Below are 461,373 nucleotides of genomic sequence, written 5' to 3' on the forward strand. Positions count from 1 at the left end.
TCGGCTTTGCTGACGTTTTCGTCGGCCGGCAGCGCGGCGATGATTTTTTCCGCCAGGTCCCGCGGCTTCATGCCGGCCGGCTTGGCGAGCATCATCGCGATATTGCTGGCGAAGTCGCCGTGGGTCTTGTCGCGGGTGTTCTCGACCTGAATCGCCGGCGACAGGCCTTCTGGCAGCACACCTTCAGTGACGAGTTGGGCGATGGCTTGCTGGATGAGCTGGCGAATGGTGTCTTTCATGGTCTTCTCTTTCAACCGCAGGCGCGGCGGCGCTTCGATGCGCTGGTGGAAAAACTGGGCATTATCCGTGGCGCGGGCGAGCTTGCCAACTGTAGCGGGTCGGTTGGGGATGTGTGGTGATTATTCTTGCTGGCCTGGATGTGTGCGATCCCCTGTGGGAGCGAGCTTGCTCGCGATGACGGCGGGTCAGCTTGCATTGATGTTGAATGCCAGACCGCTATCGCGAGCAAGCTCGCTCCCACAGAGGGGCGGGCTTGTGATCCATTCAATACAAATCCACCGGATCCACATCCAGCGACCAGCGCACCGCCCGCCCGCTGGGCATCTGTTCCAGCACCAGCAACCAGGCACTCAGCAGTCGATGCAGCGGCGCCCGGGCATTGGCCTGCAATAAAAGCTGCGCGCGATAGCGCCCGGCCCGCCGCTCCATCGGTGCCGGCACCGGCCCCAGGAGTTCGATGCCCGTGAGGTTCTGCTCTGCCAGTAAGCGCTCGGCCTCGCTGCAAGCCTCATCAAGGAAACCTTCGGCCTGCCCCGGCTTGTGGGCTTCGGCCCGCAACAGCGCCAGGTGGGCAAAGGGCGGCAGGCCGGCGCTGCGGCGTTCGCTCAAGGCCTGTTCGGCGAAGGCGAAATAACCCTGCTCGGTCAATTGGATCAACAACGGGTGATCGGCCAAGTGCGTCTGGATAATCACTTTGCCCGGTTCCTCGGCTCGTCCGGCCCGGCCTGCGACCTGAACGATCAACTGCGCCATGCGCTCGCTGGCGCGGAAGTCGCCGGAGAACAGCCCGCCATCGGCATCGAGGATCGACACCAGGGTAACCCGCGGGAAGTGATGCCCCTTGGCGAGCATCTGCGTGCCCACCAATATGCACGGCTGGCCCTTCTGGATCGTCGCGAACAGCTGGTTCATCGCGTCCTTGCGCGAGGTGCTGTCGCGATCGACCCGCAAGACCGGGTAGTCCGGAAACAGGATGCCCAGCCGTTCCTCGGCGCGTTCGGTGCCGGCACCTACGGGGCGCAAGTCCACTTTTCCGCACTGCGGGCAATGCCTTGGCACGCGCTCGACGTGGCCGCAATGGTGACAACGCAGCTCGCCGTGGCGTTGATGCACGGTCATCCGCGCATCGCAGCGCTCACACCCAGACATCCAGCCACAGTCGTGACACAGCAGGGTCGGGGCAAATCCGCGGCGATTGAGGAACACCAGGACCTGTTGCCCGGCGGCCAGGGTCTGGCCGATGGCTTGCTGCATCGGCCCGGAAATACCGCTGTCCAGTGGTCGACTTTTCACGTCCAGGCGCAGGAAACGCGGCTGCTTGGCACCGCCGGCCCGTTCGTTGAGGCGCAGCAGGCCGTAGCGGCCGGTGTAGGCGTTGTGCAGGCTTTCCAGGGAGGGCGTGGCCGAGCCGAGGACGATCGGGATGTTTTCCTGGCGGGCGCGCACCAGCGCCAGGTCGCGGGCGTGATAACGCAGGCCCTCCTGCTGTTTATAAGAGCCGTCGTGTTCTTCGTCGATGATGATCAGGCCGGGGTTTTTCATCGGTGTGAACAGCGCCGAGCGGGTGCCGATGATGATGTCGGCCTCGCCGTCGCGGGCGGCGAGCCAGGCTTCCAGGCGTTCGCGGTCGTTGACCGCCGAGTGCACCAGGGCGATCCGGGCGTTGAAGCGTTGCTCGAAACGCGCCAGGGTCTGGGGACCGAGGTTGATTTCCGGAATCAGCACCAAGGCCTGCTTGCCGGCTTCCAGGGTCTGGCGGATCAGTTGCAGGTAGACCTCGGTCTTGCCGCTGCCGGTGACGCCCGCCAGCAGAAAGGCGTGATAACTGTCGAAACCTGCGCGAATCGCTTCACAGGCGGCCCGCTGTTCGGCGTTGAGTGGCAGTTCCGGTTGGGCCAGCCAATGTTCATGGCGGGCGCCGGGGGCGTGCCGGCGGATCTCAACCTGGACCAGGTCCTTGGCCAGCAACAGGTCGAGGCTGTCCTTGCTGAGCATCAGTTTGCTCAGCAGTTGATGGGCCACGCCGTGGGGATGTTGGGCCAGGGTTGCCAAGGCTTCGCGCTGGCGCGGGGCGCGGGCGATGCGCGGATCGTCCAGCGAGGCCCCCGGGGCCACCGACCAGAACCGCTCCTGGCGCGCCTCGGCCAGCTCACCCTGGCGCAGCAGCACCGGCAGTGCCCAGCTCAGGGTGTCGCCGAGGCTGTGCTGGTAATACTGGGACGTCCACAGGCACAACTTGAACAGCGAGGCGGGCAGCGGCGGCGTGGCATCGAGCAGGGCCAGGGCCGGCTTGAGTTTGTCGACCGGGACCTCGCTGTGATCGGTGACCTCCACCAGGATGCCGATCATTTCCCGCCGGCCGAACGGCACCCGCAGGCGCATGCCCGGCTGCAACTGGGCGCGCAGGACCCCGGCGGGGGCGCGGTAGTCGAACAGGCGGCGCAGGGGCGAAGGCAGGGCGAGGCGCAGGATGGCGTCGGGCACGCGGGAGGATCTCGATAAACAGATAAATTAGGAAAGCTGGAACACCCTGTGGGAGCGAGCCTGCTCGCGATGGCGGTGGATCAGCCAAATGGGTATTGGTTGACACTCCGCCATCGCGAGCAGGCTCGCTCCCACAAAAGGGATTGCGCATGAGGCCGGGAGCCTAGCAGACGGTTGGTACAAGGCATAGCTTGCGCGAATGGCGATGTCTGGTAGAATCCGCGGCCTAATTACGTGCGGTATTCAACAATAGTGTTGGGTGGCGGCACGCTAGCCTGAGGAAAACAGCATGAAAACCGATATCCATCCGGAATACCCAGAAATTGCCGTAACCTGCAGCTGCGGCAACAAGTTCGAAACGCGTTCGACCTACGGCAAAGCCCTGGCGATCGACGTTTGCAACGAATGCCACCCGTTCTACACCGGTAAGCAAAAGACTCTGGATACCGGCGGCCGCGTTCAGAAGTTCGCCGATCGTTTCGGTGCTTTCGGCAAAGTTGCTCCAAAAGCCTGAGGCTGATCATTTTGGAAAGTCGTTCCGGCTTCTCCAGAGTGATGAAAAAGGCGTCCCTTGCGGGCGCCTTTTTTGTGTCTGCGATTTGGTTCTGTGGTGCCCAGGCGGCCTGTCCTTCGCCGGGCAACCTGCCCCAGGTGGCGGTGCAGCGCGTGGTGGATGGCGACACCTTGTACCTGGAGGATGGCCGACGCATTCGGATGATCGGCCTCAACAGCCCTGAGTTGGGCAAGCGCGGTCGCGCCGACGAACCGTTCGCCGTGGCGGCGCGTCAGCGACTCGAAGCCCTGGTGGCCGCCAGCGATGGCCGGGTGGGCGTATTGCCTGGCAAGGACGACCGCGACGATTACGGTCGTACGCTGGCCCATGTCTACAACGCCCAGGGCGAGAACCTCGAAGAGCGCCTGATTGCCGAAGGGTTGGGTTTTCTGGTGGCGGTCGCGCCGAACGTCGACCTGGTCAGTTGCCAGCAAGCGGCCGAACGTCATGCGCGGCAAGCCGGAACCGGTCTCTGGAAAAAATCCCCCGTCGTGCGGGCCGAGCGGATCAATGCGCCCGGTTTCGTGCTGACGAGCGGGCGTGTAGAAAGCGTGCGACGCAATCGCGGTGGTATCTGGATTGAACTGCAGGGGCCGGTGGTCCTGCACATTGCGCCCGGTGTGCAGAGGCGCTTCGATGCCTCGGCCCTGGAGCGGTTCAAGGGCCGCAGAATCGAGGCGCGGGGCTGGGTCGTCGACCGCGCCCGGCGTGACGGGAGCAAAGTCGGTCAGGCGCGATGGATGTTGCCACTGACCGATCCAGCCATGCTGGAAGCGGTCCTGTAACAAAAAATTGTAGACATTTTGGCGCTGGATTGTATGCATCTAGCCCTTGTGTTTCGCGGCTCTTGGTCCAAAGTCGTAGGGCAGGGCGCTTGACAGCAGTGACTGGTCAGTCTTGTAGGGACTTTGCGAGGCGCGTATCCTCGGCGGTCCGTCTGTCCAACACAGTAAAAAGCGGAATGCCCACATGTCTGATCTGAAAACTGCCGCTCTCGAATATCACGCGCATCCTCGTCCAGGAAAGCTGAGTGTCGAGCTCACCAAGGCCACCGCTACTGCTCGCGACTTGTCGCTGGCCTACAGCCCCGGCGTAGCCGAACCAGTCCGCGAAATCGCTCGCGACCCTGAACTGGCCTACAGATACACCGGTAAAGGCAACCTGGTTGCAGTCATTTCCGATGGCACCGCGATTCTCGGCCTGGGCAACCTCGGCCCATTGGCTTCCAAGCCAGTCATGGAAGGCAAGGGTGTGCTGTTCAAGCGCTTCGCCGGTATCGACGTATTCGATATCGAAGTCGATTCCGAGAGCCCGCAAGCCTTCATCGACACCGTCAAGCGCATCTCCATCACCTTCGGCGGCATCAACCTGGAAGACATCAAGGCACCTGAGTGCTTCGAGATCGAGCGCGCCCTGATCGAACAGTGCGACATTCCGGTCTTCCACGATGACCAGCATGGCACCGCCATCGTCACCGCGGCGGGCATGATCAACGCCCTGGAAATCGCCGGCAAGACCTTGCCGGAAGCCAAGATCGTCTGCCTGGGTGCCGGCGCTGCGGCCATCTCCTGCATGAAGTTGCTGGTGAGCATGGGCGCCAAGATCGAAAACATCTTCATGGTCGACCGTACCGGCGTGATCCACTCCGGCCGTGACGACCTGAACCAGTACAAGGCCGTCTTCGCCCACGCGACCGACAAGCGCTCCCTGGCGGACGCGCTGGACGGTGCCGACGTGTTCGTCGGCCTGTCGGGTCCGAACCTGCTGAGCCCGGAAAACCTGCTGCGCATGGCGCCGAACCCGATCGTGTTCGCCTGCTCGAACCCGGACCCGGAAATCTCCCCGGAACTGGCTCACGCCACTCGCAGCGACGTGATCATGGCCACCGGTCGTTCGGACTACCCGAACCAGGTCAACAACGTACTGGGCTTCCCGTTCATCTTCCGTGGTGCCCTGGACGTTCGCGCCAAGCGCATCAACGAAGAAATGAAAGTCGCGGCCGCCAACGCCCTGCGCGAACTGGCCAAGCTGCCGGTGCCTCAGGAAGTGTGCGATGCCTACGGCGGCATCAAGCTGGAATTCGGTCGTGAGTACATCATCCCGAAACCCATGGACGCCCGCCTGATCACCCTGATCTCCGACGCTGTGGCCAAGGCCGCCATCGAGACGGGCGTGGCCACCCTGCCGTATCCGAAGAACTACCCGCTCAAGAGCGTGGATGACGTGTTCAACGGCTAAGCCGTTGTAGCGCTTCAACGAAAAGCCCCGGCCCTTGTGAGTCGGGGTTTTTTATTGCCTGCGGATTCGTGTAACCGCCGCCAATCCCCTGTGGGAGCGAGCTTGCTCGCGATGATGGCGGGTCAGCTTGCATTGATGTTGAATACCAGACCGCAATCGCGAGCAAGCTCGCTCCCACAGGGAAATGCGGCCCAAAAAAAAGCCCCGCACTTCTCGCGAAGGCGGGGCTTTTGGGTGGGAGCTGGTCAGAACAGATCGATGGGCGCCGCTTCGTCCGCCGGCAGCGGGCTGCCCGGTGCGACACCGTTGCCCAGCTCGTTGGCCGACGGCGGCGTGTCTTCGCTCTTGAACAGTTCGAAGTACGCCCCCGGGGTACCCGGCGTGGCCGCGCGGCCGCTGACCGGGTCGACCCGCAGGCTGAGGATGCCTTCCGGCTCCGGTTGGGTGTGCGGCGGCTTGTCCTTGAGGGCGGCGCCCATGTAGGTCATCCAGATCGGCAGCGCCACGGTGCCGCCGAACTCACGGCGACCCAGGCTTTCGGGCTGGTCGAAACCGGTCCAGACCGTGGTCACGTAATCGGCGTTGTAGCCGGAGAACCAGGCGTCCTTGGATTCGTTGGTGGTACCGGTCTTGCCCGCCAGGTCGGTGCGGCCCAGGGCCAGGGCGCGACGGCCGGTGCCCAGCTTGATCACGTCCTGCAGCATGCTGTTGAGAATGAAGGTGGTGCGGCCATCGACAATGCGTTCCGCGACGGCGGGTGCTTGCGGCAGGCCTGGGGCCGTGGTGGCTTCGCCTGGCGTCCCATTGACCGTGAACGTCTCGGTGGACGGTGCGGCGAGGCCATCGCTGGCCTGCTCGCCCGTGGGCACCCGTGGCGGGTTGGCCACGAACAATGTCTCGCCGTTGCGGCTTTCGATCTTGTCGATGATGTACGGGGTGATCTTGTAGCCGCCGTTGGCGAACGTGCTCCAGCCCGTGGCGATTTCCATCGGCGTCAGGGTCGCGGTGCCCAAAGCCAGCGACAGGTTGCGCGGCAGGTCCTGCTTGTTGAAGCCGAACTTGCTGATGTAGTCGATGGTGCGGTCCACGCCCAGCGCCTGCAGCAGTCGGATCGAGACCAGGTTGCGGGACTTGTACAGCGCCTCGCGCAGGCGAATCGGGCCCAGGAACGTGTTGGTGTCGTTCTTCGGTCGCCAGACCTTGTCCAGGTACTCATCGACGAACACGATCGGCGCATCGTTCACCAGGCTGGCGGCGGTGTAGCCATTATCCAGCGCGGCGCTGTAGACGAATGGCTTGAAGCTCGAGCCCGGCTGGCGCTTGGCCTGCAATGCCCGGTTGTAGTTGCTTTGCTCGAAGGCGAAGCCACCCACCAGCGACCGAATGGCGCCGTTCTGCGGGTCGAGGGACACCAGTGCGCCCTGGGCGGCCGGGATCTGGCTGAACTTGAGTGTGTTGTCCGCCTGGCGCTGGACACGGATCAGGTCACCGACCTGGGCGACGTCCGACGGCTGGCGCGGGTTGGCGCCCATGCTGTTGGTATTGAGGAACGGACGGGCCCATTTCAGGGTGTCCCAGGCCACGTGTTCTTCCTGCTCGCCGTTGCGGGTCAGCACCTTGATGCCGTCCTTGTCCACCGAGGTGACGATCGCCGGCTCCAGGCTGCTGATGGTGCGCTGCTTGGTCAGCTCCAGGGCCCAGGCTTCCTTGGTCTTGCCCGGCAGGCGCGATTCAGGGCCGCGGTAGCCGTGGCGCTGGTCGTAAGTCATCAGACCCTCGTGCAGCGCGGTGTTGGCCATTTCCTGCAAGTTGCTCGGCACCGTGGTGGTCACGCGGAAACCTTCGGTGTAGGCGTCGCTGCCATAACGCCCGACCATCTCGGCACGGGCCATCTCGGCGATGTAGGGAGCATTCACTTCCGGGGTCGGCACGTGATAGCTGGCGTTCAGCGGCTCATTGATCGCAGCGGTGTAGTCGGCCTCGCTGATCTTGCCGAGCTTGTACATGCGCCCCAGGATCCAGTCGCGACGCTCCTTGCTGCGCGCCGGGTTGGCCAGTGGGTTGAAGCGCGACGGTGCCTTGGGCAGGCCGGCGATCATCGCCATCTGCGCCAGACTCACATCGCGGATCGACTTGCCGTAATACACCTGTGCCGCCGCCTCGATGCCGTAGGCGCGGTTGCCCAGGTAAATCTTGTTCACGTACAGCTCGAGGATTTCATCCTTGGTCAGCTGCCGCTCGATTTGCAGGGCCAGGAGGATCTCGGTGGTCTTGCGCGAGAAGCTGCGCTCGCTGGTCAGGAAGAAGTTCTTGGCCACCTGCATGGTGATGGTGCTGCCGCCGGACTGGATGTGCCCGCTCTTGACCAACTGGCTGGCGGCGCGCATCAGGCTGCCGGGATCGACGCCGTAGTGGTTGGCGAAGTTATCGTCTTCAGCACTTAGTAACGCATTGATGAAATTGGGGGGAATGTCGGCGAAACGGATCGGTGTGCGGCGCATTTCGCCAAATTCGGCGATCAGCTTGTTATCGCTGCTGTACACCCGCAAAGGAATCTGCAACTGAATACTTCTCAGCGCCTCCACGGACGGCAATCCCGGACTAAGGTAAAGAAAGGCACCGCTCAGGCCCAGGAGCAGTCCGCAGAAAACGGCGACGATGGACCATCCGAAAAATTTCAGCAGACGAATCAAGGCTTTTGGATATCCAGGCAAAGAATGAAAAAGGCGCCAGGTGCAGGGAAGGACCCGTGCTTGCAACAAAGCGAAAAAAACGCTGGGCATTATAAGCATTTTTTTTCGTCGGGAATGCCATCCGGACGTCCGTCGGACGGCCGTGATTGAACGCAATGCATATTAGAGAGTCCGTAACTCACGGATAGTCATAGGGAATTGGTAGTGCTACGACTCTTCAATAAAAAAGCCCATGCGCTTCTGGGGATCGACATCAGTTCGACGTCGGTGAAGCTGCTCGAGTTGAGTCGCCAGGGCGAGCGCTACCGCGTCGAGTCCTACGCGGTCGAACCGTTGCCGGCCAACGCCGTGGTCGAGAAGAACATCGCCGAGCTCGAAGGGGTGGGCCAGGCGTTGTCGCGACTGTTGGCCAAGGCCAAGACGCCCTTGCGCAGCGTGGCGGTGGCCGTGGCGGGTTCGGCGGTGATCACCAAGATCATCGAGATGGACGCGGGCCTGTCCGACGACGACATGGAGAACCAGCTCAAGATCGAAGCCGATCAATACATCCCCTATCCGCTGGATGAGGTGGCCATCGATTTCGAAGTGGTGGGCGTTTCGCCGCGCAGCGCCGAGCGCGTCGAGGTGCTGCTGGCGGCCTGTCGCAAGGAAAATGTCGAGGTTCGCGAGGCCGCGTTGGCGCTCGCCGGGCTGACGGCCCGGGTGGTCGATGTGGAGGCATATGCACTGGAGCGAGCCTTTGGCCTGCTCGCCACGCAACTGGCTGCGTCCCAGGAGCGGCTGACGGTGGCGGTCATCGACATCGGCGCCACCATGACCACCCTCAGCGTGCTGCACAACGGGCGCATCATCTATACCCGCGAACAATTGTTCGGCGGTCGCCAGTTGACCGAGGAGATTCAGCGCCGATACGGCCTGACACCCGAGCAGGCCGGTGTGGCAAAGAAGCAGGGTGGGTTGCCGGACGATTATCTCAGCGAGGTGCTGCAACCTTTTCGCGATGCCCTGGTGCAGCAGGTCTCGCGGTCCCTGCAATTCTTCTTCGCCTCGGGCCAGTACAGCGCGGTGGACCACATTCTGCTGGCCGGGGGCACGGCTTCGGTCGCTGGCCTGGATCGGCTGATCGAGCAGCGCCTGGGTACGCCGACCCAGGTGGCCAACCCGTTTACCAACATGGCCCTGAGCAGCAAGGTCAATGCCGGTGCCCTGGCCAGTGATGCACCGGCACTGATGATTGCCTGTGGGCTGGCCCTCAGGAGTTTCGACTGATGGCGCGGATCAACCTGCTTCCCTGGCGCGAAGAGCTGCGCGAAGAGCGGCGCAAGCGCTTTCTGCTGGCCTTGGTGGCGGCGCTGGTCGGGGCGGTCGGCGTGGTCCTGGTCGCCGTGCGCTACATCGACAGCGCCATCGACCACCAGGTCGCTCGCAACAGCCATCTCTCCGGGCAGATCGCCGTGCTGGACGAGCGCATCAAGCAGATCAGCGAGCTGAAAGCCCGTCGCCAGCAATTGCTGGAGCGCATGCGCATCATCCAGGACTTGCAAGGGAATCGACCGGTCAGCGGGCGCATCTTCGACCAGTTGGCGAGGACTTTGCCGGACGGGGTGTATTTCACCGAAGTGAAGATGGAGGATCGGACGCTCTTCATCAAGGGGGCCGCGGAGTCGAACAACCGGGTCTCGGACCTGATGCGCAACCTGGACTCGTCGGACCTGTTCGATGCGCCCAGTTTGACGGAGGTCAAGGCCACCACCGCCGGTCAGCTCGACCAGGCCAACGTTTTCCAGCTGACGGTTCGCCAGACCCGCCCGGCCGTAGTGGAGGACGCCCAATGAAGCCTGGGGAGTGGTTCGACGCGTTGCGCAAGATCGACATCAGTGACCTGGACACCAACAACATCGGTTCCTGGCCGGCCCCCATCAAATGGCTGGCCGGCATCCTGCTGGTGGCCCTGGTGCTGGGGCTGGGCTATAACTTTGCCTTGAGTGACCTGGAAAACCAGTTGCAGCAGGCGCATGAGGAAGAAAGCACCCTCAAGGCGCAATTCGCGGGCAAGGCCCACATGGCCGCGAACCTGGAACGCTACACCGAGCAGATGAAGCAGATGGAAACGTCTTTTGGTGTGCTGTTGCGGCAATTGCCCAGCGATACCGAAGTGCCGGGCCTGCTGGAAGACATTACCCGCACCGGCCTGGGCAGCGGCCTGGAGTTCGAGGAAATCAAGCTGCTGCCGGAAGTCACCCAACCGTTCTACATCGAGCTGCCGATCCAGATCACCGTGACTGGCGGCTACCACGACCTGGCGACATTCGTCAGTGGAGTGGCCGGGCTGCCCCGGATCGTCACGCTGCACGATTTCGAAATCGCCCCGGTGGAGCCCGAGGCAGGCACGAAGCTGCGCATGAGCATCCAGGCCAAGACCTACCGCTACAACGAGCAGGAGGCGCAGCCATGAGGCCGCTGGTGTGTCGCCTCTGCCTGCTGGCAGGCCTGGTCGCGCTGACGGGCTGCAACAACGATAGCGGGTTCAGCGACCTGGACGCCTACATGAACGAAGTGCGCCTTCGTCCGCCCGGCAAGATCGAGCCGACACCGACGTTCAGGCCCTACGAGACCTTTACCTACAGCGCAGCGAACCTGCGCAGCCCGTTTTCCCGGCAGGTCCGCGTGGACCAGGCCGACCGGCAGCGCGGCTCGCGCAACGTCCGGCCCGACCCCAACCGGGTCAAGCAGTACCTGGAAGGCTTCAACATCGAGCAGTTTGAAATGGTCGGTACGATCTCCAACGCTGGTGGCTCCTTCGCGCTCCTGCGAGGCGCGGGCGGGGTGCATCGGCTCAAGGTCGGTGACTATCTGGGGCGCAATGATGGGCGGATCGTCGCCATCAGCGCCACCCAGGTCGATGTGGTCGAAATCGTTCCCGATGGCGAGGGTGCCTGGCTGGAGCGACCACGGACCATTCCTTTGAAAGAGCATTCATAGTGGAACTCGAACAATGAACAGGTTTTTTTCAGCCCTCGGTATTTCGCTATGGATAGCGCTGTTGTCGCCGATGGTTCATGGGGCCAGTCTGAAGACGCTGGATGTGGCGGCGTTGCCGGGGGACCGTGTCGAGTTGAAGCTCACCTTCGACGGGCCGCCGCCGACGCCCCGGGGCTACACCACCGAACAACCGGCCCGGATTGCCCTGGACCTGCCAGGCGTGACCAATCAACTGGCCAACAGGCGTCACGACCTGGGCGGGGGCAATGCGCGTAGCGCCACCGTGGTCGAGGCGGGGGATCGCACCCGGTTGATCATCGGCCTGACCCAGCTGGCGCCGTATGACACCCGGGTCGAAGGCAATAGCCTGTTCGTGGTGGTTGGCAAGGGCCAGACCCCGAAGAGCACTGCTTCGAAGCCCTCTGTCCAAGCCCCGCGTCCGGCGGTTGCCAGCGCTGCGCCCGCGCGGGCCAGTGCGCCGGCGGGCAAGGCGATTCGTGGGGTGGATTTCCAGCGCGGGACCCAGGGCGAAGGCAACGTGGTGATCGATTTGTCCGATCCATCCATCGCCCCGGACATCCAGGAGCGCGAAGGCAGGATCATCCTCAATTTCGCCAGGACCCAATTGCCCGAGCCGCTGCGGGTGCGCCTGGACGTCAAGGACTTCGCCACCCCGGTGCAATTCGTCAATGCCAGCGCCGGCAGCGACCGGGCGACCATCAGCATCGAGCCCAGTGGCACCTTCGACTACTCGACCTACCAGACCGATAACAAGCTCACCGTCAGCGTCCGGCCCATGACCGTCGACGACCTGCAAAAGCGCAATGCCGACCGCGCCGCCTACAGCGGCGAGAAGCTCTCGCTCAACTTCCAGGACATCGAAGTGCGTTCGGTCCTGCAATTGATTGCCGATTTCACCAACCTGAACCTGGTGGCCAGCGACACGGTGCAGGGCGGCATCACCCTGCGGTTGCAGAATGTGCCTTGGGACCAGGCGCTGGACCTGGTGCTCAAGACCAAGGGCCTGGACAAGCGCAAGGTCGGCAACGTGCTGCTGGTGGCCCCGGCCGATGAAATCGCGGCGCGCGAACGCCAGGAATTGGAGTCGCAGAAGCAGATCGCCGACCTGGCGCCGCTGCGGCGTGAACTGTTGCAGGTCAACTATGCGAAGGCGGCGGACATCGCCAAGCTGTTCCAGTCGGTCACCAGTGCCGAGGCGAAAGCCGACGAGCGCGGCACGATCACGGTGGATGAGCGCACCAACAACATCATTGCCTACCAGACCCAGGACCGGCTCGACGAACTGCGCCGGATCGTCGCGCAGCTGGATATTCCGGTGCGCCAGGTGATGATCGAGGCGCGGATTGTCGAGGCCAACGTCGACTACGACAAAAGCCTGGGCGTGCGCTGGGGCGGGTCGATACAGAACAAGGGCAACTGGAACTCCTCGGGGGTGACCACCGGCGACTCCACCACCATTGGCACGCCGGGCAGCACCGGCACCAACCAGCCATTCGTCGACCTGGGGGCCTCGGGCAATACTTCGGGGATTGGCATTGCGTTCATCACCGACAACGTCTTGCTGGACCTTGAGCTGACGGCCATGGAAAAAACCGGCAACGGCGAAATCGTCTCCCAGCCCAAGGTGGTGACGTCCGACAAGGAGACGGCAAAGATCCTCAAGGGCACGGAAATCCCCTATCAGGAAGCCAGCTCCAGCGGCGCCACCTCGGTGTCGTTCAAGGAGGCCTCGCTGTCGCTGGAGGTGACCCCGCAAATCACCCCGGACAACCGCATCATCATGGAGGTCAAGGTCACCAAGGATGAGCCGGACTACTTGAACAAGGTGCAGGAGGTGCCGCCGATCAAGAAAAACGAAGTCAACGCCAAGGTCCTGGTCAATGATGGCGAGACCATTGTGATTGGCGGGGTTTTCTCAAATACTCAGAGCAAGGTCGTAGATAAGGTGCCATTTCTTGGCGATGTGCCGTATCTTGGCCGCCTTTTCCGGCGTGATGTGGTCTCGGAGAAAAAATCCGAGCTGCTGGTGTTCCTCACTCCGCGTATCATGAATAACCAGGCGATTGCTGTGAGTCGTTGATTCTGTGCGAAATTTGATTCTTGTTGGGCCGATGGGCGCTGGAAAAAGCACCATCGGCCGTTTGCTGGCCAAAGAGCTGCGCCTGCCGTTCAAAGATTCCGACAAGGAAATTGAATTGCGCACGGGTGCCAATATCCCATGGATCTTCGATAAGGAAGGCGAACCGGGCTTTCGTGACCGTGAGCAGGCGATGATCGCCGAGCTGTGCGCGTTCGAGGGCGTGGTGTTGGCCACCGGTGGCGGCGCGGTGATGCGCGAAGCCAATCGTCGGGCGCTGCATGCCGGCGGACGAGTGGTCTATCTGCACGCCTCCGTCGAACAGCAGGTCGGCCGCACCGCCCGGGATCGCAACCGGCCGTTGTTGCGCACCGCCGACCCGGCCAAGACCCTGCGGGACCTGCTGGAGCTGCGTGATCCGCTGTATCGGGAGATCGCCGACCTGGTGGTGGAAACCGACGAGCGGCCACCCCGGATGGTGGTGCTGGACATTCTCGATCGCCTGCAGCAACTGCCGCCCCGTTAATGCGCCTGGCGAAATGCGCTATCCTCGACGTCCCGTCATGGTCCGGCTGGGGCGTGGCGGATGGCCATTAACTGGCTCGGAACAAGCACCGTGGACTTTCGTTAATTGCAGGCAGGACGCCTGATTCCATCTTCACTGTGGGGACACATGCAGACACTTAAGGTCGACCTGGGCGAGCGCAGCTACCCGATCCATATTGGCGAAGGCTTGCTGGACCAGCCCGAACTGCTGGCGCCGCACATCGCCGGGCGGCAAGTGGCGATCATTTCCAATGAAACCGTCGCGCCTCTGTATCTGGAACGTCTGACCCGCAGCCTGTCGGCCTTCTCGGTCATTTCCGTGGTATTGCCCGACGGCGAAGCCTTCAAGAACTGGGAAACCCTGCAACTCATTTTCGACGGCCTGCTGACCGCACGGCACGATCGCCGCACCACGGTGGTTGCCCTGGGCGGTGGCGTGATCGGCGACATGGCCGGTTTTGCCGCCGCTTGTTATCAGCGCGGCGTCGATTTCATCCAGATCCCCACCACGCTGCTGTCCCAGGTCGACTCGTCGGTGGGCGGCAAGACCGGGATCAACCATCCGCTGGGCAAGAACATGGTCGGCGCCTTCTATCAGCCCAACGTGGTGCTGATCGACACCGCCACCCTCAATACCTTGCCGGCCCGCGAGCTGTCTGCGGGGCTGGCGGAAGTCATCAAGTACGGGCTGATCTGCGACGAACCGTTCCTGGGTTGGCTCGAAGAGAACGTCGACCGCCTGCGTGCGCTGGACCAGGCGGCCTTGACCTACGCCATCGAGCGCTCCTGCGCCGCCAAGGCCGCCGTGGTCGGTGCCGATGAGCGTGAGTCGGGGGTGCGCGCCACCCTTAATCTGGGTCACACCTTCGGCCATGCCATCGAAACCCACATGGGCTATGGTGTCTGGCTGCACGGTGAAGCGGTGGCGGCCGGTACGGTCATGGCCCTGGAGATGTCCGCGCGCCTGGGCTGGATCAGCGAACAGGAGCGCGATCGCGGTATTCGTCTGTTCCAGCGCGCCGGGCTGCCGGTGGTTCCGCCCGAGGAAATGAGCGAGGTGGATTTTCTTGAACACATGGCAATCGACAAAAAAGTGATCGACGGTCGTCTGCGTCTGGTGCTGCTGCGCCACATGGGCGAAGCGGTGGTGACCGACGATTATCCGAAAGAAGTTCTACAGGCCACGCTGGGAGCGGACTACCGCGCCCTGGCTCAGCTTAAAGGTTAATAAGATTCCGATGACTAGTTTGCATGCCGACGAGGCTTTCCTCGGCCATTTCCAATTGAGTCATGACCCCTTTGCCCCACGGGTCCCGGGCTTCAAGTTCTTCCCCGCCCAGCGCAAGCCGGTGCTGGGTCAGTTGCATCACCTGGCGCGCTACAGCCAGTTGCTTCTGGTGGTCACCGGTCCCCAGGGCAGCGGCAAGACTTTGCTGCGCCAGGCCCTGGTGGCCAGCACCAACAAACAGTCAGTGCAAAGCGTGGTGGTGTCGGCCCGTGGCGCTGGCGATGCCGCCGGTGTGTTGCGCCAGGTGGCCCAGGCGCTGAATGTCGCCCAGGCCGAAGTCGGTGCGATTCTCGAGCAGATCGTGCAACTGGCGTTGACCGGGCAGGAAGTCTATCTGCTGGTGGACGATGCCGAGCAACTCGACGAGTCGGCCCTCGAAGCCCTGCTGGCCTTGGCGGCCGGTGCGCCGGAGGGCCGTCCCCACGTGTTCCTGTTCGGCGAGTCGTCGCTGATCGCCGACCTGGACCAGTTGAACCTCGAGGAAGAGCGCTTTCACGTCATCGAGCTGGCGCCCTACACCGAGGAAGAAACGCGTGAATACCTGGCCCAGCGTCTTGAGGGCGCGGGCCGGGGTATCGAACTTTTCACCGCCGATCAGATCTCTGAGATTCACGAAAGCTCCGATGGCTGGCCTGGCAACATCAACCAGGTGGCCCGCGATGCTCTGATCGAAGTCATGATTGCCAGCCGCTCAGCGGTGAAGCGTCCAAGTATGGGGTTCAACATGCCGAAGAAACACGTATTGGCAATTTCCGCCGTCGTCGTGGTCGCGGTTGCCGCCGCCTGGCTGATGCCGGGTCGCACCAAGGCACCCACCACGGGTGCCCCTGCCAACGAACAGGCGCAACTGCCCCTCGGCCAAGGTACGCCGCAACCCAACGGTGGCGCGCCGGCCGTGGAATTCGCCGGCAACACCCAGCCGATGCCGCTGCCGCTGGTCGGCCAGTCGCAACCGGTCATGCGCGGCCCACTGGCCGAGGCGGCCGGCGGCATCACCGAAGGCGACGACGGCGCAGCGCCACCGATCGACGACAGCAGCGACGTGCCGCCGACCGTGACCACCACCGCACCGCCCGTGGGCGTGCCGGCCGGTCCGACACCGACGCCAACGCCTGCTCCGGCGGCCAAGCCGACCCCGGCGCCGACCCAGGTGGCCACCGCCAAGCCTGCACCGGTTCCAGCGCCTGCGGCCAAGCCAGCGGCGCCAGCAGCACCGGCGGCCAAGCCTGCTGCTACCCCGGCCAAGGCTGCGGGCGGTAGCTGGTACGCCGGCCAAGCCCCGGGCAACTACGTGGTGCAGATCCTCGGCACCAGTTCCGAAGCCGCGGCACAGAATTTCGTCAAGGAGCAGGGCGGCGAGTACCGTTATTTCAAGAAAGTGCTCAACGGCAAGCCGCTGTATGTCATCACCTACGGCAGCTTTGCCAACCGTGATGCGGCCGTTTCCGCCATCAAGGCCTTGCCAGCGAAGGTTCAGGCTGGTAAACCTTGGCCTCGCACTGTCGCCAGCGTCCAACAGGAACTGGCAGCAACTCGCTGAAGATTCGGCGGCCTTACCCAGGCCGCCTCTCCCGGCAACCTCAAAATTTCCGCAAGGGCGGGCGACCTTTCAGGCCGCGCGCCTTGTGGTGTCTGCGTCACAGTAGCGTTTGAGTCGTAGCGGTCGAACCCAAAAAAGTTTTGACTAGCACAGCATATAGCTTTAAACCTTTCACAAATGCGACATGGATTTGCGACAGTTCGTCGTCAAATTTGTGAGCCCCTGTGTCGGTGTGTACAATGACCTCCCTTTTGCCCCCGCAAAGCTGGCGTACGTTCGGCGCGGCACGCAACTGGTTGAATTGAAAAGAAATTTGCCTCGATGAGAGGCAGCCTGGTGAGAAAGTGTCTATGAAAGCAGGTCTGTACCAACCAGATGAATTCAAGGATAACTGCGGTTTCGGCCTGATAGCCCATATGCAGGGCGAGCCCAGCCATACCCTTTTGCAAACGGCCATTGAGGCCCTGACCTGCATGACCCACCGCGGTGGGATCAACGCCGACGGCAAGACCGGCGACGGTTGTGGCTTGCTGATTCAAAAGCCTGACGAGTTCCTGCGTGCCGTAGCCCAGGAAACGTTTGGCGTGACCCTGCCCAAGCAATACGCCGTGGGCATGGTGTTCTTCAACCAGGACCCGGTGGAGGCTGAGGCGGCTCGCGAAAACATGAATCGCGAGATCCTGGCCGCCGGCCTGCAACTGGTTGGCTGGCGCAAAGTGCCGATCGACACCAGCGTCCTCGGCCGCCTGGCGCTCGAGCGCCTGCCGCAGATCGAGCAGGTGTTCATCGCTGGCGAAGGCCTGAGCGACCAGGACATGTCGATCAAGCTGTTCAGCTCCCGTCGTCGTTCGTCCGTGGCCAATGCCGCCGACACCGATCACTATATCTGTAGCTTTTCCCACAAGACCATTATCTACAAAGGCCTGATGATGCCGGCGGACCTCACCGCCTTCTATCCGGACCTGAGCGACGAGCGCCTGAAAACCGCGATCTGCGTGTTCCACCAGCGCTTCTCCACCAACACCCTGCCGAAATGGCCGCTGGCCCAGCCATTCCGCTTCCTCGCCCACAACGGCGAGATCAACACCATCACTGGCAACCGCAACTGGGCCGTGGCCCGTCGCACCAAGTTCGCCAACGACCTGATGCCGGACCTCGAAGAACTCGGCCCGCTGGTCAACCGCGTGGGGTCGGACTCCTCGAGCATGGACAACATGCTGGAATTGATGGTGACCGGTGGCATCGACCTGTTCCGCGGCGTGCGCATGCTGGTGCCGCCGGCGTGGCAGAACGTCGAGACCATGGACCCGGACCTGCGCGCCTTCTACGAATACAACTCCATGCACATGGAACCATGGGACGGCCCGGCCGGTATCGTCATGACCGACGGTCGCTACGCCGTGTGCCTGCTGGACCGTAACGGTCTGCGTCCGGCGCGCTGGGTCACCACCACCAACGGGTTCATCACCCTGGCCTCGGAAATCGGCGTCTGGAACTACCAGCCCGAAGACGTCATCGCCAAGGGCCGCGTAGGTCCGGGCCAGATCTTTGCCGTGGACACCGAGACCGGCCAGATCCTCGACACCGACGCCATCGACAACCGTCTCAAGTCCCGTCATCCGTACAAGCAATGGCTGCGCAAGAATGCCCTGCGCATCCAGGCGACCATGGAAGACAACGACCACGGCTCGGCTTTCTACGACGTCGACCAGCTCAAGCAGTACATGAAGATGTACCAGGTGACGTTCGAAGAGCGTGACCAGGTGCTGCGTCCGCTGGGCGAGCAGGGCTACGAAGCGGTCGGCTCCATGGGTGACGACACACCGATGGCCGTGCTGTCGCAGCGCGTGCGCACACCGTACGACTATTTCCGCCAGCAGTTCGCCCAGGTGACCAACCCGCCGATCGACCCGCTGCGCGAAGCGATCGTGATGTCCCTGGAAATCTGCCTCGGTGCCGAGCGCAACATTTTCCAGGAGTCGCCGGAACACGCCTCGCGGGTGATCCTCAGCTCGCCGGTCATTTCTCCGGCCAAGTGGCGTTCGTTGACCAACCTCGACCGTCCGGGTTTCGCGCGTCAGGTCATCGACCTGAACTACGACGAAAGCGTCGGCCTGGAAGCGGCGATCCGCAACGTGGCCGATCAGGCTGAAGAAGCCGCGCGCGCCGGGCGTACCCAGATCGTCCTCAGCGACCGCCATATCGCTCCGGGCAAGCTGCCGATCCACGCCTCGCTGGCCACCGGTGCGGTGCACCATCGCCTGACCGAAAAAGGCCTGCGCTGCGACTCCAACATCCTGGTGGAAACCGCCACCGCCCGCGATCCGCATCACTTCGCGGTGCTGATCGGTTTCGGCGCCTCGGCGGTGTATCCGTTCCTGGCCTATGAAGTGCTGGGCGACCTGATCCGCACCGGTGAAGTACTGGGCGACCTCTACGAGGTGTTCAAGAACTACCGCAAGGGCATCACCAAGGGCCTGCTCAAGATCCTGTCGAAGATGGGCATCTCGACCATCGCCTCGTACCGCGGCGCGCAACTGTTCGAGGCCATCGGCCTGTCCGAAGAAGTCTGCGAGCTGAGCTTCCGTGGCGTGCCGAGCCGCATCAAGGGGGCGCGCTTCGTCGATATCGAAGCCGAACAGAAAGCCCTGGCCGCCGAAGCCTGGAGCCCGCGCAAGCCGATCCAGCAGGGCGGCCTGCTGAAGTTCGTCCATGGCGGTGAATACCACGCCTACAACCCGGACGTGGTGAACACCTTGCAAGCGGCCGTGCAGCAGGGCGACTACAGCAAGTTCAAGGAATACACCTCGCTGGTGGACAACCGTCCGGTGTCGATGATCCGCGACCTGCTCAAGGTCAAGACCCTCGATACGCCGCTGGACATCAGTGAAGTGGAGCCGCTGGAATCGGTGCTCAAGCGCTTCGATTCGGCCGGTATCTCCCTCGGTGCCCTGTCCCCGGAAGCCCACGAAGCCCTGGCCGAAGCCATGAACCGCCTCGGTGCGCGTTCCAACTCCGGCGAAGGCGGCGAAGACCCGGCGCGCTACGGCACCATCAAGAGTTCGAAAATCAAGCAGGTGGCCACCGGCCGCTTCGGTGTGACGCCGGAATACCTGGTCAACGCTGAAGTGCTGCAGATCAAGGTAGCCCAGGGCGCCAAGCCCGGCGAAGGTGGCCAGTTGCCCGGTGGCAAGGTCAACGGCCTGATCGCCAAGCTGCGTTATGCGGTCCCCGGCGTGACCCTGATCTCGCCGCCGCCGCACCACGACATCTACTCGATCGAAGACTTGTCGCAACTGATCTTCGACCTCAAGCAGGTGAACCCCAAGGCACTGGTCTCGGTGAAGCTGGTGGCGGAAGCCGGCGTCGGCACCATTGCGGCCGGCGTGGCCAAGGCCTATGCCGACCTGATCACCATCTCCGGCTACGACGGCGGCACCGGTGCATCGCCGCTGACCTCGATCAAGTACGCCGGTGCGCCGTGGGAACTGGGCCTGGCCGAAACCCACCAGACCCTGCGCGGCAACGATTTGCGCGGCAAGGTCCGGGTACAGACCGACGGTGGCTTGAAAACCGGTCTGGATGTGATCAAGGCCGCTATCCTCGGCGCCGAGAGCTTCGGCTTCGGCACCGCGCCGATGATCGCCCTGGGCTGCAAATACCTGCGCATCTGCCACCTGAACAACTGCGCTACCGGTGTGGCGACCCAGAACGAAAAGCTGCGCAAGGACCACTACATCGGCACCGTCGACATGGTGGTGAACTTCTTCACCTACGTCGCCGAAGAAACCCGCGAGTGGCTGGCGAAGCTGGGCGTGCGCTCCCTCGAAGAGCTGATCGGCCGTACCGATCTGCTGGACGTGATCGAGGGTCAGACCGCCAAGCAGCAGCACCTGGACCTGACCCCGTTGCTGGGCAGCGATCTCATCCCGGCGGACAAGCCACAGTTCTGCCAGGTCGATCGCAACCCGCCCTTCGACAAGGGTGAGCTGGCCGAGAAGATGGTCGACATGGCCGCTGCGGCGATCAACGACCTGAGCGGTGCCGAGTTCGAGCTGGACATCTGCAACTGCGACCGTTCCATCGGCGCGCGGATCTCCGGCGAAATCGCCCGCAAGCACGGCAACCAGGGCATGGCCAAGGCGCCGGTGACCTTCCGCTTCAAGGGCACCGCGGGCCAGAGCTTCGGCGTCTGGAACGCCGGTGGCCTGAACATGTACCTGGAAGGCGATGCCAACGACTACGTGGGCAAGGGCATGACCGGCGGCAAGCTGGTCATCGTTCCGCCCAAGGGCAGCGTCTACAAGACCCAGGACAGTGCCATCATCGGCAACACCTGCCTCTATGGCGCCACGGGCGGCAAGCTGTTTGCCGCCGGCACCGCGGGCGAGCGTTTTGCCGTGCGTAACTCCGGCGCCCACACTGTGGTGGAAGGCACCGGCGATCACTGCTGCGAGTACATGACCGGTGGTTTTGTCTGCGTGCTGGGCAAGACCGGTTATAACTTCGGCTCTGGCATGACCGGCGGTTTCGCCTACGTGCTCGACCAGGACAACACCTTCGTTGACCGGGTCAACCACGAACTGGTGGAAATCCAGCGGATCAGCGGCGAGGCGATGGAAGCCTATCGCAGCCACCTGCAAAACGTGCTGAACGAGTACGTCGCGGAAACCGACAGCGAGTGGGGGCGTGAACTCGCCGAAAACCTCGATGACTACTTGCGCCGTTTCTGGCTGGTCAAGCCCAAGGCTGCCAACCTGAAATCGTTGCTTTCCAGCACTCGTGCCAACCCGCAGTGATATGCGCCTGAAGAGTTTGATGAGGTTTTAACAATGGCTGAACGTCTGAATAACGACTTCCAGTTCATCGATGTCGGGCGCAAGGATCCGAAGAAGAAACTGTTGCGTCAACGCAAGAAAGAGTTCGTGGAAATCTACGAGCCTTTCAAACCCCAGCAGTCGGCCGACCAGGCCCACCGCTGCCTGGGCTGCGGTAACCCGTACTGCGAATGGAAGTGCCCGGTGCACAACTTCATTCCCAACTGGTTGAAACTGGTGGCCGAGGGCAACATCCTCCAGGCCGCCGAGCTGTCCCACCAGACCAATACCCTGCCGGAAGTCTGCGGCCGGGTGTGCCCGCAGGATCGCCTGTGTGAAGGTGCCTGTACCCTCAACGACGGTTTCGGCGCGGTGACCATCGGTTCGGTGGAGAAGTACATCACCGACACCGCGTTCGCCATGGGCTGGCGCCCGGACATGTCCAAGGTCAAGCCGACCGGCAAGCGCGTGGCGATCATCGGTGCCGGCCCGGCGGGCCTGGGCTGTGCCGACGTGCTGGTGCGCGGTGGCGTGACCCCGGTGGTGTTCGACAAGAACCCGGAAATCGGCGGCTTGCTGACCTTCGGCATCCCCGAGTTCAAGCTGGAAAAGACCGTGCTGAGCAATCGTCGCGAAGTCTTCACCGGCATGGGCATCGAGTTCCGCCTGAACACCGAGGTGGGCAAGGACGTGACCATGGAGCAACTGCTCGAAGAATACGATGCGGTCTTCATGGGCATGGGCACCTACACCTACATGAAGGGCGGCTTTGCCGGCGAGGACCTGCCGGGCGTCTACGATGCACTCGACTTCCTGATCGCCAACGTCAACCGCAACCTGGGCTTTGAAAAGTCGCCGGAAGATTTCGTCGACATGAAAGGCAAGAAGGTCGTGGTGCTCGGTGGCGGCGACACGGCGATGGACTGCAACCGCACGTCGATTCGCCAGGGCGCCAAGTCGGTGACCTGCGCCTATCGTCGTGACGAAGCGAACATGCCTGGTTCGCGCAAAGAGGTGAAGAACGCCAAGGAAGAAGGCGTGAAGTTCCTCTACAACCGCCAGCCGATCGCCATTGTCGGTGAAGACAAGGTCGAGGGCGTGAAAGTGGTCGAGACCCGTCTCGGCGAACCGGACGCCCGCGGTCGTCGCAGCCCCGAGCCTATCCCGGGTTCCGAAGAGATCATCCCGGCCGACGCCGTGGTCATCGCCTTCGGCTTCCGCCCGAGCCCGGCCCCGTGGTTCGAGCAGTTCAGCATCCAGACCGACAGCCAGGGCCGCGTCGTGGCGCCGGAACAGGGCCAGTACAAGCACCAGACCAGCAACCCGAAGATCTTCGCCGGTGGCGACATGGTCCGGGGTTCCGACCTGGTGGTGACGGCGATCTTCGAAGGCCGCAATGCGGCGGAAGGGATCCTGGATTACCTGCAAGTCTGACCACTTCCTGTTCTTGGAATGTGATCAAAATGTGGGAGCGAGCTTGCTCGCGATAGCGGTGGATCAGTCGACGGAAATGTTGAATGTGATGCCCTCATCGCGAGCAAGCTCGCTCCCACACTGATTTTTGGTGTTCCCTGATACCGCGACAAATTGCCCCGATAGATAAAAGGCACGGCTCTTGCCGTGCCTTTTGCGTCGCGCTCTGAGAAAATGCCCGCACTTTTTTTCCGGATGCCGACATGACTGCCCTGAAGAACGACCGTTTCCTTCGCGCCCTGCTCAAGCAACCCGTGGACGTCACCCCCGTATGGATGATGCGCCAGGCCGGTCGCTATCTGCCGGAGTACCGCGCCAGCCGCGCCAAGGCCGGTGACTTCATGAGCCTGTGCATGAACCCCCAGTTCGCCTGCGAAGTCACGATGCAGCCGCTGGACCGTTATCCGCAGTTGGACGCGGCGATCCTGTTCTCCGACATCCTCACCATTCCCGACGCCATGGGCCAGGGCTTGTACTTCGAGACCGGCGAAGGCCCGCGCTTCAAGAAAGTCGTCAGCACCCTGGCCGACATCGAGGCCCTGCCGATTCCCGATCCGCAGAAGGACCTGGGCTACGTCATGGACGCGGTCAGCACCATTCGCCGTGAACTCAACGGTCGCGTGCCGCTGATCGGCTTCTCCGGCAGCCCGTGGACCCTCGCGACCTACATGGTCGAAGGCGGTTCGTCGAAAGACTTCCGCAAGACCAAGGCGATGCTCTACGACAACCCGCAAGCCATGCACCTGTTGCTGGACAAGCTGGCCCAGTCGGTCACGTCCTACCTCAACGGCCAGATCCTGGCCGGCGCGCAAGCGGTGCAGATCTTCGATACCTGGGGCGGCAACCTGTCGGCGGCGGCATACCAGGAGTTTTCTCTGGCCTACATGCGCAAGATCGTCAGCGGCCTGATCCGCGAGCACGAAGGTCGCCAAGTCCCGGTGATCCTGTTCACCAAGAATGGTGGCCTGTGGCTGGAAAGCATCGCCGAGGCCGGCGCCGACGCCTTGGGCCTGGACTGGACCTGCGACATCGGCAACGCCCGCGAGCGTGTCGGTCACAAGGTCGCCCTGCAAGGCAACATGGACCCCACCGTGCTCTACGCCAAGCCTGAAGCCATCCGCGCTGAAGTCGGGCGCATCCTGGCCAGCTACGGCAGTGGCAGCGGCCATGTGTTCAACCTTGGCCATGGCATCACCCCGGAAGTTGACCCGGAACACGCCGGCGCTTTCCTGCGGGCAGTGCATGAGCTGTCGGCGCAATATCACGTCTGATTGCGGCCCCTGTCACCCAGCCTGTCCGGACCTGTGCCGGACGGGCTTTTTATTGCTCGCTTGTTTAACGGTCTGACATAAAGCCCGCCGATTATTCTTTCTGGCGTATTTGTTTATGTTTGTTTGTCTTCTTTTTGATAGTTGTTTTTATTCGTAGGAAGTTTCGTAAGTTATGTAGGGGGAATTGATTCAGAGATCATTCCTTCTGAGTTGAGAGATTTGTCCTACACATGGAATCTGTAACTTTCTATAAGGTTCCGGGCACTTGCAAGGGCAGGCGCTGGGCGGCCTGGCGCACCTTTCAAGAGGACGGTGATACGTCTTTCATTTTTGATGACTAGTCTGGAATTTATATGAAGAACAACTTCAACAAGCGCAATGTATTAACAGGGTGTGCGTCCTCATTAGTTCTGTTGTCGGCCATGGCGACTTCCCAAAGTGTTGTGGCCCATGGTTTCGTCGATGTACCGCCTTCACGTGCACTGTTGTGCCAGAAAGGCGTCAACCTGAACTGCGGCGGCGCGCAATACGAGCCACAGAGTACCGGCGAAACCTTCAAGGGCTTCCCGAATGGCGCCGGTGGTGCGCCGCTGCAAGGTCCTATCGACGGTAAAATCGCCAGCGGCGGCAATGCCAACTTTTCTGCGCTTGATGCCCAGTCGGCCACGCGCTGGCATCTGACCGAAATCAATGACCGCAACATCACCTTTCAATGGCAATACTCCGCGGCGCATCCAGCGACCAGACACCAATACTTCATTACACGCGACGGCTGGAACCCGAACGAAGTGCTCAAGCGTGCCTCGTTCGACAGCACGCCGTTCTGCACGGTGGATGGCGGTAATCAAGTTCCGGTAGGCGGCGCCCCGCACAATTGCGTCATTCCCGACAGCAAGACGGGTCATCACGTCATCCTGGGGGTCTGGACGGTGGCCGACACTGATAACGCGTTCTACGACCCGATCGATGTGAACATCCTCGCCGAAGCCGCTCTGCCGGGCGGCTGGTCGCCGGTGGGCAGAATTGCGCCATCGACCCAGCTGTTGGCGGGTGACAAGGTCAAGGCTCGGGCATTCTCCGCCACCGGCGAAAATGCCGCGTACAGCGTGGAAATCAGCATCGACAACGCTGAGGAAGGCAAGGCTGAAAACTGGTCGCTCAAACTGGCCGAGGCCCTCAACAGCGCCCAGCCGCTCATTCGTGCCGGTATCCGTGACGAAGACGACAACATCACGCCGGTCAAGGGCGCCAACAGCCTGTATGCCCAGGAGGAAAGCGGTGTGACCCGCTATGAAGTGCAACTGGACATGCGCGAAGACGCCAACGCCAGCATGGAACTGTCCTCTCTGCAGCCAGAGTACGTACTCGACAAAGGTCGGGTCAGCATGGCGCTCACCGTGCAGACAAACCGCAGGATGAACCTTGAAGCCACGTTGTTCGATGAGAAGAACAAGCAGGTGGGTATCGTGCAGACCGCAGGCGAAGGCAATACCGCCCTGAGCCTGGACGTGCGCGGCGCCGCCCCTGGCGCGCACACCTTGACGCTGGTGGGCACCACCGAAGACGGCCGTACCACGCGCCAGGAGACCCGAACGGTCACCCTGACCGGCGAGGGCGTAGGCATCGAGTACGACTTCGTGTTCCCTGAAGGCATCAGCGACTACACCGCCGGCACGAAAGTGCTGCAGCCCAAGACTGACGAAGTCTACGAGTGCAAGCCGTTCCCTGCGTCCGGCTACTGCAAGCAGTACAGCCCGACGTCGAACGGTTTCGAGCCGGGTGTCGGTGCGTCGTGGCAAAACGCCTGGGACCAGCTGTAAGTCCTGACAGGCATGGCCCCGGGCGATCCGCACGGGTTGCCTGGGGCCTTCAGACGAGAACGCAGTTATGTCTATCCATGACTCCAGGCGGGTGCTGGTGCTCGTGCCGCTGCTCTACGGGATATTCCTGGCCGGGCAGGAGTGGCGTTTTCGCCAGGCATTGGGCCGTGACGTGCCAGTGGTGACCGACTCGCCAGCGGCGCCGGCTCGCGACCTGCCCAACGTCCAAGCGGTGGTGACCGTGCTCGGCCTGGCGCCTGCAGTTGCCCAGGCGCCGAGCGCCGAGCCGATTACGTTGCAAGCCAGTTTTGTCGCCGGCCAGGGTTTGTCGCGAGCCTTGCTGGCGGACGCCGCCGGCCCGCGCATTTACCAAGTGGGTGAGCGCTTGCCCGGTGGCAGCGTGCTGCGCCGGGTCGAGGCCAGCCATGTGACGTTGTGGCGCAATGGACGTGAAGAGCGGTTGTCCCTGCAACCCGCGGCCAAGCCCTTGTTGCGTCGGCTGGGCCACGAAGACGGGCGCCATGCCGCGCTTCAGTCCCTGCAATACCTACGCCCGGTGGCCGGGCAATCAGAGTGATCGAATTCATGAACAGCTTTATCCGGGGCCGTGTTTCACGCGTCCTGTTCTGCCTCGCGGCGTCGTGCCTGCTGACGCCCGCCGGTTCGCTGCAGGCCGAGGAGGCTCAGTGGCAACTGGCGATGAACAACGCGGAACTGCGCGACGTGGTCGAGGAGTTCTCCGCGATCCTGGGCAAGACCGTGGTGCTCGATCCCCGCGTGTCGGGGCGTATCACCGTCATGTCCCGCGGGGCGCTGGACCGCGAAGGCGTGCGGCGGTTGTTCTATTCGGTACTCGATGCGCATAACTTTACCGTGATCGATGAGGGCGAGCGGATCCTGATCACGCCGGTCAGCGATGCCAAGACGCGCGCGGGTATCGCCGACGAACAAGGCGCCACGCCGTCGCAGTTCGTCACCCGTGTCCTCGACCTGCAATCGAGCATCGCGGCCGATGTCGCCGGGTTGGTCCGGCCCCTGGTATCGGCCAATGGTTACGTCGGCCCTTCGGTATCGTCCAACGCCCTGGTGGTCACCGACACCGCCGCCAATGTCCAGCGCATCGCCGGGGTGGTGCGGCAGCTGGATTCTGGGCGCAACCGCAATCATGGGGTGGTGCGGTTGCAGCACGCTTTGGCCGGGGACATCGCGCCGCTGATGGAAGCCTCCGGCGGCAAGCGCGAGGGTGACACGGCAGGCGTGGTGATCGCCGATGCCCGCAGTAATCGGCTGGTGATCATTGGCGCTCCGGCGGTGCGCCAGCGCCTGGTCGATCTGGCGCGGAGCCTGGATGTCCCGGCCGCCGCCTCCCAGGACAACGCCCGAGTCATCCGCCTGCGCCATAGCGATGCCAAGCAATTGGCCGAGGTGCTGGAGGCGGTCGGTCAGGACAGGAAAACCACGCCGGCACAGACCGGCCTGCGGGAAAGTGCCAGCGCCAGCCCGTTCATGATCAAGGCCGACGAAAGCCAGAATGCTTTGGTGTTGATCGCCGAACCGGCCCAGGTCCGCACCATTGAAAACATCGTCCGTGAATTGGACCAGCCCCGGGCCCAGGTGCTCATTCATGCGGCCATCGTCGAGGTCACCGGCGATATCGCCGAAGCGCTGGGGGTGCAGTGGGGGCTCAAAAGCGGCAGCGCGACAGGGGCCATCAACTTTCCGGGGACCGACATCCCGATCATCGGGCTGGACCTCAACAAGCTGGATAAAAAGACTGAAGGTGCCTTCCTGCGGCTGGGCAGCGATCGCTTCAGTGCGCTGGTCTCGGCACTGGCGAGCAATGCCCACAGCAACCTGCTGTCCACCCCCAGCCTGCTGACCCTGGATAACCAGGAAGCGGAAATCATCGTGGGCCAGAACGTCCCGTTCAAGACCGGTTCCTACGCCACCAGCGGCAACGGCGCGGACAATCCGTTCACCACCGTTGAGCGCAAGGATGTCGGCATCAGCCTCAAGGTCAAGCCCTACATCAACGAAGGCTCGACCTTGCGCCTGGAAGTCGAGCAGGAAGTGTCGGACATCGCGCCTTCGGTCTCCGGCGTGGATTCCTCTGACCTGATCACCAACAAGCGCGCCTTGAAGAGCACGATCCTGGCGGACGATGGCGAGATCATCGTAATCGGTGGCTTGATCCGCGACAGTGTCCGCACCCAGCAAAGCGGCGTGCCGCTGCTGCGCAGCATTCCGTACCTGGGCGCGCTGTTTCGCTGGACCCGCGACACCCAGACCAAAAGCAACCTGATGGTGTTCCTGCGCCCGACCATCGTGCGCAGCAGCGAAGACCTGGCCGAGGTCAGCCGCCAGCGCTACGACGCGCTCCGGGAGCTGAGCAAGCCTGGCTCGCGGAAAAACAATTCGCTGCTGCTGCCCCGGGATGCCCATCAGTTGTTCGAGTCATCCACGGATGCATCGACGACCGATCCGCAGCAGCGTTCGGGTGCCTTGTGACTGACCCCCAGGCCCCGTTGCCGTTCGGTTTCGCCAGGCGCCTGGGCGTGCTGCTGGAAGGCGCCGGGCCAACGTTGAGCCTGGTCATGCGCCGCGACACGCCGCTGACGGCCTTGGCCGAAGTGCGGCGCCTGTGTGGGCGGGACTTGCCGATCCAAGTGCTGGAACCGGCGCCGTTCGCTGCGCGCCTGGCCAGCGTCTATCGCCAGGGCCAGAGCGCTGCCGAGCAGGTGGCCCAAGGCTTGGACGAGGAGCTGGATCTGCTCAGCCTGGCCGACCAGATGCCGCAGACCACTGACCTGCTGGAGCAGCAGGGCGATGCGCCGATCATCCGCCTGATCAATGCCCTGCTCAGCGAGGCGGTCCGCGAACACGCCTCGGATGTGCACCTGGAAACGTTCGAGCAATACCTGTCGGTGCGCATGCGCATCGACGGGCAGTTGCAGGAAATGCTCCGTCCGCGCCGGGAACTGGCGAACCTGCTGGTGTCGCGGATCAAGGTCATGGCGCGCCTGGACATCGCCGAAAAACGCGTGCCCCAGGACGGCCGGATGGCGTTGCGCCTGGCCGGCCACGAGGTCGATGTGCGGGTCTCCACCCTGCCGTCGGCCCATGGCGAGCGGGTGGTGTTGCGCCTGCTCGACAAGCAGGCCGGGCGCCTGGACCTGCAGCGCCTGGGCCTGCCCGACGACACCCTGGCGAGCCTGCGCCGGTTGCTTGGCAAGCCCCACGGCATCGTGTTGGTCACCGGGCCCACGGGGTCGGGGAAGACCACCAGCCTGTACGCGGCGCTGAGCAGCATCAATGACCAGAGCCGCAACATTCTCACCGTCGAAGACCCCATCGAATATCACCTGCCGGGCATCGGCCAGATGCCGGTCAACCCGAAAGTCGACATGACCTTCGCCCGCGGCTTGCGGGCCATTTTGCGCCAGGACCCGGACGTGGTGATGGTCGGTGAAATACGTGATCGCGAGACCGCTGAAATCGCCGTCCAGGCGTCGCTGACCGGGCACCTGGTGCTCTCGACCCTGCACACCAACACCGCCGTCGGCGCGGTCACGCGGCTGGTGGACATGGGCGTGGACGCGTATCTGCTGGCGTCGTCCCTGGCCGGCATCGTCGCCCAGCGTTTGTTGCGCTGCCTGTGCCCGTCCTGCAAGGCGGCCTATGTGGCCGACGCCGCCACCTGCCGGCGCCTGGGCCTCGACCCCGATGCCGCGCCCCGGTTGTTCAAGGCCCAGGGCTGCGAGCAATGCCAGAAAGGCTATCGCGGACGCTTCGGCATCTATGAGCTGGTGAATGTCAGCGCCGCCCTGTCGCAGCTGATCCACCAGGGCGCCACCGAGCAGGCGCTGGCCGCCGAGGCCCGCAAGACCTCCCGCAGCCTGTTCCAGGACGGCCGCCAGCGAGTGCTGGAAGGCCTGACCAGCGTCGACGAATTACTGCGCATTACCCAGGAGGATTAGCGCCATGCCGACCTTCGATTATCGGGCCGAGAACACCCAGGGCCGACGCTGCAGGGGGCGCGTGGAAGCCGACAGTCCCCGTCATGCTCGCCAATTGCTGCGCGAGCGCGGCTTGTTGCCCAGCGAACTGACTGAGGCCAAGGAACCGCGAGCCTTGGGTGGGCGCCAGGCCGGGGGGCGTTTAGGGCCGGCGGACCTGGCGTTGCTGACGTTGCAGCTGTCCACCTTGATCCAGGCCGGCCTGCCCCTCGAAGAGTCGTTGCGGGCGGTGGCGCAACAGAGCCAGAAGCGGTGCGTCGCCCACCTGCTGGCGGCGGTGCGCAGCCGGGTGATGGAAGGCCACGCGCTGGCGACGGCACTGAGGGCCTTTCCCCAGGCCTTTCCTGAGCTGTTCTGCGCCACGGTCGCGGCGGGCGAGCAGTCCGGTCACCTGGGCCAGGTGTTGGAACAGCTGGCGAGTTACACCCAGGCGCGCCAGGCCTCGCGCCAGCGCATTCAACTGGCGTTGGTGTACCCGCTGATCCTGATGCTGGCTTGTGTCGCGATTGTCGCCTTCCTGCTGGGTTACGTGGTGCCGGATGTGGTGAAGATTTTCATCGACAGCGGCCAGCCGTTGCCCTGGCTGACCCAGGCGCTGATCGTCGTGAGCGAAGGCTTGCGCCGCCATGGCCTGTTGCTGCTGGGCGTGCTGGCCGGGCTGTTCGGGCTGTGGCGCTGGAGCCTGCGCCAACCGGCCTGGCGCCTGCGCTGGCACCGTTTGTTGCTGCGGCTGCCGCTGTTGGGCGAGGTGCTGCGGGCGATGGAAGCGGCCCGATTCGCCAGCACCTTGGCGATCCTGAGCAAAAGCGCCGTGCCGCTGGTGGACGCCTTGCACATCGCCGCGCAGGTGATCGGCAACCTGACGATCCGCGCGCGCATGGCCGATGTCGCCCGTTCGGTCCGCGAGGGCGGAACCCTGACCCGTGGCCTGGAGCAGGGCGGTGATATTCCGCCGCTGATGCTGCACATGATCGCCAGCGGCGAACGGGCCGGCGAACTCGACAACATGCTGGCCCGGGCCGCCGAACAACAGGAAGCCAGCCTCGCGGCGCGCATCGCGCTGGTGGTGAGCCTTTTCGAACCGGCCATGTTGGTGCTGATGGGCGGCGTCGTGCTGCTGATCGTCATGGCCATCCTCCTACCGATCCTGAGCCTCAACCAATTGGTGAATTGACCGATGAAACTCCAAAGCAACCGACCTGCACGCCATCAACAACGCGGCTTTACCCTGATCGAGATCATGGTGGTGGTGGTCATCATTGGCGTGCTGGGCGCCATCGTGGTGCCGCAGTTCATGAGCCGACCCGACCAGGCCAAGGTCACAGCCGCCCGCACCGATCTCCAGGCGATCGCCACGGCCCTTGAAATGTACCGCCTCGACAACTTTCAGTACCCCTCGACCCAACAAGGCCTGGAGGCGTTGAGCAAGCGCCCGTCCGGCACGCCCGCAGCGCGGAACTGGAACCCCCAGGGGTATCTGAAAAGCCTGCCGGTCGATCCCTGGGGCACGCCCTACCAGTACCTCAATCCGGGGCGCAAATCCGTCGATGGCAGCTACGACCTCTACTCTCTGGGCGCCGATGGCGTGTCGGGTGGTGAAGGGATGGCGGCCGACATCGGCAATTGGGCCGAGTGACCATGCTGCGTGGTTGCCGGGGCTTCACCTTGTTGGAGCTGATGATCGTTATCGTCTTGATTGGTGTCCTGGCGGGCATGGTCCGCTTCGCCACGGGGCCGAGCCCGGCGCGTGAAGCCCGCCAGCAAGCCCGGGGCTTTGTCGCGGTGGTGCAGCAGTTGCGCGAGCGGGCGGTGTTGGACGGGCAGGAATACGGTGTGCGCGTGCAGCCTGGCGGTTATCAGGTGTTGCGACTCCAAGCCCGGGACTGGACGGCGGTGTCGGCGTTGCATCGATTGCCCGAGGGTCTAAGACTCGGGTTGGAGCAGGAGGGTCATGTCCTGCGCCTCGATGACGTGCAAGGCCCACCGCAGCTGCTGATGCTCAGCAGTGATGAGATCAGCCCGTTCAGGCTGCTCATCAACGTCGCAGGGCAGACGATTGCCCGGGTGTCGAGCGATGGTCTGGCGGAGCCGCTGATCGATGAGTAACGCGCGCAGGCAGGCTGTCGGTTGCCAGGGATTCACGTTGCTGGAGGTGATGATCGCCCTGGCGATTTTCGCGACGCTGGCGGCGGCCGTGCTTTCGGCCAGCCAGTTCGTGCTCAAACAGAGCGCGGGGCTCGAGGACCGTCTGTTCGGTGCCTGGCTGGCGGACAATCAGTTGAGCGAACTGCGCCTGCAAGCCGTCACGCCGCCCGGACAACAGCGGCTGAGCCGGCACCTGGATCGCCGTGATTGGACCTTGCAACAGCGGATCGCCCCGGCCCGTGATGGGCGCCTGTTGCAGGTCGAGATCCAGGTCAGCCACGTCGACAGCGCGACCGTCGCGCACCGCACCATCGGGTGGATCCGCAGCCGCCATGAATAAGCAATCGGGTTTCACCTTGTTGGAGCTGGTCATCGCCATCGCCATTTTTGCCTTGCTCGGCCTGGCCAGTTGGCGGCTGTTCGATGGCGTCGTGCGGACCCAGCAGGGAGCCGGTCAGCATGAGCGCGACATCAGGACCTTGCAGCGTGCTGTCGGCGTGATCGAACGGGATGTGTGGCAGGCGGTTATCGACTCGGTCGTACTCGCGCCCGGGCATTTGCGGCTGCAGCGCAGCCATTGGCGCAACCCGCTGGACCAGCCCCGCAGCGAACGGCAAACGGTGAGCTATCGACTCAAGGGTGGCGCGTTATGGCGCGAGAGTGTCGGCGAAGGCACGACGCTCATGCAGCGGCAGAAATTGCTCGACGACGTCCACAGCCTGGGCTGGCGGGTGTTCGACCGGCAACGGGGCTGGCGCGGCGAAACCGCGAGCGGCACCGCGCCACTGGCGCTGGAGTTGATCGTATCGGTGGGGCGTTTCGAACAGATCCGTCGGGTGCTGCTGTTGCCGGAAGCGTTGCCATGAAGCGCCAACGCGGCGTGGCGTTGATCAGCGTGTTGCTGGTGCTGAGCCTGGCCTTGCTGCTGGTCGGTGGGCTGTTGCGCAGCCATCGCCTGTTGTTGCACAGCAGCGCTCAGCAACTGCAACAGGTCCAGTTGCGGCAATTGGGATTGGCTGGGGAAGACTGGGCGCGGCTGGTATTGGAAAGCAGTGGGATAACGCCGTCCGGGCCCGTTGACCTGAGCCAGGATTGGGCCCGGCTCGGGCCCGTATTGGAAATGGACGGCGCCGAGTTGCACATCGGTATCGAGGATTTGTCCGGGCGTTTGAATCTCAATGGACTGTTGGCCCTGGGGCAAATCGATCAGGTCACCCTTGGTCGCTGGACTCGCTTGCTGACTCTGCTGGATCTGCCGCCGCTGTCGTTGCCCCAGGTCGGGCCGGTCCAGGAGTTGAGTCAACTGCGCCTGTTGCCGGGCATCGACGGCCAGACGCTACGGCGCCTGGAGCCCTGGGTGGTGTTGCTGCCCAAGGACGCGCGACTGAACATCAATACCGCTGCGCAACGCGTGCTGATGACCCTCGATGGCATGGAAGCCGGGGCCGCCCAGGCGTTGGTCAACCAGCGTCGCCACGCGCCCTATGCCAGCGTGCAGGCATTTACCAACGACCCGTTGCTGTCCGGCGTGGGCCTCAACGGCCATGGGCTGGGGGTGGGCAGTCGCTGGTTTCGAATCACCGTGAGCGTGATCCATGCCGACGGCCGTCTGCGCCTGGCCTCGGATATCGAGCGTGATTCTGCTAGCGGGCGCTGGACGGTTCGTCAGCGACGTTTCTTACCCTTCAGCCCCAGCGAGATACCTTGATGAAAACCTGGCTTTATCTGACAGCCGACGGCCTGGACGCGCCTTGCGCCAACTGGCCGTGTTGCGTGTGGTCGCCCACCGGCGAGCGTCGTCGTCTGCCGTTGCACGAGGCGGCCGGCGAGTTGAGCGGACGGCCTGTCGATGTGCTGTTGCCGATGGAAATGTGCAGCTGGTTGCGCAGCGATCCGTGGCCCTCTCGACGCCAGCCCCGGCCCCAGGCCCTGGCATTCGCCATTGAAGAACAACTGAGTGAAAACCTGGAAGCGCTGCACATCAGCGTCGGCCCGCGGGATCGTCAGCACCGCTATCCGCTGATGGTGACGGAACGTGCCCGCTTCCAGGCGCTGCTGGCGCTGCTCGCCGGGCAAGGCATCGACACGCGGGCGGTGCATGTCGACGCCGACCTGCTTGCTGAGGACCAGGCATTGGGCGTGCGCTGGTTCGGGCGTTGGTTGTTGGGTGGAGGGTTGCCGGTGCGAGTGTCGTTGTCGGTACGGGCCTTGGCGACGCTCAAGCCCGGCCTGTCCGAGGACATTCACTGGCTGGACGAAGAGCGCGATTGCCCGGGTATCGATGAATGGATTTTGAATGCCGGTGGGCGTCCTATCGACTTGTTGCAAGGGGCGTTCCGTCGGCGCCGGCGAGTGCTGCCATGGCGTGGCGCTTCGGCGGCTGCGCTGGGCCTGTTGGTGCTCACCTGGGTCTTTTGCGACGCCCGCGTACGTTTTCTTGAAAGCGAAACCCGGCTTTTGTATGCCCAGAGTGAGCAGCGATTCAGGTCGCTGTATCCCGGGCAGGAGCGGATCGTCGACCTGGCTCTGCAGTTCCAGGCACTGCAGAGCCGGCGCGGGCAAAGCCACGACACTCAGGTCGCGCGTCTGACCCGTCTGACCGAGCAGGTCATTGGTGCCAGCAACGTCGAGGTGCAGCGCATCGATTTTCGTGAAGGCGAAGGCTGGAAGATCCAACTGACGGCGAACAGTTTCGTCGAACTGGAACAACTGCGTGAACGCGGGCAGCAAAACGGATTGCCCGTCACCCTGGGCAGCGCCAGCAAACAGAACAACCGCGTGCAGGCCATCCTCACACTGGAGAACAGTTGATGAACGTCAATGGATGGCGGGTCTTGAAACAGACCTGGGGAAGCCTGTCGCGCCGGGAGCAAGGGCTGTTGCTGGGGCTTGCCGGGTTGTTGTCGGTGGCGCTGGTCTACAGCGCGATTTGGCAACCGACCCGGCAACGGTTGGAGATTGCCGAACGACAGCATCGTCAACAGGCTGAACTGAGTGCCCGGATCCAACGCGCGGAACCCACCCGGAACACGACTGCCGCCACCCGGCCCTTGTCGGTACGCGTCAATGAAAGTGCAACCGCGGCGGGCTTGGACGTGGCGGAAATGGAGGTCGACGGCGACTCGTTGCGACTCGCCGTCAGTGGCGATGCGAGTGCGTTGCTTCATTGGTTGGATCAACAGGAGCAAGAGGGCGCGGTGCTGCGATCGCTGACACTGGAAGTGGAGAATGGTGTGTTGGGTGCGCGGGTGGTTTTGCGTCAATGACACACAGCTGTTTTGACCAGGATATGAGGGGCCGTTGTGGGTTGGTGGGAGTGGGTCAGCGATCTGCTTTTTCGGAGGACACACAGGGTTCAGGGGCACATAGGCCTCTGTGGCGAGGGAGCTTGCTCCCGCTCGGCTGTGCAGCAGTCGTAAATCGGTTTGCAGGGTTCACCTGTTGCATCGCGGTGTCTGGTTGTGGGGCTGCTTCGCAACCCAGCGGGAGCAAGCTCCCTCGCCACGGGATTGGGTTCGGTCTTTAAGTCCGTGGCATAACACTCCCTTGTGGCGAGGGGATTTATCCCCGCTCGGCTGCGCAGCAGTCGTAAATCGGTTTGCAGGGTTCACCTGTTGCATCACGGTGTCTGGTTTTGGGGCTGCTTCGCAACCCAGCGGGAGCAAGCTCCCTCGCCACGGGATTGGGTTCGGTCTTTAAGTCCGTGGCATAACACTCCCTTGTGGCGAGGGGATTTATCCCCGCTCGGCTGCACAGCAGTCGTAAATCGGTTTGCAGGGTTCACCTGTTGCATCGCGGTGTCTGGTTTTGGGGCTGCTTCGCAACCCAGCGGGAGCAAGCTCCCTCGCCACGGGATTGGGTTCGGTCTTTAAGTCCGTGGCATAACACTCCCTTGTGGCGAGGGGATTTATCCCCGCTCGGCTGCACAGCAGTCGTAAACCCGGCTGGCAGGGTTCACCTGTTGCACTGCTGTTCGGTTTTGGGGCTGCTTCGCAACCCAACGGGGATAAATCCCCTCGCCACAAAGTACGTGCTCTGGCTCAAGTTTGGACCGGGCTTGCGCGATGGCTAGACCTGCACATTCCCCGGCAACAACGGTAACTTCGCCAGTTTCACCGCCACCAGCAACGCCACCACCAGCAAGCCACCGATGAACAGGCCGATCCCGTTCCAGCCGCCCAGGTGCCACGCCACGCCGCCCGCCGTACCCGCCACGCTGGATCCGGCATAGTAGCTGAACAGATAAAGCGACGAAGCCTGGCCCTTGGCCTTGAGGGCGCGGCGGCCGATCCAGCTGCTGGCGACCGAATGGGCGCCGAAGAAGCCGAAGGTGAACACCAACATGCCCAGGATCACCAGCCACAGGGGCGTGGCCATGGTCAGCACGAGGCCGGCCAGCATCAGCGCGATGGTTGCCCAGAGCATTTTGCGACGGCCGAGTTTGTCCGCCAGTGCGCCGACTTTGGCCGAGCTGTAGATGCCCGACAGATACACCACCGACAGCAACCCGACGAAGGCCTGGTCCAGGTGATAGGGCTCGGCCAGCAGGCGGTAGCCGATGTAGTTGAACAGCGTCACGAACGCGCCCATCAGCACGAAAGCTTCGAGGAACAGCAGCGGCAACCCGGCGTCGCGAAAGTGCAGGGTGAAACCGTCCAGCAGGCTGCGTGGGTGCAGCGAACGGGGACGGAAGTTGCGTGACTCGGGAAGAATCCGCCAGAACACCGCCGCCGCGATCAGTGCCAGACCGCCAATCACCAGCATCGCGGTGTGCCAGCTGACGAAGTCGATCAAGACCCCGGTGATCAGGCGCCCGCACATGCCGCCAATGGCGTTGCCAGCGATATACAGCCCCATCGCCAGGCCGATGTGCTTGGGATGGATCTCTTCGCTCAGGTACGTCATCGCAACGGCTGCCAGTCCGCTCAATGACAGCCCGACCAAGGCGCGCAGCAGCAGGACGCCTTGCCAGGTCGGCATCATGGCGCTGGCAATCGTGCACACCGACGCGGCGAAGAGCGCCGTGACCATCACTGACTTGCGGCCAATGCGGTCGGAAATCGGACCGGTGATCAACAGGCCGATGGCGAGCAGGCCGGTCGCCACCGACAGGATCAGGCTGCTCTGCGCCGCGTTGATGGAAAACTCCCTGGACAACAGCGGCATCATCGGTTGCACGCAATACAGCAGGGCGAAGGTCGCAAAGCCGCCGCAGAACAGCGCCAGCACCGTGCGCATGAACATCGGCGTGCCTTTCTCGATGTAGATGTCCTTGAGTTCGGCGACGACCTCGTCCTGCGCACGCGGCGGGATTTCATGGGCCAATGGAGCGACAGCAGTTTTCACGGTGGACCTCGCAAGGACACGATCAGGCAGGCAATGAAAAAAGCATATAGCCGGCTAATGTTTCTATCCAATATATTATTCGACCTGTTTAAGATGTTTAACGACCTATTGGATAACCCATGGAACTGCGTCACCTGCGTTACTTCATCGCCGTTGCCGAAGAACTGCATTTCGGTCGCGCCGCGCTGGCCCTGGGCATCTCCCAGCCGCCGTTGAGCCAGCAGATCCAGGCACTGGAACAGGAGATTGGTGCACGGTTGTTTGAGCGTACCAATCGTCGAGTCGAATTGAGCGAAGCCGGGCGGTTGTTCCTTGAAGAAGCGCGACGGGTGTTGGTCCAGGTCGACAAGGCCGCCGACGTGGCCCGCCGTGCGCAACTGGGGGAGTTGGGCGAGCTGAAGATCGGCTTCACCTCCTCGGCACCATTCAATTCCACCATTCCCCAGGCGATTTTTTCCTTCAGGCAACGCTTCCCGGCGGTGCACCTGAACCTGCGGGAAATGAGCAGTACCCAAGTGGCCGACGCACTGCTCGACGAAGTGATCGAGGTAGGCATCATGCGCCCCTTGCAGCTGCCCGACACCTTGACGGAAATCGAACTCAGCCGCGAACCGCTGGTGGCCGTGCTCAGCGCCAAGCATCCCCTGGCCCAGGGCAATGAAGGCGGCCTGTTCCTCTCGGCCTTGGCCCTGGAACCGTTCGTGTTCTTCCCCCGCAGCTACGGCAGCGGCCTCTACGCCCAACTCCTGAGCCTGGCCCGTGACGCCGGCTTCAGCCCGCATTTCGCCCAGGAAGCCGGCGAGGCCATGACCATCATTGGCTTGGTTGCGGCGGGGCTGGGCGTCTCGGTACTGCCGGCGTCCTACCAGCGCATGCGGATTGATGGCGTGGTCTATCGACCGCTGCTCGACCCGGCGGCGGTGTCGGCGGTGTGGCTGGTACAGCGCAAGGATCAGCGTTCGCCGATGGCGGCGGCGTTTGTGGCGTTGTTGACCGATGGGGTGGAGTTACCGAGTGGTTAGTGTCGGCGCGGATGACATCATAAAGTTGAAGTTGGTAATGAATGTAAAAACACCTTGTCATGATCTGTCGTTCATAAAGCGCCGGCGGGATCGTCTCTTCTCGCAGCGTGCGCACGGACAAGGCAGGGAAGGTTCTCCTGAACCAGTAATCCAGGTGTTGCCTCATCACATTGGAAGGCCGTGGGATGGCGTTGTTCAGGCGGGACGTTCCACTGCTTTCTTCCTGGAGGAATGTTGGCAGCACAACCTATTCAAGAAAAGTTTGGGTGGGTGGTACATAGCTACCGCATGCAGGGAGGGGCGATAGGGTAAGAGCAATCAATGAGCGGCTATGACGTGGGCGCTTTCGGATCATTGGGTGATTGTGAAGAACGCCAGAATCGCCTCGCGAGTCGCCTGCGTTTGTTCCTCCAGCACCCAATGCCCGGTATCGACCAATATCAATGAGTGCGGTTGCGTCGCAATGTACAAGGCCTGTTCGGCCAAGGTCTTTCCTCTCGAGTGGTCCCCGCCGATGGTGAGCAGTGGAGCAGTCAATTTGTTCTTGGAAAATTCCAGGTTGTCATTCGCATCCTGCTCTACCCAGGCGGAATAAAGCTTGAAAGCCGCTTCCATGCGTCCAGGCCGGGAGTAGTCTTGCACCAGCGCCTGTCGCACCGCGTGACTGACTTTAGCGTTGCGCGCGAGTACGAAGTCATCGAAGAACATGTCCAGGTAGGTTTTCTCTTGTCCTTGAATCAGGGTGAGGGCCGCTTTGCCAAAGAAACGAAAGTGCCATTTGCTGGCAATGCCGGCCGCAGGATCCCCGTTGTAGGCAACTTCCCATCCGGGAATGCCCGGAATAAATCCGTCCATCAACACAATGCGCCCGGTTTCAGCCGGATAAAGCGCCCCGTAGGCGTAGGCAATGATCAAACCGATGTCATGACCAATGATATCGACCTGCTTGATGTTCAAAAGGGTGATCAGTTCGTGCAGATCATGGGCCATGCTTTTTTTGTCGTAGCCACCGACTGAAATATCCGTTTCGCCAGCGCCGCGATAATCCGGAACGATGGGGGTAAAACCGGCATGCACCAATGCGCCCATCAAGGGTTCCCAGCTACGCCAGCTGCCTGGAAACCCATGCACCAGCAAAATCGGGCGTGCCCCATCACCGCCCACGAGGTAGTGGAGGCGAATACCGTTCACGGATACGTAGGCATGTGTAAATGTCGCACCGTCGACAACGACGCTGTTGGGTTCCGCTGAAGGCAATGTGTCGTGCTGTTTGAGGGACATGGGTACGCGGCCCGACCAGGCTATTGTGTTTATCAATTTTTTATCCATGTTTGGAGCCGAATTAATTTTATGGGCTGCGAATCACAGCTCATAAGGTCGAGCGGTTGGATCGAGCGTCGACGCCTGGAAGCCTGAAGCTATTCCGAGCACTCTCGCTACTGTCAGAGTTGACAGTTCCGACAACAGGCAAAAAGTGTGGCTTCGATTGAGGGCGGCAGAAAAAGGGCGGCAGGATGGGCGTTGCGTCAGGCTCCTTTCGACTGTAGGAAAATGCGCTTTTCTGGTTACGACACTTCCTATTCGCTCCAGATACCACGCCGCTGGGCTTGCGACTCGCCAGCGCTGCAACGTCTTATTCATCACTCTGATCGTCTGGCTCAGTGCTCCCTCCCGGCGGAAGGGGGCGCAGCCTGAAGCCCATGAATAAGGCCCCTGAAAATGCACTCATCTTTGGATGCCCCTTACACCAACGAAATCTCCCGTGAGTCTCTCAGTCATTTGGATGACTTGTACTTGGAGCCACGCCAACTGGAGGGTTATGGCGAAGAAGTCGCGGCATGGGTTAATCGACAAAAAGCATTCGTCGAAGCTCATCCGCCCATCGCTATTTATCGAGTGGCCACCGAGGGTAGCCAGACGCGTGACGGCGGAACGATCCAGCAGGTGTCATCGTCGTTGACGTTCACCTTGGATAATGGCTGGAAAGTACGCGCCGCGCAGAAAGGCGACCAGGTGGTGTATGCCGATGGCAGCACGGCACGGATCATCACCGGCGCCGGGGAAGCCAATAGCAACATCGCACTGGTCGGCAGCCGCTTGAGCAATGGCGACGAGATCATCAATACGCTTCAGAAACGTTTCCTGATCATCGTGCGTGAGGGGGTGCCGATGGCGGAGGATTTTTTGCCTGCACTTAGGCTGGCGGATGTTCATCGCCTGCACGCGAATGCGATGAAGAAAGACATCCACTGAACGAGTGGTCTGCTGCGCAGCCCAGCGGGAGCAAGCTCCCTCGCCACAAGGTTCGTGCTTGACACTCGGACTGCTGGGGGGCTCCAAACAGGGTGAAGATGATCTACCTGATACACCGGCGCCAGGCCTGATGCCTATGGGAACCAGGGTGTCGGCAGTATCTGGGTACACCACCAAACCCTGTGGGAGCGAGCTTGCTCGCGATGACGGCAGCACAGCCAACCTCACCGGCACTGACCCACCGCTATCGCGAGCAAGCTCGCTCCCACAGTGGATCCAGGGTGTTCGCAATATCCTGGGGTGCCATCAAACCCTGTGGGAGCGAGCTTGCTCGCGATGACGGCGGCACAGCCAACCTCACCGGCACTGACCCACCGCAATCGCGAGCAGGCTCGCTCCCACAGTGGATCCAGGGTGTTCGCAATATCTTGGGGTGCCATCAAACCCTGTGGGAGCGAGCTTGCTCGCGATGACGGCGGCACAGCCAACCTCACCGGCACTGACCCACCGCAATCGCGAGCAGGCTCGCTCCCACAGTGGATCCAGGGTGTTCGCAATATCCTGGGGTGCCATCAAACCCTGTGGGAGCGAGCCTGCTCGCGATGACGGCAGCACAGCCAACCTCACCGGCGCTGACCCACCGCTATCGCGAGCAAGCTCGCTCCCACATGAGGGTTGTTTGATGGCCTGGCATGAGTCGCCAGGCTTTTCTAACGGTTCAAAAAGCGCTTATTACTGCACCTTCGCCAAATCCCCCTTCAACGCAACGCCAGCCATGATCGCGCCCGCGTGACATTCGTAGGTGGTGGGGTCTTTGCGTTCGTTGCTCTTGTAGAAGCTGACGATGTTGGTGACGGCGTTGGCGCCGGCGTTCTTGGCGGCCTGGTGCAGGCTGATCAGGGCTGATTGCAGCACCCATTCGCAGGCCACTTCATCGGACTTGTTGAAGGCATTGGTTTTCTTGTTGGTCACGGCGCCGGGGCTGACCACGGTGACGTTGCCCGCCGGTTTGTTGCCGGCCAGGTAGAATTTCACGCTGCCGTCGATCTTGCCGGTGCGGATGGCTTCGGCGACGACCTTGTCGAACGGCAGGAACAGCGCGGTATCACGGGCCTGGCTGAGGCTTGGCAGGGTGCTGAGCAACAGGGCGGCGGTCACGGCGATTTTCTTCAACGACATCATGGTCTCCTTGACGAGGGGTAACGGGGTTTTGAATCCGATTCAGCGCCAGCGGCGGAAGATCAGCGAGGTGTTGACCCCACCAAAGGCGAAATTGTTGTTCATCACGTATTCGTGGCTCATCGGCCGGAATTCGTTGCGCAGGTAATCGAGCTGGCCGCATTGGGGGTCAACCTCATCGAGGTTGAAGGTGTGCACGTAGAGGTCGCGGTTCATCATTTCGATGCTGAACCAGGACTCCAGTGCCCCGCAGGCCCCCAGGGTGTGGCCGAGGAAGCTCTTCTGCGAACTGATGGGCATGTGCTCGCCAAACAGGCTGCTGGTGGCCAGGGTTTCGGCAATGTCGCCCTGTTCGGTGGCGGTGCCGTGGCCGTTGACGTAGCCGATGGCCGAGGGTTCGAGACCGGCATCTTCCAGGGCCAGTTCCATGGCCCGGCGCATGGTGACCAGTTCGGGGCGGGTGGCGTGCTGGCCGTCGGCATTGCTGCCGAAGCCGACGATTTCGGCATGGATCCGTGCGCCCCGGGCCAGGGCGTGTTCCAGTTCTTCAAGCACGAGCATGCCGGCGCCTTCGCCGATCACCAGGCCATCGCGGCCCTTGTCATAGGGGCGTGGGCTGGTTTGCGGCGCATCGTTTTTCAGGCTGGTGGCGTAGAGCGCATCGAAGACCATCGCTTCGGTCGGGCACAGTTCTTCCGCCCCGCCGGCCAGCATCAACGGCAGGCGCCCGAACTTGATGGCCTCGTAGGCGTAGCCGATGCCGTGGCTGCCGCTGGTGCAGGCACTGGACGTGGGGATCAGGCGTCCGGTCAGCCCGAAAAATATGCTGATGTTGGCCGCCGTGGTGTGGGGCATCATCCGCACATAGGAGTTGGCGTTCAGGCCTTCGGCCACGCTGTTGAGCAGCATGTTGCCGAACGCCTTGATCTCGTCGGTGCTGCCGGTGGACGAACCGCAGGACACGCCCATGCGCCCGTCCTTGATCGATTCGTCGCCCAGCAGGCCGGCGTCGGCCAGGGCCTGTTCCGCCGATGCGACCGCCAGGCGCGAGACCCGACCCATGCTGCGCAGTTGCTTGCGGGTCCAGTGGGCCGGAACCTGGAAATCGTCGATGGGGCCGGCCAGGCGCGTGTTCAGTTCGGTGAAACGGTCCCACTCATCCATGCGCCGGATGCCGCTGCGGTTGGCGGCGAAGTTGGCGGCGATGGTCTCCCAGTCGCTGCCCACGGAGGTGATGCCGGCCATGCCGGTGACGACGACGCGTTTCATCAGCACAAGCCTCCGTTGACGGCCAAGACTTGCCGGGTGATGTAGCCGGCTTCGGCGGACATCAGGAAGTTCACTGCGCCAGCCACTTCTTCCGGGGTGCCCATGCGCTGGGCGGGGATCATTTTCATCAGTTCTTCCACGGGTACGTTTTCATCGAGCATGGCGGTGTCGATCAACCCCGGCGCGACGCAATTGACGGTGATCTTGCGCTTGCCCAGCTCGATTGCCAACGCCTTGGCCGCGCCGATCAAACCGGCCTTCGACGCACTGTAGTTGACCTGGCCGCGATTGCCGATCAGCCCGGAAACCGACGTGATGCAGACGATCCTTCCGGCGGCGCGCCGACGGATCATCGGCATCATCACCGGGTGCAGTACGTTGTAGAAACCGTCGAGGTTGGTGCGCATCACCACATCCCAGTCGTCTTCGCTCAGGGCCGGGAAGGCGCCATCGCGGGTCAGGCCGGCATTGAGCACCACGCCGTAATAGGCGCCGTGGGCGTCGACATCGGCTTCGAGAATGGCCTTGCAGGCGGCGCGGTCGGCCACGTCGAATTGCAGCACCCGGGCGTTGCGGCCCAAGGCCTGGATTTGTGCCTGGACTGTTTCGGCCTCGGCGCGGCCGCTGCGGCAGTGCAGCACGAGGTCGTGCCCGGCCTGGGCCAGGCGCAGGGCGATGGCGCGACCGATGCCACGGCTGGAGCCGGTGACCAGTACGGATTCAGTCATGACGGGGTTCCTGTTGCGGACGGTTCGTGAAGGTAATGAGCGGCCTGGGGCGGACGGAAGACATTGAGTCGGGCCGTGGCATGGATGCCGGGGGCGTGGATGTGGCATTCGAACACGCCCATGCCGTTGTCGTCTTCCAGGGAGCGCACGCCATGGATGCTCAGCGCGGTGCCGGCGGGAAAACAGTCGACGTTGCATTCGAACTTGCGGGTGCCGAGCAGAAAGCCCAGCTCCACGGCATCGCCGCGTCGGCGGGCGTGGCAACCGGCAAACGCTGCCACACTCTGGGCCATCAGCTCGATGCCGACCCAGGCCGGCAGCGCGCCGTCGTCGCGGTTGAACAAACCGCCGGGCTTGACGGTGGCGTGGGTGTGGATCTGTTCGTCATCGAACGACAGGATCCGGTCGATGAGGATCATGTCGCCGGCATGGGGCAGCAGTTCGGCGAGCGGCCAGTCAATCATGGGGCGTCTCCGATAATCAGGCTGACGTTGTTGCCGCCGAAGGCAAATGAATTGCTCATCAGGCGGCGCGGGGTGGCCGGGTTCAGGCGGGTGTTGGCGGTGACCCAGTTCAGCGCTGGCAGGGCAGGATCGGCCTGGCCGTCCCAGAGGTGCGGTGGCAGGGCCTGGGCGGTGTTTTCCGCGCTCAGGGCCAGCCAGCAGAACGCCGCTTCCAGCGCCCCGGCCGCGCCGAGGGTGTGGCCGGTCATGGGCTTGGTGGACGAGCAGGGCACGCCCGCCGGGAACAGCCCGGCCACGGCCTGGCTTTCCATGGCGTCATTGTGTTGCGTGGCGGTGCCGTGCAGGTTCAGGTAGTCGATCTGGCGGGCGTCGAGGCCGGCGCAACGCAGGGCTTTTTCCATGGCCTGGCGCGCGCCGCGACCGCTGGGTTCAGGTGCGGAAATATGGTGGGCATCGGAACTGGCGCCGTCGCCGAGCAAGGCAATCGGTGCTCCCTCGCCAGGGGTCTTGCTCATGAGAAACAGCACCGCCGCTTCGCCAATGTTGATGCCGCTGCGGTTCACCGAAAACGGATTGCAGCGTTCGTTCGACACCGCCTCCAGCGCGGAAAAACCGTTGAGGGTCAGTTTGCACAGGCTGTCCACGCCACCGCACAGCACGGCATCGCACAGGCCCAGGTCCAACAGGCGCCGGGCGCTCATCAAGGCCCGGGCGCTGGAGGTGCAGGCTGTGGAGATCACGTAGGACGGGCCGCTCAGGCCGAGCCAGTCGGAAAGAAAGTTGGCCGGCGCGCTGAGTTCCTGTTGCTGGTAGTCGTAGCCGTCGGGGAAGCGCTGCTCGCGCAGATAATGAGCGATGCCCTGGCTGGCCTCATCGATGCCCGACGTGCTGGTGCCCAGGACGATGCCGATGCGGGCGTGACCGTAGGCTTGGATGGCTTGGTCGATCTCGGCGCGAATCTGCAGCCCCGCCTCCAACAGCAATTGATTATTGCGGCTGCGTTGCGCCGCCAGGGCCGGGAGGATGGGCGCGAGCTCACCCGGCACCGCGGCGACCGGCAAGGCCCGTTCGGCCACCCAGCCAGCCTCGCTGCGCACGCCCGAGCAGTCGCCGGCAAACAGGTTGCGCGCGACGGTGTGCTTGTCGCGGCCCAGGGCGCAGATCACCCCGAGGGCATTCAGGTAGGCGGTCATGGGGCGTTCTCGGTCAGCGGTGTGATGCGGTAGCGGGGGCCTTGGGGCAGGCTCATTTCAAAATCCAGCGGCTGCGTGTAGCGCACCTGCCAACGATTATCGAGGGTCCGTTGCGATGCCTGTTCCCGGGCCGCCGGATAGTTGCCGGACAGCTCGGCCTCGGGGGTCAGGGCGAACAACAGCGCGGCGAACAACTCCCGGGCTTCGGCATTGGGCGGCAGCAGACCGTCGGCCTGCCACTGGCCGTCGACCAGGCGCTGGCGGGCCACGGGAATGCCCAGCGGGTCCATCATCGACCAACGGATGCCGGTGTCTTCGCGCTGGATCACCAGCAACCAGTCCTGGCGTTGGTCGGCCAGTGTTCGTTCGATGTGCAGTTGCATCGGCAACGCCAGGGTCGGCGTGCGGGCGGGCAGCGGCGCCTGGCTGGCGCAGGCGCTGAGCAGCAACACACAGGCAATCAGCAGGCCACGGATCATCCGGCCGCCCCTTCGCGAGGCTTGCGCGCCACCACGTTGACCAGGGTTTCCTCACGCTCGCCAAACGGCTTGGGCCGACGCAGGCCAAAGCGCTCCAGCAGGCCGAAATCCTTGGCGCGGCTCCACCACAGATACGGGTAGGACACGTTGCGGTCTTCGAACTGGAACCCTTGGTCGCGGATCATCTGCAGGTACTGCGCGGCACTTTTCTGCACGTGCATGGGATGACGAAACAGCCAGCGGATCACCCAGGTATCGATGTAGGCCTCGGTGGATTCGGCGAACAGCAGATAGCCGCCGGGCTTGAGTACGCGGTAGAACTCGGCGAGGGCTTTTTCCTGCTCCACCAGGTGATGGAACGTCTGGTGGCAGAACAGCAGGTCGACGCTGGCGTCGGGCACCGCCAAGGTCGCGCAGTCGCTGCCGATCAGTTCCACGGCCATGCCTTGGCGCGTGGCTTCCTCCCGGCTCAGGTCCAGGCTGTGGGGGTCGGCATCCACGCCGATCAGGCGGTGTGGCGCGAACACCTGGCGCAGGTACTGGAACGACTTGCCCTGGCCGCAACCGGCGTCCAGCAGCACCGGGTTGGCCGGTAGCGCGGTACTGAACAGGCTGCGCAGGTCGTTGATCGCCACGCGCAACACGTGGTGCTGCCAGGTGTGGCTGCGCAGGAACCAGAAGCCGAAGCGGGTTTCTTCGACGTAGTTGTCGCTCAGGTAGCTCATGGCCGCTGACTCGGCGCCGGGCTCGCGCAGATCTCCGAGAGCATGCGCAGGCGCCGCTTGGGTTCACTGACGAACGGGTTGCGTTGGTCCCAGGCGTAGCCGGCCAGGATCGAGCTGATCATGCGCCGGATGTCGTCTGAGCCTTCAGTGTAGAAAATCACGTCCTGGAAGGTGCCGGCGTACCAACCCTCGACATAGCAGCGGAAGGTGTCGACGCCGCGCTTGAGCGGCTCGGCGAACTCGCTTTGCCAATCCACGCTTTCACCTTGCAACTGACGGTGGAGCACGTCGGCGGCCATGCTCGCCGAACGCATGGCGATGGTGACGCCGGAGGAGAACACCGGGTCGAGGAATTCCGCAGCGTTGCCCAACAGGGCGAAGCCAGGGCCGTGCAGGGTCTTGACGTTGGCCGAGTAGCCGCCAATAGTCCGCGCCGGGGTGTCCCACACCGCGTTCTGCAGCACGCCGGCCAGGCTCGGGGTTTCATCGATGAAACCGCGCAGGCAGGCATCGAGGTCGTCGGTGCGGCCGGCGAAATGTTCCGCCGCCGCGACCACGCCCACCGAGCAGCGCCCGCCGCTGAACGGAATGGTCCAGAACCATACGTCACGTTTGCTCGGGTGGGTGGTGATCAGGATCTTTTCCCGGTCGAACGTCGGAGCGTCGATGCGATCCTCGATGTGGGTGAACACGGCCTGGCGCAGCGGGAAGTTCGACGGCGCCTCCAGGTCCAGCAGGCGTGGCAGGACGCGACCGTAGCCGCTGGCATCGAGCACGAAGTCGGCTTCGACACGGTACTCGCTGCCGTCTTCGCGCTGTACGCCCAGTCGTGGTTTGGCGAGGGTGAAGTCGGCACTGGCAATCGCCTGGCCGTAGCGGATCTCCACGCCTTGCAGGGCGGCCTGGTCGGCCAGCAATTTGTCGAAGTCGGCGCGTTGCACCTGGAAGGTCGTGGGCTTGCCGTTGCTGAAGGTATCGCCGAAATCGAAGGCGCTGTAGCGCTCGCCCCAGGCAAACGCGGCGCCGTTCTTGCGCTGGAAACCGGCGGCATTCACCGCGTCGAGCATGCCCGCTTCTTCAACGAAATCCAGGCAATGGGACAACAGGCTCTCACCGATGGAGAAGCGTGGGAAATGCTGACGCTCGATGACCAGCACATCGTGGCCCTTGCGCTTGAGCAGCGCGGCGGCGATGGCCCCGGAGGGACCGGCACCGATGATGACGACCTGGCGATATTCCGTTTCAGTGACAGGCATTGGGGTTCCTTGGATATCGTTGGTCATCGTTGGTCTTCTTGAGCAGATATAGGGTGTTCCTGGCGCCCGGCCCACGGCGCCAGCATGAAACTGAAGGCCAGCCCCAGGCTCACCGCCAGGCCGAAGTTACTCACCGCCGGTGTGCTGGATAATGCCAGCAGGCCGAACGACAGCCAGGTGGTGACCGCCGCCAGCAAGGTGCCCAGTAGACTCACGGCGGCACCGCCGATCTGTTCGCGCATCAGGATCGCGTAATCGACACCGATGGCCGTCACCAGCAACAGGCCGAACAGGCTGAACAAGGTCAGTGGCTGCCCCAGCCAGCCGAGGCTCGCCAGGCTGCACAGCGCGGCCAGCAATGGGAGGGCGACGATGCGCAAGGCCGCGCCGACACCGAAGGGCCAGATCAGCAGCAGCACAATCAGTACGCAGGAGGCCAGTTTCAACTCGGCGGCGCTGACCTGCGTGGCGGCGAAGACCCGGTTCAGGTCGCCCAGGCGATCCACCAGTTGAACACCCGGCAGGTCCACGGCTTGCACGCGCAGCAGCGCGGCATCGTTCAAGCCTTGCAGGCTGATCATGGCGGCCACGCCTTGGGCGGTGGTGCCGAGCCAGAGCGTGCGGTACGGTTCGGCCAGGGGGCCGGCCAGCGCGGCATCGATGTCTGTCACTGGCAGGGCCTGCAACTGCGCCAGCTCCGCTTGCAGCGCGGCGACCGGTACGCCCAGGTCCAGCAGTGGTTGCCAGAAGGCCGGCAACCGGGCCAGGGCCTCGCGTACTTTCTGCTGGTCGGCGGGCGGGCTCACCAGTTGGTTCAGCGACAGGTAGCCCTGGAGTTTGTCCAGGGCAATCAACTGGTCCAGGCGCTCGTTGAGGGCGGTCTGGCGCTCCAGCAGTTGGGACTGATCGTCGGCGCGAATCAGGAAGAACTGGCTGGTGGGCTGGAAGCCGGTGATGCGCGCGATGTCGCGGGCTTCGTCGGTGAGGTGCCGGGGCGTGCCGATCCACTGGCGGATGTCGTTTTTCGTGGTCAGGTGCCAGAGGCCGCCGGCGCAAAAGCTCAGCAGCAAAACCAACAGCACCGGCGTGGGCACCCGTGCCAACAACGCTTGACGGATCTGGAGCAGGCATTCGCACAGCCGCAACGGCCATTGGGCCGGACGCAGGTCTGCACCCTTGAGCAGCGCCGGCAACAGGCAGACCGCGGTCAAGTAGGCGCCGACCAGCCCAGCGGCGGAAAATATCGCGATCTGGGTCAGGGCCGGGAACGGTGTCCAGGCCAGGGCCAGGTAGCCGATGCAGGTGGTCGCCAGGCTCAGGCTCAGCCCCGGCAGGGTCAGGCGCAAGGCCGGCCAACTGCGCCATGGCTTGAGGCTCCAGCTCTTGGACAGGTAGTGCAGGGGGTAGTCCACCGCGACGCCGATCAGGCTGGAGCCCAGTACCAGGGTCATCACATGCATGCGCCCGAACAAGGCCACGCACGCCACGGCGCCGAACAGCATGCCCACCAGCACCGGCACGAACGCCAGCCACACGCGCAGGCGTCGGAAGGCCAGCAACAACAGCAGCAGGATGCCGACCGTCGCGCCACCGCCGACCCAGGTGATTTCCCGCGACGCCTGTTGCTGGCCGCTGGCGGCGTACAGCAGGCCGCTGGCCGCCAGCAGTTGCCCCTGGGCCTGGCTCGCCTGGTCGCGGCTGCGTTGCAGCAGCTCGGCCACTTGCAGCGGCAGGTTCATGTCGAAGGCGTTGCCCTGGGCGCGGGCCCGCAGCATCACCCAGCTTTTACCGTCGGCATCGGCGACCAACGCACCGCTGCCGATGTCGAATTTTATCGCGCCGCGTTGGGGCTGGCTGTTCTGGATGCGCCCGGTCAGGCCCAGCCAATCGTCCTGGTTCGGCACCAGACTGAAGCCGCTGAACGGGTCGAACAGGGCCTGCACCCGTTGCTGGATGAACGCCTGGGGCTGCTCGATCAATTGCTGGCGGTCCGTCGCCGAGAGCATCGCCAACCGCCCGTTGAGCAGTTGCGTACGCAGCGCCGGCAAGTCGGCCTGCAGCGTCCACTGCACCTTGTCGAACAGGCCGCTGGCCTGCCATTGCTCGCCCAGGGTTTGTGCCAGGGCGATGGCTTGCTGGCGATCGGTGTGACCGACCAGCACCAGTACCTCACGATTGAGTGGTTCCTGCATGCGCTGTTCGGCGATCAGTTCCAAGGCATCGGGCGACGTGCCCGGCACCAGTTCCATGAGATTGGCCGACAGCGGCGCACCGTTGCGCCATTGCCAGCCGGCGAGCGCAAGCACTGCCAGCAGCAGGATCAGGAACAGTCGAGGCAGCATCCGTTCACTCGGCAAAATCATGTTGCTCCGCTTCGCTCAACGGTTGCGCGCCGGTAGCGTCCTGCATGCGCAGCACGGTGCTGTCGCCCTGGGTTTCCAGCAGTTCGATACGTTGGACCAGTTCGCCGCCGTCAATGTTGATCTGGTTGAAGACCTGCTTGAGCAGCACCGAGCGCGGGGTCAGGGTGAGTTTCCACTGCTGCGGCTCGCCCGACAGGCTCAGCTCGAAATCCCGTTGCAAGCCACTGCTGTCGCCCTGCAATACCGCCAGGAACAGGCGGTTCTGCTCGGCGCCGGCGCTCTTGTTCGGCAGCATCTGCCAGGCATTGCCGTCCCGTCGGGCGATGCCCTGGGCGGTGATGCGGTAATCCTGTTGCAGTGGGGTTTGCAGCAGCCACAGCAGGCCGTGGTTTTTCGCCAGCACGAAGCGGCCCTTGCTGGTCAGGGGCTGGGGCAGGGCGCGCAGGTGTTTTTCCTGGATGAACTGCCCGTGGATCACTTCCGGACGGGCCAGTTGCTCGCTCAACTGTTGCAAGTCGAAGGCCTGGGCCAGCGGCGACAGGCAGCACAGCAATAGCCAAGTGGACAGGCGCTTCATGACAGTTTCCTTTCAACGGCTTCGACAAAGACCCGGGGCGAGGCCAGCAGCATTTCGCGACTGGCGAGGTCCACCGCCACTTGCACCGAGCTGGCGCGGGTCAAGCGCTCACCGGTGGCTGCGTCGCTGATCAGGTAGTTGATCTTCAGCCGGTTTTCCCATTCCACCAGGCTCGCACGCACGGTCAGGGCCTGGCCGAACACGGCACTGCGCACGTAGCGCAATTGCAGGTCGATGACCGGCCACGCATGGCCGGATTCGAGCATGTCGTTGTAGTTGTGGCCGATCAGGTCGAGCAGCGCACAGCGGGCCACTTCCAGGTATTTGACGTAGTGGCCGTGCCAGACCACGTTCATCGAATCGACGTCGAAAAACGGCACCACGATGTGGGTGTCGACGTGCAGAACACCTTGGCTACGCATGCAGCCTCCAGTGTTGTTCGGCGATGCGTTGCAGGCACAGGCGCAGTTCGCCTTCCAGGGCGCGGTCTTCGATGACCGGAGGGAAATCTTCGGCCAGTTGCCGGTGCATGGCGGCCAGGGCCGGCGGCAGCGGCCGCGCGTCTTCGGCGCGGCTGCGCAGCCACACGCCCTGGTTGGCCGCCAGCAAGGTGGCGGCGGCGACCTGTTCGGTCAGCTCCAGCACGCGGATCGCGTCCCGGGCGGCGATGGTGCCCATGCTCACTTTGTCCTGGTTGTGGCACTCGGTGGAGCGCGAGAACACGCTGGCCGGCATGGTGTTTTTCAGGGCTTCGGCGGTCCAGGCGCTGGTGCCGATCTGCACGGCCTTGAAGCCATGGTTGAGCATCGCCCGCTCGGCGCTGGCGCCGGACAGGTTGCTCGGCAGGCCATGGTTGTAGCGTTCGTCCACCAGCAGCGCGAGCTGGCGATCGAGCAAGTCGGCGACGTTGGCCACCAGGTTTTTCAGGCTGTCCATGGCGAAGGCGATATGCCCGCCGTAGAAATGCCCGCCGTGGAGCACGCGCTCGGCTTCGGCGTCGATGATCGGGTTGTCGTTGGCGCTGTTGAGTTCGGTTTCGATGAACGCGCGCAACCAGCCCAGGCTGTCAGCCAATACTCCCAGCACATGGGGGGCGCAGCGCAGGGAATAGCGATCCTGCAGGCGATGCAGCGGCGCGGTCGGGGCATCGATCGCCAGGTCCTTGCGCAGCCACGCGGCGACCTGCATCTGCCCCGGGTGTGGCTTGGCGGCGAACAGGCGTTCGTCGAAATGTTCCGGGTTGCCTTGCAGGGCGACGACGTTCAGCGCGGTGATGCGGGTCGCCAGTTGCAGCAGGTAGTCGGCGCGGGCGAAGGCCAGGCAGGCCAGGCCGGTCATTACGGCGGTGCCGTTCATCAGCGCCAGGGCTTCCTTGGGCCGCAGCACCAGGGGCGTCCAGCCCAGTTCCCGGTGCACGTCGGCGGCCAGGCGGCGTTCGCCACGGAACAGCACTTCCCGTTCACCGGACAGCGTGGCGGCGACGTAGGACAGCGGCGTCAAATCGCCACTGGCGCCCACCGAGCCTTCTTCCGGAATCAGCGGCAGGATGTCGTGTTCGAGAAAGGCCTGGAGGCGCTCCAGCAGTTCTACCCGCACCCCCGACACGCCGTGGCACAGCGACTGCAAACGCGCCGCCAGCACGGCACGGGTGGCCTGGGCATCGAGCAGCTTGCCCAGGCCGCAGCCGTGGAACGTATACAGGTGACGCGGCAGGGCTTCGACGTGGTGCAACGGCACGGCCACCACGCAAGAGTCGCCATAACCGGTGGTCACGCCGTAGATCACGCCTTCCTTGTCCAGCAGGGAATCGAGGAATTGCGCACCCTTGGCAATGCGTTGACGGAACGCCGGATCGTCCTGCAACTGCGTCGGTGCCTGGCGGTTGGCCAGGGCCAACACATCTTCAATGCGCAAGGGGCGTTCGCCGAAGGTTACCGGCTCAAGAGTGGGCATCGTCATCGGTCTTCCAGAAAGGGTAAAAGTTGAACCACTGTTGGGGCCCCTGGAGGCAGTATTGCGCCAGGCGCTCGGCATAGCGGGCGGCCCAGTGGGCGATCACTTGCTCGCGCTCGTTGCGTTTCCACGCTATGGCATCGGCGAAGGGTTCGAGGGTGACGCGATAGCGCCCCTCGTGCTTGAGGCACATCAGCAGGTTGACCGGGCATTTGAGCAGGCCGGCCAGCAGCCAGGGGCCTTGCGGGAATGCCGCCGGGTGCCCCATGAAGTCCACGGTCACGCTGCGCCCGCCGTGCAGCGGTACGCGGTCGCCGGCAATCGCCAGCCACTCGCCGCGCTCCAGGCGCTCGCTCAGCTGCAACATGATCACCGGGTTCAACTCGCTGACCTGGATCAGCCGCAAGTGCGTGGCACCGGCCTCGCCCAGCAAACGGTTGAACTGCTCGGCGTGCTTGGTGTGCACCAGCACGTTCATGGTCACTTTCTCGCCCAGCTCGGCCAGGGCCCGGCACATCTCCAGGTTGCCCAGGTGCGCGCCCACCAGCATTTGCCCGCGGGCATCGCGCAGGTGATTGCGCAGCAACGCCGGGTCGACGATTTCGATCTGGTCGATGCTCAGCTTGCCGTTCCAGACGTCGAGCTTGTCCAGCAGGGAATCGGCGAACGCCATGAACTGCCCGAACACCCGCCAACGGGTCGGGCGCAGTTCGGGGCGGGCGCTCCAATCGGCCAGGCGTTGCTGGTATTGCCAGGCCGCCTGGCGCGCGCTGCGGCCGAAAATGAAAAAGTACAGGACGATGCCGTACAGCACCGGGGTCAGCAAGCGCCGGCCGAGCACCTTGGCGGCCAGTGCCGTGAGTTTCATCAGCCAGAAACTGCCGCGCTCCTGGCGGTCGGCCCAATGTTGCTTGTCTGCCTGCAGGCTCATGTCCGCCACCGTCGCCAGAGAATCAGGGGGAAACGCACGAGCATGCCGAAGAACAACCGGGTGTGCATGCTGGAAATCAGCACGTTGTCGTGGAACAGGCGAAAGTGCGAAACCCCGTCTTGAGGGTAATGGACCCGGGTGTGCAGCCAGCGCATCGGCTGATTGCGCCAGGCCAGGCGCACCAGGATGTCCGAGTCGAAATCCATGCGCTTGCCGATATTGGCCGAGTCGATCAGCGCCAGGGTCGGGGGCAAGGGGTAGACCCGAAAGCCGCACATGGAATCGCGGATTTGCAGGGACAGGCTGTTGATCCAGACCATGACGTGCGTCAGGTAGCGCGCGTACAGACGACCTTTCGGCACGCTGGCGTCGTAGTGTGGATACCCACAGATCACTGCGTCCGGGTGGGCACGGGATTGCTCGATGAAGGTCTTCACGTCGCCCAGATCGTGCTGCCCGTCGGCGTCCACCTGCAAGGCGTGGCTGAAACCCAGCCGCGATGCTTCGCGCAAGCCGGTCATCACTGCGCCACCCTTGCCCTGGTTGATGGCCAGCCTGACCAGATGCACCTGCTCGCCCTCGGCCAGCCGGTCCAGCACGGCGGCACATGCCGCGCTGCTGGCGTCATCCACCAGCACACAGGGCAGGCCGTTGGCGAGCAACGCCTGGACCACCGCCGTGATGGCGGTTTCGTGGTTGTAGACCGGGATGACGGCGCAGGGGTTATGCATGCGGCATGTCTCGGTGGCCAAGGAGCATTATGTGGCGAGGGAGCTTGCTCCCGCTCGAGTGCGAAGCACTCGCTCTTGAAAAACCAGGGGCCGCTTCGCAGCCCAGCGGGAGCAAGCTCCCTCGCCACAGTGATTTGTGCAGGTGCCTAGGCATTGTTTTCCCCCAACACAATCCGCCCACTGGAACAGGCCGCCGTGGCATTGCGATAGGCAAAGTACAGCTTGCCGCGCTCGCGGTCGAAGCGCAGGTGCAGTTGGATCTGATCGCCGGGGCGTACCAGTTGCTGGAACTTCAGCACCTCCATGCCGACGAACCGGGGCGGCAGGTCCAGCAGTTGGCGGCCCAGGCTCAAGGCCCATTCGACCTGCACTACGCCCGGCAATACGGGGGCGGTGGGGAAGTGGCCGCTGAAGTACGCCAGATCTGGCGGCACGACCAGTCGCAGGTTCCACTCACCGTCGGTTTCGACCTGCTCCAGCACGTCGGGGGCTTTGGGGCGTGGTGCCATCAGCAGCGCCTCGACCTCGGCCTGGGGCAGCTTGCCCTGGGCGTTGAGCGGCAACTGCCGCAGCCAACGCCAGCGCCGTGGCAGGGCGAGGGTTTCGCAATGTTCGCTCAGGTGTCGGCGCAAGCCCTCGGTCACGGCGCGTCGACCCTGGTTGCGCAAGGCCCGCAGGCCGGCGTCGCTCAACACCAGCAACGCGCCGAGGGAGGCGCGATTCTCCTGCACCACCCCCAGCCGTGTTTCGCTGACCCAGTCGTGGGCCACCAGCGCCTGTTCGAGCATGGGCAGGGAGATGCGTTTCTCTTCGAGCTTGACGATACGGTCCAGTCGCCCGAGCAGTTCGAAGCGGCCATCTTCGGCGATTCGCGCCGCGTCGGCGGTGTGTTCCACATGCCCGGCGGGCAGATAGGGCGAAGCGATCAGCAAGGCGCCGTCGCGGTCCTGGCTCAGTTCGACGCCGGCAAAGGGCTGCCACAATCCGCCACCCTGGCGCCAGGCGATGCCGCCGGTTTCCGAACTGCCGAAAATTTCCGTCGGCCATTGCCCCAGGCGGCGCTGCAAGCTCTGCGCGGCCTCGGTTGGCAAGGCGCCGCCGGAGGAGAACACCCGGTGCACGCTGCTCAGGGCCGGCCAATCGAGGTTATCGCCCATGCGCTTGAGCAACGCCGGGCTGGCGACCCAGGCGAACGCCGGTTGCTCGCGGCTGGCGCGTTGCAGGTCTTCGGGGAACGCCAATTGCCGGCGCACGAACGGACGCCCGGCGCACAGCGGCCACAGCACCCGGAACAGCAGCCCGTAGATGTGCTGGGTCGCAACGCTGCCGATCATGCAGGCCGGGCCCAGGTCGGCGCCCCACAGGTGTTCCAGGGCGTGGACCTCGTTACTCAACTGCCGCAGGGTTTTCTCGATGCGCTTGGGCTCGCCGCTGGAGCCGGAGGTGCACAGGCTCAGCCAGCAGTGATCGAGGTCCAGTTCGGCGGCGTCCATCGGTGCGTGTTGCAAGCCGTCGGGATGGGTGTCGCCGGGCTGGTCGGTCAGCCACAGGTCGACGTCCGCCGCCCAGCGCTGGCGTGTCTGCGCTTGCAGGTCGGCGGGAAGCAGGACCCGCGCTCCGGCGCGCCAGGCACCGAGCAGGGCGATGGCCAGGTCGGCGGCATCTTCCAGGTGCACCGCCACGTGGCGCACGCCCCGGGCTTGCAGGCCGGCCGCCAGGCGCAACGCCGCGTCACGCAGTTGCGAATGATCCAGCGTCGGATCGACCGTGACGGCGCGTTCCGGTTGAGTCCTGAGCAACATCCGCTCAAGTGTTATCCAATTCATGGGCGGCCTCTTACCCGTTGTCGTATGAGCCATTCAATGGCAAACAGCAGCCCCATCAATCCGTAGGAAATCAGGCCGGTGTACAACATCCACCAGCTCAGCGGCGCCCAGAGGGTCAGGGCGGCGGCAAGCAAACCGTTACACAGGAAAAACACACTCCAGACCACCGTGACCTGACGTGTATACACCACCGCATTGGCCGGCAGCTGCGGTTCGCGCAGGCGGGCCAGGCGTTCGACCATCGGCGGGCCGTATTTCAAGCTCAGTGCGAACAGCACAAGCATGAACGCGCTGATCAGCACCGGGTACCAACGCAGCAGGAGCGGGCTGTCGAACAGCGCGAGCAACACGCAAAACACAATCGCCGTGGTTGCCATCCAACGGCTGCCGGCACCGTCCTTGCCTAGCAACGCCCGAGCCAGCCACAGGCTACCCAGCAGCAGCCCGAACTGCCACGGGGCGAAATGCTCCATGCCGAAATACACCGCGAAGGGGTACAGCAGGCCTGCCAGCAGCAGGCCGAGGCCAATCAGCCGGGTCATGCGGCCGGTTGGACCAGTCGATAGACCGCCTCGACCACGTCATTGACGGTGCGCACCGACTTGAATTCTTCGGCGGCGATTTTCTTGCCGGTCTGGCGCTTGATGTGGTCGATCAGGTCAACCGCATCGATGCTGTCGATTTCCAGGTCCTGGTACAGGTTCGATTCCAGCGTCACGCGCTCGGGGTCCAGTTCGAAGAGCTCGACCAGCGCGTCACGCAGGGTGTTGAAGATGTCGTCACGAGTTTGCATGGTCTGGTCTCAGGCTACGCGTTTTGCAGTGACGAAGGCCGCAAGGCTTGCCACATTGCTGAAATGGTTACGGGTGTCCTTGGCGTCGGCGTCGATCTTGATACCGTATTCTTTCTGGATCGCCAGGCCTAGCTCCAGGGCATCCACCGAGTCCAGGCCCAGGCCTTCGCCGAACAGGGTCTGGTGGTCGCCGATGTCGTCGACTTCAATATCCTCCAGGCCGAGGGCGTCGATGATCAGCTGTTTGATGTCACGGTGCAGATCGCTCATCTTCGGCGAGCTCCTTGATGTAATAGTGGTGCAAAAAATCGTTGAGCCTGCGCGAGGCCTGGGGAGGCGGGCCGAGCGCGGCGAACGCCTGTGGATCTATATCGGCCCCGACATGAAAACTGAAGTGCACGCGGCGCTGGGGAATGCGATACCAGGGTTCAGCCTTGGTCAGGGTCGTGGGGCTGACCTTGATCGTGACGGGCGTGAGGATTTTGGCACCTCGCAGGGCGATGGCCGCGGCCCCCCGATGAAAGGCCGGCACCTGGCCTGGCTGGGTGCGCGTGCCTTCGGGAAACACGATCAGCGTCTGGCCATCTTGCAGGGTATCGCTGGCGGCATCGAGCATGTCCATGCTGCCGTCGTTGCTGATGTACTGGGTTGAACGCAGTGGGCCACGGGTAAAGGGGTTGTCCCACAGGCTTTGCTTGACCACGCAGTTGGCGTTGGGCACCAGCCCGATCAGGAACACCACATCGATCAGCGACGGGTGATTGGCAATGATCATCTGGCCGGGACGTCCGAGTCGTTCGGCGCCATCGATCTGGTAGGTGAGCACGCCGGTGCGGGCCATGAACCGGATAAAGAACCAGAACAACCGCCCGACGGTGCGGCGAGCCCTTTGTCGGTGGGCCTGGGCATCGCCGGGCAGCCAGGCCAGCAACGGAAATACCAGCAAACGCAGGCACAGCCCGCCCAGCCCGAACAGGGCGAAGCTTGCGGCGGTCGCGATCAGGCGCCAGTAATAGGCGTCGCGATGCTTACTGGTCACCGGTTGCGTTGCCAGGTCCATACACGATTCTTCCAGGCATGTTGGCAGGTGGTTTCGTTGTTCAGCAGGGTACGCAACAGGTCCAGGGCATGGGGCCAGTCGCTGCCTGGCAATTGGCCGGCCTGCGCGGACAGGTCCAGTTGCCAGTCGTCGCCCGGGGTCAGCAGCAGGCCCAAGGCATAGGGGAAAGGCACGTCATCGACCCACGGTGCGTAGACCTGCGGCGGTTGTTCTTCGGTGATCACCAGCAACACCGCCGGAGAGCCTTCATTCAACAAGGCGGCGGCCTCCAGCACGCCGTGCTCCAAGCCGTCGCCGGTGGCGGCCAGGGCGGTCATTTCGCTGGTTTCGCCGCGCATGATCGACCACAGGCCGATCACGGCGTTGTGCACCGACAGGCTGAACTGGGTCGGCGACAAGGGCTGGTCGGCCGCCAAGTCCTTGAGAATCTCGAAAGTGCGTGGGGTTTCGCCGTGGCGGGAAATAAAGACCAACGGTAGGTCCGGCCGGCCCTCGGCCAGTGGCCAGCCGACACTGAAGGCCATCCGCGCCAGGCGACTGAGGCGCCGACGCTGCATGGCGGGCAGAAACGATACGTCAGGGGCGGCATCGCTGGCCGGCAATACGACCGGCTGTCGGCTCCAGGCCTGCCAATCGTCCACGCTTTCGAGCCCAGGGGCCCACGCGCGCCATTGGGCGATACTGAAATTGATCACAAAATTCATCCCACCCCTGCGGGCTTTTATTGTCACGGTTCAGTGGTTTGACCCGCGTCCAACCCTGCATGGTCTTGCGACCCAAGTGGCGCGCATTATCCCGGTGCGGTTGGCTTGTAGCAAATACTGGTTACATTTTGCCCAGCAAAATGTACGGGTTGGTCCGCTCGATGTCAGGCTTGGACCATTGTCGCGATCATCGCGAGCCTGTCTGTCGGTTGTTTCTGTCATTCTCTGGGCGAAATTGACGTCTGAAACGTGGGAAAAGCCACTGTTGCTGTAGTCCTTCTACGTAGAAGGTAGCTAAGCGGTGTCGCGGCCTACTACACTCGGGAATCTTTGATACACGGAGGTTTTGACATGCGGCGTGTGGTGTTCAATCAGAAAGGTGGCGTGGGCAAGTCCAGCATCGCCTGTAATCTGGCGGCAGTCAGCGCCAGCGAAGGCTATCGCACGCTGTTGGTGGACCTGGATGCCCAGGCCAATTCCACTCAATACCTGACTGGCCTGACCGGCGATGACATTCCCATGGGCATTGCCGACTTCTTCAAGCAGACCCTGTCGTCGGGGCCTTTCTCGAAAAAGAACAAGGTGGATATCTACGAAACACCCTTCGACAACTTGCACGTCATCACCGCCACGGCGGAGCTGACGGACCTGCAGCCCAAGCTCGAGGCCAAGCACAAGATCAACAAGCTGCGTAAATTGCTCGAAGAGCTGGAGGAGGATTACGACCGGATTTACCTGGACACCCCGCCAGCGTTGAATTTTTATGCGGTTTCAGCGTTGATCGCCGCTGATCGCGTGCTGATCCCTTTCGACTGCGACAGCTTCTCCCGTCAGGCCTTGTACGGCCTGCTGGCGGAAATCGAAGAACTCAAGGACGACCATAACGAAGGCCTGGAAGTCGAAGGCATCGTGGTCAACCAGTTCCAGGCCCGCGCCAGCCTGCCGCAGCAGATTCTCGACGAACTGATCGCCGAAGGCCTGCCGGTATTGCCGGTGTACCTGAGCAGTTCGGTGCGCATGCGCGAATCCCACCAGGCCAGCCTGCCGCTGATCCACCTGGACCCACGGCACAAGCTGACCCAGCAGTTCATGGAGTTGCATAGCTTGCTGGAAAGCGCCTGATTCTGGCCTGTGCAAAACAATGTGGGAGCGAGCTTGCTCGCGATAGCGGTCTGACAGTCGATGCAGTATTGATGGGTACACCGCCATCGCGAGCAAGCTCGCTCCCACATGAGTGCTTTTTCAGATCCCTTGGCTGCGCAACCACCCCATCAACTGCGGCAACGGCAGCGCTCCACTCTGGCGCGCCACCTCCCGGCCATCCTTGAACAGAATGAGGCTGGGGATCGAACGGATCCCCAACTGCGCCGACAACGGCTGGTTGGCCTCGCTGTCGAGCTTGGCCAGCCGGCATTTGCCCGTCAGTTGTGCGGCGGCCTGTTCGAACACCGGTGCGAAGGATTTGCACGGCCCACACCAATCGGCCCACACATCCACCAGTAACGGCAGGTCACCCTTGATCTGGCTGACATAGTCGTCTTGCTTGAGTTCGAACGGTCTGCTCAATAGCACCTGGGCCTTGCAGCGCCCGCACTTGGGCTGGTCGCCCAGGCGTTCGGCGGGTATGCGGTTGAGCCCGTTGCAATGGGGGCAGGGGATCAGCATCAGGTCAGTCTCCAGAAAATCATTGGCACAGATTGAACACTATATAGATACCAGCACAAAAACCTGTGGGAGCGAGCTTGCTCGCGATGGCGGTGTATCAGTCAATATTGCATCGACTGTCAGACCGCTATCGCGAGCAAGCTCGCTCCCACAAGGGTAAATCGGTGTGGCTGTTATTTAGCGTTGGTCAGCGTGTTGTAGCTGGTCATCAGGTTGCGGTAGTCCGGGATGTGGTTGGAGAACAAGGTCGCCAGCCCTTCCACGTCGTTGCGCCAGTCGCGGTGCAGTTCACAGGCCAGGCCGAACCAGGTCATCAGTTGCGCACCGGAGGATGACATGCGGTCCCAGGCCGATTGACGGGTCAGTTCGTTGAACGTGCCGGACGCGTCGGTGACCACGAACACTTCGAAACCTTCGGCCAGGGCCGACAGCGCCGGGAAGGCAACGCAGACTTCAGTGACGACGCCGGCGATGATCAGTTGCTTCTTGCCGGTGGCCTTGATCGCTTTGACGAAATCTTCGTTGTCCCAAGCGTTGATCTGACCAGGGCGAGCGATGTACGGCGCATCCGGGAACAGCGTCTTGAGTTCGGGCATCAACGGGCCGTTGGGGCCGGTTTCGAAGCTGGTGGTGAGGATGGTCGGCAGTTGGAAGTACTTCGCCAGGTCAGCCAGGGCCAGCACGTTGTTCTTGAAGCGGTCCGGATCGATGTCGCGTACCAGGGACAGCAGGCCGGCTTGGTGATCGACCAGCAGAACGGCGGCGTTATCTTTGTCGAGACGGTTGTAGGAAGTAGTCATGGCGTAGCCCTCATTAAGTTTTGGTTGCCGAAGGTTTCGGCGTGGTTAAGGTTTTTAATGGCGGTGTAGCGATTGATCGGTGACTCATCCGGTCGAAGCGCTTCGGCTTCAAACCGTGTTGCGTTTCGATGGGTGTAGATTAAAACTGGCACCTTTGAACCGCTAGACTGCAAAAATCCGCCTTAGCGTTCTATTTGGAGAACGATCATCGAAGACCTCAATACGCTTTACTACTTCACCCAGGTGGTCGAGCACCGTGGGTTCGCCGCCGCGGGCCGGGCGCTGGACATGCCAAAGTCCAAGCTCAGCCGGCGTATCGCCCAGTTGGAAGATCGGCTCGGGGTCCGCTTGCTTCATCGCACCAGCCGCCACTGCACGTTGACCGAGATCGGTCAGGCCTATTACCAGCGCTGCCTGGCAATGCGGGTCGAGGCCGAGAGTGCGGCGGAAGTGATCGAGCGCAACCGTTCCGAGCCCCAGGGGCTGGTGCGCATCAGTTGCCCGACGGCGCTGCTCAACAGTTGGGTCGGGCCGATGCTGACCCGCTACATGCTCAAGTACCCACGGGTGGAGTTGTTCATCGAGAGCACCAACCGCCGGGTCGACTTGATTCATGAAGGGTTCGATATCGCCTTGCGGGTGCGCTTTCCACCGCTGGAAAACACTGACATGGTCATGAAGGTGCTGAGCAACAGCACCCAATGCCTGGTGGGCAGCCCGGCGTTCCTGGAGCGCTTGTCTTCACCGGCCTCCCCGGCGGACCTCAACGGCTTGCCCAGCGTGCACTGGGGCGCGGCGCAGCGGGAATACCAGTGGGAGTTGTTCGGACCGGACGGCACCCGTGCGCTGATCCGCCATGAACCGCGCATGGTCACCGACGACCTGCTGGCCCTGCGTCACGCTGTGCTGGCAGGCATCGGCGTCGCTCACCTGCCCACTGTGGTGGTGCGCGAGGACATCGCGGCCGGCCGGCTGGTGGAACTGGTGCCCGGCTGGACACCCAAGTGCGGGATTGTCCACGCGATCTTTGCCTCACGACGGGGGTTGCTGCCGTCGGTGCGTACGTTGATCGACTTTCTGGCCGAGGAATTCAGCCACAGTGATATGGCGTAGCGTGGAGGCATCCATGCACCGCATTTCCCTTGTGGGAGCGGGCTTGCTCGCGAAGAGGCCGGCACATTCGATAGAGATGCTGTCTGTCAGACCGCCTTCGCGAGCAAGCCCGCTCCCACAGGGACTCACACTCCAGGCTTTCCAAGGACATTTATCAAGGTTGCCATTCATCAGGTGCGCCGCACTGAAAAGGTGTCACGGCCTCAAAAAGACACCACGTACCTGTTTGCAACCCCAGGAGGTCCCATGAGCCATTCTCAAGACCCAACCACGCCCCAGGCAGTGGACAACCCCAATGACGACGGCTTCGTTCTCGGCACCGCCGGCCGCGATGAAGATCCCAACGCCGCTCCGTCCTACGCCATCGACCGCCGCCACGACCGGGATGAGCTGACCCCTGAAGACACTCGCGGCATGCCCGGCTATCCCGAGGAAAAGCCACCTGCCAAACCCAAGGAGAAGGGGGTTGAGGAGGCAGAACCGGGGATCGAGACGCCTGAGCAGGGGAACGATAAGGTTGGATGAACAGGCAGACGGTCTGGGCGGGCGATGAACCACTCAAAGCCAGTCAGAAACGTTGTGGCGAGGGGATTTATCCCCGCTCGGCTGCGAAGCAGTCGTCGCTTTTGAGGTTTTGGGGCTGCTGCGCAGCCCAGCGGGAGCAAGCTCCCTCGCCACAGGGTTATGTGTTTGGCGGGAGGGTTATGACGAACAACTGATCTCCAGATGCTTGCCCCATTCCGGCGGGCGTTGCGCGTAGCTGTCCATGCCCGGTTGTTCTTCGAACGGCTTGCTCAACACGGTGTGCAGGCGGCGGACTTCTTCGTAGTCGCCGGACTCGGCGGCGTCGATGGCTTTCTGGGCCAGGTAGTTGCGCAGCACGTACAGCGGGTTGACGGCGTGCATGCGGGCGCGGCGTTGGTCTTGGTCGACGGGGCCTTCGCGGTTGACGCGGGCGACATAGCGTTCGCCCCAGGCGTCGAAGCCCTTGAGGTCGACGAAGTCATCGCGCAGGGTGGCGACGGCTTGCTCGGGCGCCTGGTCGCCCAGTCGGCGGAAGAACAGGCTGTAGTCGACGCCGCTGTTCTGCATCAATTGCAGCAGGCGCTCCAGCAACTTCTGGTCATCTTCCTCGGCGCAGGTCAGGCCGAGGCGGCGGCGCATCAGGTCCAGGTAATGGGCCTGGTATAGCGGCAAGTACAACCCGAGGGTTTCGCGCAGGGCGTCGACGCTGATGAAGGGCGTCAGGGCCTGGGCCAGGGCGCTGAGGTTCCACTGGCCGATGGGTACCTGGTTGCTGAAGGAGTAGCGGCCCTGGTCATCGGAGTGGTTGCAGATGAAGTTGGCGTCGAAGTCGTCGAGGAAGGCGAACGGCCCGAAGTCGAAGGTGATGCCCAGGATCGACATGTTGTCGGTGTTCATCACGCCGTGGCAGAAACCGTAGGCCTGCCATTTGGCAATCAGCTCGGCGTTGCGCTCGACGATTTCGCGGAACATCGCCAGGTACGGCTCCGGCTGCTCGCGGCACTCGGCAAAATGCAGGTTCAACACGTGCTCGGCAATAGCGGCATGCAGCTCGGGTTTCTTGGTGTAGTAGAAGTATTCGAAATGCCCGAAGCGCACGTGGCTGGGGGCCAGGCGCAGCACCATGGCGGCGCGCTCCTGCTTTTCCCGCCACACAGGGGTGTCCGAGCCGATCACGCACAAGGCGCGGGTGGTGGGGATGCCGAGGGCGTGCAGGGCTTCGGAGGCGAGGAATTCGCGAATCGAGGAGCGCAGCACCGCCCGCCCGTCGCCCATCCGTGAAAACGGCGTCTGGCCGGCGCCCTTGAGGTGCAGGTCCCAGTGCTCGCCGGCCTCGTTGTACACCTCGCCCAGCAGCAGCCCGCGCCCGTCGCCCAATTGCGGGTTGTAATGCCCGAACTGATGCCCGGAATACACCATCGCCCGCGGCTCGGTTTCAGCCCAGAGCTTGTGGCCGCCAAAGATCTCGGCAAACAGCGCTGTCTCGGCTTCTGCCGGGTCGAGGTCCAGCAACGCCATGGCCGCCGGGCTGGCGACCACCAGTCGTGGGTTGTCGATGGGCTCGGGCAGCACGTGGGCCGAAAAACCGTCGCCCAGGCGAGCGAAACGGTTATCGAAGGTCAACGTTTCCAGCGATTTCATGGCCGTCTCCGGCGGGACGCCCGCAGGCAACCCGCGATCAGTCGAGTTTGCCTTGCGGTGGCTCGGACACCGGCTTGATGCTGGCGACAGCCGACGGCACGGGCGGGATGGTCTTTTTGTCGGGTTCGGCAGGCACCAGTTTGTATTCCTGGCCTTGCATGTTCTTCAGATAGATTTCCATCTGCCGGAAGGAGATGTTGATGTGCTCCTTCTTGAATTCCCGATTGATGAAGCGGTTGATCTCGTCCAGCACCGGGTTGCGGTCACCGAGGTCGCGTACGTGCATGCGCAGCTCATGGTCCAGGGTGCTCTCACCGAAGTTCAGGAAGTACACGATCGGCTCAGGCTCCTTCAGCACGCGCGGGTTATCGCGAGCGGCCTTGAGCAGCAGTTCGCGCACCCGATCCAGGTCCGAGCCGTAGTCCACGCCCAGTTTCAGAGTCACTCGGGTGACGGTGTCGGTCAGCGACCAGTTGATCAGCTGCCCGGTGATGAAGGTCTTGTTCGGGACGATGATGTCCTTGCGGTCGAAGTCGGTGATGGTGGTCGCACGAATGCGGATCTTGCTCACCGTGCCCGACAGGTTGCCGATGGTGATGGTGTCGCCGATACGCACCGGGCGTTCGAACAGGATCATGATCCCGGAGATGAAGTTAGCGAAGATCTCCTGCATGCCGAAGCCCAGGCCCACCGACAGCGCGGCCACCAGCCATTGCAGTTTGTCCCAGCTCACGCCCAGGGTGGACAGGGTGGTGACGAAACCGAAGCCGGCGATCACGTAGGACAGCAACGTGGTGGTGGCATAGGCACTGCCCTGGGCCAGGTTCAGCTTCGACAGCACGAACACTTCCAGCAGGCCCGGCAGGTTGCGCGCCAGGGCGAAGGTGATGCCGATGATGATCAGCGCCCCGAGCATGTCGCCGATGCTGATGGGCACCATGCTCATGTTGGCGCCGGTGCCGCTGGTGTATTCGTAGAGGGTGATGTTGTCCAGGTACGAGAACACGCTGATCAGGTCCGACCAGACCCAGTACAGCGCAGCCATGAAACCACCTAGCAGGGCCAGGCGGATCAGGCGCAGGGACTGCTCGTTGACCTTCTCGATGTCCAGGGTCGGTTCCTCGACCACTGCTTCGCCGTCACCGGCTTCCTTGGCGGCCTGGCGCTTGGCGAGAGCGCGTTGGTAGGCCAGCCGCCGCGCCGCCACCGACAGGCCACGGACGAAGGTGGCTTCGATCACCAGCCAGAACATCAGCAGGTACAGGGTATTGATCAAGCGGTCGCTGAGTTTCAGGGCGGTGTAGTAGTAGCCGAAGCACACCGCGACAAACAGTGCGATCGGCAGTGCGGTGAACAGCACCCCGACGGCCTTGCGGAACAGTGAGGTGTTCCTGTGTGTCGGGCTGCTGAGCAACAGGCGGCTGAGCAACCAGGCCATCAGCGCGTAGCAGGTGAGCACCACCGGCATACCGAGCACGTCATCGGCCAGGGTCGAGGGTTGCAACTCGGCCACGGCCACCACGGCCACCAACGCCAGCACCACCAGCCCGAGCCGGCGGATCCAGCCTTGAAGGAATTCGACCTGGGGTTTCTCCCAGCGGAAATGCAACTCGGCCACGCCGCCTGGCGCCAGCACTCGATAGGCGGTGTAGAACACCAGCCAGGCCTGGCCGATCTGCAGCAGCGCCGCGCCGAGGTTGGCGTTCTGGCCGCGGGCGTCGATCTGCAAGGCATAGCCGCAGAGGGTCAGCCCCAGGGCCACCGGCAACGCCAGGAGGATATTGATCAGGATCGCCTGGGGGGTGTGCCACTGGCTGTCGCGCTTGAAGTGGCCAACGTCCTGGTGAACCTTGTTCAGGCGAGCATAAAGATGCTTGCGCCGCCACAGCAGGGCCCCGATCAGCAGCGCCAGGGGCAGGAACAGCAGGGGCCGCTGGGTCAGGCCATCGGCCAGTTCACTGAGGCTCGAGGCCCAGGGCAGCGAGTCGATCTGCTTTTCCAGGCGCGTCGGCACGGCCCGCATCCATTCGAAATCCAGCGGCTTGTTGCTGGGAATCCAGAACATCTGTTCTTCGAGGGTCGCCCGCAGGTTCTGGGCGGTGCTGAGCAGTTGCTTCTGGTTGAGCTGCAAGGTGATGGATTCGTTGAGCACCGCGCTCAACTCGCGGTTGAGGCGTTCCAGCAGGTCGACGCGGGTCAGTGCCAGTTCCAGCAAGGTCTTGCGCAGTTGCGGCGTGGCTTGTTCCGAAGGCTGGGAGGCCAGCAGGTTGTCGACGTAGGCGCTGGGGTTGTTCAGCAGCTCACGTTGCTGGCTGACTTCGAACTGGTACAGGCGGATGTCGGCGATCTGGTCGGCGAGGTTCTGGTCGAGCTTCAGGCGCGGCAGGGTCTGGCGCTGCTTGTAGAGAATCTTGGAAAGCAGCAGGCTGCCCTTGAGCACGCTGATCTGCTCGTCCAGGGCGGCGTCGGTCTGGGTCACGTTGTCCAGCAGTTGTTTGGTCTGCAGGTTCTGCTGGGTGACCTCGTTGAGGCGGTCGGTGCTTTTGAGCAGGTAGTCGGAGAGCTTCAGGTTGGCCGCGCTTTCGGTCGCCAGCAAGCTGCTGCCACCGGCCTTCTGGGCCTCGATGGATTGCTGGGTCACCGTCTCCTGGGATTGGGCCAGGCGCTTCTGGTTGATCAGGTTCTGCAGGTCCTGGATTTCCTGCTCCATGCGAGCGATTTTTTCCATCAGCAGATCGTGCTGGCCGTTGCCCAGGTCTTGCAGTTGGCTGTTGCCGGCCAGTTCCTGGCGGCGCAACGGGATCAGCGCATTGAGCGCCGCCAACTCGGCGTTGAGCTGGTCGCGCTGCTCGCCGCTCAAGGTCTTGCCGGCGTCCCGGCCGGCCTTGAGGATGGTATTGATCTGCTGGATGCGGGTCTGGCTGCTGGAAATTTCCGCCTGGGCGCGCTCGGGGCGGGTCTGGGCGGTGATGATCAGGCTGTTGGCATCGGCCAGGGCTTTTTGCAGGTCACTCTGCTGGGTGGAGCGATCCGAGAGCATTTGCTCGAGCTGGGGAATCGGCAGGTTGCCATAGCGTTGCGCCACCGGCACCACGGTGGTGCTCTTGAGCCGCGCCAGTTCGCGCTGGTTCTCGATGTTCTGCTTGGGGGCAGTGGCCAGTTGCTGCTTGAGCGCCTGCAGCTTCTGTTCGTAGTCAGCCTTGTTGTTGAGCTGGGTCAGCGTGTTCTGCAAGACAGCCTGCAGGGCTTTCTGGTCGGCTTCCGGCAGTTTGCGGTCGGCGATCTTGTCCAGGCTGGCCTGCACCGAAGCGCTGGCGGGAAGGTCTGCGGCTTGCACTGTGCAGACGGAGAGACTCAGGCCCAGCAGGGCAATGGTGATAAAGGAGCGCAGGGTAGGCATAGAGACCGGTCGAGCAAGTGAGAGTGGGAGCAGTTTAGAGGAACAAGCCGGGACCCGGGCGACTTCCTTCGGGGAATCTGACGCCCACTTTGCCGATCTTGTTCCCGTCCATGGCCGCGACGGTCCACAGGGTGTTGTTCCAATCCACCTGGTCGCCGACCACCGGGGCACCGCCGACTTTCTGGGCGATGAAGCGGCCCAGGGACATGTCCGGATCGATGCCGTCGAGCTTCAACCCGTACAGCGCGGCAACCGCGGCCAGCTGGGCGTCTCCTTCGAGTACGAAGTCGCCGAAGAAGCGCAAATCCAGGCCCCGTTGCGGCGCTTGGCTGAACAGTTTTCCAAGGGCTGGCAAATCGTGTTCATGGCCGATAACACACAGTAAATCATCGACTTCCAACACCGTACTACCCGACGGATGGAGCAGTTGTTGACCCCGAAACAGGGCGGCGATACGGGTGCCTTCGGGCATTTTCAGGTCCCGCAGGGGGGAGCCGATGCACCATTTTTCCGCGCCCAGGCGATAGATGAACAGCTCCCACTCGCTGGTGACGTGCACTTCCAGGGCGGCTCGGGAAATCGGCAACGGCTCGGGCGGGACGGTCACATGCAGCAACTTGGCGACCCACGGCAGGCTCGTGCCCTGCACCAGCAGCGAGACCAACACGATAAAGAACGCCAGGTTGAAATAGAGCTGGGCGTGGGGCAGGCCGGCCATCAGCGGGAACACCGCCAGGATGATCGGCACCGCGCCGCGCAGGCCGACCCAGGAAATGAAGGCTTTTTCACGACCATGGAACGCCTTGAACGGCAGCAGGCCCACCATGACCGACAACGGACGGGCAAACAGGATCATCCACAGCGCCAGCCCCAGGGCCGGCAGCGCGATCGGCAACAGGTCGTGGGGCGTGACCAGCAGCCCCAGCACCAGGAACATGCCGATCTGCGCCAGCCAGGCCATGCCATCGAGCATGTGCAGGATGCCGTGGCGGCTGCGTACCGGGCGATTGCCCAGCACCAGGCCGCACAGGTACACCGCCAGGAAGCCGCTGCCATGCAGGGCGTTGGTCAGAGCGAACACGGCCAAACCGCCGCTGATGACCAGGATCGGATAAAGGCCGTTGGCCAGGTTGATGCGATTGACCAGTTGCAGCATCAGCCAGCCACCGCCCAGGCCGATCACCGCGCCGATGCCGAACTCGCGCACCAGGTGCCCCAGCAGGCTCCAATGCAGGCCGGTTTCGCCACTGGCGAGCATGCCGATCAGGGTGACGGTGAGGAACACCGCCATGGGGTCGTTGCTGCCGGACTCGATCTCCAGTGTGGCGCTGACCCGCTCGTTCAGGCCCTTGCCGCCCAGCAGCGAGAACACTGCCGCGGCATCGGTGGAGCCGACGATGGCGCCAATCAGCAGACCTTGCATCAAGTTCAGGTTGAACAGCCACGCCGCCGCCAGGCCGGTCAGCCCGGTGGTGATCAATACCCCGACCGTGGCCAGGGACAACGCCGGCCACAGCGCCACGCGAAAGCTCGACACCCGCGTGCGCAAGCCGCCGTCCAGCAGGATCACCGCCAAGGCGAGGTTGCCGACCAGGTAGGCCGTGGCGTAGTTATCGAAAAGAATACCGGCGCCGTCGACACCGGCGACCATGCCCACGGCCAGGATGATCACCAGAATCGGGATGCCCAGGCGGGACGAAAGAGAACTGACCAGGATGCTCGCACCTACCAGCAACGCGCCGATCAAGAACAGGCTGTTGATGGTCGTTGCAGTCAAAGGCGTTACTCCGGGAAAACTGAGGGGCGGGCACAGACTGACCATGCAGTCTGCGTGCCAGCGATTCTAACCTGTTGAAATGTGATGCTGTCAAAAAAGGTTGGGGGACCGGGGTTCTGGGCGCAGCCCTTGTGGCGAGGGAGCTTGCTCCCCCGCCACAACAGCATTGATCGCTCACGGATTGTGAGCGATCAATGGTTTGCGGTTAAAGGCTGAACCGCCCAACCATGCTGTTCAGGTCCACGGCCAGGCGCGACAGCTCGGCGCTGGCGGCACTGGTCTGGTTGGCGCCGGTGGCCGATTGCACCGACAGGTCGCGGATGTTTACCAGGTTGCGGTCCACTTCACGGGCCACTTGGGCCTGTTCTTCGGCGGCGCTGGCGATCACCAGGTTGCGTTCGTTGATCTCGACGATGGCGGTGTTGATCGTGTCCAGGGACAGGCCGGCGCCGCGGGCGATGTTCAGGGTCGACTCGGCGCGTTCGGTGCTGTTGCGCATCGAGTCCACGGCGTGTTCGGTGCCGCTCTGGATGCTGCCGATCATGCGTTCGATCTCGCTGGTCGACTGCTGGGTGCGATGCGCCAGGGCGCGAACTTCGTCGGCTACGACCGCGAAGCCACGACCGGCCTCACCGGCACGGGCGGCTTCGATGGCCGCGTTCAGGGCCAGCAGGTTGGTCTGGTCGGCCAGGCCGCGGATCACGTCCAGCACTTTGCCGATGTCGCGGGACTCATCGGCCAGGTTGCCGATCAAGGTCGCGGTACTTTGCACGTCGGCGCTCATGCGTTCGATGGCGCTGACGGTTTCCTGCACCAGGTCGCGGCCGTCGCCGGCGGACGTGGTGGCGTGTTTCGATGCCTCCGACGTGCTGACGGCGTTGCGTGCGACTTCTTCCACGGCGCTGGTCATCTCGTTGACCGCTGTCGCGGCCTGTTCGATTTCGTTGTTCTGCTGGGTCAGGCCACGGGCGCTTTCGTCGGTGACGCTGTTGAGCTCTTCGGCGGCGGAGGCCAGTTGCGTGGCCGAGCCGGAGATCCGCTGCAGGGTGTCGCGCAGTTTTTCCTGCATGGTCGACATCGCTCGCAGCAGGCGGCCGGCTTCGTCGTTGCCATCGATCGTGATCGGCCGGGTCAGGTTGCCTTTGGCGATTTCTTCGGCGGCATCCAGCGCGTTGGCAATCGGCTTGGTGATGCTGTTGGTCAGCAGCCAGGCGAACAGCAGGGTCAGGCCGGTGGCGATGACCAGCAGCGTGATGACCCAATTGAAAGCAGTCGAATACTGTTGCGCCGCGGCTTTATTAAAGGCTTCGGCTTGCAGGTTGTTGATGTCCGTCAAACGAGCGAGCACTACGTTGATAGCGTCCGAATTGCTCATCAGCTCGGTGTTGAGCAGCGCCTGCAGTTCCGTGACCTGCTTGTTGCGCGACAGGGTTTTCATCCGCTCTTCGAGCTGGCGGTACTGATTGAGCAATTGGACGTACTGGTCATACGCCGCCCGTTCATCCGGGGCACTGATGAGTTTTTCATAGGCCGTCTGTGCGGCGCGGACTTGTTGGTTGCGTTGTTCGAGCAGATCCATGGTTTTCTGCTGAGTATCCGCTTCGCGGTTGGTCAGCAGGCGATAGGACAACACGCGCAGACGCAGGGTGAGCTGGGTAAACTCGTTCAGGGCCTTGATACTGGGTACGCTGTTTTGGGCGATGTTGTCGCCGGACACCCGAATTTTGCTCATCTGACTCAGGGCAAGCACCCCAAGGGCCAGCATCAGGGCGCCAATCAAGGCAAACCCCAGGAACGCCCGCGGCGCGATGTTCATATTACGTAGGGACATGGAAAGTACCGAAAGAAGAGGCGTCCGTGCGGGGCTGAGACTGCTGTTCCCTCACTTATCGGTCATACGCCTGAAGTCTTGAGGTGCTGTGGGCTTTTGTCGCAGGGCAACGCCTGCCACGCGACGAAGGGTAGGAACCAGATGCTTGAATCGCAGTCTCTACAGCTCGCGAGCCAAGCACCGTCACCTTTGTAAAGCGTGGCATCGGCGGTGACTTTTCTTTATCGTACGCGCCCCTTGGAAAAGCCTGGAAATCAATATGTTGGAAACATCCCTCAGCCAACTGGAGCAACTGGTCAACGACCTGGTGCAACAGAACCTGCACCTCACCGGCCTGAACGAAACCCTGAGCGCGGAACTTGCCAAGGCCAAGGATGAAAACGAAAGCCTGCAACTGAGCCTGATGGAACAGGAAGAACTGCACGGCGCCACCGCCGCCCGCATCCAGGCCCTGATCGAGCGCGCCAGCGCCGGTCCTGTCAGCGCATGACGCACGGCACCGATGGGGTGACGGTCATCTCGATCCTGGGAGAAGACTATTCAATCAAAGCGCCAGCCGGGCAGGAACAGGCCCTGTTGGACGCCGCTTCAATGCTCAAGGCCGCACTGGCCGACACGAAAAGGAAATACCCGACGCTGATCGGTGATCGCCTGCTGGTGTTGGCGGCCATGAACCTGTGTTCGCAACAGATCGAAATGCAGAAGAGCCATCAGGCGGAACTCGACCGTTACCAAGAGCAAGTCAGCGCCACGGTCGAGGTGATTGCCAAGACGATCCAGCAGGCCTGAAACCTAAGGACCAAGGGTTGATGGTGATCTCATTGTGGGAGCGGGCTTGCTCGCGAAAGCGGTATTTCAGTCGCAAATGATTTGCCTGATCCACCGCCTTCGCGAGCAAGCCCGCTCCCACAGTTAGATATCGGTGAGCACGAAATCTGCATTCACCACCTGTCCCCTGTGGGAGCGAGCCTGCTCGCGATTTGATGTCAGCCCCACCACAGGACCCGAATCAGAACCACTCATCCCGCATCCCCAGGCACGTATCATCCCGCGCCTCAAGAATCGCCAGCTCATGGTGGCACCCCGGCACTTCCCAGGTCAGGAAGTAGCGCGCCGCTTGCAGCTTGCCGTTATAGAAATCGCTGTCCGCGGCATTGCCCTTGGCCAGCCCTTCCTCGGCCCTAATCGCCTGTTCCAGCCAGCGCCAGCCAATCACCATGTGCCCGAACACCTTCAGGTACAGCGCCGAGTTGGCGAGGCTGCTGTTGACCTTGCCCTGAGCCAGGTCCGTCAGCAGGCCGAGGGTGACGGTTTGCAGGCGTGCCACCAACGCTTCCAGCGGCTGACGCAAGGGCGTCAATGATGGGTGCGCCTGGGCCCGTTCAGTGGTGTCGGCCACCAGGCGGATCAACTGCTTGAGTCCGGCGCCGCCGTTCTGCGCCAGCTTGCGCCCCAGCAGGTCCAGGGACTGGATGCCGTGGGTGCCTTCATGGATCGGGTTCAGGCGGTTGTCGCGGTAATACTGCTCCACCGGGTATTCGCGGGTGTAGCCGTGGCCGCCGAGAATCTGGATCGCCAGCTCATTGGCTTTCAGGCAGAACTCCGAGGGCCAGGACTTGACGATGGGGGTCAGCAGGTCCAGCAGTTCATGGGCGCGCCGACGCTCGGCTTCGCTGTCCAGGGTGGTGGTGTCATCGAACAGCCGGGCCGCGTACAAGCCCAGGTCAAACGAACCCTCGACGTAGGCCTTCTGGGTCAACAGCATGCGGCGCACGTCGGCGTGCTGGATGATCGCCACGGGGGCGGTGGTCGGGTCCTTGCTGTCGGGCACTCGGCCCTGTGGGCGTTCGCGAGCGTACTCAAGGGAATACAGGTAGCCGGCGTAACCCAGCATCACCGCACCCATGCCGACGCCGATCCGCGCCTCGTTCATCATCTGGAACATGTAGCTCAGGCCGTGGTGCGGTTTGCCTACGAGGTAACCGACACATTCGCCGTTGTCGCCGAAGTTCAGCGCGGTAGACGTGGTACCGCGCCAGCCCATCTTGTGAAACAGCCCGGCCAGCAGCACGTCGTTCCGCGGGCCGAGGCTGCCGTCGTCGTTGACCAGGAACTTGGGCACGATAAACAGCGAAATGCCCTTCACCCCCGGCGGGGCGTCCGGCAATTTCGCCAGGACCATGTGCACGATGTTTTCCGACAGCGGGTGATCGCCGCCGGAGATGAAGATCTTGTTGCCCTTGAGTCGATAGGTACCGTCGGAAGCCGGCTCTGCGCGTGTCCGAATATCCGACAGCGAAGAACCTGCATGGGGCTCGGTCAGCGCCATGGTGCCGAAGAAGCGGCCGTCGATCATCGGTTGCAGGAAACGTTGCTTCTGCTCGTCGCTGCCGAAGCTTTCGATCAGGTTCGCCGCGCCCATGGTCAGGAACGGATAGGAGGTCGAGGCGGCGTTGGCCGCCTGGAAATGCGCGAAGCAGGCCTGGGACAGCAACGTCGGCAACTGCATGCCGCCGGCGTCGAAGCTGCGCGCGGCATTGAGAAAACCGGCCTCCAGAAAGGCATCCACCGCCGGCTTGACCTCGGGAATCAGGATCGCCTGGCCGTTCTCGTAGCGCGGTTCGTTTTCATCATTCTTGCGGTTGTGGGGCGCGAAAAATTTCTCGGCGATGCTGCGGGCCGTGCCGAGGGCTGCGTCGAAGGTTTCGCGATTGTGTTCGGCAAACCGCTCGCGCTGGGTCAGGCCCTCGGCATCGAGGACTTCATACAGCTCGAAAGCCAGATTGCGGGAACTGAGCAACGTCTCGGACATGGCGGCCTACCTTTTTTTGGAATGGGCCGAGTCTAGGCGTGGGAATGGAGGCTGAACAGGATGATTGATTTGGGTGATGGAGGAGCGAGGGTGACGCTAATCAACTGTGGGAGCGAGCTTGCTCGCGATAGCTATCTCACATGCAACAAAGATGTTGGCTGTCAGGCCGCTATCGCGAGCAAGCTCGCTCCCACAGGGGCGGTGGGCTGAGCATCCATTGCAGATGCTCAGCGGTGTCGCTTAGCCGATGGTCATCAGGCTGGCGTTACCACCCGCCGCGGCGGTGTTGACGCTCAAGGCCCGCTCGATCACCAGGCGCTCCAGCGCCACGCTGGTTTCGCCTTGGGACAAACCGTGGACCCCAACGATGGCGCCAGCGCGTTTGGCCACCTGCTGGCAAACGCTGCGCAGTTGGTCCGAATCGCCGTGGTGCAGGACCGCGTCGAACAGCACATCGTCCTTGGTCCAGTCGGTAACCCGCTGGATGCGTGCCTGAAGCTCTTTCGGCAAGCGTGCGAACAAGGCCTTGCTGGTGTCGGTTTCCGGCCACACGGCCGAGCCGCCCACGGCCAGTACGGCGGCCAGTTGCGTCAGCAGGTCGCCTTCCACGTCGGCCAGGCACAGCACGTGCTCGCGCGGCAGGATGGCATAGCTGTTGCGTTCGCCGGTCGGGCCGGTCAACTGGCGGGTAATACCGCTTTGCGACTGGGCCGCGAACTGCACGCACAGGGCGCTCAGTTCGGCGAGTTTCTGGCTGTCGGCCCAGGCTTGCAACGCCGCCAGCGGTTTACCCATGGCCTCGCGCAAACGCAGGTCCGGTGCCGCCAGGGCATCGCCACGGACGAAGGATTGCTGGATCGCGTCGGTAGGACGTGTCGACAACAGGCGGTACAGGTACAGCGGACCACCGGCCTTGGGACCGGTGCCCGACAGGCCTTCGCCACCAAACGGCTGCACACCGACCACGGCACCGACAATGTTGCGGTTCACGTAGACGTTGCCGGCATGCACGTTGTCGATGACCTTGGCGATGGTCTCGTCGATGCGCGTGTGTACGCCCAGGGTCAGGCCGTAGCCGGAAGCGTTGATCTGGTTGATCAACTGATCCAGTTCCTTGCGCTTGTAGCGCACCACGTGCAGCACCGGGCCAAAGATCTCGCGCTGCAGTTCATCGAAGCTTTCCAGCTCGATCAAGGTCGGCATCACGAAGGTGCCGCGCTTGCATTCGTCACTGTCGGCGATTGCCATCTGGTAGACAGTGCGTCCCTTGTCGCGCATGGCCTGGATGTGTTTCTCGATGCCGGCCTTGGCTTCGGCGTCGATCACCGGGCCGATGTCCACGGACAGGCGCTCAGGATTGCCGAGGCGCGATTCGGCCATGGCACCCTTGAGCATTTCGATGACGCGGTCGGCGGAATCTTCTTGCAGGCACAGGACCCGCAGGGCTGAGCAACGCTGGCCGGCGCTGTCGAAGGCCGACGACACCACATCGATGACCACTTGTTCGGTCAGGGCCGAGGAGTCGACGATCATGGCGTTCTGGCCGCCGGTCTCGGCGATCAGTGGGATCGGGCGGCCCTGGTTGTCCAGGCGTCCGGCGATGTTGCGTTGCAGCAGGCGGGCGACCTCGGTGGAACCGGTGAACATCACGCCTTTGACCCGCTCGTCACCCACCAGGCGGGCGCCGACGGTTTCGCCGCGACCCGGCAGCAGTTGCAGGACGCCTTCCGGAATGCCCGCCTCGAGCATCAGGCGCACCGCCTGGGCAGCCACCAGCGGCGTCTGCTCGGCGGGCTTGGCCAGTACCGGGTTGCCGGCGGCCAATGCGGCGGCGACCTGGCCGCTGAAAATCGCCAGCGGGAAGTTCCACGGGCTGATGCAGACCACCGGGCCCAGAGGGCGGTGGGCGTCATTGGTGAAATCGTTGCGCGCCTGCACCGCGTAGTAACGCAGGAAATCCACGGCTTCACGGACTTCGGCAATGGCGTTGGCGAAGGTCTTGCCGGCTTCGCGGGCCAGCAGGCCCATCAGCGGCTGGATCTCGCCTTCCATCAGGTCAGCGGCACGTTCCAGGATCGCGGCGCGCTCGGCCGGTGGTGTGGCCTGCCAGATCGGTGCGGCGTTGAGGGCGCACTGGATGGCGTTGTCGACGTCGGTAACGGTGGCTTCCTGCACATGGCCGACCACATCGCGGTGATCGGACGGGTTCAGCACTGCGGCCGGGGTTTCTTCGCTGGCGGCGCAACCGAGCATCGGCACGGCTTTCCAATCGTTATGGGCGGTGGCCAGCAGGGCGCAGGACAGCGACGCCAGGCGATGCTCGTTGGCCAGGTCGATGCCGCTGGAGTTGGCGCGGTCGCTGCCGTACAGGTCGCGCGGCAGCGGGATGCGCGGGTGCGGCAGGCCGAAACCGCCTTCCAGGGTGGCCATCTGCTCGATGCTGGCCACTGGATCGGCCACCAGCTCCTGGATGGAAATCGACTGGTCGGCGATGCGGTTGACGAACGAGGTGTTCGCGCCGTTTTCCAGCAAGCGGCGTACGAGGTAGGCCAGCAGTGTTTCGTGGGTGCCCACAGGGGCGTACACACGGCACGGACGGTTCAGCTTGCCTTCGGAGACCTTGCCTACAACTTGTTCGTACAGCGGTTCACCCATGCCATGCAGGCACTGGAATTCGTACTGGCCCGGGTAATAGTTCTGACCGGCGATGTGATAAATGGCCGACAGGGTATGGGCGTTGTGCGTAGCGAACTGTGGGTAGATGACTTCCGGCACCGACAGTAGTTTGCGGGCGCAAGCGATGTAGGACACGTCGGTGTACACCTTGCGGGTGTAGACCGGATAGCCTTCCAGGCCTTCGACCTGGGCGCGCTTGATCTCGCTGTCCCAGTACGCGCCTTTTACCAGGCGGATCATCAGGCGGTGGCGGCTGCGACGGGCCAGGTCGATGACGTAGTCGATCACGTACGGGCAGCGCTTCTGGTAGGCCTGGATCACGAAGCCGATGCCGTTCCAGCCGGTCAGTTGCGGCTCGAAGCACAGGCGTTCCAGCAGGTCCAGGGACAGTTCGAGGCGGTCGGCTTCCTCGGCGTCGATGTTCAGGCCGATGTCGTATTGCTTGGCCAGCAGGGTCAGCGACAGCAGGCGCGGGTACAGCTCGTCCATGACGCGCTCGTACTGGGCGCGGCTGTAGCGCGGGTGCAAGGCCGAGAGCTTGATGGAAATGCCCGGGCCTTCATAAATCCCACGGCCATGGGACGCTTTGCCGATCGAGTGAATGGCTTGTTCGTACGAGGCCAGGTACTTCTGGGCGTCATGTTCGGTGAGTGCGGCTTCACCCAGCATGTCGTAGGAATAGCGGAAACCCTTGGCTTCGAACTTGCTCGCGTTGGCCAGGGCTTCGGCGATGGTTTCGCCGGTGACGAACTGTTCGCCCATCAGGCGCATGGCCATGTCGACGCCCTTGCGGATCATCGGCTCGCCGCTCTTGCCGATGATGCGGCTCAGGGAGGAGGTCAGGCCCGCTTCGTTATGGGTGGCGACCAGCTTGCCGGTCAGCAGCAGGCCCCAAGTGGCGGCGTTGACGAACAGTGACGGGCTGTTGCCCAGGTGCGGCTGCCAGTTGCCGGTACTGATCTTGTCGCGGATCAGCGCATCACGAGTGCCTTTGTCCGGGATACGCAGCAGCGCCTCGGCCAGGCACATCAGGGCTACGCCTTCCTGGGACGACAGGGAAAACTCCTGCAGCAAGCCCTGAACGATACCGGCACGGCCGCCGGCACTTTTCTGGTTACGCAGTTTTTCCGCAATCGAAGCCGCCAACTTGTTGGTGGCTTCGGCCATTTCCACCGGCAGGCGGGCCTGCTCGATCAGCATCGGCACCACTTCCGGCTCAGGGCGACGGTAAGCGGCGGTAATGGAGGCGCGCAGGACCGATTGCGGCAGGATGCTCTCGGCAAATTCGAGGAAGCATTGGTGAGCGTGGTCGACCTGCACATCACCAGCGTCCTCGCTGTCGGCGCGGGGTGAACCGTTCAGCTCGGTCAGGGTTGCACCACCCTCGAGTTTTTCCAGGTAATTGAAAATTGCCTGCTTGATCAGCCAGTGCGGCGTGCGATCAATCGAGGTTGCGGCCGCCTTGAGGCGTTCGCGGGTCGGGTCATCGAGTTTGACCCCAAGGGTGGTGGTAGCCATATTTTTATCCTCATGTTTACCACGTATGGCGTGGCATCAGCTGGCGGCAAGATTAGCTGCGCGATGATTGAGGTGCAACCGGGTGCAACCCTTTTTTTCCTGAAATGACAGGCAGCTCATCCGGAAGCCAGCGTGCCCCCGTCAATCCTGCACCGGCTTAGTGCTTGAGCTTCTAGCGATGCCCCTTTGACTGCACTAAAAGGGAGCAAAAAGCGGCGATTTTGCGATAAAACCGATCAGGTGCAACTTATTCGAACGAAACTGGTTGCACCTTATTTGATTTGTTGAATAGCATTCGCGGCCAAGGTGCAACCGGTTCCAAACCGAGGGGCATCGGCTGATGGCTTTCCTGGGGAAACATCAGTCATAAATTCGCGGGATTGCAAATCGTCGCTACAACGTCTGCGTTGTCGGCGCTTTCAACTGCCACCGCACCATAAAAACAAAGCCAGGGCGTAACTCATGAGTGTTAGTAATCCCACCTTGATCACTTTTGTGATCTACATCGCAGCCATGGTCCTGATCGGCCTGATGGCTTACCGCTCCACCAATAACCTTTCCGATTACATCCTGGGCGGTCGCAGCCTGGGCAGCGTGGTCACGGCATTGTCCGCCGGTGCTTCGGACATGAGCGGCTGGTTGTTGATGGGTTTGCCGGGTGCCATCTACATGTCCGGCCTGTCGGAAAGCTGGATCGCCATCGGCCTGATCGTCGGCGCCTACCTGAACTGGCTGTTCGTGGCCGGTCGCCTGCGGGTGCAGACCGAGCACAACGGTGACGCCCTGACGCTGCCGGATTACTTCTCCAGCCGTTTCGAAGACAAGAGCGGCCTGCTGCGGATCATCTCTGCGGTGGTGATTCTGGTGTTCTTCACCATCTACTGCGCTTCCGGCATCGTGGCCGGCGCCCGTCTGTTCGAAAGCACCTTCGGCATGTCCTACGAGACCGCGCTGTGGGCCGGTGCCGCGGCGACCATCGCCTACACCTTCGTCGGTGGTTTCCTGGCCGTGAGCTGGACCGACACCGTGCAAGCCACCCTGATGATCTTCGCGCTGATCCTCACGCCGATCATCGTGCTGCTGGCCACCGGTGGCGTGGACACCACGTTCCTGGCCATCGAAGCGAAAGACCCTTCGTCCTTCGACATGCTGAAAAACACCACCTTCATCGGCATCATCTCGCTGATGGGCTGGGGCTTGGGCTACTTCGGCCAACCGCACATCCTGGCGCGCTTCATGGCGGCGGACTCGGTCAAGTCGATCGCCAATGCCCGTCGCATTTCCATGACTTGGATGATCCTGTGCCTGGGCGGCACCGTGGCTGTCGGCTTCTTCGGTATTGCCTACTTCTCGGCGCACCCTGATGTGGCTGGTCCCGTGACCGAAAACCCTGAGCGCGTGTTCATTGAGCTGGCGAAGCTGTTGTTCAATCCGTGGATTGCGGGTGTGCTGCTGTCGGCCATCCTGGCAGCGGTGATGAGTACCCTGAGCTGTCAGTTGCTGGTGTGCTCCAGTGCCCTGACCGAGGACTTCTACAAGACCTTCCTGCGCAAGAGCGCTTCCCAGCTGGAACTGGTCTGGGTCGGCCGCGCCATGGTGCTGCTGGTGGCGTTGGTCGCCATTGCCCTGGCCGCTAACCCGGAAAACCGCGTTCTGGGTCTGGTGAGCTACGCCTGGGCCGGTTTCGGTGCCGCGTTCGGCCCGGTTGTCCTGATCTCTGTGATCTGGAAAAACATGACCCGCAATGGCGCGCTCGCCGGCATTCTGGTAGGTGCGATCACCGTGATCGTCTGGAAGCATTTCGCGTTGCTGGGCCTGTACGAAATCATCCCAGGCTTCATCTTCGCCAGCCTGGCCATCTACTTTGTCAGCAAGATGGGCTCGCCTACCGCGGGTATGCTGCAGCGCTTCGACGCGGCGGAAAAAGATTTTCGTCTGAACCAGTAAGGCCTTCAGCGCGGCCTTGACGGCGCGCTTGAAGAACATAAAAACGGCCCGTCTCCAATGGAAACGGGCCGTTTTTTATGCGCGGAATTTATCGAGCGCGCCTGTTGCCTGTGGGAGCGAGCCTGCTCGCGATGAGGTGTCACATTCAGCATCCAGGCAAGCTGATACGCCGCTATCGCGAGCAGGCTCGCTCCCACACTGGATCTTCAAAGGACGCACATCACTTCACCTCGGTGTCAGGCTGATTGAGAAAGATCAACACGCCCAAAATCGCCATATAGAACCTGAACGCAGCGTCCTGGCCATTCCAGATTTCTGATTGCCACATCAGGAACCATTCGCCGCCAACCACCATGAAACCAAAGAACCAGACGAAGAAGCCCACCGTCAAACCGATGATGGTCCAGCGCTTGGCGCGGGCGAACACCTGGGCTTCGGCCTTGCGCACCTGCCACAGTTTCAGCGCGCCGTAGCCCAGAAGCCCCGCCGTCAGCGCCTCGCCGAGGATGATCAGCCAATACGCGCCATGCCACATCCAGGGTTGATCGATGGCGCGATACCGGGCGGCATTGTTGGGAAAGGTGGTGTCCATGCTGAGTACGTGCTGGACGAAATTGAAGTTGGAGCGATAGTCCGTGATGTTGTTGAACACGGTCAGGAAGGCGAATGCGGCAAGTGCCAGGGTCATTGCGATTTTTGCGTAGCGTGTCGTCATGCCATGCGTCCTTTGCTTTCTTTTGCGACCTGGGCACGTTATCACGCCCACCACCGCCCAGAGATCGACCACGTTGCAAGAAACGGCTGATTCATGTGTAGGACGGTTACGGTTGGCCGCGATGCTTCGAATGTCTATCGGAAAACGCATCACGCTTTGCAGTTTTTAGCTTCTTGGTTGTAGGGCAAATCTGTTTTTTCCTGGTCATCAATACACGTCCCCTAGTGCTCGTGCAGAATCGCCCGCCTCCCTTCAGCAGAGGCACATCGGATGTTCCCGCCTGCCAACCCACCGCGTTTCACCCTGACGCTCGACAGCGGGCCGAATGAACTCAAGGTGCTTGAGTTCAAGGGCCAGGAAACCATCAGCCAGCCCTATCGCTTTGATGTGGAACTGGTCAGCGAGCGCTGCGACCTGGCGCTGGAAGAACTCCTGCATCGCCAGGCATTCCTGCGGTTCGATGGCCGGGGAGGGGGCATACATGGTCAGGTCTACAGCGTGGCCCAAGGCGATTCGGGCAAGCGCCTGACCCGTTACCAGGTCTGCCTGGTGCCGCGCCTGGCCTACTTGCGCCACCGCATCAACCAGCGGATTTTCCAGCACTTGAGCGTGCCCGATATCGTCGCCCGGGTGTTGAAGGAGCATGGGATCCTGGAGGGCGCCTTCCAGTTCACCCTCGGTGGGCGCTACCCCGAGCGTGAATACTGTGTGCAGTACGGCGAAAGCGACCTGGCGTTCATCGAGCGGATCTGTGCCGAAGTCGGTATCCACTATCACTTTCAGCATCGCCCCGACGGCCATCTGCTGGTGTTCGGTGACGATCAGACCGGGTTCCCCCGCCTGCCCGAATCGACGCTGTACCTGCCGGACAGCGGCATGGCTGCCGATGCGCCGGCCATCAAGCGCTTGGCGGTGCGACTCCAGACCCGCACCACGGCCGTGACGTTGCGCGACTACGACTTCCGCAAGCCCGGCCTGTTGCTGCAAACCCACCTCGACAATCGGCAGCTCCCTGTGCTCGAGGACTATCGCTACCCCGGTGGGTTCTGCGACCGTGACGACGGCAAGCGCCTGACCCGGCATGCCCTTGAGCGCCACGGCGCCGATCAGCGCGTGGCGCAGGGCGGCAGCGATGACAGCACTTTCGTCAGCGGACACTTCATGCGCATCAAGGGGCACCCCCGGGAGCAGTGGAACGATCTCTGGCTCCTGACCCAGATCGATCATCATGGCCGCCAACCCCAAGTGCTGGAAGAAACAGCTTCCGCCGGCCCGGATGAATGCCAGGGTTATAAAAACACCTTTCTCGCCACGCCATGGGACGTCTTCTTTCGACCGCCCCAGCATCACGAAAAACCTCGCGCCCACGGTTATCAGTCAGCGGTGGTGACCGGGCCGGCGGACAGCGAGATCCATTGCGATGAATTCGGGCGGGTCAAGGTGCAACTGGCCTGGGATCGCGATGGCCAGGGCGACGAGCATTCCAGTTGCTGGCTGCGAGTGGCCGCGGGATGGGCCCATGATCACTATGGCGCAGTGATGATTCCCCGGGTCGGCATGGAAGTCCTGGTGGGGTTCATCGATGGCGACGTGGACAAGCCATTGGTGGTGGGTTGCCTGCCCAATGGCGCCAACCCGGTGCCGTTGGACCTGCCGGCGGACAAGACCCGCAGCATTTGGCGCAGCCAGAGCAGTCCCGGTGGGGGAGGCTACAACGAATTGCGCATCGAGGACCGCAAGGGGGCCGAGGAGATCTACCTGCGGGCCCAGCGAAACTGGACCCAGCATGTGCTGCATGACCAGCGGGTGCAGGTCGATCACGAGCGCAGCATCGTTGTCACCGGCACGGCGCGGCACGAACTCAAGGCCGATGAGCAGCGCGTTACCCATGGCCGGCGCCAGGCTGAAGTCCGCCAGGACGATCATTTGCTGGTCAGCGGCGAGCGGCATGTTCGCGTGACCAGCCAGGTGCTGAACGCCAGTCAGCAATTTCATGTCAGTGCCGGCCAGCAAGTGGTCCTGGAGGCTGGCGCCAGTGTGACCCTGCAGGCTGGCGGTCATTGGATCAACATGGGCGCCGGCGGGATTTTCAGTAGCGTGCCAATCGAGGTCGGTGGGGCGCCGATGGCGGTGATGGGGGCGGCAGCGGGTTCACCGGGCAGTGTCGGGAAGCGGGTCCCAGTGGCGGCGCCTCGGCTTTCCCTGGCGCAGATGCTCAGCTTCCAAGGCTCGGCGCCGTTCTGCGAAGAGTGTGAACGTTGCAGAAACGGCGTCTGCGTCCCCTTGGCCATTCACAAACCTGTCGATGTCCAGGAGCGCCCATGAACAGCGGTCAAACACCCCACGCTTGGCTTGAGAACCATCCGTTGCAGGCGTCCGAGCAACTGTTCGCCATTTTCAGCAACGCCAGCAGCGCCGGGGCGTTGTCTGCCTGGCGGCGTTCGATGGCCGCGACACCCACGCTGATCTGGGCCGACACGCCGTACGCCGAGTGGGAAGCGGTCATGCCCTATGTAGGGCTTGTTCGAGCAGGCAGTGAGTTTCTTGATTGGATAGCGGCCGCCGATTCGCTCGATTGGGGATGGTTGGCGGTGTCGTCCGCCAGCCAGGAAGCCCTTGCCGAGCATTTGCGTGGGCTCACCCAGGTGCTGCTGCCGGGTGGCAAGGCGGTTTTCCTGCGTTTTTGGGATGGGCGGTTCATGGGACCGATCCTGCAATCGACGGCGGTGGATGTCGGGGCACTCCTACCGGTCATCAATCGTTGCCTGATCAACGGTCAATCCTTTGAGTTCGTGGGAAACGTCCAGCGGCCGGCGCGGATTTTTCCTTGGTGGGAAGTGCCGGTGGCGCTGCTCGACGCCATGACCGAGGCGCCGACGGACTGTCTGTTGGATAACTTGCTCACGTGGCTGGGCGAAGAACATCCGGATCTGTGCGAGCGGCTCGACCACCGCATCCTGCGGCGCAAGATTGCTCACTTTCTTCAGCGATCGAAGCCGGTTGCCGCGCCAAAGGCGCCCTTGCTGGCGCACTTGCTGCGGGAGCTGGGCTGATCGTGGCGTGTCCGCCGGGCTGCCAACCCCTGACGTCCGACGCGCTTCAAGGTAAACTCGTCGCCCTTCGCAGGAGCCGCCATGAATTATCGCCACGCCTTCCACGCCGGCAATCACGCCGACGTGTTCAAACACCTGACCTTGACCCGCCTCATCGCGTTGATGTCGCGCAAGGAGCAACCCTTCGCCTACCTCGACACCCACGCGGGCATCGGGCTGTACGACTTGCAGGGTGACCAGGCCAACCGTACCGGTGAGTACCTGGAAGGCATTGCGCGGTTGTGGGGCGAGGGCGACCTGCCGGCGTTGACCGCCGATTACATGAAGGTGCTGCATGAGATGAACCCGGACGGGCAACTGCGCTACTACCCGGGCTCGCCGGAGCTGGCGCGGCGCCTGACTCGACCCCAGGACCGTGTGCTGCTCAACGAAAAGCACCCTGAAGACGGCGTGTTGCTCAAGGACAACATGAAGGGCGACCGTCGCGTGGCGGTGCACCTGGGGGAGGGCTGGCATGTGCCGCGGGCGTTGCTGCCGGTGGCGGAAAAGCGTGCGTTGATGCTGATCGATCCCCCCTTCGAGCAGCTTGACGAGATGCAGCGCTGCGCCGCCTCGCTCAAGGAGGCCATTGGTCGGATGCGCCAGACGGTGGCGGCCATCTGGTACCCGGTGAAGGACCAGCGGATGTTGCGCCGCTTCTACCAGGACCTGGCCGGCACTGGCGCGCCGAAGCTGTTGCGCGTGGAGCTGCTGGTGCACCCGCTGGCGACGCCCAACAGCCTGAACGGCTCCGGCCTGGCGATTGCCAATCCGCCGTGGGGGCTGGAAGAAGAGTTGCGTGAACTGCTGCCGTGGCTGTCGAAAAAGCTGGGGCAGACCCAAGGCGGGTGGCAGATGGATTGGTTGATCGCGGAAAGTTGAGTTTTGCTGGCGTCTGGAAGGGCGCCATCGCGAGCAAGCTCGCTCCCACACGGGTTCTGGGGTGTACGCAACATTTGTGTCCGACCCCGGCCCCCCCTGTGGGAGCGAGCCTGCTCGCGAAGCTTTTTCAGGACAGGGAGGTCAGATCGGGCAGGTCACGCCGGTCCCGCCAATCCCGCAATAGCCTTCCGGGTTCTTCGCCAGGTACTGCTGGTGATAGGCCTCGGCGAAGTAGAACGTCGGTGCTTCGTCGATTTCGGTGGTGATGGTGCCTTTACCCGCCTTGGTCAACTCGGCCTGGAAGACTTGCTCGCTGTGTTTGGCCGCCGCCAGTTGGGTCGGGTTGGTGGCATAGATCACCGAGCGGTACTGGGTGCCGATGTCGTTCCCCTGGCGCATGCCCTGGGTCGGGTTGTGCAGCTCCCAGAACATCTTCAACAGCTGCTCGTAGCTGACTTTCTCCGGCTCGTAGACCACCAGCACCACTTCGCTGTGGCCGGTAAGGCCCGAGCAGACTTCTTCGTACGTCGGGTTCGGCGTGAATCCACCGGCGTAACCCACCGCTGTACTGACCACGCCTTCGCGCTGCCAGAACTTGCGCTCCGCACCCCAGAAGCAGCCGAGACCGAAGATCGCGAAGTCCACGTCCATGGCAAACGGGCCCAGCAGGGGCGCGTCGAGGACGAAGTGTTTGTCCGGCACGGTCATCGGGGTTTCACGGCCAGGCAGGGCTTGTTCTTGAGTAGGAAGCACGTTTTTATTCACCAGGATTTCCGAGCGCAAGACCATTATCAGTCCTCTCAGTCAGATTGAATTGAGCGAAATAGACCGCCAGTGTGCCTCAGAAAAGCCGCCGCAAGCTATACGCTGCTGTCAGACAAGAGGCCCGCGCGGGTAGCGCTTGAGCTTTTCGATCAGCTCCGCGCCGGGGATTGGCCGGTCGAACAGGTAGCCCTGGCCGACGTCGCAACGGTGCCGCCGCAGGAACGCCAGTTGCTGGGCGGTTTCGATGCCTTCGGCCACGACCTTGAGTTTCAGGTTGTGGGCCATGGCGATCACCGCCGAGGTGATTTCCATGTCGTCCTGATTGTCCGGGATCTCATGGATGAAACTGCGATCGATCTTGATGATGTCGATCGGGAATTTCTTCAGGTAGCTCAGGGACGAATACCCGGTGCCGAAATCGTCCATGGCCAGGGTCAGGCCCAGGCGCTTGAGCTGGTCGAGCTGCAAGTGGGTGTCTTCGGTGGCTTCCAGCAGCAGGCCTTCGGTCAGCTCCAGTTCCAGCAGCCGGGCCGGCAGTTGTTCCTCCTTGAGGATGCTGGCGATGGAGGCGACCAGGTCGGGGTCGGAGAACTGCTTGGGCGACAGGTTGATCGCCACTTGCAGGTTGCCCAGGCCGGCGGCGGTCAATTGCTTGCTCATGCGGCAGGCCTGGCGCGCGATCCATTTACCGATGGGGATGATCAGGCCGGTTTCTTCAGCCACGCTGATGAACTGGTCCGGGCGGATCATGCCCTTTTCCGGATGATTCCAGCGCAACAGTGCTTCCATGCCCAGCAAGCGGCCGCTGCGCAGGCATAGCTTGGGTTGGTAGAACACGTCCAGTTCATTCTGGGTCAGGGCGCGGCGCAGGTTGTTTTCCACGAACAGCTTGTAGCTGGCCTCGGCGTTCAGCGCCTCGGTGAACACCTGGACCTGATGCTTGCCGTTGGCCTTGGCCTTGTGCAGGGCGAGGCCGGCGTTGCGCATCAGGGTCTGCGGATCGCGACCATGCAGCGGCGCGCAGGCCAGGCCCACGGAGCCGGTCACGCTGATCAGCTGGTTGTCGACGAACATCGGTTTGTCGAGGGTCATCAGCAATTGGCTGGCGATTTGCTGCCCGGCTTCCAGGCTCGTGTCGTCCAACAGCACGGCGAACTCGTTGCTGGCGAATCGCGCCAGGCTGCCGCTGGGGCTCAGGCTGTTGCGCAGGCGCCGGGCCAGGCTGATCAGCAGCTTGTCGCCGGTCTGGTGGCCGAGGCTGTCGTTGATGCGCTTGAAGTTGTCGATGTCCACCAGCAGCAGGCTGATGGGCGAATCACTGTCCCGGGCGAAGCGTTCGTCGAGGTTGCGAATGAACGCCGGGCGGTTGCCCAGGTTGGTCAGGTTGTCAGTGTAGGCCAGGCGCTCGATGCGCTGCTGGGCCAATTTGGTCTGGGTAATGTCTTCGTAGATGCCGATGTAGTGGGTCAGCTCGCGGTTGTCGCCGTAGACCTTGGAAATCGACAGCTGGCCCCAGTAGGGTTCCAGGTTCTTGCGCCGGCTCTTGAACTCGCCCTGCCAGCTATTGCTTTGAGCCAGCGCCGAGGGCGCGTCGAACAGCAGTTCGCTGAGGTTTTCCAGGGCCGGCAGTTCCGAGAGGCGTTGGCCGTGGACTTCCTCGGTGGTGTATTGGGTGATCGCGGTGAAGCTCGGGTTGACGTACTCCACCACGCCGTCGCAATTGACCAGCAGGAACGCGTTGGCACTCTGCTCCACGGCGCGCTGGAACAGGTGCAGGGCGCTGGTGGCGGTGCGTCGGTTGTGGTTGTTGATGACCTGGGCGAACTGGTCCGCCAACTCGCCGGCAAAGGCGATCTCATCCGACTGCCAGGCGCGAGTGACGCCCACTTGTTCCAGGCACAGCACGCCCACCACCTGGCCGTCGATGCGCACGCTGGCGTCGAGAATGGCATTGACGTCGCGGGCGCGCAGGCTCTCGGCCATCTCCCGGGTGCGCGGGTCGCGCATCGCATTGTGGGCGTCAATGGCGCGGCAAGTCTGCAGCGCCTCCATGTAGTCGGGAAACTCGTTGGCATCGATGACCGCCGGCAGGAAGTACTCCTGAGAAGCGCGGTTGTAGGCGGAAATCGGCACCAGTTTGCCGTCGTCCAGGTTCCAGATACTGGCGCTGTCGATCTGGTAGATGTCACAGGCGCTGCGGGTGATGAGTTCGGCGGCTTCGAGCAGGGAGTTGTTGGCGCTGTAGCGTTGACGAGTCAGCAGCAGGATCAGGTCCTGTTGGGCGCGTACCCGGTCCAGATGCTGGAGCTGTTCTTGCTGGGCGCGTTGGTTCAGTTCCAGGGCGATCTGCAGGCGCGAGTTCTGGGTTTCCAGGTCCAGGGCCGGCAGGGAAGGTTCGCTTTGCAGCAAATTGTCCACCACCAGCAGATAACCGCGCAGCAGGTGACGATTGTGCTGTTTGTAGGCTTCGCCCGTCTCCAGCACATTCATCGGGCCCTTGGCGGTGTGGAGCGTGTAGCGAATCTGGTAATGCGCGGCCTGGGCCAGTTGCTGCTGGATGGCGTCGTGCAGTTGATAGCGCGCTTCGGGTTCCATCAGGCTGGCGTAGGGCGAACTGACCAGCGAGCACAGTTCCACCGCCGGCAGGCCGAAGTGTCGCTCGCAGTTGGGGTCGAGAAACAACAGCGCCCAGCTAGCTTCATTCAGCCGTTCGAAACGCAGCATACCGAGCCGCGCGGGCACCGGTAACTGCGTCACTACCTCGGCCGCCATACGGCTGGCGGCATCGGGTTGGCTTTTCATGGGGAACTCGCTTCGAAAATGCTGATCGCGCCGGGCTGACGCCCTCGTTATTACGGATTGGCGCAAGGTTGCATCATTGCGGCACTGGCTGACAAGTGAGATGAAGGCCAAGTGCTATAAACCTTTTATCGGCCGACAACGGGATTTCTCCAGTCGCCAGCCGATCAGAGGGTATGGAAGTTCATCGCAGCGGGATATCGACCGTCTGCAAGGGCCTGCCGTCACGGTCGTGGAAGGTCACTTGAAGGCTCTGTGCCGTGACCTGCAGGCGGGCGAAGTTGTCCTGGCTCACCACTTCGCTGGTCAGTTCATAGCGGTATTCTGCGCTGTCCATGCGGGCCATGGGCCTGTGGAAAATAAAATCCGCGGCTTTTGCAAAAGGCAGCAGTTTGCTGTTGTAGAACGGCGAGGAAACGACGGTGTTGACCTCGAAATCAGGATCCTGGCTGTGACGCAGGCGGCTGGTCATGGAGCCGTGGACGTCACCCGAGATGAACACCACGTTTTTGATCCGATGGCGGCGGATGGTTTCCAGCAGGCGCAGGCGTTGTTCCGGGAAGGCCTGCCAGGCATCGCCGTTATTGCGCCGGCGGTCAGGGAAAAACATCACGCTGGTGACGACGAGCTTGACCCGGGCGGGGCAACTGACGAGCCATTCGAGCAGGGATTGTTCCTGGTCCGCGTCGAGGATGCGCCGATCGTCCGCCGACAGGTTGCGCTGCGTCCGGCTGTCGGTGACGAACCAGTGGATATCGCCATGGGCAAAGGTGTACCAGTAGCGGGTCAACGACTTGTTCAATGTTCCGTCGCTCGACAGTTCATGGGCGGGCCCGTGGCTGGCCTGGTAAAGCCCATAAGCGCTCATGGCATTGGCATACAGGACGTCGTCGTGGCCGGTTTTCCTGGCGGGCCAGTTGTCTTCGATTTCATGGTCGTCGAGGATCATGTAGGTTGGTGTGCCTGACATCAGCTTGCTGATGTGCGGCTGGCTAAATACCGTTCGGTATCTGAAAAGAATGTGCTTATAGGCCCGGTCCGGGCCGATGACATTCAAGTCATCGAGATAAACCTGGTCCCCGGTCATCAATACCGCGCTGATGGGTGGGTCGGCCTGTTCCACGATGCGATTGATGCCGGCAAAGGTGCGATCTCCAAGGCTGGGGAGTAACGGGGTGCTGGCGGCGATCCGCAAGTAGCGACATGAGCCCACGATATAGGCACGTGGCACATCGGGGTCATCGGCCGGCGTGCGCAAGCAATAGGTGTTCCGAGGCCATTGCAGCGGCAGTTCCTGGATGGTTTCCACGGTATGGGTCGGGCTCAAGGGGCTGAGCCAGCCGGCCTGGTATTCGTAGGCAGTGTCGGGTTGAAGGTCTTTCAACACGATGACATCGGACATGTCGCGGTAGGCCTTCAATTGGACGAAGTGCCCTTTGGACCAGCGTGTATCGCCTCGGCGCCGGTGGCGAATGCCGGCAAATACCCGGTTGTTGCCGTGATCGCCCCGCAGGAATATCCGGGCGTGATCCGTGGTCGTGTGCCCGACAATGGGGCCGACGGTAGGTTTGAACATGTTCGAATCCATTCGAAGTGTTAGTCGGTGGGTGCAGGCATCAAGTGGCCTGACGGTTTGATGCTAAAGCCCGGCGCGCCATAAATATCGATAGGGTAGGGGGCGCAGGTTGTGGGTAATGACCAATAGGGTGTGTAGTCATTTAAAACTTGTGCAGTAGGAAAAGTGCCGGGATGTCTGACATACCGCTATCGCGAGCAGGTTCGCTCTCACAGGTGATGTTGTTCACTAAGTCGTTATTGATGGTGTTTCGAGAGGCGTGGTTTGGTGTGTATATCCGTTTTTTGCGTAACGGCGGCTTAGGGTTCCGCTCTTACAGCGGGTCACTTTTGAAGAGCGCAAAAGTAACCAAAACGCTTTTGCCCCACCACTCGGCACCTCGCTTAGGCTCGGTGTGCCCTCACTCCGGCATTGCTCCGTGGGCCCGCCGCGAAGGGCCATCCATGGCCCAGCGCGGCTATCCCGGCATCCATGCCGGGATGCCCACTGCGCAATGCCTGCGTTCGGCCAGCGTGGTTTAACGGGGCGTCCAGATCAAGATCAAGAGCCAAAGCAAGAGCCAAAGCAAGAGCAAGAGCAAGAGCAAGAGCGGGGCACGTGCCGGCCCTATGTGGCTGAGCCACCGCTATCGCGAGCAAGCTCGCTCCCACAATGGGCCTGTGGTGAACACAAGACTTATGAACACCAAGATCACCTGTGGGAGCGAGCTTGCTCGCGATGAGGCCGGCACATCCAACATCACCGCAAACTGACCCTCCGCCTTCGCGAGCAAGCCCGCTCCCACCAAGAGCCAGGTCGGCTATCAGGCCGCCTCGCGGTGGATGTTGATCTCGGGCGCCCCGTTAACCACGCTGGCTGAACGAAGGTATTGCGCAGTGGGCAACCCGGCATGGATGCCGGGTTAGCCGCGCTGGGCCATGGATGGCCCTTCGCGGCGGCCCACGGAGCAATGCCTTCGTTCAGGCATGCCGAGCCTAAGCGAGGCACCGAGTGGTGGGGCAAAAGCGTTTTGGTTACTTTTGCGCTTCTCAAAAGTAACCCGCTGTAAGAGCCATCCCTTTCAAGGTCTTTTCGTTTTGGCGGCCTTGATTACCCGGTCCGTTGAAACATGTGCATGCACCGCAGTGCCTTGCACCCATGTTTTGGGTTTAGGCACCTTGGGGCCCCGGGGATTTTTCGCAACTTGTTTTGGTTGGATGTTTCTGGCCAGTTCCAACAAGCGCTGGGCCAGTTTTTCCAGAGGTATGACGGGAAAACATTCCGAGGGCAGCGCAATTTGCAGGCCTTCATAACCACTCCGGACCTGAACCGCCAAGTGATAGGTTGAGGCTTCCCAGCCGTCAGGCTGGGAAGCCTGATGGGCTTGCTCGACGCTTCGTTTGAGTACGGCCAGGACGTTGTAGGCCAACACCGCAGTAGCGAACCCGAGCAATGCAGCCTTTGGGCTACCAAGGGTTTCGATTTCACTTTCCAGGATTGTTTCCAGTCGCTGGAACATGCCTTCAATGCTCCAGCGGCGGCGATAGAGTTCCGCGATCTGCTGCGCGCTGATGCTTTCAGGCAGGTTGCTCCAGAACATCAAGCTGCTGTCACCCGAGTCTGTTGGCGAATGAAGCGTCAGTTCGACACGCCGACACTGATAACCGCCTCTGACCTGAATGATCTGCTCACGCACAGTGCCCGCGTCCACAGGCACGGGTTCTTGCCAATGCCCCTCTTGAATCAAGCGTGGATGCTTGGCTTGTTGACGAATGACAAAGGAGGTTTTGACCTGTTCGCAAGCCTCCATGACCGGGAGCGTGCAATAGAGTCGATCAGCCAGCCACACCTGGCCCGGCTCGGCATCGGCCAAGAGAGGCAGCACGCAAACACGCTCGCTTGCGTAGGCATCTTCACATGCCTGCAGGTCGATGACTTGATCCAGGTCGGGGTCGTAGACAACCACCGAAAACCCGGGCCGAGCGGCGCCGCGCTCGTGGCGTAAAGCCCCCAGTCGTTTCTCAGTGGATGCCAAGTGATTACCGTCCACCACCCGAACCTGCCAATCCGGCAGCATTGCCGTGCAACCCAACTCCTTGATGGTTGGAGCCAGGCGCTGCGCACAGCCCGTGACCAGAGCGCGCAACAGAGCGGGCTCGGTACGACTGATCTTGTCGTAGAGGGCCGCCAGGCTGACAGGAAGATCTTCCAGTTGCCGCGCCGCGGCGTGCAGGGATGGCTTCAAACCCAATGAAACAAGGGACATCAGCTTGATGATGGTCGAGAACAGTAGCTCACGAGAATACTGCCGTTGCCGATGTTCTTCGAAGACCTGATCGACCCACTCAGGGGCAATAGCGTGCTCCAGCGCCAATTTGGCCATAACGCTGGCAGGTGCTTTTTTCTCGAAACGCGCTAGAACATCGGCCCACATCGTTCTGGTATCCCTGATAGAAACTTCAGGGGATTTTACCTAAGACCTTGAAAGGGATGGCTGTAAGAGCGGAACCGCCAGCAGCCGTTACCGCAACAACGGATATACACACAACCTGCCCGGAAAAAGGCGAGTAGATTTTTTCCAAAAAACGGCGCTTTCCATTGCTGAAAAAACGCCATTTTTCCTAAGTGAACAGCACCCACAGGGGCTTCATCAGTTTCAGGTACTGTGCAGCACCGCAAATCCATTGTGGGAGCGAGCCTGCTCGCGATGAGGCCGGCGCACCCATCTGCATAGAATTCCGGGCAAAAAAAAGCCCCGCCAAACGGACGGGGTTGAGGTACGAGCGTGGCGCTCGGAAAACGGTGCTCCGAATGGCCCCCCCAAGGGGAGGGCCTCCCGGTGTTACAGCAGGATGGTGCGGATGTCGCCCAGCAAGTCGCTCAAGCGCTTGGTGAAGCGTGCAGCGGCGGCGCCATTGATCACACGGTGATCGTAGGACAGCGACAGTGGCAGCATCAGCTTCGGCTGGAAGGCTTTACCGTCCCAGACCGGCTGGATGGTGGCCTTGGAAACCCCCAGGATCGCCACTTCCGGCGCGTTGACGATCGGCGTGAAGCCGGTGCCGCCAATGTGGCCGAGGCTGGAGATGGTGAAGCAGGCGCCCTGCATGTCGTCAGCGGTGAGCTTCTTGTTCCGGGCCTTTTCGGCCAGGGCAGCGGCTTCGCCAGCCAGTTGCAGCAGGCTCTTCTGGTCGACGTTGCGGATGACCGGTACCAGCAGGCCTTCCGGGGTGTCGACGGCAAAGCCAATGTGCACGTATTTCTTGCGGATCACAGCCTTGCCGCTTGGCGCCAGGGAGCTGTTGAAGTCCGGCAGTTCCTTGAGCAGGTGCGCGCAGGCCTTGAGCAACAGTGGCAGCACGGTCAGCTTCACGCCGGCCTTTTCCGCCACGGCTTTCTGGGCGACGCGGAAAGCTTCCAGCTCGGTGATGTCAGCCTGGTCGAACTGAGTCACGTGGGGAATGTTCAGCCAGCTGCGGTGCAGGCTCGACGCACCGATCTGCATCAGGCGAGTCATGGCCACTTCTTCGGTTTCGCCGAAGCGGCTGAAGTCCACCGCCGGGATCGGCGGGATGCCCGCGCCGCCAGTGGCGCCTTCGGCCGGTGCGTTCTTGGCCTTCTGCATCATGGCCTTGACGTAGGCTTGCACGTCTTCCTTGAGCACACGACCGTGAGGGCCGCTTGGGCCGACGGCCGACAGCTCGACACCGAATTCACGGGCCAACTGACGCACCGCAGGGCCGGCGTGCACCTTGGCACCGCTTGGCGCCGGCGCAGCGGCGGCAGGGGCTGGGGCAGCCTCGGCCTTGGCGGCAGGCGCGGCGGCTGGAGCCGGGGCCGCTTCGGCCTTGGCCGCAGGCGCAGCAGCCTGGGCTGGCGCGGCGGGTGCCGCAGCACCGGCCACTTTCAGCTTCAGGATCAGATCACCGGTGCCGACTTCGTCTTCCAGCTTGATCTCGACGCTTTCCACCACACCGGCGGCCGGCGATGGGATTTCCATGCTGGCCTTGTCGGATTCCAGGGTGATCAGCGACTGGTCGGCTTCGACGGTGTCGCCGACCTTGACCAGTACTTCGATGATCTTGGCCTTGCCCGACGAACCGATGTCCGGGACATGAATGTCCTGGACAGTGGCAGCGGCAGGGGCCGCGGCGGGCGCGGGAGCCGCTTCGGCAGCCGGTGCGGCGGCAGGCTTTTCAGCTGCGGCCGGGGCAGCGGCAGGGGCGGGGGCTTCAGGCGCCGCGGCGGCGCCCTCGACTTCCAGCTCCAGCAGCTCGTCGCCTTCTTTCAGGCGGTCGCCCAGCTTCACTTTCAGGCTCTTGATGACACCGGCCTTCGGCGCAGGCACTTCCATGCTGGCCTTGTCCGATTCAAGCGTCAGGATGCTCTGGTCGGCTTCGATACGGTCGCCGACCTTCACAAACAGTTCAATTACTTCACCTTCACCGCTGCCGATGTCAGGTACGCGAATGAGTTCGCTCACGAAAATTCTCCTCAGCAGTCCAGTGGGTTGCGTTTTTCCGGATCGATGCCGAACTTGACGATGGCCTCGGCCACCACTTTAGGTTCGATATCGCCACGGTCAGCCAGGGCTTCCAGGGCTGCCAACACCACGAACTTACGGTCGACTTCGAAGAAGTGACGCAGCTTCTTGCGGCTGTCGCTACGGCCGAAACCGTCGGTGCCCAGCACTTTGAATTCCTTGGAAGGAACCCATTGGCGGATCTGCTCGGCGAACAGCTTCATGTAGTCGGTAGAGGCGATGACCGGACCTTTGCGCCCGTTCAGGCACTCTTCGACGTAGCTCAGCTTTGGCTTCTGGCCAGGGTGCAGGCGGTTGCTGCGCTCTACGGCCAGGCCGTCGCGACGCAGTTCGTTGAAGCTGGTGACGCTCCAGACGTCGGCACCGACGTTGAACTCTTCACGCAGGATCTTCGCAGCCTCACGCACTTCGCGCAGGATGGTGCCCGAGCCCATCAACTGGACGTGGTGCGCCGCTTCGCGGGTGTCTTCCTCGAGCAGGTACATGCCCTTGACGATGCCTGCCTCGACACCGGCCGGCATGGCTGGCTGCTGGTAGGACTCGTTCATCACGGTGATGTAGTAGAAGACGTCCTGTTGCTCTTCGGTCATCTTCTTCATGCCGTCCTGGATGATCACCGCCAGCTCGTAGCCGTAGGTCGGATCATAGGTGCGGCAGTTCGGGATGGTCCCGGCGAGCATGTGGCTGTGGCCGTCTTCGTGCTGCAGGCCTTCACCGTTGAGGGTGGTTCTGCCTGCGGTACCGCCGATCAGGAAGCCACGGGTACGGCTGTCGCCAGCGGCCCAGGCCAGGTCGCCGATACGCTGGAAGCCGAACATCGAGTAGAAGATGTAGAACGGCAGCATCGGCTGGTTGTGGCTGGAGTACGAAGTACCGGCGGCAATGAAGGAACTCATGGCGCCCGCTTCGTTGATGCCTTCTTCGAGGATCTGGCCCTTCTTGTCTTCGCGGTAGAACATCACCTGGTCTTTATCGACTGGCTCGTAGAGCTGGCCGACGGACGAGTAGATGCCCAACTGACGGAACATGCCTTCCATACCGAAGGTACGGGCTTCGTCCGGGATGATCGGGACGATGCGCTGGCCGATTTCCTTGTCCTTGACCAATTGCGCGAGGATCCGCACGAAGGCCATGGTGGTGGAGATTTCACGGTCGCCCGAACCGTCCAGGATCGCCTTGAGGGTCTCCAGTGGCGGGGTCGGGATGCTGAAGCTCTTGGCGCGACGCTGGGGCACGAAACCACCCAGTGCGGCACGGCGCTCGGCCAGGTAACGGGCTTCGGCACTGCCTTCTTCGGGCTTGAAGAACGGCAGGTTTTCCAGCTCGCTGTCCTTGACCGGAATGTCGAAGCGGTCGCGGAACAACTTCAGGCTGTCGACATCGACTTTCTTGGTGTTGTGCGCGGTGTTCTTCGCTTCGCCGGCACCGGTGCCATAACCCTTGATGGTCTTGGCCAGGATGACGGTCGGCTGCTCTTTGTGGTTGACCGCCTGGTGGTACGCCGCGTAGACCTTGTACGGGTCGTGGCCGCCACGGTTGAGCTTCCAGATCTCGTCGTCGGACAGGTCGGCGACCATGGCCTTGAGTTCAGGCGAGTTGAAGAAGTGCTCGCGGACGAACGCGCCGTCCTTGGCCTTGTAGTTCTGGTACTCGCCGTCGATGACTTCGTCCATGCGGCGTTGCAGGATGCCGTCGACGTCCTTGGCCAGCAGTGGGTCCCAGAAACGGCCCCAGATGACTTTGTTGACGTTCCACTGGGCACCACGGAACACGCCTTCGAGTTCCTGGATGATCTTGGCGTTGCCGCGAACCGGGCCGTCGAGGCGCTGCAGGTTGCAGTTGATGACGAAGATCAGGTTGTCCAGCTTCTCGCGGCCGGCCAGGGAGATCGCGCCCAGGGATTCCGGCTCGTCGCACTCGCCGTCGCCCATGAAGCACCAGACTTTCTGCTTGCCTGGCTGGATGAAGCCACGGGCTTCCAGGTACTTCATGAAGCGCGCCTGGTAGATCGCCTGGATCGGGCCCAGGCCCATGGAAACGGTCGGGAACTGCCAGAAATCAGGCATCAGCCAAGGGTGCGGGTACGAGGACAGGCCGTTGCCGTCCACTTCCTGGCGGAAGTTGTTCATCTGGTCTTCGGTGATGCGGCCTTCCATGAACGCACGGGCGTAGACGCCTGGCGATGCGTGACCCTGGAAGTAGATCAGGTCGCCGCCGTGTTCGTCGGTCGGGGCCTGGAAGAAGTAGTTGAAGCCGATGTCATACAGCGTCGCGCTGGAGGCGAAGCTGGAGATGTGACCGCCCAGGTCAGAATCTTTCAGGTTGGTACGCATGACCATGGCCAACGCGTTCCAGCGTACCAGCGAGCGAATGCGGCGTTCCATGAACAGGTCGCCAGGCATGCGTGCTTCGTGGGTAACGGGGATCGTGTTGCGGTACGGCGTGGTGATGGCATAGGGCAGTTGCGAGCCGCTGCGGGTCGCGAGTTCGCCCATACGGGTCATCAGATAATGAGCACGGTCTTCGCCTTCTTTGTCGAGAACCGATTCCAGGGCGTCCAGCCATTCCTGGGTTTCGACGGGATCGAGGTCTTGCATGGCTTGCTCCAGGGCGGAAAGGCTACCAGAATCGGTTGCCTGAGTTTGCGACTGGCCTTGTGGGCAGACGATATAAATTCTTGGATTGCCGAAGGTTGTTTCGGCGGCGTGTAGTTTTACTACAAATCGTCGGCCGTTTCAGCCTTTCGAATGTATAGACGAGTAGTAAAACTACACCTGAGCGGCTCGTGGCCCCTCATTTCGTTGTGAGAATAATCGTTACTGTTGGTCTTTAGCCAACTCGAACAGGTAAAAACTTGATGCCGGCTGCCAATAAAAACAGATTTTCAGCTATTTATCATCTTTGTTCGACAGTCGATCAGGTAGTGTCTTCTGAAAAAACACTACATCCAGCCTCTCCCGCGCCGATCAAGGATAGACCATGAGCCTGCCCTCGCTTGCCCCAATACCGGAAACGGTACCGGCCATTCTCCAGTTATTGGTCAACCGTGCCGAGCAGTCGTTCCGTGCGGCGGTCGGCTCACTCGACGACGACCACGGGCTGTCGGCCTGGCCCCCGCAACGCTGGGAGGCGTTCAACCGTATTGCCGCCGCCAGCGACTTCGTCATCGAGCAGAGTGTCCGTGACCCGGCGATGCTGCTGGAGCTGGTGCGCAGCGGCGAACTGGACCGCAGCCTGGCGCCCGGTGAGATGCGCGCGCAGATTGCCGCCGCCGTGCAGGCCGCCGAAACCGAGGACGAACTGGGCCGCGTACTGCGCCGCCAGCGTACCCGCCAGCAGGTGCGGATCATCTGGCGCGACCTGACCCGCCAGGCCGATCTGGTCCAGACCTGTCGCGATCTCTCGGACATGGCCGACACCTGCATCGACCAGGCTTATCAATGGTTGTACCAGCGCCTTAGCCAGCAATTCGGCATACCCACCGGACGGCGCAGCGGCGAGCCGCAGCAGATGGTCATCCTGGGCATGGGCAAGCTGGGTGCCGTGGAGCTGAACCTGTCGTCGGACATCGACCTGATCTTCGCCTACCCCGAGGGCGGCGAAACCGTGGGCGTCAAGCGACCGCTGGATAACCAGGAATTTTTCATCCGCGTCGGCCAGCGCCTGATCAAGGCCCTGGACCCGATGACCGTCGACGGCTTCGTGTTCCGTGTCGATATGCGCCTGCGCCCCTACGGCTCGGCCGGTGCGTTGGTGCTGAGCTTCAATGCCCTGGAGCAGTATTACCAGGACCAGGGGCGCGACTGGGAGCGCTACGCCATGATCAAGGCGCGAGTGGTGGCCGGCGACCAAGTGGCCGGCGCGCAATTGCTCGACATGCTGCGCCCGTTCGTCTATCGCCGTTACCTGGATTTTTCCGCCATCGAAGCGCTGCGCACCATGAAGCAACTGATCCAGCAGGAGGTTCGGCGCAAGGGCATGGCGGACAACATCAAGCTGGGCTCGGGCGGCATTCGCGAGGTGGAGTTCATTGCCCAGGCGTTCCAGCTGATCCATGGCGGTCGGGACTTGAGCTTGCAGCAGCGCCCGTTGCTCAAAGTGTTGGGCACCCTGGAGGGCCAGGGGTACCTGCCGGCCAAGGTGGTCGACGAGCTGCGCCAGGGCTATGAATTCCTGCGTTATACCGAACATGCGATCCAGGCCATCGCCGACCGCCAGACCCAGATGTTGCCGGACAGTCCCCAGGATCAGGCGCGCATTGCGTTCATGCTGGGCTTTGCCGACTGGTCGGCCTTTCACGAGCAGTTGATGTACTGGCGTGGACGCGTGGCCTGGCATTTCGGCCAGGTCATCGCCGACCCGGATGAAGAAGAGGGCGGCGAAAGCGAAGTGGTGGTGGGCGGCGAATGGTTGCCATTGTGGGAAGACAGTCAGGATGAAGGGGCGGCGTGCCGTCAGTTGGAAGAGGCCGGCTTCGTCGATGCGCCCAAAGCCCTCAAGGCCCTGGCCGCCCTGCGCGGCAGCCCGCAACTGCGCGCGATGCAGCGCTTGGGGCGCGAACGCCTGGACGCGTTCATTCCGCGCCTGCTGGCCCAGGCCGTGGAGCACGCCGATCCGGACCTGGTGCTGGAGCGGGTGCTGCCCTTGGTGGAGGCCGTGGCCCGCCGCTCGGCCTACCTGGTGTTGTTGACGGAAAACCCCGGCGCCCTGCGGCGCTTGCTGACGCTGTGCGCGGCGAGCCCGTGGATCGCTGAGCAGATCACCCGTTTCCCACTGCTGCTCGATGAGTTGCTCAACGAGGGCCGGCTGTTCAAGCCGCCCCTGGCGCCGGAGTTGGCCGCAGAGTTGCGTGAGCGCCTGACGCGCATTCCCGAGGATGATCTGGAGCAGCAAATGGAGGCGTTGCGGCATTTCAAGCTGGCGCACCGCCTGCGGGTGGCAGCGTCGGAAATCGCCGGCAGCCTGCCGCTGATGAAGGTCAGCGATTACCTGACCTGGCTGGCCGAGGCGATTCTCGAGCAAGTGCTGGCCCTGGCCTGGCGCCAGACGGCCGCCAAGCACGGCGTGCCGTTGCGCACTGACGGCAGCCTGTGCGATCCGGGCTTCATTATTGTCGGTTATGGGAAAGTCGGCGGCCTGGAGTTGGGGCATGGTTCCGACCTGGACCTGGTGTTCATCCATGATGGCGATCCACAGGCGGAAACCGACGGCCCCAAACCCATCGACGGCGCGCAGTTCTTTACCCGGCTCGGCCAGCGGATCATTCACCTGCTGACGGCCCAGACCAACTCCGGGCAGTTGTATGAAGTGGACATGCGCCTGCGGCCGTCCGGGGCGTCCGGGCTGCTGGTCAGTTCCCTCGGGGCGTTTGCCCGTTACCAGGAGAATGAAGCCTGGACCTGGGAGCATCAGGCACTGGTGCGAGCCCGTGTGCTGGTGGGCAGCCAGGATGTGGGCCAGGCGTTCGAGAAAGTCCGCGTCCAGATACTGGGGCGCAAGCGTGACTTGCCGACGCTGCGCCAGGAAGTCAGCGAGATGCGCGCCAAGATGCGCGACAACCTGGGCAGCAAGGCCACCGCCGCCGGGACCGCGCCGAATGCCTTCGAGGCCACGGCGCCCTTCGATCTCAAGCAGGATGCCGGAGGTATCGTCGATATTGAATTTATGGTGCAATACGCGGCCCTGGCGTGGTCCCAAGAGCATCCATCGCTGGTGCGCTACACCGATAACATCCGCATTCTGGACGGGTTGCAGGAGGTCGGGTTGATGCCGGCCGAAGATGCCACACTGTTGCGCGAAGCCTACAAAGCCTACCGCTCCGCCGCCCACCGCCAGGCCTTGCAGAAAGACGCCGGGGTGATCGCAGGCGACCAGTTTGTGGATGAACGCCGGCAGGTATTGCGGATCTGGCGGGAGCTGGGACTGAGCTGAGTATTGAATGAATGTGGGAGCGAGCTTGCTCGCGAAGGCGGAGTGTCAGGCGACATTGATGTTGGATGTGCTGGCCTCATCGCGAGCAAGCTCGCTCCCACAGTGGATTTTTGGTGCTGCACGGTTCTTGAAACCTATGCAGAACCCTTGTGGGAGCGAGCTTGCTCGCGATGGCGGAATGTCAGGCGACATTGATGTTGGATGTGCTGGCCTCATCGCGAGCAAGCTCGCTCCCACAGTGGATTTTTGGTGCTGCACGGTTCTTGAAACCTATGCAGAACCCTTGTGGGAGCGAGCTTGCTCGCGAAGGCGGAGTGTCAGGCGACATTGATGTTGGATGTGCAGGCCTCTTCGCGAGCAAGCTCGCTCCCACAGTGGATTTTTGGTGCTGCACGGTTCTTGAAACCTATGCAGAACCCTTGTGGGAGCGAGCTTGCTCGCGAAGGCGGAGTGTCGGGCGACATTGATGTTGGATGTGCTGGCCTCTTCGCGAGCAAGCTCGCTCCCACAGTGGATTTTTGGTGCTGCACGGTTCTTGAAACCTATGCAGAACCCTTGTGGGAGCGAGCTTGCTCGCGAAGGCGGAGTGTCAGGCGACATTGATGTTGGATGTGCTGGCCTCATCGCGAGCAAGCTCGCTCCCACAGTTGATGGGTGGTGTGTTGTAGATTAGGGCAACAGGCAACGACCTAAGCCACAGTGATTCTCGAGGCGGGGAGGCGTAGGCCTCCCCGTATCGTTTTTGGAAAGCACATGAATATTCTGATCGTTGGGCCCAGTTGGGTCGGTGACATGGTGATGGCGCAGACACTGTTCCAGAGCCTGAAGCAGCGTCATCCGCAGTGCGAAATCGACGTCCTGGCCCCCGAGTGGAGCCGGCCGATCCTTGAGCGGATGCCAGAGGTGCGCAAGGCCTTGAGCTTCCCGCTCGGCCACGGCGTGCTGGAGCTGGCGACCCGTCGACGGATCGGCAAGTCCCTGGCCGGTCAGTACGACCAAGCGATTCTGCTGCCCAATTCGTTGAAATCGGCGCTGGTGCCGTTCTTCGCCGGTATCCCCAAGCGCACTGGCTGGCGTGGCGAGTTTCGCTACGGCCTGCTCAACGATGTGCGCACCCTGGACAAAGACCGCTACCCGCTGATGATCGAGCGCTTCATGGCCCTGGCCTATGCGCCGGGGGCCGAGTTGCCCAAGCCGTATCCGCGGCCGAGTCTTGCGATCGACCCGGTGACCCGTGACGCGGCGCTGGCCAAGTTCGGCCTGAGCCTGGATCGTCCGGTGCTGGCCCTGTGTCCAGGGGCCGAGTTCGGCGAATCCAAACGCTGGCCGGCGGAACATTACGCCCAAGTGGCCGAGGCGAAGATTCGCGAAGGCTGGCAAGTCTGGCTGTTCGGCTCGAAGAAAGATCACCCGGTGGGCGAGGACATCCGCTCGCGGCTGATCCCGGGCCTTCGGGAGGAGTCGGTGAACCTCAGCGGCGATACTTCCCTGGCCGAGGCCATCGACCTGCTGTCCTGCGCCGACTCTGTGGTGTCCAACGACTCGGGCCTGATGCACGTGGCCGCGGCCCTGAACCGTCCCTTGGTGGCGGTCTACGGTTCCACCTCGCCTGGCTTCACGCCACCGCTGGCCGATCAGGTCGAAGTCGTGCGCCTGGGCATCGAGTGCAGCCCATGCTTCGACCGCACCTGCCGTTTCGGTCATTACAACTGCCTGCGCCAGCTCATGCCTCCGTCGGTGAACGAGGCCCTGGCGCGTTTGCAGGGCACTCCCGTGGAGGTTCGGTAACTTGCGGGTATTGCTGATCAAGACCTCGTCGCTGGGGGATGTGGTCCACACCTTGCCGGCGCTGACCGACGCGGCGCGGGCGATTCCGGGCATCAAGTTCGATTGGGTGGTGGAAGAAGGCTTCGCCGAAATCCCCACCTGGCACCCGGCCGTGGGCAAAGTCATCCCGGTGGCGATCCGTCGCTGGCGCAAGAACCTCTGGCAAACCATCAAGAGTGGCGAATGGCGACGCTTCAAGCAGAGCGTGCGCGCCGAAAAGTACGACCTGGTGATCGACGCCCAAGGTTTGTTGAAAAGCGCCTGGCTGACCCGTTACGTCAAGGCCCCGGTGGCCGGTCTGGATAAGCATTCGGCCCGTGAGCCCCTGGCGGCGCGCTTTTATTCCCGGCGGCTGGCGGTGGCTCGCGGTCAACACGCGGTCGAGCGCGTGCGTCAGTTGTTCGCCTTGGCGCTGGGCTATGACTTGCCGCAAACCCAGGGCAGCTATGGCCTCGATATTGACCGTTTGGTGGAATTGCCACGCCCCTACCCCTACGTGGTGTTCTTGCACGGCACGACCTGGGAATCCAAGCATTGGCCCGAGCTATACTGGCGCCAGCTCACCGAGCGCATGGGCCAATTCGGCGTGGTGGTGAAACTGCCGTGGGGCAACCCTGCCGAAAAGGCCCGGGCCGAACGCATCGCCAGTGGGTTACGCAATGCCTTGGTACTGCCGAAGCTGAACCTCGGCGGCATGGGCAAGGTGCTTGCCGGAGCCCAGGCCTGCGTAGCCGTGGACACCGGCCTCGGGCATCTGGCCGCGGCCCTGGACGTGCCGACCATCTCGCTGCTCGGCCCGACCAATCCGGTGCTGACCGGCGCCTACGGCAAGGGCCAGATTCACCTGGCCAGTGATTTCCCATGCGCGCCGTGCATGCAGAAGCAATGCACTTACCCGCCGACCGCCGAAGATGCCCGGCGGTTTGACCTGAAACGCGAGCAGCCCCTGTGCTTCACGCGTCTGAACCCCGAGCGTGTTGCCAGCCACCTGAGCACGTTATTGGCTGAGGAGCCGCGCTGATGCAATTGGCTTTTGTCCTTTATAAATACTTCCCCTTCGGTGGTCTGCAGCGTGACTTCATGCGCATCGCCCTGGAATGCCAGCGACGCGGTCACCAGATCCGTGTCTACACGCTGATCTGGGAAGGTGACGTGCCGCCCGGCTTCGAGGTGCTGGTGGCACCGGTCAAGGCGCTGTTCAATCACCGCCGCAACGAGAAACTCAGTGCGTGGATGGAAGCCGACCTGGCCAAGCGCCCGGTGGACCGTTTGATCGGCTTCAACAAAATGCCTGGCCTGGACGTGTACTACGCCGCCGACGGTTGTTTTGAAGACAAGGCGCAGAACCTGCGCAACTCGCTGTACCGGCGCTGGGGTCGTTACCGGCATTTTGCCGAGTACGAGCGGGCCGTGTTCGCCAAGGATGCGAAAACCGACGTACTGATGATTTCCGAAGTCCAGCAGCCGCTGTTCATCAAGCACTACGGCACGCCGTTGGAGCGCTTTCACCTGCTGCCGCCGGGCATCGCCCAGGACCGCCGGCGGCCCGCCGACGCCGATGAGGTCCGCGCCGCGTTCCGGGCCGAATTCGAGCTGGCTGACGACGACCTGCTGCTGGTGCAGATCGGCTCCGGGTTCAAGACCAAGGGCGTGGATCGCAGCCTCAAGGCCCTGGCCGCGCTGCCAGCCGAATTGCGAAAACGCACCCGGCTGTTTGTAATTGGTCAGGACGACCCCAAGGTATTCCAATTGCAGAGCGCCACGCTGGGTCTGGGCGACAATGTGCGGTTCCTCAAGGGCCGCAGCGACATCCCGCGTTTCCTGCTGGGCGCCGACCTGTTGATCCACCCGGCGTACAACGAGAACACCGGCACCGTCCTGCTCGAAGCGCTGGTGGCCGGGCTGCCGGTGCTGGTCAGCGCGGTGTGTGGGTACGCCCATTACATCGCCGAGGCCGACAGTGGCCTGGTGCTGGATGAGCCTTTCGAACAAGCGCAGCTCACCGAATACCTGGGCCGCATGTTGAGCGACGCCGAAGCACGGGCGGCCTGGAGCCGCAACGGTCTGGCCTTCGCCGAGACGGCCGACCTCTACAGCATGCCGCAGCACGCGGCCGATGTGATATTGGCGGAGCACGCACAATGAAGTTGATGCTGGCCGAACCGTTCAAGAGCCTTTGGGCCGGGCGCGATGCGTTCGCCGAAGTCGAAGCGCTCAAGGGCGAGGTCTATCGCGAACTGGAAGCCCGGCGCACGTTGCGCACGGAGGTGGACGGTCGCGGTTTTTTCGTGAAGATCCACCGTGGCATCGGTTGGGGCGAGATCTTCAAGAACCTGTTCACCGCCAAGCTGCCGGTACTCGGCGCAGGGCAGGAATGGAAGGCGATCCAGCGTTTGCAGGAAGCCGGCGTGCCGACCATGACGGCAGTCGCCTACGGCGAGAAGGGCAGTAATCCGGCGGACCAGCACTCGTTCATCGTCACCGAAGAGCTGGCGCCGACCGTCAGCCTCGAAGATTTCAGCATCGACTGGGTCAAGCAACCGCCGCAGCCAGCGCTCAAGCGTGCGCTGATCGCCGAAGTGGCGCGCATGACCGGCATGATGCACCGTGCCGGCGTCAACCATCGCGACTGCTACATCTGCCACTTTCTGCTGCACACCGACAAGCCGGTGACGCCTGGAGATTTCAAACTTTCGGTGATCGACCTGCACCGCGCCCAGACCCGTCCCGCCATCACCACTCGCTGGCGCAACAAGGACCTGGCGGCGCTGTATTTCTCGGCGCTGGACATCGGCCTGACCCGCCGCGACAAGTTGCGTTTTCTCAAGGGCTATTTCCAGCAGCCGCTGCGGCGGATCCTCGCCGAAGAGGCTTCGTTGCTGGCCTGGCTCGAAGGCAAGGCCAACAAGCTGTATGCCCGCAAGCAGCGGTACGGGGACGCGCTCTGATGTCGGGTTGGAATCTGGAGCTGGAATACGCCGAGCTGGCGCAGGATTTTGGTAGCCTCGACGCGGTGTTCGCGTTGCAAGGGGAGCGCTTGACCCGTGACCCGTTGTCAGAGGTGATCCGGGTGCAGCGCAACGGCGTGAACTATTACGTCAAGCGCTACGTCGGCGCCGGCAAAGGCTTGCGGCGCTACCTGGGAAAGCCACGGGTCAAGTCCGAATGGCAGAACCTCAAGCGCTTCGCCAAATGGGGCATCCCCACCGCCGAAGTCGTGGGCTGGGGCTTGGAGCGAAACGGTGCGACCTATGCCCGTGGCGCGCTGATCACCCGCGAACTGCCCCATACCGAAGACCTCTCGGCCCTCGCTGAGCGTCACGATCCGCGGCTGGCGGACCGTACCTGGGTCGATAACGTCAGCCAGCAACTGGCCGGCTATACGCGGACCATGCACGACCATCGCTTCACCCATAACGATCTGAAGTGGCGCAACCTGCTGATCGACGACCGCTCGCGGCTGTTTCTGATCGATTGCCCGAACGGGGACTTCTGGCGCGGCTTCTGGCTCAAGTACCGTATCACCAAGGACTTGGCGTGCCTGGATAAAGTGGCCAAATACCATTTGTCGGCCACGCAGCGCCTGCGTTTTTACCTGCAATACCGCCAGCGCGACCGGCTCGATGCGTGCGACAAGAAACGCATCCGTCACGTGGTGAGATTTTTCGAGGGGCGTGAATGACTGATTTTCTGGCCGCTGAAGACCGGGCGTTGTTGCAACGTCATGGCCTGGACAGCTTCGAGGCCTTGTGGGCGCGGCAACTGGATGCGGTGGACGAACCCAACACCTCGGGCGACGGCTGGAGCAGCGTGTTCCGGCTGGAGTTGGACGGGCAGGGTTATTACCTCAAGCGCCAGAGCAATTACCTGACCCGGACCTGGTCCCACCCCTTGGGCGAGCCGAGTTTTTCCCGGGAGTTTCGCAACATCAGCCGTTATCGGCAGTTGGGGATTCCGGCCCTGCAAGCGGTGTTCTACGGTCAGCGCAAAGTGGACGGCGAGGTGCGGGCGATCCTGCTGACCCGGGCCCTGGATGGCTGGGACGACCTGGACTCGCTGTTGCAGCGCTGGCCGAGCCTGACGGCGACGCAGCGCACCACTATCCTCAACGCCTGCGGGCAGTTGGCGCGGCGCCTGCACGGCATGCGTCAGGTGCACGGTTGCTTCTATCCCAAACACATCTTCCTGCAAGCCACCGCCGACGGTTACCAGGCGCAATTGATCGACCTGGAAAAGACCCGGCCGCTGCTGTTTGGCCAGCGTGATCGGGTCAAGGACCTGGAACCGTTGCTGCGGCGTGCGTCCATCTGGAGTGATGCCGATGTGCGCCAGCTGTTGTCTACCTATCTGGCCCAACCGCTCGATGCCGGGCTGGTCGACAGCTGGATGACCCGCCTGAGCGCCCGGCGCAGCCACAAGGGAGCCCGTTGATGCATTTGTCCGAATTGAAGAACGTTGGCCGCAGCCCCAGCCTGCCGTTGAGCCTGGAGTTGGCCGATGCCGCCGGCCCGGCGCAACTGCAGTTGCTTTCGCTGTTGCGGGTGTTGCCGGGGCAGCGTTACGTCGGCGCGGGCATCTGGCGTGGTCGGCCGGTGCTGGCCAAATTATTGGTGGGCAGCAAGGCCGCCCGGCACTTCCAGCGAGAACTGCAAGGCGTGCGCCTGCTGGCGGATCAAGGGCTGACGACGCCGCTGTTGCTCGCCGATGGCTTGAACGAGGCTGAAGGCGGCTGGTTGTTGTTCCAATTGCTCGAAGGCGCCGAGAGCCTGGGCGACGCCTGGAAGCAGGTCGAACACTTGCCCTTGCTGGCCGACGAACAGACGGCGGTACTGGCCGAAGCCCTCGGCGCCATCGCGCAGTTGCACGGCAAGGGCCTTTGGCAGGAAGACCTGCACCTGGACAATCTGCTGCGCCACGACGGCAAGCTCTACTTGATCGACGGTGCCGGCATTCGCGCCGAAACCCCGGGGCAACCGTTGTCGCGGCACAAAGTCCTGGAAAACCTGGGGGTGTTTTTCGCCCAGCTTCCCAAGGCTCTCCAGCCGTTCAATGAAGAGCTGTTGGTGTACTACCTGCTGGGCAACGCCGAACACGCGCTGCCCATGGAAGCGCTGCAAAAACAGATCGACAAGGTGCAGGCCTGGCGGCTGAAGGATTTCCTCGAAAAAGTCGGGCGCGAGTGCAGCCTGTTCAGCGTACAGCGCGGGGCGTTCGGCCTGCGGGCGATCCGCCGGGATGAAGAAGCGGCCATGACGCCAGTGCTGGAGCAGGCCGATGCGTTGCTCGACCAGGGGCATCTGTACAAGACCGGCGGCGCGGCCAGCGTCGGCAAAGTCGAGGTGAACGGTCTTGCCTTGGTGATCAAGCGCTACAACATCAAGAACTTCGCCCACTGGCTCAAGCGCTTCTGGCGCCCGAGCCGCGCCTGGCATTCCTGGCGCGAAGGTCATCGCCTGGCTTTTCTCGGCATCGCCACGCCCAAGCCCCTGGCCTTGCTGGAGAAGCGCTTCCTGTGGCTGCGCCGTGGCGCCTACCTGGTGACCGAGCATCTGTCGGGTCCCGATATCATCGAGCGCTTTGCCCCCTACGTGGAAAGCGGTGACGCGCCCGAGCCTGAATTGCTGGCGCTGGACCGGCTGTTCGCCGACCTGATACGCGAGCGCATCAGCCACGGTGACTTCAAGGGCCACAACCTGTTCTGGCAGGAGGATCGATGGGCGCTGATCGATCTGGACTCCATGTGCCAACACCGCACCCATGCCAGCTTCGCCCCAGCCTACGCCCGGGATCGCGCGCGGTTCATGCGCAATTGGCCTGAGAGCAGTGCGTTGTATCGGGTGATTGATGAGCGGGTGCCTAGAGAGGTCGGGGTATCAGCTTGAGCTTATGCGACACATCATTTAACGGATCAACATGTAGGTGTCCTGGTTTTGTGGGTTCAGTACGCCTTGAGAAGGAGTCGTGACGCGTGCTAGATCATCCAATGCCTGCTCAGCAATTTTCACTTTTTGAGATTGAAACTGAAAAGCCCGGTAGCGAGGACAAGCCTGTCATCCCAAGCGGGAAATTCAGCGATTTCATCGTGTATGTGGATGAGAGTGGCGATCATGGTATGCAGACGCTGGATCCCAACTATCCTATGTTTGTACTGGCTTTTTGCGTGTTTCATAAGCGCCACTACTGTGAGAAGGTCATCCCTGCATTGCAGAAGTTCAAGTTCAATCATATGGGGCATGATCTAATTGGGCTGCATGAGCTGGAAATCCGTAAAGAGAAAGGCGCTTTTTCCAGTTTGTTTGTATCCAGGCAGCACAAGCATGCCTTTCTTGATGAACTGACCAGTATCATCGAGGCGAGCAATTTTATTCTGATCAGTTGCGTTATAGATAAAACGAGGCTTCGTGATAGGCAAGGCGGTGCGGATAACCCATATCACGTTGCTTTGGGCTTCTGTCTGGAAACGCTTTACGAGTTTCTGAAGGAGAAGGCCCAGCACGATGCGTTGACTCATGTGATCGTCGAGCGAAGAGGGAAAAAAGAGGACAACGAGCTCGAGCTGGAGTTTCGCCGCATGTGTGACGGTGCTAATCGTATGGGGATTCAACTTCCGTTTGATATTGTCTTTGCGACTAAGCAGGTTAACTCTACTGGCTTGCAGCTAGCAGATCTCGTTGCGAGACCTATTGGTATGAGTGTCCTGCGTGCCGGGCAGGAAAACCGGGCTTTTGATGTGCTCAAGCGCAAGTTCTATTGCAGCGGCGGGCGTGACAAGGCCGGAGAAGGTTTTGAAAACTGGGGATTGAAAATATTTCCGCTTCCAGAAAGCGAAAAGCCCCGGTGAAACTCACCGAGGCTTAGACGCCGACCGGGATCCCCCAGTCCATTTGCGCGAAGTCTATGTTGGTAGCCATTGGCTGTCAATGGACATGGCGAGTCGGTAACTCGCCACTAGGTTGCCGCGTGTCCCTAGAGGCTTAAGGCCGCTTTTAAGCTATAATCCCGCCCTTTCTGCCCAGCAGCCCCCCGGCGAGCGGCACATCAATTTTTCGCGGCGCTTGTCGCCCGTATGCAGACATAAGAGGCTAGACCCCTGTGGCATTGACGATTCTTGGCCTGTCCGGCGCCCTTAGCCATGATCCTTCCGCCGCGCTGTACATTGACGGCAAGCTGATCGCAGCGGCCGAGGAAGAGCGATTCGTACGCGATAAACATGCAAAGAACCGCATGCCCTACGAGTCGGCGAAGTTCTGCCTGGAGCAGGCCGGTATCAAGCCTTCCGACGTCGATGTGGTGGCGATTCCGTTCGCCCCGATCAGCCTGTTCGGCGAGGCGCGCTGGCACTACGCCAAGCGTTACTGGTACGCCCCGGACCGGGCCCTCGACGCGATCCTGATGGGTAACCGTCGCTACAAGCGCTATCGCCGCAAGATCGTCTGGTGCCTGGAACAATTGGGCTTCGATCCGAAAAAGATCAAGATCGAGCCGGTCGAGCATCACCTGGCCCACGCCTCCAGCGCCTACCACTGCTCGGGCTTCCAGGAAAAAACCGCGATTCTGGGTATCGACGGCAAAGGCGAATACGCCACGACCTTCTTCGGCTACGGCGAAAACGGCAAGATCCACAAGATCAAGGAGTTCTTCGACCCGGACTCCCTGGGTGGCCTGTACGGCGCGATCACCGAGTTCCTCGGTTTTGAAATGCTCGACGGCGAATTCAAGGTCATGGGCATGGCGCCTTACGGCGATGCCACCAAGTACGATTTCTCGCGCCTGGCCTCGTTCGAAAACGGCGAGCTGGTGATCAACACCGACTACGCCAACGTGATCGGCCTGCGCCGCTATAAAGAGAAGGGCAAGGGCTTCTACTTCTCGCCGAAGCTGATCGAATGGCTCGGTCCGAAACGTGAAGGCGACATCGCCGACGAGCCGTACATCCACTATGCGGCAAGCATGCAGGCGCTGTTCGAGAAGCTCGCGCTGCAAATGATCGACCACTACCTGGGCGACGTGCTCAAGGAAACCGGCAAGCTGGCCTTCGCCGGTGGTTGTGCGTTGAACGTCAAGTTGAACCAGAAGATCATCGCCCGTGACGACGTCAAGGAGCTGTTCGTGCAACCGGCTTCCGGTGACGCCGGTACGGCGGTGGGGGCGGCGGCGTATGTGTCCCACGCCCGTGGCGTGCCGGTGGAGAAGATGGAACACGTCTACCTCGGCCCGGCCTACAGCAACGAAGACGTGATCGCCGCGTGTGCCCGTCATCCGAGCAAGCCTGCGTGGCGCAAGATCGACAACACCCCCGAGCGCATCGCCAAGATCATGGTCGACGGCAACCCGGTGGCCTGGTTCCAGGGGCGCATGGAGTTTGGCCCGCGTGCCTTGGGCGGTCGTTCGATCATCGGCTGCCCAAGCGCCAGCGGCGTGGCCGATCGGATCAACGAACAAATCAAGTTCCGCGAGCGCTGGAGGCCTTTCTGCCCGTCGATGCTCGACACCGTTGCACCGCAGATGATCAAGGTCGATCACCCGGCGCCGTTCATGACCTTCACCTTTGAAGTGGCCGAAGAATGGAAAACCCGCGTGCCGGAAGTCGTCCATGAAGACGGCACCTCCCGGGCCCAGGTGCTCAAGCGCGAATACAACCCGCGTTACTACGACATGATGAAGGCCCTGGAGGTGCTGACCGGCAACGGCGTGTCGCTGAACACCTCGCTCAACCGGCGTGGCGAACCGATGATCTGCTCGCCGACCGACGCGTTGAACATGTTCTTCGGTTCGGACCTGCAGTACCTGATCATGGAAGACATCCTGGTGGTCAAAGACGGCGTGGACGCTTATGACACGCTCGGCTGAGCGACATGTGCTGCAGTTCTGCCACGGTTATGACGGGCCGTTCCTGGACTGTGCCCGTCAGTACGCCAGCCTGTTCGCGGGCACTGGCTATCGCGTGACCACGGTGTTCCTCACGGGGGCGGCCGATGCCGAAGTTGCCGCCGCTTGTGCCTCGGACGAGGTGCTGTTCATGGAATACAGCTCCAGCGCCATTCGTGGCCTGAAGCTGGGCGCCATCGGCGATCTGCGCAAGATCGCCGCTTCGCGCAATTTCAGTTTCTGCATTGCCCATCGTTTCAAGCCAATCTACATCGCCCTGCTGGGTACTCGCTTACCAGTGATCGGCGTGCACCACGCCTTTGGTGACTACCAACGGCGTACCCGCCGGCTGTTCGCCCATATCTTTGGCAAGCGCCTGAGCCTGCTCGGGGTTTCCGATGCGGTGCGTGACGACATGCGCCGCTGCCTGCCGAAATGGCCAGCTGCCCGGATCCAGACCCTCTACAACCGCATCGACCTTGATGCCACCCAAGCCAGCCTGGTCTCCCGGGAGGAGGCTCGGCATACGCTCGGGCTGGATACGGACACCTGGATTGTCGGCAATGTCGGCCGTCTGCACCCGGACAAGGACCAGGCCACACTGTTGCGCGGCTTTGCCGCGGCGCTGGGGCATCTGCCGGCCAACAGCCAGTTGGCGATTCTCGGCAAGGGCCGTCTGGAGCAGGACCTCAAGGCGTTGGCCCGAGAGCTGGGTATTGCTGATCGTGTGCTGTTCCTCGGCCAGGTGCCCGAGGCGCGCCGTTATTTCCGCGCTTTTGATGTGTTCGCCCTGAGCTCCGACCACGAGCCATTCGGCATGGTGCTGCTCGAAGCCATGGCCGCCGGCGTACCGTTGCTGGCCACGGCCTGCGGTGGTGCCAAGGAAGTGGTCGAAGGCGTTGGCATCCTGTTTCCGCTGGGCGACGCCGAGCACATGGCCCAGGGGTTGCAACACCTGGCGGCCATGGACGATCTGCAGCGTCGCCAATGCGCCGAGCTGATGCTCGATCGCTTGCGCGAACGTTTTTCGGATCGCGCCGTACGCGAGGCATTCTGGCGTTTGCCCCAAGTCACCGAACTGGCGCCGAGGGCCTGATGCTCAACCGATTCCAAGGCTGGCGCGAGCGCGGCTGGACCGCTGTCGATGCGTCGATTTACGCCCAGGCCTGGCAGCGTTTTGGCGGCAGCGTGGCCACCCATCCCCTGGTGGTCGAGCGCCTGGCGGCCCTGGCCGGGATTCCCGTGCGTTACCTGGCGTTCGAGCAGGGCGGTGAGCTCAAGGCTGCCATACCGACCTGGGGCCGCGACTTGGCGCTGTCCAAAGACGTGCTCAAGCGCAGCGGCAAGAAGGGCTTGTTCGACCTGGGCAATGCCGAGCTGATCCTGCCGGCGGCGCCCGATGCACAGGCCCCGTTGCGTCATCGTGGCCGTTACCTGTCGGCCCTCAACGAGGGGCGCTTCAGCGGCTTGAAGTTGCAGCAGGAACAACTGGCCATGGCCCGCACGCCGGAAGAGCTGTCCAAGAAGTTTCGCTACAACCAGCGCCGTGAACTGCGTTTGCTGGAAGAGGCGGGTGGGGTGGTGCGGCCGGTCGGCGAGTTTTCCAGCGCCGAACTGGCCTCGATCTACTGCGACCTGTTCCTGCGTCGCTGGGGCTTTGCGGCCACCGGTGCCGAGCGGATGGGCGAGGTGGTCGAGTTGTTGCGCGAATGGTTGATCGGCTCGGTGATTTTCCTCAACGATGCGCCGATTGCCATCCAACTGGTGTATCGCGTCGAAGCGCCCGAGTGGATCAGCGTCGAGTACATCAACGGTGGCGTCGACCCGCAGACCCGCGAATTCAGCCCCGGCAGCGTGTTGAGCTTCCTCAACACCCAAAGCGCCTGGGAACATGCCCGTACCGCCGGCAAGCCGTTGCGTTTTTCGTTCGGCCGGGCGGACCGGGAATACAAGGACCGTTGGTGCAACCCCGTGCCGGTGTTTACCGTATGAACCCACCCATGAGTCGCAAGCAACAGTTGCTCAGGCGCCACCGTCGCAACAAGCGCGTGGGGTTGTTACTCGCCCTTGTGGTGTTGGTGGTGTTGGGCGTCGCGGTGGCCTGGTGGCTGCCCCTGGTCCTGGCGGTGCTGGGTTGGATCGCTCACGAAGCGTGGTTCGCCGATCACTTGTTCTATTCGCCCCGGGACGATTACCAATACAGCTTCCCGCCGTTCACCCAGCAACCCAAGGTGCATTTGAATGCCGGGCGGCTACGGTTGGACGAAGGCGTGATTCTCGATGATGGCGCGACGCTGATCCTCGCGCTGCGGATCAAGAGCACCTGGCTGGGACGTTTCATCGACCCGCTCGTCGAGTTGTCGGGGGGTGAAAAGGACTTGCAAACCTTCGAGCGCGGGGTCAATGGCCTGCGCTATCTCAACCTCAGCGAGCAGGGCCCGGCGTTGTCCCGGGGCGAGCTGCGCCTGCGCGGGCGCCATTGCCGTTTGCTGGGCGAGCCGACGCTGTGGTCCTTCACGCCGCCGCCAGTGCAACGCCAGCGGGTGATGGTCATCGCTCCCCACGCCGATGATGCCGAGCTGGCTGCCTACGGCTTGTACAGCCAGGCTGACGAGGCCTGGATCGTGACGCTGACCGCGGGTGAAATCGAGGCCGGGCATTACCGGAAGATGGGGCTGGACAGTGTCGAAGCCGCGCGGCTCAAGGGCCGTTTGCGAGCCTGGGACAGCATTGCCGTACCGCGTTGGGCCGGGGTGCCTGAAGCGCACTGTGTGCAGTTGGGTTATTTCTGTCTGCAACTGGCGGCCATGCAAGCCGCGCCGAGCCAGCCCCAGGGCTCTCGGGAGGCGGGCCTGAGCGATACCCGGCTGTTCCGCCAGTTGAACCCGTTCGCCCTGCCCGGCGATGCCGACGGCGCGCCCACCTGGAACAACCTGCTGGCGGACCTGCGTGAGCTGCTGCTCAAGGCGCGTCCCGAAGTCATTGTATTGCCACACCCGACCTTCGATCCGCACCCCGATCATCTCTGCGCCCATCATGCCGTCCTGCAAGCCCTCGAAGGCCTGGAGTGGCAACCGACCACGCTGTTGGGCTACGCCAATCACCTGCACGACAATGATCGCTGGCCCATGGGGGATGCAGGCGCGGGCATCGCGTTGCCGCCGTGTTTCGAGCCGGCCCTGCCGATGCAGCCTGTCAGCCTGCCGCTGGCCTTGCCTGGGCAGCGCGACAAGGCCATGGCGCTGGGCATGATGCATGACCTGCAACCGCCTGCGCCGTTCAAGCGTCGCCTGCGCCGTGGCATCCAGCGTCTGCTGGCCGGACGCACGGGCTCGGCGTATGGCGAGAACGAATTTTTTCGCAAGGCTGTGCGTCGCCATGAACTGTTCTGGCGGCTGTAAGGGCCCAAGGCGGGGCGTCTTTGCGCTACGGCGCAAACCGGCCTCCGGTTATTTATCAAGTCGTTCGGTGCCGCAAGGAAAACGATGAAAGTTCTGTTTCTGGTGCAGAAAGAACAGCGGGCCATCCTGGACCGACTCTACGAAGGCGTGGCCGCTCATTGCGAGTGCGACTTGCGCTGGCTCGACAGCAAGGAACAACGCAACCTGCGGGGATATTTCCGCCGCCATGTGGACGTATCGCGTTATGACCGGATCGTGTTTTTCCTGCGTTTCAAGCAGGAGATCCGCCAAGCCGGCTTCATCCGCACGATCCCCAACCTGGTGATTCTCGAGCACGATGCCTACCAGAATTACATCCCGTGCAAATACACCGGCAAATTCAGTGCGCATTACCGTCGCCTGCCATGGGTGCGGGTGATCAGTTCCGGCTTCATGGTGACCGAGCGTCTGCGCGGCGAAGGTTTCGATGCGGTTTTCGTGCCCAAGGGCTACGATCAGTCGTTATTGCAGGATCAGGGCCGTGAACGGGATATCGAGTTGGCCTTCGTCGGCAGCACCAACAGTGTGGCCTACAGTGGTCGCAAGGCACTGCTGGATGAGCTGGGCCGGGTTGAGCCACTGGTCGTGACCCGGACCAAGTCCGGCGAAGAGTATTGCGAAACCCTCAACCGTATCCGTTTTTTCGTCAGTGCCGACGTGGGCATGGGCGAGTTCATGATCAAGAATTTCGAAGCCATGGCCTGTGGCTGTGTGCTGCTGGCGTTCGATCAGGGCATTGAGGAGGCGCTGGCGCTGGGGTTGCAGGACATGCAGAACGTGGTGTTGTACCGTGACATCCCACAACTCCAGGAAAAGCTTTCCCGGCTGCGCGCCGACCCCGAGCTGGCACGCAATGTGGCGCACAACGGCCAGAAGCTGGCGCTGGAACAGTTCAGTTTCGCGCGCATCGGGCAGAAAATCGTTGAAGCACTGGAGCCGCCCTTGCGGCCTCGTGCCCCGTTGAATCTGCTGGAAACGTTGCGCCTGAAGCTGGGCGTTTGACAGGAACCGTTGAGCCATCCGATGTTTGGATGGCGTTTGATAAATTGGTATTTCCGTGCAGTTTTCCGACGATAGTGACATTACCCTGGTGGTAACCAGTTGCGGCCGGCTCGATCTGCTCAAGCAGACCCTGGAGAGCTTCGACCGCTTCAATACCGCGCCGATCCGTGAAGTCTTCATTACCGAAGATGCCGGCGACGAAGGCGTACATGCTGTTATTCCTGCTCACTGGAAGGACCACACGACGGCCTTCGTCAATCGACCGAAGCTGGGGCAACTGGCTTCGATCGACCTGGCGTACGAGCACGTCAAGACGCCTTACATTTTTCACTGTGAGGATGACTGGGCATTCTATCGCCCGGCCTTCGTGGAAGATTCGCGCACGATCCTGGAGCAGCGACCGGATGTTCTTCAGGTGTGGTTGCGCAACTATGTCTACGATTTGTGCGTGCACAGTCCTTACATTCATTTGGGCGAGCGTGAAGTCATCGGCGGGGTGCCTTGCTACCCGTTGATTTCAGACAAGCCCGAATGGCAAAGCTTTTCGCTCAACCCTGGCCTGCGACGGTTGAAGGAGTATCGGCTTTGCGCCCCTTTTGCCGGTTTCGGCGGTGAAAAAGCCTTGTCGCTTCGCTATGCCCAACTGAACTTGACGGCGGTCACGCTCGAAGGGGATGCTGTTTTGCACACCGGATTCGGGGTTCATGTGGAAGTGCCCGTGGAGCGCCAGCGCAAGGCTCGCCGCAAGCGCCGCGAGCAGGTCAAGTTGTCCTTGGTCCTCTTGCTCGGAGTCTGCATTGGCTGGCTTATCAACTATTGAATGCCACGACGCATGAATTCTGGTCCGCGATAAAAGGTTTGCTGCTCGATGAGCGTTATCAATGTCATGTGGGCGGGCGGTGCACCGTTCGCCTCGGTACACAAGGTTCACAATCAGATTCTCTCGCGGATGGAACCAGCGATGCCTGTCAAGACATGGCTCTTGCAGGGGGCGGCTGCCTGCAAGATGGATGTCGGGTCGACGCTGGAGTGGAACATGACCTCGGCCCGGCTCAAGGGCCGACACGTTTGGCGCCTGCTCAAACCCCTCATGCACAGTCGTTTCCGCCAGGCGTTGCTCGACAGCGATGCCCGTGTGGTGTTGCTCGATGGCATCGGCGTGGCCCGTGCCTTGTTGCCGGTCCTCAAGGCTATGCCGCAGATTCGCGTGGTGGTGATATTCCATGGTGCGACACGGCTCAGTCCTGCGGGCCGCGAGCTGTTGCGCGGCTTCCCTGCTTCCCGCCTGACCCTGGCAGCGGTCTCCCAGACCCTGGCGATGTCGCTCCAGGACGAGTTGGACATCCCGGTCACTGTGCTGCGTAGCGCGTTCGACCCGGCGCAATTCCAGGCTGCACTGCTGTCTCGCGAAGCGGCACGTGCCCGGCTGGGTTTACCGGGTCCAGAAACGCGGATATTTGGTGCGGTGGGAAGGCTGGTGGACAGCAAGGGGTTCGCCTGTCTGTTGGAAGCCTTTGGCCGGGCGGCGACCCACCATCCCGATTGGCGCCTGGTGATTGTCGGCGAGGGGCCGAGGCGCGAAGCGCTGCAAGCGCGGATTGCCCGGCCGGATCTGGTCGACAAGATCTTGCTGGTCGGGCATCTGGAGGATGTGGCGACGCTCTACCGGGCATTTGACTGGGTGCTGATCCCGTCCCTGGACGAGGGCCTTGGGCTGACCCTCCAGGAAGCTGTCCTGGCTCGCGTCCCGGTACTGTCCAGCGAACTTGCGGTCTTTCGTGAACAACTGGGCGACACCGGTTGGTACGCGATACCCAACGACGAAAGCGGCTGGAGCGAGGCGATCGAACGAGCGGCGCAGGCTCCGGCCGAGACAATCGCCGCGGCCCAGTACCGGGCACTGGCCCCTGACGAGGCCTGGTCGAGTTTCAGCCAGGCCGCGCGGAATTTGATCTCAGGCAGCCAGTAGGGCGTTTTCCAATGCTTGCATCGGAAAGCTCCCGTTCAGGTTCTCTCGGGCAATATAACGAGCGAAATGCTGCAAGTTACGACGTGCCAGATAGCGTGGCAGCGGCGAGCGCAGGAAGCGCATGTCGGCGACATCGATCAACCCCAGTTGGTTTTCAGGTGTGACGACGATGTTGCCCAGGTGCAGCGAGCGAAAATAAATACCGCTGGCATGCAGGCTGCGGATCAGCTCGACAAGCGCGGGAAGGGTATGCTGCCAGCTGAAGTTTTCCTGATTCGATAATTGACGCAGGGTTTTACCAGGGAGCGGTCGATACAGTACGGCGGTCATGCCGGGTTTTTGCAATTTGTAGAAGGCCAGCACTTCGAGGGTCGGCACGCCGAGCTTCTGCAGGCGGGCCGCATTATTGATGAATCGTGCTGAATAAGGCCTTAGCAGGGCCGAAGAAAATAGCCGCTTGCGGCGAAACAGCTTGAGGATATTCCCATCCTGCAGCAAATAGACTTTTGGGCCGTAGCTATCGGCCTCCAGAATGCTGGCGCCTTCAATCAATTGATTCAAAGCGGCTTGGGGAAGCCGTGAGGATTGCATCGTAGGGAAACCTTGTTGAAAGAACCGGTGCCGTGGCGGGCCATGATGCCCAAAAGTTTTTGTTTTCACCATGCCGGTTTGGCTGGTACACCGTTTAGGAGCGATAGATGCGGGCAACACGTTGGGTGCAGGGCTGGATGGCCTTTGGCTTGTTATGGTTTTTGCTGGCGATAGCCCTTGCACCGACCAACAAAATCTATCAACAAGGGTTGGTTGCATTTCTCTGGTTGCCGGTAATCGTCTTCGCCTGGTCGGCCCGCCATCGGCTGGTGGAGTTGTGGAACGCCCAACGGGTGATCTACACAGCGTTGCTGGCGCTGATGCTCTGGGCATTAGTCTCGCTGTTCTGGGCCGAGGTGGCAGAGCCTGCCCGGGAAGCCAAGCGACTGCTCTACATCTTGGCATTCCTGTTGTTTTTCCCGATCTTCGCCGACGGCCAGCCCGAACGAGTGATCCGTATCATGCAATGGGGAGGGCTGGGGCTTGCACTGACGGCCTTGATGGCCATCGTCCATTTCTATGGGTATGCGAACAATCACTGGGATGCACGCCTGGAAGGGTTGGGGGAGCTGTCCCATCCGATCCTCGGCGGCTATGTGATTGGATTGGCGGCGATCTGGATGCTGCACTGGACGCCACGTCATATCGGGCTGCAAGCGCTTTGGACGGTGGCGCTGGGGCTATTGGTGGTCTTCGTGGTGGCGAGCCAGAGTCGTGGCGCCGCACTGGCCCTGCTGCTCAGCGTACTGGCCATGCCGATCTACTGTCGGGACCAGCGTGCCCGTATTATCGCCGCCACGGCCTTGGTGCTGGCGATGCTGACCTTCTGGTTGCTCGAACCATTGGTCATGGCACGCGGTGCTTCCTATCGCCCCGAGATTTTCATGTCGAGCCTGCACATGATTGCCGAGCGCCCATGGGGCGGTCTTGGCGTAGCGGCCGACTACCGGATCACCAGCCAGGGCCTCACGTTCGATCACGCCCATAATCTGTTCAGCCATGTCGCCATTCAACTCGGGCTGCCGGGGCTGCTGCTGTGGTGCATGGTCTGGTTCGCCGTGTTGCGCGAAGCCTGGCGCGCCCGAGAAAGCCTGCTGGGCCAGGGCGTGCTCGGCATGTGGGTGTTTTCGTTCCTGGCGATGCAGTTCGACGCCGCGAGCCTGACCGGAACTCCCCGTGCCGAATGGTTCATTACCTGGTTGCCGATTGGCCTGGCCAGCGTTTTGACCTGGGCGCGGGCCAATCCCGATGGCTGTGATAAAATTCCGCGTTCTTCCTAACCAGTGAGCCCGACGATGAGTGACGCACCGCCCAAAGCGGAACAGGATTCCAGCCTGAAGATCTATTTTCGGTTGCTGGGATACGTCAAACCCTACGCGGGCATCTTCCTGCTGAGTATCCTGGGTTTCGTGATATTTGCTTCGACCCAGCCCATGCTGGCCGGGATTCTCAAATATTTCGTCGACGGCTTGAGCAACCCCGATGCGGTGCTCTTTCCCAACGTGCCGTACCTCAAGGACTTGAAGCTGCTGATGGCGGTGCCGCTGCTGATCGTTCTGATCGCTGCCTGGCAGGGCCTGGGGTCGTTCCTGGGTAACTATTACCTGGCCAAGGTTTCCCTGGGGCTGGTGCACGACCTGCGGGTCGAGTTGTTCAAGAAGTTGCTGGTGTTGCCCAATCGTTATTTCGACACCCACAATTCCGGGCACCTGATTTCCCGCATCACCTTCAACGTGACCATGGTCACCGGTGCTGCCACCGATGCCATCAAAGTGGTGATCCGCGAAGGTCTCTCCGTGGTGTTCCTCTTTGCCTACCTGGTATGGATGAACTGGAAGCTGACCCTGGTGATGCTGGCGATCCTGCCGCTGATCGCGGTCATGGTCAGCAGCACCAGCAAGAAATTCCGCAAGCAAAGCAAAAAGATCCAGGTGGCCATGGGCGACGTGACCCACGTTGCCTCCGAGACCATCCAGGGCTACCGCGTGGTGCGCAGCTTCGGCGGTGAGGCCTATGAAGAGCAGCGCTTTACCAACGCCAGCCAGGGCAACACCGACAAGCAATTGCGCATGACGCGTACCGGCGCGGTCTATACGCCGATGCTGCAATTGGTGATCTACACCGCCATGGCGGCCCTGATGTTCCTGGTGCTGTTCCTGCGCGGCGACGCGACGGCCGGTGACCTGGTGGCCTACATCACGGCTGCCGGCTTGCTGCCCAAGCCGATTCGCCAGCTCTCGGAAGTCAGCTCCACTATCCAGAAAGGCGTGGCCGGTGCCGAGAGCATCTTCGAGCAACTGGATGTCGAGCCGGAGGTCGACAGGGGTACGGTCGAGCAGGAGCGTGTCAGCGGTCGTCTCGACGTACGCGATCTGAGCTTCACCTACCCCGGCGCTGACCGCGAGGTGCTCAAGGACATCAGCTTCACCGCGGCACCTGGGCAGATGATTGCATTGGTGGGCCGTTCGGGCAGCGGCAAGTCGACCCTGGCGAGCCTTATCCCGCGCTTCTATCACCATGAGGTCGGCCAGATCCTGCTGGACGACGTGGAAATCGAAGACTACCGCCTGCGTAACCTGCGTCGTCATGTCGCCCAGGTGACCCAGCATGTCACCCTGTTCAACGATTCGGTGGCCAACAATATCGCCTACGGCGACCTGGCCGGTGCCCCACGGGCCGACATTGAAAAGGCGGCCCGGGATGCCTATGCGATGGACTTCATCGAGCAGTTGCCCCATGGCCTGGACACCGAGGTGGGTGAAAACGGTGTGCTGCTGTCCGGCGGCCAACGCCAGCGCCTGGCCATTGCCAGGGCATTGTTGAAGAACGCGCCGCTGCTGATCCTCGACGAGGCGACCTCGGCGCTGGACACCGAGTCCGAGCGGCATATCCAGGCGGCGCTGGACCAGGTGATGAAAGGCCGTACGACCCTGGTCATCGCTCACCGTTTGTCGACCATCGAAAAAGCCGACCTGATCCTGGTAATGGACCAGGGCCGGATCGTCGAACGGGGTACCCATGGCGAACTCTTGGCGCAGAACGGCTACTACGCGCGTCTTCACGCCATGGGGCTGGACGCTCCCGCCCAGAATATCGCCTGAGCCCGGACTCCAGGCTCTGATAGCCGGCCTGTCTCTCACGGCCGGCTTCGATCAACGGTGGGAGCGAGCCTGCTCGCGATAGCGGTGTGCCTGGGCCGGTGAGTTGAATGTGCCGGTGCCATCGCCAGCAAGCTCGCTCCCACTGAGTTTGTATCGAAAACGTTACCTGCGTTGACCAATCCACAATAAATCCGCGATCCGTGACTGCTAGGGTTTGGCTACAGTTTCAAATCTGCTTTTGTCCGCGATCCGCTGGAGCGTGCGTATTCAGCCTATGCTTTCCTGCGGGGCAATACGTTGGGGCCGCGCGATCAGGCGGAGCAGAAAATGGTGGGCCAATACCGCGACTTCGATGATTTCGTCGCGCGTTGGCTGCACTCGGAGAACATCACCCGGCAATTGCATTTCGCTGCCCAGACGGATTTCCTCACCGACTCCCTCGGCCACTTGGCGGTGGACTTCATCGGTTACCAGGAAATACCTGGACCGGGACCATCAGCGGGTGTGCGAACACCTGGGGGTGGTCGCGACGTTGCCCCATGTGAACCACAGCTGGCAACGCGCCACGGCGCCGGTAAGGGATATTTGCTCGGTGCGGACCCGTCGGTTGGTGCGGCGGGTATACCAACGTGATTACGAGATGCTTGGTTATGAATGAAACGTCAAACGTGTCGATGCAGCCGCCGCAGATTCGTCCTTATGCACAGGCGCTCACGCCCGCGGATCGGGCGGCCATCAAAGCCCAGCGCCCACGCTGCATCTGGCTGACGGGGCTGTCGGGGGCGGGCAAGTCGACCCTGGCCAATGCCTTGGAAGTGCAGCTCAACCAGCAGGGCTTGCACACCTCCCTGCTCGATGGCGACCACCTGCGCCAGGGGTTGTGCCGGGGCCTGGGCATGGATGCCGAGGCCCGCAAGGAAAATATCCGTCGCATTGCCGAGGTCGCGCGGCTGATGGTCGATGCCGGCCTGATTGTCATCGTGGCGGCCATCTCACCGTTTCGTGCCGACCGGGAGGCTGCCCGGCAGTTGTTTCCCGAGGGCACCTTCGTGGAGGTTTATGTGAGTACACCCTTTGACGTCTGTGCCCGACGTGACCCCAAGGGGTTGTACCGCGAAGCCCTTGCCGGGCGGATCAAGAACTTCACCGGGCTCGACAGCCCCTACGAGGCACCCCTTGCGCCGGACTGCGCGATCGATACCAGCGAGGAGGAGCTGGCCCAGGCCTGTGCGCGGCTATCGGCGTTGCTGCAAATCTGATGGAGCGAAGGTCCTGGCCTCGCGTTGCAGCCATGGACAAGCCTTTGCCAACCCTGTGCTAATATCGCGGCCCTGTTCATTTTGTATGTGGGATGCTCCATGAAGTTGTCCATGCCGCGATTCGATCAAGCCCCTGTATTGGTGGTCGGCGATGTCATGCTCGACCGCTACTGGCATGGCGGAACCTCACGGATTTCCCCTGAGGCGCCGGTACCTGTGGTCAAGGTCGAGCACATCGAGGATCGCCCCGGTGGTGCCGCCAACGTTGCCTTGAACATCGCTGCCCTCGGTGCGCCGGCCTCCCTGGTGGGCGTGACCGGCGACGACGAGGCCGCCGACAGCCTGACCAACAGCCTCAAGGGCGCGGGCGTGCACGCGATATTCCAGCGCGTTGCGCACCAGCCGACCATCGTCAAGCTGCGGGTCATGAGCCGTCACCAGCAACTGCTGCGCATCGATTTCGAAGAGCCTTTCGCCACCGACCCCCTGGCCCTCGGTGCCGAGGTCGACAACCTGCTCGAAGGCGTCAAGGTTTTGGTGTTGTCGGACTACGGCAAAGGCGCGTTGAAAAACCACCAGGCGCTGATCCAGGCCGCTCGTGCCCGGGGTATCCCGGTAGTGGCCGACCCCAAGGGCAAGGATTTTTCCATCTACCGTGGCGCGAGCCTGATCACGCCGAACCTCAGCGAGTTCGAAACCATCGTCGGGGGTTGCGTCGATGAGCACGACTTGGTGAGCAAAGGCGCGCAGTTGATGCAGGACCTCGACCTCGGCGCCCTGCTGGTGACCCGTGGCGAGCATGGCATGACCCTGCTGCGTCCCGATCACCCCGCGTTGCATTTGCCGGCCCGTGCCCGTGAAGTGTTCGACGTGACGGGGGCCGGCGACACCGTGATTTCCACCCTGGCCGCGGCGATCGCTGCCGGCGAGGAACTGCCCCATGCGGTCGCCCTGGCTAACCTGGCGGCAGGCATTGTCGTCGGCAAGCTCGGTACGGCCGCCATCAGCGCTCCTGAGTTGCGCCGCGCCATCCAGCGCGAGGAAGGCTCCGAGCGGGGCGTGCTGGGCCTGGAGCAACTGCTGCTGGCCGTTGACGACGCCCGTGCCCACAACGAAAGAATCGTCTTCACCAACGGTTGCTTCGATATCCTGCACGCCGGCCATGTGACTTACCTTGAGCAGGCCAGGGCTCAAGGCGATCGCCTGATTGTCGCGGTCAATGACGATGCCTCCGTGAGCCGTCTCAAAGGGCCAGGGCGTCCGATCAACAGCGTCGACCGGCGCATGGCCGTCCTGGCCGGCCTGGGAGCGGTGGACTGGGTGATCAGCTTCAGCGAGGGCACCCCGGAAAACCTGCTGCGCCAGGTCAAGCCGGATGTGCTGGTCAAAGGCGGTGACTACGGGATCGACCAGGTCGTCGGCGCGGACATCGTCACGGCCTACGGCGGCACCGTGAAGGTGTTGGGGCTGGTGGAAAACAGCTCGACGACGGCAATTGTGGAAAAGATCCGCAATAACTGAGTCGCAGTTTGTAGAGCCAGGCAGCTGTAGTGGCGAGGGAGCTTGCTCCCGCTGGGTTGCGCAGCAACCCCATTTTTATGGGTGCTGTGCACCCAAGCGGGAGCAAGCTCCCTCGCCACAAAAGCACTCTGAGTGGTGTGGTTTCTAACGAGCCACCTTGCGCGGCACGATCTTCTTGAGCAACTGCCGGGCCTTGCCCTTGAGTCGGGTCAGGCCCGACTCCTTGCCCGGTGGCGTCAGCCCTTGCTGGCGCAGCCAGTCCTTCCAGCGAATCCGCTCGTCACGCACCAGCCAGCCGTCCTGCCGGGCGAAACTTTCCGCCAGGTACAGGCCACGGGTGCTGGCCGGATACAGCTGGTCCTTTTTCAAGGTATACAACTCGGGCAAGGGTTGCCCATCCTGCAGCGGCATCAGGTACAGGTCCGGTCGCTTGCGGTCCAGGCGCGCCACCAACTGGTCGCCCTCCAGGCGCTCATCGACGTGAAACAGGCTCAGGGACTTGGCTTCCTTGGGCACATCCAGGCGCAAGTCATAGATCAATTGCAGCGATGCCGTCGGCAGGTGCACGTAGGCCCGTGGCCGCTCGATCAGTTGCAGGTTGGCGCTGCGCACCGGGCGGGCCGAGCCCGACAGGGGCGTCAGGCGAAACGGCAAGGCTTCGCGATAATGCAGGGCGGTGGCGTAGGGCGCCGGTAGCCAGGTGTCATTGAAACGCCCGCCCAGCCAGCCTTCAGGGGTTTCCAGCAGGCATTCTTCAGCGATCTCGCTGATGGCGGTGAGCAGCGGCAGGTTCAGTTCGTGGGCCGGGACGTAGCCGGAAATCAGCTTGAGCACCACGTCGCCGCGATCCTGCCGGCGCTGGCGCACCAGCACCCAGTAGTCGCGGTTCTGCCAATGCAGGGTCAGGCGCACCGAGACGCCCAGGTTGGCCAGCTCCAGGGAAAAACGCTCGGCATCGGCTACCGCGACCGGCCGGCGGCGCTGCAAGGTCTGGGCAAAATTCAGCGGCATCCCGACGCTCTGGTAAGTGAGGCCTTCGGGGGTCGCTTCGACGAACAGGGGTAGGGTCTTGAAGTTACTCGGGTTCTTTCTGATGAGCGTACGCGGCATGTCGGCTCCTTCCTTAAGGCCGCGTAGGGCGGCGTCAGTGTTTACGCAGGACCGTGGCTACGGTCGCGACGTTATGGGCGAGGTGCAGCGGATTGATGGTGCCGACAATAGCACTGGCGACCCCGGGATGCTCAAACAACAGTTCGAAACTGGCGCGAACCGGGTCTACCCCTGGACTCAGGCAGACGTGGCCGCTGGCCAGGGCTTTTTTCACCAGGATCGCTTTGCCGTGCTCGCTGGCGTAGTCAATGACCGCCTTTTCGTTTCGTTCGTTCAGATTGTAGGTGACCATCGCGCAATCGCCTTGCTCCAAGGCCTTCAAGCCGCCGTCGACGGTCTTGCCGGAAAAACCGAAGCCGCCGATCTTGCCCTCGCGCTTGAGCGCCGCCAGGGTCGGGTAGACCTCGCTGTCGTTGAGGATCGCCAGGTCGTTGCCGTCTGAATGCACCAGGACCAGGTCGATGTAGTCGGTTTCCAGGCGCTTGAGGCTGCGTTCCACCGAGAATCGGGTATGGGCGGCGCTGAAGTCATGGCGTGACTGGCCCTCACTGAACTCTTCGCCGACCTTGCTGACAATCACCCAGTCGTGACGTTCGCCGCGCAGCAGCGGGCCGAGGCGTTCCTCGCTGCGGCCATAGGCCGGTGCGGTGTCGATCAGGTTGATGCCCAGGTCGCGCGCCAGTTTGAGCAGCATGCGCGCTTCGTCGTCATCGGGAATCTGAAAACCGTTGGGGTATTTGACGCCCTGGTCGCGGCCGAGCTTGACGGTGCCCAGGCCCAGGGGGGAAACCCGCGGGCCGTCGTGGCCCAGGGGACGATAGAGGTCATGCAGGGTCGCTTGGCTCATGGCAGCAGTTGCTCCCAGGCAGGCACGCCCATGGGCGGCTTCGGCAGGTCCGGCAGCGGGGCCGGATGACTGGGCTGGATGCCGTCGCGTTGCAGCGCGTTAACCACCCGATCGGCGAAGTCCGGCGCCAAGGCCAGCTTGGTTGGCCAGCCCACCAGCAGGCGATCCTGTTCGGCGAGGAAGGCGTTATCCGGGCGGGTCAGGCCCGACTGCAACGGTTCGGCGCGGTCAACTCGCAGCGTGGCCCATTGCGCGGTGCTGAGGTCGATCCATGGCAGCAATTGGCCAAGTTCTTTCTGAGCGACGGCGATTTGCTCGGCGGGTTCGCGGGCGATGGCATCGCCTTCGGCGAGGTCGCCCCCCAGGTACCAGACCCATTGGCCATTGGCGGCCGGGTGGGTGGTCACGGTGACGCGTGGCTTCGGTCCACCGCCCAGGCAATGGGCGTAAAGCGGCTTGAGGCTCGGCCCCTTGGCCAGGACCATGTGCAACGGCCGGGTCTGCATGGCCGGTTTGTCCAGACCCAGGGCTTTGAGCAGATCAGCGGTGCCTGCGCCCGCGCTGAGGATAATGCGCTGGGCACGGATCTCACGGTCGTCGACCTTCAGTCCGATCAATTCACCTGCTTCGCGCAGTGGCTCGATACGCTGCCCGGCCAGCAGGCTGTCGCCAGCCAGTTCCGCCAGGCGTGCGATCAGGCTGGGCACGTCCACCACCAGTTCGGCCAGGCGATAGACCTTGCCTTTGAAGCGCTTGTCTTGCAGGGCCGGCGGCAATTGGTCGCCCTTGACCTGATCGACCCGCCCACGCACGGCCTTGCTGGCAAAGAAACTGGTGAGGTTGCCGGCCAGGGTGCCGGGGGACCAGAGATAATGGGCATCGGACAGCATGCGCACGCCGGACAGGTCCAGCTCACCTTCGCCCTTCAGGGCTTCGCGCCAGCGGCGCGGCATGTCGGCGATGGCTTCCGAGGCCCCGGTCAGGGCGCCATGCAAGGCGTACTTGGCGCCGCCATGGATGATGCCCTGGGATTTGACACTCTGCCCGCCGCCGAGGCTGGCGCTTTCCACCAGCACGGTTGAAAACCCCTGGCGGCGCAAGCGCGCGTTCAGCCAGAGGCCGGCGACTCCGGCGCCGACAATCAGGATGTCGGTGGAAATAACGGATGGCATGCAGCGACCTCAGTGTTCAAGACGAGGGCGCAGTATACAGACTCGACGAAGAGGGCATTTGCTGACGGTCAACATCGGCAACTTGCGAGCAAAGCTTTTGTGGCGAGGGAGCTTGCTTGTGGCGAGGGAGCTTGCTCCCGCTGGGTTGCGCAGCAGCCCCATTTTTTATGGGCGCTTCGCACCCAAGCGGGAGCAAGCTCCCTCGCCACAAATGTGTTCCAGCTCAATGAAAAGGTATTCCAGCTCGATAGGAACGCAATCCAGCTCGATGATCAGTGGGTTTTCAGTGTCCGGCGGTCTTGGAAAACAGCTGGATCACCACCACCCCCAACACAATCAGCGCCATCCCCAGCATCGCTGGCACGTCCAGTTTCTGCCCGTAGATGAACAGCGCCGCCACGCTGACCATGACGATCCCCAGTCCGGCCCAGACCGCATAGGCCACGCCCACCGGTACGGTGCGCACCACCAGCGTCAGCATCCAGAACGCGGTGGCGTAGCCGACGATGACCAGCAGCAAGGGCAGGGGTGTGCTCAGGCCCTTGATCGCTTTCATCGAAACGGTGGCGATCACTTCGGCGCAGATGGCGATGGCCAGGTAGTAGTAGGCGTTCATGGGTAGCTCCTCTTGACGGTGCGTCTTTCGATGGGCCCATTCTAGAGATCGCCCAGATGCGGTAAAGTCATTACCTATCTGTAATCAAGATAGGTTGAGCCATGGACGTACAGTGGAACCTGGAGCAATTGCGGCTGTTTGTCGGAGTCGCCGAGAAACGTTCGTTTTCCGCTGTGGCCCGGGACCAGCGCAAGGCGCAATCGGCCATCAGCAGCGCGATTGCCTTGCTGGAGGAGGACTTGGGGGTGAGCCTGTTCGAGCGCAGCAGCGGCCGCCAGCCCAGGCTCACCGACGCGGGCGAAGCCCTGCTCGAAGAAGCCAGGGAAGTGCTGCGCCAGTGCGAGCGTCTCAATGGCCGGGCCCTGGCCTTGATGCGCGGGCAGGAAGCGTCGCTGCGCCTGGCCCAGGACGAAGCCATGCCCTATCAGCCGGTCATCGACAGCCTGGCGGCCCTGGCCGAGCAATTTCCCACCCTCGAAGTGCAACTGGCCAGCGCCGCCCAGGGTGATGTGGCGCGCAAACTGGTGGAGCGACGCGCCGACCTCGGCTTGCTGTTCTATCACGACCAGATACCCGAAGCGTTGGAGCGCCGGGTACTGGGCAGCGTCGAAATGGTCACGGTGTGCGGCCGGGACCATCCCCTGGCGAACCATGGCTATGTGACCTGCCGGGAAATGGCCCGGCACCGTCAGTTGTTGATGGCGACCCAGTCCAGCGTCTATCCCGGCAGCGAGCAGGCCAGCCCGCAGGTCTGGCGGGCCGACAGTTTCTATGTGCTGGCCGAATGGCTGAGGAGTGGCCTGGGCTGGGCCTGGCTGCCACGGCATGTGGTGCAATACCCAGCGTATCTGGGCGACATGGTCGAACTCAGCAGCGAATGGACCCCGCCGGCCCTGGTGGTGGAACTGGTCTGGCGCCGCGACGAACCCCTGGGGCCGGCCGCCCGTTGGCTGGCTGAACGTTTTGCCGTGCAGTTGCAGGCGATCGGCTGAAAACCCGATAAACTCCGCCGCCATGAACAGAACTCTCTATAGCGCGTTGTTTTATCTGGGGCTGCCACTGGTAGCGATTCGGCTGTGGTTGCGGGCCCGCAAGGCGCCAGCGTATGCCCGGCGCATTGGCGAGCGGTTCTCCTGGGGGCTGCCGGTGATGGTGCCGGGGGGCATCTGGGTGCATGCGGTGTCGGTGGGCGAGAGCATTGCCGCCGCGCCAATGATCCGCGCCTTGCTGCAACGTTATCCACAGCTGCCGATCACCGTCACCAGCATGACGCCCACCGGTTCGGAGCGGATCCGGGCGTTATTCGCCAGCGAGCCGCGCATCCAGCATTGCTATCTGCCTTACGACTTGCCTTGCGCCGCCAAGCGTTTTCTCGACCGGGTGCGCCCGTCCCTGGCGGTGATCATGGAAACCGAGCTGTGGCCCAATCATATTCACCAGTGCGCCAGGCGCGGCATTCCCGTGGCCTTGGCCAACGCGCGGTTGTCGGAGCGTTCGGCGCGGGGTTATGCACGTTTTCCCAAGCTCACCCGACCCATGCTCGCCGAGATGAGCCTGTTCGCCGTGCAGACCGAAGCCGAAGCCGAGCGTTTGCGCCAGTTGGGCGCCCGGGCGGAAACCGTCGAGGTCACCGGCTCGATCAAGTTCGACCTGACCATCGACCCGCAACTGCTCGAAGACGCCAGTGCCTTGCGTCGCCAGTGGCAGGCGACCGAGCGTCCGGTGTGGATCGCCGCCAGCACCCATGAAGGTGAAGACGAAGTGGTGCTGGCCGCCCACCGTCGGCTGCTCGACAGTTATCCCGATGCGTTGCTGATTCTGGTGCCGCGCCATCCCGAGCGCTTCGACGCCGTGCACCAGTTGTGTGTAAACGAAGGTCTGGTCACGGTGCGGCGCTCCAGCGGCCAACCGGTTACCGCCCAGGCTTCGGTATTGCTCGGCGACACCATGGGTGAACTGCTGTTTCTCTACGCGTTGGCCGACAGCGCGTTTGTCGGTGGCAGCCTGGTGCCCAACGGTGGGCACAACCTGCTCGAACCGGCGGCCCTGGCGAAACCGGTGCTCAGTGGGCCGCACCTGTTCAACTTCCTCGAAATCGCCGCGCAACTGCGCGCCGCCGGTGCGCTGACGGAAGTGGACGATGCCCGAAGCCTGGCCCTGGCGGTCCAGCGCCTGTTCGAACTGCCCCGGGATGCCCAGCGCATGGCCGAGGCGGGGCTTGCGGTGATGCGCCGCAATCAGGGCGCGTTGCAGCGGTTGCTGGCGGGGTTGGGGCGGTTGATGGGTTGAGCTTTTGTGGCGAGGGAGCTTGCTCCCGCTCGGCTGCGAAGCAGTCGTAAAATCGGCACTACCGTTCTGGCTGGCAGAACGCGGTGACTGGTTTTGGGCCTGCTTCGCAGGCCAGCGGGAGCAAGCTCCCTCGCCACAGGGGGATTCGTCGCCGGTGGTTACTGCGCCGGCCGCGAGCGCAACTGCTGCGCTGCCGCCTGGGCCAGGTCCGGCGGCAGGAAGTCGCGGTCGGGGTTGTAGTCGGGCTTGAGGTAGCGCGACAGGTCCTGCAGGTCCGCCGGGCTCAACGTCCCGGCCGCCTGTTTGAGGCGCAGGTTGTCGAGGATGTAGTCGTAGCGGGCGTTGTTGTAGTTGCGCACCGAGGTGTACAGCTGGCGCTGGGCATCGAGCACATCGACGATGTTGCGGGTGCCCACCTGATAGCCGATTTCCGTGGCTTCCACCGCGCTCTGGTTGGAGATGATCGACTGGCGCCGGGCCTGGACCTGCTCCACGTCGGTGTTGACCGCGCGGTGCAGGTTACGGGTGTTTTCCACCACCTGCCGGCGCAGGCCTTCGCGTTGCTGTTCGGTCTGGGTGAGCTGCGAGTAGGACTCGCGCACCTGGGAACTGGTCAGCCCACCGCTGTAGATCGGGATGCTCAGTTGCAAGCCGATAGTGCGTTGCTCGGCATCGCCGCCATAACGCTGGCCGGTGGGGCTCGGGTTGGTGAAACCGAGGCCGTCGTTGTCGCCTTTTCTGTACTGGGCTATCGCGTCGAGGGTCGGCGCATGGCCAGCCTTGCGTTGGCGCAGGGTGTCCTCGGCGGCATCGACGGCGTAGTTGCTGGCGAGCAGGTTCAGGTTCTGCTTGGCCGCCGTGTCGACCCAGGCCTTGGCATCGTTCGGCGTCGGCGGCAGGATCGGCAGGGTGTGGACGATGCCCTGGAGCGAGTTGTACTGGCGGTTGGTCAGGGTGATCAGCGCTTCGAACGCGTCCTCGACCTGGCGCTGGGCGAGGATCCGGTTGGCGCGTGCGGTGTCGTAGCTGGCCTGGGATTGCAACACGTCGGTCTTGTCCGACAGGCCGACGTCGAAGCGTTCGTTGGACTGGTCGAGCTGGCGCTTGAACGCCGCTTCCTCAGCCTTGGTCGAGGCCAGGTTGTCCTGGCTACGCAGCACGTTGAAATAGCTCTCGGCGCTTTGCAGGATCATGTTCTGTTCAGTGGCCGACAGTTGCAGCGACGCTTGTTCGTCGACGGACTTTGCCGCCTGGAGCTGGAACCAGCGGTCGGCGCGGAAAATCGGTTGGGACAGCGTGGCCTGATAAACCGTGGAACTGCGGGTGGCGGTCATCGCCGGCTGGTCGAGTTCGGTACGGGTGTTGTTCAAGTCTGCACCGGCCGAGAGGTTGGGCAGCAACCCGGCGCGGGCCTGGGGCACCACTTCCTTTTGGGCGCCGTATTGGGCGCGGGCAGCGGCCAGGTCGGCGTTGTTGTCCACCGCTTCCTGATACACGCTCACCAGATCGGTTTTGGTGGTCAAGGGCGCTTCGGCGGCCCAGGCCATGGCGTTGGACGCACAAGACACGGCCAGGGCCAGTGAGAGTTTGCGCAGCATGAGGCTATCCCTAATTCACTAATGAGAATGCGCATAAGAGGCGCGTGGCGTAGCGAGTGTAGTTGCGCGACGGCATGGCAACAATCCTGTATATGCGCCATTCATCACGCCTTTTGCCCTGGCGATGGCGTTCTCTGGTAGTTGTGTCTAGACTGGCCGGGTTCTTGTCGGGGTGCCTTGCTATGAGGCTGAGATCGAATAATTTCGGATCCCGTTGAACCTGATCAGGTTAGCGCCTGCGTAGGGAACAAGATTTCTCGTCACCCGGCGAGTCCTCTTGTGCTTCGTCCGGGATGTCGTTCGACCCTTGAACGCACTCGAGCAGCAAGCACAGCGTCCGCACTTTCGTGCAGGGACGCGTCCATTCGTTACAGGTTCGCTCCGACAAAAATCCACTGCCTGGATGTGTGTCTGGAGAGCCCGTGATGACGACAAAATCAAAAAACGCGATCAACCTCAGTGAATCGGCCCAGGTCGATCAGCAATCGGTTCAGCCCTTTACCCGCTCGCAAAAAATCTATGTCCAGGGCAGCCGCCCGGATATCCGCGTGCCCATGCGCGAAATCAGCCTCGACGTGACCCCCACCGACTTCGGCGGCGAAATCAATGCGCCGGTGGTGGTGTACGACACCTCGGGCCCGTACACCGACCCGAACGTGATCATCGACGTGCGCAAAGGCCTGGCCGATGTGCGCTCGCCGTGGATCGAAGCCCGTGGCGACACCGAGCGCCTGGCGGGCCTGAGTTCCAACTTCGGCCAGGAACGCCTGGCCGACCCCGAGCTGACCAAGCTGCGCTTTGCCCACGTGAACAACCCGCGTCGCGCCAAACCGGGCGCCAACGTCAGCCAGATGCACTACGCGCGCAAAGGCATCATCACTGCCGAGATGGAATACGTCGCCATCCGCGAAAACATGAAGCTGGAAGTGGCCCGCGCCGCCGGCCTGCTGGACCAGCAACACGCCGGCCACAGCTTCGGCGCCAGTGTGCCGAAAGTCATCACCCCGGAATTCGTGCGTGACGAAATCGCCCGTGGCCGCGCGATCATCCCCGCCAACATCAACCACACCGAACTGGAACCGATGATCATCGGCCGTAACTTCCTGGTGAAGATCAACGGCAACATCGGCAACAGTGCCCTGGGTTCGTCCATCGAAGAAGAAGTGGCGAAGCTGACCTGGGGCATTCGCTGGGGTTCGGACACGGTCATGGACCTGTCCACCGGCAAGCACATCCACGAAACCCGCGAGTGGATCATCCGCAACTCGCCCGTGCCGATCGGCACCGTGCCGATCTACCAGGCCCTGGAAAAAGTCGGCGGCGTGGCCGAAGACCTGACCTGGGAGCTGTTCCGCGACACGCTGATCGAACAGGCCGAGCAGGGCGTCGACTACTTCACCATCCACGCCGGCGTGTTGCTGCGCTATGTGCCGATGACCGCCAAGCGCGTCACCGGCATCGTCAGCCGTGGCGGTTCGATCATGGCCAAGTGGTGCCTGGCGCACCACAAAGAGAACTTCCTCTACACCCACTTCGAAGACATCTGCGAAATCATGAAGGCCTACGACGTCAGCTTCTCGCTGGGCGATGGCCTGCGTCCGGGCTCGATTGCCGACGCCAACGACGAAGCGCAGTTCGGCGAGCTGGAAACCCTCGGCGAGCTGACCAAGATCGCCTGGAAGCATGATGTGCAGTGCATGATCGAAGGCCCCGGCCATGTGCCGATGCAATTGATCAAAGAGAACATGGACAAGCAGCTCGAGTGCTGCGACGAGGCGCCGTTCTACACCCTCGGCCCGCTGACCACCGACATCGCGCCGGGCTACGACCACATCACCTCCGGCATCGGTGCGGCGATGATCGGCTGGTTCGGTTGCGCCATGCTCTGCTACGTAACCCCGAAAGAACACTTGGGGCTGCCGAACAAGGATGACGTGAAGACCGGGATCATCACTTACAAGATCGCCGCCCATGCCGCCGACCTTGCCAAGGGCCACCCGGGCGCGCAGATCCGCGACAACGCCTTGAGCAAGGCGCGTTTCGAGTTCCGTTGGGAAGACCAGTTCAACCTCGGCCTGGACCCGGACACCGCCCGCTCGTACCACGACGAAACCCTGCCGAAGGACTCGGCCAAGGTGGCGCATTTCTGCTCGATGTGCGGGCCGAAATTCTGCTCGATGAAAATCACCCAGGAAGTGCGCGAGTACGCCGCCAACCAGCGCATTGAAGCGGTGGATGTCGAGGTTGCCCAGGGTTTGGCGGAGCAGGCGGAGCGGTTCAAGAAGGAAGGTAGTCAGCTTTACAAGAAAGTGTGATTTGAGCCGGAAGGCGGCGGTGATCTCACTGCCGCCTTCGCGAGCAAGCCCGCTCCCACAGTAGATCGTTGGTGTACGCAGCTGTTGTGTTCACAGCAGGTCCATTGTGGGAGCGGGCTTGCTCGCGAAGGCGATCATCGGAACAACAAGTATCCCTCTGAGATAACAACCCTTGAACATCCAACCGAGCACCTATTCCCCCGACACCGCTGTCCCCCTGGACAAACGCGTCTTCGGCGCCCGCGATCTGTTTTCCCTGTGGTTCTCCCTCGGCATCGGCCTGATGGTCTTGCAGGTCGGCGCCTTGCTCGCGCCGGGCCTGGGCCTGAGCGGTTCGTTGCTGGCGATTTTCCTTGGCACGTTGGTGGGCGTCCTGCTGCTGGCGGCCGTCGGGGTGATCGGCAGTGACACCGGCCTGTCGGCCATGGCCGCCCTCAAGCTCAGCCTGGGTGGCAAGGGCGCGAGCGTTCCGGCGGTGTTGAACCTGCTGCAGTTGATCGGCTGGGGCTCGTTCGAAATCATCGTCATGCGCGATGCTGCCAGCCTGCTCGGTGCCCGAGCCTTCAGCGAAGGTAGCCTGGGTTCGAACCCGCTGCTGTGGACGCTGTTCTTCGGCGCCTTGGCGACCTTGCTCGCGGTGAGCGGGCCGCTGACGTTCGTGCGCAAGGTCCTGCGCAAGTGGGGCATCTGGCTGTTGCTGGCGGCGTGCACCTGGTTGACCTGGAACCTGTTCGCCAAGGCTGACCTGGCGGCACTTTGGGGCCAGGCGGGCGATGGTTCGATGCCGCTGGCGGTGGGGTTCGACATCGCCATTGCCATGCCGCTGTCGTGGTTGCCGCTGATTGCCGATTACTCGCGTTTCGGCAAACGGGCCAGGAACGTCTTCGGCGGCACTGCCGTGGGCTTCTTCATCGGTAACTTCTGGCTGATGAGCCTGGGCGTGGCCTACACCCTGGCCTTCGCGCCGAGCGGTGAAGTCAATGCGTTGCTGCTGGCCCTGGCTGGCGCCGGGCTGGGTATTCCGCTACTGCTGATTCTGCTGGACGAGTCGGAAAACGCCTTCGCCGACATCCACTCGGCGGCGGTTTCCACTGGCATGTTGTCGGGGCTGAAAGTCGAACACCTGGCCTTGGCGATTGGTGTCATCTGCACCTTGATCGCCTGCTTCGCACCGTTGGCGCAATACCAGAACTTCCTGTTGTTGATCGGCTCGGTGTTCGCGCCGCTGTTCGGCGTGGTGCTGGTGGACCACTTCATCCTGCGCCAACGCAGCAGCCAAGTGGTGTCAGCCGCGTTGCGCTGGCCGGCACTGTTGGCCTGGCTGGGTGGGGTGAGCACTTATCATCTGCTGGCCAACCTCTATCCGGACGTCGGCGCCACCCTGCCGTCGCTTATCCTGGCAGGGTTGCTGCAACTGTTGTTGGGTCGGGCTTTCAGCTACGGCCGGGGAACAGCTCGGGCTTGAGGATGCCATTGAGGCGTGGATAGGCGATCTTCAGTTCGATGTGGCCCAAGGCATACGGGGCGATGGTGCTCACTTCGTACTTGAGGATCACCCCGCCGTAGGTCAGCGCGATGTGCGGGGTTTTCTGGAAAGACCACTGTTTCAGGAACTCGGGTTCCTGATCCAGCTTGGTGCTGATCAGCCAACTGTTGTGGGCGACTTGCGCGGCTTTCCAGAAGGCTTCTTCCTGCCCCGGCAACAGCATGTCCGACAGCGTCAGCACCTTGTGTTGCTGGCGCGAATAGTTGATGAAGCCGCGACCCGGCGTGCCATGGGCACCGCCGGTGTCCAGGTAGCTGGACAATTCGATAATCACCAGGCCGTCATGTTGCTCGCGTACCTTGGCCTGCAAATAGCTGCTGTTGCGCGGTGCGGCGTTGCGCAGAAACTGTTCGCGGTAGGCGGCGAGCGTCGGCGCCACCGGGGCGTCCGGGGTGGTGCGGGTCATTTGCAGCAGGCGTTTTTCGATGATGCCGTCCAGGGCGGGCTCGGCGGGAAAGTGCAGGGTATCGATGTTCACCAATGGGCAGTCGGCGCTGGCGCAACCTTGTTGCAGTTGTTCCGAAGCGTCGCGGGTGGTCTCCAGCGGTGCGCGATAGTTGGGTTGGAACAGGCTTTGACAAGCGCCCAGGGTCAGGGCAATGGCAGCCACGGAGGCGGTTTTGAAAAGCGACATGGGCGTCCTTCATGAAACACGGAAAGGCAAAAAGTTACCCGCTTCGACTGTCGGCAAGGCAATCAGTTCGCCACTAAGCTCATTAGAGTGATTTTCAGCGCAGCCGTCCATCCCGATCACCGGAAAGGGGCTGCATCAAAGGGTACGGGCGCGTTAGGATGGCGCGAAGCCGAGGTTGGAACCTCGTATTGATCCATTGCACACGAGGATTGTCATGACCGACTTCGCCAACGCCACACCGAACACCGTGGACATCGTCAAGCGTGAAACCTGCTTCAAGGGTTTCTATAAGCTCGACCGCCTCGTGTTGCGCCACGAGTTGTTTGCCGGTGGCATGAGCCGTGAGATCAGCCGTGAACTGTTCGTGCGTCATGACGCGGTGTGTGTGCTGCCCTACGACCCGCAGCGCGATGAAGTGGTGTTGATCGAGCAGTTTCGCGTGGGGGCCATTGGCAAGACCACCAACCCCTGGCTGGTGGAACTGGTGGCCGGCCTGATCGACAAGGACGAGCAACCGGAAGAAGTTGCTCATCGCGAAGCGCAGGAGGAAGCTGGGCTTGTCTTCGCTGCGCTCTGGCCGATGACCCAATATTTTCCATCGCCGGGCGGCAGCAATGAATTCGTACATTTGTTCTTGGGGCGTTGCGACAGCACGGGGGCAGGCGGCCTGCATGGCCTTCTGGAGGAAGCCGAGGACATTCGGGTGAAGGTCTGGGCCTTTGAGGATGCCTTGCAAGCCGTGCGCGACGGGCGTATCTGCAACGCGGCCAGCATCATTGCCTTGCAATGGCTGGCCTTGAATCGCGATGAAGTGAGGGGGCTATGGTCCTGAACAAGCTGCGCGACCGCTATCGCGTCGATCTGGTAGGGTTGCAGGCCGCCTGCGAGGCCAACTACGCCCGCTTGATGCGCTTGTTGCCGGACATGCGCAACGACCCGTTGCCGCGCCGCATCGCCGTGACCCACGGCGACCAGATGCTCGGTGTGCTGGCCCTGGAAGTGCTGCAGACCTGTCCCTACACCACCACCTTGCAGGTGCGGCAGGAGCACAGCCTGCCCTGGTTGCCGGTGCCGCAGCTGGAAGTGCAGGTCTATCACGATGCGCGCATGGCCGAAGTCGTCAGCGCCGAACATGCGCGACGCTTTCGTGGCATCTATCCTTATCCCAATGCGTCAATGCACCAGCCGGACGAAAAAGCCCAGTTGAATCTGTTCCTGGGCGAGTGGCTGAGTCATTGCCTGGCGCTGGGCCACGAGTTCGAAGTCGTTCGGTAGTTGTGAACCGGTTCCGGTTCGCGGGTTTCCCCTTTCGATCGTCCCCCAGCATAATTGCGGCTTCATGCAACGGCGTGATTGCGCCTGGGAGAGAGCGATTTGCCGAGCGTATCCAGCTTGACCACGGCCGATGCGGCGTTGTTGGTCCAACTGTCCGATAGCCATTTGTTCGCCGAGGCCGATGCTTCGTTGCTGGGCATGAACACCCGTGACAGTTTGCGGGCGGTCATTGATCTGGTGCTCGAGCAGCAGCCCAACATTGATCTGGTGCTTGCCACGGGGGATTTGTCCCAGGACGGGACGCTGGAATCCTATGAAGCGTTTCGGCAGTTGAGTGGGCGAATCGATGCGCCGGCGCGCTGGATTCCGGGTAACCATGATGAGCCGCAGGTGATGCTCAAGGCTGCGGTCAAGAGTACGTTGCTCGATCCGGTGGTGGACATTGGCAATTGGCGGGTGACGATGCTCGATTCTGCCGTGCCAGGTTCGGTGCCGGGTTTTTTGGCCGAGGAACAGTTGATTCTGTTGGCCAATGCGCTGAGCGAGGCGCCGGAGCGGCATCATCTGGTGTGTCTGCATCATCATCCTGTTTCGATTGGGTGTGTGTGGATGGAGCCGATCGGGTTGCGTAATCCTGAGGCGCTGTTTGCGGTGTTGGATCGTTTTCCCCAGGTGCGTGCTGTTCTGTGGGGGCATGTGCATCAGGAGGTTGATCAGGTGCGCGAGGGGGTTCGTTTGTTGGCTTCGCCTTCGACCTGTATTCAGTTTGAGCCGGGGAGTGAGGATTTTGCGGTGGGCTCGCAGGCGCCGGGGTATCGGTGGTTGCGGCTTTTGCCGGATGGGCGGTTGGAGACGGGGGTTGAGCGGGTGGTTGGTTTTGAGTTCACTCCGGATTACGAGTCCAACGGGTATTGAGGACGAGGCGGCCTTACAGCCGGCCTGTTTCTCAGGGACTGTCAGAAATTTTGTGTTCGGGCATAACATGCTGAAGAGGTGCATGTATGCCAATCAAAAAGAAGACGGCCTTGGAGGCCAAAACCGAGTTCCCTTCGATCCCGAAGGAGCTGATTGATCAGTTCGTCAAAGGTCCTATGACTGCCGAGGCGATTCAGGACGCGTCGATGGCCTTCAAGAAGGCGCTTATCGAGCGAGCCCTGGGTGCAGAGCTGGGTCACCATCTTGGCTATCCTCAGGGCGCGGAGCGCCCCGAGGAGTCGAGTAACCAGCGCAACGGTAAAAGTGGCAAGACCGTTTTGACAGACGACGGTCCGCTTCGTCTGGAGATTCCCCGAGATCGCGATGGCAGCTTTGCGCCGATTCTGATTCCCAAGCATGAGCGGCGCTTTACCGGTTTCGATGACAAGATCATCGCCATGTACGCTCGGGGCATGACGGTTCGCGAGATTCGTGCGTTTCTCCTGGAGCAGTACGGCACGGATGTCTCGCACGACTTCATCAGCTCGGTCACCGACGCGGTGATGGAAGAGATCGGCGCTTGGCAGCAACGACCGCTTGAGCCGATGTACCCGGTCATCTTCTTCGACGCGCTGCGGGTCAAAATCAGGGAAGAAGGTCTGGTCCGCAATAAGGCCATCTACTTGGCCTTGGGCGTACTACCGGACGGAACCCGCGATATCTTGGGCATCTGGATCGAGACAACGGAAGGCGCCAAGTTCTGGATGAAGGTCTTCAATGACCTCAAGACACGCGGCGTCGAAGACGTGTTGATTGCCGTGACCGATGGCCTCAAAGGCATGCCAGAAGCCCTGAGCGCGGTGTTTCCTGAGACGACGTTGCAAACCTGCATCGTGCATCTGATCCGCAACAGCCTCGACTATGCAGCCTGGGACAAACGTCGGGAACTGGCCAAGGCTCTCAAGCCGATCTATCAAGCGATCAACGCCGAGGCCGCCGAAGTGGCTCTGGACTCATTCGAAACCGGCCCCTGGGGCAAGCAGTACCCGACCGTCGTGGCTGCCTGGCGACGCGCCTGGGATCGAGTTATCCCGTTTTTTGTCTTCCCGCCCGCCATCCGGAAAGTGATTTACACGACCAATGCAATCGAGAGCATCAACGCTCAACTGCGAAAGATCATTAAAACGAGAGGACACTTTCCAACCGATGATGCTGCCACGAAGCTGATCTGGCTGGGCTTGCGCAATATCACAGCAAACTGGGGCAGTGCGGCCCATGATTGGAAAAGTGCGATGAATCAGTTCGCGATCCTGTACGGGGATCGGTTCATCAGGCCGACGTGGTAAATGAAGGTCTGCCTAACGGCAGGCCGTTACCGGCCCGCACACAAAAAATCTGACACTCCCGTTTCTCACGGCTGTACTGCGATCCAATTGTGGGAGCGAGCTTGCTCGCGATGGCGGCTTGACTGAGTACATATCCATTTCTGCGGCAACGGCCACTTATGGTTCCGCTCTTACAGCGGGTCACTTTCGAAAAGCGCGAAAGTAACCAAAGCGCTTCTGCCCCACCACTTGGCACCTCGCTTAGGCTCGGTGTGCCCTCACTCCGGCATTGCTCCGTGGGCCCGCCGCGAAGGGCCATCCATGGCCCAGCGCGGCTATCCCGGCATCCATGCCGGGATGCCCACTCCACAATGCCTGCGTTCGGCCATCGTGGTTAACGGGGCGCTGAGATCAACGTCCACCCCACCACGAGGCGGCCTGATAGCCGACCTGGCTCTTGCGGGGTGTACACCCATCAGACTTGTTTGAGCAGGACCTTTGGGAGCAAAGCTTGCTCGCGAGGCGGCCTTATAGCCGACCTGCTCTTGCGGGTGTACCCAATCCAATTGTGGGAGCGGACTTGCTCGCGAAGGCGGCGGTACATTCAGCATTGATGCAAGCAGACCCACTGCTTTCGCGAGCAAGCCCGCTCCCACAGGGATCAGCGATGGACGCTCATCTTATAAACGACCAAAAACCTGTGTGGGAGCGAGCTTGCTCGCGATAGCGTCCTGACAGCCGATCAGGGTTGTGGGAATGGTCGGACAAACTTCCTGACTCAAGCAGATTTTTCCGACGAACTCTGGCGGTTGCCGGGTGGGAAGGGCTGTCGCTAGTCTTTTCCCGTCGCTGCAAATTCAGCGGCCGGGCCTGGAAACCCGATGAGTAAAAGGCATATCAGCGAGCCCCGTGAGATACTGCGGCGCTTTTGAGCGTTCAGTTCTGCGTTATGGCGGCTGTGCGCGGGAGACTTTCGAGTCTGCCGGGTTTGCCTTTTACCTCGGTTTTCCAGCCCGTGCATAGCTGCCACCTTCTCGCCTGGAAACGGGAGATGGCGGTTCCACTACGTAAAAGGAACTACATCATGTTCAAAGCCACGCCCAATCCCCCCGAAACCGATCCCTCATCAGCCCACGCCGGTCTCGATCCCCAAAAACTCGATGAAGCCGCCAAGCGAGCCATCGACCATTACCTCGACCCCAAGCCCCAACCCAAGAAGAAACAGCCCTCAAGCCAATTGTTCTCTGTCGCGGAGAGCGCAGACACCGAAACCCTCCTAGCCAACCTCAGCGAAACCCTAGCCTCCGCCAACGCCATGCTCGGCGACCTGACCTTCGACCTGGAAGGCTCGCGCCGGCATTTCGCCCTGGGAGTCCAGCAGATGATCGAGATCAGTGAGTTGTTGGCGAACCGGGCGTTGGACATCGTCGATCCGCGCTAGCGCCGAGCGGAAGCATTGTGGGGGAGCACTTATCGCCGACCTGTCTCCGGCGGCAGTACTTCAATCCAACTGTGGGGGCGAGCTTGCTCGCGAAGATGGTGGTACATCCAACGCTGATGCAAGCTGGTCCACCGCCATCGCGAGCAGGCTCGCTCCCACATTTTTTTCGAGTTGTTCTCAGGTATCGCATTCACCACAAATCCCTGTGGGAGCGAGCCTGCTCGCGATGGCAGCGGCACATCCAACGCCGATGCAGGCTGATCCAACGCCATCGCGAGCAAGCTCGCTCCCACAGGAGAAACGCGGTCACCCTAAGCCAGGTCGGCTCTCAGGCCGCCTCGCGGTGGACGTTGATCTCGGCGCCCCGTTAACCACGCTGGCCGAACGCAGGCATTGTGGAGTGGGCATCCCGGCATGGATGCCGGGATAGCCGCGCTGGGCCATGGATGGCCCTTCGCGGCGGGCCCACGGAGCAATGCCGGAGTGAGGGCACACCGAGCCTTAGCGAGGTGCCGAGTGGTGGGGCAGGAGCGCTTTGGTTACTTTCGCGCTTTTCGAAAGTGACTCGCCGTAAGGGCGAAACCATAAGTCGCCGTTACCGCAGGAATGGATATGTACTCAGTCCAGCCGCCATCGCGAGCAGGCTCGCTCCCACAGTTTGATCGGAGTACAACCGGGAGAAACAGGTCGGCTACAAGGCCGCCTCGCGAGCAAGCTTTGCTCCCACAGGTGCTGTGATCGACGATTCATAGGAGGCAATAACACGGTCAAATCCCCCCCAACCACCGCAATCTCCCTGTAAACTCCGGCCTTTGCCCAGCACCCAGGGAGTCGGCAATGTCGGGTTCGATCCTTTATATCCACGGCTTCAACAGCGCCCCAGCCTCGACCAAAGCCTGTCAATTGGTCGACGTGATGGCACGCCTGGGCCTGAGCGACCAGCTACAGGTGCCCGCCTTGCACCACCACCCCCGCCAGGCCATCGGTCAGCTGGAACAGGCGATTACGCAACTGGGGCGGCCGCTGCTGGTCGGCAGCTCGCTCGGCGGCTACTATGCCACTCACTTGGCCGAGCGCCACGGCCTCAAGGCCCTGCTGATCAACCCAGCCGTCAGCCCGCATCGGATGTTCGACGGCTACCTGGGCACGCAGAAGAATTTGTACACCGACGAAACCTGGGAATTGACCCACGACCACGTGACGGCCCTGGCCGAGCTGGAAGTGCCGGCGCCCCGGGATCCGCAGCGGTATCAGGTATGGTTGCAAACCGGTGACGAAACGCTGGATTATCGCCACGCCCAGCAGTATTACCGCGCCTGTGCCTTGCGCATCCAGGCCGGCGGCGACCACAGTTTCCAAGGGTTTGCCCAGCAGTTGCCGGCGCTGTTGAGTTTTGCCGGCATTGGCGCCGATTTGTACCAGGCGATCGACTTCACGTCGCTGTGAGCCATCGCCCCTTTTTCATTGAACACTGACGACGAGACCCCATGGCCACTCCCAGCGCTAGCTCTTATAACGCAGACGCCATCGAAGTCCTCTCGGGCCTCGACCCGGTGCGCAAGCGCCCCGGCATGTACACCGACACCAGTCGGCCGAACCACCTCGCCCAGGAAGTCATCGACAACAGTGTCGACGAAGCCTTGGCCGGGCATGCGAAGTCGGTGCAGGTTATCCTGCACGCCGATCACTCGCTGGAAGTCAGCGATGACGGCCGCGGCATGCCGGTGGACATTCACCCTGAAGAGGGCGTGTCGGGCGTCGAGCTGATCCTCACCAAGCTCCACGCCGGCGGCAAGTTTTCCAACAAGAACTACCAGTTCTCCGGCGGTTTGCACGGGGTGGGTATTTCCGTGGTCAACGCCCTGTCGACCCAGGTACGGGTGCGGGTCAAGCGTGACGGCAATGAATACCAGATGACCTTCGCCGACGGCTACAAGGCCACCGAGCTGGAAGTGGTCGGCACCGTCGGCAAGCGCAACACCGGGACCAGCGTGTATTTCGCTCCGGACCCGAAGTATTTCGATTCACCAAAGTTTTCCGTCAGCCGCCTCAAGCATGTGCTCAAGGCCAAGGCCGTGTTGTGCCCGGGGCTGCTGGTCAGTTTCGAGGACAAGGCCACCGGCGAGAAGGTCGAATGGCATTACGAAGACGGCCTGCGTTCTTACCTGGTGGACGCGGTCAGCGGTTTCGAACGCCTGCCCGACGAGCCGTTCTGCGGCAGCCTGGCCGGTAACAAGGAGGCGGTGGACTGGGCGCTGCTGTGGCTGCCCGAAGGCGGCGAAAGCGTCCAGGAAAGCTACGTCAACCTGATCCCCACGGCCCAGGGCGGCACCCACGTCAACGGGCTGCGCCAAGGCTTGCTCGACGCCATGCGCGAGTTTTGCGAGTTCCGCAACCTGCTGCCCCGTGGCGTGAAGCTGGCGCCGGAAGACGTCTGGGAACGCATCGCCTTCGTCCTGTCGATGAAGATGCAGGAACCGCAATTCTCCGGCCAGACCAAGGAACGCCTGTCGTCCCGCGAAGCGGCGGCGTTTGTTTCCGGTGTGGTCAAGGACGCGTTCAGCCTGTGGCTCAACGCCAACCCGGAAACCGGTCTGGCCCTGGCAGAGTTGGCGATCAACAACGCCGGCCGGCGTCTCAAGGCCAGCAAGAAGGTCGAGCGCAAGCGCATCACCCAGGGGCCGGCATTGCCGGGCAAGCTCGCCGATTGCGCCGGGCAGGACCCGATGCGTTCCGAGCTGTTCCTGGTGGAAGGTGACTCCGCCGGCGGTTCGGCCAAGCAGGCGCGGGACAAGGAGTTCCAGGCGATCCTGCCGCTGCGGGGCAAGATCCTCAACACCTGGGAAGTCGACGGCAGCGAAGTGCTGGCCAGCCAGGAAGTGCATAACATCGCCGTGGCCATCGGGGTCGATCCGGGCGCCGAGGACATGAGCCAGCTGCGTTACGGCAAGATCTGCATCCTCGCCGACGCCGACTCCGACGGCCTGCACATCGCCACGTTGCTCTGCGCCTTGTTCGTCCAGCATTTCCGCCCGCTGGTGGACGCCGGTCACGTCTACGTGGCGATGCCGCCGCTGTACCGCATCGACCTGGGCAAGGAAATCTACTACGCCCTGGACGAAGCCGAGCGCGATGGCATCCTCGATCGTCTGGTGGCCGAGAAAAAACGCGGCAAGCCGCAGGTCACCCGATTCAAGGGCCTGGGCGAGATGAACCCGCCGCAGTTGCGTGAAACCACCATGGACCCGAACACCCGCCGGCTGGTGCAGTTGACCCTGGATGATTTCGAAGCGACCTCGGAAATGATGGACATGTTGCTGGCGAAGAAGCGCGCTGGCGATCGCAAGTCCTGGCTCGAGTCCAAAGGGGACCTGGCCGAGGTGCTGGCCTGATGCGCAACGGTTTCGCCCTGGCGTTATTGCTGTGGGCGGGGGTTGTCGTTGCCGGGCCTGCACCAGAATTGAAGTTGCTGTCCGAGCACGCCGTCGATGGCATGCGTGGGGGCAATCTGTCCGGGCTGGCCTTGTGCGGCAGCGAAATGTGGACAGTGTCCGACCGCGACGATGACCGGATCTATCGCCTCGCACCCTCCGAGGCGCCGGTCTGGCAGGCCGAGGTGGTTGAAATCGAGGTGCCGAAGGTGCCGGACAGCGGTTTGCCCTGGGGCTTGAGCTCACGGACCTGGGCGGCGTCGTTCCTGCGCGGTGGCGAGCTGGATTTCGAGGGCATCAGCTGTGACAGCGCCGGCAACCGTTATGTGGTCAGTGAGTCCCATGCCGCGGTGTTGCAGGTGCCGCCTTCGGGGCCCGCGTCGTGGTTGAAAATCGCCCCCACCCTGATCCGCCAGGCCCGTGCCAGTGGCATGTTGCTGCATTTCAACGCGTTGTTCGAAGGACTGGCGATCAACCCGGCCGGTGATCAATTGTGGCTGGCGGCTGAGCGCGAACGTCGCGGTCTGTTGCTGATCAAGCGCCAGCAAACGGTGTGGGACTGCGATGGCAATTGCGTGTTGCTGAGCGAAGCGGGGCTGGAGATGCAGCCGGCGCAGTTCCTCAAGGCCAAGGCGGTTTCGCGGGATTTCGCCGACCTGTCATTGTTCAATGGCAAGCTGTTTACCCTGGAGCGCAACGCCTACCAGATCTGTCGGCGTGACCCGCAGACTGCCCAGGTCGAGCGCTGCTGGTCGTTTGCTGCCGAGGCGTTGCAGGACAACCGGCGTTATCCCCAGCCCTACGGGCTGGCCGAAGCCCTGGTGGTGGACGCCGAGGGGGCCTGGATCGGCCTGGACAACAACGATGGCACGCGGGCCGATGGCGAGCAGCGACCGATCGTCTGGCGCTTTGCCGCGCCCGACGGTGGCTGGAGCGCCTCGCCATGAGCCCGCCGCCACCGGGCAAGCGCGCCGGCCGGGTGCTGATGATCCTGGCCTGGTGCGCGGCGCTGTTTCTGGCAACGCGGTTTTTTGCCCAATGGGAGCAGCGCCAGCAAAACCCCAATACCCAGGTGTACTCGCAAAGAGGTGAAGGTTTTATCGAGGTGAAGCTGGTCGGTAATCAACAGGGGCATTTCGTCGCCAGCGGCCAGATCAACGGCCAGTCGGTGGACTTCATGCTCGACACCGGTGCCACCGACGTGGCGATTCCGGTGGAGCTGGCCGAGCGCCTCAAGCTGGAAAAAGGTTTCGGCGTGACATTGAGTACCGCCAACGGTTTGAGCGAGGGCTATCGCACCCGCATCGACCGGCTGCAATTGGGTGACATCGTCTTGCGCGATGTCCGTGCCCTGGTGGCGCCAGGCTTGGGTGGCACGCAAGTGCTGCTGGGCATGAGCGCCCTGAACAAACTTGAATTTACCCAGCGCGACGGCACCATGCTGCTGCGCCAGACAACGAACTGATGAGGCCCGCATGAGCGACATTCTTGCAGACAGCTTAGACGGCGTAGAACGCCGATCGCTGGCTGACTTCACCGAAAATGCCTACCTCAATTACTCCATGTACGTGATCATGGACCGCGCCCTGCCGCACATCGGCGACGGTTTGAAGCCGGTCCAGCGGCGGATCATCTATGCCATGAGTGAGCTGGGGCTGGATGCGGATTCCAAGCACAAGAAATCGGCGCGTACCGTCGGTGACGTGCTCGGTAAGTTCCACCCCCACGGCGATTCGGCCTGCTACGAAGCCATGGTGCTGATGGCCCAGCCGTTCAGCTATCGCTACACGTTGGTGGACGGTCAGGGTAACTGGGGTGCGCCGGACGATCCCAAGTCCTTCGCGGCCATGCGTTACACCGAGGCGCGGCTGTCGCGCTATTCCGAGGTGCTGCTCAGCGAGCTGGGCCAGGGCACCGCGGACTGGGGGCCGAACTTCGACGGGACCCTCGACGAACCCTTGGTTTTGCCAGCACGTTTGCCGAATATCCTCCTCAATGGCACCACCGGTATCGCCGTGGGCATGGCCACCGATGTGCCGCCCCACAACCTGCGGGAAGTGGCCACGGCGTGCGTGCGCTTGCTGGACGAGCCGAAAGCCACGGTGGAGCAACTCTGCGAGCACATCCAGGGCCCGGACTATCCGACCGAAGCCGAAATCATCACCCCGCGCGCCGACCTGCTGAAAATCTACGAGACCGGTCGCGGTTCGGTGCGCATGCGCGCCGTGTACCACATCGAAGACGGCGACATCATTGTCACGGCGCTGCCGCATCAGGTGTCCGGGGCCAAGGTCCTGGAACAGATTGCCGCGATGATGCAGGCAAAACCGTCGAAAGCGCCGCAAGTGGCGGACCTGCGTGACGAGTCCGACCATGAAAACCCGTGCCGCATCGTGATCATCCCGGTCAACAGTCGGGTCGACCACGACGCGCTGATGCAGCACCTGTTCGCCAGCACCGACCTGGAGTCCAGCTACCGGGTCAACATCAACATCATCGGCCTGGACGGCAAGCCGCAGCTGAAAAACCTGCGGGCATTGCTGGTGGAGTGGCTGGAGTTCCGGGTCAAGACCGTGCGCCGGCGCCTGCAATTCCGCCTGGACAAGGTCGAGCGCCGCCTGCACCTGTTGGACGGCTTGCTGATTGCCTACCTCAACCTGGATGAAGTGATCCACATCATCCGCACCGAGGAGCACCCCAAGGCCAGCCTGATCGAGCGTTTTGCCCTGAGCGAAATCCAGGCCGACTACATCCTCGACACCCGCCTGCGGCAGTTGGCGCGGTTGGAAGAGATGAAACTGCGGGCCGAGCAGGATGAGTTGCTCAAGGAGCAGGCCAAGCTGCAAGCCTTGCTGGGCAGCGAAGCCAAGCTCAAGAAACTGGTGCGCACCGAACTGCTCAAGGACGCTGAAACCTATGGCGACGACCGTCGGTCGCCTATCGTCGAGCGTGCCGAAGCCAAGGCGCTGACCGAACACGACCTGCTGCCGAACGAGAAAGTCACCGTCGTACTGTCGGAAAAAGGTTGGGTGCGTTCGGCCAAGGGTCATGATATTGACGCGACGGGGCTTTCCTACAAGGCCGGGGACGGTTTCAAGGCCTTGGCGGCCGGGCGTTCCAACCAATTTGCGGTGTTCGTCGACTCCACCGGGCGCAGCTATTCGGTGCCGGCCCACACCCTGCCGTCGGCCCGAGGTCAGGGCGAGCCGCTGACCGGTCGATTAACTCCGCCACCGGGTGCAACTTTTGAATGCGTGCTGATGCCTGATGATGATGGGCTGTACGTTATTGCATCGGACGCGGGTTACGGGTTCGTGGTCAAGGGTGAGGATCTGCAAGCCAAGAACAAGGCGGGCAAGGCGTTGTTGAGCCTGCCGAACAACGCCAAGGTGATTGCGCCGCGCCCGGTTGCCGATCGAGAGAGCAACTGGCTGGCGTCGGTTACCACCGAAGGCCGGTTGCTGGTATTCAAGATCAGCGACCTGCCACAACTGGGTAAAGGCAAGGGCAACAAGATCATCGGTATTTCCGGCGAACGGGTGGCAAGCCGTGAGGAATATGTCACGGATATTGCAGTGTTACCGGAAGGCGCCACGCTTGTGCTACAGGCAGGAAAGCGTACGCTTTCGTTGAAGGCAGACGATCTTGAGCATTACAAGGGTGAACGCGGTCGGCGGGGCAACAAGCTTCCGAGGGGATTTCAGCGAGTCGATGCGCTGCTCGTCGAAAACCTCAATTAGGCGTACTAGACGGCTCGGTCTGCGATTAAATGCCGCGGATCGATGCTTTCGCGCTGGAGTCGGCGCGCATATTCACGGATGATAGGCCCTTTCAAGCGCCGGCGTGGCCGAGCGTTCTTCATATTGACCGAGTATTTTTTCACTGTGGTAAGCCTTGTGGCTGCCACCTGGACGGAACGATGACTGCTCTGCGCCTCCCTATTTTGTGGCTCGCCGGCCTGCTTGGCCTGGCGGGCTGCAGCATGAACCAGCCGGTGTCGCTGTACCAACTGGACAGCGGAACCCCGGCCCAGCCTGCGCAAAGCACAGGCATGGCCGTATTGCTCGGCCCGGTTCTGATCGCTGACTACCTGCAGCGTGAAACCTTGTTGCAACGCCAACCGGACGGCAGCCTGCAAGCCGCCACTGACGGCCGTTGGGCCGGTAGCCTGTCCTCCGACATCGATCAGTTGTTGCTGCGCCAGGTCGCCGGGCACCTGGACAGCCAGCGCGTGGTGCTGGCACCGGCGACCCAGGGCTTCACCCCGGATGTGCAGGTGCTGCTGTCGATTACCCGCCTGGACTCGGGTAAAGCCCAACCGGCAGTGCTCGACGCCCAATGGCGGTTGATCGACCGTCGTGGCAAGGTGCGTGAGAACCGCATCGTTCATCTGCAAGAGCAACATGCCGGCACCACGGCGGCACAGGTCCAGGCCCAGGGCGTGCTCCTGCAACGCCTGGCCGAACAGTTGTCCGTGTCGCTCAAGCCTTTGGCCAACCAGCCGCCTGTCGCCGAAGTGCCCCGCAAGGCCGCGCCTGCCCCAGCCAAACCGGTAGAAAAGCAAAAGGACAAGATTCCCATGGCCTTGCCGATTCGTACGGACATGGAAGTGTTCAGGTTCTGATGACCGGACCGGATGCAAAACGAAGCCCGCCTTGATGCGGGCTTCGTTGTTTCTGCCGGTTGGTTCTTTAGTGTCTGTGCCGGCCTCATCGCGAGCAAGCTCGCTCCCACAGGGGTTCTCTGCAAGCCGCAGACCCAGTGTGGGAGCAAGCTCCCTCGCCACGGGGGCGGTGATGCCCCGGGTCTGTGGCTTTGCAGAGGTCCCCTGTGGGAGCGAGCTTGCTCGCGATGGTGGCGGCGAAGGCAACAAAAAAGCCCGCAGACAATCACTTATCTGCGGGCTTCGTTATTTCAAGTCCCGGGACTCAGGCCTGGCGCTCATGCATCCGCGCCAGTTGCCGCTCCAGCATCGAGGGGTAGGGCTCCATCAAGCGCTCCACGCAGCACGCGCCTTCGGGGCTGGCGATGGGGCGGATGCGCGCGCGTTGGCGGATCAGGGCGTCGTCGTTGATCTTGCGCTCCACCAGCAGCAGATTGCGGCTGTGTTGCGACAGCGCCAGGGCGTCCTGGGCGGTTTCGGTCAGCAGCAGGTCGATCTGGCTCAGGCCGAACAAACCATCGCCCAAGGTCAGGCCCAATTGCAATTGCAGGGTGATACCGCTGTCGGCGACTTCGATCTGCAACTGGTGACCCAAGGCGCGCAGCAACTCACCGCAGCAAATGGCGTTGGTCAGGTAGTCGTCGCCGCTGTCTTCGGTGTGGAACAGCATCAGCGTGCTGCCGTCGTTCAGGGTGTGCAGTTCGCCCTGATAGAGCGAGGCGGCCTGGTCGAGACAGTCGCGGTAGCGCTCGAGCAACTCCTTCAGGCGCGCCTGGGGCAGGCGGCGCAGTTGATCCTGGGCGCCCAGTTGCACGGCCAGTACAGCGCTGTGCTGGGGCAGGTTCGAGGCCACAGGCTTGGCAATCGGCTGAGGTGCCCCGTCGACTGACTCGTCACGCAGGTCGGCGAAGGCGTCGTCGTCTTCCTCGTCCTCTACTGTGCGAACCACGTGGCGTGGCGCCGGTTTGGAGGCCGGCATCGGCTGGCTTTCGTCGAAGCCCGGGTCGCGCAGGTTACGCACTTCGAAGCCTGGCTCGGCATCGTCGTCAACGTAGTCGATCTCCTCTGGCTCCGGCACGGGCTCAGGTTCCGGCGCGAAGCTGGCGTGCAGTTGCCGGGCCAGGTCGCCGATTTCGTCCTGGCGCTGGGTGGCCGGCGTGTGTTCGTCGATGTCACGCAGCCAGACGCGCAATTGCAACAGCGGCGTGGAGATGTGTCGTCCCAGGCGCAGGCTCAAGGCCAGTGCCAGCGCCAGCAGGATCGCGCTGAGGATGCCCATGCTTTGCAGGCTGATGGTCATCGGTTGCTGGAACTGGTCCATGTCCAGGCTGATGCGCAGTTGCCCGGCGGTCACATCCTGGAAGGTGATCTTGCTCTGGTACATACCGCCGGACTCACCCAGCAGGCCAGGCTTGGGACGCTGCCCGGCCTCGGCGAGGATACGGTTGTCCACGCTGTAGATGGCGGCGTGGGCCACCAGCTTGTTCTTGGTCAGGTTGTTGAGCAGCACGTTGAGGCTGAGGATGTCGTTGGACACCAGCAGCTCGGTGGCGGACGTGGCGGTCTGGGTCGTCAGGCTTTCACCCAGGGCATCGGCCTGCTCGTGCATGGCCTGCTTGAATTGCAAACCCATCACGCAGGCATAGATGACCAAGGCCAGGGCGACCAGGATTACGTTATGGCTGGCAATGCGCAATGCAATCGGCACACGACGGTGACGCAGTGCACGGAAGATCAGCAGGAAGAAATTGTCGGTTTTGACTGGCGTGGGCCGGTTCACTGAGCTCGGCTCTTTGTCCGTGAAATTGACGCGCAGTATAGCGACAGCCCCATGACCGGCAAAGCACTGGCGGTGCCCGATGGTCACTGAATGTGGGTAGAATGCGGTTTTTTTCCACCTGCGGGGGTGCGCCTTGCGCGAAATCGTCCTGATAAACATCACTGGCAGCGACCGTCCGGGTCTGACTGCGGCCATTACCGGCGTTCTGGCCCAGGGTGGTGTGAACATTCTCGACATCGGTCAGGCGGTGATCCATGACACGCTGTCGTTCGGCATCCTGGTTGAAATCCCGGACGCCGAACAAAGCAAGTCCGTGCTCAAGGACATCCTGTTCACCGCCTACAAGCTCGACCAGCAAGTGCGCTTCACCCCGGTGTCCGAGGACGATTACCAGCATTGGGTGGCCGGCCAGGGCAAGAAGCGCCACATCGTGACCCTGCTGACGCGCAAGGTCACTGCCGAGCAGTTGCAGCGCGTCAGCTCGATCACCGCCCAGTATGGCTTGAACATCGACCATATCGACCGCCTGTCCGGACGCATGCCGTTGGACACCCCGGCCGACAAGGGCAAGGGCTGCATCGAGTTTTCGGTGCGCGGCGAGCCGGCCGATCCCCAGGCGTTGCGTGCCGAGTTCCTCAGCGTGGCCCAGGAACTGAATGTCGACATTGCCTTCCAGGAAGATTCGCTGTTCCGCCGCAACCGCCGCCTGGCGGTGTTCGACATGGACTCGACGCTGATCGAAGCCGAAGTCATCGACGAACTGGCCAAGGCGGCCGGCGTGGGCGACAAGGTCTCGGCCATTACCGAGCGCGCCATGGCCGGCGAGCTGGATTTTCGTGCCAGCTTCAAGGAGCGCCTGGCGCTGCTCAAGGGGCTGGACGTCAGCGTGCTGGATTCCATTGGCGCTTCCCTGCGCCTGACCGAAGGCGCCGAGACCCTGTTCGCCGAGCTCAAGCGCCTGGGCTACAAGACTGCCATCCTGTCCGGCGGCTTCACCTACTTCGCCAAGCAATTGCAGGCCAAACTCGGTATCGACTACGTATTCGCCAACGAATTGGAAGTGGTGGATGGCAAGGTGACCGGCGTGGCCGTCGAGCCGATCGTCGATGCCCAGCGCAAGGCGGACCTGCTGCGTGAACTGGCTGAAAAAGAAGGCCTGCGCCTGGAGCAGACCATCGCCGTGGGCGACGGCGCCAACGACTTGCCGATGCTGGCGATCGCCGGCCTGGGCGTGGCATTCCGCGCCAAACCGCTGGTCAAGCAGTCGGCCCGGCAAGCGATTTCCACCCTGGGGCTGGATGGGGTGTTGTACCTGCTGGGCTTCAGGGATCGTGACGGGCAGCTCTGAATAACATGCTTTGAGCAATACGCCGACTCTGGGGAGGCACGCACTTTGTGGCGAGGGAGCTTGCTCCCGCTGGCCTGCGCAGCAGGCCCAAGGCGGCCAACCTGACACTCCTCGGTCTCAGGATTAGGGCCGCTACGCGCCCCAGCGGGAGCAAGCTCCCTCGCCACAAAGGGCTATGCGCCGTCTAGAGCGATTTCCACAACGAATCAAAATTCCCCTCCTGGTCGCCGCCATCCCCAGCCTCGGCTGAGTCTTCCGGGTGATAGGAAAACTGATTGAAACTGTGGGTGCTGGTCACCCGGCGGTCCAGGCCGGCGCGGCGTTCCTGGCCGTTGGTATTGATCAACACCCGCTGGCCTTCCTGGAAGGGCAGGCGTGGGGCGATCATGGTCGGGGGCAGGTCAATGGCGCTGATCTCGGGAAGCAACAGCCCACGCAGGTAGTGACCGTGCTCGTTTTCCCGGACCAGTTGCAGCCCGCAAGGCTGCGCATGGGGTGCGACCAGTTCGATGCCCATTTGCATGACGCCGTTGCGCACTTGGCGGATCCAGCGCACCACGGCGACGCTCCAGGCTTGGTCGCTGCGGTCCCGGATGCCGATCATTTCCCCGGCTTGCAGTTGTTCCGGCACTTCCTTGGGCCAACCGAGGCAGTAGCCGCCAGGGCTGTGGTTGATGATCGGCAGGTCGTAGGTGGGGAAGTGATGCTGGTTGTCGGAGCTGGTGCCATCGTCATCGGCCGGGTTGACCGGGTACTCGATTTCTTCATAGGGCAGCAGATCGCCGTCGCCGGCGGGAGCGGCGTCGAACGCTTGCTTCCAGGTGTCGTTTGTCTTGCTCGGCGAGGCTTCGAAGCGGGCCTTGCGGGCGGTGGGACTTTTCAGGATCTCATTGAAAGAGCGCTCGCCGCCGAGGTAGTAGTGCAGCGCGCTCATGCCCACGCACAGGGTCAGCGTGCCGTTGCCCTCGGTGCGCTGGAAGCTGCGCTCGGCCGCTTCGCCCCAGGCGGCTTGCAGGTGATGCAACGTGTCGACGCTCATGCCGCCCGGGACTGGCAACGTATTATCGGCAGGTTGTTCCAGGTGAGTGGCGATTGCACGCACCAGTGGCTGGGGATCGAAACCCTGCAAGGTCGGCTGCTGTTCGGCCCGGAACTTGGAGCGGTAGCGTGGCCCGATATCCAGCTCCGGAGCGACTGCGAACAGGCTACTGGCAGCGGTGGCAGGGTCCAGCTTGACCCACTGGCTCCAGGATTCGAGCACTTCGGTCAGGCGCCCGATCTGGCTCTGGCGCAGTTGATTGCTGCGTGACGCGCCCAGCAGCAGGGCGACGACATAGGTTTGCTTGGCGTTCAATTGATGAACCTGGCTGGCCAGCTCGTCGCTTACGCTCAGGTGTTGCAAGCGGTGCAGGCAGGCGATCCGGTACAACTGATGCAAATCGAGCCACAGCCCCTCGGGCACTGGGCTGTACAACTGGCTGGCACGCAGCAGCGGGCCGTTGAGGGCATGCATCGCCCGTTGCAGCGCGGTACTCAGCAGGCGGGCCCGGTCCTTGGTGTATTTCGACGCGATACGCGCCACGATCTGTTTGTAGCCCATCGCCAGCTGGGTTTGCAGGGCCTGGCTCAGGTTGACGATCTTGCGCGAGCGATCGTCCAGCACGATGGCCTGTTGCAGGAAGTGCCGCTCCAGGTGTTTGCAGACGTAATACACCTCGGGCCGCAGCAGTTCGAGCAGTTGTAGGCGATTGTCGCTGGGCGTGAGCAGTTGGTTGAGTTCGCCAAGGGCCTGGTACAACAGGCGGGCCGTTTCGCCGATGTTGGCCTTGGGGAGGTTGGCGATCCAGCGCTTGAGGTCCCGTGGCGTAGCATCGCAGAACGACAGGCGTGATTGTGTCGGGGTCAGGACGCGCAATAGCTGGAGAGGGCTGGTCTCATTCATGCCGTGTAGGGCTCCGGCGGGAAATAAACGTGATGTTTTCCAACTCTAGCAGTTATGGGCGAAAGAGGTGCTCTATCGGCGCTGGATGGGCCTGTGGGAGCGAGCTTGCTCGCGATGGCGATGTATCAGTCACATGGCTATCGCGAGCAAGCTCGCTCCCACAGAGGATGGTTTTTGACTCAGGCGTTGGGCAGCGCCAGGCCTTGGCCCATCTGCACCGGCGAGCCGGCCACCAGTTCTTCGGCCCATTTCACCTGGTCTGGACCGAACAGCACGATGGCGGTCGAACCCAGCTTGAAGCGTCCCAGCTCGGCGCCTTTTTCCAGGTGGATCGGCGCACGGGCGGCTTCGTCGTAACGGAAGGTTTTCAGCTCGCGCTTGGGTGGCGTCACCAGCCCGGCCCAGACGGTTTCGATGGAAGCCACGATCATCGCGCCCACCAGCACCACGGCCATCGGCCCGCGCTCGGTGTCGAAAATGCACGCCACGCGCTCGTTGCGGGCGAACAGCTCCGGAACGTTTTCGGCGGTGGTCTGGTTGACCGAGAAAATCCGCCCGGGGATGTAGACCATTTCCCGCAGGGTGCCGGCCAATGGCATGTGCACGCGGTGGTAGTCCTTGGGGGACAGGTAGATGGTGGCGAAATCGCCGCCCATGAACGGCGCTGCGTTGGCCGCGTCACCGCCCAGCAGTTCCAGCACGCTGAAGCTGTGGCCCTTGGCCTGGAACACCCGGCCGTGCTCGATCGGGCCGAGCTGGCTGACGGCACCGTCGGCGGGGCTGAGGATCGCGCCCGGGGTTTCGTCCAGCGGGCGGGCGCCGTCTTTCAGGGCGCGGGTGAAGAAGGCGTTGAAGTGCTCATACGCTGTCAGGTCTTCCACCAGGGCCTGGGACATGTCCACTTGATAGCGCTTGGCAAACCACGCGGTGAAGGCGTTCTTGAACCAGCGCACGCGGCATTCGGCAATGCAACCGGCCAACCGCGACAACAGGTGGTGGGGCAGCAGGTATTGAGTGAGGATGAACAAACGGTTTTTCATTAACTGTCCTTAAGAACCTTCAAAGCTCGATGGGCGTGTCGGGGTGGTTGCCCCATTCGCCCCAGGAACCGGCATAGCCTTTGACCCGTGGATAACCGAGCGCTTTGGCCACCAGGTAGGTGAAGCCAGAGCGGTGGTGAGTCTGGCAGTGGGTGATGACTTCTTTGTCAGGCGTGATGCCCAATTGTTCAAGGATCTGCGCCATGTCCTTACGGATGCGCAGGTTGCGCGCCGGGTCCATGCCGGCCGTCCATTCGAAATTGACCGCGCCCGGAATGTGTCCGCCCCGGGCTGCGACGACTTTCTCGCCGGAGTATTCCAGCGGGCCGCGAGCGTCCCAGATGGCCAGGTCGGCGGCACCGAGACGGCTTTGCAGGTATTCGCGGGTGGCGGTGGGGGCTTCGTGCAGCGTCAGGCTGACCGGGCCCGCCACGGGCGCAGGGACGTCGACGGACACCGGCAGGCCTTCGTCCAGCCACGACAGCAAGCCGCCATCGAGGTAGTGGTAGTTCGAGTGGCCGATCACGTCCAGCAGCCAGATAAACCGCCCGGCCCAGCCGCCGCCTTCATCGTCATAGACCACGTAGACCGCATCCGGGTGGTGCCCGAGTTCGCCGAACAGGGCTTCCAGGTCGGCCTTGGCCGGCAGCAGGCCGGGCGCCGGTGGTTGGCCGAGCTGGGTGCGTTTGGGGTCGACGAAGCGTGCGCCGGGAATATGCCCGGTGCTGTAGCGGGCGGCGCTGGTCAGGTCCACCAGAATCAGTTCGCGGGCGTCGAGGCGTGGCAGCAGTTCGCTCGGTTCGATCACCAGCGGCAAGCCAGAGAAGTCAGGCATGTGAGGTCTCCAGGGGCGCAAAGGGAAAGGATTGTAGCAAGTTCAGCGACCGCGGTTGGTAAAGGTATGCAGGGCCCTTTCGATGCATTGCACGGTTTTGCCGAAGGCTTGCACGGTGATATCCGAGAACGGCCCGCCGCCCTGGTCCACCGCCACCAGCATGATCACCCGGCCATTGCAGGTCAGTGAGCGCAACAGCAGGTGTTCACCGTGGAACAGGCTGCGCAGGCCCGGCGGCAGCAGCGCCGAAAACTGTGCGTTGTTGTCCGGGTTCAGGCGAACCTGGCCCTGCTGGGCCAGCAACCGCTGCAATATTTTGCTCTGGCTGATGGTAAAGCTCATGGCCGCGGCTTCCTTGGGCAAACCGGCGGTCTGGTGTACGCGCACGCTGGTCTGGCTGCGGTCGGCCATCAGGATCATCACCCGGCGCATGCCGCAGGCCACCAGGACGTCCCGTGCCGAAGTGGTCAGGTGCATGGCATTGCGAAAGGGGCTCGGCTCCACCAGCATGGCGGAACATTGCTTGCGCCACTGGCTCAGGTCTTGGGCGCTGGGCGGTGCGGCGGGCAGCAAACCGGGGTGGATGCGGCGGCTGCCCGCAGGCCAGATCAGCGCCACGGCGGGGTGCCAGAGGTCCGGCATGGCGTGATGATGGGCGCTGTTGGCCGCTTGTTGGTGCAATTGTTGCTGGACCTCATCCATCGACATCTGCAGATACAAACTGGTGAGGTACTGCCAGCGGGTGATAGCGGGGCTGTCCCAGGCCTGTTGTGCGGCCAGTGCCAGGCCGTTGGCCAGCAACACGGTGTTGGCCGGCTGGTTGAGCCAGCGCCGCAGGATCGGGTCGTCGTCCAGGCGATTCTGCTGACGCAGCGGGTGTTCGCTGTCCCGGGCGATGCGCAGGACTTTCACCAGCTCGCGGCGTTCATTGAGCAGCAGGCGATAACCTTGCGCCACCCAGACGGGCAAGCGCCAGGTCTCCACCAGCGCCAGGCAGATTTCCAGCAGGCGGACGCCGAACAGCTCGCGCTCCACCTTGAGCGCAGGCTCGCCTTTATGGAAAACCCGCAACTCCCACTCCCCCAGCAATCGCGGGTGGGTCAGGGCCAGGGGCCAGAGCGGCGACAGAAACAACAGGCTGCCCCAATGTATGTCTTGCCACAGCCGCGCCAGGCGGCTGGCAAAAAAACCATTGGCCTGTTGCGTGGCGTGCTGGCTGATCAACTGCAACTGGCGCAAGGCGATGGGTATTTCATGCCCCGGCAACGACGGCAGGCGGGCGAGTAGCTCCTCGGTACGCTTGAGGCCGAGGCGGTTGATGGCCACTTCGAGGTTTTCCGCGGGTTCTGCAAGGCTGCCATGGGTGTGATGGTTGGCTTCGCGGATGACGCTCAGGGCCAGTGCGGGGCTGTCCTGCATCAGGTCGGCGATGTCGCGCAATGAGCGGCGGCTGTCGGCAAGGGCCTTGCAGACCAGGTCGTGGCTGGCCTGGGGCACTGGCAGATGCACGCCGTTGAGCAGCTTTACCCAGCCCTCGAGGGTGGTCGGTCGGGGTGTTGGAACCTTGGTTTCGTTAGTCATGGCTGGACGTGATCATCGTATGAATTCTCTACGCCCGGCACGGGGCAAATTGGCTTTTCGCCAGAACAGCCTATAGTCTGGCGCAGTTTTGCCGATAAGTAGAAGAAGAGATTTTTCAGCTTCCGAATATGACCTTGAACCCGACTTAAATAAGTACTTTCTATCTATGGCTAAAATTATCGGCATCATTGTCGTGTTCGCGAGCGTACTCGGCGGATACGTACTCTCCCATGGCAAGATTGCCGCCCTGATCCAGCCCTTCGAGGTGTTGATCATCGGTGGCGCGGCCCTCGGTGCATTTCTGCAGGCCAACCCAGGCTATATGACGATGCATGTGCTCAAGAAATCCTTGAGCATGTTCGGCTCGCGTTTCAGCCACACCTTCTACCTCGAGGTGCTGGGGCTGATCTACGAGATCCTCAACAAGAGCCGCCGCGAAGGCATGATGGCGATCGAGGGCGATATCGAAGACGCCGCCGCCAGCCCGATTTTCGCCAAGTACCCCTCGGTGCTGAAGGATGAACGCATGACGGCGTTCATCTGTGATTACCTGCGCATCATGTCGTCCGGCAACATGGCCCCCCATGAGCTCGAAGGTCTGTTCGACATGGAGCTGTACAGCCTCAAGGAAGACCTGGAGCACCCGTCCCACGCGGTCAACGGTATCGCCGACGGCATGCCTGGCTTCGGTATCGTCGCGGCGGTATTGGGGATCGTGGTGACCATGGCGTCCCTGGGCGATGGCGACCAGAAATCCATCGGCCTGCACGTCGGTGCGGCACTGGTGGGGACCTTCTTCGGTATTTTGGCCGCGTACGGTTTCTTCGGTCCGCTGGCCCATTCCCTGGCCCACGATGCCAAGGAAGAACTCAACGTCTACGAAGCCATCAAGGCGTCCCTGGTGGCCTCGGCCTCGGGCATGCCGCCATCGCTGGCGGTGGAGTTCGGTCGCAAGGTCCTGTACCCGGCGCACCGTCCAAGCTTCGCCGAGCTGGAACAAGCGGTTCGCGGTCGTTAAGTTATGGAAAATAATCAACCGATCATCGTCAAGCGCGTCAAGCGCATAGCCGGCGGGCATCACGGGGGCGCTTGGAAAATCGCCTTCGCCGACTTCGCAACGGCGATGATGGCGTTCTTCCTGGTGCTGTGGCTGCTGTCCACGGCCACCCCGGAACAGAAGATCGCCATCGCCGGTTACTTCAAGGACCCGGTCGGCTTTTCCGAAAGCGGCACGCCCTACATCATCGACCTGGGCGGTTCGCCGACCCTGGCGCCGGAAAACACCCTCAATCCCGAGGTCAAGTCCCAGCCCCAGCCGGACAAGGTGACGGTGGATTCCGAGCAGGTCGAAGGCATGGCCGAACAGGTCGAGCGCGAGCGCCTGGAGTTGCTGTTGCAGGAGTTGCAGAACAAGGTCGAAGAGAATCCGCAACTGCAGAAATTCAAGGACCAGATCCTGTTCGAGATCACGCCGAATGGCCTGCGCATCCAGATCATGGACGCTGATAACCGGCCAATGTTCGACTCTGGCAGCGCGCGCCTGAAACCGTATTTCGAAGACATCCTGCTGGCCATGGCCGACACCATCAAGGCGGTGCCGAACAAGATCAGTATCAGCGGTCACACCGATGCCAAGCCTTACGTTGGCAAAGGCGATTTCGGTAACTGGGAATTGTCGGCCAACCGCGCCAACGCGGCCCGTCGCGCCTTGGTGGCCGGTAGCTATCCGGACGAGCAGGTGGCGCGGGTGGTCGGTTATGCGTCTTCGGCGCTGTTCGATCGCAAGGACCCGTTCAACCCGGTCAACCGGCGTATCGATATCGTGGTGTTGACCAAGAAGGCCCAGCAGGCCATCGAGGGTTCGCAAACCAACGATCCGGCGCCCGATCCGGCGCCCGATCCGGCCCAGGGCGTGGGTGCACCGGGTGAAGTGCCTGCTCCATCCGACGCACCTGGGGCGGCGGCCGATCCGAATGCGTTGCCGGCGGACCAGCAACCCGTGCCAGCCCATGAGCTGCGCGAGCGGCTGAACCTGTTCGACGACGTCGCGCCGAAACCGGCTGAGCCGCCGGCGCAGTAATCCACAAACAAAAAAGCCGACCTCGAGGTCGGCTTTTTTGTGGGTGACTGTTTACTTGGGGCTTGCTTGCCTTTGTGGCGAGGGAGCTTGCTCCCGCTGGGCTGCGAAGCAGCCCCATCCAAGGGGAGTGCTTCGCACTCAAGCGGGAGCAAGCTCCCTCGCCACAAAGGTGTCCTGCCGGGTCAGTAACTGCTTTCCGGCAAACTGGCGATGATCGAGCGGTAGCTGTTCATCCGTTGCTGATGCACGCGACCTTCTTCCAGGGCCTTGAGCAGGGCGCAACCGGGTTCGCGGTCGTGCTTGCAGTCGCGGAAGCGGCAGGTGCCGATCAGCTCGTTGAACTCGATGAACCCGGCTTCGACATCGGCCCGGCTGACGTGGCCCAGGCCGAATTCGCGGATACCCGGCGAGTCGATCAATTCACCGCCGCCAGGGAAGTGGAACAGCCGCGCGGTGGTGGTGGTGTGGGTGCCCTGGCCGGACAGCTCGGACAACGGCCCGACACGGGTCTCGACTTCCGGCAGCAGGCTGTTGACCAGCGAAGACTTGCCAACGCCGGACTGGCCGACGAACACGCTGATGCGCCCGTCCAGTTGCCGTTGCAATTGTTCCATGCCGTTGCCGTGATGGGCCGAGACTTCCAGTACCGGATAACCCAAGTCCCGATAGACCGACAGCAGGGCGTTCAGCGCCGGGGCGTTGTGTTCGTCGATCAGGTCGAATTTGTTGAGCAGCAGCAACGGACGGATACCCGCGTGTTCGGCGGCCACCAGGTAACGGTCGATCAGGTTGGCGTGGGGCTCGGGCAACGGGGCGAACACGATGACGATCATGTCGACGTTGGCGGCCACCGGCTTGAGCTGGCCTCGGCTGTCCGGACGGCACAGCTCGGTGTGGCGCGGCAACTGCGCGACGATCACGCCGATGCCCTGGTTGCCGGCACGCCAGACCACCTGGTCGCCCGTCACCAGCGCCGGCAGGTTGGCGCGCAAGTGGCAGCGGAACACCTGGCCGGCCAGTTCGCCTTCCCGGGCCTCGACCTCGACCTGCACGCCGAAGTGGGCGATCACCAGGCCGGTCTGTTCTGGGCCCAGGTCGCCACCCTCCAGGGCTTCGACAGCACTGGATTCGCGTTTGGCGGCGCGCGCGGCGCGCTCGCCCTGGATCTTTTCGATGCGCCAGTTCTGACGACGATTGAGTTGGCGTTTGGCCATGGGTGTTCCGTATGAAGAAATGCAGCGAATAGGGTAAAACGGCGGCGAGTTTAGCACGCCCAAGGGCCTGCCTAAGCTAAACTGCGTGGCTACGCCGAGGAGCTTCCCTATGCAAAACCCGCAGAACCTGATCTGGATCGACCTGGAAATGACCGGTCTGAACCCAGACACCGACGTCATCATTGAAATGGCCACCATCGTCACCGACAGCGACCTCAACACCCTGGCCGAAGGCCCGGTGATCGCGATCCACCACAGCGACGCGATCCTGGCCGGCATGGACGAGTGGAACACGCGCCAGCACGGCGGCTCGGGCCTGACCCAGCGGGTGCGCGAGAGCAAGATCAGCATGGCCGAAGCCGAAGCCCAGACCCTCGCGTTCCTGGAGCAGTGGGTGCCCAAGGGCAAGTCGCCGATCTGTGGCAACAGCATCTGCCAGGACCGTCGCTTCCTTTATACCCACATGAAATCCCTGGAAAGCTACTTCCACTACCGCAACCTGGACGTCTCCACCCTCAAGGAACTGGCCGCCCGCTGGGCGCCAGAAGTGCGCGACAGTTTCCAGAAGGGCAGCACCCACCTGGCCCTGGACGACATCCGCGAGTCCATTGCCGAGTTGCAGCACTACCGTAAGCACTTCATCAAGTTCTAACCGGCACCCCAGCGGCTGGCCAGATTGCTTTTGTGGCGAGGGAGCTTGCTCCCGCTGGCCTGTGCAGCAGGCCCCAACAGCTTCAGGTAGGCCGAATTGTCCGGTTTGGCGGCTGCTGCGCAGCCGAGCGGGAGCAAGCTCCCTCGCCACAGGGGGTAGTTTGAACTTGGCGGTATGGCGCTCAGGCAGAAGACGCGGCCGCGCCCTCTTTTGGTGCCTGCCCAAACTGGCTAGACTGCGCGCCTTCCCGTATGGACCGCCATCATGTTGCTGATGCTTTATCTGATCGCCATCACCGCCGAAGCCATGACCGGCGCCTTGTCCGCCGGGCGGCGGGGTATGGATTGGTTCGGTGTGGTGCTGATCGCCTGTGTCACGGCATTGGGTGGCGGCTCGGTGCGCGACGTGCTGCTCGGTCATTACCCACTCACTTGGGTCAAACACCCGGAATACCTGGTACTGACCACCGCCGCGGCAATGCTGACGGTGTTCCTGGCGCGCTGGATGCGCCATCTGCGCTCGCTGTTTCTGGTGCTCGACGCCGTGGGCCTGGTGGCGTTCACCCTGATCGGCTGCATGACGGCCCTGGAAATGGGCCATGGCATGCTGGTGGCGTCGGTCAGCGGGGTGATCACCGGGGTGTTCGGCGGCATCTTGCGGGACATCTTCTGCAACGATATTCCGCTGATCTTCCGTCGCGAACTCTACGCCAGTGTTTCATTTGCCGCGGCATGGTGTTATCTGCTGTGTGTCTTCCTGCAACTGCCGAACGAACAGGCGATCCTCATCACCTTGTTTGGCGGTTTCCTGCTGCGGCTCCTGGCGATTCGCTTTCACTGGGAAATGCCGAAGTTCGTCTACAACGACGAGGTCTGACGCTCGGCATGTTGGCGCAACGCCCACGCCACGTGTTCGCGCACCAGTTCCGACGGGTAGTCGCGCCGTGCCTCCAGGGCTTGCAGCACGGGAATCGTGGACGGCGCGTTACCCAGGCCCACCGCCAGGTTGCGCAGCCAGCGCTCGTAACCGGCACGGCGCAATGGTGAACCTTCGGTGCTGCTGAGGAATTTCTCTTCGTCCCACATGAACAGCTCGGCCAGCCCGGCATTGTCCAGGTTGTGCCGCGGCTTGAAGTCGCTTTCCCCGGACGGCCGGGCAAAGCGGTTCCACGGGCAGACGATCTGGCAGTCGTCACAGCCGAACACCCGATTGCCGATCAGCGGCCGCAGCTCTTCGGGAATGGCGCTTTTCAGCTCGATGGTCAGGTAGGAAATGCAGCGGCGAGCATCGAGCACGTAGGGCCCGACGAAGGCATTCGTCGGACAGATGTCCAGGCATGCGGTGCATTTTCCGCAATGCTCGGTGCCGTGGGGCGGGTCGATGGGCAGCGGCAGGTCGACAAACAGCTCGCTCAGGAAGAAATAGCTGCCGGCCTTGCGGTTCAATACCAGGGTGTTTTTACCGATCCAGCCCAGGCCGGCCTGTTCGGCGATGGCTTTTTCCAGCACCGGTGCGCTGTCGACGAAGGCGCGGTAGCCAAAGGGGCCGATGACCGCCTGAATTTTTTCCGCCAATTGCTGCACGCGTTTACGGATCAATTTGTGGTAATCGCGGCCCAACGCATAACGCGAGACGTAGGCTTTTTCCGGTTGGCCGAGCAATTGCGCCATGTGCGTGTCGCCCGGCAGGTAATCCATGCGCAGGGACACCACCCGCAGCGTGCCCGGCACCAGCTCCTCAGGGTGCGAGCGCTTGCTGCCATGGGCGCCCATGTAGTCCATTTCGCCGTGGTAGCCGGCCTCGAGCCAGCGTTGCAGGTGCTGTTCATGCTCGACCAGGTCCAGGCCGCTGATGCCGACCTGCTGGAAGCCCAGCTCGCGGCCCCATTCCTTGATGGATTGGGCGAGGGCGGGGAGGTCTGTGGGAATGGCAGGCATGAGGCGAGAGAAACCGGAGCTGAGATGCGTATAATTCTGCCAGACATCGGAGCCCGAAGACGCATGCCGCACACTAAAGATGATTTTCCCGACGCGCTGTACAGCGCCGCGCAGGTCCGGGCCCTCGATGCTCAACTGATCGCGGCCGGCACCGCCGGTTTCGAATTGATGCAGCGCGCTGCCCGTGCCACCTGGCGAGCGATCGTCCGGCGCTGGCCTGACGCCCGCGAGCTGACCGTGCTGGCCGGCCATGGCAACAATGCCGGTGATGGCTATCTGGTCGCGACCCTGGCCCGGCGCGCCGGTTGGTCGGTGCGGGTCCTGACGGTGGGCGAGCCCCGGCGATTGCAGGGGGACGCGGCCAATGCCCACGCCGAGGCCGTGGCGGTGGGCGTGCCGATGGAGCCGTGGTCGAATGAGGCCGAGTTGCGTGGCGTGCTGCTGGACGCTCTGCTCGGCACGGGCCTGAGTGGCGATGTGCGCGAGCCTTATGTGCAGGCCATCGATACGATCAACGTCAGCGGCCTGCCGGTCGCGGCGGTGGATATTCCTTCGGGGTTGTGCGCCGACACCGGCCGGGTGCTGGGCACGGCGGTGGCGGCCGACCTGACCGTGACCTTCATTGGCTTGAAACTGGGGTTGTTCACCGGCGAAGCGGCGGACCGGGTCGGAGAGCTGGTGTTCAATGACCTGCACGCCGATCCGGATATTGTTGAAGCGGCACCGGCCAGTGCCCGGCTGCTCCTACCCAGTAATCTGCCACGTCTGACGCCTCGCGCTGCCACTTCTCATAAAGGCAAGTTCGGTCACGTGCTGTTGATCGGTGGCGACCGGGGCTTCGGCGGCGCCATCCAGATGAGCGCCGAAAGCGCCCTGCGCTGCGGCGCGGGCATGGTTTCGCTGGCGACCCGCAGCGAGCATGTGTCCGCCGCACTGACGCGTCTGCCGGAAGTGATGGTGCAGGGCACCCATTCGGCGAACCAATTGATGGGCTTGCTCCAACAGGCCAGCGTGCTGGTGGTCGGGCCGGGCCTGGGCCAGGCCGCTTGGGGGCGCAGCCTGTTGTCGGCGGCGGCCAATGCGCCACTGCCGCAAGTCTGGGATGCCGATGCGCTGAACCTGTTGAGTGCCGGCGATGTCCGTCTGCCTGCGCAATGTGTCATCACCCCGCACCCGGGCGAGGCGGCGCGCCTGCTGGAAATATCCACCGCTCAGGTGCAGGCCGATCGCCCGGCGGCGGCCCAGGCCTTGAGCCAGAAATACACCGCCACGGTGATCCTCAAGGGCGCCGGCAGCCTGATCGCCAGCCCGGACGGACGCTTGGCGGTTTGCAGTCAGGGCCATCCGGCCATGGCCACCGCCGGTCTGGGGGATGTGCTGGCCGGCGTGGTCGGGGCCTTGCTGGCCCAAGGTATGGAAGGCTTCGAGGCCGCGTGCCTGGCGGTCTGGCTGCATGCCAATGCCGGTGCCCAGGCCGGTCGCTCGGGCCGAGGACTGGCGGCAACCGATCTGATCCCGGCCATTCGTCAGTTGTTGGAGGAGCATTCACCGTGTCTGAAGTAACCCTGTACGTGGCGGACGAACAAGCCATGACACAATTTGGCGCCCGCATCGCGCAGGTCACCGCCGGTCACGGCCTGATTTTTCTCGAAGGCGACCTTGGCGCGGGGAAAACCACCTTGTCCCGTGGCATCATCCGCGGCCTCGGGCACGTCGGTTCAGTCAAGAGCCCGACGTTCACCTTGGTCGAGCCCTATGAGATCGGCGACATCCGCGCCTTCCATTTCGACCTGTATCGACTGGTGGATCCTGAGGAACTGGAGTTCCTCGGCATCCGCGATTATTTCGAAGATGACGCCTTGTGCCTGATCGAATGGCCCCAGAAGGGTGCAGGCTTTTTGCCAAAGCCCGACCTGACCATTACCATTGGCGCGCAGAACGGCGGGCGTTCGCTGAAACTGACGCCGCAAGGCTCCCGTGGTGAGTCGTGGTGTGCCGCTTTGGCATTGGAAACTAATTGATGATGGGGTTTGGTATGCGCTTTCGCGCGGTGGTTGCTGTCGTAGGACTGTTGCTTACGGCACTGGCCGTCGATGCTGTGGCCGAGACAAAGGTCAACAGCGTTCGCCTCTGGCGGGCGCCGGACAACACGCGTCTGGTGTTCGACCTGACGGGGCCGGTGCAGCACAGCATATTCACCCTGACCGCCCCGGATCGCCTGGTGATCGACATCAACGGTGCTTCCCTGGGCGCGCCGCTGAACGTCGCCACCGCCAATACGCCGATCACCGCGATGCGCTCGGCCCAGCGTACGCCGACCGACCTGCGGGTGGTCATCGACCTGAAAAAAGCCGTGACCCCGAAAAGCTTCACCCTTGCCCCCAATGCCCAGTACGGCAACCGGCTGGTGGTGGACCTGTTCGACAACCCGGCCGATGCCGACCCACCGCCACCACCGCCGACCAAGGTTGCCACGGTGCCCGCGGTGCCGGTGACCCCGACCGAGCCTGCGCTCAAGCTGCCACCGGCCCCGGCCGGCAAGCGCGACATCATCGTGGTGATCGACGCCGGTCATGGTGGCGAAGACCCGGGTGCCTCGGGCTCGCGCGGGCAACGTGAAAAAGACGTGGTGCTGTCCATCGCCCGTGAATTGCAGCGCCAGGTCAACGGCATGAAAGGCTTCCGCGCCGAACTGACCCGCACTGGCGACTATTTCATTCCCTTGCGTGGTCGCACTGAAATCGCCCGCAAGAAAGGCGCCGACCTGTTCGTCTCCATCCACGCCGACGCCGCGCCTTCGGCGGCAGCGTTCGGGGCCTCGGTGTTTGCCCTGTCCGACCGTGGCGCGACTTCCGAGACCGCCCGCTGGCTGGCCGACACCGAAAACCGTTCCGACCTGATCGGCGGTGCCGGTAACGTCAGCCTCGACGACAAGGACCGGATGCTCGCCGGTGTATTGCTCGATTTGTCGATGACGGCTTCGTTGACCTCCAGCCTGAACGTCGGCCAGAAGGTCCTGAGCAACATCGGTCGCGTCACGCCGCTGCACAAGCAGCGCGTCGAGCAGGCCGGGTTCATGGTGCTCAAGTCGCCGGACATCCCGTCGATCCTGGTGGAAACCGGGTTCATCTCCAACGCCAACGAAGCCTCGAAACTGTCAACGTCGAGCCACCAGCAGGCCCTGGCCCGCTCCATCAGCAGCGGCGTGCGGCAGTTCTTCCAGCAGAACCCACCGCCGGGCACCTACATCGCCTGGCTGCGGGACTCCGGCAAGATCGCCCAGGGGCCACGGGATCACCGCGTCAACCCTGGCGAAACCCTGGCGATGATTGCCGTACGCTACCAGGTGTCGCCCGCCACCTTGCGCAGCGCCAACAATCTCAAGAGCGATGAGCTCAAGATTGGCCAGACCCTGACCATTCCGGGCAATGAAGTGGCGGTCAAGCAATGAGTGACGAAGTGATCGGCAGCACCGCCCGCATCGAACTGCTCAGCCCTCGGCTGGCGAACCAGATCGCCGCCGGTGAAGTGGTCGAGCGTCCGGCGTCGGTCATCAAGGAGCTGCTGGAAAACAGCCTCGATTCGGGGGCCAGGCGCATCGATGTGGATGTCGAGCAGGGTGGCGTCAAGCTGCTGCGGGTGCGCGATGACGGCGGCGGTATTTCCTCCGACGACCTGCCACTGGCCCTGGCGCGTCACGCCACCAGCAAGATCCGCGACCTGGAAGACCTCGAGCGGGTCATGAGCCTGGGGTTCCGGGGCGAGGCGCTGGCGTCCATCAGTTCGGTGTCGCGCCTGACCCTCACCTCCCGCACCCGCGACGCCGAGCAGGCCTGGCAGGTCGAGACCGAAGGCCGCGACATGGCGTCTCGCGTCCAGCCCGCGGCCCATCCGGTGGGCACTTCGGTGGAAGTGCGCGACTTGTTCTTCAATACCCCGGCTCGGCGCAAGTTTCTCAAGGCCGAGAAGACTGAATTCGATCACCTGCAAGAAGTCATCAAGCGCCTGGCCTTGGCGCGTTTTGACGTGGCGTTCCATTTGCGCCACAACGGCAAGACCATCCTCAGCCTGCACGAGGCCCATGACGATGCCGCCCGCGCCCGGCGCGTGGGCGCGGTGTGTGGCGCGGGTTTCCTGGAGCAGGCCTTGCCCATTGAGGTGGAGCGCAATGGCCTGCACCTGTGGGGCTGGGTCGGCTTGCCAACGTTCTCCCGCAGCCAGGCGGACTTGCAATATTTCTACGTGAACGGCCGGGCGGTGCGCGACAAGCTGGTGGCCCACGCGGTGCGCCAGGCGTATCGCGATGTGCTGTTCAATGGCCGGCATCCGACCTTCGTGCTGTTTTTCGAAGTCGATCCGGCGGTGGTGGACGTCAACGTGCACCCGACCAAGCACGAGGTGCGCTTCCGTGACGGGCGCATGGTCCACGATTTCCTCTACGGCACCTTGCACCGTGCCTTGGGCGATGTGCGTCCGGAAGATCAATTGGCGGCTCCGGCGACAGTGGCAGGCATGGTCCGGCCAACGGGGCTGGAAGCGGGTGAATTCGGGCCCCAGGGCGAGATGCGCCTGGCGGCCAATGCCCTGCTGGAGCAACCCCAGCCTCAGCCGAACTACAACACGGCCGGCAGCGGTGCTGGCAGCGGCTATCAGTATCAATACACCCCGCGCCCGCAATCCAGCGTGCCGGCAGCCGAGGCCCAGGCGGCCTATCGCGAATTCTTCAAGCCCCTGCCGGAAGCCGGTGCGGCGGCGCTGCCCGACGGCCAGGGCGATATCCCGCCGCTGGGCTATGCCCTGGCGCAACTCAAAGGCATTTATATCCTCTCGGAAAATGCCCAGGGCCTGGTGCTGGTGGACATGCACGCCGCCCATGAGCGGATCATGTACGAACGGCTGAAAATCGCCATGGCCAGCGAAGGCCTGAGCGGCCAGCCGCTGTTGGTGCCCGAGTCCCTGGCGGTCAGCCAGCGTGAAGCCGATTGCGCCGAAGAGCATGTCGCCTGGTTCCAGCGCCTGGGCTTCGAATTGCAGCGCCTGGGCCCGGAAACCCTGGCGATCCGCCAGATCCCGGCCTTGTTGAAGCAGGCCGAGGCCAATCGCCTGGTCAGCGACGTGCTGGCGGACTTGATGGAGTACGGCACCAGCGACCGGATCCAGGCGCACCTGAACGAACTGCTCGGCACCATGGCCTGTCACGGCGCGATCCGCGCCAACCGGCGCCTGGCCCTGCCGGAAATGAACGGCCTGCTGCGGGACATGGAAAACACCGAGCGCAGCGGTCAATGCAACCATGGCCGGCCGACCTGGACCCAACTGGGCCTGGACGACCTGGACAAACTGTTCCTGCGCGGTCGTTGATGAGCCAGTTGCCCCCTGCGATTTTCCTGATGGGCCCGACCGCCGCTGGCAAGACCGACCTGGCCATCGAATTGACCAAGGTCTTGCCCTGCGAGTTGATCAGCGTCGATTCGGCCCTGGTCTACCGGGGCATGGACATCGGCACCGCCAAGCCGTCAAAGGAGCTGCTGGCCGAATTTCCCCACCGCCTGATCGATATCCTGGACCCGGCCGAGGCTTATTCGGCGGCTGATTTCCGCCGTGACGCGCTCCAGGCCATGGCCGAGATCACCGCGCGGGGCAAGATCCCGCTGCTGGTGGGCGGCACGATGCTGTATTACAAGGCCTTGGTCGACGGGCTGGCGGACATGCCGGCGGCCGATCCCGAGGTGCGCGCGCAGATCGAAGAAGAGGCCGCGCGCCTGGGCTGGCAGGCCTTGCACGAGCAATTGGCGGTCATCGACCCGGAGTCGGCGGCGCGTATTCACCCCAATGACCCGCAGCGGCTCAGTCGGGCCCTTGAGGTTTACCGGGTCAGCGGTCAGAGCATGACCGCCCTGCGCCAGCGACAATCTGCGCAAAGTACTGAAGCAGCCGCTTCGGGACTGCAACAATTGCCCTATACTGTCGCGAATCTGGCCATCGCTCCGGCGAACCGGCAAGTGCTGCATCGGCGAATTGAACAAAGATTCACATTAATGTTGGAACAGGGGTTCATAGACGAGGTCGTAGCCCTGCGTGAGCGAAGTGACCTGCATGCCGGGTTGCCGTCTATACGTGCGGTGGGTTATCGACAAGTCTGGGACTACCTGGACGGCAAGCTGACGTCAGCCGAGATGCAGGAGCGTGGGATCATTGCCACGCGCCAATTGGCGAAACGCCAGTTCACCTGGCTGCGCAGCTGGACTGACCTGCATTGGCTCGACAGTCTCGATTGCGACAATCTGCCACGCGCCTTGAAATACCTCGGGACCATCTCCATATTGAGCTGAGTCCTTGCAATTGCCGTCTATCCTTGGGGGTGTGACGGCCCAAGCCATCTGATTCCGATTTTTATTATTGATCCTTAAAGGAGTGCGGCACATGTCAAAAGGGCATTCGCTACAAGACCCTTACTTGAACACTTTACGTAAAGAGAAAGTTGGGGTGTCCATCTATCTGGTCAACGGGATCAAACTGCAAGGCACGATCGAGTCTTTCGACCAGTTCGTCATCCTTCTGAAAAACACCGTCAGCCAGATGGTCTACAAGCACGCGATCTCGACAGTGGTGCCAGTTCGTCCAATTCGTCTGCCTAGCGCAACCGAATCCGAAGGCGGTGACGCTGAACCGGGTAACGCCTGATAGGAGCCTCCTTTGTTCTTTGAGCGCCACGGTGGTGGTGAACGGGCCATTCTCGTTCACTTGGATGGACAGGACCCTGAGGCGCGCGAAGATCCGCAGGAGTTTCAGGAATTGGCACTTTCGGCCGGCGCCGAGACCGTCGCGTTTTTCAACGTGCCGCGTCATCGGCCAACCGCCAAGTTCCTGATCGGCAGTGGCAAGGTCGAGGAGTTGCGCGACCTGGTCAAGGCCGAGCAGGTCGATCTGGTGATTTTCAATCACATCCTCACGCCCAGTCAGGAACGTAACCTCGAACGTGTCTTCGAGTGTCGCGTGATCGACCGCACGGGGCTGATCCTCGATATCTTCGCCCAGCGCGCCCGCACCCATGAAGGCAAGCTCCAGGTCGAACTGGCCCAGCTTGAACACATGAGTACGCGGCTGGTTCGCGGCTGGACTCACCTTGAGCGGCAGAAAGGCGGTATCGGCCTGCGCGGCCCGGGTGAAACCCAGCTGGAAACCGACCGACGCCTGTTGCGGGTTCGCCTGCGCCAGATCAAGGGGCGGCTGGAAAAGGTCCGCAGCCAGCGTGAGCAGTCGCGACGTGGTCGCAAGCGCGCGGATATCCCGACGGTTTCACTGGTGGGCTATACCAACGCCGGCAAATCGACCCTGTTCAACAATGTCACCCAATCCGACGTCTACGCCGCCGACCAGTTGTTCGCAACGCTCGACCCGACCCTGCGCCGGCTCGACCTGGACGACCTCGGGCCGATCGTGCTGGCCGACACCGTGGGCTTCATCCGTCACCTGCCGCATAAGCTGGTCGAGGCTTTCCGGGCTACGCTCGAAGAGTCGAGCAACTCCGACCTGCTGCTGCACGTGATCGATGCCGCCGAGCCGGACCGGATGCTGCAGATCGAGCAGGTGATGGTGGTGCTGGGCGAGATCGGAGCCCAGGACTTGCCGATCCTCGAGGTATACAACAAACTCGATTTGCTCGAAGGCGTGGAGCCACAGATCCAGCGCGATGCCGACGGCAAGCCGCAACGGGTCTGGCTGTCGGCCCGCGATGGCAGCGGCCTGGACCTGCTCAAGCAGGCCGTGGCCGAGCTGTTGGGCAACGATCTGTTTGTCGGCACCCTGAAGTTGCCGCAACGTTTCGCCCGGCTGCGTGCGCAGTTTTTCGAGCTGGGGGCGGTGCAAAAAGAAGAACACGACGAAGAAGGTGTCTGCCTGCTGGCTGTTCGCCTGCCTCGGGCGGAGCTCAACCGACTGGTCAGTCGCGAAGGGCTGCAACCGATGGAATTCATCGAGCAACACACTTTGCAATAAAAGCCTGAGAAAGCGGTGTCAGGCATTCTGTAGCATTGGTCGGCGCGCCGTGGGTGCGTCTTTGCTTTATCAGATGGAGAGCGCTATGGCTTGGAATGAGCCGGGTGGCAACTCGAATAATCAGGATCCTTGGGGTGGCAAGCGTCGTAACAACGGCGACCGCAAGGGGCCGCCGGATCTCGACGAGGCCTTCCGAAAGCTGCAGGAAAGCCTGAACGGTTTGTTCGGTGGTGGTAAAAAACGCGGTGACGAGGGTGGCGGTCGTTCGGGCAAGGGCGGTGGTTTCGGCCTGCTCGGCATCGGTCTCGTCGTGCTGGCGGCTGTCTGGCTGTACAGCGCGGTCTATGTCGTGGACGAGCAGGAGCAGGCGGTGGTGCTGCGCTTCGGCAAGTACTACGAGACGGTTGGGCCGGGCCTGAACATCTATTTCCCGCCGATCGACCAGAAGTACATGGAGAACGTCACGCGTGAGCGGGCGTACACCAAGCAGGGCCAGATGCTGACCGAAGACGAGAACATCGTCGAAGTGCCGCTGACCGTGCAATACAAGATCACCAACCTGCAGGACTTCGTGCTGAACGTCGACCAGCCGGAAATCAGCCTGCAGCACGCGACCGAAAGTGCTTTGCGCCATGTGGTGGGTTCCACCGCCATGGACCAGGTGCTGACCGAAGGTCGTGAACTGATGGCCAGCGAAATCAAGGAGCGCCTGCAGCGGTTCCTCGATACCTATCGCACCGGTATCACTGTCACCCAGGTCAACGTCCAGAGCGCAGCGGCACCGCGTGAGGTCCAGGAAGCCTTCGACGACGTGATCCGTGCCCGTGAAGACGAGCAGCGTTCGCGCAACCAGGCCGAAACCTATGCCAACGGCGTCGTGCCGGAAGCCCGTGGCCAGGCCCAGCGCATCATCGAGGATGCCAACGGTTACCGCGATGAAGTGGTCTCCCGTGCCAAGGGTGAGGCTGATCGCTTCACCAAGCTGGTGGCCGAGTATCGCAAGGCCCCTGAAGTGACCCGCCAGCGTCTGTACCTGGACACCATGCAGGAAGTCTTCAGCAACACCAGCAAGGTCCTCGTGACCGGCAACAAGAACGGCCAGAGCAATCTGCTGTACCTGCCGCTGGACAAGATGGTCGAGAGCGGTCGCAACACCAGTACGCCACCGGCCAGTTCGGCGGCGGCCAGCAATGAGGCCGGCACCCGCGCGGCGGCGGACCTGCAACAACAGCAAGCACGTACCAGGGAGAGTCGCTGATGAGCAATAAATCGCTGATCGCCCTTATTGTCGGTGTCGTCGTGGCGATCGCTGCCTGGAACTGCTTCTACATCGTGGCTCAGACCGAGCGCGCGGTGTTGCTGCAATTCGGTCGCGTGGTCCAGGCTGATGTCCAGCCGGGGCTGCATGTGAAGGTGCCGTACGTCAACAAGGTGCGCAAGTTCGACGCTCGCCTGATGACGCTGGATGCGCCGACGCAACGCTTCCTGACGCTGGAAAAGAAAGCCGTGATGGTGGACGCCTATGCCAAGTGGCGCGTGAAGGATGCCGAGCGCTTCTACACCGCGACCTCGGGCCTGAAGCAGATCGCCGACGAGCGTCTGTCCCGTCGTCTGGAATCGGGCCTGCGTGACCAGTTCGGTAAGCGCACGTTGCATGAAGTGGTGTCCGGTGAGCGCGATGCGCTCATGGCCGACATCACCCGTTCGCTGAATGCGATGGCGGAAAAAGAGCTGGGTATCGAAGTGGTCGATGTCCGGGTCAAGGCCATCGACCTGCCGAAGGAAGTGAACCGCAGCGTGTTCGAGCGGATGAGCACCGAGCGTGAGCGTGAAGCCCGCGAGCACCGCGCCAAGGGTAACGAGCTGGCCGAAGGCATCCGTGCCGACGCCGATCGCCAACGCCGCGTGCTGCTGGCCGAAGCCTATCGTGAATCGGAAGAGGTCCGGGGTGATGGTGATGCCCAGGCCGCTTCGATCTACGCCAAGGCCTACGGTCAGGATCAGGAGTTCTACGCGTTCTACCGTAGCCTGCGTGCCTACCGTGAAAGCTTCGCGAACAAATCCGACGTCCTGGTCCTGGACCCAAGCAGCGACTTCTTCCACTACCTGGAAAAGTCCAAGCCTTGATGCGACGTTGACCTGAAACACTCCGCCCGGCGGCTAAAGCGTCGGGCGGGGTGATCCTTTGGGAAAACGTGTGTATGATGCGGCAGCCGGGAAATTCCCGGCTTTTTTGCGTCTGCACGTTCGATTGCGGTTTATAGGTGCAGGCGTCGAGTTGAACGACTCGACAGGTTTTTCGAGGGAAGTGCCGGGCGAGGCCGATTGCGGGCCATTCGTCACGTCGCTCTTGCGCGTTTTTTGCCCAAGCTGCGCGCCTGGCGCAGGCATTTTCTGCTTCACTCAAGGCCAGCCGAAAGCTGGCCGCCCGGACCATAGGGGAATGGCGTAATGGCAACGGTAGACCGCTGGCTGCTGCCAGATGGCATCGAAGAAGTACTGCCACCGGAAGCTGCGCGTATCGAAGTAGCGCGTCGGCAGGTGTTGGATCTATTCCAGAGTTGGGGTTACGAGTTCGTCGTCACCCCGCATATCGAGTACCTGGAATCCCTGCTCACCGGCGCGGGCCAGGACCTGGATCTGCGCACCTTCAAGGTTATCGACCCGCAGTCGGGCCGGCAGATGGGCTTTCGTGCCGACATCACACCGCAAGTGGCGCGCATCGATGCTCATACCCTGCGCCGTGAAGGTCCGAGCCGCCTGTGCTACGCCGGCAGCGTGCTGCATGCCCAGCCGCGTGCCTTGTCGTCTTCGCGCAGCCCGATCCAGCTGGGCGCCGAGTTGTATGGCGATGCCAGCCCGAGCAGCGACGTGGAAGTCATCAGCCTGATGTTGGCCATGCTGCAACTGGCTGACGTGCCGGATGTCCACATGGATCTGGGGCATGTCGGCATCTATCGCCGCCTGGCCCGTGCGGCCGGTTTGTCCGGCGAAGTGGAGCAACAGTTGTTCGATGCCCTGCAACGCAAGGCCATCGACGAAGTCATCAGTCTGACCGAGGGCTTGCCGGCCGATCTGTCGGGCATGCTGCGCGCGCTGGTGGACCTGTGTGGCGGGCGTGAAGTATTGGCCGCCGCCCGTGAGCGCCTGGCCCAGGCGCCGGCGCCGGTGTTGGCCGCGCTGGACGATTTGCTGGCGATTGCCGAGCGTCTGTCGGTGCGCTTCCCCGAGTTGCCGCTGTATTTCGACCTGGGCGAGTTGCGCGGTTATCACTATCACACTGGCGTTGTGTTCGCCGTGTTCGTGCCGGGCGTGGGTCAGTCCATCGCCCAGGGCGGCCGTTATGACGACATCGGTGCCGACTTCGGGCGCGCCCGTCCGGCGACCGGTTTCTCCACCGATTTGAAAACCCTGGTGACCCTGGGGCGTGCTGAAGTCGAGCTACCGTCTGGCGGTATCTGGATGCCTGACAGTACGGATGCGGCACTCTGGCAGGCAGTCTGTCAGTTGCGCAGTGAGGGTCAGCGTGTTGTCCAGGCTTTGCCTGGGCAGCCTTTGGCCGCCGCCCGTGAAGCGGACTGCGACCGACAATTGATTCAGCAGAACGGGCTTTGGCAAGTATTGCCGCTGGCTTCTTGAGTTTTCCCGCCGGCCGCGGCCGGCACCAAGTTTGCGCGAATGAGGACAAGTGTTATGGGTAAGAATGTCGTAGTCCTGGGCACCCAGTGGGGTGATGAGGGCAAAGGCAAGATCGTTGATCTGCTGACCGAACATGCTGCCGCCGTAGTGCGCTACCAGGGTGGCCACAACGCAGGCCACACCTTGGTGATCGACGGTGAAAAAACCGTCCTGCACCTGATTCCGTCGGGCGTGCTGCGCGAAGGCGTCCAGTGCCTGATCGGCAACGGTGTGGTGGTTGCGCCCGATGCCTTGCTGCGGGAAATCATCAAGCTGGAAGAAAAAGGCGTACCGGTGCGTGAGCGCCTGCGTATCAGCCCGTCCTGCCCGTTGATCCTGTCCTATCACGTGGCGCTGGACCAGGCCCGTGAAAAGGCCCGTGGCGAGCTGAAGATCGGCACCACTGGTCGTGGCATCGGCCCGGCCTACGAAGACAAGGTGGCCCGTCGTGGCCTGCGCATCGGTGACCTGTTCCACCGTGAGCGTTTTGCCGCCAAGCTGGGTGAGTTGCTGGACTACCACAACTTCGTCCTGGTCAATTACTACAAAGAACCGGCTATCGACTTCCAGAAGACCCTGGACGAGTGCATGGAGTACGCCGAGCTGCTCAAGCCGATGATGCTCGACGTCACCGCCGAGCTGCACGAACTGCGCCGCGCCGGCAAGGACATCATGTTCGAAGGTGCCCAGGGTTCGCTGCTGGACATCGACCACGGTACCTACCCGTACGTCACCAGCTCCAACACCACCGCCGGCGGCATCGCCACCGGTTCGGGTTTCGGCCCGATGTACCTGGACTACATCCTGGGTATCACCAAGGCCTACACCACGCGCGTCGGTTCGGGTCCATTCCCGACTGAGCTGTTCGACGACGTCGGTGCCTTCCTGGCCAAGCGAGGCCACGAATTCGGTGCCACCACCGGGCGTGCCCGTCGTTGTGGCTGGTTCGATGCCGTCATCTTGCGTCGCGCCATCGACGTCAACAGCATCTCGGGCCTGTGCCTGACCAAGCTGGACGTACTGGACGGCCTGGAAACCATCAACATCTGCGTGGGCTACAAGAACCAGGACGGCGCCGTCATCGACGCACCGACCGACGCCGACAGCTACATCGGCCTGGAGCCGGTGTACGAGCAGATGCCCGGCTGGACCGAGTCGACCGTGGGTGCCAAGACCCTGGAAGAGCTGCCAGTGGCGGCCCGCAACTACATCAAGCGCGTTGAAGAGTTGGTCGGTGCGCCGATCGACATTATTTCGACGGGGCCGGACCGCAACGAAACCATCGTTCTGCGTCATCCGTTTGCCTGATAAGTCTTTGATGTAAAACACAAAGGGCCCCCGTCGGGGCCCTTTGTCGTTTCTGCCTGCCGGGCGGCACGACACTTGCTACGCAACTCCATTAAGGCACCGCTTTCCCGGGTGCCATCAAATTAATGGCGTTTGGTAGAGGGATTTCACGTGTCGGCCGTTCTCTCACTGTTACAAAGCCGTTTATTGCGGCCTGTGTTCGTTACCCTGGGTATCGCCCTTTTGGTGCAGGTGCTGGTGGCCGTTGCGCTGACCCGAAGCACCGTCACGGCGCTGGAAGCCGACCTGGGCGCGCGGTTGGGGGTGGACAGCCAGAAGCTTTCCGCCGAGCTGGAGCAGGCCGGGCGAGAGGTCACGTCGAGCCTGGACAGTCTGTCCGCCAATACCCGCCAGCGGCTCAATGCCGGCTTGTCTGCTCGCCTGAAGGACGAGCAGGCGCAGTTACGCACGACACTCGAGAAATCGCTCAAGGATTCCGCCAATGATATGGCGCAACTCCTGGCCTCCGTCGCTCCGCGTGCCATGTGGGATAACGACGTGCCCACCCTTTCTGAATTCGCCCGCCGGGCCCAGCGCAATCCCAACGTGCTGTTCGTCATCTATGACGACGCTGCCGGTGAGCACCTGACCCGCTATCTGAACCGGGAGAACCCGATCAACAAGGCCCTGCTGGAAAAAGGCAAGGGCGAGCGGGCGTTGGACAAGGTGTTGGATGCGGCGAAGAACGATCCGTCGGTGTATTACCTTGAAGCCTCGATCAACCCCAATGGTGTGGAGATCGGCAAAGTATTGATGGGGGTTTCCACGGCTTCCGTGGAAGCCGATCTGAAGGCGCTGGACCAGCGCTTCTCGGCCTTGATCGCCAGCAGCGATCAGTTGGTCGGCGACAGCCTCAAGGGGGCGGCGGCCGACAGCGCCGCCGCCATGCGCGGTCGCCTGGCGTCGGCCCAGGCCACGGCCACGCAGATGCAGACCAACACCGCCAGCACCGTGCAGGACGCGGCGGGCACCTTGCGCTGGCGCATCGGCCTGGGCCTGGCGGTGGTGGGTTTCGGCGTGCTGTTGTTGCTGGCCGTGGTGCTGGGGCGTCGGGTGGTCAATCGCTTGAAGCTGCTGATCGCGGCCATGAACGACCTGGCGGCGGGCGAGGGTGACCTGACCAAGCGTGTGCAGATCAACAGCAAGGACGAAATCGGCGACATGGCCTCGGCGGTCAATCGTTTTGTGGATAAGTTGCAGCCGATCGTGCGTGAGGCGGGCGATGTGGCTCAGCGTACTGGTGTGGAAATCGGCGCGATGACCTTGCGCAACTCCGGGGCCGATGCGGCCGCCGGGATGCAGCGTGATGAAGTGGCCGAGAGTCTGCGGGCGCTGTCGCAAATGGCTGACGAAGCGCAGTCGGAAAGCCAGGCGATGCAGGCGGCCTTGCAGCAAGTGGTGGAAATCCGTCAGGCCACTGATGAAAACACTCGCACTTCGACCAAGGTCAGCGGTTTGATTGAGGCGCTGGCCGGGCAGGTGGATACCGGGGCGAAGGTTATCGAACGACTGGCGCAGCAGAGCGAGCAGATCGAAGTGGTACTGACGGTGATTCACGGGATCGCCGAGCAGACCAACCTGTTGGCTTTGAACGCGGCCATCGAAGCGGCACGCGCCGGAGAAACCGGGCGCGGGTTCGCGGTGGTGGCGGATGAGGTTCGGGCGTTGGCGAGCAAGACCCAAAGTTCCACGGGGGACATCCAGGCGCATATCGTGGCCCTGCAGCAGGGCGCTCGCGAGGCAGTGGCTGCGATTGGCCAGGCCGGGCGCCAGGCCAATGAGGGTCTGTTGGTGCTGCGTGACAGCGCACGCTTGCAGCAGTCGGTGCAGGCCTCTGTAGAGCAGGTGCATGCGGCTATTGGCCTGGCGACTCAGGCGGCGGCTCATCAAGCCCAGGGCGCGCAAGCGGTGCGTGGGCGGGTGGAGACCATTCACGCCCAGGCTGAGAAAGCGGCCCAGGCTGTGGTTGAGACCACGGCCAGTGGCAAGGTGCTGGATAGTTTGGCGGCGCAGTTGAAGGCGAGTTTGGGGCAGTTCAGGGCTTGATCGGGTTTCCACAGGCTTATACGCGACCAAAACCTGTGTGGGAGCGAGCCTGCTCGCGAAGGCGGCACATCCAACGCTGATGCAGGCTGATCCACCGCCATCGCGAGCAAGCTCGCTCCCACACTGGGTCGGTGACAATCTACAGATTTGCGGCCACTGCAAATCCCTGTGGGAGCGAGCTTGCTCGCGATGGCGGCCTGACAGTCGACCGGATTCTCCCGGTCGTACTCCGATTGTTCGCAGTTTTCAGATAGGCAGAAACGCAAAAACCCGCTTTCGCGGGTTTCTGTGAGGTTCAAGGCCGTGACCTTGAAGCTTGAATTGGTGCCCAGAAGAAGACTCGAACTTCCACGACCTTGCGGTCACCAGCACCTGAAGCTGGCGTGTCTACCAATTTCACCATCTGGGCAGCATCTTCAGCGTTGCCGCTGTTGATGTGGCGCACTATACGGAGCGCGTTTTGATCTGTAAACCCCTGTTTTTGTTTTAGTAATTGCCCAGCACAATTCCAGGGAGCAGAAATGCAAAAACCCGCTTTCGCGGGTTTTTGTTGAACTGGCAGGCGATTGACCTGCTGCTCGAAATTGGTGCCCAGAAGAAGACTCGAACTTCCACGACCTTGCGGTCACCAGCACCTGAAGCTGGCGTGTCTACCAATTTCACCATCTGGGCAGTATCGGCAACGTGTGTACGTCGTCGATGGCGCGCACTATACGGAGCGTGTTTTTAACTGTAAACCCCTCCAGAGAAAAAAACCGCTAAATTTCACGAGCGGTGCTTTCCGAGGCTTCAAAGGCGGGCCAAATGCCTCTGGAAACGCTATCGGATGCTTGAAATTTCCCGTTTCATTAAGCCTATGCCAAACTAACCCGCATATAGACAAGGTGAAAACTCTCTAATGGCCGATTGGCAGTCCCTCGATCCCGAGGCCGCTCGTGAAGCGGAAAAATATGAAAACCCTATTCCTAGCCGTGAACTGATCCTGGCGCATCTCGCCGATCGGGGTTCGCCTGCTAGCCGCGAGCAGTTGGTCGAAGAGTTCGGTCTGACCACCGAAGACCAACTCGAAGCCTTGCGCCGCCGTCTGCGCGCCATGGAGCGCGACGCTCAACTGATCTACACCCGACGCGGCACCTATGCGCCGGTGGATAAGCTCGACCTGATCCTGGGCCGCATTGCCGGTCACCGTGACGGCTTCGGCTTCCTGATTCCGGACGACGGCAGCGATGACCTGTTCATGAGCCCGGCGCAAATGCGCCTGGTGTTCGATGGCGACCGTGCCCTGGCCCGTGTGTCCGGCCTGGACCGTCGTGGTCGTCGTGAAGGCGTGATCGTCGAAGTGGTGTCCCGTGCCCATGAAAGCATCGTCGGCCGTTACTTCGAAGAAGGCGGTATCGGTTTTGTTGTGCCGGATAACCCGAAGGTTCAGCAGGAAGTGCTGATTACCCCGGGCCGTAATGGCGCCGCCAAGGTGGGTCAGTTCGTCGAGGTGAAAATCACCCACTGGCCAACTGCGCGCTTCCAGCCACAGGGCGACATCGTTGAAGTGGTCGGCAACTACATGGCGCCGGGCATGGAAATCGACGTTGCGCTGCGCACCTACGATATTCCTCACGTCTGGCCTGAGGCTGTGCTCAAGGAAGCCGCCAAGCTCAAGCCGGAAGTCGAAGAGAAAGATAAAGAAAAACGCATCGACCTGCGCCATCTGCCGTTCGTCACCATCGACGGCGAAGATGCCCGCGACTTCGACGATGCGGTCTACTGCGAAGCCAAGCCCGGCAAGCTGCGCCTGTTCTCCGGCGGCTGGAAGTTGTTCGTCGCGATTGCCGACGTGTCCAGCTACGTGAAGATCGGTTCGGCCCTGGATAACGAAGCCCAGGTGCGCGGCAACTCCGTATATTTCCCTGAGCGCGTGATCCCGATGCTGCCTGAGCAGCTGTCCAACGGCCTGTGCTCGCTGAACCCGAAAGTCGACCGTTTGGCCATGGTGTGCGAGATGACCATCTCCAAAACCGGCGAAATGACCGACTACCAGTTCTACGAAGCGGTGATCCACTCCCAGGCGCGCCTGACCTACAACAAGGTCAGCACCATCCTGGAAACGCCGAAGACCAGTGAAGCCAAGGCGCTGCGTAGCGAATACGCTGGCGTGGTGCCGCACCTCAAGCAGCTGTACTCGCTGTACAAGGTGTTGCTGGGTGCCCGTCACGTGCGTGGCGCGATCGATTTCGAGACCCAGGAAACCCGGATTGTCTTCGGTTCCGAGCGCAAGATCGCCGCAATCACCCCGACGACCCGTAACGATGCGCACAAGCTGATCGAAGAGTGCATGCTGGCGGCCAACGTGGCCACCGCGGAATTCCTCAAGAAGCACGAGATTCCTGCGTTGTACCGCGTGCACGACGGCCCGCCGCCGGAGCGTCTGGAAAAACTGCGCGCCTTCCTCGGCGAGCTTGGCCTGTCCCTGCACAAAGGCAAGGACGGCCCGACGCCGAAGGACTACCAGGCACTGCTGGCCAGCATCAAGGACCGCCCGGATTACCATGTGATCCAGACAGTAATGCTGCGCTCCCTGAGCCAGGCGGTGTACAGCGCTGACAACCAGGGCCACTTCGGTCTGAATTACGAGGCGTACACCCACTTCACCTCGCCGATTCGCCGTTACCCGGACCTGCTCACGCACCGCGCGATCCGCAGCGTGATCCATTCCAAGCAGAACACTCCGCACGTCAAGCGCGCCGGTGCCATGACCATTCCGAAGGCACGGATCTATCCGTACGACGAAGCGGCCCTGGAGCAGTTGGGTGAACAGTGCTCCATGAGCGAACGCCGCGCCGACGAAGCCACCCGCGATGTGGTGAACTGGCTCAAGTGCGAATTCATGAAGGACCGCGTGGGCGAGTCGTTCCCGGGCGTGATCACGGCGGTGACCGGCTTTGGTTTATTTGTCGAGCTGACCGACATCTACGTCGAGGGCTTGGTGCACGTCACCGCCTTGCCGGGTGATTACTACCACTTTGATCCTGTGCACCACCGCCTGGCGGGCGAGCGCACCGGTCGCAGCTTCCGCCTGGGCGACACCGTGGAAGTGCAGGTCATGCGCGTCGACCTCGATGAGCGCAAGATCGACTTCGGAATGTCCGACAAACCCGCCGAAGCACCGACTGGCCGTAAAAAGCGCGGCAGCGAGACCGCAGCGCCGGCGACCAAAGGTAAAGGTAAAGGTGCTCCTGTCAAAACCGCAGAGCCTGAGCCAGCCAAGGCCGGTCGCCGTTCGTCTGTCAAGGACAAGGCGCCCGAAGCCTACCGCCCCAGCGACGCAGCGGCGAAGAACGCCGAGCTGCGCAAGAGCCGCGAGTTGAAGCAGCAGTTGCTCAACGAAGCCAAAAGCGGTGGTAAAGCGGCGTCTGGGGGAAAGTCCCACGGGGCGGAAAAGCCGTCGAGCAAGCCAAGTAAACACCGTAAAGGCCCGCCAAAAGCGGGTTCGGCCCCCGCGAAAAGCGGTGGGTCGCGCAAACCTAAGGCCAAGTCATGAGTCTGGAAAAAATCTACGGCGTGCACGCCGTGGAAGCCCTGCTGCGTCACCACCCCAAACGTGTCAAGCAAGTGTGGTTGGCGGAAGGTCGCAGCGAGCCGCGTGTGCAAGCGCTGGTCGAACTGGCTACCCAAAACAAGGTTGCCATCGGCCAGGCCGAGCGTCGTGAAATGGACGTGTGGGTCGAAGGCGTTCACCAGGGCGTGGTTGCGGACGTAAGCCCGAGCCAGGTCTGGGGCGAGGCGATGCTCGACGAACTGCTCGATCGCACCGAAGGCGCGCCGCTGCTGCTGGTGCTGGACGGCGTGACCGATCCGCACAACCTGGGCGCTTGCCTGCGTTCGGCGGATGCGGCCGGTGCGTTGGCCGTCATCGTGCCTAAAGACAAGTCGGCGACGTTGACGCCGGCGGTGCGCAAGGTGGCCTGCGGCGCGGCGGAGGTGATCCCGTTGGTGGCGGTGACCAACCTGGCGCGCACCCTGGAAAAACTCCAGCAGCGCGGCCTGTGGGTTGTTGGCACGGCGGGCGAGGCCGAGGTCAGTATCTATGACCAGGACCTGACCGGCCCGACGATCCTGATCATGGGCGCCGAAGGCAAGGGCATGCGCCGCCTGACCCGTGAGCATTGCGACTATCTGGTCAAGCTGCCGATGGCTGGCAGCGTCAGCAGCCTCAACGTCTCGGTGGCCACCGGCGTGTGCCTGTTCGAGGCGCTGCGCCAGCGTAGTGTCAAGGCTGTCGCCAAAAAGCCCTGATCCAGACGCAAATCAAGTGTGGGAGCGGGCTTGCTCGCGAAAGCGGAGTGTCATTCGGCAAATAGGCTGAATGTCGGACCGCTTTCGCGAGCAAGCCCGCTCCCACATTGTTTGTGTTGAGGTGAGGATCGGCGGTTGTTCAAATAATCGCCAATTGCCTTGCGCCGCCCTCGGCCCTTCTCTACAATTGCGCCCCTTGCTGTGATGGCAGGCACTTATGTGTCTAGCGTCCTCAAGTCCATAAGTGTCATTCACTCCTTGTCTGACCGTTTTTGAGCGGCAGGCTACAACCCGTAAGGAGCATTCATGCGTCATTACGAAATCATCTTTTTGGTCCACCCGGATCAAAGCGAGCAAGTCGGCGGCATGGTTGAGCGTTACACCAAGCTGATCGAAGAAGACGGCGGCAAAATCCACCGTCTGGAAGATTGGGGCCGTCGTCAACTGGCCTACGCAATCAACAATGTTCACAAGGCTCACTACGTGATGCTGAACGTTGAGTGCACCGGCAAGGCCCTGGCCGAGCTGGAAGACAACTTCCGCTACAACGATGCAGTGATCCGTAACCTGGTCATCCGTCGCGAAGAAGCCGTCACCGGCCAATCCGAGATGCTCAAGGCTGAAGAAAACCGCAGTGAGCGCCGTGAGCGTCGCGACCGTCCTGAGCACTCTGACAGCGCCGATGGCGATGACAGCGATAGCGACAGCGACAACAGCGATAACGCTGACGAGTAATCCACGGACCTTTTAAGGAGCCAATCACATGGCACGTTTCTTCCGTCGTCGTAAATTCTGCCGCTTCACCGCTGAAGACGTGAAAGAGATCGATTACAAAGATCTCAACACTCTGAAAGCCTACGTATCCGAGACCGGCAAAATCGTTCCAAGCCGTATCACCGGTACCAAAGCTCGTTATCAGCGTCAGCTGGCCACCGCTATCAAGCGCGCCCGCTTCCTGGCCCTGCTGGCCTACACCGACAGCCACGGCCGCTGAGACCGGGCAGTCGACGAGTAGTAAGGGATTGAATGCATGCGCGCCTTAGCTGACTTCATCATGCGGGGACGTGTGCAGGCCACGTTGGTTGTGGCCGGATCCGCGGCATTGCCGCTGTTGTTCTGGTTGAGTGCCGCCGCTGGGTGCCTTGTGCTCCTGCGGCGCGGTTCGGACGCCTTGGGCGTCCTGGGTATCGGGTTGCTGTCAGCGTTGGTGAGCTGGTACTTCCTGAAGGACCCGACAACACTCCTGGTGTTGCTCGGGGCTGGTGGCCTGGCGTTGGTTTTGCGCGCCGGCCATACCTGGAACCGCGTGCTGCTGTGCAGCGTGGCCGTGGGGTTGTTGTGTGCGGTGAGCCTGGGAACTGTCTTCAGTTCCTTCATCGAGTCACTGGCGCAGACGTTCGAACACGTCCTGCCGCTGGCGATGGGTGAGGTCTACGAGACATTCTCGGCAGACCAGAAGGCGTTTCTCACCGCCCTGAGCGCTCCGCTGATGATCATTTCGATAGCGTCTTCGCTGCAGATCTTTAGCGTGCTGTGCCTGATTCTTGGGCGCTATTGGCAGGCGTCGTTGTATAACCCCGGTGGTTTCGGTCGCGAGTTTCGCGCCATCCGATTCCCCAAGAGCGTGGCGCTGTCACTGCTGGCCGTCATGTGTGTGGCTCCGTTTTTCGGGCTGCGTGCACTGATCCTGTTGCCGTTGTGCAGTGTTGCGCTGGTCTTCGCCGGTCTGGCCCTGATTCACGGGCTGGTGGCGCAGAAGCGACTGGCCACGTTCTGGCTGGTGGGGATATACGTGACGTTGTTGCCTTTCATGCACTTGCTCGGTCCGTTGCTCGTGGTCTTGGCCATCGTCGACAGCCTGATTGATTTTCGCGGTCGTATGGCGCCGAAAGACGCCGACAACGCGAACGGTGAAGGTTAAAAGTTAGAGGATTTTCACATGCAACTGATCCTTCTGGAAAAAATCGCCAACCTGGGCAACCTGGGCGACAAAGTAAACGTTAAGGCCGGCTACGGTCGTAACTACCTGCTGCCTTTCGGCAAAGCCACCGCTGCGACCGCTGCCAACCTGGCTGCGTTCGAAGAGCGTCGTGCTGAGCTGGAAAAAGCCGCCGCAGACCGTAAAGCATCGGCTGAAAGCCGTGCTGCCCAACTGGCCGAGCTGGAAGTGACCATCACTGCCACCGCTGGCGACGAAGGCAAGCTGTTCGGTTCGATCGGTACTCACGACATCGCTGACGCACTGACCGCCTCCGGCGTTGAAGTGGCGAAAAGCGAAGTTCGTCTGCCGAACGGCACCATCCGCAACGTAGGCGAATTCGACGTAGCCGTGCACCTGCACGCCGAAGTTGAAGCCACCGTACGCGTTGTCGTGGTAGCAGCCTAAGCAACACCTGTCGGCTGGCACCCTCGGGTGCTTGCCGGTAACATCGGGCACGATCCTGTTTACAGGTCGTGCCCTTTGTCTTTCTGCAATTGCTGAATTTCATAACCAGACGTGGCCATGAACGAAATCACCGCTCCCGAGCAATATGATCTGCAAACCGCTGCCCTGAAGGTGCCTCCGCATTCCATCGAGGCCGAACAGGCCGTGCTCGGTGGCCTGATGCTGGACAACAACGCCTGGGAACGCGTGCTCGATCAAGTCTCCGACGGCGATTTCTACCGGCATGACCACCGCCTGATTTTCCGTGCGATCGCCCGTCTGGCCGATCAGAACATGCCGATCGACGTCGTTACCCTGGCCGAGCAATTGGACAAGGAAGGGCAGACGTCCCAGGTCGGCGGCCTCGGTTACCTGGGCGAGCTGGCGAAAAACACGCCGTCGGTCGCCAACATCAAGGCCTATGCCCAGATCGTCCGCGAGCGGGCAACCTTGCGCCAGTTGATCGGCATCAGCACCGAGATCGCCGACAGCGCCTTCAACCCGGAAGGCCGCACCGCCGCCGAGATCCTTGACGAAGCCGAACGGCAGATCTTCCAGATCGCCGAGGCCCGGCCGAAAACCGGCGGCCCGGTGAGCGTCAACGACCTGTTGACCAAGGCCATCGACCGCATCGACACCTTGTTCAACACCGACAACGCCATCACCGGCCTGTCCACCGGTTACACCGACCTCGACGAGAAGACCAGCGGCCTGCAGCCGTCCGACCTGATCATCGTCGCCGGCCGTCCGTCCATGGGTAAGACCACCTTTGCGATGAACCTGGTGGAAAACGCCGTGCTGCGCAGCGACAAGGCCGTGCTGGTGTACTCCCTCGAGATGCCAGGCGAATCGCTGATCATGCGTATGCTCTCGTCCCTGGGGCGTATCGACCAGACCAAGGTCCGTTCCGGTCAGCTGGAAGACGACGATTGGCCGCGCCTGACGTCGGCGGTCAACCTGCTCAACGACCGCAAGCTGTTCATCGATGACACGGCGGGTATCAGCCCGTCGGAAATGCGCGCCCGAACCCGTCGCCTGGTGCGTGAGCACGGCGATATCGCGCTGATCATGATCGACTACCTGCAGTTGATGCAGATCCCCGGTTCCAGCGGCGACAACCGGACCAACGAGATTTCCGAAATCTCCCGTTCCCTCAAGGCTCTGGCCAAGGAATTCAACTGCCCGGTGGTGGCGCTTTCCCAGTTGAACCGTTCCCTGGAACAGCGCCCCAACAAGCGCCCGGTGAACTCCGACTTGCGGGAATCCGGAGCGATCGAGCAGGACGCCGACGTCATCATGTTCGTGTACCGTGACGAGGTGTATCACCCCGAGACGGAACACAAGGGCATCGCCGAAATCATCATCGGCAAGCAGCGGAACGGCCCGATCGGTTTCATTCGCCTGGCGTTCATCGGTAAATACACCCGATTCGAGAACCTGGCGCCGGGTAGCTACAATTTTGATGATGACGAGTAACCTGTTCGGCATCTGTTGAGGCGGGCCCTTTTCCAGAAGATTGCACTTCTCCTGTGGGAGCGAGCTTGCTCGCGATAGCGGTGCAACTGTCAGCACATGCATTGAACGGGCTGGCCCCTTCGCGAGCAAGCTCGCTCCCACATTTGATATGCGGTGCGCCGCCGATTTCCGACCATAGCCGTCGGAATTGGTCAAAATTTGTGCTATATTCCGCGCCCGCGATTTTTCATCCTTTATACCGGTCATCGACATGCAAGCAGCCAAGCCGTTATTTGACTATCCCAAGTACTGGGCCGAATGTTTCGGCCCGGCGCCGTTCCTGCCCATGAGCAGGGAGGAGATGGATCAGCTCGGCTGGGATTCGTGCGACATCATCATCGTGACCGGTGATGCCTACGTCGATCACCCGTCGTTCGGCATGGCGATCATTGGCCGTTTGCTGGAAGCCCAGGGCTTTCGTGTCGGGATCATTGCCCAGCCGAACTGGCAGTCCAAAGACGACTTCATGAAGCTTGGCGAGCCCAACCTGTTTTTCGGTGTCGCGGCCGGCAACATGGACTCGATGATCAACCGCTACACCGCCGACAAGAAAATCCGCTCCGATGACGCCTACACCCCAGGTGGCATGGCGGGCAAACGGCCGGACCGCGCGAGCCTGGTCTACAGCCAGCGCTGCAAGGAAGCCTACAAGCACGTGCCGATCGTGCTCGGCGGTATCGAAGCCTCCCTGCGCCGCATCGCTCACTACGATTACTGGCAGGACCGGGTGCGCAACTCGATCCTGATCGACGCCTGCGCCGACATCCTGCTCTACGGCAACGCCGAGCGGGCGATTGTCGAAGTCGCCCAGCGCCTGTCCTACGGCCACAAGATCGAAGACATCACCGACGTACGCGGCACCGCGTTTATCCGTCGTGATACGCCGCAAGGCTGGTACGAAGTCGATTCCACGCGCATCGACCGTCCGGGCAAGATCGACAAGATCATCAACCCGTACGTAAACACCCAGGACACTGCTGCTTGCGCCATCGAGCAGGAAAAGGGGCCGGTCGAAGACCCGAGCGAAGCCAAGGTCGTGCAGATCCTGGCGAGCCCGAAAATGACCCGCGACAAGACCGTGATTCGCCTGCCGTCGGTGGAAAAGGTCCGTGGCGACGCGGTGCTCTACGCCCACGCCAACCGCGTGTTGCACTTGGAAACCAACCCGGGCAACGCTCGCGCCCTGGTGCAGAAGCACGGCGAAGTCGACGTCTGGTTCAACCCGCCGCCCATTCCGATGACCACCGAGGAAATGGACTACGTGTTTGGCATGCCTTACGCACGTGTTCCCCATCCGGCGTACGGCAAGGAGAAGATCCCGGCCTACGAGATGATCCGTTTCTCGGTGAACATCATGCGTGGCTGCTTCGGTGGCTGCACCTTCTGCTCGATCACCGAGCACGAAGGCCGGATCATCCAGAACCGTTCCGAAGAGTCGATCATCCGCGAGATCGAAGAGATCCGCGACAAGGTCCCGGGCTTCACCGGGGTCATTTCCGACCTCGGCGGCCCGACCGCGAACATGTATCGCATTGCCTGCAAGAGCCCGGAAATCGAATCCGCGTGCCGCAAGCCGTCGTGCGTGTTCCCTGGCATCTGCCCGAACCTGAATACCGACCATTCTTCGCTGATCCAGCTGTACCGTAGCGCCCGGGCCTTGCCTGGGGTGAAGAAGATTCTGATTGCCTCCGGCCTGCGTTACGACCTGGCGGTCGAGTCGCCGGAGTACGTCAAGGAGCTGGTGACCCACCACGTTGGCGGTTACCTGAAGATCGCTCCGGAGCACACCGAGGAAGGCCCGCTCAACCAGATGATGAAGCCGGGCATCGGCAGCTATGACAAATTCAAGCGGATGTTCGAGAAGTACACCAAGGAAGCCGGGAAAGAGCAGTACCTGATTCCATACTTCATCGCCGCCCACCCGGGCACCACCGACGAAGACATGATGAACCTGGCGCTGTGGCTCAAGAGCAACGGTTTCCGGGCTGACCAGGTGCAGGCGTTCTATCCGTCGCCGATGGCCACCGCCACCGCGATGTACCATTCGGGCAAGAACCCGCTGCGCAAGGTCACCTACAAGAGCGACGCGGTGACCATCGTCAAGAGCGAGGAGCAGCGCCGCCTGCACAAGGCCTTCCTGCGGTATCACGACCCCAAGGGCTGGCCGATGCTGCGCGAAGCGCTGACCCGCATGGGGCGCGCCGACCTGATCGGGCCGGGCAAGAATCAGTTGATTCCGTTGCACCAGCCGGCTACCGACAGCTACCAGAGCGCCCGTCGCAAGAACTCGACGCCAGCCGGCAGCCATAAGGTGGGTAAGGAAACCACCAAGATCCTGACCCAGCACACCGGCCTGCCACCACGGGCCAGTGACGGCGGCAACCCGTGGGACAAGCGCGAGCAGGCCAAGGCCGCAGCATTCGCCCGCAACCAGCAGGCCGCCAAGGAACGCAAGGACGCCGCCAAGGGCAAGGGCCCGAAACCGGCGCGCAAGCCTGTCGTGCCGCGCTGATCGCCTTGCCGCACCGCAAAACGCCAGCCTTAAGTGCTGGCGTTTTGCTTTCTAGCGACGGTGCTGGCTGTTTGTTATCGTGGCGACCGCCTTACGACGTGATGGCGGATGCATAGCCTTTGTGGCGAGGGAGCTTGCTCCCGCTGGGCTGCGAAGCGGCCCCAAACAATTCCATGCAATGTTCTCAGGCAGACCGTGCCGGCCGGTTTACGACGGCTTCGCCGCCGAGCGGGAGCAAGCTCCCTCGCCACAGTATTGTGTGTGGATAAAGACTTCACCCTCCGATTCTCAAGGACGATTCATATGAGCAGCGCTACAACGGGCATCGGCATGGACCTGAGCTTCTCCCAGTTCATGGCCCGCAAACGCATCGAAAGCCAGGTCAACCTGCCGCGCCTGTTTGCTGCCATTGACGCCGATCCTGGCATCGCCGGGGCGGGTGTGGTGTATGTCGATTCCGAATACAACGTCGTGACCCTGCGCGAGTTCAAGCCGATTTGCAGCATCGCGCCCAAGCGCATCATTCTGCGCGAGGCGAAAAAATACATCGCGCCGCAGCAGTTCATCGATCAGGTCAAAAGCAGCCCCCGCGAGTCCAAGCTCGGGCTTGAAGCAACCAATGCCGGCTTGTCCTGTGTCGCCGCGGTGATTGGTTGGGTGGTGGTGTTCAGCGGCAGCGTCGCGGTGCCCTTTACGGCAGGGGCAAGTGCCTTTGTCGTTGCCCTGGGCGCCGCTGCCGCGACGGCCAGTACCGCGCAATGCGTCATTGGCGGGATGCGGGTGGCCAATGAGCTGACCAATCCGACCGGCAACGATGAGATGAACGACGCCGATTGGTACAACATTGTGTCGCCGATCCTTGACGGGGTTTCCCTGGTGGGTGTCGGTGGCTCGGCCCTGACGACTGTCCGGCTGCTCAAGGCCAACAAAGCGGCCGGCACGGGAAAGAGTTGGTATCAGTTGCTCAAGGGCCTGAATCGGCAAGAGCGCAGCAAACTGACCAAGGAGCTGTTGACGCTGAAGGACCCGAGCCTGACCGCCAAGTTACTCAAGCTGCAGCAACGCGCGGGGGCCCTGCCCAAACGTTACTCTTCGGCTGAAATCAGACACGCGACGCTGACGCAAATAAAGGACTCCCTCGGAGGCGCGCTGGGAATCATTGGCAGTTATACCGGCGAGGGCGCCGTGAAGACCGTTGCCGTCGGCCTGTATGAGGAGTTCACGGAATGATCGGTGGCGGATCGCTGAAGGCATTTCTCGCCCGCTATTTCCCGGTGTTCATGGGGACGATCCTGCTGGGCTGCTTTTCCGGGTCCACGCTGCTTGTGTTGGCCGGGGCGACGTATTGGCGTGCCCTGGAGCCGTCAGCCAGGACCGACTATGTCGGGCTCGGCACGCTGGCCCTGGTGCTCGTCCTGGTCCTGGGCAACCTCTTGATCGCTCGCGGGCGCGCCTGGGCGGTCTGGTGGGTGGCGGGGTATTTCCTGGCCTGTCTGGTGGCGGTGCTGCCGACGTTCGCGTATCGACCGCATCAGGGTGTGTACCTCTTCGCGGTGCTGTTGCCACTGCTGGGGCTGTTACTGCTCAACAGCAAGCGCCACCGGGAAATGCGCAGCAAACTCGTCGATATCCGCCGCCAACGCGCGCTGATCATCCAGGCCGCCAAGGTCTCGCGCCCGCGTCGCTGAGTCGATTCGCGCCGCATTTATGTGCATTCCTTTACAGATGAATACGGGCATCGCGCGTTTTTAGTGCTCTACTGGCTTGAGTAGACAAAGAAAGTGTCCGGCCTGCCTGCATGGCATAAGTCTTGCGCCGCTTTCGATACCGCCCAGGCTCGCAGGAGGCACGTCGTGTCGATCCATGTCGCATTGCATCACGTCACGCATTACCGCTACGACCGCGCCGTCGAGCTCGGCCCGCAGATCGTTCGCCTGCGCCCGGCGGCCCACAGTCGCACGCGGATTCTTTCCTATGCACTGAAGGTCTCGCCGGATCAGCACTTCATCAACTGGCAGCAGGATCCCCAGGGCAATTACCTGGCGCGGCTGGTGTTTCCCGAGAAAACCCGGGAGCTGCGGATCGAAGTCGATCTGCTGGCGGAAATGGCGGTGTTCAATCCGTTCGACTTCTTTCTCGAGCCCTACGCCGAAAAAATTCCGTTCGCCTACGCGGCCGATGAGCGCAAGGAGCTGGCGCCTTACCTGGAAACCCTGCCGCTGACGCCGAGGTTCCAGGCGTATCTGGACGGCATCGACCGCACACCGTTACCGGCGGTGGATTTCCTGGTGGCGCTCAACCAGCGCCTGAGCGAAGACATCAACTACCTGATCCGCATGGAGCCCGGCGTCCAGACCCCGGAGCATACCCTCGAGCACGCGTCTGGTTCGTGCCGCGACTCGGCCTGGTTGTTGGTGCAGTTGTTGCGCAACCTTGGTCTGGCCGCGCGGTTTGTCTCCGGTTACCTGATCCAGCTGACCGCCGACGTGAAGAGCCTCGATGGCCCGTCCGGCACCGACGTCGATTTCACCGACTTGCATGCCTGGTGCGAGGTCTATCTGCCCGGTGCCGGCTGGATCGGCCTGGATGCGACCTCCGGGTTGTTCGCCGGTGAAGGCCACATCCCATTGGCCTGTAGTCCCGATCCATCCTCGGCGGCACCGATCAGTGGCTTGGTGGAGCCTTGCGAGTGTGAGTTCAGCCACGAAATGTCCGTGGAGCGGGTCTGGGAAGCGCCGCGGGTGACCAAGCCTTACACCGACGCGCAATGGCTGGCGATCCAGGCCCTGGGACGGCAGATCGATGCCGACCTGCTGGAGGGCGATGTGCGCCTGACCATGGGCGGCGAACCGACCTTTGTCTCCATCGATGACCCGGACGGCGCCGAATGGAACACCGCGGCACTCGGGCCGGACAAGCGCCGGCTTTCCGCCGAACTGTTCCAGCGCATGCGCAATCACTATGCGCCCAAGGGGCTGGTGCATTTCGGCCAGGGCAAGTGGTACCCCGGCGAACAACTGCCGCGCTGGTCGCTCAACTGCTATTGGCGGCGCGACGGGGTGCCGATCTGGCACAACAGCGCGTTGATCGCCGACGAGCAGGAGGATTACGGCGCTGATGGCGAACTGGCCGGACGCTTCCTGGCGAGCGTCGCCGAGCGTTTGAAGATTCCTGCGCGGTTCGTGTTTCCGGCCTACGAAGACAACTTCTATTACCTCTGGCGCGAAGGGGCATTGCCTTCCAACGTCACGGCCGAGGACCCACGCCTGGAGGACGCCTTGGAGCGTGCACGGTTGCGCAAGGTCTTCAACCAGGGCCTGGACAAGGTCATCGGCCAGGTCCTGCCATTGGCCCGCACCGCCAAGGGGGATCAATGGCAAAGCGGTCGCTGGTACCTGCGCGACAGTCACTGCCGCCTGGTGCCGGGGGATTCGCCCCTGGGGTATCGCTTGCCGCTGGCGTCCCAGCCTTGGGTGACGGCGGCCGAGTACCCGTTCATCCACCCCACCGACCCGAACCAGGACTTGCCCGAACTGCCCGGCACCGAGCAACTGGCCCGTCACGGCGAGCCGGCCGCCGAGCAGGCGCGTGTCCCGGAGATCGACAAGTCCGCCGACTGGCTGACCCGTACCGCCTTTTGTGCCGAGGCCCGCGAAGGCCGGCTCTATCTGTTCATGCCGCCGTTGGAACGGGTCGAGGATTACCTGGAGCTGGTCAGCGCCATTGAGGCCACGGCCGAGGAGCTGCACTGTCCGGTGCTGCTGGAAGGCTACGAGCCGCCGAGCGACCCGCGCCTGAGCAATTTCCGCATCACCCCCGACCCCGGTGTGATCGAGGTCAACGTACAACCCTCGGCGACTTGGGATGAGTTGGTCGAACGCACTGAATTTTTATACGAAGAAGCGCGCCAGACCCGACTGACCACCGAGAAATTCATGATCGATGGCCGGCACACCGGCACGGGCGGTGGCAACCATTTCGTCCTGGGTGGCGCGACCCCGGCTGACTCGCCGTTCCTGCGGCGTCCCGACCTGCTGCGCAGCCTGATCAGTTACTGGCATAACCACCCGTCGTTGTCCTACCTGTTTTCCGGGTTGTTCATCGGCCCGACCTCCCAGGCGCCCCGCGTGGACGAGGCGCGCAACGACGCGTTGTACGAGCTGGAAATCGCTTTCGCGCAAATGCCCCAGCCCGGCGAAGAGTGTCCGCCGTGGCTGGTCGATCGCTTGCTGCGCAACCTGCTCATCGACGTGACCGGCAATACGCACCGCGCCGAATTCTGCATCGACAAGCTCTACTCACCGGACGGTGCCACGGGGCGCCTCGGCCTGTTGGAATTGCGTGCCTTCGAAATGCCGCCCCACGCGCGCATGAGTCTGGCCCAGCAATTACTGCTGCGCGCGCTGGTGGCGCGGTTCTGGCGTGAGCCTTATGCGCCGGCGAAACTGGCGCGCTGGGGCACTGAATTGCATGACCGTTTCCTGCTCCCGCACTTTATCGAGCAGGATTTTGCCGACGTCATCCATGAGCTGAACGCCGCTGGCTACCCGTTGCGGGCCGAGTGGTTCGCCGCGCACCTGGAGTTCCGTTTCCCCAAGGTGGGCGATTACGCGGTCAGTGGTATCGAGCTGCAATTGCGCCAGGCCCTCGAACCTTGGCATGTGCTGGGGGAAGAGGGCGCGGTGGGCGGCACCGTGCGTTACGTGGACTCCTCCCTGGAGCGTTTGCAGGTCAAGCTCAGCGGTCTGGCGCCGCAACGCTATCTACTGACGTGCAATGGTGTGCCGGTGCCGTTGCAACCGACTGGCCGGGTCGGCGAGTTCGTGGCCGGCGTGCGTTTCCGCGCCTGGCAACCGGCCAACTGCCTGCAACCGACCATCCCGGTGCATGCGCCGCTGGTCTTCGATCTGCTCGACACCTGGATGCAACGCTCCGTGGGCGGCTGCCAGTATCACGTGGCCCATCCGGGCGGGCGCAACTATGACAGCCTGCCGGTGAATGCCAACGAGGCCGAGAGCCGGCGCATGGCGCGTTTCTTCCGGCTCGGACACACGCCGGGGAAACTGCCGATACCCAGCCTGGCAGTGGATGACGAGTTTCCACTCACGCTCGATCTGCGACGTTTCCAGGGTGCCTCAAAAGAATAAATAACCCCGTGGCGAGGGAGCTTGCTCCCGCTGGGCTGCGCAGCGGCCCCAAGATTTCGCGGTCGCTGCGCAACCGAGCGGGAGCAAGCTCCCTCGCCACGATGATTGCAGTCTGAAAACCCAGGCCGGATCCAACACAAACACACCTATCCGGGCGTCATGCGCTTGCGCTAGTCTCACCTTTCATTGCTGTCTGCCGAGCTTTCCATGCCTGACCTGCTTGACCGTTACCCGCTGACGACGGGCACCTATCACGAATTGCTGGACGACAACGGTGCGGTACGTACGCACTGGCGGCGGCTGTTCGACCAGTTGCAGCGCAGCACCCCGGCCCAGTTGCTTCAGCGCCAGGCCCTGCTGACTCGGCAGATCCAGGAAAACGGCGTGACCTACAACGTCTACGCCGATCCGAAAGGCGCCGACCGGCCGTGGGAACTGGACCTGCTGCCCCATGTGATCGACCCGCAGGAATGGAAGCATCTGTCAGCCGGGATCGCCCAGCGTGCGCGGCTGCTCAATGCGGTGCTGGCCGACCTGTACGGGCCGCAGCGGCTGGTCAGCGAAGGGCTGTTGCCGGCGGAGCTGGTGTTCGGGCACAACAATTTCCTCTGGCCGTGCCAGGGCATCGCGCCGCCGGACGGCAGTTTCCTGCACTTGTATGCGGTGGATCTGGCACGCACGCCCGACGGCCGCTGGTGGGTCACGGCGGACCGGACCCAGGCGCCTTCGGGGGCCGGGTACGCGCTGGAAAATCGCATGATCGTTTCCCGCGCCTTTCCCGATTTGTATCGCGACCTCAAGGTTCGGCACCTGTCCGGATTTTTCCGCACCTTGCAGGAAACCCTGGCGCGACAGGCTCCCAGCGACGGTGAGTCGCCGCTGGTGGTGCTGTTGACGCCGGGGCGGTTCAACGAAAGCTATTTCGAACACCTTTACCTGGCGCGCCAGTTGGGCTATCCGCTGGTGGAAGGCGGCGACCTGACCGTTCGCGATGCCACGGTCTACCTCAAGACCCTCAGCGGCCTGCGCCGGGTCCACGCCATCATGCGCCGGCTCGACGACGATTTCTGCGACCCCCTGGAGCTGCGCACCGATTCGGCTCTCGGTGTGCCGGGGTTGCTGGAAGCGGTGCGCCAGGGCCGGGTGCTGGTGGCCAATGCCTTGGGCAGTGGCGTGCTGGAGTCACCGGGCCTGTTGGGATTCCTGCCGAAGATCAACCAGTACCTGTTCGGCGAAGAATTGTTGCTGCCGTCCATCGCCACTTGGTGGTGCGGGGAGCCGCCGGTGCTGGCCCAGGCCCTGGAAAAACTGCCGCAGTTGTTGATCAAGCCGGCGTTTCCTTCCCAGAGCTTCAGCCCGGTGTTCGGTCGCGACCTGAGTGAAGCGCAGCGCGGCCAACTGGCGGCGCGCATGCAGGCACGGCCTTATGCCTATGTCGCCCAGGAACTGGCGCAACTGTCCCAGGCACCGGTCTGGCAGGCCGAAGATGGGCAAATCCAACCCCGGGCGATTGGCATGCGCATGTATGCCGTGTCCGGCAAGGATGATTATCGGGTACTGCCGGGTGGCCTGACTCGCGTGGCCGCCGAGGCCGACGCCGAAGTGGTGTCGATGCAGCGCGGTGGCGCCAGCAAGGACACCTGGGTGCTGGGAGAGCAGGCGCCCGGCGGTGAGCAATGGAAGGCCCAGCGAACCGTGGGGGTCCATGACCTGGTTCGACGTGATCCGTACCTCCCTTCCCGGGTGGTGGAAAACCTGTTCTGGTTCGGCCGCTACTGCGAGCGTTGCGATGACAGCGCGCGGTTGTTGCGGATCATGCTGGCGCGTTATGTCGATGGCGACGATCCGCAGGCCCTGCAATCGGCGGTAGCGCTGGGCGAAAGCCTGATGCTGCTGCCCGAAGAGGGCGAGTTGCCCGAGCGTTTGCTGGCGGCACTGCTGGGGGACGACTGGTCGTTCAGCCTGCGTTCCAACCTGCAGCGCTTGCAATGGGCCGCCTCGCAGGTGCGCGGCAAGCTGTCCCGGGAGAACTGGCAGGCGCTGGTGGAGTTGCAGCGTGAAGCCATGGAGCTGGAAACCGAGGAAGCGGATTTCGGCGAGTTGCTGGATTTCCTCAATCGGCTGGTGATGTCCCTGGCCGCGTTGTCCGGATTCGCCCTGGACGACATGACCCGCGATGAAGGCTGGCGTTTCCTGATGATCGGCCGGCGCCTGGAGCGCCTGCAATTTCTCAGCAGCAGCCTGGCGGCTTTCCTGCGCAGCGACGCGGTGTTCGATCAGGCCGGGCTGGAGTGGTTGCTTGAACTGGGCAACAGCAGCATCACCTACCGCTCGCGCTATCTGGCGGTGGCCCAGTTGATCCCGGTGCTGGACTTGCTGCTGCTGGATGAACAGAACCCCCACGCGGTGCTCTTCCAATTGAAGCTGGTGGCCCGCACTCTCAAGCGCTTGAACGATGATTTTGCCGCGCCCAGGGAAACCGCCTTGCCGGACCTGGTCGCGCGTCTGTCACGCTTTGACCTGCGCTGCCTGGAAAACCCCCTGTTCGGTGAAGCCAGCTTGCGCGCCGCACTCGATGGGCTGGCCGACCTGTTGCAGGAAGTGGCCGATGCCAGCGGCCAGGTGTCCGATCGCCTGGCCCTGCGTCATTTCGCCCACGTCGATGACGTCAGCCAACGCACGGTGTCCGTCTGATGAACGCTCGTTACCAGATCCTCCACGACACCCATTACCACTACGACAGTCCGGTGTCCCTGGCCCAGCAGCTTGCCCATCTGTGGCCAAGGGCCTGTGACTGGCAGCGTTGCACCGAACAGCAACTGTTGATCAGCCCGGAACCGACGACCCGTCGCGATGAACAGGATGTGTTCGGCAACCCGCTGACCCGCCTGGCCTTTGAGCGCCCCCATGACGAGTTGCTGGTCAATGCCCGCCTGAGCGTCGAGGTGCTGGCCCGCCCCGAGCTGGATTTCAACCTGTCCCCGGCCTGGGAGTCGACCTGCAACGCGCTGATCTACAGTGGCCGGCCACTGGCGGCGCCATTGCTGGAGGCATGCCGTTACCGTTTCGAGTCACCGTATGTGCACCTCAAGCGCAGCTTCGTCGAGTTTTCCGAAAGCTGCTTCCCACCGGGGCGGCCGTTGATGGTGGGGGTTCGAGCGCTGATGGAGAAGATCTTCGAGGAATTCACCTTCGATGCCGAGGCGACCCAGGTGGCGACGCCGCTGGTAGAGGTGCTGGAGCGGCGACGGGGCGTATGCCAGGACTTTGCCCACCTGATGCTGGCTTGCGTGCGCTCTCGCGGCCTGGCGGCGCGTTACGTCAGCGGCTACCTGCTGACCCAGCCGCCGCCCGGCCAACCCCGGTTGATTGGCGCCGATGCGTCCCATGCCTGGGTCTCGGTGTATTGCCCGGTGTTGGGGTGGGTGGACTTCGATCCGACCAACAATGTCCAGCCGGCCCTGGAACACATCACCCTGGCCTGGGGCCGGGACTTTTCCGATGTGTCACCGTTGCGCGGGGTGATCCTGGGCGGCGGCGCCCATGATCCCGAAGTGCGGGTGACGGTGATGCCGTTGGAATCGTGACCTAATGTCACAGTGAACTACCTGTGAGGGAGCTTGCTCCCGCTCGGTTGCGCAGCAACCGCTCAAGTACCGGGGGGCCGCTGCGCGACCCAGCGGGAGCAAGCTCCCTCGCCACAGGGGGCACTCATCAACAGCGAGATCCGTTATGTTCCCAGTGTCCATCAAAGGTGTGCTGCAATCTCCCGAAGGCCTGGTTGTGCTGATGCTCAACGAGCGCGATGAGTGGGAGCTACCCGGCGGGAGGATCGAGCTGGGCGAAACGGCGCCGCAATGCCTGGCGCGGGAAATCGCCGAGGAGCTGGCGGTTGAGGTGAGCGTGGGGGCGCCGCTGGATTCGTACCTGTTCGAGGTCATTCCCGGCAAGCACGTCTTTATCTCCACGTACCGCTGCCAGTTACAGGGCGGTTTCGTGCCGACCATCAGTCATGAGCACAAGGAGATCGGGCTGTTCGCGCCGGACCAATTGCCGGTAAACCTGCCTGCGGGTTACCGCCAGTCGATTATCAAGGCGTTGGGATTGTAAGGGTCGGCAGCGGGGCTGCCGGCCCTGGACACAGAACCGGGGGGCCGGATCGGATCATCGGGCCCTGGGGGTATCAGGCGTCGGGAGCCTGATCTTTCGGTGCATCAACATCATCTTCTGCTGCTACTTCGCCTTCGGTATCCGGGGTCAGTGCGGCTTCTTCTTCAGCTGTGGCTTTCTTGCGCTGCAGCTTTTCCTCTTTCTTCTGCTCCTTGGCCAAGTCTCTCTGACGTTTGGCGAAGGAATAATTGGGTTTGGCCATGGGCGATCCTCTGGGGTCGAAGGTGAGGTTGAGCGGCGCATATTCTGCCCTGTATCGGGGCCGAGCCGTTAGCTGGGTTTTTGTTCGGCCCATTTTGGTTGCACGGACGGTTGCCATTCGTTCAGGGCATCGAGCAGGTTCTGCGCGGATTCGCTCACTTGCAGCATGTCACGATGGGGCTCGCGGACGAAGCCTTCGCCGACGATATGATCGAGAAAAGCGGTGAGCTTGCTGTAGAAACCGTTCACTTCCAGCAGCCCCAGTGGTTTGCCGTGGTAGCCGAGCTGGCCCCAGGTCCAGACTTCGAACAACTCCTCCAGCGTGCCGAGGCCGCCGGGCAGGGCGATGAAGGCATCGCTGAGTTCGGCCATGCGGGCCTTGCGGGCATGCATGCCACTCACCACCTCCAGGCGGGTCAGGCCGCTGTGGCCGATTTCCTTGTCCTTGAGGCTTTGCGGGATGATGCCGATGACTTCGCCGCCAGCCGCCAGGGCCGCGTCGGCGACGACACCCATCAGGCCGACGGCGCCGCCGCCGTAGACCAGGGTCAATTTTCGCTCCGCCAACGCCCGCCCGAGGGCCTGCGCCGCTTCACGATACGCTGGGTCGGTGCCAGTGCTGGCGCCACAAAATACACAAACAGACGCGATAGACATGCTTTACTCCGTGGTCAGTCACCGCACCAGAGTAAGGCCTGGCCTAGGCTGCGCAAAGGACTTAAGCCTCGCGCTGGGGTTTTTCATAGGTGCCACTGGCACCACAGGCATAAGCGGCGAGCAAACTGCACAACAGGCTATTGAAGTTCATGACGATCGCTCCAGGAGGTGATGGGGCTGATCATAGGGGGGCGTCATACTTCTGGCTGGTTGATTATGTCCATCAGGCTGATAGCCTTAAGTTGTATACAATTTTTGACTCAGGTCATAGGAACTTGACTCAAATTCAGGCAGTCTTCCCCTTTGACGGAATTTTGTTAACCATGCCTTGGAGATTCACAATGTTTGCCAAACTTGTTGCAGTATCCCTGTTGACGCTGGCCAGCAGCCAACTGATGGCAGCGGAGTGCAAGACCACCATCGACTCGACTGACCAGATGTCCTTCAATACCAAGGCCATCGAGATCGACAAGAGCTGCAAGACGTTCACCGTTGAGCTGACGCACTCGGGCAGCCTGCCGAAAAACGTCATGGGCCATAACTGGGTGCTGAGCAAAGAGGCTGACATGCAGCCGATCGCCACCGATGGCTTGAGCGCCGGTATCGACAAGAACTACCTCAAGGACGGTGATGCTCGCATCATTGCCCACACCAAGCTCATCGGGGCCAAGGAAACCGACTCGGTGACCTTCGACGTGTCGAAACTCAGTGCTTCCGAGAAGTACGGCTTCTTCTGTTCGTTCCCGGGCCACATTTCGATGATGAAAGGCACTGTTACCCTGAAGTGATCCGTTTCAGGCATACAAAAAGCGGCGCTTCTTTCAGAAATGAGAAGCGCCGTTTTTTTTAGAAAGCTCGGTGTCTGTTGCTTTGGTGTGTATATCCGTTTTTTGCGTAACGGCGGCTTAGGGTTCCGCTCTTACAGCGGGTCACTTTTGAAGAGCGCAAAAGTAACCAAAACGCTTCTGCCCCACCACTCGGTGCCTCGCCTAGGCTCGGCATGCCTGAACGAAGGCATTGCTCCGTGGGCCGCCGCGAAGGGCCATCCATGGCCCAGCGCGGCTAACCCGGCATCCATGCCGGGTTGCCCACTGCGCAATACCTTCGTTCAGCCAGCGTGGTTAACGGGGCGCCCGAGATCAACGTCCACCGCGAGGCGGCCTGAGAGCCGACCTGGCTCTTGGTGGGACCGCGTTTCTCCTGTGGGATGAGTGTGGGAGCGAGCTTGCTCGCGATGGCGGTGGTTCAATCACATGGATGTTGGGTTTGCTGGCCTCATCGCGAGCAAGCTCGCTCCCACAGGTTTTGCGGCGTACATGGATTTTGTGTCTGCTGAAGATCCAGTGTGGGAGCGAGCTTGCTCGCGATAGCGGTGGCTCAGCCACATGGATGCTGGACATGCCACCGCTCTTGCTTTGCTTTGGATCTTGATCTGGACGCCCCGTTAAACCACGCTGGCCGAACGCAGGCATTGCGCAGTGGGCATCCCGGCATGGATGCCGGGATAGCCGCGCTGGGCCATGGATGGCCCTTCGCGGCGGGCCCACGGAGCAATGCCGGAGTGAGGGCACACCGAGCCTAGGCGAGGTGCCGAGTGGTGGGGCAAAGCGCTTTTGGTTACTTTTGGCGCTCTTCCAAAAGTGACCCGCTGTAAGAGCGGAACCGCCAGCCGCCGTTACAAAAAAAACGGATATACACACCAACCCACGCCTCTCGGCTATCGCGAGCTTACCGCTTACCGCTTACCGCTTACCGCTTACGGCGCATACGGCATCACCCGCTTGTGCTCAGTCTTACGATAGGTCTCACAAATGATCCTGGCCGCCTCTTCACGAACCGGTTGCCCATGCAGGAAAGCATCGATCTCGGCATAGGTCACACCGTGGGAAGCTTCGTCCGGCTTGCCTGGCGACAGGTCTTCAAGATCGGCGGTAGGGACTTTTTCCACCAGCGATTCCGGCGCGCCAAAGTCACGGGCGATGGCCCGGACCTGGTTTTTCACCAGGCCGCTCAACGGCGCCAGGTCGCAGGCGCCGTCCCCGAACTTGGTGAAGAAACCCATGACCGCTTCGGCCGCGTGGTCGGTGCCGATCACCAGGCCCTGCTCGGCGCCGGCGATAGTGTATTGCGCCACCATGCGCATCCGCGCCTTGGTGTTGCCCAGCACGAAATCCCGCGAGAGCGCCGCCTTGCCTTCGAACGCCGCGACTTGCTCGGCCAAGGCCTTGACCGCCGGGCCAATGTTGACGGTATGGCGCTCGTCCGGGTCGATGAAGTCCACGCAGGCCTGTGCTTCATGCTCGTCGAACTGGGTCTCGTACGGCAGGCGCACGGCGATGAACTTGTAGGCTGCGTTGCCGGTTTTCTCCCGCAGTTCGCGCACGGCACGTTGGGCCAGCAGCCCGGCGGTCAGCGAGTCGACGCCACCGCTGATGCCCAGCACGAGGGACTTGAGCCCGGAATTGACCAGGCAATCCTGGATAAAGCTCACTCGCCGGGCGATTTCGGCCTTGAGGGCGGCGTCATCGGCGAACGGTGGCTGGACCTTGAGCTGTTCAGCAATCTCACGCTGTACGGCTTGCATGAATTCACTCCTTGCTTGATGTATCAAAGGGCGGCAGGTACTTGGAAAACGTGTCGCATGTAGGCGACGAAATTCGGGTCCTTGCAGTGGGTCTTGCCGGGCTCGTCTGAAATCTTGGCCACGGGTTGCCCGTCACAGCTGATCATTTTAAGCACGATGCTCATGGGCTCGACACCCGGGATGTCGCAGGTCAGGTGGGTGCCAATACCGAAGCTGACATTAATGCGACCACGCAACGCCCGAAAAATCTCCAGGCATTTGGGCAATGTCAGGCTATCGGAGAACACCAGGGTCTTGCTCATCGGGTCGATGCCGAGCTTGTGGTAGTGGGCAATGGCTTTTTCAGCCCAGATCACCGGGTCGCCGGAGTCATGGCGCAAACCGTCGAACAGCTTGGCGAAGAACAGATCGAAGTCCTTGAGGAAGGCGTCCATGGTGATGCAATCGGTGAGGGCGATCCCCAGCAGGCCTCGGTACTCGCGCACCCAGCAATCGAGGGCGGCGATCTGGCTGTCGATCAGTCGCGGGCCCAGTTGCTGGTGGGCCATGATCCACTCGTGGGCCATGGTGCCCAGGGGTTTCATGTCCAGCTCCCGGGACAGGTGCACGTTACTGGTGCCAACGAAACGCCCGGGGAAGTCGTGCTTGAGCACGTTGACCACTTCTTCCTGGACGCGGAAGGAAAACCGCCGACGGGTGCCGAAGTCCGCGACTTGCAGTTCGGACAGTTCGTCAGCACTGGCGTTGGCGCTCAGCCAGTCGAACTTGCGGTACAGCTGCTCGCGGGCCTGCTCCAGGACGATTTCGCGGTAGCGATAGCGGTTGCGCACTTCGCTGACGATGGCCAGCAGCGGCACCTCGAACAGAATCACATGCAGCCACGGCCCGCGCAGGCGGATGAACAGCTCGCCGTTGTCGATGCCGGTGTGGACGTAGCGCAGGTTGAAGCGAAACAGCCCCAGGAACCGCAGGAAGTCCGGCTTGAGGAAGCTGATGCGTTCCAGGAAACCCAACTGGTCGGCGCTCAGGCTCAGCTCCGCCAGGCGCTCGATCTGGAAGCGGATCTCCGCCAGGTACGGCCGCAGGTCTTCGCTGTTGCGGCAACGAAACTCCCACTCGACTTCGACGTTGGGGTAGTTGTGCAGCACCGCCTGCATCATCGTCAGTTTGTAGAAGTCGGTGTCGAGCAGGTTCTGCACGATACGATCGGCAAATACGCTCTCGCTCATAGGGTTCTCCAGACAGGCCGCGGCAGTGGGCAGCGCGGTTCGGCGATTTTAGTGAAAGGGCTAGTGGCGCATAACCGTGGTGGGTATTGCCAGTGTTTTTTGTGGCGAGGGAGCTTGCTCCCGCTCGGGTGCGCAGCGCCCGCATGGAAGGGGGCCGCTGCGCGGCCCAGCGGGAGCAAGCTCCCTCGCCACAGGGTGTTGTGTTGGCTGCCGCTATTGCGGTGTATCCGGGCTGTCGATCTGCTCCAGCATCCACTCCACGAAAAGCCGCACCTTGGGCACTTCCGCCGAATGTTCCGGGTAGGCCAGGTAATAGGCGCTGGTGCTGGGCATCGCGTGGGGCCAGGGGATGACCAGCTTGCCGTCAGCCAGTTCTTCTTCCACCAGAAATCGCGGCAGCAGGGCGACGCCGCAGCCAACCTGGGCGGCCCGGATGCACATGTAGAAGGTTTCGAAACGCGGCCCGTGGTAGCTGTGTTCGGTGTGATAGCCCTGGCTGTCGAACCAGTCGTGCCAGGCCTGGGGCCGCGACGCGTTCTGCAGCAGCACCAGCTCGGCCAATTGGGTCGGGTCGCTGAAGGGTTGGTCAGGCAGGCTGCCGGGCGCGCAGACCGGCACCAGCTCTTCGTCGAACAGCCTCAAGGACTCGGTGCCAGGGCGTGACCCCTGGCCGAAGTAGAACGCCAGGTCGCTGCGCCCCTGTTGCAAGTCGTCGGCTTCCTGCTCGCTGCACAGATCCAGATGAATTTTCGGATGACGCAGGCGCCAGCCCTTCAGGCGTGGGACCAGCCAGCGGGCACCGAAGGTCGGAGGCGTGGAAACACGCAGCACTTCAGTATCGCCGCCGTAGGAGCGCAGGTAGTGGGTGGACATCTCCACCTGGGTGAGGATTTTTCGCACTTCCCCCAAGTACAACTCACCAGCCGGTGTCAGTTGCAAGCGACGGCGTACGCGCCGGAACAGCAGGTGCTGCAACAGTTCCTCGAGCTGGGCGACCTGTTTGCTGACGGCGCTCTGGGTCAGATGGAGTTCTTCGGCGGCACGGGTAAAGCTCAGGTGGCGAGTCACGGCTTCGAAGCACTGGAGTGCGGTGATCGACGGCAAATAGCGCTTATTGAGCATGACGAGGGCCTTTTTTCTTGTTGCTCTATAAATCGAGTCAGGGGCAGCATGAATAAACGGAATGATATCTCGCTTAATGGTCGTTTGTTGGCAAGACTCGGGCCAGCTAAAACTAGAGGCCTGAGTGGACGGTGATTGTCCGTCCGCCAATCTTTTATCGCTCGTTTAAAGGAGTTACCCCATGGTTGCTGCATTGCTTGATCGTCTGGGCGTCAATCCGGCCTTGTACCAGGGCGGCACACAGCCGGTGCACTCGCCTATCGATGGCAGTCGCATCGGCGCCGTGAACTGGGAGGGCGCCGCTGAAGTCGAGCAGCAGGTCAGCCGTGCCGAACACGCCTTCGACCTGTGGCGCCAGGTGCCGGCCCCGCGTCGCGGCGAGCTGGTGCGTCAATTCGGCGACCTGCTACGTGAATACAAGGCCGACCTCGGCGAGCTGGTGTCGTGGGAAGCCGGCAAGATCACCCAGGAAGGCCTGGGTGAAGTGCAAGAGATGATCGACATCTGCGACTTCGCCGTCGGCCTGTCCCGTCAGCTGTACGGCCTGACCATCGCCTCCGAGCGTCCGGGCCACCACATGCGTGAATCCTGGCATCCGCTGGGCGTGGTCGGGGTGATCAGTGCCTTCAACTTCCCCGTCGCGGTCTGGGCCTGGAACACCACGCTGGCCCTGGTCTGTGGCAACTCGGTGATCTGGAAACCCTCGGAAAAGACCCCGCTCACCGCCCTGGCCTGCCAGGCGCTGTTTGAGCGTGTGCTGAAGAATTTCAGCGACGCACCGCCGTACCTGAGCCAGGTGATCATCGGCGGCCGGGATGCCGGTGAAGCGCTGGTGGACGACCCGCGCGTGGCCTTGATCAGCGCCACCGGCAGCACTCGCATGGGCCGCGAAGTGGCACCGAAAGTCGCCGCGCGTTTCGCCCGCAGCATCCTCGAACTGGGCGGCAACAACGCCATGATCCTGGCGCCGAGCGCCGACCTGGACATGGCTGTGCGTGCCATCCTGTTCAGCGCCGTCGGCACTGCCGGCCAGCGTTGCACCACCCTGCGCCGGCTGATCGCCCACGAGTCGGTGAAGGAAGAGATCGTCACCCGCCTCAAGGCCGCTTATTCGAAAGTGCGCATCGGTCATCCGCTGGAAGGCAACCTGGTCGGGCCGCTGATCGACAAGCACAGTTTCGACGGCATGCAGGACGCGCTGGAGCAGGCCTTGAGTGAAGGCGGGCGGGTGTTCGGTGGCAAGCGCCAGCTCGAAGACCAGTTCCCGAATGCCTATTACGTTTCGCCGGCCATCGTCGAGATGCCCGAGCAGAGTGATGTGGTGCGCCACGAAACCTTCGCACCGATCCTGTACGTGGTCGGCTACAAGGACTTCGCCGAGGCCCTGCACCTGAACAATGCCGTGCCCCAGGGCCTGTCGTCCTGCATCTTCACCACCGACGTGCGTGAAGCCGAGCAGTTCATGTCGGCCGTGGGCAGCGACTGCGGCATCGCCAACGTCAACATCGGCCCGAGCGGCGCGGAAATCGGCGGCGCATTCGGTGGCGAAAAAGAAACCGGCGGCGGTCGCGAATCCGGCTCCGACGCCTGGCGCGGCTACATGCGCCGCCAGACGAACACCGTGAACTACTCGCTGGAGTTGCCGTTGGCCCAGGGGATTACCTTTGATTAAGGTTTGAGCCAAGCGGTGGCCCCATGTGGGAGCGGGCTTGCTCGCGAAGGCGGACTGTCATTCAACATTGATGTCGACTGGTCCACCGCCTTCGCGAGCAAGCCCGCTCCCACAGTTGAATTGTGTAGTGGTTGGGTTTCTTTTTCGGAGTCTGGCAATGCCGTTACGCGAAGAATGTCTGTGGGAAAAACTGACGCCGAAAAGGCCTGAAAACACGGCGCTCACCGGCGAAATCACGGTCGATGTCTGTGTGATCGGCGCAGGGTTCACCGGGCTGTCGGCGGCGGTGCACTTGCTCGAGCAAGGCAAGCGCGTGGCTGTGCTGGAAGCCCATCGGGCCGGGCATGGCGGATCTGGGCGTAATGTCGGCCTGGTGAACGCCGGGCTGTGGATCCCTCCGGATGACATCGAGGCCGGGTTCGGCGAAGCGGTGGGCAGCCAGCTCAACCGCATGCTGGGGGCCGCACCGGCCCTGGTGTTCAGCCTCATCGATAAATACAACATTGATTGCCAGTTGCGCCGCGAAGGCACCTTGCACATGGCCCATAACGCCCGGGGCGAGGCCGACCTGCGCAGTCGCGAAGCACAATGGAAACGCCGTGGCGCCCCGGTGGAGTTGCTCACCGGCCAGGCCTGTGCCGAGGCCACCGGTACGTCGAAAATCGCCGCGGCATTGCTCGACCGTCGCGCCGGCACGCTCAATCCGATGGCCTACACCAGTGGGTTGGCCAAGGCGGCCACGGACCTTGGCGGCCAGTTGTTCGACCACTCGTCGGTGACGTGCCTGGAGCGCCAAGGCCAACGCTGGTCGGTACAGACCGCCCAGGGGGCGGTGCTGGCCGAGCAGGTGGTGATTGCCTCCAACGCCTACACCGAGGGCGATTGGACCGAACTGCGGCGCAACTTCTTTCCCGGTTATTACTATCAGGTCGCTTCCGTGCCGCTGACCGACGAGGCCGCCCAACGCATTCTGCCGGGCGGGCAGGGCTCGTGGGATACCCGCCAGGTGTTGAGCAGCATCCGTCGGGACAAGGACGGCCGTTTGCTGCTGGGCAGCCTGGGCAACGGCAACCGCAAGCCGACCTGGTTCCTCAAGGCCTGGGCCGACCGGGTGCAGCAACACTATTTTCCTTATCTCAAGCCGGTGGAGTGGGAGTGCACCTGGACCGGTTGCATCGCCTTCACCCCCGATCACTTGATGCGCCTGTTCGAACCGGCCCCCGGGCTGGTGGCCGTGACCGGTTACAACGGCCGGGGCGTGACCACCGGCACGGTGGTCGGCAAGGCGTTCGCCGATTACCTGTGTCACGGCAATGCCCAGGCCCTGCCTATCCCGTTCGCACCCATGCAGCCATTGGCCGGGGTGGGGTTGCGCAGTTGCCTGTATGAGGCGGGCTTTTCGCTGTATCACGCGGGCCAGTGCCTGCGGATCGTCATTTGAGTGTTGAAAATTGTTGCTGGAAGCCGCGTTTTCCGGCGTAGCGTCTAGCCTGTTATGGTGCGGGTTGTAGCAGTCGCGCACCGACAGTGTGCAGTTCGGTGACGTGGGTTGTTACACAGTGGTTGCACGCCGTTTCGTGCGATGGTTGCAATGATGGCTCACGGAGGGTTTCACCTATTTAAATAAAAGGTTGCACCTTGTCCGGTTTAGACGGTTGCACGCCCTATGAAAAAGGGCTCGAAACAGTCGAAATAACAATAAAGCAGCGACTTTTCTCAGAATAAAAAACCGATGGCACGGCCCTTGCTCTGAGCTTTTCAGTGAAATGAAGTCGCAGTGCCAACTAAAAAAAACCTTGGAGCACCACCTCATGTCCCAGACGTTTTACAAGAAAGGTTTCCTGGCCCTCGCAGTGGCAGCTGCGCTGGGTGTTTCTGCGTTTGCTCAAGCTGATGTGAAATTTGGTGTGGCGGGGCCAATGACCGGTGCCAACGCCGCATTTGGCGAGCAGTACATGAAGGGGGCCCAGGCGGCAGCCGACGCGATCAACAAGGCGGGTGGCGTCAACGGCGAGAAAATCGTCCTGGTCGCCGGCGACGACGCCTGTGAACCCAAGCAGGCCGTGGCCGTGGCCAACCGCCTGGTCGACCAGGACAAGGTGATCGGCGTGGTCGGGCACTTCTGCTCGTCCAATACCATCCCGGCCTCCGAGGTCTACGACGAAGCCGGCATCATCGCCATCACTCCGGGCTCCACCAACCCACAGGTCACCGAGCGCGGCCTGAGCGCCATGTTCCGCATGTGCGGTCGTGACGACCAGCAGGGCATCGTGGCGGGTGACTACATCGTCGACGTGCTCAAGGGCAAGAAAGTGGCCGTGCTGCACGACAAGGACACCTACGGCCAAGGCCTGGCGGATGCCACCAAGGCTCAACTGGCCAAGCGTGGTGTGAAGGAAGTGTTGTACGAAGGCCTGACCCGTGGCGAGAAAGACTTTAGCGCCGTGGTCACCAAGATCCGTTCGGTCGGTGCCGACGTGGTTTATTTCGGGGGCCTGCACCCGGAGGCTGGCCCGCTGGTTCGCCAGTTGCGTGAGCAAGGTCTCAAGGACGTGAAGTTCATGTCCGACGACGGCATCGTGACTGACGAACTGGTCACCACCGCCGGCGGCGCGCAATACGTCGATGGCGTGTACATGACCTTCGGCGCCGACCCGCGTCTGCTGCCAGACAGCAAGGCCGTGGTTGAAGAGTTCCGCAAGAATGGCACCGAGCCTGAAGGCTACACCCTGTACGCCTACGCGTCGGTCCAGGCCCTGGCCGCCGGCTTCAATGGCGCCAAGTCCAATAAAGGCGAAGACGCGGCCAAGTGGCTCAAGGCCAACCCGGTCCAGACCGTGATGGGCAAGAAAGAGTGGGACACCAAGGGCGACTTGAAGGTCTCCGACTACGTGGTCTACCAGTGGGACAAGGACGGCAAATACCACCAGTTGGAAAAACAGAAGTAAGGGCTGAAGCGACCGTCCACGCCTCCTGTGGGAGCCGGGCAAGCCCCGGTTTCCAAGGGCGCGTGCCGATCGTACCTGACACTGCTCCGACGTAAATCTGTATTTTCCTTAGAAGAACCGCACACTCAAGGGTGTGCAGGTTCTCACTGCGTGAGATTGCGTTATGGATGGTATTTTCCTGCAGCAACTGATCAATGGCCTGACCCTCGGGTCGGTCTATGGTCTGATCGCCATCGGCTACACAATGGTCTACGGCATCATCGGCATGATCAACTTCGCCCACGGCGAGGTTTACATGATCTCCGCTTACCTCGCGGCAATCAGTCTGGCTCTGCTGGCTTACTTCGGTATTGAATCCTTTCCGCTTATGATCCTCGGCACCCTCGTGTTCACGGTCGTGGTCACCGGGGTCTATGGCTGGGTCATCGAACGCGTCGCCTACAAACCCCTGCGCAACTCGACCCGCCTGGCACCGCTGATCAGTGCCATCGGCATCTCGCTGATCCTGCAGAACTATGCACAGATCAGCCAGGGCGCCCGCCAACAGGGTATCCCGACACTGCTAGAGGGCGCCATGCGCGTCGACATCGGCAGCGGCTTCGTCCAGCTCACCTACACCAAGGTATTCATCCTGGTCGCCGCATTCGCCGGGATGGCCTTGCTGACCTACATCATCAAGTACACCAAGCTCGGACGCATGTGCCGCGCCACCCAGCAAGACCGCAAGATGGCGTCGATCCTGGGGATCAACACCGACCGGGTGATTTCCTACGTGTTCATCATCGGTGCAGCCATGGCGGCCCTGGCCGGCGTGCTGATCACCATGAACTACGGCACATTCGACTTTTATGCCGGCTTCATCATCGGCATCAAGGCGTTCACCGCGGCGGTACTCGGCGGCATCGGTTCCCTGCCTGGGGCGATGCTCGGCGGGATCATCCTCGGCATTTCCGAGTCGCTGTTCGCCGGTCTGATCAACTCTGACTACAAAGACGTGTTCAGTTTTTCGCTGCTGGTGCTGATTCTGATTTTCCGTCCCCAAGGCCTGCTGGGTCGCCCACTCGTGGCGAAGGTATAAGTATGTCTGCTGCCAATAAACCGCTTGATATCAAACAGAGCGTCATCGACGCGATCCTGGCCGGCCTGATCTCGCTGATCGTGTTCGGGCCGATCGTCGGCGTAGTGCTCGACGGCTACAGCTTCAACCTGCAACCGGCCCGCGTCGGCTGGCTGGTGGCGATCGTGATGATCGGGCGCTTTGCCTTGAGCCTGTTCCTGCAAACCCCCAAGGGACTGAAGATTCTCCAGGGTTTCGAGAGCACCGGTTCAGGCGTGCATGTGCTGCCACCGGATTACAAGTCGCGCCTGCGCTGGATCATTCCGGCACTGATCGTGATTGCCATCGTGTTTCCGTTCTTCGCCAACAAATACGTGCTCACGGTGGTCATCCTCGGGCTGATCTATGTGCTGTTGGGCTTGGGCCTGAACATCGTGGTCGGCTTGGCGGGGCTGCTCGACCTGGGTTACGTGGCGTTCTACGCCATCGGCGCCTACGGCCTGGCGCTGGGCTACCAGTACCTGGGGCTGGGGTTCTGGACGGTGCTGCCGCTGGCGGCCATCGCGGCGGCGATGGCGGGGTGCATATTGGGATTCCCGGTGTTACGAATGCACGGTGACTATCTGGCCATCGTGACCCTGGGGTTCGGTGAGATCATCCGGTTGGTGCTGAACAACTGGCTGTCATTCACTGGCGGGCCGAATGGCATGCCCGTGCCATCGCCCACCTTTTTCGGCCTGGAGTTCAGCCGACGAGCGAAAGATGGCGGGGTGCCGTTCCATGAGTTCTTCGGCCTCGACTACAACCCCAACATCAAATTCCTGTTCATCTACATCGTGTTGTTCATCACGGTGCTGTTGGTGCTCTATGTCAAGCATCGCTTGACTCGCATGCCGGTCGGGCGTGCCTGGGAAGCCCTGCGTGAAGATGAAATCGCCTGCCGCTCCATGGGCCTGAACCATGTGCTGGTCAAACTCTCGGCCTTTACCATCGGCGCGTCCACAGCTGGTCTGGCCGGGGTGTTCTTCGCCAGTTACCAGGGTTTCGTCAACCCGTCGTCGTTCACCTTCTTCGAGTCGGCGCTGATCCTGGCGATCGTGGTGCTGGGCGGCATGGGCTCGACGGTCGGCGTAGTGATTGCCGCGTTCGTGCTCACCGTCGCGCCGGAGCTGCTGCGCAGTTTCTCTGAATACCGGGTGCTGCTGTTCGGCGTACTGATGGTGTTGATGATGATCTGGCGTCCTCGCGGCCTGATCCGTATCAGCCGTACCGGCGTGACGCCACGCAAGGGGGTAGCGCCATGAGCGAAGTCGTACTCAAAGTTGAAAACCTGATGATGCAGTTCGGTGGCATCAAGGCCCTCAGCGACGTCAGCCTGCAAGTCAAACGCAACTCGATCTTTGCCCTGATCGGCCCCAACGGCGCGGGCAAGACCACGGTGTTCAACTGCCTGACCGGCTTCTACAAGGCTTCGGGCGGCAACATCGAGCTCAACGTACGGGGCGAACAAACCAACGTCATCAAGCTGTTGGGCGAAGCGTTTCGCCTGACTGATTTCGTCTCGCCAAAGTCCTTCGCCAGCCGGCTGTACTACAAGATGTTCGGCGGCACCCACCTGGTGAACCGTGCCGGTTTGGCGCGCACCTTCCAGAACATTCGCCTGTTCAAGGAAATGTCGGTGCTGGAAAACCTGCTGGTGGCCCAGCACATGTGGGTCAACCGCAGCATGGTGGCGGGCATCCTCAACACCAAGGGCTACCGCAAGGCCGAAAGCGATGCCCTGGACCATGCGTTCTATTGGTTGGAAGTGGTGGACCTGGTGGATTGCGCCAACCGTCTGGCGGGCGAGCTTTCCTATGGCCAGCAACGGCGCCTGGAAATCGCCCGGGCCATGTGCACGCGCCCGCAGATCATCTGCCTCGACGAACCGGCCGCCGGCCTCAACCCTCAGGAAACCGAAGCGCTGAGCGCGATGATCCGGCTGCTGCGCGACGAGCACGATCTGACCGTAGTGCTGATCGAACACGACATGGGCATGGTAATGAGCATTTCCGACCACATCGTGGTGCTGGACCACGGCAACGTGATCGCCGAGGGCAGTCCCGAGGCGATTCGCAACGATCCGAAGGTGATCGCGGCCTACCTGGGTGCCGACGAAGAGGAGCTGGTATGAGTGGACCTATCCTCGAACTCAAGGAATTGGACGTGTTCTACGGGCCGATCCAGGCCCTGAAAAAAGTCTCGATGCACATTGGCGAAGGTGAAACCGTGAGCCTGATCGGCTCCAACGGTGCCGGCAAGTCCACGTTGCTGATGTCGATCTTCGGCCAGCCCCGTGCGGCGGGCGGGCAGATCATCTACCAGGGCGTGGACATCACCCACAAGTCGTCGCACTACATTGCCTCCAACGGCATCGCGCAGTCGCCAGAAGGGCGGCGGGTTTTCCCGGACATGACCGTCGAGGAAAACCTGCTGATGGGCACCATTCCCATCGGTGACAAGTACGCCAGCGAAGACATGCAGCGCATGTTCGAGTTGTTTCCAAGGCTCAAGGAACGCCGCAACCAGCGGGCCATGACCATGTCCGGCGGCGAGCAGCAAATGCTTGCCATCGCCCGGGCATTGATGAGCCGGCCCAAGTTGTTGCTGCTCGATGAGCCGAGCCTGGGGCTGGCGCCGATCGTGGTGAAACAGATCTTCGCCACCCTGCGTGAACTGGCGTCTACCGGGATGACCATCTTCCTGGTGGAACAGAACGCCAACCATGCCCTCAGGCTGTCGGACCGGGCCTACGTGATGGTCAACGGCGAAATCCGCCTGACCGGCACCGGCAAGGAACTGCTCGCCAACGAGGAAGTGCGCAACGCGTACTTGGGCGGGCATTGAGGCGGCTGTCGCAATGAAAAAACCGGCGAGGGATCGCCGGTTTTTTTATCTCTCCAAGCCATTACTTTCCCCTTGTGGGAGCGAGCTTGCTCGCGATAGCGGCGGGTCAGCCACTGTCAACGGCATTGACAGACTGCTATCGCGAGCAAGCTCGCTCCCACAGGGGGACTTTGGATGTTTTCAGAATTGTGGACAACAATCCTGAGCCCCTGCGAAACCGCGACATAAAGTCGCCGCAAACAGTTGTTTTGTCACGGTTTTGACTTGTCCCCGTTTGCTGTGGAACTGGCTGTGGGTAACGTGGGAGTAGCTGCCTGCAAGCCTTTGAATACGTGGCTTGCAGGCCTGTGATCGTTTTTTGATCAGGCGTTTTTGGTCAAGCGTTAGCGGCTGTTGTCAACCGTTTTATGAGCACTGGAAGGGGCTCGAAAATCTGTGGGCAAGCCTGTGGATAAGTCTGTGACTAAACTCTGGAAAGACTGCGCTGAGCGCCGTCGTTACTGGCTTGGAGCCATCGTCCATTGCGCACTGGCTTATAGCAGATAACTCGCGCTGCACAACCTCGCTTGCAGGGTCAAGCGAAAAAATTTTCCAAATACCCCGCAAAGCCTTATGCACAGCGGCTTGCGGGATTTGCACATGCCCCCGATTACTGTGGACGTGCCTGTGGATAAGGTGCGCGCAACCGGCTGCGGGCCTTGTTTGACAAGGCTTGGCGTGGATTGGTTGTTTTGTGAGCAGCTGTGGGCCAAAAGCTCTGCGCAAGCCTTGCCCCTGGCGTGCCAGGCCGGGCATGCTGTGGGCCGATTCCATTCAATGGCTTTTGAAGTTCAAACAAGGAGAACACGATGTCTGACACCCTGTTTATCACCGGCGCGACGTCCGGTTTTGGTGAAGCCTGTGCCCGTCGTTTCGCCGAGGCCGGTTGGAAACTGGTGCTGACCGGTCGTCGTGAAGAACGCCTCAATGCCCTTTGTGCCGAGTTGTCGAAGCAGACCGAAGTCCATGGCCTGGTCCTGGATGTGCGTGATCGCAAGGCCATGGAGGAGGCCATCGCCAACCTGCCGCCGTCCTTCGCCAAGTTGCGCGGGCTGATCAACAACGCTGGCCTGGCCCTGGGCGTCGACCCGGCGCCCAAGTGCGACCTCGATGACTGGGACACCATGGTCGACACCAATGTCAAAGGGCTGATCTACAGCACGCGCCTGCTGTTGCCGCGCCTGATCGCCCACGGCCGTGGCGCCGGGATCGTCAACCTGGGTTCCATCGCCGGCAACTACCCGTATCCGGGCAGCCACGTGTATGGCGCGAGCAAGGCGTTCGTCAAACAGTTCTCCCTGAACCTGCGTTGCGACCTGCAAGGCACGGGCGTGCGGGTCAGCAACATCGAGCCGGGCCTGTGCGAGAGCGAGTTCTCCCTGGTGCGCTTCGGTGGCGACCAGGAGCGCTACAACGCGACCTATGCCGGCGCCGAGCCGATCCAGCCGCAGGACATCGCCGATACGATTTTCTGGGTACTCAACACACCGGCGCACATCAACATCAACAGCCTGGAGCTGATGCCGGTGAGCCAGACCTGGGCTGGTTTCGCCATTGAGCGCAACAAGGCGTAGCGAATGGTGTGTGGATGAGCTTTTGTGGCGAGGGGGCTCGCCGTTGCTACTTCATAGGAGACATGTCAGTCAGTTGAGGTAATCGGCCAGCCCGCGATAGCAGGTCAACAGGTGATACGGCGTGGTGGACGGCATGTCCCGGCGGCTGACCCTACCGTCGGCATCCAGGCATTCGTTCCAGCCTTTGGCATGCAGGAAATGCTGCTGCAACGCCTGCAGTTGACGCAGCAACAACCCCTGGTTGTCCGAACGCAATGTCAGTGCCCGCAAATATTCCGCCTGCGCCCAGATGCGCTGGGTGGCGTCGCGTGGGCCTGCTTGTGGTTTCAGGTCCAGCATCGCGCATACCGCACCAGAGTCCGGCTCGACGCCGCGTTGTTCGGTATGGCCGAAGCTGCGCTCCAGGGCTGTGTGCAACTTGCCGTTGCGCAACAGGGGCGATGAGGCCAGCAAGTAATACCATTCGAACTGGTGCCCCGGCTCGAACCAGTTATCCACAGCCTTGAGCGGTTTTTCCATCATGACCCGTTGCTGCGGTTCGATGAAATGCCTGGCCATTGCGTCGCACAGGCTCAGCAACGCCTGGCGGACGCTGGCGTCTTCGCGGACCGAAAGGGTGGCGAGGAAGGCTTCGGCCAAGTGCATCAAGGGGTTTTGCAACGGGCCGGAGCCGGTTGTCGACCAGTCGCGCTTGAGGCTGGCTTCGTAGAGACCGTCGGCGCTGGCAAAGCGCTGGGCAATGACCTCCAGGCTGGCGTTGAGCACCGACTCCACCAGCGGCTCGCGGACCTTGCCCCAGTAATGGGCGCAGGCGAACAGGATAAAGGCGTGGGTGTAGAGGTCTTTGCCGGTGTCCAGCGGCGCGCCTTGGGGGTCGATGCTGTAGAACCAGCCGCCGTGTTCGGCATCGTGGAAATGACGTTGCAGCGAGCGGAACAGGGCACTGGCCCGTTCCTCGGCCTGGGGCACTTCGCCAATCAGGCTGGCGAACACATACAACTGCCGCGCACAGGCCATGGCGCGGTAGCGCTGGGGCGGCAGCGGTGCATGTCCGGCATCCAGGGATTCATAGGGCAGCGCCAGTTCGGCATTCCAGCCCGGGCCTTGCCACATTGGCACGATCACGTCGTGAAAATGCTGACGCACTGTTGCGTACAGGGCGGTCAATTCAGGCTGGGGGGCGGGGCGGGAAGCATCAGGCATGGGCGGACGTCGTCACGGCTGGGGGCGATTGCGCGACATGGTAGCAGAGTGACCGACTCCAGAGAGATGGCGCCTGTAAGTCCGTCATCGCGAGCAAGCTCGCTCCCACAGGGGCCGGTGTACCCCGATCAAGGTGTGAAGCAGGCTGGCTCCCACAGGGGCCGGTGTACCCCGATCAAGGTGTGAGGCAGGCTGGCTCCCACAGGGCCGGTGTACCCCGATCAAGGTGTGAAGCAGGCTGGCTCCCACAGTGGCCGGTGTACCCCGATCAAACTGTGGGAGCGAGCTTGCTCGCGATAGCGGCCAGGCAGGCGCTAGAGAATCAGCTCGCCAACAACCACACCCCAGCTCCCGCCGAAGCAGCCCCAACCAACCTGACCAATGGCGCCGCCGCCCGCGGCAACACCCGCACCAGCGCAAAACCTGCGCCATGCAGCGCCGCCGTGGCCGCGACGAAGCCCGCCGCATAGGCCCACGGGCTCGACATGTCCGGCAGTTCCAAGCCATGGGCCACGCCATGGAACAGTGCAAACAGCGCGGTTGCACCGACCGCCAGGCTCAACGGCGGACGCACCGCCAGTGCCACCGCCAGGCCCAGGGCGAGCACCGAGGCGGCGATCCCGCTTTCCAGCGCCGGCAGGTCCAGGCCTTCAAAGCCCAGCAGGCCGCCGAGCAGCATCGTACCGACGAAGGTGCATGGCAGTGCCCAGCGCGCAGCGCCTTGTTGTTGCGCGGCCCACAAACCGACCGCCAGCATCGCCAGCAAATGGTCGAGCCCGCCGATGGGGTGGCCGAGGCCGGCGATCAGGCCATTGTCGCCGTGGCCAGGGTGGGCGAAGGCCAAGGCCGGCGTCAGCAGCAGGGCGAGGGCGCCGAGGATGCGTTTGAACGTCATGGATAAGCTTCCTTGTTGTCAGTCGAAAAATCAGGCGGCGCTCAGCAGACCCTGGCGCTCGATGAAGGCGATGATGTCGTCCAGGCCCTGGCCGGTCTTCTGGTTGCTGAACACGAAAGGCTTGCCGTTGCGCATCCGCCGCGTGTCGCTGTCCATCATCTCCAGGGACGCGCCCACCAGGGGGGCCAGGTCGATTTTGTTGATCACCAGCAGGTCGGATTTGCAAATGCCCGGCCCGCCCTTGCGCGGCAGCTTGTCACCGGCCGAGACGTCGATCACATAGATCGTCAGGTCCGACAGCTCCGGGCTGAAGGTCGCCGACAGGTTGTCGCCGCCCGATTCCACCAGGATCAGGTCCAGGCCCGGGAAGCGCCGGTTCAACTGGTCCACCGCCTCAAGGTTGATCGAGGCATCTTCGCGAATCGCCGTGTGTGGGCAGCCGCCAGTCTCCACGCCGATGATCCGCTCCGGCGCCAGGGCTTCGTTGCGCACCAGGAAGTCGGCGTCTTCACGGGTGTAGATGTCGTTGGTGACCACTGCCAGGTTGTAGCGTTCACGCAGGGCCAGGCACAGGGCCAGGGTCAGGGCGGTCTTGCCGGAGCCCACCGGGCCGCCGATACCGACGCGCAGAGGTTGTGTATTCATGTGTGTCTCCTAGGAACGGAACAGACGGCTGTACTGGCGCTCATGGGCCATGCACGCCAGGGACAGGCCAAACGCGGCGCTGCCGTAATGATCGGGGTCGATGTTCGAGGCGTCGTGCTGGGCTTGTTGCAACAGCGGTAGCAGTTCGCTGGTCAGGCGCTGGGCCGCTTGCTGGCCCAAAGGCAGGGTTTTCATCAGCACCGCCAGTTGGTTTTCCAGCCAGCTCCACAGCCAGGCGGCGAGGGCGTCCTGGGGCGCGATCTGCCAGGCGCGGGCGGCCAGGGCCCAGCCCAGCGCCAGGTGCGGTTCGCTGCGCTGTTCGAGAAAGCTACGCGCGGCACGGTCGAGTTCCGGCAGGCCGACGAGCAATTGCTGCAACGAGTAGCCCATCTGCCGGCTCTCCTGATACAGCTCACGGGTTTCCCGGCTGGCACGGTGTTCTTCGCAACGTTGCAACAGCGCGTCCCAATCGTCAGCGGCGGCTGCGGTGCAGTGCGCCAGCAGCAAGGGCGCTTCGAAGCGTGCCAGGTTCAGCAGCAATTGATCGCTGATCCAGCGCCGTGCGTCGTCGGGGTTTTTCACCTGGCCGTTGTCCACCGCCATCTCCAGCCCCTGGGAATAGCTGTAGCCGCCAATCGGCAGCTGCGGGCTGGCCAGACGCAGCAGCGCCCAGGCCGGGTTCATGTGCGTACGCCAAACTGATGCAGGCGCGGCGCGTAGTTGAAGTCTTCGTCGCCGTGCCGGGAATGATGATGGCCGCCGCCATAGGCACCGTGTTCCGGCTGGAACGGGGCTTCGATGGATTCGACGCGGGCGCCCAGTTGCTCGAGCATCGCCTTGAGCACGTAATCGTCCAGCAGGCGCAGCCAGCCATCGCCCACTTGCAGGGCCACGTGGCGATTGCCCAGGTGATAGGCGGCGCGGGTCAGTTCGAAGGCGTTGGCGCAGGTCACATGCAGCAATTGTTCGGCGCGGGCGCAGACGCGCACGATGCGCCCGTCTTCGGCCTGCAGGCATTCGCCGTCGTACAGCGGCGGCTGGCCGCGCTCCAGGAACAGCCCCACGTCTTCACCTTCGGCACTGAAACAGCGCAGACGGCTTTTGCTGCGGGCGTCAAAGGTCAGGTGCAGCTCGGCGTCCCAGCGCGATTGAGTGTCGATTCTGCGGTGAATCACCAGCATCGGAGTGCTTCCAGCAATGAACGGTGCTGTGTTTAGAGCAAGGGGCTTGCCAATCGAAGAAGGTGTAGGAAATAGCTGGGATGGGGTTTCAGGATGGGGCGGATTGCGTGCCATATTGGTGCGCGCCGGAATGCCGTGCACCATTTTGCGGCTAGCACAAAAAAGAATCTGTGGGTACATCGGGGGGTTATTCAGTACTGCCCAGCCCTTGCCAATGCTTGAGGCCAATGAAGATGAACCGCAGTTGCTGGGTAATCTTCGCCTGGGGCGTGAGGTGTTCGGGGAGGGCTTGGGCCGGCGGGTCGATGATGTCCGGCAGGGTGGCGAACACGCTCTTGACGATCAGGTCGGCCATCACGCCCAGGGCGGCCAGGTCCAGGTGCTGCAGCTTGGGCATCAAGGCCAGGTCGGCGGCCAGGTCCGAGCTGATGTCTTCGCGCAATTGGGCGATGGCCTGGCGCACCGGCAGGGAACCGCCGTATTGCTCGCGGGCCAGGAACAGGAATTGGGATCGGTTGGCTTGCACCACATCGAGAAAGATCCGCACCGACGCATCGATGATGCCGCCCATGACGAACTCGTTGTGGCGTACCAGGCGGATGGTTTCGCGGAAGGTCTGGCCGACTTCGCTGACCAGTGCCAGGCCCAGTTGGTCCATGTCCTCGAAGTGCCGGTAGAACCCGGTGGGCACGATGCCTGCCGTCCTGGCGACTTCCCGCAGGCTCAGGCTACCGAAGCCCCGGCCGCACTCCATCAAATGACGGGCTGCGTCCATCAGGGCAATTCGGGTCTGTTGTTTCTGTTCGGCGCGGGGCAGCATCGCAAGGCTGGCTTCTGGTTCACGGGAGCGACGCACTCTAGCAAATCGGCTTTGCCGACGTCGAACGGTAGAGAGGGGGCGGGCGGGGAAAACGAGGGGGTTGAAAAGTCAAAAGCCCGATTGCAGGAATCGGGCTTTTTTCTGGGCCACCATGGGCTCAGCTCACTGTGCCGTTGCGTTCGATCACACGGTCACCGCCGTCAGCTGCCAGGGTTTCGCCCAGTGGCGTGCGGTCGGAACCGTCAGCTGCGAGGGTCTGGCCTTGTGGAGTACGGTCGGAACCGTCAGCCGCCAGGGTCTGGCCTTGTGGGGTGCGGTCGGAACCGTCAGCCGCCAGGGTCTGGCCTTGTGGGGTGCGGTCGGAACCGTCAGCCGCCAGGGTCTGGCCTTGTGGGGTGCGATCGGAACCACCCTCGACCAGGCCTTTTTCTTCCAGTCTGTCACGGCCACCTTCAGCGACAGTCTGGCTGTAGGCAGAATGACTGTCCTTGACCTGTGGCGTGGCTTGTTCGGAGGCTGGCAGGGCGAAGGCGGTAGAAGCCAGCAGTGAAAGGGACAGGCTCATCAGTAATTGGCGTTTCATGATCGTTGCTCCTTGGGAGGGCGATAAAGTGGGTACGAGGGCAATGCTACTCTCGATAAGTCGATATAAAAGTTCATAAAGACAATGGTAATAATCAACGGAATTGATTGTTCTGGGCGAAGGCTCTAGAACGGGCGTTTCCGGGGTGCGGTTTTGCACCGAGGTGGGTATTTTGTACCCATTGCTGCCTCGAAAATGTGCGGGTGCGGTAACAGTTTGTTGGCTGATCGGTCAGGATACTGGCACCTTTTTGTGCCGTTCATCGGCACCTGTTGGCCGTTTTACCAGTCCAACCTTTCATGACGAACCGACTGCAGGTTCGTGTTTCCAACAGCGCCGCGGTTGCGGACGCTGACTTGTCATCAGGAGCCTTGTGCATGACGCGCACCTCGAAAATCCTCGCCTGGAGCTTTGCCAGCCTTGTTGTCCTGCTGGCGGTGCTGGTCCTGGTCATCGCATTCTTTGACTGGAACCGCATCAAGCCCCCGCTCAATGCCAAGGTTTCCGAGGAGTTGCATCGCCCCTTCGCCATCAACGGCAACCTGGCGGTGGTCTGGCAGCGTGAGCCAGAGGAAGGTGGCTGGCGCGCCTGGTTGCCGTGGCCCCATGTGGTGGCCGAAGACTTGAGCCTGGGTAACCCGGAATGGTCGAAGACCCCGCAAATGGCCACGCTCAAGCGTGTCGAGCTGCGCATTTCGCCCTTGGCCCTGCTGGCCCGGCGAGTGGCGATTCCGCGCATCGACCTGACGGAGCCCAACGCCAACCTGCAACGCCTGGCGGACGGTCGCGCCAACTGGACCTTCCAATTCGATCCGAAAGACCCGGACGCCGAGCCGTCCAGCTGGGTGGTGGACATCGGTGCCATTGGTTTCGACAAGGGGCATGTCACCCTGGACGACCAGACGCTCAAGACCCGGCTCGACCTGTTGATCGATCCGCTGGGCAAACCCATCCCGTTCAGCGATATCGTCGGTGACAAGGCCGCGAAGAAAGCCCAGGACCAAGGTGCGACACCGCAGGACTATGCGTTCGCCTTCAAGGTCAACGGGCAGTATCACGGGCAAAACCTGACCGGCTCCGGCAAGGTCGGTGGCTTGCTGGCCTTGCAGGAGGCGACACAACCCTTTCCGCTCCAGGCCCAGGCGAAGGTCGGCGACACCCGCGTCGAACTGGCCGGCACCCTCACCGACCCGCTGAACCTCGGGGCCCTGGACTTGCGCCTGAAGCTGGCCGGCAACAGCCTCGCCCATCTCTACCCGCTGACCGGCGTGACCCTGCCGGATTCGCCGCCTTACGCCACCGATGGCCGCCTGATCGCCAAGCTGCATGAGCCCGGTGGGGCGCTGTTTCGCTACGAGGCGTTCAACGGCAAGATCGGCGACAGCGATATCCATGGCGACCTGGCCTATGTCGCCAGCCAGCCGCGGCCGAAACTCAGTGGTGCGCTGGTCTCCAATCAGCTGCTGTTCAGCGACTTGGCGCCGCTGATCGGTGCGGATTCCAATGCCGAGCAAAAGGCCCGGGGCGGGGCGAGCAAACAGCCGACCGGCAAGGTCTTGCCCGTGGAGGAGTTTCGCACCGAGCGCTGGAGCGTGATGGACGCTGATGTGGAGTTCACCGGCAAGCGCATCGTCCACAGCGAACAGTTGCCGTTCAACGACCTCTATACCCACCTGGTGCTCAACGATGGGCAGTTGAGCCTTGAACCCCTGCGTTTCGGCGTGGCCGGTGGCCGCCTCGATGCGCAGATCCGCCTCAACGGGCGCACCCGGCCCCTTGAAGGCCAGGCGAAGCTGACGGCGCGAGGGTTCAAGCTCAAGCAACTGTTTCCGGGTTTCGAGCCGATGAAAACCAGCTTCGGCGAGCTCAATGGCGATGCTGACATCACCGGGCGTGGCAATTCGGTGGCGGCGTTGCTGGGCACGTCCAACGGCACCCTGAAAATGCTCATCAACGATGGTGCCATCAGTCGGGAATTGATGGAGCTGGCGGGATTGAACGTCGGCAACTACGTAGTGGGGAAAATCTTTGGCGACAAGGAAGTGAAGATCAACTGCGCGGCGGCGGACTTCGACATCAAGACGGGCCTGGCGACCACGCGCCTGTTCGTGTTCGACACCGAGAACGCGATCATCTACATCGACGGTACGGCGAATATGGCGACCGAACAGTTGGACCTGACCATCACCCCCGAGTCCAAGGGCTGGCGCCTGATTTCCCTGCGTTCGCCGTTGTACGTACGGGGTCCGTTCGCCAAGCCCTCCGCTGGGGTCAAGGCGGTGCCCCTGATGCTGCGCGGTGCCGGGATGGTGGCGCTGGGCGTGATCGCCGCGCCGGCGGCCGGGTTGCTGGCGTTGGTGGCACCCAGCGGCGGTGAGCCGAACCAGTGCGCGCCGCTGCTGGAGCAGATGAAGGCGGGCAAGGCGCCGGTGACGGTCAAGCCTACCCGGTAGCCAGATTGTGCGGTGAGGCGGCTGGCCTCATCGCGAGCAAGCTCGCTCCCACAAGGGATTTGCAGCGCGCGGCCCCCTGTGGGAGCGAGCTTGCTCGCGATGGGGCCCTAAAGGCCCTTACAGATCGGCCAGAATGTCGGCCATATCATCGGCGTGCTCTTCTTCCTGGGCCAGGATGTCTTCGAAGATACGCCGGGTGGTCGGGTCTTTTTCGCCGATGTACTGGATGATTTCCCGGTAGCTGTCGATGGCGATCCGTTCGGCCACCAGGTCCTCGTACACCATTTCCTTGAGGGTGTTGCCCGCGACGTACTGGGCGTGGGAGTTACGGGTCAACAGGTCGGGGTTGAATTCCGGTTCGCCGCCCAGCTGCACGATGCGCTCGGCGAGTTTGTCGGCGTGTTCGGCTTCCTGGTTCGCGTGCTCGAGAAACTCACTGGCCGCCACACTGGCCTTGAGGCCGGCGGCCATGAAGTAGTGACGCTTGTAGCGCAGCACGCAGACCAGTTCGGTGGCCAGCGCTTCGTTGAGCAGGCGGATGACTTCCTGCCGGTCGGCGCCGTAGCCTTCGGTCACTGCGCCGTTCTGCACGTTCTGCCGTGCCCGTGCGCGCAGGGTGGTTACATCGGATAAGTGCATGTCGCTCATCTCGTTCTCCTGGAGGCTGATCCGGTTGGAGCGTCACGCTCTGCCGGCGCGATCGCTCTAGGTGTGAGTGACGCGGTCTTGAAAAAGTTTTACCGAATTTTTCAGCGCATAACCGGACAGCCGCGCTTCCTCCCCCAGCCACTGGAAAAATGCCCGCACCGGCGGATGGCGTTCGCGGCCCGGAACGCACAGGGCGCTGTAGCCGGCGCCGCTCACCTGGATGTCCGGGCGATAGCCCACCAGCAAGCCGCTGGCGATGCTTTCCGACGCCAGGATATTGCTCGCCAACACCAGACCCTGCCCGGCAATCGCCGCTTGCAAGGCGTAATGCTCCTCGTCGTACTCGCGCATGCACGGCTGCCGGGTGAGCCAGGTTTCCCCGGCCTGGGCGCACCAGGCATCCCAACCGTGGGCGTACAGCTTGGAGTTGTGCCAGCGCACGCTGATCAGCGTCGGTGGCTGTCGGGTCGCCAGGGCCACCTGCTCAGGCGAGCCGTAGACCCCGAAGCTTTCATCGAACAGGCACATGCCGTAGAGGTTCGGATAGGCGTCCAGGCTGTAGCGCACCACCAGGTCGACGCTGGCATCCTGATGCAGGTCGATCACCTCGCAATGGGTGTCCAGGCGCACGTTGATGTTCGGATGGCGCGCATAGAAGCGCCCCAAGCGAGGCACCAGCCAAAGGGCGGCAAACGCGGCGGTGGTGGACAGGGTCAGGTGGGTGGTGCTGCGTTGCGGGCGCAGGGTATCGACGCTTTGCGCCACCTCCAGCAAGGCCCCGTGCAGGCTGTGGAACAAGCGTTGCCCTGCGTCGGTGAGGCGCACCTGGCGTGGCAGGCGTTCGAACAGCATCAGCCCCAGCCAGCTCTCCAGCGCTCGAATCTGGTGGGAGACCGCCGTCGGCGTCACCGACAACTCCGCCGCGGCTGCCTTGAAACTGAGCAGCCGCGCGGCGGATTCGAAGGCGCGCAGCGCGTTGAGCGGCAGGTTGGCGAACATCTGAATTCCCCTAAAACAGTATGGATGAAATTAACTCATCCAGATGAACTAACGCTCATTTGTCTGTCGGCAGCCCTGGACTCCAAGCTGCAAGGCACAAGCAGTGTCTATTGTAGCCGTATAAAAGGAGATTCAGATGAGCAAGATTCTTGTGGTGCATGGCAGCCCCCGTGGCGAGCGTTCTCATTCCCGGCGCCTGGCCGAGACCTTTGTCTCGGCGTGGCAGGCGGCCCATCCGCAATCCCAAGTGACCCGTCGCGAAGTCGGACGGACGGTCATCGCACCGGTCAACGAAGCCTTTATCGCCGCGGCGTTCTACCCCGAGCCCCAGGCACGGCCGTTGATCATGCAAGCGGACCTGGCCCTGAGCGATGCCCTGGTCGCGGAGCTGCAAGCTCATGACCAACTGGTGATCTCCGCGCCCATGCACAACTTCAGCGTGCCCAGCGGCGTGAAGGCCTGGATCGACCAGATCGTGCGCATCGGGCTGACGTTCAACCACCGCCTGGACAACGGTGTGTCGCACTATGAGCCGCTGGTGCTGGGCAAGAAGGCCTTGATCGTGACCAGTCGTGGCGATTTCGGTTTCGGCCCCGGCGGCCCGCTGGAGAGCATGAACCACGCCGACACGTTGTTGCGCACCGTGCTGGGGTTTATCGGCATCACCGATGTGACGGTGGTGGCGGCCGAAGGCGAAGAGTCGGCCGAGCGCAGCTTTGCGTTGTCCTGTGCCGAGGCCGAGGAACGCTTGCTGGCACTGGCGCGGGACTTTTGAGACAGGGGCCGCTGCGCAGTCCAAAGGGAGCAAGCTCCATTGCCACGGTTTCATACGAGTGTCATAGACTGGTCATCATCGGTACCGATGCTGACCCCTCTTGATCACAAGGATGTCGCCATGTCGCAACGCTGCGCCACTCGTTATCCGCTGGTGCTGGTCCCGGGCATGCTCGGGTTCATACGCCTGGTGTTGTATCCGTACTGGTACGGGATCGTCTCGGCGTTGCGGCGCGGTGGGGCCGTGGTGGTGGCGGTGAAGGTTTCGCCGTTGCATTCGTCCGAGGTGCGCGGCGAGCAGCTGCTGGCGCGGATCGACGAGATCCTGCGGCAAACCGGTGCGCAGAAGGTCAACCTGATCGGCCACAGCCAGGGCAGCCTCACCGCCCGCTATGCCGCCGCCAAACGCCCGGACCTGGTGGCGTCGGTCACGTCGGTGGCTGGCCCCAACCACGGCTCCGAACTGGCCGATTACCTCCAGGACCACTACCCGGCCGACAGCGCCAAGGGGCGTGTGCTCAGTGCCATCCTGCGCCTGATCAACGCTCTGATGAGCCTGCTGGACACCGGCTATCGCGGGCCGAAGCTGCCGGTGGATATCCGCGCGTCCCATGCCTCCCTGACCACCGCCGGGGTGGCGCTGTTCAACCAACGTTATCCACAGGGCCTGCCGGTGACCTGGGGCGGGCAGGGGCCGGAAGAGGTCAATGGCGTGCGCTATTACTCCTGGTCCGGCACCTTGCAGCCGGGCAAGACTGATAAAGGCCGAAACCTGTTCGATGGCACCAACCGCACTTGCCGTTTATTTGCCCGCACCTTTGTCAGGGAAGCGGGGCAATGCGACGGCATGGTCGGGCGCTTTAGTTCACATCTGGGCACGGTCATCGGCGATGACTATCCGCTGGATCACTTCGACATCGTCAACCAGTCGCTGGGGCTGGTGGGCAAGGGGGCCGAGCCGATCCGGTTGTTTGTCGAGCATGCCGAGCGGTTGAAGGCGGCCGGGATGTAACCCGTTGGACCGCGTTATCGTTCATCGCGAGCAGGCTCGCTCCCACAGTAGATGTGTGTTGCTCGGTCCATTGTGGGAGCGAGCCTGCTCGCGATGGCGTTAGCCAGGGCGCCGCCGGTTTACCACTGAACACAGATGAAGGTGTAACAGGCTTTGTCTACACTGCACCTCATCGCCGTACCCTCGTACGGCAGCCAGGAGAAACACCATGAAGATGCTTCGTGTGCCTTTGTTGATGATCGGTTTGCTGCTGTGTTCCCAGGGCTACGCCGAGACGGCGCAGCAGACCAAGATGACCACCTGCAACGCCGACGCCACCGCCAAGGCGCTCAAGGGCGACGAGCGCAAGGCGTTCATGAGCACTTGCCTCAAGGCTGCACCGAGCACCCCGCAAGAACGCATGAAGACTTGCAACGCCACGGCCACCACCCAGGCCCTGAAAGGTGATGCCCGCAAGGCGTTCATGAGTGAGTGCTTGAAGAAGAAATAAGCGCTGGATCTGCGGGGGCCCCATCGCGAGCAAGCTCGCTCCCACAGTAGATTTGTCGTGCTCGCTCCATTGTGGGAGCGGGCCTGCTCGCGATGGGTCGGCGCAAAAGTTACAAAAAACCCCTGAACTGCGACCAAGGTCGGCCGACACAATCCCTAGTGCTGCCAGCGGATCGCTGGCAGACTGCCGATCCTTTCACGCCGTTTTGTCCTGAGGCTGTATGCCAACGTTTTCTCAGCGTCATGTGTTGTTGGTGATCAGTTGGGTGATCATTTTTGGTGGGTTGTTGCTGGTGCTCCCGCTGCGCCTGTTGCCGAGCCTGCTGGCCGGGCTGTTGGTGTTCGAGCTGGTCAACATGCTCACCCCGCAGTTGCAGCGCCTGATCGAAGGTCGCCGCGCCCGCTGGCTGGCGGTGGCGTTGCTGGGCACGCTGGTGGTCAGTGTGCTGACGCTGATCTTCGCCGGCGCCTTCAGTTTCCTGCTCCATGAGGCGGAAAACCCCGGAGCCTCCCTGGACAAGTTCATGGCGGTGGTCGATCGCGCCCGCGGGCAATTGCCGCCGTTCATCGACGCCTACCTGCCGGCCAGCGCCGCCGAATTCCGTGTGGCGATCGGTGACTGGGTGAGCAAGCACCTGAGCGATCTGCAACTGGTGGGCAAGGACGCGGCCCACATGTTCGTGACGCTGCTGATCGGCATGGTGCTGGGGGCCATCGTTGCCCTGCAGCGCATTCCCGACCTGACCAAGCGCAAGCCCCTGGCTGCGGCGCTGTTCGATCGCCTGAACCTGCTGGTCAAGGCGTTTCGCAACATCGTCTTCGCCCAGATCAAGATTTCCCTGCTCAACACCTTCTTCACCGGGATTTTCCTGGCGGTGGTGCTGCCGCTGTTCGGCATTCATCTACCGTTGACCAAGACCCTGATCGTGATGACCTTCCTGCTGGGGCTGCTGCCGGTCATTGGCAACCTGATGTCGAACACGCTGATCACCATCGTTGCCCTGTCGTTGTCGATCTGGGTGGCGGTTGCGGCGCTGGGTTACCTGATCGTGATCCACAAGCTCGAATACTTTCTCAACGCCCGCATCGTCGGCGGGCAGATCAGCGCCAAGTCCTGGGAATTGCTCATGGCGATGCTGGTGTTCGAAGCCGCATTCGGCCTGCCGGGGGTGGTGGCAGGGCCGATTTATTATGCTTACTTGAAGAGTGAGTTGAAGCAGGTGGGGATGGTTTGATCTGGTAGCGATGGTGCCTGATCTGGCGCTATCGCGAGCAAGCTCGCTCCCACGGTTAACCGAGTTCCTTCAGAAAAAATGCGGTCAAGTGTGGGAGCGAGCTTGCTCGCGATTCAGGCGCCTCGGTCCTGGATCAGACCTGGCTCCCATACCGCTTCATCGCCTCGATCGCCAACCCACTGCCGATACTGCCGAAGATATTGCCTTCCACATGCCGCGCCTGGGGCAGCATCGCCGAGACGCTGTTGCGCAGTGCCGGGATGCCGCTGGAACCGCCGGTGAAGAACACCGTGTCGACCTGATCGACGCGCACGTTGGCATCGTTGAGCAACTGCGTGACGCTGCCGCGTACCCGCTCCAGCAAGCCGTCGATGGCCGACTCGAACAGCGCCCGGCTCAGGTCGACGCTCAGGCCCGGCTCGATCCGGTCCAGGAGCAAATGGCGCTGGTCGGTGTGGGTCAGCGCGATCTTGGTTTCTTCCACTTCCATCGCCAGCCAATGCCCGGCACGCTGTTCGATCAGCTTGAACAGCCGGTCGATGCCGCCGGTGTCTTCGATGTCGTAGCGCATGCTGCCCAGGGCCAGGGTGGACTTTTGCGAGTACACCGCATTGATGGTGTGCCAGGTCGCCAGGTTCATGTGATGGCTGGTGGGCATGTAGGCGCCGCTTTTCATGCGGCTGCCGTAGCCGAACAACGGCATCAGGCCGGCCAGGGAGAGTTGCTTGTCGAAATCGGTCCCGCCGATGTGCACGCCACCGGTGGCGAGGATGTCGGCGTGGCGGTTGTCATGGGTACGGCGCTCAGGGGACAGGCGCACCAGGGAGAAGTCCGAGGTACCGCCGCCGATGTCGACGATCAGCACCAGCTCTTCTTTCTCGATGGTCGATTCATAGTCGAAGGCCGCCGCGATGGGCTCGTACTGGAACGAAACCTCCTTGAAGCCGATGGCGCGGGCGACGTCCACCAGGGTGTTTTCCGCTTCCTGGTCGGCCATTTCATCATCGTCGACGAAAAACACCGGGCGCCCCAGTACCACTTCTTCGAATTCCCGACCGGCGGCGGCTTCGGCGCGTTGCTTCAACTGACCGATGAACAGCCCCAGCAGATCCTTGAACGGCATCGCCGTGCCCAACACGCTGGTGTCGTGCTTGATCAGCTTGGAGCCCAGCAGGCTCTTGAGCGAGCGCATCAGCCGGCCTTCGTAGCCTTCCAGGTATTCGTGCAGGGCTAGGCGGCCATACACCGGGCGGCGTTCCTCCAGATTGAAAAAGACCACCGAAGGCAGGGTGATCTTGTCGTCCTCCAGCGCGATCAACGTTTCCATGCCGGGGCGCAGCCAGCCGACGGTGGAGTTGGACGTGCCAAAGTCGATGCCGCAGGCACGGGCCGGGGATGCGTTTTTCATGTCTTTCGGGTTCCAGTTGAAAAAACGGCCGCGCAGTGTATGTCAGTGCGGCGCGGATTCGAAGGCCGGTTATCTGCTAATTCTCGAACGCAGGCCTTGAAAGACTCTCTTATACCCCCAAACTTGCTGGCATAGCCTGGCAGCCACAGGGCGGACACAAGAACCGCCACCCGCTGCCGATAAACTTCTGACGTGCCGCCCGGTCCCAATCTTGAGGTCGGTCAACCCGCTGTCCGGTCATCCGGGCATGCGTGGCGGTGCGACATCGATAACGGATGGTGATGCTTAGATGGACTTCAAAGACTATTACAAGATCCTGGGTGTGGAGCCCACGGCGGACGACAGCACGATCAAGGCTGCCTACCGCAAGCTGGCGCGCAAGTATCACCCGGATGTGAGCAAGGAAAAGGACGCCGAGACCAAGTTCAAGGACGTCTCCGAAGCCTATGAAGCGCTGAAAAGCGCCGACAAGCGCGCCGAGTACGACGACCTGCGCCGCTACGGCCAGCACGGCCAGCCTTTCCAGGGCCCGCCGGGTTGGCAGAGCCGTGGTGGTTTCGGCGGCCAGGACACGGGGGATTTCTCGGACTTCTTCAGTTCGATTTTCGGTAATCGCGGGCCGGGTTTCGGCGGCGGACAGTCAGGTCGCAGCGCCGGCCGTCGAGGGCAAGACGTGGAAATGGAATTACCGATTTTCCTGGAAGAAACCCTGTCGAACGAGTCGAAGAAAGTCACGTTCCAGGTGCCGCAATACAACGCGGCCGGCCAACACGTGAGCAACACCAGCAAGAGCCTGAACGTGAAGATCCCGCTGGGCGTGACCGACGGCGAGCGCATCCGCCTCAAGGGCCAGGGCGCGCCGGGTGTCGGTGGCGGCGCCAACGGCGACTTGTACCTGACCATTCGTTTCGCTCCGCACCCCAAGTTCGACGTCGAAGGCCAGGACCTGATCATCACCTTGCCCCTGGCACCGTGGGAATTGGCGCTGGGCACCGAAGTGGCGGTGCCGACCCTCACCGGCAAGATCAACCTCAAGGTCCCGGCCGGCAGCCAAAACGGCCAGCGCATGCGCGCCAAGGGCCACGGCTTGCGCAACAAGGCCGGCGAGCGCGGCTACCTGTTCGTTCAACTCAAGGCCGTGATGCCCAAGGCCAGCGACGAAGCGGTCAAGGCGCTGTGGGCGGAGCTGGCGAAGAAAGCGGCGTTCGATCCGCGGGAGAACTTCTAAACTACTGATACAGAACCCGTGGCGAGGGAGCTTGCTCCCGCTGGGCTGCGAAGCAGCCCCAAAACCCTTCAACACGGTGCACCCGGAAAAACCGGTTGGCAGGTTTCACGACTGCTGCGCAGCCGAGCGGGAGCAAGCTCCCTCGCCACACAGCCAGCTTTGCGACCATCATGGCTAGACTCGACAGTTGAAGCATTGGGAGAAGCAGACCATGAACAACCCGATCATTGAACTGAACCTGCTGGAATTCTGTGAAGCCGCCGCATTGGCGGATGTCCATGTGATCGAAATCGTCGAGCATGGCATCCTCGAACCCCACGGCGCGGCCCCGACGGATTGGCGTTTTACCGATTACGAACTGGCCCTGGCCAAGCGTGCCGCGAAGCTGCGGCACGACCTGGACCTGGAGTGGGAAGGCGTCGCCCTGGCGCTGGACCTGCTGGAGGAAGTCCAGCAACTGCGGGCCGAGAACCGTCGGTTGCGCCAACAACTGGGCCGTTGGGTGGGCTGACAGTGGCGGCTCGTATCCGTCATGCCTTGTCGAAAAAGCGATAAATAGTTACCGCATTCTTCGGTGGCACACGGGGTAGGCTCGGGTTTTCCAATCGTCAAGGATGACCCGCTATGCCACGACTCACCCCCCGTCTCGCCATCCCCCAGGGCGAGCACTTCGACCTGCTCAAGTCCCGTATTCCCGGTTGGTACAGCGGGGCCATCGTGCAACGCCAGCAGGAACTGAGCGACCATGAGCTGACGCTTCCGGACTGGTATGCGAAAGCTTCCCCCGACCTCTGGAACAGCCTCAAGGACAGTCATTCCCGCTACCGCGAACGTCTGAACCAGGTCGACAACCGGCTGGGCAATATCCAGGACATCCGCGCCTTTGCCGAACCCTTGCTCGAGCAGGCGCTCCTGGATGAGTTCAACCTCACGCTGAACGTCAACGAGGTGTATTTCGTCCGCAAGTACGGGCGCAAGAGCCGCGATGATTTTTTTGGGGCACTGGTCCTGGACAGCGAGGGCGGCCACTTCGATCGCTACGAATACCGCGGCACGTCGTTGCTGGAGGCGGCGCTGGCCAACTTCGAGTCTGACGAAGAGCGCAAACCCGCCTGTGGGGACTGCAACCTGATCACCACGGTGCGCCCGTTTTACGGCGGCGAGGTGCTGCCTACCATCGACGCCGTGCGCGCAGGGGCCCTGCCGATTGCCCCGGAGGCCTTCGCCAGGCTGTGTCGCAAGCTCGACCTGGGACGCCAGTATCAGGCGCACATCAACGCTGTCGTGCGGCCCGACGGCAGCAAGGCCTACGACCGTTCACTGAGCGAGCATCACCGGCAGGGCCTGGCGCTGAGCATCCAGATCGCCAGGGCCAAGGCCGACATCAGCCCGACGGTCTACTCGATGTTGCAGCAGGTGATCGACGGGGCCAGCGACGTCACCCTCGATGGCCAGGCCGTGAGATTCACTTCCCTGAAAGTGTTCGACATCGAACTGGTCGGCCCGCTGTTGATCAGCCCCGACCTTGAAAACAGTCGCCGGGTGGTGCCGGTCGTGGCCTACCTCCCGGGTGATCCCGAGCATCCCCTGAAAGCCTATGCCTCCAGCGCCGACTTCATGGCCGAACTGCGGCGACGCCTGCACGGTGGTGCCTACCGCCGCTTCTTCAGCCGTTTCGTGCCGCTGCGTCAGCAGGGGGTATTTTTCCGGCAGTTCAAGCACCTCTATCAAATCTCCCCGACGGCCGATGACCAGGCCGATTACCCGCTCAAGTCGTCATTGCGCAATCTGCCGATGGGCACGGTGCCGATTCCCGGCGACCTGTGGGGCTCGCTACGCCTGCGGCAAATCGAGAAGATCCAGGCTGATGCCCGCGCGGTGGCGGTGCCTACCGGTGATGAAGACAAAAAAGCCCGCCTGGCGCGCCTGGACAGTTACCTCGACGCGGTGGTCGACGTGTTCAACCTGGCGGCGTTCGTCGTGCCAGGGCTGGGGCCGCTGATGTTGACGGTCGGGGCCGTGCAGATGTTCAACGAGGCGTTCGAAGGCATCGAAGCGTTCGAGCGTGGGGAGACCCGGGAAATGTGGGCGCATTTCTCCAGCGTGGCCCTCAACACGGCTTTTGTCGCCACCGGTGCAGCGGTACTGCCGCACATTCGATGGTCGAGCACGGTGGATCAGTTGGAGCCGGTTCAATTGGCCAATGGCGAGTCGCGTCTGTGGCGCCCCGACCTGAGCGTTTACCAGAGTGAGCTGCAGCCCCCCGCGACCTCAAGCCCGGATAGCCAGGGCCTGTATCGGGTCGAGAATCAGCAGGTCTTGCCGCTGGGTGAGCAACGTTTTGAAGTGCAACAGGACCGGCAAACCCTCCGCTATCGCATTCGTCATCCTTCCCGTCCGCAGGCCTACCAGCCCGAGCTGACGCACAACGGCAGCGGTGCCTGGCACCACGAACTGGAACAACCGCGTACCTGGGAGGGCCCGACACTGATGAGGCGCCTGGGCCATGGCGTCAAGGATTTCAGCGATGCCGAACTGGAGCAGATCCGCCTCGCCAGCGCGACCCCGCAGGACGTGCTGCGACGGTTGCATGTCGAGGGCGAGCCGGTGCCGGCGTTGCTGGCCGACACCCTGGGTCGCTTCGACCTTTGCCGACAAATCGACACGTTCATCGGGCAACTGCAAAGCGAGGCGCCGCCGGGCCATGACCTGGCCGAGCCGATGTTGCACCTGCTGACCCAATACGGCCCGTGGCCAAGAGGGCTGAAGCTGAAGATCGTCGACGGTACCGGCCGGACGCGCTGGGAATACGTCCGGCCCTCGGAAGGCGAGACGCCGGTCCGTGAGGCCAGCCTGACCGAGGCCAAGGTCCGCACGCCAGCGCTGTTGAAAAACCTGATCGAAGCGGTGGATGCCGTAGGCGTCGATCTGTTGGCCATGGCGAGCCCGTCGATTGCGAAAACCCACATGGACGCTCGCGTCCGGCACCTGCGCCAGGCACTCGCCGAGACGGCGGTGAATGAAAAGGTGCAGTTGCTCAACGATTATTACGCCCTGGGCGAGACGCGAGGTGACCCCCGTGTAGCGCTGATCAAGTCCCGCTTTCCTTCGGTTCCGGCCACGGCGATCGAGCAAGTCATCACCTTGGCCGGCACCGAAGAGCTGCAGCAAATGGCCGCCTGGGATTTCGCCGATGCGAATCAGACCAAACCCATCCCACTGCGCATCGCCGAAGAGCTGCGCCACTTCCAGCGCGTGGTGCGTCTGAACCGCGCCTACGAAGGCCTGTATCAGGACGCCTTGGTCACGGCGGACACGCCTCGACTGGTGTTGGCCACCCTGGAAACCTTGCCCGGCTGGAGCGGCACGCTGCGCATCGAACTGCGCGAAGCCGTTGTGTCCGGCACCTTGATCGACAGCATCGGGCCGCAAAATGCGGCGCAGACCAAGGTCGTGGTCAGGGATGATGAGCGCTACCAGGCCTTTGACGACAACGGCAATGAACTGAGCCATTGGGGCAGCCTCTTCGATGCCTTGCAGCATGCTCTGCCCGATGCCGAACGCCGGGCCATGGCTCGACCTTCGATTCATCACGGCGACCTGTTGAAAGAGGCCGTCGGCGCTTCGCCGGTGGACCGTGATGCGCTGGCGCGCCGCTTGAAGATGCCCGCACTCAAGCCCGCCTTTAAATCGCCGATGCGCCTGGCTTCGGGCCAAGTCGGTTATCCCTTGGGTGGACTGCGGGATTGGTTGGGCCTGGGCCGAACGCCGGAAAGCCGGGTGCTGGAGCTGTACCCGAGTTACACGGCGGCACAAACCGATGCGCTGTTGCGAGCTCTGGGCGATGGCGCGGTAAGGGAGCTCCAGCGACGTAACGTCGAGCTGAAAATGCTGCGCCGGGATCTGGACCGTTGGGTCGCTACCCCCGACTGGCGTGACGTGGGTAATCGCCGGCATGTAGTACCGCTGGGGATCAGGCAGGTAGCGGCCGACCACATCGAGCGATGCTGGCGGCGTCAGACCCGGGTCGTTGTGGGAGCGGATCTGCGCACGATCGGCTATGAGCTTGATTTGAGCGGATTGGACATCGGGGCTCTGCCGGAACTGACGGCCGACTTCAGTCATGTGGGGGTGCTCAAGCTGCCTGACATGAGCTTGACGCTGCATCACTGCGAAAGCTTCCTCAGCGGATTTTCCTCCATTCGCTGGTTGGACCTGTCCGGGAACCGGTTGATCGATGTTCCCCGGGCCGTGGAGGGGATGAGGAACTTGGAAACGCTGCAACTGGGGGCGAACCGGATTGGCCTGACACCGCGTAGCGTTGACATCCTGCAAGGCCTTACCCGCTTGAGAAACCTCGACCTGGACAACAACCCGCTGGGGCGCCTGCCGGACTTCAGCAGGTTGCCTGACCTGGAGCGATTGCACCTGAAAAATACCGGGATCACTGCCTGGCCCACCGGCCTGCGCGACCAGCCGCTGACGCTGATTGATTTGCGCGATAACGGCTTGACCCAGGTGCCGGATCACCTGCTCGACCCGCCCGCCGAGCGTGCCCATGCCACGGCACGCCTCAATCGCGTGACGCTGTTGCAGGGCAACCCGCTGAGCGAGGTGGTCCAACAGCGCTTGCGTGATTATTGGGTGACGGTCTTGCAGACGCGTCCTGAATGGGCAGTCCTGCGTTTGCCCGAGGCGTTTGGGTTTTCAGCGTCGGTCGGGCCGTCGAATATGCAGCAATGGCTGCGCAACCTGCCTGCGGGGCAACTGGCGGACAAAAGAACCGTGTGGCAAAGCCTGGCGGATGAGCCGCAATCGGGAGAGTTTTTTGAGTTGTTGCGGCGGTTGACAGATTCCTATCAAGGTCTGAAGGAGTACCCGGACCTCCAGGCCCGCGTCTGGCAGATGCTCGACGCGATGGGGCGTTCCACCGAGCTGCGTGATGAACTGTTCGACCTGGCCGGCCAACCGGCCTGTGAAGATCGCGCAGCCTTGTCGTTCAGCTACCTGGAAATCCGCTTGATGATCCACAACGCCAGGGCCTTGGCGGTTGGAACGGATGAAGCGGCAACGCTCTTCCAGTTGGCCAAGGGGCTGTTTCGCCTCGATGAGGTGGAGCGTATTGCCCTGCAGGACATCCAGCGGCGCCGTGACGCGATCAATGCCCGCACCGACCTGACCGACGATCAAAAGATCGAGAACCTGGCGCTGATCGAAGAGGTCGAGGTCCGTCTGGCTTACCGGGTGGGGCTCAAGGATCGACTGGGGTTACCGGGGCAACCCGCGGGCGGGGTTTTTCTCACGCTGGGAGATGTCAGCCCTGACATGCTCGACGCCGCCGCCAATCAGGTCCTGGAACTGGACGATTCACCCCAGCAGTTTCAGTCGCTGGTGGGTCGGGATTTCTGGATCGATTATTTGAAGCAGCAACATGGGGCATCTTTCCAAGCGCTGAGTGACACCCTCATCGCCAATCAGATTGAACTGGATGAGGCGAAGGCGGCCGGGACCCTGGAGGAAGCCGACTACGTCAACCAGTCCGAGGCGCTGGGCCTGCAACACAAGATCAAGGAAGCGGAGCTGGTCCAGTCGTTGACGAGAGCCGAGCTGGATGCGCTGCCGGAAAGTACCGATCTGTAGGGTGAACCAGTCCCGTCATCTCAGACAGGCATGAAACCCGTGGCGAGGGAGCTTGCTCCCGCTGGGGTGCGAAGCAGCCCTCGCTTTTTTTGCGGTTGCTGCGCAACCGAGCGGGAGCAAGCTCCCTCGCCACAAGAACTGCGCGGGCTCAAAACAGGAAATAACGCTGCGCCATCGGCAGCACTTCGGCCGGTTCGCACCACAGCAACACGCCGTCGGCCTTGACCTGGTAGGTCTGCGGATCGACGTCGATGCTCGGCAGGTAGTCGTTGTGGATCAGGTCGGTCTTCTGCACATCACGGCAGCCTTTGACCACGGCGATTCTTTTCTTCAGCCCCAACTGCTCCGGCAACCCGGCCTCGGCGGCTGCCTGGCTGATGAAGGTCAGGCTGGTGGCATGCCGTGAGCCGCCAAAGCTTGCGAACATCGGTCGGTAGTGCACCGGTTGTGGCGTCGGGATCGAGGCATTGGCGTCGCCCATCAGGCTGGCGGCAATCGCCCCGCCCTTGAGGATCAACGTCGGCTTGACGCCGAAGAACGCCGGCCGCCATAGCACCAGGTCGGCCCACTTGCCCACTTCGATGGAGCCCACTTCATGGCTGATGCCGTGGGTGATCGCCGGGTTGATGGTGTATTTGGCGATGTAGCGCTTGATGCGGAAGTTGTCGTTGCCTTCGCCGTCGCCGGGGAGGGCGCCGCGTTGCTTCTTCATCTTGTCGGCGGTCTGCCAGGTGCGCGTGATGACTTCGCCGACGCGGCCCATGGCCTGGCTGTCGGAGCTGATCATCGAGAAGGCGCCGAGGTCGTGGAGGATGTCTTCGGCGGCGATGGTCTCGCGGCGGATGCGGCTTTCGGCGAAGGCCACGTCTTCTGCGATGCTCGGGTCCAGGTGATGGCAGACCATCAACATGTCCAGGTGCTCGTCGATGGTGTTGCGAGTGAACGGCCGGGTCGGGTTGGTGGAACTGGGCAACACGTTGGGGAAACCGCAGGCCTTGATGATGTCCGGCGCATGTCCGCCACCGGCGCCTTCGGTGTGGTAGGTATGGATGGTGCGACCCTTGAACGCGGCCAGGGTGGTTTCGACGAAACCGGACTCGTTGAGGGTGTCGGTGTGGATCGCCACCTGCACGTCGTACTGGTCGGCCACGCTCAGGCAGTTGTCGATGGCCGCCGGGGTGGTGCCCCAGTCTTCGTGCAGCTTCAGGCCGATGGCGCCGGCCTTGACCTGCTCGATCAACGGCTCCGGCAGGCTGGCGTTGCCCTTGCCGGTGAAGCCGATGTTCATCGGGAAGGCGTCGGCGGCCTGGAGCATGCGCGCCAGGTGCCACGGCCCGGAGGTGCAGGTGGTGGCGTTGGTCCCGGTGGCCGGGCCCGTGCCGCCGCCGATCATGGTGGTGACGCCGCTCATCAGCGCTTCTTCGATCTGCTGCGGGCAGATGAAGTGAATGTGGGTGTCGATGCCGCCAGCGGTGAGGATCATGCCCTCGCCGGCGATCACTTCGGTGCTGGCGCCGATGGCGATGGTCACGTCGGGCTGGATGTCCGGGTTACCGGCCTTGCCGATGGCCGCGATGCGCCCGTCCTTGAGGCCGACATCGGCCTTGACGATGCCCCAGTGGTCGATGATCAGCGCGTTGGTGATCAGCGTGTCGACGACCTCGGCGGCCAGCAACTGGCTCTGGCCCATGCCATCGCGAATCACCTTGCCGCCGCCGAATTTCACTTCTTCGCCGTAGGTGGTGAAGTCTTTTTCCACTTCGATCCACAACTCGGTGTCGGCCAGGCGGACCTTGTCGCCGACGGTGGGGCCGAACATGTCGGCGTAGGCTTGTCTCGAAATCTTCATGTGCTCGCCTTGAGGTTCTTAAGTCGTATGCAGTCCATTGTGGCGAGGGAGCTTGCTCCCGCTGGGCTGCGTAGCAGCCCTCGCTTCTGGCGGTTGCTGCGCAACCGAGCGGGAGCAAGCTCCCTCGCCACAGAGGCGCTTCAATCCAATTCGCCCATGACCCGCCCGGCAAACCCGAACACCCGGCGATGCCCGGCCAGGTCCACCAGTTCCACTTCGCGGCTCTGACCGGGTTCGAAGCGCACGGCGGTGCCGGCCGGGATGTTCAGGCGCATGCCACGGCTGGCGGCGCGGTCGAAGGTCAGGGCGTCGTTGGTTTCGAAAAAGTGATAGTGCGAGCCGACCTGGATCGGTCGGTCGCCGCTGTTGGCGACATTCAGCGTGAGCGTGCGGCGACCGACGTTGAGTTCGATGTCGCCGGGCTGGACCTGGTATTGCCCTGGAATCATTGCGGTTGCCCCAAAATCTTGTAGTAAATGGCGGTCGGGGTGTAGGTCCCGTCCGGGCTCTGGCAGTAGTCGGGCAGTTCACCGACGCGGGTGTAGCCCATGGCGCGGTAGAACGCCTCGGCCTCGGAACCGGCCTCGGTGTCGAGGTACAACAGGCCACGCTTGTGCTGGCGGGCGCCGAGTTCCAGGGCGCTCATCAATTGCTGGCCCAGCCCCCGGCGGCGAGCCTCGCCGCGGACCAACAGCTTCTGCACCTCGGCACGGTTGAGGCCGTTGGGCTTCTGGCACAGAGCAAGCTGGACGCTGGCCTGCACCTGTTCATCCTTGACCACCACCCACAGCAGCAGGTGGCCCTGGTTGAGGCTGGCCTGGACTTCGTCGAAATAGGCGCGGGCCTGGACGGCATCGAGATCGGCCATGAACCCCACGCTGGCGCCGTAGCCGACGGCGTCGAGCAACAGATCGATCAGGCCCTGGCGATAATGCGCAAAGCTTTCAGCGTGGACTCGACGCAACTGGGCGGGGTTCATAGGCATCACTCCTTATCAAAGGCAGGCGGTTGCGCCCCGGGATCGAGGACCAACTGCATGAAAGTCAGGTCCAGCCAGCGGCCGAACTTGGTACCCACCTGGGGCATCTGCCCGGTGGTGATGAAACCGGCGCGCTCGTGCAAGCGAATCGAGGCGGCGTTGCCACTTTCGATGGCCGCCACCATGACATGCTTGCCGCACGTCCGGGCACGCTCGATCAGCGCGGTCATCAACCGTGGGCCGTGGCCATTACCGCGCTGGTCGCTGCGCACGTAGACCGAATGCTCCACGGTGTGCCGGTAGCCATCGAAGGGTCGCCAGTCGCCGAAGGAAGCATAGCCAAGCACGTTTTCGTCGGCGTCGACGATCACCAGCACCGGGTAGCCTTGGGATTGCCGGGCACTGAGCCAGGCTTGGCGATTAGCCAGGTCTACGGCCTGTTCGTTCCAGATCGCCGTGGTGTTCAAGGCGGCTTCGTTGTAGATGTCACGAATCGCTGCAAGGTCCGCAGGCAGGGCGTCACGAATGTGATAAGTCATGGCACGGTCTCAGGCGATGGGCTGGTGGACGGTGACCAGTTTGGTACCGTCGGGAAACGTCGCCTCGACCTGGATCTCCGGGATCATTTCCGGGATGCCTTCCATCACCTGCTCGCGGCTTAGCAGCGTGGTGCCGTAATGCATCAGCTCGGCGACGGTCTGGCCGTCACGGGCGCCTTCCAGCAACGCGGCGGAAATGTAGGCCATGGCCTCCGGGTAGTTGAGTTTCAAGCCACGAGCCAACCGCCGCTCGGCAACGAGGCCGGCGGTGAAGATCAGTAGCTTGTCTTTTTCGCGTGGGGTCAGGTCCATGTGCAATCCATAAGGGCAGATAGAAAAATTTCGCGGTAAACACAGATTCCCTGTGGGCGATCTTTTGTGGGAGCGAGCTTGCTCGCGATAGCGGTGTGTCAGTCGACATTAATGTTGAATGTTCCATCGTCATCGCGAGCAAGCTCGCTCCCACAGGAAAAGCGGATTCAGGTACTCCAGATTCTCGGTGGCACGGCCTCTCGACCAAGCAATGCAGGCCTGAGCAAGCGCCACAACTCAATCAACCACCCCCGCGCCAGCAACGCCTCGCTCGCCAGGCACCGAGCCACGACCAGGCCGGGCAATTGGGTCAGGTCGCCGCGCACGGCATGGCCCAGGGCTCGGCAATGTTCCAGCAGTTCGCTGTCGATCTCGCCGGTCACCAGCAACGTGGCGAACACCGGGTCGCCGCCCAGCCCGATGGGCGAGTCCAGCAGCCCATCACCGCCCACAATGCGCTGGCGCTCGTGCCACAGCAACTGGCCATCGCGGCGAATGTCCAGTCGCGATTGAAAGTGCCCCAGGTCGAACCGCTCGCCGCTGGCCGGACGGCCGAGGGCAACCATGTCCCAGTAGAGCAGGCGCCCGTCCCCCTGCAGGTCGATACTCGTGCTGAGTTCGGCCTGGGCCGCGCTGAAGACGATGGTTTCCTGAGGCAGCCATTCCAGGGTCGCGCCGGGGGCCACGCTCAGGGTCAGTTGCTGGTACGCCGGACTCGCGGCGCGGTACCACTTGGCCGCGCCGGGGCTGGTCAACTGCGCCCAGGCGCCAGGGCCGATGTGGGCGCTGATGTCCAGCCGGTCACCGCCGGCAATCCCGCCGGGCGGGTGGACGATGATGTGCTGGCACACCTCGGGGCCTTCGGCGTACAAGTGCTTCTGCACCCGCAGCGGGCCTTTGTGGCGGCGCTGTACCGGGCGTGTGCAATCGCCGAACCGGGCGTAACCCAAGTCCAGCTCGGCGTGCCAGCTGGGGGTGAACAGGGCCGAAGGCGCCAATGAACAGACAGGTAGATTCATGATTTCTAATGATCGTCAGGACGTTACAGACTAGATCGTAACCAGCCCGCGCACACCCTCGGCTTCCATATTTTCTCCGCGGCCCTGCTGCACGATCTCGCCCCGGGACATCACCAGGTACTGATCGGCCAGCTCGGCGGCGAAGTCGTAGAACTGCTCCACCAGCAAAATCGCCATGTCGCCCCGGGCCGCCAGTTTCTTGATCACCACGCCGATCTCCTTGATCACCGAGGGCTGGATGCCTTCGGTGGGTTCGTCGAGAATCAGCAGGCGCGGCCGGCTGGCCAGGGCCCGGCCAATGGCGAGTTGCTGTTGCTGACCACCGGAGAGGTCGCCGCCACGGCGTTGTTTCATCTGCAGCAGCACCGGGAACAATTCGTAGATGAATGCCGGCACCTCCTTGGCTTCGGAACCGGGAAAGCGCGACAGGCCCATCAGCAGGTTTTCTTCCACCGTCAGCCGGCCGAAAATTTCCCGGCCCTGGGGCACGTAGGCAATGCCGGCATGCACCCGTTGGTGCGGCTTGAAGGTGGTGATGGCCTTGCCTTCCCAGCTCACCGCGCCTTCCTTGGCCGGCAACAGGCCCATCAGGCATTTGAGCAGGGTGGTCTTGCCCACGCCGTTGCGCCCCAGCAGGCACGTCACCTCGCCGACCTTGGCATCGAACGACAGGCCGCGCAGGATGTGGCTACCGCCGTAGTATTGGTGCAGCTTGTCGACTTGCAGCATCTTCAAAACCTCCTCAGTCCCTGTGGGAGCGGGCTTGCTCGCGAAGAGGTCGTCACATCCAACATCATTGTTGGCTGACACACCGTCTTCGCGAGCAAGCCCGCTCCCACAGAGGGAATGTGTTCGCAGGACTACCGACCGAGATACACCTCGATCACCCGCTCATTGTCCTGCACCTGTTCCAGCGACCCTTCAGCCAGCACGCTGCCCTGGTGCAGCACGGTGACGTGGTCGGCGATCGCGCCGACGAAGCCCATGTCGTGTTCCACCACCATCAGCGAATGTTTGCCCGCCAGGGATTTGAACAGCTCGGCGGTGAACTCGGTCTCGGCGTCGGTCATGCCCGCCACCGGTTCGTCGAGCAACAGCAATTGCGGGTCCTGCACCAGCAGCATGCCGATCTCCAGGAACTGCTTCTGTCCGTGGGACAGCAACCCGGCGGCGCGGTTGAGCGACGGGGTGAGACGAATGGTTTCGAGCACTTCGCCGATGCGGTCGTGCTGCTCGCCAGTGAGTTTTGCCCGCAGGCTGGCCCACACCGACTTGTCGGTCTTGAGCGCCAGCTCCAGGTTCTCGAACACGCTCAGGGCTTCGAACACCGTGGGCTTCTGGAACTTGCGCCCGATGCCGGCCTGGGCGATCTGCACTTCGCTCATGCTGGTCAAGTCCAGGGTTTCGCCGAACCAGGCCTTGCCGTGGCTGGGCCGGGTCTTACCGGTGATCACGTCCATCAGGGTGGTCTTGCCGGCGCCGTTGGGGCCGATGATGCAGCGCAATTCGCCGACGCCGATGTACAGGTTCAAATCGTTCAAGGCCTTGAAGCCGTCGAAGCTGACGCTGATGTCTTCCAGGGTCAGGATCGTGCCGTGACGGGTGTTCAGGCCAACGCCGGCCGCCTGGCCGAGGCCGATGGCGTCGCGGCTGCTGCCCTGATCCTTGTTAGGTTCGAGGATAGGTTCGAGCATGAACTCGGCCGTTGGAGTGATTCGCATCATTCGCCCCTTTTCTTCAGCAAGCCGATCACACCCTTGGGCAGATACAGCGTCACGACGATGAACAACGCGCCAAGGAAGAACAGCCAGTACTCGGGAAACGCCACGGTGAACCAGCTCTTCATGCCATTGACTACCCCGGCGCCCAACAACGGCCCGATCAGCGTGCCGCGCCCGCCAAGGGCGACCCACACAGCGGCCTCGATGGAGTTGGTCGGCGACATTTCGCTGGGGTTGATGATGCCCACCTGTGGCACGTACAACGCCCCGGCCAGACCGCACAACACCGCGCTCAGCACCCAGACGAACAGCTTGAAGCCACGGGGATCGTAGCCGCAGAACATCAGGCGGCTTTCCGCGTCGCGCAGGGCGGTCAGTACCCGGCCGAACTTGCTGCGGGCCAGGCGCCAGCCGATGAACAGGCTCGCCACCAGCAGCAACACCGTGGCAAAAAACAGCACTGCCCGGGTGCCCGGCTCGGTGATGCCGAAGCCCAGGATCGAGCGGAAGTTGGTGAAGCCGTTGTTGCCACCAAACCCGGTTTCGTTGCGGAAAAACAGGAGCATCCCGGCGAAGGTCAGGGCCTGGGTCATGATCGAGAAATACACGCCCTTGATCCGCGAGCGGAAGGCGAAGAAGCCAAACACCAAGGCCAGCAAACCCGGCGCCAGCACCACCAGGCACATGGCCCAGAGGAAACTATCGGTGCCGGCCCAGTACCAAGGCAACTCGGTCCACGACAGGAAGGTCATGAACGCCGGCAGGCCATCCCCGGCGGCCTGGCGCATCAGGTACATGCCCATGGCGTAGCCACCCAGGGCGAAGAACAGGCCGTGGCCCAGGGAGAGCAAGCCGGCATAGCCCCAGACCAGGTCCAGAGCCAGGGCGACGATGGCGTAGCAAAGAATCTTGCCCACCAGGGTCAAGGTGTAGGCCGAGATGTGCAGCGGATTGTCCGCCGCCAACAGCGACAGCAGTGGCAGGCTCAGCAGCACGGCCAGGATCAGTACACCGACGGCGAGAGTGACTTTGGGGCCGGCCTTTTGCGTGGCCGTGAGCATCAGGGGCTGGTTCATCAGTCGATTACCCGTCCTTTGAGCGCGAAGAGGCCTTGCGGACGCTTCTGGATGAACAGAATGATCAGCGCGAGGATCAGGATCTTGCCGAGCACGGCGCCGATCTGCGGTTCGAGGATCTTGTTGGCGATGCCCAGGCCGAACGCGGCGAACACGCTGCCGGCCAACTGGCCGACACCGCCGAGCACCACCACCAGGAACGAGTCGATGATGTAGCTCTGGCCCAGGTCCGGGCCGACGTTGCCGATCTGGCTCAGGGCCACGCCACCGAGCCCGGCGATGCCCGAGCCGAGGCCGAAGGCGAGCATGTCCACGCGACCGGTGGGCACGCCGCAGCAAGCGGCCATGTTGCGGTTCTGGGTGACGGCGCGCACGTTCAGGCCCAGGCGTGTCTTGTTCAGCAGCAGCCAGGTCAGCGCCACCACGAACAGGGCGAAGGCAATGATCACGATGCGGTTGTACGGCAGCACCAGGTTCGGCAACACCTGAATCCCGCCCGAGAGCCAGGCCGGGTTGGCGACTTCGACGTTCTGTGCGCCGAACACCAGGCGCACCAGTTGGATCAGCATCAGGCTGATGCCCCAGGTGGCGAGCAGGGTCTCCAGCGGCCGCCCGTAGAGATGGCGAATCACCGTGCGCTCCAGGGCCATGCCGATGGCCGCGGTGATGAAAAACGCCACCGGCAAGGCAATCAGCGGATAGAACTCGATGGCGTTCGGGGCGAAGCGCTGGAACAGCATCTGCACCACATACGTGGAGTACGCGCCGAGCATGAGCATCTCGCCGTGGGCCATGTTGATCACCCCCAGCAGGCCAAAGGTGATCGCCAGGCCGAGGGCGGCGAGCAGCAGGATCGAGCCCAGGGACATGCCGCTGAAGGCCTGGCCCAGCAGTTCGCCCACCAGCAGTTTGCGCTTGACCTGGCTGAGGCTGGTTTCCGCGGCGGTGCGTACGCTGGCATCGGTTTCGACGCCGGGTTCGAGCAAACCTTCGAGGCGGGTGCGGGCCAGCGGATCGCCGGTTTCCCCCAGCAGGCGGACGGCGGCCAGGCGCACGTTCGGGTTGGTGTCCACCAGTTGCAGGTTCGCCAGGGCCAGGCTCAGGGCGGCGTGCACGTCTTCGTCCTGCTCGCCGGCCAGTTGCCGATCGAGAAACACCAGTTGCGCCGGGCGGGCACTTTTTTGCAGTTGTTGCGCGGCCGCCAGGCGTACGTGGGCATCGACGGCGAGCAGTTGATGGCTGGCCAGGGCGGTTTCGATCAGCCCGCGCAAGCGGTTGTTCAGGCGCAGGGTTTTTGGCTGGCCGTCGACGGTCAACTGGCCTTGTTGCAAGGCGTTGATCAATTCGACGCGCTCAGGCTCCGGCTGCGCGGCCCAGGTTTCCAGGAGCTTGGCCTGCTGGGTCGGATTGGCGGCGACGAAGTCTTCGGCGTCGCCGGCATGGGCCTCCAGTGGCAACAGCAGCACCAGGGCGAGGATGAGGCGGTAAAGGGCGGTGGGCATAGAGAGTCGCCTTGCGCGGACAATGTGGGAGCGAGCTTGCTCGCGATAGCGGTGTGTCGGACACGTCAGTGTTGAATGTGAGTCCGCTATCGCGAGCAAGCTCGCTCCCACAGGGATTTGTGTCGGACTCGAGCGTCATGCTCGGACCGACACCCATGGGCTCAGTTGCTCTTCACCGCATAGTCAGGCTTCTTGTCGTTGCCGGCGATGAACGGGCTCCACGGTTGCGCGCGGATCGGGCCTTCGGTCTGCCAGACCACGTTGAACTGACCGTCGGCCTGGATCTCGCCGATCATCACCGGCTTGTGCAGGTGGTGGTTGGTCTTGTCCATGGTCAGGGTGTAGCCCGACGGTGCGGCGAAGGTCTGGCCGGCCAGGGCTTCGCGGACTTTATCGACGTCGGTGGACTTGGCTTTTTCCACCGCTTGGGCCCACATGTGGATGCCGACATAAGTGGCTTCCATCGGGTCGTTGGTCACTGCTTTATCGGCGCCTGGCAGGTTCTTGGCCTTGGCGTAGGCCTTCCAGGAGTCGACGAATTTCTTGTTCGCCGGGTTATCCACGGATTCGAAGTAGTTCCACGCCGCCAGGTTGCCCACCAATGGCTTGGTGTCGATGCCGCGCAGTTCCTCTTCGCCCACGGAGAATGCCACGACCGGTACGTCGGTGGCCTTCAGCCCCTGGTTCGCCAGTTCTTTGTAGAACGGCACGTTGGAGTCGCCATTGACCGTGGAGATGACCGCAGTCTTGCCGCCGGCCGAGAACTTCTTGATGTTGGCTACGATGGTTTGGTAATCGCTGTGGCCGAACGGGGTGTAGACCTCTTCGATGTCCTTGTCCGCCACCCCTTTGGAGTGCAGGAACGAACGCAGGATCTTGTTCGTAGTGCGCGGGTAGACGTAGTCGGTGCCCAGCAGGAAGTAGCGCTTGGCGCTGCCGCCTTCTTCACTCATCAGGTATTCCACCGCCGGAATCGCCTGCTGGTTTGGCGCCGCGCCGGTGTAGAACACGTTCGGCGACATCTCTTCGCCTTCGTATTGCACCGGATAGAACAGCAGGCCATTGAGTTCTTCGAACACCGGCAACACCGATTTACGCGACACCGAGGTCCAGCAGCCGAACACCACGGCGACCTTGTCCTGGGTCAGCAACTGCCGGCCCTTTTCGGCGAACAGCGGCCAGTTCGACGCTGGGTCCACGACCACGGCTTCAAGCTTCTTGCCGTTCACACCGCCCTTGGCGTTGATCTCATCAATGGTCATCAGCGCCATGTCCTTGAGGGACGTCTCGGAGATCGCCATGGTGCCGGACAGCGAATGCAGGATGCCGACCTTGATGGTCTCGGCGGCCTGGACGGTCCACGCCATGCCCATCGCGGCAATGCTTGCCGAGAGTGTAAAAGCCTTGATCAAACTACGACGCTTCATTGTGCGATCTCCGTGGTCTTTTGAGTTTTTTTCGAGGGCAGATGCAAACGCTGAAGGCGCTTTTGCAAGGGGTGTGCCCGGTTGGGGAAAGGCTTGGAAACGCGGGGTTGGCGTGGGATGCGAGGAAGCGGCTGCACCATGAGTGAACGCATTGCGGGGGCTGGTGCGAAGAGGTGCGCCACATTGGGGCGAGAGCGTTGCAAGTCCTCTGTGGGAGCGAGCTTGCTCGCGATGGCGGTGTGTCAGTCACTTCTAATCTGACTGATCTACCGCTATCGCGAGCAAGCTCGCTCCCACAGGTTGGCTTTGTGATTCAGGAAAAGAGGATGGCTCAGCGGCGGCGCATCAGCCCAATGAAAAACAGCCCGCCGATAGCCGCTGTGGCGACACCAATCGGCAAGTCCTCCGGCGCGATCAGCGTCCGGGCCGCCACGTCCACCCACACCAGGAACAGGCTGCCGAGCAGCACGCAGGCCGGCAGCAGCCGACGATGCTCGGCGCCCACCAGGCGCCGGGCAATGTGCGGCACCATCAGCCCGACAAAACCAATCGAGCCACTGATGGAAACCAGCACGCCGGTCATCAGCGAGGCGATCAAGAAGATCCACAACCGCACCTTCGCCGCGTTCAGGCCCAGGGTCACGGCGGTCTGCTCGCCGGCCATCAACGCGTTCAGCGGTCGTGCCATGCCCAGCAGCAGAACCAATCCCAGCAACACACTGGCGGCTGGCACCGCGAGCAGCTCCCAACGGGCCAGGCCCAGGCCGCCGAGCATCCAGAACATCACCGCCGAGCTGGCGCGATGGTCACCGAGGAACAGCAACAGGTTGGCCGCCGCCATCATCACGAAGGACACCGCCACGCCGCACAGCAACAGGCGATCACTCTCCAGGCGACCCTGGCGGGCAGCGATGGCCAGCACCAGCAACATGCTCAGCAATGCACCGATGAAGGCGGCCAAGGGCAGGGTCAGCAGGCCGATGATTTCCCCGACATGCAACACCACGATCACCGCTCCCAGGGTCGCGCCGGAGGTGACGCCCAGCAGGTGCGGATCGGCCAGCGGGTTGCGCGTGACCGCTTGCAGCACCGCGCCGATCAACGCCAGCCCGGCGCCGACCAAGGCACCGAGCAGCAGGCGCGGGACGCGGATCAGCCAGACGATATGCTCCTGGCCGGGCGTCCAATAAACCTCGCCCACGCCGAAGGTCTTGTGCAGCAGCAGGTCCCAGACCACGGCCACCGGCACCCGCGCCGGCCCGAAACCCAGGGACACCACGCACGACACCAGCAGCAGTGCGCCGAGGACCATCAGCAGGGCACCGTAGCGACGACCGTTCATTGGCCCTGGAAACCCCGCGCCAGGGTTTGCACCGCCAGCACGTTATCGATGCCCGGCGTGGCTTGCACGTAGGGGATCACGATGAAGCGCCGCTGTTGGATCGCCTCCACCGATTGCAGGGCCGGGTTGTCCAGCAAGAACTGTTGCTTCTGCTCGGCGCTGACTTCGCCGTAGTCGACGATCACGATGACCTGCGGGTTGCGCTCGACCACGTTCTCCCAGTTCACCCGGGTCCAACTGGTTTCCACGTCATCGAGGATGTTGCGCCCGCCGGCCGCGTCGATCAGGGCCTGGGGCATGCCCAGGCGCCCGGAGGTCATGGCGCGGTCTTCGCCGCTGTCATACAGGAACACCCGCGGTCGCTGGGTGGGCAGGTGCTTGCGGACCTCGGCCACCTGGGCCTGCATCGTGGCGATCAACGCGTTGGCACGGTCCTGCACGTCGAAGATTTTTCCGAGGTTGCGCAGGTCGTTGTAGGTGTCCTCCAGGGAGGCCGCCGGACGCTTCATCACGAACGCGCAGGATTCGGTCAACTCGTAGACGTTGATGCCCAGCGGTTGCAGGGTCTGCGGGGTCAGGTCGCCCCCCACGCGCATGCCGTAGTCCCAACCGGCGAAGAAAAAATCGACGTTGGCGTTGAGCAGGGTTTCCACCGAGGGGTACTTGGCGGCCAGTTCCGGCAGGCCATCGAGGATCTTCGCCATCTCCGGCGTCACCGATTTCCAGCCACTGATGCCGCTGTAGCCGACCATGCGTGGCTTGAGACCCAGGGCGAGCATCATCTGGGTCATGTTGATGTCATGGCTGACGGCGTGCCGAGGAGCTTCGTTGAATACCACCTGGCGGTTGCAGCTCTGGACCGTCAACGGGTAGTGGGTGGCTTCGGCCAGGGCATGGGCACTGCCCAGCAGCAGGGGCAGCAACAGCAGGGAACGCAAGGTCATGGTTGGGTTATCCAGGTGATTCGTGGGTAGCCGGACAGCGGATGTTCATCCACCAGGGCCTCGACGCCAAACACCGCGCGCAGCAGCTCGGCGGTGAGGACGTCCTTGGGCGTGCCGCTGGCGACGATGCGCCCGTGTTCGATCACGTACAGGCGGTCGCAGAAGGCGGCGGCCAGGTTCAGGTCATGGAGGCTGGCGAGGGTGCCGATGCCCAGGCCCTTGATCAGTTGCAGCAATTGCAATTGGTAGTGGGGGTCGAGGTGATTGGTCGGTTCGTCGAGGATCAGCAACTGCGGCTGCTGGGCCAGGGCGCGGGCGAGGATCACCCGTTGCTTCTCACCGCCCGAAAGCGTGGCGAAGGCATGATCGCCAAAGCCTGCGAGCCCGGCCGATTCCAGGGCCTGGAGCACCAACCGGCGGTCGTCGTGATTGTCGCTGTCGAACAGGCCTTTGTGGGGCGTGCGGCCCATGGCGACCACTTCTTCTACCGTCAGGCCGAAGGCGTCGGGAAACTCTTGCAGCACCACGGCGATGCGTTGGGCGCACCAGCGCGAGGACTGTTTCCAGACGTTGTGATGTTCGAGTTTTACCTCGCCACTTTCCGGCCGGCTGAAGCGATAGGCGCAGCGCAACAGGCTGGTCTTGCCGCTGCCGTTGGGCCCGATCAACCCGACGAACTCCCCGGCCGTCACCTGCAACGTGGCGTCGCGCAGCTGGAACTGGTGATGACAGTGGCCATGGCCCAGGGGCGTCCAGGCGAGGTGGGAGAGGGTTAGCGAGGTCATGCATCTACTCAAATCATGGGTGGCGCACGCATCCCTTGTGGGAGTGGGCTTGCTCGCGAAGGCGGTGTGTCTGTCACATCAATGTTGGATGTGCTGACCTCTTCGCGAGCAAGCCCGCTCCCACAGGGGAGGGTGTTCACAGTTTGAAAGGCGGGCACGATTGTAGAGGTTTCGCGCCGTCTTCCGTTAACGCGCTGTCTTCAGTTTGAAGATGAAGCCGCCTCAGGCTGGCGATTGAACCGCGTGACGAGCCGGTCCAACAGCCACACCACCACCAGCGAAGCCCCCACCAACGGGAACACCAGCGCCAGGGCCAGCATGATGAATACCCCGGTCTTCCAGGTCGGCAGGTCGTGGCGCAGCGGCGGCACGCCGAACTTGGCCTGGGGCCGGCGCTTCCACCAGATCACCAGGCCACTCACGGCGCTGAGCAGGATCATCAGGCAAACCAGCAGCACGAGGATCTGGTTCACCGGGCCGAACATCTTGCCTTCGTGCAGCATCACGCCGGTTTCGGTGGCGCGGGCCACGACGCTGTAGTGCTCCCAGCGCACATCGGCCAGGACCTTGCCGGTGTACTGGTCCACGTGCAGGGTGGCGTCGTTGCGCGGGTCATCGGCGAACACGGCGACGGTGAATACGCCGCTGGCAGTGGTGGGGAACGTGATGCTGTAGCCGGGCGTGACCTGGCGCTCGGTGGCGATATCCTGCACCGCTTGCAGGCTGACGGTCGGGGCGGCGGGGCCTTCGTGCATGCCGCCGTGGCCCATGTGTTCGGCATGGTCGCCGGACATCGGCATCGGCGTGTTTTCCATGGCCCACGGCACGGTCTGGCGGTGGGCGTTGTTCAGGCTGCCGGCCTCGACGTCGGACTTGGGCACGTCATTCCACATCGCCGCCGGGAAGCGGTTCCAGAGGTCGGCGTATTGCTTGCCCCAGAAGCCGGTCCAGGTCATGCCGCTGAGCAGCATCACCAGCAGGAACGCCGCGCCCCAGAAACCGACGACGACATGCAAGTCACGCCAGAACAGCCGACCGCGCGCGCGCCAGCGCGGCCACAGCACACCGGCCGAGGATTGCCCGCGCGGCCACCACAGGTACAGGCCGGAGACCACCAGCACCACGCCCCAGCCGGCGGCCATTTCCACCAATCGGTCACCCACCGTGCCGATCAATAATTCGCCGTGGATCGCTCGGGCCATGGCTTGCAGGTTGTTTTTCGCATCCTGTTCGCCGAGGACGTCGCCGTGGTACGGGTCGATGAACACATTCAGTTCCCGGCCCTTGTCGATCACCACGAACTGCGCGCTGCGCTCGGCATTGACCGCTGGCAGGTACTGTTTGACCTGGCCTTCGGGGTAGGCCTGGCGGACCTGCTTGAGCAGGTCGTCCGCCGCCAGGGCGTGATGCCCGGCCGGCACGTTCAACAGGCTGCCGTACATCAGTGGGTCGAGTTGCGGCTTGAACAGGTAAATGATGCCGGTCAGGGCCAGCATCACCATGAACGGCGCCACGAACAGCCCGGCATAAAAATGCCAGCGCCAGGCCAGGTTGTAGAAATTCGGTTTCGGTTGGCTCATTGCAAAGCGCTCCGCAGGGCAAATGGGGTTGAACGATGGAACCCTTTGTGGGAGCGAGCCTGCTCGCGATAGCAGCGGTACATTTAGCATCAATGTGCCGGATAGATCGTATCGCGAGCAGGCTCGCTCCCACAGGTTTTATGTTTGCTTCGGGTAAGCTGCTAGGACGTCATATCCACCTTCGTCCAGGGATGCTCGTGCTCATCGGCGACTACGTAGGGCGTGAACAGCAGGCCGCACAGTGCGGCGACCGTATGACGTAAACGAACCCGTGGCTCGTTCAGGGGGCAGCGAACCCGGGCAGAGCCCAAAGCGATGCCAGCAGAAAACCTGGACATGATGATTCCATCGAACAGACATAAACGACACGGTCGGGCAGCCTGGAGCTGTCTTGTGCGACCGGGATGAGGTAAGTGTCGGGCTTACGCGTCGAGGGGCGGTGCGCGGGTGCGGGCACCCGGGAAGAACGCTGGTCGGGCATGGCCCAGGCGTGGGGAAGGGCTGGTGTAGGTATTGGTGTGGGGTGTGTCGAAGACGGCGAAGGTGTGGCCGCCGGGGAGCGCGGGGCAATTGAACAGCAGGCTGCAATAACCGCATTTTTCCCAAAGCGCATGATGCTCGCTGCTCTGGGGCGGGCAATGTTCGGCTGCCGGCGCTTCGTGCGCCGTCATGTCCATGCTCATCTCCATGTTCATGCTCACAGGCATGGACATGCGCTGATCCATCGGCATCGACTGGGAAATCAGCGGACCGATAAAGATCATCAGCATGGCGAACAGGCTGATCCAACTGCCGCGTGTCAGGCTCATGGGCTGACGGCGGGGCATGGACAGTCTGGCGCGAAGAGATTGCACGAGCGGCTACGTCTACTGGGCGTGCACGTGTGTCTTGGTGCCGTCGGGCGCTTTTTTCTGCACCGCAACGTCGACTGTGACATCCCCGGCTTTTTCGAAATGCAGGGTCATGGGGAAACGTTTGCCATCGATGAGCAGGCTGCGGTCTGTCAGCTCCAGCAGCATCACGTGATACGCCATCGGCGCGAAGGTGACGGTCGCCCCGGGGGCGATCTCGACGACGGGCACCGGTTGCATCTTCATCAGGTCGTTTTGCATCACATGCTCATGGAGCTCGGCCTTGCCGGCGATGGTCGAGTCGACGCTGAGCAGTTTGTCCGCCGTCTTGCCGCTGTTGTGGATGACGAAATACGCGGCCACGGTCGGCGCATTGGGCGGCAACTCTTGAGACCACGGGTGGGCGATTTCAAGATCGCCTGCCTTGTACTGGTGAGCTTGGGCGAAGCCAACGGGAAGCAGCAGGGCAGCCAGCAGGATAAGTCTGTTCAACATGGCAATTCTCCGGAACGATTCAGGGCGCAGTTTTATGCGGGAAGAATCAGGCCAGAGGCGAAGCGCGGGGATTGAGGCTGGGCCATTGCTGACGAGGCGTGGGGCTGTCGAGCTTCGAGTGGACGGCACCGCGATGGGACCGCTGCGCATCCAGATACAACTGCGGGGCATGCCCGGCGAGCGCCATCAGCGGCGCCGGACCTGAGCAGCACCAGCAATGCTGCATCGTCGAGTGATTGTCCTGCTGTGGTGTGTCCTGTTCGAACGTGCCCAGGGACACCGCGACCAATTTCTTGCCGCTGGATGAGCAGAAACTGCCCCACAGCAGTTGCTCGGCTGGCGAATTGGCGAGCGCGCCAGCGCTGTTGGAAAGCGGCATGGCAAGCATGTTGAACAGCACTGCGAAGCAGGCGATCCAGGCAAATGCAAGCCGTTGTCGGGACATGGGGCAATCCGCTCGGTTGGGCGATCAGGTGGCGGTATTTAGCCTGATCGGGGTTGAGAAGTAAAAAAACCACGTGCGGTGTAGGGTCGCAGGGCTGGTGTTAACAGTAGCAACAGTTCTTCAAGTAGGCGCCCAGTATCCCATCACCGTCATCTTCTTCGAAACAGGCAACCAGATAAGCGAGCATTTCCTCGTGTGTACTGAGATAGGTGGCAGCGTCGAAACGCGGGAGTTTTTCGTTCATGGCCGAACCCCCATAGGTGATTTCATTCGCTTTCTAACGGTGCATGAGGTTCCTGTGGCGAGGGAGCTTGCTCCCGCTGGGGCGCGAAGCGGCCCTAAAACCGGACATTGCGGTGTCTCAGTAAAATGGCGTTCACTTTTTTGGGGCCGCTACGCAGCCCAGCGGGAGCAAGCTCCCTCGCCACAGGGCGGCTGTTCTGTCAGACCAACTGCCGCAGCCCCTGCAACACCTCATCCACCGTTCCAAACTCCCGATCCACCTTCGGCAACACCGGCCGCTTCAACACCAACACCGGCACCCCCCGTTCCCTCGCCACCTCCAGCTTCGGTTCAGTGGCCATGCTGCCGCTGTTCTTGCTCACCAGCACATCGATCTGCCGCCGTTCGAACAGTTCGCGTTCACCGTCAATGTGAAACGGTCCACGGGCCCCAATCACTTCGCAGCGTTCGTTACCGGGGTAAACGTCCAGGGCCCGCAAGGTCCAGAATTGCTCGGGCGGGATTTCATGCAGGTGTTGCAGCGGCTCACGGCCAAGGGTGAACAGGGGGTGGTGGAAGGGTTGCAGGGCCTGGATCAGTTCGCTCCAGTCGGCCACTTCGCGCCAGTCATCGCCGGCCCGGGGTTGCCAGGCCGGACGGCGCAGGGCCCAGCAGGGGATGGCGCAGGCGCTGGCCGCGTGGGCGGCGTTGTGGCTGATCTGAGCGGCGTACGGGTGGGTGGCGTCCAGCAGCAGATCGATGCTCTCGGCGCGGATGAATTGCGCCAGCCCTTCGGCGCCGCCATAGCCGCCGACGCGCACCTGGCAGGTCAGGTCGGTGGGGATGCGACCAATGCCGGCCAGGCTGTAGATGTGCTGGGGCCCGAGCGTGCGGGCGATGGCCAGGGCTTCGGTGACGCCACCGAGCAGCAGGATGCGTTTCATTGCAAGGCTCCGGCGTGGCCGACGATCTCACCCTGGCGGTCGATGGCGAAGACTTCGACCTGGACCTGGGCCGGCACCACACTGCGCGCGAAGGCCAACGCGTGCTCGCACACCGCATCGCCGAGGGCGATGCCGGCGGCGCTGGCCATCGCCAGGGCCTGTTGGCTGGTGTTGGCTGCTCGGATGCCCTGCTGCAAAACCTCATCGGCACCGATGGCAGCCGCCCATGCGGCCAGTTGTGGCAGGTCGATGCTCGAGTGGCGACTGTGCAGGTCCATATGGCCGGCGGCAAGTTTGCTGATTTTGCCAAAGCCGCCGCAGAGGCTGAGTTTTTCCACTGGCACCTTGCGCACATGTTTGAGCACGGCGCCGACGAAATCGCCCATTTCGATCAGGGCGATTTCCGGCAAGTTGTAGACCCGGCGCATGGTGTCTTCGCTGGCATTGCCAGTGCAGGCGGCAATGTGCAGGTAGCCGTTGGTTTTCGCCACGTCGATGCCCTGGTGGATCGAGGCAATGTAGGCCGCGCAGGAAAACGGCCGGACGATGCCGCTGGTGCCGAGGATCGACAGGCCGCCGAGGATGCCCAGGCGCGGGTTCATGGTCTTCAGCGCCAGGGCTTCGCCGCCTTCGACATTGACCGTGACTTCGAAACCGCCGGCATAAGCGCTTTCCTCGGCCAGGCGGCCCAGGTGATCGTTGATCATTTTGCGCGGCACCGGGTTGATCGCCGGCTCACCGACGGCCAACACCAACCCCGGTCGTGTCACCGTGCCCACGCCGCGACCGGCGACGAAACGCACGCCGGGTTCGGCGATCAAGCGCACCTGGGAAAACAACAGGGCGCCGTGGGTTACGTCCGGGTCATCGCCCGCGTCCTTGATCGTCCCGGCCTCGGCGCCTTGGTCGGTCAGCCGGCAGAACTCCAGGCGCATCCGCACCTGCTTGCCCTTGGGCAGTACGATTTCCACGGCGTCGGCTGCGGTGCCGCGCAGCAGCAAGCGGGCCGCCGCCAGGCTGGTGGCCGTGGCGCAGCTGCCGGTGGTCAGGCCGCTGCGCAGGGGGGCGGGTTGTTCGGCGGTTTCGTCACGCATCGAGAGGTTTCGTCAGGTCCAGCAAGGTAATCGGCAAGGCCTGGCGCCAGGTGTCGAATTCGCCCAATGGCTGGGCCTGGGCGATGTGGACGCGGGTCAGCTCACCGCCGTGACGTTCGCGCCAGTGCATCAGGGTCATTTCGCTTTGCAGGGTCACGGCGTTGGCGACCAACCGACCGCCGGGCTTGAGTTGAGCCCAGCAGGCGTCGAGTACGCCTTCGCGGGTGACGCCGCCACCGATGAACACCGCGTCTGGCTGCTCCAGGTTCTCCAGCGCCTGCGGGGCACTGCCGCGAATCAGTTGCAGGCCGGGCACGCCGAGGGTGTCGCGGTTGCGTTCGATCAAGCCTTGCCGGCCTTCGTCGGCTTCGATGGCCAGGGCCCGGCAACTGGGGTGGCTGCGCATCCATTCGATGCCGATGGAGCCGCTGCCAGCGCCAACGTCCCAGAGCAGCTCGCCGGGTGTGGGGGCAAGGCGGGCGAGGGTGATGGCGCGCACGTCGCGTTTGGTCAACTGGCCGTCATGCTCGAATGCGGTGTCCGGCAAACCGGCCAGGCGCGACAGGCGCGGTGTCGAAGGTTCGGCCCGGCATTCGACGGCGATCAGGTTCAGGTCGGCGACGGTGTCATCGGACCATTGCGCAGCGCAGCCGTCGATCCGTCGTTCTGCCGCACCGCCCAAATGCTCCAGCACGGTGATGGCGCTCGGGCCGAAGCCGCGCTCGCGCAGTAACGTCGCCACGGCGGCAGGGCTGTGGCGGTCGTTGCTCAACAGCAACAGCCTGAGGCCTGTGGATAAATACCCATTGAGCACCGCCAGGGGACGCGCCACCAGCGACAGTGTGACGACCTCCTGCAACGGCCAGCCCATGCGCGCCGCGGCCAGTGAACAGGAAGATGGCGCGGGGATGACCAGCATCTGGTCGCCCGGTACCTGTTTCGCCAGGCTCGCGCCTACGCCATAGAACATCGGATCGCCGCTGGCCAGCACGCACACCGGTTCGCCCTGCCGAGCGAGCAGCGGTTCCAGGGAAAACGGGCTGGGCCACAGTTCCCGCTCGCCGCGGATACACAGTGGCAGCAGCGCCAGTTGCCGGTCGCTACCGACAATGTGTGACGCCCGCAGCAAGGCATGGCGAGCCGTTCGGCCCAGGCCCTTGAAGCCATCTTCACCGATGCCCACTACGGTCAGCCAGGGGGTCATCTCTGTTCCTCGAATGAATGGGGTTGATCGACAGGCACGTTGCCGCCGCGAACCGGGCCGCCATCATACCGCGCCCCGGCGGATCAGGCGCCTGGCGCAACATCATTGTGGCTGCTAGACCGCTATCGCGAGCAAGCTCGCTCCCACAGGGGATCTGGGGTGAGCCACAGCGTTTGTGCACAACCAGACCAAAACTGTGGAAGCGAGCCTGCTCGCGATGGCGTCGGTCCATTCAGCATCAGCTTTTCAGACAGACTGCTATCGCGAGCAGGCTCGCTCCCACAGGGATTTGGGGTGAGCCACAGCGTTTGCGCACAACCTGACCAAAACTGTGGGAGCGGGCTTGCTCGCGAAGGCGGCGATCCATTCAGCATCAGCTTTTCAGACAGACCGCTATCGCGAGCAAGCCCGCTCCCACAGGGGATTTGGGGTGAGCCTCAGCGTTTGTGCACAACCAGACCAAAACTGTGGGAGCGAGCCTGCTCGCGAAGGCGGCGGTCCATTCAGCATCAGCTTTTCAGACAGACCGCTATCGCGAGCAAGCTCGCTCCCACAGGGGATCTGGGGTGAGCCACAGCGTTTGTGCACAACCTGACCAAAGCTGTGGGAGCGGGCTTGCTCGCGAAGGCGGCGATCCATCCGACATCACCTTTTCAGGCAAACCGCTATCGCGAGCAGGCTCGCTCCCACAGTGGATTTGGGGTGAACACAGGATTTGCGCACAACCTGACCAAAACTGTGGGAGCGAGCTTGCTCGCGATGGCGTCGGTACAGACAACCTCATTGGATCAGGCCGCCCGTGTTCTTGAGCAATCTCACGTCAATCCGACCAGCAAGCTTTTCATGACCCCCGGCAAAGCAGGCATAATGGCGCTCCTTCGCCGTTGTGGCGTGCCTATCTACCGGTTATCCCTTGAACGAACGTCCATCCTCCAACGTCATCCGCCCTTCGGGTTGCCCGGGGTTGCTGCGTGTCGTCCAGGCGTTGGACGGTGGGATCTGTCGGATCAAGCTCGATGGCGGTTCCATCCAGGCGGATCAGGCCGAAGCCGTGGCGTCGGTGGCCGAGCGGTTCGCCGGAGGGGTGATCGAGGCGACCAACCGGGCCAACTTGCAAATTCGTGGGATTGCTCCTGGGCACGACGCGCTGATCCGGCCCTTGCTGGCCGCCGGGCTTGGCCCGCGCAAACCGGCCGGTGATGACGTGCGCAACCTGATGCTCAGCCCCGCGGCCGGGATCGACCGGCAGATGCTGTTCGACACCCGCCCATTGGCCGAGCAGATCCTCGTCACCCTGCAAACCCATGAACGCTTCCATGAGCTGTCGGCCAAGTTCGCCGTGCAACTGGACGGCGGAGAAGCATTGGCGATGCTCGAACATCACCACGACCTGTGGCTGTCGGCCCTGGTCCGTGATGGCGAGCCTTGGCTGGTCTTCGGCTTGGCCGGTACCCCGCTGGATGAAGCGGCGGGTAGGGTGCCCCTGGCCCTGGGGCATGCCTTGGTGGTGGCGGTGCTGGAGCTGTTCCTCGACCTGGCCCGCCCGGACCAGATCCGCCTGCGCCACTTGCTGGCTGAGGTCCCTGTGGATGAATTCATGACCCGGCTGGCCCGCCGCGTGCCCCTGCAGCCTTGCCTGGATTGGCAGCGGGATGGGGCCGTCGATGGACTGCACCTCGGCGTCCATCCCCAGCACGACGATCGCGTCTACGTCGGCGCTGCGGCGCCCCTTGGCCGACTCGATGCGGTCATGCTGCGGGAGGCGGCGCAGTTGGCAAGGGAAAAGGGCGACGGCAGCCTTCGTTTCACGCCTTGGCAAAGCCTGTTGCTGCCCAACGTGTGCGTCGAGGATGCCGACGAAGTGCTGGCGCGGCTCCAAACGCTGGGCCTTTTGGTTTCGGTCGACCAACCCCTGGCGCAACTCATCGCCTGTACCGGTTCCAGTGGTTGCGGCAAAGCCCTGGCCGACACCAAGGCCGACGCCCGCCAACTGGCCGAGCGGCTGCAACGCCAAGGCCAAACCCTGAAGATTCATCTGTCGGGCTGCCCGCGTTCCTGCGCGGCGGCCCATGTCGCGCCTGCCACCTTGCTGGCGGTCGCCCCCGGTCGTTACGACCTGTACTTTCGCGATGCCACGCTGCCGGGTTTCGGCGCGTTGCAGGCACACAATCTGACTATTGAAGCGCTCAGCCACTGGCTCGACGCTCGCCCCCGGAGCCCCCTTGATGCTTGATTACATCCGCGACGGTCAGGAGATCTATCGCAACTCCTTCGCGATCATCCGCGCCGAAGCCAACCTGGCGCGCATTCCGGCCGACCTGGAGAAACTCGCGGTGCGGGTGATCCATGCCTGCGGCATGGTCGAGGCCATCGATGGCCTGCAGTTTTCCGAGGGCGCGGGCACGGCCGGGCGCCAGGCGCTGGCTGCTGGCGCGCCGATCCTGTGCGATGCGCGGATGGTCTCCGAAGGCGTGACCCGGGCCCGCTTGCCGGCCAACAATCCAGTGATCTGCACCTTGCGCGACGAGCGCGTGCCGGCGTTGGCCCTCGAGCTGGGCAACACCCGTTCGGCGGCGGCGCTGGAGCTGTGGCGTCCGCACCTGGAGGGCAGCGTCGTGGTCATCGGCAACGCACCGACCGCGCTGTTCTACCTGCTGGAAATGCTCGATGCCAGCGCGCCGAAGCCGGCATTGATCCTCGGTTTCCCGGTGGGTTTCGTCGGCGCCGCCGAGTCCAAGGCGATGCTGGCGGCCAACAGCCGTGGCGTGCCGTTCGTGATCATGCAAGGCCGCCTGGGCGGCAGCGCCATGGCCGCCGCCGCCGTCAATGCCCTCGCCACGGAGATTGAATGATGCAGCAGCCTGGACGTCTGATCGGCCTCGGCGTGGGCCCCGGTGACCCGGAACTGATTACCGTCAAGGCCCTGCGCCTGCTGCGCGAATCGCCCGTGGTGGCGTACTTCGTCGCCAAGGGCAAGAAGGGCAACGCTTTCGGCATCATCGAGGCCCATTTGCAGGATGCGCAGACGTTGCTGCCGCTGGTCTACCCGGTCACCACCGAAGCGCTGCCTGCGCCGCTGTCCTATGAACAGGTGATCGCCGATTTCTACGACACCGCCGCCGAGCAACTGGCCGTGCACCTGGATGCCGGTCGCGACGTGGCGGTGATCTGCGAGGGCGACCCGTTCTTCTACGGCTCCTACATGTACCTGCACGATCGCCTGGCCGAGCGCTATGAGGCCCAAGTCATTCCCGGCGTGTGCTCGATGCTGGGCGGCGCTTCGGTGCTCGGTGCACCGCTGGTCTATCGCAACCAGAGCCTGTCGGTGCTCTCCGGCGTCTTGCCCCACGACGATCTCAAGCGGCGCCTGGCCGATGCCGATGCGGCGGTGATCATGAAGCTGGGACGCAATTTTCCCAAGGTTCGCCAAGTGCTTCAGGAACTGGGCATGGATGGGCGGGCGCTGTACGTCGAGCGAGCGACCATGGCCAACCAGAAAATCGTGCCGTTGGATGAAGTCGAGCCGATGTCGTCGCCGTACTTCTCGCTGATCATCGTGCCGGGCGAACGGTGGCAGGGTTGATGGCCGCCAAGACGCCGGCCATCGTCATCCTCGGCCCGGGCAGCCTGGCGACGGCGCGACGGATCCAGCAGCACTACCCCGACGCCCTGATCCACGGCCTGGCCGGGCGGGTCGAGGGGGATCTGCAATATCTGGAGTTCGGTGCGACGTTGCGCGAACTCTACCAACGGGACACGCCGATCATCGCCCTGTGCGCGGCGGGCATTGTCATCCGTACCCTGGCACCGCTGTTGCTGGAAAAAGGCGCCGAGCCGCCGGTGCTGGCAGTGGCCGAGGACGGCAGCGCCGTGGTGCCGCTGCTGGGCGGCCTGGGCGGGGTGAATGGCATGGCCCGAGACATCGCGGCCATGTTGCAGGTCGCGCCGGCGATCACCACCAGCGGTGAATTGCGCTTCGGCACGTGCCTGCTCAATCCACCCAGCGGTTACCGCCTCGGCGATCTGGAGCAGGGCAAGCGCTTCGTCTCCGACCTGTTGGCCGGTGAGCCGGTGCGCATCGAAGGCGCGGCACCGTGGCTGGATCAGGCGCAGTTGCCGCAAGACCCGCAAGCCCGACGTACGATCCACGTTGGCCATGCCGAGCGTGAGGCGAGTGCCCATGAACTGCTGATTTATCCACGCAGTGTCGCGGTGGTGGTGAGCGGTGAGGTGACCGATTTGCCGGGCACCGTTCGTGCGGCCTTGCAGCAGGCCAGCGTGGCGCTCCAGAGCCTGGCGTGCCTGGTGGCGGCGGATACGCTGATGGCCAGCACGGCCTTGCGTGAAGCCGCGCTGGAACTCGGGGTGGCGCTGCGCTTTGTGGCGGCGACAGGCGATGCCGCCACTTTGGCGCGCAACTCGGTGCCGGCGGCGACCCTTCTTTCGACAACGGACAAGCTGGTCGTCGCGGTCGCCGCGCTGCCCTTGGAGGTGGCACGAATCGGTCGTCCGCGCGGACGCCTGGCGGTGATCGGCCTGGGGCCGGGCGCTGCCGAGTTGATGGTGCCGGCGGTTAAAGCCGAACTGGCGCGGGCCACCGATGTACTCGGTTACGAAACCTATGTGCGCATGGCCGGCCCGTTTCGCGACGATCAGGTGCTGCACTGCACCGACAACCGCGAAGAAATGCAGCGCGCTCGTCACGCCTTTGAACTGGCTGCCCTGGGCCGTTCGGTGATCGTGGTGTCGTCCGGCGACCCGGGTGTCTTCGCCATGGCGGCGGCGGTGCTCGAAGCGTTGCACGAGTCCAGCGATCCGGCCTGGCATCAGGTGGACCTGGAGATCCTGCCCGGCGTGTCCGCCTCCCTCGCCACCGCTGCCCAGGCCGGTGCGCCGTTGGGGCATGACTTCTGCGTGATGTCGCTGTCGGACAATCTCAAGCCCTGGTCGATCATCGAAAAACGCCTGGACCTGGCTGCCGAAGCCGATCTGGCGCTGGCCTTCTACAACCCGATTTCCCGTGCACGGCCGTGGCAATTGGGCCGTGCGCTGGAGATCGTCGGCCAGCACCGCACCCCGCAGACGCCGGTGGTGTTGGGGCGTGACATCGGTCGCCCGGGCCAGACCCTGCGTGTCACCACCTTGGGGCAACTGACCCCGGAGCAGGTCGACATGCGCACCATGGTGCTGATCGGTTCTTCCACAACCTGTGTATTCCCTCGCGCCGAAGGTGGCGAGTGGGTGTACACGCCGCGCTGGTATGGCAGCAAACCGCTCTGATGAACCCCGGCGGTCTGTTCGGATCGCCGTCACCTGCCCCTCTTTCCGATGGCCGTAGCCATGTTGCGCGGTCTGTTAACTTAATTTAATGAAGTTGTGTTTTAACAGCTGAAACAGCAAGTAAAAGTGCGCGGCTTGTCACAGTGCTGTGGTTTTATTTGGAAATTTATTGAGTTTTCCAGTTGGTTGTAGGGTGGTGAAAAAGTAGGTTATTTTTCTTTTTCATTTTGACCGTGAGTAGGGTTTGCTCTTAGGGGTTGTTTTTAACTTCGCTTGGAAAGAAGTCCGGGCTCGGGAGTCTTTAACAAACTTTAATATTCGATGGTCTGCCAGCGCTCTGGTCAGGCCGATCACGGCTGTTTATCTACAATAAATGGATGTGTTGTTAATGAGTGAAACCAGGTTTTCATCGACGGATAGTTACGTCGATTTTATGGGCTTGTTGAAGTTGAAAGATCTTGAACAAGCCTTGATGTCATACAAAGGCACCGAACAGTATGATGCGGTGCTTCGGTATTACTTTGGTTGCATTGCCTTGCTGGACTCTCCACAAATGCTGGAGCCGCTGGGCTTGCTCAAGCAAGCGTTGGGGGCTTTACAAGGTAGTGGCCGACGACGTCGTACGCCGCAGTTACCGTCGGGCCCCGAAGGTACCGGGGCTGCGAACCTGGGGCAGATCCAGGACAAAATAGAACACTTCGAAGCGCGCCTGCACAACAGCTTCGAGCAGTTGCGATTGCCCGCCACCGAGGTGCCGAAAAATCTGCATTTCGTCTGGCTTGGCGGCGGCGTCGGGGCCATTCAGCGTGACTACATCAATATCTGGAAACAGGTGATGGGCGCGGAGGGTTATCGCCTCAACCTTTGGCATGACAGCGACGCGTTGCTGGCCTATGAAACCAATCGGCTCATCGTCGAGGCCGCCAAGGCCGATGCCATGCTCCATGGCGGGCAGGACAGTGTCGATGGGGTGGCACTGGGCGACCGTTATGAAGAACGCGCCATCGTTCTGAAACAGCAGATGTATGCGCACATCACGAAGGCCGTGAAAAACGGTGGCAGCGCCGATGACGCGAGAATCGATTTGCTGGTTCGGGCCTATGGTCAGGATGGGGCTCGGCTGATGGCCCTGAGGGACACGAACCGGCTCAGCCTCCAGGCACTGGCTGGAGATCACCTGGCCCTGCGCGACCTGGCCAACGGTGAAACGCCCCTGCAGTTGAAGGACATCTACGAGCGCGAGATCAGCCTGCGCGGCAATTTTGCCGCGGCCTCCGATGTGGTGCGTATCGAAGCCTTGTTCGCCGAAGGCGGCCGTTACGCCGATGTCGATAACCTGCCGCCATTGTTGGAAGAGTTGGGTGGGGTGGACATCCGGGCATTCAAGACGGATGCACGCCTGGGTGTGCTGCAGTTGATGCTTGATCGAAACCCTGAGTGGATGCCGGGCCGGCAGGCGTTACGTGGCCGATACACGGATTATTTCGAGATGATCCCGTCAGAGCATCGCGGGGCGCTCGAGCGTTTCGCCAATAGCCGACCCGGATTGGACCGCGTTTTCCGCACGCCGGTGGAGCGCCTGGCTCGCCCGGACGAACTGCGAGCGGTTGCCGAACAGAACTCCTTGAGTAACGCGTTCCTGATGGCCCACCCTGAGTCCGCGATGCTCCAGGCCGTGCTCGAGCGGTTCCGGCTCAATTATGAAATCGTCGACGCCACCGCGCGCCTGGCCGATGAGCAAAACGTTGCCCTGACCGATGCCGAAGCCATGATCGAGCTTGCGCGGCAGGCCGCTACGAAGGTTTTCGGTGCTTTTCATGAGCTGGCGCCGGAAATGGAAATGGCCGCAGCTTTTCTGGTGGAGGCTGCCGCCACCTACTACAGCGATGGTATTCGCCCCCAGAGTGAAGTGACGATCTATCTGACCGGCCCCGGCGCCATGCGCGCGGGGATGGCGGCTTACCTAACGGCGCATTTCACACCTGGCACCGCTGAAAAGTGGCAAGCGACGGCTGCCATTGCGGCCTTCGCCACTGTCAACCGGGCCACCGAGGAAGAGCTGGATCACTCCTGGAAGGAGAACGAGAGCGACCTCAGGCAATGGCTCGAGAACGAGAAAAAGCGCTGGCAAGAAGGCCGGTTCAAGGCCCGTTATGCCGGTGAGCTGGCCGAGTTGCTGAAATACCGCACCTTGCGGTTTGACGAAGGCTGGCCGTTGATCGAGGGGCGTCACGTGTTGTCCACCGCCCTGTTGCAGCACCTGGCCGATGAGTTGGGTGCGCCCTTCATGCAGGCGATGAATAGCAGCCATAACGGTGTGGTGACCTTCGACAGGGCCATCCCCTTGGGCTTTGATGAGCGTCAGTCGATCCGCGCCCAAAGCGCTACCGTGTTGCCGCCTGCATCGTTGAGCGATCCGCAGGCGCAACAGTGGTCTATCGCTGAACTCTTGAACCGACTCGCCGAAGGTCATTTTGATGTGGCTCAGCTGAGCCCCTTGCAACGTCTGCTGCTGGGCGCCTTGACCGGGGCAAAGGCGCTGGATAATCGCAGTTTCGCCACGGTTCGCCCACAGTTGGATAACCTGATCAACAACTTCGGCAAACCGGGTACCGCCGGCAGCTACGCGACGATCGAGCGCGCGTTGTACCAGCAGCAGGCACCGGCATTTCTGGCCGGGCTTGCCAGCGCGGCCGATTCTCCACCGGGGCGTGACGAGACCGCGCTGGGATTGAAGAAAATCGCCCTGGAACAGCCGCTGACGCTGCGCCAGTGGGGTCAGCAGGTCGCCCGGATCCAGCAGGCCGCGAAACTGGAACACCGGGTCCGGATCATTGAGCGCGTCGGTGTGGTCCTGGACGGTTTTGAAGCCGGCACGATCAAACTCGTACCGCAGGATTTGTTGCTTCAAGGCGAGGGTGACCGGGTCGGCGGACGTTGCTATCCCTTGGCCCTCACGATGGCGGCGGCCTTGTCGGAGGGCTCGGCCGCGGTCAATACCCTGCGCGAGCGATTCTTCCTTGGGGTCATTGAGCCCGAGGCAAGCGATTCGCTGACCTTTCTGAGCAGCGTGGAGTCGTTGCGCGACGTGCAGCTCAGTGAAGTCGGCCGTGCGCTGGCGCGTTCGAACCTGAACGAGGTCGTAGATACCCTGCAAGCCAGGACAACGACCGCCACGCTGATGCTCAACTCGGACAATCACGCCATGCTGGTCGCCAAGACCTTTGCGGGCGAACGCAGTACTTATCACTTCTACGATCCGAATTTTGGCGTGTTCGAATTCGAGGATTCGACACTGTTCAAGCAAGCGCTGGAACAGTTCTTCCTTGAGCAGGACATGGCCCGCTATTACGCCGCCTACGGCGATGCGTCGCATCCGACCTTCGACCTGATCGAATTGGAAGGCGCGGGGGTGTCGGAACTGTCCTTGCCCGGTGCAATGAAGGTCTCGCAACTGCTGCGGCCCGGCGCCTTGCCTGGACAGTCGAAGGTTCCTGTCAGGCAACGGGTGGCCAGTGCCCGAGGGCAGTCACTCCAGAACAATCCTCGACTCTGCAGTTGCCTGCTGGCACTGGACGGTCATTGGTGGGCGCAACAGATCAGTGACGTGACTCTGCATCTCCAGCAGGCGAATCAATTGGCGCCCCATCTTGTGCCGTTGTTCGACACCCTGGAGATCATGCCGGACGGGGGGTATCGGATGAGCCTGGTGGATCCCGACAATCCCGGGCAACTGGTGCGGATCAACACGGACGACCATCGACTCTTGCGGATAAAAAACTATCTCTCGGAGCGTTTCTCGGCCTTGGCCAATAGACCCTCGGTTTCGAGCGATCCTACCGAGGTGGGGAGCGTCCATACCCTTAACGCCGGTTTCGCCATACAAGCGCTGATGAACGCGCTGAGAGGGCGGGAGGGGGCTGATCGATCCCTCACCCTGGCGGTCCGGCTGCATGCCTATGTCAATTACGCACAATTGGTGCATGGCAACGTGGTCGACATTGCCGGGTTGGTCGGTCTGGTCCGGCAAGCGCTGGCAGAAGAAAAACTGATTGCCCGTACCGTCGCGCCCGTGGTCAAGGCCTCGGTGGGGACCAGTGTGAGCGAAGCGACCGGGGGATTGCTGCAGTTGGCGAATGTCGGGTTCGACATCTACCAATTATCGACCGCGCAAAACGAAGTCGAACGCGCCCAATTCGGCACCCAACTGGCGTTCGACTCGGCCAGTCTGGTGTTGTCGGTGGGCGCCTACGCCGCAGGCGCCACAACCGCTGGCGCGCTGCTTGGCGGGGCTGCGGTGATTCTGGGCGGGTTGGCGGTAGGGGTGACGGCATTGGCCCAGGGGTTCGCCACCATTGCCGAAGAGGCCAGGCAAGTCGGATTGTTTTTCGATGAAGTGGCCAAGGCCCACCTTCAGCCCTATCGGCTCAACACCGGCAGCGGTACATGGCTGCCGCGCCCATCGCTGATCGTCCAGACACTGGATCTGAGCCGCGGCGAGCTGGTGCTGGACAGCCCCAAGCTGTATCCGTTGCGCGATCATTTCGGGGTGCCGACGTTCGATGACGATTACCATCGGGCGATTGATATTCGTCGAGAGCTGGACCTGCCGGATCGAGTCAGCATCACGTTGCCTGCTGGCCAGGCCATCGTGCTGCCTTGCACACCGCAAACCTGTTACCGCTATGAGTACAAGGCGCTGCCATTCGCCAGCCTGCACCATGACACGGGGTTCGACACTGCACGGCGTCTGGAGAAAAGGAAAGCGGATGGCGGCTGGCTGTTTCTGTTTTCCTTCTATTCGTTTCCGAGTGACTACATCCTCCATCGCCTGTTTGACCCGGACTATCGGCCAACGGTGATCAGGGTGTTGCTCGATGCCGTTGATCGCTCACTGGTGGTGCCCGTGCTTGCGCAGGCCTGGCACGGAAAAATCACCTATCAGGTTCGGGGCGCTGGCAAACGATGCGCATTGGAGCTCAATCCCGGCGTGAACCTGAGCCTACAGTCGAGGCGTTCGGAGAAATCGGCTTGGGTGCTGAACGCTCATTGGGCCAACGAAGGCGACATCCGGTTCGAGGATGAGGGGAAACTGTTCGTCGGTGACGTTCAGGTGAGGTTCATTGGGCCGGGTTCCCATGAAGTTCTGCTCCGGGTCACCGACAATCAAGTGTTCCAGGTTGAGCTGGAGGAGCGCCAACTGACCCTTGTCGAACAGGATATGCCCGCGGGCATGGATCGACAGGTGTTGCAGGGACACCTCAAGACCCTGGCTCAACAGCATCGCCTGGTGATGCCGTATACGCCTGTTCACCACTATTTGATTCCGTTCGAGAAACCCGACGAGCCCCGGTACACCTCGGCCTGGTACGACGCGAAGGCGGACCGTTTCCTGTACATCCGTAATGACATACCCGGTGCCGATCAGGCACTGCTGGGAGCGGTGTCCGGCAGCCACGCGTATTTCTACGATCCGCAGAATGTCATTGTCTGGCAGGTCGATGCGGTTACCGGCCTGCTGACCCATCGTTACTGGCTGTGGGCCTCAAGAGATGAGAGCGCGATCAAGCGCGTCGAGGTGGATGCGCAGGGGGTGATTCATGTGGTCCAGGAAATCACGTGTGCTAATCAGACCCGCGATGTTCTGGTCTATGTGATCCATGATGGGCAAGCGCTGCTCAGTTCGGTCACCCGCGACCTGGCCCCGGCGTTGGAGTCGGTCTTGAGTGCCCGCGAGGTCTTGCCTGACTGGTCGAACGTATTGGGCAGCGGTTATCCCTTTACGGCGTCTACTGACGAAAGCGACACCTTTGTCACCGTCAATTGGCAACCGGCGCCGTTCGTTTCGATCTGTTGGCAATGCGAGCCAGCGGTGCGGGACATGGCCTGGATTCGTCGCCGCGATCACTTGATCGTCCGTCCCTCGCCGACGCGTAATCATCACCGTGGCTGGCCTGACTCGATCAAGAACATGACCGATCTGACGCTGCTCCCACCGGCGGACGATAGCGATACGTTCGTCATCTACAACAGGCTCACACAAGAACTTTGCCGTAAGCAGCGCACCCAAGTGGCGGGCAAAGGCGAGTGGTCCGTTCAGTGGCGGCGACCCCGGAACCTGGAAAATGTCATCGCGGTTGACGGTGGCTACCTGGCGCTGACCTCTGATGGCCTGTTTTTCAACCTGACGAGCCAGGGCCACCTGGAGCTGGGCGGCTTGAGCGAAGCATGGCTCAAGGATCGGGCACATTGGTGGTCTGCCCTGGAGCCGCTGGCGCGGCGGTACGCGAGCGAAAGCTTTGCCCTTATCGGTTTGACGAACTTCAGTGGTGAGGCGAAGTTGTGTGCCTGGTATGTCGGCAACAGGCTGTTGCTGGCTGAGGGCGGGCACGGAAAGGAAGTGCGCCTGCTGGGGGCAACCCCGGATGGTGAGGCCGTCTGGTTATTCGATGTGTCGAGTGGTGAGGTCTATCGCCAGGCGTTTATCGATCCGCAGCAACTGGAGACTGCTTTTGGCCAGGGCTTGCGATTGCTGAAGGCTGACGCGTTACCCGTCGCGCACCGTGAGTGGGCGCCCTGGCAGTTTGTCGAGCTGACGGTGGACGGGCCAGGGCTGCGTGGCGTCACCTTCGAAGGCGTGGAGGTCACGCTACGTGATCATGAACCGGCATTGATCACCGGCGTCACCCATGATTGGGTTGTCGCCCAAGGTGACCGGGTGCAGGAGCGGCTTGAGCAATTGGCGGCCCAGTCGTTGCGCAGCGCGCTGCTGTCGGTGGAGGAACCCGGTAGCCTGAAGTGGTTCGTCGCCGAGACCGGGCGGGTGATTCAGGTTCCCAAGACCGCCATTCCTAAATCCTTCGAGTTATTGGGGACCCAGCGGCAGACCAACGTATTGCTTCATGAAAGCCAGAACGGAAAGCTTCTGGCCTTTCCGGTGATGGGACATGTGGGGCCACTCAGTTATGTCCAGCGTGACGGCGAGGTACTGGCCGTCGAGGGCCACGAAATGAAGATCGATGATCTCCTGCCGCTGATGCCGGACGATGTCACGAGCCTGATCCTGCGCATGGGCCAGGGCGCGGTGAGTTACCGGTTGTCAAAAGCGGTCTGGTTACGACTCGGATCGGTCATCCTCGACTGCCGGCATTCGTTGAGTGGCGCGGCGATAATTCCCGGTAAGTTGATCTGGGAGCTGAATGACCCTGACCCATTATTGCTGAGCAAGGTCGATGAGCACCTGGTGATCATTGATCCTGACAGCGGACATAGCGTGATTATTCGTGAAGTGTATGCCACGGATGTCAACTTCCGTGGAGACGCGTTGCTCAGCTTCGGTGGGAATCGACATTATGCCGTCTCGACACTGGTAGAGCGGTTGAACGTCCTGCCAAACGCCCAGGCCGGTATGACGCTGAAAGAACTGTTGGAGGGATCGACTGTAGAGGAAAGTAATCTGGTGTGATGATCGTGGACAGCGTTGAGTGAAGAAAGGGTTGCCGGTGATGTTCATCGACAACCTTTTTTTATGTCGCCATTAATGACTCAGGAGACGATCCCCTTGCGCAAGGCAAACCGCCGCATGAGGTACTCATCCAGTTTCTTTTTGATGAGCACTCTTTTGCTGTCCAGTTCGCGTCTGTTCAGTTTCAGGAACGCTTTACGCTGGATGATTCTGGCGGAGCGCTTTTCCCAGTCCCAGAACAAAAAACGGCGTCTCCTTATGTCAACACTCAGTTCGAGTTTATACAGGGCGATATTGAGATTGCCTTGTGAGTCGTATCGGGCGGGAATGATTTGAAATGTCTCGCCTTCCCGTGTTTCTTCATCAAGGGCCAGCATGGCCGGATTGTTGGTCTTCAACGTGTCCAGGGTATCGATCATCGCATTCGCCTGCCGTGAGTCCCGCATGGCCTGGGCACTCTCCACCAGGAAGTCCGCCACGGAGCCCGAGACGATATGTTGCGTGCGCGTATGGATGGAGTCGCCATACAGCGACCAACCGAGGAAATTCAAAGTGCGGGCATACTCTTCGAACCAGCCTTTGGGGTCCGCATAGCGATGATGGCCGAGGTCGGCCGATCGGGTGGCGATGTTGTTGCAGTCGGCGATGTCGTTGTGGTCTTGCAGAGACAGTGCTTCGATGTAAGAAAACAGAGTGGGGCCTGTGACCAGTCCGATTAATGGGTTCATGAAAAACGCTCTCCGTCGGGGTAGATGTGTTGTGTTTTATATGAATACAACAACGGTCGAGGTCTTCAAGTGTGTGGGGCTGGTTAATTAAAGTCTGGATGTTTTAGTTGTGAGGGTTGGGCGGCGTGTTTTGCTTGGGCTACATATGTTGTATTCAGTTTTGGGTTGTTGGTTTTTTGCCGGATCATCTAGATTGTTCCCTGTCCGCAGGAGCGGTCATTTATTTAACCAAGGAAGTGATATGGAACAGTTTGAAAGTGAAGTCAGCGTTGCACAAAGTGTTGAGTTGATTGGCACGCGTATCAATCGACGTAAAGCATTGGCTTCTGCCAGCCGGCGTGTACGCAGGTCTATCGTGCAGTTGCAGGACAACCCGACCAAGGCCATGGATGCGCTCATGTTGGGCGATACGCTCGTCGGCTATGGCAATAACATGTCGCTCAATAATATGGCGATCATGGAAAACCTGATGACCATGGCAATCATGGAGGCCAACTTTGAAGTTCCCGGCGGCAAGAATACCCACGCGTGGTATGACGCATTCATCCGCTGTCTGCAAGACCTCGGGTGTTTTGTCGCCGATGACGGTTACTCGCGTTATTCCGAAAGTTCGTTGCGGGTGGATATGGACAACGTCATCACCGATATCGTCAAAGGGATCATTGATGGCGTGAAAGCCAGCAACCCGGCGGCGGCAGTGCTCGGGACTGTCGTAAACACTACGATTGATGGTTTGAAGCAGGACAAGGGAACCCTCGATCTGTTCGATACCCAGGCCAAGTCGGCCGATGGCGCGCGCTTGTCCGTCATCCCGTGCGAGCAGTTGTCCAACGGTATGCTGATCGCGTCCTGCGCCTCGATCAAACAGTCCGGCTCTTCGAATAACGGTGGGGTTCTTTTCGTGAATTGGCACGCTTCAGCGCGAGAGATCTTCCGCGGTAAGTCGTTCGTGACCTTCAACCCGGTTCGCTATGAGGCGTTCAGGCAGGACATCGAAGAGTACCTGGGCGAGCATCGCAGAGAGGTGCTGAAGCAACGATTCAGCCGTCGCAGGCGCGCCTGAATGCTAGTCACCGCCGTCGCTACGGCACCAGGTAGCCCCGCACCCCGGTAAAAATGATCTGCGCCGCCAGGGCACAGACAAACAGCCCCATCAGGCGGCTGACGATCTGCAAGCCCTGGTCGCCAAGAATCCGCTCGATACGGCTGGACAGGTAAAGCACGACGCCGACGGTGAAACTCGCCAGGGCGATGCTGATGATGGCCATGAGTTTGTCGTCCCAGTGCGGCTGGCTCACGCCCATCACCAGCAGGGCGCCGATGGTGCCGGGGCCGACGGTCAACGGAATGGTCAGTGGGACGATGGTCACGTCCTGCTGGACATTGTCGGTCTGTACGGCCGACTTGCCTTGGGCCATGCCCAGGGCCGAAATGAACAGTACGCTGCCGGCGCCGATCCGGAACGCATCCACGGTGATGCCGAACACGCTGAAAATCACTCGCCCGAACAAATACAGCAACACGCTGGAGATCAGCGTCGCCGTCGCCACCTTCCAGGCCAGGCGGCGTTGTTCCTTGCGTGAATAGCCGCGAGTCAGGCCGATGAAGCAGGACAGGACGAAGAAGGGGCTGTAGAGCACCAGCATCTTCAGGTAAACGCTGAACAGCACATGGAGCATGGTTGAGGCTCGCGATGAATGAATTTGACGTGGAGTCTATCAGGCGTCGGGGTGTCTGTCGGCTCGTGGCAAGGCGAGCTGCAAGTACAGTAAGAGGCCACTTACTTACATGTGAGGGTAAGTAGTTGAGTTTGATTATTTACGGTTTCAGTGGCGCGCTTGTTATTAGGAAGCAAGTTACGTAAGTGTGTGTCTCGACCGCGGGATAGGGCGGAGCAGAAAAAACGATGTATTGGATTCAGTAGTGTTTGCGCAGTGGGTCGCCAACAAAAAGCTTCCGGCTTATGCCCAGGCGCAAATAGGGCAGGACGAGTATCGTGACGTCTTGAAGAACGGCTGGTTGACGTTCAACACGCTGCATTACGCAACATTCCCGGAAAAGTCCTGGCTGCGGTTATCGCCGAAACGACCCGCACTATTCATGCGTTGAAATGTTGAACAGGGCTTCGGGCGCTAGGACGAATGCGCGGCGGTCTTGTTCTGCTGGTCGCGCTGGGCCACCCAGTGTTCGATCAGCTCGCGCAGTTGCGACAGTTCCACCGGTTTGGCCATGTGCCCGTCCATCCCGGCCTGGCGGGCGCGTTCCTTGTGCTCGGCCAGGATGTGCGCCGTGAGCGCCACCACCGGCGTGCGGGTGCGCTGGTTACCCATTTCCCAGGCTCGCAGCTGTTGGGTGGCGGAAAACCCGTCGAGGACCGGCATTTCGCAGTCCATCAGGACCAGGTCGTAGCGCTGCTCCTTCATGGCCTTGAGGGCTTCCTCGCCGTTGCTGGCGGTGTCGGGTTGCAGGTTGAGCTTGCCGAGCATGCCGCGGATGACCTTGGTGGAAATGCTGTTGTCCTCGGCCACCAGGATGCGGAAATCGCTTGGCACCTTCACCGGGGTGGGAGGGCCGGCGTTCACCTGCACACTCGTTGCCTGGCCCCTGTTGCGCTGGTTCAGCTCGTCCGCCAGGGTGGTCTTGAGGGTATAGCCGGCCACTGGTTTGGCGAGGATGCGCTTGACCCCACTGTTGCGCGCCACGATCTTGCTCGGCGCGTTGCTGATGCCGGTGAGCATGATCAACAGGATGTCGTGATTCAGGCTCGGGTCTTCCTTGATCTTGGCCGCCAGTTGCATGCCGGTCATGCCGGGCATGTTCTGGTCCAGCAGCACCACGTCGAAATAATCGCGCAGGTGCGCCTTGGTGCGCAGCAGCGCCAGGGCTTCCTTGCCCGAGGGCACCGCGCTGACGTTCAGGCCCCAGGCGCTGCACTGCTGCACCAGCACTTTGCGGCAGGTGTCGTTGTCGTCGACGATCAGCACCCGCGCCCCTTGCAGCGGGCCATCGAGGTCGGAGGTCGGGTGTTCGAGGCGATCCGGGTCCAGCGGCAAGGTCAGCCATAAGGTGCTGCCTTGGTTGCTGCCGCTTTTGATACCGAATTCCCCGTGCATCAGGATGATCAGCTGCCGGGCGATGACCAGACCCAGGTTGCCGCCCAGGCGCGTGGCCGAGAGGAAGTTCTTGCTGTGCAGCTCGGCGTGCATCAGCGTGTCGCGCTCTTCAGCGTCCATCGGCGTCCCGCTGTCCTGCACGGCGATGCGCAGGCGCGGCTGATGGCTGCGCTCGTCGAGGGCGACGACGATCAGCACTTCGCCCTCGTCGGTCTTCTTCAGGGCGTTTTCCAGCAGGCTCAACAGCGCCTGGCGCAGCCGCGTCGGGTCGCCGCTGATCACCCGCGGCACCTGGGGCTGGATGAAGCTGATCAGCTCGACATTCTGCTGTTCGGCCTTGGCGCGGAAGATGCTCAGGCAATCCTCGATCAGCGCATTGAGGTCGAACTGCACGTCGTCCAGTTCGATCTGCCCGGATTCGAGCCGGGAAATGTCGAGGATCTCGTTGATCAGGGTCAGCAGTTCATTGCCGGCGCTGTGGATCGTCTGCACGTAGTCGCGTTGCTTGACCGACAACGGCGTGCCCAGCAGCAGCTCGGTCATGCCCAGTACGCCGTTCATCGGGGTGCGGATTTCATGGCTGATCTTGGCCAGGAACTCGGCCTTGGCATTGATCTCGGCATTGCTCGCCGCCAGGTCGCGGCTGATGCTGAAGCGGCTTTCGTTGATCGAGCGCTGGCGCTCGCCCAGGGCGACACTCATCAACAGGCCGCTGATGCAGATGAAGATCAGCAGGGTGATGATCAAGCCCTGGGGAGCGACTTCCGTGAGCCCTTGCAGGGCCGGAAGGATGATCAGCGTGCCCAGGTTGAAGACCACCATGGCCGCGACGAACAGCCGGGCCGGGCGGTAGCCCTTTTGCCAGTGCCAGGCGCTGACGAACAGCATGCTCAGGCCGGCCAGGGCCACCAGGGCATAGGTCATGATATTGAGTGGCAGCGTGTTGACGAACAACAGCAGCAGGCTGCACAGCATGACGAACACAATGTCCCCCAGCAGCAGCCGGTTCAACGGGTGCGGCCCCAGGGGCGCAAAGAAGCGGTAGGCGAACATCAGGCCGCAGGGCGCCGTCAGCAGCAACGCCAGGTAGGCCCCGGGCGTCTGCACTGCCGGCCAGTCGGGCAGCCAGGGCCCGGCCAGGTTCAGCAACAGCACCAGGCTGAGCATCAGCAGCCCTTCACAGGCGGCCAGCCACAGGCAGCTGCGGGAACGGGTATAGGCGTAGCGGGTGAGGTTGTGCAGGATCAGCATGGCGATGCAGCCGAACAGCAGCCCGTAGATCAGCGTCTGGTTCTGATCGGCTGCCGCCGCGACGGCCGATTGCAGGGTGACGTAGGGGCGCAGTTCGTGGCGCGAGGCCAGCCGCAGGTAGACGTCCAGTGATTTATCGCTGCGCGGCAGCGGCAACATGAAGTCGCTGCTGGGCACCGCCGGTTCGGTATGCGGCGTGGCATTGCCGCTGACCTGTTGCTCGACCAGGGCGTCGCCGTCCAGCACGTAGAGGTTCAGGCGTGACAGGTCGGGGGCGAAGATGCGCAGGATTTGTTCGTGCCTGTCCGGGGCCAGGCGGAAACGCAGCCACAATGCACCACCGGGCTCGGCGGCCTTGAGGCGGTCCAGGTCGATGGGGCTGAATTGATTGGTGTAGCGGGCAGAGCGGATATCACTCAGCGTCAGGTCGCCCTGTTCGTCGAGCAATACCGCCCAACCACTGCCTGGCGCGGCCTGGGCCGGGAGCATGCAGAGCAGCGTCAGCAGGGTGACGGTAAAGCCTATGGCAATCCTGAGCCAGCGCACGGCGAAATCCCTTCGTAGGTTGATGCCAGATTATAACTATGCGCGGCGCCGGAACAGTCAGGCAAGGGCCGCAGACCCTTGCCTGGCTGAATGGCCGGGTTATTCCAGATTTTCGCCACGCTCACGGGCAATGGCACGGTAGCCAATGTCCTTGCGGTAGAAACAACCTTCCCAGTCGATCTCGGCGGCAAGCTTGTAGGCCTGCTGCTGAGCTTCATCGACACTGGCGCCCATGGCGGTGGCGCAAAGCACACGGCCGCCGGCGGTGACCACTTGCCCATCCTTTAACGCGGTGCCTGCATGGAAGACTTTGCCTTCCAGCCGGGCTGCGGCGTCCAGGCCTTGGATTGCGCTACCTTTGGCGTAGTCGCCCGGGTAACCGCCGGCCGCCAATACAATACCGACGCTTGGTCGCGGATCCCATTGGGCTTCGACCTTGTCCAGGGCCTGGGCCAGCGCGGCCTCGACCAGCAGGACCAGGCTCGATTGCAGGCGCAGCATGACCGGCTGGGTCTCAGGATCGCCGAAACGGCAGTTGAATTCGATGACTTTTGGGTTACCAGCCTTGTCGATCATCAGGCCTGCGTAGAGGAAACCGGTGTAGACGTTGCCTTCCTCGGCCATGCCGCGCACGGTCGGCCAGATCACCTGGTCCATGACGCGCTGGTGCACCTGGGCGGTCACCACCGGGGCTGGGGAGTAGGCGCCCATGCCGCCGGTGTTCGGGCCGCTGTCGCCATCGCCGACGCGCTTGTGGTCCTGGCTGGTGGCCATCGGCAGCACGTTCTTGCCATCGACCATGACGATGAAGCTGGCTTCCTCGCCGTCGAGGAACTCTTCGATCACCACGCGGGAGCCGGCGTCACCGAAGGCATTGCCGGCGAGCATGTCGCGCACGGCGTCTTCGGCCTCGGCCAGGGTCATGGCAACGATCACGCCTTTACCGGCGGCCAGACCGTCGGCCTTGATCACGATCGGTGCGCCTTTCTCGCGCAGGTACGCCAGGGCCGGTTCGATTTCGGTGAAGTTCTGGTAGTCGGCGGTCGGGATCTTGTGACGCGCCAGGAAATCCTTGGTGAATGCTTTCGAGCCTTCCAACTGCGCGGCACCGGCGGTGGGGCCGAAGCAGTCCAGGCCGCGGGAGCGGAACAAGTCGACCACGCCGGCGACCAGCGGCACTTCCGGGCCGACGATGGTCAGCGAGACGTTCTTCTCGGCGAAGTCGGCCAGTTGCTCCAGGGCCAGCACGTCGATGGCGACGTTTTCGCACTTGGCTTCGATGGCGGTGCCGGCATTGCCCGGGGCCACGAAAACCTTCTGCACACGGGGATCCTGGGCCACTTTCCAGGCCAGGGCGTGTTCACGGCCACCGCTGCCAATGATCAAAACATTCATTTCAAAAACCTCGGATGACGCTGATTCTGTTGAGCATCGCACAGATGCTTTTCTGTGGGAGCGAGCTTGCTCGCGATGGCGGAGTGTCAGTCAACATCTACGTCACCGACAGATTGCATTCGCGAGCAAGCTCGCTCCCACAGTGGGTCGGTGTATCAGTGACGGAAGTGGCGCATGCCGGTGAAGACCATGGCGATGCCGGCTTCATCAGCCGCGGCAATCACTTCAGCGTCACGCATCGAACCACCCGGCTGGATCACCGCGGTGATGCCGACCTTGGCTGCGTTGTCGATGCCGTCGCGGAACGGGAAGAACGCATCGGAGGCCATGACCGCGCCCTGTACCTGCAAGCCGGCGTGTTCAGCCTTGATGGCGGCGATGCGGGCCGAGTTCACGCGGCTCATCTGGCCGGCGCCGACACCGATGGTCTGGCGGTTCTTGGCGTAGACGATGGCGTTGGACTTGACGTACTTGGCGACTTTCCAGGCGAAGATCAGGTCGTTGATTTCCTGCTCGCTCGGGGCGCGCTGGGTCACCACTTTCAGGTCTTCGCTGCCGATCATGCCGATGTCGCGGCTCTGGACCAGCAGGCCGCCGTTGACGCGCTTGTAGTCCCAGGCCGGCGCACGATCGGCCGACCACTGGCCGCAGGCCAGCAGGCGCACGTTGGCCTTGGCGGCCACGATGGCGCGGGCTTCTTCGCTGACCGACGGGGCGATGATCACTTCGACGAACTGGCGTTCGACGATGGCCTTGGCGGTCTCGGCGTCCAGTTCACGGTTGAAGGCGATGATGCCGCCGAAGGCCGACTCGGTGTCGGTGGCGTAGGCCAGTTCGTAGGCCTGGCGGATGCCGCCCTCGGCGTCCGGGCTCACGGCCACGCCGCACGGGTTGGCGTGCTTGACGATCACGCAGGCGGGCTTGACGAAGCTCTTCACGCATTCCAGCGCGGCGTCGGTGTCGGCCACGTTGTTGAACGACAGTTCCTTGCCTTGCAGCTGGGTAGCGGTGGCGATGCCGACTTCGGCAGGCTTGGCTTCCACGTAGAACGCCGCGCTCTGGTGCGGGTTCTCGCCGTAGCGCATTTCCTGGGCCTTGACGAACTGGGTGTTGAAGGTGCGCGGGAATTCGCTGCGGCCTTCGGTCGACAGGGTTTCAGCGGCCTGGTTCACGGTGCCCATGTAGTTGGCGATCATGCCGTCGTAGGCCGCGGTGTGTTCGAAGGCCTTGAGCATCAGGTCGAAACGCTGGGCGTAGGTCAGGCCGCCGGCCTTGAGGTTCTCCAGCACGTTGGCATAGTCGCTGGCGTTGACCACGATGGCCACGTCCTTATGGTTCTTGGCCGCCGAGCGGACCATGGTCGGGCCGCCGATGTCGATGTTTTCAATGGCGGTCGGCAGGTCGCAGCCAGGCTTGTTGATGGTGGCTTCGAACGGGTAGAGGTTGACCGCCACCAGGTCGATCGGCTTGATGCCGTGTTCGTTCATGATGGCGTCGTCGATGCCGCGACGGCCCAGGATCCCGCCGTGGATTTTCGGGTGCAGGGTCTTGACCCGACCGTCCATCATTTCCGCAAAACCGGTGTAGTCCGCGACTTCCACTGCGGCAACGCCGTTGTCCTGCAGCAGCTTGAAGGTCCCGCCGGTGGAGAGAATCTCGACGCCCAGCTGTTGCAGCTCGCGGGCGAATTCGAGGATCCCGGTCTTGTCGGAGACGCTGATCAAGGCGCGGCGGATCGGCAGGCGGGTGGTCTGGTCGGTCATTTCAATTTCCATCAAAAGCAAGGGAAGTCAGCAAAAAAGGCGACCGTTTTTTATGCGGGCGCCTTTCTGGTTTGATTGAATGCTTACAGCAGATCGTACTGCTTGAGTTTCTTGCGCAGGGTGCCGCGGTTCAGGCCCAGCAGCTCACTGGCTTTGGTCTGGTTGCCCTTGACGTAGTTCATCACGCTTTCGAGCAGCGGTGCCTCGACTTCGGAAAGCACCAGGTTGTACACATCCGTGACGGCAGCGCCCTCAAGGTGGGCGAAATAATTGTGCAGCGCCTTCTCGACACTCCCGCGAAGGGTCTGGCCTTCTTCGCTGGGCGTATTGAGGTGCTGTTTCAAATTCACGTTGTCGCTCACGGGTGTTGTTCCACTCACTAAAGTCTCGGTCATCATCGTCATGCGGCCACCCCTTCGTCCCCTGTCAGGCTCTTGTAACGCTCAGCGAAGAACGCCTGAACGTCGGCGCATTGTGCTTGTGTACCATCCAAACGATTGAAACGGGCGCGAAACTCCCTGGCGCCCGGCAGGGTTGCGAGATACCAGCCCACATGCTTGCGAGCGATGCGTACGCCCATGACTTCTCCGTAGAAGGCATGTAGCGCGGCCAGATGCTCTAGCAGAATACGTTCCACCTCGGACAACTGCGGCGCAGCGAGCTTTTCGCCAGTGCGCAGGTAGTGTTCGATCTCACGAAAAATCCATGGTCGCCCCTGGGCGGCCCGGCCGATCAACAGGCCATCGGCACCGGTGGCGTCCAGCACGTACCGGGCCTTCTCGGGCGAGTCAACGTCGCCGTTGGCAAAGACCGGAATCGACACCGCCTGCTTGATCGCGGCGATGGTGTCGTACTCGGCTTCGCCGGTGTACAGGTCGGCACGGGTGCGGCCATGGACCGCCAACGCCGTGATGCCCGCCTGTTCGGCGATCTTCGCCACCACCAGGCCATTCTTGTTCTCCCGGTCCCACCCGGTGCGGATCTTCAGGGTCACCGGCACATCGACCGCGGCGACGACCGCCTGCAGGATCTCGGTGACCAGCGCTTCATCTTTCAACAGTGCCGAGCCGGCGGCCTTGTTGCAGACCTTCTTCGCCGGGCAGCCCATGTTGATGTCGATGATCTGCGCTCCCAGCTCGACATTCGCCCGGGCCGCCTCCGCCAGCATCTGTGCGTCGCCACCGGCGATCTGTACCGAGCGGGGCTCGGGATCGCCTTCGTGGATCATGCGCAGACGCGATTTGCGGGTGTTCCACAAACTCATGTCACTGGTGACCATTTCCGAAACCACCAATCCTGCGCCCAAACGTTTGCACAGCTGACGAAAGGGCTGGTCGGTGACGCCCGCCATAGGGGCGAGAACCAGGCCGTTCTGCAATGTATATGGGCCGATGCGTACCGCCGACATAGGACTTCCCTGAAGTGGGGCCGGATCATGAGACTTCGAAAAAGGGTTGGCATGATACCCGCTCTCGATGACTGGATAAAGATCGAATTGGATAAAATCTGAACAGCTATTTTGTTATCGCCAGCGGTTTGGTCTGGGTGGGGTCAGTCAGAAAGCTGCCGTCAATTGGCCGACCCTGGCCGGTTTCATTCGGGGGAATGAAAGCTCAGGCTGTAGTTCACCGCCTTGGGTCCCGGATCCAGGATATCCAGTGCGATGTGGATGGGCGTTTGCGGCGGCATTTCGCCGCGGCCCTCGAGATCGCCCCCCAGGTACTCCCCGGGCTTGAAGCGACGGCTGGCGATCAAGTGGCCGTTGAGGTCGGCAAAACGCAGCTCCAGCAACGGAAAAGGTTGGGAGAAGGGCGCACGGTTGTAGATGATCGCGTCCACCACCAGGGCGCCGCTGAACTCCGGATGGCTGCGCACCACCAGGTTGCTGCTTTTGATCTTGGCGATGTCGACCTTGGACGGTACGTCGCAACCGATGGTCGGGCAGATTTGCAGGAACCATGGCCGGTACTGGTCCTGGCGGGCCAGTTCTTCGAAGTGATAGGCGATGTATTGGCCACCCAGGGCGGCGGCGGCGAGCAGTATCAGCAGGATCCACAAAAAGCGTCGACCCCAGGGCGAACGGCGTTTGCGCCAGTCCAGTTGCAGCGGGTCGTCGTCCAGGTCGTGGAGGGCTTCGGCACGTATTCCCGGCTCTTGGCGTTCCCGTGACTTGCGCAGTGGCAGCGGTCGCTCGGGCTCGTCGTCGTGGTCGTGGTCATCGGTGGCGGACAGGCGCTCGAGGTGTTCGTCGGGCTCGTCGTCCAGCGCGAGGTGGAGCGGGGCGGCCGGTTCGTCGTCCGGCTCCAGCGGCTCGAGGGCCAGGGACAGGGACGGCTCGGTACGCGGTGGCCGGGCCGGCTCGTGGGGCTCGAACGGTTCGAAGGGGGTATCGAGGACGGTTTCGACGTGTTCGCTCGAGGTTTCGCTGTACAGGCTGTCGGGCCAGGCTTGCTCTTCGCTGGAGTGCGAGTCGCGTTGTGCGCTCAGGTTGTCTTCCCGGCGCCGACCGGCATTGCCCGGGGCGCGATTGTCACGTCGCTCCAGGCGTGCCAGTTCCTTGTCCAGGTCATCCAGATCCAGCTCGGCGGCGCTCCATTGTTTCTGGCTGATCGCCCGGGGCGGGGCTTCGGCGGCCGGCTTGGCGGGCGGCGCGACGGCAGGCGCCGCTTGCTTGGCTGTGCGTTGTTCCAGCAACTGTTGTGCGGCATTGAATACCTGCAGGCACGAGCCGCAACGAACCACCCCGCGGGCCACGCTCAATTGAGCATGGCTGACGCGAAAACGGGTGTGGCAATGCGGGCACTGGGTGACGAAGCTGTCAGTCATGCGGCAATCCGGTGGATACAGGCGCTCATTCTAGCGCCGACGTCCGGTGATGCGCACCCAGCCATCGCGATTGGCGATCGGGTCCAGGTCAAAGTCCGCGGCATAAGCGGCGGCGACCTCTTCGCCCTGTTCGGCGAGGATGCCCGACAGCGCCAGGCGTCCGCCCGGTTTGACCAGACTCGACAGTTGCGGCGCCAGGGACACCAGCGGGCCGGCCAGGATATTGGCCACCAGCACGTCGGCCTGGACCTGTGGCAGGTCCTGCGGCAAGTACAGTGGGAACAGGGCTTCGGCGATGTTGTTGCGCCCGGCGTTGTCGCGGGAGGCTTCCAGGGCCTGGACGTCGATGTCGGTGCCGACCGCTTCCCGGGCGCCCAGCAGCAGCGCGGCAATCGCCAGGATCCCCGAGCCGCAGCCGAAGTCGAGCACGTTGCAGCCCTTCAGGTCCTGGCCGTCGAGCCATTCCAGGCACAGCGCGGTGGTCGGGTGGGTGCCGGTGCCGAACGCCAGGCCCGGGTCCAGCAGCAGGTTGACCGCGTCCGGCTCTGGCGCGGCATGCCAGCTCGGGACGATCCACAGGCGCTGGCCGAAACGCATCGGCTGGAAGTTGTCCATCCAGCTGCGTTCCCAATCCTGGTCATCGATCACTTCGCTGTGGTGCTCGGGCAGCGGGCTGCCGGTCAGCAGCTCGAGATGGGCCAGCACGCTGGCCGCCTCGGTGCCGCCTTCGAACAGGGCCAGCAGGTGGGTGTGGGACCACAGCGGGGTGGTATTGAGCTCCGGCTCGAAGATCGGCTGGTCTTCGGCGTCCATGAAGGTTACCGATACAGCGCCTACTTCAAGAAACGCGTCTTCGTAGGTTTCGGCTTGTTCCGGGCTGATGGCCAGGCGTACTTGCAGCCAAGGCATGGCGGGTACCTTTGAAAAAGATCTACAGGGGGCAGCGCAAGGCTGCAAAGGCGCGCAGTGTACGCCAGGTCGCCGCCAAAGTGGATAAGCGAGTCTCGCGCCGTCGGGGTGGTGTTTCGATATATATATGTATGCCATGGGCATGCCGCAAGGCGGATAAGGTGCCGGTCCACACAGCAGGGAGGATTGTGTATGGACATCATTGCCGAACGGCAAGGCAACATGGAGCGCACGGGGGCGGTCGATTCCCCGCCGGAGGCTACCGCACAGGCGACCCTGGAGAAACTGACACGTTGGCAGGAAGCTATCGACGCGCGACTGCATACCCAGATGAGCCTGCTGGAGGTGCTGGAGGAATACTTGCTGGTCGAGCTGCGCACCTACCATTACCAAGGCAACATCGATCCACACTTCGTGGGCACCCTGCTCGATACCGTGCTGCAACGCATGATCGACCAGGCGCCTTTGGTGTACGACGAGGCGCAAGACGCGCCCTACCGTTGGCCCGACGGGCCAGACTTGGGTTTTGCGGCCGAGCGCCGGGAGTTCGTTGTCCAGGCGGTGGAGGGCGCGGCCTCAACGTTTGTCGATCACTACAAGGACTATTTGCGTCGGCATTGGCGGATGACTTCGCACGAGGCCTCGCTCGAAGACGTGGTCAGGCAAAAACTGGATGGGCACAGGGTCGCGGTCGACGAGCTGTTTCGGCCCGAGCGTCTGGTTGGCCTGGGTGTCGATGAGTTGCGAGAGCAGATCGAAGCGCTCCAGGACGCCTGGCGCCGGACGAGTCGCTTGACCGCATTGGCAACCACGGCCGAGCGCCGGGCACTTGGCGCGCTGGCGCGGTCGCAATTGCCGGATTGGCTGCGGGAGCTGAGCCCTCCCGATCGTGAATTGTTACGCGCTTTTGAGAATCGGGCCGCGCAGGCGCAAATGCTGGTGGATGAGCGGGTCGATGGTCTGGGCTCGCTGCGGGTCTTCGCTCGGCAATTGGCCAGGGACTATGTCAGGCAAGAGTTGGACATGGAGGTCGAGCCGGACAGCATTCGCGTGCAGTTGCAGTGGCGAACGGTCGTTGGTCAGCCCGTACGCACCTACAGCCTGAGTGAACTGGTGGCGGCAGGCCCGGTACGACCGGACGCGGTGTCGGTGTTCCTGGTCGAGAACGGCGGCATGCTCCGTAACCAGCCTCTTTCATCAGCCTTCATTGCGCAGTTACTGGTGAGCGTCGACGCGCCCGCCGGCTACCTGCCGGCACTGGCTGAGCGATATGAGGGTGGGGATCTGAAGGACGCCATGCTCGATTGGTTTTTGGCGCGGTTGCAGCACAGTGCGTTTGTCGCCCGTTGCGCGGGCCAGTTGTCGGTAACCAGCCATGACCACCTCGGCGCCCTATGGGAAGGCGACATCGTGAGGCCAATCGCCGGCGGGTTGCGTGTCGCCAGCCTGATGCTTCCCAATGGCCTGAAGTGTGTCGATCTCCTGGTGTTTTATCGTGAAGACGTGGGCGGTGATGTCAGTGGCCTGCTGCTGTTTGCCCCCGGCAAACCCGATGGCCAGGAGTGGATCGAATTGCCCTCGCTGCGGGCCCTGAGCGGCGAAGTCGGTGCCTGGACCCAACACGAGGCCGGGCGCGAATATCTATTGCAGCAACTCTCGCCGATGGATCGTGGGCAGACCCGGGCGTACTTTGCCCACGTGGTGGAAAAACCGGTTTCCTGGGACCTGGAACAAGACCTCAGGGGGGCGGAGGCAGGTTTCAGGACCTGTCTGCAGAACGCTGTCTCGACCGGCCTGGCCAATAACCTGATGCACGTGGAGCTGAACGAGTCGCCTCGCTGGTACTCGGCGTTGCCGCTTGAGTCCCGGCGCAACATCAGCGGCTTGAGCCAGGAATTTTTGGTTCAGCAGCAAGTATTCGATGAGCAGTTCGTGGGTTATGAAGTGTTCATGGACTTCGCCAAGCGGACCTTCGCCGACATGATCGCGCCCTACCTGCGCAGCAAGGGTGTGCCTGAGCCGGTCGATCCGGCCACGGTCTTCATCGACTACCGTCCGGGGCTGGCCGCCGAGAAAAAAACCGCCAGCCTGCTGGACCTGGCGATCTACGGATACGAGCACAACGCTGACATCGACGACCCCGCCAAGGGCGTGCGTTCTTCTATCGGGCAGGATCTGAAGCAGGTTCGCAGTGCCGACCTGGCCTCCTACCTTCGTGTGGCCTACCTGGGTGAGCGATATGCCAAGCACATCCGTGCCGGGTTCCTCGATGCCACGGCGCCCGAGTATGCGAAGCGCCGCGAGGCGTACCGCTACTTGCTGCTGGCCAGGATGGACCGCGACCTGCGTGTGGCCTACGGCAAGTCGATGGTGAGCACCGAAGCGTTCCAGTGGCTCACCCGGCAAGTCACGCTACTGAGCGATGGGCGAGTTGCAAACAGCGCTACGTACCCCGGTGTCGCCGTGACGCGCGAAGGCGTGATCAAGCTGACCGTCGGTGGTCATGTGGTGTTGGGCGTCTACGTGTTCACCTACTTCGATCCGAAGGCGTTTTACTGGTTGTACACACCCGACGCGCCGGACGGCATCCTGTTTCGTCCGTACCTGGCGTTTTCCGGAAGCGTCGCGGCGCAACTGCAGGATTACATGCTGGAGCGGGTCGCACTCGCCGCGCGTGCCGCCGTGGGGCGGACACTGGTGGCGCTGGCGGCTGGGAGCACTCGCGTCGATACGTTGCGTGAGCTCAATCGGCTGATTGATCTGCGTGCCGAGTTCGATGCCGGCATCGAGCGCGCTGTCACCGACGTGGAGGACATCACCACCAGTCGTGCCGAAATGATCCGCAACCAAGTGTTCAAGGGCCTGATCTTCGCGGCGGTTCCGGTGTGCATGGTTTATCCGCCCTTTACCTTGTTGCTGGACATGGGCTTGATTGCCGTCAGCGCCGGGCAGGCCATCGAGAGACACGTGCAAGGCGACACGGAGGGCGCGCTCGGTCACTGGCTGGTCGCGACCTGGGGGACGCTGTTCGCCACGCTCGGCGCCGCCAGCATGGCCACGGCATTGGGGCACGCGGCCAGGCACTTGCAGCGTGCCGTGAAGCCCTTGTCATTGTCCGCGCAACGCTTGAGAAGCGTGTCATCGGTGGTCGCCAAAGAGTCCGGGCCGCTGGTCCCGGCCATACGTCTCAAGCCGCAGCAGGCGGTCGACAGAGCACCGGAGAATCTGCAGCGGGTGACGGATGAGGGGATTTTTTTCGGCACCTATCGCAGCCCGCCCACTGTTTCTCAACCGCGTAGCACCTACTACATCGCGAGCGGGGGCAAGTACTACCAAGTGAAGAGGGACCCTTACTTTGACGGCCTGTGCCTGGTGGATGCCAGGCGTCCCGATGCGCTGTACAAATTGCCCATACGCCGGATGGCGAATGGCAAGTGGACCCATAACAAGGTCGGTTTGAGCGGGGGCAATGATGAAGTGCGCAACCTGGGGCGAATAGGCGATTTGCGCGAAGCGTTCCCCGGGCATGTCTTCCCGGACGTGACAAGGGGGGCGTTGCAGGGCGAGGCCGTGGTGGCGAGGTTCAGCGAAGCGGCGGACAACTACCTGTTCTCGCTCAATGCACAGGCGTGCGTGATCGCTTCGTTGTACAACCCGACCACCCGGGTCGGGGCGGTCATTCATTTCGATCACAACATCCGCGCGCTGATTGAGCGCAGTGTCCGGGATGTGATGCGGCGGCTGGGGGGATCGGCCAAGGATGTTCGTGCCACCTTGGTCGGCGGGGACTGGTTGACGGGGACTGACATCGGCGAGCCGGTCAGGCAGGTGATGAGGAAGTACGGGCTGCGACCGACCTGGGATCACTGGTCGTATTCTTCCTGCCTGGGCAATAACTATGGCGTGTCACTGGATCTGCGCACGGGTGTCACGTCGGTATTCAAGACGTCCGGCAGTCAGGTCGAACGCTTTTACATACCCGTGCTGGCGCGAGCGAAGAACAACACCGATCCGGTGTCCATGCGGGCTCGCGGATTCATGGCGCGCATGCGCAGCGACATCCTGGTCGAAAATGCCAGCGGCGTCGTACTCACCCAGCAGGGGCGGCGGGCGAATGCCGCGACGGTCGAATCACACGCGTACTCCACGGTGGAGTTGAAGTGATCCGCCGCCTGCTCTTTTGAGGCGTGCACAAAAAAAGACCCCGGCCAATGGACCGGGGTCTTTTTACATCACGTGAAGCATCAGTGCTGGTTGCCCAGCTTGTGCTCCAGGTAATGGATGTTGACGCCGCCTTTGCAGAAGCCTTCGTCACGTACGAGGTCGCGGTGCAGCGGGATGTTGGTCTTGATCCCGTCCACCACGATTTCGTCCAGCGCATTGCGCATGCGCGCCATGGCTTCTTCACGGGTCGCCCCGTAGGTGATCAGCTTGCCGATCAGCGAATCGTAGTTCGGCGGAACGGCATAACCGCTGTACAGGTGCGAATCGACGCGAACGCCATTGCCGCCCGGAGCATGGAAATGCTTGACCGTGCCTGGGCTTGGCATGAAGGTTTTCGGGTCTTCGGCGTTGATCCGGCATTCCAGCGCGTGACCGCGGATGACCACGTCATCCTGGGTGAACGACAGCTTGTTGCCGGCGGCGATGCTGAGCATCTCCTTGACGATGTCGATACCGGTGACCATTTCCGAAACCGGGTGCTCCACCTGAACACGGGTGTTCATTTCGATGAAGTAGAAACGACCGTTCTCGTACAGGAACTCGAAGGTGCCGGCGCCGCGATAGCCGATGTCGATACAGGCCTTGACGCAACGCGCCAGGACTTCCTGGCGAGCCTGCTCGTCGATGCCCGGTGCCGGCGCTTCTTCGAGGACCTTCTGGTGACGACGTTGCAGCGAGCAATCGCGGTCGCCCAGATGGATCGCATGGCCCTGGCCGTCGGACAGCACCTGGACTTCGACGTGGCGTGGGTTGGTCAGGAATTTTTCCAGGTAGACCATCGGGTTGCCGAACGCCGCGCCAGCTTCGGAGCGGGTCAGTTTCGCCGAGGAAATCAGGTCTTCTTCCTTGTGTACCACGCGCATGCCGCGACCGCCGCCGCCGCCAGCGGCCTTGATGATCACCGGATAACCGACTTCGCGACCGATGCGCAAAGCGGTTTCTTCGTCTTCAGGCAGTGGGCCGTCGGAACCCGGAACGGTCGGTACGCCGGCGGCGATCATGGCGTGCTTGGCCGAAACCTTGTCGCCCATCAGGCGGATGGTGTCGGCTTTCGGACCAATGAAGGCAAAACCGGAGTTTTCCACCTGTTCGGCGAAGTCGGCGTTTTCCGCCAGGAAACCGTAGCCTGGGTGAATGGCGGTGGCGCCGGTCACTTCGGCAGCGGCGATGATCGCCGGGATGTGCAGGTAGGAGTGCGCAGCCGACGCCGGACCGATGCAGACGGATTCGTCCGCCAGGCCCAGGTGCATCAGTTCTTTGTCGGCCTTGGAGTAAACGGCGACGGTCTTGATGCCCATCTCTTTGCAGGCACGCAGAATCCGCAGGGCGATCTCACCGCGGTTAGCGATCAGAACTTTTTCCAACTTCGCAGTCATCAAAGGCTCTCCGCGGTTCAAACGATGGTGAACAGCGGTTGGTCGTACTCAACCGGCTGGCCGTCTTCGACGAGGATGGACTCGATCACACCGCTGGTTTCAGCTTCGATGTGGTTCATCATCTTCATGGCTTCGACGATGCACAGGGTGTCGCCTTTCTTCACGGTCTGGCCGACTTCAACGAAGGACGGCGAGGATGGCGAAGACTTGCGATAGAAGGTGCCCACCATTGGCGAACGAGCGACAGTGCCGTTCAGCGTCGGCGCCGCCGGTGCGGCGGGTGCTGCTGCGGCAACCGGGGCGGCTGCTGGAGCAGGCGCGGCGGCCGGAGCCTGCATCGGGGCCGGTGCATAGAACTGCTGGGCCGGGGTCTTGCTGTGGCGGCTGATGCGTACGGACTCTTCGCCTTCCTTGATCTCAAGCTCGTCGATGCCGGACTCTTCCAGCAATTCGATCAATTTCTTAACTTTACGGATATCCATGAATCATCAACTCCCAAGGGTCGGTCAGGGGCGTTTAACGCTTGTTGTTCAAGCTGGTGCCTGTTTATCAAGCTGTTCTAGGGCGGCCTCCAGGGCCAGTCGGTAACCGCTGGCGCCAAGGCCGCAGATCACTCCCACTGCTACATCGGAGAAGTAGGAGTGATGGCGGAAAGGTTCGCGTTTGTGCACGTTGGACAAATGCACTTCGATGAATGGGATGCTCACCGCCAGCAGCGCGTCACGTAATGCGACACTTGTATGTGTAAAAGCTGCTGGATTGATCAAAATGAAATCCACGCCTTCGCCACGCGCGGCGTGGATGCGGTCGATCAGTTCATATTCGGCGTTGCTTTGCAGGTAGAGCAAATGATGGCCGGCGTTGCGGGCCCGCTGTTCCAGGTCCTGGTTGATCTGGGCCAGTGTCACGGCGCCGTAGACGCCCGGTTCACGGGTGCCCAGCAGGTTCAGGTTGGGTCCGTGGAGGACCAATAGGGTCGCCATCTGCTGTTCCTTGTTATCTGTGAGCAGGTATCAGAACCCGGCGACTATGCCGCAAAGCCTTAATGACTGTCCAGTTCTCGGCAATAGCCAGCACGATGACCGATGTTTGCGCGAAATTTGTGACCATGCCCCCGGATCTGGTCACCCGCGTTCGGACAACCTGCACGGGACCTTGTGGGAGCGAGCTTGCTCGCGATGACGGCGACACATCCAACATCGATGCAAGCTCACCCACCGCTATCGCGAGCAGGCTCGCTCCCACAGGAGATGGCGGCTGACGATGAGTGTTCACTTCTTTCGGAATCGACCCTGTGGCGAGGGAGCAAGCTCCCTTGCCACAACGATTCATCCAGTCTTTGGCGCTAGACCCGAAAGGCCTGCACGGCGGTGTGCAAACGTCCGCCGAGTACCAGGAGATGGTCGCCCTGTTCCCGGCCCTGGCCGATGCGCAGCAGGTTGTCCCCGCCCAGTTGGTGAATCCGCTCGCTGTGATCGCGGATTTCGCTGACGGCACCGCTTTGCTGGGCGGTGACGTCGGCGATGCGTACTGCCGTGTCGGAGATGGTCTGGATGGCGCCGACGATCTCGTCCAGCGCGCCGTCGGCCGCTTGCGCCTGGCTGGCGGTGGCTTCGGCGTGTTCGACCTGGGCGCGCATGCCATCCACCGATTGGCGCGCGGCCAGTTGCAGGCGGGCGATCAGTGTCTGGATTTCGGCGGTGGCGCCGGCCGTGCGCTGGGCCAGGGAGCGGACTTCCTCGGCCACCACCGCAAAACCCCGGCCCATTTCCCCGGCGCGAGCCGCTTCGATGGCGGCGTTGAGGGCCAGCAGGTTGGTCTGATCGGCAATCGAGCGAATCACCGTCAGCACACCGCCAATGGTGGCCGATTCCTCGGCCAGTTGCTCGATCATCTGTGCGTTGCCTTGCACTTCCCCCACCAGCGCATGCAGGCCCGTAAGGCTCAGGCCGATGACTTTCTGCCCTTGTTCCACCGCTTGCCCGGCGCTGCGGCTGGCGTCTGCGGCCTGGCTGGCATCGCCGGCCACTTGCTGGATCGTCGCTTCCAGCTCGCTGAGGGAGTCACGGATCAACGCCGTATCGTCGGCCTGATCCTCCGCACCACTGTGCAGTTCGCCGCTCAGCTCGGCCAGGGCCCGGCTGCTGCCGGCGACCTGTTCGGCATTTACCCGAATGGTGCCCACCAGGTCCACCAGGTAAGCGCGCAGGCGATTGAGCGAAGCCCCGATGTCCTGCATTTCGCGGTTGCTGGCGCCTACGTGGATGTCCCGGCTGAAGTCCCCCTCGGCCCAGGTCGACAAGGCCGGAGCCAGGTGCGTCAAGGTGCGGGCCAAGCGCCGCTGCAAGGTGTCGATGAGCAGCGCGATCAGCAGGATCAGGCCGATCATCACCCCCTGAATCATGCGAACCTCCCCCTGGATCTGCCCGTGCTGGGCCCGGACCGCCGGTTCCAGGGTATCGATCGCCGTTTGCACATCGGCGATTTTCAGGTGCGTGGCACTGCTCAGTTCGGTGCGTTTCTGGATCAGTTCGCGGGTGCGGGTCAATTCCGCCGGGTAACGGCCGAGCAGGCTGTTGAGTTCGCGCTTGAGGGCGATGCCGGCGTCTTCGGCGGCGGTTTTTTCCTGGGTTTCCAGGCCCATCAGCGCGGCGAAATCATCGCTACCCGATTCGCTACTGGCGGTGACGCCCAGCAGGGGCAGGCTGTCGAGGCGTTCGGCCTCGACACGGATGCTTGCCAGTTCCCGTTCGACATCGGCGGCCAATTCACTGCGGCCGCTGCTGACCAGTTTGTCCCGCGTGAGGGACAACCGGCCCAGGTGCTGCGAAGCGGCAAACAACGGGGGCAGGTAGGCCGGGGCGCCATTGGCGTATTGGGCCAGTTGATCGAGGCTGGCGCTCAGTTCACGCTCGGCCTGCAGCAGCAAGGCCTGTGGATCGCCGGCCAGTTTGCCGGCGGCCAGCAGATCGGTCTTGCTGAAGCCGTCGAGGTTCGACAGGCTCGGACGCAGGGTCTTGGCCAGCTCCGGGGGAAACTGGTCGAGGTCTTTTTGCAGAGTCTCCAGGGCTTGGGTGGCCGCGCTCAGGCGCAAGGCGTCGCCGCTGGCCAGGTAGTCCTCGATGTTACGCGCCACTTCGCCCTGGAACTGCCGCGACAGACCCAGGTAACGCTCCATCAGCAAATAGGGTCGTTCCAGGGCGATCTGCGACCACCATAAGGTGGCTCCAAGGCCCAGGCACACGGCAACTAAAAGAAGGGTGTTGAGATTGGTCAGCAGCTTCAGGCGCATCAAGGGTCTACCGGGGGCAGAATCGTAAGTGCTTGAAGTTATTGCGTTTGCGTTACAGGTTTATGACCGAATCAGTCGATTCCGATGAAAAGGTGGCACTTTGCTTTGATTGCCGGGCGCTCTGTACCCGGTTGCGTCCGGCGTGCTTGGCGCGGTACAGCGCTTCGTCCGCCTGGCTGGCCATCATCAGGCTGTCGGAGTCATCGCTCATCTCCACCACGCCAGCGCTGAAAGTGCACCACAAATCATGGGGCTGGGCCGGGTAGTGGATTTCGGCAAAGCGCTGGCGAATCTCGTCCAGCACCTTGCAGGCGGCGTCGATGTCGGTGTCGGGCATGACGATGGCGAACTCTTCGCCGCCGTAACGGCCGATGAAGTCGGTCTTGCGCAGGCGCTGCTTGAGAAACAGCGCCAGGCTCTTGATCACCCGGTCGCCCATGGGGTGGCCGTGGCTGTCATTGACCCGTTTGAAGTGGTCGATGTCGAGCATGGCGAAGCTCAGGGGCTTGCCTTCGCGACGGGCGCGGAAGCTGCAATCCTCGAGCAGTTGCAGGATATGGGTGTGGTTGTACAGGCCGGTGAGGCTGTCGCGCACCATCCGCGCCTTGAGGTTGCGCGCCCGGGCGGCACGGTTGCGCACGGTGGTGATCAAGTGCCGGGGCTTGATCGGTTTGGTCAGAAAGTCGTCGCCACCTTCGCTCATGGCGTCCAGTTGCTTGTCCAGGTCGTCTTCGGCGGACAGGTAGATGATCGGCACGCTGACGTAGCGGTCATTGTGCCGGATCACCTTGGCCAGTTCCGTGCCGGTGCAGGCTGGCATGTACATGTCGAGGATGATCAGGTCGGGCTGGAAGTCCGCCAGCTCGGCCATGGCCTGGATCGGCTCGATCAGCGTGCGGGTGATGATGCCGGCGCTGTTGAGCAGGCGTTCGGTGTGCAAGGCCTGGGCGCGGGAGTCATCGATGATCAGCACTTTGTAGGGGTCGTACTGGGCGACGCAGGTCAGCACTTCGATCTTTTCCAGCAGGCTCGAGGCTTCGAGGGTGCCGGTGAGGAATTCCTGCCCGCCGGCGCGTACCGCGGCCAGGCGTGTCGGGGTGTCGGTTTCCAGCAAGCTGAAGAACAGCAACGGCAACGGTTGTTCCAGGCCTTCCTGGGCTTCGGCGGCCAGTTTCAGGCCGGTGCCCGGGCCGCTGAAGTCCACATCCATGACAATCGCCGCCGGCAGGCGCTCGACCATCGAGGCCCGGAACGCCGCGACACTATCCAGCGCCTGGGCGCTGAGGCCGAAGAACTCCAATTGCTTGGCCAGGCGTTCGGCGCGGTCATGGTCCTGCAGCATCACGTAGATGGGTTTGCGCAGCGGCGGCAGGAAGGTTTGTTCGAGCTGGTCGCCGTGGCGCAGGCCGGTGCGCGACAAGCGCTGCATCAGGCGGTTGATTTCGGTGATCAGGTGGCTGCTCAGGCGCCCGCGATTGGCGTCCACCGCTTGCAGCGACTGGCTGATGCCTTGGGCCAGCAGGGAATGCTCGGGCTGTTCGAAGCGCTCGGCGAAGCGCAGCAGGCGCAGATTGGCTTCGCTGAGCTCCGACAGGTCGGTGCTTGACCACTCACTGCGCTGCAGGCGCTGCCAAATCTCCAGGATCTGGCGAGCCTGATGAATTACCCGCTGGGCAAAGTGGTGCTTGAGGCGCTCACGGCTGGGGTCTTCTGGCTCGGTCATATCCTGACTACTAGTTAGGGTGCATGCTGAGGTCGACTGGTGGCTCTATGCTAGCACCTCTTTTCCTCCACATGAGTGTCATACGTCAATATTCTGTCCAGTCGCCCAATTCAGTTTGTGACTGGACAGTCTCGTAGGCCGATGGCAAGGCTTCCTTTATAGTGCTGTTCGATTGCCCTGTCGCGCCCGGCATGATTGGCGCCGCATTATCGCGTTTCAAATCAGGCACGATGGCGTAGGGTTGTGGTCGAACCGAGAACTCAAGTGATTGAAGGAACATCGCCATGCTGGACTGGAAAAACCGCGCGGGCAGCGCGCCTGAACGTGCCGCCGAGCCGAAATCGGACACCCGCAGCTACCTGGGTGGGCTTTTTTTCAGCCGCGCACTGGCCACGCTGATCGGCCTTTACCTGCTGGTGACCATTGCTCTCGGCTGGTACTGGAGCCAGGAACCCGCGTTATTCCCCGTGCAGCAGAATGCCCAGGCCGCGGCCGAGAAGGATGGCCGGCAAATGGTGGTGGGCTACACCACGGTCGAGACGCTCAAGACTGTGGCCGGGACCCTGCTGACCAAGCAGGGTGGCTACATTTCCAACGACCGCTTCCCGCCAGGCCTGTGGATGGACAACATGCCGAGCTGGGAGTACGGCGTGCTGGTACAGGTCCGCGACCTGAGCCGCGCCCTGCGCAAGGACTTTGCCCGTTCCCAGTCCCAGTCCGCCGAAGACGCCGACCTGGCCAAGGCCGAGCCGCGCTTCAACTTCGACAACCGCAGTTGGGTGCTGCCTTCCAGCGAATCCGAATACCAGGAAGGCATCAATTCCCTGAGCCGCTACCAGGCTCGCCTGTCTGACCCGACCCAGAAAAACGCCTTGTTCTATGCCCGCGCCGACAACCTGAACAACTGGCTGGGGGATGTCGGCACGCGCCTGGGGTCGTTGTCCCAGCGCCTGTCGGCCAGCGTTGGCCGGGTCAAGCTCAACACCTCCCTGAAAACCGAAGTCCCGGCCCCAGGCCAGGTGCCGCAGGTGGACGAAGAGGTGGTCGAGACCCCGTGGCTGCAGATCGACAACGTGTTCTATGAAGCCCGCGGCCAGGCCTGGGCGCTGTCGCACCTGCTGCGCGCCATCGAAGTGGACTTCGCCGATGTGCTGGCGAAAAAGAACGCCACGGTCAGCGTGCGGCAGATCATTCGTGAACTGGAAGCGTCCCAGGAACCGGTCTGGAGCCCGATGATCCTCAACGGCAGCGGTTTCGGTGTCCTGGCGAACCACTCGTTGGTCATGGCCAATTACATTTCCCGGGCCAACGCCGCGGTCATCGACTTGCGGCAACTGCTGAACCAGGGCTGATCCATGAGCGAAAGCCCCCGGGAGGTCGCTCATCGAGTGGCCTCGGACGCCGAGCTGATCGCGTGGGTCGACGAGCACGACAACCTGCTCGGCAGCCTGGTGCGTTCGGAGCTGCGCGAGCGCGGCCTGATCGGGCGCGGCACCTACATCATGCTGTTCAATTCGGCCGGTGAACTGTGTGTTCACCGGCGCACCCTGAGCAAGGCCATCTACCCAGGTTTCTGGGACGTGGCGGCGGGTGGCATGGTCCAGGCCGACGAGACCTACGCCGAGTCGGCCGCCCGTGAGCTGGCGGAGGAATTGGGCGTGAGCGGCGTGGAACTGACCGCCCACGACCATTTTTATTTCGAAGACCCCGGCAGTCGCCTGTGGTGCTCGGCGTTCTCGGCGGTGTGGGACGGCCCGTTGGTCCTGCAGCCCGAAGAAGTCCTCGAAGCGCGTTTCCTGCCGCTTGAACAGGTGCTCGATGAAATCCAGCGCATGCCTTACTGCCCGGACTCCCTGGCGGCGCTTGAACGCTATTTGCGCGTCCACGGTGGCGACGTCGCAAAGAAGCTATAAATTGGCGCTGATTGGCCCTTAGCAAGTCGGCTTTTTGCCGTTACACTGCGCGACTTTTCAAGCTGAACCGTGTCTGCGGTCCAGTAGCGCTGCCCCTGCCTGAGTGGGGTTTCGCGGTCGAGGCACATTCTACCCTCGACCAGTCTTTGTCCTCCCAAGAGGATTGCCGGTGGCCAAAAAAGCCGCATCCTTCGCCGCCCTGGGCGGCCTGGTATTTTCTACCGACGCCGGTCGTCATTGCCCTGATTGCCGTCAACCGGTGGATGCCTGCATCTGCAAGCAGACCGCCATCCCGGAAGGTGACGGCATCGCCCGTGTGCGCCGTGAAAGCAAAGGTCGCGGCGGCAAGACGGTGACCACGATCACTGGCGTGCCGTTGGCCGAAGATGCGCTCAAGGAACTGGCCACCACGTTGAAGAAACGCTGTGGCACCGGTGGTGCGTTGAAAGACGGCATCATCGAGATCCAGGGCGATCACGTCGAGCTGCTGCTGGCGGAACTGGTCAAGCACGGTTTCAAGGCAAAGAAGTCCGGCGGCTAGCAGCTTCTGTGAAAGCCACCCTCGGCTTGACCCGGACCCGACGTTCGAGGTTGCCCGCATGGTTTTCACAGAGCCTGTTCTGAACGGGTTTCTAAACTCATCGCTGGGAGCAGGGTCTACCTTGCTAACAGGCAATTCGTCATTTTCACTCTCTAGACTGCCCCAGCCTCCGACCGGATGGTGCATTTTGACTTCTTTATAGGGGACTTCGATGTCCGTACGACGCACACGCAAAGACGATGGCAGCCAATGGACAGTTGCGGACAGCCGCAGCGTTTACGGGATTCGCCATTGGGGGGCCGGTTATTTCGCGATCAATGAAGCCGGTCGCGTCGAAGTCCGTCCGAACGGCCCGGGCAGTTCGCCCATCGACCTGTTCGAGCAAGTCGACCAGTTGCGCCAGAGCGGCCTCTCGCTGCCTTTGCTGGTGCGCTTTCCCGATATCCTGCAAGACCGCGTGCGCCAGCTGACCGGCGCGTTCGACAGCAACATCGCGCGCCTGGAATACCAGAGCAAGTACACCGCGCTGTACCCGATCAAGGTCAACCAGCAGGAAGCGGTGATCGAGAACATCATCGCCACCCAGAACGTCTCCATCGGCCTGGAAGCCGGTTCCAAGCCGGAGCTGCTGGCGGTGCTGGCGCTGGCGCCGAAGGGCGGGACCATTGTCTGCAACGGCTACAAGGACCGCGAATTCATCCGCCTGGCGCTGATGGGCCAGAAGCTGGGTCACAACGTCTTCATCGTCATCGAGAAAGAGTCCGAAGTCGAACTGGTGATCGAAGAGGCCGCGGTGCTCAAGGTCAAGCCACAGGTCGGCCTGCGCGTGCGCCTGTCGTCCCTGGCGTCGAGCAAATGGGCCGATACCGGTGGCGAGAAATCCAAGTTCGGCTTGTCGGCCGCGCAACTGCTGTCGGTGGTCGAGCGCTTCCGCGCCGCCGGCCTGGACCAGGGCATTCGCCTGCTGCACTTCCACATGGGCTCGCAGATCGCCAACCTGGCGGACTATCAGCACGGCTTCAAGGAAGCGATCCGTTACTACGGTGAGCTGCGCAACCTCGGCCTGCCGGTGGATCACATCGACGTCGGTGGTGGCCTCGGCGTGGACTACGATGGCACGCACTCGCGCAATGCCAGTTCGATCAACTACGACATGGACGATTACGCCGGTGTCGTGGTCGGCATGCTCAAGGAGTTCTGCGATGCCCAGAGCCTGCCGCACCCGCACATCTTCTCGGAAAGCGGCCGCTCGCTGACCGCCCACCACGCGATGCTGGTGGTGCAGGTGACCGACGTCGAGAAACACAACGACGATGTGCCGGTGATCGACAACAAGCTGGAACTGCCGGAAACCGTGCAATGGCTGGTTGACCTGCTGGGCCCGACCGATATCGAGATGGTCACCGAGACCTACTGGCGCGCCACGCACTACATGAGCGACGTGGCGACCCAATATGCCGACGGCAAGCTGACCCTGGCGGAAAAAGCCTTGGCCGAGCAGTGCTACTTTGCCGTGTGCCGTCGCTTGCACAACTCGTTGAAGGCCCGCCAGCGCTCGCACCGCCAGGTGCTGGATGAGCTCAACGACAAGCTGGCCGACAAGTACATCTGCAACTTCTCGGTATTCCAGAGCCTGCCGGACACCTGGGCCATCGGCCAGGTACTGCCGATCCTGCCGCTGCATCGCCTGGATGAAGAGCCGCTGCGCCGCGCCGTGCTGCAAGACTTGACCTGCGACTCCGACGGCAAGATCAAGCAATACGTCGACGAGCAGAGTATCGAGACCAGCCTGCCGGTTCACGCCCTCAATCCGGGTGAAGACTACCTGCTGGGCATCTTCCTGGTGGGCGCCTACCAGGAAATTCTCGGTGACATGCACAACCTGTTCGGTGACACCGACTCGGTGAACATCTACCAGAACGCCGACGGCAGCGTGTACCACGCCGGTATCGAAACCCACGACACCATCGAAGACATGCTGCGCTATGTGCACTTGTCGCCGGAGGAGTTGATGACTCACTACCGCGACAAGTGCGCCAGCGCCCGCATCAGCGCCGCCGAGCGCACCCAGTTCCTCGATGCCTTGCGCCTGGGGCTGACGCGTTCGTCTTACCTGTCTTCCTGATGGGGACGTGAGGGCCTTCCAGGCAATGGAACCTGTGGCGAGGGAGCTTGCTCCCGTTCGGCTGCGCAGCAGTCGTAATCCAGGCGACGCGATACTTTAGGGTTGGCTGGTTTGGGGCTGCTGCGCAGCCCAGCGGGAGCAAGCTCCCTCGCCACAGGACTGTGTCTGTTCCCCGCTCCTCTTGATTGATCGACACTGCCCGCCGGGACTGTCAGAAAACACACCGCATATTGCGGGTTTTTTCGGATAGTCCCGGAGGGCATTTTTGTTTACGCCACGGCTATTTCTTTACACCGGTGCATTTAATCGGTGATGTCCTTATTTCGTGTAGTCCCTTTCCTAACCTGTACTTCGCCCCTCTACTCGGCCATGGCGGTCGGCGAGAATCCCCGGCCGCCCCTCCTGTAGAGAAACGCCGATGTCCGATCCAGCCTGCGAGCCAGCATTTCGTCTGGAGATAGCCGGTCTGCCTGAGCCCATTGACGTGGTGGCCTTCACGGGTAGCGAAGCCATTAGCGAACCCTTTGTCTATGAAGTGGAACTCCTGTTGCACGATGCGAACCTGGACTTGGCGAGCCTGCTGTACCGCAGCGTCTGGTTGAGTTTCGGCCCCCCAGGCCGGGGTATCCATGGGCAGCTCCATGAGCTGGTCCAACACCGTCCTGGCGCCGGTTGCCGGGTGCGGATCGGGCCGAAACTGGCCTGTCTGGCGCAGCGCTTCAGCCAGCGGGTGTTCAGTGCCCGCTCGGTGCCGCAGATCATTCGCCAGGTGCTCAAGGCCCATGGCATCAGCGGTCGCCGCCTGTGCCTGGACCTGAGTGGCGATTATCCACCGCAGGATTTCTGTACCCAGTATCGGGAATCGGACCTGCGGTTCCTCCAGCGCGTGTGCGCCCAGGTGGATATCCACTTTCATTTCGAACACACCCGGGACGCGCATTGCCTGGTGTTCGCCGACAATCCCCACAGTTTTCCCCCCGCCGGTACGGCGGTCTACGGGGACGACGGGCCGACTGCCGCGGTGCGGACCTTCAGCGTGCACACCGATGTGTCGGGGCAGCAGGTCGCCCAGGGTCGTAGCGAACTGACGAACCTGCGGGGTGGCCAGGTGCTGACGTTGACGGCCCATCCGTTTGCCGGCTGGAACCGGCGCTGGCTGTTGACGAAGGTCGAGCATCACGCCCAGGCGGGTGTGTATGGCAACCATTTCAAGGCCATTCCCCGGGGCGTACCGTTCGTGCCGGACAACGTCCCGGTCAAACCACGCATGGTGAGCCGGCAACGCGGCTGGGTCGTGGCGGTGGACGAGCCGCCGGAGCTGGGAGTGGGGCGCGTGGCGGTAGAGTTTGATTGGGTCTATCAGGGCGAAGGTTCCCGCCCCAGTCATTGCTGGCTGCCCTTGGCGCCAGAGCTGGCTGCCGGCGGGGCGGCCGCGCTGTGTGACGGGACCGAGGTGCTGGTGAGCTTTATCGAAGGTGATCCGGATCGGCCACTGATCAGTGCATTTCTGGGCGAGCCTGCCTCGGCAGCGGTTGCCGATGAGTCATCTTCAGGCGAAACACTTGGGCAGTCGGTTGTCGATCCGGTGCTGTTGTCGGCGATGCAAGAAGCCGAGCCGCTGGTCTTGTTGTGCCTGTTGCCCGAGGGCGGGCCTTTCAGCCCTTGCGCCCAACCGCTGTGTACCTGCCGTATGCTCATGGGCCGCGGCGCGGGCGTGGCTCGATGAGCGCGGCCGAGCCTGGATCGACGCCGCAGTGGTTGCTGCTGGATGTACCGAGTGCGCCTGAGGCGGTGCGGCGGGTGCACGCGCAGTTCGCCGAGGCCCGGCGCTTTGCCCTGTTCGAAGGCACCGAGTTGCATGGGCTTCGCGAGCACGGCCCGCTGTTGGTGGATCTGCGCCAATCACCCGCGCTGGTCAGCCTTTGTCACCTGGACCCGCGCGCCTGGCCGGGTTTGTTGTTGGCCAGCCCGAAGCCCGCCGTGCAATTGCTGGCGCATCTGCGGCGCATGCTGACGGTGACGCTGGGCTTGCATCACAAAGCCCTGTTGAATTACTACAACCCGCACACCGCCAGCTATTTCTTCGACGGTTGCGATTCCCATGAACTCAGTTGCTGGCTGGGCCCGATCAGCCTGGCGCGCTGGTTTGGTGGCACGTGGGCCGACCGGGCGATCGGCAGCCAGGGCTGGCAACAACTGTCCAATCCGGGACTGCAGGTGGCGGCACTGGAGAAGGAGCACGGCCTCAGCGACCGACAACAGGGCCAGTTGCAACGATGCCTGTTGGAGCGCCACGCGTGGCAATGGTCCCGTTCCACCGGACGTGACTACCGTCGGCTCTGGGAGGATTTGCAGCAAGGGCTGGCGCTGGGGTTTACCGAGCGCACGGTGCTTGATGACTGGCTGTGGCTGCGCCTGCAATACCCCGATGCCCGACCCATCCCGGGGCCGGAGGGTGGTTCGCAGCGCGAGCGTCTCGATCGCCTGCGGCGGCGTTGGCAAGGCCGCCCGGATTGACGGTTATCGAGGCGGCGCGCCGAGCCAACGGTCGCGCCGCTGCAAGTGCCAGGCAAACGCACCGAGGGTCAGGCTGCGCAGGGCCATGAACAGCAGGAAGGTGATCCACAGTCCATGGTTGCCCAAGCCCAGCAGCATCCAGGCGATTGGCGACACCAGCAGCAGGGTCAAGACCATGCCGTTGCGCATTTCCCGGGCGCGGGTGGCACCGATGAACAGGCCGTCGAGCAAGTAGCTCCAGACCGCGATCAGCGGCAAGGTCGCCAGGTAGGGCAGGTAGTCGTAAGCGGTGGCGCGCACGTCGGGAATATCGGTTTGCATGTCGATGAACAAGTGGCCGGCGAGCAGGAACAGCAGGGCAAAGCCGAGGCTTGCAATCAGCGACCAACCGCCCGCCACCACCAGCGAGCGACGCAGGGCCAGGCGGTCGCGGGCGCCAATGGCATGGCCGCACAGCGCTTCCACGGCATGAGCCAGGCCGTCCAGGGCGTGGGCGGTCAGCAGCAGGCCGTTGAGCAGCAAGGCATTGGCCGCCACGGTCGCATCCCCCAGGCGCGCGCCTTGCACCGTGATCAGGAAGAACACCGCTTGCAGTGCCAGGCTGCGAATGAAAATGTCCCGATTCACCGCCAGCAGCGGCTGCCAGTTCCGCCACACGCCCAGGGCTGCCCAGGCCATCTGCCCGGGCCAGGCCCGCAGTGTCTTGCGAGCCAGGGCCAGGCCGACCAGCGCACCGGTCCACTCGGCAATCACCGACGCCCGGGCCGAACCGGTCACGCCCCAGTCCAGGCCGATCACGAACCACAGGTTCAAAGCGATGTTGACCAGGTTGGTTACCAACAGGATCGCCAACGGCGCCCGGGCATTCTGGGCGCCGAGGAACCAGCCCACCAGCGCGTAGCTGGCCAGTGCCGCCGGCAAGCCGAAGAGCCGGGTGTGGAAGAAGTCGCGGGTCAACTGGTTGAGCTCGGCGGACGGCTGCATGAAGTGCAGCGCCACGTCACTCAACGGCACACCGACGGCACCGAGCAGTAGCGCCAGCCCCATCGCCAACAGCAGTCCTTGCAACAACACTTGCCGCAACGCCGCCCCGTCACCCCGCCCGGCAGCCTGGGCGGCGAACCCGGTGGTGCCCATGCGCAAGAAACCCATGGCCCACGCCAGCACCGTATACAAACTCGCCCCGACCGCCACCGCGCCCAACTGATGGGCATGGGGCAAATGGCCGATGACGGTGCTGTCCACCAGCGCCACCAGCGGCACGGAAATGTTCGAGAGAATCATCGGCGCCGCCAGCGCCCAGACCCGGCGATGGGTCAGGCGGTCGCGCCAGTCGGTGATCAGGTTGGACATGCGGGCTCCTTGATGGAGCGCGATTGTAGCGGGTTCTCGCCTGCTCGTTCCCCTGTGGAACTTGGGATTCATTGTGGCGAGGGAGCTTGCTCCCGCTGGGGCGCGCAGCGGCCCTGTTTTTGGGGGGACCGCTGCGCAGTCCAGCGGGAGCAAGCTCCCTCGCCACAGGGTGCGTCAGGCGAGGGGGCGCTGGAGGACTTCAGTGAATGATCCAGCTCAGCAACCACAACCCCAGCACCAGCCAGATGATGCCCATGACGATCGAGGCCCGCATGAAGGCGCGGATGGCCGAGTACAGCAGCATCAGCCCGAGGATCAGCGCGATGATGCTGATGATCGAAGTGTCCATGCCCAAGGTGCGTGACAACCCATCGACGAAGTTGCCGCCGGCGTTGGCCAGGGTGTTGAAGAGGCCGCTGAGCAGGTCGACGATGAAACGGATTACCGAACCGAGCGCCTGGCCGAGCCATTCGAAAAAGCTTTCTACCTGCATATGTGCATCCTGATGGGAGGGAATCCGAGCTGAGCCGTTGGCTCCTGATTGTAGGAGCTGTGGCGGCCGAGTTGGTTCGATTATGGGGCAAACCGTCGCTTCGCACCGAGACTCTTGCCTTCCCCGGTCATCCCCCTGAAGCTATGCGCATTCAGGAGAACCCGATGAACCTTGTTGAACTGACCGCACGCCTGCATGCCATTCGTGACCATAACGATTGGCGGCAATTCCACAGCCCGAAAAACCTCGCCATGGCCGCCAGTGTGGAAATGGCCGAACTGGTGGAGATTTTCCAGTGGCTGACCGAGGACCAGTCGCGCCAGTTGCCGGCGGACGAGCTGGCCCACGCCGGGCAGGAAGTCGGTGACATCGTGTTGTACCTGTTGCTGCTTTGCAGCGAGCTGGGCCTGGACATGGACGCCGTGGTGCGCAGCAAACTGGCCGACAGCGAACGGCGGTTCGGTCAATGAGCGACCGTCATTTCGATCAGCTCGCCACGCGCTTCGCGGAAAAAATCTACGGCGGGGCCAAGGGCGCGATCCGCCTGGCGGTGCTTCAGGCCGACCTGCTGGAAACCTTGCCGCAACGTCCATTGCGGGTGCTGGACATCGGCGCTGGCCTGGGCCACATGTCGTTGTGGCTGGCCGAGCGCGGCCACCAGGTGACCCTGGCCGAGCCGGCCGAACCCATGCTCGACGGTGCTAGCCAGCGCTTTGCCGAGGCGGGCCAGCAGGCCACGTTCATCCAGGCGCCGTGGCAGGACCTGCTCGGCCAACTGACCGAGCCTTACGACCTGGTGCTGTGTCACGCGGTGCTGGAGTGGCTGGCCGAGCCCCATGCGATCCTGCCGGTGCTGCATCAACTGACGGCGCCTGGCGGTTGGCTGTCCCTGGCGTTCTACAACCGTGACGCGCTGGTCTATCGCAATCTGCTCAAGGGGCATTTCCGCAAGTTGCGCAAAAACGACATGGCCGGCGAAAAACAGAGCCTGACGCCGCAACAACCCCTTGATCCGCGAGAATTGGCGGCGCAACTTGAAGGCCTGTGGCAGGTCGAAAGCCAGAGTGGCGTGCGGGTTTTCCATGACTACATGCCGGTGGAGTTCCAGGGCCGCGTGGAACTTGCGCAGTTACTGGAAATGGAGCTGGCTCACCGTCGCCATCCGGCGTTTGCCGGGTTGGGTCGTTATCTGCACTGGATCTGCCGTCCCCTCTGATCTGAAAGTGCAATCGGAGCGCGAAATGAAAGGTCGTTCAGGGTTGTTGGTGCTGTGCCTGGGGCTGGTGGCCTGCCAGGGCAGCAACCCCTATGTCGCCACGTCCAATCCGCTGCCGCCGGCGCCACCCGAGGCCGCCACGGTGTTCGATCGCAGCGCCTACCCTGCGCCGCCCCGTGATTACGGGCGCTATCGCAGCTGGGCCTGGCGCGACGGGCGTCTGCCGCCGGGCACTGCCTGGGCGGATTCGGCCCAGGTGGCCGAAGCGGTGAGCAATGCTCTCGACCAGCGTGGCCTGCGGCCCCTGCATGACAACCGGCCCGCTGACCTGTTCGTCAGCGCTGACTTGCGCCTGGAGACCCGCTTGCGTCAGGTCCGGGACGACTATGATGCCGGTTACTACGGCGGCTATAACCGTTATGACCGCTACGGCCCGGGTTATGGCGTGTACCATCCGATGCCGATGGTGCGCACGTATCAGGAGCAAGTCGTGGTGGTTCGGGTAGACCTGTTCGATGCCCGCACCGGTCAGCCCGTGTGGAGCGCCAGCGCCGAGACCGGTCAGCGGGGCAGCCAGAGCGAGCGCACCGATGCCATTCGCGAGGCGGTGGAAAAAGCCATGTCGGCGTATCCCCCAAGTTGATTACGCAACGGAGAAAAACCATGTTTCGCCGTCTTGCTCTACTGGCCTTCACCCTGTTGCTGGGGGCCTGTGCCTCTAACCAAGTCAATCATGACTTCGACACCAGCCGTGACTTTGCGGCGTATCGCAGTTGGAGCTGGAAAGACCCTGCGCTGCAATATCGCCCCGATGACCCACGCATCAAGAGCGACCTGACCGAACAGCGGATCCGCCAGGCGGTGGCCGATCAACTCGACCAGCGCGGCCTGCGCCCTGCGGCGGGCGGGCGCGGCGATGTGCTGGTCCAGGCCTATTTGATCGTCGAGGACCGACAGCAGCAGGTCACGACCAACTATGGCGGCGGTTGGGGTGGCCCTTGGAATGGCTACTGGGGTGGGCCGATGTACAACGAAACCCGCAACATCAGCTACAAGGTCGGCACTGTGCAGATCGACCTGCTCGACGGCAAGGACGGCAAGCTGGTGTGGCGCGGCAGTGATGAACAACTGCTCAGCAACTCCCCCAACCCGACCGACCGCAACACGGCCGTGCGCGAGACGGTGGGGCGGATCCTGTCCAACTACCCGCCGCGCTGACCGCAGCGTATTCAGGATGGGGGCAAGCTGATCCACCGCCATCGCGAGCAAGCTCGCTCCCACAGGGATTGGGCGGTGGACATCGGATCTACAAACACCCCGAATAAACTGTGGGAGCGAGCTTGCTCGCGATGACGGCGGCCCATTCAACCCTGAGGCAAGCTGATCCACCGCCATAGTGAGCAAGCTCGCTCCCACAGGGGATGGGTAGGCAAGTTCTGCTCAGGTCACCGGCCGCCACTCGCCCACCATATGCTCCAGCGCCCCGGCGCCCACCAGTTGCAGTTGCCCACTGGAACCCGCCGCACTGGACAGCAGGGTGACTTCGCTGGGCAGGCGCACCGGTTTCTTGAAGGTCACATCGATCTCGATGTTGGCCTCGGGCAGGTGGTCATCCAGCGCCGCCAGGGTCCTGGCCTTGTTCCACAGGCCATGGGCGATGGCGGTGGGGAAGCCGAACAACCGGGCACTGATGCCGCTCAGGTGAATCGGGTTGTAGTCGCCGGAAACCTTGGCGTATTGCCGGCCGATGTCAGCCGGTGCGGTCCAGCGCGCGACTTCAATCAATGGCAGGCTGGCCTGAGGTGATTCGTCCACGAGCGCACCGTCAAGCTGGACGCCTTTGCACAGCATCTGGCTCCGGGCCTCCCACAACGGACCCAATTGATCATCGAGGCAAGTCACCAGATCGAATACCGCGCCTTTGGGGTGGGCTTGCAGATTCTCGACATGGACGCTGGCCCGCACCTGACCGACCCCGCCCATGGGCCGCAACACACGAATGCGGTTGCTCAAATGGATCAGCCCCAACAGCGGAAATGGAAAGTCCCGGCCCGTGAGCAATTGCATCTGCAGGGCGAACGCCAAGACGTGGGGATAGGTTGGCGGCAGCAGTCCGTTATCAACGAAACCGCACACTTTGCGATAGGCCGCCAGGCGGTGCGGGTCGACCTGAAGCACCTGGCGCAGGCCTTCCTCGGGCAAGGTCGTTCCGGTGACCTTGCGCCGCGTCGCCGCTTTTGAATAGAGCCCGGACATGGATGGCGGGCTGCTGACCTCATGCCATTGGATCGTCATGGTCATGCTCCCAAAAGGCTTTGCCCGCATACCCGCAGGGCCTGCCCGGTCACGGCGCCTGTGCCCGGTTGCGCGAGCCAGGCCACGGCTTCGGCGACGTCCTGGGGCAGGCCGCCCTGGCCCAGGGAACTCATGCGCCGCCCGGCCTCGCGCAAGGCGAAGGGGATCTCGGCGGTCATGCGGGTTTCAATGAAGCCCGGCGCCACGGCGTTGATGCTGATACCCCGGGGTTGCAGCAGTGGCGCCCAGGCCTGGGCCAAGCCGATCAGCCCGGCCTTGCTCGCCGCATAGTTGGTCTGCCCACGGTTGCCGGCAATGCCGCTGATGGACGCCAGCAGGACGACCCGACCATTGTCGCGCAGGGTGCCGCTGTCGAGCAGGGCCTTGGTCAGCACTTGCGGGGCGTTGAGGTTGACGGCCAGCACGGCGTCCCAGAATTCCGGAGTCATGTTGGCGAGGGTCTTGTCCCGGGTAATGCCGGCGTTGTGCACCACGATGTCGACGCCGTTGGGCAAGTGCTCGATCAACTGGGCGGCGGCATCTTCGGCGCAGATATCCAGCGTGACGCTGCGCCCGCTCAAGCGTGCCGCCAGGGCGTCGAGGTCGGTCTTGGCCTGGGGGACGTCCAGCAGGATCACGTCGGCGCCATCGCGGGCCAGGGTTTCGGCAATGGAGGCGCCGATCCCGCGGGCTGCGCCAGTGACCAGCGCCTTGAGCCCCGTGAGCGGTCGGGTCCAGTCCTGGACCTGGGTGTCACAGGCGTTGAGGCGAATGACCTGCCCGGAAATGAAGGCGCTCTTGGGCGACAGGAAAAACCGCAGGGCGCCTTCCAACTGGGCTTCGGCACCATCGCCGACATACAACAGTTGCAGCGTCCCGCCGTGGCGCAACTCTTTGGCCAGGGAACGGCTGAAACCCTCCAACGCCCGCTGGGCACTGGCGGCGAACGGATCGCCAAGGCTTTCCGGCGCGCGCCCCAGGATGACGACATGGGCGCTGTGGTCGAGGTTTTTCATCAGCGGCTGGAAAAATTCCCGCAGCTGCTTGAGCTGGTCGGCCTGCACCAAATGGCTGGCGTCGTACACCACCGCCTTGATTTTCGGGCCGTGGCCGGGGATCCACTCGGTGGCCAGGGTCGGTTCGCCGCCGTAGATGAAAATGCTGTCGGTCAGGCGCTTGGCGAACGTGCCGATCTGTTCGGTCAATGGCCCGCCGCCCAGCAGCAGTGCGCCTTCGATCGGCCGCAGCCGCCCGGCCTGCCAGCGTTCCAGGCGTACCGGCGTGGGCAGGCCGAGGGACCCGACCATGCGCCGGCCAATGGGCGAATTGGCGAAGTCGATATAACGGTCAGACATGGAACACACTCCGGCTGATGAGGTTCCAAGTGTGGACCATGATTGGCAATCAGTCGTTCGATCGGCGAGATAAAGCCTAAGCTTGAGCGGGAACGTTTTTTCCAGGGCACCGCCCCCCTGTGGGAGCAAAGCTTGCTCGCGATGCAGACACCACGTTTTTCAGGTAGACCGCGTCATCGTTCATCGCGAGCAAGCTCGGCTCCCACAGGTGATCGGTTGAGTTTCACAAGGTGATGGGCACATTCAGACCTACACGGGGAGTTCTTCATGACACAACTGCGCCGCGTCGCGATCATCGGTGGTAATCGCATTCCTTTTGCCCGCTCCAACGGGCCCTATGCCACTGCCAGCAACCAGGCGATGTTGACGGCCGCCCTCGAAGGGCTGATCGAACGCTACAACCTGCATGGCTTGCACATCGGCGAAGTGGCTGCCGGTGCGGTGCTCAAGCACTCCCGGGATACGAACCTGACCCGCGAATGCGTGCTCGGTTCGCGGCTGTCACCGATGACGCCGGCCTATGACGTACAACAGGCTTGTGGCACAGGGCTTGAAACGGTGCTGCTGGTGGCCAACAAGATTGCCCTGGGCCAGATCGACAGCGGCATTGCCGGCGGTGTCGACACCACGTCGGATGCGCCGATCGCGGTCAGTGAAGGGTTGCGCAGGATCCTGCTGCAAGCCAATCGCGCCAAGACCACCGCCGAGAAAATCAAGGCGTTCCTGCAATTGCGCCCCCAGCACCTGATGCCGAATTTACCCCGCATCAACGAACCGCGCACCGGCCTGAGCATGGGCGAGCACTGTGAATTGATGGCCCAGACCTGGCAGATCCCCCGGGAGGCCCAAGACCAGTTGGCCCTGGAAAGCCATCAGAAAATGGCCGCGTCCTACGCCGAAGGTTGGCAGAACGATTTGATGACACCATTCCTCGGCCTGACCCGGGACAACAACCTGCGCCCGGACCTGACCCTGGAGAAACTCGCCTCCCTCAAGCCAGCCTTCGAAAAAAGTGCCAAGGGCACGATGACCGCAGGCAACTCCACGCCACTGACCGATGGCGCCTCGTTGGTGCTGCTGGGCAGCGAAGAGTGGGCCAAGGCCCGGGGCCTGCCGATTCTGGCGTACCTGCGCGACGGTGAAACGGCGGCGGTGGATTTCGTCAATGGCGCCGAAGGGTTGTTGATGGCCCCGGTTTACGCCGTACCGCGCTTGCTGGCGCGCAACGGCCTGACCTTGCAGGACTTCGATTACGTCGAGATCCACGAAGCGTTCGCCGCCCAAGTGTTGTGCACGCTGAAGGCCTGGGAAGACCCGGACTACTGCAAGAGCCGCCTGGGGCTTGACGCACCGCTGGGGTCCATCGACCGCAGCCGGTTGAACGTCAAGGGCAGTTCCCTGGCCGCCGGGCATCCGTTTGCCGCCACGGGCGGGCGCATTGTCGCCAACCTCGCCAAGTTGCTGGATGCCGCCGGGCGAGGTCGCGGGTTGATTTCCATCTGCGCCGCCGCCGGCCAGGGTGTGACGGCGATTATCGAGCGTTGAGAAGCGCGCCATCCTGGCGGGACGACAGTTCTTTGTGCCGGCTGGCGTAGCGCTCGGCCAGGATCGAGCAGACGATCAACTGCAGCGGGTGATAGATCATGATTGGCAACAGGATCAGCCCCAGGCCCGGGTGGTTGCCGAAAATCAATGCGGCCATCGGCACCCCGGCGGCGAGGGATTTCTTGCTGGCGCAGAACACTGCGGCGACTTCGTCGGCGCTGCTGAATTTCAGGGCGCGGGCGGTGCGGGTGGTCGCCCACAGAATGATTGCCAGCAGCACGGCACTGCCCAGCACTGCGCTGAGCAACACGCCGTTGCCTTGCTGGCGCCAGATGCCGGACACCATCGAGTTGCAGAAGGCTGCGTAGACCAGCAGCAGGATCACCAGTTTGTCGATGATGCTGGTGTAGCGTTTATACCGACCGAAAAAGCCGGCCAGCCAACGCCGCAGGAACTGCCCCAGCACCAGCGGCAGCAGCAACATCATGCACAGGTCGAGCAAGGTTGAACCCAGGTCGATGCCACCGGCGCCGCTGCCGACCACGAAACTGACCAGCAACGGGGTCAGGAAAATCCCCAGCACGCTGGACAGGCTCGCGTTGAGAATCGCCGCCGGCACGTTACCTTTCGCACTGCCGGTCAGGGCCACCGAGGAAGAAATCGTCGAGGGCAGGGCGCACAGGTAGAAGAACCCCAGCATCAGCAGCGCCGGCACATGGCTGCCCAGCAGCCAGTTGCTGAGTACCCAGAGCAACGGAAATACGCCAAAGGTGAAAGCCTGCACCATCACGTGCAGCCGGATGTTCTTCAGGCCGTGGCGGATCTGCTCGCCGGACAGGTTGACCCCGTGCAGGAAGAACACCACGAAGATGCCGATGTTGACCACCCATTCGGCATGCATGGCACCGCCCGTGGCACCAAAGGTTGGAAAGAAGTACGCCAGCAGCGTGGCGAGCACCATGCCGCACAGGAACCAGTCGGTCACCATGCGTTTGAGGTGTCTGAAGATATGCATAGGGCACCGCATGTTGTAAGAAAAGTCGACTTAGCCTAACGTCGCCCTCATCAGTCGTCTTGCGACATAAGGCCAATCAATGCCGCCTAACGGACACCAGCAGCTGGAACGACGCATCCCCGACCTGGCGCAATTGCCGAGGCCGCTGTACGCCCGTGTCGAAAGCTTGAGCGCCGGTTCCTGGACGCAAGCCCATCGTCATGACTGGGTGCAGTTTTCCTATGCCATCAGCGGCGTTCTCGGTGTACACACCGCCGCCGGCAGTTTCTTCGCCCCGCCACAACGGGGCATCTGGATCCCGGCCGACCTGGAACATCAGGTGGTGACCTCAACCCGGGCGGAAATGCGCAGCCTGTATGTGCATCGCCACGCCTGCCCCTGGGCCGACGAGCGTTGTCGGGTGCTGGAAGTCACGCCGCTGGCCCGTGAGTTGATCAAGGTGTTCTGTCAGCTTCCGGTCGATTATCCCCAAGGCGATACCCAGGAAGAACGGCTGGTGCAGGTGCTGCTGGATCAGTTGGCGACGTTGCCGGAAGTGGGATTTTCCCTGCCGCTGCCGCGCCATGCCCGCTTGCTGGCGTTGTGTAACGAATTGATCGGACAACCCGAGCAGAACGTCACCTTGCAAGCCTGGTCTGAACGTCTGGGCACGTCGGAAAAAACCCTGATGCGCCTGTTCCAGCGTGAGACCGGCCTGAGCTTTCGTGCCTGGCGCCAGCGCATGCGCTTGTTGTCGTCCCTGGGCTCGTTGGAGAAGGGCGATAGCGTCACCAGCGCCGCGTTGTCCTGTGGGTATGATTCAACGTCCGCATTCATTGCCGCGTTCAAGGGGATGTTCGGGTATACCCCGGGGGAGTTGTTCAAGCATTGAGCCGCCGCACTGGCCTACGACGGCGGTAGACATGACTGTCAGCTCTTGTCGCAAATACCTGCGTATTCAATTTCCAGTGTCAGGTCCGGTCTCGGCTATGATTCGGCGTGGTCGATTGATCCGGCACATTGTGTGCATCACCGGTTCATAGGTCGGCAACCCCTCCCCGTGGAGGAAGGATTGCCGTATAACGACTGTCATTCGCGTGTTTGGTAATAAAGGACCCACAATAAAAGCTGATGAAGACTCCAAAACGCATTGAACCCCTGATCGAGGACGGTCTGGTCGACGAGGTGCTGCGCCCACTCATGAGTGGTAAAGAAGCAGCTGTTTATGTGGTGCGCTGCGGCAACGAGCTACGTTGCGCGAAGGTCTACAAGGAGGCGAACAAGCGAAGTTTTCGTCAGGCGGCCGAGTATCAGGAAGGCCGTAAGGTGCGCAACAGCCGTCAGGCCCGGGCCATGGCCAAGGGCTCGAAGTTCGGCCGCAAGGAAACCGAGGACGCCTGGCAGAATGCCGAAGTGGCGGCCCTGTTCCGCCTGGCGAGCGCGGGTGTGCGCGTGCCCAAGCCGTACGACTTCCTTGAAGGCGTGCTGCTGATGGAGCTGGTGGCCGACGAGTACGGCGATGCGGCGCCGCGCCTGAACGATGTGGTGCTGGAGCCGGACCAGGCCCGTGAATATCACGCCTATCTGATTTCCCAGATCGTGCTGATGTTGTGTACCGGCCTGGTGCACGGTGACCTGTCGGAGTTCAACGTGCTGCTGACACCAACGGGGCCGGTGATCATCGACCTGCCGCAAGCCGTGGATGCCGCGGGTAACAACCATGCCTTCAGCATGCTGGAGCGGGACGTGGGCAACATGGCGTCCTACTTCGGCCGGTTTGCCCCGGAGCTCAAGCGCACCAAGTACGCGAAGGAAATGTGGGCGCTGTACGAAGCCGGCACCCTGCACCCGGCCAGCGTGTTGACCGGTGAGTTCGACGAGCCGGAAGAACTGGCGGATGTCGGTGGAATCATGCGTGAAATCGAGGCGGCCCGCCTGGATGAAGAACGCCGCCAGGCCGTCCGCGCCGCCGACGATGCGCCACCCGGCAAGGCCGAAGAGCCACCGCCACCGTGGATGCAATGATCGGTTGAACAGAAAACCGGCCAATGGCCGTAATGCTGTTCACTTAGAAAAAAAGGCGCTTCTTTCAGAAATGGGAAGCGCCGTTTTTTTGGGTTTTTTAGAAAGCTCGGTGTCTGGTCGTTTTGTATGTAGATCCGTTTTTTGCGTAACGGCGGCTTATGGTTCCGCTCTTACAGCGGGTCACTTTTGAAAAGCGCAAAAGTAACCAAAACGCTTCTGCCCCACCACTCGGTGCCTCGCTTAGGCTCGGCATGCCTGAACGAAGGCATTGCTCCGTGGGCCGCCGCGAAGGGCCATCCATGGCCCAGCGCGGCTAACCCGGCATCCATGCCGGGTTGCCCACTGCGCAATACCTTCGTTCAGCCATCGTGGTTAACGGGGCGCCGAAATCAACGTCCACCACGAGGCGGCCTGAGAGCCGACCTGATTCTGGGGGATCGCGTTTCTCCTGTGGGAGCGAGCTTGCTCGCGAAGAGGTCTGCAAGCCCAGCATCTATGTGACTGAAGCACCGCTATCGTAAGCTCGCTTCACCACAGCGTTTACCGTGGATCAATCCGTGGCGTGATGGCTGGGAAGCTTTTGTGGCGAGGGAGCTTGCTCCCGCTTGAGTGCGCAGCGCTCATCGCTTTTTTGGGGCCGCTGCGCGCCCCAGCGGGAGCAAGCTCCCTCGCCACAGGACCGTGCCGCTCCCAAAACCCTTGTGGGTATCCATCATCACCGCAAACTGACCCTCCGCTCTCGCGAGCAGGCTCGCTCCCACAGGAAGTGGCAGTGGGCATCAATTCTTGCAACACCCCGACGCCAGTTCCTTGAGGATCGGGCAATCCGGGCGGTGGTCGCCGTGGCAGTGCTCTACCAAGTCTTGCAAGGTGTCGCGCAGTTCGGCCAGTTCGCGGATTTTCTGGTTCAGTTCTTCGATGTGTTGCCGGGCCAGGGCCTTGACGTCGGCGCTGGCGCGTTGGCGGTCTTGCCAGAGGGTCAGCAGTTTGCCGACCTCCTCCAGGGAAAAACCCAAGTCGCGGGAGCGCTTGATGAACGCCAGGGTGTGCAGGTCATCGGTGCCGTAGATCCGATAGCCACTGTCGGTGCGATGGGCAGCCTTGAGCAGGCCGATGGATTCGTAATAGCGGATCATCTTCGCGCTCAGGCCGCTCTGGCGGGCCGCTTGGCCGATGTTCATCGCTTGTCCTCCAACTGCTTGGGTGTCCAGAACTTCAACAGTAACGCATTGCTCACCACGCTGACGCTCGACAGCGCCATGGCCGCGCCGGCCAACACCGGATTGAGCAAACCGAACGCCGCCAGGGGAATGCCGATCAGGTTATAGACGAACGCCCAGAACAGGTTCTGGCGGATCTTGGCGTAGGTCTTGCGGCTGATATCCAGCGCCGCCGGCACCAGTCGCGGATCGCCGCGCATGAGGGTGATGCCGGCGGCATGCATCGCCACGTCGGTGCCGCCGCCCATGGCAATGCCAATGTCGGCGGCAGCCAGGGCCGGGGCGTCGTTGATGCCGTCGCCCACCATCGCCACCACCGAATGGCGCTTCAATTGTTGGACGATGGCGGATTTATCCGCTGGCAGGACCTCGGCATGGACATTGGAAATCTCCAGCGCCTGGGCCACCACCCGGGCGCTGCCTTGGTTGTCGCCGGTGAGCAGATGGCTGGCGATGTGCTGTTCATTCAGGGCCTGTACGGCGGCGAGAGCGCCGGGTTTGAGGGTGTCACCGAAGGCGAACAGGCCCAGCACCCGCGGCGTCGCGCTTTGTTCGATCAGCCAGGACAACGTACGGCCTTCGGTTTCCCAAGCCTGTGCGGCTTCGGCCAGCGAGCCGGGGTTCAGGCCCAGTTCGTCCAGCAGACGCCGATTGCCCAGGGCCAGGCGGCGCCCGTCGAGGCTGCCGGCAATGCCGCGTCCGGCCAGGGACTGGCTGTGGCTGACATCTGGCACATCCAGGCCACGCTCGGCGCAGGCGTCCAGTACTGCTTTGGCGAGGGGGTGTTCGCTGCCGCGTTGCAGCGCGCCGGCCATTTTCAGCAACGCATCTTCATCGCCGTCCAGGGCGGTCAAGTGGGCGATGCGCGGCGTGCCGGAGGTCAGGGTGCCGGTCTTGTCGAACACCACGGTCGTGACTTCATGGGCGCGTTCCAGGGCCTCGGCGTCCTTGATCAGAATCCCGTGGCGCGCAGCCACGCCGGTGCCGGCCATGATCGCCGTGGGGGTTGCCAGGCCCAAGGCGCAGGGGCAAGCGATCACCAGCACCGCAACGGCGTTGATCAGCGCGGTTTCCAGTGGCGCACCGTACAGCCACCAGCCAATCAACGTCACCAGGGCCAGCACCAGCACCACCGGTACGAAGATCTGGCTGACTTTGTCCACCAGTTTCTGGATCGGCGCCTTGGCGGCCTGGGCATCTTCCACCAGGCGGATGATGCGTGCCAGGACGGTTTCGGTCCACAGGGCTTGCGTGCGGACCAGCAGCCGGCCCTCGCCATTGATGGCGCCGCCGGTGACCTTGTCGCCGGGTTGCTTGGGCACCGGCAGGCTTTCGCCGCTGATCAGCGCTTCGTCGGCATGGCTCTGGCCTTCCAGCACTTCGCCGTCTACCGGGAAGCGTTCGCCGGGCTTGACCAGCACCAGGTCATTCAAGCGCAGGGCGCTGATGGCAACGTCCCGCTCCTGGCCCTCGATCACCTGGATCGCCCGTTCCGGGCGCAAGGCTTCGAGGGCGCGGATGGCGCTGGCGGTCTGGCGCTTGGCGCGGCTTTCCAGGTATTTGCCGAGCAACACCAGGGCGATCACGACGGCCGAGGCCTCGAAATACAGGTGCGGCATGCTGCCGGGACGGGCGCTCACCCATTCATACAGGCTCAAGCCGTAGCCGGCGCTGGTGCCCAGGGCCACCAGCAGGTCCATGTTCCCGGCACCGGCCCGCACGGCCTTGAAGGCGGCGACGTAGAAACGCGCACCGAAGATGAATTGCACCGGCGTCGCCAAGGCGAATTGCACCCAGGCCGGGAGCATCCAATGCACGCCGAACGGCTCCAGCAGCATGGGCAGCACCAGCGGCACCGACAGCAGAATCGCCAGCACCAGTGCCAGGCGTTCACGGTTCAGACGCTTGCTCTGCGTGTCAGTGGCCTGTTCGGCCTGCCAGACCGTGGCGTCATAGCCGGCGCGCTTGACCGCGTCGATCAGGTTTTGCGCATCCACCTGGCCGAGCAGTTCGAGGTGGGCGCGCTCGTTGGCCAGGTTGACGCTGACGCTGTTCACGCCGTCGACCTTGCCCAGGGCACGTTCGACCCGGCCGACACAGGAGGCGCAGGTCATGCCTTCGATGTTCAGTTCCAGGGTGTGCACGGGAACGCTATAGCCCGCCTGTTCGACGGCCTGCTTCAAGGCCGGCAGGCTGCCTTCGGGGGCCTGGACACGCGCCAGTTCCGTCGCCAGGTTGACGCTGACGGCGCTGGCACCGGCGACTTTACTCAAGGCCCGCTCGACCCGCCCGGCGCAGCTGGCGCAGGTCATGCCGGCAATGGGTAGATCGAACGTAGTGGATTCGGACATCGGTCAGGCTCTCTGTAGTGAATGACTACAGGATCAACCTTGCCATGTTGGCAAGGTCAAGCGCCAATCTCCTGTGGGAGCGAGCTTGCTCGCGATAGCGGTAGGTCAGTCGACATCAATGTTGATGTCAGGCCGTCATCGCGAGCAAGCTCGCTCCCACAGGGGCTCGCAGCCACAAAGATGAGTGGTGTGTCAGTAACCGAGGCCGGTCGGCTTGAGGTACATGCCTTCCTGGGTCATGGCGATGCGGAACTTCAAGATGTCGCCGGCCTTGAGGGTGATGTTCTGCGACCCTGGTGCGAGCATGCCCGGATTGCAACCCGGCGCCTGCCCGGGCAGTAATTTCATGCGCAAGGAAAACTGGCCCGGCGGCAGGTTGAACGAGGTGCTTTGCTCCTGGAACAGCCTGGCCGAGAGCTGATCCTGGATGTAGATGCCGATTTCGCAACTGGTCGACACCTCCAGGCGCTCGCGGGAAATGATCACCACGCCATAGTCTTCGCCGGCGGCCGATGCCTGGGGCGCCACCGCTGAAAAACCGAGCATGCAAAACAGGCTGAACGCTGACCAGCGCATGGCTGAACCTCCGGTGTGAAATCCTTGATGTGTGCAGCTTGGCTGAGGGCGATGGCGATTGCCAGCCCGGCAGTTTTTGTCAGAACTTGACCTTGCCATGATGGCAAGCTTGAGACTGGCGTCAACCTCAATCCCAAGGAGTCATCTCATGCAAACATTCAAGGTCCAGGGCATGTCCTGCGGTCACTGCGTCAAGGCCATCACCCAGGCTGTCCAGGCCAAGGACCCGGCGGCCGATGTGCAAGTCGACCTGGGTGCCAAGACCGTCCGGGTCCAGAGCTCATTAGCGGCCGATGCCGTGCTCGCGGCCATCCAGGAGGAGGGCTATGAGGTCAGCCCTGCTTGAAGTTTTTTAATCGTTAGCGACCTATCGGAATGTTCAAGCGCGCCCGGCACGGCTAGACTGTCGGGCTGTCGAACGACGCCTGAGCGGGACGCCCGATGAACCTCCGTATCATTCTGATTCTTGGCGCCTTGAGCGCTTTCGGTCCCTTGGCGATCGACTTCTATCTGCCCGCCTTTCCGGCGATGGCCACGGCCTTTGGAACTGACGAAAAACATATCCAACTGACCCTGGCGGCCTATTTCCTCGGCTTGTCCATCGGGCAACTGGCTTATGGGCCGGTGGCGGATCGCTTCGGGCGGCGCATTCCGCTGCTGACCGGCGTCGGCCTGTTCACCCTGGCGTCCCTGGCCTGCGCCTATGCGCCGAACCTCGAATGGCTGATCGGCGCTCGCTTCGTCCAGGCCCTGGGTGGATGCGCCGGGATGGTGATTTCCCGGGCGGTGGTCAGCGACAAATGCGACGCGGTGGGCTCGGCCAAGGTGTTTTCGCAATTGATGCTGGTGATGGGCCTGGCGCCGATTCTCGCGCCGATGCTGGGCGGGTTGCTGGTGAACCTGCACGGCTGGCAATCGATCTTCATCGCCCTGACCGTGTTCAGCGCACTGGCGGCGACGGCCGTGGCCTTATGGCTACCGGAAAGCCTGCCGGACCATGTGCCTCGCCCCCCTTTGTCGGGTGCCCTGCGCCAGTACGGCCGGTTACTGACCGATTCGGTCTATCTCGGTCATGCGTTGACGGGGGGCATCGCTATCGCTGGGATGTTTGCCTACATCGCCGGTTCGCCTTTTGTATTCATCAAGCTTTATGGCGTGCCCGCCGAACATTTCGGTTGGCTGTTCGGCACCAACGCGGCGGGCTTCATCCTGGTTGCCCAGGTCAACGCCCGGCTGCTGTCCAAGCGCGGCCCGGCGTTCCTGCTGAGCCGCGCGGTATGGGTCTACCTGGGCGCGGGGCTGAGTCTGCTGGCCGTCAGCTCATTGCAGCCTGCGCAGTTGTGGCCGCTGCTGATCCCGCTGTTTATCTGCATCGCCAGCCTGGGTTGCATCCTTCCCAATGCCTCGGCCTGCGCCATGAACGGGCAAGGCGCGCGAGCCGGCAGCGCTTCGGCGATGCTCGGCTGCCTGCAGTTTTCCGTAGCCGCCGGGGCAGCCGCGTTGGTGGCGGCGCTGCATGACGGCACCGCCGTGCCAATGGCGCTGGTCATCAGCCTTTGCGGGCTGTTGGTGGTGAGCGCAGCGATGCTGACCCGTCGCCTGCAAAATGCCCGGGCATTGGCCCAGGCCAGTCGCAAGGGCTGACTCAGCCGGCTGCGCGCTGCTGCTGTTCGGGGAAACGATGGGGCGCGTGGATCCGCGCTTGCAAAGTCGTGGCGAATGCCTGGGCTTCGGCCTCGGTACGGAAGGTGACGACGTGCTGGTCAAGACGCACTTGCCATTGGGATTTTGCCACTTCTTTTATCAGGATCTTCATTGCTGACCTCCTCACGAAAAGATTACGTTGCAAAGGCCTCGAGTGTAGACCCGAATGCGATCGCAATTGTGACAAGGATCAATTCTCGGACTGACGGTGCAGTTCCAGGTTGATGCAACACCTGTGGGAGCGAGCTTGCTCGCGATAGCGGTGGACCCGCCGACATCAATGTTGCCTGACCTGGCCCCATCGCGAGCAAGCTCGCTCCCACAGGATTGTTTGCAGGGCTACTGCCCAGTGCAGTCAGAAGCCTTCGAGCACAATCTTGCCCTTGGCCTGGCCGCTTTCCAGCAAGGCATGGGCCCGGCGCAGGTTCTCGGCGTTGATGGTGCCGAAATGCTCGCCCACCGTGGTCTTCAGCGTGCCGGCGTCGATCAGCGCAGCCACACGGTTGAGCAGTTTGTGCTGTTCAAGCATGTCAGCCGTTTCGAACAGCGAGCGGGTGTACATGAACTCCCAATGCAACGACAGGCTCTTGCGCTTGAGCTTGGTCACGTCCAGCACCTTGGGATCGTCGATCAGCGCCAGTTTGCCCTGGGGCGCGAGAGCCTCGACCAACTGGTCCAGGTGCTGGTCGGTCTGGGTCAAGCTGGCGACGTGAGTCACCTGGGGCTGGCCCGCTTCTTTCAATACTTCGCTCAAGGGGCGGCTGTGGTCGATCACCAGGTCGGCCCCCAGGCTGCGCACCCATTCCTGGGTTTGCGCCCGGGACGCGGTACCAATCACCTTCAGCCCGGTGAGTTGGCTGGCCAGTTGCGTCAGGATCGAGCCCACGCCGCCCGCGGCGCCGACGATCAACAGGCTCTGGCCCTGGTCGTCCCGGCCTTCCTGGATGTGCAGGCGCTCGAACAACAATTCCCAGGCGGTGATGGCCGTCAATGGCAGCGCCGCCGCGTCGGCGAAACCGAGGGTCTTGGGCATGTGGCCGACAATGCGCTCATCCACCACGTGCAGTTCGCTGTTGCCACCGGCCCGGGCGATGGAACCGGCGTAGAACACCTTGTCCCCGGCCTTGAACAGCGTGACCTCGCTGCCTACCGCCTTGACCACGCCGGCCACGTCCCAGCCCAGCACCTTGGCGACGCCATCTTCGGGCTGGACGTTCTGGCGGACCTTGGTGTCCACCGGGTTGACCGAAATGGCCTTGACCTCCACCAGCAGGTCCCGGGGACCGGCGACCGGTTCCGGCAGCTCGATGTCTTGGAGCGATTGTGGGTCGGTGATGGGCAACGAATGGTAGTAGGCGATGGCTTTCATGAAGCGGCTCCGTGAAGTGAGTTTCGTTGAAGGCCATGTTTAGCTATTTATCGCCGAGATAAAACCGGCTAAAACAACAGGCTCTTTCAATGCTTTTTTGATAATGGACGCGTCATGCTTCGCTTCGATGACTTGCAATTGTTTGTCCGGGCGGCGGACCTGGGCAGTCTGTCGGCCGCGGCCAGGGTCATGGACCTGTCGGCGGCGGTGGCCAGTGCCGCGTTGAAACGGATCGAGCAGCACCTTGGCGCCCGGCTGTTGGCCCGCTCCACTCGTAGCCTGCGCCTGACCGCCGAAGGCGAGGGTTTTCTCGAATATGCCCGGGCCGCGTTGAGCAGCCTTGACGAAGGGCGGCGGTTGTTGACCAGCGGCCAGGATCAGGTCAGCGGGGTGTTGCAGTTGTCCGCGCCGTCGGACCTGGGACGCAACTTGCTGTTGCCCTGGCTGGATGCGTTCCAGCGCGAGCACCCGGGGCTGACGGTGCGATTGCTACTGGGTGACCGCATGGCCGACCTGTTCAAGCAGCCGGTGGACATCGCCTTGCGTTATGGCGAGCCGGAAGATTCGAGCCTGGTGGCCTTGCCCGTCGCTCCGGATAACCGTCGGGTGCTGTGTGCATCGCCGGATTATCTGGCGCGCCAGGGCGAACCTCATCAGCTGGAACAACTGGCCCAGCACAACTGCCTGTTGTACATGCTGGGCAGCCGGGTCCATGACCGATGGGGTTTTCATGACGGCAAACGGGAGGTGAGCCTCACCGTCAGCGGCGACCGTTTCAGTGACGACGCCGACGTGGTGCGCCGCTGGGCGGTGGCGGGGGCCGGGATTGCCTACAAGTCGTGGCTGGATGTGTCCACCGATGTGCTGGCCGGGCGTTTGAAAATCCTCTTGCCGCACCTGCGATGCGAACGCGCGCCCCTCAATCTGCTGTGTGCCCATCGGGCGCAATTGAGCAAACCCATCAATCTTTTGCGGGACATGCTCCAGGCCCGCTGCGGTGAGTTGACGGCTCGATTTCCACTCCCGACGGAGGCCGGCCATTAGTCGCGCGCAAATAGAGACTTTTCCCTCATGAACAATCGCCTCCAAAGGTTTCCGGAGGACAGGAAAGCTCGATCGTCGCGCTTATACTAGCGACCGCCTGCGCCAGAGCAGTAGACGAATGATTCAACAGGGAGTGAATACATGGAACATGCACCTTGCATCAGCCAGATCGCCACGCTGCTGGCTGACCCCAAGCGCAGCGCAATGATGTGGGCCTTGATGGACGGCACGGCCCGCCAGGCCGAGGAGTTGGCGTTGCTCGCCGGGTTGTCGCCGTCCTCGGCCAATGCGCACCTGGGGCGCCTGTCCGCCGGAGGCCTGTTGAAAGTCGAAGCCCGGGGCCGCAAGCGGTTTTTCCGCCTGGCCGCGCCTGAAATCGGCGCGGCCGTCGAAGCGCTGGCCAGCGCGACCCTGGTCAGTACGCCACGGCAGATTCCGGATGTCTTCAAGCGCCGGGTCATGCCGACCAAGGCCCCGTCGGCCCCCGCTTCGTTGATGCGGGCCAGGCTGTGCGACGATCACCTGGGGGGAACCCTGGCGGCCGACCTCTACCAGCGCCTGCTCGACGCCGGGTGGATCGAGCAGTTCGAGCAACGGGTGATCGTCACGCACAAGGGGGCCAATCAATTGGCCGAGCGTGGCCTGTTCATCCAGGCCCTGGCCCATCGCAATGCTCGTGTCGCCTGCCCTTGCCCGGACTGGAGCGAGCGGCGTCCGCATCTGGGTGGCGCGCTGGGGGCGGCGTTGCTGCAACTGTTCATGCAGTCGGGTTGGCTGACCTTGCCCAACGATTCGCGGGCCTTGCAGGTGACGACCCTCGGCCAGCAGGAAATCCACCGGTTCGCCCGGCAGGACGCCGTGGAGATGGCCTTTTAGGCAACGCTCCTGGCGCGTCGCTCAGGGCTGTCGACAGGTCGTATTCAGCAATCGCCACCCGTAAGGTTCGCGCACACTCGGTCCGGGGAAATCATTGGATTGGGGAGGCAGCATGGACATTCACGGTTACAGCGCGGCGGAACGCCTGGAGCGGTTACCCATCAGCGGGTATCACCGGGTGATTTTCATCATTATCGCCCTGGCGTTTTTCTTCGACTCCATGGACCTGGCGATGATGACGTTCCTGCTGGGCTCGATCAAAACCGAATTCGGTCTGAGCACCGCCCAGGCCGGTCTGCTCGCCAGCTCCAGCTTCTTCGGCATGGTGCTGGGGGCGTCGCTGTCGGGCATGCTGGCCGATCGTTTCGGGCGCAAGCCGGTGTTCCAGTGGAGCATCGTGTTGTGGGGCATTGCCAGTTACTTGTGCTCCACCGCCCAGGACGTGGAGACCTTGACGCTGTTTCGCGTTCTGCTGGGCATTGGTATGGGCATGGAGTTCCCGATTGCCCAGTCGATGCTTTCGGAGCTGATCCCGGCCAAGCGTCGAGGGCGCTACATCGCCTTGATGGACGGCTTCTGGCCGCTGGGCTTCGTGGCGGCGGGCGTGCTGTCGTATTTTCTGCTGCCGGTGATCGGCTGGCGCGACATCTTCCTGGTGCTGGCGGTACCGGCGGTGTTTGTCCTGGCGATTCGTTTCTTCATTCCCGAGTCGCCGCGCTGGCTGGAGCAGGCCGGTCGGGGTGACGAAGCGGACGTGGTGCTCAAGCGAATCGAAGACAAGGTCCGGGCCTCGCTGGGACGGCGCGACCTGCCGGAGCCGATCCGCCTGCCAAGGGTCGAGAGCACGCCGGGCAATTTCTTTTCGGCCCTGGCGCAGATCTGGTCGCCGTTGTATCGCCAGCGCACGATGATGATCTGGAGCGTCTGGTTCTTCGCCTTGCTCGGTTTCTATGGCCTGACGTCCTGGCTCAGCGCGTTGTTGCAGCAGTCGGGGTTCGCCGTGACCCAGTCGGTGTATTACACCGTGCTGATTTCCCTGGGCGGGATTCCCGGCTTCCTGATGGCGGCCTGGCTGGTGGAGCGTTGGGGACGCAAGCCGGTGTGCATCATCACGTTGCTGGGCGGCGGGGCGATGGCGTTTCTGTATGGGCAGAGCGCGGTGTTTGGCGGCAACGTCGGCCTGTTGATCGGCACCGGGTTGCTGATGCAATTTTTCCTGTTTGGCATGTGGGCGGTGCTCTACACCTACACGCCGGAACTGTACCCCACCTCGGCGCGGGCCACCGGCTCGGGCTTTGCTTCGGCGGTGGGTCGTATCGGTTCGCTGCTCGGCCCATTGGTGACCGGCCTGGTGTTTCCCATCACCGGCCAGGGCGGTGTGTTCGCCCTGGGCGCGCTGTGCTTCGCCGTGGCGGCGGGGGTGGTCTGGGTGTTCGGGATGGAAACCCGGGGCAAGACGCTGGAGGAGTTGAGCGAAGCGCCCGTCGCCGACTAAACACTAACCCCTGTGGGAGCGAGCTTGCTCGCGATAGCGGTCCGGCATCCAACATCGATGTCGACTGATACGCCGCCATCGCGAGCAAGCTCGCTCCCACATTGGATCTGCGTCCAACCGTGGATTTGCAGGCGATCAAAACCTGTGGAAGCGAGCTTGCTCCCACAGGATTGATTGTCGGCTTTAGGGTTTTACTAGCCGCGCATCCAGGCTGTTCTGCGCCAGGCGCTTGGCCTGGTCCTGGGTCATGCCCAGGTGGGTGTGCAGGGCGTGGAAGTTCTCGGTGACGTAGCCGCCGAAGTACGCCGGGTCGTCGGAGTTCACTGTCACCTTCACGCCGCGCTCGAGCATGTCGAGAATGTTGTGCTGCGACATGTCGTCGAACACGCACAGCTTGGTGTTGGACAGCGGGCACACGGTCAATGGAATCTGCTCGTCGATGATCCGCTGCATCAGCCGTTCATCTTCGATGGCTCGCACGCCATGGTCGATGCGCTGGATCTTCAGCAGGTCCAGGGCTTCCCAGATGTATTCGGGTGGACCCTCTTCACCGGCGTGGGCGACGGTCAGGAAGCCCTCGTTGCGCGCCCGGTCGAATACGCGCTGGAACTTGCTCGGTGGATGGCCCATCTCCGAGCTGTCCAGGCCCACGGCCACGAAGGCATCGCGGAACGGCAAGGCCTGGTCGAGGGTTTTCTCGGCTTGTTCTTCGCTCAAGTGACGCAAGAAGCTCAGGATCAAACCGCTGGTGATACCCAGTTGCTGCTCACCGTCCTTGAGGGCGGCGGCGATGCCGTTGAGCACCACTTCGAACGGCACGCCACGGTCGGTGTGGGTCTGCGGGTCGAAGAACGGTTCGGTGTGGATCACGTTCTGCGCCTTGCACCGCAACAGGTAGGCCCAGGTCAGGTCGTAGAAATCCTGGGACGTGCGCAGCACATCGGCGCCCTGGTAATACAGGTCGAGAAATTCCTGCAGGTTGTTGAAGGCATAGGCCTTGCGCAGGGTGTCGACGTCGTTCCATGGCAGGGCGATCTTGTTGCGTTCGGCCAGGGCAAACAGCAGTTCGGGCTCCAGCGAGCCTTCCAGGTGCAGGTGCAGTTCAGCCTTGGGCAGGGCGTTCAGCCAGTCGTACATAGTCTTTTCTCATCAGCGAATCGATGGCGGGCATTCTACAGGGGCTGGCCGCCCTGTCGGGTAAAACCTGACCGGCTGATCCACTACACGGCGTGGGGCTCCCGTCGGTAAGCATAGGTGTCGGCGAAGCGCGACAGCAGGAATTGTGCGCAGGTGGTGGTCGGGTACTTTGGCGGGTGGGCGTCGTCCTGGCAACCGGGCAGGCATTGGATCAGCGTGTCGGGGTGCGGCTCGGCAAAGAATGGCATCGAATAACGGTCCACCCCCAGCGGGCTGATCACCCGATGCGGCGTCGACAGGTAACGGTCGTTACTCCAGCGCGCCATCATGTCGCCGAGGTTGACCACGAAGGTGCCGTCGATGGGCGGCGCGTCGACCCACTGGCCGTTGACGTTGCGTACTTGCAGGCCGCCGGCGGCGTCCTGGTAGAGCAGGGTGATGCAGCCGTAGTCGGTATGTGCCCCGGCACCTTGCTGTTCGGCGCAACTGGCGGTGTCGCGGGGCGGGTAGTGGATCAGGCGCAGCACGCTTACCGGCTCGTTGAAACGCGTGTCGAAAAAGTCCCGCTCGATGCCCAGGGCCAGGGTCATCGCCCGCAGCAGCGTTTGCGCAAGCGCCTGCATGTCGCGGTAATGCTGCTCCATCAAGGTTTCCCAGCCGCTCAGGTCAGGGTGCCGGTTGGGGCCGCGCAGGGGTTTTTCCGCCAGCACCTCGGGGTGATCGGCCGGCAAGTGCAGGCCCATGTCGAAGGTTTCCTTCAGGTCGCTGGGCTTGGTCGGGTCCAGTTGCTCCGTGGCGACGGCGCCGTAACCGCGATGGTGGCGGGTCTGGGTGATGTCGATCTTGAGTTTTTCTTCGACGGGCAGGGCGAAGAAGCGCTGGGCATTACCCAGTACCTCGGCGATGCGCGCAGGGCTGATGGGATGACCCTTGATATAGAAAAAGCCCCACTGGCGGCAGGCGCGGTCGATGTGCCCGGCGACGGCTTGCCAGGCGTCGGGCTCATCGCCGTAGAGCGGGCTGATGTCGATGATGGGCAGGCTGTTCATACTACTTTCCTGGATTTGGATGCGGACCCATGTGGGAGCGAGCTTGCTCGCGATAGCGATTTGTCTGTCGACATTGATGCTGAAGATCAGTCCGCCATCGCGAGCAAGCTCGCTCCCACAGGGTTATGCGTTTTGCCTGAAGGTTATTTCGGGATCTCAGCCTTCATGCCTTCGACGTAATAATTCATCGACGCCAGTTCCGCGTTGGTGGCGCTCGCGCCGGCGGGGATTTTCTCCACGCCGGCCTGGTCCTTGATCGGGCCGGTGAACGGGTGGAAGGTGCCGTTCTCGATGTCGGCGATGATCTGCTCGGCTTCGCCCTTGACCGCTGCTGGCACCAAGTCGCTGATCGGCAGTTTCACCGTGCCTTCCTTCAGGCCGCCCCAGTAGTCCTGGGATTTCCAGCTGTGGTCGATCACGCTCTGGGTCGCCTGGATGTAATGCGGGCCCCAGTCGTTGACGATGGAGGTCAACACCGCCTTGGGACCGAAGTGAGCCATGTCCGAAGCGTAGCCCACCGCATAGACGCCGCGTCGTTCGGCGGCCTGGATCGGCGCCGGGCTGTCGGTGTGCTGGAACACCACGTCCACGCCCTGGTCGATCAGCGCGTTGGCGGCGTCCGCTTCCTTGCCCGGGTCGAACCAGGAGTTGACCCACACCACCTTGATCTCGGTGCCGGGGTTGTATTTGTTCAGGGCCAGTTGGATGGCGTTGATGTCGCGGATGACTTCCGGGATCGGGAAGGAGGCGACGTAGCCGATCTTCTTGGTCTTGGTCATCTTGGCCGCGAGGAAACCGCCGACGTAGCGGCCTTCGTAGGTGCGAGCCAGGTACGTGCCAAGGTTCTTGTCCTGCTTGTAGCCGGTGGCGTGTTCGAAGATCACCTTGGGAAATTGCTTGGCGACTTTCAGCGTCGGGTTCATGTAGCCGAAGGAGGTGGTGAAGATCAGGTCGTACTTGTCCTTGGCCATGTTGCGGATCACCCGCTCGGCGTCGGCCCCCTCCGGCACGTTTTCCACGTAATTGGTGGTGATCTGCTCGCCGAATTTCGCCGCCAGCTCCTTGCGCCCTTGTTCATGCTGATAGGTCCAGCCGTGGTCGCCGATCGGACCGATGTAGACGAAGCCGACCTTCAGCGGGTCGGCGGCACTGGCATTCAGGCCGGTTCCCAGGCCGACGGCTGCGACGACGGCGCAAAGCAATTGCTTCAAGGGGCGTTTGTGCATGAACTCGAACTCCATTTTGTTGTGAGGTTGGCTGTGCAGCGTCAATGCAAAATGCTGACCAACAAGACAACTAATCGCCAAGATCTTATGTGGCGAGGGAGCTTGCTCCCGCTGGGGCGCGCAGCGGCCCCCGGTTTTTACGGACGCTGCGCAACCGAGCGGGAGCAAGCTCCCTCGCCACAGTTCGAGCAACGTAATACCTGTGGGAGCGAGCTTGCTCGCGATGAGGCCCTCCAGATCGATAAAGGTGCACCTGCCAGCCACTCGCCACCCCCTGGTGCATCACACCGAACGAAACGTTCGCCGCCCCCTACAGTCAGTAACTCATGACCCCGCTCACGGTGACAGGTCCGCGATGCTCACTTTGATCAAGCAAGAAAAACTGCTGTTGCTGGCGCTGGTCGCTGCGTGTATCGCCTATCCGCTGGAGCACTGGCTGTTGGGCAGCGGGCAGTTGGTGGCATTGATCGGCGGCCTGGTCCTGATCGGTTTCATCGTCGCGGCCTCCATGCGCGTGGCCCATCACGCCGAGCTGCTGGCGGAAAAGGTCGGTGATCCTTACGGCACCATGATCCTGACCTTGTCGGCGGTGCTGGTGGAAGTGGTGATCCTGGCGATCATGATGAGCAACGAAGCGTCGTCGACGTTAGTGCGGGACACGATCTACTCGGCGGTGATGCTCGACATCAACGGCATCCTCGGGCTGGCGGCGCTGATGGGCGGGATCAAGCATGGCGAGCAGGTCTACAACGACGATTCGGCGCGCACCTACAGCGTGATGATTCTCACGGCCATGGGCGTGTCGATGGTGGTGCCGGAGTTCATTCCCCAGGAGAGCTGGAAAACCTATTCGGCCTTCACCATCGGCGCGATGATCGTGTTGTACACCCTGTTCCTGCGCATGCAGGTCGGGCCCCACAGTTACTTTTTCAGCTACAGCTACCCGGAAAAGCGCCGCAAGAAAGAACCGGTGGAAAACCAGCCGGAACCCATCAGCCTGACGCTTTCCATCGGCGCACTGGTGTTTGGCGTGGTGGTGATCGGCGCCCTGGCCGAAGTCATGTCCAAGGCCATCGACCTGGGGCTGGAAGGCTCGGGCGCGCCGCCAGTGGTCACGGCGATCCTGGTGGCCGCGATCTCCGCCGCGCCGGAAATCCTCACCGCCCTGCGTGCGGCCCTCGCCAATCGCATGCAGTCGGTGGTGAACATCGCGCTGGGGGCTTCGCTGTCCACCGTGATCCTCACCGTGCCCGTGATGGAAGCCATGGCCCTCTACACCGGCCAACCCTTCCAGATGGCAATGACCCCGGTGCAGACGGTGATGATCTTCATTACCCTGATCGTCTGCGCGATCAACCTTAACGATGGTGAAACCAATGCCATCGAAGGCATGACCCACTTTGTGTTGTTCGCGACGTTTATCATGTTGTCGCTGTTGGGCCTCTAGACCCAACACAATCCCCACTGTGGGAGCGAGCTTGCTCGCGATAGCGGCCGGACATTCAACATCGATGTTGATTGATCTGGCGCCATCGCGAGCAAGCTCGCTCCCACAGGTTTTTTAGGGTGGGGTCAGGCGCCGGCGATCAACTCCCGTGCCGCCTGGCTGTGATCGGCAATCAACCCCTTCAGGTCCAGCCCCTCGACCTGTCCGTCGATCACCCGCCATTGCCCACCGATCATCACCCGATCCGCCCGGTCCGCGCCGCACAGCAGCAGGGCCGAGACCGGGTCGTGGCTGCCGGAGAAACGCAGCTCATCGAGCTTGAACAGTGCCAGGTCGGCCTGCTTGCCCACGGCCAGTTCGCCGATGTCGCTGCGCCCGAGCAATTGCGCCGAGCCCCGGGTCGCCCAGCCCAGTACGCGCGCCGGCGTGATCGCTGGCGCGCCGTAGCGCAGGCGCTGGATGTACAGCGCCTGGCGGGTTTCGAGGATCATGTTCGAGGCGTCGTTGGACGCCGAACCGTCGACGCCCAGGCCCACGGGAGCGCCGGCGGCGGTGAGTTCCAGGGTCGGGCAAATGCCCGATGCCAGGCGCATGTTCGAACTCGGGCAATGGCAGATGCCGGTGCCGGCGGCGCCGAGACGGGCGATTTCATCCGGGTTGAAATGAATGCCGTGGGCCAGCCAGGTGCGCGGACCGAGCCAGCCGACGCTGTCCAGGTAATCCACAGTACGCAGGCCGAAGCGTTGCAGGCAGAACGCTTCCTCATCGAGGGTTTCGGCCAGGTGCGTGTGCAAGCGTACGTCGAGCTTCTCCGCCAGTTCGGCACTGGCGCTCATGATCTGGGGCGTGACCGAAAAAGGTGAGCAGGGTGCCAGGGCAATCTGGATCTGCGCGCCGTCGCCGCGCTCGTGGTACTCGGCGATCAAGCGCTGGCTGTCGGCGAGAATCACCTCGCCCTGCTGCACGGTCTGCTGCGGCGGCAAGCCACCGTCAGCCTCGCCCAGGCTCATGGAACCGCGGGTCAGCATCGCGCGCATGCCCAGTTCACGGACACTTTGCACTTGCACATCGATGGCATTTTCCAGGCCCTGGGGAAACAGGTAATGGTGGTCGGCCGCCGTGGTGCAGCCCGACAGCAGCAACTCGGCCAAGGCCACTTTGCTCGCCAGGGCGAGTTTTTCCGGGGTCAGTCGCGCCCACACCGGGTAGAGGGTTTTCAGCCACGGGAACAACGGCTGGTTCACCACCGGCGCCCAGGCACGGGTCAAGGTCTGATAGAAGTGATGATGGGTGTTGATCAGCCCCGGCAGGATCACATGCTCGCGGGCGTCGAAGATCTGGTCGCAGGGCTGGGCGGGTGTCTGGCCGGCGCTCAGCAGTTCGACGATCACACCGTCCTGCAGGACGAGACCGCCACGGGCATCGAGGTCGTTGGCGGTGAAAATGGCGAGGGGATTTTTTAACCAGGTACGGGTCGCAGGCATGGTGGCCGGCTCCTCTGAAAGTGGGTTCAGGTTAGCCAGCTCAGTGATGCCCTGTCTGCTGATCCAGGGTCGCCCGTTGGATAGGGCGAGGTGCGGAGTTTACTCAGGTTGCGTTGCAGTTTTCCAGAGCCCGCCGAGATCAACATGTGGGAGCGAGCTTGCTCGCGATAGCGGTGGGTCAGTCGACATCAATGTTGGATGTGAGACCGCCATCGCGAGCAAGCTCGCTCCCACAGGGTTATCGGTGTTCCACAGGGTATCGGGGTGTTTACCAGGGAATCGTCTCACCCTTGTAGTTGACGAAGTGATGCCCACCCTTGCCGGCAAAGGCGTTGACCTGGTCGATCAGCCCACGGGTGCTGGTCTCGACATCAATGTCCGCGCCTTCACCGCCCATGTCGGTCTTCACCCAGCCCGGGTGCAGCGACAGCACGGTCAATGTCTGCTCGCCCAGTTGGCTGACGAAGCTGTTGGTCATGGAGTTGAGCGCCGCCTTGCTGGCCTTGTACAGCGCCAGTTCCGGTGCGTCGGGCATGGTCACGCTGCCCAGCACCGAACTCATGAACGCCAGCACGCCGCTGCCGTCGCGGATCTGGCCGACGAAGCGTTGGGCCAGGTTGATCGGCGCCACGGCGTTGGTGAAGAACAGCTGGCCGACTTCCGCCAGTGTCGCGCCGCCCGGGTTCTGGTTGTCCGGGCCTTTGACGCCGGCGTTGACGAACAGCAGGTCGAAGGTCTCGCCCTTGAGCTGTTGGCTCAGGGCGATGACGGCTTGCTGATCGTCCATGTCGAGCTTTTCGATCCGCACCGGGCCCAGCGCCTTCAATGCCTCGGCGTTCTGCGGGTTGCGCACGGTGGCGGTCACGTTCCAGCCATCGCTGAGCAGTGTCTTCACCAGACCGAGGCCCAGGCCCCGGGAGGCGCCGATGATCAATGCGTTTCTTGCCGAAGTCATGAGGGGCATCCTTGAAAGAAAAAGGTCACGGGTTCAATGGACAACGTTGCCCGAGCCGTTGTCTCAGCTCGTGACGCAACGCGTCGAGTTCGGTCATGCGGGTTTCGATCAGGTTCAGTTTGTCTTGCAGTAATTGCGCTACGGCGCAGTCAGGGTCCTGCGCCTGCCACAGGGCGGCGACGCTGTTGCCGATTTCGCTCAGGGTAAAGCCCAGGCGCTGGGCCGTCTTGATGTAGAGCACCAGTTGCACCATATCGGCGGGGTAGTGGCGATAGCCGTTGGCGCTGCGCTGCGCCGCGATCAGGCCCCGCTGTTCGTAGAAACGCAGGGTGTCTCGACTGACGGCGCAGGCCTGGGCTAATTCACCGATGCGCATTGTGGAGCTCCAGAGGACTTGACCTTGGAGCATACCCCAGGCTTTAGCCTCTTCGCTCCCCCAATTATCTGGAGCAAAGTGTATGTGGACTTCGATGCAATACCGCCGGGTGGTGCGCGGCAGCGCCTGGTACGACCTTATCGTGTCGGCCGTGCTGGCCACGCCGTGGAGCTTTGCGGCGTTGCATGGTGTGTTGATGAGCATGACCCGGCTATTTGACCTGCCTGGAGAGCTGCCGCCGTTTGCGCCGGCGCATCTGCTGATGGTGAATTTGCTGGGCTCGATTGTCTGCGTGTGGGCGGTGCTGCGAATTCGGGATCCGCAGCCGCTGTATGGGCGTTATGACGCGGTGGGGCGGTTTTTGTTTGCGACCTGGATGCTGTATGCATTGCTTCATGGGGCCAATGCGGTGTTGTGGGTTTTCCTGTTTTTCGAGGTGGTATGGGGGCTGGTTCAGGTGTTGCCTGTTAGGGCCTCATCGCGAGCAAGCTCGCTCCCACAGAGGGACCTGAGTCAAACCTGAGTTGACGGTTCACCCCGATCAAATGTGGGAGCGAGCTTGCTCGCGATAGGCGCTTCGCGGTCTATCTCAATGTCCCGCCTGCCAGGGCTGCCCCAGCGACACCGGCGCATACAGCCGGGTGCGCACGGCGTCCCGGGACAGTAGAACCAACACCACAATGGTCGCGGCATACGGCAGCATCGCCAGCAGACTCGATGGAATCGCCAGGCCCAACCCCTGGGCCACCAGGTGCAGGATGCTGGCGAGGCCGAACAGGTAGGCGCCCAGTAGCAGGCGCCACACCCGCCAACTGGCGAACACCACCAGCGCCAGGGCGATCCAGCCACGCCCGGCGCTCATGTTTTCGGCCCACATCGGCGTGTAGGCCAACGATAGATAGGCGCCGGCCAACCCGGCCATGGCGCCGCCAAACAGCACCGCCAGGGTCCGCACTCGCAATACCGGCAGGCCCATGGCGCTGGCGGCATCGGGGTTCTCGCCGACGGCCTGGATGATCAACCCGGCGCGACTCCTCACGATCACCCACGCCACCAGGGCAAACAGCGCGAAGGACAGGTAAACCAGCAGATCCTGGGCAAACAGCGTCCGTCCTATCAACGGGATGTCACTCAGGTAGGGAATGGCCAACGGCTCGAAACCCGCCAACGGTTTACCGACCCAGGCCGCCCCGACAAAGCTCGACAGCCCCACCCCGAAAATCGTCAGCGCCAGCCCGGTGGCCACCTGGTTGGCGTTGAACACCAGCGCCACCAGCGCGAACAATGCCGACAACAGCATCCCGGCGGCCATCGCCAGCAGCACGCCGAGCCAGAGGTTGCCGCTGTTGAACGCGACGATAAAACCGATCACCGCGCCGAACAGCATCATGCCTTCCTGCCCCAGGTTAAGGACGCCGCTTTTTTCGCAGACCAATTCACCCAGGGCCACCAGCAGCAGCGGTGTGCCGCAGCGGACCATGGCGTAGAAAATATTGCTCAACAGGTCGATATCCATCACAGGGCTCCTGCCTGTACCGCAGTGGTTCGGGCGCGCCGGGACCAGCGCAGGTTCAGGCGTGGCCGGTAGAGGATCAGCACGTCGCAGGCCAACAGGAAAAACAGCATCATCCCTTGGAACAACTGGGTGATCGCCTGGGGCAGGTTCAACGACATCTGAGCGCTCTCACCGCCGATGTACAGCAGGGCCATCAACAAGCTGGCAAACAGAATGCCGATGGGGTTGAGGCGTCCCAGGAAGGCCACGGTAATCGCCGCATAGCCGTAGCCCGGCGACACCTGGGGCACCAGTTGGCCGATCGGCCCGGTCACTTCGCAGACACCGGCCAGTCCGGCCAGCGCCCCGCTGATCAACAACGCCAGCCACACCAGCGGCTTCTGGCGAAAGCCGGCGAAACCGGCGGCGCGGGCGTCGAGGCCAAGCACCTTGATCTGAAAGCCGACGAAGCTTTTCTGCAGCAAGACCCACACCGCCACCAACGCCAGCAGGGCGAAATACAGCCCGGCATGGACCCGGCCGTCCTCCAGCAGCAAGGGCAGGCGACTGGCCTCGCCGAACATCGCCGACTCCGGGAAGTTGAAACCCGCCGGGTCTTTCAACGGCCCGTGAACGCAAAACAGCAGCAGGTTCAGGGCGATGTAATTGAGCATGATGCTGGTCAGGATCTCGTTTGCATTGAAACGCGTGCGCAGCCACGCCGTGAGTCCGGCCCAGGCCGCCCCGGCCAGGGTACCGGTCAGCAGGATCAACACCAATGCCCAGCGGCTTTGCACGCCGATGATGTTCACCGCCAAGGCGCTGCCGGCCAGGGCACCCAGCAGCAGTTGGCCTTCGGCGCCGATGTTCCAGATCCGCGCCTGATAAGCCACTGCCAGGCCTAGGGCGCACAGCAGGATCGGCAAGGTCTTGACCAGCCATTCGGACACGCCGTACAGGTCGCTGATCGGGGCGATCAACAGGGTGTACAGCGTTTGCACCGGGTCATGTCCCAGGGCGATAAACAGCAGCGAGCCACAGCCCAGGGTCAACACGGCGGCCAATAGCGGCGAGCACCAGAGCATCAGGCGCGATTGCTGGCCGCGGGGTTCGAGAGAAAGCAGCATGGAAAACTCCGTTAAACCGGCGCGGGGGCAGGGGATTGAGAGGCGTCGAATTGACCAGCCATCCACGCTCCGATGTCGCTGAGGCGGGTCTCGACCGTAGGGCGCAAGGCCGACAGGCGCCCGCCGCACAAGGCACCGAGGCGGTCGCTGATCTGAAACAGTTCGTCGAGGTCTTCGGAGATCACCAGAATCGCCGCGCCCGCGTCGCGCAGGGCGATCAGGGCGCGATGGATGGTCGCCGCCGCACCGACATCCACGCCCCAGGTCGGGTGCGCGGCCACAAGCAGTTTTGGCTGTTGGAGGATTTCCCGACCGAGAATGAATTTCTGCAGGTTGCCCCCCGAAAGACTGCGTGCCGGGGTTCGGGTGCCGGGTGTTTTCACGCCAAAGCGGCGGATGATGTCCTCGGCCAGGTGTTCGACCTGGCGGCGTCGAATCAGCCCATGGCTGACCAGGCCCTGTTGGAAAGCGCTGAGCAAGGCGTTATCCGCCAGGCTCAATTGCGGCACGGCGCCGTGGCCCAGGCGTTCGGCGGGGACGAATGCCAGGCCAAGCCGACGCCGGGCGTCGGGGCGCAGGTGCGCGACGGGTTGCCCGTCGAATCGGATCGTATCGCCCTGCTGGCGGGGAAGCTGTGTTTCTCCGCTGAGCAACGCCAGCCATTCGTCCTGGCCGTTGCCCGCCACCCCGGCGATGCCGACGATTTCGCCGCTGCAGACCTCAAGGTCAATGTCTCGCAACGAACAGCCGAACGGGTCCGGGTTATGCCATGACAGCTTGTTGATTTGCAGGAAGGCTTTGTCTGCGCTGACCTTGGGGTAGTCCGTGATCAGCCCGGCGGCTTCGCCAACCATCAGTTGCGCCAGCTCCCGGTCCGAGCAGTGCGCCGGGGTGCAATGCCCCGCCACCCGTCCGCCGCGCAGTACCGTGGCGCTGTGGCACAAGGCTCGCACTTCCCCGAGCTTGTGGCTGATAAACAAAATGCTGCAGCCCTCGCTCGCCAGGCGGCGCAGGGTCACGAACAGTTCTTCGGCTTCTGCGGGCGTGAGCACTGAGGTCGGTTCATCGAGAATCAACAGGCGAATGTCCTGCATCAGGCAGCGAATGATCTCCACCCGCTGGCGCTCGCCAATCGACAGGTCGTGGACCAGCCGCTGCGGTTCCAGTGCCATGCCGTAGCGTCGGGAAACGTCGCGGATCCGGGGTTCCAGTTGCGTCGGCGTACCGGCTGCCGCGCCCATTGCCAGGGCGATGTTTTGCGCAACGGTGAGGGTTTCGAACAGCGAGAAATGCTGGAACACCATGCCGATGCCCAGGCTGCGAGCCTGGGCCGGGTTACGCAGGTTGACGCGCTGGCCTTGCCAGATCACTTCACCCGAATCGGCAGCAGTAACGCCGTAGATAATCTTCATCAGGGTGCTTTTACCCGCACCGTTTTCGCCGAGCAGGGCGTGGATCTCGCCGGGCTGGATGCTCAGGTCGATGGCGTCGTTGGCCAGGCAACCGGGGTAGCGTTTGCTGATCTTGCGCAGTTGCAGGCGCGCGGTGGAGTCGGGGTTGGACATGACAGGCTCGGGCCGATGGACTGGAATGCCTGTGAATAAAGCAATTTCCTGGCCATCAGGTCAGGAAATTGCCTTGGGCCCAGCACTAGGGCCCTCTGCGTGTGGCCTGGGCCGCGGCGATTGGACAATTCTGCACTGGGTTGGAGCGAGCGCGTTTTACGCAGGCATCGGTATGCCCTGAAATGGGTGGTTAAAAATTGAGCAAGCGGCCGCGAGCCATGTTCTTCTTGGGGCGGGAGGAGCCATGAACGGGTTATCCACAGGTTGCTCCACAGTTATTGTGCGCAAGCCGGAAACTTGGGCATAAGCACTGCGGGGCTTTCTTCTAAAGGTGATAACCCTGTGCAAGCGTTTGTTTTGCGGATGGATTTGTCGGTTGGGTGGAGTTTTGGACGAAAAATGAGCAACCCTCTGAAAGCCGCATGACAAAAGGGTTACAGGGGGATGTACTCAGGTTATCCACAGTCGGGTGCACAGTGGATGTGGGCAAGTTGAACGATTGCGCGATGCAAGCCTGCGAACTCAACGCGCCAACAGGATCCTTCCACGGCTCAGGCCGGCCAGTTGCGTTTGCAGGGTTTCGATGTGGGCTTCACCCACGGCCAATTGCAGGTCTACGCCATTGGCGGTGAAGCGTTCTTCATTGACCAGCCCGCCGCACTCGGCGACGCGCAGTTTCACCAGGGGCAGTTCGGCGAACCCGCAGCTACAGTGCAGCGGCACACGGCTGATCAATTCGATTTTTTCGGCGTTTTGCAGGCATTTATTCGCGCCGCCGCCATAAGCCCGGGCGAGCCCGCCGGTGCCCAGTTGAATCCCGCCGTACCAGCGAACCACCAGCACCACGACTTGATCGCAGGCCTGGGCTTCGATCGCGGCCAGGATCGGCCGACCGGCGGTGCCACCTGGCTCGCCATCGTCGTTGCTGCGGTATTGGTCGCCGAGTTTCCAGGCCCAGCAATTGTGCGTGGCATCCAGGTCGCTGTGTTGCTCGATGAACGCTTGGGCATCGGCGGGGCTGGTGATGGGCGCGGCGAAGGTGATGAAGCGGCTTTTGCGAATGTCTTCGCGGTACTCGCAAAAGCCGGCAAGGGTAAAGGGCATGGCGATCTTAAAGAGTGGGTGTCAGGCCGCAGCCCTTGAGAATGATGCGGATCAGGTTGTCACCCGCGTCGATCATGTCCTGCTTGGTCAACTTGCTGCGACCGGTCACGCGACAGATCTGAGTGGCGAAATCGGCGTAATGCTGGGTGCTGCCCCACAACAGGAAAATAAGGTGCACCGGGTCGATCGGGTCCATCTTGCCGGCGTCGATCCAGGCCTGGAACACGGCCGCCCGGCCATTGAACCAGGCGCGATAATCCTGGTTGAAGTACTCGGTCAGACATTCGCCACCGCTGATCACTTCCATGGCAAACAACCGCGACGCCTGGGGCTGGCGACGAGAGAACTCCATTTTGGCGCGGATATAGCGGGTCAGGGCTTCGGCCGGATCATCCTCGGCGGTGAGGGTATTGAAGGTACTGTCCCACAATTCGATGATGTTGCTCAGCACCGCCACGTACAGGCCAAGTTTATTGGTGAAGTAATAATGCAGGTTCGCCTTCGGCAGCCCAGCCTTGAGGGCGATGGCATTCATGCTGGTGCCTTTGAACCCGTGGCGAGCGAATTCATCTTCGGCGGCCTTGAGAATCGTCTCTTCGTTCTTTTGACGAATGCGACTGGTGGGCTTGCCGCTGTGGGCAGGGACTTCAAAGGTCATGGGCGTTTCCGGGCTGGTTCTGTGGGGCAAGCAAGTGCGTTGATAGCGCACCGGCATCAATCCGACAAGTGCCATCACACTAAAAGCCGGCTAAACACCTGTGGGAGCGAGTTTGCTCGCGATAGCGGCTGGTCAGTCAGCGGTGATGTGGATGACCTATCGCCATCGCGAGCAAGCTCGCTCCCACAAGGGGCGGAGGAGATCAGCGAGTTGCCGCCAAGCTGTCGAGAAAACTCTCCAGCACCAGATGAGGCCGGCGGCCCTTGCGCGTAACCGACGCCAGGCTCAGGTCATAGAACCGTGCGGTAGGTTTCAAGGCCCGCAACCGACCTTGCTGGACCCAGAGGTTGGCGTAGTGATCGGGCAGGTAACCGATGTAGCGCCCGGTGAGGATCAGGAACGCCATGCCTTCGCGGTCCGATGCACTCGCGGTGCAGTTGAGCGCCTGGTAGTGGGCCTGGACCTCGGCCGGCAGGCGGAACGTGGGGGCGATGGCGTCCTGGCTGTTGAGGCGAGCGTCTTCAAGTTGTTGGTCATCGACATAAAACAGCGGGTGCCCGACCGCGCAGTACAGCAGTGATCGTTCGCTGTACAACGGTTGATATTCCAGCCCGGACAAGGCACTGGCCTGGGGGACTACGCCAACATGCAAGCGTCCGTCGAGCACGCCTTGCTCGACTTCGTTGGGGGCGATCATGCGAATCTGGATCTGCACGTCGGGCCCGCGCTCTTTCAATTGCGCCAGGGCGTGGGTGATGCGCATGTGGGGCAGGGTGACCAGATTGTCGGTCAGGCCGATGGTCAACTCACCGCGCAGATGCTGGTGCAGGCCGTTGACCTCGGTGCGAAAGCTTTCCAGTGCGCTCAATAACTGCAACGCCGATTGATACACCTCGCGCCCTTCTTCGGTCAGGGAAAAACCCGCGCGCCCGCGCTGGCACAGGCGCAAACCGAGGCGTTGTTCGAGGTCGCTCATCTGCTGGCTGATGGCCGAACGGCCGATGCCCAGCACGGTTTCCGCCGCGGAGAATCCACCGCATTCCACTACGCTGCGAAAAATGCGCAGCAGGCGAATATCAAAGTCGCTGACCTGGGCCAGTGGATCGGGACGACGAGCGCTCATAGTTTAGTGATCCACTGACTGAAGGTTACAAAAGTTGGATTTCACCGACTTTATCGCCGTGGCAACTTAGCTGCAAGAACGCTTTCGATCCCCTGTCGCTTATGACCTGCGAGGTTTTGTCGATGAACATGCCCGAACACGCTGCCGGTTGCCTGGCCAGCCAGCTCAAGCTCGATGCCCACTGGATGCCTTACACCGCCAACCGCAATTTCCAGCGCGATCCGCGCCTGATTGTCGCCGCCGAAGGCAGTTGGCTGGTGGATGATAAAGGGCGCAAGGTGTACGACTCGCTGTCGGGCCTGTGGACATGCGGCGCCGGGCACACCCGCAAGGAAATCCAGGAAGCGGTCGCCAAGCAACTGGGCACCCTCGATTACTCGCCGGGGTTCCAGTACGGTCATCCGCTGTCGTTCCAGTTGGCGGAAAAAATCACCAGCCTGACCCCGGGCAATCTCAATCACGTGTTCTTCACCGATTCCGGCTCCGAGTGCGCCGATACTGCGGTGAAGATGGTCCGCGCTTATTGGCGTCTCAAGGGCCAGGCGACCAAGACCAAGATGATTGGGCGTGCCCGTGGTTATCACGGCGTGAACATCGCCGGCACCAGCCTCGGCGGTGTCAGCGGCAACCGCAAGTTGTTCGGTCAGGCGATGATGGATGTCGATCATTTGCCCCACACCTTACTGGCCAGCAACGCCTATTCCCGTGGCATGCCCAAAGAGGGTGGCATCGCCTTGGCCGATGAACTGCTGAAGCTGATCGAACTGCACGATGCGTCCAACATCGCTGCTGTGTTTGTCGAACCGATGGCAGGGTCGGCCGGCGTGCTGGTGCCGCCTGAGGGTTATCTCAAGCGCCTGCGGGAAATCTGCGACCAGCACAGCATTCTCTTGGTGTTCGACGAAGTGATCACCGGTTTCGGCCGCACCGGTTCGATGTTCGGTGCCGACAGCTTTGGCGTGACCCCGGACCTGATGTGCATCGCCAAGCAAGTCACCAACGGCGCGATCCCCATGGGCGCGGTGATTGCCAGCTCCGAGATCTACCAGACCTTCATGAACCAGCCAACACCCGAGTACGCAGTGGAATTCCCCCACGGCTACACCTACTCGGCGCACCCGGTGGCCTGTGCGGCTGGCCTGGCGGCGCTGGACTTGCTGCAGAAGGAAAACCTGGTGCAGAGCGTGGCCGAGATCGCTCCGCATTTCGAGAATGCATTGCACGGCTTGAAGGGCGCGAAGAACGTCATCGACATTCGCAACTATGGCTTGGCCGGCGCGATCCAGATCGCCGGGCGCGATGGCGATGCAATCGTGCGTCCGTTCGAGGCCGGCATGGCGTTGTGGAAAGCCGGGTTCTATGTGCGGTTCGGCGGTGACACCCTGCAATTCGGGCCTACGTTCAACAGTAAGCCGCAGGATCTGGATCGCCTGTTCGACGCCGTCGGTGAAGTGCTGAACAAGCTCGACTGATGCGTCCTTCTCTATAGCTTTCGATAACGGGCGTCCGGTCACGGGCGCCTGTGGATAATTCTGGAGTCCCCATGAGCCTCATCCCGCATTTGATCAATGGCGAATTGCTGAGCGACAGCGCTCGCACCGCCGATGTGTTCAACCCGTCCACTGGCCAGGCCATCCATAAGGTGCCGTTGGCTGATCGCGCGACCATCCAGCAAGCCATCGACGCTGCCAAGGCGGCTTTCCCGGCCTGGCGCAATACGCCTGCGGCCAAGCGTGCGCAGGTCATGTTCCGTTTCAAGCAATTGCTGGAGCAAAACGAGTCGCGTATCGCCCAGTTGATCAGCGAAGAACACGGCAAGACCTTGGAAGACGCGGCCGGTGAGCTCAAGCGAGGCATCGAAAACGTCGAGTTTGCTTGTGCCGCGCCAGAAATCCTGAAAGGCGAATACAGCCGTAACGTAGGCCCGAACATCGATGCCTGGTCAGACTTTCAACCTTTGGGCGTGGTGGCGGGTATCACGCCGTTCAACTTCCCGGCGATGGTGCCGCTGTGGATGTATCCGCTGGCGATCGTCTGCGGTAACTGCTTTATTCTCAAGCCGTCCGAGCGCGACCCGAGTTCGACGCTGCTGATTGCCCAACTGCTGTTGGAAGCCGGTTTGCCCAAGGGCGTCTTGAGCGTGGTCCATGGCGACAAGGCTGCCGTGGATGCACTGATCGAAGCGCCGGAAGTGAAGGCGCTGAGTTTTGTCGGTTCGACGCCGATTGCCGAATACATCTATGCCGAGGGCACCCGACGTGGCAAGCGCGTCCAGGCACTGGGTGGGGCGAAGAACCATGCGGTGCTGATGCCGGATGCCGACCTGGACAATGCCGTCAGCGCACTGATGGGCGCGGCGTACGGTTCGTGCGGCGAGCGTTGCATGGCGATTTCGGTGGCTGTGTGTGTCGGCGACCAGGTGGCGGATGCATTGGTGTCCAAGCTGGTGCCGCAAATCAAGGCGCTGAAGATCGGCGCCGGCACGTCTTGCGGGCTGGACATGGGGCCGCTGGTGACCGGTCAGCATCGGGATAAGGTCAGTGGCTATATAGAAGAGGGTGTGGCGGCAGGTGCTTCGCTGATTGTCGATGGTCGCGGCTTGAGTGTGGCCGGGCATGAAGAGGGCTTCTTCCTTGGTGGCTGCCTGTTCGATCGTGTGACTCCCGAGATGCGCATCTATAAGGAGGAGATCTTTGGGCCGGTGCTGTGCATCGTCCGGGTCAACAGCCTGGAAGAGGCGATGCAACTGATCAATGATCACGAGTATGGCAACGGCACCTGTATCTTCACCCGCGATGGCGAAGCGGCGCGGTTGTTCTGCGACGAGATCGAGGTTGGCATGGTGGGCGTCAACGTTCCCTTGCCGGTACCTGTGGCCTATCACAGCTTTGGCGGCTGGAAGCGTTCGCTGTTCGGCGACCTGCACGCCTATGGCCCGGACGGCGTGCGTTTCTATACCCGTCGCAAGGCCATCACCCAGCGCTGGCCGCAGCGTGCCAGCCATGAGGCTTCACAGTTCGCTTTCCCTAGCTTGTAATCGGTGAGTGAAGAGGCCGGCGCCCTTGGGCGCCGGCCTCTTTGTTTACAGAGCTTTCAGGCTGATGTGACAGAATTGTGAAAATAGGTGTTGACGGCAGATTCTGGACGTCTATAATTCGCCCCACTTCCGGCGCAGTCGAAACGGAAAACTCCTTGAGATTCAACGAGTTAAGTAGGTTTCGACGGTGCAGGACTTCAGTTCATCGAAGTTCGGAAGAAGCAGATAGTGCAGTGTTGTTTGGCTCTATCGGCGGTTCGATCTTCTCGGTCGAAAGCGGTGAAAAAGAGGTGTTGACAGCAGCGACTAACGCTGTAGAATTCGCCTCCCGCTAACGAGAGATCGGAAGCGCAAGTGGTTGAAGTTGATAAGGAAACTTTGAAAACTTCTGAAAATAACCGCTTGACAGATACACGGGGCGCTGTAGAATGCGCGCCTCGGTTGAGACGAAAGACTCAGCCAACCGCTCTTTAACAACTGAATCAAGCAATTCGTGTGGGTGCTTGTGGAGTCAGACTGCTAGTCAACAGATTATCAGCATCACAAGTTACTCCGCGAGAAATCAAAGATGTAACCAACGATTGCTGAGCCAAGTTTAGGGTTTTCTCAAAACCCAAAGATGTTTGAACTGAAGAGTTTGATCATGGCTCAGATTGAACGCTGGCGGCAGGCCTAACACATGCAAGTCGAGCGGTAGAGAGGTGCTTGCACCTCTTGAGAGCGGCGGACGGGTGAGTAATGCCTAGGAATCTGCCTGGTAGTGGGGGATAACGCTCGGAAACGGACGCTAATACCGCATACGTCCTACGGGAGAAAGCAGGGGACCTTCGGGCCTTGCGCTATCAGATGAGCCTAGGTCGGATTAGCTAGTTGGTGAGGTAATGGCTCACCAAGGCGACGATCCGTAACTGGTCTGAGAGGATGATCAGTCACACTGGAACTGAGACACGGTCCAGACTCCTACGGGAGGCAGCAGTGGGGAATATTGGACAATGGGCGAAAGCCTGATCCAGCCATGCCGCGTGTGTGAAGAAGGTCTTCGGATTGTAAAGCACTTTAAGTTGGGAGGAAGGGCATTAACCTAATACGTTAGTGTTTTGACGTTACCGACAGAATAAGCACCGGCTAACTCTGTGCCAGCAGCCGCGGTAATACAGAGGGTGCAAGCGTTAATCGGAATTACTGGGCGTAAAGCGCGCGTAGGTGGTTCGTTAAGTTGGATGTGAAAGCCCCGGGCTCAACCTGGGAACTGCATTCAAAACTGTCGAGCTAGAGTATGGTAGAGGGTGGTGGAATTTCCTGTGTAGCGGTGAAATGCGTAGATATAGGAAGGAACACCAGTGGCGAAGGCGACCACCTGGACTGATACTGACACTGAGGTGCGAAAGCGTGGGGAGCAAACAGGATTAGATACCCTGGTAGTCCACGCCGTAAACGATGTCAACTAGCCGTTGGGAGCCTTGAGCTCTTAGTGGCGCAGCTAACGCATTAAGTTGACCGCCTGGGGAGTACGGCCGCAAGGTTAAAACTCAAATGAATTGACGGGGGCCCGCACAAGCGGTGGAGCATGTGGTTTAATTCGAAGCAACGCGAAGAACCTTACCAGGCCTTGACATCCAATGAACTTTCCAGAGATGGATTGGTGCCTTCGGGAGCATTGAGACAGGTGCTGCATGGCTGTCGTCAGCTCGTGTCGTGAGATGTTGGGTTAAGTCCCGTAACGAGCGCAACCCTTGTCCTTAGTTACCAGCACGTTATGGTGGGCACTCTAAGGAGACTGCCGGTGACAAACCGGAGGAAGGTGGGGATGACGTCAAGTCATCATGGCCCTTACGGCCTGGGCTACACACGTGCTACAATGGTCGGTACAGAGGGTTGCCAAGCCGCGAGGTGGAGCTAATCCCACAAAACCGATCGTAGTCCGGATCGCAGTCTGCAACTCGACTGCGTGAAGTCGGAATCGCTAGTAATCGCGAATCAGAATGTCGCGGTGAATACGTTCCCGGGCCTTGTACACACCGCCCGTCACACCATGGGAGTGGGTTGCACCAGAAGTAGCTAGTCTAACCTTCGGGAGGACGGTTACCACGGTGTGATTCATGACTGGGGTGAAGTCGTAACAAGGTAGCCGTAGGGGAACCTGCGGCTGGATCACCTCCTTAATCGACGACCGCAGCTGCTTCATGAGCTCCCACACGAATTGCTTGATTCATTGAAGAAGACGATAGAAGCAGCTTTAAGCTCCAAGCTGATAGCTCACGCTAACAGTTACAAGCTCGAAATTGGGTCTGTAGCTCAGTTGGTTAGAGCGCACCCCTGATAAGGGTGAGGTCGGCAGTTCGAATCTGCCCAGACCCACCAATTTTGTAATGGGGCCATAGCTCAGCTGGGAGAGCGCCTGCCTTGCACGCAGGAGGTCAGCGGTTCGATCCCGCTTGGCTCCACCATAAACTGCTTCTGAAAGCTTAGAAATGAGCATTCCATCCAGGTGATGGTGAATGTTGATTTCTAGTCTTTTGATTAGATCGTTCTTTAAAAATTTGGGTATGTGATAGAAAGATAGACTGAACGTTACTTTCACTGGTAACGGATCAGGCTAAGGTAAAATTTGTGAGTTGCTCTTAGAGCAAGATCGAATTTTCGGCGAATGTCGTCTTCACAGTATAACCAGATTGCTTGGGGTTATATGGTCAAGTGAAGAAGCGCATACGGTGGATGCCTTGGCAGTCAGAGGCGATGAAAGACGTGGTAGCCTGCGAAAAGCTTCGGGGAGTCGGCAAACAGACTGTGATCCGGAGATGTCTGAATGGGGGAACCCAGCCATCATAAGATGGTTATCTTGTACTGAATACATAGGTGCAAGAGGCGAACCAGGGGAACTGAAACATCTAAGTACCCTGAGGAAAAGAAATCAACCGAGATTCCCTTAGTAGTGGCGAGCGAACGGGGACTAGCCCTTAAGCTTCTTTGATTTTAGCGGAACGCTCTGGAAAGTGCGGCCATAGTGGGTGATAGCCCTGTACGCGAAAGGATCTTAGAAGTGAAATCGAGTAGGACGGAGCACGAGAAACTTTGTCTGAATATGGGGGGACCATCCTCCAAGGCTAAATACTACTGACTGACCGATAGTGAACTAGTACCGTGAGGGAAAGGCGAAAAGAACCCCGGAGAGGGGAGTGAAATAGATCCTGAAACCGTATGCGTACAAGCAGTGGGAGCCCACTTTGTTGGGTGACTGCGTACCTTTTGTATAATGGGTCAGCGACTTATTTTCAGTGGCGAGCTTAACCGAATAGGGGAGGCGTAGCGAAAGCGAGTCTTAATAGGGCGTCTAGTCGCTGGGAATAGACCCGAAACCGGGCGATCTATCCATGGGCAGGTTGAAGGTTAGGTAACACTGACTGGAGGACCGAACCGACTACCGTTGAAAAGTTAGCGGATGACCTGTGGATCGGAGTGAAAGGCTAATCAAGCTCGGAGATAGCTGGTTCTCCTCGAAAGCTATTTAGGTAGCGCCTCATGTATCACTGTAGGGGGTAGAGCACTGTTTCGGCTAGGGGGTCATCCCGACTTACCAAACCGATGCAAACTCCGAATACCTACAAGTGCCGAGCATGGGAGACACACGGCGGGTGCTAACGTCCGTCGTGAAAAGGGAAACAACCCAGACCGTCAGCTAAGGTCCCAAAGTTATGGTTAAGTGGGAAACGATGTGGGAAGGCTTAGACAGCTAGGAGGTTGGCTTAGAAGCAGCCACCCTTTAAAGAAAGCGTAATAGCTCACTAGTCGAGTCGGCCTGCGCGGAAGATGTAACGGGGCTCAAACCATACACCGAAGCTACGGGTATCACGCAAGTGATGCGGTAGAGGAGCGTTCTGTAAGCCTGTGAAGGTGAGTTGAGAAGCTTGCTGGAGGTATCAGAAGTGCGAATGCTGACATGAGTAACGACAATGGGTGTGAAAAACACCCACGCCGAAAGACCAAGGTTTCCTGCGCAACGTTAATCGACGCAGGGTTAGTCGGTCCCTAAGGCGAGGCTGAAAAGCGTAGTCGATGGAAAACAGGTTAATATTCCTGTACTTCTGGTTATTGCGATGGAGGGACGGAGAAGGCTAGGCCAGCTTGGCGTTGGTTGTCCAAGTTTAAGGTGGTAGGCTGGAATCTTAGGTAAATCCGGGATTCTAAGGCCGAGAGCTGATGACGAGTTACCCTTTGGGTGACGAAGTGGTTGATGCCATGCTTCCAAGAAAAGCTTCTAAGCTTCAGGTAACCAGGAACCGTACCCCAAACCGACACAGGTGGTTGGGTAGAGAATACCAAGGCGCTTGAGAGAACTCGGGTGAAGGAACTAGGCAAAATGGCACCGTAACTTCGGGAGAAGGTGCGCCGGTGAGGGTGAAGCACTTGCTGCGTAAGCCCACGCCGGTCGAAGATACCAGGCCGCTGCGACTGTTTATTAAAAACACAGCACTCTGCAAACACGAAAGTGGACGTATAGGGTGTGACGCCTGCCCGGTGCCGGAAGGTTAATTGATGGGGTTAGCTAACGCGAAGCTCTTGATCGAAGCCCCGGTAAACGGCGGCCGTAACTATAACGGTCCTAAGGTAGCGAAATTCCTTGTCGGGTAAGTTCCGACCTGCACGAATGGCGTAACGATGGCGGCGCTGTCTCCACCCGAGACTCAGTGAAATTGAAATCGCTGTGAAGATGCAGTGTATCCGCGGCTAGACGGAAAGACCCCGTGAACCTTTACTATAGCTTTGCACTGGACTTTGAATTTGCTTGTGTAGGATAGGTGGGAGGCTTTGAAGCGTGGACGCCAGTTCGCGTGGAGCCATCCTTGAAATACCACCCTGGCAACTTTGAGGTTCTAACTCAGGTCCGTTATCCGGATCGAGGACAGTGTATGGTGGGTAGTTTGACTGGGGCGGTCTCCTCCTAAAGAGTAACGGAGGAGTACGAAGGTGCGCTCAGACCGGTCGGAAATCGGTCGTAGAGTATAAAGGCAAAAGCGCGCTTGACTGCGAGACAGACACGTCGAGCAGGTACGAAAGTAGGTCTTAGTGATCCGGTGGTTCTGTATGGAAGGGCCATCGCTCAACGGATAAAAGGTACTCCGGGGATAACAGGCTGATACCGCCCAAGAGTTCATATCGACGGCGGTGTTTGGCACCTCGATGTCGGCTCATCACATCCTGGGGCTGAAGCCGGTCCCAAGGGTATGGCTGTTCGCCATTTAAAGTGGTACGCGAGCTGGGTTTAGAACGTCGTGAGACAGTTCGGTCCCTATCTGCCGTGGACGTTTGAGATTTGAGAGGGGCTGCTCCTAGTACGAGAGGACCGGAGTGGACGAACCTCTGGTGTTCCGGTTGTCACGCCAGTGGCATTGCCGGGTAGCTATGTTCGGAAAAGATAACCGCTGAAAGCATCTAAGCGGGAAACTTGCCTCAAGATGAGATCTCACTGGGACCTTGAGTCCCCTGAAGGGCCGTCGAAGACTACGACGTTGATAGGCAGGGTGTGTAAGCGCTGTGAGGCGTTGAGCTAACCTGTACTAATTGCCCGTGAGGCTTGACCATATAACACCCAAGCAATTTGCAACTCCGAGCCCAAAGGCGCAGGAGACCAGATTGCGGTGTGTGAAGACGAAACGAACCGAAAGTTCGAGATACTCACAAACAGCACCAAACTATCGCATACCCATTCGCTGGAACGTGACCGTAAGGCACGCGCTGGCTACCGAATTTCTTGACGACCATAGAGCATTGGAACCACCTGATCCCATCCCGAACTCAGAAGTGAAACGATGCATCGCCGATGGTAGTGTGGGGTTTCCCCATGTGAGAGTAGGTCATCGTCAAGATTAAATTCCGAAACCCCTATCTGCTGATGCAGGTAGGGGTTTTGTTTTGCCCGCAGGAAAGTTCTTACGACAAGCACGGACAGCTCCCGGCTGTCACAGCCCCCCGACAGTGCTAAGGTTCTGCCCTAGCTTTTGCATTTTCAAGGATGCCTTTCATGCCGGACGCAACGTCCCTTAGCCCAGCTTTCATGGTGGTTCACGGGAATCGCCTTGATGAATTGCGTAGCCTGGTGATCAGCTTGATGCGGCGCTATCCGCTGGCTCCCCTTGAAAATGAAATCGCGCTGGTACAGAGCAACGGCATTGCCCAATGGCTCAAGCTCGCACTGGCTGAAGACCCGGAAGATGATGACTCTGGCGGCTGCGGTATCGCGGCGGCCATTGATGTGCAACTGCCGGGCAGTTTCATGTGGCAGCTTTATCGAACAGTCCTGGGGCGTGACGAGATTCCGGCCAAGTCCCTATTGGACAAGGCTCCGCTAACCTGGCGTCTGATGCGCCTGCTACCGCAGTTGATCGAGCAGCCTCATTTCGAACCTCTGCGACGATTCCTTACCCACGACACCGACTTGCGCAAGCGCTATCAGTTGTCCGAGCGCCTCGCCGATCTGTTCGACCAGTACCAGGTGTATCGGGCCGACTGGCTCGAGGATTGGGCTGAAGGTCGACACCAGACACGAAATGTCCGAGGCGAAATCAAGCCGCTCGCGCCGGCGAATTGCTGGCAGGCGGAACTGTGGCGCGCCTTGCTGCTGGATGTGGGGGAACAAGGTATGGCGCAAAGCCGTGCCGGCGTCCATCAGCGCTACATCGAACGTATCAACAACCTGGACGTGGCTCCGAAAGGCTTGCCCGCACGGGTCATCGTGTTCGGTATTTCTTCGTTACCCGCCCAAGTCCTCGAGGCACTCGCCGGTCTTTCCCGGTTCAGCCAGGTGCTGCTCTGCGTGCATAACCCGTGTCGCCATCATTGGGCGGACATCGTGGCCGACAAGGACTTGCTGCGTCACCAATACAAGCGTCAGGCCCGCAAGACCGGCATGCCCGTCGTCCTCGATCCGCAAACCCTGCATCAGCATGCCCACCCGTTGTTGGCCGCCTGGGGCAAGCAGGGGCGCGACTATATCAACCTGCTCGACAGCTACGATGACCCCAACAGCTACCGTGCGGTATTTCGCGATGGGCGAATCGACCTGTTTACGGATGGGACCCCGACGACCCTTCTCAGTCAGTTGCAGGATGACATCCTGGAGCTACGCCCGCTGAACGAAACCCGAGAACACTGGCCCGTCGTCGATACGGAGCGGGACGGATCGATCCGCTTTCATGTGGCCCACGGGGCCCAGCGTGAAGTCGAGATTCTCCATGACCAGTTGCTGGCCCACTTCAGTGCGGATCCGACCCTGCGCCCACGGGATATCATCGTCATGGTCCCGGACATCGACAGTTATGCGCCGCACATTCGCGCGGTGTTCGGCCAGCTCGACCGCAGCGATCCGCGTTTCATTCCATTCACCCTGACCGACCAGGGCCAACGTGGACGTGATCCACTGTTGATCGCCGTCGAGCACCTGCTCAAGCTGCCGGACAGTCGTTTCCCGGTCAGCGAAATCCTCGATCTGCTGGATGTCCCGGCGTTGCGCGAACGGTTTGGCATCGACGAGGCCGACCTACCGACCCTGCACCGCTGGATCGAAGGGGCGGGGATCCGCTGGGGGATGAGCGCCGAACACCGTGCCGGGTTGGGCTTGCCTGCGGAGCTTGAGCAGAACAGCTGGCGTTTCGGCTTGCGTCGCATGTTGCTGGGGTATGCCGTCGGCAGTTCGCAGGCCTATGACGGCATCGAGCCCTATGACGAGATCGGAGGCCTGGATGCGGCATTGATCGGTCCGCTGGTTGCGTTGCTGGATGCCCTGGAGGTCGCTCATCAGGAACTCACCCAGCCGGCATCCCCACAGCAATGGGGGTCGCGCCTGCACGACTTGACGCAGCTGTTTTTCCAGGCGAGCAACGAGCATGACGACTATCTGCTGGCCCAACTCGAAGACTTGCGCGAAACCTGGCTGGAAACCTGTGAGTCGGTGGGGCTGCACGATGAATTGCCGCTGACGGTGGTGCGTGAAGCGTGGTTGGCTGGGCTGGATCAGGGGCGACTGTCCCAACGCTTCCTGGCCGGAGCCGTCAACTTCTGTACCTTGATGCCAATGCGCGCGATCCCTTTCAAGCTGGTGTGCCTGCTGGGGATGAATGACGGTGATTACCCGCGCGCCCAGCCACCCTTGGACTTCGATCTGATGGGCGGCGATTATCGCCCGGGCGATCGTTCCCGCCGTGAGGATGACCGTTACCTGCTGTTGGAAGCGCTGCTTTCGGCCCGGGAAAAGCTGTATATCAGTTGGGTGGGTCGTAGCATCCGCGACAACAGCGAGCGACCAGCATCGGTGTTGATCGGCCAATTGCGTGATCACCTCGCCAATGGCTGGCGGTTGGCCGATGACAGCAAGCCTCTTCTCGATGCCCTGACCCAGGAGCATCCGTTGCAACCGTTCAGTGCGCGTTATTTCCATCAAGGTGACGAGCTGTTCAGTTACGCCAGCGAATGGCGAATGCTCCACGACACCTCCGATCACACCGACAAAACCCAGGTGCTGACGCCTTACGTCCTGGAAGAACCCTTGGGCCTTGGTCAGTTGCAGGACTTCCTGCGCAACCCCGTCCGCCATTTCTTCAGCCAGCGGCTGAAAGTGTTCTTTGAAGCCATCGAAGCGCCTCTGGCCGATGACGAACCTTTCGTGCTCGACGCGCTGCAACGCTACACCCTGAGTGACAGCCTGCTCGAGGCCGCGCTGACACGCCTGGACCAACCGGATCTGGCCCTGGCGGCCCACGCCCAGAGACTCCAGAACAGCGGCCTGTTACCGATGGCCGGGTTCGGTGAGTGCATGCAGCGTGAGTTGATCGAGCCCTTGCCGGATCTGCTTCAGCGCTACCGAGAGCTTCTGGCGTTATGGCCCACACCGCTGACCAGTGCTGTGCCCGTCAGCCTGCACTTGCAGGGCGTGAGTGTCGAAGGGTGGCTCAGTGGCCTGCACCAGCGCTCCGACGGTGCGGTCCTCGCCATCACGGCCATACCCAACAGCATCGGTTCTACCAAGACCCGCAAGTGGCATCGTCTGATACGGCCCTGGGTCAACCATCTCGTGGCCTGCGCTCACGGCTTGTCGTTGACGACGGCGCTGGTGGCCAGTGACGACAGCTTGCTGCTGGCACCTTTCGAAGAGCCTGTCGCACGAAAACTGCTGGGCGACATGCTGCTGGCCTGGCAAACCGGTATGCGCCAGCCGCTGCCGATCGCAGTGAAGACGGCTTTCGCCTGGCTCGGCCAGAGTGATCCGCTCAAGGCTGAAGCCGCGGCGCGTAAAGCCTATGAGGGCGATGGGCAGACGTTTGAAGGCGAACGGCGGGAAAACCCGGCCTTGGCTCGACAGTTTCCGGATTTCGCGGCCTTGATGGCTGACGAGACATTCCCCGACTGGTGCGATGCGCTTTACCGGCCATTGCTCGAAGCCCCATGGCGTTCATCGGCCGGCGAGGAGGCCCGTTCATGAGTCGGCAGACACCCTTGGCCCTGGCGTTCCCGCTACGGGGCAGTCAACTGATCGAGGCCAGCGCCGGTACCGGCAAGACCTTCACTATTTCCGCGCTGTACCTGCGGCTGGTGCTGGGGCACGGTGGTTCGGCGTCCGGTTTTGGCCGCGAGCTGCTTCCGCCGCAAATCCTGGTGGTGACCTTTACGGACGCTGCCACCAAAGAGTTGCGTGAGCGAATTCGCACCCGTCTGGCCGAAGCCGCACGTTTCTTTCGCGACGAGATTCCAGCCCCGGATTCACTGATCGCTGCATTGCGCGATGAGTTCAGTGCTGAGCAATGGCCAGGCTACGCGAACCGGCTGGACATCGCCGCGCAGTGGATGGACGAAGCGGCCGTCTCGACCATCCATAGTTGGTGCCAGCGCATGTTGCGTGAGCATGCCTTCGACAGTGGCAGCCTGTTTACCCAGACCCTGGAAACCGATCACAGCGAATTGCTGGGCGAGGTATTGCGCGATTACTGGCGGCTGTTCTGCTATTCGATGCAAGACGAGGCGCTGAATTGGGTGCGTACCCATTGGGGCGGGCCTGCTGCGCTGCTGCCACGGGTGAGAGGTTTGTTTTCCAGCGAGCGTAGCGACGATGACGGGCTTGAGCCGGCCGAACTCATCGCCGCCTCCCTGCAGGAGCGCAGTGCCGCCTTGCTTGATCTCAAGGCGCCGTGGCGGCAATGGGCCGTGGAACTGCTGGAGATTTGCCAGCAAGGCGTCGCCAGCAAGTCTGTCGATGGGCGCAAGATGCAGGCGCGTTACTTCGAACCTTGGTTTCAGAAAATCACCGCCTGGGTGGAGGACGAGAGCCACGAGCTATTGGACATCGGCACCGGGTTCACGCGCCTGACCCCCGAGGGCATGGCCGAAGCCTGGAAAGGCGAAGTGCCCAGCCACCCCGGGCTGGACGCCATGGCTGGTCTCAAGGCCAGCCTGGATGCGTTGCCCACGCCAGATGCCGCCGTGTTGCAGCATGCCGCGCAATGGGTCGGGGCGCGTTTCGAAGCCGAGAAACGTCGCCGCGCCGAGATGGGTTTCGACGACATGCTGCTGCGTCTCGACGCAGCGCTGCAAGCTGAGGGGGGCGAGCGTCTGGCGAGCCTGATCCGCGAGCAGTTTCCGGTGGCGCTGATCGATGAGTTCCAGGACACCGACCCGGTTCAATACCGGATCTTCGAAAGCATCTACCGCATCGAAGACAATGACCCGGAGACCGGACTTTTCCTGATCGGCGATCCGAAGCAGGCGATCTACGCTTTTCGCGGTGCCGACATCTACACCTACCTGCGTGCTCGCGAAGCCACGGCCGGCAGGTTGCATACGCTGGGCACGAATTTCCGTTCCAGCCATGCCATGGTGGGGGCGGTAAACCATATTTTCCAGAAGGCCGAGTCCCGTCCGAAGGGGCGTGGGGCCTTTCTGTTCCGTGAACCTTCGGGCGAGAACCCGGTGCCGTTCCTGTCCGTTGAGTCCCAGGGGCGCAAGGAGTCCCTGCAGGTGGCAGGGCAAGTGGTTGCGGCGCTGAACCTCTGGCACCTGGCGTCGGACCAGCCGCTTTCCGGTGCGGTGTATCGGCAATCCATGGCGGCCGCCTGCGCCAGTGAGATCACGGCGTTGCTCAACGGTGGCCAGTCGGGGCGCGACGGCTTCACGGTCGATGGCGAAACGCTGCGCGGGTTGCGTCCGGCGGATATCGCCATCCTGGTGCGCGACGGTAAAGAGGCGCAGGCCGTGCGAGACGAGTTGTCCGCGCGGGGCGTGCGCAGTGTCTACCTGTCCGACAAGGATTCGGTCTTCGCATCGCAGGAGGCGCGGGATTTGCTGACCTGGCTCAAGGCCTGCGCCGAGCCGGATGTGGAGCGACCGTTACGGGCAGCGCTGGCCAGCATCACGCTGAACCTGCCGCTGACGGAGCTGGAGCGTCTGAATCAGGATGAGCTGGCGTGGGAAGCCCGGGTCATGCAGTTTCGCGGTTATCGCACGGTCTGGCGCAGCCAGGGCGTGCTGCCGATGCTGCGACGCCTGCTGCATGATTTCGAGTTGCCCCAGGCCCTGATGGCGCGCAGCGATGGCGAGCGAGTGCTGACCAACTTGCTGCACCTTTGCGAACTGTTGCAGCAGGCCGCCGGTGAGCTGGATGGCGAACAAGCCTTGATCCGGCATTTGTCCGAGCACCTGGCCTTGTCCGGGCAGGCGGGAGAAGAGCAGATCCTGCGCCTGGAAAGCGATGAGCAGTTGGTCAAGGTGGTCACGATCCACAAGTCCAAGGGGCTCGAATATCCGTTGGTCTTCTTGCCCTTCATCTGTTCGACGAAACCGGTGGATGGCAGTCGATTGCCGTTGCATTACCACGATGAGGCCAACAAGGCGCAGATCAGCCTCAAGCCCACCGCCGAATTGATCGCCAAGGCCGACGACGAACGTCTGGCCGAGGATCTGCGGCTGCTTTATGTGGCACTGACCCGTGCACAACATGCCTGTTGGCTGGGTGTCGCGGATCTCAAGCGGGGCAACAACAACAGCTCGATCCTGCATCTGTCCGCGCTGGGGTATCTGTTGGGCGGCGGTGCGCCGTTGGCCGAGTCGGTGGAACTGACGCGTTGGCTGGAAGACCTGCAACAAGGCAGCGTCGCGGTGAGTTGCCAGCCCGTGCCCGAAGCCACCGACGAGCGCTATCGGGCGCCACGCAACGACGCCGTGTTGCTCGAGCCCTTGGTGCCCTTGCGCAAAGCCAGCGAAAATTGGTGGATCGCGTCCTACAGTGCCTTGCGCATCGGCGAAAGCCTGAGCGAAGGCAGCGATACCGCGCCAGAGAATCCGCAAGCCCAGAAACTGTTCGACGATGAACGACTTGACCCGGACGCGCCCAGGGAGACCCTCGCCGTCGGTGGCGATATTCACCGTTTCCCCCGTGGCCCCAACCCCGGCACTTTCCTCCATGGCCTGCTGGAGTGGGCCGCCGGGGAAGGTTTTTCATCCGCGCCGGCGGATATCGAGGATGCCATTGCCCGACGCTGCAATCGCCGTGGTTGGAAAGGTTGGATTCCCACGCTGAGCGACTGGCTGCAGCACTTGATCAAAATGCCCATGCACGTCGGCAACGACCAGGCGCCGGTGGTGCTTGAACACCTGAGCCGGTTCCAGGTCGAGATGGAGTTCTGGTTCGCCAGCCACAAGGTCGATGTGCAAAAGCTTGACCAACTGGTTTGCCGGTTCACCCATGGCGGTGTGGCCCGCGTCGCGGCGGAACCGGTGCTGCTCAATGGTATGTTCAAGGGCTTCATCGATTTGACGTTCGAGCACGAGGGGCGGTATTACGTGGCCGATTACAAGTCCAACTGGCTGGGTGTCGATGACATGGCCTACACCGTACAGGCCATGGAACAGTCGATCCTGGACCATCGCTACGACCTGCAATACGTGCTGTACCTGTTGGCCCTGCATCGCCAGCTCAAGGCGCGGCTCCCTGATTACGACTACGACCGGCATGTCGGCGGCGCGCTCTACCTGTTCCTTCGCGGCACCCGCTCGACCAGTCAGGGGGTGTATTTCACCAAGCCGCCGCGGGCCTTGATCGAACAACTGGATCGACTGTTCCAAGGGGCGCCCGAACCCAAGGCCGAGCCGGCATGGGTACAGGGAGAATTGCTATGAGTCGCTCCTTTGCCGACCTGCTGCCCAAGGCGTCCGACGACGAGAGCCCGGTTGACCTGGCCCCCTTGAGCCGTGCCCAGGACCTGCTGTTGTTACTGACGCGCTGGGTCGAGCGCGGCTGGTTGCGTGCCCTGGACAAGGCCTTCGTGGCGTTCCTCCATGAGCTGGCGCCTGACGATGATCCCTTGGTCCTGCTCGCTGCTGCGCTGACCAGTCATCAACTGGGCCACGGGCATGTTTGCCTGGACGTGTTCGAAACCCTCAAGGAGCCGGACTTCGCCCTGTCGCTGCCGCCCGAGGGTGACCTGCAGACCGGCGTGATGCTGCTGCCCTCGCAAATATTGCAGTCACTGGACGGCGCCCATTGGTGCAAGGCCCTGGCGTCCAGCCCACTGGTGGCCCTGGCTGCGGATGGGCGCGAAGAGGCGCAGCAACGTCCGTTGGTGCTGTCCGGCAAGCGTCTTTATCTGCGCCGTTACTGGGGTTATGAGCGACGGATCGACGAGGCGTTGCGCCAACGGCTGGTTGATCATGAAGCGGCGCCTGCTGATCTGCGCGAACGTTTGGACGGACTGTTCGGGCCGGTCACTGCCAGCGGCCCGATCGATTGGCAGAAACTGGCCTGCGCGCTGGCGACCCGTGGGGCCTTCAGCATCGTGACCGGCGGCCCGGGTACCGGCAAGACCACCACTGTTGTACGGCTGCTGGCGCTGTTGCAGGCTCCGGCCGTCGAGGCTGGGAAGCCGCTACGAATTCGCCTGGCTGCGCCCACGGGCAAGGCGGCGGCGCGCCTGACCGAGTCCATCAGCCAGCAGGTCCGAACCCTGGATGTGGATGAGGCTGTGCGCGAACGCATTCCCTGCGATGTCACGACAGTCCATCGTTTGTTGGGCAGCCGACCCGGCACCCGGCATTTTCGCCATCATGCAGGCAATCGCTTGCCACTGGACGTGTTGGTGGTCGATGAGGCGTCGATGATCGACCTCGAGATGATGGCCAATCTGCTGGATGCGCTGCCGGCCCATGCTCGGTTGGTGTTGCTGGGGGACAAGGACCAGTTGGCCTCCGTGGAAGCCGGTGCGGTGCTGGGGGATTTGTGTCGAGACGCCGAGGACGGTTGGTACAACCCCCGGACCCGAGCCTGGCTTGAGTCGGTCAGTGGTGAAGACCTGGCGGCCAGCGACCTGCGGCAAGACCTCGACGGCACTCATCCCTTGGCGCAGCAAGTGGTCATGCTCAGGCATTCCCGGCGCTTCGGCGAGGGCAGCGGGATCGGTCAACTGGCGCGCTGGGTCAACCAGCAGCAGCCTGAAAAAGCCCGTCAGTTGCTGGAGCAAGGGCAATATGCCGATCTGTCTTTCCTGAAGTTAACGAATGAACACGATACGAAGCTGGAAAAACTGTTACTCGACGGCAAGCCAGAAGGACCCCAGGGGTATCGGCATTACCTGAACCTGCTGCGGCAGCGCCGCCCGGCCATTGCTCGCCCATTGGAAGACAGTTGCTGGACCGATTGGGCCCGGGAGGTCCTGTCGGCCTTCGACGAATTTCAATTGCTCTGCGCGGTGCGCAAAGGCCCGTGGGGCGTCGAAGGGTTGAACCAGCGAATCACCGCCGCGCTGCTCAAGGCCCGTCTTATCGATGGCGATCACCAGTGGTACGAAGGCCGCCCGGTGCTGATGACCCGTAACGACTATGGGCTGGGGTTGATGAATGGCGATATCGGCATTGCCCTCAAGCTGCCCGAGCGTGACGGGCCCGATGCTGGGAAACAGGTCCTGCGGGTCGCTTTCCCGCGCAATGACGGCCAGGGCGGTGTGCGTTTCGTTCTGCCCAGCCGCCTGAATGACGTGGAAACCGTGTATGCCATGACGGTGCACAAATCACAGGGCTCGGAGTTCACCCATACCGCGTTGATCCTTCCGGATGCGCTCAACCCGGTCTTGACCAAGGAACTGGTGTACACCGCCATTACCCGGGGCAAGCAATGGTTCAGCCTGATCGAACCGCGAATGGGCATCTTCGAGGAGGCGGTCCGGCGCAAGGTCAAGCGCTTGAGCGGGCTGATGCTGGCGTTGGAGCAGGCTGACTGAATCATCAGCTTTTAAGGATTCATGCCCCCGTGGCAATTTTGCCTGTTTGGCTCCGAAGTCTACGTAACACGCTGTCTCGCTGGCTTTTTGGCACTGTGCTATCGTTCCGGCACTTATCGTCTGGACAAGAGACTATCCATGAACGTGCCTGTAGGGGAGGCAGTGCGCAGCAAGGGCTGGGGGCGTGTTCTGCTTGCCGGCCTTTTGTGTCTGCTGCTGCCTGTCGCGGTGGCCGAGGAGCAAGCCGCCACGACCCAGGCCGAACAGCGGGCCGAAGCGGTGACCCAGGTGGTATTGGGCATTCTCAGCTACGCACGCTGGCCCCTGGAGCCCACCCAACTGCAACTGTGCATCGTCGGGCCGACCCAATACACCGACGATCTGGTCAAGGGCACCATCCAGGCCACGGGGCGGTCGGTGACGGTGCAGCGGCTGTTGGCCGATCATCCTGGCATCGCCACTGAGTGCAATGCCGTCTACATCGGCAGGTTGACCACCGATGAGCGTACCCGTCTATTTGCGTCCCTGATCGGCAAGCCGGTGCTGAGCATCAGCGAAGGTGGCGACCAGTGCACCGTGGGCAGCCTGTTCTGCCTGCGGGTCGGCGATGAACAAGTGTCTTTCGAGGTCAACCTCGACTCCGTGGCACGCAGCGGTGTGCGCATCCATCCAAGTGTGCTGCAGCTTTCCCGTCGCAGGCCGGCGACGCCATGAAGCAGAGCAAACCAAGGGTCCGTCCCACCCTGGGCTCGGTCATCGGTCGTGGTCATCTGATCGTCGCGCTGGTGGCCATTACGATGGCCAGTGTTTCCCTGACCTTGCTTGGCCTGTTGGCGTTGCGAGTCTACGCCGATCACAACCTGCACCTGATCGCCCGTTCGATCAACTACACCGTGGAAGCCGCCGTGGTCTTCGATGACTCGGCCGCCGCCACCGAAGCACTGGCCTTGATCGCCTCCACCGAGGAAGTTGCCGATGCCCAAGTGTTGAATGAACATGGCCGTCTGCTGGCACGCTGGCAGCGACCGCAAACCGGCCTGTTGTCGGAACTGGAAGTGCACATTGCCAAGGCATTCCTGGAAAAGCCCATCAGCCTGCCGATCGTTCATCAAGGGCAGGACATCGGCCGTATCGTGTTGGCGGGGCACGGCGGCAGCCTATTGCGTTTTTTGCTTAGTGGCCTGGCGGGGATCATCCTGTGCACGGCAGTGAGTGCCTGGGTAGCGCTTTATCTGGCGCGGCGCCAGTTGCAGGCGATCACCGGGCCGCTGCGCAGCCTGGCCGAGGTGGCCCACGCGGCCCGCAGCGAACGAGCCCTGGACCGACGCGTGCCGCCGGCCGCCATTGCCGAACTGGATAACCTGGCCAATGACTTCAACGCACTGCTCGATGAGCTGGAGTCCTGGCAGACCCACCTGCAAAGCGAAAACGAAACCCTGGCCCACCAGGCCAGTCACGACAGCTTGACCGGCTTGCCGAACCGGGCGTTTTTCGAAGGCCGGCTGATTCGCGCCTTGCGCAATGCCAGCAAGCTCAATGAGCAAGTGGCCGTGTTGTACTTGGACAGCGACCGGTTCAAGGGTATCAATGACAACTTTGGCCATGCCGCCGGCGACGCGGTGCTGACGGCCGTGGCGACCCGGGTCCGGGCCCAGTTGCGTGAGGACGATTTGGTCGCGCGCTTGGGGGGCGACGAATTCGCCGTGCTGCTGGCGCCCCTGCACAAGGCCGAGGACGCCGAGCGGATCGCTGAAAAAATCATCGCCAGCATGGAAATGCCGATTCAATTGCCCGGCAACGCCTCCGTGTTGACCTCCCTCAGTATCGGCATTGCCGTCTACCCGGAGCATGGCGCCACACCCGGCACCCTGCTCCACGCCGCCGATGCGGCAATGTACCAAGCCAAACGCCTCGCCCGAGGCGGTCAACACACGGCGGGGTCGGATCACTCCGTCGCGGATCTTCAAACCAGGAGCTGACTTGTGCGTTTATATCCTCAAACTTCACTGCAACGGTTCATCGCGTTTTTGTTCATGGCTGCCCTGACCCTTACCGGTTGCCAGACCGCGCCGCAAAAAGGGCTTAGTCCTGCACAAATTGCCGTGCTCAAGGAGCAAGGCTTCAAATTGACTGACGAAGGTTGGGCTTTTGGTTTATCAGGCAAGGTACTGTTCGGCAGCGACGTGGAAAGCCTTAACCCAGCCAGCACCGAGATCGTCGAGCGAATTGGCAAGGCGCTGCTGGGGGCCGGAATCGAGCGGGTGCGGATCGACGGACATACCGACGCATCGGGATCCCAAGCCTATAACGAACAACTGTCGATACGTCGGGCCAACAGCGTGAGCAAGGTATTGATCGGCGTAGGCATGCGCCAAGAAAACGTTCAATCGCGCGGTCTCGGTAGCAGCAAGCCTGTCGCCTCCAACGACACGGTAGAGGGCCGCACCGAAAACCGCCGCGTTGCCATCGTGGTCATCGCCGACTAGTCGGCGAACACCATCTCCCGGCTGTCGCCCATCAGCAATGGCTGGTTCTGCTCAGTCACCTCGCGGATGTAATCCCACAGCAGCGTAATCCGCTTCAGCTTCCTCAAATCCTCCCGGCAGTACATCCAGAACTGCCGGGTGACGGTGATGTCCTCCGGCAGCACCGGCAACAGCCGTGGATCCTGGGCGGCGAGGAAGCAGGGCAGGATCGCCAGTGAGCGGCCTTGCTGCGCTGCCACGAATTGCGCGATCACGCTGGTACTGCGCAGATGAGCATTGGCACCGGGCAGGACGTTGGCCAGGTAGAGCAATTCGGAACTGAACGCCAGGTCATCCACATAGCTGATGAACGAGTGCTTGCCCAGGTCGGCCGGGCGCTGGATCGGTGGGTGATTGTCCAAGTATTGCTGGGTGGCATAGAGCTGCAGCCGGTAGTCGCACAATTTGCAACACACATACGGGCCATGTTCGGGGCGTTCGAGGGCGATGACGATGTCGGCTTCACGCTTGGACAGGCTGATGAAGTGCGGCAGCGGCAGGATGTCCACCGAAATGGCCGGGTAGGCGTCGACGAAGTGGCTCAGTTGCGGGGTGATGAAGAAGCTGCCGAAGCCTTCGGTGCAGCCCATGCGCACGTGGCCGGACAGCGCGACGCCAGAGCCTGAAACCTGTTCGCAGGCCATGTGCAGGGTGCTTTCGATCGATTCGGCATAACCCAGCAGGCGCTGGCCTTCGGCCGTCAGGACAAAACCGTTGGTCCGGGATTTTTCGAACAGCAGCGTGCCCAGCGAGGTTTCCAGCGAGCTGATGCGTCGCGACACCGTGGTGTAGTCGACGGCCAGGCGCTTGGCGGCCGTGCTGGCCTTGCGGGTGCGGGCTACTTCGAGGAAAAACTTGAGGTCATCCCAATTCAGCGACCCCAGGGAGGTGATGTTTTTTTGCATGATGGACCGGCTTTTATGTGCATTCTTATTGGAAGTTTGCACATCTATACTCCAAAAACCGTCTCATCACCAAGCGTGCGTATGCGCCTTGGTCTTTGCTGAACCAGCGCTCTCTATAAGAACAATCCCGGAGGCCAGCATGAACGTTTCCCTTACGCCCAGCGACACCGCCCTGCAAACCGTCAGACTGTTGATCGATGGCGAGTGGGTTGAATCCCAATCCAGCGAATGGCACGACATCGTCAACCCGGCCACCCAGCAGGTGTTGGCGAAGGTCCCGTTCGCCACGGCGTCGGAAGTCGATGCTGCCATCGCCGCTGCCCAGCGTGCTTTCCAGACCTGGAAACTGACGCCCATCGGTGCGCGCATGCGCATCATGCTCAAGCTCCAGGCGTTGATCCGCGAACATTCCAAGCGCATCGCCGCGGTGCTCAGCGCCGAACAGGGCAAGACCATCGCTGACGCCGAGGGCGATATTTTCCGCGGCCTGGAAGTGGTCGAGCACGCCTGTTCCATCGGCACCCTGCAGATGGGCGAGTTCGCCGAGAACGTCGCCGGTGGCGTGGACACCTACACGCTGCGCCAACCGATCGGGGTGTGCGCGGGCATTACGCCGTTCAACTTCCCGGCGATGATTCCGTTGTGGATGTTCCCGATGGCCATCGCCTGCGGCAACACCTTTGTGCTCAAGCCGTCGGAACAGGATCCGCTGTCGACCATGCTGCTGGTGGAGCTGGCCATCGAGGCCGGCGTGCCGGCGGGTGTGCTCAACGTGGTGCACGGCGGCAAGGAGGTGGTGGATGCGCTCTGCACCCACAAGGACATCAAGGCGGTCTCCTTCGTCGGCTCGACGGCGGTCGGTACCCATGTGTATGACCTGGCGGGGCGCCATGGCAAGCGCGTGCAGTCGATGATGGGCGCCAAGAACCACGCGGTGGTGCTGCCCGATGCCAATCGCGAGCAGACTCTCAACGCCTTGGTCGGTGCCGGTTTCGGCGCGGCGGGCCAGCGTTGCATGGCCACCTCCGTGGTGGTGATGGTGGGCGCGGCCAAACAATGGTTGCCGGAACTCAAGGCCCTGGCGCAGAAGCTCAAGGTCAACGCCGGCAGCGAGCCAGGCACGGACGTCGGCCCGGTGATTTCCAAGCGGGCCAAGGCGCGGATTCTCGAGTTGATCGAGAGTGGCGTGAAGGCAGGGGCGAAGCTGGAGCTCGATGGCCGAGACATCAGCGTGCCAGGCTTTGAGCAGGGCAACTTCGTCGGCCCGACCCTGTTTTCCGGCGTGACAACCGACATGCGCATCTACACCGAAGAAATCTTCGGCCCGGTACTGGTGGTGCTGGAAGTCGACACCCTGGATCAGGCGATTGCCCTGGTCAACGCCAATCCATTCGGCAATGGCACCGGCCTGTTCACCCAGAGTGGCGCGGCGGCGCGCAAATTCCAGAGCGAAATCGACGTTGGCCAGGTGGGCATCAACATTCCGATCCCAGTGCCGGTGCCGTTCTTCAGCTTCACCGGTTCGCGCGGTTCGAAACTCGGCGACCTCGGCCCGTACGGCAAACAAGTGGTGCAGTTCTACACTCAGACCAAGACCGTGACCGCGCGCTGGTTCGATGATGACAGCGTCAATGACGGTGTGAACACCACCATCAATTTGCGTTAAGGAGCCGGACATGAACATCGCATTTATCGGCCTGGGCAACATGGGTGCCCCCATGGCGCGCAACCTGCTCAAGGCCGGCCATTCGCTGAACCTGTTCGACCTGAACCAGACGGTGCTGGCTGAACTGGCGGCATTGGGCGGCACGATCAGCGCCTCGCCTCGCGACGCGGCCCAGGGCGCGGCATTGGTGATCACCATGCTGCCGGCCGCCGCCCATGTGCGTAGCGTCTGGCTGGGTGAGGACGGTGTGCTGGCCGGTATCGCCGCTGGCACGCCAGCGGTGGATTGCAGCACCATCGATCCACAAACCGCTCGCGACGTGGCGGCTGCCGCTGCGAAACAAGGGGTGGCAATGGCCGATGCGCCCGTCTCGGGCGGCACCGGCGGCGCGGCGGCGGGCACATTGACCTTCATGGTTGGCGCCACGGCTGAGCTGTTCGCCACCTTGCAACCGGTGTTGGCGCAAATGGGCCGTAACATCGTGCACTGTGGCGAAGTCGGCACCGGGCAGATCGCCAAGATCTGCAACAACCTGCTGCTGGGGATTTCCATGGTGGGCGTCAGCGAGGCCATGGCGCTGGGCGATGCCCTGGGGATCGACACCCAGGTGCTGGCCGGCATCATCAACAGCTCGACGGGCCGTTGCTGGAGCTCGGACACCTACAACCCGTGGCCGGGCGTGATCGAAACGGCACCGGCGTCCCGTGGCTACACGGGTGGCTTTGGCGCCGACCTGATGCTCAAAGACCTGGGCCTGGCGACCGAAGCCGCGCGGCAAGCCCATCAGCCGGTGGTGCTGGGGGCGGTGGCGCAGCAGTTGTACCAGGCGATGAGCCAGCGAGGCGAGGGCGGCAAGGACTTTTCGGCGATTGTTAACAGCTATCGCAAGCCGCAATAAGAGCGACGATATCGACGAGCTTTTATGGCGAGGGGAATTGTGGGAGCAAGGCTTGCCCGCGATTACAGGCGATGCTGTCTCTGAGGGAACGAGGTGCCTGCATCGCGGGCAAGCCTTGCTCCCACAGATGACTTCCTCGCTACAGAGGTTGTGCAATCCAGGTTGTTTTCCGAGAGACCATGTCGGGTGGTCTCTCGGTTTTTTGTTTCAGGCGAAGACGAAATATTTGCGCACGGTCTCGACCACTTCCCACGTGCCTTTCATGCCTGGCTCGATGACGAAGATGTCACCGGCGCGCAGATGGATCGGCTCCATGCCCTCTGGGGTGATGATGCAGTAGCCTTCCTGGAAATGGCAGTACTCCCACTTCACGTATTCCACATACCATTTGCCGGGTGTGCAGATCCAGGTGCCCATGATCTTGCTGCCGTCTTCGCTGGTGTAGGCGTTGAGGTTGACGGTGTGCGGGTCGCCTTCGAGTTTTTCCCATTTGCAGGCATCGAGTACGGGCAGCGGATGGGTGTCGCGCAGGACGGTGATGGGGGCGGTCATGTGAACTCCGAAAGGGGCGGAAGAGAACAGGCACCCTAACCCGTGGCATGGGCGGCTAGATGTCTGTGGTCGACACCGAGCTATCCAGAAGCGCGCATCAGTCGGCCAGATGCCGAGCCAGGGCCCTGGCGTAGGCCGGCAAACCGTCGAAGTTGCGGGCGCACAGCAGTAGCGCCCGGTGGGTCCAGGCCTCTTGCAGCGGGACGCAGTGATACGAAGGCTCGGGTGGGCGCCGGTCGATGGCCGCTTTCGGCACGATGGCGATGCCTGCGCCATGGGCCACCATGCGAATCATCCCGTCAAAACCCTCGGCGCGAATGCGGATTTGCATGCGCGAGCCGATGTGCAGGGCCTGTTCTTCCAGGTGAATCGCCAGCGCGCTGGAAGCGTTCAGACCGACGTAGTCGTGGCTGAGGGTCTCGCTGAAACGCACGGTTCGACCGTCAGCCAGGGGATGTCCGGTCGGTAGGATCAATACCAGCGGATCGTCGCGAAACGGCCAGGCCTGAAGGCCGTTGGTGTCCACCGCGTCGGAAACGATCCCCAGGTCTGCGGCGCCCTGGCGTAGCGCATGGGTGATCCGTGAGCTGGGTAATTCCTGCAGGTCGATGTCGAGGTTGGGATGGGCCTTGAGGAAACCGGCCAGCAGTTCGGGCAGGTACTCGGTCATGGCGCTGGTGTTGCACAACAATCGCACCCGGCCTTTGACGCCCTTGGCGTATTCGGCCAGGTCCTGTTGCAGGCGTTCGGCCTGTTGCAACAGGGTCCGGGCGTGCTCGGCCAGGGCCCTGCCAGGCGGCGTTGGGGTGACGCCACGCCGTCCACGCTCAAGCAGGTCGATGCCCAGGGAGGCTTCCATGGCCCGGACTCGCGCACTGGCCGCGGCCAGGGACAAATGGCTGCGGGCCGCACCGGCGGTGATGTTGCCGGTGTCGAGGATGGTCAGGTAGAGGCGCAGGTCGGTGAGGTCGAAGTGCATGGGCGATGTGATCCTGTGCCGGGTTCTGTGGTGGCTGATCTGGCGCCTTCGCGAGCAAGCCCGCTCCCACAGGGGGATTGCATTTCAAATGTGGGAGCGGGCTTGCTCGCGAAGGCGGCGGTAGAACCAACAAAATTATTAGCCTCTTGCTACAAGAGAGGCACCCTCAGTATATGGCAGATTTTCAAGCCAAGCCCCGGGGCGCACGATACCCCCATGAACACACTCATCGCTTTCTATCAAAACCTCGGCCTGGTCCTGTCCCTATTGGTCATCGGCACCTTCTTGCTGGCCGGCACCATCAAGGGCGTGATTGGCCTCGGCCTGCCGACCATTTCCATGGGTTTGCTCGGGTTGGCTATGGCGCCGGCGCAGGCTGCGGCGCTGCTCATTATTCCGGCGACCCTGACCAATCTCTGGCAACTGGCGTTTGGCGGTCATCTGCAAGCCCTGATCGGGCGTTTGTGGCCGCTGCTGCTGGCGATATTCATTGGCACCGGGCTCGGTACGCTGTGGCTCGGCATGACGGGCGGGGCCTGGGTGGTGCGGGCGTTGGGTGGGGCGTTGTTGCTGTATGCGTTGAGCGGGCTATTGCTGCCAACGTTGCGGGTCGGGGCCGATGCAGAGCCATGGATCGCTCCGCTTTGTGGGCTGTTGACCGGCCTCATCACGTCCGCCACGGGTGTGTTCGTCATCCCGGCGGTGCCGTATCTGCAAGCGCTGGGCTTGAGCAAGGACGAACTGGTGCAGGCCCTGGGCCTGTCATTCACCGTTTCTACCCTGGCCCTGGCCGCCGGCCTGTTATGGCGCGGCGAGCTGGGCGGGGGCGAATTGAGCGCTTCGTTGCTGGCGCTGGCACCGGCGCTGCTGGGGATGTGGCTGGGGCAATGGTTGCGCCAGCGGATCAGCGCCGTGTTGTTCAAACGGGCATTTTTCATCGGCCTCGGCGTGCTCGGCGGCCATCTGCTGATCAGCGGCTAGCCGAGGACGGGCTGAGCATGTCGATGCGGCGGATGTCGAAGTCGCGCTCCAAATAGTCCATGCGTTGCTCGAAGAATTGCCGCATGTGCGGCAGGTTCGAGTGCACGTCCAGGTGCGCCTGGGAGGCCCAGATCTCATAAAAGATAAACAGCGTTGGATCCTGCTGGTCCCGCAGCATGTGATATTCGATGCAACCGGGCTCGGCACGGCTTGGCTCGACGTAGGCGCGGAACAGCGCTTCGAAGGCCTCGGCTTTTTCCGGGCGGGTCTTGGCATGTAGGATGAAACCGTGCAGTTCGCTCATCGAGGTGGCTCCTGAAATAAAGAGGCGTCGGAGCTTACGGCAATAATCGAGTGTCGATTCGTGCGTTTTGGTCAAATCATTTTTGCCGTTACGGTGCTTATTCCACGCGAGGCTCGTCGGTACTCTGCCGTCATCATTTTCAACCTTCCCATGCAGCGGCCAGCCAACGGCCCACGCTGTGGAACCCGATGAGGCTTCCCATGAAAAAAGTCCTGTTGCTCAACGGCGGCAAACAATTCGCCCACTCCGACGGTCGCTACAACGCCACCCTCCACGACACGGCGCTCAGCGTGTTGGACCGTGGCGGCTTTGATGTGAAAACCACCTTCATCGATGGCGGTTACGACATCCAGGAGGAAGTCGCCAAGTTCCTCTGGGCCGACGTGATCATTTACCAGATGCCAGGCTGGTGGATGGGCGCGCCTTGGACCGTGAAGAAATACATCGACGAAGTCTTCACCGAAGGCCATGGCAGCCTCTATGCCAGCGACGGTCGGACCCGTTCCGATGCCTCGCAGAAGTACGGCAGCGGCGGCCTGATCCAGGGCAAGCAGTACATGTTGTCCCTGACCTGGAACGCCCCGCAGCAAGCCTTTGACGACCCGACCGACTTCTTCGAAGCCAAGGGCGTGGACGCGGTGTACTTCCCGTTTCACAAGGCCAATCAGTTCCTCGGCATGAGCGGCCTGCCGACCTTCCTGTGCGTGGACGTGATGAAGCGCCCGAATATCGAAGAAGATGTGGCGCGGTATGAGCGGCATTTGATCGAGGTGTTCGGCCTTTCGCGGTAATCCGGCTACTATCGGGACTTACCCGAAAGCAATCCTGCACCCAAGGCGAGCGCGCTTTTGTGGCGAGGGAGCTTGCTGTGGCGAGGGAGCTTGCTCCCGCTCGGGCGCGCAGCGGCCGCCTTTTTTGAGGGGCTGCTACGCTGCCCAGCGGGAGCAAGCTCCCTCGCCACAAAGGCATCTTCATCACATTGGGTGTGCATTCCACGAGAGGATGTCTGTGAAAGCCAGATCCGACGAGTTGCAGATTTTCGTCTGCGTGATCGAATGCGGATCCATCTCCGCCGCCGCCGAGCAGGTCGGGCAGACGCCATCGGCGGTCAGCCGCACGTTGTCGCGGCTGGAGGCCAAGCTCGACACCACGCTGATCAACCGCACCACGCGGCGCATGGACCTGACCGAGGAGGGCAAGTATTTTTTCGAACAGGCCAAAGGCATCCTCGACCAGATGGACGAACTGGAAGAGCGCCTGTCGTCCCGCCAGAAAAATCCCGCAGGACGCTTGCGGATCAACGCGGCCTCGCCGTTCATGCTGCACGCCATCGTCCCGCACATCGAAGAGTTCCGCCGGCTTTACCCGGACATCCAGCTCGAACTCAACAGCAACGACCTGATCATCGATCTGCTGGAGCAAAGCACCGACATCGCCATCCGTATCGGCACCCTCACCGACTCGACACTCCACGCCCGCGCCCTGGGCTGCAGCCCGTTGCACATCCTCGCCAGCCCGGCCTATTTGAAGCGGCGCGGCACACCCGCAAGCGTCGCCGAGCTGGCGGAGCATGCGCTGCTGGGATTTGCCCAGAACGAGGGCCTCAACCAGTGGCCGCTGCGCCACCAACATGGCGACCGCTGGCCGATCCAGCCCGCCATCAGCGCGTCCAGCGGCGAGACAGTGCGTCACTTGGCGCTGCAAGGGCAGGGCATTGCCTGCCTGTCAGACTTCATGACCCGCGACGACATCCATACCGGTCGACTGAAGGTGTTGCTGGCCGATGCCAACAGCGGATACCGCCAGCCGATCAACGCGGTGTACTACCGCAACTCGCAACTGGCCCTGCGGATCCAGTGCTTCCTGGACTTCATCCAGGGCAAGCTCGCCGACTACGCCTCGCGGGACTTCAAGGGCTGATTCGTGACTTCAAGGCAAGAGTGATTTGGGCAATGAGGTCTGTTTCGTCAGGAAAGCGACCGCGATACTCGTCCCATCACTGATCTGGCCAAGGAGTTTGTCCATGAACGTATTCATCACCGGCGCTGCCGGTTTTATCGGCGGTTCCATCGCCACCGGCCTGGCACGTGCCGGGCATCAGATTCGCGGTCTGGTGCGCAGTGCCGAACAGGCGAGCGAACTCACTGCGCTGGGCATCGAGCCGGTCATTGGCACCCTCGAAGACAGCGCGTTGCTGACCGAACAGGCCCGTGCCGCCGACGCCGTGATCAACGCCGCCAGCAGCGATCATCGTGGTGCGGTCGAAGCCTTGATCGAAGGCCTCAAAGGCTCGAACAAAGTGCTGCTGCACACCAGCGGTTCGAGCATCGTCGGCGATGCTTCCGGTGGTCGTCACAGCGATGTCATCTACCAGGAAGGCCATCTGCCGCCACCCACTGCCGACAAAGCGGCCCGTGTCGCCATCGACAATCGGGTTCTGGATGCCGCCCGGCAAGGCGTGAACTCGGCGGTGATCTGCAACACCTTGATCTACGGCCACAGCCTGGGGGGCAAGCGTGACAGTGTGCAGTTGCCACGTCTGCTCAAGCAGGCGCGCAAGAGCGGGGTGGTGCGGCATGTGGGGCCGGGGCAGAACATCTGGTCCAACGTGCACATCGAAGACGTGGTCGAGCTGTACAAATTGGCCCTGACCCGCAACGTACCCGGCACGTTCTATTTCGTTGAAAGCGGCGAGGCTTCGTTCATCGACATGACCACGGCCATGGCCCGCGCGCTGAAACTGGGTGAGCCGCAAGATTGGCCACTGGCCGAAGCCGAGGCCGAATGGGGGTACGAAATGGCCAACTATGGCCTGGGCTCCAACAGCCGTGTGCGAGGCACGAACGCCCGTGAGCTGCTGGGATGGACGCCGAAGCGGACGTCGGTGGTGGAGTGGATTCTTAACGAAATGGTGTGAGCACCATCAAAGCTCAGTAAGACATAGGACCTGTGGGAGCGAGCTTGCTCGCGATGGCGCCGGGTCAGTCAGTAGTGAAGTTGGCTGACCCACCGCCATCGCGAGCAAGCTCGCTCCCACAGGTTTTTGTTTGGTGTTGCTTCAGTCGTGCTGCACGCCCGCGCGCTTGAGCATTTGTTTGCAACGCTCGGACAGGTGAAACACCCGCAGGTGCTTGCCGGCCTTGCTGTAGCGCTCGCGCAGGGTCTTGAGCGCGGCGACGGCCGAGTAGTCGACGAAGCGCAAGTGACGGCAGTCGAGGGTCACCAGGGCCGGGTCGTTGGCCGGGTCGAACTGGTTGAGGAACGGCGTCGACGAGGCGAAGAACAGCGTGCCGTGCAGGCGATAAAGCTTGCTGCCGTCGGCCTCCTCGTGGGTGTCGGCGTACAGCTCCCGGGCCTGTTGCCAGGCGAAGTTGAGCGCCGCAATGATGATCCCGCAGAGCACGGCGACAGCCAGGTCGGTAAACACCGTGATGACCGTCACCGCGATGATGACCAGCACATCGTTCGCCGGCACTTTGTTGACCACCCGCAACGAGGCCCAGGCGAAGGTCTGCTGGGACACCACGAACATCACGCCCACCAGCGCCGCCAGCGGGATGCGCTCGATCAGCGGCGACAGGAACAACACGAACAGCAACACCATCACCCCAGCCACGACGCCCGATAACCGTCCGCGCCCGCCCGAGCTGAGGTTGATCATCGTCTGGCCGATCATGGCGCAACCGCCCATGCCACCCAGCAGTCCGGACGCCATGTTGGCCGCGCCCAACGCCACGCATTCACGGTCCGGATAACCGCGGCTCTCGGTGATTTCATCGGTCAGGTTCAGGGTCAGCAAGGTTTCCAGCAAACCGACCATCGCCATGATCACCGCATAGGGTGCGACGATCTGCAGGGTCTCCAGGTTCCAGGGAATGTCCGGCAGGGAAAAGGTCGGCAAGCCACCGGCGATGTGGGCCATGTCGCCCAGCGTTCGGGTCGGCAGGCCGAGCAGCTCGACCGCCAGGCCCACACCGAGGATGGCCACCAATGCCGGCGGCACGCTGCGGGTCAGGCGCGGCAGCAGGTAGACGATAGCCATGGTCAGCGCCACCAGGCCGGCCATCAGGTACAGCGGCGGGCCACTCAGCCAGGCCTCGCCATTCTTGAAGTGTTCCAACTGGGCCAGGGCAATGACGATCGCCAGGCCGTTGACGAAGCCGAGCATCACCGGGTGCGGCACCATGCGCACCAGCTTGCCCAGCCGCAACAACCCGAACGCCATCATGATCAGCCCGCCCAGCAGCACGGTCGCCAACAGGTACTGCACACCGTGCTGCACCACCAGCGCGACGATCACCACGGCCATCGACCCCGCCGCGCCTGACACCATTCCGGGCCGACCGCCGAACAACGCGGTCAGCGTGCAGAGGATGAACGCACCGTACAGCCCCATCAGCGGATTGAGGTGGGCCACCAGGGCGAAGGCGATGCACTCGGGGAGCAAGGCGAAAGAGGTGGTGAGGCCGGCGAGGGTGTCGGCGCGAAGACGTGCTGATTTCATGATTTACCTGACTGGGCGCCGGTTGAACATTGGCTGCCGGGGCGTGGTGCAAAAAAACAGGGGGCGATGGTACGGAATTGGGGGCTGCGCGGCCAGCCATTGTGGCGAGGGGATTTATGCCCGTTGGGCTGCGCAGCGGCCCTAAGGCATTGGCTCAATCTTACTGGACACCGAGTTGTCTGGTTTGGGGCTGCTTCGCAGCCCATCGGGGATAAATCCCCTCGCCACAGGAGGTCAATTGCGGGATGAAAGTCCGGGGGTGAATTTTCATAGCCGCTGCTTCGCGATGTCCGTCAGCGACAGATTTTATCTGTGCGCGAAAATTACTTTCAGTGGGTTTGAAGATTCGTCGTTGAAATGATTTATGAGTTTCACAACACATCGACGTGACCCCATTCGAGGAGTAACGCATGGCACCTGCTTTCGGTTATTGGCTACTGGTCTACGCGGCCATCGCCATCATTGCGCTGATCGTTCTGATCGCCCGTTATCGGCTCAATCCATTCATCGTGATTACCCTGGTCTCCATTGGCCTGGCGCTGCTGGCCGGGATGCCGCCCTCGGGCGTGGTCGGGGCGTACGAGGCGGGTGTCGGCAAGACGCTGGGCCACATTGCGCTGGTGGTGGCCTTGGGCACGATGCTCGGCAAGATGATGGCCGAGTCCGGCGGGGCGGAGCGGATGGCGCAGACGCTGATCGAGCGCTTTGGCGAGCGCAACGCCCACTGGGCGATGGTATGCATTGCCTTTCTGGTGGGGTTGCCATTGTTCTTCGAAGTCGGCTTCGTGCTGCTGGTGCCCATTGCCTTCACTATCGCCCGGCGTGTGGGCGTGTCGATCCTGATGGTGGGGCTGCCAATGGTCGCCGGGCTTTCGGTGGTCCATGCGCTGGTGCCGCCGCATCCGGCGGCGATGCTGGCGGTGCAGGCGTTCCAGGCCTCGGTGGGGCAGACCTTGCTGTACGCGATCCTGATTGGCATTCCCACCGCGATCATCGCCGGCCCGCTGTACTCTAAATTCATCGTGCCACGCATCCAGCTACCGGCCGAGAACCCGCTGGAGCGACAATTCCTCGACCGTGAGCTGCGCGCCAACCTACCGGGTTTCGGCGTGACCCTGGGGACCATTCTGCTGCCGGTGATCCTGATGCTGATCGGCGGCTGGGCCAACCTGATCTCCACGCCGGGCAGCGGTTTCAACCAGTTCCTGTTGTTCATCGGCAACTCGGTGATCGCCTTGCTGCTGGCGACCATCCTCAGCTTCTGGACCCTCGGCCTGGCCCAGGGTTTCAACCGTGAAGCGATCCTCAAGTTCACCAACGAATGCCTGGCACCGACCGCCAGCATCACCTTGCTGGTCGGGGCCGGTGGCGGTTTGAACCGGATCCTGGTGGACGCTGGGGTCACGCAACAGATCGTCGGTCTGGCCCAGGAATTCCAATTGTCGCCGCTGGTCATGGGCTGGCTGTTCGCGGCACTGATGCGCGTTGCCACGGGGTCGGCCACGGTGGCGATGACCACGGCCTCGGGCATCGTCGCGCCCGTGGCGATTGGCCTGGGTTATCCCCACCCCGAATTGCTGGTGCTGGCGACCGGCGCCGGGTCGGTTATCTTTTCCCACGTCAACGACGGCGGCTTCTGGCTGATCAAGGAATACTTCAATATGACCGTCACGCAAACCTTCAAGACCTGGACCGTGCTCGAAACGCTGATTTCCGTGGTCGCGTTCGCCTTGACCCTCGGGCTTTCGCGCTTGCTTTGAGCGCAACGCACCCCAACAGGAGTCGTCATGGACATCCTCTACCAGATCCGCTCCCGCCAGGATTCCTTCAGCGCCGGCGAAGGAAGAATCGCCCGGCTGATGCTCGAAGACGTGGGCTTTGCCGCCTCCGCCAGCCTCGATGAACTGGCCCAGCGGGCGGAAGTCAGCAGCGCTACGCTGTCGCGCTTCGCCCGTACCGTCGGCTGTCGCGACCTGCGGGACTTGCGCCTGCAACTGGCCCAGGCCAGCGGTGTCGGCAGCCGTTTCCTCGACCCGGCCGGCGCGCCGGAGCAATCGGCGTTTTACGGACAGATCGTCGGCGATATCGAGGCGACGCTGCGCCAGCATCTTTCAGCGTTCGAAGAGTCGCGGTTCGGCGATGCCGTGCGGATGATCGGCAAGGCGCGGATGATCCATGCCTTCGGCCTCGGTGGCTGGTCGGCGCTGTGCGGCGAGGAATTGCAAGTTCGGCTGGTGCGTTTCGGCTACCCGATCGCCGCCTGCCGCGACCCGGTGATGATGCGCATCACCGCCACTTCGCTGAGCGACCAGCATCTGGTCATCGCCTGTTCACTGACCGGTATCACACCGGAGCTGTTGAGCGCCGTTGAATTGGCCCGCAGCTACGGTGCGGCGATCCTGGCTATCACTCGCGCCGACTCGCCACTGGCCCAACTGGCCGACTGCGTGCTACCCCTGCAAGGCGCCGAAACCTCGTTCATCTACAAACCCACGGCGGCGCGCTACGGCATGCTGTTGGCCATCGATGTGCTCGCCACCGAGCTGGCGCTGGCCCATCCCGAAGACAATCAAGAGTGCCTGCGGCGGGTCAAACTCGCCCTGGACGATTACCGCGGCGGCGACGATCACTTGCCGCTGGGAGACTGACATGCTGTACGACACGCTTATCCGCAATGCGCTGGTCATCGATGGCCGCGACACCCCTGGCTACCACGCCGACGTCGCCATTCGCGCCGGCCGCATCGAACGCATCGGCGAGCTGGGCGATGCCCAGGCCGTGGAAAACATCGACGCCGTCGGCCGTGTGCTGGCGCCAGGCTTCATCGATGTGCACACCCACGACGACACGGTGGTCATTCGCCAACCGCAGATGCTGCCCAAGCTCAGCCAGGGTGTGACCACCGTGATTGTCGGCAACTGCGGCATCAGCGCTGCGCCGGTGAGCCTGCGGGGCGATCCGCCGGACCCGATGAACCTGCTCGGCACGGCCCAGGCGTTCGTCTACCCACGCTTTGCCGATTATCGCGGGGCGGTAGAAGCGGCTCTGCCTTCGGTCAACGTGGCCGCACTGGTCGGGCACACGGCGTTGCGCAGCAATCACATGGACGATTTGTTGCGCAGCGCCTCGGTGGGAGAAATCGCTGCCATGCGCCGGCAATTGCGCGAAAGCCTGGAGGCCGGTGCGCTGGGTTTGTCCACCGGCCTGGCCTACGCCAACGCGTTTTCGGCATCCACCGACGAAGTCATGCAACTGACCGAGGAGTTGAGCGCATTCGGCGCCGTCTACACCACTCACCTGCGCAGCGAATTCGAGCCGGTGCTCGAGGCCATGGACGAGGCGTTCCAGATCGGCCGACACGCACGAAGCCCGGTGATCATTTCCCACCTCAAATGTGCGGGTGCCGGTAACTGGGGACGAAGCCCGCAGGTGCTCGCGGCGTTGGAGAACGCGGCACAGACCCATCCGGTCGGCTGTGATTGCTATCCCTACGCGGCCAGCTCCTCGACCCTGGATCTCAAGCAAGTGACCGATGCCCATCGCATCACCATCACCTGGTCGACAACGCACCCGTCGATGGGCGGACGCGACCTGACTGACATCGCCCGTGAATGGGAGGTGTCGCTGTTGGAAGCGGCGCAACGCCTGCAGCCGGCTGGCGCGGTGTACTACGGCATGGATGAGGGCGACGTACGACGGATCCTCGCCCATCCGTTGTCCATGGTCGGCTCCGACGGCTTGCCCGAAGACCCGTTTCCCCATCCACGCTTGTGGGGCGCTTTCCCACGGGTACTGGGACATTTCAGTCGTGACGTCGGGCTTTTTCCGTTGCACACCGCCGTACACAAAATGACCGGCCTTTCCGCAGCGCGCTTCGGCCTCAAGCAACGGGGGGAGATCCGTGAAGGCCATTGGGCGGACCTGGTGTTGTTCAATCCACACACCATCCGCGACGTGGCCGATTTCAACGAACCTCAACGGGCTGCCGAAGGGATTGATGGCGTGTGGGTCAATGGTGTCTTGAGCTATCGCGAAGGGCAGGCAAACGGGCGCCGGGAAGGGCGGTTCCTGGCGCGCGAGGGCGATCTGCGCCAGGGATTCAGTCCATCGAATAGCGTTTGATGGCGCGTTTGCGGCTGATATGGGTTAATTGGCGTCACAATAATGGCACTGCGACACTAAAGAAGCCGGGTTTAAAGCCGAAGCATTGGAGTCAACCCATCTACACTGGGTCTTTTCAGCCAGGGAGCAACCCATGAGCTTCGGTAAAACCACCCCGATCCTGCGGATCTTCGATGAAGCCAAGGCGTTGGCGTTCTACGTCGACTTCCTGGGCTTTACCGTCGACTGGCAACATCGCTTCGGTGACGATTTCCCGCTGTACCTGCAAGTCTCCCGCGGCGACTGCGTGTTGCACCTGTCCGAACACCATGGCGATTGCACACCGGGCTCGGCGTTGCGGATCGAAACCGATGAGCTGGAAGCCTTCCAGCAGCAATTGCTCGCCAAGCAATACCGCTACGCCCACCCACAGATCCAGGCCATGCCCTGGGGTAGCCAGGACATGGCGATCAGTGATCCGTTCGGGAATCGGTTGGTGTTTACCAATGCGATTAACGTGTGAACCTTTTATCAGATCTATAGATCGCTCGGGCAGGCGAGGCTCGCGTCAAAACGCCCAGTCAAGACGAATTGCCAGAAAGCCCGAGTCGATTTATTTCCGATACGTGGAAGTTGTACAGCCTATAGTTTCTAAGGTTGCGACCAGTCGGGATGTTGACTTCTTCGGGGATAATGCCGCTGCAGTTGAAGCAGGCGATGAAAGCTCCGGTTGGTCCACGCCGGCCAGTTTTTCAGTGAACAGATGCGTATCCGACAGCACCCTTTCAGCTTGACCTGGATAGAGCGCCACGATTGAGTTGAGTAGGCGGACTTCGCCATGAGCCCCAGGTCCTCCGGCATGCACGGGAATGATGCTGTTGGATTTCTCGATGTGCGTGGCGATGAGGTGCTGGGTGGGTTGCTGGAGTTCGTGCAGGGTCTCGACCGTCCTGCTCAGCGTCGGTTCGAGCTTCAACACATCAGGATCTATGTCGAGTCGATGGGTCTTATCGGCTTTCGTAGCGCTGTATCGTTCGGCCAGGTCGGCCAGGTATTCAGCGGTATTGCCGATCTTGTAGCTGCCGAAAGTCAGGTAGAACCTCTCGCTTTTGGCGGAGCCGTCATAATTCTTGTCCACGCCGCGGTAATTCTTCGGACCGGATTTGGGGCCAGTGAGATTGTAGTACTCGTTGAGGCCCACATCGTTGTCCCCCTTGCGATCCAGGACTACGCCATAGGAGTGAACGACCAGTCCCTTGCGTTGGGTTTTGCTGAAGTTGGGGCTGGCGCCGGGGGCGGAAGGGGCTTCTCGATGAACCCTGGCACGTCTGTTGGCCTGTTTTGTCGGTTGCTCCTGCATCATCGCCTGGGAACGGGCCTGGCCATCAGCTTTCATCCATTGGATGACATCATCTTTCCCCAATCCTTGGTGGTCGACGAACCGGAGCGGGTTATTTCCCACCATGCAATACAGGTTCAACCCATCGACTGCCCCCGCCGGGTCAGGGCTGATCCAACGCAGCAGCCATGGTGCGTAATAGCGCTGCCCGTAATAATACAAGCCGCTGGCATCACGTTCCTTGCCGGAGTAGCGAAGGGTTCTGTAGTCAGCCTCCATGGCCGAACGCGACGCCGCCCACGCGGTGGCCCCATAAGGCAGGTAGCTTTCCTGGCTGATCAGGTCGCCCTGATCGTCCAGTTCCAGTGCGCTTGAGCCCAGATGGTCGCTGAAGCTGTAGCGCAATGGATTGACCGCGATGGCGGACGGTCGGCCTTGCGTCCAGTGCAGATAACGTACGGTGCAGCGCCCCGCTTGCAGGGTGATGACTTCCAGGCGTTCGTTATCTCGCGTGCGAATTTCAAGGCCTGGCAGATAACGGACCTCCCGAGTGTGCACCCGCGTTGCGCCCTGGGTCGTCTGGAGCTTGCGCACGCGTTGGCCGTTGCTGTCGTAGCGATAGCGCTCGATGTCATCGGACGCGTTTTCACGCCGTACCAACACCACGCTGTCGAGCTGATTACGCAGGTTCCAGGTCAGCGCCTGGCCCGGGGCTAGCGCCTGCTGGTTGCCGTTGGCATCGAAGTCCAACGTTTGGTCGGGCGTCGAGTGGCCTTTGTTCCAGGCGCGCAAGCGATTGCTCACGGCGGCCACGTCCAATGTTCGGGTGTAGTGATTGCCGTCGCGACGATGACGCAGTTCGATCAGGTTGCCGCCAGCATCGTATTCGTAGTGTTCGGTGAAATTGAACAACTGGCCGGGGTCGATGGGTAGTTTGCCGAGGGCTGGAAGGTCCGGGGGGCTGGTCAATCCGGCAGCCTCGCGGCCCGTCGCGCTGATCAATTGATAAAGGCTGTCGTAGGTGAATGTGCTGGACGCTTCGACCCGTTGGTTGCTGCCGAACTGCACCGGTTGGGCCTTGTCCTCGAGGTGCGTGATGTTACCCACCGGGTCGCAGGTGTAGTGCAGATCCTGCAAGGTCTTGGCCGACCTCGATGTGCGCAGGGCGGTCAATCTACCGTTGGCCGGATCGTACACGGCGCGACTGACGACACCGTTGCCGGCCGTCTGGGACTCGATCTGGCCGGACGCGTTGTAGACGAGATCGCTCACGATGACTTTTTCGGTCGCCGTGTTTCTTATCTGCAGACCCATGGACTTGAGCTGACCCGCGACATCGAACGAGTAGCGCTGCTGGTGCTGGGCGGCATCGGTCTGCTGGATAAGCTCGGCGAGGGCGTCGTAGCGCCAGCTTGTGGTATAGCCGTCGCCCGGTTCCAGCAAGCGGTCGCGGTCTTTCTCTTGCGCTGGCCAGTCGGGTCGTTCGGTGGCGGCCAGCAGATGCCGGGTCTGGCTCAGAGGCTTGGCGCAAAGCCCATAGTCATGGATCAGCAAGGTGCCGGAGCTGTCGTCATGGCGGATCAGCGCGCCGCACCGGTTATGCACCGCGGACTCTGGCGAACTGTCGCCGTAGTGCAGGCATTCGACGCTGCGCGGCACGTCGCCCGCCCCTTGCTCATGGACAGCGGTCATGCGCAGTTGCGTGTCGTAGGTGGTCCGCCAATAGGTGCCTCGCTGATCCCAACAGTGCAATACCTGCCCGGCATCGCCAGGCAGGTACAGGCGCCATCCGGCATCGATGCTGTCGAGCAACAGCGTTTTGCCGGACAAACTGTAGACAGTCTGCAGGTTCGCCCCGCCCGTTGCCTTGGCGAACAGCCGAGGATCGCGCTGCGCCACTTGTCGTCCCGCCACATCGAAGTCTTGCTGGGCAATGCGCGCCTGGGCGGGTTCCTGGGCGTCGCGCCGGTAGTAAGCGATTTGCCGCACAGGCAGGCCACGACCGTCAACGGCGTTGATCGTGGGTGTCTTGTGATGAAGGCGTGGGTTCATGCGCCACCTCCGGCCGTGTCGGCGTGTTCGGACAGGACTTCTTGCAGCGTGTCATTTTCGTCCTCGTCCACGGTGTACCAGGGATGACGGGTGTGGCGCCGCAGGTAGGAGAGGCCGGCTTGCCTGGCCAGGCGCGTGAGGGTGGGGCGCCCGAGGGCGTCGTAGAACTGCCGGTCGCAATGGCCGAATTGCCGCAAGGACACATCGTTGATGCAGCGGTGTTGATCGGCGAAATAAGGGCGGTAGATGCGCACCGCCAAGCCCTTGCTGTTGTATTCCACCCGTTCGCTGACCCGCCAGCGCCTTGCGGCGGTCTGCTCCATGGGCGCTCCATCCGTCAGCGTCAGGTCGCCCTTGGTATCGACGACGTAAGCCAGGCCCGGTTCGACGAGTTGCTTGCTTTGCAGGGTTCGCCCGAAGCCATCGAAGCAGGTCACGGCGATGCGGATTTGTTTTCGGTCGTCATCGGGGTAGCGATCGGCGACCAGTGTGGCGATGTGCACGGGCTCACGCGGCGCGGCCTCGAGTTCGTTCTTCAGCTTGAGGTCATCGGCCGAGAGTGTCTGAAGCTCCGCTAGCCGGACTCGAGCCGACGCGCAGATATGCCCGGCGGGGAGCAGGTCGCCATTGCTCACGCAGCGCGCCAGCCAGTCGGTGTCCGCCAGGGCGGCCTTCGATACACAACGCATCCAGCTGAAGGGCGCGTAATAAAGCGCCGTGGCCGCGTCCTGCAACGCGTCCCGGCTTTGGCTGATGGCCGCTGTCGGGCTGTTGAATGCTGGCTGTTTGAACTGCGCGAGCGGTTTGAAACCCCTGCGCGTGCGCTGCTCGTCGCCATAAAAAGAGGTGGCCAAGACTTGGCCAAAAGCATCGAACAGGCCTTCCTGCACATTGCCGTTGGGGTCGGTGATGCGCCGGGGCTGGAGCGAGCGGTAATCGTAGGTCGCCTCGGTGGCACAGCCATCAGGCTGTTGGAACCGGGTGATCACACAGTGATGACGGTCGTGGCTGATCTCGATTACGCCGTGGCTTTCGCTCGGTTGTAGGGTACGGATTTTGTAGAACCCGTCCCGTGGGGCATAAGTGGCGAAGCCGCTTTTGACGGACCAGAGTCGTATGGGGCGGTTGCTCGCGGGAAGAAAATCGGCCATGCGGTGATAGTGATTGCGTTCGAGCATTTTTCCTTTGGGACGCGTTTCCTGGGGCAGCAGCCGGAAGGCCTTGAGGGCGGTTTCGTCCAGCTCGGCGGTTTCCAGATGGTCGGTCAGGGCCTGGAAGTCTGCGACGCCATCCGCCAGAGTGGCTGCGCTCGAAGCGCCTTTGTAGCGTTGCACGGTCAGGCCGGTGAGCACGCTCTGGTCCGTCCAGGTTGTTTGCTGCGCGCGTGCGCTGAGGGTTTCGAACGTTATCTCTTGGGGCGCCAGCCCGGCGGCTTCGGGAGCCTTGGGGCAGCGCAACGCCTGGGTGCGCTGGCGATAAGGCAGGCCCAATCGCCACCCTTGGGGCGCAGGCAGGTGGATGAACTCGGCCCGGGTTTCGTTCAGGTAATAAAACTGCTGAGCCGGATCATGCGCATCGCGCCACCATCGTTGTGAGTCGACGTCGCTGAACGGTGGCGTATCGTCGGCGGTTTTCCTGCGGGCGTAATGGATGTCCAGGCGGTGAACGAGGGCGCCGTAGAGGTCGTGTTGCAGGTTCAAGGTGTGCTGGCACTGCGGGTCATCGACCGTGCCTTCGTATTGATACGTGATGGCTTCCAGCGGCAGCGGTAGCATTCGGGCGTAGGACCGCTGGCTGTCGGGCGCTTGCAGCAGGCGTACGCAATAGCGGTGTTCCTGGACCGAGTACAGAGTCCGGGTTTTCCGGCGCCTGTCGACGCCGAATGTCTCGCTTCGCAGCACATGGCCGCTCAAGGCGCGGGCCATTTCAATGCGGGTGGCTGGGGTTGGCGCGGGCACAGGGGTGTCGCGCCCGGTCTCCTCTTGGTATTGGCAGAGCAGTGCCTTGCCCAGCGCCACGGCTTGCGGGTCGTCGTGGTGGTAGCCGATACGGGGCATGTCCACCGTTTGCCCGGTGTGAAACCAGGTCTTCTTCAGGCTGGGCATGGTGAAGCCTTGGAAATCGGTATCGTCGGGGGTGGTTTCATTATCGGTTTCCAGCAACAGGCCGAAGCCGCGAAACTCACGCTCGACACCGTCGTAGTAGCCTTGGCGATAGGCGAATTTGCAGGTCAATCGATTGCCGGTGATTTCATCCACCCGGGTCTGGCTCGAAACCAGATGCAGCGCCAGGGGCACATGACAGACCGGTGGTGTGCCGGCCTTGTTATGGGCGGCTTTTTCATCCAGCCATTCCTGCGCCGAGCTGCGGTAGCGGATGGTTTCGCTGGCGCCCATGTTGTTGTGGGTGCCGGTGAGCAGATACGGCTTCGCCTCGACGAAATCGTAGCGCCAGTGTTGCGGTGTGATGTGCGGCACGCTCAGGATCAGGCTGGAGCAGCCGAGCCCTTGCAGGTCGGCGATGCTCACCTGGCACAAGTTGTCGTAACGCAGCCCGGGGGGCCAGGGCAGGGCGAGCGCAGGGCGGAAACCCTGGCCGCAGCGGTTCATGAAGATCAGTGCCTGGTCGGCTTGCAGATAGATCAGGTCGACGGCGCCGGAGCCATCCAGATCCGCCAGGCGGATGCGCGAGGCATCGAAGGTTTCGTAGGCCAGCCCGGGAAAGTCCAACACGATGCCTTTGCCAAACCGCCCGTGGCCCAGGTTTGGCCAGCACCGCACTTCATTGTGACGGATGCGCACCAAGTGTTGCTGACCGCTGCCCAGCACATCGCTGAACGCCACCAGTTCGCCGGGCGCGATGCGTAATACCGCGAGGGCATCTTCATGCTCGTCGCGGGCGACTTCCAACGGGGCGGCGAAACCGTTTTCTCGCTGGTTGACGTACAGGCGAACGCTGCGCGGGCCGATCAAAATCAGATCACCGAGCCCTTCCCCCGACAGGTCGGCCAATTGCCCGTGTGGACTGAAAAACTCTGCGGGAAACGCATTGAACGTGGCGAAATCCGACCAGCTTCGATCGGCGCCAAGGGAGAAAAAACCGCTCAGCCCCGGTTGGGCCACGAGCCAGTCCAAGCGGCCGTCTCCGGTGAGGTCGCTCAATGACTGGCGCACCGGTTTGGCCAGGTCGGCAACCGGGATGGCGGGCAGTGTTCGCCACGGCGCGTAAGCCACGTCGTCGCCTTTGGCCTTGGCCCGCACGGGTTCGCGGTAATGCCAGCCCCCGTCGCTTTGATAGAGCACGCCCGGCAGGCCCTCGCCGTACAAGTCCACCAGTTGATAACGTTGACCATCGTCGAGCCCCGGCATGTCTGCAAAACGTTGCCAGGCGTGGGGCTCCAACCGAAGCTTGAATTCGCTGTAGCTGAATTCGATGGGCGGCCGGCTATCGACGGTAGCCAAGTCGCCAAAGGCTTGGTCATGGGCGGCGCTCAGTTGGTGATAACCCAGGGATGCCTGGCGATAATCGAGCAACAGGCGGCGCACCAGGAGGGGGGCTGCTCCCAGTTCCTCGGGAAAGCGGTGAAACATCAGGACCTGGCGGCACAGGCGTTCGGTGCGCAGTTCAAAACCGTAGGCGAAGCTGGAAAAACCATCGCTACGGGTGACCCACTGCTGACCTTCGTATGGCGGTTTCTGTTCGTAGGCCGTGGTCCGTTCGCCATAGTCGAAGACCAATTCGAAGTGCCATTGCACAGAGGCGAGCCGGTCTGTTTTCCATGAGTACAGGTGCGGATCGGCCTTGAAATTGCCATAGCGCACCTGGCTCAAATAGCGCTGGGCCGTTGCGTCGGTCTTGTATTGGTAGAGGATGTGTTCGCCGTAAGCGTTCAGGCTTTCCTCCAGCAGCCATTCGCCGACACGGTTCTTGTCCAGGGGATCGGCTCGGCGGGAGGTAGAGGTCTTTCCGAACAGGTGCAGGCTGCCATCGGCACCGTGCACCAGCCAGAAGCCCGGTTTGTCGTCGGGCGAGGACCAGTGTTCGAAGCGGTCGAAGCTGCTTTCGACTCGAGGAAAATACCGTGTGACGTTGTAGGTCGTTTCCAGGTCCAGATCGTTGTATTGATCGATGCGGGTTGCGGCGATGACGCCTTGCCGATCACGCTCGGGCAACCAGACCACCCCGCTGGGACCGATGATTTCGTCAGCCTCGGTATAGGCCGGCACGCCCTTGCTGGTGCGGCGCGCCACGCTGGGCAGCGACAACCCCCAACCGATGCCGAATACACCGTTGCCGAGGGAGCTGGCATAGTTCAGGGACAAGGGCGGAGCAAAGCCGCGCCCCGGTGAAATCGGCAGGGCAATTTCGTAGGACGCCGTACCGTGGGCACCGATGGCCGCCCAGCCTTTGCCGATACTTTGAATGGCGCCACCGCCCTTGGGCAATGACGGCGCGGTGACGGGCAAGAGCGGTTGCTCAGTCATTGCGCACCTCCGCCGACCCTGGCCGTATAGCTCACATGGACGATGACGTCGGTCAGTGAGTCAAGCAGGTCTTTTTGTGCTTCGGGGTTCGGGAAGGTCAGTTGCCACTTGGAAATGGCGCCGGTGTATTCGAACGGCAGGTAGCGGTCATCGTTGAAATTCAGCGTGAACAGGCCGTTGTCGTCGACGCCCGTCGACAGGGCAATCTGCTGGTTGGCGCGTCGGCTCTCCAGGGTTCTGCCACCGTCACCGGGCGAGAGAAACACCTTGCTGGCGGTCTGGGTCAGCGTGGCTCGAATGTTCTCATAAGGACCGATGAGGGCCGGCAAGGACACGCTGATGGTCTTGATTCGACGCAGGTAGTGTTGCTGATCCTTGTAGTCGTCTTCGAACAATTGCTGGGTCAGTTCGAATTCGTAGGTGCCTTTCTTCAAGTCGGCGTGGATGTGCGGCCACTCTTTGTTGATGCTGGTCGGGGTTTGGCGCTTGAGCTCACGCAGCGACACCGTTTTGCGTATCTCCAGCTCCCGCTCGTGGCGCCGCAGGTATTCGGCGTGCATCTTCAACAGGTTCATCTTCAGCAGCTCGCCGGCGCCCAGCCCACGATAGGTCGCATGCCAGGCGCCGGGTTGGATGAAGCGCGTGTCGAAGTTGGCGACTTCATACTGCCAACAGGCTTCGGCCGCCAGGCACAGCGCCAGTGTGGCGTCGTAGGCCTGGCGATAGAGCGCGGCAAATTGGCTGTTCAGCCATTGGTACAGCTGTGCCTTGGTGAAGCGCTTGCTGAGAAAGTCGTAGTTGGCCTTGGCCTGGCTCAGGGTGGATTCGGCCAGGCGCAGTTGCAGGCGAGTGGCGGTTTCCTGTTCGGTGAATTGCGCCAGTTGTGCGTCGATCTGGGCCAGTTCGAGTTGTGCCTGATCCCATGCGTGATGCCATTCGTCCCGGCGGCGATCGAATGCGGCTTGACGGTCGAGTTGGGCCGCTACCGTGCGGCTTATGATCGCGGCGCTATGGGCGGCCGCAGAGGCTGCGAGCGCCGGCCCCTCCCAACGGCTGCCGCCTATGCAGAACCCCGCAACGTTCGGAGCCATCATCAGCCCCGCTGCCGCGACTTGGAAGGCCATTGCACCGGCCTCCGCGGTGCCGCTGGCCACGTATAAATAACTGACCTCTGTTTCGGCATGACTAAGATCATCGTCCAGCAGTTTTTTGTAATGGGTGATGCGGTTTTGAACAGTGGCCTGGCTGGCCAGCAGCGCCTGGCGGTTCTGACGGTCGATGTTCAAGGCCTGACGTTGCAGATCCAGCGCGATTTTCGCCAGGTCCCAGGCGTGCTGTTGTTGCAGCTCCTGCAACTGCGCCTGTTCCTTGCGCTCGATCAGCGACAGCAACGTGGTACCGAACTGGATGATGCTTTCGACGGCGTTCTGAGCCTGGCTGTGCATGACGGTGAAGCGATAGTGGGGGATTTGAACCGCCGACAAGTGGGCCGTGGCGCCGGTCGGGGTGTTCGGGGCACTGGCGCTGGTCAAGGCGCGAGGGTCCAGCGGAGCGGCGAAGACAGGCAAATGCAGCGGCTTGCCGGCGATATCGAGGTTATGCCGCAGGTTGTACAGGCGACTTTCGGCGACGTCCCAGCACTTGAGCAATTGCGGATTGAACGGCACGCGCAGATACGGGTTATCGATTGCCGTAAGGGCCGCTTGCGAACGGCCTTCCTGCGCCAGCGACGGCGAGCTGACGGTGGGCAGGGGCAGCCGGTTTTCAAAGCGGCGCAGGTCGTCATTGTTGGTGGTGCTCAAGCCATGAAGGCTGACGGCCTTCCAGTGATCGGCCGGTTGAACGACCGGGCGTGGCCCTAGCAAGTCCAGGGTCCGGACGTACCAAAGCTTGGCTTCGCTGAGGCTGTCGGGCGTCAACGTGCGGTACGCGGCGTCGCCTCGGTTGGTCAGGATGTCGAGGTTCAGGAAGTACAGCGCCTTGCGAAAGTGCACGGGATGACTGCGGGCAATCTGATGGGGATCATGGGGCGCCTGGTGGGAGTACGAAGGCGTATCACCGTCGAGCAAAGGGACGCTTCGCCAGCATTCGGACTTCTTTCGGCCCGGGTCGAAAACATAGCGCAGCCAGTGTTCTGCTTCCTCGTAGCGCTGCTCGGCGTTCAAGCGATGGGCGACCAGCCAGGGCACGTAGAGAAACAGTTCGGTGAAGTAACGGCCATAGGGGCCATGAAAGTCCATCCGGTTGCTTGGATCACCGGGCAGGGCAGGTTCCGGCAGGTGTTGAGTGGTCCAGTCAAATAATTCATCCAGGCTGTTTTCGGTGCGCCGGATCAGTTCGGCGGCGAATACGGTGTTCAGCCTGATGGGGTGGCGTTCTTGGCTTTTGCCGTCGCTGTGCTTGATGGTGGAATGGGCGAAGTCGATGAATTGGGTCGTGCCCAGGTTGGGGGTCGGTGCGGCGGTGATCTTCGGTGGTTGGAGGACGGTAGGTGCCAGGCTCAGTTTGATCGCTTTGAGCGCGAAGGAAATTGTTTGATACGGTCTGTCAGGGTTGACCAGCGCGACGCCATACAACAAAGCCTCGCCGTCCTCATTGTCTTCAACCCGCAAGAGGTACTCATAGCGACTGGGCAACTGTTTTACCAAGGAAGACTCGGCTACAGCCTCCAGTTTGTCATAGGTTAACGAGTTGTCTTCTATTCCGGCGGGTTGGCGAAAAATTACATATTTTCGATAGAGCAATACTTCTTTGTAGAAAAAGGCAGTCCGGGACTCGCTGCGTTGGAAAGGGTTCTGAAACGTCAAAGTAACCTTTCCACGGGAGGTGCTGGAGTTGCGCTCATGGTAGGTGTTGATCAAGTGGCGTACTGCCGCTACTGAGATCAGTTTTCCAGCCAGACTTGCCGTGGCTGAAGTCGTGAAGCCAGGTGAATCCTGACTGTCCCGGATCACGTTGTTCAGGTTATCGATGGAGTACTGGAAAACCAGACCGGCGGGATCTGCGACATCCAGATAGAAAATTTCGGACTCGTCGCGCAGTTTTAGATAGGAAGAGGAGGGCAGGTTTTCGTCGAGCGGTGGCAGAACCAGCTTAAGTCGACCTGAAAACGAGATGCGAATTTCACTCACCGCAGAGGGGAGAAACGTATCGTCGGCATGAACGACTAGCGTGTGTGGCGAGTCGATGGGTTTGAGAACAGTCCCAGCCAGATGATCATCGAAATTCGACAGTGTATTGATGATCTTTTTGGGGCGTGGAATTGGAGAACCCTCAATTTCCTGGAACGCCAATCTGCTTTGAAAACGCTGGGTGTAAGGTTCGATGAGCGTCGTATCAAGGAGGGTGTGTTCCAGTTCTTTTGGTTTTTCGTCTTCCGCCTGTTTGATCGTCGTTGAACGGTCAGGCTCATGGGAAAGATTTTTGTCGACGTAGGTTGTTCTAATAAAACTGAAGGCGCTGGCCGGCGCGGACGCCGAGCCGGCTCTGGGCTTTTGTGCACATAAGGCCAGGTACAGTGAGTCTTGCGAGCCCTTGCGGTGCTGCATCGCAACGGTACCTATCAATGGCCTGATCGCCTCCAGGCTCTGGCTGGCAAGCGTTTTGTCCTCGCAATACCCTTGCAGGCCCACTCGTGGCGTACTCCACATGCCATCCTGTTTTTTGAAGCAATAGCTCAGGCGCAGTAGCGGATGATTCACACGGGGTGCCATGGCGTCGGCCTTCGAAGGCGCGCTGGAGGCCGACTGATCCTGATGGATGCATTCTGCCCAGACAACGAACAGGCGATTGTTGAACCAGGCGGGACGAATCGAGTGTTCGACCGCACTTTCGGGAATCGGCACATCGGCTTTTTCCCAGTCCGACCAGGCGTATGGATCCGGCTGATCCTGCTTGGAGGGAGGCGGTAAGGTACTGTCCAGCGGACGTTGCGCCATGTTCAGCGAGCGCCAGAAGTAAGTGTTTTCGGTGCGGGATTTAGCGATGAGGTAGTAGGTGCTGTTGGCAAAGTCCTCGCCATCGATATAACCGTTGAGAATCGTCAGGTTGGCCACTTCTTCGAATCGGGCCAGGTAGGCCAGGACCGCCGATTGCACCGCGTCGGGTTGAATCCGGTTCTGGTTGAGGGTGTTTTCCAGTTGCTGGAAGTTATCGCTGCTGTTGGCCCTCAGCACCGGGTCCAGGTAAGTCGCGGGGAAATAGAGCAGCTTTTGGTGGGCGGCCCAGGTGGGGTACTGATGCATTTCGTTGCGCCACGTCTGCCGGTGTTCGGCGGTGAAATCCTCCGGGTCGTAGCCGGGCTCCAGGTTCATCAGGATACGGTTGATGTATTGCTGCAGACTGGCAATCGCACAGGCGACCGGTGTGGTGGGCACATCCTGGCTGACCAGCACATCGAGCAGCCAGTACTCATAGAGGTCATGGGCGTTCTTGAGGGGCGTGGCATTGGCGGGGGCGACGTCGTTCAAGTAGAGCGCCAACAGTGCGTCGCGCAGGCGTTCATCGAGCTGCTTTTTTATGGCCTCGGTCATGTATTCAATCCTTGAGTTTGAAGTGGGGCAGCCGTCAATGGCTGGCGGCGATCAGCGCTTCACCGACTATTTTCCAAGCCGATGCAGGGCTGGCGGTTTCCAGTTTGATCGCCTTGATCAGCAGGTTTGCCGACAGTCCCGTTTGCTGGCAGCACGCCTGACAGCGCATGATCCAATCCACTGCTTCCATTGAGTCTGCGCGTCTTGTGTCCAGTGACGCCGTCAGGGAACTCACCTCTTCGACGCTCCAATTCAACAGCTTGGCCAGCAGGCCATTGGCTGCTTTTTCCGACTGTTCCTGGTTGGCCACTTGCAGGTAATGCAACAGGTTGTCTTCCGACTGGGCCTGATGGCGGGCGCAATGACTGAAGCATTCGAGCAGATACAGTGTGTGGGGCGCCAGGGTTGCGGATAGGCGCGGGGCCAGCCATGTCGGGTTGTCCATCAGGACCTTCAGCGTGCCGCTGCTCAGGTGCAAGCGCTGGCAAGCCTCGGCCGTGCGCAGTACCGTCGCCAGCAACGGGGGCATTGCACCCGGGGCGTGCTGGATGGCCGTGACGATCGCCCTTGCGTCGGTACCGGCCATTTGTAATACGCCAGGGACGTATTCGGCTGGCAGGTCCGCCATGTCATGCAGCAGGAGTTCCACCTGATGCTGATGATCTTGAGAGGCGTTGGTGTCTGCCTGGAATTTCGCCAAGCGTTTTTCCAGGTTTTGATTCAGCGGCCAGTCATTGCTGCTGACGTTGAACAGGCGGCACCATTGCAACACGTTCCGATTGCTTTGCCTGAGCCAGTCAACGGCCCAATCCATGGCCATCAGGACATCAAGAATGTCCGACTCTGTGGAGTCGACGGTCTTCAGCTCCCCTTTCACCAATGCCTTGCAGAAATCCTCCCCGCCGAGCAATCGGGCCAACTCGGTGCATTCAAGAGGGGAGAGCCCGAACATCCGGGCGATACGGGCCTGGCGATACAGGGCCGAAACGGTGGGCAAATCATATTCCTGTGATGAGTATCGACTGGCCTGTTCCACCAGCAGCAACAGCGAATCTGGCGCAACGGGAAGGCCAAGACCGGCACTGAGGTAACTGAAGGTCTGCTCGTCCCTGGCGGTCAGGCTCCGCTTGGGGGCGTCCCACACAGGGCTTTTGAGCAGTTGGGTGCGATTGAACACCTGATCGAACAGCGACACCCGATCTGCGCAAGCGTGGGTGGGCATGTCGTGCAGGAACGCAGCGAATTCTTCAGCGGCGATGCCATGGCGCCGGTTCAGGTACCGATAGACGCCCAGCGTGCGCAAGGTGTTGGCGCTAAGCGTTTCGACCCTTTCCGAGCGTTGGGCATTGAAGATCAACGTGTCCAGTTCGGCAACGGGAATACCGGTCCAGCGATGCAGGCGGATCATGCGTTGCAAACGGTCGAAACGTTCAGGAGAGTTGTTGGTGAAGACCCTCTGCTGCGCTTGGGTCTCGATCGCCAGGGCAGGGATAGCCCTGCCGCCATTGATGTAGCTGGCGCCGTAATGTGTCCGGGTGGAAAGGGGGCTGTTGATTGACGTTCGCGGCCTGCATTTGCCTTGCGCCAGTAGCTCCTCCACCTGTTCCGTCGTGAGCCCGGTGCGCTCCTTGAAGAACTCAAGCTCATCCAAGCGTAGGAGGTTCTCAGTGCCGTAGTTTGTTTTCAGTGTGCTGAGGTTGGCCTGCGAGGCGGTCGGTGCGATGAGCAGCGCCTGTTGCGCGGGGCTCAACCCGGACAGCAGTTTTTGCGCTTCTGCAGGATTGACGACTACTCCCCCGTAAAGATCCCGGTCCTTTGAAAACGGCAGGTTCAGGCTAACCCGATAATTCAGTTCGCCCAGCGTCGGCTTGCCCGTGCCCAGCCCGAGGACACATTGGTGATGGTGCAGGTCGTAGGGCAGCGAGAAAGGGTAGTGTGCGCTGGCGAGTATCTGGTGAACGCTCCTGTTATCGCCGGTTTCGGCCAGGTGCGACTCGATATTATTGCGCAGGGTGTCGTTGATGATGTCGAGCATCGGACGGGACACGAAGGCACTCTGTCGATCGAGCATCAGTGTCTTGAGGTCCGGGCGCCGTTGCGCCAAGGTGATTCTGCCGGCGTGGGATGACCGGTTTTCCAGCTCCCCGGCAAACAGATACAACGCTCGCAGATACGCCACGGGCGAGTCGATTGCCGCGATATCACCCTCGTTGCAGAACTGGTCCCAATTCTCTTCGAACAGCGCCTGATAGCCGGTGGGCTCTGGCATTGGGTCTATCGCCAGGCTGCGCTTGCTACGTGGCTCGTTGGCGCCGGACGATACTCGATGCTCCTGATACAGGCGGCTGATCTGCCGGGCATGGCTCGTGGCATTGTCGTAGACCTGTTCACCGTCCGCGTCGCTATGCCTGGCGAGTGCCTGGGTGAACTGCGCCTTGCTCATGCGTGCGATGTCGAATAGCGACGTCACGTCCATCTGTTGCAGGGCGGTTTTCAGATCGGCTTTTGTGGCGTCCTTACCGTCTGAGGAGCCAACGAGCCTGTGCAACAGCGAGTCGTTGCTTACGTCCATGTGTTGCCATCTCCTGTGCGAACGGAATGTGCTTGTTCAAGCGCAAACCGTACAGGAGCGGGCAAAGAAAGGCGGTAGGACAGGGGAAGGGGGATTTGTACGAAAGAGCGATTCGTGGGCGGTGCTGATGCAAATCCTGTGGGAGCGGGCTTGCTCGCGAAGGCGTCGGATCAGCCAGCATTGAAGTTGACTGACCCACCGCCTTCGCGAGCAAGCCCGCTCCCACAGTGGTTTGTGCCTGGCGCGGAGTTGCAGGACACAGCAGACCCAGGGTGGGAGCGAGCTTGCTCGCGATAGCGGTGGGTCTGCTGGCATCGATATTGGATGTGCCGCCGCCTTCGCGAGCAAGCTCGCTCCCACTGTGGGTCATGCAAATCGGGTGGGGTGTTAGACGCGGAAGTGGCTGACCATCATCTGCAACTGATTCCCCAGCCGCGCCAGTTCGACGCTGGAGGCGGCGGTTTCTTCGCTGGCGGCGGCGGTCTGTTCGGACACGTCGCGCACGTTGATGATGCTGCGGCTGATCTCCTCGGCCACGGCGCTTTGCTGCTCGGCGGCGGCCGCGATCTGCTGGTTCATCGACTGGATGTTCGACACCGTGCGGGTGATGTTTTCCAGTGACGCGCCGGCCTTGCGGGTCAGGGCCACGCTGCTGTCGGTGAGGCTGCGGCTGTTGTTCATCACGGCGGCCACTTGCTGGGTACCGTTTTGCAGGCCGGCCACCAGGCCTTCGATTTCCTCGGTGGATTTCTGCGTGCGCTGGGCCAGGCCACGGACTTCGTCGGCCACCACGGCGAAACCACGCCCGGCTTCACCGGCCCGTGCCGCTTCGATCGCGGCGTTGAGCGCCAGCAGGTTGGTCTGTTCGGCCACGGCCTTGATCACGTCCATCACGCTGCCGATCTTGTCGCTTTCCTGTTGCAGCACGGTCATGGCGTCGGTGGAGCGCACCACTTCACTGGCCAGGCGTTCGATCTGGGCGATGGCTTCGCTGACCACCTTGTCGCCGGCACGGGCTTCGCCGTCGGCGGCGGCCGCGGCCTGGGAGGCTTCTTCGGCGTTGCGCGCGACCTCCTGAACGGTGGCGGTCATCTCGTGCATGGCGGTCGCGACCTGATCGGTCTCGACTTTCTGGCTGTTGACCCCGGCGCTGGTTTGCTCGGTCACGGCGGACAGTTCTTCGGCGGCGCTGGCGATCTGAGTCACGCCATCGCGGATGCCGCTGATCAGGTCACGCAGGGTCACGCCCATGCGGGCGATGCCTTGTTGCAGCACGCCCAGTTCGTCACGGCGGGTGACGATGACGTTCTGCGACAGGTCGCCACCGGCAATGCGTTCGACCACGGCCAGGGTTTCGCGTAGCGGGCCGGTGATCTGGCGAGTGATGATCACGGCCGCGATGACGCCGACCAGCAGAGCCAACAGGGTGCTGACCAGTTGCAGGGTGCGTGCCTGGGCGCTTTCAGCGTCGCGGCGGTCGAGTTGGATCTGGTACAGCTGTTCGCTCAAGGCCACGATGGTTGCGCCCTGGTCGGTCATTTCCTTGCGGGCCTGGACCACATCGGCGGTGGCCACTTTGAAGGCCTGCACGGCGCTGCGGTATTGGGCCAGGGCATTTTCCAGCTGGCGCAGTTCATCCTGGCGGGTGCTGGAGAAATGTTCATTCAGCGGTTTGAGCGCAGCGATGGCGGCGTCCAGTTGGTCGATGGCCTTGCGCTCGGTGTCGGCGTTGCTGTTGGCGGTGTAGCCGCGCACTTCATAGCGGGCCAGCATGAAGGCCTGCTTGGCCTGGGTGATGACCTGGAACTGGGCGAAACGCTCATCGCTGAGGGCCATTTGCCGCACATCGGCGTCGAGAGCCTCGATCAGTTTGTAGGCGATCTCGGCGTTCGTGCCCATGACATCGCGGGCGCTGTTGCCCGTGCGGTAGGCGCTGCGCATTTTGTTCAGGGACACCTGATAGGCACTGATGACCGCGCTCTGCTCCTTGAGCAGCTTGACGTTTGCCGGGCTCTTGAAACTGCTGAGCAGAGCGTTCTGTTGCGCCACGAAACCATCGAGGGTGGTCTGCACATTTTGTGCGACGGTCTCGTCACCGTTGGCCAGCATGTATTGCAAGCGCGTGACGCGCAGTTTGGTCAGGCTGGCGTTGAGCTGGGTGATATCACTCATCCAGTTGCTGCGGTCGATCAGTCCACCCAGGCTGGTCCAGCTGGTCAGGGCCAGCAGGCAGGTCAGGACCAGCACCAGGCCGAAGCCCAGGCCCAATTTCATGTTGACGCTAATGTTGCCAAACCAGCTATTCATCAAATTCCTCCAGGAACGTTGTGCTGCTTGATCATCGATTGGCTGGAAGATTGTTGTTGTTAAGAGCCAGCAAGAGCATGTAACAGGGGGGTATCGGCGGTGGGCCCTGGATCTGAAGCTTTTTTTCACATCGGTTTCACTGCCTGCCTACGTCAGCCTCTCTACTGTCGCGCCATCGAATGACTGGGTGGATGCCGTCGGGGCGGCTTGATGTGGAACTGAGACTGAGCTTTTTCGGCCTGACGCGTTCGATCGATACGCGCCGGTTTGCCCGTTACCAAAACACCCTGGTCGTGCTGGCTTCGGCGCTGCTGGTGATCCCGTTGACCTTCTGGCTACTCAGCCCGGCGGCGGTGCCGGACCTGGCCCATGGCAACATCGCCGGCGCCCGTGCCTTGGCCGCTGGCTGGGCCAAGGGCGAGATGATCGTGCTGGTGCGCCATGTGGAGCGCTGCGATCACTCCAAGGCCGCGTGCCTGAATGATCGCGAAGGCATCACCGACCGCGCCCGTGCCGTTGCGGTGGGTGTCGGTGCCCGGTTCGAGCGACTGGGCCTCGATAACGCCGACATCTATAACAGTCCGTTGGTCCGTACCGCCCAGACGGCGGGCTACATGTTCAACAAGGTAAGCGTTGGTAACGACTGGCTGATGAACTGCCGGCACGATCTTCTGCGCAATGCCCTGGCCCATAAGGTAGCCGGGCGCAACCTGATTCTGGTCACCCACAGCGAATGCATGCAGGCGATGGAAACCGCGCTCCAGCGGCCAACGTCGACGTTTGGCTATGGTGCTTCGCTGTTCCTCTCCACCGCCCAGCCACAAGCGCCCCAGTTGCTCGGTTTTATCGAAGCGTCTGACTGGCGCTCGGTGACGCTTCAGTAATTTTTCCCACGATTAGGACCGCCCATGCTGACGTCTGCTCGCGCCCGTTTCTACGGGCTCAATCTCGGAATTCCCCTGGTTTGCGCCGCAGTGGTGTTCCTGCTGTTCGACATGACCCGCATCGACATCGCCATCAGCGATTTCTTCTACGACCCGTTACACCAAGTCTTTCCGTTGGAGCACGTTCGGCTGTTCGAGCAAATCACCCACAAGTGGGCGAGGATCATCCCGAACTGGACCGGCGAGGCGGCCATTATCGGGGCGCTGTTGTCGTTTTTCTGGCCGATCTTCAAACCGGAAAAACGCCCTGGACTGCTTCGCCTGCTGGATAAAGCCCGACTGAGCAAGCCATTACGCTTTGCCCACAAACACCGTCGTGATTTCCTCTACGTGGTCTTCGCCTTTTCTCTTAGCACCGGGGTGATTCATTACCTCAAGGGCCACACCAGCGTGTACTGCCCGGTGGAAACCACCCAGTACGCCGGCAAGATCGAGCACAAGGAATGGTTCCAGAATTTCGACCTGCTGAAGGTCGCCGGTGACGGTCGTTGCTGGCCCGGCGGGCATGCTTCCGGCGGCTTCACGATGCTGGCGCTGTATTTCGTTGCCCGCCGCTACCGTTGGCGTCATTCGAAAGCCTTGATGTATGGGGCGCTGGCCTTGGGGGTTGTCTACGGCACAACGCGGGTCCTGCAGGGCTGGCACTACATGTCTCATACCTTTTGGGCGGGGATTTTCGTCTGGTTGAGCTGTTGGTTGATGGCGTTGCTGTTTTATGGGCGAGCGGCTTTGGAGCAACCTGTGTTGGGCAACGCACTTCGTCAGCCTGAACGCCAGGCAAAAAAAAGCCCGCTGGGAGCGCGGGCTAAAACCTTAGTTTCTTGAATGAGCGAGGCGACTTTACCCAATCACGCGCCGGTGTGGGGTGAAGAAAAGTTCATGAGGCCGCGTCCTTGCACGACCTCATGCACTTGGACTCTTCTCACCGCAGATCGAACCGATCCAGGTTCATCACCTTGACCCACGCCGCGATGAAGTCCTTGACGAACTGCTCCTGCGCATCCGGGCTGGCATAGACTTCGGCCAGGGCCCGCAGTTGGGCGTTGGAGCCGAAGACCAGGTCAACGCGAGTGCCGGTCCATTTGACCTGGCCGGTCTTGCGGTCGCGGGCTTCGAAGGTTTCCTGGGTGTCGGAAAGCGGTTTCCATTCCACGCCCATGTCGAGCAGGTTGACGAAAAAGTCGTTGCTCAATGTCCCTGGCCGTTGGGTAAAGACACCGTGCGCGGTGTGGCCGACGTTGATGTCCAGTACCCGCAGACCGCCGAGCAGTACCGTCATTTGCGGGGCGCTGAGGGTCAGCAGTTGGGCCTTGTCGATCAGCAGCGCCTCGGCGGACACGCGGTACCGGCCCTTGAGGTAGTTGCGAAAGCCATCGGCGATGGGCTCGAGAAAACCGAACGACTCGACGTCCGTCTGCTCTTGGCTCGCGTCCATGCGTCCGGGTGTGAACGGTACCGTCACGCTGAGCCCGGCGTTTTTTGCGGCCTGTTCAATACCGGCGCTGCCGGCCAGCACGATCAGGTCCGCCAGGGAGATTGTCTTGCCGTCGGCTTGGGCGGCGTTGAACTCGTTCCGCACCTTGTCGAGGGTCGCCAGCACCTGGGCCAGTTGCTCGGGCTGGTTGGCCGGCCAATCCTTCTGCGGGGCCAGGCGCAGGCGGCCACCGTTGGCACCGCCACGTTTGTCGGAGCCTCGGAAGGTGGATGCCGCGGCCCACGCCGTGGACACAAGCTGTGAAACCGATAGGCCCGAGGCCAGCAGTTTGCCTTTGAGGGCGGCGATGTCGCTGTCGTTGACCAGCGGATGGTCGACCGCCGGGATAGGGTCTTGCCACAGCAGTTCTTCGTTGGGCAACTCCGGGCCGAGGTAGCGTGAGAGCGGGCCCATGTCGCGGTGGATCAGCTTGAACCAGGCGCGGGCAAAGGCGTCGGATAACTGCTCCGGGTTTTCCAGGAAACGCCGGGAGATTTTTTCGTAGATCGGGTCGAAGCGCAGCGCCAGGTCGGTGGTCAGCATCGTTGGGTTGCGCCGTTTGGCCGGGTCATGGGCATCGGGGATGATGCCCGCGCCTGCGCCGTTTTTTGGCGTCCATTGATGCGCGCCGGCCGGGCTCTTGGTCAGTTCCCATTCGAAGCCGAACAGGTTCTCCAGATAGTTGTTGCTCCAGCGGGTGGGCGTGGTGGTCCAGGTGACTTCCAGGCCACTGGTGATGGTGTCGGGCCCCTTGCCGGTGCCGAAGGTGCTCTTCCAGCCCAGGCCTTGCAGCTCCAGGCCAGCGGCCTCGGGCTCGGCACCGACATTGTCCGCAGGCCCGGCGCCGTGGGTCTTGCCGAAGGCGTGGCCGCCAGCGATCAATGCCACGGTTTCTTCGTCGTTCATCGCCATGCGGCCGAAGGTCTCGCGGATGTCCAGCCCAGCGGCGACCGGGTCCGGCTGGCCCTCGGGGCCTTCCGGGTTGACATAGATCAGCCCCATCTGCACGGCGGCCAGCGGATTCTCCAGGTTGCGTCCCTCGTCAGTGCGGCTTTCTTCGTTGCCAGGTTCGGCCACCAATTGGCCTTCGCCGGGCTCCTGCATGGCGGCTTTGTCGGGCTTGCCGTAGCGAACATCGCCCCCCAGCCATTTGTTTTCAGAGCCCCAGTAGACGTCTTCATCCGGCTCCCAGACATCGGCGCGACCACCGGAAAAGCCGAAGGTCTTGAAGCCCATGGACTCCAGGGCGACGTTGCCGGTGAGGACGATCAGGTCGGCCCAGGAGATGTTGCGACCATACTTTTGCTTGATCGGCCACAGCAGCCGACGCGCCTTGTCGAGGCTGACGTTGTCGGGCCAGCTGTTGAGCGGTGCAAACCGCTGCTGGCCGGAGCCCGCTCCCCCGCGCCCGTCACCGGTGCGGTAGGTGCCTGCACTGTGCCAGGCCATGCGGACAAACAGCGGCCCATAGTGGCCGAAGTCCGCCGGCCACCAGTCTTGCGAGTCGGTCATCAGTGCATTCAGGTCTTGCTTCAAGGCCTGGAAGTCCAGGCGCTTGAACGCTTGCGCATAGTTGAAATCCTCGCCCATGGGGTCGGACAGCGAGGAGTGCTGGTGCAGGATCTTCAGATTCAGTTGGTTCGGCCACCAGTCGCGGTTTGTCGTGCCACCGCCAGCGGCGTGATTGAACGGGCATTTCGATTCGTTTGCCATGAGAAGCTACCTTCGGTCGTATTCATCCAGCTATCCAGCCCGGCCGGGCTTCGAATAGCGACAGGCGAAATAAATGACACAGGGCGCAGGGCTCACAGTTCGCTCAACTGATTGTGTATGGCCACACGGCAACGCGCGACGACGGTCTGGTTGCCAGTACGGTGGCCCACGGCAAGCCCAGTACGGTTCTGAACGCTTCCTATCTCTTGTCAGGTTTCACGGGCCGGATTGCACCAGCCTGAATTCAGGCTAGTCCCCCTTTGCCAAATCGCTAATAGGCGCAGTATTAACGCTCGATAGGGATAATCTTTTATCGAGGCCAAGCGGTGAGGCAGATGATATGAATGGCGCCTGCCGTGACGGATCCAACAATGAACAAATGCCCGCGCAGCACGGCCTTCCATGAAGCGGGTCACGCCCTGGCCTTTTGGTGGAATGGCCTACCTATAAAACGCATCACCGTGCGCACCAAGGTCGAAGCCCGCGCGGGGCCTTTGTTCGATCTGCGCGGCAACCCGCAATACGCAGAAGGGTTGGTCGAGGCCGACTACCTTGTCTCGCGCCCGGCCTTCGACGCGCCGGGGATCGCTGAATACCTGCCCTCGATGGTCGATGCCATTGAACGTGACCTGCTCCATTGCTTCGCGGGGCCCGTGGCCGAAGCGGTCTACCGACACCGCAGATCCGACCGGCTGATCAGGGGCAGCGGCCGGGGTGACCTGGAGCGGGGGCACGAATTGATCAGCCTGCTGCCACCGCGCAAGCTGCTCGACGCCCAATCCCAGGCCATGGCCCGTTGTAGCCGATTGATGCATCGTTACTGGCCTGCCGTGTGCGCGGTGGCGGACCTTCTGCAAGCTCACGGCAGGGTCGAAGGCAACGTTGTGACGGCGCTGTTGTGCGAGATCACTGGGGAGACGCCCACCTGGCTTGGTCACGGGGTTCAAAGCCTTGATTCGCGAGCGGGAAGCCGCAAAGGCGCTGACCTGCTCGCCGTGCCACTTATCTAGGGAACGATGACCCCGTGGCGAGGGAGCTTGCTCCTGCTCGGTTGCGCAGCGACCGCAAATCGGAAGGCCGCTTTGCAGCCCTGCGGGAGCAAGCTCCCTCGCCACGGAAGGTGAAAACGATAGCTGAGTCGCAATGGCGCAACCCAGTCTTGGCAGCCTCTTCAGCAAGACCCGTTTTTATGCTTCCCTAACGGTCATATTCTCTTTTCACAGATTCCTAGACCGTGCACACCCCCAACCGCAACGCTCTGATCGCCCAACTCGCCGCCAACCCCGATGACACCATCACGCGCGCTTCGCTCTATCGCAACTTGCTCGACAGTGGGGAGGTGTCACTAGAAGGTCTACGCATCGCGGCGGGCCTGGGCGATCCGGCCGCTAACGTGGTGGTGGCTCAACTGAACACCACGCCCCATACAAATCGCCCCGGGCCAATGCTGTCGCAACTGCGTGGCCTGCCGGTAGACCATGTGGAGCTGAACAACGCCGAGCCGGACTGGTGTGACGCCCTAGCCGGGCTGCCCTTGCGCACGTTGATGCTCAACAGCCCGAGGTTTATCTGCGGACCGCAGATGTGGCAGCGTTTGCCCGCCATTGCCCTCGACACCTTGGAGGTCAGCAACTTTTCCCGCGACGACAACGCTCACTGCCTCCCCTCGCTCGAACGCTTGCGCCGGCTGAAGTTGCAAACCTACGGCGAGGACTTCGACGACCGTTTCCTCCGCCAACTGAGCGACAGCCCGTTGCAAGAACTGTCGCTGAACCGTTGCGATGAGATGACCGACGACGGCCTTCGCGCACTGTCACGCCTCAAGCTGCGATCCCTGACGTTGCACCGGGTGGGTGAGCTGACGTCTCGTGGCATGGCGCACTTGGTCAGTCATCCCCTCGAACAGTTGTCCCTCAGTGGCAGCGGCGCGATCCTCGACGATCCTTCCTGGCTTCGCGACCTGACGGGATTGCACGCGTTGAGTCTGGATGACTGCTACGCAAGCGAGAGCGTGCTGCAGGCGATTCAGGATCTGCCGCTGGAAAAGCTTTCGCTCCACTCTGCATTCATCTGCGAAGACGACCTTGAAGTACTGGAAGGCATGCCGCTTGCGGAGCTGGACCTCAAGTGTCTACGGCAAGTGATCGAGCGGCTCGATGTGCTGCACGAATTTCCGCTCAAGCGATTGGGACTCTCCGATGTGCAAGGTGTCTGCGCCAGTACGTTGAGTGACCTGCGCGGTTTAGCCTTGGAGTCCCTGGACCTGTCCTTGAACGAGATCACGTGGAAGGAACTGAAACAACTGGCCGGCCTGCCGCTGAAGCGGCTTGATCTGAGCTTCTGCCAGGGCGTCGACGGCAAGGTTTTGCGCAAGCTCGCCGAGTTGGGATTGCCGTTGGAGCAACTTGAAATAAGCGGCCTGAACCTGCGCGATGCCGACCTGGCCTGTTTGCGGGACCTACCCCTGCAACGCCTGGGTCTGTATGACAGCCCTTGGTTGACTGACGCCGGGGTGGCCCATCTTGCGCGTATGCCGCTGCGGGACCTGACGCTTGGGGCCGATCCAGGGGAATCGCGGATCACATCGGCCGTGGTGCCGGTGTTGGAGCAACTGCCGCTGCAGACACTGTGGTTGCCCAACTGCGCCGGGATCGATGCAGACGGTTGGGATCGTTTGGCCAGGTTGCCAGCCCAGGTGACAGGCCCGGGAATCTGACGGGCTGATAGGCATTGCCTTAAAAAACCGAACCGGATTCGGCACAGGAAAAGGCATCGGCGATCACCGCCAAAATGCCTTTTTTCTCATTCGGAAATCGCGATGGCTAAAGCCAGCTGCCTGTCCGACATCAGGGGCGGGCTGTAGGTCGCACGATAATACGAGACCGCCTGCTCGAACTGCGCACCACGAATCTCACCGTCAGAACCAATGAATGCAAGAGCATCAGTCTTGGCCGATTTGAAGAATTCGGGAATGTGGGATGTCAGTGCTGTCGTCCCACCGATGAGCAGTAAAGGCGACAACGTAGCAACTGAGAGCGCTCTTTCCACCGGGTTGTCGATTTGACGGGCCGCGCTTTCCATACTGATCGAGGCCATCAAGCCGATAGCCAGCACTTTCCATGAGTCCATTTTGTGCAGCTTCCCTTTCCCATCGTAAGTGCTTTTCAGCGGCGTAAATCAAACTCCAAACACAAACCTTCTCGTGAAATGATCGGAGTCCTGCTGTGTCGCATCGAGCTTTCTCGATGCCAAAGAAAAACCCCTGAAATTTTTGATTTCAGGGGTTTGGTGTTGGTGGGCCGGGGTAATCTGAACTGATCGTGTATCTGTCTGATTTTGAATAATAAATTTGGTAAGATTTTTTTTGATGGAATACGTTATGGAATACCGTTGAGCGTACAGAGATTGTATAACCAACAATGACTCAGATGGCGTGCTCGCAAGAGGGCACCATATCTCCCAAGGTACGTCGCCTAGAAGGACCCATTGTCGGCAGCAACCGATCCGTATCTGACGTTTGCCAACGGTAGAAAACGGCCAAAAGCGGATATCTCTCCTGGTTCGCTTTGGCCCCATAACTGACCCTCGTAGAGCGCAGCAAGCGTGACTGGGGGGCTATTCAGACGTTTTGAGGGCTGCAAGGTACGTTGCGCTATTTTAAATATGCTTTCGTGTGTGTGGTATCTTCAAATGTTGAGACTATGTGCTCGCAAAGTAGTGCTATTAAGTTGTAGCGCGCTGTAAGAGTCTCGGAGGAAAATCGCCTTCCAATACTTGCAGCGGTTTCCCGCCCATGAGCTATGGCGTTGCGATGTTCTCGTAACTCGGTGAGGTGAAAAACTGCTACTCCGGCAGGAAGCGGGGAGCCAACTAGGTGGAAAATTTTCCAAATATGCTCTAATTGATCGAAGGCTATATTGGTTCCTGTGGCAGGAAAAATCGAATCATCAATTTTGGCAGCATCTTGTGAATGAAAGGCTTCAATGATGGATGTTTTTTTGCTCCAAAAGGTTTTGTCGCTACATGCAATTAGAGACTTAAAATTTGCGTCCAATGTTACTGCTAAATAAAACATTTTTAGTTCGTGGTTTTTAACAGCTTCTGTTTTGAGGTGGGTAAGGAATTCAGAAACAATTGAGGTTGCGGTATATTCTAATGCAGCATATAGCAATATGAAGACTAATCCTTTTTGTGTTTTTATCGCTTCCGCTACCTCGCTCTTGTCTTCGATCATTTTGATAGTGTTGATGAGCGCAAAGGCTTGGCTGAGTCGGTCCGTTGCACCATTGCGCGTAGCCTCAAACATCGTCGCTGAATCTCTCGTAGCAGTATTGAACTCGTTTAAGTACCCGAACTCTAGAGTTGCTGGCCTCGGAAGTTAAAGCTGTAAGTTCATCATCATTCATGAAGGCGCTTGGGTCGCTTTGTGAGATGTCCTTGCCTTCGTCGATAGCCTGCGCCGCTCCGACTGCCACAGCTTCGTAAAGATTTACAGGGGTGAGCTTTCTGTTTCCGCGCCTAATGCCTTCGGGTAAAAGCTTTGAAAGCTCATTGAAGGTCTTCTCGAACAGCTTGCGATTCTTTTTGTAATTAAAGTTTTTTGATGACTCTGACATGTAGTCGTTTAGGAAACCGACCACGCTATGGTCAAAGTTTTCCTTATTATGAAAATATGCAAAGAATCGCAGCGCCAGCTCTCCATAGGTTCCGTCATTTTCTTTTGAGGTAGGAACGTTGACAACGGATCGGAAATCTTCGTTTTCGGAAAGCTCGCTAAGAAAGTCATTAAACTGGCCTCTGAAGACGCATGTTCTGATCTCTTGATCAGTTAACTTTATTCCTCCGGTATTCAGGCGTTCAAAAAGATCAAATCTTACCTTTAAGTCGCTTTTATCACTGAGCGTGGTAACTTTTAGAGGGCGAAGCGAAAACTTTAACCGCAGAGTTTGAGGAAGGTCGTTGAATCGAAGGCCATTGAACTCTGAGAGCACTTCGAGTCCCTGTAGGCGCAGGCCTTCGGGGAATCCAAACTTTTCAAGTTGCTCGTCGGTGCCTGAGAAATGTATAAGGGTGCTAAGTCGTTGCACACCATCAATTAGCTCCCACGTACCATCTTTATTGGCTGCCATGAATAGACTTGGGATTGGAATTCCGAGGAACACAGACTCAATGAGTTTAGATTGATTCGCTGCAGGCCAGCGAAATTGGCGCTGATAGGCCGGAGCAATGTTTATAATGTCTTGCTCAGCCATTGAGGCGAGCTCTTTTACAGAGATATCAAACGTATCAAAGTCAACTTTTCGCCTTTCTTTCTCGAGCTGCTCTAGATGGTCGGTCATGTTATTACCTGGGACTACATAGGAATGGTCTGCTTTCTGCGACGATTCAGAGATAGCGCACGTGCGTGCATGGTGGGTACTTTCATCGTTTGGCAATGCTGGTGTCAAGGTGCCATGTGGGAAATCCCAGCGATAGATGATGGTTGTTGATACAAAATTGGCGCGACCATGTGATGCGTCGTCGGTGGGCGATCCGTGGCATACGTTCCTCGGCATCCTTGTAGGGGCCTTTGATGATCTGCGATGGACTCGTTCGTGTCGAGCGTTCCATACAGGACGATTTATTGAGAGACATAGAGTCGGATGGGGCCATCCTTGAGCGGCGGCTTCTGGCTGACTCCTGCCGTTTGGTGACAGGCAGAAACCGGCCATTAGCAGACTGAATGATTCTTTCAGTTTTCTTTGAAGGAAGAACTAGCGTCCACTCATAAAATTTGCCAGCCAGCAAAATTGATGCAAGCCGCTGCCTTATATTTGAAACAGGAACATTCGGTGAAGAGGTTCTGGTAGTGGAGGTCACCCATGGCCGCTACGCGGGGCGGTGGTACCGGATACGTGCGATGAACCATCAGTAACGTCCTTGGCGTTCCTATTAAGTTAAACGACAATGAGGAACATCAAAGGAGTCGTTATGAAAGCAAATTGGATTTTGGCAGGTATCGGAATTGCGGTGGGGACCGGCGTTCTGGTTGCTATTGGCGTGCTCGGAGCTTATGGGTATTATCTTGGCCCTGTTTCTCGAAACGCAACCGACTGGGGTAGCTTCGGATCTGTAATGGCTGGGGCTTTCACGTTATTGAGTTCTTTCGCCACCATTGGAACGCTGCTTTTCCTGTATCTACAACAACTGAAGAGTGAAGAACGCCAGAATGCACAAGATGCTGAAAATTTGACCAAGCAACAGAAACATGATGTTGTTGTAGAGAAGCAATTGGTAGCTTTGACCTTTGAGCAATACCTGAACCATAGAAAAGTATTTTTCGAGCGTCTACGTGAGCAAGAGCTTTTTTTTAAAGAGGTGATACATTTCCCTAATCCGGAGCGAATTTATACAGCCATTTTTCCAAAAAATAGCCCTAGTAGCTGTGAGTATAAAGTAGTTATTGACGGCTCCGAGCCGGTAAAAGCTCACGACCTAACAGATTGCAAACACATATATACCAGCATTGCCGGATTGCTCGATAATTACAGAGATATGGAAAAGCACTTGGAGCTTATCCAGAAATTGTTTCATCTGCAAGGGTGCCTAGGTTTAGATTATGTAGGTGCCCCGAGAGAGGGCGATATTTACTTTTTAAAATTCAATACCGGTATCAATGTCTACGAAATTTCCAAGGCCCTATATCGACTAGAATGCGTTTTTAATTCCGTACTTTTTTATACCGGAAACGAAAATATTAACCAGATGCATCATAAAGGCCAAGGCCCGCTACTGCGAGATGGTATTTACAGGACGCTATCTGAATACCATCGAGCACGTGGTTCGATAGAAATATGGCACGAAATCGAAGCTCTTCCGTTTCTGCATAAGCTTTATGAGATAAGTCAAACCAACTTTATCGTCACTGAAAGAATTCTTGATGAGACGCACAGGCATTTGAGTGAGGTTTTTGATAACCATGAAGAGATTCAGAAGCTGAAAGATTTTGATTATGCTGACAGATTAACGGACGTTATTCAGTATGAAATTAAAGGAGCCACAGAGCAGTATGGTGGCGATCAAGATAAATTGAACATCTTAAACAGGGCAGATAGCTATCTGTGGTCTGCCATGGAGTGTCTTGGGGTAACAAGTTAATGTCATACGGTGAATCGGCCCTGATTTCTTAGTCATCTGGCTGATTAATTTAAGGTAAGCAAAGCCTAACCGACCACTACTGGCCGACTCCAGCCTGCCCCGATCGGCATTAGTCGGCTATGAGCGGACTATCAAACAGATCGATAAAAAAATGGCGATTCGGTGATACTCAGACGACCACGAATTTAAAACAGGAGAAACCTCTTGACTACGAACTCTACGACCCCTTCTGAGAGAAAATCAATCCAGCTACGCTTCAAAAGTCTCCAATTCGATACGAATGCTTGGCCTTGTCCTCAAGACTTACTAGGGCGGCATGCAGAGATTGAGAATCTTTCGCCAGTTTTGCTGAATGCGCAGTCACCCTTGGTTTTCGCTATAGATGCCCCATGGGGGGAGGAAAAACTACTTTTTTTCGGCTTTGGCAGTGCTACTTGAGTTCCAAAAATAAAGTCAGCCTATATCTCAATGCATGGGAAAGCGATTTCGCTGAGGATCCCTTGCTGCCAATGTTATCGGTACTGGATCGCTGGCTTAGCGACCAGAGTAATACGCCTGCCGTCAGAAATGCGTGGGAAAAAGCCAAAACATATGCGCCAAGCATTATTAAGTCCACCGCAGTTGCTGCCGCAAAGGCTGCCACCTTTGGAGCCCTGGATCTAGATAAGGAATACGAAAAACTTGCTTCCGAGCTGGCCGGTGATTCTGTTGGTAGTTTAGTAGATAGTTTCAATATCAAACAGAAATCCTTAGAGCGCTTTAAGTTTCAGTTGAGCAAGGCTCTCGATGCATTGCCAGAAGGACAAGAAAATCTAATTCTCTTTATTGATGAGCTGGATAGATGCAAACCAACTTACGCAATCGAGGTTTTGGAACGAATAAAGCATTTATTCGATGTGGACCGCCTGGTCTTCGTTCTTGCAATAAATCGTGACCAGCTTAGTAAGAGCTTTCAGGGGGGTTATGGCCCAGCATTCGATGGATCTCATTATTTGAGAAGGTTCATCGATTTGGATTACCGTCTAAACCTGGTTGATGTGGGAGCATACATTAACGCTCGAATTAGGCAGCCCGACATATTAGCCTACTTTAAGTCGCGACATTCAGAACGGGATGATTATGAGTATGGAGCTAAAGTATTAAGATTTTTGGCTATACGATTTAAATTTACTCTTCGAGATATTGATCAGTTTGTTACTAGGTTAGGATTGATACTGCGCAGCATCCCAAAAGATCACTTCTTAGATATTCCGCTACTAATCCCTCTGATGGTATTGCGCCAGGAAAATCCGGATCTCTATCATAGATATACGGCAAATGCTTCATTCGCAAATGAAGTGGCCGAGTTTATCCTAGGTGGTCCAATCGGAAATGTAGTCTTTGACCATTCAATGGCCGTGGTTGTCGGTTATCTGATCGCGGCGGCGCGAGATCCATATGAGCAGGTTTCCGTTGAATATTTGATTGTTCCTTGGAGAGACTGGGTTGCGCAAATGCCAGATAAAGACCCGCAGGAATCAGTCGTACGAACTGTTGTAGAATTTGCATCTGATGCTAGAGATTTTCGACGTCGTAGAGAAATGCAGAAACTTGCATCTTCACGGATTGAACTCGTCAACAAAATGGATGTTTCTTGAATTTCATCTGCAAGAAGCAATCGTGGGTTGACGCTGTTTTTTTCAGCCTGACTACTTTTGGGTACTGAGTCGAATCTGATTTTTTAGACGCGTCCGGATGGCTGCTGTTGGCCGGACGCGGTCGTTTGTGACAGGCAGCTATTGGCCGAATGTTGCCCCTGGCAGCCCCGACCCAAGTCGCCGGTAGTTACTGACCGTGAGTAAATTGTAGTGTCCCAAGGCGGCATTCATGCCACTTACGGATACTCCACCTAACCTTGACGTTAATCAATGGCACTTTGCCTACATGCTGTGATATTCCTATCTCTCCGATCGACTAGCAGAGGGAAATGCAATTATGTCCGGTTCAGGTGGTAGCTATTTGGGGCCAGATTCCCCCAGTGATTCTTGTTCAACACTTCAGTTTGACACTCAGCTTGCATCGCCAAAACCGTTGGTGGTCGCTCAGCTGCAGGTCGGCAACGTTCTCGATATTGCCTTTGGACAGGGTGGAAATCAGGTCGTCGTAGCGCTGTGGAATGGCAATGAGGCGGGGGGAATTGTCGATCCACGGCTGAACCAACTGCGGAACTGCATGAGCCAGAACGAACAGTTCCAGGCCCGGGTATTGAACGTCAGTGGCGGGCAAGTGCGAGTTCGGGTGTATCACGTCTAATCGCGAGCAAGGAGAGCTCCATGATTACAATCGTAGGAGGTGTCTACCGGGAGCGGTGCATGCGACCGGGCTGGGACGATATCTATGGATCGGCAGGACGCGCGGCAACGGCGATTGCTCGTTTTGGTGGTAACGCTGAACTGCACGCATGCGTGGATAGCGGAACCCAACTCGTTGTAGACGCACGTGCAGCTGCTGAGGGCTTCAAGTTCAATTCTGCACCTGCTGAGGCCGGGGTGACTTTTGAGTACATCCATGGTCTAGCCAACCCCGACATTCGACGTGGTACTCATGCCAAGTCTACCTTGTCTGTGAGTGGAGAGAAGGTGCTTCGTTTCGGCATGATCGATGGAACTGCAGTAGTGAATGCACAGTTCGCGGTATTTGACCCCCAGAACGCCGATGAGCCTGAATCCTTCAGCGCCAATGGTTCTACAGCCAAACACCTGGCCCTTGTCCTGAATCGCCACGAAGCCAACTTGCTGTTACCTGCCTCCCGCGGATTGTCCCCTCAGGACATCGCGACTGCTTTGGCCAAGCAGGAAAATGCGGAAGTCGTTGTCATCAAAATGGGGCCGCTGGGCGCCCTTGTGTACGATAACGGCAAGTTGTCCACGGTACCGGCCTATCGCACTGAGCGCGTTTGGAAGATCGGTTCTGGTGACACCTTCGCTGCCCACTTCGCGCTGGGATGGTTGGACAACGGCCTTTCTGCTCACGCTGCTGCTTCGATCGCGTCCATCGCGACAGCCTTCTATTGCGAGAGCCAAGGCTTCCCCGACCAAACCTTGTTGGCTGCATTCAAGCCGAAGGCGTTGCAGCCCTCTCAGCGGTACCGTGATGGCTACATACCGAAGGTCTACCTCGCTGCTCCGTTCTTCACGCTCGCAGAGCTCTGGATGGTCGGGCAGGCTCGCCGCGATCTGAACGCCATGGGACTCGAGGTCTTCTCTCCCTACCACGATGTTGGCCTGGGTACTGCAGAAGACGTTGTTGAAAAAGATCTCCAAGGTGTCCGCAACTGCGATGTGCTGTTCGCGATCGGAGATGGCCTCGACTCGGGCACGATTTTCGAGATTGGTTACGCCCGAGCTTTGAACAAGCCCGTCGTTTTCTATGCGGAGAATGAGTCCGAGCAGGATCAGAAAATGATGGAGGGCTCCGACTGCACCATTACTGATGACTACGTCAGTGCGGTCTATCAGATGGTCTGGGAAGCGGTGGAGATATGAAGACAGGGTTGCTGTTGTCCGGAGGCATGGACTCCTTGACGCTTGCTTGGTGGAGGCGACCAGACATCGCCTTCACCCTCAACTACGGTCAACTGGCGGCTCAGGCAGAGATCGAGGCTTCGCGCATGATCTGCCGGGAGCTGAGTATTCCTCATCATGTGATTGAGGTCGACTGCCGGCAGTTGGGATCAGGGGATATGGCCGGCACACAAGCTGACGACCTGGCTCCGGCCTCGGACTGGTGGCCATACCGGAACCAGATGTTGGTCACGCTGGCGGCGATGAAGGCGATTTCATTTGGTGTGACGCACCTATGGCTCGGCACTGTGAAGTCGGATGGATTCCACAGAGATGGTTCGCCTGAGTTTATGGCTGCGATCAGCCATTTGCTCTCCCTGCAGGAGGGAGGCATGGTGGTGGAGGCCCCCGCGATTGAGCTTTCCACCGCTGAACTTGTGCGTCAGTCGGGTATTCCGGCGGGGCTCTTGGCCTGGGCCCATAGCTGCCACAAGTCCCACGTGGCATGTGGAAACTGCCGCGGCTGCAACAAATACATGGAGGTCTTCCTGGAGGTCGGCTATGACCTGGATCGACCTGGCTGATCCGATACCTAGGAGTGTTCCTGAGCCTTATACCCCGATCAAGTGGGAGATGGACGAGACCTTCTCACTCCCATTCGCCCCTGGGATACCTGATCGACCATTCAGTGAGGTCATAGACGCGCGTGCATCTGATCGTGAGTTCGGCTGTGTCGATGATCAACAACTTGGCGCATTTCTTTGGCTGGCCTGTAGAACACGAGGCGTAGGATCTTCAAAGCTTGGTTTCGACTTGGAGCATCGAGCGGCGCCTTCCGCAGGCGCTATTCACCCGATCCATGTTGTTGTTAAACGACCGGGCGACGACCGATGGTGGTTGTATGTGCCCAGGTATCACCAGCTCGCAGAGATCAAGCATGCGCCTGCCAAGCTTGCAGGCCTGCTCGACCATAGCTTGCAGGTTCTGGCAGGTGATCAGGCAACCCGTTTTCTGTTCCTAGCCGAGCCGGGGAAGACCTTGGGCAAGTACCAGGACGGGTGCAGCCTCATCTGGCGCGACGCAGGAGCTCTACTCGGGGTGATGGCTCTGACGGCTACGGCTCAGGGACTTAACTTCTGCCCGCTTGGCATCACGGGTGAGCCGTGGGCCAGTGGCTTAGCCGATCAGGGCAAGCTGGCCGGGGTTGGTCTTGCGCTTCTTGGTGCGGCCGCGAGCAGCTGAGTCAGGGTTATGATGACCCATCCCCATGATGCTATGCACAGTGGAGGGGGACGTCATCATTTCCAGCCACATCAGCGCATCCAGCTCAGAGGCTCTGACGCCGAGCCCGTTGCTGAAGCGGATGAACTGCTCCTCAAGCTCCAAGTAGTTGCGCTCGACCGTCAGGTTATCCTCGAAGAACTTACCCAGAAGGCCAGCCCGTAGAATGTGGATATCCAGGATGGCCACGTCGTCGGCGTCCAGCCAATTCCGGGCGACCCATGAAGCAGTCTTGTAACCGATGCCAGGGATATCCAGCAGCCAGTCACGGAGCACCTTTCCTGAAGAAAGCGGCGGTCGTCCTGCAGACAACTTCTGAAGTGCGGCACTGAGATAGCGAGCCTTCTGCTTGGCGAACCGGTACCGAACCTGGCGCCCATCAATTGTTAGGGGCTCCTGCAGCCACTCAAGCAAAGTGTCTTCTGCTGGGGGGATTGCGCCGAAAGCACCACGCTCTTTTACGTGATGAAAAGCTGCGATACCGACGTTGGCGGGAATGCCATGGCCACCCAACAGACAGGCCCCGACTTCTTCTTTTAAAGTGGCACCGAGTTTGTAGTTGATCCGATTGCCAATGAGCCGGCGGGCATAAACTTGGTATGCCCAATAGGCCGGTGACGGGAATGCTTCCATAGCTCCCCATGGGACGCCTGGAAGGACTTCCGCCTCAGCTTGGGGTAGCTCGACATTGAAGACCACATGGTCCATGAAAATAGCGCCAAGTTGCATTAGGCGGCCTCCTCGTCGTTGCCGTAAAGCTCTTGCATCCACTGCATTAATTCGTGTCGCTCAATGGGGTCCAAGCTCTCTATGCGATTACGGAGCCTAGTTTGGCGACGCTGGATGGTCTGGCGATCCCGGAACGTCTCGCCCAGATAGCGGGTATCGTGCAATCGGCTAGGTGGCGCGAAGTTCATCCACACCACTTCCTCGCGCATCTCTACGTGAGTTTTTGCTGGGAAACTCACTTTCCGCCACCCAGCCAACTCTTGGTTGTAGAGATCACAGTTATAGCCCGACAGCATCACATTGCAAGGTAGTGCTACCAAACAGCGTAGTAGCCCTATGTGGTCAGCTTCGGTGTAGTCGCAACGATAGACCTTATCGCGCCGGCGCGTTTCGGGAACGTAGGGAGGATCCACGTACACTAGTTCCTGACCTTCGAACGCATAGCCTTCAAGGAAAGACACTGCGTCGACCTGGTGAAGCTCGCAGGCTCCTGAGAGCTTCGACTGCCATAGCTTGATGACCTTGGCGTCGATATCCAAGCCTATGTTCCGATGCGCAGCTTTCTTGTTGCGCATGACGGCGCCGCCGCCGAGGTGGGACTCAATGTATGTCTGATGCGGTGGCATCAGGTTGATTAAGCGCTGATAGCACTTGCCTTTTCCGCCTGGGTATCTCATAGACCCATCATCGTCAGAAATGACGATGATGTCAATGCTTACCGGCTGAACAGACAGCGAAGGGGCTTTTGTCAGTCGCTGGATTCACGCCCTGCTCGGGGCTGACAACCTTCCATGATGGAATGCGCGATGCAGCAAGCAAGTTTTCAGGTTGACTCCCGACCGGGAACGTTGCCCAGCCAAAATTACTCAGCGGCAGGAGAAACTCTTAAAGAGTTGGTAGATAACGCATGGGATGAGGATGCAGAAGAGGTGGGACGTACATCAAAAAAGCGGCGTCCGATCAAAGGCAGGGAAGGGGGCGGAAAATTTGCTGGGGTGATGTCCGCTGTGGGAGTAACGCTCGCTGCCTTGCCCGTTGCCAAGAGTCGCAAAAAAATCACCTGTCGAAGGACAGGTGATTTTCGTGGTTTCAGTAATCGCCAAGAAAACTATAAGAAGACTTTCATCGCCCCGATCAAGATGCCAATCGTCACGGCGAGCATGGAAGCCATACGAATGGACAACTTGAGATCAGATTTAGCGATCTCTAGAGTCAGCCGATGATTAGTATTAGCAATCTCAGCGGTTGCCTTACCGATTTCAGCAGTTAACCGCTGGTCAAGACTTGTGAGATCACTTTTCGTCGCGAGTAGTGTGAGCATGTCAGATTCCAATGCTTGGATAACAGCTTCGGCTTTGAGCTCAGGCACGTCGATTGCGCGCAGTGCTTGATACATCGCCAGTTCCATTTTCATTAAGGCCTCCTAAACAAAAAAAGGCCTTCCCCACGACGGGAAAGGCCCGTCGTGGGTGGGAAAGTCATGCTTCCATCGACATTCAAGTCGACTGTCCGCGCTGCCGGAAGCTATGCGGTCATATAATGGATCCTGCGGAGAACCGCAGCGCCGTCTCGAAGATCCTGGCGGCTGGGGTGCTGAACGAATCAGCTAGATGCATAGCAAAAATGCCTCTGAGACCTTTTGCTGTCAATCCGGTAATCGGTTTCCGACTGTTTCGTAATGTTGTGTGAGGTTTCTCACTGCCTGTGGTCACCACCACCTTCAGATTCGGATTGTTGAGGATCGACCTCGAACGCCCTGAATTATCGGCCAAGGTATGTCGCAGTAATTTGTGTTCTCTCATGCCCAAGTTCACGGCTGATAATTTGTCGAGCGAGACTGTCTTGAGAGCGCTGCACTGGACTCAATTCCCTGGAAGAGATTCCTCCTGCCGCCGGTGCTTTCCACCCTGTCAAAGCTGCGTAACGGCTTTGTGCATAATGATGACGTAGCCCATGCATGTGGCTCAGGCCTGCTGCCTTGCACTGACCGTCGTAAGTGTTTCTCTGCTGGATATACGTTTTCTGAGCCGGGATTAATGAGCCGGTTCCCGCTAGACGATGCGCCGCGTTCAATACCTCGCGTTGTAGCGAAGTGGTGACCGGCACAGAGCGATCACGTCCACCCTTCGTCCATGAGCCCTTGAGGAGAATGTGATCTCCTTGATCCGCATACTTGGGATGAAACTTGATCGCTTCCTCCCGGCGTAGTCCAAACGCCGATTGAAGCTGGAGGCTCATGTGCACGTGAGCATCGGTGATCTTGCCAAGGCCTGTTCCCAGTTCCCGGGCTTTGCTGACGTTAGTGACGAAGCGCCGGTCCGCCACTCCCAGTTGCGTGTTGTCCGCGGGGAGAATGCCAGCCTTGCCGATTTTTTCAGCCCACCATCGAAGGTGCGCAAGCCGATTTTTGATGGTGCCAGGTGACAGGCCTTCGCCTTGCCAGCGATCCAGCAGTGCCAGTACGTGTTTGCCCTTGAGCGAGGGCGCTTTCATCTGCCGGAAACCAGACTCGCGCAGTTGGCGAGCGATCAGCCCCAATGAGCGGATACGGTCGGCCTGAGTGTTGTGACTGCCATCGCGATTGCGCCGGCAAAGTTGTCGCAGGGTGTAGGTCAAATCGTCCATATCCCATCTACGCTCACGGGCTTTGATTTGTGTTGTTGTCCTGTCCTGAAAATCATTGGTAAGTGTTGGTGCCAACTCGCTAGGCGAGATCCCCGAAGGGCAGGGGCATGGTGTTCAGGAAACACCGATGTCTCGGCTGAGACGTCCGTCTTTCTTCCTGCTGGAAGGTCATACGGAGATGGATCGGGATGAACGAGTTTTCAGCGTCGATGAGTACTCCAAAGAAGTGGGTGGGATAGTTAAATGGAAGCAGTCGGCGTCGCACAAAGGACCGCTGCCTAGGACGGTGCAGTAGCGGCACATCACGGAATAAATCCGATAGAACAAAAGTGGCTCCGCCCCGTCGGGTATGGGTCGGTATGCTTTTGGAGCCTTGCTTACCTGGCTAACTCCATCCTGCTGGATCAGCGCTTGCAGGAGTCTTGCGCTGTTGGGATGATGACGTTCGAACCTGTCGTCTTAGGTTTTTGCTGGGCCAGTGTATGGGGGCATCATCATGTATGCCGCACTCTTTAGGGTTCAGGATTTGCCCGTGATGTTGGGGCGTTGGCTGGGCCGTCACTGCGGATTGCAGTGACGGCCCAGTTCATGACTTGCGCGCCTCTCGGTAGAGATGGGCTCTGCGGCAGATGTCCAATACCTGTGGTACTGACGCGGCCTTCGGCCTTGTCGGCTCCGTGCGCAGATGCGACATGGTCCCCATTGTCACGCCTGCGCAGGGAGCTTGTATGAAAAGCGGAGTTGGGACTAAGTCGTCCATGCATGCTATGTGAATGCACGTATGCCGCTCGTTACCGAGATGTATCGACTATGTCGGGTCGAACTGATCTGGCGCGCGGCATTATGCCCTGCGCAATACCCAGCAGGATATTGCGCCTGATGCCGTCCAACTGACATACCGGATCCAATGTATGATATTAGCCAATGCCAGCAGTTTGCGGGTATGGGCGAGCAAGTCGGCGACGTTGATATCTGGATTTACCCTACCTCTGCCCCTCCGTGGCTCCAACTGAGGTAATAGGCCTGACTACCTCCCTTTAACCTGGCCAGTCCCTGTTTGATTGCCCTGCGTTTTCACCACAGTTTGTGACATGACTGCTAGATCCGAGGTAGGTTGATGGAACCAGCCCGTATCCTGGTGTAGTGTGTTTCTAAAAATGCTGGCCGCTTCTTCGTAGGAGAAAAGAATGGAGATGAGCTCCGGGCCCCTAGGGGGGGGTGCATGCTAACGATCCGGCGAAGGCGAAACAGACGATATGGAGCCTCGCTGAATCAATAAGCAGGCACGTGGATTTGACAAACCAGAGGCTGTCTGTCCAAAATGGACGAACCCAACGAATGCGCGTGGCGTGACTAGCTAGGCGCTTAGCATTCGGCGCAGCATGCATGAGAGGTCTGCAACCCTCATTTGGACTTGGTTACCGTTTCCTGCGACGGTTCCTTCTCTTGGCGCTACCGCCTCGTCCAAGAGCGACCGAAAGGGGCAAGCTCTAAGATCTGCTGGAAGCAGAACTGATACATTTTATCAGTAGAGCGCGTGAAGGATTTCTGGCCTTCCTTGTCGAAGTATCGGACTTCGCCATGTCGATTTATGCATTCTCCGACGACTAATTATTGTTCAACTCAAGCGACTATTCGCTTGAGTTGAACCTCGTCAGGAAATTGTCAACATATGCAAGGTCGTTTGACTCACTTCGAAATCGCTCAAATTGAGCACTTGCTTGAAAATCACTTCGAAAAAAATGGGCCGGACATCCTGGGCGCTCAGCTTGGCCAGTTTGTCAGGCGTGCCATATCTCCCAAAACCATCAAGGCGCTCGGTGGGCTGAAAAGTCTTGTCACAATCGAGCTGTCACGGAGCGTGGAGCTCGTGGGAGCGCTTCCGTCGGATACTTTGTACCGTGTCAAAGCACCCGGTAAAGGTGTCTCGCATGCCGTAGCGCTACCCGAATTGATGACTCTTCCGCAGTTTTGGGATGCGTTTTCCAACCCGAATATTGATTGTGTTGTCGCGGTTGATGCCGTGACCGAATCTTTTCATGTAGCCCTCTCCAGCGAATCCCTTCGGCCTGACGTCAAGCCATTGTGCAAAATGTCTTCTGAGGAGTTTCGCGTGCTGGCTAAGGCCTATGCTGAAGACCAACAGGATAGCGCTCTGAGCCATGAGTTGCTTGCAACGCTCGACCAGCCTGCCTTCTACCATAAGTGGATTTCCGTACTGCGCGCTCGGCGAACGGCTACGGAAAACCACCTTAAAAGCTGGGAAATCGCTCGTACCCGGCTGGTCACTACCCGCTTGAAAGAAGAGCTGGAGCGGGTGGGTGTAGAACCTACTCGGGCAGCCCAAATGGCTAACGGGGCTCGCCCTAAACCTTTCAAAGTACCTAAAAAGCTAGACGTCGAACAGGTTCGCCTGGAGATTCCAGAAAACGTTCTCGCTGTTGGTGAGGCGACAGATCTGCGAGAGCTGCGCGCACTAATGCATAGGGCAATTGATCGCATGTCGTTGGCCGATCTGAAAGAAATTCGCGTACCAGCAGGTTTACTGCTCGAAATCTATCAAAAGCCTGCGGATTAAAGTTTTATGCGGCCATTGCTGATCGTGTCTGAAACCAGACATGTGCTTAAAATTTCAGAAATTATTCAGAAATATGGCCATCCTGCGGTAGTTGAGCGCTTTGTTCACCAGCTTGAAGTCGACCTTCAAGTAGAGAACGATGCACATGCCTTTCACTTCGAAATCATGAAGGTACTCCAAGAAAAGAAGCCTGGCGGGGCCACCAACGGGTATCTCGTTTGCGCCACTCACGAGGCTGAACGTCAGCTGAGGCTACGCAGCTTTCTCAAAACCCAGCAAGTGGAATTTGCCCCATACAGCGCGAAGGAGTTGAGCAAACCTTTTTCGACAGGGGGTCAGGACAAGCCCCAACTGGCGAAGCTTCTCGGAAACTGTGAATTGTCCGTTCTAACGGCATCGTCGAGTATCCTTCGTTCGTGGACCCATGCTCATATCGATGTGAATGCGTTGGCCGATTGGAAAAGTCAGTTTGGCCGGCTGGGTAAATTTGCCTGGGTTGCAGATGCGATCTTGGCAAGAACGACGCTAATGACCGCTCCCGAACTCACCGACTGTCTAGTCAGCTCGCCGCTCACCGAGGCTGATATTGCTGCGTTCAATCGGGACGGTCGGGGCGTGAGCAAAAGCGGAGACATCATTGCCAACCTACTAGCAAAACGGCTGCCGCATTTGAAAGTGCTCAGCTCGCCTGCTGAGGCCATCGAACTGCACCCGAATGGTCGCATTGTCGTGGTGGAAGATGGCTTGTGGAGCGGTACTGAAGCAATTGGTGTTTTTGACAGCCTTTTAGGTAGGCGAACAGGCCGTGAAAAAACGATGCCCCTAAAGGATCCAGCTCTTCTCAGCAATGTTTCGCTGACCTTGATGTATGGCGTGAGTACCGACTATGGAACGGCTATGGTCAATCGTTACCTTCAAGATGAAGGTTTCACCAATATCTCCGTGCAGAGCAACAGTACGCTTGCCTTGGCCTCAGAGGAATTGATAACTAGCATCGCCGACCCTGCTTTCGACATTCAAGCACTGCGAGACAGCGGGCCTGCCGCCGGCACAATCAAGCCGCATCTCTTCGAAAGCTTGAAAACCTGCTTTACCCCCGAGCAATGCAATGAAGCGGACCAGTTTTTGCGAGCAATCGGCCAACAATTGTGGCGCAATTATTTGCTTCAGATGAACGCGCTTAAAGGCTGGACGATGTGGAGCGACGAGAGGTTAGAAAACAGCGCGCTAGGCATGCATGGGCTGGGATTGACTCATGCGTTTGGGCACTCAGTGCCCAAAGCTTCGCTTCCGTTGCTCTGGGGAAGTGGCGCCGTTACTTGGAACGGTCGCTCGGTGAACTGGACGCCGCTTTTCTTGAATGCATGATGTCATATACGGCTTGATTGGTGGCTTCCAAGCTGGCGGCCGTCGATCCGACTCCCGCTGCTTACGTGGCCCGCTCCTATCTGTACCTGATGCATGACCGTTGGAACTAACCGAGGTTCAGCCTCGAAGCGATAGAGAACGTCTCTTACGCGCTTGATCAGGTAGGTAATACTAGCGTGACCCAGCTTGAGCTCGTTGGCGACTCCGGCGGCGGAAACGTAGGATTGATTCTGGCAGCCCGAGGTAATGATGCCATTTCAGTCCAGACATTTTTCGGAAACCTACGCCCGGAGCGCCTGGCAACTTTGGGTCGACTGCTCGCCCTAGCGAAGGGTTGCAATCGGCGAGTAGAAGGAATGGTATATGACCCAAGTCAAGCCGTCTCGCATCCATGCGGAGGTCTCCAACGTGGCTCCATTATTGAAGGACTCGGGCAGGGCTGAGTGCACATCAACCGGCAGGCCGATCCTCAGTGGTATTTGAACCTGCGGTTATCAAATGCAGGCTTCGTTCCCTCAAGCACCTTGACCGCATGTTCGTTAATAGAAGGATTCTCGATGGCACCTGCGGTGTAAGAGATTTTCTGGCCGTTAGCCCGGTCGAAGTGAGACCAGATGATCTGCTCCGCATCACATACGACCGCAAGGTTCGGGTTGTGTGTAACCATAATGATCTGCCGACGTTTCTTTGCCTCAGTAAGCACCGGCACCAGAAGGCTCACCACGGTCTCGTTGTCGAGGTTCTCTTCCGGCTGATCCAGAATGATGGGATTGCGCCCCTTGTCCACCAATAAATAGAAAATCAGGAGCAGTGCCCCACGCTGACCAGGCGAGAGCTGCTCGATTTCTGCATCTTGGAACAGGAGTGAGTACCGAGGCTCTAGATAGGAAAGATCGAATAAAAGATCATAAACCTCGTTCGCGGTTTTGTCTTTGCGTAGCATAGAGTCGATGCCGTACTCCACTTTGTCACCTATCGTAGCAGCAGCTGCAGAAATTTTGTCGTGCAGGGCCTGTGCAAAAGCCACGGCCTCTTCACGGTTGTCGAAATTCGCAGCTTCACCCAGGCGTCGTACTGTGTTGAAACTCTCGTCATCACCTCGGAACTCGCCAACGTTCTGCTTGAGCAAGGTAAACAGGCTTGTGGCAAAAGCGTCGATTGAACCTCCGAGTTTCGCTTTGAACCCGAGCTTGTACTCCTCGCGAATCAGGCTGTTGCCCTGGATGAGTTCCTGAACCGGCTTGAACAACGCCTCTCTCGCCCGGCGCTGAGCATCAAGGATGTCGTAGATATCACCTGCCAACTGCTGCCGGTAAACTCTTTGCGTCTCCAAGCTCGCTGGCAGAGCATCGATCTGCGCGATCCTAGCTTCCAGCCCTTTCACGGTTTCTGGGGCGTCAGTGTCACCAACTAGGTCCTGATATTTGCGCTGCCACTCGTCAACAGCGAACAGATAATTTTGATAAATTAGTTGAGGTTGATCTAGCTGCGCTTTGGCTTCTGTTTGCTGCTCCAAAAACTTCTGACGCGCGTCTTCTCTAACTGTGGTGCTGGTGCCTATAGCTGCTTGGCCAGCCAGAACTGCCTCTGCCAGCTGTTGCAACGGGGCCAAATTGGTCTCGACTTTCACAAGGTCGGCGACTTCCAACCCCAGCAGGGTAAGGTCTTTATTCGTGTCGGCAACAAACTGATCATAAACGCGTTGGAGTATTCGAGTCTGTTCCCTCACATCCTTCAAGGCCTTGCTCTTGGCGGCGAGTTGTGAGGCCATCTCATTGGCTACGTTCCGCTCCTCATCCAGGCGCTTAAGTTCGGCCGCGATTTTCTCAAGGACCGCAGCTGTCACCTGTTGCTCTGGCGATAGATCAGCAGACGGTTTTTCCATATCTGCTGGTTTCAAGGCTTCGTGTTCGGTGAGCTGCCGTTGTTTGAGCCCTAGCTGTTCCACTAGGCTTTTCTTGATCAGTGGATGGAGCTGGTTTTCGGAGCTTGCAATCTCAAGATTGACCCTCTTGAGATCTTTGCGATACTCGTTCAACTGGAGACGGAAGGTGCTTTCCTGCTGCTCAATCAGTTGATTGAAATCCAATGCCCCTAATCGGATTGCGTCATCGGTATGCGAAAAAATGACCGACCTAAGCTCATCTTCAAAAGCGTCAGATTGACCGGTTACATGCGCATTGCAGAGATCTTCAAAATGCCCTTGTGGAATGTACCTCACCATCTCAACTTTCTCAGCAGGCGGGTCAGCGTTTAGATTGCAAGTGTTAATAGTCCCGTCATGCCAGATAAGAAAGCCCTCGAACTGTCGAGCGGGCTCTCCAGCTTTGCCCCGGAATCGCTCCTTTCGAAGGAATGAGAAATGGTTGGTTTGCCGGGAATGGCCTAACAGAGCAATGACATCGGCCAAGGCACTCTTGCCGCTCCCCTTATTGCCAATGATAGCGACAAGGTCGGAACTCAGCGGAAGAAGGACATCTTCCAGCCAATGTGAAGTCAGTGGGGATCCCTCCACCTTACTGATCACCACATGATCGATGAAATATGTTTTGTTGGCAGCAATTTGGTCAAGCTTGGGTGGTGTTACGCCTATGTACGAACGTTTCGCAGGCTCTCGGATGGCCTGTTGTAAACCACGGAATGTGGGATCAGCTTTAATCCAGGTTTTTTTGTCTGACGGAAAGTCGCCGTATCCACGCCGATCATTACTTCCAGGAGTACCGATAAAGCAGTGGGCGTCGCTACCTGCCACAACCAATCGAGAGACATCGCTCAGCCCTTTCCTGATGCCCGAGTAAAACTTGGCATTTCCTGGCGTTTCTTCTCCAACGAATGCAGAGCGCACGTCCAAGTTTCGGCTCTCGAAAATCGGGGAGCACCTAACCAGGCCCAAAAAATAGGCATAGTGTTCTGTCCACTTCACATCACTCAAGCCATCACTTGTATCGTATGGCATGAAGCCAATGGCTTGGTCGTCTGGGACTTTGGCAATAGCTTCTTTATAGCTCTCGCATGTCAGTTCAATGATTTTTGCACCTGCTATGTAAGCTTGCTCATCATCAGTTGCAATTTGTTCGGGCTTGATCCCGTGGGGTTTCAGCAAGCCTTCAGGGGCTTCTCGTGCGTAGGTTATGAGAGCGGCGTCAGACAAGGGTCTGTCAATCAATGCGATACGGAGGTGGGCAAGGAAGTCCTTCAGAATCTGGTTGTCAAGCTCGTTTGAGAAGAGTACGTGGGCATTCAATCGCCCCCTCATTGGAGCTGCAAGTCTCAGCTCAATACCTGGGAATACAGTCTTCGTCAGCTTCGGAGCCTCTGGCTCAGCCAATCTGCGCTTGAGAGCAAACCATCCATCGAACGTCCAGTAATCCATAAGCGCAAAAACGTCGGGCTTCGCTTCGTTAAGCGCCTTAATCATCTCATCAACAAGCGCTTTATTCGCAGCTGAATCCGGGGTTTTCCGGTCAAACTTCGCCCCTCTCCACTCGAATGAAGCTGGAGTGTGAATATGCAAATCCCATTGCCGCCACTCTGATCCGCGTGCACTGCCGCTCTGAATCGCCATTGCCCACCTTCCGTTGCGTTAGATTGTTCTGTCCCATTCGCTTACTACATCATCGTTTGCCAGATGTTATGTCGCGATGCCAGCACCTACAAGTCGGATAAAGTGAGCAAAGCATATCCTTTTGGGCAGCCTCGTTTTTATCGACTGACATGGGTGATTGAGTTGGTCAAGCAGGCATGGCCGAAGGTTGCCAGTGGGTGGTTGGGCAAATTACGCGTAGCTGGTTCAGGAGGCTTTAGCCTCCTACGCGAAAAGACCACGGATAAGGGGACTCGTCTCGACAAGTAGAGCAGCGACTTGGGGGGGGCGGCCAGAAGCAGCCCCTCAATTAGGACTAAGACGTCTAGGTCAGTCATCGCGAAGGAAAAGGAAACGTACCCATCAATCTGCGCTGAGGAACGAATGGATCGCAGCAGGCTACAAATCAGATATGGGCAGCGCGATAGCTTGCTCTCCACCAGCTCATCCTTCGGCGTCCCAGCACGCTCTCAGCAACATAGAGAATGGGCGCATCAAGGTATCTCGCTTTGCTGACTTGAACGATCCCTTCGAGTTACTCGCCGCTAATTTCAAAGAACACAAAACGCGCCAAGTTGTTAGGAGCTGGAAGGATAAAACACACTCCCTGACGGGGTTGCTGTGCTTTGCCGGAGACTGGTCAGAACCGATGATGTGGAGTCACTACGCTCAAAAGCACCCAGGGATATGTTTGGATTATGACGTTAACCGTAGTACGGTTCAGCAGGGGCAAGTGTGACCTGTAGCGTGTTGTTAGCTTTTTCTCCCGCTAACGCTTTTTTTATATATTTCAAGAAGATGCTTGTCATTTGTGCTGGCGTGTAATCTCCTTATAGCGTCGTCCATAACAAAGGTTTTATAAAACTTAGTTCCGTACACTCCATAAGGCACGACCTCTTGTCTCTGCTCGAAGCTGCGAAGGGTTAGACGTGTTTTTTCCAAAGCATTCAAATACCTTCCGGCAATCCCGACAAGATCTCGTGATTTGATATCTGAAATTATGTATCGGTGGATGACACGATTTCGCAGATTATAGAGTTCATTCAAGCTGTCGAAAGCCTCCAAATCAATTACTTTAATTTTTAAAGCATCTTCGAAGACTTTTCTCTCCGTTATTCCCTTTTCTCCATCTGCCTGGAAAAGGTATCTGGTTTCGATATCATCCGTCTTTTCCTCCAGCTGCTTTGCAATTACCAGGCTCAATCTTAAATATGCATCTATTTGATTCGCTGCAATCGCAATGATCTCAATACATGCCCCAGCGTCGATTGCTGTGCGTAGAAGATCATGTGACGCCGCAAGAGACCCTGTGAATCGATCAAATTTATCGAGATCAGCAGCCAATTCACGATCACTCTCTGGCACTATCACAACCGAGTATAGAATTTTATTCACGATTGCAAGCTGTTCAGCAATTCTCTTGTCGCCTTCAAGGCTCCTATCATAGATATATTTACCTATCAATGCTTGATCATAATAAGCGCCAAAGAACAGGTGTGTGCAAAAATCTGAGTCATCTTCCCTGGACTCCTTCCAGCTTAATCTTCTGACTCCGTTTGGATTAGCTTTAGCGATGCTAGGCGCAAGCTCGCTCAATGGATAGCAACTTAGCTGAAAGCACCCTACGGGGTCTTCATAAAGTTGAAACCCGTAAGGCGACTTCTCTTCGTAGTCGCTAAGACCTGAATTAAGGTACTGCCAATCGATTGGAACTTGAATTAAAAGTATCCCATTTGGCTCAGTCCAGTGTTTCATATATACCTGCCATATCGCGTTGGTCGCTCTAAAAAAACCTAACCTAACAGTTGGTAGACAGAAATGGCCCGTTTTTTGGACGCTTGTGCCGCATTCCGCTATTTTCCTATGCGTAACCTCTTTAGGCTTGTTCCTAGCGCTAGTAACGCGAAAAGGACAAAAGAGAATTACGACAAATTTTTTTCGAGAATACGAAGTCATCAGCAGTGTGTCTACGCTCGATCATGGGCTGAGCGTTTCAGTTAATAAATGTCTGCTATTGGCCGATAGCTGCCCTTGGCCGAAGGTCTGTACCCGGTCTAACGCCAGCGCCTAGAAAACATGGCCGACGCAATCCAGTGACTGGTACACAAGAAAAAGCCACCGGTCCTAGAACAGGTGGCTCCGGATATCCACGGAAAAGGTAGTCTCGTTAACGAATAAACACGACCGCGGCGAAGAGAATCGCCACCGCGAGGAAAAGCATCACGCCAATCTTCATAGTAAGACTTACCTCAAGCTGAGATAACGCTGCCCGAAATTGTCCTATGTCGGAATCGAATTTAACTGCCGGAGATGGGGGCAGAGCCGGCTCCATGGCTTGGATTACTGCTTCGATTTTCGGCTCAGGCACGTTAATCGATTTCAGTGCTTCATACATTGCCAGTCGAATTTTCATTAAGGCCTCCAAAAACAAAGAAAGGCCTGCCCCAGGACGGGGAAAGGCCCGTCGTGGGTGGGTGGGAATAGCGTGCTTCCATCGACACTTAAGTCGACTGTCCGCGCTGCCGGAAGCGATGCGGTCATTGGCAGGATCCTGCGGAAAACCGCAGTGCCGTCGTGATGATCCTGACGGCCGGTATGCGCTTGTAAAAGTGCATCCGCGGACGTTTTGCTGTCAATCCAAAAACCGGCTATGGAGTGTTACCTGATGTTAGGTAAGAGCACCGGATATTCATGAGTTACAGGCGTTGAGTACGCGTCCCTAGGCGGGACACGGCTGCCACCCTTTACCTTCCATCACCTGTGCAACCAAGTCCCCAGCAACCCTCGGACCGGCCAGGATTTTGCGCATGTTGGCAATGTGTGGCCGGCCAATTTCGCGCCATGCCGAGCGCTCTAGTGGCTTCTTGCAGACTTCTGTGTGAACGCGAGGTGCGGGCTGAATCGCGACTGGCTCGCCAGCCGGGTGCTGTTTTTTGCGGCCAGCCCACAAGCGAAACTCGCCGATCAACACACGCTTCACCAGGGCGAAGAAATAGGCGACGACATTGCGTACCGTGCCGCTTTGGCTACGTGCCTGTAGTTCGTCCAGCACGTCCTGGCGATGGTGTGGCGGCAACCGTTTCAAGGCCGCCAGCACGTCTCGTTGCTGGTCTGCTTTGGCGCTGGCCAGGCATGGCGGCAATGCCAGGGGCGCTGATGGTGAATCGCTTTCCTCACGCGTATGCGCGCGGTACGTACGTTTTTTTTTATACAAATACGGCTTATACGTACGGTCTTGCTCCCGAGGTATCTGGCGAGTCTGTTTGGTCTGCTGCGTAACGGTCGATCTGTCTGCGAAAGTACTAGGTGTGGATGTTGGATTGACCGTTGGACGCTTACGCGATGGCGCCGAGGGCGGTGGTTCATCGTCTTTGTTCCGTTGCTCCCGGATGGCAATGGGGAGATGTTCACGCGTGTTCTCAGAGGTCGCCAGAATGTGCTCGGCAAGATGCTTGATCTGTTTGTTCTTATGGCCGATGCAGGTAGCCATCAGCTCCTCCAGGCTGTCGTCGAGAGCACAAGCTTCGTGGAAGCTTAGAGCGCGCTCATTGACCCGATACAACACGCTTTGAACATTGCCAGTCAGGAGATCGCAATGTCGCCTCACGAAGCTGATCCATCCTGTAAGTCGCAGCACCGCTAAAGCGCGCCAAGCCGTTGCGGCGCCAGCGCGCTGTCCACAGGGAGTACAAGTGAGGTAGCGGCGCAGTTGCCCCATGTTCACTAACGGACTGAGGCCATCCGCGGTGCGAAGCATACGCAAGACCTGCCAACCATTGCGTTCCAAGGGGGTGAGGCGCACATCGAGCATGAGCGCAGTCAAAGTGGTGCACAGAGCATCTTGGTCTTGCGAGTTCTGGTGAGTGCGTAGGTCTGCCATGAGATGACTCCGAGGTATGGACCACTACGGCCCGTTCCTCTGCATCTCATTGCGGATCACCCTGCGTGTAAGTCGACAATACGATTTGCATCACCATCGTATTGTTCGGGGCCTGGTAGTTCGATTGTGAAAAGCTGTTCCGTATCAGCCAATGACAGTCCTTCATCAGCGTATGGCAACTACTTTCCGATCGCTGCTTTCGATGGTTGCTGATACCGAGAGATTGCCGGTAGCTGCTCCCTGGATGTGTTCACTCCACCACTTCATCATCGGCCGTCTGCGCTCAATGTAGTCCGCTCGGTTATAGGCGCTACGCACCTCATCCTTATCGACGTGGGCAAGTGCAACCTCGATCAGCTCAGGGTCCCATCCCTTTTCATTGAGGATAGTGCTCGCCATCGAGCGCATTCCATGACTGACCAGGCGCCCTTCGAAGCCCATCCGTTTCAGCGCCATGTTGGCGGTCTGGCTGTTGCAGTGGGTGCGCGGATTCCGGTCGGCGGGAAACACGTACTCCCTGTGTCCGCTATAGGGCTTGATGGCCTCCAAGAGCGCCAAAGCCTGCTCCGTGAGCGGGATGATGTGTGTGCGACGTTTCTTCATTCGCTCCGGTGGAATCGTCCAGATCTTCTTCTTGAAGTCGATGTCAGCCCATCGGGTGGTCGCAGCTTCGGATGGCCGAGTCATCGTGTGCAGCTGCCACTCGATGAGGCACCGGGTGGTTCTTTTGATGCTGGCGTTGGCGATCGCCACCATGAGTTCATTGAGCTCATCGGGGGGCAATGCCGCCATGTTTTTCTTCTTTGGTTTTTTGAAGACCGATCGTATTCCGCTCAGGGGGTTGGCATGAATGAGTCCGTAGTTCACCCCGTAAGTCATGATTTCGTTGAGGCGTTGGGTCAGGCGCTTGACCGTTTCCAAGCTGCCTTTGGTCTCAAGTGGCTTAAGCAATTTGATGACCTGAGGAGCGCTGATTTCAGAAGTCGGGGTCGTGTGCAAATCCGGAAAGACGTGAAGCGTGAGCGATCGCCAAATGTCTTCAGCGTAGGCGGTTGTCACGGAGTCTTTCTTCAGTTCAAACCATGCCGTCGCCACGTTTTGAAAGGTGTGCTCTGTCGCAGCTTTTTTCGCTTGGCGATCTGCATCGCGTTGCTCTTTCGGGTCCAGTCCTTGGGCAACCAGCTCCCTGGCCTCAACCGTGCGTTTTCGCGCATGAGCCAGGCTGAGTTCCGGGAACGTCCCCAGTCCCATGTCGATCCGTTTCTTGGTCACGGGATGGATGTAGTTGAAATTCCAAAGCCTCGAACCGTTGGTTCGGACTCGTAACTGAAGGCCGTCGCCGTCGGTCAATGTGTAGTCTCTGTCCTTGGGCTTGGCGGCTTTGATTTTCAGGTCTGAAAGGCGTGTGGCTCGGGCTCCCATGGGTACTCCAACGCTGTTTGTGTATTCCAAAATTTACCAGTCACGGGCTTGGAATACGCCTTGGAATACATTTCAAAATGGATCTGCCTGAAGCGCTGTGGAGCTCAATGGCCCTGAACCCCCCGTATTTACTGGATTTCAGGCACAAAAAAAGACGTCCGTGGACGTCTTTAGATGATGAAATGGTGGAGCCGGGGGGATTTGAACCCCCGTCCGCCAGTACTCCGCTGTCGGTACTACATGCGTAGCCGTGTCTATTAAGTTAACCCTCAGCGACCCGACGGGCAGGGTGCTTTGGGCGAGTTGTGTAAGTTTTAGCCGCTTCGTCCACAACGTACTGCACGGCGATTCCGTTCTATATGACAATCACTTTGGGTTTACGGACATCCCCTAATGATTGCTGGACCCGAAGGTACCAGAAGCTCAGGATCTAAGGCTGCTTACGCAGCGATAGCGTATTCCTGGCCGTAGGTTTCGTCATTGGCAACTATAGAAGTTGCAACAGTGGATTTACGAGTTCTGTTACCAACTCGGCATGCACCTAAAGTTTCGCAACCGGCGTCGAATCCTAAACGGCCCCGAACCTGCCGCTCCATGAATCTGTTGGAGCGCCAGGCAGGTGCAGTGTACGCCAATCCGCGTCTGAGGCCAACCCGAAGGTTGGCCCGAGGCGGTCAGGAGCTTTTACCGTCTTTGCTGACCTTCTGGATCTCCTGGATGGTCTGGGTGGTCTCGGAGATGCATTTCTCGGTGCCTTCCTTGGTGTTCATGGCCTGATGGGCCTTGGCTTGCTGGATGCTGGCCTCGACTTTAGCCTCGATATCCGAGCCCTGATACTGGGTCTTCGCATTCTCAAGGGTTTTCAGGTTGGTATCACAGAGGTCGGTGGCAAACGAAGACGACGCCAGCATGGAGGCAGTTACGAACAGACCTAGCAGTACAGAGCGTTTCATATCTCTCTCCTTGAACTGAGGGCCCAGGCTTCGCTGGCCATCAGGACGGCTACCAATTTTGGGAAGGTCCCACGTTTGCGGGACTTGATCAGTGGACTGTGCCGGTGCGCCAGGGTTCTATTTTTCTTCAGGAGGCCCTGGCCTGGGTCACCCGATCGATCAGGTAGACCAACCCGTGGTAGTCAATGGCGCCGTGCTGCGTAAGACCGATCTCACAGGTGCGGCTGGTGGAAATCCCTTCGCTGCAATGCTGCACCGCGTCTTTCAGTGAGCGCAGCGAGTGGGCGTTCAGTTCTGGCGTGGAGAAGCCCTTGTCGCCAGCGAAACCGCAGCAATGAATGCCCTCCGGAATGACCACGTGTTTACTGCACTTGCGCGCCAGGTCGATCAGCGCCTGGCTTTCGCCGAGGTGCTGCGTGCTGCATGTGACGTGCACGGCGATGGGCGCTTCCTGGGGAATGAAGTCGAGGCGATCCGTCAAATGGGTGCGGATGAAGCGCACCGGGTCGTACAGGTCCAGGCGCACGTCACCCAGGTCCTGGACCAACCGCAGCGTGCAAGGGCTGGTGTCACAGTAGATGGGGTCGAGCCCGCCGCGGCTGGCGTGCAGCAGGGCGCCGATCAGTTCCTGGCGCTTGTGCTCGGCTTGTTCGGTGTAGCCTTTGGAGGCAAAGGGCTGGCCGCAGCAGAGGTTGTCCACATTGTCTGGAAAGACCACCTGATAACCGGCTTTTTCCAGCAGGCCGCGGGTCTTGTCGTACAGCGACATTTGCTCTTTGTCCGCCGCCGCCGGGCCCATGACCCGCGACACGCACGCCGCCAGGTACACCACTCTCGGACGTGCGTCCGACACGCTAGGGCTGAACCGGATGGCTTTTTCCGGCTGGGGCATGGCATGGGTCCACTGCGGCACCTGGCCCTTGGACAGGCGCGTCAACGAGGCCGACAGTTTCGCCAGACGGGGCGCGCCCAGCAGCATGCGCGCACCGTTGGCGACGTGCAGGGCGAAGCGGGCGCCTTGCAGGGTGGTGGCGAAATTTCCTTCAATCCAGTTGGCGGTTTTCGTCTTCGTCGCGTCACGGCTGCGCAGTTTTTTCACCAGCTCGCCGGTATTGATGCCTACCGGGCAACGTTGCGCACACAGACCCGTGGCGGCGCAGGTATCGATGCCCTGGTATTGGTAGGCTTGTTCCAGTTCGGTGGTGTCCGTACCGGCGCGTTTCTTCGCTTGGATATCCCGCCAGATCACGATGCGTTGGCGCGGGCTCAAGGTCAGGTCCTTGGAGGGGCACACCGGCTCGCAGAAACCGCATTCAATGCACTTATCCACAATCTCATCGGCGGCCGGCAGCGGTTTGAGGTGCTTGAGGTGGATCTGCGGATCTTCGCTGAGCACCACGTCCGGGTTGAGGATGCCATTGGGGTCGAGCAGGCGTTTGAGCTGCCACATCAACTGGTAGGCGTCACTGCCCCACTCCAGCTCGACGAACGGCGCCATGTTGCGCCCGGTGCCGTGTTCGGCTTTCAGCGAACCGCCGAATTCCACCGCCACCAAGTGCGCCACGTCGTCCATGAACGCTTGGTAGCGTGCGACTTCTTCAGGGTTGTTGAAGCCTTGGGTGAAGACGAAGTGCAGATTGCCTTCCAGCGCGTGTCCGAAAAGGATCGCTTCGTCGTAGTGATGTTTGTCGAACAGCTCGATCAGGCGGTTCACGCCGAGGGCCAGTTGCTCCACCGGAAAGGTCACGTCTTCGATGATCACCGTGGTTCCGGCTTTGCGTACCGCGCCCACGGCGGGAAAGGTGTCTTTGCGGATCGCCCAGAGCCGGGCGTTTTCCCGTGGGTCTTCGGTAAAGTCGACCTGTTTTTCCACCGGGAAACCGGTCAGGGAGGCCATGATCCGGGCCAGCTGTTCTTGCAGTAGCGACGAAGAAGCGGCGCGGGATTCGATCAGCAAGGCACAGGCATTGATCGACAGATGCTGTACGAAATCCGGCATGCCCGGTTTGTCCTGCACCGAGCGCAGGCTGCGGCGGTCGAGCAGTTCCACGGCTGAGACTGGCTGGTTTTTCAGCACGGTGACGGCGTTGCAGCAGGTTTCCACATCCGGGAATACGATCAGGGCCGAAGCCTTGTTCGGATGGTCGATGACGGTGTTGTAGGTCACCGCGCTGATGAAACCGAGGGTGCCTTCGGAGCCCACTAACAGATGGCTCAAGATATCCACAGGCTCGTCGAAATCCACCAGGGCATTGAGTGACAGGCCGGTGGTATTTTTCAGACGGTATTTGTGCCGGATTCGCGCGGCCAGCTCGGTATTGGCGCGGGTCTCGCGGCCAAGGGTGGCCAGGCGCTCCAACAGTTCGCCATGGCTTTTACGAAAAGCCGCCACGCTGTGGTCGTCTTCAGTATCCAGGCGCGTGCCATCGGCCAGGACCAGGCGGATGCCTGCCAGGGTGTGATAGGTGTTCTGCGCCGTGCCGCAGCACATGCCGCTGGCGTTGTTGGCGACGATGCCGCCGATCTTGCAGGCGTTGATCGACGCCGGATCAGGACCGATCTTGCGCCCGAAAGGGGCCAGCCAGGCGTTGGCCTGGGCGCCAATCACGCCTGGCTGCAAACGGATCTGTGTGCCTTGCTGACGAATTTCGCGACCGTTCCAGTTATCCCCCAGCACAATCAACACCGAGTCGCTGATGGCTTGGCCGGACAGACTGGTGCCGGCGGCGCGGAAGGTGACCGGAACCCGGTCCCGTTGAGCCAGTTGTAGCAGGGCAATCACTTCATCTTCGCTTTCGACCCGTACCACCAGTTTCGGAATCAGCCGATAGAAACTGGCGTCGGTGCCGAAGGCCAAGGTCGACAAGGCGTCGTCGAAACGTCGCTGCTGCGGGATCAGTTGTTGCACGTCACGCAGGAAAGGAGCCGGAAGGGTCATTGGTCCTCCAGAATCAAGACCACCAGATCCTTCGGGCCATGGGCGCCATAGGCCAGGACTTGTTCGATATCGGCGGTTTTCGACGGGCCCGACACCAGCAGGGCGTTGGTGGGCATGCCTTGGGCCCATTCGAACTCCTGCTGCACCTCATAAAAGTTGTCGCGGATCTCGCTGGCCTTGAGCAGGGCGAAATGCACCGGCGGCACCAGGCTCATCAATCGCGGCTCTTCCCGCGTTGGCCAAAGAATCAGGCTGCCGGTGGCGGCGATGGCGCCGAGGGTTCCGGTGAGGCTGGCGGGGGTGTCATTGAACAACTCAGCTTTCCATTCTTCTACCGGGCGGTCGTAGGCCTTGAGAGTTGGTAGGTCCGGATTGTTCGCCCAGAACTGTGTGATTTTTTGCCCGTGCGCTGTGGTCGGGGCGATGAGCAAACTCGGCAGTTGACGGTCGCGTAGCAATTGCGCCAGCAGGGTCGGCCAGCCTTCGCCGGACGTCAGATGGATTTCCGTGTGTACCGCTTCCATCAGCTTGCGCAACTGCGGGATACGTTCCTCGGGCGCATAGCGATAGGTTTGCGTCACCAGTTCGACATCGAAGTTGTCAGCAACCGGCGTGGTGCCCGTCAGGCTTTTACGCAGCTTGGCGAGGATATTGTTCTTGGCGCTCATCGGCGGTCTCCCTGCTGGTTCAGGTGTTCGCGGGCCAGGTCATGCAATGAGCGGGCGGCGGGTTTGGGGGCGCTGTGGTTTTGGGTCCAAGGGCCGACGTTTTTCGGTGTCAGGGCACGCAGGCGCGTGGCGAGGAAGCCGAACAGCCGATACAACCGTGGCGAACTGTTGAGCCAGGCCCAGGCATTCCAGATGAAACGCTCCTTGGGCGAGTACTTGCTGCCCTGGCCGCGCATCACTTGGTTCGGACTGTCCGGCGCCTTGACGTTTTCTTCCCGCAGCCTCCGCAGCAGGGCAGGGATCGGGATTTTCACCGGGCACACTTCACCGCAGGCACCGCACAGCGAAGACGCGCTCGGGTGGTCCGGGACCTTGGCCAGGCCGACCATGTGCGGGGTGATGATTTTTCCGATAGGCCCCGGGTACACCTCGCCGTAGGCATGACCGCCGATTCGGGTATAGACCGGGCAATGGTTCATGCAGGCGCCGCAGCGAATGCAGTTCAGGGTCTGGCGCAGTTCGCTGTCGGCAAACGCCTGGCTGCGGCCGTTGTCCAGCAGCACCAGGTGGACTTCTCGGGGGCCGTCCAGCTCATCGGTCTTGCGTGGCCCGGAGATCATGTTGACGTAGGTGGTGATCGGCTGGCCGAGGGCCGAGCGGGTCAGCAGCGAGAGCAGCGGCACGACATCGCGCAGGTTCTCCACGACTTTTTCGATGCCGGTCACGGCGATATGTACCGGCGGCACGGTGGTGGACATCCGTCCATTGCCTTCGTTTTCCACCAGCAGCAGCGTGCCGGTTTCGGCGACGGCGAAGTTGACGCCGGAGACGCCGATGTCGGCCTCGAAGAACTTCTGTCGCAACACCTGGCGACCAATCTGAATGAGTTGGTCAACGTCCTTGGTGTACTCCACGCCGAGTTTGTCGTGGAACAAGGACGCGACCTGACCGGCATTCTTGTGGATCGCCGGCATAATGATATGTGAAGGCTTCTCGTGGTCGAGCTGGACGATGTATTCCCCCATGTCGGATTCGAGACATTCAATGTCCCGAGCCTCGAGGAAATGGTTCATCTCCATCTCTTCGCTGACCATCGATTTGCCCTTGATCACTTGCCGCGCCTCGTGAGCGCGGATGATCGAGAGGACGATGCCGTTGGCTTCGTCCACCGTCTCCGCCCAGTGCACATTCACACCGTTGCGGGTCAGGTTGGTTTCAAGTTGCTCGAGCAGGTCGGGCAGCTTGGATAACGCGCGGGCGCGGACGGCATTGCCCAGCACTCGCAGGTGTTCTCTTTCGTGGGCATCGCTGAAGGACGCTGCCCGCTTGGTCATCAGTGAATCCATCGCACTGCGAAAGTTGTTTCGCAGTTGCGTGTCGTCCAAAGCCTTGTGGGCTCGGGCGCGAAAATCTTCCTGCACCGCAACGGTCGGGATCAGCGTCGGCGTGCTCATGCGACACCTCCGGTACGCTGCCAGAGGAAGCTCGCCAGATGCTGGCCGCGCAGTGCCTCTTGCTGCTTTTCCAGCGCGCCGTTGATGTTCATCAAGCAACCGCAGTCAGCGCTGACGACCTGATGCGCGCCGGATTCCCTTAGAGCCCGGGTCTTGTCGGCCACCATCGCGCCGGAAATATCCGGCATGCGCACGCTGAACGTCCCACCAAAGCCACAGCACTCGCTTTCGTGGCTGTGTTCGACTCGCTCCACATTACGCAACTGCGCCAACAACGCGCGGCCATGCAGGTGGGTATTCATCTCACGCCGTGCCGAGCAAGACGTATGCAACGCGACCTTCACCGGCTCGCCGCTGTCCTGAAGCTGCACCGTGCAGACAAACAACAGGAATTCGGCCAATTCATAGGTCCGGGCCGCCAGGGCCTGAACCTGTTTGAGTGTGTCCGGTTCATCCTTGAACAGGTCGGCGTAATGTTCGCGCAACATGCCGGCGCAGGAACCCGAGGGCACCACCACCGGATAGTCTTCGGCAAACAAGGCCAGTTGCGCCCGGGCCACTGTCCGCGCCTGCTCGGTGTAACCCGAGGTGTAGGCCGGTTGCCCGCAGCAACTTTGCCCTTGCGGGTAGTCCACCTGGATCCCTTCGCGCTCCAGCAGATGAATCGCATCCATCCCGGCTTCGGGGTAGAACAGGTCCACCACGCACGTGCCGAACAGGTAGACCCGACGAGGTTTCTCGCTGGGGTACTGCCGAGGCTCGGGCAAGGGCGGGGCGACACGGGTCGCGTTCGGTACGGCGTTGTAAAAAAGCTCGCTCATCAGGCGTGTCTCCGGGTGGTCCCGGTTATCCGTCCGCTGAGGCCGCTGAATATAGCCAGGAAATCTTTCAGCAGCCTTGCAGACCCGGTTGTGAATAGCAGACGCCGAGTCACGGGTCGGCGTCGGTTTTTCCAGTATTGCGTGTAGGACTTAGTGAACCAGCATGCCGGTAAACCAGTAGGCCTGGGCCAACGTGATCAGGCCGACAATCGTTGCAAAGAATAGGCTGTGTTTGAGGGTGAAACGGAACAGATCCGATTCCTTGCCCACCAGCCCCGTTGCCGCGCAGGCCACGGCGATCGATTGCGGCGAAATCATTTTGCCGGTTACGCCGCCGCTGGTATTGGCCGCCACCAGCAGGGTGTCGTTGACGCCGATCTGATGCGCGGTGGTGGCTTGCAGCGAGCCGAACAGCGCGTTGGAGGAGGTATCGGAACCGGTCAGGAACACGCCCAGCCAACCGAGGAATGGCGAGAAGAACGGGAACGCCGCGCCCGTGCCGGCCAGGACCAGGGCCATGGTCGAGGACATGCCGGAGAAGTTGGTGACGAAGGCGAACGCCAGCACCATGCCAATGGAAAGAATGGGCCAGCGCAGTTCGTAGAAGGTCTCTTTTAAAGTGGTAAGACCAGTTCTGATGTTGATCTTGAGCACCAGCATCGAGATCAGTGCCGAGAAGAAAATCGCCGTGCCGGTGGCGGAAATAGGGTCCAGCTTGAACACGGCCGGAATGGCAGTGGGGTTGATCACGATGGGCGCGACCTTGATCACCATCTGGTCCAGGTGCGGGATGGCGAAGTTGAACACCCAGCCGTACATCGAGCCACCTGCGGCGAACATGGCCTTGAACGGCTTGAGGGTCCAGATCGTCACCAAGACGGTCAGGATCAGGAACGGCGACCAGGCCTTGATGATTTCCCCCAGGCTGTAGGGCGAAGCCACGGTACTGCGCGGCTGGCCGAAACCGCCGACGCTGGCGGTGATGGCTGCGCTGGAAGTAGCGCCGGCAATCTGGGCGCCAGCGGTGCGCTTGGGTTGCCAGACTTTCAGGAACAGCGTCAGGGAAACCAGGCTGGCCAGGGCGGAGGTGATGTCCGGCAGTTCCGGGCCGATGAAGTTGGAAGTGAAGTACTGGGTGATGGCGAAGCTCAAGCCAGCCACCAGTGCAGCCGGCCAGGTTTCCCGCACGCCGCGCAGGCCATCCATCATGAACACCAGCCAGAACGGCACGAACAGCGACAACAGGGGCAGTTGGCGACCGGTCATGGCGCCGATCTTGAAGGCATCGATCCCGGTGACCTGGCCGGCCACGATGATCGGAATGCCCAGCGCGCCAAACGCCACGGGAGCCGTGTTGGCGATCAGGCACAGGCCCGCGGCGTACAGGGGGTTGAAGCCCAGGCCGACCAGCAGCGCGGCGGTAATCGCCACCGGAGCACCGAAGCCGGCGGCCCCTTCCAGGAACGCGCCGAAGCAGAAACCGATCAACAGCACTTGCAGGCGTTGGTCATCGGTAATCGACAGCACCGAGCTGCGAATCACCTCGAACTGGCCGCTCTTGACGGTCAGTTTGTAGAGAAACACCGCGGCGACGATGATCCAGGCGATGGGCCACAAGCCATAGGCAAAGCCATAGCCAGCGGCGGCGAAGGCCATGTCTGCGGGCATGTTGAAGGCGAAAATCGCCACGGCGATCGCCAGGGCCAAGGTGATGCTGCCGGCCACATGCCCCTTGAGTCGAAACACCGCCAGGGCCAGGAAGAAAAACACGATGGGAATAACGGCCGCGAGTGCGGACAAGCCGAGGCTGCCGAGCGGGCTGTAGAGCTGTTGCCAGGTTTGCATAGTGGGTGGGCCCCTAATTGTTGTTGGTCAGGCACTGGTCAGCGGCTTTGGTTAATTGGTAATACCAATTTACAAGCGCTGACGGCTAGGGTAAAAGCCTTGGTTGTCGTGTGTCAATTTGCCTCGCTGAAACTTTCGTCGAATAAGCGGTGCAGAGGGCATCTGATCCGTTCGAACATATGGGCTTTTGGTGGGTGTGGGCACGGCCCGGATGGGCCAGAATAGAGAGCCCGGCGAGCCGTCGGGATCGTGGAGAATTGAGTTATGGGGTTTGATCAGATTCGTCAGCGCCGTTTGTCTGACGATATTGTCGAGCGGCTTGAAGGCATGATCCTTGAGGGCACGCTGAAGTCGGGTGAGCGGCTGCCCGCCGAACGGACCCTGGCCGAGCAGTTCGGCGTGTCACGCCCTTCGTTGCGTGAGGCGATCCAGAAGCTGACGGCCAAAGGTTTGTTGATCAGTCGCCAGGGCGGCGGCAACTATGTGGTGGAGTCGCTGGGCTCGACGTTCAGTGATCCGCTGCTGCAGCTTTTGGAAAGCAATCCGGAGGCACAGCGCGATTTGTTGGAGTTCCGTCACACTCTGGAGGCGTCCTGCGCCTATTACGCGGCACTGCGGGCCACGGAGGTGGATCGCGAGCGGCTGACGGCGGCCTTCGACGAGCTGCAGGATTGTTACTCGCGCCACGACGAGGTCAGCCGGGCCGAGGAGGGCGCGGCGGATGCCCGGTTCCATCTGGCGATCGCCGAGGCCAGTCATAACGCGGTCTTGCTGCACACCATTCGCGGCTTGTTCGACCTGCTCAAGCGCAACGTCGTCACCAATATCGGCGGGATGTACAAGCAGCGCAGTGAAACCCGCGACATGCTGATCAGCCAGCATCGGGAGTTGTACCAGGCCATTATGGACGGGCACGCCGAACAGGCGCGGGAAGTGTCCAGCCGACATATCTTGTATGTGCAGGAAGTCTTGGAAGAGGTGCGCCAGGAGGTGCAGCGTGTGGCGCGGGCGGAGCGGCGCAAGGGGATGTAGCCAGTTGGTTCTATAGTGATTGGGCGGCCGCATTCGCGAGCAAGCCCGCTCCCACACTGGATCACTGTCGTACACATATTCTGTGTTCGCTAAAGATCCAATGTGGGAGCGGGCTTGCTCGCGAAAGCGGTCTCAAGGCGAAAGAATCAGTCTTCCTTGCCCTTGTTGCGCACCGCGCGCTGCAGCTCGCGGCCGGCATCGCGTTCGCGTTCGGTATCGCGCTTGTCGTATTCCTTCTTGCCCTTGCCCAGGGCAATTTCGCACTTGATCAAGTGCTTGCTCCAGTACAACGACGTGCAGACGCAGGTGTAGCCCTTCTGCTGCACGGAGGCGAAGAGCTTTTCCAGCTCGCGCTTGTTGAGCAGCAGCTTGCGCGAGCGCGTCGGGTCGGCGATCACGTGGGTGCTGGCGGTGGTCAGCGGCGTGAAATGACTGCCCAGCAGCCAGGCCTCGCCGTCCTTGAGCAGCACGTAGCTGTCGACCAGTTGCGCCTTGCCGGCACGTAGACTCTTTACTTCCCAGCCGGCCAGGACCATGCCAGCCTCGAAACGCTGTTCGATGAAGTAATCGTGTCGCGCCTTTTTATTTTGCGCGATGGTCCCTGTGGGGTGTTTCTTCTGTTTAGCCATAGGGGCGGCATTATAGGCAGTTGCGTGCGTGTCGGCTACGGTGAAGCTGCGTGCTTGAGCACGTTGAGTGAATCCCGGACAATGCGGCCTCTTTTTTGAACGCTTGGGCGTGATCACGATGTCGACAGACAAGGTTTCTGTCCACGGCAGTTGGGCTAGCCGCTGGGTCTTCATATTCGCGGCGACCGGTTCCGCCGTGGGGCTGGGTAGTATCTGGAAGTTTCCGTACATGGTCGGCGTCTACGGTGGCGGCGCCTTCGTATTGATGTTCCTGGCGTGCATCGCGCTGATCGGCGCGCCGGTGATGCTGGCCGAAACCTTGATCGGGCGCCGGGCCCGGCAAAGCCCGGCCAATGCCCTGAAGGTGCTGGCGGTGGAAGCGGGGCACTCGACCAAGTGGTCGTGGGGCGCCTTCGCCGGGATGATCACGGCGCTGTTGATCCTGTCTTTCTATAGCGTGGTCGGTGGCTGGTCCCTGGACTACATCATCGACATGGGCCGCGGGGATTTCCAAGGGGCTACGCCGGATCAGGTGGGCGCCTACTTCGGCAACGTGATCGCCGATCCCTGGAGGTTGACCCTCTGGCACACGATCTTCATGGTCCTCTCGGCGGTGGTGATTGCCCGGGGCGTGGTGGCCGGGCTTGAGCGCAGCCTGCGGATCATGATGCCGTTGCTGTTCGTGATGATCCTGGTGTTGCTGGGCTACAGCATGACCACCGGGCATTTCATGGAGGGCGTGCATTTCATGTTCGACTTCCAGCCGGAGAAAGTCCTGGATGGCCTGCTGCCAGCCATGGGGCATGCGTTTTTCTCCCTGAGCGTCGGGGTCGGTTCGATCATGATCTACGGCGCCTACATGCCCAAGAACGCCTCCCTGACCCGAACCGTTGTCGGCGTCGCGCTGCTGGATACCTTCGTCTCGCTGCTGGCGGGTGTGGCATTGTTTCCGATTGTGTTCGCCGCTGGCCTGAACCCCAGCGAAGGACCGGGGTTGATGTTTGTCAGCCTGCCCTTCGCCTTCGGCAGCATGGCCTTCGGCCAAGTGATGGGCGTGGTGTTTTTCGTCCTGGTGGCCATCGCGGCCTGGAGTTCGGCCATTTCTCTGCTGGAGCCCATGGTGGCCTATCTGGTTGAGCGGACCCGCATCAGCCGCGCCTGGGTAACCTTCTGGTTGGCGTTCACCTGCTGGTTTGTCGGCCTGGGCACGGTGTTTTCCTTCAATATATGGAAGCAAGCGAAGTTTTTCGTGAACGAAGGCGGGTTGTTTCATCTCTACCAGTGGGGCGCAACCGGAGGGCTGGATTTCTTCGGCGTGATTGATTTCTTCACATCACGGATCATGCTGCCACTGGGTGGTTTGTGTTTCGTGGTGTTTGCAGGATGGGTCATGGGGCGTGAAGCGGTGCGCGATGAATTGTCCCTGCGCAGCCCGGTATTGTTTGCCTTGAGCCTGTTTTTGATGCGCTACGTGGCGCCCATCGGCATTCTCGTAGTATTTGCCGCCCAGCTGTGGAAGTGACGCTTACATGACGACACATATTCAACGCTCGGCCTTGCTGCCCTACCCGGCGCAGGCGCTGTATGACCTGGTCAACGATGTGGCGAGCTACCCGGAGTTTTTGCCGTGGTGCTCATCCGCCGAGGTGCTGGAAAGCTCCGAAACCCAGATGCGCGCCAGTCTCAACATTGCCAAAAGCGGCTTGAGCCAGCGCTTCGTCACGCGTAATACGCTGGTGCCAGGACAGTCCATCGAAATGAACCTGGAAGAGGGGCCCTTCAATCAGCTCCACGGCGTCTGGGTGTTCAAGCCGCTGGGTGAAAAGGCCTGCAAGATCAGCCTGGACCTGTCGTTCGACTACGCCGGTCCGCTGGTGCGAGCGACGTTGGGGCCACTGTTCAATCAGGCCGCCAATACCTTGGTCGACGCGTTCTGCCTGCGGGCCAAGCAGAACGCAGAGCTCAAGCGTTGATTGAGATAGAAGTGGTGTATGCCGCAGTGGACCGCCAGGTCTTGCGCACCTGCGTGGTGCAGGAAGGCACCCGTGTTCGCGCGGCGCTGCTGGGCTCGGGGATTGCCGATGCATTCCCGGAGCTGGACCTGGCGACTTGCCCGGTGGGGATTTTTGGCAAGGTGGTTGCCGATCCAGATAATCAAGTGGTGCAGGCGGCTGATCGATTGGAGATTTATCGACCTTTGTTGGCTGATCCGAAGGAAATTCGTCGCCTGCGCGCGGCCAAGGCTGCCCTGGCGCGACAATCGGAGCAATAACCTGGTCTGAATCGCAATGTTGTTCTGTGAGTCATTGTGGCGAGGGAGCTTGCTCCCGCTTGAGTGCGAAGCGCTCACAAAGAAGGGCTGCTACGCAGCCCAGCGGGAGCAAGCTCCCTCGCCACGGATTCATCTACGTTCTTAAGTGAGTCGTATCCGCTGAATCGCAGGCAATAAAAAACCCGGCATGCCGGGTTTTTTCATGTCGCAATTTATTGCGGCGAGGTGTCCAGGGGCTCGGGTGTCGGGACCGGTACGGTCTCGACTTTGTCCACGTCCTTCTGGATCTGGTCCAGCAACGAACCTGGCTTGGCCGGTTTTTCCGGTTTCGGCTGTTCGGCATTCTGGGCCGGGTCGGTCACGGTGGTGCCGCTGTCCTGGCCCATGATGGCCTCGTCGCGGCTCACGCCGGGCATGAAATCGCCCGACAAACTGACGAGTTGGTCGTTAGAGTTGAAGATAACGCTGATGCGTTCCTGTTGGCGCTCACCGCCGCCTGGCTGCAAGCTGTACAGATAATCCCAGCGATCGGCATGGAACGTGTCGGTCAGCAGGGGGTTGCCCATGATAAACCGTACTTGCCGGCGGGTCATTCCCGGGCGTAACTGGTCTATCATGTCCTGCGTGACGACATTGCCCTGCTGGATGTCGATTTTGTAAACCCCGGGGAATGAACAACCGGCGAGTGCGAGCAGTCCCACAAAGGTGAAACTGGTTAGCAAGAGCTTGGTGTTTTGCATCGGTGGGCGACTTCCACTATCTTGGCTGGGACAACGTAAACGCCGATCATACCCGCATTAAGAGAAGCTGCGAAGCAGCATCGCGAGAAAGCTGACCATGGTTGAAAATAGCGAACTACGCAAAGCCGGCCTCAAAGTGACCCTGCCACGGGTCAAGATTCTACAAATGCTCGATTCCGCAGAGCAACGCCACATGAGTGCCGAGGATGTCTACAAGGCGCTTATGGAGGCTGGTGAGGACGTCGGTCTGGCCACGGTTTACCGTGTTCTGACCCAGTTCGAGGCAGCTGGCCTTGTGGTGCGACACAACTTCGACGGAGGCCATGCGGTCTTCGAACTGGACGACGGCAAGCATCACGACCATATGGTCAACGTCGAGACCAGTGAAGTCATCGAATTCTTCGACGAAGAAATCGAGCGGCTGCAGAAAGCAATCGTCGACAAGTATGGCTTCGAGATGGTTGATCACAATCTTGTGCTGTATGTACGCAAGAAAAAGTAAGCATGTCGCGCGGACTTGAGGTTCGCGAAACGAACGAAGGCGACCCCAGGGTCGCCTTCGTGCTTTCTGTCGTGCTCAGATTTTCGCGGTAACGACCATTTTTTTCGCGTGGGCCAGGGATTCCTTGGTGAGGTCGATCCCCCCGAGCATGCGCGCCACCTCTTCCACCCGCTCGTTTTTGTTGAGTTTGGACACGGCGGTGCGAGTAGCGTCCTCGCCACGCACTTTATGCACGAATAAATGCTGGTGTCCCTGGGCGGCGACCTGGGGTAGGTGAGTGACGGTCAGCACCTGGCCGCGTTCCCCCAGTCGGCGCAGCAGTTGGCCGACAGTTTCCGCGGTTGGACCACCGATGCCCACGTCCACTTCGTCGAATACCAGCGTCGGCACACGAGAGGTCTGCGCGGTAATGACCTGGATGGCCAGGCTGATCCGCGACAACTCACCGCCGGAGGCGACTTTGGCCAGGCCCTTGAGCGGTTGCCCGGGGTTGGCGCTGACCAGCAACTCAACCTGTTCCAGCCCATTGGGTTGGAGTTCGTCACCGGCGTTGGGGCGCAATTCGATGGTGAAGCGTCCGCCCGGCATGCCCAGGCGCTGGATCTCCTGCTCCACGGCACTGGCCAGCCCTGTCGCGGCCTGGCGTCGCAGTTCACTGAGCTCCTTGGCCTTTTCCTGGTAATGACGGGCATAGGAAGCCAGTTCGTCCCCCAGGCGCTCGATGGATTCATCGTTGGCGTTCAGGGTTTCCAGTTCTTCCAGCAGCCGCTGCTGGAGTTCGGCAACGTCGGTTGGCTGGATGCGGTGCTTGCGCGCCAGTGTATAGATGGTGTCCAGGCGCTCTTCCAGGTACTGCAGGCGTGCCGGGTCGGCGTCGAAGTGATCGAGGAAACGGTTCAGTTCCCCAACGGCTTCCTCGACCTGGATCTGCGCGCTCGTCAGCAGGTTGGTCGCTTCGTTCAGGGCGCCCACCGAGTTGTTCACGCTGGAGAGTCGGTTCAGGCTCGCTGTCAGGGCATTGAGCACATTGCCCGAATCGTTCTCGCTGCATTGTTCGACCACTTGGCGGCAGATGCCCAGCAAGGTTTCGGCGTTGGTCAGGTTCTTGTGTTCCTGCTCCAGTTCTTCCAGCTCATTTTCACCTAGGGCCAGGTTTTCCAGCTCTTCGAGCTGGTAGCTCAGCAACTGGTGACGGGCACGCTGTTCGTCGCCGGAGTTGGAGAGGCGGTCCAGTTCCTGCCGGGTCTGGCGCCAGCGCTGGGCGGCCAGTTGGACCTGCCGGGCCAGGTCGGTGGCGCCGGCGTATTCATCCAGCAGGCGACGATGGGTATCGGTCTTGAGCAGGGATTGGTGTTCATGCTGGCTGTGGATGTCGATCAACAGTTCGCCGAGGGCCTTGAGGTCGCCCAGGGGGCAGGGCGTGCCGTTGATGTAGCCTCGGGAGCGGCCTTCGGCGGTGATGACCCGGCGCAGGATGCACAGGCCGTCGGTGTCCAGGTCGCGCTCGGCCAGCCAGGCGCTGGCCTCGGGGATGTCGACCAAGTCGAACGTCGCCAGGATGTCGGCCTTGTCCGCTCCGGGGCGCACCACGCCGCTGTCGGCGCGGTCGCCCAGCGTCAGGCCCAGGGCGTCGAGCATGATCGACTTGCCCGCGCCGGTTTCACCGGTGATCACGCTCATGCCTCGATCGAGTTCGAGGTCGAGGTGTTCGACGATGGCGTAGTTGTGTACGGACAGGTGCACCAGCATAAGGCCGCTCCCAGGCTTTAGGTCTGGTTATTTATACAGTGTTTTGTTTCAGCCTGACAATGCCCGTGCTTAGCTCGATTTGCTTGGGAAAGTCATTTTCTTAGCGCCGCTAGGAATGATTATGCAGCTGCTTTTTGTAAGGTTAATTCGTCAGGTGGCCCTTGAAGCTGGAAAACCCGGCCCCATATACCGGGGCAGAAGCGCGAGTCGAGCTCGCGGACGAAGTTGAAAGGAGAAATCTCTATGGCTGACGAACAGACGCAGGACACGCAAAATCTAGACGCCAATCAGGCTTCCCAGGATTCCGGTGAAGACCTGGCGGCACGTGTACAAGTGCTCGAAGAGCAACTGGCCGGTGCGCAGGATCAGGCGTTGCGTGTAGCCGCCGACCTGCAGAATGTCCGCCGTCGCGCCGAGCAAGATGTGGAAAAGGCTCATAAATTCGCCCTGGAGCGCTTTGCTGGCGACCTGCTGCCGATCATCGACAGCCTGGAGCGCGGCCTGGAGCTGTCCAACCCGGACGACGAGAACATCCGTGCGATGCGTGAAGGCATCGAGCTGACCCTGAAAATGTTCCAGGACACCCTCAAGCGTTATCAGCTCGAAGCCCTGGATCCGCATGGCGAACCCTTCAACGCCGAGCATCACCAGGCCATGGCGATGCAGGAAAGTGCTGACGTCGAGCCAAACAGTGTTCTGAAGGTTTTCCAGAAAGGCTACCTGCTTAACGGCCGCCTGTTGCGCCCGGCCATGGTCGTGGTCAGCAAGGCGCCGGCACCGGTTTCGCCTTCTATCGACGAGCAGGCTTGAAATCGGGCGCAGCGGCCCCATCTATAAGTCAAGCGTTTAAGTGCTACCGCAGTTAGCCACCACTGCTGCGGCAACAAAATCCAAGTTCCGGGAGAGTTAACATGGGCAAGATTATCGGCATCGACCTGGGGACCACCAACTCGTGCGTCTCCGTGCTGGAAAACGGCAAGGCCAAGGTTATTGAAAACGCTGAAGGCGCGCGTACCACGCCGTCGATCATCGCGTACGCCAATGATGGCGAGATTCTGGTTGGCCAGTCGGCCAAGCGTCAGGCTGTGACCAATCCGCATAACACCCTGTACGCGGTGAAGCGTCTGATCGGTCGCAAGTTCGACGAAGAAGTCGTCCAGAAAGACATCAAGATGGTGCCTTACAAAATCGCCAAGGCTGACAACGGCGACGCCTGGGTTGAAGTGAACGGCCAGAAAATGGCGCCGCCACAGATCTCGGCTGAAATCCTCAAGAAAATGAAGAAAACCGCCGAAGACTACCTCGGCGAAGCGGTGACCGAGGCGGTCATTACGGTTCCTGCCTATTTCAACGACAGCCAGCGCCAGGCGACCAAAGACGCCGGCCGCATCGCGGGCCTGGACGTAAAACGTATCATCAACGAACCGACCGCAGCCGCTCTGGCCTACGGTATGGACAAGGCCAAGGGCGATCACACCGTGATCGTTTACGACCTGGGTGGCGGTACCTTCGACGTCTCGGTGATCGAGATCGCTGAAGTCGACGGCGAGCACCAGTTCGAAGTACTGGCAACCAACGGTGACACGTTCCTCGGTGGTGAAGACTTCGACATCCGCCTGATCGACTACCTCGTCGACGAGTTCAAGAAAGAAAGCGGCATGAACCTCAAGGGTGACCCGCTGGCCATGCAGCGCCTGAAGGAAGCCGCTGAAAAAGCCAAGATCGAACTGTCCTCGAGCCAGTCGACCGATGTGAACCTGCCGTACATCACCGCAGACGCCACCGGTCCTAAGCACCTGAACGTAAAAATCTCCCGCGCCAAGCTCGAAGCGCTGGTGGAAGACCTGGTTCAGCGCACCATCGAACCTTGCCGCATTGCCATGAAAGACGCCGGTATCGACGTTGGCTCGATCAACGACGTGATCCTGGTGGGCGGTCAGACCCGTATGCCGCTGGTTCAGAAGCTGGTCACCGACTTCTTCGGTAAAGAAGCGCGTAAGGACGTGAACCCGGACGAAGCCGTTGCCATGGGTGCTGCCATCCAGGGCGCCGTTCTGGCCGGTGACGTGAAGGACGTTCTGCTGCTCGACGTCAGCCCACTGACCCTGGGTATCGAAACCATGGGCGGCGTGATGACCGCGCTGATCGAGAAAAACACCACGATTCCTACCAAGAAATCCCAGGTGTTCTCGACGGCCGACGACAACCAGGGCGCCGTGACCATCCACGTGCTGCAAGGTGAGCGCAAGCAGGCTGCCCAGAACAAGTCCCTGGGCAAGTTCGACCTGGCCGAGATTCCGCCAGCGCCACGTGGCGTGCCACAAATCGAAGTGACCTTCGACATCGACGCCAACGGTATCCTGCACGTCGGCGCGAAAGACAAGGCCACCGGCAAGACCCAGTCGATCGTGATCAAGGCCAACTCCGGCCTGTCCGAGGAAGAAATTCAGCAGATGGTTCGCGACGCTGAAGTCAACGCCGAGGAAGACCGCAAGTTCGAAGAGCTGGCCAGCGCCCGTAACCAAGGCGACGCCCTGGTGCACTCGACCCGCAAGATGATCGCTGATGCTGGCGAGAAAGTGACCGCGGAAGAGAAAACCGCCATCGAAGCGGCCGTGGTTGCCCTGGAAGCTGCCGTGAAAGGCGATGACAAGGCCGCCATCGAAGCGAAGATCGAAGAGCTGTCCAAGGTCTCCGCGCCAGTGGCTCAGAAGATGTACGCCGAACAGGCCCAGCCTGCCGAAGGCGCGGCTGCGCAGGGCGAGTCGGCCGAGAAAGCCGACGATGTTGTCGATGCTGAGTTCGAAGAAGTGAAAGACCACAAGTAATCGCTTGTTGGTCGGCCGGTTGACTGCATTTGTGCGGTGGCTGGTAGGATGTCGCCGCGCGGGGGCTTGCTCCCGCGTTGGCGTGTCTGGAGCTAATGAATTTTTACAGCATGCGACAGTGTTCGGGTGTTGGCGGTGCGTTCGGGAATGCTCCTGCTTTCCGGCGATGGGCACTGCGTTTTGGCCGGGGCCCTGGCTGAAAGATATGGGTTTGTAGGAGAAGTCGCCGAGCGGCGATCAGGCAAGGCGAAAGCAGGCGAGAAAGCGGAGTTTACTTTAGTAAATGAGCATTTCGAGCCTGCTTTCAACGCCCCCTGATCGTCGCGCAGGCACTTCTCCTGCAAACCCAAGACCAGGATCGTTGAATTGACGTGTGTTGGGTCCGGGCCTGCATTGGGGCTCAACGAGTTTGGCAAGGTTCAGGAGAGGTTTGCCGGACGTCCTATAAGAGTGCAAAGACTAATGGCGAAGCGTGATTTTTACGAAGTATTGGGTGTCGAGCGGGGGGCCAGCGAGGCAGAGCTGAAAAAGGCTTATCGTCGCCTGGCGATGAAGCACCACCCGGACCGTAATCCCGGCGATAAAGCGTCGGAAGAGATGTTCAAGGAAGCCAACGAGGCTTACGAAGTTCTGTCCGATTCCAGCAAGCGCGCGGCCTACGACCAGTACGGGCATGCCGGCGTCGACCCGAGCATGGGTGGCGGCGGTGCCGGTTTCGGCGGCCAGAACTTCTCCGATATTTTCGGTGATGTGTTCAGCGATTTCTTCGGCGGCGGTCGTGGCGGTGCCCGTGGTGGCGCTCAGCGTGGCAGTGACCTGCGCTACACGCTGGAGTTGAACCTGGAAGAGGCGGTGCGCGGTACCACCGTCAATATCCGTGTGCCGACACTGGTCAACTGCAAGCCGTGCGATGGCTCGGGTGCCAAGAAGGGCTCCTCGCCCGTGACCTGCCCGACTTGCGGCGGCATCGGCCAGGTTCGCATGCAACAGGGCTTCTTCTCGGTCCAACAGACCTGCCCGCGTTGCCATGGCCAAGGCAAGATCATTTCCGACCCGTGCGACTCCTGCCACGGCGAAGGGCGCGTCGAAGAGTACAAGACGCTGTCGGTCAAAGTGCCGGCCGGTGTCGATACCGGTGACCGCATTCGCCTGTCTGGCGAAGGCGAGGCGGGTGCCCAGGGTGGCCCGACTGGCGACCTGTATGTGGTCATCAACGTGCGAGAGCATGCGATTTTCCAGCGCGACGGCAAGCACCTGTTCTGCGAAGTGCCGATCAGCTTCGTCGATGCAGCCTTGGGTGGCGAGCTCGAGATCCCGACCCTCGACGGTCGCGTCAAGCTGAAGATCCCCGAGGGCACGCAGACCGGCAAGCAGTTCCGGATTCGTGGCAAAGGCGTCGCGCCAGTGCGTGGCGGTGGTGCGGGTGATCTGATGTGCCGTGTGGCGGTGGAGACGCCGGTCAACTTGAGTCGGCGCCAGCGTGAGCTGTTGGAGGAGTTCCGCAGCTCGCTGGCCGATGACAACAGCCACTCTCCGAAAACCACCGGTTGGTTCGAAGGCGTGAAGCGCTTCTTCGGCGACCTGTAAGGAGTTCGCATGCGACGTATAGCTGTGATGGGCGCTGCGGGGCGCATGGGCAAGGCGCTGGTCGAGGCGGTGCAGCAGCGCTCGCCACTCTCCGGCCTGACGGCGGCCATCGTGCGGCCCGACAGTACGCTGGTGGGCGCCGATGCTGGCGAGCTGGCCTCGCTGGGGCGTATCGGCGTGCCGATGTCCGGCGGCCTGGAGAAAGTGCTCGACGAGTTCGATGTGCTGATCGATTTCACCCTGCCGGAAGTGATGCTGAAAAACCTCACGATCTGCCGCAAGCACGGCAAGGCCATGGTGATCGGTACGACGGGGCTGGATGCTGCGCAAAAGCAATTGCTGGCCGATGCGGGCAAAGACATTCCGATCGTGTTCGCGGCGAACTTCAGCGTGGGCGTGAACCTGTCGCTGAAACTGCTGGACATGGCGGCCCGGGTCTTGGGTGACGATGCCGATATCGAAATCATCGAGGCCCATCACCGGCACAAGATCGACGCGCCTTCGGGAACGGCCTTGCGCATGGGTGAAGTGATTGCCGATGCGCTGGGGCGTGATCTGCAGAAAGTCGCCGTGTACGGGCGTGAAGGGCATACCGGTGCCCGTGAGCGCGATACCATCGGTTTCGCCACTGTGCGCGGTGGCGATGTGGTGGGTGACCATACCGTGTTGTTCGCCACTGAAGGCGAGCGCCTGGAGATCACCCACAAGGCATCCAGTCGGATGACCTTTGCCAAGGGCGCTGTACGTGCCGCGCTGTGGCTGGATGGCCGTGAGCCCGGTTTGTACGACATGCAGGACGTTCTCGACCTGCGTTGATGCCATTGAGGGCGGGGTTCAGGTTATACTGCGCCCCGTTTTACACCGCTTCGCGACGGCCTGTCGCATTCCCCTGCCTTTAAGGCTCATTAGCGGTGGACCAAAAAAGCCTTTTTCTGTAAGCTACAGCTTTAGTGTGTCCACTAAAAGCGCGCAGAATAATTCAGTGAACAAGCGGGGTGACGTGTCCATACGTCACTCCGCTTTTTTACAACCTGCGATCGCCCTTTCAGGCTTTATTTACGGGAGGTCTTCTTGACTAAGCCAGCCATACTCGCCCTTGCTGATGGCAGCATTTTTCGCGGCGAAGCCATTGGAGCCGACGGTCAGACCGTTGGTGAGGTGGTGTTTAACACCGCAATGACCGGCTATCAGGAAATTCTTACCGATCCTTCCTACGCCCAGCAAATCGTTACCCTGACTTACCCGCACATCGGCAACACCGGCACCACGCCGGAAGACGCCGAGTCCGATCGTGTCTGGTCCGCCGGCCTGGTCATCCGTGACTTGCCGTTGGTAGCGAGCAACTGGCGTAACACGATGTCCCTGTCCGATTACCTGAAAGCCAACAATGTCGTGGCGATCGCCGGTATCGACACCCGCCGCCTGACCCGCATCCTTCGGGAAAAAGGCGCGCAGAACGGCTGCATCATGGCTGGCGACAACATTTCCGAAGAAGCCGCCATCGCCGCTGCCCAGGGGTTCCCTGGCCTCAAGGGCATGGATCTGGCGAAAGTCGTCAGCACCCAGAAACAATACGAATGGCGCTCCACGGTCTGGGACCTGAAGACCGACAGTCACGCGACGATCGAGGCCTCCGAGCTGCCCTACCACGTGGTGGCATACGACTACGGCGTCAAGCTGAACATCCTGCGCATGCTGGTCGAGCGTGGCTGCCGCGTCACCGTGGTGCCGGCCCAGACCCCGGCCGCCGACGTCCTGGCCCTCAAGCCCGACGGCGTGTTCCTGTCCAACGGCCCGGGTGACCCGGAGCCTTGCGACTACGCGATCCAGGCGATCAAGGACGTGCTGGAAACCGAGATCCCGGTATTCGGTATCTGCCTCGGTCACCAGCTGCTGGCCCTCGCTTCGGGCGCCAAGACCTTGAAAATGGGCCACGGCCACCACGGTGCCAACCACCCGGTGCAGGACCTGGATACCGGCGTGGTGATGATCACCAGCCAGAACCACGGTTTTGCGGTGGATGAAGCGACCCTGCCGGCCAATGTGCGTGCGATTCACAAGTCGCTGTTCGACGGCACGCTGCAAGGTATCGAGCGGACCGACAAGAGCGCGTTCAGCTTCCAGGGCCACCCTGAAGCGAGCCCGGGCCCGAACGATGTAGCGCCCCTGTTCGATCGCTTCATCAACGAGATGGCCAAGCGACGCTGACCGCGTGAAGCCCGAGGGCGGCCCCGAGTGCGGCGGCCCCCTCGGGCGCTTCAAAGATTGTTCGACGGCCTAGCCGACTGACCTGCGGATTTGAGTGACAAACCCATGCCAAAACGTACAGACATAAAAAGCATCCTGATTCTCGGCGCTGGCCCGATCGTGATCGGCCAGGCCTGCGAATTCGACTACTCCGGCGCCCAGGCCTGTAAAGCCCTGCGCGAAGAGGGTTACCGCGTCATTCTGGTGAACTCCAACCCAGCCACCATCATGACCGACCCGGCCATGGCCGACGCCACCTACATCGAGCCGATCAAGTGGCAGACCGTTGCCAAGATCATCGAGAAGGAACGCCCGGACGCGCTGCTGCCGACCATGGGCGGCCAGACCGCGCTGAACTGCGCCCTGGATCTGGAGCGCGAAGGCGTCCTGGAGAAGTTCGGTGTGGAAATGATCGGCGCCAACGCCGACACCATCGACAAGGCCGAGGACCGTTCGCGCTTCGACAAGGCGATGAAATCCATCGGCCTGGACTGTCCACGCTCGGGCATCGCCCACAGCATGGAAGAGGCCAACGCCGTCCTGGAACGCCTCGGCTTCCCATGCATCATCCGTCCATCCTTCACCATGGGCGGCACCGGTGGCGGCATCGCCTACAACCGTGAAGAATTCGAAGAAATCTGCGCCCGTGGTCTCGACTTGTCGCCGACCAAGGAACTGCTGATCGACGAATCCCTGATCGGCTGGAAAGAATATGAAATGGAAGTTGTCCGCGACAAAAAGGACAACTGCATCATCGTCTGCTCCATCGAGAATTTCGACCCGATGGGCGTGCACACCGGTGACTCGATCACCGTCGCACCGGCCCAGACCCTGACCGACAAGGAATACCAGATCCTGCGTAACGCCTCCCTGGCGGTACTGCGTGAGATCGGCGTGGAAACCGGCGGTTCCAACGTCCAGTTCGGCATCTGCCCGAACACCGGTCGCATGGTGGTCATCGAGATGAACCCGCGGGTATCCCGTTCGTCGGCCCTGGCGTCCAAGGCCACCGGTTTCCCGATTGCCAAGGTCGCCGCCAAGCTGGCCGTGGGCTACACCCTGGACGAACTGTCGAACGACATCACCGGCGGCAAGACCCCGGCGTCCTTCGAGCCGTCCATCGACTACGTCGTGACCAAGCTGCCGCGCTTCGCCTTCGAGAAGTTCGCCAAGGCCGATGCCCGCCTGACCACTCAAATGAAGTCGGTCGGTGAAGTCATGGCCATCGGCCGGACCTTCCAGGAATCCCTGCAGAAAGCCCTGCGCGGCCTCGAAGTGGGCGTCTGTGGCCTCGATCCGAAGCTGGACCTGAACGATCCGGAAAGCATGAGCGTGCTCAAGCGCGAGCTGACCGTGCCGGGTGCCGAGCGTATCTGGTACGTGGCCGATGCCTTCCGCGCTGGCATGACCGTCGAGCAGATCTTCGGCATGAACATGATCGACCCTTGGTTCCTGGTACAGATCGAAGATCTGATCAAGGAAGAAGAGAAGGTCAAGACCCTGGGCATGTCCAGCATCAATCGCGACACGATGTTCCGCCTCAAGCGCAAGGGCTTCTCCGACATGCGCCTGGCCAAGCTGCTGGGTGTGACCGAGAAGAGCCTGCGCGCCCATCGTCACAAGCTGGAAGTGTTCCCGGTCTACAAGCGCGTCGACACCTGCGCGGCCGAGTTCGCCACCGACACCGCCTACCTGTACTCCACGTACGAAGAAGAGTGCGAAGCCGCGCCATCGACCCGGGACAAGATCATGATCCTGGGGGGCGGTCCTAACCGGATCGGCCAGGGCATCGAGTTCGACTACTGCTGCGTACACGCGGCACTGGCCCTGCGCGACGACGGTTACGAGACCATCATGGTCAACTGCAACCCGGAAACCGTGTCCACCGACTACGACACCTCCGATCGCCTGTACTTCGAACCCGTGACCCTGGAAGACGTGCTGGAAATCGTCCGCGTCGAGAAGCCAAAAGGGGTGATCGTCCAGTACGGCGGCCAGACGCCGCTGAAACTGGCTCGCGCCCTCGAAGCCGCCGGTGTGCCGATCATCGGTACCAGCCCGGATGCGATCGACCGTGCCGAAGACCGTGAGCGCTTCCAGCAAATGGTCGAGCGCCTGAACCTGCGTCAGCCGCCAAACGCCACCGTGCGCAGCGAAGACGAAGCGATTCGTGCCGCCGCCAAGATCGGTTATCCGCTGGTGGTGCGTCCGTCCTATGTACTGGGCGGCCGAGCGATGGAAATCGTCTATCAGGAAGACGAACTCAAGCGTTACCTGCGCGAAGCGGTCCAGGTGTCCAACGACAGCCCGGTGCTGCTGGACCACTTCCTCAACTGCGCCATCGAAATGGACGTGGACGCGGTCAGCGACGGCAAGGACGTGGTGATCGGCGCGATCATGCAGCACATCGAGCAGGCCGGTGTTCACTCCGGTGACTCCGCCTGTTCGCTGCCGCCTTACTCGCTGCCGGCGCACATCCAGGACGAGATGCGCGAACAGGTCAAGAAAATGGCCCTGGAACTGGGCGTCGTCGGCCTGATGAACGTGCAACTGGCCCTGCAGGGCGAAGACATCTACGTCATCGAAGTCAACCCGCGCGCTTCCCGGACCGTGCCGTTCGTCTCCAAGTGCATCGGTGTTTCCCTGGCGATGATCGCAGCACGGGTCATGGCCGGCAAAACCCTGAAAGAGCTGAACTTCACCAAAGAAATCATTCCGAACTTCTACAGCGTGAAAGAGGCGGTGTTCCCGTTCGCCAAGTTCCCTGGCGTGGACCCGATCCTCGGCCCGGAAATGAAGTCCACCGGTGAAGTGATGGGCGTGGGCGATACCTTCGGTGAAGCGTTCGCCAAGGCCCAGATGGGTGCCAGCGAAGTGTTGCCGACTGGTGGCACGGCGTTCATCAGCGTGCGTGATGACGACAAGCCACTGGTTGCAGGCGTAGCCCGTGATCTGATCAACTTGGGCTTCGAAGTGGTCGCCACTGCCGGTACTGCCAGGCTGATCGAAGCCGCAGGCCTGAAAGTGCGCCGCGTGAACAAGGTGACCGAGGGGCGTCCGCACGTGGTCGACATGATCAAGAATGACGAAGTCACGCTGATCATCAACACCACCGAAGGTCGTCAATCGATCGCCGATTCCTACTCCATTCGTCGCAATGCGCTGCAGCACAAGATCTACTGCACCACGACCATTGCGGCAGGCGAAGCGATCTGCGAAGCGCTCAAGTTCGGTCCCGAGAAGACCGTACGTCGCTTGCAGGATCTACATGCAGGATTGAAGGCATGAGCATAACCAAATACCCGATGACTGTTCAGGGCGCGAAGGCCCTGGAAGAAGAACACGCTTTCCTGACCAAGGTCGAGCGCCCACGCTTGAGCCAGGCTATCGGTGAAGCGCGTGAGCTGGGCGATCTCAAGGAAAACGCTGAGTACCACGCTGCCCGAGAGGAGCAGGGGATGGTCGAGGCGCGTGTCCGTGACATCGAAGGCCGAATGCAGAATGCGGTGATCATCGATGTCACGACGATTCCACATACCGGCAAAGTGATTTTCGGCACTACCGTGGAAATCGCCAACGTCGAGACCGATGAAAGCGTGACTTACCAGATCGTTGGCGAGGACGAGGCTGACATCAAGCTCGGCAAGATTTCCGTCGGTTCACCCATTGCTCGTGCCTTGATTGCCAAGGAAGAGGGCGATGTCGTGGCGGTGAAGACACCGGGTGGTGTCATCGAGTATGAGATTGTCGAAGTCCGTCACATCTGAACGAAGGCGCCCGCTGCGAGCGGGCGCCATGATCTGGCAGCTCACCCAGATGTTGTGGGTGGGCGGCGTCTGGTTGCTGCACATCGGTTTGCTGCCGGTGCTGGGTCGAGTGGGCCTGGCACCGCTGCTCATCGATGAAATCGCAGGCATGCTGACGGCGCTGCTGGTGGGTTTTTCCGCGGCGTGCGTAATGTTTCAGGCGTTGGTGCTGGTTCAGGCCGAGGGCCTTGCCAGTCTATGGCGCGACATTCGTGGGCAATTGCTGCTCATGTCGTTGTACGCGTGTGGGATGTTCTTTGCCGTACATCTTGGCTGGCCGGATGCGAGCCAATGGCAGGTATTCAGTTACCTGGTGCTGGGTTTTTCCGGTTTGGTGCTGGTGTTGCAGCCGGTTCCCGGATGGAGTGGCAGGGTGTGCGAGGCACACCCTTGACCCTTTGGTATCACTTGAAGCGGTGAACGTTCGACAGTTGCTTGTTGACGCTGAAATTCTTGCGATAAATCAGCGCCATCTTGCCGATGACCTGCACCAGGTCTGCCTTGCCGGTTTTGCACAGTTCGGCAACGGCAGCCAGGCGGGCTTCGCGATCGAGGATGTTGAGCTTGATCTTGATCAGCTCGTGATCGCCCAAGGCGCGTTCCAGTTCGGCGAGTACACCTTCAGTCAAACCGTTGTCAGCCACAGTCAAAACCGGTTTCAGATGGTGGCCAATGGATTTGTATTGTTTCTTCTGCTCTTGAGTGAGCGGCATAATCTGACCCCTGCGTCTGATCTTGTAAAAAGCGGCGGCCAGTTTACCCGAGCAAGTCCGGGACCGCCCACTTAATCACGACCCGTTTTATTTTTGAGGTGGCCCGTGGCCCGTTCCAAGACAAGTCTTAAATGGCTGCAAGAGCATTTCAACGACCCATTCGTGAAGATGGCGCAAAAAGACGGGTATCGTTCCCGCGCCAGCTACAAGCTGCTGGAGATTCAGGAAAGAGACCGTTTGATCCGTCCAGGCATGAGCGTGATCGACTTGGGCGCCGCCCCGGGCGGCTGGTCCCAAGTGACCAGTCGTCTGATTGGTGGACAAGGCACACTGATCGCTTCCGATATCCTGGAAATGGACAGCATCCCGGATGTGACCTTCATTCAGGGCGACTTTACCGAGGACGCCGTGCTGGCGCAGATCCTTGAAGCGGTTGGAAAAAACGAGGTGGACCTTGTGATTTCCGATATGGCCCCCAATATGAGTGGATTGGCATCTGTTGATATGCCGCGATCGATGTTCCTGTGCGAGTTGGCACTGGATCTTGCGACTCGGGTGTTGAAGCCAGGTGGTGATTTTTTGATCAAGGTCTTCCAGGGTGAAGGCTTCGACGAATACCACAAGAGCGTGCGCAAGCAGTTCGAGAAGGTCACGGCGCGCAAGCCGAAATCATCGCGTGATCGCTCCCGTGAGCAATACCTGCTTGGCCGCGGTTTCCGTGGTCGCAGTGAGGAATAAGAGGTTTTTCGACCGGGGCGATAGGTTTTTCGTATTTCGTCCCGTGAGCATTAGCGAATATTGTAGAAAGTGTTTCACAAAGGGTTACAGACGGCGCCTGCCAGAGTGGTAGGTAATGTAGTAAGTTAGGCCGGTGAATATCATGCGAAGCGCGCGCCAGTAGCGGAGCTTGCTTCAGAGGGTAGTTAATTGAACGATATGGCAAAGAATCTGATCCTGTGGTTGATCATCGCCGCTGTCCTGGTGACCGTGATGAACAACTTCTCCAGCCCTAACGAGCCGCAGACCCTCAACTATTCCGACTTCATCCAGCAGGTCAAGGATGGCAAGGTCGAGCGCGTAGCCGTTGATGGCTATGTGATTACCGGCAAGCGCACCGATGGCGACAGCTTCAAGACCATTCGTCCGGCAATCCAGGACAATGGCCTGATCGGCGACCTGGTGGACAACCATGTCGTGGTCGAAGGCAAGCAGCCTGAGCAGCAAAGCATCTGGACCCAGCTTCTGGTGGCCAGCTTCCCGATCCTGGTGATCATCGCCGTGTTCATGTTCTTCATGCGCCAGATGCAGGGCGGTGGCGGTGGCAAGGGCGGGCCGATGAGCTTTGGCAAGAGCAAGGCCCGACTACTTTCCGAAGACCAGGTGAAAACCACCCTGGCCGACGTCGCAGGCTGCGACGAAGCCAAGGAAGAAGTGGGCGAACTGGTCGAGTTCCTGCGCGATCCGGGCAAGTTCCAGCGCCTGGGCGGTCGTATTCCACGTGGCGTGCTGATGGTGGGCCCGCCAGGCACTGGTAAAACCTTGCTGGCCAAGGCGATTGCCGGTGAAGCCAAGGTTCCGTTCTTCACGATTTCCGGTTCCGACTTCGTCGAAATGTTCGTCGGCGTGGGCGCCAGTCGTGTCCGCGACATGTTCGAGCAGGCCAAGAAACACGCACCGTGCATCATCTTCATCGACGAAATCGACGCGGTTGGTCGCCATCGTGGCGCCGGCATGGGTGGCGGTCACGACGAGCGCGAACAGACCCTCAACCAGTTGCTGGTCGAGATGGACGGTTTCGAAATGAATGACGGCATCATCGTGATCGCCGCCACCAACCGTCCTGACGTGCTCGACCCTGCGCTGTTGCGTCCAGGTCGTTTCGACCGCCAGGTCGTGGTGGGGCTGCCGGACATACGGGGTCGCGAGCAGATCCTCAAGGTCCATATGCGCAAGGTGCCCATGGGCGACGACGTTGCTCCGGGCGTCATCGCACGTGGTACGCCGGGCTTTTCCGGTGCCGACCTGGCGAACCTGGTCAACGAAGCGTCGCTGTTCGCCGCACGTACCGGCAAGCGCGTCGTGGAGATGAAGGAATTCGAGCTGGCCAAGGACAAGATCATGATGGGCGCCGAGCGCAAATCCATGGTCATGTCGGAGAAGGAAAAGCAGAACACCGCGTATCACGAGGCGGGTCACGCGATCGTCGGTCGTGTCGTGCCCGAGCATGATCCGGTCTACAAGGTCTCGATCATCCCGCGCGGTCGCGCCCTGGGCGTGACCATGTTCCTGCCGGAAGAGGATCGCTACAGCCTGTCCAAGCGTGCGTTGATCAGCCAGATCTGTTCGTTGTACGGCGGCCGTATCGCTGAAGAGATGACGCTGGGTTTCGACGGTGTCACCACGGGTGCATCCAACGACATCATGCGCGCCAGTCAGATCGCCCGGAATATGGTCACCAAATGGGGCCTGTCCGAGAAGCTGGGGCCGCTGATGTATGCCGAAGAAGAAGGGGAAGTGTTCCTCGGTCGTGGTGGCGGTGGCCAGCATGCAAGCTTCTCCGGCGAGACGGCCAAGCTGATCGATTCCGAAGTGCGCAGCATCATCGACCAGTGTTATGGCACTGCCCGACAGATCCTTACGGACAACCGTGACAAGCTCGATGCCATGGCCGATGCCCTGATGAAGTACGAAACCATCGATGCCGAGCAGATCGACGACATCATGGCGGGTCGCGAGCCTCGCGAGCCCCGTGACTGGTCGGGCGGCGGTACCGGTACCTCCGGTACACCTCCGGCGGTACAGGGTGAGCGTCCGGAAACACCGATTGGCGGTCCGGCCGCTGATGTCTAAGGCTTGAAATGACTTCTGTTCAGTCCTCGACCCGGTTGCCCTGCGGCAACCGGGTTCTTGATTTGGCCCATGCGCATGTCATGGGCATTCTCAATGTCACGCCTGATTCCTTTTCCGATGGTGGTCGATTCAGCCAGCTCGATGCTGCGCTGCGGCATGCCGAGGCCATGGTGGCCGCTGGCGCAACACTGATCGATGTGGGCGGTGAATCGACCCGGCCGGGCGCGCGCGCGGTCTCGCCCACCGAAGAGCTGGAGCGGGTGGCGCCGATTGTCGAGCGCATTCATCGCGAACTCGATGTCATTATCTCGGTTGATACGTCCACGCCTGCGGTCATGCGCGAGACTGCGCGACTGGGAGCGGGCCTGATCAATGATGTTCGCGCCTTGCGGCGCGACGGTGCCCTGGATGCCGCGGCGGCCACCGGGTTGCCGGTGTGCCTGATGCATATGCTCGGCGAGCCGGGGACCATGCAGAACGACCCGCACTATGATGATGTGACCCGGGAGGTGGGTGAGTTCCTGGTGGCGCGTCTGGACCAGTGTGCTGCCGTGGGCATTCCCGCCGAGCGGATCATCCTTGATCCCGGGTTCGGCTTTGCCAAGACATTGGCTCACAACCTGAGCCTGTTCAAACATATGGAAGCCTTGCATGCCCTGGGGCGGCCCCTGTTGGTTGGGGTCTCGCGAAAGAGCATGATAGGCAATGCCCTGGGTCGCCCGGTGGGAGAGCGCCTGTATGGCGGTCTCGCCCTTGCGGCCTTGGCACTTACCAAAGGTGCACGCATATTGCGCGTGCACGATGTAGCCGAAACGATGGATGTCGTGCGGATGATCGCAGCTGTGGATTCAGCCGAATAAGAATGACGGAGCACTTATGAGCAAGAAATACTTTGGCACCGACGGTATACGTGGTCGGGTCGGCGAATACCCTATTACCCCTGATTTCATGCTCAAGCTCGGCTGGGCGGCCGGCATGGCGTTCCGCAAGATGGGTGCCTGCAAGGTGCTGGTCGGCAAGGACACGCGAATTTCCGGCTACATGTTCGAATCGGCGCTCGAAGCCGGCCTGACGTCGGCGGGTGCCGATGTGATGCTGCTGGGTCCGATGCCGACGCCGGCCATTGCCTACCTGACCCGTACGTTCCAGGGCCAGGCAGGCATCGTGATCAGTGCCTCGCACAACCCTCATGATGACAACGGCATCAAGTTCTTCTCCGGCCAGGGTACCAAGCTGCCGGATGATATCGAGCTGATGATCGAAGAGCTGCTGGACACGCCGATGACGGTGGTCGAGTCGAGCAAGATCGGCAAGGTGTCGCGGATCAACGATGCGTCGGGTCGCTACATCGAGTTCTGCAAGGGCAGCGTGCCGACCGGCACCAGCTTCTCCGGCCTGAAAATTGTCGTCGATTGTGCTCACGGCGCCACCTATAAAGTCGCGCCGAGCGTCTTTCGCGAGTTGGGTGCCGATGTGGTGGTGCTTTCCGCCCAGCCTAATGGCCTGAACATCAACCACAACTGTGGCTCCACCCATACCGAGGCGTTGCAGGCTGCGGTGCTGGCCGAGCAGGCCGATCTGGGCATCGCCTTCGATGGCGACGGTGATCGGGTCTTGATGGTCGATCACACCGGTACGGTCGTCGATGGTGACGAACTGTTGTTCATCATCGCTCGCGACCTGCATGGACGTGGCAAATTGAAGGGCGGCGTGGTCGGCACCTTGATGAGCAACCTCGGGCTTGAACTGGCCCTGGCGGACCTGGATATCCCGTTCGTACGGGCCAATGTGGGCGACCGCTACGTGATCTCGGAGTTGCTGGAGCGCAACTGGGTGATCGGGGGCGAGAACTCCGGCCACATCGTGTGCTTCGACCATACCACCACCGGTGACGCGATCATTGCGGCCCTGCAGGTGCTGATGGCCCTCAAGGCGCGCAACGAAGGGCTCGCACAGTCGCGCCAGGCATTGCGTAAATGCCCGCAAGTGTTGATCAACGTGCGTTTCGGTGGCGGTGTAAACCCTCTCGAGCATGCACAGGTCAAACAGGCCAGTGAGCGAGTGACAGAGGCGATGGCGGGGCGTGGGCGCGTGTTGTTGCGCAAGTCCGGCACAGAGCCGTTGGTGCGGGTCATGGTCGAAGGCGAGGATGAAGCGCAAGTTCGCGGTTATGCCGAAGAGCTGGCAAAACTGGTTACTGAAGTTTCTGCCTGAATTCGGCTTGCCAGTCATGAATCGGTTGGGTAACATCTGCGCCCACTTTGACCGACGAGGTACAGCATGCGTCGCCCTATGGTAGCTGGTAACTGGAAGATGCACGGTACCCGCGCCAGCGTCGCTGAGCTGATCAATGGCCTTCGTCATCTGGCCTTGCCAAGCGGTGTTGATGTCGCGGTATTCCCGCCTTGCTTGTATATCAATCAAGTGATTGATGGCTTGAAAGGCAAGTCGATTTCGGTCGGCGCGCAGAACTCTGCGGTGGAATCCATGCAAGGTGCGATGACCGGTGAGATTGCGCCGAGTCAGTTGGTGGATGCGGGTTGCTCCCTGGTCCTGGTCGGACATTCCGAGCGTCGCCAGATCATGGGCGAGCAGGACAAGACCTTGATCCGCAAGTTTGCTGCGGCCCAGGCCTGTGGTCTGATTCCGGTGTTGTGCATAGGGGAAACCCTCGAGCAGCGTGAAGCCGGCAAGACCCTTGAAGTTGTCGGGCGTCAGCTGGGCAGCATCATCGAAGACCTGGGTGTCGGTGCTTTTGCAAAGGCCGTCATTGCTTACGAGCCGGTCTGGGCCATTGGCACCGGGCTGACGGCTTCGCCGCAACAGGCGCAGGATGTGCACGCCGCCATCCGCGCGCAGTTGGCGGAAGAGAATTCTGAAGTGGCACGAGGTGTGCGGCTTCTATACGGCGGCAGCGTGAAGGCGGCCAATGCGGCCGAACTGTTCGGCATGCCGGATATCGATGGGGGGCTCATTGGTGGAGCGTCCCTGAATGCAGATGAGTTCGGTGCGATCTGTCGCGCCGCGGGAAACTGAAAAAATGCTGGAAACAGTCGTAGTCGTTTTTCATCTGCTGGGTGCACTGGGCGTAGTTGCTCTCGTATTGCTGCAGCAGGGTAAAGGTGCGGATGCTGGTGCGTCTTTCGGTGCAGGTGCTTCAAATACTGTGTTCGGAAGCCAAGGTTCCTCTACCTTTCTTAGTAAGTTTACTGCTATACTTGCCGCCGGTTTCTTCATAACCAGCTTAGGGTTAGGTTACTTTGCTAAAGAGAAAGCTCACGAGCTGACTCAAGTAGGTTTGCCAAACCCAGCGGTACTGGAAGCGCCAAAGCAACAACCGGCTTCTGATGATGTCCCGGTGCTTCAAGAGCAAAAGTCGGCCAACCCGGCGACTGACGTGCCTCCAGCTCAAGAGCAGAAGTAAGAAGGTTTCAAACGCTGTATTGCCGAGGTGGTGGAATTGGTAGACACGCAACCTTGAGGTGGTTGTGCCCATAGGGTGTAGGGGTTCGAGTCCCCTTCTCGGTACCAATTATCAGGAGAGCCCGCGATTGCGGGCTTTCTTGTAGGTGGAAGGGTTACATTGACCCTGTAAGGGATCGGTCGTATACTTCCGCCCCAGCTTTGTCGCGGGATGGAGCAGTCTGGTAGCTCGTCGGGCTCATAACCCGAAGGTCGTCGGTTCAAATCCGGCTCCCGCAACCAGTTTCAGGGGCCCCTTCCAAGGGGCTTTTTGTTAGCTGGACACTTTATAACGCCGCTGTTCGACGGCGTTTCAGGGATGGGCGATTCGCCCATTTTTTTTTATTTGCACAGCATGCACAAACATGCACGAGGGGGTTCAGGTGTCGAGCAAGCTAGAACAGTTGCAGGCCTTGTTGGCCCCGGTGGTCGTGGCCCTTGGCTATGAATGCTGGGGTATTGAGTTTTCGGCTCAAGGGCGCCACTCACTGTTGCGCGTTTATATCGATAAGGAAGGCGGCGTGTTGGTGGATGATTGCGCCATCGTCAGCCGTCAGATCAGCGGTGTGCTGGATGTTGAAGATCCAATCACCTCCGAATACACCCTTGAAGTTTCCTCGCCTGGCATGGAGCGCCCCCTGTTCACACTTGAACAGTTCGCTTTGTTTGCCGGTGAACAAGTGAAGATCAAGCTGCGCTCGCCTTTCGAGGGGCGACGCAACTTTCAAGGCCTTCTGCGCGGTGTAGAAGAGCAGGACGTCGTGGTGCAGGTAGATGACCATGAGTTCCTGTTGCCGATCGATATGATCGACAAGGCCAACATTATTCCCAGTTTTGACTGATACGTGCCAGATACTGCGGATCCCGCGGATCCAATGGCTTGCGAAAGGCGAGGCGTACGATGAGCAAAGAAGTACTGCTGGTTGTTGAGTCGGTATCCAATGAAAAGGGCGTACCGGCTAACGTTATTTTTGAAGCGCTGGAGCTGGCTCTGGCCACTGCTACCAAGAAGCGGTTCGAAGACGAAGTTGATTTGCGTGTGGAGATCAATCGCCACACCGGTGCCTACGAGACTTTCCGTCGCTGGACGGTCGTCGAGGAAGCCGACCTGGACGATCCAGCTATCGAAACCTGGCCGAGCAAGGTTGCAGAAACGCACCCGGGCGCCAAGGTCGGTGATGTTGTCGAAGAAAAGATCGAGTCCATTGAATTTGGTCGCATCGCTGCACAGACTGCCAAGCAGGTCATTGTGCAGAAAGTTCGCGAAGCCGAGCGCGCGCAAGTCGTCGACGCTTATCGCGAGCGCCTGGGGGAAATCATCTCCGGCACCGTGAAAAAAGTGACCCGCGACAACGTGATCGTCGACCTGGGCAACAACGCCGAAGCGTTGCTGGCTCGCGAAGACATCATTTCTCGCGAAACTTTCCGGGTTGGCGTGCGTTTGCGTGCGCTGCTCAAGGAAATCCGCACCGAGAACCGCGGCCCGCAGTTGATCCTGTCGCGTACAGCGCCGGAAATGCTGATCGAGTTGTTCCGCATCGAAGTGCCGGAAATTGCTGAAGGCCTGATCGAAGTCATGGCCGCCTCCCGTGATCCGGGTTCGCGTGCCAAGATCGCGGTCCGCTCCAAGGACAAGCGCATCGACCCGCAAGGTGCCTGCATCGGCATGCGTGGTTCGCGTGTCCAGGCCGTATCCGGCGAGTTGGGCGGCGAGCGCGTGGACATCGTCCTGTGGGACGACAACCCGGCGCAGTTCGTGATCAATGCCATGTCGCCTGCTGAAGTGGCGGCAATTATCGTCGACGAAGATGCCCATGCCATGGACATCGCCGTTGGCGCAGACAATCTGGCTCAGGCCATCGGTCGCGGTGGTCAGAACGTGCGTCTGGCCAGCCAATTGACTGGCTGGACCCTGAACGTGATGACCGAATCGGACATCCAGGCTAAACAGCAAGCTGAAACCGGCGACATCCTGCGCAACTTCATCGAAGAGCTTGAAGTCGATGAAGAGCTGGCGCAGGTGCTGGTGGATGAAGGCTTTACCAGCCTGGAAGAGATTGCCTACGTACCGGTGGAGGAAATGCTCAACATCGACGGCTTTGACGAGGAAATCGTCAACGAGCTTCGCGCTCGGGCCAAGGATCGTTTGTTGACCAAAGCCATCGCTACTGAGGAAAAGCTGGCAGACGCCCATCCGGCCGAAGACCTGCTCTCGCTTGAGGGCATGGACAAGGATTTGGCGATGGAACTGGCGGTGCGCGGCGTAATTACCCGCGAAGACCTGGCCGAGCAGTCTATTGACGATCTGCTCGACATCGACGGCATTGACGATGATCGTGCCGGCAAGTTGATCATGGCCGCCCGAGCCCACTGGTTCGAGTAATTAGGCGCGGCCTGAGGAGAGAAGTGCATGACGCAAGTCACGGTGAAACAACTGGCCGATGAGGTCAAAACACCGGTAGAGCGCCTGTTGCAGCAGATGCGTGAGGCAGGTCTGCCGCACACCGCCGCCGAGGAACATGTGACCGACAGTGAGAAGCAGTCCCTGCTGACTCACTTGAAGAGCAGTCACAAGGCGAAAGTGGAAGAACCGCGCAAGATCACTCTGCAGCGTAAAACCACCAGCACCCTGCGTGTTGCCGGTAGCAAAAGCATCAGCGTTGAAGTACGCAAGAAGAAAGTCTTCGTACAGCGCAGCCCGGAAGAAATCGAAGCCGAGCGCAAACGCGAACAGGAAGAACGTCGCGCAGTAGAAAATGCTGCTCGTCAGAAGGCTGAAGAAGAAGCCAAGCGTCGCGCCGAAGAAGAAGCGCGCCGCCAGCCTGCTGCTGCGCAAACAGCACCGGTAGACGCCGTCGAGGCTGTTGCCCCGGTCGCCGAACCGGTGCGTGAAGCGGCGCCAGTCGTGGCACCAGCGCCGGCTCCAGCCGACACTCGCAAGCGCGACGAACAGCGTCGTCCGGACAAACCACGTGCCGACGACAACCGTCGTGGCAGTGGCGATGGCGAGCGCAAGAACGCGCCTCATCGTGCTTCGGTCAAGGAAAAAGCGCCGGCACCTCGTGTTGCGCCACGTACCACCGACGAAGAAAGCGATGGCTTCCGTCGCGGCGGTCGCGGCAAGGCCAAGCTGAAGAAACGCAACGCCCACGGTTTCCAGAGCCCTACCGGCCCTGTCGTGCGTGAAGTGAAGATCGGCGAGACCATCACTGTGGGCGATCTGGCCCAGCAGATGTCGGTCAAGGCTGCTGAAATCATCAAGTTCATGTTCAAGCTGGGTACGCCAGCCACCATCAACCAGGTACTGGACCAGGAAACTGCCCAACTGGTTGCTGAAGAGCTGGGCCACAAAGTGACCCTGGTCAGCGACACCGCCCTGGAAGATTCCCTGGCCGAGTCCCTGAAGTTTGAAGGTGAGGCGGTTTCCCGTGCACCGGTCGTGACCGTCATGGGCCACGTCGACCACGGTAAGACTTCCCTGCTCGACTACATTCGTCGTGCGAAGGTTGCGGCAGGTGAGGCTGGCGGTATTACCCAGCACATCGGCGCCTACCACGTTGAAACCGACCGCGGCATGGTGACGTTCCTCGACACCCCAGGTCACGCCGCGTTTACCGCGATGCGTGCCCGTGGTGCCAAGGCGACCGACATCGTGATCCTGGTGGTTGCGGCGGACGACGGCGTGATGCCTCAAACCATCGAAGCCGTTCAGCATGCCAAGGCAGCTGGCGTGCCGTTGGTGGTGGCGGTGAACAAGATCGACAAGCCGGGCGCCGATCTCGATCGCATCCGCAGCGAATTGTCGGTCCATGGCGTGACCTCCGAAGAGTGGGGTGGCGACACTCCATTCGTTCCGGTCTCGGCGAAGATGGGTACCGGCGTTGACGAACTGCTCGAAGCCGTTCTGTTGCAAGCCGAGGTTCTCGAACTGACCGCTACGCCTTCGGCACCTGGCCGTGGTGTGGTCGTTGAATCTCGCCTCGACAAGGGCCGTGGCCCGGTGGCGACTGTCCTGGTCCAGGACGGTACGCTGCGTCAAGGCGACATGGTGCTGGTCGGCTCGAACTATGGCCGCGTGCGCGCCATGCTCGACGAGAACGGCAAGCCCATCAAGGAAGCCGGTCCGGCTATCCCGGTCGAGATCCTCGGCCTGGACGGCACCCCTGATGCCGGCGACGAGATGAGCGTTGTGGCTGACGAGAAGAAAGCCCGTGAAGTGGCTCTGTTCCGTCAAGGCAAGTTCCGCGAAGTCAAACTGGCTCGTGCTCACGCCGGCAAGCTGGAAAACATCTTCGAGAACATGGGCCAGGAAGAGAAAAAGACGCTCAACATCGTCCTCAAATCCGACGTCCGTGGTTCGCTCGAAGCGTTGAACGGCGCCTTGAATGGCCTGGGTAACGACGAAGTGCAAGTGCGTGTGGTCGGTGGCGGTGTCGGTGGTATCACCGAGTCCGATGCCAACCTGGCACTGGCTTCCAACGCTGTACTGTTCGGCTTCAACGTGCGTGCCGATGCCGGCGCTCGCAAGATCGTCGAGCAGGAAGGCCTGGATATGCGTTACTACAACGTGATCTACGACATCATCGAAGACGTCAAGAAAGCGTTGACCGGTATGCTGGGCAGCGACGTGCGGGAGAACATCCTGGGCGTGGCCGAAGTTCGCGACGTGTTCCGTTCGCCGAAGTTCGGTGCCATCGCCGGTTGCATGGTGATCGAGGGTGTCGTACACCGTAACCGTCCGATCCGTGTACTGCGTGAAGACATCGTGATCTTCGAAGGCGAGCTGGAATCCCTGCGTCGCTTCAAGGATGACGCTTCCGAAGTACGTGCCGGCATGGAGTGCGGTATTGGCGTCAAGAGCTACAACGACGTCAAGGTCGGCGACAAGATCGAAGTCTTCGAGAAGGTCCAGGTTGCTCGCAGCCTCTAACTCGCGCACTTCAAGAGCCGCACCGGGCAGCCGCATGAACATGCGCTGCCTGGCTGGCGGACTCTAAACGCAACGCCCGGTCTGGCTTTTGCCAGGCCGGGCGTTTGCCGCTTTCAGACCTCGCGGGTTTCACCGTGGGGCAGTAACAGGTAACAAGACATGGCAAAAGAATACAGCCGTACCCAACGAATCGGCGATCAGATGCAGCGCGAGCTGGCCCAACTGATCCGTCGCGAAGTCAAAGACCCGCGCGTCGGCCTGGTCACCATTACCGCAGTGGAAGTCAGCCGTGACGTCGGTCACGCCAAGATTTTCATCACCGTGATGGGCCAGGACAGCGCCGAAGAAATCGCCCAGAGCATCAAGGTGCTCAACTCGGCCGCCGGCTTCCTGCGTATGCAGCTGGCCCGGGAGATGAAGCTGCGCAGCGTCCCACAGCTGCACTTCCATTACGACGAAAGCGTCGTGCGGGGTGCTCACCTGTCGGCGTTGATCGAACGCGCCGTGGCTGAAGACAGCCAGCACCCGGTTGCGGCTGACCCAGAAGACACCAAGGAGTAATCGGTGGCTCAGGTCAAACGTATCCGTCGTAACGTCAGCGGTATCATCCTGCTCGACAAGCCGCTGGGGTTCACCTCCAACGCGGCGCTGCAGAAGGTTCGCTGGCTGCTCAACGCCGAAAAGGCCGGGCACACCGGTAGCCTCGATCCGCTGGCCACCGGCGTGCTGCCACTGTGTTTTGGCGAGGCGACCAAGTTCTCCCAGTACCTGCTCGATTCCGACAAGGGTTATGAAACCCTGGCGCAACTGGGCAAGACCACCACCACGGCGGATGCCGAAGGTGAGGTTTTGCTGGAACGCCCGGTGACCGTTGGTCAGGCGGATATCGAAGCGGTTTTGCCGAAATTTCGCGGGCAAATCAGCCAGATACCGCCGATGTACTCCGCTTTGAAGCGTGATGGACAGCCGTTGTATAAACTGGCCCGTGCAGGCGAAGTAGTGGAGCGCGAACCGCGTTCTGTTACTATTGCGCGCTTGGAATTGCTGGCCTTTGACGGTAATACTGCGCGGCTGGCCGTGGATTGCAGCAAGGGCACCTATATCCGGACCCTGGTGGAGGATATCGGTGAGCAGCTCGGCTGTGGCGCGTACGTGGCAGAATTGCGACGGACCCAGGCCGGGCCTTTCACGTTGGCCCAGACGGTCACGCTGGAAGAGCTTGAAGCGGTGCATGCCGAAGGCGGCAACGAAGCGGTCGACCGTTTCCTGATGCCATCGGACAGCGGGTTGCTGGATTGGCCGCTCTTGCAGTTCTCGGAACACAGTGCGTTCTACTGGCTCAACGGCCAGCCGGTACGCGCCCCGGATGCGCCGAAGTTCGGCATGGTCCGGGTACAGGATCACAACGGCCGCTTCATCGGTATCGGTGAAGTGAGCGAAGACGGGCGCATTGCGCCGCGTCGACTGATTCGGTCGGAATGACCGGAACCAGCCTGCGTAACAGCAGGTTGGCGAGTGTGGCTGTTAACAGGCACGGTCACTACTCATTTATAGATACAGGGATTTGTCCCTGGCCTGTTGAAGCTGTTTC

At 61.5% G+C, this 461,373-nt stretch carries 361 protein-coding genes, 6 tRNA genes, 3 rRNA genes, 1 other RNA gene, 4 pseudogenes and 1 riboswitch (1 of these 376 cut by a window edge); of the genes and pseudogenes, 211 read left to right on the plus strand and 164 right to left on the minus strand.

Going from position 1 to position 461,373, the window contains the following annotated elements; genetic code table 11:
- Together argS and AC515T_RS02260 are read right to left on the minus strand one after the other, a co-directional pair.
- On the minus strand, positions 1-239 hold the 5' end (the start) of the coding sequence (gene argS, locus AC515T_RS02255; RefSeq protein ID WP_496531272.1) for an arginine--tRNA ligase. 1,498 nt of this gene lie to the left of the window's left edge; only the first 239 of its 1,737 coding nucleotides appear in the window; it begins with the start codon at positions 237-239; the stop codon falls past the left edge of the window.
- A gap of 265 nt (positions 240-504) precedes the next feature.
- Positions 505-2,724: a primosomal protein N' gene (locus AC515T_RS02260; RefSeq protein ID WP_496531273.1), complete on the minus strand. Its 2,220-nt coding sequence runs from the start codon at positions 2,722-2,724 to the stop codon at positions 505-507.
- 289 nt (positions 2,725-3,013) lie between these two features.
- Here AC515T_RS02260 and rpmE point away from each other — a divergent pair, with 289 nt between their 5' ends.
- The 3 genes from rpmE (at position 3,014) to AC515T_RS02275 (ending at position 5,515) form a co-directional block, all read left to right on the plus strand.
- Positions 3,014-3,238: a 50S ribosomal protein L31 gene (gene rpmE / locus AC515T_RS02265; RefSeq protein ID WP_122565297.1), complete on the plus strand. Its 225-nt coding sequence runs from the start codon at positions 3,014-3,016 to the stop codon at positions 3,236-3,238.
- Between the two features lie 41 nt (positions 3,239-3,279).
- Positions 3,280-4,062 carry a thermonuclease family protein gene (locus AC515T_RS02270; protein ID WP_496533061.1) on the plus strand — a complete coding sequence of 261 codons (783 nt, stop codon included), beginning with the start codon at positions 3,280-3,282 and terminating at the stop codon, positions 4,060-4,062.
- 184 nt (positions 4,063-4,246) lie between these two features.
- Positions 4,247-5,515 (plus strand): malic enzyme-like NAD(P)-binding protein, encoded by a 1,269-nt coding sequence (locus AC515T_RS02275; RefSeq protein WP_496531274.1) that lies wholly within the window; start codon positions 4,247-4,249, stop codon positions 5,513-5,515.
- A gap of 245 nt (positions 5,516-5,760) precedes the next feature.
- Here the strand turns inward: AC515T_RS02275 and AC515T_RS02280 are convergent, their stop codons facing one another.
- On the minus strand, positions 5,761-8,205 hold the full coding sequence (locus AC515T_RS02280) for a penicillin-binding protein 1A (protein WP_496533062.1): 2,445 nt from the start codon (positions 8,203-8,205) through the stop codon (positions 5,761-5,763).
- 207 nt (positions 8,206-8,412) lie between these two features.
- Here AC515T_RS02280 and AC515T_RS02285 point away from each other — a divergent pair, with 207 nt between their 5' ends.
- The 23 genes from AC515T_RS02285 to AC515T_RS02395 all read left to right on the plus strand — a co-directional run bounded on the left by AC515T_RS02285 (position 8,413) and on the right by AC515T_RS02395 (position 35,470).
- Complete coding sequence (locus tag AC515T_RS02285) at positions 8,413-9,477, plus strand: pilus assembly protein PilM (RefSeq protein ID WP_496531275.1); 1,065 nt, start codon at positions 8,413-8,415, stop codon at positions 9,475-9,477.
- The gene (locus AC515T_RS02290) at positions 9,477-10,043 is read left to right on the plus strand and encodes a PilN domain-containing protein (protein WP_496531276.1); all 567 of its coding nucleotides are present in this window, start codon (positions 9,477-9,479) and stop codon (positions 10,041-10,043) included. The genes AC515T_RS02285 and AC515T_RS02290 overlap by 1 nt, the downstream gene beginning before the upstream one ends.
- A complete protein-coding gene (pilO, locus tag AC515T_RS02295) occupies positions 10,040-10,663 on the plus strand; it encodes a type 4a pilus biogenesis protein PilO (RefSeq protein ID WP_496531277.1) in 624 nt (207 codons plus the stop codon). Before AC515T_RS02290 ends, pilO begins: the two co-directional genes overlap by 4 nt.
- Complete coding sequence (locus AC515T_RS02300) at positions 10,660-11,190, plus strand: pilus assembly protein PilP (RefSeq protein ID WP_496531278.1); 531 nt, start codon at positions 10,660-10,662, stop codon at positions 11,188-11,190. Before pilO ends, AC515T_RS02300 begins: the two co-directional genes overlap by 4 nt.
- A gap of 13 nt (positions 11,191-11,203) precedes the next feature.
- On the plus strand, positions 11,204-13,291 hold the full coding sequence (locus AC515T_RS02305; RefSeq protein ID WP_496531279.1) for a type IV pilus secretin PilQ: 2,088 nt from the start codon (positions 11,204-11,206) through the stop codon (positions 13,289-13,291).
- A 4-nt stretch (positions 13,292-13,295) separates the two neighbouring features.
- Positions 13,296-13,814 carry a shikimate kinase AroK gene (gene aroK, locus AC515T_RS02310; RefSeq protein ID WP_060739556.1) on the plus strand — a complete coding sequence of 173 codons (519 nt, stop codon included), beginning with the start codon at positions 13,296-13,298 and terminating at the stop codon, positions 13,812-13,814.
- A gap of 147 nt (positions 13,815-13,961) precedes the next feature.
- Positions 13,962-15,062 carry a 3-dehydroquinate synthase gene (gene aroB / locus AC515T_RS02315; RefSeq protein ID WP_496531280.1) on the plus strand — a complete coding sequence of 367 codons (1,101 nt, stop codon included), beginning with the start codon at positions 13,962-13,964 and terminating at the stop codon, positions 15,060-15,062.
- A 10-nt stretch (positions 15,063-15,072) separates the two neighbouring features.
- The gene (locus AC515T_RS02320; protein WP_496531281.1) at positions 15,073-16,662 is read left to right on the plus strand and encodes an AAA family ATPase; all 1,590 of its coding nucleotides are present in this window, start codon (positions 15,073-15,075) and stop codon (positions 16,660-16,662) included.
- 350 nt (positions 16,663-17,012) lie between these two features.
- On the plus strand, positions 17,013-21,461 hold the full coding sequence (gene gltB, locus AC515T_RS02325) for a glutamate synthase large subunit (protein WP_496531282.1): 4,449 nt from the start codon (positions 17,013-17,015) through the stop codon (positions 21,459-21,461).
- 33 nt (positions 21,462-21,494) lie between these two features.
- A complete protein-coding gene (locus tag AC515T_RS02330) occupies positions 21,495-22,913 on the plus strand; it encodes an FAD-dependent oxidoreductase (protein ID WP_003196992.1) in 1,419 nt (472 codons plus the stop codon).
- 242 nt (positions 22,914-23,155) lie between these two features.
- Positions 23,156-24,223, plus strand: coding sequence for a uroporphyrinogen decarboxylase (hemE, locus tag AC515T_RS02335; protein WP_496531283.1), 1,068 nt, complete (start codon positions 23,156-23,158; stop codon positions 24,221-24,223).
- Positions 24,224-24,576: 353 nt separating this feature from the next.
- Positions 24,577-26,043, plus strand: a complete 1,467-nt coding sequence (gbpA, locus tag AC515T_RS02340) for an N-acetylglucosamine-binding protein GbpA (RefSeq protein WP_496531284.1) — start codon at positions 24,577-24,579, stop codon at positions 26,041-26,043.
- Positions 26,044-26,110: 67 nt separating this feature from the next.
- Positions 26,111-26,620 (plus strand): type II secretion system protein N, encoded by a 510-nt coding sequence (locus AC515T_RS02345; RefSeq protein WP_496531285.1) that lies wholly within the window; start codon positions 26,111-26,113, stop codon positions 26,618-26,620.
- A gap of 8 nt (positions 26,621-26,628) precedes the next feature.
- Entirely contained in the window at positions 26,629-28,551 is a 1,923-nt protein-coding gene (gene gspD / locus AC515T_RS02350) for a type II secretion system secretin GspD (RefSeq protein WP_496531286.1), read from the plus strand.
- A complete protein-coding gene (gene gspE, locus AC515T_RS02355) occupies positions 28,548-30,020 on the plus strand; it encodes a type II secretion system ATPase GspE (protein WP_496531287.1) in 1,473 nt (490 codons plus the stop codon). The genes gspD and gspE overlap by 4 nt, the downstream gene beginning before the upstream one ends.
- 4 nt (positions 30,021-30,024) lie before the next feature.
- Positions 30,025-31,233 carry a type II secretion system inner membrane protein GspF gene (gene gspF / locus AC515T_RS02360; RefSeq protein WP_496531288.1) on the plus strand — a complete coding sequence of 403 codons (1,209 nt, stop codon included), beginning with the start codon at positions 30,025-30,027 and terminating at the stop codon, positions 31,231-31,233.
- 3 nt (positions 31,234-31,236) lie between these two features.
- Positions 31,237-31,695 (plus strand): type II secretion system major pseudopilin GspG, encoded by a 459-nt coding sequence (gene gspG, locus AC515T_RS02365; protein ID WP_496531289.1) that lies wholly within the window; start codon positions 31,237-31,239, stop codon positions 31,693-31,695.
- A 2-nt stretch (positions 31,696-31,697) separates the two neighbouring features.
- Positions 31,698-32,165 (plus strand): type II secretion system minor pseudopilin GspH, encoded by a 468-nt coding sequence (gene gspH / locus AC515T_RS02370; RefSeq protein ID WP_496531290.1) that lies wholly within the window; start codon positions 31,698-31,700, stop codon positions 32,163-32,165.
- Positions 32,158-32,544, plus strand: coding sequence for a type II secretion system minor pseudopilin GspI (gspI, locus tag AC515T_RS02375; RefSeq protein ID WP_496531291.1), 387 nt, complete (start codon positions 32,158-32,160; stop codon positions 32,542-32,544). Before gspH ends, gspI begins: the two co-directional genes overlap by 8 nt.
- The gene (locus tag AC515T_RS02380; RefSeq protein WP_496531292.1) at positions 32,537-33,070 is read left to right on the plus strand and encodes a type II secretion system protein GspJ; all 534 of its coding nucleotides are present in this window, start codon (positions 32,537-32,539) and stop codon (positions 33,068-33,070) included. Before gspI ends, AC515T_RS02380 begins: the two co-directional genes overlap by 8 nt.
- On the plus strand, positions 33,067-33,912 hold the full coding sequence (locus AC515T_RS02385) for a type II secretion system protein GspK (RefSeq protein ID WP_496531293.1): 846 nt from the start codon (positions 33,067-33,069) through the stop codon (positions 33,910-33,912). Before AC515T_RS02380 ends, AC515T_RS02385 begins: the two co-directional genes overlap by 4 nt.
- A complete protein-coding gene (gene gspL / locus AC515T_RS02390; RefSeq protein ID WP_496531294.1) occupies positions 33,912-35,015 on the plus strand; it encodes a type II secretion system protein GspL in 1,104 nt (367 codons plus the stop codon). Before AC515T_RS02385 ends, gspL begins: the two co-directional genes overlap by 1 nt.
- Positions 35,015-35,470 (plus strand): type II secretion system protein M, encoded by a 456-nt coding sequence (locus AC515T_RS02395; RefSeq protein WP_496531295.1) that lies wholly within the window; start codon positions 35,015-35,017, stop codon positions 35,468-35,470. Before gspL ends, AC515T_RS02395 begins: the two co-directional genes overlap by 1 nt.
- 802 nt (positions 35,471-36,272) lie before the next feature.
- On the opposite strand, the gene AC515T_RS02400 is transcribed toward AC515T_RS02395, so the two are convergent.
- Positions 36,273-37,529 carry an MFS transporter gene (locus AC515T_RS02400; protein WP_496533063.1) on the minus strand — a complete coding sequence of 419 codons (1,257 nt, stop codon included), beginning with the start codon at positions 37,527-37,529 and terminating at the stop codon, positions 36,273-36,275.
- Positions 37,530-37,669: 140 nt separating this feature from the next.
- On the opposite strand from AC515T_RS02400, the gene AC515T_RS02405 reads away from it, so the two are divergent.
- Positions 37,670-38,572 (plus strand): LysR family transcriptional regulator, encoded by a 903-nt coding sequence (locus AC515T_RS02405; protein WP_496531296.1) that lies wholly within the window; start codon positions 37,670-37,672, stop codon positions 38,570-38,572.
- Positions 38,573-38,923: 351 nt separating this feature from the next.
- Here the strand turns inward: AC515T_RS02405 and AC515T_RS02410 are convergent, their stop codons facing one another.
- Positions 38,924-39,901, minus strand: coding sequence for an alpha/beta fold hydrolase (locus tag AC515T_RS02410; protein WP_496531297.1), 978 nt, complete (start codon positions 39,899-39,901; stop codon positions 38,924-38,926).
- Positions 39,902-40,291: 390 nt separating this feature from the next.
- Here AC515T_RS02410 and AC515T_RS02415 point away from each other — a divergent pair, with 390 nt between their 5' ends.
- Positions 40,292-40,825 carry a hypothetical protein gene (locus tag AC515T_RS02415; RefSeq protein ID WP_496531298.1) on the plus strand — a complete coding sequence of 178 codons (534 nt, stop codon included), beginning with the start codon at positions 40,292-40,294 and terminating at the stop codon, positions 40,823-40,825.
- A 732-nt stretch (positions 40,826-41,557) separates the two neighbouring features.
- Here the strand turns inward: AC515T_RS02415 and AC515T_RS02420 are convergent.
- From AC515T_RS02420 to AC515T_RS02515, 20 genes are all read right to left on the minus strand, one after another.
- Positions 41,558-42,004 (minus strand): hypothetical protein, encoded by a 447-nt coding sequence (locus AC515T_RS02420; RefSeq protein ID WP_003197008.1) that lies wholly within the window; start codon positions 42,002-42,004, stop codon positions 41,558-41,560.
- A gap of 42 nt (positions 42,005-42,046) precedes the next feature.
- On the minus strand, positions 42,047-43,273 hold the full coding sequence (locus AC515T_RS02425) for a beta-ketoacyl-ACP synthase (protein WP_496531299.1): 1,227 nt from the start codon (positions 43,271-43,273) through the stop codon (positions 42,047-42,049).
- Entirely contained in the window at positions 43,273-44,001 is a 729-nt protein-coding gene (gene fabG, locus AC515T_RS02430) for a 3-oxoacyl-ACP reductase FabG (protein WP_496531300.1), read from the minus strand. Before fabG ends, AC515T_RS02425 begins: the two co-directional genes overlap by 1 nt.
- Positions 43,998-44,465 (minus strand): hotdog family protein, encoded by a 468-nt coding sequence (locus AC515T_RS02435; protein WP_496531301.1) that lies wholly within the window; start codon positions 44,463-44,465, stop codon positions 43,998-44,000. The genes fabG and AC515T_RS02435 overlap by 4 nt, the downstream gene beginning before the upstream one ends.
- Positions 44,462-45,658: a beta-ketoacyl-[acyl-carrier-protein] synthase family protein gene (locus AC515T_RS02440; protein ID WP_496531302.1), complete on the minus strand. Its 1,197-nt coding sequence runs from the start codon at positions 45,656-45,658 to the stop codon at positions 44,462-44,464. The genes AC515T_RS02435 and AC515T_RS02440 overlap by 4 nt, the downstream gene beginning before the upstream one ends.
- Positions 45,655-46,137 (minus strand): DUF3261 domain-containing protein, encoded by a 483-nt coding sequence (locus tag AC515T_RS02445; protein ID WP_496531303.1) that lies wholly within the window; start codon positions 46,135-46,137, stop codon positions 45,655-45,657. The genes AC515T_RS02440 and AC515T_RS02445 overlap by 4 nt, the downstream gene beginning before the upstream one ends.
- On the minus strand, positions 46,134-46,862 hold the full coding sequence (locus tag AC515T_RS02450; RefSeq protein WP_496531304.1) for a class I SAM-dependent methyltransferase: 729 nt from the start codon (positions 46,860-46,862) through the stop codon (positions 46,134-46,136). Before AC515T_RS02450 ends, AC515T_RS02445 begins: the two co-directional genes overlap by 4 nt.
- A complete protein-coding gene (locus AC515T_RS02455; RefSeq protein WP_496531305.1) occupies positions 46,859-48,118 on the minus strand; it encodes an NAD(P)/FAD-dependent oxidoreductase in 1,260 nt (419 codons plus the stop codon). The genes AC515T_RS02450 and AC515T_RS02455 overlap by 4 nt, the downstream gene beginning before the upstream one ends.
- A 23-nt stretch (positions 48,119-48,141) precedes the next feature.
- Positions 48,142-50,481 carry an MMPL family transporter gene (locus tag AC515T_RS02460; RefSeq protein WP_496531306.1) on the minus strand — a complete coding sequence of 780 codons (2,340 nt, stop codon included), beginning with the start codon at positions 50,479-50,481 and terminating at the stop codon, positions 48,142-48,144.
- Positions 50,465-51,058, minus strand: coding sequence for an outer membrane lipoprotein carrier protein LolA (locus AC515T_RS02465; protein WP_496531307.1), 594 nt, complete (start codon positions 51,056-51,058; stop codon positions 50,465-50,467). The genes AC515T_RS02460 and AC515T_RS02465 overlap by 17 nt, the downstream gene beginning before the upstream one ends.
- Positions 51,055-51,480 (minus strand): acyl-CoA thioesterase, encoded by a 426-nt coding sequence (locus tag AC515T_RS02470; RefSeq protein WP_496531308.1) that lies wholly within the window; start codon positions 51,478-51,480, stop codon positions 51,055-51,057. Before AC515T_RS02470 ends, AC515T_RS02465 begins: the two co-directional genes overlap by 4 nt.
- Positions 51,473-53,017 carry an HAL/PAL/TAL family ammonia-lyase gene (locus AC515T_RS02475; RefSeq protein WP_496531309.1) on the minus strand — a complete coding sequence of 515 codons (1,545 nt, stop codon included), beginning with the start codon at positions 53,015-53,017 and terminating at the stop codon, positions 51,473-51,475. The genes AC515T_RS02470 and AC515T_RS02475 overlap by 8 nt, the downstream gene beginning before the upstream one ends.
- A complete protein-coding gene (locus AC515T_RS02480) occupies positions 52,998-53,942 on the minus strand; it encodes a lysophospholipid acyltransferase family protein (RefSeq protein ID WP_496531310.1) in 945 nt (314 codons plus the stop codon). Before AC515T_RS02480 ends, AC515T_RS02475 begins: the two co-directional genes overlap by 20 nt.
- Entirely contained in the window at positions 53,939-54,673 is a 735-nt protein-coding gene (locus AC515T_RS02485; protein WP_496531311.1) for a glycosyltransferase family 2 protein, read from the minus strand. Before AC515T_RS02485 ends, AC515T_RS02480 begins: the two co-directional genes overlap by 4 nt.
- A 146-nt stretch (positions 54,674-54,819) precedes the next feature.
- Positions 54,820-56,499: an ApeI family dehydratase gene (locus AC515T_RS02490; RefSeq protein WP_496531312.1), complete on the minus strand. Its 1,680-nt coding sequence runs from the start codon at positions 56,497-56,499 to the stop codon at positions 54,820-54,822.
- Positions 56,496-57,041 carry a COG4648 family protein gene (locus AC515T_RS02495; protein WP_496531313.1) on the minus strand — a complete coding sequence of 182 codons (546 nt, stop codon included), beginning with the start codon at positions 57,039-57,041 and terminating at the stop codon, positions 56,496-56,498. Before AC515T_RS02495 ends, AC515T_RS02490 begins: the two co-directional genes overlap by 4 nt.
- Positions 57,038-57,292 carry an acyl carrier protein gene (locus AC515T_RS02500; RefSeq protein WP_030140951.1) on the minus strand — a complete coding sequence of 85 codons (255 nt, stop codon included), beginning with the start codon at positions 57,290-57,292 and terminating at the stop codon, positions 57,038-57,040. Before AC515T_RS02500 ends, AC515T_RS02495 begins: the two co-directional genes overlap by 4 nt.
- 9 nt (positions 57,293-57,301) lie before the next feature.
- Positions 57,302-57,562 carry a phosphopantetheine-binding protein gene (locus AC515T_RS02505; RefSeq protein ID WP_496531314.1) on the minus strand — a complete coding sequence of 87 codons (261 nt, stop codon included), beginning with the start codon at positions 57,560-57,562 and terminating at the stop codon, positions 57,302-57,304.
- Entirely contained in the window at positions 57,543-58,352 is an 810-nt protein-coding gene (locus AC515T_RS02510; protein ID WP_496531315.1) for a lysophospholipid acyltransferase family protein, read from the minus strand. The genes AC515T_RS02505 and AC515T_RS02510 overlap by 20 nt, the downstream gene beginning before the upstream one ends.
- Positions 58,328-59,056, minus strand: a complete 729-nt coding sequence (locus AC515T_RS02515; RefSeq protein WP_496531316.1) for a beta-ketoacyl synthase chain length factor — start codon at positions 59,054-59,056, stop codon at positions 58,328-58,330. Before AC515T_RS02515 ends, AC515T_RS02510 begins: the two co-directional genes overlap by 25 nt.
- Before the next feature lie 351 nt (positions 59,057-59,407).
- Here AC515T_RS02515 and AC515T_RS02520 point away from each other — a divergent pair, with 351 nt between their 5' ends.
- Positions 59,408-60,178 carry a ParA family protein gene (locus AC515T_RS02520; RefSeq protein ID WP_014336219.1) on the plus strand — a complete coding sequence of 257 codons (771 nt, stop codon included), beginning with the start codon at positions 59,408-59,410 and terminating at the stop codon, positions 60,176-60,178.
- Between the two features lie 120 nt (positions 60,179-60,298).
- Here the strand turns inward: AC515T_RS02520 and trxC are convergent, their stop codons facing one another.
- Both trxC and ycaC read right to left on the minus strand, forming a co-directional pair.
- Positions 60,299-60,721: a thioredoxin TrxC gene (gene trxC / locus AC515T_RS02525; protein WP_496531317.1), complete on the minus strand. Its 423-nt coding sequence runs from the start codon at positions 60,719-60,721 to the stop codon at positions 60,299-60,301.
- Positions 60,722-60,894: 173 nt separating this feature from the next.
- The gene (ycaC, locus tag AC515T_RS02530) at positions 60,895-61,521 is read right to left on the minus strand and encodes an isochorismate family cysteine hydrolase YcaC (RefSeq protein ID WP_018603387.1); all 627 of its coding nucleotides are present in this window, start codon (positions 61,519-61,521) and stop codon (positions 60,895-60,897) included.
- Between the two features lie 207 nt (positions 61,522-61,728).
- Between ycaC and AC515T_RS02535 the strand changes: the two genes are divergently transcribed.
- Positions 61,729-62,634, plus strand: coding sequence for a LysR family transcriptional regulator (locus tag AC515T_RS02535; RefSeq protein WP_496533064.1), 906 nt, complete (start codon positions 61,729-61,731; stop codon positions 62,632-62,634).
- A gap of 246 nt (positions 62,635-62,880) precedes the next feature.
- Positions 62,881-63,159 (plus strand): hypothetical protein, encoded by a 279-nt coding sequence (locus tag AC515T_RS02540; RefSeq protein ID WP_496531318.1) that lies wholly within the window; start codon positions 62,881-62,883, stop codon positions 63,157-63,159.
- Positions 63,160-63,336: 177 nt separating this feature from the next.
- Here AC515T_RS02540 and selO read toward each other — a convergent pair whose 3' ends face one another.
- The 5 genes and pseudogenes from selO to AC515T_RS02565 all read right to left on the minus strand — a co-directional run.
- Positions 63,337-64,800 carry a protein adenylyltransferase SelO gene (gene selO / locus AC515T_RS02545; RefSeq protein WP_496531319.1) on the minus strand — a complete coding sequence of 488 codons (1,464 nt, stop codon included), beginning with the start codon at positions 64,798-64,800 and terminating at the stop codon, positions 63,337-63,339.
- A 37-nt stretch (positions 64,801-64,837) separates the two neighbouring features.
- Entirely contained in the window at positions 64,838-68,200 is a 3,363-nt protein-coding gene (gene mscK, locus AC515T_RS02550; protein ID WP_496531320.1) for a mechanosensitive channel MscK, read from the minus strand.
- A gap of 34 nt (positions 68,201-68,234) precedes the next feature.
- On the minus strand, positions 68,235-69,977 hold the full coding sequence (locus AC515T_RS02555; RefSeq protein WP_496531321.1) for a potassium/proton antiporter: 1,743 nt from the start codon (positions 69,975-69,977) through the stop codon (positions 68,235-68,237).
- 205 nt (positions 69,978-70,182) lie between these two features.
- A complete protein-coding gene (locus tag AC515T_RS02560) occupies positions 70,183-71,055 on the minus strand; it encodes a methyl-accepting chemotaxis protein (RefSeq protein WP_496533065.1) in 873 nt (290 codons plus the stop codon).
- Between the two features lie 30 nt (positions 71,056-71,085).
- Positions 71,086-71,808: pseudogene (locus AC515T_RS02565) on the minus strand (MCP four helix bundle domain-containing protein); the annotation flags it as partial.
- 259 nt (positions 71,809-72,067) lie between these two features.
- On the opposite strand from AC515T_RS02565, the gene AC515T_RS02570 reads away from it, so the two are divergent.
- Both AC515T_RS02570 and AC515T_RS02575 read left to right on the plus strand, forming a co-directional pair.
- Complete coding sequence (locus AC515T_RS02570; RefSeq protein WP_496531322.1) at positions 72,068-72,298, plus strand: hypothetical protein; 231 nt, start codon at positions 72,068-72,070, stop codon at positions 72,296-72,298.
- Positions 72,295-72,597 (plus strand): cell division protein ZapA, encoded by a 303-nt coding sequence (locus tag AC515T_RS02575; protein WP_496531323.1) that lies wholly within the window; start codon positions 72,295-72,297, stop codon positions 72,595-72,597. The genes AC515T_RS02570 and AC515T_RS02575 overlap by 4 nt, the downstream gene beginning before the upstream one ends.
- A 220-nt stretch (positions 72,598-72,817) precedes the next feature.
- Here the strand turns inward: AC515T_RS02575 and AC515T_RS02580 are convergent, their stop codons facing one another.
- Both AC515T_RS02580 and putA read right to left on the minus strand, forming a co-directional pair.
- The gene (locus tag AC515T_RS02580) at positions 72,818-74,620 is read right to left on the minus strand and encodes an acyl-CoA dehydrogenase (protein ID WP_496531324.1); all 1,803 of its coding nucleotides are present in this window, start codon (positions 74,618-74,620) and stop codon (positions 72,818-72,820) included.
- A 240-nt stretch (positions 74,621-74,860) separates the two neighbouring features.
- Entirely contained in the window at positions 74,861-78,814 is a 3,954-nt protein-coding gene (gene putA / locus AC515T_RS02585; RefSeq protein ID WP_496531325.1) for a trifunctional transcriptional regulator/proline dehydrogenase/L-glutamate gamma-semialdehyde dehydrogenase, read from the minus strand.
- 462 nt (positions 78,815-79,276) lie between these two features.
- On the opposite strand from putA, the gene putP reads away from it, so the two are divergent.
- Positions 79,277-80,761 (plus strand): sodium/proline symporter PutP, encoded by a 1,485-nt coding sequence (gene putP, locus AC515T_RS02590; protein WP_072407207.1) that lies wholly within the window; start codon positions 79,277-79,279, stop codon positions 80,759-80,761.
- A 220-nt stretch (positions 80,762-80,981) separates the two neighbouring features.
- On the opposite strand, the gene AC515T_RS02595 is transcribed toward putP, so the two are convergent.
- A complete protein-coding gene (locus AC515T_RS02595) occupies positions 80,982-81,476 on the minus strand; it encodes a DUF2165 family protein (RefSeq protein ID WP_496531326.1) in 495 nt (164 codons plus the stop codon).
- Between the two features lie 270 nt (positions 81,477-81,746).
- On the opposite strand from AC515T_RS02595, the gene AC515T_RS02600 reads away from it, so the two are divergent.
- The 3 genes from AC515T_RS02600 (at position 81,747) to AC515T_RS02610 (ending at position 85,450) form a co-directional block, all read left to right on the plus strand.
- Positions 81,747-83,801, plus strand: coding sequence for a type VI secretion system Vgr family protein (locus AC515T_RS02600; RefSeq protein ID WP_496531327.1), 2,055 nt, complete (start codon positions 81,747-81,749; stop codon positions 83,799-83,801).
- Positions 83,798-84,529, plus strand: coding sequence for a DUF4123 domain-containing protein (locus tag AC515T_RS02605; protein ID WP_496531328.1), 732 nt, complete (start codon positions 83,798-83,800; stop codon positions 84,527-84,529). The genes AC515T_RS02600 and AC515T_RS02605 overlap by 4 nt, the downstream gene beginning before the upstream one ends.
- A gap of 81 nt (positions 84,530-84,610) precedes the next feature.
- Complete coding sequence (locus tag AC515T_RS02610; protein ID WP_496531329.1) at positions 84,611-85,450, plus strand: 23S rRNA (adenine(2030)-N(6))-methyltransferase RlmJ; 840 nt, start codon at positions 84,611-84,613, stop codon at positions 85,448-85,450.
- 141 nt (positions 85,451-85,591) lie between these two features.
- On the opposite strand, the gene msrA is transcribed toward AC515T_RS02610, so the two are convergent.
- From msrA to aceE, 6 genes are all read right to left on the minus strand, one after another.
- Complete coding sequence (gene msrA / locus AC515T_RS02615; protein WP_496531330.1) at positions 85,592-86,239, minus strand: peptide-methionine (S)-S-oxide reductase MsrA; 648 nt, start codon at positions 86,237-86,239, stop codon at positions 85,592-85,594.
- Positions 86,240-86,323: 84 nt separating this feature from the next.
- Entirely contained in the window at positions 86,324-89,017 is a 2,694-nt protein-coding gene (locus AC515T_RS02620) for a putative bifunctional diguanylate cyclase/phosphodiesterase (RefSeq protein ID WP_496531331.1), read from the minus strand.
- 181 nt (positions 89,018-89,198) lie between these two features.
- On the minus strand, positions 89,199-90,590 hold the full coding sequence (locus AC515T_RS02625) for an alkaline phosphatase D family protein (protein WP_496531332.1): 1,392 nt from the start codon (positions 90,588-90,590) through the stop codon (positions 89,199-89,201).
- Between the two features lie 1,060 nt (positions 90,591-91,650).
- Complete coding sequence (locus AC515T_RS02630) at positions 91,651-92,952, minus strand: IS4 family transposase (protein WP_496531333.1); 1,302 nt, start codon at positions 92,950-92,952, stop codon at positions 91,651-91,653.
- Between the two features lie 459 nt (positions 92,953-93,411).
- Positions 93,412-95,052, minus strand: coding sequence for a dihydrolipoyllysine-residue acetyltransferase (gene aceF, locus AC515T_RS02635; RefSeq protein ID WP_496531334.1), 1,641 nt, complete (start codon positions 95,050-95,052; stop codon positions 93,412-93,414).
- Positions 95,053-95,063: 11 nt separating this feature from the next.
- Positions 95,064-97,709, minus strand: coding sequence for a pyruvate dehydrogenase (acetyl-transferring), homodimeric type (gene aceE, locus AC515T_RS02640; protein ID WP_122565000.1), 2,646 nt, complete (start codon positions 97,707-97,709; stop codon positions 95,064-95,066).
- Positions 97,710-98,091: 382 nt separating this feature from the next.
- Between aceE and glnE the strand changes: the two genes are divergently transcribed.
- From glnE to AC515T_RS02720, 16 genes are all read left to right on the plus strand, one after another.
- A complete protein-coding gene (gene glnE / locus AC515T_RS02645; protein ID WP_496531335.1) occupies positions 98,092-101,043 on the plus strand; it encodes a bifunctional [glutamate--ammonia ligase]-adenylyl-L-tyrosine phosphorylase/[glutamate--ammonia-ligase] adenylyltransferase in 2,952 nt (983 codons plus the stop codon).
- Between the two features lie 753 nt (positions 101,044-101,796).
- Positions 101,797-102,831: a lipopolysaccharide heptosyltransferase II gene (gene waaF, locus AC515T_RS02650; RefSeq protein WP_496531336.1), complete on the plus strand. Its 1,035-nt coding sequence runs from the start codon at positions 101,797-101,799 to the stop codon at positions 102,829-102,831.
- A gap of 1 nt (position 102,832) precedes the next feature.
- The gene (gene waaC, locus AC515T_RS02655; protein WP_496531337.1) at positions 102,833-103,891 is read left to right on the plus strand and encodes a lipopolysaccharide heptosyltransferase I; all 1,059 of its coding nucleotides are present in this window, start codon (positions 102,833-102,835) and stop codon (positions 103,889-103,891) included.
- Positions 103,891-105,015 (plus strand): glycosyltransferase family 4 protein, encoded by a 1,125-nt coding sequence (locus AC515T_RS02660; RefSeq protein ID WP_496531338.1) that lies wholly within the window; start codon positions 103,891-103,893, stop codon positions 105,013-105,015. Before waaC ends, AC515T_RS02660 begins: the two co-directional genes overlap by 1 nt.
- On the plus strand, positions 105,012-105,818 hold the full coding sequence (gene rfaP, locus AC515T_RS02665; protein ID WP_496531339.1) for a lipopolysaccharide core heptose(I) kinase RfaP: 807 nt from the start codon (positions 105,012-105,014) through the stop codon (positions 105,816-105,818). The genes AC515T_RS02660 and rfaP overlap by 4 nt, the downstream gene beginning before the upstream one ends.
- Positions 105,818-106,552: a lipopolysaccharide kinase InaA family protein gene (locus AC515T_RS02670; protein ID WP_496531340.1), complete on the plus strand. Its 735-nt coding sequence runs from the start codon at positions 105,818-105,820 to the stop codon at positions 106,550-106,552. The genes rfaP and AC515T_RS02670 overlap by 1 nt, the downstream gene beginning before the upstream one ends.
- On the plus strand, positions 106,549-107,301 hold the full coding sequence (locus AC515T_RS02675; protein WP_496531341.1) for a lipopolysaccharide kinase InaA family protein: 753 nt from the start codon (positions 106,549-106,551) through the stop codon (positions 107,299-107,301). The genes AC515T_RS02670 and AC515T_RS02675 overlap by 4 nt, the downstream gene beginning before the upstream one ends.
- Positions 107,301-108,752: a lipopolysaccharide kinase InaA family protein gene (locus AC515T_RS02680; protein ID WP_496531342.1), complete on the plus strand. Its 1,452-nt coding sequence runs from the start codon at positions 107,301-107,303 to the stop codon at positions 108,750-108,752. The genes AC515T_RS02675 and AC515T_RS02680 overlap by 1 nt, the downstream gene beginning before the upstream one ends.
- Before the next feature lie 101 nt (positions 108,753-108,853).
- Positions 108,854-109,711 (plus strand): DUF3800 domain-containing protein, encoded by an 858-nt coding sequence (locus AC515T_RS02685; RefSeq protein WP_496533066.1) that lies wholly within the window; start codon positions 108,854-108,856, stop codon positions 109,709-109,711.
- Between the two features lie 251 nt (positions 109,712-109,962).
- Positions 109,963-111,720: a carbamoyltransferase family protein gene (locus AC515T_RS02690; protein WP_003197115.1), complete on the plus strand. Its 1,758-nt coding sequence runs from the start codon at positions 109,963-109,965 to the stop codon at positions 111,718-111,720.
- Positions 111,704-112,834 carry a glycosyltransferase gene (locus AC515T_RS02695; RefSeq protein WP_496531343.1) on the plus strand — a complete coding sequence of 377 codons (1,131 nt, stop codon included), beginning with the start codon at positions 111,704-111,706 and terminating at the stop codon, positions 112,832-112,834. Before AC515T_RS02690 ends, AC515T_RS02695 begins: the two co-directional genes overlap by 17 nt.
- Complete coding sequence (locus tag AC515T_RS02700; RefSeq protein ID WP_496531344.1) at positions 112,834-113,730, plus strand: antimicrobial resistance protein Mig-14; 897 nt, start codon at positions 112,834-112,836, stop codon at positions 113,728-113,730. The genes AC515T_RS02695 and AC515T_RS02700 overlap by 1 nt, the downstream gene beginning before the upstream one ends.
- Positions 113,731-113,738: 8 nt before the next feature.
- Positions 113,739-115,139: a PIG-L deacetylase family protein gene (locus AC515T_RS02705; RefSeq protein WP_496531345.1), complete on the plus strand. Its 1,401-nt coding sequence runs from the start codon at positions 113,739-113,741 to the stop codon at positions 115,137-115,139.
- Positions 115,140-115,223: 84 nt separating this feature from the next.
- A complete protein-coding gene (locus tag AC515T_RS02710; protein ID WP_496531346.1) occupies positions 115,224-116,180 on the plus strand; it encodes a glycosyltransferase family protein in 957 nt (318 codons plus the stop codon).
- 55 nt (positions 116,181-116,235) lie between these two features.
- Positions 116,236-117,000 (plus strand): glycosyltransferase family protein, encoded by a 765-nt coding sequence (locus AC515T_RS02715; RefSeq protein ID WP_496531347.1) that lies wholly within the window; start codon positions 116,236-116,238, stop codon positions 116,998-117,000.
- Positions 117,001-117,048: 48 nt separating this feature from the next.
- Positions 117,049-118,149, plus strand: a complete 1,101-nt coding sequence (locus tag AC515T_RS02720) for a glycosyltransferase family 4 protein (protein ID WP_496531348.1) — start codon at positions 117,049-117,051, stop codon at positions 118,147-118,149.
- Here AC515T_RS02720 and AC515T_RS02725 read toward each other — a convergent pair.
- Positions 118,135-118,740 (minus strand): BUD32 family EKC/KEOPS complex subunit, encoded by a 606-nt coding sequence (locus tag AC515T_RS02725; protein WP_496531349.1) that lies wholly within the window; start codon positions 118,738-118,740, stop codon positions 118,135-118,137. The two genes, AC515T_RS02720 and AC515T_RS02725, sit on opposite strands and share 15 nt — an antisense overlap.
- A 107-nt stretch (positions 118,741-118,847) precedes the next feature.
- On the opposite strand from AC515T_RS02725, the gene AC515T_RS02730 reads away from it, so the two are divergent.
- The 5 genes and pseudogenes from AC515T_RS02730 (at position 118,848) to hldE (ending at position 124,621) form a co-directional block, all read left to right on the plus strand.
- Positions 118,848-120,020, plus strand: a complete 1,173-nt coding sequence (locus AC515T_RS02730) for an O-antigen ligase family protein (protein WP_496531350.1) — start codon at positions 118,848-118,850, stop codon at positions 120,018-120,020.
- A 15-nt stretch (positions 120,021-120,035) separates the two neighbouring features.
- Positions 120,036-121,841 (plus strand): lipid A export permease/ATP-binding protein MsbA, encoded by a 1,806-nt coding sequence (gene msbA / locus AC515T_RS02735; protein WP_496531351.1) that lies wholly within the window; start codon positions 120,036-120,038, stop codon positions 121,839-121,841.
- Between the two features lie 213 nt (positions 121,842-122,054).
- Positions 122,055-122,499 (plus strand): annotated as a pseudogene (locus tag AC515T_RS02740) (sulfotransferase family 2 domain-containing protein); the annotation flags it as partial.
- A complete protein-coding gene (gene cysC / locus AC515T_RS02745; RefSeq protein ID WP_496531352.1) occupies positions 122,492-123,100 on the plus strand; it encodes an adenylyl-sulfate kinase in 609 nt (202 codons plus the stop codon). The pseudogene AC515T_RS02740 and the gene cysC, both read left to right, overlap by 8 nt.
- A gap of 99 nt (positions 123,101-123,199) precedes the next feature.
- Positions 123,200-124,621: a bifunctional D-glycero-beta-D-manno-heptose-7-phosphate kinase/D-glycero-beta-D-manno-heptose 1-phosphate adenylyltransferase HldE gene (hldE, locus tag AC515T_RS02750; protein WP_496531353.1), complete on the plus strand. Its 1,422-nt coding sequence runs from the start codon at positions 123,200-123,202 to the stop codon at positions 124,619-124,621.
- Positions 124,622-124,765: 144 nt separating this feature from the next.
- Here the strand turns inward: hldE and AC515T_RS02755 are convergent, their stop codons facing one another.
- From AC515T_RS02755 to AC515T_RS02770, 4 genes are all read right to left on the minus strand, one after another.
- Positions 124,766-125,731 carry a hypothetical protein gene (locus AC515T_RS02755; RefSeq protein WP_014336264.1) on the minus strand — a complete coding sequence of 322 codons (966 nt, stop codon included), beginning with the start codon at positions 125,729-125,731 and terminating at the stop codon, positions 124,766-124,768.
- 34 nt (positions 125,732-125,765) lie between these two features.
- Complete coding sequence (locus tag AC515T_RS02760) at positions 125,766-126,578, minus strand: aldo/keto reductase (protein WP_496531354.1); 813 nt, start codon at positions 126,576-126,578, stop codon at positions 125,766-125,768.
- The gene (locus AC515T_RS02765; protein ID WP_496531355.1) at positions 126,575-127,750 is read right to left on the minus strand and encodes an NAD(P)/FAD-dependent oxidoreductase; all 1,176 of its coding nucleotides are present in this window, start codon (positions 127,748-127,750) and stop codon (positions 126,575-126,577) included. Before AC515T_RS02765 ends, AC515T_RS02760 begins: the two co-directional genes overlap by 4 nt.
- 283 nt (positions 127,751-128,033) lie before the next feature.
- A complete protein-coding gene (locus AC515T_RS02770; protein ID WP_046065574.1) occupies positions 128,034-128,366 on the minus strand; it encodes a DMT family transporter in 333 nt (110 codons plus the stop codon).
- Positions 128,367-128,467: 101 nt separating this feature from the next.
- On the opposite strand from AC515T_RS02770, the gene AC515T_RS02775 reads away from it, so the two are divergent.
- Positions 128,468-129,358 carry a LysR family transcriptional regulator gene (locus AC515T_RS02775; RefSeq protein ID WP_496531356.1) on the plus strand — a complete coding sequence of 297 codons (891 nt, stop codon included), beginning with the start codon at positions 128,468-128,470 and terminating at the stop codon, positions 129,356-129,358.
- Between the two features lie 22 nt (positions 129,359-129,380).
- A complete protein-coding gene (gene waaA, locus AC515T_RS02780) occupies positions 129,381-130,655 on the plus strand; it encodes a lipid IV(A) 3-deoxy-D-manno-octulosonic acid transferase (protein ID WP_496531357.1) in 1,275 nt (424 codons plus the stop codon).
- A 158-nt stretch (positions 130,656-130,813) separates the two neighbouring features.
- On the opposite strand, the gene AC515T_RS02785 is transcribed toward waaA, so the two are convergent.
- The gene (locus tag AC515T_RS02785) at positions 130,814-132,253 is read right to left on the minus strand and encodes a TolC family outer membrane protein (protein ID WP_305482467.1); all 1,440 of its coding nucleotides are present in this window, start codon (positions 132,251-132,253) and stop codon (positions 130,814-130,816) included.
- Between the two features lie 158 nt (positions 132,254-132,411).
- Positions 132,412-132,517: riboswitch (TPP riboswitch) on the plus strand.
- A gap of 161 nt (positions 132,518-132,678) precedes the next feature.
- On the opposite strand from AC515T_RS02785, the gene thiC reads away from it, so the two are divergent.
- Positions 132,679-134,568, plus strand: a complete 1,890-nt coding sequence (gene thiC / locus AC515T_RS02790; RefSeq protein ID WP_305491602.1) for a phosphomethylpyrimidine synthase ThiC — start codon at positions 132,679-132,681, stop codon at positions 134,566-134,568.
- Between the two features lie 172 nt (positions 134,569-134,740).
- The gene (gene cytX, locus AC515T_RS02795) at positions 134,741-136,033 is read left to right on the plus strand and encodes a putative hydroxymethylpyrimidine transporter CytX (RefSeq protein WP_496531358.1); all 1,293 of its coding nucleotides are present in this window, start codon (positions 134,741-134,743) and stop codon (positions 136,031-136,033) included.
- Here the strand turns inward: cytX and AC515T_RS02800 are convergent.
- Complete coding sequence (locus tag AC515T_RS02800; protein ID WP_496531359.1) at positions 136,002-136,748, minus strand: DUF3298 domain-containing protein; 747 nt, start codon at positions 136,746-136,748, stop codon at positions 136,002-136,004. The two genes, cytX and AC515T_RS02800, sit on opposite strands and share 32 nt — an antisense overlap.
- 214 nt (positions 136,749-136,962) lie before the next feature.
- Between AC515T_RS02800 and AC515T_RS02805 the strand changes: the two genes are divergently transcribed.
- From AC515T_RS02805 to AC515T_RS02855, 11 genes are all read left to right on the plus strand, one after another.
- Positions 136,963-137,580 (plus strand): NUDIX domain-containing protein, encoded by a 618-nt coding sequence (locus tag AC515T_RS02805; RefSeq protein WP_122564969.1) that lies wholly within the window; start codon positions 136,963-136,965, stop codon positions 137,578-137,580.
- Positions 137,571-138,023, plus strand: coding sequence for a DUF1249 domain-containing protein (locus AC515T_RS02810; RefSeq protein ID WP_024618006.1), 453 nt, complete (start codon positions 137,571-137,573; stop codon positions 138,021-138,023). The genes AC515T_RS02805 and AC515T_RS02810 overlap by 10 nt, the downstream gene beginning before the upstream one ends.
- Positions 138,024-138,122: 99 nt before the next feature.
- Entirely contained in the window at positions 138,123-138,938 is an 816-nt protein-coding gene (gene cpdA, locus AC515T_RS02815; RefSeq protein WP_496531360.1) for a 3',5'-cyclic-AMP phosphodiesterase, read from the plus strand.
- Positions 138,939-139,024: 86 nt separating this feature from the next.
- Complete coding sequence (locus AC515T_RS02820; RefSeq protein ID WP_496530171.1) at positions 139,025-140,284, plus strand: IS256 family transposase; 1,260 nt, start codon at positions 139,025-139,027, stop codon at positions 140,282-140,284.
- Between the two features lie 1,063 nt (positions 140,285-141,347).
- On the plus strand, positions 141,348-141,704 hold the full coding sequence (locus tag AC515T_RS02825; RefSeq protein WP_496531361.1) for a DUF6124 family protein: 357 nt from the start codon (positions 141,348-141,350) through the stop codon (positions 141,702-141,704).
- An 837-nt stretch (positions 141,705-142,541) separates the two neighbouring features.
- Positions 142,542-143,150 carry a YqiA/YcfP family alpha/beta fold hydrolase gene (locus AC515T_RS02830; RefSeq protein WP_496531362.1) on the plus strand — a complete coding sequence of 203 codons (609 nt, stop codon included), beginning with the start codon at positions 142,542-142,544 and terminating at the stop codon, positions 143,148-143,150.
- A gap of 41 nt (positions 143,151-143,191) precedes the next feature.
- Positions 143,192-145,096, plus strand: coding sequence for a DNA topoisomerase IV subunit B (gene parE, locus AC515T_RS02835; protein WP_053181455.1), 1,905 nt, complete (start codon positions 143,192-143,194; stop codon positions 145,094-145,096).
- The gene (locus tag AC515T_RS02840) at positions 145,096-146,082 is read left to right on the plus strand and encodes an esterase-like activity of phytase family protein (RefSeq protein WP_496531363.1); all 987 of its coding nucleotides are present in this window, start codon (positions 145,096-145,098) and stop codon (positions 146,080-146,082) included. The genes parE and AC515T_RS02840 overlap by 1 nt, the downstream gene beginning before the upstream one ends.
- Positions 146,079-146,600 carry a retropepsin-like aspartic protease family protein gene (locus AC515T_RS02845; protein ID WP_496531364.1) on the plus strand — a complete coding sequence of 174 codons (522 nt, stop codon included), beginning with the start codon at positions 146,079-146,081 and terminating at the stop codon, positions 146,598-146,600. Before AC515T_RS02840 ends, AC515T_RS02845 begins: the two co-directional genes overlap by 4 nt.
- A gap of 10 nt (positions 146,601-146,610) precedes the next feature.
- Complete coding sequence (gene parC, locus AC515T_RS02850) at positions 146,611-148,875, plus strand: DNA topoisomerase IV subunit A (protein ID WP_122567325.1); 2,265 nt, start codon at positions 146,611-146,613, stop codon at positions 148,873-148,875.
- A gap of 179 nt (positions 148,876-149,054) precedes the next feature.
- Positions 149,055-149,759, plus strand: a complete 705-nt coding sequence (locus AC515T_RS02855; protein ID WP_496531365.1) for a PqiC family protein — start codon at positions 149,055-149,057, stop codon at positions 149,757-149,759.
- Positions 149,760-150,063: 304 nt separating this feature from the next.
- Here AC515T_RS02855 and AC515T_RS02860 read toward each other — a convergent pair whose 3' ends face one another.
- Positions 150,064-151,578, minus strand: a complete 1,515-nt coding sequence (locus AC515T_RS02860; protein WP_496531366.1) for an AhpA/YtjB family protein — start codon at positions 151,576-151,578, stop codon at positions 150,064-150,066.
- A gap of 133 nt (positions 151,579-151,711) precedes the next feature.
- Between AC515T_RS02860 and serB the strand changes: the two genes are divergently transcribed.
- Positions 151,712-152,926, plus strand: coding sequence for a phosphoserine phosphatase SerB (gene serB, locus AC515T_RS02865; protein ID WP_092205345.1), 1,215 nt, complete (start codon positions 151,712-151,714; stop codon positions 152,924-152,926).
- A 184-nt stretch (positions 152,927-153,110) separates the two neighbouring features.
- Here the strand turns inward: serB and AC515T_RS02870 are convergent, their stop codons facing one another.
- From AC515T_RS02870 to AC515T_RS02885, 4 genes are all read right to left on the minus strand, one after another.
- A complete protein-coding gene (locus AC515T_RS02870) occupies positions 153,111-154,868 on the minus strand; it encodes a cyclic-di-GMP receptor FimW-related protein (protein WP_496531367.1) in 1,758 nt (585 codons plus the stop codon).
- A gap of 179 nt (positions 154,869-155,047) precedes the next feature.
- The gene (gene asd / locus AC515T_RS02875; protein WP_496531368.1) at positions 155,048-155,908 is read right to left on the minus strand and encodes an archaetidylserine decarboxylase; all 861 of its coding nucleotides are present in this window, start codon (positions 155,906-155,908) and stop codon (positions 155,048-155,050) included.
- A 19-nt stretch (positions 155,909-155,927) separates the two neighbouring features.
- The gene (gene rhdA, locus AC515T_RS02880) at positions 155,928-156,743 is read right to left on the minus strand and encodes a thiosulfate sulfurtransferase (protein WP_496531369.1); all 816 of its coding nucleotides are present in this window, start codon (positions 156,741-156,743) and stop codon (positions 155,928-155,930) included.
- 42 nt (positions 156,744-156,785) lie between these two features.
- A complete protein-coding gene (locus tag AC515T_RS02885) occupies positions 156,786-158,324 on the minus strand; it encodes an HDOD domain-containing protein (protein ID WP_496531370.1) in 1,539 nt (512 codons plus the stop codon).
- 166 nt (positions 158,325-158,490) lie between these two features.
- Between AC515T_RS02885 and motA the strand changes: the two genes are divergently transcribed.
- Both motA and motB read left to right on the plus strand, forming a co-directional pair.
- On the plus strand, positions 158,491-159,342 hold the full coding sequence (gene motA / locus AC515T_RS02890) for a flagellar motor stator protein MotA (RefSeq protein WP_053117883.1): 852 nt from the start codon (positions 158,491-158,493) through the stop codon (positions 159,340-159,342).
- 3 nt (positions 159,343-159,345) lie between these two features.
- Complete coding sequence (gene motB, locus AC515T_RS02895) at positions 159,346-160,404, plus strand: flagellar motor protein MotB (RefSeq protein ID WP_496531371.1); 1,059 nt, start codon at positions 159,346-159,348, stop codon at positions 160,402-160,404.
- Between the two features lie 182 nt (positions 160,405-160,586).
- Here motB and rsgA read toward each other — a convergent pair whose 3' ends face one another.
- Positions 160,587-161,618, minus strand: a complete 1,032-nt coding sequence (rsgA, locus tag AC515T_RS02900) for a small ribosomal subunit biogenesis GTPase RsgA (protein WP_122567315.1) — start codon at positions 161,616-161,618, stop codon at positions 160,587-160,589.
- A gap of 109 nt (positions 161,619-161,727) precedes the next feature.
- On the opposite strand from rsgA, the gene orn reads away from it, so the two are divergent.
- Positions 161,728-162,270 carry an oligoribonuclease gene (orn, locus tag AC515T_RS02905; RefSeq protein ID WP_192261962.1) on the plus strand — a complete coding sequence of 181 codons (543 nt, stop codon included), beginning with the start codon at positions 161,728-161,730 and terminating at the stop codon, positions 162,268-162,270.
- A gap of 261 nt (positions 162,271-162,531) precedes the next feature.
- Positions 162,532-163,146 (plus strand): trimeric intracellular cation channel family protein, encoded by a 615-nt coding sequence (locus AC515T_RS02910; RefSeq protein WP_170866829.1) that lies wholly within the window; start codon positions 162,532-162,534, stop codon positions 163,144-163,146.
- On the opposite strand, the gene queG is transcribed toward AC515T_RS02910, so the two are convergent.
- Entirely contained in the window at positions 163,128-164,207 is a 1,080-nt protein-coding gene (queG, locus tag AC515T_RS02915; RefSeq protein WP_496531372.1) for a tRNA epoxyqueuosine(34) reductase QueG, read from the minus strand. The two genes, AC515T_RS02910 and queG, sit on opposite strands and share 19 nt — an antisense overlap.
- A gap of 63 nt (positions 164,208-164,270) precedes the next feature.
- On the opposite strand from queG, the gene AC515T_RS02920 reads away from it, so the two are divergent.
- The 13 genes and pseudogenes from AC515T_RS02920 (at position 164,271) to AC515T_RS02980 (ending at position 179,276) form a co-directional block, all read left to right on the plus strand.
- Positions 164,271-165,770: an NAD(P)H-hydrate dehydratase gene (locus tag AC515T_RS02920; RefSeq protein WP_496531373.1), complete on the plus strand. Its 1,500-nt coding sequence runs from the start codon at positions 164,271-164,273 to the stop codon at positions 165,768-165,770.
- Complete coding sequence (tsaE, locus tag AC515T_RS02925; RefSeq protein WP_496531374.1) at positions 165,758-166,228, plus strand: tRNA (adenosine(37)-N6)-threonylcarbamoyltransferase complex ATPase subunit type 1 TsaE; 471 nt, start codon at positions 165,758-165,760, stop codon at positions 166,226-166,228. Before AC515T_RS02920 ends, tsaE begins: the two co-directional genes overlap by 13 nt.
- Positions 166,228-167,658, plus strand: a complete 1,431-nt coding sequence (locus tag AC515T_RS02930) for an N-acetylmuramoyl-L-alanine amidase (RefSeq protein ID WP_496531375.1) — start codon at positions 166,228-166,230, stop codon at positions 167,656-167,658. The genes tsaE and AC515T_RS02930 overlap by 1 nt, the downstream gene beginning before the upstream one ends.
- Positions 167,655-169,568: a DNA mismatch repair endonuclease MutL gene (gene mutL, locus AC515T_RS02935; protein WP_496531376.1), complete on the plus strand. Its 1,914-nt coding sequence runs from the start codon at positions 167,655-167,657 to the stop codon at positions 169,566-169,568. The genes AC515T_RS02930 and mutL overlap by 4 nt, the downstream gene beginning before the upstream one ends.
- Entirely contained in the window at positions 169,568-170,539 is a 972-nt protein-coding gene (miaA, locus tag AC515T_RS02940; protein WP_072340136.1) for a tRNA (adenosine(37)-N6)-dimethylallyltransferase MiaA, read from the plus strand. Before mutL ends, miaA begins: the two co-directional genes overlap by 1 nt.
- Positions 170,540-170,630: 91 nt before the next feature.
- Positions 170,631-170,891, plus strand: a complete 261-nt coding sequence (gene hfq, locus AC515T_RS02945) for an RNA chaperone Hfq (RefSeq protein WP_003186419.1) — start codon at positions 170,631-170,633, stop codon at positions 170,889-170,891.
- 12 nt (positions 170,892-170,903) lie between these two features.
- A complete protein-coding gene (hflX, locus tag AC515T_RS02950; protein WP_122567306.1) occupies positions 170,904-172,205 on the plus strand; it encodes a ribosome rescue GTPase HflX in 1,302 nt (433 codons plus the stop codon).
- A gap of 85 nt (positions 172,206-172,290) precedes the next feature.
- The gene (gene hflK / locus AC515T_RS02955; protein WP_496531377.1) at positions 172,291-173,463 is read left to right on the plus strand and encodes an FtsH protease activity modulator HflK; all 1,173 of its coding nucleotides are present in this window, start codon (positions 172,291-172,293) and stop codon (positions 173,461-173,463) included.
- Positions 173,463-174,332 (plus strand): protease modulator HflC, encoded by an 870-nt coding sequence (hflC, locus tag AC515T_RS02960; protein WP_053117908.1) that lies wholly within the window; start codon positions 173,463-173,465, stop codon positions 174,330-174,332. The genes hflK and hflC overlap by 1 nt, the downstream gene beginning before the upstream one ends.
- A gap of 324 nt (positions 174,333-174,656) precedes the next feature.
- Complete coding sequence (locus tag AC515T_RS02965) at positions 174,657-175,844, plus strand: ATP phosphoribosyltransferase regulatory subunit (RefSeq protein WP_496531378.1); 1,188 nt, start codon at positions 174,657-174,659, stop codon at positions 175,842-175,844.
- A 54-nt stretch (positions 175,845-175,898) separates the two neighbouring features.
- Complete coding sequence (locus AC515T_RS02970; protein WP_003186407.1) at positions 175,899-177,191, plus strand: adenylosuccinate synthase; 1,293 nt, start codon at positions 175,899-175,901, stop codon at positions 177,189-177,191.
- Between the two features lie 1,125 nt (positions 177,192-178,316).
- A pseudogene (locus AC515T_RS02975) lies at positions 178,317-178,370 on the plus strand (hypothetical protein); the annotation flags it as partial.
- Between the two features lie 201 nt (positions 178,371-178,571).
- On the plus strand, positions 178,572-179,276 hold the full coding sequence (locus AC515T_RS02980; RefSeq protein ID WP_406550201.1) for a methyl-accepting chemotaxis protein: 705 nt from the start codon (positions 178,572-178,574) through the stop codon (positions 179,274-179,276).
- A gap of 322 nt (positions 179,277-179,598) precedes the next feature.
- On the opposite strand, the gene AC515T_RS02985 is transcribed toward AC515T_RS02980, so the two are convergent.
- A tRNA-Leu gene (locus tag AC515T_RS02985) sits at positions 179,599-179,685 on the minus strand.
- A 176-nt stretch (positions 179,686-179,861) separates the two neighbouring features.
- Positions 179,862-179,948: transfer RNA gene (locus AC515T_RS02990), tRNA-Leu, on the minus strand.
- Between the two features lie 226 nt (positions 179,949-180,174).
- Between AC515T_RS02990 and rnr the strand changes: the two genes are divergently transcribed.
- The 14 genes from rnr (at position 180,175) to AC515T_RS03060 (ending at position 199,275) form a co-directional block, all read left to right on the plus strand.
- Positions 180,175-182,811 (plus strand): ribonuclease R, encoded by a 2,637-nt coding sequence (rnr, locus tag AC515T_RS02995; protein WP_496531379.1) that lies wholly within the window; start codon positions 180,175-180,177, stop codon positions 182,809-182,811.
- Complete coding sequence (gene rlmB, locus AC515T_RS03000) at positions 182,808-183,566, plus strand: 23S rRNA (guanosine(2251)-2'-O)-methyltransferase RlmB (RefSeq protein WP_063323178.1); 759 nt, start codon at positions 182,808-182,810, stop codon at positions 183,564-183,566. The genes rnr and rlmB overlap by 4 nt, the downstream gene beginning before the upstream one ends.
- A gap of 306 nt (positions 183,567-183,872) precedes the next feature.
- On the plus strand, positions 183,873-184,301 hold the full coding sequence (gene rpsF / locus AC515T_RS03005) for a 30S ribosomal protein S6 (RefSeq protein ID WP_003186395.1): 429 nt from the start codon (positions 183,873-183,875) through the stop codon (positions 184,299-184,301).
- Positions 184,302-184,329: 28 nt separating this feature from the next.
- Positions 184,330-184,560: a 30S ribosomal protein S18 gene (gene rpsR / locus AC515T_RS03010; RefSeq protein WP_002551829.1), complete on the plus strand. Its 231-nt coding sequence runs from the start codon at positions 184,330-184,332 to the stop codon at positions 184,558-184,560.
- Between the two features lie 36 nt (positions 184,561-184,596).
- Entirely contained in the window at positions 184,597-185,487 is an 891-nt protein-coding gene (locus AC515T_RS03015; RefSeq protein WP_496531380.1) for a YybS family protein, read from the plus strand.
- Positions 185,488-185,505: 18 nt separating this feature from the next.
- Positions 185,506-185,952, plus strand: a complete 447-nt coding sequence (gene rplI, locus AC515T_RS03020) for a 50S ribosomal protein L9 (protein ID WP_003186385.1) — start codon at positions 185,506-185,508, stop codon at positions 185,950-185,952.
- A gap of 117 nt (positions 185,953-186,069) precedes the next feature.
- Entirely contained in the window at positions 186,070-187,467 is a 1,398-nt protein-coding gene (dnaB, locus tag AC515T_RS03025) for a replicative DNA helicase (RefSeq protein WP_027911801.1), read from the plus strand.
- Positions 187,468-187,717: 250 nt separating this feature from the next.
- Positions 187,718-190,018, plus strand: coding sequence for a YgiQ family radical SAM protein (locus AC515T_RS03030; protein WP_496531381.1), 2,301 nt, complete (start codon positions 187,718-187,720; stop codon positions 190,016-190,018).
- Positions 190,019-190,321: 303 nt separating this feature from the next.
- On the plus strand, positions 190,322-191,248 hold the full coding sequence (gene ssp4, locus AC515T_RS03035; RefSeq protein WP_496531382.1) for an Ssp4 family T6SS effector: 927 nt from the start codon (positions 190,322-190,324) through the stop codon (positions 191,246-191,248).
- Positions 191,245-191,706 carry a hypothetical protein gene (locus tag AC515T_RS03040; RefSeq protein ID WP_496531383.1) on the plus strand — a complete coding sequence of 154 codons (462 nt, stop codon included), beginning with the start codon at positions 191,245-191,247 and terminating at the stop codon, positions 191,704-191,706. Before ssp4 ends, AC515T_RS03040 begins: the two co-directional genes overlap by 4 nt.
- Positions 191,707-191,871: 165 nt before the next feature.
- Positions 191,872-195,165, plus strand: a complete 3,294-nt coding sequence (locus AC515T_RS03045) for a transglutaminase family protein (RefSeq protein WP_496531384.1) — start codon at positions 191,872-191,874, stop codon at positions 195,163-195,165.
- A 207-nt stretch (positions 195,166-195,372) separates the two neighbouring features.
- Positions 195,373-197,859, plus strand: coding sequence for a circularly permuted type 2 ATP-grasp protein (locus AC515T_RS03050; RefSeq protein WP_496531385.1), 2,487 nt, complete (start codon positions 195,373-195,375; stop codon positions 197,857-197,859).
- A complete protein-coding gene (locus AC515T_RS03055; protein WP_496531386.1) occupies positions 197,859-198,752 on the plus strand; it encodes a transglutaminase family protein in 894 nt (297 codons plus the stop codon). The genes AC515T_RS03050 and AC515T_RS03055 overlap by 1 nt, the downstream gene beginning before the upstream one ends.
- A 145-nt stretch (positions 198,753-198,897) precedes the next feature.
- A complete protein-coding gene (locus AC515T_RS03060; protein ID WP_496531387.1) occupies positions 198,898-199,275 on the plus strand; it encodes an NUDIX hydrolase in 378 nt (125 codons plus the stop codon).
- A 73-nt stretch (positions 199,276-199,348) separates the two neighbouring features.
- On the opposite strand, the gene AC515T_RS03065 is transcribed toward AC515T_RS03060, so the two are convergent.
- Positions 199,349-199,537 carry a hypothetical protein gene (locus AC515T_RS03065; protein ID WP_057448273.1) on the minus strand — a complete coding sequence of 63 codons (189 nt, stop codon included), beginning with the start codon at positions 199,535-199,537 and terminating at the stop codon, positions 199,349-199,351.
- Positions 199,538-199,605: 68 nt separating this feature from the next.
- Complete coding sequence (locus AC515T_RS03070; RefSeq protein ID WP_496531388.1) at positions 199,606-200,193, minus strand: cytokinin riboside 5'-monophosphate phosphoribohydrolase; 588 nt, start codon at positions 200,191-200,193, stop codon at positions 199,606-199,608.
- Positions 200,194-200,534: 341 nt separating this feature from the next.
- On the opposite strand from AC515T_RS03070, the gene azu reads away from it, so the two are divergent.
- Positions 200,535-200,981: an azurin gene (azu, locus tag AC515T_RS03075; protein WP_496531389.1), complete on the plus strand. Its 447-nt coding sequence runs from the start codon at positions 200,535-200,537 to the stop codon at positions 200,979-200,981.
- A 968-nt stretch (positions 200,982-201,949) separates the two neighbouring features.
- Here azu and nadE read toward each other — a convergent pair.
- The 3 genes from nadE to AC515T_RS03090 form a co-directional block, all read right to left on the minus strand.
- Positions 201,950-202,777, minus strand: coding sequence for an NAD(+) synthase (nadE, locus tag AC515T_RS03080; protein ID WP_496531390.1), 828 nt, complete (start codon positions 202,775-202,777; stop codon positions 201,950-201,952).
- Positions 202,778-202,800: 23 nt separating this feature from the next.
- Positions 202,801-204,006, minus strand: coding sequence for a nicotinate phosphoribosyltransferase (gene pncB / locus AC515T_RS03085; RefSeq protein ID WP_496531391.1), 1,206 nt, complete (start codon positions 204,004-204,006; stop codon positions 202,801-202,803).
- Positions 204,007-204,219: 213 nt separating this feature from the next.
- Positions 204,220-205,128, minus strand: a complete 909-nt coding sequence (locus AC515T_RS03090) for a LysR family transcriptional regulator (RefSeq protein ID WP_496531392.1) — start codon at positions 205,126-205,128, stop codon at positions 204,220-204,222.
- Positions 205,129-205,309: 181 nt separating this feature from the next.
- On the opposite strand from AC515T_RS03090, the gene amaB reads away from it, so the two are divergent.
- From amaB to AC515T_RS03130, 8 genes are all read left to right on the plus strand, one after another.
- On the plus strand, positions 205,310-206,800 hold the full coding sequence (gene amaB / locus AC515T_RS03095; protein ID WP_072412016.1) for an L-piperidine-6-carboxylate dehydrogenase: 1,491 nt from the start codon (positions 205,310-205,312) through the stop codon (positions 206,798-206,800).
- 157 nt (positions 206,801-206,957) lie between these two features.
- Entirely contained in the window at positions 206,958-208,241 is a 1,284-nt protein-coding gene (amaA, locus tag AC515T_RS03100) for an L-pipecolate oxidase (protein ID WP_496531393.1), read from the plus strand.
- Between the two features lie 370 nt (positions 208,242-208,611).
- Positions 208,612-209,748, plus strand: a complete 1,137-nt coding sequence (locus tag AC515T_RS03105; protein WP_060739399.1) for a branched-chain amino acid ABC transporter substrate-binding protein — start codon at positions 208,612-208,614, stop codon at positions 209,746-209,748.
- 163 nt (positions 209,749-209,911) lie between these two features.
- Complete coding sequence (locus tag AC515T_RS03110) at positions 209,912-210,826, plus strand: ABC transporter permease subunit (protein WP_496531394.1); 915 nt, start codon at positions 209,912-209,914, stop codon at positions 210,824-210,826.
- 2 nt (positions 210,827-210,828) lie between these two features.
- The gene (livM, locus tag AC515T_RS03115) at positions 210,829-212,109 is read left to right on the plus strand and encodes a high-affinity branched-chain amino acid ABC transporter permease LivM (protein WP_079301662.1); all 1,281 of its coding nucleotides are present in this window, start codon (positions 210,829-210,831) and stop codon (positions 212,107-212,109) included.
- Complete coding sequence (locus AC515T_RS03120) at positions 212,106-212,978, plus strand: ABC transporter ATP-binding protein (protein WP_496531395.1); 873 nt, start codon at positions 212,106-212,108, stop codon at positions 212,976-212,978. The genes livM and AC515T_RS03120 overlap by 4 nt, the downstream gene beginning before the upstream one ends.
- Positions 212,975-213,691 (plus strand): ABC transporter ATP-binding protein, encoded by a 717-nt coding sequence (locus tag AC515T_RS03125; protein WP_018606262.1) that lies wholly within the window; start codon positions 212,975-212,977, stop codon positions 213,689-213,691. The genes AC515T_RS03120 and AC515T_RS03125 overlap by 4 nt, the downstream gene beginning before the upstream one ends.
- An 848-nt stretch (positions 213,692-214,539) precedes the next feature.
- A complete protein-coding gene (locus tag AC515T_RS03130; RefSeq protein ID WP_072412002.1) occupies positions 214,540-215,304 on the plus strand; it encodes an SDR family oxidoreductase in 765 nt (254 codons plus the stop codon).
- Positions 215,305-215,373: 69 nt separating this feature from the next.
- Here AC515T_RS03130 and AC515T_RS03135 read toward each other — a convergent pair whose 3' ends face one another.
- The 7 genes from AC515T_RS03135 to AC515T_RS03165 form a co-directional block, all read right to left on the minus strand.
- Positions 215,374-216,507 carry an AGE family epimerase/isomerase gene (locus AC515T_RS03135; RefSeq protein WP_496531396.1) on the minus strand — a complete coding sequence of 378 codons (1,134 nt, stop codon included), beginning with the start codon at positions 216,505-216,507 and terminating at the stop codon, positions 215,374-215,376.
- Positions 216,508-216,829: 322 nt separating this feature from the next.
- Positions 216,830-217,402 carry a HupE/UreJ family protein gene (locus AC515T_RS03140; RefSeq protein ID WP_305469491.1) on the minus strand — a complete coding sequence of 191 codons (573 nt, stop codon included), beginning with the start codon at positions 217,400-217,402 and terminating at the stop codon, positions 216,830-216,832.
- 30 nt (positions 217,403-217,432) lie between these two features.
- Positions 217,433-218,047 carry an urease accessory protein UreG gene (gene ureG / locus AC515T_RS03145; RefSeq protein WP_060739393.1) on the minus strand — a complete coding sequence of 205 codons (615 nt, stop codon included), beginning with the start codon at positions 218,045-218,047 and terminating at the stop codon, positions 217,433-217,435.
- A 9-nt stretch (positions 218,048-218,056) separates the two neighbouring features.
- A complete protein-coding gene (locus tag AC515T_RS03150; protein WP_496531397.1) occupies positions 218,057-218,731 on the minus strand; it encodes an urease accessory protein UreF in 675 nt (224 codons plus the stop codon).
- Positions 218,728-219,228: an urease accessory protein UreE gene (gene ureE / locus AC515T_RS03155; protein WP_496531398.1), complete on the minus strand. Its 501-nt coding sequence runs from the start codon at positions 219,226-219,228 to the stop codon at positions 218,728-218,730. The genes AC515T_RS03150 and ureE overlap by 4 nt, the downstream gene beginning before the upstream one ends.
- A 187-nt stretch (positions 219,229-219,415) precedes the next feature.
- Entirely contained in the window at positions 219,416-220,048 is a 633-nt protein-coding gene (locus AC515T_RS03160) for a TetR family transcriptional regulator (protein ID WP_496531399.1), read from the minus strand.
- Between the two features lie 157 nt (positions 220,049-220,205).
- Complete coding sequence (locus tag AC515T_RS03165; protein ID WP_496531400.1) at positions 220,206-220,631, minus strand: hypothetical protein; 426 nt, start codon at positions 220,629-220,631, stop codon at positions 220,206-220,208.
- A 377-nt stretch (positions 220,632-221,008) separates the two neighbouring features.
- On the opposite strand from AC515T_RS03165, the gene AC515T_RS03170 reads away from it, so the two are divergent.
- Entirely contained in the window at positions 221,009-223,084 is a 2,076-nt protein-coding gene (locus AC515T_RS03170) for an AsmA family protein (RefSeq protein WP_496531401.1), read from the plus strand.
- A gap of 117 nt (positions 223,085-223,201) precedes the next feature.
- Here AC515T_RS03170 and AC515T_RS03175 read toward each other — a convergent pair whose 3' ends face one another.
- Complete coding sequence (locus AC515T_RS03175) at positions 223,202-223,732, minus strand: ferritin-like domain-containing protein (RefSeq protein WP_496531402.1); 531 nt, start codon at positions 223,730-223,732, stop codon at positions 223,202-223,204.
- A gap of 57 nt (positions 223,733-223,789) precedes the next feature.
- Positions 223,790-224,731, minus strand: coding sequence for a LysR substrate-binding domain-containing protein (locus tag AC515T_RS03180; protein ID WP_496531403.1), 942 nt, complete (start codon positions 224,729-224,731; stop codon positions 223,790-223,792).
- A 136-nt stretch (positions 224,732-224,867) separates the two neighbouring features.
- On the opposite strand from AC515T_RS03180, the gene AC515T_RS03185 reads away from it, so the two are divergent.
- From AC515T_RS03185 to AC515T_RS03200, 4 genes are all read left to right on the plus strand, one after another.
- On the plus strand, positions 224,868-225,506 hold the full coding sequence (locus tag AC515T_RS03185; protein WP_496531404.1) for an FMN-dependent NADH-azoreductase: 639 nt from the start codon (positions 224,868-224,870) through the stop codon (positions 225,504-225,506).
- Positions 225,507-225,626: 120 nt separating this feature from the next.
- Complete coding sequence (locus AC515T_RS03190) at positions 225,627-226,517, plus strand: alpha/beta fold hydrolase (RefSeq protein ID WP_496531405.1); 891 nt, start codon at positions 225,627-225,629, stop codon at positions 226,515-226,517.
- A 208-nt stretch (positions 226,518-226,725) separates the two neighbouring features.
- Positions 226,726-227,007 carry a PsiF family protein gene (locus AC515T_RS03195; protein WP_496531406.1) on the plus strand — a complete coding sequence of 94 codons (282 nt, stop codon included), beginning with the start codon at positions 226,726-226,728 and terminating at the stop codon, positions 227,005-227,007.
- A gap of 220 nt (positions 227,008-227,227) precedes the next feature.
- The gene (locus AC515T_RS03200; RefSeq protein ID WP_092171427.1) at positions 227,228-228,241 is read left to right on the plus strand and encodes an AI-2E family transporter; all 1,014 of its coding nucleotides are present in this window, start codon (positions 227,228-227,230) and stop codon (positions 228,239-228,241) included.
- A gap of 133 nt (positions 228,242-228,374) precedes the next feature.
- Here AC515T_RS03200 and AC515T_RS03205 read toward each other — a convergent pair whose 3' ends face one another.
- Entirely contained in the window at positions 228,375-229,649 is a 1,275-nt protein-coding gene (locus tag AC515T_RS03205; protein WP_496531407.1) for an Hsp70 family protein, read from the minus strand.
- 289 nt (positions 229,650-229,938) lie between these two features.
- Here AC515T_RS03205 and AC515T_RS03210 point away from each other — a divergent pair, with 289 nt between their 5' ends.
- The 3 genes from AC515T_RS03210 to AC515T_RS03220 all read left to right on the plus strand — a co-directional run bounded on the left by AC515T_RS03210 (position 229,939) and on the right by AC515T_RS03220 (position 236,517).
- Positions 229,939-230,877 carry a DnaJ C-terminal domain-containing protein gene (locus tag AC515T_RS03210; protein WP_122567268.1) on the plus strand — a complete coding sequence of 313 codons (939 nt, stop codon included), beginning with the start codon at positions 229,939-229,941 and terminating at the stop codon, positions 230,875-230,877.
- A 211-nt stretch (positions 230,878-231,088) separates the two neighbouring features.
- Entirely contained in the window at positions 231,089-231,388 is a 300-nt protein-coding gene (locus tag AC515T_RS03215) for a chaperone modulator CbpM (RefSeq protein ID WP_122567266.1), read from the plus strand.
- A gap of 113 nt (positions 231,389-231,501) precedes the next feature.
- Positions 231,502-236,517, plus strand: coding sequence for an NEL-type E3 ubiquitin ligase domain-containing protein (locus tag AC515T_RS03220; RefSeq protein WP_496531408.1), 5,016 nt, complete (start codon positions 231,502-231,504; stop codon positions 236,515-236,517).
- Between the two features lie 148 nt (positions 236,518-236,665).
- On the opposite strand, the gene ureC is transcribed toward AC515T_RS03220, so the two are convergent.
- The 21 genes from ureC to cbiE form a co-directional block, all read right to left on the minus strand.
- Positions 236,666-238,366 (minus strand): urease subunit alpha, encoded by a 1,701-nt coding sequence (ureC, locus tag AC515T_RS03225; protein WP_063325175.1) that lies wholly within the window; start codon positions 238,364-238,366, stop codon positions 236,666-236,668.
- 140 nt (positions 238,367-238,506) lie between these two features.
- Positions 238,507-238,815: an urease subunit beta gene (locus AC515T_RS03230; protein ID WP_046064368.1), complete on the minus strand. Its 309-nt coding sequence runs from the start codon at positions 238,813-238,815 to the stop codon at positions 238,507-238,509.
- The gene (locus AC515T_RS03235) at positions 238,812-239,345 is read right to left on the minus strand and encodes a GNAT family N-acetyltransferase (protein WP_496531409.1); all 534 of its coding nucleotides are present in this window, start codon (positions 239,343-239,345) and stop codon (positions 238,812-238,814) included. The genes AC515T_RS03230 and AC515T_RS03235 overlap by 4 nt, the downstream gene beginning before the upstream one ends.
- 5 nt (positions 239,346-239,350) lie before the next feature.
- Complete coding sequence (locus AC515T_RS03240; RefSeq protein WP_496531410.1) at positions 239,351-239,884, minus strand: GNAT family N-acetyltransferase; 534 nt, start codon at positions 239,882-239,884, stop codon at positions 239,351-239,353.
- Between the two features lie 9 nt (positions 239,885-239,893).
- Positions 239,894-240,196: an urease subunit gamma gene (gene ureA / locus AC515T_RS03245; protein WP_003197350.1), complete on the minus strand. Its 303-nt coding sequence runs from the start codon at positions 240,194-240,196 to the stop codon at positions 239,894-239,896.
- A 167-nt stretch (positions 240,197-240,363) separates the two neighbouring features.
- The gene (locus tag AC515T_RS03250) at positions 240,364-241,215 is read right to left on the minus strand and encodes an urease accessory protein UreD (protein ID WP_496531411.1); all 852 of its coding nucleotides are present in this window, start codon (positions 241,213-241,215) and stop codon (positions 240,364-240,366) included.
- Positions 241,216-241,245: 30 nt separating this feature from the next.
- Positions 241,246-241,944 (minus strand): urea ABC transporter ATP-binding subunit UrtE, encoded by a 699-nt coding sequence (gene urtE / locus AC515T_RS03255; protein WP_496531412.1) that lies wholly within the window; start codon positions 241,942-241,944, stop codon positions 241,246-241,248.
- A gap of 131 nt (positions 241,945-242,075) precedes the next feature.
- Positions 242,076-242,936, minus strand: a complete 861-nt coding sequence (gene urtD / locus AC515T_RS03260) for an urea ABC transporter ATP-binding protein UrtD (RefSeq protein ID WP_496533067.1) — start codon at positions 242,934-242,936, stop codon at positions 242,076-242,078.
- Positions 242,936-244,012 (minus strand): urea ABC transporter permease subunit UrtC, encoded by a 1,077-nt coding sequence (gene urtC, locus AC515T_RS03265; RefSeq protein WP_496531413.1) that lies wholly within the window; start codon positions 244,010-244,012, stop codon positions 242,936-242,938. Before urtC ends, urtD begins: the two co-directional genes overlap by 1 nt.
- Positions 244,012-245,514 carry an urea ABC transporter permease subunit UrtB gene (gene urtB, locus AC515T_RS03270; RefSeq protein ID WP_496531414.1) on the minus strand — a complete coding sequence of 501 codons (1,503 nt, stop codon included), beginning with the start codon at positions 245,512-245,514 and terminating at the stop codon, positions 244,012-244,014. Before urtB ends, urtC begins: the two co-directional genes overlap by 1 nt.
- Positions 245,515-245,675: 161 nt before the next feature.
- Positions 245,676-246,941 carry an urea ABC transporter substrate-binding protein gene (gene urtA, locus AC515T_RS03275; protein WP_025211599.1) on the minus strand — a complete coding sequence of 422 codons (1,266 nt, stop codon included), beginning with the start codon at positions 246,939-246,941 and terminating at the stop codon, positions 245,676-245,678.
- A 331-nt stretch (positions 246,942-247,272) separates the two neighbouring features.
- The gene (locus tag AC515T_RS03280) at positions 247,273-248,283 is read right to left on the minus strand and encodes a FecCD family ABC transporter permease (protein ID WP_496531415.1); all 1,011 of its coding nucleotides are present in this window, start codon (positions 248,281-248,283) and stop codon (positions 247,273-247,275) included.
- The gene (locus AC515T_RS03285; RefSeq protein ID WP_496531416.1) at positions 248,280-249,227 is read right to left on the minus strand and encodes an ABC transporter substrate-binding protein; all 948 of its coding nucleotides are present in this window, start codon (positions 249,225-249,227) and stop codon (positions 248,280-248,282) included. The genes AC515T_RS03280 and AC515T_RS03285 overlap by 4 nt, the downstream gene beginning before the upstream one ends.
- Positions 249,224-250,012, minus strand: coding sequence for an ABC transporter ATP-binding protein (locus AC515T_RS03290; RefSeq protein WP_496531417.1), 789 nt, complete (start codon positions 250,010-250,012; stop codon positions 249,224-249,226). The genes AC515T_RS03285 and AC515T_RS03290 overlap by 4 nt, the downstream gene beginning before the upstream one ends.
- A gap of 200 nt (positions 250,013-250,212) precedes the next feature.
- Complete coding sequence (locus AC515T_RS03295) at positions 250,213-251,592, minus strand: PepSY-associated TM helix domain-containing protein (RefSeq protein ID WP_496531418.1); 1,380 nt, start codon at positions 251,590-251,592, stop codon at positions 250,213-250,215.
- Positions 251,593-252,014: 422 nt separating this feature from the next.
- Positions 252,015-252,401, minus strand: coding sequence for a DUF2946 domain-containing protein (locus tag AC515T_RS03300; protein WP_496533068.1), 387 nt, complete (start codon positions 252,399-252,401; stop codon positions 252,015-252,017).
- 57 nt (positions 252,402-252,458) lie between these two features.
- On the minus strand, positions 252,459-252,938 hold the full coding sequence (locus tag AC515T_RS03305) for a copper chaperone PCu(A)C (RefSeq protein WP_496531419.1): 480 nt from the start codon (positions 252,936-252,938) through the stop codon (positions 252,459-252,461).
- 46 nt (positions 252,939-252,984) lie between these two features.
- Complete coding sequence (locus AC515T_RS03310; protein WP_496531420.1) at positions 252,985-253,383, minus strand: DUF2946 domain-containing protein; 399 nt, start codon at positions 253,381-253,383, stop codon at positions 252,985-252,987.
- Positions 253,384-253,826: 443 nt separating this feature from the next.
- Positions 253,827-254,549: a cobalt-precorrin-6A reductase gene (locus tag AC515T_RS03315; RefSeq protein ID WP_496531421.1), complete on the minus strand. Its 723-nt coding sequence runs from the start codon at positions 254,547-254,549 to the stop codon at positions 253,827-253,829.
- Positions 254,546-255,643, minus strand: coding sequence for a cobalt-precorrin-5B (C(1))-methyltransferase (locus AC515T_RS03320; protein ID WP_496531422.1), 1,098 nt, complete (start codon positions 255,641-255,643; stop codon positions 254,546-254,548). The genes AC515T_RS03315 and AC515T_RS03320 overlap by 4 nt, the downstream gene beginning before the upstream one ends.
- Positions 255,636-256,847 (minus strand): precorrin-6y C5,15-methyltransferase (decarboxylating) subunit CbiE, encoded by a 1,212-nt coding sequence (gene cbiE / locus AC515T_RS03325; protein WP_496531423.1) that lies wholly within the window; start codon positions 256,845-256,847, stop codon positions 255,636-255,638. Before cbiE ends, AC515T_RS03320 begins: the two co-directional genes overlap by 8 nt.
- A gap of 913 nt (positions 256,848-257,760) precedes the next feature.
- Between cbiE and cobG the strand changes: the two genes are divergently transcribed.
- From cobG to AC515T_RS03350, 5 genes are all read left to right on the plus strand, one after another.
- Positions 257,761-259,080 (plus strand): precorrin-3B synthase, encoded by a 1,320-nt coding sequence (cobG, locus tag AC515T_RS03330; RefSeq protein ID WP_496531424.1) that lies wholly within the window; start codon positions 257,761-257,763, stop codon positions 259,078-259,080.
- Positions 259,073-259,699 carry a precorrin-8X methylmutase gene (locus AC515T_RS03335; RefSeq protein WP_496531425.1) on the plus strand — a complete coding sequence of 209 codons (627 nt, stop codon included), beginning with the start codon at positions 259,073-259,075 and terminating at the stop codon, positions 259,697-259,699. Before cobG ends, AC515T_RS03335 begins: the two co-directional genes overlap by 8 nt.
- Complete coding sequence (locus tag AC515T_RS03340; RefSeq protein ID WP_018608198.1) at positions 259,699-260,430, plus strand: precorrin-2 C(20)-methyltransferase; 732 nt, start codon at positions 259,699-259,701, stop codon at positions 260,428-260,430. The genes AC515T_RS03335 and AC515T_RS03340 overlap by 1 nt, the downstream gene beginning before the upstream one ends.
- Positions 260,430-262,127, plus strand: a complete 1,698-nt coding sequence (cobJ, locus tag AC515T_RS03345) for a precorrin-3B C(17)-methyltransferase (RefSeq protein WP_496531426.1) — start codon at positions 260,430-260,432, stop codon at positions 262,125-262,127. Before AC515T_RS03340 ends, cobJ begins: the two co-directional genes overlap by 1 nt.
- A 388-nt stretch (positions 262,128-262,515) precedes the next feature.
- Positions 262,516-269,592, plus strand: a complete 7,077-nt coding sequence (locus AC515T_RS03350; protein ID WP_496531427.1) for a TcdA/TcdB pore-forming domain-containing protein — start codon at positions 262,516-262,518, stop codon at positions 269,590-269,592.
- Between the two features lie 80 nt (positions 269,593-269,672).
- On the opposite strand, the gene AC515T_RS03355 is transcribed toward AC515T_RS03350, so the two are convergent.
- Positions 269,673-270,320 carry a hypothetical protein gene (locus tag AC515T_RS03355; protein ID WP_496531428.1) on the minus strand — a complete coding sequence of 216 codons (648 nt, stop codon included), beginning with the start codon at positions 270,318-270,320 and terminating at the stop codon, positions 269,673-269,675.
- 241 nt (positions 270,321-270,561) lie between these two features.
- Here AC515T_RS03355 and AC515T_RS03360 point away from each other — a divergent pair, with 241 nt between their 5' ends.
- Positions 270,562-271,383 (plus strand): hypothetical protein, encoded by an 822-nt coding sequence (locus tag AC515T_RS03360; protein WP_496531429.1) that lies wholly within the window; start codon positions 270,562-270,564, stop codon positions 271,381-271,383.
- A 19-nt stretch (positions 271,384-271,402) separates the two neighbouring features.
- Here the strand turns inward: AC515T_RS03360 and AC515T_RS03365 are convergent, their stop codons facing one another.
- The 8 genes from AC515T_RS03365 to prmA all read right to left on the minus strand — a co-directional run bounded on the left by AC515T_RS03365 (position 271,403) and on the right by prmA (position 282,123).
- The gene (locus AC515T_RS03365; protein ID WP_092171337.1) at positions 271,403-271,999 is read right to left on the minus strand and encodes a MarC family protein; all 597 of its coding nucleotides are present in this window, start codon (positions 271,997-271,999) and stop codon (positions 271,403-271,405) included.
- A gap of 453 nt (positions 272,000-272,452) precedes the next feature.
- The gene (locus AC515T_RS03370; protein WP_496531430.1) at positions 272,453-275,230 is read right to left on the minus strand and encodes a hybrid sensor histidine kinase/response regulator; all 2,778 of its coding nucleotides are present in this window, start codon (positions 275,228-275,230) and stop codon (positions 272,453-272,455) included.
- Between the two features lie 99 nt (positions 275,231-275,329).
- Positions 275,330-276,625, minus strand: a complete 1,296-nt coding sequence (purD, locus tag AC515T_RS03375; RefSeq protein WP_496531431.1) for a phosphoribosylamine--glycine ligase — start codon at positions 276,623-276,625, stop codon at positions 275,330-275,332.
- Positions 276,626-276,780: 155 nt separating this feature from the next.
- The gene (purH, locus tag AC515T_RS03380; RefSeq protein WP_496531432.1) at positions 276,781-278,388 is read right to left on the minus strand and encodes a bifunctional phosphoribosylaminoimidazolecarboxamide formyltransferase/IMP cyclohydrolase; all 1,608 of its coding nucleotides are present in this window, start codon (positions 278,386-278,388) and stop codon (positions 276,781-276,783) included.
- A gap of 83 nt (positions 278,389-278,471) precedes the next feature.
- The gene (fis, locus tag AC515T_RS03385; protein WP_003186237.1) at positions 278,472-278,792 is read right to left on the minus strand and encodes a DNA-binding transcriptional regulator Fis; all 321 of its coding nucleotides are present in this window, start codon (positions 278,790-278,792) and stop codon (positions 278,472-278,474) included.
- Positions 278,789-279,796 (minus strand): tRNA dihydrouridine synthase DusB, encoded by a 1,008-nt coding sequence (gene dusB / locus AC515T_RS03390; protein WP_058544597.1) that lies wholly within the window; start codon positions 279,794-279,796, stop codon positions 278,789-278,791. Before dusB ends, fis begins: the two co-directional genes overlap by 4 nt.
- 185 nt (positions 279,797-279,981) lie before the next feature.
- Positions 279,982-281,214, minus strand: coding sequence for a DUF3426 domain-containing protein (locus AC515T_RS03395; protein ID WP_496531433.1), 1,233 nt, complete (start codon positions 281,212-281,214; stop codon positions 279,982-279,984).
- Between the two features lie 30 nt (positions 281,215-281,244).
- Positions 281,245-282,123 carry a 50S ribosomal protein L11 methyltransferase gene (prmA, locus tag AC515T_RS03400; RefSeq protein WP_496531434.1) on the minus strand — a complete coding sequence of 293 codons (879 nt, stop codon included), beginning with the start codon at positions 282,121-282,123 and terminating at the stop codon, positions 281,245-281,247.
- Positions 282,124-282,315: 192 nt separating this feature from the next.
- On the opposite strand from prmA, the gene AC515T_RS03405 reads away from it, so the two are divergent.
- Positions 282,316-286,287, plus strand: coding sequence for a type III effector 1 (locus AC515T_RS03405; RefSeq protein ID WP_496531435.1), 3,972 nt, complete (start codon positions 282,316-282,318; stop codon positions 286,285-286,287).
- A gap of 80 nt (positions 286,288-286,367) precedes the next feature.
- On the opposite strand, the gene accC is transcribed toward AC515T_RS03405, so the two are convergent.
- The 5 genes from accC to AC515T_RS03430 all read right to left on the minus strand — a co-directional run bounded on the left by accC (position 286,368) and on the right by AC515T_RS03430 (position 292,738).
- Complete coding sequence (accC, locus tag AC515T_RS03410) at positions 286,368-287,723, minus strand: acetyl-CoA carboxylase biotin carboxylase subunit (protein WP_496531436.1); 1,356 nt, start codon at positions 287,721-287,723, stop codon at positions 286,368-286,370.
- A gap of 17 nt (positions 287,724-287,740) precedes the next feature.
- Positions 287,741-288,205, minus strand: coding sequence for an acetyl-CoA carboxylase biotin carboxyl carrier protein (gene accB / locus AC515T_RS03415; RefSeq protein ID WP_053118072.1), 465 nt, complete (start codon positions 288,203-288,205; stop codon positions 287,741-287,743).
- A gap of 48 nt (positions 288,206-288,253) precedes the next feature.
- The gene (gene aroQ, locus AC515T_RS03420; RefSeq protein ID WP_092331086.1) at positions 288,254-288,706 is read right to left on the minus strand and encodes a type II 3-dehydroquinate dehydratase; all 453 of its coding nucleotides are present in this window, start codon (positions 288,704-288,706) and stop codon (positions 288,254-288,256) included.
- A gap of 362 nt (positions 288,707-289,068) precedes the next feature.
- On the minus strand, positions 289,069-291,015 hold the full coding sequence (locus AC515T_RS03425) for a methyl-accepting chemotaxis protein (RefSeq protein WP_496531437.1): 1,947 nt from the start codon (positions 291,013-291,015) through the stop codon (positions 289,069-289,071).
- A gap of 52 nt (positions 291,016-291,067) precedes the next feature.
- The gene (locus tag AC515T_RS03430) at positions 291,068-292,738 is read right to left on the minus strand and encodes a GGDEF domain-containing response regulator (RefSeq protein ID WP_192263661.1); all 1,671 of its coding nucleotides are present in this window, start codon (positions 292,736-292,738) and stop codon (positions 291,068-291,070) included.
- Between the two features lie 284 nt (positions 292,739-293,022).
- Between AC515T_RS03430 and AC515T_RS03435 the strand changes: the two genes are divergently transcribed.
- From AC515T_RS03435 to AC515T_RS03460, 6 genes are all read left to right on the plus strand, one after another.
- A complete protein-coding gene (locus AC515T_RS03435) occupies positions 293,023-294,090 on the plus strand; it encodes a DUF2333 family protein (protein WP_496531438.1) in 1,068 nt (355 codons plus the stop codon).
- A gap of 3 nt (positions 294,091-294,093) precedes the next feature.
- Positions 294,094-294,651: an NUDIX hydrolase gene (locus tag AC515T_RS03440; protein ID WP_305469548.1), complete on the plus strand. Its 558-nt coding sequence runs from the start codon at positions 294,094-294,096 to the stop codon at positions 294,649-294,651.
- Between the two features lie 169 nt (positions 294,652-294,820).
- Entirely contained in the window at positions 294,821-295,192 is a 372-nt protein-coding gene (locus AC515T_RS03445) for a translation initiation factor Sui1 (RefSeq protein WP_058543875.1), read from the plus strand.
- 211 nt (positions 295,193-295,403) lie between these two features.
- The gene (gene speA, locus AC515T_RS03450; RefSeq protein WP_496531439.1) at positions 295,404-297,317 is read left to right on the plus strand and encodes an arginine decarboxylase; all 1,914 of its coding nucleotides are present in this window, start codon (positions 295,404-295,406) and stop codon (positions 297,315-297,317) included.
- Positions 297,318-297,735: 418 nt separating this feature from the next.
- Positions 297,736-299,043, plus strand: coding sequence for a type VI secretion system Vgr family protein (locus AC515T_RS03455; protein WP_496531440.1), 1,308 nt, complete (start codon positions 297,736-297,738; stop codon positions 299,041-299,043).
- Positions 299,040-299,834 (plus strand): DUF4123 domain-containing protein, encoded by a 795-nt coding sequence (locus tag AC515T_RS03460; protein WP_496531441.1) that lies wholly within the window; start codon positions 299,040-299,042, stop codon positions 299,832-299,834. Before AC515T_RS03455 ends, AC515T_RS03460 begins: the two co-directional genes overlap by 4 nt.
- A gap of 3 nt (positions 299,835-299,837) precedes the next feature.
- On the opposite strand, the gene AC515T_RS03465 is transcribed toward AC515T_RS03460, so the two are convergent.
- Both AC515T_RS03465 and AC515T_RS03470 read right to left on the minus strand, forming a co-directional pair.
- A complete protein-coding gene (locus AC515T_RS03465) occupies positions 299,838-301,187 on the minus strand; it encodes an MATE family efflux transporter (protein ID WP_496531442.1) in 1,350 nt (449 codons plus the stop codon).
- A gap of 199 nt (positions 301,188-301,386) precedes the next feature.
- Positions 301,387-301,680 carry a hypothetical protein gene (locus tag AC515T_RS03470; RefSeq protein WP_003197447.1) on the minus strand — a complete coding sequence of 98 codons (294 nt, stop codon included), beginning with the start codon at positions 301,678-301,680 and terminating at the stop codon, positions 301,387-301,389.
- 164 nt (positions 301,681-301,844) lie between these two features.
- On the opposite strand from AC515T_RS03470, the gene AC515T_RS03475 reads away from it, so the two are divergent.
- From AC515T_RS03475 to AC515T_RS03490, 4 genes are read left to right on the plus strand one after another with little or no spacing between them, the layout of a single operon-like run.
- Positions 301,845-302,150 carry a MazG-like family protein gene (locus AC515T_RS03475; RefSeq protein ID WP_496531443.1) on the plus strand — a complete coding sequence of 102 codons (306 nt, stop codon included), beginning with the start codon at positions 301,845-301,847 and terminating at the stop codon, positions 302,148-302,150.
- Positions 302,147-302,896 carry a methyltransferase gene (locus AC515T_RS03480; protein WP_496531444.1) on the plus strand — a complete coding sequence of 250 codons (750 nt, stop codon included), beginning with the start codon at positions 302,147-302,149 and terminating at the stop codon, positions 302,894-302,896. Before AC515T_RS03475 ends, AC515T_RS03480 begins: the two co-directional genes overlap by 4 nt.
- Before the next feature lie 25 nt (positions 302,897-302,921).
- Entirely contained in the window at positions 302,922-303,539 is a 618-nt protein-coding gene (locus AC515T_RS03485) for a DUF4136 domain-containing protein (protein ID WP_496531445.1), read from the plus strand.
- Positions 303,540-303,559: 20 nt separating this feature from the next.
- Positions 303,560-304,114 carry a DUF4136 domain-containing protein gene (locus AC515T_RS03490; protein ID WP_496531446.1) on the plus strand — a complete coding sequence of 185 codons (555 nt, stop codon included), beginning with the start codon at positions 303,560-303,562 and terminating at the stop codon, positions 304,112-304,114.
- Positions 304,115-304,336: 222 nt separating this feature from the next.
- Here the strand turns inward: AC515T_RS03490 and AC515T_RS03495 are convergent, their stop codons facing one another.
- Both AC515T_RS03495 and AC515T_RS03500 read right to left on the minus strand, forming a co-directional pair.
- Positions 304,337-305,191: a MaoC family dehydratase gene (locus AC515T_RS03495; RefSeq protein WP_496531447.1), complete on the minus strand. Its 855-nt coding sequence runs from the start codon at positions 305,189-305,191 to the stop codon at positions 304,337-304,339.
- Between the two features lie 2 nt (positions 305,192-305,193).
- A complete protein-coding gene (locus tag AC515T_RS03500; RefSeq protein WP_496531448.1) occupies positions 305,194-306,546 on the minus strand; it encodes a 3-oxoacyl-ACP reductase in 1,353 nt (450 codons plus the stop codon).
- A gap of 267 nt (positions 306,547-306,813) precedes the next feature.
- Between AC515T_RS03500 and AC515T_RS03505 the strand changes: the two genes are divergently transcribed.
- The gene (locus AC515T_RS03505; protein ID WP_496531449.1) at positions 306,814-308,091 is read left to right on the plus strand and encodes an acetyl-CoA C-acetyltransferase; all 1,278 of its coding nucleotides are present in this window, start codon (positions 306,814-306,816) and stop codon (positions 308,089-308,091) included.
- Here the strand turns inward: AC515T_RS03505 and AC515T_RS03510 are convergent.
- Positions 308,078-309,106, minus strand: a complete 1,029-nt coding sequence (locus AC515T_RS03510) for a bile acid:sodium symporter family protein (protein WP_496531450.1) — start codon at positions 309,104-309,106, stop codon at positions 308,078-308,080. The two genes, AC515T_RS03505 and AC515T_RS03510, sit on opposite strands and share 14 nt — an antisense overlap.
- A 79-nt stretch (positions 309,107-309,185) precedes the next feature.
- Here AC515T_RS03510 and AC515T_RS03515 point away from each other — a divergent pair, with 79 nt between their 5' ends.
- Together AC515T_RS03515 and AC515T_RS03520 are read left to right on the plus strand one after the other, a co-directional pair.
- Complete coding sequence (locus tag AC515T_RS03515; RefSeq protein WP_496531451.1) at positions 309,186-309,977, plus strand: AraC family transcriptional regulator; 792 nt, start codon at positions 309,186-309,188, stop codon at positions 309,975-309,977.
- A 239-nt stretch (positions 309,978-310,216) separates the two neighbouring features.
- A complete protein-coding gene (locus AC515T_RS03520; RefSeq protein WP_079301706.1) occupies positions 310,217-311,110 on the plus strand; it encodes a PA4780 family RIO1-like protein kinase in 894 nt (297 codons plus the stop codon).
- 779 nt (positions 311,111-311,889) lie between these two features.
- Here AC515T_RS03520 and cueR read toward each other — a convergent pair.
- The 3 genes from cueR to AC515T_RS03535 all read right to left on the minus strand — a co-directional run bounded on the left by cueR (position 311,890) and on the right by AC515T_RS03535 (position 315,257).
- Positions 311,890-312,291: a Cu(I)-responsive transcriptional regulator gene (gene cueR, locus AC515T_RS03525; RefSeq protein WP_496531452.1), complete on the minus strand. Its 402-nt coding sequence runs from the start codon at positions 312,289-312,291 to the stop codon at positions 311,890-311,892.
- Positions 312,288-314,681: a heavy metal translocating P-type ATPase gene (locus AC515T_RS03530; protein ID WP_496531453.1), complete on the minus strand. Its 2,394-nt coding sequence runs from the start codon at positions 314,679-314,681 to the stop codon at positions 312,288-312,290. The genes cueR and AC515T_RS03530 overlap by 4 nt, the downstream gene beginning before the upstream one ends.
- Positions 314,682-314,873: 192 nt before the next feature.
- Positions 314,874-315,257, minus strand: a complete 384-nt coding sequence (locus tag AC515T_RS03535) for a hypothetical protein (RefSeq protein WP_496531454.1) — start codon at positions 315,255-315,257, stop codon at positions 314,874-314,876.
- Between the two features lie 148 nt (positions 315,258-315,405).
- On the opposite strand from AC515T_RS03535, the gene AC515T_RS03540 reads away from it, so the two are divergent.
- Positions 315,406-315,603: a heavy-metal-associated domain-containing protein gene (locus AC515T_RS03540; RefSeq protein WP_496531455.1), complete on the plus strand. Its 198-nt coding sequence runs from the start codon at positions 315,406-315,408 to the stop codon at positions 315,601-315,603.
- A 95-nt stretch (positions 315,604-315,698) separates the two neighbouring features.
- Positions 315,699-316,901: a multidrug effflux MFS transporter gene (locus tag AC515T_RS03545; RefSeq protein WP_496531456.1), complete on the plus strand. Its 1,203-nt coding sequence runs from the start codon at positions 315,699-315,701 to the stop codon at positions 316,899-316,901.
- A gap of 1 nt (position 316,902) precedes the next feature.
- On the opposite strand, the gene AC515T_RS03550 is transcribed toward AC515T_RS03545, so the two are convergent.
- Together AC515T_RS03550 and AC515T_RS03555 are read right to left on the minus strand one after the other, a co-directional pair.
- On the minus strand, positions 316,903-317,073 hold the full coding sequence (locus AC515T_RS03550; protein WP_170866862.1) for a hypothetical protein: 171 nt from the start codon (positions 317,071-317,073) through the stop codon (positions 316,903-316,905).
- Between the two features lie 243 nt (positions 317,074-317,316).
- Positions 317,317-318,330 (minus strand): zinc-binding alcohol dehydrogenase family protein, encoded by a 1,014-nt coding sequence (locus AC515T_RS03555; RefSeq protein WP_496531457.1) that lies wholly within the window; start codon positions 318,328-318,330, stop codon positions 317,317-317,319.
- Between the two features lie 114 nt (positions 318,331-318,444).
- Between AC515T_RS03555 and vimR the strand changes: the two genes are divergently transcribed.
- From vimR to AC515T_RS03570, 3 genes are all read left to right on the plus strand, one after another.
- Positions 318,445-319,374 (plus strand): transcription regulator VimR, encoded by a 930-nt coding sequence (gene vimR / locus AC515T_RS03560; protein ID WP_496531458.1) that lies wholly within the window; start codon positions 318,445-318,447, stop codon positions 319,372-319,374.
- Between the two features lie 141 nt (positions 319,375-319,515).
- Positions 319,516-320,250: an ArsR/SmtB family transcription factor gene (locus AC515T_RS03565; RefSeq protein ID WP_496531459.1), complete on the plus strand. Its 735-nt coding sequence runs from the start codon at positions 319,516-319,518 to the stop codon at positions 320,248-320,250.
- A gap of 112 nt (positions 320,251-320,362) precedes the next feature.
- On the plus strand, positions 320,363-321,745 hold the full coding sequence (locus tag AC515T_RS03570; protein ID WP_496531460.1) for an MFS transporter: 1,383 nt from the start codon (positions 320,363-320,365) through the stop codon (positions 321,743-321,745).
- A gap of 183 nt (positions 321,746-321,928) precedes the next feature.
- On the opposite strand, the gene AC515T_RS03575 is transcribed toward AC515T_RS03570, so the two are convergent.
- The 3 genes from AC515T_RS03575 to AC515T_RS03585 all read right to left on the minus strand — a co-directional run bounded on the left by AC515T_RS03575 (position 321,929) and on the right by AC515T_RS03585 (position 325,157).
- The gene (locus tag AC515T_RS03575; protein ID WP_496531461.1) at positions 321,929-322,882 is read right to left on the minus strand and encodes an adenosine deaminase; all 954 of its coding nucleotides are present in this window, start codon (positions 322,880-322,882) and stop codon (positions 321,929-321,931) included.
- Between the two features lie 83 nt (positions 322,883-322,965).
- A complete protein-coding gene (locus tag AC515T_RS03580) occupies positions 322,966-323,931 on the minus strand; it encodes a 2-oxoglutarate and iron-dependent oxygenase domain-containing protein (protein ID WP_496531462.1) in 966 nt (321 codons plus the stop codon).
- A gap of 143 nt (positions 323,932-324,074) precedes the next feature.
- Positions 324,075-325,157: a BMP family ABC transporter substrate-binding protein gene (locus AC515T_RS03585; protein ID WP_496531463.1), complete on the minus strand. Its 1,083-nt coding sequence runs from the start codon at positions 325,155-325,157 to the stop codon at positions 324,075-324,077.
- 355 nt (positions 325,158-325,512) lie between these two features.
- On the opposite strand from AC515T_RS03585, the gene AC515T_RS03590 reads away from it, so the two are divergent.
- Positions 325,513-326,604 carry a calcium:cation antiporter gene (locus AC515T_RS03590; protein WP_496531464.1) on the plus strand — a complete coding sequence of 364 codons (1,092 nt, stop codon included), beginning with the start codon at positions 325,513-325,515 and terminating at the stop codon, positions 326,602-326,604.
- 125 nt (positions 326,605-326,729) lie between these two features.
- Here the strand turns inward: AC515T_RS03590 and AC515T_RS03595 are convergent, their stop codons facing one another.
- The 3 genes from AC515T_RS03595 to AC515T_RS03605 form a co-directional block, all read right to left on the minus strand.
- The gene (locus AC515T_RS03595; RefSeq protein WP_496531465.1) at positions 326,730-328,088 is read right to left on the minus strand and encodes an 8-oxoguanine deaminase; all 1,359 of its coding nucleotides are present in this window, start codon (positions 328,086-328,088) and stop codon (positions 326,730-326,732) included.
- 268 nt (positions 328,089-328,356) lie between these two features.
- Entirely contained in the window at positions 328,357-329,043 is a 687-nt protein-coding gene (locus AC515T_RS03600) for an SDR family oxidoreductase (RefSeq protein WP_207283525.1), read from the minus strand.
- A 25-nt stretch (positions 329,044-329,068) separates the two neighbouring features.
- Positions 329,069-329,419 carry a MerR family transcriptional regulator gene (locus AC515T_RS03605; protein ID WP_496531466.1) on the minus strand — a complete coding sequence of 117 codons (351 nt, stop codon included), beginning with the start codon at positions 329,417-329,419 and terminating at the stop codon, positions 329,069-329,071.
- Positions 329,420-329,501: 82 nt separating this feature from the next.
- On the opposite strand from AC515T_RS03605, the gene AC515T_RS03610 reads away from it, so the two are divergent.
- Complete coding sequence (locus AC515T_RS03610) at positions 329,502-329,942, plus strand: hypothetical protein (protein ID WP_496531467.1); 441 nt, start codon at positions 329,502-329,504, stop codon at positions 329,940-329,942.
- Between the two features lie 66 nt (positions 329,943-330,008).
- Here AC515T_RS03610 and AC515T_RS03615 read toward each other — a convergent pair whose 3' ends face one another.
- From AC515T_RS03615 to AC515T_RS03625, 3 genes are read right to left on the minus strand one after another with little or no spacing between them, the layout of a single operon-like run.
- Positions 330,009-330,935: an ABC transporter permease gene (locus AC515T_RS03615; protein ID WP_496531468.1), complete on the minus strand. Its 927-nt coding sequence runs from the start codon at positions 330,933-330,935 to the stop codon at positions 330,009-330,011.
- Positions 330,935-332,041, minus strand: coding sequence for an ABC transporter permease (locus AC515T_RS03620; protein ID WP_496531469.1), 1,107 nt, complete (start codon positions 332,039-332,041; stop codon positions 330,935-330,937). The genes AC515T_RS03615 and AC515T_RS03620 overlap by 1 nt, the downstream gene beginning before the upstream one ends.
- Positions 332,042-332,052: 11 nt before the next feature.
- The gene (locus AC515T_RS03625) at positions 332,053-333,606 is read right to left on the minus strand and encodes an ABC transporter ATP-binding protein (protein WP_496531470.1); all 1,554 of its coding nucleotides are present in this window, start codon (positions 333,604-333,606) and stop codon (positions 332,053-332,055) included.
- A 310-nt stretch (positions 333,607-333,916) separates the two neighbouring features.
- Between AC515T_RS03625 and AC515T_RS03630 the strand changes: the two genes are divergently transcribed.
- Entirely contained in the window at positions 333,917-334,009 is a 93-nt protein-coding gene (locus AC515T_RS03630; protein WP_496533069.1) for a 4Fe-4S binding protein, read from the plus strand.
- Positions 334,010-334,128: 119 nt separating this feature from the next.
- On the opposite strand, the gene AC515T_RS03635 is transcribed toward AC515T_RS03630, so the two are convergent.
- The 3 genes from AC515T_RS03635 to AC515T_RS03645 form a co-directional block, all read right to left on the minus strand.
- Positions 334,129-334,710, minus strand: a complete 582-nt coding sequence (locus AC515T_RS03635; RefSeq protein WP_496531471.1) for an IMPACT family protein — start codon at positions 334,708-334,710, stop codon at positions 334,129-334,131.
- A 7-nt stretch (positions 334,711-334,717) separates the two neighbouring features.
- Positions 334,718-335,368 (minus strand): TetR/AcrR family transcriptional regulator, encoded by a 651-nt coding sequence (locus tag AC515T_RS03640; RefSeq protein WP_060739307.1) that lies wholly within the window; start codon positions 335,366-335,368, stop codon positions 334,718-334,720.
- 202 nt (positions 335,369-335,570) lie between these two features.
- The gene (locus AC515T_RS03645; protein WP_496531472.1) at positions 335,571-336,491 is read right to left on the minus strand and encodes a LysR family transcriptional regulator; all 921 of its coding nucleotides are present in this window, start codon (positions 336,489-336,491) and stop codon (positions 335,571-335,573) included.
- A gap of 122 nt (positions 336,492-336,613) precedes the next feature.
- On the opposite strand from AC515T_RS03645, the gene aptA reads away from it, so the two are divergent.
- The 13 genes from aptA (at position 336,614) to yfiB (ending at position 357,265) form a co-directional block, all read left to right on the plus strand.
- Complete coding sequence (gene aptA / locus AC515T_RS03650; RefSeq protein WP_496531473.1) at positions 336,614-337,963, plus strand: omega-aminotransferase AptA; 1,350 nt, start codon at positions 336,614-336,616, stop codon at positions 337,961-337,963.
- Between the two features lie 71 nt (positions 337,964-338,034).
- On the plus strand, positions 338,035-339,528 hold the full coding sequence (locus tag AC515T_RS03655) for a CoA-acylating methylmalonate-semialdehyde dehydrogenase (RefSeq protein WP_496531474.1): 1,494 nt from the start codon (positions 338,035-338,037) through the stop codon (positions 339,526-339,528).
- Positions 339,529-340,153: 625 nt separating this feature from the next.
- Positions 340,154-341,690 (plus strand): 16S ribosomal RNA (locus AC515T_RS03660).
- Positions 341,691-341,812: 122 nt separating this feature from the next.
- Positions 341,813-341,889 (plus strand) — tRNA-Ile (locus tag AC515T_RS03665).
- Between the two features lie 10 nt (positions 341,890-341,899).
- Positions 341,900-341,975: transfer RNA gene (locus AC515T_RS03670), tRNA-Ala, on the plus strand.
- Positions 341,976-342,216: 241 nt separating this feature from the next.
- A 23S ribosomal RNA gene (locus AC515T_RS03675) occupies positions 342,217-345,108 on the plus strand.
- 168 nt (positions 345,109-345,276) lie between these two features.
- Positions 345,277-345,392: ribosomal RNA gene (gene rrf, locus AC515T_RS03680) — 5S ribosomal RNA — on the plus strand.
- The 16S, 23S and 5S rRNA genes sit together here with 2 tRNA genes alongside, the layout of an rRNA operon.
- Before the next feature lie 155 nt (positions 345,393-345,547).
- On the plus strand, positions 345,548-349,000 hold the full coding sequence (gene recC, locus AC515T_RS03685; protein WP_496531475.1) for an exodeoxyribonuclease V subunit gamma: 3,453 nt from the start codon (positions 345,548-345,550) through the stop codon (positions 348,998-349,000).
- Positions 348,997-352,686, plus strand: coding sequence for an exodeoxyribonuclease V subunit beta (recB, locus tag AC515T_RS03690; RefSeq protein WP_496531476.1), 3,690 nt, complete (start codon positions 348,997-348,999; stop codon positions 352,684-352,686). Before recC ends, recB begins: the two co-directional genes overlap by 4 nt.
- On the plus strand, positions 352,683-354,779 hold the full coding sequence (gene recD, locus AC515T_RS03695) for an exodeoxyribonuclease V subunit alpha (protein WP_496531477.1): 2,097 nt from the start codon (positions 352,683-352,685) through the stop codon (positions 354,777-354,779). Before recB ends, recD begins: the two co-directional genes overlap by 4 nt.
- A gap of 138 nt (positions 354,780-354,917) precedes the next feature.
- On the plus strand, positions 354,918-355,493 hold the full coding sequence (gene yfiR / locus AC515T_RS03700) for a regulatory sequestration protein YfiR (RefSeq protein WP_496531478.1): 576 nt from the start codon (positions 354,918-354,920) through the stop codon (positions 355,491-355,493).
- Positions 355,490-356,758, plus strand: a complete 1,269-nt coding sequence (dgcN, locus tag AC515T_RS03705; RefSeq protein ID WP_496531479.1) for a diguanylate cyclase DgcN/YfiN — start codon at positions 355,490-355,492, stop codon at positions 356,756-356,758. The genes yfiR and dgcN overlap by 4 nt, the downstream gene beginning before the upstream one ends.
- 3 nt (positions 356,759-356,761) lie before the next feature.
- Positions 356,762-357,265: an outer membrane lipoprotein YfiB gene (yfiB, locus tag AC515T_RS03710; RefSeq protein ID WP_496531480.1), complete on the plus strand. Its 504-nt coding sequence runs from the start codon at positions 356,762-356,764 to the stop codon at positions 357,263-357,265.
- Here yfiB and AC515T_RS03715 read toward each other — a convergent pair.
- Complete coding sequence (locus AC515T_RS03715) at positions 357,262-358,209, minus strand: LysR family transcriptional regulator (protein WP_496531481.1); 948 nt, start codon at positions 358,207-358,209, stop codon at positions 357,262-357,264. The two genes, yfiB and AC515T_RS03715, sit on opposite strands and share 4 nt — an antisense overlap.
- A 139-nt stretch (positions 358,210-358,348) precedes the next feature.
- Here AC515T_RS03715 and AC515T_RS03720 point away from each other — a divergent pair, with 139 nt between their 5' ends.
- Both AC515T_RS03720 and mmsB read left to right on the plus strand, forming a co-directional pair.
- A complete protein-coding gene (locus AC515T_RS03720; protein WP_496531482.1) occupies positions 358,349-359,875 on the plus strand; it encodes a CoA-acylating methylmalonate-semialdehyde dehydrogenase in 1,527 nt (508 codons plus the stop codon).
- Positions 359,876-359,885: 10 nt separating this feature from the next.
- Positions 359,886-360,773, plus strand: coding sequence for a 3-hydroxyisobutyrate dehydrogenase (mmsB, locus tag AC515T_RS03725; protein ID WP_046063065.1), 888 nt, complete (start codon positions 359,886-359,888; stop codon positions 360,771-360,773).
- 207 nt (positions 360,774-360,980) lie between these two features.
- Here the strand turns inward: mmsB and AC515T_RS03730 are convergent, their stop codons facing one another.
- Both AC515T_RS03730 and AC515T_RS03735 read right to left on the minus strand, forming a co-directional pair.
- Positions 360,981-361,325 carry a cupin domain-containing protein gene (locus AC515T_RS03730; RefSeq protein ID WP_024781087.1) on the minus strand — a complete coding sequence of 115 codons (345 nt, stop codon included), beginning with the start codon at positions 361,323-361,325 and terminating at the stop codon, positions 360,981-360,983.
- 97 nt (positions 361,326-361,422) lie between these two features.
- Entirely contained in the window at positions 361,423-362,304 is an 882-nt protein-coding gene (locus AC515T_RS03735; protein ID WP_496531483.1) for a LysR family transcriptional regulator, read from the minus strand.
- 216 nt (positions 362,305-362,520) lie between these two features.
- Here AC515T_RS03735 and AC515T_RS03740 point away from each other — a divergent pair, with 216 nt between their 5' ends.
- A complete protein-coding gene (locus tag AC515T_RS03740; protein WP_496531484.1) occupies positions 362,521-363,285 on the plus strand; it encodes a sulfite exporter TauE/SafE family protein in 765 nt (254 codons plus the stop codon).
- Here AC515T_RS03740 and AC515T_RS03745 read toward each other — a convergent pair.
- Positions 363,275-363,589: a putative quinol monooxygenase gene (locus AC515T_RS03745; protein ID WP_496531485.1), complete on the minus strand. Its 315-nt coding sequence runs from the start codon at positions 363,587-363,589 to the stop codon at positions 363,275-363,277. The genes AC515T_RS03740 and AC515T_RS03745 overlap by 11 nt on opposite strands.
- Positions 363,590-363,789: 200 nt before the next feature.
- Here AC515T_RS03745 and mdaB point away from each other — a divergent pair, with 200 nt between their 5' ends.
- The 3 genes from mdaB to AC515T_RS03760 all read left to right on the plus strand — a co-directional run bounded on the left by mdaB (position 363,790) and on the right by AC515T_RS03760 (position 366,506).
- Positions 363,790-364,380 (plus strand): NADPH:quinone oxidoreductase MdaB, encoded by a 591-nt coding sequence (gene mdaB, locus AC515T_RS03750; RefSeq protein WP_496531486.1) that lies wholly within the window; start codon positions 363,790-363,792, stop codon positions 364,378-364,380.
- 217 nt (positions 364,381-364,597) lie between these two features.
- Positions 364,598-365,509, plus strand: coding sequence for a LysR substrate-binding domain-containing protein (locus AC515T_RS03755; RefSeq protein WP_496531487.1), 912 nt, complete (start codon positions 364,598-364,600; stop codon positions 365,507-365,509).
- A 103-nt stretch (positions 365,510-365,612) separates the two neighbouring features.
- On the plus strand, positions 365,613-366,506 hold the full coding sequence (locus AC515T_RS03760; protein ID WP_496531488.1) for an NAD-dependent epimerase/dehydratase family protein: 894 nt from the start codon (positions 365,613-365,615) through the stop codon (positions 366,504-366,506).
- Positions 366,507-366,647: 141 nt separating this feature from the next.
- Here the strand turns inward: AC515T_RS03760 and AC515T_RS03765 are convergent, their stop codons facing one another.
- Positions 366,648-368,093: a SulP family inorganic anion transporter gene (locus tag AC515T_RS03765; protein WP_496531489.1), complete on the minus strand. Its 1,446-nt coding sequence runs from the start codon at positions 368,091-368,093 to the stop codon at positions 366,648-366,650.
- Between the two features lie 410 nt (positions 368,094-368,503).
- On the opposite strand from AC515T_RS03765, the gene AC515T_RS03770 reads away from it, so the two are divergent.
- From AC515T_RS03770 to AC515T_RS03785, 4 genes are all read left to right on the plus strand, one after another.
- The gene (locus AC515T_RS03770; protein ID WP_496531490.1) at positions 368,504-369,853 is read left to right on the plus strand and encodes a GntT/GntP/DsdX family permease; all 1,350 of its coding nucleotides are present in this window, start codon (positions 368,504-368,506) and stop codon (positions 369,851-369,853) included.
- Between the two features lie 27 nt (positions 369,854-369,880).
- Positions 369,881-370,741 carry a MurR/RpiR family transcriptional regulator gene (locus AC515T_RS03775; protein WP_496531491.1) on the plus strand — a complete coding sequence of 287 codons (861 nt, stop codon included), beginning with the start codon at positions 369,881-369,883 and terminating at the stop codon, positions 370,739-370,741.
- Position 370,742: 1 nt separating this feature from the next.
- Positions 370,743-372,215 (plus strand): N-acyl-D-amino-acid deacylase family protein, encoded by a 1,473-nt coding sequence (locus AC515T_RS03780; protein ID WP_496531492.1) that lies wholly within the window; start codon positions 370,743-370,745, stop codon positions 372,213-372,215.
- Between the two features lie 133 nt (positions 372,216-372,348).
- Entirely contained in the window at positions 372,349-372,717 is a 369-nt protein-coding gene (locus AC515T_RS03785; protein ID WP_003197565.1) for a glyoxalase superfamily protein, read from the plus strand.
- A gap of 90 nt (positions 372,718-372,807) precedes the next feature.
- Here AC515T_RS03785 and AC515T_RS03790 read toward each other — a convergent pair whose 3' ends face one another.
- The 6 genes and pseudogenes from AC515T_RS03790 to AC515T_RS03815 form a co-directional block, all read right to left on the minus strand.
- Positions 372,808-375,585 carry an RHS repeat domain-containing protein gene (locus AC515T_RS03790; protein WP_496531493.1) on the minus strand — a complete coding sequence of 926 codons (2,778 nt, stop codon included), beginning with the start codon at positions 375,583-375,585 and terminating at the stop codon, positions 372,808-372,810.
- Positions 375,582-380,069: a SpvB/TcaC N-terminal domain-containing protein gene (locus AC515T_RS03795; protein WP_496531494.1), complete on the minus strand. Its 4,488-nt coding sequence runs from the start codon at positions 380,067-380,069 to the stop codon at positions 375,582-375,584. Before AC515T_RS03795 ends, AC515T_RS03790 begins: the two co-directional genes overlap by 4 nt.
- A complete protein-coding gene (locus AC515T_RS03800; protein ID WP_496531495.1) occupies positions 380,066-384,601 on the minus strand; it encodes a Tc toxin subunit A-related protein in 4,536 nt (1,511 codons plus the stop codon). Before AC515T_RS03800 ends, AC515T_RS03795 begins: the two co-directional genes overlap by 4 nt.
- Positions 384,602-384,635: 34 nt before the next feature.
- A complete protein-coding gene (locus AC515T_RS03805; RefSeq protein ID WP_496531496.1) occupies positions 384,636-387,173 on the minus strand; it encodes a Tc toxin subunit A in 2,538 nt (845 codons plus the stop codon).
- A gap of 387 nt (positions 387,174-387,560) precedes the next feature.
- On the minus strand, positions 387,561-388,424 hold the full coding sequence (locus AC515T_RS03810; RefSeq protein WP_413795590.1) for a methyl-accepting chemotaxis protein: 864 nt from the start codon (positions 388,422-388,424) through the stop codon (positions 387,561-387,563).
- Between the two features lie 42 nt (positions 388,425-388,466).
- A pseudogene (locus AC515T_RS03815) lies at positions 388,467-389,480 on the minus strand (methyl-accepting chemotaxis protein); the annotation flags it as partial.
- Between the two features lie 212 nt (positions 389,481-389,692).
- Here AC515T_RS03815 and pmrG point away from each other — a divergent pair.
- Positions 389,693-390,364, plus strand: a complete 672-nt coding sequence (gene pmrG, locus AC515T_RS03820) for a lipopolysaccharide core heptose(II)-phosphate phosphatase PmrG (protein WP_496531497.1) — start codon at positions 389,693-389,695, stop codon at positions 390,362-390,364.
- A 24-nt stretch (positions 390,365-390,388) separates the two neighbouring features.
- Positions 390,389-391,249: a phosphatase PAP2 family protein gene (locus AC515T_RS03825; RefSeq protein ID WP_496531498.1), complete on the plus strand. Its 861-nt coding sequence runs from the start codon at positions 390,389-390,391 to the stop codon at positions 391,247-391,249.
- A 97-nt stretch (positions 391,250-391,346) separates the two neighbouring features.
- Here the strand turns inward: AC515T_RS03825 and katG are convergent, their stop codons facing one another.
- Positions 391,347-393,611, minus strand: a complete 2,265-nt coding sequence (katG, locus tag AC515T_RS03830) for a catalase/peroxidase HPI (protein WP_496531499.1) — start codon at positions 393,609-393,611, stop codon at positions 391,347-391,349.
- Between the two features lie 371 nt (positions 393,612-393,982).
- On the opposite strand from katG, the gene AC515T_RS03835 reads away from it, so the two are divergent.
- A complete protein-coding gene (locus tag AC515T_RS03835) occupies positions 393,983-394,621 on the plus strand; it encodes a hypothetical protein (RefSeq protein WP_496531500.1) in 639 nt (212 codons plus the stop codon).
- 224 nt (positions 394,622-394,845) lie between these two features.
- Positions 394,846-396,327: a leucine-rich repeat domain-containing protein gene (locus AC515T_RS03840; protein WP_496531501.1), complete on the plus strand. Its 1,482-nt coding sequence runs from the start codon at positions 394,846-394,848 to the stop codon at positions 396,325-396,327.
- Between the two features lie 86 nt (positions 396,328-396,413).
- Here the strand turns inward: AC515T_RS03840 and AC515T_RS03845 are convergent, their stop codons facing one another.
- The 3 genes from AC515T_RS03845 to AC515T_RS03855 all read right to left on the minus strand — a co-directional run bounded on the left by AC515T_RS03845 (position 396,414) and on the right by AC515T_RS03855 (position 398,950).
- Entirely contained in the window at positions 396,414-396,740 is a 327-nt protein-coding gene (locus AC515T_RS03845; protein WP_496531502.1) for a DUF2388 domain-containing protein, read from the minus strand.
- 523 nt (positions 396,741-397,263) lie between these two features.
- The gene (locus tag AC515T_RS03850) at positions 397,264-397,917 is read right to left on the minus strand and encodes an MAE_28990/MAE_18760 family HEPN-like nuclease (RefSeq protein ID WP_496531503.1); all 654 of its coding nucleotides are present in this window, start codon (positions 397,915-397,917) and stop codon (positions 397,264-397,266) included.
- Positions 397,910-398,950, minus strand: a complete 1,041-nt coding sequence (locus AC515T_RS03855; RefSeq protein ID WP_496531504.1) for a GmrSD restriction endonuclease domain-containing protein — start codon at positions 398,948-398,950, stop codon at positions 397,910-397,912. Before AC515T_RS03855 ends, AC515T_RS03850 begins: the two co-directional genes overlap by 8 nt.
- 631 nt (positions 398,951-399,581) lie before the next feature.
- Here AC515T_RS03855 and AC515T_RS03860 point away from each other — a divergent pair.
- The 6 genes from AC515T_RS03860 (at position 399,582) to AC515T_RS03885 (ending at position 405,532) form a co-directional block, all read left to right on the plus strand.
- Positions 399,582-400,748 (plus strand): hypothetical protein, encoded by a 1,167-nt coding sequence (locus AC515T_RS03860; protein ID WP_496531505.1) that lies wholly within the window; start codon positions 399,582-399,584, stop codon positions 400,746-400,748.
- 389 nt (positions 400,749-401,137) lie between these two features.
- A complete protein-coding gene (locus tag AC515T_RS03865) occupies positions 401,138-402,385 on the plus strand; it encodes a KAP family P-loop NTPase fold protein (protein WP_496531506.1) in 1,248 nt (415 codons plus the stop codon).
- Positions 402,386-402,722: 337 nt separating this feature from the next.
- On the plus strand, positions 402,723-403,040 hold the full coding sequence (locus AC515T_RS03870) for a hypothetical protein (protein WP_155252632.1): 318 nt from the start codon (positions 402,723-402,725) through the stop codon (positions 403,038-403,040).
- A gap of 20 nt (positions 403,041-403,060) precedes the next feature.
- Positions 403,061-404,272, plus strand: a complete 1,212-nt coding sequence (locus AC515T_RS03875; RefSeq protein WP_496531507.1) for a PfkB family carbohydrate kinase — start codon at positions 403,061-403,063, stop codon at positions 404,270-404,272.
- Positions 404,269-404,874 carry a 7-cyano-7-deazaguanine synthase gene (locus tag AC515T_RS03880; protein ID WP_496531508.1) on the plus strand — a complete coding sequence of 202 codons (606 nt, stop codon included), beginning with the start codon at positions 404,269-404,271 and terminating at the stop codon, positions 404,872-404,874. Before AC515T_RS03875 ends, AC515T_RS03880 begins: the two co-directional genes overlap by 4 nt.
- Positions 404,852-405,532: a nitroreductase family protein gene (locus AC515T_RS03885; protein ID WP_496531509.1), complete on the plus strand. Its 681-nt coding sequence runs from the start codon at positions 404,852-404,854 to the stop codon at positions 405,530-405,532. Before AC515T_RS03880 ends, AC515T_RS03885 begins: the two co-directional genes overlap by 23 nt.
- Here AC515T_RS03885 and AC515T_RS03890 read toward each other — a convergent pair.
- From AC515T_RS03890 to AC515T_RS03905, 4 genes are all read right to left on the minus strand, one after another.
- The gene (locus AC515T_RS03890; RefSeq protein WP_496531510.1) at positions 405,467-406,300 is read right to left on the minus strand and encodes an 8-oxoguanine DNA glycosylase; all 834 of its coding nucleotides are present in this window, start codon (positions 406,298-406,300) and stop codon (positions 405,467-405,469) included. The two genes, AC515T_RS03885 and AC515T_RS03890, sit on opposite strands and share 66 nt — an antisense overlap.
- Entirely contained in the window at positions 406,300-406,977 is a 678-nt protein-coding gene (locus AC515T_RS03895) for a DNA adenine methylase (protein ID WP_496531511.1), read from the minus strand. Before AC515T_RS03895 ends, AC515T_RS03890 begins: the two co-directional genes overlap by 1 nt.
- Before the next feature lie 431 nt (positions 406,978-407,408).
- The gene (locus AC515T_RS03900) at positions 407,409-407,714 is read right to left on the minus strand and encodes a hypothetical protein (RefSeq protein WP_496531512.1); all 306 of its coding nucleotides are present in this window, start codon (positions 407,712-407,714) and stop codon (positions 407,409-407,411) included.
- Positions 407,715-408,061: 347 nt separating this feature from the next.
- The gene (locus tag AC515T_RS03905; RefSeq protein ID WP_496531513.1) at positions 408,062-408,925 is read right to left on the minus strand and encodes an integrase domain-containing protein; all 864 of its coding nucleotides are present in this window, start codon (positions 408,923-408,925) and stop codon (positions 408,062-408,064) included.
- 1,672 nt (positions 408,926-410,597) lie between these two features.
- On the opposite strand from AC515T_RS03905, the gene AC515T_RS03910 reads away from it, so the two are divergent.
- A complete protein-coding gene (locus AC515T_RS03910) occupies positions 410,598-411,503 on the plus strand; it encodes a hypothetical protein (protein ID WP_496531514.1) in 906 nt (301 codons plus the stop codon).
- Positions 411,504-411,509: 6 nt separating this feature from the next.
- Positions 411,510-412,871: a phosphoribosyltransferase-like protein gene (locus tag AC515T_RS03915; RefSeq protein ID WP_496531515.1), complete on the plus strand. Its 1,362-nt coding sequence runs from the start codon at positions 411,510-411,512 to the stop codon at positions 412,869-412,871.
- 469 nt (positions 412,872-413,340) lie between these two features.
- On the opposite strand, the gene AC515T_RS03920 is transcribed toward AC515T_RS03915, so the two are convergent.
- The 12 genes from AC515T_RS03920 to AC515T_RS03975 all read right to left on the minus strand — a co-directional run bounded on the left by AC515T_RS03920 (position 413,341) and on the right by AC515T_RS03975 (position 430,435).
- Positions 413,341-416,436 (minus strand): TrlF family AAA-like ATPase, encoded by a 3,096-nt coding sequence (locus AC515T_RS03920; protein WP_496531516.1) that lies wholly within the window; start codon positions 416,434-416,436, stop codon positions 413,341-413,343.
- A gap of 771 nt (positions 416,437-417,207) precedes the next feature.
- Positions 417,208-418,209, minus strand: a complete 1,002-nt coding sequence (locus tag AC515T_RS03925; RefSeq protein WP_496531517.1) for a hypothetical protein — start codon at positions 418,207-418,209, stop codon at positions 417,208-417,210.
- Between the two features lie 412 nt (positions 418,210-418,621).
- A complete protein-coding gene (locus tag AC515T_RS03930; RefSeq protein WP_496531518.1) occupies positions 418,622-418,867 on the minus strand; it encodes a hypothetical protein in 246 nt (81 codons plus the stop codon).
- 306 nt (positions 418,868-419,173) lie between these two features.
- Positions 419,174-420,334 carry an STY4528 family pathogenicity island replication protein gene (locus AC515T_RS03935; RefSeq protein WP_496531519.1) on the minus strand — a complete coding sequence of 387 codons (1,161 nt, stop codon included), beginning with the start codon at positions 420,332-420,334 and terminating at the stop codon, positions 419,174-419,176.
- 165 nt (positions 420,335-420,499) lie between these two features.
- Positions 420,500-421,756, minus strand: coding sequence for an integrase domain-containing protein (locus AC515T_RS03940; RefSeq protein WP_496531520.1), 1,257 nt, complete (start codon positions 421,754-421,756; stop codon positions 420,500-420,502).
- Between the two features lie 183 nt (positions 421,757-421,939).
- Positions 421,940-422,336, minus strand: a transfer-messenger RNA (tmRNA) gene (gene ssrA, locus AC515T_RS03945).
- Between the two features lie 94 nt (positions 422,337-422,430).
- Positions 422,431-422,709 (minus strand): PA2433 domain-containing protein, encoded by a 279-nt coding sequence (locus AC515T_RS03950; protein ID WP_496531521.1) that lies wholly within the window; start codon positions 422,707-422,709, stop codon positions 422,431-422,433.
- A gap of 127 nt (positions 422,710-422,836) precedes the next feature.
- Positions 422,837-425,647 (minus strand): FAD-binding and (Fe-S)-binding domain-containing protein, encoded by a 2,811-nt coding sequence (locus tag AC515T_RS03955; protein WP_496531522.1) that lies wholly within the window; start codon positions 425,645-425,647, stop codon positions 422,837-422,839.
- The gene (locus AC515T_RS03960) at positions 425,644-426,315 is read right to left on the minus strand and encodes a LutC/YkgG family protein (protein ID WP_496531523.1); all 672 of its coding nucleotides are present in this window, start codon (positions 426,313-426,315) and stop codon (positions 425,644-425,646) included. The genes AC515T_RS03955 and AC515T_RS03960 overlap by 4 nt, the downstream gene beginning before the upstream one ends.
- Entirely contained in the window at positions 426,312-427,769 is a 1,458-nt protein-coding gene (locus AC515T_RS03965) for a LutB/LldF family L-lactate oxidation iron-sulfur protein (RefSeq protein WP_496531524.1), read from the minus strand. The genes AC515T_RS03960 and AC515T_RS03965 overlap by 4 nt, the downstream gene beginning before the upstream one ends.
- On the minus strand, positions 427,766-428,590 hold the full coding sequence (locus AC515T_RS03970) for a (Fe-S)-binding protein (RefSeq protein WP_496531525.1): 825 nt from the start codon (positions 428,588-428,590) through the stop codon (positions 427,766-427,768). The genes AC515T_RS03965 and AC515T_RS03970 overlap by 4 nt, the downstream gene beginning before the upstream one ends.
- A gap of 150 nt (positions 428,591-428,740) precedes the next feature.
- Complete coding sequence (locus AC515T_RS03975) at positions 428,741-430,435, minus strand: lactate permease LctP family transporter (RefSeq protein ID WP_496531526.1); 1,695 nt, start codon at positions 430,433-430,435, stop codon at positions 428,741-428,743.
- 264 nt (positions 430,436-430,699) lie between these two features.
- Between AC515T_RS03975 and AC515T_RS03980 the strand changes: the two genes are divergently transcribed.
- On the plus strand, positions 430,700-431,467 hold the full coding sequence (locus AC515T_RS03980) for an FCD domain-containing protein (RefSeq protein ID WP_186705975.1): 768 nt from the start codon (positions 430,700-430,702) through the stop codon (positions 431,465-431,467).
- A 146-nt stretch (positions 431,468-431,613) separates the two neighbouring features.
- Here the strand turns inward: AC515T_RS03980 and smpB are convergent, their stop codons facing one another.
- Positions 431,614-432,096, minus strand: a complete 483-nt coding sequence (gene smpB, locus AC515T_RS03985) for an SsrA-binding protein SmpB (RefSeq protein ID WP_003197663.1) — start codon at positions 432,094-432,096, stop codon at positions 431,614-431,616.
- Positions 432,097-432,214: 118 nt separating this feature from the next.
- Here smpB and AC515T_RS03990 point away from each other — a divergent pair, with 118 nt between their 5' ends.
- Genes AC515T_RS03990 through AC515T_RS04000 form a run of 3 tightly spaced genes read left to right on the plus strand, consistent with a single transcriptional unit; the run spans position 432,215 to position 434,368 of the window.
- The gene (locus AC515T_RS03990; RefSeq protein ID WP_496531527.1) at positions 432,215-433,618 is read left to right on the plus strand and encodes a sodium-dependent transporter; all 1,404 of its coding nucleotides are present in this window, start codon (positions 432,215-432,217) and stop codon (positions 433,616-433,618) included.
- A 7-nt stretch (positions 433,619-433,625) separates the two neighbouring features.
- The gene (locus AC515T_RS03995; protein WP_496531528.1) at positions 433,626-434,069 is read left to right on the plus strand and encodes a type II toxin-antitoxin system RatA family toxin; all 444 of its coding nucleotides are present in this window, start codon (positions 433,626-433,628) and stop codon (positions 434,067-434,069) included.
- On the plus strand, positions 434,066-434,368 hold the full coding sequence (locus AC515T_RS04000) for an RnfH family protein (RefSeq protein ID WP_122569133.1): 303 nt from the start codon (positions 434,066-434,068) through the stop codon (positions 434,366-434,368). Before AC515T_RS03995 ends, AC515T_RS04000 begins: the two co-directional genes overlap by 4 nt.
- 212 nt (positions 434,369-434,580) lie before the next feature.
- On the opposite strand, the gene AC515T_RS04005 is transcribed toward AC515T_RS04000, so the two are convergent.
- On the minus strand, positions 434,581-435,108 hold the full coding sequence (locus tag AC515T_RS04005; RefSeq protein WP_496531529.1) for an outer membrane protein assembly factor BamE: 528 nt from the start codon (positions 435,106-435,108) through the stop codon (positions 434,581-434,583).
- A 97-nt stretch (positions 435,109-435,205) separates the two neighbouring features.
- Here AC515T_RS04005 and fur point away from each other — a divergent pair, with 97 nt between their 5' ends.
- Positions 435,206-435,610, plus strand: coding sequence for a ferric iron uptake transcriptional regulator (fur, locus tag AC515T_RS04010; protein ID WP_003197684.1), 405 nt, complete (start codon positions 435,206-435,208; stop codon positions 435,608-435,610).
- Positions 435,611-435,685: 75 nt separating this feature from the next.
- Here fur and recN read toward each other — a convergent pair whose 3' ends face one another.
- The gene (recN, locus tag AC515T_RS04015) at positions 435,686-437,359 is read right to left on the minus strand and encodes a DNA repair protein RecN (RefSeq protein ID WP_496531530.1); all 1,674 of its coding nucleotides are present in this window, start codon (positions 437,357-437,359) and stop codon (positions 435,686-435,688) included.
- A gap of 243 nt (positions 437,360-437,602) precedes the next feature.
- Here recN and grpE point away from each other — a divergent pair, with 243 nt between their 5' ends.
- The 8 genes from grpE (at position 437,603) to AC515T_RS04055 (ending at position 448,221) form a co-directional block, all read left to right on the plus strand.
- Positions 437,603-438,169 carry a nucleotide exchange factor GrpE gene (gene grpE / locus AC515T_RS04020; RefSeq protein WP_496531531.1) on the plus strand — a complete coding sequence of 189 codons (567 nt, stop codon included), beginning with the start codon at positions 437,603-437,605 and terminating at the stop codon, positions 438,167-438,169.
- A 101-nt stretch (positions 438,170-438,270) separates the two neighbouring features.
- Positions 438,271-440,187 carry a molecular chaperone DnaK gene (gene dnaK / locus AC515T_RS04025; RefSeq protein ID WP_014336568.1) on the plus strand — a complete coding sequence of 639 codons (1,917 nt, stop codon included), beginning with the start codon at positions 438,271-438,273 and terminating at the stop codon, positions 440,185-440,187.
- A gap of 462 nt (positions 440,188-440,649) precedes the next feature.
- On the plus strand, positions 440,650-441,774 hold the full coding sequence (gene dnaJ / locus AC515T_RS04030) for a molecular chaperone DnaJ (protein WP_030139779.1): 1,125 nt from the start codon (positions 440,650-440,652) through the stop codon (positions 441,772-441,774).
- A gap of 9 nt (positions 441,775-441,783) precedes the next feature.
- Positions 441,784-442,590, plus strand: coding sequence for a 4-hydroxy-tetrahydrodipicolinate reductase (gene dapB / locus AC515T_RS04035; RefSeq protein WP_122569137.1), 807 nt, complete (start codon positions 441,784-441,786; stop codon positions 442,588-442,590).
- Between the two features lie 255 nt (positions 442,591-442,845).
- Positions 442,846-443,982 carry a glutamine-hydrolyzing carbamoyl-phosphate synthase small subunit gene (gene carA / locus AC515T_RS04040; RefSeq protein WP_053118343.1) on the plus strand — a complete coding sequence of 379 codons (1,137 nt, stop codon included), beginning with the start codon at positions 442,846-442,848 and terminating at the stop codon, positions 443,980-443,982.
- A gap of 105 nt (positions 443,983-444,087) precedes the next feature.
- The gene (carB, locus tag AC515T_RS04045; RefSeq protein WP_122569139.1) at positions 444,088-447,309 is read left to right on the plus strand and encodes a carbamoyl-phosphate synthase large subunit; all 3,222 of its coding nucleotides are present in this window, start codon (positions 444,088-444,090) and stop codon (positions 447,307-447,309) included.
- A gap of 2 nt (positions 447,310-447,311) precedes the next feature.
- A complete protein-coding gene (gene greA, locus AC515T_RS04050; protein ID WP_030139783.1) occupies positions 447,312-447,788 on the plus strand; it encodes a transcription elongation factor GreA in 477 nt (158 codons plus the stop codon).
- A gap of 28 nt (positions 447,789-447,816) precedes the next feature.
- A complete protein-coding gene (locus AC515T_RS04055) occupies positions 447,817-448,221 on the plus strand; it encodes an MFS transporter (RefSeq protein WP_092328556.1) in 405 nt (134 codons plus the stop codon).
- A gap of 10 nt (positions 448,222-448,231) precedes the next feature.
- On the opposite strand, the gene AC515T_RS04060 is transcribed toward AC515T_RS04055, so the two are convergent.
- Positions 448,232-448,540: a YhbY family RNA-binding protein gene (locus AC515T_RS04060; protein ID WP_003177852.1), complete on the minus strand. Its 309-nt coding sequence runs from the start codon at positions 448,538-448,540 to the stop codon at positions 448,232-448,234.
- 105 nt (positions 448,541-448,645) lie between these two features.
- Between AC515T_RS04060 and rlmE the strand changes: the two genes are divergently transcribed.
- The 13 genes from rlmE to truB all read left to right on the plus strand — a co-directional run bounded on the left by rlmE (position 448,646) and on the right by truB (position 461,264).
- Positions 448,646-449,278, plus strand: coding sequence for a 23S rRNA (uridine(2552)-2'-O)-methyltransferase RlmE (gene rlmE / locus AC515T_RS04065; protein WP_496531532.1), 633 nt, complete (start codon positions 448,646-448,648; stop codon positions 449,276-449,278).
- 198 nt (positions 449,279-449,476) lie between these two features.
- Entirely contained in the window at positions 449,477-451,390 is a 1,914-nt protein-coding gene (ftsH, locus tag AC515T_RS04070; protein ID WP_496531533.1) for an ATP-dependent zinc metalloprotease FtsH, read from the plus strand.
- 8 nt (positions 451,391-451,398) lie between these two features.
- On the plus strand, positions 451,399-452,250 hold the full coding sequence (gene folP, locus AC515T_RS04075; protein WP_496531534.1) for a dihydropteroate synthase: 852 nt from the start codon (positions 451,399-451,401) through the stop codon (positions 452,248-452,250).
- 16 nt (positions 452,251-452,266) lie between these two features.
- Positions 452,267-453,604 carry a phosphoglucosamine mutase gene (gene glmM, locus AC515T_RS04080; RefSeq protein WP_496531535.1) on the plus strand — a complete coding sequence of 446 codons (1,338 nt, stop codon included), beginning with the start codon at positions 452,267-452,269 and terminating at the stop codon, positions 453,602-453,604.
- Positions 453,605-453,670: 66 nt separating this feature from the next.
- Positions 453,671-454,426, plus strand: coding sequence for a triose-phosphate isomerase (gene tpiA, locus AC515T_RS04085; protein WP_496531536.1), 756 nt, complete (start codon positions 453,671-453,673; stop codon positions 454,424-454,426).
- Between the two features lie 4 nt (positions 454,427-454,430).
- Complete coding sequence (gene secG / locus AC515T_RS04090; protein ID WP_025211789.1) at positions 454,431-454,814, plus strand: preprotein translocase subunit SecG; 384 nt, start codon at positions 454,431-454,433, stop codon at positions 454,812-454,814.
- A gap of 21 nt (positions 454,815-454,835) precedes the next feature.
- A tRNA-Leu gene (locus AC515T_RS04095) sits at positions 454,836-454,921 on the plus strand.
- Between the two features lie 97 nt (positions 454,922-455,018).
- Positions 455,019-455,095 (plus strand) — tRNA-Met (locus AC515T_RS04100).
- Between the two features lie 140 nt (positions 455,096-455,235).
- Positions 455,236-455,694: a ribosome maturation factor RimP gene (gene rimP / locus AC515T_RS04105; RefSeq protein ID WP_053118762.1), complete on the plus strand. Its 459-nt coding sequence runs from the start codon at positions 455,236-455,238 to the stop codon at positions 455,692-455,694.
- Positions 455,695-455,753: 59 nt separating this feature from the next.
- Positions 455,754-457,235: a transcription termination factor NusA gene (gene nusA, locus AC515T_RS04110; RefSeq protein ID WP_003177868.1), complete on the plus strand. Its 1,482-nt coding sequence runs from the start codon at positions 455,754-455,756 to the stop codon at positions 457,233-457,235.
- A gap of 27 nt (positions 457,236-457,262) precedes the next feature.
- The gene (infB, locus tag AC515T_RS04115; protein WP_496531537.1) at positions 457,263-459,782 is read left to right on the plus strand and encodes a translation initiation factor IF-2; all 2,520 of its coding nucleotides are present in this window, start codon (positions 457,263-457,265) and stop codon (positions 459,780-459,782) included.
- A 159-nt stretch (positions 459,783-459,941) separates the two neighbouring features.
- Entirely contained in the window at positions 459,942-460,343 is a 402-nt protein-coding gene (gene rbfA / locus AC515T_RS04120) for a 30S ribosome-binding factor RbfA (RefSeq protein WP_496531538.1), read from the plus strand.
- A gap of 3 nt (positions 460,344-460,346) precedes the next feature.
- The gene (truB, locus tag AC515T_RS04125; RefSeq protein ID WP_014336577.1) at positions 460,347-461,264 is read left to right on the plus strand and encodes a tRNA pseudouridine(55) synthase TruB; all 918 of its coding nucleotides are present in this window, start codon (positions 460,347-460,349) and stop codon (positions 461,262-461,264) included.
- The last annotated feature ends 109 nt before the right edge of the window (positions 461,265-461,373 follow it).

It is taken from the genome of Pseudomonas sp. FSO-7, from assembly GCF_059579345.1.

Excerpts from the sequence above, each read along its gene's own strand:
- rpmE (WP_122565297.1), top strand. The coding sequence starts at position 3,014 with ATGAAAACCGATATCCATCCGGAATACCCAGAAATTGCCGTAACCTGC.
- AC515T_RS02270 (WP_496533061.1), top strand. The coding sequence starts at position 3,280 with ATGAAAAAGGCGTCCCTTGCGGGCGCCTTTTTTGTGTCTGCGATTTGG.
- AC515T_RS02275 (WP_496531274.1), top strand. The coding sequence starts at position 4,247 with ATGTCTGATCTGAAAACTGCCGCTCTCGAATATCACGCGCATCCTCGT.
- AC515T_RS02290 (WP_496531276.1), top strand. The coding sequence starts at position 9,477 with ATGGCGCGGATCAACCTGCTTCCCTGGCGCGAAGAGCTGCGCGAAGAG.
- pilO (WP_496531277.1), top strand. The coding sequence starts at position 10,040 with ATGAAGCCTGGGGAGTGGTTCGACGCGTTGCGCAAGATCGACATCAGT.
- AC515T_RS02300 (WP_496531278.1), top strand. The coding sequence starts at position 10,660 with ATGAGGCCGCTGGTGTGTCGCCTCTGCCTGCTGGCAGGCCTGGTCGCG.
- AC515T_RS02305 (WP_496531279.1), top strand. The coding sequence starts at position 11,204 with ATGAACAGGTTTTTTTCAGCCCTCGGTATTTCGCTATGGATAGCGCTG.
- aroB (WP_496531280.1), top strand. The coding sequence starts at position 13,962 with ATGCAGACACTTAAGGTCGACCTGGGCGAGCGCAGCTACCCGATCCAT.
- AC515T_RS02320 (WP_496531281.1), top strand. The coding sequence starts at position 15,073 with ATGACTAGTTTGCATGCCGACGAGGCTTTCCTCGGCCATTTCCAATTG.
- gltB (WP_496531282.1), top strand. The coding sequence starts at position 17,013 with ATGAAAGCAGGTCTGTACCAACCAGATGAATTCAAGGATAACTGCGGT.
- AC515T_RS02330 (WP_003196992.1), top strand. The coding sequence starts at position 21,495 with ATGGCTGAACGTCTGAATAACGACTTCCAGTTCATCGATGTCGGGCGC.
- hemE (WP_496531283.1), top strand. The coding sequence starts at position 23,156 with ATGACTGCCCTGAAGAACGACCGTTTCCTTCGCGCCCTGCTCAAGCAA.
- gbpA (WP_496531284.1), top strand. The coding sequence starts at position 24,577 with ATGAAGAACAACTTCAACAAGCGCAATGTATTAACAGGGTGTGCGTCC.
- AC515T_RS02345 (WP_496531285.1), top strand. The coding sequence starts at position 26,111 with ATGTCTATCCATGACTCCAGGCGGGTGCTGGTGCTCGTGCCGCTGCTC.
- gspD (WP_496531286.1), top strand. The coding sequence starts at position 26,629 with ATGAACAGCTTTATCCGGGGCCGTGTTTCACGCGTCCTGTTCTGCCTC.
- gspF (WP_496531288.1), top strand. The coding sequence starts at position 30,025 with ATGCCGACCTTCGATTATCGGGCCGAGAACACCCAGGGCCGACGCTGC.
- gspG (WP_496531289.1), top strand. The coding sequence starts at position 31,237 with ATGAAACTCCAAAGCAACCGACCTGCACGCCATCAACAACGCGGCTTT.
- gspH (WP_496531290.1), top strand. The coding sequence starts at position 31,698 with ATGCTGCGTGGTTGCCGGGGCTTCACCTTGTTGGAGCTGATGATCGTT.
- gspI (WP_496531291.1), top strand. The coding sequence starts at position 32,158 with ATGAGTAACGCGCGCAGGCAGGCTGTCGGTTGCCAGGGATTCACGTTG.
- AC515T_RS02380 (WP_496531292.1), top strand. The coding sequence starts at position 32,537 with ATGAATAAGCAATCGGGTTTCACCTTGTTGGAGCTGGTCATCGCCATC.
- AC515T_RS02385 (WP_496531293.1), top strand. The coding sequence starts at position 33,067 with ATGAAGCGCCAACGCGGCGTGGCGTTGATCAGCGTGTTGCTGGTGCTG.
- gspL (WP_496531294.1), top strand. The coding sequence starts at position 33,912 with ATGAAAACCTGGCTTTATCTGACAGCCGACGGCCTGGACGCGCCTTGC.
- AC515T_RS02395 (WP_496531295.1), top strand. The coding sequence starts at position 35,015 with ATGAACGTCAATGGATGGCGGGTCTTGAAACAGACCTGGGGAAGCCTG.
- AC515T_RS02405 (WP_496531296.1), top strand. The coding sequence starts at position 37,670 with ATGGAACTGCGTCACCTGCGTTACTTCATCGCCGTTGCCGAAGAACTG.
- AC515T_RS02410 (WP_496531297.1), bottom strand. The coding sequence starts at position 39,901 with ATGGATAAAAAATTGATAAACACAATAGCCTGGTCGGGCCGCGTACCC.
- AC515T_RS02415 (WP_496531298.1), top strand. The coding sequence starts at position 40,292 with ATGCACTCATCTTTGGATGCCCCTTACACCAACGAAATCTCCCGTGAG.
- AC515T_RS02420 (WP_003197008.1), bottom strand. The coding sequence starts at position 42,004 with ATGTCGTTGAAGAAAATCGCCGTGACCGCCGCCCTGTTGCTCAGCACC.
- AC515T_RS02425 (WP_496531299.1), bottom strand. The coding sequence starts at position 43,273 with ATGAAACGCGTCGTCGTCACCGGCATGGCCGGCATCACCTCCGTGGGC.
- fabG (WP_496531300.1), bottom strand. The coding sequence starts at position 44,001 with ATGACTGAATCCGTACTGGTCACCGGCTCCAGCCGTGGCATCGGTCGC.
- AC515T_RS02435 (WP_496531301.1), bottom strand. The coding sequence starts at position 44,465 with ATGATTGACTGGCCGCTCGCCGAACTGCTGCCCCATGCCGGCGACATG.
- AC515T_RS02440 (WP_496531302.1), bottom strand. The coding sequence starts at position 45,658 with ATGACCGCCTACCTGAATGCCCTCGGGGTGATCTGCGCCCTGGGCCGC.
- AC515T_RS02445 (WP_496531303.1), bottom strand. The coding sequence starts at position 46,137 with ATGATCCGTGGCCTGCTGATTGCCTGTGTGTTGCTGCTCAGCGCCTGC.
- AC515T_RS02450 (WP_496531304.1), bottom strand. The coding sequence starts at position 46,862 with ATGAGCTACCTGAGCGACAACTACGTCGAAGAAACCCGCTTCGGCTTC.
- AC515T_RS02455 (WP_496531305.1), bottom strand. The coding sequence starts at position 48,118 with ATGCCTGTCACTGAAACGGAATATCGCCAGGTCGTCATCATCGGTGCC.
- AC515T_RS02460 (WP_496531306.1), bottom strand. The coding sequence starts at position 50,481 with ATGATTTTGCCGAGTGAACGGATGCTGCCTCGACTGTTCCTGATCCTG.
- AC515T_RS02465 (WP_496531307.1), bottom strand. The coding sequence starts at position 51,058 with ATGAAGCGCCTGTCCACTTGGCTATTGCTGTGCTGCCTGTCGCCGCTG.
- AC515T_RS02470 (WP_496531308.1), bottom strand. The coding sequence starts at position 51,480 with ATGCGTAGCCAAGGTGTTCTGCACGTCGACACCCACATCGTGGTGCCG.
- AC515T_RS02475 (WP_496531309.1), bottom strand. The coding sequence starts at position 53,017 with ATGACGATGCCCACTCTTGAGCCGGTAACCTTCGGCGAACGCCCCTTG.
- AC515T_RS02480 (WP_496531310.1), bottom strand. The coding sequence starts at position 53,942 with ATGAGCCTGCAGGCAGACAAGCAACATTGGGCCGACCGCCAGGAGCGC.
- AC515T_RS02485 (WP_496531311.1), bottom strand. The coding sequence starts at position 54,673 with ATGCATAACCCCTGCGCCGTCATCCCGGTCTACAACCACGAAACCGCC.
- AC515T_RS02490 (WP_496531312.1), bottom strand. The coding sequence starts at position 56,499 with ATGAATTGGATAACACTTGAGCGGATGTTGCTCAGGACTCAACCGGAA.
- AC515T_RS02495 (WP_496531313.1), bottom strand. The coding sequence starts at position 57,041 with ATGACCCGGCTGATTGGCCTCGGCCTGCTGCTGGCAGGCCTGCTGTAC.
- AC515T_RS02500 (WP_030140951.1), bottom strand. The coding sequence starts at position 57,292 with ATGCAAACTCGTGACGACATCTTCAACACCCTGCGTGACGCGCTGGTC.
- AC515T_RS02505 (WP_496531314.1), bottom strand. The coding sequence starts at position 57,562 with ATGAGCGATCTGCACCGTGACATCAAACAGCTGATCATCGACGCCCTC.
- AC515T_RS02510 (WP_496531315.1), bottom strand. The coding sequence starts at position 58,352 with ATGGACCTGGCAACGCAACCGGTGACCAGTAAGCATCGCGACGCCTAT.
- AC515T_RS02515 (WP_496531316.1), bottom strand. The coding sequence starts at position 59,056 with ATGAATTTTGTGATCAATTTCAGTATCGCCCAATGGCGCGCGTGGGCC.
- AC515T_RS02520 (WP_014336219.1), top strand. The coding sequence starts at position 59,408 with ATGCGGCGTGTGGTGTTCAATCAGAAAGGTGGCGTGGGCAAGTCCAGC.
- trxC (WP_496531317.1), bottom strand. The coding sequence starts at position 60,721 with ATGCTGATCCCCTGCCCCCATTGCAACGGGCTCAACCGCATACCCGCC.
- ycaC (WP_018603387.1), bottom strand. The coding sequence starts at position 61,521 with ATGACTACTTCCTACAACCGTCTCGACAAAGATAACGCCGCCGTTCTG.
- AC515T_RS02540 (WP_496531318.1), top strand. The coding sequence starts at position 62,881 with ATGAGCCATTCTCAAGACCCAACCACGCCCCAGGCAGTGGACAACCCC.
- selO (WP_496531319.1), bottom strand. The coding sequence starts at position 64,800 with ATGAAATCGCTGGAAACGTTGACCTTCGATAACCGTTTCGCTCGCCTG.
- mscK (WP_496531320.1), bottom strand. The coding sequence starts at position 68,200 with ATGCCTACCCTGCGCTCCTTTATCACCATTGCCCTGCTGGGCCTGAGT.
- AC515T_RS02560 (WP_496533065.1), bottom strand. The coding sequence starts at position 71,055 with ATGTCGACCATGCAGGAAAAACTGCGCGACACCCTGCAGCGGATCTCC.
- AC515T_RS02570 (WP_496531322.1), top strand. The coding sequence starts at position 72,068 with ATGTTGGAAACATCCCTCAGCCAACTGGAGCAACTGGTCAACGACCTG.
- AC515T_RS02575 (WP_496531323.1), top strand. The coding sequence starts at position 72,295 with ATGACGCACGGCACCGATGGGGTGACGGTCATCTCGATCCTGGGAGAA.
- AC515T_RS02580 (WP_496531324.1), bottom strand. The coding sequence starts at position 74,620 with ATGTCCGAGACGTTGCTCAGTTCCCGCAATCTGGCTTTCGAGCTGTAT.
- putA (WP_496531325.1), bottom strand. The coding sequence starts at position 78,814 with ATGGCTACCACCACCCTTGGGGTCAAACTCGATGACCCGACCCGCGAA.
- putP (WP_072407207.1), top strand. The coding sequence starts at position 79,277 with ATGAGTGTTAGTAATCCCACCTTGATCACTTTTGTGATCTACATCGCA.
- AC515T_RS02595 (WP_496531326.1), bottom strand. The coding sequence starts at position 81,476 with ATGACGACACGCTACGCAAAAATCGCAATGACCCTGGCACTTGCCGCA.
- AC515T_RS02600 (WP_496531327.1), top strand. The coding sequence starts at position 81,747 with ATGTTCCCGCCTGCCAACCCACCGCGTTTCACCCTGACGCTCGACAGC.
- AC515T_RS02605 (WP_496531328.1), top strand. The coding sequence starts at position 83,798 with ATGAACAGCGGTCAAACACCCCACGCTTGGCTTGAGAACCATCCGTTG.
- AC515T_RS02610 (WP_496531329.1), top strand. The coding sequence starts at position 84,611 with ATGAATTATCGCCACGCCTTCCACGCCGGCAATCACGCCGACGTGTTC.
- msrA (WP_496531330.1), bottom strand. The coding sequence starts at position 86,239 with ATGGTCTTGCGCTCGGAAATCCTGGTGAATAAAAACGTGCTTCCTACT.
- AC515T_RS02620 (WP_496531331.1), bottom strand. The coding sequence starts at position 89,017 with ATGAAAAGCCAACCCGATGCCGCCAGCCGTATGGCGGCCGAGGTAGTG.
- AC515T_RS02625 (WP_496531332.1), bottom strand. The coding sequence starts at position 90,590 with ATGTTCAAACCTACCGTCGGCCCCATTGTCGGGCACACGACCACGGAT.
- AC515T_RS02630 (WP_496531333.1), bottom strand. The coding sequence starts at position 92,952 with ATGGCCAAATTGGCGCTGGAGCACGCTATTGCCCCTGAGTGGGTCGAT.
- aceE (WP_122565000.1), bottom strand. The coding sequence starts at position 97,709 with ATGCAAGACCTCGATCCCGTCGAAACCCAGGAATGGCTGGACGCCCTG.
- glnE (WP_496531335.1), top strand. The coding sequence starts at position 98,092 with ATGAGCCTGCCCTCGCTTGCCCCAATACCGGAAACGGTACCGGCCATT.
- waaF (WP_496531336.1), top strand. The coding sequence starts at position 101,797 with ATGAATATTCTGATCGTTGGGCCCAGTTGGGTCGGTGACATGGTGATG.
- AC515T_RS02660 (WP_496531338.1), top strand. The coding sequence starts at position 103,891 with ATGCAATTGGCTTTTGTCCTTTATAAATACTTCCCCTTCGGTGGTCTG.
- rfaP (WP_496531339.1), top strand. The coding sequence starts at position 105,012 with ATGAAGTTGATGCTGGCCGAACCGTTCAAGAGCCTTTGGGCCGGGCGC.
- AC515T_RS02670 (WP_496531340.1), top strand. The coding sequence starts at position 105,818 with ATGTCGGGTTGGAATCTGGAGCTGGAATACGCCGAGCTGGCGCAGGAT.
- AC515T_RS02675 (WP_496531341.1), top strand. The coding sequence starts at position 106,549 with ATGACTGATTTTCTGGCCGCTGAAGACCGGGCGTTGTTGCAACGTCAT.
- AC515T_RS02680 (WP_496531342.1), top strand. The coding sequence starts at position 107,301 with ATGCATTTGTCCGAATTGAAGAACGTTGGCCGCAGCCCCAGCCTGCCG.
- AC515T_RS02685 (WP_496533066.1), top strand. The coding sequence starts at position 108,854 with ATGCCTGCTCAGCAATTTTCACTTTTTGAGATTGAAACTGAAAAGCCC.
- AC515T_RS02695 (WP_496531343.1), top strand. The coding sequence starts at position 111,704 with ATGACACGCTCGGCTGAGCGACATGTGCTGCAGTTCTGCCACGGTTAT.
- AC515T_RS02700 (WP_496531344.1), top strand. The coding sequence starts at position 112,834 with ATGCTCAACCGATTCCAAGGCTGGCGCGAGCGCGGCTGGACCGCTGTC.
- AC515T_RS02705 (WP_496531345.1), top strand. The coding sequence starts at position 113,739 with ATGAGTCGCAAGCAACAGTTGCTCAGGCGCCACCGTCGCAACAAGCGC.
- AC515T_RS02710 (WP_496531346.1), top strand. The coding sequence starts at position 115,224 with ATGAAAGTTCTGTTTCTGGTGCAGAAAGAACAGCGGGCCATCCTGGAC.
- AC515T_RS02720 (WP_496531348.1), top strand. The coding sequence starts at position 117,049 with ATGAGCGTTATCAATGTCATGTGGGCGGGCGGTGCACCGTTCGCCTCG.
- AC515T_RS02725 (WP_496531349.1), bottom strand. The coding sequence starts at position 118,740 with ATGCAATCCTCACGGCTTCCCCAAGCCGCTTTGAATCAATTGATTGAA.
- AC515T_RS02730 (WP_496531350.1), top strand. The coding sequence starts at position 118,848 with ATGCGGGCAACACGTTGGGTGCAGGGCTGGATGGCCTTTGGCTTGTTA.
- msbA (WP_496531351.1), top strand. The coding sequence starts at position 120,036 with ATGAGTGACGCACCGCCCAAAGCGGAACAGGATTCCAGCCTGAAGATC.
- cysC (WP_496531352.1), top strand. The coding sequence starts at position 122,492 with ATGAATGAAACGTCAAACGTGTCGATGCAGCCGCCGCAGATTCGTCCT.
- hldE (WP_496531353.1), top strand. The coding sequence starts at position 123,200 with ATGAAGTTGTCCATGCCGCGATTCGATCAAGCCCCTGTATTGGTGGTC.
- AC515T_RS02755 (WP_014336264.1), bottom strand. The coding sequence starts at position 125,731 with ATGCCGCGTACGCTCATCAGAAAGAACCCGAGTAACTTCAAGACCCTA.
- AC515T_RS02760 (WP_496531354.1), bottom strand. The coding sequence starts at position 126,578 with ATGAGCCAAGCGACCCTGCATGACCTCTATCGTCCCCTGGGCCACGAC.
- AC515T_RS02765 (WP_496531355.1), bottom strand. The coding sequence starts at position 127,750 with ATGCCATCCGTTATTTCCACCGACATCCTGATTGTCGGCGCCGGAGTC.
- AC515T_RS02770 (WP_046065574.1), bottom strand. The coding sequence starts at position 128,366 with ATGAACGCCTACTACTACCTGGCCATCGCCATCTGCGCCGAAGTGATC.
- AC515T_RS02775 (WP_496531356.1), top strand. The coding sequence starts at position 128,468 with ATGGACGTACAGTGGAACCTGGAGCAATTGCGGCTGTTTGTCGGAGTC.
- waaA (WP_496531357.1), top strand. The coding sequence starts at position 129,381 with ATGAACAGAACTCTCTATAGCGCGTTGTTTTATCTGGGGCTGCCACTG.
- AC515T_RS02785 (WP_305482467.1), bottom strand. The coding sequence starts at position 132,253 with ATGCTGCGCAAACTCTCACTGGCCCTGGCCGTGTCTTGTGCGTCCAAC.
- thiC (WP_305491602.1), top strand. The coding sequence starts at position 132,679 with ATGACGACAAAATCAAAAAACGCGATCAACCTCAGTGAATCGGCCCAG.
- AC515T_RS02800 (WP_496531359.1), bottom strand. The coding sequence starts at position 136,748 with ATGTCGCTTTTCAAAACCGCCTCCGTGGCTGCCATTGCCCTGACCCTG.
- AC515T_RS02805 (WP_122564969.1), top strand. The coding sequence starts at position 136,963 with ATGACCGACTTCGCCAACGCCACACCGAACACCGTGGACATCGTCAAG.
- AC515T_RS02810 (WP_024618006.1), top strand. The coding sequence starts at position 137,571 with ATGGTCCTGAACAAGCTGCGCGACCGCTATCGCGTCGATCTGGTAGGG.
- AC515T_RS02820 (WP_496530171.1), top strand. The coding sequence starts at position 139,025 with ATGCCAATCAAAAAGAAGACGGCCTTGGAGGCCAAAACCGAGTTCCCT.
- AC515T_RS02825 (WP_496531361.1), top strand. The coding sequence starts at position 141,348 with ATGTTCAAAGCCACGCCCAATCCCCCCGAAACCGATCCCTCATCAGCC.
- AC515T_RS02830 (WP_496531362.1), top strand. The coding sequence starts at position 142,542 with ATGTCGGGTTCGATCCTTTATATCCACGGCTTCAACAGCGCCCCAGCC.
- parE (WP_053181455.1), top strand. The coding sequence starts at position 143,192 with ATGGCCACTCCCAGCGCTAGCTCTTATAACGCAGACGCCATCGAAGTC.
- AC515T_RS02840 (WP_496531363.1), top strand. The coding sequence starts at position 145,096 with ATGCGCAACGGTTTCGCCCTGGCGTTATTGCTGTGGGCGGGGGTTGTC.
- AC515T_RS02845 (WP_496531364.1), top strand. The coding sequence starts at position 146,079 with ATGAGCCCGCCGCCACCGGGCAAGCGCGCCGGCCGGGTGCTGATGATC.
- parC (WP_122567325.1), top strand. The coding sequence starts at position 146,611 with ATGAGCGACATTCTTGCAGACAGCTTAGACGGCGTAGAACGCCGATCG.
- AC515T_RS02855 (WP_496531365.1), top strand. The coding sequence starts at position 149,055 with ATGACTGCTCTGCGCCTCCCTATTTTGTGGCTCGCCGGCCTGCTTGGC.
- AC515T_RS02870 (WP_496531367.1), bottom strand. The coding sequence starts at position 154,868 with ATGAATGAGACCAGCCCTCTCCAGCTATTGCGCGTCCTGACCCCGACA.
- asd (WP_496531368.1), bottom strand. The coding sequence starts at position 155,908 with ATGAAAAACCGTTTGTTCATCCTCACTCAATACCTGCTGCCCCACCAC.
- rhdA (WP_496531369.1), bottom strand. The coding sequence starts at position 156,743 with ATGCCTGACTTCTCTGGCTTGCCGCTGGTGATCGAACCGAGCGAACTG.
- AC515T_RS02885 (WP_496531370.1), bottom strand. The coding sequence starts at position 158,324 with ATGACTAACGAAACCAAGGTTCCAACACCCCGACCGACCACCCTCGAG.
- motA (WP_053117883.1), top strand. The coding sequence starts at position 158,491 with ATGGCTAAAATTATCGGCATCATTGTCGTGTTCGCGAGCGTACTCGGC.
- motB (WP_496531371.1), top strand. The coding sequence starts at position 159,346 with ATGGAAAATAATCAACCGATCATCGTCAAGCGCGTCAAGCGCATAGCC.
- rsgA (WP_122567315.1), bottom strand. The coding sequence starts at position 161,618 with ATGGCCAAACGCCAACTCAATCGTCGTCAGAACTGGCGCATCGAAAAG.
- orn (WP_192261962.1), top strand. The coding sequence starts at position 161,728 with ATGCAAAACCCGCAGAACCTGATCTGGATCGACCTGGAAATGACCGGT.
- queG (WP_496531372.1), bottom strand. The coding sequence starts at position 164,207 with ATGCCTGCCATTCCCACAGACCTCCCCGCCCTCGCCCAATCCATCAAG.
- AC515T_RS02920 (WP_496531373.1), top strand. The coding sequence starts at position 164,271 with ATGCCGCACACTAAAGATGATTTTCCCGACGCGCTGTACAGCGCCGCG.
- AC515T_RS02930 (WP_496531375.1), top strand. The coding sequence starts at position 166,228 with ATGATGGGGTTTGGTATGCGCTTTCGCGCGGTGGTTGCTGTCGTAGGA.
- mutL (WP_496531376.1), top strand. The coding sequence starts at position 167,655 with ATGAGTGACGAAGTGATCGGCAGCACCGCCCGCATCGAACTGCTCAGC.
- miaA (WP_072340136.1), top strand. The coding sequence starts at position 169,568 with ATGAGCCAGTTGCCCCCTGCGATTTTCCTGATGGGCCCGACCGCCGCT.
- hfq (WP_003186419.1), top strand. The coding sequence starts at position 170,631 with ATGTCAAAAGGGCATTCGCTACAAGACCCTTACTTGAACACTTTACGT.
- hflK (WP_496531377.1), top strand. The coding sequence starts at position 172,291 with ATGGCTTGGAATGAGCCGGGTGGCAACTCGAATAATCAGGATCCTTGG.
- hflC (WP_053117908.1), top strand. The coding sequence starts at position 173,463 with ATGAGCAATAAATCGCTGATCGCCCTTATTGTCGGTGTCGTCGTGGCG.
- AC515T_RS02965 (WP_496531378.1), top strand. The coding sequence starts at position 174,657 with ATGGCAACGGTAGACCGCTGGCTGCTGCCAGATGGCATCGAAGAAGTA.
- AC515T_RS02970 (WP_003186407.1), top strand. The coding sequence starts at position 175,899 with ATGGGTAAGAATGTCGTAGTCCTGGGCACCCAGTGGGGTGATGAGGGC.
- AC515T_RS02980 (WP_406550201.1), top strand. The coding sequence starts at position 178,572 with ATGGCTGACGAAGCGCAGTCGGAAAGCCAGGCGATGCAGGCGGCCTTG.
- rnr (WP_496531379.1), top strand. The coding sequence starts at position 180,175 with ATGGCCGATTGGCAGTCCCTCGATCCCGAGGCCGCTCGTGAAGCGGAA.
- rlmB (WP_063323178.1), top strand. The coding sequence starts at position 182,808 with ATGAGTCTGGAAAAAATCTACGGCGTGCACGCCGTGGAAGCCCTGCTG.
- rpsF (WP_003186395.1), top strand. The coding sequence starts at position 183,873 with ATGCGTCATTACGAAATCATCTTTTTGGTCCACCCGGATCAAAGCGAG.
- rpsR (WP_002551829.1), top strand. The coding sequence starts at position 184,330 with ATGGCACGTTTCTTCCGTCGTCGTAAATTCTGCCGCTTCACCGCTGAA.
- AC515T_RS03015 (WP_496531380.1), top strand. The coding sequence starts at position 184,597 with ATGCGCGCCTTAGCTGACTTCATCATGCGGGGACGTGTGCAGGCCACG.
- rplI (WP_003186385.1), top strand. The coding sequence starts at position 185,506 with ATGCAACTGATCCTTCTGGAAAAAATCGCCAACCTGGGCAACCTGGGC.
- dnaB (WP_027911801.1), top strand. The coding sequence starts at position 186,070 with ATGAACGAAATCACCGCTCCCGAGCAATATGATCTGCAAACCGCTGCC.
- AC515T_RS03030 (WP_496531381.1), top strand. The coding sequence starts at position 187,718 with ATGCAAGCAGCCAAGCCGTTATTTGACTATCCCAAGTACTGGGCCGAA.
- ssp4 (WP_496531382.1), top strand. The coding sequence starts at position 190,322 with ATGAGCAGCGCTACAACGGGCATCGGCATGGACCTGAGCTTCTCCCAG.
- AC515T_RS03040 (WP_496531383.1), top strand. The coding sequence starts at position 191,245 with ATGATCGGTGGCGGATCGCTGAAGGCATTTCTCGCCCGCTATTTCCCG.
- AC515T_RS03050 (WP_496531385.1), top strand. The coding sequence starts at position 195,373 with ATGCCTGACCTGCTTGACCGTTACCCGCTGACGACGGGCACCTATCAC.
- AC515T_RS03055 (WP_496531386.1), top strand. The coding sequence starts at position 197,859 with ATGAACGCTCGTTACCAGATCCTCCACGACACCCATTACCACTACGAC.
- AC515T_RS03060 (WP_496531387.1), top strand. The coding sequence starts at position 198,898 with ATGTTCCCAGTGTCCATCAAAGGTGTGCTGCAATCTCCCGAAGGCCTG.
- AC515T_RS03065 (WP_057448273.1), bottom strand. The coding sequence starts at position 199,537 with ATGGCCAAACCCAATTATTCCTTCGCCAAACGTCAGAGAGACTTGGCC.
- AC515T_RS03070 (WP_496531388.1), bottom strand. The coding sequence starts at position 200,193 with ATGTCTATCGCGTCTGTTTGTGTATTTTGTGGCGCCAGCACTGGCACC.
- azu (WP_496531389.1), top strand. The coding sequence starts at position 200,535 with ATGTTTGCCAAACTTGTTGCAGTATCCCTGTTGACGCTGGCCAGCAGC.
- nadE (WP_496531390.1), bottom strand. The coding sequence starts at position 202,777 with ATGCAAGCCGTACAGCGTGAGATTGCTGAACAGCTCAAGGTCCAGCCA.
- pncB (WP_496531391.1), bottom strand. The coding sequence starts at position 204,006 with ATGAGCGAGAGCGTATTTGCCGATCGTATCGTGCAGAACCTGCTCGAC.
- AC515T_RS03090 (WP_496531392.1), bottom strand. The coding sequence starts at position 205,128 with ATGCTCAATAAGCGCTATTTGCCGTCGATCACCGCACTCCAGTGCTTC.
- amaB (WP_072412016.1), top strand. The coding sequence starts at position 205,310 with ATGGTTGCTGCATTGCTTGATCGTCTGGGCGTCAATCCGGCCTTGTAC.
- amaA (WP_496531393.1), top strand. The coding sequence starts at position 206,958 with ATGCCGTTACGCGAAGAATGTCTGTGGGAAAAACTGACGCCGAAAAGG.
- AC515T_RS03105 (WP_060739399.1), top strand. The coding sequence starts at position 208,612 with ATGTCCCAGACGTTTTACAAGAAAGGTTTCCTGGCCCTCGCAGTGGCA.
- AC515T_RS03110 (WP_496531394.1), top strand. The coding sequence starts at position 209,912 with ATGGATGGTATTTTCCTGCAGCAACTGATCAATGGCCTGACCCTCGGG.
- livM (WP_079301662.1), top strand. The coding sequence starts at position 210,829 with ATGTCTGCTGCCAATAAACCGCTTGATATCAAACAGAGCGTCATCGAC.
- AC515T_RS03120 (WP_496531395.1), top strand. The coding sequence starts at position 212,106 with ATGAGCGAAGTCGTACTCAAAGTTGAAAACCTGATGATGCAGTTCGGT.
- AC515T_RS03125 (WP_018606262.1), top strand. The coding sequence starts at position 212,975 with ATGAGTGGACCTATCCTCGAACTCAAGGAATTGGACGTGTTCTACGGG.
- AC515T_RS03130 (WP_072412002.1), top strand. The coding sequence starts at position 214,540 with ATGTCTGACACCCTGTTTATCACCGGCGCGACGTCCGGTTTTGGTGAA.
- AC515T_RS03135 (WP_496531396.1), bottom strand. The coding sequence starts at position 216,507 with ATGCCTGATGCTTCCCGCCCCGCCCCCCAGCCTGAATTGACCGCCCTG.
- AC515T_RS03140 (WP_305469491.1), bottom strand. The coding sequence starts at position 217,402 with ATGACGTTCAAACGCATCCTCGGCGCCCTCGCCCTGCTGCTGACGCCG.
- ureG (WP_060739393.1), bottom strand. The coding sequence starts at position 218,047 with ATGAATACACAACCTCTGCGCGTCGGTATCGGCGGCCCGGTGGGCTCC.
- AC515T_RS03150 (WP_496531397.1), bottom strand. The coding sequence starts at position 218,731 with ATGAACCCGGCCTGGGCGCTGCTGCGTCTGGCCAGCCCGCAGCTGCCG.
- ureE (WP_496531398.1), bottom strand. The coding sequence starts at position 219,228 with ATGCTGGTGATTCACCGCAGAATCGACACTCAATCGCGCTGGGACGCC.
- AC515T_RS03160 (WP_496531399.1), bottom strand. The coding sequence starts at position 220,048 with ATGCTGCCCCGCGCCGAACAGAAACAACAGACCCGAATTGCCCTGATG.
- AC515T_RS03165 (WP_496531400.1), bottom strand. The coding sequence starts at position 220,631 with ATGAAACGCCAATTACTGATGAGCCTGTCCCTTTCACTGCTGGCTTCT.
- AC515T_RS03170 (WP_496531401.1), top strand. The coding sequence starts at position 221,009 with ATGACGCGCACCTCGAAAATCCTCGCCTGGAGCTTTGCCAGCCTTGTT.
- AC515T_RS03175 (WP_496531402.1), bottom strand. The coding sequence starts at position 223,732 with ATGAGCGACATGCACTTATCCGATGTAACCACCCTGCGCGCACGGGCA.
- AC515T_RS03180 (WP_496531403.1), bottom strand. The coding sequence starts at position 224,731 with ATGTTCGCCAACCTGCCGCTCAACGCGCTGCGCGCCTTCGAATCCGCC.
- AC515T_RS03185 (WP_496531404.1), top strand. The coding sequence starts at position 224,868 with ATGAGCAAGATTCTTGTGGTGCATGGCAGCCCCCGTGGCGAGCGTTCT.
- AC515T_RS03190 (WP_496531405.1), top strand. The coding sequence starts at position 225,627 with ATGTCGCAACGCTGCGCCACTCGTTATCCGCTGGTGCTGGTCCCGGGC.
- AC515T_RS03195 (WP_496531406.1), top strand. The coding sequence starts at position 226,726 with ATGAAGATGCTTCGTGTGCCTTTGTTGATGATCGGTTTGCTGCTGTGT.
- AC515T_RS03200 (WP_092171427.1), top strand. The coding sequence starts at position 227,228 with ATGCCAACGTTTTCTCAGCGTCATGTGTTGTTGGTGATCAGTTGGGTG.
- AC515T_RS03205 (WP_496531407.1), bottom strand. The coding sequence starts at position 229,649 with ATGAAAAACGCATCCCCGGCCCGTGCCTGCGGCATCGACTTTGGCACG.
- AC515T_RS03210 (WP_122567268.1), top strand. The coding sequence starts at position 229,939 with ATGGACTTCAAAGACTATTACAAGATCCTGGGTGTGGAGCCCACGGCG.
- AC515T_RS03215 (WP_122567266.1), top strand. The coding sequence starts at position 231,089 with ATGAACAACCCGATCATTGAACTGAACCTGCTGGAATTCTGTGAAGCC.
- AC515T_RS03220 (WP_496531408.1), top strand. The coding sequence starts at position 231,502 with ATGCCACGACTCACCCCCCGTCTCGCCATCCCCCAGGGCGAGCACTTC.
- ureC (WP_063325175.1), bottom strand. The coding sequence starts at position 238,366 with ATGAAGATTTCGAGACAAGCCTACGCCGACATGTTCGGCCCCACCGTC.
- AC515T_RS03230 (WP_046064368.1), bottom strand. The coding sequence starts at position 238,815 with ATGATTCCAGGGCAATACCAGGTCCAGCCCGGCGACATCGAACTCAAC.
- AC515T_RS03235 (WP_496531409.1), bottom strand. The coding sequence starts at position 239,345 with ATGAACCCCGCCCAGTTGCGTCGAGTCCACGCTGAAAGCTTTGCGCAT.
- AC515T_RS03240 (WP_496531410.1), bottom strand. The coding sequence starts at position 239,884 with ATGACTTATCACATTCGTGACGCCCTGCCTGCGGACCTTGCAGCGATT.
- ureA (WP_003197350.1), bottom strand. The coding sequence starts at position 240,196 with ATGGACCTGACCCCACGCGAAAAAGACAAGCTACTGATCTTCACCGCC.
- AC515T_RS03250 (WP_496531411.1), bottom strand. The coding sequence starts at position 241,215 with ATGAATCTACCTGTCTGTTCATTGGCGCCTTCGGCCCTGTTCACCCCC.
- urtE (WP_496531412.1), bottom strand. The coding sequence starts at position 241,944 with ATGCTGCAAGTCGACAAGCTGCACCAATACTACGGCGGTAGCCACATC.
- urtD (WP_496533067.1), bottom strand. The coding sequence starts at position 242,936 with ATGCGAATCACTCCAACGGCCGAGTTCATGCTCGAACCTATCCTCGAA.
- urtC (WP_496531413.1), bottom strand. The coding sequence starts at position 244,012 with ATGAACCAGCCCCTGATGCTCACGGCCACGCAAAAGGCCGGCCCCAAA.
- urtB (WP_496531414.1), bottom strand. The coding sequence starts at position 245,514 with ATGCCCACCGCCCTTTACCGCCTCATCCTCGCCCTGGTGCTGCTGTTG.
- urtA (WP_025211599.1), bottom strand. The coding sequence starts at position 246,941 with ATGAAGCGTCGTAGTTTGATCAAGGCTTTTACACTCTCGGCAAGCATT.
- AC515T_RS03280 (WP_496531415.1), bottom strand. The coding sequence starts at position 248,283 with ATGAACGGTCGTCGCTACGGTGCCCTGCTGATGGTCCTCGGCGCACTG.
- AC515T_RS03285 (WP_496531416.1), bottom strand. The coding sequence starts at position 249,227 with ATGACCTTGCGTTCCCTGCTGTTGCTGCCCCTGCTGCTGGGCAGTGCC.
- AC515T_RS03290 (WP_496531417.1), bottom strand. The coding sequence starts at position 250,012 with ATGACCTCGCTAACCCTCTCCCACCTCGCCTGGACGCCCCTGGGCCAT.
- AC515T_RS03295 (WP_496531418.1), bottom strand. The coding sequence starts at position 251,592 with ATGAGCCAACCGAAACCGAATTTCTACAACCTGGCCTGGCGCTGGCAT.
- AC515T_RS03300 (WP_496533068.1), bottom strand. The coding sequence starts at position 252,401 with ATGAGCCTGACACGCGGCAGTTGGATCAGCCTGTTCGCCATGCTGATG.
- AC515T_RS03305 (WP_496531419.1), bottom strand. The coding sequence starts at position 252,938 with ATGTTGAACAGACTTATCCTGCTGGCTGCCCTGCTGCTTCCCGTTGGC.
- AC515T_RS03310 (WP_496531420.1), bottom strand. The coding sequence starts at position 253,383 with ATGTCCCGACAACGGCTTGCATTTGCCTGGATCGCCTGCTTCGCAGTG.
- AC515T_RS03315 (WP_496531421.1), bottom strand. The coding sequence starts at position 254,549 with ATGAAACGCATCCTGCTGCTCGGTGGCGTCACCGAAGCCCTGGCCATC.
- AC515T_RS03320 (WP_496531422.1), bottom strand. The coding sequence starts at position 255,643 with ATGCGTGACGAAACCGCCGAACAACCCGCCCCCCTGCGCAGCGGCCTG.
- cbiE (WP_496531423.1), bottom strand. The coding sequence starts at position 256,847 with ATGACCCCCTGGCTGACCGTAGTGGGCATCGGTGAAGATGGCTTCAAG.
- AC515T_RS03335 (WP_496531425.1), top strand. The coding sequence starts at position 259,073 with ATGCTTGATTACATCCGCGACGGTCAGGAGATCTATCGCAACTCCTTC.
- AC515T_RS03340 (WP_018608198.1), top strand. The coding sequence starts at position 259,699 with ATGCAGCAGCCTGGACGTCTGATCGGCCTCGGCGTGGGCCCCGGTGAC.
- cobJ (WP_496531426.1), top strand. The coding sequence starts at position 260,430 with ATGGCCGCCAAGACGCCGGCCATCGTCATCCTCGGCCCGGGCAGCCTG.
- AC515T_RS03350 (WP_496531427.1), top strand. The coding sequence starts at position 262,516 with ATGAGTGAAACCAGGTTTTCATCGACGGATAGTTACGTCGATTTTATG.
- AC515T_RS03355 (WP_496531428.1), bottom strand. The coding sequence starts at position 270,320 with ATGAACCCATTAATCGGACTGGTCACAGGCCCCACTCTGTTTTCTTAC.
- AC515T_RS03360 (WP_496531429.1), top strand. The coding sequence starts at position 270,562 with ATGGAACAGTTTGAAAGTGAAGTCAGCGTTGCACAAAGTGTTGAGTTG.
- AC515T_RS03365 (WP_092171337.1), bottom strand. The coding sequence starts at position 271,999 with ATGCTCCATGTGCTGTTCAGCGTTTACCTGAAGATGCTGGTGCTCTAC.
- purD (WP_496531431.1), bottom strand. The coding sequence starts at position 276,625 with ATGAATGTTTTGATCATTGGCAGCGGTGGCCGTGAACACGCCCTGGCC.
- purH (WP_496531432.1), bottom strand. The coding sequence starts at position 278,388 with ATGACCGACCAGACCACCCGCCTGCCGATCCGCCGCGCCTTGATCAGC.
- fis (WP_003186237.1), bottom strand. The coding sequence starts at position 278,792 with ATGACGATGATGACCGAGACTTTAGTGAGTGGAACAACACCCGTGAGC.
- dusB (WP_058544597.1), bottom strand. The coding sequence starts at position 279,796 with ATGTCGGCGGTACGCATCGGCCCATATACATTGCAGAACGGCCTGGTT.
- AC515T_RS03395 (WP_496531433.1), bottom strand. The coding sequence starts at position 281,214 with ATGACTGACAGCTTCGTCACCCAGTGCCCGCATTGCCACACCCGTTTT.
- prmA (WP_496531434.1), bottom strand. The coding sequence starts at position 282,123 with ATGCCTTGGCTGCAAGTACGCCTGGCCATCAGCCCGGAACAAGCCGAA.
- AC515T_RS03405 (WP_496531435.1), top strand. The coding sequence starts at position 282,316 with ATGGACATCATTGCCGAACGGCAAGGCAACATGGAGCGCACGGGGGCG.
- accC (WP_496531436.1), bottom strand. The coding sequence starts at position 287,723 with ATGACTGCGAAGTTGGAAAAAGTTCTGATCGCTAACCGCGGTGAGATC.
- accB (WP_053118072.1), bottom strand. The coding sequence starts at position 288,205 with ATGGATATCCGTAAAGTTAAGAAATTGATCGAATTGCTGGAAGAGTCC.
- aroQ (WP_092331086.1), bottom strand. The coding sequence starts at position 288,706 with ATGGCGACCCTATTGGTCCTCCACGGACCCAACCTGAACCTGCTGGGC.
- AC515T_RS03425 (WP_496531437.1), bottom strand. The coding sequence starts at position 291,015 with ATGCGCCTGAAGCTGCTGACCAATCTCAACACCCTTCTTTTAGTTGCC.
- AC515T_RS03430 (WP_192263661.1), bottom strand. The coding sequence starts at position 292,738 with ATGACCGAGCCAGAAGACCCCAGCCGTGAGCGCCTCAAGCACCACTTT.
- AC515T_RS03435 (WP_496531438.1), top strand. The coding sequence starts at position 293,023 with ATGCTGGACTGGAAAAACCGCGCGGGCAGCGCGCCTGAACGTGCCGCC.
- AC515T_RS03440 (WP_305469548.1), top strand. The coding sequence starts at position 294,094 with ATGAGCGAAAGCCCCCGGGAGGTCGCTCATCGAGTGGCCTCGGACGCC.
- speA (WP_496531439.1), top strand. The coding sequence starts at position 295,404 with ATGTCCGTACGACGCACACGCAAAGACGATGGCAGCCAATGGACAGTT.
- AC515T_RS03455 (WP_496531440.1), top strand. The coding sequence starts at position 297,736 with ATGTCCGATCCAGCCTGCGAGCCAGCATTTCGTCTGGAGATAGCCGGT.
- AC515T_RS03460 (WP_496531441.1), top strand. The coding sequence starts at position 299,040 with ATGAGCGCGGCCGAGCCTGGATCGACGCCGCAGTGGTTGCTGCTGGAT.
- AC515T_RS03465 (WP_496531442.1), bottom strand. The coding sequence starts at position 301,187 with ATGTCCAACCTGATCACCGACTGGCGCGACCGCCTGACCCATCGCCGG.
- AC515T_RS03470 (WP_003197447.1), bottom strand. The coding sequence starts at position 301,680 with ATGCAGGTAGAAAGCTTTTTCGAATGGCTCGGCCAGGCGCTCGGTTCG.
- AC515T_RS03475 (WP_496531443.1), top strand. The coding sequence starts at position 301,845 with ATGAACCTTGTTGAACTGACCGCACGCCTGCATGCCATTCGTGACCAT.
- AC515T_RS03480 (WP_496531444.1), top strand. The coding sequence starts at position 302,147 with ATGAGCGACCGTCATTTCGATCAGCTCGCCACGCGCTTCGCGGAAAAA.
- AC515T_RS03485 (WP_496531445.1), top strand. The coding sequence starts at position 302,922 with ATGAAAGGTCGTTCAGGGTTGTTGGTGCTGTGCCTGGGGCTGGTGGCC.
- AC515T_RS03490 (WP_496531446.1), top strand. The coding sequence starts at position 303,560 with ATGTTTCGCCGTCTTGCTCTACTGGCCTTCACCCTGTTGCTGGGGGCC.
- AC515T_RS03495 (WP_496531447.1), bottom strand. The coding sequence starts at position 305,191 with ATGACGATCCAATGGCATGAGGTCAGCAGCCCGCCATCCATGTCCGGG.
- AC515T_RS03500 (WP_496531448.1), bottom strand. The coding sequence starts at position 306,546 with ATGTCTGACCGTTATATCGACTTCGCCAATTCGCCCATTGGCCGGCGC.
- AC515T_RS03505 (WP_496531449.1), top strand. The coding sequence starts at position 306,814 with ATGACACAACTGCGCCGCGTCGCGATCATCGGTGGTAATCGCATTCCT.
- AC515T_RS03510 (WP_496531450.1), bottom strand. The coding sequence starts at position 309,106 with ATGCATATCTTCAGACACCTCAAACGCATGGTGACCGACTGGTTCCTG.
- AC515T_RS03515 (WP_496531451.1), top strand. The coding sequence starts at position 309,186 with ATGCCGCCTAACGGACACCAGCAGCTGGAACGACGCATCCCCGACCTG.
- AC515T_RS03520 (WP_079301706.1), top strand. The coding sequence starts at position 310,217 with ATGAAGACTCCAAAACGCATTGAACCCCTGATCGAGGACGGTCTGGTC.
- cueR (WP_496531452.1), bottom strand. The coding sequence starts at position 312,291 with ATGAACATCGGCCAAGCGGCCCGCCAGAGCGGCCTGAGCGCGAAGATG.
- AC515T_RS03530 (WP_496531453.1), bottom strand. The coding sequence starts at position 314,681 with ATGTCCGAATCCACTACGTTCGATCTACCCATTGCCGGCATGACCTGC.
- AC515T_RS03535 (WP_496531454.1), bottom strand. The coding sequence starts at position 315,257 with ATGCGCTGGTCAGCGTTCAGCCTGTTTTGCATGCTCGGTTTTTCAGCG.
- AC515T_RS03540 (WP_496531455.1), top strand. The coding sequence starts at position 315,406 with ATGCAAACATTCAAGGTCCAGGGCATGTCCTGCGGTCACTGCGTCAAG.
- AC515T_RS03545 (WP_496531456.1), top strand. The coding sequence starts at position 315,699 with ATGAACCTCCGTATCATTCTGATTCTTGGCGCCTTGAGCGCTTTCGGT.
- AC515T_RS03550 (WP_170866862.1), bottom strand. The coding sequence starts at position 317,073 with ATGAAGATCCTGATAAAAGAAGTGGCAAAATCCCAATGGCAAGTGCGT.
- AC515T_RS03555 (WP_496531457.1), bottom strand. The coding sequence starts at position 318,330 with ATGAAAGCCATCGCCTACTACCATTCGTTGCCCATCACCGACCCACAA.
- vimR (WP_496531458.1), top strand. The coding sequence starts at position 318,445 with ATGCTTCGCTTCGATGACTTGCAATTGTTTGTCCGGGCGGCGGACCTG.
- AC515T_RS03565 (WP_496531459.1), top strand. The coding sequence starts at position 319,516 with ATGGAACATGCACCTTGCATCAGCCAGATCGCCACGCTGCTGGCTGAC.
- AC515T_RS03570 (WP_496531460.1), top strand. The coding sequence starts at position 320,363 with ATGGACATTCACGGTTACAGCGCGGCGGAACGCCTGGAGCGGTTACCC.
- AC515T_RS03575 (WP_496531461.1), bottom strand. The coding sequence starts at position 322,882 with ATGTACGACTGGCTGAACGCCCTGCCCAAGGCTGAACTGCACCTGCAC.
- AC515T_RS03580 (WP_496531462.1), bottom strand. The coding sequence starts at position 323,931 with ATGAACAGCCTGCCCATCATCGACATCAGCCCGCTCTACGGCGATGAG.
- AC515T_RS03585 (WP_496531463.1), bottom strand. The coding sequence starts at position 325,157 with ATGCACAAACGCCCCTTGAAGCAATTGCTTTGCGCCGTCGTCGCAGCC.
- AC515T_RS03590 (WP_496531464.1), top strand. The coding sequence starts at position 325,513 with ATGCTCACTTTGATCAAGCAAGAAAAACTGCTGTTGCTGGCGCTGGTC.
- AC515T_RS03595 (WP_496531465.1), bottom strand. The coding sequence starts at position 328,088 with ATGCCTGCGACCCGTACCTGGTTAAAAAATCCCCTCGCCATTTTCACC.
- AC515T_RS03600 (WP_207283525.1), bottom strand. The coding sequence starts at position 329,043 with ATGACTTCGGCAAGAAACGCATTGATCATCGGCGCCTCCCGGGGCCTG.
- AC515T_RS03605 (WP_496531466.1), bottom strand. The coding sequence starts at position 329,419 with ATGCGCATCGGTGAATTAGCCCAGGCCTGCGCCGTCAGTCGAGACACC.
- AC515T_RS03610 (WP_496531467.1), top strand. The coding sequence starts at position 329,502 with ATGTGGACTTCGATGCAATACCGCCGGGTGGTGCGCGGCAGCGCCTGG.
- AC515T_RS03615 (WP_496531468.1), bottom strand. The coding sequence starts at position 330,935 with ATGGATATCGACCTGTTGAGCAATATTTTCTACGCCATGGTCCGCTGC.
- AC515T_RS03620 (WP_496531469.1), bottom strand. The coding sequence starts at position 332,041 with ATGCTGCTTTCTCTCGAACCCCGCGGCCAGCAATCGCGCCTGATGCTC.
- AC515T_RS03625 (WP_496531470.1), bottom strand. The coding sequence starts at position 333,606 with ATGTCCAACCCCGACTCCACCGCGCGCCTGCAACTGCGCAAGATCAGC.
- AC515T_RS03635 (WP_496531471.1), bottom strand. The coding sequence starts at position 334,710 with ATGCCCTTTACCCTTGCCGGCTTTTGCGAGTACCGCGAAGACATTCGC.
- AC515T_RS03640 (WP_060739307.1), bottom strand. The coding sequence starts at position 335,368 with ATGACCTTTGAAGTCCCTGCCCACAGCGGCAAGCCCACCAGTCGCATT.
- AC515T_RS03645 (WP_496531472.1), bottom strand. The coding sequence starts at position 336,491 with ATGAGCGCTCGTCGTCCCGATCCACTGGCCCAGGTCAGCGACTTTGAT.
- aptA (WP_496531473.1), top strand. The coding sequence starts at position 336,614 with ATGAACATGCCCGAACACGCTGCCGGTTGCCTGGCCAGCCAGCTCAAG.
- AC515T_RS03655 (WP_496531474.1), top strand. The coding sequence starts at position 338,035 with ATGAGCCTCATCCCGCATTTGATCAATGGCGAATTGCTGAGCGACAGC.
- recC (WP_496531475.1), top strand. The coding sequence starts at position 345,548 with ATGCCGGACGCAACGTCCCTTAGCCCAGCTTTCATGGTGGTTCACGGG.
- recB (WP_496531476.1), top strand. The coding sequence starts at position 348,997 with ATGAGTCGGCAGACACCCTTGGCCCTGGCGTTCCCGCTACGGGGCAGT.
- recD (WP_496531477.1), top strand. The coding sequence starts at position 352,683 with ATGAGTCGCTCCTTTGCCGACCTGCTGCCCAAGGCGTCCGACGACGAG.
- yfiR (WP_496531478.1), top strand. The coding sequence starts at position 354,918 with ATGAACGTGCCTGTAGGGGAGGCAGTGCGCAGCAAGGGCTGGGGGCGT.
- dgcN (WP_496531479.1), top strand. The coding sequence starts at position 355,490 with ATGAAGCAGAGCAAACCAAGGGTCCGTCCCACCCTGGGCTCGGTCATC.
- AC515T_RS03715 (WP_496531481.1), bottom strand. The coding sequence starts at position 358,209 with ATGCAAAAAAACATCACCTCCCTGGGGTCGCTGAATTGGGATGACCTC.
- AC515T_RS03720 (WP_496531482.1), top strand. The coding sequence starts at position 358,349 with ATGAACGTTTCCCTTACGCCCAGCGACACCGCCCTGCAAACCGTCAGA.
- mmsB (WP_046063065.1), top strand. The coding sequence starts at position 359,886 with ATGAACATCGCATTTATCGGCCTGGGCAACATGGGTGCCCCCATGGCG.
- AC515T_RS03730 (WP_024781087.1), bottom strand. The coding sequence starts at position 361,325 with ATGACCGCCCCCATCACCGTCCTGCGCGACACCCATCCGCTGCCCGTA.
- AC515T_RS03735 (WP_496531483.1), bottom strand. The coding sequence starts at position 362,304 with ATGCACTTCGACCTCACCGACCTGCGCCTCTACCTGACCATCCTCGAC.
- AC515T_RS03740 (WP_496531484.1), top strand. The coding sequence starts at position 362,521 with ATGAACACACTCATCGCTTTCTATCAAAACCTCGGCCTGGTCCTGTCC.
- AC515T_RS03745 (WP_496531485.1), bottom strand. The coding sequence starts at position 363,589 with ATGAGCGAACTGCACGGTTTCATCCTACATGCCAAGACCCGCCCGGAA.
- mdaB (WP_496531486.1), top strand. The coding sequence starts at position 363,790 with ATGAAAAAAGTCCTGTTGCTCAACGGCGGCAAACAATTCGCCCACTCC.
- AC515T_RS03760 (WP_496531488.1), top strand. The coding sequence starts at position 365,613 with ATGAACGTATTCATCACCGGCGCTGCCGGTTTTATCGGCGGTTCCATC.
- AC515T_RS03765 (WP_496531489.1), bottom strand. The coding sequence starts at position 368,093 with ATGAAATCAGCACGTCTTCGCGCCGACACCCTCGCCGGCCTCACCACC.
- AC515T_RS03770 (WP_496531490.1), top strand. The coding sequence starts at position 368,504 with ATGGCACCTGCTTTCGGTTATTGGCTACTGGTCTACGCGGCCATCGCC.
- AC515T_RS03775 (WP_496531491.1), top strand. The coding sequence starts at position 369,881 with ATGGACATCCTCTACCAGATCCGCTCCCGCCAGGATTCCTTCAGCGCC.
- AC515T_RS03780 (WP_496531492.1), top strand. The coding sequence starts at position 370,743 with ATGCTGTACGACACGCTTATCCGCAATGCGCTGGTCATCGATGGCCGC.
- AC515T_RS03785 (WP_003197565.1), top strand. The coding sequence starts at position 372,349 with ATGAGCTTCGGTAAAACCACCCCGATCCTGCGGATCTTCGATGAAGCC.
- AC515T_RS03790 (WP_496531493.1), bottom strand. The coding sequence starts at position 375,585 with ATGAACCCACGCCTTCATCACAAGACACCCACGATCAACGCCGTTGAC.
- AC515T_RS03795 (WP_496531494.1), bottom strand. The coding sequence starts at position 380,069 with ATGACTGAGCAACCGCTCTTGCCCGTCACCGCGCCGTCATTGCCCAAG.
- AC515T_RS03800 (WP_496531495.1), bottom strand. The coding sequence starts at position 384,601 with ATGACCGAGGCCATAAAAAAGCAGCTCGATGAACGCCTGCGCGACGCA.
- AC515T_RS03805 (WP_496531496.1), bottom strand. The coding sequence starts at position 387,173 with ATGGACGTAAGCAACGACTCGCTGTTGCACAGGCTCGTTGGCTCCTCA.
- AC515T_RS03810 (WP_413795590.1), bottom strand. The coding sequence starts at position 388,424 with ATGGGCGTGACCCTGCGTGACCTGATCAGCGGCATCCGCGATGGCGTG.
- AC515T_RS03825 (WP_496531498.1), top strand. The coding sequence starts at position 390,389 with ATGCTGACGTCTGCTCGCGCCCGTTTCTACGGGCTCAATCTCGGAATT.
- katG (WP_496531499.1), bottom strand. The coding sequence starts at position 393,611 with ATGGCAAACGAATCGAAATGCCCGTTCAATCACGCCGCTGGCGGTGGC.
- AC515T_RS03835 (WP_496531500.1), top strand. The coding sequence starts at position 393,983 with ATGAACAAATGCCCGCGCAGCACGGCCTTCCATGAAGCGGGTCACGCC.
- AC515T_RS03845 (WP_496531502.1), bottom strand. The coding sequence starts at position 396,740 with ATGGACTCATGGAAAGTGCTGGCTATCGGCTTGATGGCCTCGATCAGT.
- AC515T_RS03850 (WP_496531503.1), bottom strand. The coding sequence starts at position 397,917 with ATGTTTGAGGCTACGCGCAATGGTGCAACGGACCGACTCAGCCAAGCC.
- AC515T_RS03855 (WP_496531504.1), bottom strand. The coding sequence starts at position 398,950 with ATGACCGACCATCTAGAGCAGCTCGAGAAAGAAAGGCGAAAAGTTGAC.
- AC515T_RS03860 (WP_496531505.1), top strand. The coding sequence starts at position 399,582 with ATGAAAGCAAATTGGATTTTGGCAGGTATCGGAATTGCGGTGGGGACC.
- AC515T_RS03865 (WP_496531506.1), top strand. The coding sequence starts at position 401,138 with ATGGGGGGAGGAAAAACTACTTTTTTTCGGCTTTGGCAGTGCTACTTG.
- AC515T_RS03870 (WP_155252632.1), top strand. The coding sequence starts at position 402,723 with ATGTCCGGTTCAGGTGGTAGCTATTTGGGGCCAGATTCCCCCAGTGAT.
- AC515T_RS03875 (WP_496531507.1), top strand. The coding sequence starts at position 403,061 with ATGATTACAATCGTAGGAGGTGTCTACCGGGAGCGGTGCATGCGACCG.
- AC515T_RS03880 (WP_496531508.1), top strand. The coding sequence starts at position 404,269 with ATGAAGACAGGGTTGCTGTTGTCCGGAGGCATGGACTCCTTGACGCTT.
- AC515T_RS03885 (WP_496531509.1), top strand. The coding sequence starts at position 404,852 with ATGACCTGGATCGACCTGGCTGATCCGATACCTAGGAGTGTTCCTGAG.
- AC515T_RS03890 (WP_496531510.1), bottom strand. The coding sequence starts at position 406,300 with ATGCAACTTGGCGCTATTTTCATGGACCATGTGGTCTTCAATGTCGAG.
- AC515T_RS03895 (WP_496531511.1), bottom strand. The coding sequence starts at position 406,977 with ATGAGATACCCAGGCGGAAAAGGCAAGTGCTATCAGCGCTTAATCAAC.
- AC515T_RS03900 (WP_496531512.1), bottom strand. The coding sequence starts at position 407,714 with ATGAAAATGGAACTGGCGATGTATCAAGCACTGCGCGCAATCGACGTG.
- AC515T_RS03905 (WP_496531513.1), bottom strand. The coding sequence starts at position 408,925 with ATGGACGATTTGACCTACACCCTGCGACAACTTTGCCGGCGCAATCGC.
- AC515T_RS03910 (WP_496531514.1), top strand. The coding sequence starts at position 410,598 with ATGCAAGGTCGTTTGACTCACTTCGAAATCGCTCAAATTGAGCACTTG.
- AC515T_RS03915 (WP_496531515.1), top strand. The coding sequence starts at position 411,510 with ATGCGGCCATTGCTGATCGTGTCTGAAACCAGACATGTGCTTAAAATT.
- AC515T_RS03920 (WP_496531516.1), bottom strand. The coding sequence starts at position 416,436 with ATGGCGATTCAGAGCGGCAGTGCACGCGGATCAGAGTGGCGGCAATGG.
- AC515T_RS03925 (WP_496531517.1), bottom strand. The coding sequence starts at position 418,209 with ATGAAACACTGGACTGAGCCAAATGGGATACTTTTAATTCAAGTTCCA.
- AC515T_RS03930 (WP_496531518.1), bottom strand. The coding sequence starts at position 418,867 with ATGAAAATTCGACTGGCAATGTATGAAGCACTGAAATCGATTAACGTG.
- AC515T_RS03935 (WP_496531519.1), bottom strand. The coding sequence starts at position 420,334 with ATGGCAGACCTACGCACTCACCAGAACTCGCAAGACCAAGATGCTCTG.
- AC515T_RS03940 (WP_496531520.1), bottom strand. The coding sequence starts at position 421,756 with ATGGGAGCCCGAGCCACACGCCTTTCAGACCTGAAAATCAAAGCCGCC.
- AC515T_RS03950 (WP_496531521.1), bottom strand. The coding sequence starts at position 422,709 with ATGAAACGCTCTGTACTGCTAGGTCTGTTCGTAACTGCCTCCATGCTG.
- AC515T_RS03955 (WP_496531522.1), bottom strand. The coding sequence starts at position 425,647 with ATGACCCTTCCGGCTCCTTTCCTGCGTGACGTGCAACAACTGATCCCG.
- AC515T_RS03960 (WP_496531523.1), bottom strand. The coding sequence starts at position 426,315 with ATGAGCGCCAAGAACAATATCCTCGCCAAGCTGCGTAAAAGCCTGACG.
- AC515T_RS03965 (WP_496531524.1), bottom strand. The coding sequence starts at position 427,769 with ATGAGCACGCCGACGCTGATCCCGACCGTTGCGGTGCAGGAAGATTTT.
- AC515T_RS03970 (WP_496531525.1), bottom strand. The coding sequence starts at position 428,590 with ATGAGCGAGCTTTTTTACAACGCCGTACCGAACGCGACCCGTGTCGCC.
- AC515T_RS03975 (WP_496531526.1), bottom strand. The coding sequence starts at position 430,435 with ATGCAAACCTGGCAACAGCTCTACAGCCCGCTCGGCAGCCTCGGCTTG.
- AC515T_RS03980 (WP_186705975.1), top strand. The coding sequence starts at position 430,700 with ATGGGGTTTGATCAGATTCGTCAGCGCCGTTTGTCTGACGATATTGTC.
- smpB (WP_003197663.1), bottom strand. The coding sequence starts at position 432,096 with ATGGCTAAACAGAAGAAACACCCCACAGGGACCATCGCGCAAAATAAA.
- AC515T_RS03990 (WP_496531527.1), top strand. The coding sequence starts at position 432,215 with ATGTCGACAGACAAGGTTTCTGTCCACGGCAGTTGGGCTAGCCGCTGG.
- AC515T_RS03995 (WP_496531528.1), top strand. The coding sequence starts at position 433,626 with ATGACGACACATATTCAACGCTCGGCCTTGCTGCCCTACCCGGCGCAG.
- AC515T_RS04005 (WP_496531529.1), bottom strand. The coding sequence starts at position 435,108 with ATGCAAAACACCAAGCTCTTGCTAACCAGTTTCACCTTTGTGGGACTG.
- fur (WP_003197684.1), top strand. The coding sequence starts at position 435,206 with ATGGTTGAAAATAGCGAACTACGCAAAGCCGGCCTCAAAGTGACCCTG.
- recN (WP_496531530.1), bottom strand. The coding sequence starts at position 437,359 with ATGCTGGTGCACCTGTCCGTACACAACTACGCCATCGTCGAACACCTC.
- grpE (WP_496531531.1), top strand. The coding sequence starts at position 437,603 with ATGGCTGACGAACAGACGCAGGACACGCAAAATCTAGACGCCAATCAG.
- dnaK (WP_014336568.1), top strand. The coding sequence starts at position 438,271 with ATGGGCAAGATTATCGGCATCGACCTGGGGACCACCAACTCGTGCGTC.
- dnaJ (WP_030139779.1), top strand. The coding sequence starts at position 440,650 with ATGGCGAAGCGTGATTTTTACGAAGTATTGGGTGTCGAGCGGGGGGCC.
- dapB (WP_122569137.1), top strand. The coding sequence starts at position 441,784 with ATGCGACGTATAGCTGTGATGGGCGCTGCGGGGCGCATGGGCAAGGCG.
- carB (WP_122569139.1), top strand. The coding sequence starts at position 444,088 with ATGCCAAAACGTACAGACATAAAAAGCATCCTGATTCTCGGCGCTGGC.
- AC515T_RS04055 (WP_092328556.1), top strand. The coding sequence starts at position 447,817 with ATGATCTGGCAGCTCACCCAGATGTTGTGGGTGGGCGGCGTCTGGTTG.
- AC515T_RS04060 (WP_003177852.1), bottom strand. The coding sequence starts at position 448,540 with ATGCCGCTCACTCAAGAGCAGAAGAAACAATACAAATCCATTGGCCAC.
- ftsH (WP_496531533.1), top strand. The coding sequence starts at position 449,477 with ATGGCAAAGAATCTGATCCTGTGGTTGATCATCGCCGCTGTCCTGGTG.
- folP (WP_496531534.1), top strand. The coding sequence starts at position 451,399 with ATGACTTCTGTTCAGTCCTCGACCCGGTTGCCCTGCGGCAACCGGGTT.
- glmM (WP_496531535.1), top strand. The coding sequence starts at position 452,267 with ATGAGCAAGAAATACTTTGGCACCGACGGTATACGTGGTCGGGTCGGC.
- tpiA (WP_496531536.1), top strand. The coding sequence starts at position 453,671 with ATGCGTCGCCCTATGGTAGCTGGTAACTGGAAGATGCACGGTACCCGC.
- secG (WP_025211789.1), top strand. The coding sequence starts at position 454,431 with ATGCTGGAAACAGTCGTAGTCGTTTTTCATCTGCTGGGTGCACTGGGC.
- nusA (WP_003177868.1), top strand. The coding sequence starts at position 455,754 with ATGAGCAAAGAAGTACTGCTGGTTGTTGAGTCGGTATCCAATGAAAAG.
- infB (WP_496531537.1), top strand. The coding sequence starts at position 457,263 with ATGACGCAAGTCACGGTGAAACAACTGGCCGATGAGGTCAAAACACCG.
- rbfA (WP_496531538.1), top strand. The coding sequence starts at position 459,942 with ATGGCAAAAGAATACAGCCGTACCCAACGAATCGGCGATCAGATGCAG.